The organism is Nocardioides sp. GCM10030259, assembly GCF_042666375.1.
Lineage (GTDB): Bacteria > Actinomycetota > Actinomycetes > Propionibacteriales > Nocardioidaceae > Nocardioides.
In genome coordinates, this window is the sequence record NZ_JBHTDF010000018.1 from 1 (window position 1) to 452,060 (window position 452,060).

Genomic DNA, 452,060 nt, shown 5'->3' on the forward strand with positions numbered 1-452,060 from the left:
GGCTCAGCTCGGCAGTGCCCCGATAGGCCCGGGGTGCAGACAAGAGACCTACTCCTGTCTGCCCCCAACGTCCACCAGTGAGATTCAGGCGTCGAGGGCCCGGCCCCACTTCTCGAGGAGGTGGGCGAGCCGGGCCCTCTCCATCTGGTCGAGCGCGCCGACCAGCCGGTGCTCGTTGGCCATGTGGGCCGTGAACGCCTCGTCGATCACCGCGCGCCCGGCGCCGGTGAGCGCGACGACCCGGCCCCGGGCGTCGTTGTCGCTGACCCGCCGGGTGACCCAGCCCTGCTCGGCGCACCGGTCCACCCGCTTGGTCACCGCGCCCGACGACACCATCGTCTGGGCGGCGAGCTCGCCGGGCGTGAGCTCGTACGGCGTGCCCGACCGGCGCAGCGTCGCGAGCACGTCGAACTCGCCCTCACCCAGCCCGTAGCGGCCGTAGACCGCGACCAGCTCCTCGGTCAGGTGCGCGGCCAGCCGGTGCAGCCGACCGATGATGCCCTGCGGCGAGACGTCGAGGTCGGGCCGCTCGCTCGCCCACTGGGCCATGATGCGGCCGACGTGGTCGAGGCCCGGCGGGCCCATGGGCTGGGTCACGGGGTCAGGCCTCGAGGTTGCTGTCCAGGCGTCGCTGGCGCTCGATGTCGGAGGAGTGCTCGTCGCGGATGACGACGACCGGGCAGGCGGCGTGGCGGACGCACTGGTCGCTCACCGACCCGAGCGCCAGCCCCTTGAAGCCACCCAGGCCACGGGCGCCGACCACCAGGAGGTCGGCGTCCTGGGACGCCTCGACGAGGCCGTTGGCGGCCGCGCCCCGGAAGCCCTCGCACGAGACCTCGACCCCGGCGCCCCGCTCGGCGACCACCCGGGAGCAGGCCCGCTCGAGGTCGGCGACGACGGCCGCCTCCCACTCCTCGATCGGCGGCACGTAGCCCGGGGTCATCGAGGCCGGCCGCGGTGCGGTCGACATCGACCAGCCCCGGATCACCCGGACGTCCGCGTCGAAGCGGGCGGCGTAGTCGATGGCCCACGCGAGAGCCAGGTCGCTGGTGGAGGAGCCGTCGTGGCCCACGATCACGGTGCGCTCAGCTGCCATGGTCCGGAATATATCTCACTTGGAAACTATTATGTCTTCCATGGAAAGCAATGGATCCGTCCGCTGGGGCAGCACCCTCGGCCTCGCCGCCGTCGCTCCCGTCGCCTGGGGCTCCGGCTACTACGTGACGGAGACCTTCCTCCCGCCGGACCGCCCGCTGTTCGGGGCGATGGTCCGTGCGTTGCCGTTCGGGCTGCTGCTCCTCGCCTTCCGCCCCACCCTCCCGTCGGGCGTCTGGTGGTGGCGCAGCCTGCTGCTCGGCACGCTCAACATCGGCGCCTTCTTCGCGCTGATCTTCGTCGCGGCCTACCGCCTGCCCGGCGGCACGGCCGCGACCCTGACCGCGACCGCCCCGATGATGGTGATGCTGATCGCCTGGACCCTGGTGGGCGAGCGTCCGCGCGCCGCGTCCCTCGCCGGCGCCGGCATCGGCGCGGCCGGCGTCGCGCTGCTCGTGCTGCGCGCCGACTTCGTCGTCGACCCGATCGGCGTCGCGGCGTCCTTCGGAGCCGTGGCGATGTCGTCGCTGGGCTTCGTCCTCGTCAAGCGCTGGACGCCGCCCGTCGACCTGCTCACCTTCACCGCCTGGCAGCTGGTGGCCGGCGGCCTGGTGCTGCTGCCGGTCGCGCTCCTCGTGGAGGGCGCGCCGCCGCCGCTCGACGCCCCCGCGATCGGCGGCTTCCTTTACCTCGGGCTGGCCGGCACCGTCGTGGCGTACGTCGTGTGGTTCCGCGGGCTGCGGCTGCTGCCGGCCGCGGCCGTCTCGCTCGTCGGCCTGCTGAACCCGGTCGCCGGCACCGTCATCGGGGTCGCACTGGCGGGCGAGTCCTTCGGTGGCGCCCAGGCCCTCGGCCTGATGCTGGTGCTCGCCGGCATCGCGGCCGGCCAGCCGGCCGTCATCGACCGGGTGCGCCGTCGTACGCCGCGCGTCGGGACCCTGCCCGAGCGCGAGGTCGTCCCGGCCCGCGCCGCCTGACCGGTCGGCTCAGCCGGTGACGGTCACCCGGATCTCGGCCGACCGGAGACCGGAGTCGGAGTCGACCACGCGGAAGCGGTTGGCGCCCGGGAGGCTGGCCTGCACCGGGATCTGGAACTGCTCGCCGGTGACCGACCCGGTCGCCGGGAAGTCCACCCACCCGCCGTTCTCGAACCGCTGCACGGTGAGGATCGCACCCTCGCCGCCCGGGTAGACGCCGGTGAGCAGGAACTGCTCCATCGGCGCCGCCTCGGTCACGGACGAGGCCAGGCTGATCTCGCGCTCCGGCGACTTCGTGGCCTTCGGCTCCTTCGAGGCCTTCTTCGCGTCGTCCCCGGACCCCTCGGCGGCCTCCCCGGTCGGGGCGAGCGTGATCTGGGGGTCGTCGGCCGGGGTCGTCTTCTCCGGTGACGGCAGGTACATGGAGGCCTGGCCGTCGCCCGCGGTGTCGTCGGAGACCTCGCCGATCCCGAGCACCTTCGTGCCGACGACCACGACGACGCCGAGCACCAGCCCGACGACGAGCCCGACGCCCACGAGGGCGATGAGACCCGCGAGGATCGGGTGCTCCTCGTCCGGTCGCTCCGGCAGCCGTTCCGGCACGGGTCTCCTCCTGGCGCGAATGTGCGGTCGCCCCCATTCTCCGACAGGGCACAAGGCCGCAAACGCGGGTGTGAGCGACCTGACCCGGCTAGCGAGGCTCGAGGACGACGACCGGGATCTCCCGGTCGGTCCACCGCGCGTACTTCTCGAAGTCGGCGTAGAGGTCCACGAGTCGCGGCCAGAGCGCGGCGCGCTCGTCCGGTCCGGCGACGCGGGCACGCACGCGGCGTACGCCCTCCTTGCGGAGCTGCACGGCGGTGTCGGGATTCGCCACCAGGTTCGGGTACCACTGCGGGTTCTTCGGCAGCCCGCCCTGGGAGGCGACGATGACAAGGTCCCGACCGTCCTGGAGATAGAGCAGCGGCGTGGTGAACGTGGTGCCGCTCCTGCGACCGACGTGCTGGAGCAGCAGCGTCGGCACCGGCTTGCGGAAGCCTGCGCCGATGCGCCACTTCGAGCCGATCCGACCGTTGGTCAGCCGGAAGACGCGCACCTGGGCCCTCGCCATGTACTTGATGATCTTGGCGGTGACCGGCGAGTCCAGGCCGTCGGGTCGATCGTCGGGCAGGCCCATCAGAGGCCGCGCTTCCAGACGATCTCCTCGTGCAGCTTGCAGCTGCGCCAGCCGTCGGGCGTGCGCACGAGCGTGTGGTGGTAGAGCCCGCCGAACTCGACGACCTTGGTCCCGCCCTGCCCGTCGTCCATCGGCATCGGGTTGTGGAAGTACGCCGTGGCGAGGGCCTCGTCCGCGCTCTCGAACGAGATGTCCACCTGCGCGAGCGAGTGCATGCGCTTGGGGAAGAACGCCGGCAGCACCTCGGCCAGCCAGGCCTTCACGGCGGGGTAGGTGTCGGCGATGCCGCCCGACTCGGTGTAGTCGATCTGGGCGTCGGGGGTGAAGACCGTGTCGAGCAGGTCCCACTCACCGGTGTCGACGCCGCGGGTGTACCGGACGAGCGCACCCTCGATCTCGAGACGGTCGCTGATCTCCTGGAGGTCCACACCGGAACTCTGGCAGAAAAGTGGAACACGTTCTAGTCTGAGCGGCATGCGATTCAGCTACGCCGAGGCGATGACCCAGGCGACGTACTACGCGCCGCTGGCACAGGCCGCCGAGGCCGCCGGCTACACCAGCATGACCGTGGCCGACAGCGTCATCTACCCCAAGGACTCCGACTCGAAGTACCCCTACACCGACACGGGGGACCGCGAGTTCCTCGACGGCAAGGAGTTCATCGAGACGATGGTGCTGTGTGCGCACCTCTTCGCGCACACGACGACGCTGCGGCTCACGCCGTTCGTGCTCAAGCTGCCCATCCGGCCACCGGTGCTGGTCGCGAAGCAGGCGTCGTCGCTGGCGTTCCTGTCCGGCGACCGGCTCGGGCTCGGCGTCGGTCTCTCGCCGTGGCCCGAGGACTTCGACGCGATGGGCGTGCCGTGGGCGAAGCGCGGCAAGCGGATGGACGAGTGCATGGACATCCTGCGCGGCCTCACCACCGGCGACTTCTTCGAGTACCACGGGGAGTTCTACGACGTCGACGCGCTGAAGCAGTGCCCGGGCGCGCCCACGCAGGTCCCGCTGCTGGTCGGCGGGCACTCCGACGCGGCGCTCCGCCGCGCCGTACGCAAGGGCGACGGGTGGATGCACGCCGGCGGCGACGGGGAGGAGCTCGACCGGCTGCTCACCCGGCTCGCCGAGATCCGCGCGGAGGAGGGCGACACCCGCGACGACTTCGAGGTGCACGTCATCTCCTACGACGCCTACACGGTCGACGGCGTCAAGCGCCTCGAGGACAAGGGCGTCACCGACTGCATCGTGGGCTTCCGGATGCCCTACATCAAGGGCGCCGACACCGAGCCGCTCGAGACGAAGGTCAAGCACCTCGAGCAGTACGCCGAGCAGATCATCCACAAGCTCTGATGTCCGACCTCACGAAGCCCCTGCAGGACGCCATCGCCGAGGCCGAGAAGCTGATCGAGGGCGCGCCGTTCATCCGGACCGAGCAGGACCTGCTCGAGGGCTACGACTACCTGGCCGGCCGGATCCGGATGGCCATGCAGATGGCCTTCGACCACGACCTCGACCGACCGGTGTTCATCAACCCCACGCACCAGTACTCGCGCCAGGGGCTCGACAACCCGGACGCGATCTACTTCAACGCCTACCTGAAGGAGGGCGTCGAGTACGTCGTGCGCGGGGTGCGCGGGACGTCTGCGGACCTGTCGTTCCAGGTCATGGGCGGCGCGTACACCGCCGACTCGGCGGCGACGTCGATGCTCGCCTTCGACGACCGCGAGCTGGACATCGAGGACGACGGGTCGTTCGAGTTCACGTACGTCGCCGAGCCGGGCGCGAAGACGATGATCGTGCGCGAGGTCTTCAACGACTGGGACACCGAGACCCGGGGACTGCTCTGGATCGAGCGGACCGACACGGTCGGTGTCGCCGCGAAGCCACTGACGAGGGAGCGGCTGGCGAGGAAGTACGAGGTCGCCGCGAAGCTGCTGACCGGCTCGATCCAGACGTGGTTCGCGTTCCCCCAGTTCTTCGAGCGCAAGGAGCCGGTCAACCAGCCGACCGCACCGCAGTCGACGCCCGGCGGGCTGTCCTCGCAGCGCTCGTCGATCGGGCACTACGAGCTCGCCGACGACGAGGCGCTCATCGTGACCGTGCCGGAGTGCATCGACTGCGCCTACCAGGCGATCCAGATCGGCTCGGACTGGTACGTCTCCACCGACTACGAGACCCACCAGACCTCGCTCACGAAGGCGCAGGCCGTCGTCGACCCGGACGGCCGGATGCGGTTCGTGATCTCCGAGCGCTCACCCGCCGGGGAGGGCCGGGCCATCGCGAACTGGCTCGAGTGCCTCGGTCACCGCACCGGCTCGATCATGCTGCGCTGGCAGCGGCTCGACCGCGACCTCGGCCCCGAGGACGGCCCGGTCGTCGAGAGGGTCGCCGTCGCCGACGTACCGGAGAGGCTCCCGTACTTCACCCCCCTCACCACCGAGGAGTACGCCGCGCGGATCGCCGCCCGGCAGCGCTCCGTTGCCCGAAGGATGATCAGCTGATGCCCGACCTCGGTTACGCCCAGGCCCACGACACGTCGATCGAGGACCGCTACCAGCCCGTCCCGCTCCTGCAGGACAAGGTGATCGTGCTGTCCGGCGTCGGCCCCGGCCTCGGGCGCGCGCTCGGCGAGGAGGCGGCCCGACTCGGCGCCGACCTCGTGCTCGCCAGCCGCACCGAGTCGCGCCTGGAGAAGATGGCGGCCGTCGTCGAGTCCTACGGGCGCCGCGCGGCCGTGGTGCCGACCGACATCACCGACGAGGCATCACGCGCGGCGCTGGTCGAGAAGGCGCTCGAGGCGTTCGGGCGCGTCGACTGCCTGCTCAACAACGCGTTCGCGATCCCGCCGATGGACCCGATCACCCAGATCAGCCCCGCGGACCTGGCCCGCGCCAACGAGACCAACGTCTTCGCGCCGCTGCGGCTCTCCGCGCTCTTCGCCGACGCGCTGTCGGCCACCAAGGGCTCGATCATCATGCTGAACTCCTGCGTCTCCTTCTCCTCGCAGCCGGAGTACGCCGGCTACAAGCTGTCCAAGGGCGCGCTCGAGCACCTCGCCTCGTCGCTCGCCACCGAGCTCGGGCCGCGCGGGATCCGCGTCAACAGCGTCGCGCCGTCGTACATCTACGAGGACGTCAACCGCGGCTACTTCGACTTCCTCGCGGCCGTCGAGGGCAAGACGCACGACGAGGTGTACGCCGAGAAGGCGGCGCCCACCGACCTCAAGCGGCTGGCCTCGGCGCAGGAGGTCGCGCGGGCCACGCTCTTCCTGGCCAGCGACCTCGCCTCCGCGGTGACCGGGCAGATGCTCACCGTCGACTGCGGTGAGTTCCACGACTGACGCCATGTCCGACAACGTGATGACCCGGGAGCGGGCGGACGTCGGGAGCTACGAGGACATCGTCGCCGCGGCCGTCCGGACGACGGGGATGGACGACTTCGGCGACGGCGCCCACGAGGAGGGCCTGCGGGTCCTCACCGATGACCTGTCGTCGCCCGAGGCCGGGCTGACGCCGCGGGGCAACTACTTCCAGCGCTCGGAGGTGAAGTCGGCACTGGTCGGCGTACTGCTCACGCAGGCGCAGTTCCAGGCGCACCCCGAGCACGCCGACGTGCCGATCGAGCGGCCGGTCTTCCTGATGGGGCTGCCGCGCACCGGCACCACCGCGCTGCACCGTTACCTGCACGCCGACCCCGGCGCCCAAGGGCTGGAGATGTGGCTGACGCAGTACCCGCAGCCGCGGCCGCCGCGGGAGACCTGGGAGTCGGACCCGATCTTCAACGCGATGCAGCAGGGCTTCGCCGCGCACCACGTCGAGAACCCCGAGTTCATGGGGATCCACTACATGGACGCCACCACCGTCGAGGAGTGCTGGCGGCTGCTGCGGCAGACCGGCAAGTCCAACTCCTACGAGGCGCTGGCCAACGTCCCGCGCTACAGGGAGTGGTTGCAGCGACAGGACTGGACCGACGCCTACGCCCGGCACAAGCAGAACCTCCAGCTCGTCGGCCTCAACGACTCCGCCAAGCGCTGGGTGCTCAAGAACCCCTCGCACACGACCGCGCTCGACGCGCTGATGACCGTCTACCCGGACGCGCTGATCATCTACACGCACCGCGACCCGGTCACCTGCATCGCCTCGTCGTGCTCGCTCTCGGCCGAGACGACGGTGGGCCACAGCAGGACGTACGTCGGCGACGTGATCGGCCGGACCCAGCTCGATCTGTGGTCGCGAGCCTTCCACGCCTTCCACGACGCGCGGGCGGCGTACGACCAGAGCCAGTTCATCGACATCGCCTTCAAGGACCTGGTCACCGACCCGCTCGGCGTGACGCGGCGGGTCTACGACCAGTTCGGGCTCGACTGGACACCCGAGGCGCAGGCGGCGATCGAGGAGATCGACCAGGAGTCCAAGCAGGGCAAGGCGAAACCGTCACACACCTACACGCTCGAGGACTACGGGCTGACCGAGGCCGGCGTCCGCAACGCCTTCGACAGGGGCTGACATGGAGAAGAAGCGGGTCGTCGTCTGGGGCACCGGCGTCGTGGGATCGATGGTGATCGAGGAGATCCTCGACCACCCGGTCTTCGAGCTGGTCGGCGTCGGGGTCACCCGGTCGGAGCGAGCGGGACAGGACGTCGGGGCGCTGCTGGGCCGGCCCGACACCGGCGTCGTCACGACGACGTCGGTCGATGACCTCGTCGCGCTGCGGCCGGACGCGCTGGTGCACTACGGCCCCACCGCGCAGTACGCCGACGACAACATCCGCGTGATGACGGCCTTCCTGCGCGCCGGCATCGACGTCTGCTCGACGGCGATGACGCCGTGGGTGTGGCCGGCGATGAAGCAGAACCCCGGCAACTGGATCACTCCGGTCGAGGAGGCCTGCGCCGAGGGCGGCGCCTCCTGCTTCACGACCGGCATCGACCCGGGCTTCGCCAACGACCTCTTCCCGATGACCCTCATGGGCCTCTGCGGCCGGGTCGACTCGGTGCGCGCGTCGGAGCTGCTCGACTACACCGACTACGAGGGCGACTACGAGGACGAGATGGGCATCGGCCGGCCCCCGTCGTACACGCCTCTCCTGGAGATCCCCGACCTGCTGATCATGGCGTGGGGCGCGACGGTGCCGATGATCGCGCACGCCGCCGGCATCGAGCTCGACGGCATCACGACGACCTGGGAGAAGTGGGTGACGCCCACCGACCGCAAGACCGCCAAGGGCGTGATCGAGGCCGGCAACGTGGCGGCGATCCGCTTCACGATCAACGGCGTGTACGGCGGGCGCGAGGTCATCACGCTCGAGCACGTCAACCGGATCGGCCTCGACGCCGCCCCCGACTGGCCGGCCGGAACCGGCGACGACGTCTACCGCGTCGACATCACCGGATCGCCGTCGATCAGCCAGGAGACCGCGTTCCGCTTCACTGACGGCTCCGCCCGCGCCCCGGCCGTCGCCGGCTGCCTGGCGACCGGGATGCGGGCGCTCAACGCCGTACCCGCCGTCAACGACCTGCCGCCCGGCTGGGTCACCGCGCTCGACCTGCCGCTGGTCCCGGGGGTCGGCACGATCCGCTGACGCCGGCTCCTGTCGCGAAACTCGTGCCTCTGTCGAGCAACTGCAGCCGGGAAGCACGAGATTCACCGCGTACCCGGTGAAACTCGCTCACGCCGTCGCCACGACCCGATGCTCCCGCGGGCTCACGCCGTACTCCCGCTTGAAGGCGGTGCTCAGCGCGAACGGCGTGGAGTAGCCGACCTGGCGGGCGACGGCGGCGAGCGTGGCGGACTTGTCGCGCAGCAGGTCGGCGGCCAGTGCCAGCCGCCAGCCGGTGAGGAAGGCCATCGGGGGTTCGCCGACGACGTCCGTGAAGCGGCGGGCGAAGGCGGCGCGGGAGACGCCGCCGGCGGTGGCCAGGGACGCGACGGTCCACGGGTGCTCGGGGTGGTGCTGGAGCAGGCGGAGCGCGGGCCCGACGACCGGGTCGGACTGGCCGACGTACCACGCCGGCGGCGACGCCTCCGGCCGCGAGAACCACGCCCGCAGCACGGCGATCAGCAGCAGGTCGAGCAGCCGATCGAGGACGGCGTCCTGGCCCGGAGCGTCCTTGACGATCTCGTCGGCGAGCAGCGGGACGAGCGGCGAGCCGAGCTCCTCCTCGGTGAGGACGACGAAGCGCGGCAGCGCCCGCAGCAGCCGCCGGCTCACCTCGCCCTCCAGCGCGTAGGCGCCGGTCAGCATCACGGTCGAGCCGGTCGCGCTGTTGCCCCAGCTGCGCACGCCCTGGTGCATCTCCTCGGCGAGCGGGCGACCGTCGGGCGTCGTGCAGTGCTGCCCGGGATGGATCACCGCCTGGACCGGCGTGCCCGGGGAGTCGGCGATCGTCCAGTGGTCGGCGCCGACGGTGACGACGACGTCGCCCGGCCCGACCCGGAACGCCGGGCCGTCGTCGGGCAGCGCCCACATCTCCCCGGACACCACGGAGGTCACGGTCAGCGGCGACTCGTCCTCGAGCCGCACCGACCACGGCGGCTCCATCAGGCAGCGCAGCAGGAACGCGCCCCGGGCGCGCGGGCCGTCGAGCAGGGCCGCCAGTCCGTCCATGGGCCGAGGATAGATCTGGACGCTCGCGTATGGAAGAGCGGCGCACGACGATGGATCGTCTCGCTCGGCCGCGGTTGGCTGAGGGCATGACCGAACTCCTGGACCAGCTCCGCAACCCGATCCTGCTCGCCGCGACGCTCGCCACCGGGCTGCAGGCCGGCACGTACTACACCTGGGCGAGCGGCGTCATGCCCGGGCTCGCGCGGGTCGACGACCGCACCTTCGTCTCCTCGATGAACCACATCAACGTCGCGATCGTGAACCCCGTCTTCATGCTCACCTTCCTCGGTGCCCCGGCGCTCGCCGCGGCGGCGGTCGCGGCGAGCCCGTCCGGCGCCCGGGGCTGGGCGATCGCCGGACTCGCGCTCGCACTCGGCACCGTCGCGATCACCGCGGTCGGCAACATCCCGCTGAACAACGCGCTGGCGGACGGCGGCTCGCGCGCCGACTTCGAGACCGCCTGGGTGCGCTGGAACGTCGCACGCGCCGTCACCTCGACCGCGTCGCTGGCCTGCCTGGCGTGGGCGGCGCTACGCGCCTAGCCACTCCCGCACGCGCACGAACGTGTCCGGGCCGGCGTCCTCGAGGACGCCCTCGGCGAGGTCGGCGATCGTCACGCCCTCGAGCGAGTCCCGCCAGGCCTGCTCGGCGGCGTGCATGGTGCGCGCGACACCGCACGCCTTCCTGCACGCGGCGGGCGAGGCGGGCAGCGGGCCGTTCTGGCGGATCTCGGTGCAGCGGAACGCCTGCTCCCGGCCCTCGATCGCCAACACGACGTCGAGCACGGTGATCTCGTCGGCCGACCGGGTCAGCACGTAGCCGCCGACGCGACCCTCGGTGGAGCTGACCAGCCCGGCTCGGGAGAGGTGCTGCAGGTGCTTGGCGAGGTAGGTCCGCGAGATGCCGTGGAACTCGGCGAGCCGCTGGGCCGGCACCGGGTCGTCGGCCTGGCTGAGCACCACGCAGCAGTGGATCGCCCACTCGACCCCGCCGGACATCCTCATGTCTCCATCGTACGCGAATACGTGGATGACAAGTGTCCGAGTTCGTGGTCTAATCGCGGATACGACTTATCCGCGTTATCGAAGGAGACGATCGTGAAGATCGCCGTCGCCGGCGCCACCGGCCTCATCGGTTCCCAGCTCACCGCTCTCGCCCGCGAGGAGGGCCACGAGGTCGTCGAGATCGCCCGCGAGAAGGGCTTCGACCTGCTCGTTCCGGACGGCCTCGAGGAGGCGCTGACCGGCGTCGAGGCCGTCGTCGACGTGACCGCGTGCCCGCTCGACCAGGCGGGCGAGTTCTTCCCGGCCGTGGCCCACAACGTCGGCAAGGCGGCGACCGCGGCCGGCGTACGCCGCAGCGTGGTGCTGTCGATCGTCGGCGTCGACCGCAGCCCCGACTACGACTACTACGTCGCGAAGCTGGCGCAGGAGCAGGCCTACCGGGAGTCCGCCCCGGGCGTCGTGGTGCTCCGGGCGACCCAGTTCCACGACTTCGCGGGCCAGATGCTGGGGTGGACGACCCAGGACGGCGTCGCCCACATCATCGACGTCCCGACCCAGCCGGTGGCGACGTCCGAGGTCGTCCGGGCGCTGCTCGACCTCGCGACCGGGCAGCTCGAGGGCGACACCGAGCTCGCCGGGCCGCAGCAGGTCAGCCTGGTCGACCAGGTCCGCACCCTGGTCGAGCGGTCGGGGCAGGACGTCCGGGTCGAGCCGGTCGAAGCACCCGCGAGCATCGCCGGCGGCGCGATGCTGCCGGCCGGCCGGGCGCTCGTGCGCGGTCCGGGCTGGGACGAGTGGCTGGCCGCGGATAGGTAAGGCTCACTTGGCTGGACGCGGCCGCGGTTCGGGTCCACGGTGGTGCTGTCAGCTCGACCCGGGACCGTCCTCGGAGGACCAGCGATGACCACCATGCAGCTCCCGATCATCAGCACCTGCAGCGTCGAGGGGTGCTCGTACAACCACGACCACGACTGTCACGCCGGCGCGATCACCGTCACGGACGGCACCAGCTGCGGCACGTTCGTCTCCAACGGCGCCCACGACGCCGGCGTCGCCGCGCACGGTCAGGTCGGCGCCTGCCACCGCAGCGACTGCATCCACAACGACAAGCTCGAGTGCCAGGCCGAGAGCGTCAACATCGGCGCCGGCGACGACCCGGCCGACTGCCTGACGTTCGCGACGGCCTGACCGACCGGCCCGCGCCACCCGATCCCCCGGGCTCTTCGAGCCACCGGGGGTTCGGCGTGAGCTCGACGGGGTACGCGGGACAGGTGCCGCTCCCCCGGATCCTCGCGCTGCTCGTGCTGGCGTCCGCCCTGGTCCTCGGCGTACCCGCGTCCGCAGACGCGGACGAGGAACGTGTGGTCCGGGTCGGGACCGAGGGCGTGTACCCACCCTTCACCTACCGCGACCCCGAGACCAACGAGCTCACGGGCTTCGACATCGAGGTCATGGAGGCCATCGGCGAGGAGGCCGGGTGGGACGTGCGCTTCGTGGAGGCACCGTTCGACTCGCTCTTCCCGGCGCTCGACTCCGAGCGGATCGACGTCATCGCCAACCAGGTGACGATCAACCCGGAGCGGGAGGCGCGCTACCTGTTCAGCACGCCGTACACCTACTCCAAGGGCGTCATCGTCACCGCCGCCGACACCGACGACATCACGACGCTCGACGACCTCGAGGGGCGCAAGACCGCTCAGACGTCCAGCAGCAACTGGGCGGACGTCGCGCGCGACGCGGGCGCCGACGTGCAGTACGTCCAGGACTTCGCGCCCGGCGTGGAGCTCCTCATCCAGGGGCGGGTCGACGCGATCGTCAACGACAACATCGCCGTGCTCGACTACCTCGCGACGACCGGCACGGACGAGGTCAAGATCGCGGGCGACGCCGGCGACGAGGTCCTCGAGCAGGCGCTGGCCTTCCGGCAGAGCGATCCCCAGCTCCAGCAGGAGGCCGACGCGGCGATCCAGGCGCTCACCGACGACGGGACCCTGGCGGAGATCTCCGACGAGTACTTCGGCGCCGACGTGACCGTCGAGGGCGGCTCCGAGGAGGTCGACGTCGAGGCCTCCGACTCGCGCACGACGTGGGAGGTCGTGAAGGACACCGCGTGGCCGATGTTCGTCGGGCTCGTCAAGGGCAACATCCCGCTCACGATCGCGAGCTTCGCCATCGGCCTCGTCCTCGCCGTCGCCGCCGCGCTCGCTCGGCTCTCGTCGATCCGCGTGCTCGACTGGATCGCCCGCGGCTACATCTCGATCATCCGCGGCACCCCGCTGCTGGTGCAGCTGTTCATTGTGTTCTACGGACTGCCCGAGATCGGCATCGACCTCGATCCGTATCCGGCGGCGATCACCGCGCTCAGCCTCAACGTCGGCGGGTACGCCGCGGAGGTGGTGCGCGCCGCCATCCTGTCGGTGCCCCGCGGGCAGTACGAGGCGGCGACCGTCATCGGCATGGACTACTGGCAGTCGATGCGGCGCATCGTGCTGCCGCAGGCGGCCCGCATCGCCGTACCCCCGCTGTCGAACACGCTGCTGTCCCTGATCAAGGACACCGCCCTCGCCTCGCTGGTGCTGGTGCCGGAGCTGTTCCGGGAGGCGCAGACGACTGCGGGCCTGACCACCGAATTCCTCCCGCTGTTCATCATGGCCGCCGTCTACTTCTGGGTGGTCTGCTACCTGGTCTCGCTGGCGCAGGGACCGCTCGAACGACGACTGAGCAGGCACGTGGCATGAGCGACCTGATCGAGGTGCACGGACTGACGAAGTCCTTCGGTGACCACGAGGTCCTGAGGGGCGTCGACTTCACCGCGCCCGCCGGCACCGTCACCGCCGTGCTCGGGGCGTCCGGCTCCGGCAAGACGACGGTGCTGCGCTCCATGAACGTCCTCGAGACCCCGGAAGCCGGGGTGGTCCGGATCGGCGACGCGTCGATCGACTTCGCCGCCCCGCCGGCCGAGAAGGCGGCGTACCGACGGGCGGTGAAGGCGCTGCGCGCCCGCAGCGGCATGGTGTTCCAGGCCCACAACCTCTTCCCGCACCGCACCGTGCTCGGCAACCTCATCGAGGGACCCGTCCAGGTGCAGGGCCGCGACCCCGAGGAGGCGGCCGCCGCCGCGCGGGAGCTGCTCGCACAGGTCGGGCTCGCCGGTCGCGAGGACGCCTACCCCTCGCAGCTCTCCGGCGGGCAGCAGCAGCGCGTGGGGATCGCGCGGGCCCTCGCCCTCCGTCCCGAGGTCCTGCTCCTCGACGAGCCCACGTCGGCGCTCGACCCCGAGCTCGTCGGCGAGGTCCTCGCCGTCATCCGGGACCTCGCCTCCGAGAACTGGACGCTGGTCATCGTCACCCACGAGGTCCGCTTCGCCCGCGACGTGGCCGACCAGGTCCTCTTCCTCGACGACGGGGTCGTCGCCGAGCGCGGTGGCGCGGAGGTCCTCACCGACCCCCGCGAGGAGCGCACACGTCGGTTCCTGTCGCGGGTGCTGGACGCCGGATGAGCGCCCGATGAGCGACGAGGCCAGGCGGCGACAGGTCGTCGACGTGCTCATCGAGGCGTTCGCCGATCTCCTGCGCGCGGACCCCCGGGGCTTCCGCACCAAGTTCCGCAAGATGGCGGCCGACCCGTTCGCGTTCTACCGCGGGTCGGCGTGCCTGTTCTTCGCCGACATGGCCGACCTCGACGACCCGTGGGCCGACGACCGCACCTCACGGGTGTGGATCCACGGCGACCTGCACGCCGAGAACTTCGGCACCTACATGAACGCCGAGGGCCTGCTGGTCTTCGACGTCAACGACTTCGACGAGGCGTACCTCGGCCACTTCACCTGGGACCTGCGCCGGTTCGCCGCCAGCCTCGCCCTGCTGTGCTGGCAGAAGGCGCTGCCCGAGGACGACGTACGCCGGCTCACGGCGGTCTACCTGCGGGCGTACGTCGACCAGGTCCGGCGCTACCGCGAGACCGACGACGACCTCCGGGAGTTCGCGCTCCGCCTCGACAACACCGACGGGCCGGTGCACGCCGTGCTGCTGGCCGCCCGGTCGCGCACCCGCGTCGACCTCCTCGGGTCGATGACCACGGTGACCGACCACGAGCGCCGCTTCGTCGACGACGCGTCGGCGCGACACCTCAACGCCGCCGAGCGGTCCATGGTGCTCGCCGCCTTCGACCGCTACCTCGAGACGATCCCGCCGACCAAGCGCTCCGCCCGCGCGGTGTTCTACGACGTCAAGGACGTCGTCGCCAGCACCGGCTTCGGCATCGGGAGCGCCGGCCTGCCCGCCTACAACGTGCTCATCGAGGGGTTCAACCAGGCCCTCGAGAACGACCTCGTGCTCAGCATGAAGCAGGGCAACCACCCGGCCGCCGCCCGGGTCGTGGACGACGAGCGGGTCCGCGGGGCCTTCGAGCACGACGGCCACCGCACCGTCGTGAGCCAGCGCGCACTGCAGGCGCACACCGACCAGTTCCTCGGCTGGACCACGATCGACGGGACCGGGTTCGTCGTGGCCGAGCTGTCGCCGTACGAGCTCGACCTCGACTGGAGCGAGATCACCGAGCCCGACGAGATGGAGCCGCTGCTCGCCGACCTCGGTCGCGCGACGGCCAAGGTGCACTGCGCATCCGACGAGGACAGCGACGAGCAGCTGGTCGAGTTCCAGACCGAGGAGGCCATCCTCGCCGCCATCGGCGACCGCGAGGACGAGCTCGTCGAGGAGATCGTCGAGTTCGCGATCGGGTACGCCGCGACCGCCCGGCGCGACCACGCGCTCTTCGTCGAGGCGTTCCGCGCCGGCGAGATCGCCGGGCTGGCCGCGCGCTGACCGGCGCCCGTCAGAATGGAGCAGCCACGCCCAGTGAGTCGGCGGCCAGCGCCTTGGGAGCGCCCTTCTCGTAGAAGACGTCGAGGTCGACCACGGTGTAGCCCGCCGTGGTGAGCAGGTCGACGACCGATCGGGTCAGGTGGCAGCCGCCGAGCATCCGCTTGTTGAGCGGCTCCAGCCGGCGCTGCCACCGGCGTACGCCCTCGTCGGGCGCCAGGCCGTGCTCGACGAAGTGCAGGGTGCCGCCGGGCCGCAGGACGCGGCGGACCTCCGTCAGTGCGCGGACCGGGTCGGGAATCGTGCACATCGTCCAGGTCGAGAGCGCCGTGTCGAAGGTGTCGTCGTCGAAGGGCAGCGACTGGCCGTCGAGACCGGCCTGCTCCACCGCCACCGGCGACGCCGCCAGCCGGTCCCGCGCGAGCCGCCAGCTCAGCTCGGACGGCTCGATCGCGGCGACCTGCTCGACGGCCTCGGGATAGAAGGGCACGTTGTGCCCGGTGCCGAATCCGATCTCCACCACCCGGCCGTGCAGGCCGGCGCACACGCGCTCGCGCAGGGGGTGCGCCACCTTCGCACCGCACGCGACGTTGACGATCCTCGGCAGCACGTGGTCGGCGTAGACACCCATGTCCCCTCCGTCATCCCTGGGTCGTGCACGTGCGTTCACAGTGCACCCGGCGGACGACCGCTGTCATCCCCGCCGACACGATCGACGGCGGAGAGCACCATGTGGCCATGGGAGTGGTGACGGACGTGCGCGTGCGGCAGCCGCGCCGGAACGACGTGGTCAGCGACCGCTTCGTGGTCGCCGGCATCGGCGCCGGGTTCGAGGGGACGATCGGGATCCGGGTGCTCGGCCCGGGCGGCAGGGTGCTGGCCACCGACGCCGCGCAGTCCAGTGGCGGCGGCATCGGGGTCGGTGACTTCGTCGCCCGCGTGCGCATCCCCGATCCCCCGCGCGCCGGAACCCGGCTGACCGTCCAGGTCTTCGGCGACAACCCCGGCCTGCCCGGCGAGGGACCGAGCCCGGGGTTCAACACCCGCACGGTCGAGGTGATCTGCTTCCCCGGCTCCCGAGGCTTCCTCCTCTACCGGGTGGAGTCCGGCGACTCGCTCAGCGGGATCGTCCGCAAGCTCAAGAGCTTCACGAAGGTCACTGTCGGCCAGATCGTGAAGGCCAACCCGCGCATCGACGACCCCGACCTGATCAAGGTCGGCTGGCGCCTGCGGGTGCCCGTCCAGGACTGAGTGGTCGGGCGCCGGCTCTCACTCCTCGCCGGCCGCCGCCCGCACGGCCCGCTCGGCGACGGCGTGCTCGTCGGTGCGCGCGTCGTAGGACCAGAAGTCGCGCAGGATCGCGGCGGTGATGGCGACACCGGCGACACAGGCGATGCCGCCCGAGGTGATCGCGCCGCGCACCGACCACAGGTCGGCCGTGACGCCACCGCGCACCTGTCCGGCGAGCGGGCCGAAGGAGTACGACAGCATCTCGATGCCCGCGAGCCGGCCTCGCATGGACTCCGGGATCGTCTGGCTCCACACCGTGGACCGAAAGATCGCCGAGATCATGTCGCCGGCGCCGGCGAGCGCGAGGAAGAGGGCGACCAGCCAGATGTTCGGCATCAGGCCGGCGAGCGCGACCATCGCGCCGTACGCCGCGGCCGCCAGCACGATGGCCCGGCCGTGGTGGTGCACCCGGGCGGTCCAGCCGCTGAGCGCGGTCGCGACCATCGCGCCCACCACCTCGGCGGTGTAGAGCATGCCGAGCAGCTGCGGCTGCTCGAAGACCTCTTCGACCAGCGCCGGGAACAGCACGACCGGGGCGGCGAACATCATCGCGACGATGTCGACGAAGTAGGTGCCGAGCAGGTCGCGGCGGCGGAACGCGTAGACCATGCCCTCCTTGATGCCGGCCAGGCTGGGCGGGGTGGTCTCCTCGCGGTGGGGGTAGGAGCGCATCAGCAGGTAGAGGAACGACGCCACCGCGAGGCCGCAGACGTCGACGACGAAGCACCAGCCGATCCCGACGTACGCCACCAGCAGTCCGCCGACGGCGGGGCCGGCGAGCAGACCGATCTGCATGCCGAAGCTCCCGAGCGCGTTGGCGGCGGGCAGCTGGTCGTGGGTGACCGTCCGCGGCAGCAGCGCCTCGCGCGAGGGCCGCTGCAGCGCGGAGCACGAGGCCAGCGCGATGGCGACCACGAAGATCACCCAGACGTCGGGGTCGTCACGGAACGCGTTGACGGCGAGTACGGCGGTGAAGACCGCCTGCCCGAGACCCGTGTAGATGAGCAGCCTGCGGCGGTCGACGTGGTCGGCGAGCGCGCCGCCGTACAGGCCGAAGATCAGGATCGGGCCGAGCTCGGCGAGGCCGATCGCGCCGACCGCGAGGTTGGACCCGGTGAGCGTGTAGACCTGGAACGGGATCGCGACGTAGCTGACCATCGCGCCGAAGTAGAAGACGCTGCCGGCGAGGAAGAGCAGCCGGAAGTCGCGCGACTCCTTCAGGGGGGTGGTGTCCATGCGCATCGCGCGCAGACGGTCTCTCCACGTCACAAACGGGAATCGTCCCGCACATCGGCGTGCGCCGCCGACAGTTTTACCGAGCCGTGACCCGGATCCGCGCGCCGTGCCGCGGCACGCTGGTGATGTTGCGGACCTTCGGCTGGTCGCGGCCGGCCGCCTCGACGTCGTACGCCGCGAACACCTCGCGCAGCACCGCAACGCCCTCCATCAGCGAGAAGCCGGCGCCGATACAGCGGCGCACCCCACCGCCGAAGGGGATCCACGTGTTGGTGGGCGGGTTGTGGCCGAGGAACCGCTCGGGCCGGAACGTCCACGGGTCCTCGTGGTTGTCCTCGCGCTGGTGGGCCAGGATGATCGACGGCCCGACGGTCGTGCCGCGGGGCAGGTCCCACCCGGCGACGGTGGCGGGCCGCATCAGGGTGCGGACCACCATCGGGATCACGGGGTGCAGCCGCATCGACTCCTTCATCACCGCCTCGAGGAACTCGTCGTCGCCCTCCGCCGCCGCGCGCTGGCACCGGCTCAGCAGCTCCGGGTCGCGGCCGGCCTCGTAGAGCGCCCAGGCCAGCGCCGTCGCGGTCGTCTCGTGGCCGGCGAGGAGCAGCGTGACGAGCTGGTCGCGCAGCTCGGTGTCGCTGAGCCGGTCGCCGTCCTCGCCCTGGAGGATCAGCCGGGACAGCACGTCGGTGCGCTCGGCCAGGTCGGACGCGTCGCGGCGCTCGCGGATCTCGGCGTACATCAGCCGGTCGAGCTCGCGCTGGTTGTCGATGGTCGCCTTCCACGGCCCGAAGCGCTGCAGCCACGGGTAGCCCCAGCCGAGCAGGATCGCCGGACTGATGTTGACGGTGGCGTTGACGCGCGGGCGGAGCTGGGCGAGCCGGCGCTCGTCGGTGACGCCGAAGACGACGCGGAGGATGACCTCGAGCGTGAGCGCGTTCATCCGGTCGAGGGAGCGGAAGGTCTCGCCGGTGCGCCACCGACCGACCTGCGCCTTGGCGACCTCGGTGACCAGGGACTGGTAGTCGCGCAGCGCGTGGCCGTTGAAAGCCGGCATCAGCAGCTTGCGGGCGCGCTTGTGCTCGGCGCTGTCCTGGAGCAGCAGCGAGTGCTCGCCCATGATCGGGCCGAGGATGGCGTTGGCCTTGCCGGCGTGGAACACCTCGGGGTCGCCGGCGAAGATCTCCTTGGCGTGCTCCGGGCGGGTGAAGAAGACCAGCGGCCGGCCGCCCGGGGCGAGCCGGACCGTGAAGACGTCGCCGTACTTGCGGTGCAGGTAGGGGTGGAAGCGGTGCCGGAACCGCAGCAGGCCGGCCGTCTGCACCAGCACCGGCCACCGCGGGCCCGGCGGCAGGCCGCGCCGGTCCACGGGCGGCAGCCGGTCCTGGTTGCCGGGGCTCATCCTCCGGAAGCGTTGGGCGGTGAGCCGGTCGACATCGTCCAGGGTCGTCACCGTCCCGACGGTACGCCCGCTATTGAAAACTCGTCAATAACTTGTGGTCACCCGGATCGGGCGAGGCTGCGGGGCCGCCCGCCGTGTTCGGATCGAGCGCATGGCGACCCCTTCTCGGGCCCTCGCGGGCGCGCTGCTCACGCTCGGCCTCCTCGCCGCCCTCCTCACGGTCGTGCCCGACCCCGCGGAGGCGGCTCCGAAGGAGAAGGTGAAGATCTGCCACCGGACCAACTCACGGACGAACCCCTACAACCAGCTCAACGACGCCGAGGAGGCAGTCGTCGAAGGGCACGCGGGTCACACCGGCCCGATCTTCGGGCCCGACGTCGAGAAGTGGGGTGACATCCTCCCGCCCATCGAGCCCGGGCTGCCCGACGGGCTGAACTGGACCGCCGAGGGCAGGGAGATCCTCGACAACGGCTGCGAGATGCCGCCCGATCCGGGGCCGATGCCCGGCGCGAGCATCGCCGACGCCACGTGCACGGGCACCACGCCGAGCGTGGAGGTCACCGTCTCCAACGCCGCCGACGCGACCGACCCCGCCACGTTCACGATCCGGGTCAACGGCGCCGATGTGCAGACCGTGGGACCGATCGCACCGGGCGACAGCACCACGGTCACGCTCGCCGGCGTCCCGGAGAACCAGGTCGCCGCCGTGGAGGTCCTCTCGGACGGCGAGGTCATCGCAAGCCGAGTCGTGACCGCGGACTGCTCGCCCGGACCTCCGCCCGTCAGCATCCAGGCAGCCCTCGACTGCGTCGAGCAGGCGGCGCAGGCGACCCTGCAGGTCACCAACAACGGGGTCGCCCCCCTCTCCGTCGTGCTTCAGGTCGACGGCGAGCAGATCGGCGACCCCGTCGCCGTGGCGCCCGGCGCCACCGAGAGTCGCACGATCGACGCCTCCCGCTGGGAGGACCAGGCGGTGACGGCACAGCTGCTCGTCGACGGCGTCGTGGTCGCCACCTACACCGTGACTCCGGACTGCCAGCCCCCGGTGCCGCGGCCCGCCGCCCGGGTCAGCGGCCTGGAGTGCCCACCCGAGCGAGTGACGGTCGTCCTCGGCAACGACGGCGACCCCGACTCCACGGTGGTCTTCTTCATCCGCGTCGACGACCGGCCCGTCCGGCGCTCCGCCCCGCTCTACGGCGGTGACACGACGACGATCGTGGCGGACCTGACGAGGCTCTCGGGACGCACGGTGCACGTCCAGGCGGGATACAACGACAGGGTCGTCGTCAACCGCCCGATCACGATCCCGTGCGCCGCGGAGGCCGACAGCGGGATGGCGGGCGGCGGCGAGGACGCCGGCGGTGATGGCGGGACCGACAGCGGGAACGGCAACGGCACCCAGGGCGGCGTCGCGACGGGCGAGGGCGCGCTGCCCTCGGTGGGGTCCCCGGTCCCGATCGGCATCGCCGTCCTGGGCGGCTGCCTCCTGGCCGCGGGCGCCGCCCTGCTCCTGCTCAGCCGCCGTCGGCTGTGACGGCCGGCGCCAGGACCCGATGCAGGAACGCGACCTGGTGGGCGACGGCGGGCTCGTGCCACTCCTTGCCGGGCCAGACGTCGAAGTGGTCGCAGGGGTAGTGCCGCACCTGCGCCCGGCCGGCGAACGCGGCCTTGGCCGCGGCCTGCGGCGGGGCACTGCGGTCGAAGTCGGCGATCTGGACGAGGATCGGTGCGGCTACGTTGGCGGCGGACTTCCCCGGGCGGTGGTTGCCGAGCTCGAGGCCGACCGCCGCGTCGATCTCGTTGCGCCACGTCGGGCCGGCGATCGACAGGTAGTCCTCGAGGCACCCCTCGAGGGTGAGCGCGCCGAGCTCGCCGGGGCGGGCGACGACCGGCATCATCCGCGGACGGCCGAGGCGGGACCGGAAGCCGAGGACCGTCGAGCGCGCCATCGCCGACGGCGCGTGGTGCGCGAGGGCGTGGCGGCCGGCGGCCAGGCCGTCGACCAGCGGGGTCAGCGAGATCACGGCGGCGACATCGTCGCGGTGCGCCGCCGCGGTGAGCACGTGGCCGCCGGCGAGCGAGACGCCCCAGAGCACGAGCCGCTGCGGGTCGGCGCCGGGAAGCCGCGCGGCGGTGGCCATCGCGGCACGGTAGTCCTCGAGCTGGCCCGCCATCGAGACCGTCTGGCGCGGCTCGCCGCCGGAGGCCCCGAAGCCGCGGTAGTCGAACGCGAGCACGTCGAGGCCGGCGCCCGCCAGCGCCTCGGCGAAGGGCCGCAGCCCGGAGTCCTTCGTGCCGGCCAGGCCGTGGGCCATCACCACGACCGGGCGGCCGGCGTCGGTGGCGAGCTCGTCGCCCTCGCCGGTGAAGTGCCAGGCGTGGCACTCGGCCCGGCGCTCGGCTGCACCCGAGAGGAAGGTGACGTCGTCGTGCTTCATGCGGTCCTCCCGTAGATCGTGGCGAGCCAGACGTGCACGACGGCGTCGAGGTGCGCGTCGCTGGTCTCCGGGGCGCGTACGACGCGCTCGAGCGTCCGGTCGTTGAGGTCGAGCAGCGCGAGCGCGATCTCGCGCGCGTCCGGTCCGGCCGGCGCGATCCCGGCAGCACGCTCGGCGTCGATGAGGTCGGCCACCACGTCGACGTACGACTGCTGGTACTCCTCCCACTGGTCGCGCACCGCAGGGCTGGTCGCGCGCGCGTCGAGGATCGCGGCGTAGAGGTGCTTGCGCTGGCTCCAGCCGCTGATGATCGCGCTGATCGCGGACGCGATGCGGTCGCGCACCGTGCCGTCGCCGTCGAGGACGCCGGCGGCGTCGAAGCCCTCGGCGTACATCTCGTCGTGCAGCGCGGAGACGGCGGCGGCCTTGTTCTCGAAGTAGAAGTAGAACGCCGAGCGGGTGACGCCCGCGCTGCGGGAGATGTCCGCGATGTTGATCGAGTCGAGGGTGCTGCCCGCGCGCAGGCTCTCCTCGAGCGCGGCGAGCAGCGCTCCCCGGCGCTCGTCGCCCTTGGTGGCTCCGGTCATGACGCCTTCCTCGCCTGCGCCCGCCGGCGTCCCTGGGGCAGCTCCTTGGTGCGCATCTGGTGCTCGTAGACGAAGTAGTCGAGCTGGTGGGTGTGCCGCGGCCGGTCGAGCATGTGGCCCATGTAGAGCTGGTCGTCGGCCTTGATCTGCTCGTGCATCTCGGCGACCGACGGCGGGGCGTACTCCCCCACGGCGTACGCCGCGATCAGCCGTGCCTGGCTCTCGACGAACGGGAAGAGCGTGGGTGTCGCCTGGGCGAACCCGGCGAAGAGCAGGTCGTCGATGCCGGGCTTGATGATGCGCCTGTAGAGGTCGATCCGGTTGTCGGGCGCGCTGATGAAGTCGGGGTCGAAGAACGGGAAGGTGAGGTTGTAGCCGGTGGCGTAGACGATCACGTCGAAGTCCGAGGAGGTGCCGTCGTCGAAGTGCACGGTCGCCCCGTCGAGGTGGGACACGTTGCCCTTCGGGGTGACGTCGCCGGACTTCAGGCGCAGCGGCAGCTCGCCCGACTGGGTCGGGTGCGCCTCGAAGAACTTGTGGTTGGGCTCGGGCAGCCCGTAGAGCGTGGGGTCGGACGCCGTGAAGCGCTGACCCCACTGCGCGACCTTGCGCTGCCACGAGAGCGGGAGCTGGGGGATCGTGCGGTAGTTCATGTCGGCGGCCTTGCCGTACATCAGCTTCGGCACGATCCACGCGCTGCTGCGCGTCGACAGGGTGACGTCGTTGCGCAGCGCCCGCTGGGACAGCTCGACGGTGATGTCGGCGGCGCTGTTGCCGAGGCCGACGACCAGGATCCGCTTGTCCATCAGGTGCAGCGGTGTCCACGGGTCGATGTAGTGGTGGGAGTGGATCGTCTCGCCGCTGAACTCGCCCGGGAAGTCGGCCGTCCGCGGGTCCCAGTGGTGGCCGTTGGCGACCACGAGCAGGTCGAAGTGCCGGGTCTCGCCGCGCTGGGTCCGCAGCTCCCACCCGCCGTCGGGGAGGCGCTCGGCGTGCACGACGCCGTTCTGGAACTCGATGTGCTCGCGAACGCCGAACGCGTCGGCGTACGCGTCGAGGTAGTCCTTGATCAGCGTGTGGTGCGGGAAGTCCGGGTAGTCGTCGGGCATCGGGAAGTCGCGGAACGACAGCTGGTGCTTCGACGTGTCGATGTGCAGCGACCGGTAGGCGCTGCTGTGGCCGTTGGGGTTGCCGAACGCCCAGTTGCCGCCGACCCGGTCGGAGGACTCGAAGGTGGCGTACGGGACGCCGTAGTCGCCGAGCATCTTGCTGGCCGTGAGGCCGCTGATGCCGGCCCCGATCACGGCGGTGGTCGGTCGGGACACCGGTCCTCCTGGTGCACTCGGCGCTGGAACCTGTTCTATTTCGGGACCGTAGGCCCTAAGTTGACACGCGTCAACTGATTCGGAGGGACACATGGGTGAGGCATCCGACCGCGTGGCGGTCGTCATCGGAGGAGCGTCGGGCATCGGCGCCGCGATCGCGCGCGGGCTGGCCGCCGACGGCTGTCGGGTCGTCGTCGCCGACCTCGGTACGACGAGCGCGGACGTCGCGGTCGACGTCACCGACGAGGACTCGGTGGCCGCGCTGCTCGACGGCGTGCTCGCCTCGCACGGCCGGCTCGATGTCGTCGTCAACAGCGCGGGCGTCTCCACCCTCGGCCTCGTCACCGACCTCGACGCGGCGGAGTGGCGGCGGGTGGTCGACGTCTGCCTGACGGGCGCGTTCCTGGTGCTGAAGCACGCCGGTCAGCGGCTCTCCACCGGCGGCACGGTCATCTCGCTGTCCTCGCTCAACGCCCGCCAGCCGGGCGGCGGGCTCGCGCCGTACTGCGCGGCGAAGGCGGGCCTCTCGATGCTGACCGAGGTCGCGGCGCTCGAGATGGCGCCGAAGGGCATCCGGGTCAACGCGATCGCGCCCGGGCTCGTCGTCACGCCGCTCACCCAGCCGGCGATGGACATCCCCGGCATCGAGGACGACTACCTCGACAACACGCCGCTCGGCCGCCCCGGCACGCCCGAGGAGATCGCCGAGGCCGCGGTCTACCTGGCGAAGGCGGCCTGGATCACCGGCGAGGTGCTCGACATCAACGGCGGTGCCCACCTGATGCGCTACCCGGACCTCAACAAGCACGTGCTGGCCGCCTTCGGCTGAGTGAGGACATTTGGGATAGTCCGTCACGTTCTGGCCGTCCTTCGGCGTCCTCGGGCGGCCAGATCGTGACGGACTATCCCGAATGCTCCCTCGCCAGGGCGCCCGTGGATCGCGCCCTGTGGAGGACCGGAGCGGGGACGGCCGGGTACGGCGCACGATGCATCGGTGTTCGAGCCACCGCAGTTCCATCCGAGCCGGCCGGAGATCGTCGCCCCGGTCCGGGTTGATCCGCGCGGGGTTGCGGGCCCGACGCGGCGGCAGGCGCGCGGACCGCAGTGGCGGAGGACCTCACAGGGCTACTACGTCCCCAGCTGGGTGGACGCCGATCGGGCGGAGCAGCGGATCCTCGAGGCGGCGACGGTCCTGCCGGAGTACGGCGGCGTGACCGGGTGGGCGATGCTGCGCTGGGCCGGCGCGCGATGGTTCGAGGGGCTCGACCGCGCGGGCGGCGGGCGCGAGATCACGCTGGCGATCGCGGGGCTCAACGTCCGACCCCAACCGGGCATCGCCGTGTGCAAGGAGAGGCTCGAACCTGCCGACCTGACGGCGATCGACGAGATGCGGGTGACGACGGCGGTGCGGTCCGTGTGCTTCGAGATGAGGTACGCGCCATCGCTCCTCGCGGCCGTCAAGGTGCTCGACATGGCGGCGTACTCCGACCTGGTCTCGATCGAGGAGCTCACGGCGTACGCACTTGCACACCCGGCCTGGACCGGGATCCCCCGGTGTCGCGACGCGATCCCGCACGCGGACGAGAACGCATGGTCGCCCACCGAGGTCGAGATGCGCTGGACGTGGAGCGTCGAGGCCGGATACCCGCGCCCCCTCTGCAACCGCCCCGTCTTCGACCGCACGGGCCGGCACGTCGGCACCCCCGACCTGATCGACCCGGTGGCCGGGGTCGTCGGCGAGTACGAAGGCTCCCTGCACCTCGCCGGCAAGCGGCGGGCACACGACCTGGACCGCGAGTCCGCCTTCCGCGAGGTCGGCCTCGAGTACGTCACGATGGTCGCCCAGGACCGCCTGGACCGGGCCGCCTTCATCGAGCGGCTGCGCGGCACCTACGCCCGCGCCCGGCACGAGCCCGAAGACGTCCGGCAGTGGACCATCGAGCCACCCGCATGGTGGACCCCCACCTTCACGGTAGGCCAGCGCCGCCACCTCGACGAGGTCCAGCGCGACCGGCTGCTCCGGTATCGCCGGGCCGGCTGAGTCCCGTCGCTTCCGCATCAGGGGGATAGTCCGTCACGTTCCGGTCGCTGAAACTGCGGTCGGGCGACCGGAACGTGCCGGACTATCACCCCTAGGCTCACGATCATGGCCCTGCTGCACCACGCGACCCTGACGCCGACGAAGCCCGAGCTGCTCGCGACCTGGATCCCCAGGCAGCCGTGGGCGGAGGGCCTGCCGGGGCTGACCCCGTTCGGCGGCTACCGGCTGGACGACCCGGCGGGCGAGGTCGGCATGGAGGGGATCATGCTGCGCAGCGCGGACGGCTCGGTCGTCGCGCACGTGCCGCTGACCTACCGCGCCGAGCCGCTCGAGGGCGCCGAGGACCACCTGGTCGGGACCACCGAGCACTCGGTGCTCGGCACCCGCTGGGTGTACGACGCGACCGGCGACCCGGTCTGGATCGCGACCGTCACGGCGACGGTGCTCGAGGGCGGCAGCGGCGCGGAGGAGTACTTCAAGGTGGACGGGCGCAAGCAGACCCGCGAGCCGAAGGTGGCCGTCACGGGGAGCGGTGAAACGGTGGTGCGACCGGAGGTCGTCGTCGTCCACGAGGTCGGCACGGCCCCGGAGAGTGACGCCGTGCTGCACGGCCGTTGGGACGGCGGCGAGGGCGTGCTGGTCGTGGTCAGGAGCGACGAGCCACGCTGACGAGCTCGTGCGCGGGCACCGGGTTGTCCCTGCCGGCCTTGCACGTCAGGCGGGTGGCGGTGGCGGGGTCGCGGATCGTGCGCACGACGACGTCGTACGTGCCGCCGGCGACGGTGAACGAGGCCGAGGTGAGGTCGCCGTCGACGGACCGGCCGGCGAGGACGACATCGTCCTCGCGGGTCGCGCCGAGCTCGCGGCGCAGGTGGATCTCGGCGGCCTGCACCGCCATCGGGTACGACGCGCGGCCGCGCAACCGGTCGAGGTCGAGCTCGCCGGCCAGGTGGGCGCCGGCCACCGCGATCGACGAGGCCGGGTCGAGACGGCCGTAGTAGAGACCGTGCGGGAGCACCACCATGTTGGCGGCGAAGCGGTCGCCGCCGATGTGGGACACCTCCCAGGTCTCCTGCGGGTGCGCGCGGTCGAGCGCCTGAGCCACCGGACGCCCGCGCTCGGCGCAGCAGGCGTCGTGACGGCCGTTGGTGCAGACGCAGAAGATCGAGCCGTCGTACGCCGGGAGGCCGGACGTGCCGCCGCGCCGGAGCGCCCCGAGGTCGACATCGAGCACGTCGCGCGGGTCGGCGAGGACCGCCGACTCCAGTCGCGGCCGCTCCGGGTCGGCGTACGCCGCGAGGGCCCGGACGCCGTGGGTTGAGTCGGGCTGGGAGCTGAAGCGCCGGATCAGCAGCACCTTGGCCCGGTGCTCCTTCGCCCGGCGCTCGAGCTCGGCTCCGAGTCCCTCGGGCAGCCGGGCGTCGCGGAGCGCGCGGTCACCCCACGGGCCGACGTGCTCGAGCAGCAGCCAGGTGCGGACGTGGGTGGCCGTGCCGGCGACGGGCTCGTCCCGCAGCAGGCTCTCGGCCGCACAACGGAACCTCACGCGATCTCCAGCAAGCCTTCCCGGACCAGCCGGCGGCACAGCACCAGGCCGCTCTCGGCATCCAGGGGCAGGTCGCCGGGAGTGAGCTCCTCGCGGCCGCGGAGCTCCTCGAGCGCGGGCCGGATCCGCGCCGGCACCATGAGCGACCGGTCGCCGAGCAGGACCTCGACGGTGTCACCGCGGTCGAGCAGCACGCACGGATGGCCGGGTCGTCGTCGCAGCACCGTGGTCGCCGCGATCTCGCCGCGGCCGAGCACGTCGTGCAGCCCGCCGGTGAGGCGCGGCGGCCGCGAGGTGAGGAAGCGGCGTACCTCGATCTCGACGGCGGCGTCCGCGTCGACGGCGCGTACGGCGTCGGCCACCTGCTCGAGCCGCTCGGCCAGGCCGGAGCCCAACACCGCCGGGTCGTCGAGGAAGCCGGCCGGGAGGTGGTCGGCGGGCACGCCCTCCACGACCGAAGCCAGCGTCCGCTCGACCAGGCCGCGCCACGTCAGCTGGTTGATGCCGAGCGTGACGTGGAGGGAGACGGTCTCCTGCGCGCGGGCGGCGTGGGGCGTGCCGGTCGGGAGGTACATCGACACGCCGGGCTCGAGGAGCACCTCCTCGGGGCCGTCCTCGCCGTGCACCTCCCACAGCTTGGAGCCGGCCGTCTGGAAGACGAACACGTCGTGGGAGTCGGAGTGCACCGCGAACCCCTGGGCGGCCGGCGGCGTCAGGTAGGCGTTGGCCTGGCAGGGGTGGCCGAGCTCGAGCTCCAGCTCCGCGACGAGCCGGGTCAGCGGCGGCCAGTAGCGGTGCAGGCCCTGGAAGACGACGGTCGCGCCGTCGTCGAAGAGCGCGAGCGCCTTGCGCGCGTCGACCAGCCCGGTGAGCGACTTGCCGGCGATCGTCGCGCTGCGCGTGTACGTCGACTCGGGCAGCACGTTCCCGTCTCGGGCCAGCCGGACGGAGGGCGTGCGGATCGCCGACGAGGTCAGCAGGTGGTCGGCGTCGTCCAGCGACAGCAGCGCGACGAGCTCGGCGGGGTCGGTGCGATGGAGGTGGACGCGCGACGCCCAGACCTTCGCGAGGAAGGTCTGGGCGTCACCGCTGAGCAGGTCGAGAGCAGTCACTCAGGACGCGTCGCCGTCGGTGCCGTCGCCGTCCGTGCCGTCGCTGTCGCCGCTGTCACCGTCGGTGCCGTCACCATCGGTGCCGTCGCTGTCGCCGCCGTCGCCGTCCGTGCCGTCGCCGTCGGTGCCGTCGCTGTCGCCGCTGTCACCATCGGTGCCGTCACCGTCGGTGCCGTCCGCGTCGCCGACGCCACCGCTCGCACCGGGATCAGTGGTCGTCATCTCGTCGTCGCTGAGGGGCTCTTCCGGGGTCATCGCGTCCTCCTGGGTCGGGTGCGGGCTGTGCCGTAAGTCTGCTGGGAGGCGGACCGGCTCACAAGCCGTACCCGAGCGGCCGGGTCGTACACCGCACGGCCGTCGCGTCAGCCGATCAGGCCCCGCCGGCGCGCGATGGCCGCGGCCTCGGTCCGCCCGGCCGCGTCGAGCTTGGCGAGGATGTTCGAGACGTGCACCGAGACCGTCTTGGCGCTGATGAACAGCTGCTTGCCGATCTCGCCGTTCGAGCGTCCGTCGGCGACCAGCGTCAGGATCTCGGTCTCGCGGGGCGTCAGCGCGTCGGGGCCGGCCTCGGCGCGTGCCGGCGCGGAGCCGATGGCCTTCAGCTCGTCGAGCAGCGGGTGGGCCCCGAGGTCGTGGGCGACAGCACGGGCGAGGTCGCCCTGCTCTCGCGCGGCCGCGGTGTCGCCGGTGGCGCGCAGGATGCCGGCGTACGTCGTGCGCACCAGCGCGAGCTCGTGGACGTGGCCGAAGTCCTCGAAGAGCGTGACGGTCTCGCGCCAGGCGTCGACGAGTGCCTCCCGGGGCGGCGCGTCCACCCCGGCGATCCAGCGCGCCCGGAGCGTCTCGGCGTCGAGCCGCTTCTTCCAGGCCCGGCCCTCGGGACCCCAGTGCCCGGAGGGGTCGGAGTAGCGCTGGACGACGATGTTGCCGTCCTCGCTCAGCCGCTCGACGGCCGGCATGACGGCAACGCGCTCGGCGCCCGAGAGGCTCTGCAGCGCCTGGTTGACGGCGCCGATGGCGACGGCGCCGAACCGGATCCGCGCGCTGAACCACTCGTGCCAGGTGCGGGACAGCACGGCGACGACGTCGTCGTACGCCTGCACCGCGCCCGCGGCGTCACCGCTGCGGCCTGCGTGCACCATCTCGAGGGCGGCCGAGTGGATCGCGATGCCGCCCTCGCGCGACCAGAAGCGGCGCAGCTTGCGGGCGGCGGCGCCGACGTCCTCGCCGCGAGCCTGGAGCACGTTGAGCCGGAGCGCGTCGAGGTTGGCGCGCGGGATCGGCGGCGGGTTCTGCCCGCTCGCGTCGGTCAGCTCGATGACGTCGTCCCAGCCGCCGCGGACCGTGCGGATCCAGCTCAGCTGGACGCGCGACTCGAAGGCGTACGGCGTCCACGGCAGGTTGGCGGCGTCCGCCCGGTCGATGACGCTGCGGAACCACCGCTCCGCTTCGTCCCACTCCGCCCAGTCCTCGTAGGACCGCGCGAGCAGGAACCTCGCCCGCAGCTCGGCGTGCATCGCGTCCGCGGCCTCGGACCGCGCGATCGCCTCGCGCAGTGCCTCGCGCAGACCCTCCTTGGGCCCGGTCTTCTTCAGGCCGCTCAGGGTGGTGATCGCCTCCGACGCGAGCTGGTGGAGGTCAAGGCGCTCGTCGAGGGCGAGGGCCTCCAGCCCGACCAGCTGCGCCTCCTCGTAGCGACCCATGCCGGCGAGCACCCGGGCATGCGTGGTGAGTGCTCGGGCCCGCAGGTGGTTGTCGCCCTCCGGAGCGAGCGCGAGCGCCTCGGCCGACACCTCGGAAGGGTCCTCGTCGGTGTCGACGACGATGAGGATGCCGGCGCGGGCGGTGAGCATGCGCGACCGCCACTCCGGCGGCGCGTCGGCCGGCAGCCGGTCGAGCTGCTCCTGCAGGAGCGCGACCGCACGGATCGTGTCGCCGCTCTCGCTCAGCGACTCTGCGGCGTTGGTGGCCAGCTTGGACACGTCGACGTCGGTGCGCTCACAGCGGCGCGGGTCGGCGAGCAGCTCGAGCGCCTGCTGGTAGTGGTACGCCGCCTCGTCGGGCCCGCCGACGTCCCAGGCCTCGCGGCCGGCCTGGATGCTGGCGGTCAACGCGGTGTCGAGGTCGTTGGCGAGCCGCGCGTGGCGGGCCAGCTCGGCGGCGGTCCCACGGGCGGCGCCGCTCTGGAGCGCCGCGACGTACCCCGCGTGCAGCCGCGCGCGCTCGCCGGGCAGGAGGTCGTCGTAGACCGCCTCGCCGAGGAGCGCGTGACGGAAGGAGTAGCGGCCCTCCTGGGCGAGCAGCACGTTCATCTCGACGGCCTTGCGCAGGCCCTCGTCGAGGGCCGCACCGTCGAGCCCGGACGTCGCCGCGAGCATGTCGTGGGAGACCCGGCGGCCCGACGCGCTCGCGGTGCGCACCACCTGGCGGGCGGTCTCGTCGAGCCGGTCGAGGCGCACCAGCAGCACGTCGGCGAGGTCCGCGGGCACCCACCGGCCCGGCTCGGCCGCCGCGCTGGTGAGCTCCTCGACGAAGAACGCGTTGCCCTCGGCGCGCTCGACGATGTCGGCGAGCTCCTTCTCGGCCAGTCCCTCGGGGACGAGCTCGTGGATCAGCGCCCGCACCGCGTCCTCGGGCAGCGGGGACAGGGCGACCCGGTGGACGCCGCGGATGCGGGACCACTCGGCGACCTGGCGGCGTAGGGGGTGGCGGCGGTGCAGGTCGTCGGAGCGGTACGACGCGACCACCGCGACCGGACCGTCGAACGGGCGCGAGAAGAGGAAGCTGAGGAGCTCGCGCGTCGACTGGTCGGCCCAGTGGGTGTCCTCGACCACGAGGAGGACCGGCGCCGTGGCGGCGGCGGTCTCGAGGAGGGTGTGCACGGCCTCGAAGAGGTCGGCGCGGTCGAGGGTGCCCGCTTGGTCGGGCGCGGTGGCCGCGGAGCCCATCACGCGGCGCCCCGGCTGGAGCCGGGCCAGGGCGGGGTACTGCGCCGCGACCTGCTCGACGACGTCGGGCAGGTCGGTCGCGACGCGGCCGAGGATCTCGGAGAACGGCAGGTACGGCAGCGCCGAGTCGCCGAAGTCGAGGCAGTGGCCCGCGAAGACCCGCCAGCCCTCGACGAACGCCTCGTCGCGGAGCTCGACGAGGAGCCGGGTCTTCCCGACGCCCGCGTCACCCGACAGCAGCGCCACCCCGCCCGGCGTACCCGTCTCGGGCGTGGAGGTCGGGGACGGACGAACGCCGAGCAACGAAGAGAGCTCCGTCAGCTCGGCGTCTCGCCCGACCAGGGTCCGGCTGGTGTGTGCTGCCACGCCGTCCATGATCCCGTTTTCGGTTGTGTCGTGCTCCTGAATAGTCGCCAGCGTGACGCCACTCATGGCGCGCCGCCGGTCAGCTGGCCCAGGTGGTGGTCGTGTCGCCGGTGTCTCCGGGCCAGTCGCCGTTGCTGCGGCGAGCGAGCGAACGACGCCGGCGGCGGCCGGCGATGTCGGAACGGATCCGACCGAGGCGGTACTCCATCTCGGTCTTCAGGTAGTCCTGGTGTGCGGTGTTGTCGAACATGGTGTGGGCTCCTCAGCTCCTCGTTGATGACCCGAGGTTCGTCGTCTGAGGTAGGCCCGCACATCGGGTGGGTGCCCTATTCGGCTCCCGGACCCGCCTGAGGCAGTGCCTTAGGCGTCCTAGGTGGGTCGCCCCCCGACCCAGGTGGCCGCCACCAGGGGTACGCCGGGGCGGTAGGCGAGGTGCACGTGGCTGGGGGCGTCGAGGACGACCAGGTCGGCGCGCCGGCCGGGCACGAGCGCGCCGACGTCGTTGCGGTCGAGGGCGCGGGCACCGACGTACGTCGCGGCGCGCACCGCCTCGGCCGGGGTCATCCCCATCTCGCGCACCGCGAGGGCGACGCAGAGCGGGATCGAGCTAGTGAAGCACGAGCCGGGGTTGCAGTCCGACGCGAGCGCGACGTGGACCCCGGCGTCGAGCAGGCGGCGGGCGTCGGGGTAGGGCTGCTTGGTCGAGAACTCCACGCCCGGGAGCAGCGTGGCGATCGTGTCGCTGTCGGCCAGGGCCGCGACGTCGTCTTCGCTGAGGTAGGTGCAGTGGTCGACGGCGACCAGGCCGAGCTCGGCGGCGAGCCGGACGCCCTCGCCGTAGGTCAGCTGGTTGGCGTGGAGCCGGCCCCGGAGGCCCGCGGCCGCGCCTGCGTCGAGGATCGCGCGGGCCTGGTCGGCGTCGAAGGCCCCGCGCTCGCAGAAGACGTCGATCCAGCGGGCGTGCGGGCGGGCGGCCTCGAGCATCGGGCCGGTGACGAGCTCGACGTACTCCTGCGGGTCGCCGTCGGGGACGACGTGGGCGCCGAGGTACGTCGTCTCCTCGGTGAACTGCCGCGCGACGGCCAGGCTGCGGGCCTCGTCGTGCACGGTCAGGCCGTAGCCGCTCTTGATCTCGACCGTCGTCGTGCCCTGGCGGCGCATCTCGTCGACGAGCCGGGCGACGTGGCTGGTGAGCTGCTCGTCGGTCGCCGCCCGGGTGGCCGCGACGGTGGTGCGGATGCCGCCGGCGGCGTACGGCGTGCCCGCCATCCGGGCGGCGAACTCCGGGGCGCGGTCGCCGCCGAAGACCAGGTGCGAGTGGGAGTCGACGAAGCCCGGCAGCACGGCGCGGCCGCCGACGTCGACCATCTCATCGGCGTCGGGGGCATCGCTCGCGGAGCCGACCCAGGCGACCTTCGCGCCGTCGACCACCAGGGCGGCTTCCTCGATCGTGAGCGGTCCGTCGGGGTCGCTCGTGAAGAGCTCGCCGATGTTGGTGATCAGGGTCGTGGCCACAGTGCTCCCATCGCTGAGTCGAGCTCCCGCCCGATCGCCTCGTCGTCCGCGCTCGTATAGACGCGTTCGCCGCCGACGACCACATGGGTGACGTCGGCGCCGGTCGCCGCGAAGACGGCGGTGTTCTCGTCCGCGCCGGTGCCCGCGGTGCGCGGGCTGGCGGTGTCGATCGTGGCCAGGTCGGCGGGCTCGCCGACCGCGATCCGGGTCCTGGTGCCGATCTCGAGCAGCTCGGCCGCGGACCAGTGGCCGCGCACCTGGGTCGCCAGCCGCTCGTCCATCTCGAGGCCGCGCAGCTCCTCGAACGGGTCGATCACCGCGTGGCTGTCGCTGCCGATCGTGATCCGGCAGCCCGCCTCGGCCAACCGCCGGGCAGGCCCGATGCCGTCGGCGAGGTCGCGCTCGGTCGTCGGGGTGATGCAGACGTTGGTCCTCGTCGCACCCAGGACCGCGATGTCGTCGTCGGTCAGGTGCGTCGCGTGCACGACCGTGGTGCCCGGTCCGAGCAGACCCTCGTCGTGGAGCAGCCGGGTCGGGGTGACGCCGTACGCCGCGAGGCACGCCTCGTTCTCCGCGACCTGCTCGGACAGGTGGACGTGCAGGGGCGCCCGGCCGCGGAACACGTGCAGCTGGCCGCGCGGCACCGCCCGAACCGAGTGGATCGCGGCCGGTCCGTCGCCGACCCGCTCGGCCCACCGCTCCGCCGTACCGTCGCTGTAGCGGAGCTGGACGCCCTCGGGCGGGGCGCCGAAGCCGCTGCTGACGTAGCAGGTGTCGAGCAGCGTGATCCCGAGGCCGGCCTCCGCGGCCGCGGACCGCAGCGCGTCGCCCATCGCCGGCTCCGGCTCGTGGAGGTAGTGGAACTCGGACACGGCCGTGTAGCCCGCGGCCACCATCTCCCGGTACGTCGCCCGCGCCAGGGCGAAGCAGGTGTCCGGCGTGAGCCGCTCCGCGACGGCGTACATCTGCTCGCGCCAGGTCCAGAACGTCCCGCGCTCCCGCTGGGTCCGTCCGCGCAGCGCCCGGTGGAACGCGTGGCTGTGGTCGTTGACCAGCCCGGGGATCGTCAGACCGGGAAGGGTGGCGGTTTCCCCGGTGGGCCGGGGAAACCTGACGTTGTGGGCCGAAGCTTCACCCGGCAACGTCAGGCTTTGCCCCAACGGTGTGACAGATGTGAAGAGTCCGTCCTCGATCTCGACCAGCACGTCGTCGCGTACGGCGCCGTCGACCCAGGCCCGTTCCAGGAGGTACGACGTGTTCATCGGGTGAGCCTGTCGAGGGTGTCGGCGAGCGCCGAGACGCCGACGAGGCAGTCCGCCATCGACGCCTCCTCCTCGGGCGAGTGCGAGACGCCCGTCGGGTTGCGGACGAACAGCATCGCGGTCGGGATGCCCGCAGCAGAGAGGATCCCGGCGTCGTGGCCGGCCTGGGTCGGGATGACCGGCCAGTCGCCACCCTCGTGGTCGGCGGCGACCGTCGCGGCGAGGGCGGGGTCGAAGACCACCGACGACGACACCGACTCCGCCGTGACCTCGAGCGCGGTGCCGTCGCGACCCGCGCGGTCGGAGGCCTGCTTGGCGATCGCCTCGACGAGCTCCGCGAGCGCGGAGTCGGAGGCGCACCGGGCGTCGAGCCAGGCGGTGACGCGGGAGGGTACGGCGTTGGTGCCGTTCGGCATCACGTCCACCCGCCCGAACGTCGCCCGCTGCCCGGACAGCCGGGCCTGCTTGTTGGCCGCCAGCGCGGTCATCGCATAGGTCAGCATCGGGTCGTGGCGGTCCTCCATGCGGGTCGTGCCCGCGTGGTTGGCGGCCCCGGCGAAGTCGAAGCGGTAGCGCCCGTGCGGCCAGATCTCGCTCGCGACGCCGACCGCCGCGCCCCGGTCGACGAGGTCGCGGCCCTGCTCGACATGGAGCTCGACGAACGTGCCGACCGACTCCAGCAGCGACGACGAGCCTCCGGCCACGACGTCGCCGAGCGCCACCCCGTCCCGGTCGCGCAACGACCGCGCCGACTCCCACGACACCGCGCCGGTCGCCAGCCGCGAGCCCAGGCACGCCAGCCCGAAGCGCGAGCCCTCCTCCTCCACGAACACCGAGACGCCGACCGGCCGCGCCGGCACCACGCCGCGCGAGCGCATCAGGTCGATCGCCGCCAGGGCGGAGACGACCCCCAGCGGCCCGTCGTACGCTCCGCCGTCGAGCACCGAGTCGAGGTGCGACCCGGTCAGCACGGCGGGTCCCGACCCGACGTCCCACCAGCCGACGACGTTGCCGAAGTCGTCGCGCTCGACCCGGAGCCCGCGCGCCGCGCACTGCTCCTCGAACCACGCCGCGAGCTCGCGCTCGGCCGCGTCGAAGGGCTGCCGGAAGTAGCCGCCGGAGACCGCCGACCGCCCCACCGGGGCGAGGTCGGTCCACATCCGCTCGAAGTCGTCAGGCACAGCTGTCCTCATACTTGGTCACCATGGAGTTCCAGGACGTCGTACGTCACCGCCGCATGGTCCGCAACTACTCGACCGACCCGGTCGACCCCGCGATCGTCGCCCGTGCCCTGCACAACGCGACCCGTGCCCCCAACGCCGGGTTCAGCCAGGGCTGGGCGTTCCTCGTGCTCGACACCCCGGACGACGTACGCCGCTACTGGGAGGCGACCGCCGACGACATCGACGACCCCGACGACTGGCTCACCGGCATGATGCGGGCGCCGGTCGTGATCATCCCGTGCTCGAGCAAGGCCGGCTACCTGCGCCGGTACGCCGAGGCCGACAAGGGCTGGACCGACCAGGACGAGTCCCGGTGGCCGATGCCCTTCTGGCACATGGACACGGCGATGGCCGCGCTGCTGATGCTGCAGACCGCGACGGACGCCGGTCTGGCGTCGTGCTTCATCGGCATCCCCACGCCCCGGGTGGACTCCGTGCGCGAGGCGTTCGGCATCGACCCCGACTTCGACCCGATCGGCGTGGTGACGATCGGTCACCCCGAGGCTGGCGGCGCGCAGGGCTCCCCGGCCAAGCGCCGGCGCAAGCCGGTCGCGGACGTCGTGCATCGCGGGCGGTGGGGGCACTAGTGGTCACCGCCCGACGTCCGTCGGGGGCGGCCCGTGCTCCGGGTGTGTGCCGCGCAAGGCGGCGGAGCGCTGGCATACCGGGCCGTCTGTCGAGCGACGCCAACGCAGCGCGGTGCGCGCCCGGGGTGCGGGACGCGCGACGGAGGTCTGGTGGTGGCCACTTGGTCAGTCCATCGGCGTAGCTGCCCGCGGTCAACGCGCCACACCCGTCCCGGGTCTCGCATCCGAGACGGGTCGGAGCGGGCCTACCCTGTCGGTCGTGACGCACCGCGCCGTGGCCAGGCTCCAGGCCCTGATCCGCATCCCGACGGTCTCCTACCCCGACTGGAGCAGCGTCGACACCGACGCGTTCGACCGGTTCGTCGTCGAGCTCGAGCGGCAGTTCCCGCTCCTGCACGAACGCCTCGAGCTGACCCGGGTCGACACCCACGGCCTGCTCTTCCGCTGGCCGGGCCGCAGCGACGCGCGACCGGTGGTGCTGATGGCCCACCTCGACGTCGTCCCCGTCGACGGTGACGCGGTCTGGCAGCACCCGCCGTTCGGTGCCGAGATCCACGACGGAGCGATCTGGGGGCGCGGCACCCTCGACGACAAGGGCCAGCTGGTGGCGATCTGCGAGGCCGTCGAGACCTTGCTCGAGCAGGACTACACACCCGCCCAGGACGTCTGGCTCTCATTCGGCTGCAACGAGGAGGTGTCCGGCTCGGCCGCCTCGCTCGCCGTCGAGGCCCTGAGCAGCCGCGGCGTACGTCCCTGGTTCGTCATGGACGAGGGTGGCGCCGTCGCCGGAGAGGCCTTCCCGGGCGTCGCGGCACCAGTCGGCGTCGTCGGCGTCACCGAGAAGGGCGTCACCTCGCTCGAGCTCCGCGTCGACGGCCGCGGCGGGCACGCCTCGACCCCCGCACGGAACGGCCCGACGGTCCGGATCGCCCGGGCGATCCGGCGGCTGGACCGCCACCAGATGGCGGCGAGCGTCCCCGACCCGACGATCGAGCTGCTGCGCCGCATGGCCCCGCACGGCCCCCGGGCGCTCCGCCCGTTGATGGCGAACGCCGCGCGGCTGCGGCCGGTCCTCACCCGCACGCTGATCGCGGCCGGCCCGGAGCCGGCCGCGATGACGCGGACGACGTTCGCGATCACGACGCTCTCGGGCTCCCCCGCGCTCAACGTGATCGCGTCGACGGCCAGGGCCGGCGTCAACATCCGGATCATGGTCGGCGACACCGTCGCCAGCGTGCTCGAGCACGTGCGCAAGACCATCGACGACGACCAGGTGCAGGTGATCGTGGTCGAGGGCAACGACCCGTGCCCGATCTCCCCGATGGACGAGGCGTTCAAGCTCATCGAGGCGACGATCGGCGAGGTGTTTCCCGACGCGATCGCCGCGCCGTACGTCATGATGGCGGCCACCGACTCGCGGCACTTCACGCGCATCTGTGACCGGGTCTACCGGTTCGCCCCGTTCCGGATGTCCAAGGAGCAGCGCGAGTCGATCCACAGCTACGACGAGCACCTCGGGGTCGACGACTTCGTCGACGGCGTGCGGTGGTACCAGCGCCTGATCGAGAGGATCCCCGCACAGTGACCGTCCTCAACGACCCGCGGGCCAAGAGCCTCGCGACCATCGTCGGGTTCCTCGTCTGCGTCGAGCTCGCCAGCGGCATCCTGCAGGGCTACTACACGCCGATCTTCAGCGACATCGCAGACCACCTCGACATCGCCGACGCCGACGTCAACTGGTTCGAGGCCGCGCAGCTGATCGTCTCCGCGCTCGCCGTACCGCCCCTCGCCCGGCTCGGCGACATCGTCGGCCACAAGAAGGTCCTGCTGCTCTCGACCGCCGTCACCGCGCTGGGCTCCTGGATCATGGCGTTCGCGCCGTCGTTCACGACGTTCCTCGTGGGCTCCGCGATCCAGGGCGCGTACGTCGTGTGGCTGCCGCTCGAGGTCGCGATCATCCACCGGCGCACCGCCGGCACCGGCCGCCAGCACCAGCTCACCCGCCGCGCGGCCGGCATCCTCGTCGGCGCGCTCGAGCTCGCCGTCATCATCGGTGCGCTCACCAGTGGCGCGCTCGTCGAGGCGACCTCGATGACCGTGCTGCTGATGCTGCCGGCGATCGCCGTGACGGTCTGCTTCGCGGTGATCTGGTTCGGCATCGAAGACATGGAGGGCACCTCCTCCGGCGGCCTCGACTGGGGCGGCCTCGGCCTGATCACCGCCTCGCTGGGCCTCGTCATGGCCGGCCTGATCGTGGTGCGACTCGACGGCGTCGGCAGCCCGCTCGCCTGGCTGCTCGTGCTCCTCGGCCTCGCCCTGACCGTGCCGTTCGCGCGCTTCGAGATGCGCCAGGAGGAGCCGATCGTCGACGTACGCCTGCTCGCTGCCCCCGGCCAGTGGCCGGTGCAGCTCACGGCGTTCCTCTTCGGGATGTCGGTGCTCGGCGCCCAGATCCCGCTCTCGACGTTCGCCCGCACCGACCCGGACGTGGCCGGCTACGGCCTCGGCGCCAGCGCGGGATTCGTGTCGACGCTGATCGGCATCTACGTCATCTTCATGGCGATCGGCGCGTTCTCGCTGCCGCTGAGCGCGCGTGCGTTCGGGCCGCGCGGGGCGCTGGTGGTCTCGTCGCTGCTGGTCGCGATCGGCTACGCGATGTGGCTCCCGCTGCACGGCTCGACGCTCCAGGCGCTGATCAACATGGCGGTCATCGGCCTCGGCTCGGGCGCCCTGGTCGCGTCGCTGCCGGCCGCCGCTGCGGCGGCGGCACCGCCCGAACGCACCGGCTTCGCCACCGGCATGACCAACGCGACCAAGACCGTCGGCGGCGCGATCGCCTCCGCCGTCTTCGCCATCGCCCTGTCGGCGACCGGATCCATCGACGACCCGGAGGAGGGCCACGCCGCTCTGTCCGGCTATCTCACCGTCTGGGCCGTCTGCGCGGTCGCCGCACTCCTCGCCGCCATCGCGCTCACGATGCTCCCGCGGCAGGTGCCCGAGGAGCCGACTCCTCTGCTCCGGTAGCGGGGCTACGCTGGCGGGGATGCCAGAGGAGCGCGACCCCGACTGGTGGGTCAGGCAGCTGGTCGAGCGGGAGCGGATCACGGTGCTGCCGCCCAGCCTGGCGCTGCGCAAGGAGGACGCCGAGCTCGACGACCACCTCGACGGGATCAACTACGAGGCCGAGGTACGCCGGGTCGTCGAGGACTTCAACGAGCGGGTGGTCAAGGCCCGCTACTCCCTCCACGGAGGCCCGCCACTGATCACGATGCCTCGTGACGTCGAGGCGACCGTCGCCGCCTGGCGCGAGCGACGCGATGCCCGCCGGGCCGCCCGACCCACCCCCGCCGTACCGCCGCGGCGCCGGCACTGGTGGAATCGGAGCCGCAACCGGGGAGAGGCAGGCAGATGAAGAACGTGGCAGTGGTCGGCGGCGGCCTGATGGGGTCGGGCATCGCCGAGGTCAGCGCCCGGGCCGGGCACGACGTCATCGTGGTGGAGTCGAACGACGACGCGGCCAAGGCCGCCCTCGGCCGGCTCGAGAAGTCGCTCGAGCGGGCGGAGGCCAAGGGCAAGATCGACTCGGCCGCCGACGTGCTGGGCCGGATCCGGGTCGAGACCGACCTGGGCGCGGCGGTCGACCGCGACATCGTCGTCGAGGCGATCGTCGAGGACGAGACGGCGAAGATCGAGCTGTTCAAGCGGCTCGACGCGATCGTCGCCGCCCCCGACGCGATCCTGGCGTCCAACACCTCCTCGATCCCGATCATGAAGCTGGGCGTGGTCACCACCCGACCCACGCAGGTGATCGGCATCCACTTCTTCAACCCGGTCCCGGTGCTCAAGCTCGTCGAGCTGGTGCCGTCGCTGCTGACCTCCGAGGACACCACCGCCCGCTCCCGCGCCTGGGTCGAGGGGTCGCTGGACAAGCAGGCGATCGACTGCCAGGACCGCGCCGGCTTCGTGGTCAACGCGCTGCTGATCCCGTTCATCCTGTCCGCGATCCGGATGTACGAGTCCGGCTTCGCCTCCGCCGAGGACATCGACCGCGGCCTCGTGCTCGGCGCCGCCCACCCGCAGGGCCCGCTCGCGCTCGCCGACCTGATCGGCCTCGACACCACCAAGGCGGTCGCCGAGTCGCTCTACGAGGAGTTCAAGGAGCCGCTGTACGCCGCCCCGCCGCTCCTCCAGCGGATGGTCGACGCCGGCCTGCTCGGCCGCAAGACCGGTCGCGGCTTCTACACGTACGGCTGAGCCGCCGCGCGGTCAGTCCTCCGCGCCTCCCTTGTGGGAGTGCCAGCGGCTGGCGGCGGGAGTCGGATCGGTGTTGCCGGCGGCGTCCGTGGCCCGCACGGCGAGCGTGTGCCATCCGGCCGCCAGGTCCACCAGGCGCAGCTCAGGGCCACAGGCCGTGTACGCCGCCCCATCGAGGCTGCAGGCGAACGTCGCCGGCTCGTTCGCGCTGACGAGGAAGAGCGCGTCGAGCCCGAGGGAGTCCGGGGACACCGTGGTCTCGGGAGGCGTGGTGTCCGCCGACGCGGTCGGGCTGGTCGGACCGGTCGGCGACGGCGTCGCGGTCGGGCTCGCGGACCTGGTCGAGGACGGGCTCTCCGACGGATCCTCGGGTGCCGTGCTCGGTGACGCGGTCGACGTTGACGGCGGCGTCGGCGTGGTCGGCGTGGTCCGGGGGCTCGGGATCGTCGCCGTCGTCGGGGAGGGCGTCTCCGAGCTCTCGGTGGCGGTCGCCCGCGGGTCCCCGCTCCGGCTGGGGGGCGTGCGGACTCCGGACGTGGGCGTGTCCGGCGTGAGGTCCGGCCGCGCGCCCTCGGCCGACGCGGCCGGGTCGGCCGACCCCGCCGGAGGACCGGAGGGCCCGTCGGTCATCGCCCGACCGGCGACGTACCCGCCGCCTCCCAGGATCGTCAGCACCAGCAGCAGCGCCAGTACCCGCAGCGGGCGGACGTCGACGAGTGGTCGGGACCTTCTGGATCGCATTCGAGAAATCTCCGGGGTAGCGGACGGACACCCCCGAAGTCGCTCCCTCGCCCGAGACGGACACGACCCGCCGCACGCTAACAGGCGTGTGGGCACGCGCCGCACTGTCAGATCAGTCATACCGACGAGTAACGATCCGCTGCTACGTTCCGCCCCATGAGCGGAACCCGTAGCGCCAAGGACTTCTTCCGACCCCTCGCGGTCGGCGCACCGACGCCTCTCACCGAGATCCCGGCCCGACCGAGTCGGGCGATCCACTTCTTCGACCCGAGCAACCCGAAGATGGCGGCGAAGGTCCCCGACATGGTCGGCACCGTCGACGTGCTGCTCGGCAACCTCGAGGACGCGATCAAGGCCGACAACAAGATCGCCGCGCGCGAGGGGCTCGTGAAGATCGCGCAGCAGACCGACGGCCTCGGCGGACCGGACGCGAAGACCCAGCTGTGGACCCGCGTCAACTCCCTCGACAGCCCGTGGGTGCTCGACGACCTGACCACGCTCGTCCCCGCGATCGGCGACCGGCTCGACGTGATCATGGTGCCGAAGGTGCAGGGCGCCGAGGACATCCACTACGTCGACCGCCTGCTCGCCCAGCTCGAGGCTCGGGCCGGGCTCGACCGGCCGATCCTCGTGCACGCGATCCTCGAGACCGCGCGCGGCGTCGCGAACGTCGAGGAGATCTGTGGCGCCAGCCCCCGCATGCAGGGCCTGAGCCTCGGCCCGGCCGACCTCGCGGCCGACCGCCGCATGAAGACCACCCGCGTCGGCGGCGGCCACCCCGGCTACCTGGTCCGCGAGGACCCCAACCCCGACCAGCCGGCGGCCGTCCGCGCGACGTACCAGCAGGACCTCTGGCACTACACGATCGCCCGGATGGTCGACGCGTGCGCGATGCACGGCATCTACCCGTTCTACGGGCCGTTCGGCGACATCACGGACACCACGGCGTGCGAGGACCAGTTCCGCAACGCCTTCCTGCTCGGCTGTGTCGGCACCTGGAGCCTGCACCCGACGCAGATCGCCATCGCCCACAAGGTCTTCTCCCCCAGCCTCGAGGACGTCGCGCACGCCCGTCGCGTCGTCGCCGCCATGGGCGACGGCACGGGCGCGGTGATGCTCGACGGGAAGATGGAGGACGACGCCTCCCTGAAGCAGTGCCTCGTGATGGTCGAGCTCGCCGAGCAGCTCGCGGCCATCGACCCCGATCTGAAGAAGCTGTACGACAGCCTGGAAACCCAGAACAGCGAGGCCTGATGTCCGAGTTCACCCCGCTGCGCAGCCTCCTCTACATGCCCAGCTCCAACGAGCGGGCCCTGGAGAAGGCGAAGTCGATCCCCTGCGACGGCCTGATCCTCGACCTCGAGGACGCCGTCGCGCCCGACGCCAAGCCGAGCGCCCGCGAGGCCGCCTGTGCCGCGGCCGCGAGCGGTGACTACGGCCGCCGCACGCTGACGATCCGGGTCAACGGCATCGGCACCGAGTGGCACGAGGCCGATCTCGCCGCCGCCGCGAAGGCCGGCCCCGACTCGGTCGTCGTACCCAAGGTCAACAGCGCCGCCGAGGTCGCCCAGCTGGTCGGCGCCCTCGAGAAGGCCGGCGCGCCGGACCGCACGAAGCTGTGGGCGATGATCGAGACCCCGGTCGCGATCCTCGACGTGCTCGCCATCGCCCGCGCCAGCGAGCGGCTGACCTGCTTCGTCCTCGGAACCAACGACCTCGTCAAGGAGCTGTACGCCGAGCACGTCCCCGGCCGCGCACCGATCCTGCCCAGCCTGCACACCGCGCTGCTCGCCGCTCGCGCCGCCGGCATCGCCATCCTCGACGGCGTCTACAACGACGTGAAGGACGCCGACGGCTTCCTCGCGGAGTGCGAGCAGGGCCGGCAGATGGGCTTCGACGGCAAGACTCTCATCCACCCGGGACAGGTCGACGGCGCCAACAGCGCATTCGCGCCGTCCGCGCACGCCGTCGAGGACGCGCGCGGCCTGATCCAGGCGTTCGAGGACGGGAAGGGCTCCGGCGTCGTCACCTACAACGGGAAGATGGTCGAGAGCCTGCACGTCGAGTCAGCGCAGCGCACGCTCTCGATCCACGAGGCGATCCAGGCCCTCCAGGCCTGACGTGCGCGCCGTCGTCCAGCGGGTCCTCGAGGCCGGCGTCACCGTCGACGGCGAGGTCGTCGGCGCGATCGACGGACCCGGCCTGCTCGTCTACCTCGGCGTCACCCACGACGACGGCCCGGCCGACGTCGCCTGGATCGCCCGCAAGGTCTGGGACCTGCGCATCCTGCGCGACGAGCGGTCCGCCTCCGAGGTCGCCGCACCGGTGCTCGTCATCAGCCAGTTCACGCTGTACGGCGACGCGCGCAAGGGCCGCCGCCCCACCTGGCAGGCGGCCGCGCCCGGTCCGGTGTCCGAGCCGCTCTACGAAGCCGTGTGCACCGCGCTCACCGAGCTCGGCGCCCACGTCGAGCGGGGTGTCTTCGGCGCCGACATGCGCATCACCTCGGTCAACGACGGCCCGATCACGATGATCCTCGAGAGTCCGCGCGGCTCCCGCTGATCGGCCGGGTTTGGCCCCGGGGCCCCCGGGTACAGCCCGTCGTGGTCCAGCCCGGACCACGAAAAGGGAGGAAACATGATCGTCCTCGGCGTCATCCTGCTTCTCATCGGCCTGCTGGCCGGCATTCCGATCCTGACCACGATCGGGGCGATCCTGGCGATCGTCGGGCTCGTGCTCAACCTGGTGCCGATCGGCGGCACCCGGCGTCGGGTGTACTAGGAGTCCCGCAGGTTTCCAGGCACGCGAGACGGGGCATCCACGGCGCGTGAATCGTCTTCGGGTGGCCCGCCTCGCGTGCCTTCTCCTCATCGTCACGACCCTGTCCGCGCTGCCTGCCATCGGCACCGCCAGCGCCTCCGACCCCGGGCCCCGCGAACGCGCCCGCAAGGTCACCTGGCACAACACCACCTACAGCGACGCCGACGGTCTCAAGGTCGCCGCGACGGGGAAGGTGCGGGGCGGCAAGCGCAAGCTCAAGCTCCAGGTGAAGGTCCCAGGTGGCTGGCGCACCTTCGCCCGCGGCCACAGCAAGAAGTCCGGCAAGTTCCACGTCGACGGCCGGCTGAAGTGGTACGGCACCCACAAGGTGCGCATCCACGCCGGTGGCCGGCGCTCCTTCAACAAGTCGACGAAGATCCACGTGAACCCGTCCTGGGCGCCGCGCGGCGCCTCGTCGTCCCACGGCTTCATGAAGAACCGCGGCTACCGGTACAAGTTCGACCCGTGCCAGGTGATCCGCTACCAGGTCAACGCCTCCGACGTCGGTCCGGTCGGGATCGACCTGGCCAAGATGGCGATGGAGCAGGCGGCGTGGGCGTCGGGCATGAAGGTGCGGTACGCCGGCACCACGAACTTCGTGCCGTTCGCCAAGCGTCGCGCCAAGCCCCGACGCGGCATCGACCTCGTCATCGCCTGGGCCGGCAGCGACCAGATCAAGCGGTTCCAGGGCAACACCGGCGGCATCGGGGGTCCGCTCACGGGCCGGTCGGGCATCGCCCGGAAGGGCCACAACAAGGTCTGGCGCATCACGTCGTCCGGCGTCACGATGAACACCGACCAGTGGGTCAACGGGACGCAGTACGCCGGCTGGGACGGCCCGATCTTCACGGTCGGCATGGTGCTGCTCCACGAGATCGGCCACGCCTTCGGGCTCCGGCACGTCAACCACCCGGAGCAGCTGATGTACCCCACCACCGGCCCGCCCGACGCCGACGGCGTCTACCGGGCCCGCTACAGCGCGGGTGACCTGGCCGGCATGCGTCGTTCCGGCCTCGCCGGCGGGTGCGTCCGCAAGGCGCTGTGGCGCACGCGGACCGCGCGGGTCTCCCCGGCGCCGGTCCCGGCACCTGTCCCGGATCCGCTCCCGTACACGTTCCACCGCTGACGAGCTGACCCCGGCAGAGACCTCTGCCGGGGTCAGTCGGTCATCGGGATCCGGACTCCGCGGTCGGCCGCGACCTCGGCGGCGCGGTCGTACCCGGCGTCGACGTGCCGGATCACGCCCATCCCCGGGTCGTTGGTGAGGACCCGCTCGATCTTGCTGGCGGCGAGCTCAGTGCCGTCGGCGACGCACACCTGCCCGGCGTGGATGGACCGGCCCATGCCGACGCCGCCACCGTGGTGGATCGACACCCAGGTCGCCCCGGAGGCGGTGTTGACCAGCGCGTTGAGCAGCGCCCAGTCGGCGATGGCGTCCGAGCCGTCGAGCATCCCCTCGGTCTCCCGGTACGGCGAGGCGACCGAGCCGCAGTCGAGGTGGTCGCGGCCGATGACGATGGGCGCCTTGAGCTCGCCGGACGCCACCATCTCGTTGAACTTCAGGCCGGCGAGGTGGCGCTCGCCGTACCCCAGCCAGCAGATGCGGGCCGGGAGGCCCTGGTAGTGCACGCGCTCGGCGGCCATGGTGATCCACTTGTGCAGCCGCTCGTTCTCCGGGAACAGCTCGAGGATCGCCCGGTCGGTCGCGGCGATGTCGGCCGGGTCACCGGAGAGCGCCGCCCAGCGGAACGGGCCCTTGCCCTCGCAGAAGAGCGGCCGGATGTACGCCGGCACGAAGCCCGGGAACTCGAACGCCCGGTCGTAGCCGCCCTTGCGCGCCTCGTCGCGGATCGAGTTGCCGTAGTCGAACACCTCGGCGCCCTTGTCCTGGAACTCCACCATCGCCCGCACGTGCGCCGCCATCGAGGCCTGCGCCTCCTTGGTGAAGCCCTCCGGGTCCGCCGTACGACGCGACTCCCACTCCTCGAACGGGACGCCGGCCGGCAGGTAGAAGAGCGGGTCGTGCGCCGAGGTCTGGTCGGTGACGATGTCGACCGGGGCGTCCATCTCCAGCAGGGCCGGGAGCATCTCCGCGGCGTTGCCGAGCACGCCGATCGACAGCGGCCGGCGCTCGTCGCGCGCGGCGACCGCCATCGCGACGGCCTCCTCGAGGGACGCCGCCTGGACGTCGAGGTAGCGGTGGTCGATGCGGCGCTGGATGCGGGACTCGTCGCACTCGATGCAGATCACGACGCCGTCGTTCATGGTCACGGCGAGCGGCTGCGCACCGCCCATCCCGCCGAGGCCGGCCGTGACGGTGATGGTGGCGGCAAGAGTCCCGGCGTGTTTCGAGACGGGCGCTAGCGCGCCCTCCTCGACAACCGACGCCCTTCGGGCCAGCTTGTCGGCGACGGCCGCGAACGTCTCGAACGTGCCCTGGAGGATGCCCTGGGTGCCGATGTAGATCCACGACCCCGCGGTCATCTGGCCGTACATCGTGAGCCCGAGGTCCTCGAGCCGCCGGAACTCCTCCCAGTTGGCCCAGTCGCCGACCAGGTTGGAGTTGGCGATCAGCACTCGAGGAGCCCACTCGTGGGTCCGCATGACACCGACCGGCTTGCCCGACTGGACGAGCAGCGTCTCGTCGTCGCCGAGGGCCGAGAGCGTGCGCACGAGCGCGTCGTACGCCTCCCAGGACCGGGCGGCGCGACCGGTGCCGCCGTAGACGACCAGGTCCTCCGGGCGCTCGGCGACCTCCGGGTCGAGGTTGTTCATCAGCATCCGCAGCGGCGCCTCGGTCTGCCACGACCGGGCGGTCAGCTCGGTGCCGTGGGCGGCGTGGATCGGCAGGCGGCCATTCTTCGACTCGGTGGTCATCGCAGTTCTCCAGTCACGGACTCGGCGGCGGACAGGACGGCACCCGAGGCGACCAGCGCGACAGCGGTCTCGATCTCGGGCGAGAGGTGGCGATCGGGGCCGGGACCCTCGATCCCGGACGAGCGCAGCAGCGCGACGACGGCGCCGGTCGCCGGAGAGGGCTCCAGCGGCGCGCGCAGGTCGAGCGCTCGCGCGGCCGTGAGCACCTCGACGGCGACGACCCGGGTGAGGCCGTCGACGGCGCGGCGCAGCTTGCGAGCGGCCGACCAGCCCATCGAGACGTGGTCCTCCTGCATCGCGCTGGACGGGATGGAGTCGACCGACGCGGGCACCGCGAGCCGCTTCATCTCGGAGACGATCGCCGCCTGTGTGTACTGCGCGATCATGTGCCCGCTGTCGACGCCCGGGTCGTCGGCGAGGAACGGCGGCAGCCCGTGGTTGCGGGCCTTGTCGAGGAAGCGGTCGGTACGGCGTTCGCTGATCGACGCCACGTCGGCGGCCGCGATCGCGAGGAAGTCGAGCACGTAGGCCACCGGCGCGCCGTGGAAGTTGCCGTTGGACTCGACCCGGTCCCCCACGACGACCGGGTTGTCGACGGCCGAGGCGAGCTCGCGGCCGGCCACGATCGCGGCGTGCTCGACGGTGTCGCGGGCGGCCCCGTGGACCTGGGGCGAGCAGCGCAGGGAGTAGGCGTCCTGGACCCTGTTGCAGTCGGGTCCGCGGTGCGACGCGACGACGCCGGAGTCGGCGAGCAGCAGCACCAGGTTCGCGGCCGAGTCGGCCTGCCCGGGGTGGGGGCGGAGCGCCTGCAGCTCGGGGGCGAACACCCGGTCGGTGCCGAGCTGGGCCTCGACCGACATGGCCGCCGCGATGTCGGCGGTGCGCAGCAGCCGACGCAGGTCGGCGATCGCCATCACGAGCATGCCGAGCATGCCGTCGGTGCCGTTGATCAGGGCCAGGCCCTCCTTGGCGACCAGCTCGACCGGGGCCAGCCCGACCGCGGCGAGCGCGTCCGCGGCGGGCATCAGCGTCCCGGACCCGTCGCGGACCTCGCCCTCGCCCATCAAGGCGAGCGCGCAGTGCGACAGCGGCGCCAGGTCACCCGAGCAGCCCAGCGAGCCGTACTCCCGCACCACCGGCGTGATGCCGTGGGTGAGCAGCCCGGCGAGGAGCTCCGCGGTCTCACGGCGTACGCCGGTGTGCCCGGTCGCCAGCGTCGAGAGCCGCAGCAGCATCAGCGCGCGCACCACCTCGCGCTCGACCTCGGGCCCGGATCCGGCCGCGTGCGACCGCACGAGCGACCGCTGCAGCTGGGCCCGCATCTCCGTCGGGATGTGCCGGGTCGCGAGCGCCCCGAACCCGGTCGAGACGCCGTACGCCGGGGTCGGCGCGGCCGCCAGCTCGTCCACGACCGACCTGGCCCGGTCGACGGCGGCAAGGGCGTCGTCGGACAGCCGGACGGGGGCGCCGTCGCGGGCGACGGCGATCACGTCGTCGAAGGAGACGGCGCCGACGCCGACCTCGACGGAGGAGCGAGCGGGGCGCACACCGGTGGTCATGGTCGCCATCCTCGCCGTCGCCTCCGGGCGTCACCAGAGCGGCCCGCCGCCTCCCGTCTGGGATCCGAGACCCGGAACCACACCGTGACCGGGCTCACAGTAACGAGTTCTAGTAACGACGGTTTACACGCAGAGTGACGGGGGATGCGCATCTCGACGCTCGATCTCGGGCCGGGAGGGGAGCTCCCGGACGAGCTGACTCTCGGAGGGAAGACCCAATGCCACAGTCCAGACCCCGCGCTGCCCTGACGGCCGCCGTCGGCGCGACGATCGCCCTCGTCGCGCCGCTCGCCCTGGCCGGCCCCGCCGGCGCCGGGCGCCCCGCACCCGAGAGCCCGACGCCGGCCCGAGAGGGCAAGGCGGACACCGCCACCACCACCGGAGCGACGACGTCCGGCGGCGCCGCCGAGGCGGAGCGCCGAGGCGACCGCACCCCGACCGAGTTCGCGCTCCGCAGCTCCGGCTTCGCGACCGACGTCAAGGGCGGCCAGATCCCCGCCGCGTCCGGCGCCACGGCGCTGGCGGTCATCGGCTGCACCAACAAGGCCGGCATCGACCGCAACAACGACCTGGCCTCGATCAAGCTCCCGGGCCTCGGCACCGTGTCCGCCACCAAGACCCGCACCTGGACCAGCCAGACCGGCGAGGAGACCGCGGTCACCACCCAGCACAGCGTCGGCGAGGTCGTGCTCAGCGACTCCCCGCTCGGCACCCTGGGCATCTCCGCGATCACGACGACCGCGAAGGCGTCGCACGACGCCAGCGGCTTCCACGCCTACACCAACACCGACCTCGGCGGACTCACGTTCACGCCGCCGGGCGGCCAGACGCAGGAGCTCAAGCTCCCCGTGCCCGGGCAGCCGATCACGGTCCCCGGCGTCGCGACCATCTCGCTCGCCTCGACCTGGACCCGGGAGAAGAGCGACAAGGCGCGGGCGTACGCCAACGGCCTGCTCGTGCACCTGATCCCGACCGACACCCGGGTCCGCGTCGCGCACGCAGGCGCCGAGATCTTCAGCGGCGTACGCAAGGGCGTCTTCGCCGGATCGGCGTACGGCGTGAGCGGAGCAGTCGGCGGCGACCTCGTCGGCCTCGGCCGCAACCCCGTGCAGCGGGTGCCCTGCCAGGGCACCGGCGGTGAGGTCCGGAAGTCGTCGCTGGCCGGAATCGACCTCGCCGGACAGGTCAAGGTCGGCGCGATGACCAGCGAGGGCATGGGCACCCAGACCGACGGCACCTGGGGCTTCACCCGGTCGAAGATCGCCGACGTCGACCTCGGCGGTGCCCTGAAGATCGAGGGCGTCGTCGCCCAGGCCACCGTCGAGCGGAAGGGCAAGAAGATCACCCGAAGCTGGGACGGCTCGACCATCGGCGCGGTCACGGTCAACGGCCAGCGGATGACGTTCCCGGACACCGGCCCGCTCGAGATCCCCGGCCTCGCGAAGCTCGAGCCGCTGGTGGTGGAGAAGCTCAAGACCGGCATGAAGGTCGTCGGGCTGCGGGTGTCCCTGCTCGACGGCACCGGCGCCGTCATCGACCTCGCCACCGCGCGACTGCGGATCGGCAGGAGCGGCAACTAGCAACACCCCGCAGAACCACTCTGCAAGACAGCGACGGCATCACGGGCCGGCGCGGCGTTGACTTGGGGCGTGCCCATCCCCCAGCAGGCCGCGCCGGCCCGTCCCGTCCAGGACGTCGACGCCGCGCGCCGGTGGGCGATGCTCGCCGCGAGCACCCTGGCCCAGGCTGCTGCAGCGGTGATGATCCACGGCCCGGCGTTCCTGATCCCGGCGCTGCACGCCCGCGAGGGGATGACGCTCGCCGAGGCCGGACTGGTGGCGGCCGCGCCCACGATCGGGGTGGTGCTGACACTGGTCGCCTGGGGCTGGGTGACCGACCGGCGCGGCGAGCGGTTCGTCCTCCTGACCGGTCTCGCCGCCACGACGGCGGCCGGCATCGCCAGCGCGATCACCGGCGGCCTCGCGCTGCTCGTCCTGACGCTCTTCCTGGCCGGCGCCGCTGCGGCGAGCACCAACGCCGCCAGCGGCCGGGTCGTGGTCGGCTGGTTCCCGCCCGAGCGCCGTGGGCTCGCGATGGGCATCCGGCAGATGGCGCAGCCGGTCGGCGTCGGCATCGCGGCGGTCTCGATCGCCGTCACCGCCGACGCGTACGGCGTGCACGCCGCGCTCTGGGTCCCCACGATCGCGTGCGCGCTCGCCGCGCTCCTCACCGCCGCGGTCGTCATCGACCCGCCCCGCCCCGACCGGCAGGACGGCGTGGCGCCGGCCAACCCGTACCGCGAGGACTCCTACCTCGCGCGCATCCACGGCGTCTCGGTGCTGCTCGTCGTGCCGCAGTTCCTCGTGTGGACGTTCGCCCTCGTGTGGCTGGTGCAGGACCGCGGCTGGTCGCCGGCCGCCGCCGGCACGCTCGTCGCGGTCGCGCAGGTGGCCGGCGCGCTCGGTCGGATCGCGGTCGGACACCTCTCGGACGTCGTCGGCGGCCGGATGCGCCCGCTGCGGTGGGTGGCGTACGCCGCCGCAGCCACCATGGCGCTGCTCGGGCTCGCCGCCGCGCTCGACCTCGCGGTCGCCGTGCTGCTGGTCGTCGTCGCCACGCTGGTCACGGTCGCGGACAACGGGCTCGCGTTCACCGCGGTCGCCGAGCGCGCGGGACCGAGCTGGTCGGGCCGCGCGCTCGGGATGCAGAACACCGCCCAGTTCCTCGCCGCCTCCGCCGTACCGCCCCTCGCCGGACTCGCGATCGGACACCTCGGGTACGCCGCGGCGTTCGCGATCAGCGCGCTCTTCCCCCTCCTCGCCGCCCCGTTGGTGCCGGCGCGCGCCGAGCGCCCGCTGTCCTGAGCTCGATCGTCGGGATCCCCGGCCCACCGGGGAAACCTGAACTTCTCGGGCGAAGCATTGCCCCACAACGTCAGGTTTCCCCGGCCCACCGGGGAATCCGACACCGGGCCCCACCCCGAGGGAGTGAACCGCCGCCCGGCGGGTACGGCCTTGCCGGGACCGGGGACACACCCAGGAGGGGCCATGGACACGACCACCATCGTCATCATCGTCATCGTGCTCGTGCTGCTGATCGCGGCCGCGGCGATCGTGACGACCCGACGCCGGCGCAACCAGCAGCGCCACCGCGCGACCGAGGTGCGCACCCAGGCGGCAGGCCACGTCGACGCGATCCGCGACACGCAGCAGGAGGCCGCGGTGTCCGAGAGCCGCGCGGAGGTCGCCCGGGCCGAGGCGGAGCGTGCCGAGCAGGAGGCGGCGGAGGCCCGCCGGGCCGTGCAGATGGAGGAGGCTCGCCAGGAGGACGCGCTCCGCAAGGCGGACGCGCTCGACCCCGACGTCGACCACCGCGCCGACGACTACGAGCCGGGCACGGGCACCCATCGCAAGGAGACGCCGGGGGTCTGATGCGATCCGGAGGCAATACCCTGCGGCCATGAGCCAGGTGCCGGCCGCCACTCGCACGATGCGCGTCCTGCGGTTCCTGGCCGGCCAGCCCGACCCCGTGCCGCTCGACCGGATCATGCGCGCGTGCGACCTGCCGCGCAGCACGACGTACCACCTGCTCAACGCGATGATCGAGCAGGGCTTCGTCGTCCACCTCGCCGACGAGCACCGCTACGGCCTGGGGCTCGCGGCGTTCGAGCTCGGCACCGGCTACGCGCGCCAGGAGCCGCTCCAGCGCCTCGCGCGGCGCCCACTGGCGGCGCTCGTCGACCGCGTCGGCCAGTCGGCCCACCTCGCGGTGCTGCACGGACGCGACGTCCTGTACGTCGTGGAGGAGCGCGCCCCGGGCCGCCCGCCCCTGGTGTCCGACGTCGGGGTGCGCCTGCCGGCACACCTGACCGCCAGCGGCCGCGCGATCCTCGCCGACCTGCCCGCGCCCCAGGTGCGCGCGCTCTACTCGCGCCCGGCGGACTTCGTGGACCGGCACGGCGTCGGGCCGCGCTCGCTGAGCGGGCTGCGCCGGGTGCTCAGCGACACCCGGCAGCGCGGATACGCCATCGAGGACGGCGAGGTGACGCCCGGACTGGCGAGCGTGGCCGTGGCCGTCCGCGACCACAACCAGCACCCGGTCGCGGCGGTCGCGGTGACGTACGCCGTCGCCGACGACCCGTCCCAGAATGAGGTGGCCGAGGCCGTCCGGGCCACGGCCACCGCGCTCACCCGCCGGATCGGCGGGTGAGCGGTCGGCTACTTGATGCCGGCCATCCGCACGCCCGAGACGATGTAGCGCTGGAAGACCAGCAGCAGCAGGATCGTCGGCACCGTGGCGATCGCCGAGCCGGCCATCAGCAGGCCCCACTCGACGCCGCGCTCGGAGCGGAAGTTGCCGAGCACCTGCATGACCTGGGTCAGGTTCGGGTCGGTGATGGTGAGCACCGGCCAGACGTAGGCGTTCCAGTAGGCCAGGAACGACGCGCAGCCGACGACCACGAACGGGGCCTTCGACTGCGGCAGGAAGATCGTCCAGAAGATCTGCCAGCGGTTGGCGCCGTCGATGAGCGCGGCCTCCTCGATCGCGGCCGGGTAGCCCAGGTAGAACTGGCGCAGGAAGAACATCTGCAGCGACGAGGCGACGCCCGGGATGATCAGCACCGCCATCGTGTTCAGCATGCCGAGCTTGGTGACGACCATGAACGACGTCAGCAGGATCGCCATCATCGGCACGAACATCGGCGTGAGGCAGTACACCCACCAGAACGACTTGAACTTGAAGTCCAGCCGGGCGAACGCGTAGGCGGCAAGCGAGTTCACCAGCAGGCTGAGCGCCGTGAAGATCAGCGCGCCGACGAACGTCACCGTCATCGCGCGCATGAACTCGTCGTCCTGGACCATGTCGATGTAGTTCTGCGGGTCCCAGGTGTCGGGGAAGAACTGGAACGGCGACCGCAGGACCTCGTTCTTGCCCTTGAACGCAGCGATCGCCATCCACGCGACGGGGAAGAGGATCCCCACCGCGATCAGCAGGGTGAAGAGGCCCTTCACGATCCGGGGCGCGCCCGTGCCTTGCATCTGGGTTGCCTTTCTTGTTGCCCGACGCCTAGGCGTCGACGGCCTTCTCGGAGCGGAGCAGCCGGAAGATCACCAGCGAGATCGCGCCCAGGACGAGGAAGAGCAGGAGAGCCGCCGCGAGCGAGAAGCTCGTGGAGTACGGCGTGTTCTCCCGGAAGCTGTCGAAGATGAACAGGTTGGGGGTCTTGGTGGCCCCGACCGGGCCGCCGTTCGTCATGATCAGCGGCAGCTGGAACTCCTGGATGGTCAGCGTGAAGCCGGTGACCAGCAGGTAGAGGAAGACGTTCCGCAGGAGCGGGATCGTGATGTACCAGGTCTGCTGGAAGAAGCTGGCGCCGTCGAGCGCGGCCGACTCGTAGTAGCTCTCGGGGATGTCGAGCAGCGCCGACAGCAGGATCAGCGTGCTGACGCCGAGGCCGAGCCAGACGCCCGCGAGCGCGACCGCGGGAAGCGCGAAGTCGGGGTTGTTCAGCCAGGCGATCGGCTCGATGCCGACCACACCGATGGCCGCGTTGATCAGCCCCTGGTCCTGGCCCATGAACGCGAAGACGATCGCCGCGATCACGCTCGAGAGCACGGCCGGCAGGTAGACGACCGTCTTCATCACCGACGCGGACCGACCCCGGAGGGTCTTGATGAACATCGCGAGGACGAGCGCGATGACGATGCCGGTCGGCACCACCATCACGGCGTACATGAGGCCGACCTTGATCGCGTCCCAGAAGCGCTCGTCGGTGAGCACGTAGCGATAGAACTGGGTGCCGACCCACTCGTTGCCGAGGTAGAAGTTGATCGAGTGGCCGCTCAGCCAGAACGCGTAGCCCAGCGGCCAGAAGACGAAGATCCCGAGCAGCACCACCATCGGCGCGATCATGATGTACGCCGTCAGGTTGGACTGGAGGTGCTTGGGCGCCTGGGCCCGACGCGGCGTACGCCGACGCCGCGTGCGCCCCCGCGGTCCGGGGGCCAGTGCCGGTCCTGCCTCGACGGCCACCCTCGTGTCCGCTGCGGTCATCGCTGCCTTCGTCTCCTCGTGTCCGATGTGTGGCGTCCCGGCCGGCGCCCGGGTCGAGCGGGCACCGGCCGGGAGAGTGGGTCAGCCTCCGGCGCCCGCGAGGCCCTGCTTCTCGATGATCTCCTCCATCGCCTCGTCGGCGGTGGCGAGGGCGTCCTCGGTGGAGGCGCTGCCCTTCATCACCGACTCGATGGCGGTGGCCATCGCGTTGGAGATGTCGATCGGGTAGGCCGGCTCGGGACCGGCGTACGGGACGACCTGCTCGGAGATGATCTTCATGAACGGGTCCTCCTTGGCCTCCGGGTCGTTGGCCAGCTCCTCGTCGACCGAGGTGCGCACGGTGTACTTCGACAGCCCGCTCATCTTGAAGAAGTCGGCCATGATCGCCGGGTCGTCCGCGAGCAGCCAGTCGATGAACGTCGCAGCGGCCTCCGGGTCGTCGGCCTTGCCGTCGACGGTGAGGGTCCAGCCGCCGAGGGTGGCGGTGGGCTTGGTCGCGTCGCCGTCCGAGGTCGGGAACGGCGCGACGGCGGTCTTCTCCACCAGGTCCGGGAAGTCGTTCTTGAGCTGGCCGATGGCCCACGAGCCGTTGGCCATCATCGCGACCTCACCCTCACCGTACGGCAACGCGTCGGGGTAGCCGACCTTCGGGGTCTCGGGCATGGAGCCGCCCTGGTAGAGCTGCGTGTAGAGGTCGATGACGTCGCCGTAGCAGGAGTCGGTGGCGTCGGCGGACGACCAGTCGCCGCGCAGCGGGAAGTCGCCGCACGCGTTCAGCTGGAGGCCCCAGCTCGACCAGGCGAGGTCGATCTGGGTCGACGCCATCGTCATGCCCTTGGTCTTGCCGTCGGTGAGCGCCTCGGACCAGGTGACCAGCTCGTCCCACGTCTTCGGCGGGCTGGCCGGGTCGAGGCCGGCCGCCTTGGCCAGGTCGGTGCGGTAGTAGAGCACGGTCGAGGGCTCGACGAGCATCGGGTAGGCGTAGTGCTTGCCGTCGACCGTCACGAAGTCCTTGACGTTCTCCTTGATGTCGGCGAACCGGTCCTCGGGGAGCAGGTCGTCGAGGGCCATGAACTGGCCGGAGGCGACGCCCGGGCGGATGCCGCCGTAGTTGGTCGTCGCGACGTCGGGCTGGTTGCCGGCGGCCTGGGCGGCCTTCAGCTTCTGCTGCCAGGCGTCGGCCGGCACGACGACGTACTCGACCTCGATCTCGTCCTGGGAGGCGTTGAACTCCTCGACGTGCTTCTTGAACCACTCCTGCTGGTAGTCCTCGAACTTCTGCTGCCAGAAGATCACGTGGGCCTTGCCGTCGGAGCTCTCGTCCTCGTCGCTCGAGCCGCCGCAGCTGCTCAGGACCAGGGACGCGGCGACGACTGCGCCCGCGGCGGACCACAGCTTTCGTCTACGCAGGGACATCGATTCTCCTTTGTCGGGGTGTTCGGCGTTGCTCGTCTGAAGTGCCCGGGTCACTCCGTGACCAGGTCGGCCCGGTACCAATACACGTTGTACGGATCCCACTTGGACAGGCTGAAGAAGATCGTCCTGCCGTGGTCTGCGGTGTAGCCCTGCTTCATGTAGGGCGAGTAGAGGCCGGGGACGTCGCCCTGCGAGAGCAGCGTGACGGGATCTCCCCAGGGGCCCCAGGGGGTCGGCGACTGGCGCAGCTCGGTGCTCGCCTCGGCGCCGTCGGTGTAGCTCATCAACCAGCTGTCGAGGTGGTCGTTCCAGACGACCGACAGCTCGCCGACGGTGTCGTCGACGACGGTGGCGGCGTCGGCCATCCGCTTGCTCCACTGGGGCTCCCCGTCCTTCGTGCCGGTGAAGTAGCGGTAGGCGGAGAGGTCCTCGACGTCCTCCTCGCGCACCTTCATCAGCTGCACGCCGCCGAAGCGGCCGGCCGGCACCGACCAGAAGAAGAGCTCGCCGTCGATCTCGGTGACGCTCACCTGGACGAAGTTGCTGTCGCCGGGCCAGCGCGGCTCCTCGAGGACGGTCCAGGTCTGGCCACCGTCGGTCGACCTGGCCAGGCCGGCATGGTTGGCGTCCCACACGCCCGGGTCGCCCCAGTGGCGCACGGACATGAACTGGAGGTACATCGCGCCGTTGGCCGCGAAGCCGTACGTCGGGATCGCGGTCATCTCGACGTAGTCGACCTTCTGCGACGGGATGGGCTCGGCCGCCCACCCGGCCTCGTCGACGACGAAGCCGTCGAGGGCGATGCCGTCGGTCGGGTCCTCGTCGGTGCTCCAGGCGAGGGCGTTGGAGCGCCACTCGGTGCCGCCGCCTCCGGTGAGCCCCGGGTCGCGCCGGCCGAAGGTGTCGCCGAAGACGAACCAGGTCTTGCCGTCGGCCTCGAACATCGACCCCAGGTCGGTGCCGGCGATCTCGTAGTCGTCCGTGCGGTTGGGCGAGTCGGGACCAGTCAGCTGGGACACCTCGGTCACGTCGGAGACGCCGGTCAGCGTCCTCGTCGTGGCCTCGGTCGTCATGCCTGTCCCTTCGGTTTCTGCGGAGCAACCGGCGATCGCGGCCACGGCGACGCTCGCGCCGATGCCCAGGATCGCCGTCCGCACTCGGGAAGTGGAGGTCCACATCGGGCTGAGCGGCTCCGTCCACAGGTGCGAGAAAACGATTACTGGCGCGAGTATGTGTCAGCAGTCACAGGCTGTCAAGGAATGCCGTGGAATCGATTTCTCAACCATCTTCGGTCGTTGCGGCGACGAGCTCACGGCAGAGTCGGCGCACCTCCTCCCGGTGCGTGGTGAACGTGTCCTCGACGACTCCGATCGCCGGGACGCAGCCGCGCCCGAGCAGGCTCGGCGTAGCAGGCCAGACGCCCTCCTCGTGCACGCCGGTGCTCCCCGATCCCGGCGCACCGGTCACGAGGTGGGCCAACGTGCGGGCGAACCGGCCCGGCAGGCCGGCGTGGCGCACGGGACGCTCGGTCGGGAGCCAGCTCTGGTTGAGCGGGAGCTGCCCGAGCAGGCCGTCGTACCAGCCCTCGCCGCACACGAGCAGGCCCGGGTGGCGGCTGCGGAGGTCGGCGACCAGGTCGCGGTAGCCGGCGTGCAGCTCATGCCGCGGGTCGTCGAGCCACACACCGCTCGTGTCGAGGAAGACGCCGTCGACGTCGTACCTCTCCACGACCGCACTCACCTGGGCGACGAGGTGCGCCCGGAAGCCCGGCTCGCCGGGGTTGAGGAAGACCTGGTCGTCCTCGGGCGCCCGGTCGTTGTCCCAGTCCGGCGTGTTCACGTGGACCGGGAAGCGGTGGGACGGGCTGAGGAACACCGATTCCCGCCAGCGCGGGTAACGCCCCACGTGGGCGCCGTTCGCACCGAACATCGGCATCAGGTGCACGCCGAGCCGGTGGGCCGTCGCCACCAGCCGCGCGAACGCCGGCTCGCCGCCGAGGTCCTCCCCCGGCGCGTACTGGGGGTACTGCCAGTAGTAGCGCCCCTCCCACCCCGGGAGGTAGGCCATGACCCGCTCGCCCGGCACGTCGCCGCACAGGTCCTCCAGGATCTCGGTCATCCGGTCGAACGTGTTGAAGACGTGGCCGGTCCAGTGCTGGCCGTGCAGGGTGAGGACCAGGTCGATCTCCCGGGCCCAGCCCGGCACGTCGGTGCGGTCCTCCCAGGCCACCAGGCCGTGGGCGGCGGCGACGTGGTCGAGGTGCGCGTCGAGGTCACCGAGGAGTGCGTCGTACGTCGGGCACGCGCGCAGCCGGATCCCGGAGGAGACGAACGTGCGCGACCGCCGGGTGGCCAGCTCGTCGCAGATCACCTCCGCGACCGGGGTGGGCGACCAGTGCGGCCGGTAGTGGTAGAACCGGTGCGCGCGCACCTCGTCGTCGCGCGCGGAGAGCGTGAGCCCCGGCCCCTCGCCCGCCGCCAGCCAGGGCGTCTGCAGGTCGGGGAACGGGTAGGCGAGCCGCACACAGTCGCCGAGCGGCGTCACCCGGGACTCGCCCGCGGGGGTGGTCGCGCCCCACCAGCCCGTCTCGACGACGGCGTCGGGCAGCCCGCGCAGCAGCAGCTTCGCGCCCTTCACGGGTGTCTTGTCGGCGCCGGAGTCGACGTGGATCCGCCACGTGACGGCGTCCTGCTCCCGGCCGATCTCGACCCGCAGCTGCCCGGGCACGGACCGCTGGCCACCGAGCCACTGGAGGCCGTCCGCGACCAGCGTCCGTCCGTCGAACCGCGTGCGCTGCGCGTCCAGCCCGAGCGCGTCCTCGGTCGTGAAGACCTCCACGGTCCACTCGGCGCCGGAGACGATGCCGCCGAGGTCGGGCACGGGGTACCAGGCGTGCCTCGGGTCGAAGCTCAGATTCTGCACCGGGAGTTTGTAACCGATTTCTCGAGATTTCGGGACATCCCCCGTCGGCCCGGGCGCCGACTCTCGGATCCCCGCATCCACAAGGGTTTCGGGGGGTTAGGGTGTCGTCACCATTTCATCCGAGGGAGGGTCCGCCGTGGCCGTCACGATCCGCGACGTCGCGGCCGCCGCCAGTGTCTCGCCGGCGACCGTCTCCCGGGTGCTCAACGGCAAGGTCGAGGTCGCGGAGGACCTCAAGGTCCGGGTCGAGGCGGCCGTGGAGCAGCTCGGCTACCGGCCGAACGGGCTGGCCCGCAGCCTCCGCACCCGCGCCACGATGGTGCTCGGCGTGGTCATCGCCGACGTCACCAACCCGTTCTTCACGGCCATGGTCCGCGGCATCGAGGACGTGGCCCAGGCGGCCGGCTACTCCGTCGTGCTGGCCAACGCCGACGAGGACCTCGCCAAGGAGCGTCGCTACCTCGAGGTCGCCGCCGCGGAGCAGATGGCCGGAGTGGTGCTCTCCCCCGCATCCTCGAAGCGGACCGACGTCGCGGTGCTCGCGCGGCACGGCATCCCGCTGGTCACGGTCGACCGGCAGCTGCCCGGCCAGGACATCGACAGCGTCTCGATCAACAACCACCTCGCCGCCCGGCAGGCGACCGAGCACCTCGCCGCCCAGGGCTGCCGCCGGATCGCGTTCGTGTCCGGCCCCTCGGTCACCAGCACCGGCCAGCGCCGTCTCGCCGGCTACCGCGCCGCGCTGCGCGCCGCCGGCCTGAAGAGCGACGACGACCTGGTCAAGCGCGCCGACTTCCGCGTCGAGGGTGGCTACGAGGCGACGCTCGACCTGCTCTCCGGCCGCAAGCGCCCCGACGGCCTGCTGGTCTCGAACAACCTGATGGCGCTCGGCGCCCTCCAGGCGCTCCAGGAGCAGGGTGTCGACATCCCCGGCGACATCGCCTTCGCGAGCTTCGACGGCATCAGCTGGGCGCGGACGCTGCGCCCGACCCTGACGGTCGTGGAGCAGCCGACCTACGAGATCGGCCGCCGCGCGGCCGAGCTGCTGCTCGCGCGCGTCGGCGGCGAGAAGGGGCCGGCCCAGAACGTCGTGCTGCCTGCCGAGCTCAAGGTCGGCGAGTCCTCGTCGCGCGCCTGAACGGTCGCCCTCGCTTCACTTCCGCAACTCGGTTGGTCGTTTGGCTTGATCGTGAAAACGATTTCTGGCAACCTTCCGCGTCATGACCGGTGCAGTGCTCGGCGTCGACATCGGGACCTCCAGCAGCAAGGGCGTCCTGGTCGACATGTCCGGACGGATCCTCGCCTCCGCCACGCGCGAGCACGCTGTGTCGCGCCCTTCTCCGGGGCACGTCGAGATGGACGCCGAGATCTGGTGGGACGAGTTCGTGGGCATCAGCCGCGAGCTGCTGGCCGCCGACCCGTCGGTGGAGGTGCTGGCGGTCGGCGTCAGCGGCATGGGCCCCTGCGTGCTGCTGACCGACGGCGACGACGTACCGCTGCGCCCCGCGATCCTGTACGGCGTCGACACCCGCTCGGCCGCGCAGGTCGAGCGTTTGACCACCAGGTACGGCGACGACGAGATCCGCGAGCGCTGCGGCTCCTCGCTGTCCTCGCAGGCGGCCGGCGCCAAGGTCGCCTGGGTCGCCGACGAGGAGCCCGACCTGTTCGCCCGGGCCCGCCGCCTCTACATGCCGAGCTCGTGGCTGGCGCACCGGCTCACCGGCGCCTACGTCCTCGACCGGCACTCGGCGAGCCAGTGCACGCCGCTCTACGACGTCGACGCGGTCGAGTGGTACGCGCCGTGGGTCGACGAGATCTGCCCGGGCATCGAGCTGCCGGAGCTGCGCTGGTCCGGCGACGTCGCCGGCACCGTGCACGCCCGCGCGGCCGAGGCGACCGGGCTCCCGGTCGGCGTCCCGGTCGTCACCGGCACGATCGACGCGTGGGCCGAGGCGCTCAGCGTCGACGCGCACAACGTCGGCGACCTGATGCTGATGTACGGCACGACGCTCTTCCTCGTGAACACCGTCGCCGACAAGGTCACCCACCCGTCGCTGTGGGGCACCACCGGCGCCCTGCCCGGCACCCGCTCACTCGCCGGCGGCATGGCGACCTCGGGCGCGATCACCGGATGGCTGCGCGACCTCTTCGGCGGCGCCGACTACGCCGACCTGGTGCGGCTCGCCGAGACGTCGCCGCCCGGTAGCAACGGCCTGCTGATGCTGCCCTACTTCGCGGGCGAGCGGACCCCGATCCTCGACCCCGACGCGCGCGGCGCGATCGTCGGCCTCACCCTCTCGCACGGGCGCGGCGACCTCTACCGGGCCGCGCTGGAGGCGACCGGCTTCGGCGTGCGCCACAACGTGGAGACGTTCCGCGCCGCCGGAGGCGACGTACGCCGCGTCGTCGCGGTCGGCGGCGGCACCCAGGGCGGCCTCTGGACCCAGGTGGTCAGCGACATCACCGGGCTGACCCAGGTCGTCCCCGAGCAGACCGTCGGCGCCAGCTACGGCGGGGCGCTGCTCGCGGCGCAGTCCGTCTCCGACGTCTCGATCCGGGACTGGAACCCACCGCGCGCGACGGTCGAGCCCGACCCGGCCAACCGCGCGGTCTACGACGACCTCTACGGCCGCTACCGCGACCTCTACCCCTCGACCCGCGACCTCGCCCACGCGCTCGCGAACCTTCAGAAGGAGCACTGAATGACCCAGTACGTCATGCCGGCACCGATCGTCCGGCCGGACGCCGCGCCCGACACCGTCTACACGATCGCGAGCGGGGACCTGCGGCCGAGCGCCAACACCACCTGCTGGCCGACGCAGGAGCGGCTCGAGGCCGACCTCGAGGCGGCGCTGACCGAGCTGGGCTGGAAGGTGCAGCGCGGGCACGCGTTCGACGAGGCGAAGGGCCACGGGTTCATCGACAGCCAGCGCGCCGGCCTCGAGGTCTTCAAGGCGCTGCCCTCCGACGCGCCGCTGATCGTGGTCGAGGCGGTCTGGCAGTACAGCCACCACGTGCTGGCCGGGTTGCGTGACCACCGCGGCCCGATCCTCGTCGTCGCGAACTGGGCCGGCGAGTTCCCGGGCCTGGTCGGCCTGCTCAACCTCACCGCCAGCATGACCAAGGCCGGGATCGAGCACTCCACACTGTGGAGCAAGGACTTCACCGACGAGTGGGCGACCTCGCGCCTGCGGACCTGGCTCCGGACCGGCCACATCGAGCACGACCTCAGCCACGTCCGCGACCTCGCCGATGAGACGGGGGGCCTGCCCGTCGGTCCGGAGACCGACCTCGGCCGCGCACTGGCCGCGCAGCTCAAGGACGAGAAGGCGATCATCGGCGTCTTCGACGAGGGCTGCATGGGCATGTACAACGCGATCTTCGACGACGAGCTGCTCAACCCGCTCGGCATCTACAAGGAGCGGCTCTCGCAGAGCGCGCTGGTCGCCGAGATGGGCCGGGTCACCGACGAGGAGGCGCACGCCGTACGCCGCTGGCTCGACGAGGCCGGCCTGGACTTCCGCACCGGCTCCGACGAGGCCAGCGAGCTCACGGACGCGCAGCTGCACAGCCAGTTCAAGATGTACGTCGCCGCACTGCGTATGTCCGACGACTTCGGGCTCGACGCGGTCGGCATCCAGTACCAGCAGGGCCTCAAGGACGTCGTGCCCGCCTCCGACCTGGTCGAGGGGCTGCTCAACGACCCGCACCGCCCGCCGGTCACCTCGCGCGACGGCAGCCGTGAGCTGTACGCCGGCGCGGCGCTGCCCCACTTCAACGAGGTCGACGAGGGCGTCGCCGTCGACTCGCTGGTGACCAACCGGCTGTGGACCGCGATGGGCATGGACCCCTCGACCACGCTGCACGACATCCGCTGGGGCGACGAGCACGACGGCCAGTACGTCTGGGTGTTCGAGATCTCGGGCTCGGTGCCCGCCTCGCACAACGGCGGCTACGACAAGTCGTGGAGCCTGCGCCAGCCGCCCATGTTCTTCCCGCTCGGCGGCGGCACCCTCTCCGGCGTCTCGAGGCCGGGCGAGATCGTCTGGTCGCGTGTGTTCATCATGGACGGTGAGCTGCACGTCGACCTCGGCCGCGGCACGGTCGTCGAGCTCCCCGAGGAGGAGACCCGACGCCGGCTCGACGCCACCAACCCGGAGTGGCCGATCATGCACGCGGTGCTGCACGGCGTCGGCCGCGACCAGCTGATGGCGCGGCACAAGGCCAACCACGCCAACGTCGTCTACGCGCCCGACGCCGCGACCGCGGACAAGGCGCTGACCGCGAAGGCCGCGCTCTTCGACGCGCTCGGCATCCACGTCCACCTCTGCGGCGACGTCGCCCTCAGCTGACACAGACAACCTGAAGGAAGCTTCGTGAACCTCCCCGACATCTCCCGCCTGCGCACGGTCTCGACCCGGTCGATCAGCCCGGAGAACTTCGACGGCGCCAAGGCCGGCGGCGGCCGCGCCACCGAGGGCACCGGCGCCGCGTGCGCCGCGGGCCTGGGCACCGGCTGGAAGATCTCGCCGTCGGTCGACATCGCCGGCCTGTCGACGTTCGACATGGCGACCATCGACGAGCCCGGCCGGATCACCCACATCTGGCTGACCACCCACCGCGACAACTGGCGCACGCTCGTGCTGCGTGCCTACTGGGACGGCTCGGACGAGCCGGCGATCGAGGTGCCGCTCGGCGACTTCTTCTGCAACGGCTGGGGAAAGTTCGCCCAGGTCTCGTCGCAGATGATCGCCTCGAACCCGAACGGCGGCTTCAACTCCTACTGGCCGATGCCGTTCCGGTCGGGCGCCCGGCTCACCATCGAGAACCTCGTCGACCGGGTCGCCACCGTCTACTACCAGGTGACCTACGAGGTCGGCGAGACCGTCGCGGCGGAGGTGGCCGAGTCGGGCTACCTGCACGCGCAGTACCGCCGGTCCAACCCGCTGCCCGAGAAGGAGACGCACAAGCTCGTCACCGGCATCGAGGGCAAGGGCCAGTACGTCGGCACCTACATGACCTGGGGCGTGAACAGCCCCGGCTGGTGGGGTGAGGGCGAGATCAAGTTCTACCTCGACGGCGACGTCGAGGCGGGCTACCCGACCATCTGCGGCACCGGCACCGAGGACTACTTCGGCGGCGCGTGGAACTTCGACGTGCCCGGTCAGGGCTACACGGAGTACAACACGCCGTACCTCGGCATGCCCCAGGTGCTGCGCCCCGACGGGCTCTACCACTCCCAGCAGCGGTTCGGCCTCTACCGCTGGCACGTCGTCGACCCGATCCACTTCGAGCAGGACCTGACCGTCGACATCCAGGCGATGGGCTGGAAGTCCGGCCACCGCTACCGGCTGCTGCACGACGACATCTCCTCGGTCGCGCTCTTCTACCTCGACCGCACGACGGCGTCCCGCCCGGCGCTCCCGCACGTCGACGACCTCGAGGTCGCCGGGGAGCCGATGGACCCGCTCACGTGACCGAGGGCTGGCCCGCGGTCCGCACCTACCCGCAGGACGCGCTGGCGCGCATCCGGATGCCGGTCGGCGGGATCGGCACCGGGTGCGTCAGCCTGGGCGGCCGCGGCCAGCTCGTCGACTGGGAGCTCTTCAACCGTCCCTCGAAGGGCTTCGACCCCGCCACCTTCTTCGCCGTGCACCTGCGCGGCGAGACGCTGCGCGAGACGCGGGTCCTGGAGGCCGAGCTCGGCCCCGGCGACCTGGACGGAGCCCACGGCAGCCCGGCGCCTCTCTCCGGGCTGCCGAGGTTCCGGCACGGCTCGTTCGCCGCGGCGTACCCGCTCGGCACCGTCCGGTTGAGCGATCCCGACCTGCCGGTCACCGCGGACCTGCAGGTCTTCAACCCGATGGTGCCGGACGACGCCGCGGCGAGCGGGCTGCCGCTCGCGTCGTACGTCGCGACGCTGACCAACACCGGCGACGAGCCGCTGACCGTCTCGGTGTGCGGCAGCCTCCAGCACGTCGTCGGCGCCACCCAGCGCCCCGACCGTCGGTGGGAGCTCGCGGCCGGCAACCGGTTCGACGTACGCCGCCTCGACGGCGCCACCACCCTCCTCGGCACGGGCACCGGCCACGACCCCGCCGCCGAGTCGACCGGCACCATCGCGCTCACGGCGATCGGCGAGGTCTCCAGCCTGCGCACCACCTGGGCCCGGCGCTCGTGGGGCGACGACCTGCTCGACTTCTGGGAGGACCTCGCCGCCGACGGCCAGGTCGACGAACCCGACGATCCGGCGAGGGTGCCGACCGGATCGCTGGTCCTGACCCGCACCCTGGCCCCCGGCGAGGGCGGCTCCTTCCGCTTCCTGCTGACCTGGCACTTCCCCCACCGCTACGGCTGGGGCGACCCCGACGTCCCGGTCGGCAACCACTACACGGGCCGGTACGCCGACGCGGCCGACGTCGCCGCGCAGGCCCTGCCCCGGCTGGCGAGGCTGGAGGCCGCGACCGTCGCGTTCGTCGAGTCGCTCTCGGACCTCCCGGCGCTCGTGCAGGACGCCGCGCTGTCCAACCTCGCGGTGCTGAAGTCACCCGTGTGCTTCCGGATCGACGACGGCACGTTTCTCGCCTGGGAGGGCTCCAACGACGACACCGGCAGCTGCCACGGGAGCTGCACGCACGTCTGGAACTACCAGTACGCACTGGAGTCGCTCTTCCCCGAGCTCGCCTGGTCGATGCGCGAGGTCGAGTTCGTCCACTCCCTCGACGAGCGCGGGCGGATGAGCTTCCGGGCCGACCTCCCGCTGGCGAGCCGCGGCACGCAGTGGCCGACCGCCGCTGCCGACGGACAGATGGGGGCGATCGTCCGGCTGCACCGCACCTGGCACCGCGACCCCGACCGCGACCGACTCGACCGGCTGTGGCCCGGCGTACGCCGCGCGATGGAGTTCTGCTGGATCCCGCTGGGCTGGGATGCCGACCGCGACGGCCTGATGGAGGGCTGCCAGCACAACACCATGGACGTCGAGTACTACGGGCCGAGCGGCGTGAACCAGTCGTGGTACCTCGCCGCGCTCGCGGCCTGCGTCGAGCTGGCCGGCGTCGTCGGTGACGACGAGTTCGCCGCCACCTGCGCCGAGGTCCTCGCGTCCGGAGCGAAGCGCACCGACGAGGTCGTCTTCAACGGCGACTACTACCAGCAGGAGGTCATCCCGCCCGGCTCCGAGGACCGCATCGCGCCCGGCCTCCGGATCCGGTACGACGGCGACGACCCGGCCGTCGGGTCCGACGACCTCGTCGACCCCGACCTCCAGATCGGTCCGGGCTGCACCGCCGACCAGCTCGCCGGGCACACGATGGCGGCGCTCGGCGGGCTGGTCACCGGGCTGAGCCCGGAGAATGTCAGCCGCGCGCTCGACAGCATCGTCGAGCACAACCACCGCGCCACCCTCCACGGGCACCTCAACCCCCGACGCTCCTACGCGCTCGGCGACGAGGCGGGCGTGCTCAACTGCACGTTCCCGCGCGACGGCCGGCCTCCGCGGCCCTTCCCCTACTGCGACGAGGTGTGGACCGGCGTCGAGTACACCGCCGCCGTCGGGCTGGTCGTCGAGGGGCGTATCGACGACGCCCTCCGCGTCGTCACCGACGTCCGCGCGCGGCACGACGGGCGCCGGCGCAACCCCTTCGACGAGGTCGAGTGCGGCCACCACTACGTGCGCTCGATGGCCTCGTGGGGACTGGTCGAGGCGTTCCGCTCCCAGCGGTTTTAACCTCCCTCGCCGTTCGTCAGCGGTGACCTGCGGGAATCCCCCTCGTTGGAGCGTGCGTACCCGCGAGCGAGGAGCGACGGATGGCGATACGTGGGAGGGGCCTGCGGCGGCTGGCCTGGGCAACGGTGGTGGCGGTCGCGGCGATCGCGCTCGCGGTCTCGCTCGGCGGCACGGCCGGGCTGCGCGAGGGCAGCCTCTCGTCCCGGTACGGCGTCGCCCAGGCGGCGCTCGGCGCACGCGACCACGACAAGAACGCGATCTCCCGGGCCGGCGAGACCGGCAACGACGCCCAGGACCCGACGACCGCGACCGAGCGGGCGGCGAGCGCGTCGTACGTCGAGCGGGAGCGCGCGCTCCCCGACCCCGAGCTCACCTCGGTGCCAGTCACACAGGCGCGCAGCCTCCACCCTGAGGACCGCTACGCCATCGCCAACGGCTGCTACGACCTGGCCGGCGAGCCGATCTACTTCAAGCCGACCGACCTCGGCGACTACCTCCTCCACACCGCCGACCGGAGGTTCGTGACCGCCGGCGGGGCGCGCGCGGCCAAGCCGGCCGCGTCGACGGTGTGGACGGCGCGGCGGTCCGGCTCGTCGTTCACGTTCACCAACAACGGGTCGCCCCTCACCATCGGCGGCGTCACCGCCTTCGAGCTCATCCGCACGACCGGCTGCACGGCCTACCCCGAGTCGCAGATCGACGTCTCGGGCCGTCCGCACGCGGGCGTCACGCCGTACCAGGAGGTGCGCGGCTACGTCGACGCCCACACCCACGGCATGGCGTTCGAGTTCCTGGGCGGCGCCGCCCACTGCGGCAAGCCGTGGGACCAGTACGGCGCGCCGTACGCGCTCGTCGACTGCCCCGACCACACGGCGACGGGTGGCTACGGCGGCGTGCTCGAGTCGGTGCTGTCGGGCGAGCCGCACCACGACCCCGTCGGGTGGCCGACGTTCAAGGACTGGCCGGCGCCGGAGTCTCTGACCCACGAGGGCACCTACTACCGCTGGCTGGAGCGCGCGTGGCGCGGCGGCCAGCGCATCTTCGTCAACCTGCTCGTCGAGAACGACCAGCTGTGCCGGATCTACCCACTGAAGCGGAGCCCCGAGTACGCCCGGTGCGACGACATGGAGTCGGTCCGCCGGCAGGCCGCCGACATGCGCCAGATGCAGGACTACATCGACGCGCAGTTCGGCGGGCCCGGCCGCGGCTTCTACCGGATCGTCACCAACCCGTTCGAGGCGCGGCGGGTGATCAACGCGGGCAAGCTCGCGGTCGTCATGGGCATCGAGACGAGCGTGCCGTTCGGCTGCACGATGAAGGTCGACATCCCGCAGTGCGACGTCGGCGACATCGACGCCGAGCTCGACGCCGTACGCGCGATGGGCGTGCGGCAGATGGAGCTCGTCAACAAGTTCGACAACGCGCTGTCCGGCGTCGCCGGCGACAACGGCGCCGTCGGGGTCGCGGTCAACGCCGCGAACTTCCTCGAGACCGGCTCGTTCTGGGACATGCGCCACTGCGAGCCCGCCGACGGCGAGTCCCACGACCGCGACCAGCTGGCGCTGCCCTCCGGCGGCGACATCTCCGCCCAGCAGCAGGACGCGCTGTTCGGCGCCGTCGGCGAGCTCTTCGGCAAGCTCCGCGTCGCGCTGCCGCTCTACGGCCGGCCGCACCACTGCAACGCCCGCGGCCTGACCACCCTCGGCGAGCACACCATCGAGGGCCTCGCGAAGCGCCACATGCTCTTCGACCCCGACCACATGAGCGTCAAGGCCCGCAGCGCGGCCCTCGACCAGATCGACGACCTCGGCTACCACGGGGTCATCTCCAGCCACTCGTGGGCGACCCCCGACGCCTACCCGCGGATCTACCAGCAGGGCGGCTTCATCACGCCGTACGCCGGCGACTCGACCGGGTTCGTCGAGAAGTGGCGCCGGCACATCGGGTGGGCCGACCCCCGCTACTACTGGGGCATCGGCTTCGGCGCGGACATGAACGGCCTCGGCGCGCAGGGCAACCCCCGGGGCGCCGACGTGCCGAACCCGGTGACCTATCCGTTCGAGGGGCTCGGCGGCACGACCGTGCACCAGCAGCGCGCCGGCGAGCGGGTCTACGACATCAACGTCGACGGCGTCGCGCAGTACGGCCTCTACCCGGACTGGATCGAGGACCTCGGCAAGGTCGCTGAGTCCCAGCAGGCCGGCGACGGCGCGCGGATCCAGGACGACATGGCGCGCGGCGCCGAGGCCTACCTCCAGACCTGGGAGCGCGCCGAGGGCATCGCCCCCGACTCCTGCCGCAACCCCGACCTGCGCAGATCAGTCTCCACGGTCGAGTCGCTGCTGCGGACCGGGCTGTCGACCCGGGACGTGATGAAGGCGGTCGGCCAGCCCTACGAGCGGCTCGGCACGACGTACCGCTTCTGCGCGCGGACCGCGGCCGACCCGAAGGTGATGATGAGCGTGACGTTCTCGGAGGCCGGCGAGGTCGTCTCGGTGCGGCGGGCCTGACAGGTCCTTCCCGAGCGGGCCGCTCGGCGGGACCATGGCTGGGTGTCGCGTGCGCGCCGCCTGGTGGTCGTGCTCGCGGCCTGGACGGCACCGGCCGCCTGGGTCGCGGTCGCCCTGCTGTCCGGGCCGTCCGACGGAGCCTCGATCGCGGGCAGCCGCTGGGGTGACACGGTGCGGGTCACCGACGCGTACGCCGACTCGCCGCTGCGCGAGGGCGACACGGTCCTCGAGATCGACGGCCGCGACCTGGACTCCTGGGTCACGGAGGGCGCCCCCGACCGTCAGGTCGGCGACGTCGTCCCGTACCTGGTCCGGCGCGCGGGCTCGGGCCTCGACGTCATCGTCACCGTCCAGGTCCCGCTGCAGCGCTACCCGCTCGCCGACGCCGCACTCACCCACGCTCCGACGCTGGCGATGGCCGCGACGCCGCTGGTCGCGGCCTCCTGGGTCTTCTGGCGGCGGCCGAGCAGCCCGGCGACGGCGTTGCTGGCGGCGACCGCCCTGGCTCCGGCAGCGCTCACGGCCGCGCCGCTCGGCCTCGGACCGATCGACCTCGCGGGCGGCCGCGGCACCTGGCCGTACGCCGTCGGGCAGGCCGCCTTCGCCATCGGCATGGGGTGTGCGCTGCTGGTGGCCCTGACGTTCTGCGGCGTGCCCCGCTGGCTGCGGAGCCGGCCGTGGACCGCGGCCCTGCCCTTCGCCGTCCCCGCGGTCGGGTACGCCGTCTGGCTCGCGGTGGCCGTCCCCGGCCACGAGCCCGGGGCGGCGCGGCTCCAGACGGTCGAGACGATCGCGGTGCCGGCCGTCGTGGCGGCCTGCCCGGTGGCCGCCGGCGTCCTGCTGCTCGGCTACCTCCGGGCTCGGGAGCGCCGGGACCGCCTCGCGGTGCGGCTCGTGCTGCTGGCGCTGGCCGCGGGCGCGGCGGGGCGACTGATCCTCGTGGACGTGCCCCGATGGCTCGCTGGTGCACCCATCGTGCCGTGGGGGGTGCTCGGCCTGCTGCTGGTGCCCGCCGTCCTCTCGTGCGTCGTCGTCGCGATGCTCCGCTACCGGCTCGAGGAGATCGAGCCGAGTGTGCGGCGCGCGCTCGCCCAGGCCGTCGCGCTGCTCGTCGTAGGAAGCGTCTTCGCGGCCGTCGCCAGCGCCGTCGGCCGCGCGTCGGACACCTCCTTCGACGCGCTGGTCGCAGGAGGCGTCCTGGCGCTGCTGCTGCTCCCGCTCGCACTGGGGCTCCAGCGCGCGGTCGTGCGGCTGCTGCACCGCGACCGGGAGCTGCCGCGCCAGGTCGTCACCGAGCTGCGCGCGCTGGACCCGCTGACGGCACCCGAGGACGTGCTCGGCGAGACGCTCGCGCTGCTCTGTCGCCGCCTCCACCTCTCGTACGCCGCGCTCGAGGAGACGGGGCCCGACGCCGTCGACGCGGCGATCGGCGAGTCCCGCGGTGAGGCGACGACCGTCGACCTCGTCGTCGGGGGCGCACCGGTGGGGCGCCTGCTGCTCGAGGTCGAGCCGGACCGGGCCCCCTTCGGCGCGGGCGATCGCCGGCTGCTCGAGGACGTCGGCAGCCAGGTCGGGGTGCTCGTGCAGGCCGTCGCCATCAATCGCGAGCTCCAGCGGTCGCGCCAGGAGCTGGTCACCGCCCGCGAGGAGGAGCGGCGCCGGGTGCGGCGCGACCTGCACGACGGCCTCGGCCCCTCACTCGCGACGCTCGCGATGGGACTCGAGGCCGCGGGTGACCTGATCCCCGACGACCCGGACCGCGCCGCCACTCTCGTGGCCGAGCTCTCGGAGCGGGCCCGGGCGGAGATCGGCGAGGTCCGCCGGCTCGTCGAGGGCCTGCGGCCACCGGCGCTCGACCAGCTCGGGCTGGTCTCCGCCCTGCGGCAGCGGGCCGACCAGCACAACTCGGCCGCCCGAGCGGCGAGCGGGACGGACCGGATGACCTGGAGCGTCGAGGCCGACGACATCGGGCAGCTCCCGGCCGCGATCGAGGTCGCGGCGTACCGGATCGTCGTGGAGGCGGTCAACAACGCCGCCCGGCACAGCACCGCGTCGACCTGCACGGTGACCGTGCGTCGCGATCTCACGTCGCTCCACATCCGCGTCTGCGACCGCGGCACCGGGCTCGGACCGGCGCGCGGCACCGGCATCGGGCTCTCCTCGATGCGCGAGCGCGCCGAGGAGCTCGGCGGCACCTGCACGTTGACGTCGTACGACGGGACCGGGACCGTGGTCGAGGCGCGACTGCCCCTTCCGTCGACGTCGGTGCGAGGAGGTGCCGGATGACCAGTGACCGACTCCGGATCCTGATCGTGGACGACCACGACGGCTTCCGCCGCGGCGTGGAGGCGATGATGGCGCAGGCCGACGGGCTCGAGGTCGTCGGCGCGGTCGGCGACGGCCGGGCCGCCGTCGACCTCGCCCTCGAGCTCCAGCCCGACGTGGTGCTCATGGACCTCCACATGCCGCGGCTCAACGGCGTCGAGGCGACCAGCCGGATCGTGCAGTCCTCGCCCCACATCGGCGTGCTCGTGCTGACGATGATGGAGGACGAGGACTCGGTGTTCGCGGCGGTGCGCGCCGGAGCGCGCGGCTACCTGCTGAAGGGAGCCAGGCGCAGCGAGGTCCTCCGGTCGATCGAGGCGGTCGGCGCCGGCGACGTCATCTTCGGCCCGGGCATCGCGGAGCGGATGATGACCTTCTTCCGCGGCGCCCGCACCCGCCCCACCGCGGAGGCGTTCCCCCAGCTCACCGAGCGCGAGCGCGTCGTGCTCGCCCGGATCGCCGACGGACTCGACAACGCCGAGATCGCCCGCGACCTCGGGCTCTCGGTCAAGACCGTGCGCAACCACGCCAGCAACATCTTCGCGAAGCTCCAGGTCGCCCACCGCGCGCAGGCGATCATCCTGGCTCGCGAGGCGGGCCTGGACCCGTCGTAGCGGTACACCTAGCCGGGGCAGCGCTCGAGTCGTACGTCGTCGGCGGCGTCCGCGCCGACCGCCTGCGCCGCGCCCGCGTCCAGGTCGATGACCGCGGCGCCGGCGCTGGTCGTCCGCGGCGACCCGGGCAGCACGCAGGAGGTGACCCGGTCGGGACGCACCTTGGTGACGGCCTGGGCCAGCCGGTAGATCTCGACCGGCGACAGCGCGGTCTCGAACCCGGTGAGCGCCGCCAGCGCCCCTCCCTCCAGGAAGCCGGGCTCGTCCTCGTGCGCGACCAGGTCGCGGAGGATCCCGAGCATCAGTGCCTGCTGGTTGGCGGACCGCGTGAAGTCACCGCCACCGAAGGTCTTCCGGCTGCGAGCGAAGCTCAGCGCCTCCTCGCCGTCGAAGCTGTTGACGCCCTCGTGCACGCGCAGTCCGAGCTCCGGGTCGAAGAACCCCTGAGCCACGCGGACGTCGACGCCGCCCACCGCGTCGACCATGGCGCGGAACCCCTCGAACCCGGTCAGCAGCACGTAGTCGGCGCGGATCCCGACGACGGTCTCCACGACGTCGGCAACACCGTCGGCACCGGCCTCCGCCAGCACCGTGTTGATCCGGCCGGGGCCCTCCCCGGGGACGTCCACCCAGGCGTCGCGCGGGATGCCGATGCCCGCCGCGCGGCCGCGCGTGAGGTCGATCCCGACCAGCTGGATCGCGTCGGTGCGCTCGGTCGCGAGCTCCTCGCCCGGCCGCGCATCCGATCCCAGCAGCAGCAGCCAGACCGTTCCCCCGTCGAAGTCGACCTCCTTCACCGAGTCGACCTTGCTCAGGCTGATCGTCACCGGGTGCACCCCCGAGGCGGGCACGACCAGCCCCACCGCCGCGAGCACCACCGCCACGCGGGCCAGGTGCCGCCACGCCCGGCGCATCACGAGACCTCTCCCGCAACGGCGGAGTCGCCGCTGCGGGTCACGTCGTACCCGAAGAACGACCAGGTGCCACGCCGGTGCTCGAGGAGCAGCCGCCCGCGCAGCGCGAAGGGACGGGTCTCGCCGTCGGGCATCGTGGCCTCGAAGCCGAAGCGGATCGCGGCGCTGGCGCCGACCACGGCGTCGCCGTCGGCCAGCAGGGAGAGGCGGGCGTCGAGCCGGGTCGCGCGCACGGCCTCCGCGTCGCCGAGCGATGCGGCGGTGAGCACGTCGAGGTCGGCGGCCGCGTCCTGGACCAGGCCCGCGGTGAAGGAGTCGTAGGCACGCACGAAGTCACCGCGCGGGTAGGTGCCGAGGAACCCCTCGACGACGTACTGCGAGAGCACGTCGCCGATCTGCTCCTCGACGTCGGTCCGCGTCGAGCGGTCGAGCCGGTCGGCACCGCTGACCGTCTCGATCTGGAGGGCGACCGGTTCCTCGGACGTCGTCGACGGGCCGGGGTCGTCGTCGCCCGTGCAGCCGCCGGCGAGCAGGCCGAGGAGCAGCACGGCGGCGACCGCGCCGTGACGGGCGGGGCGCGTGGCTGCACCCCGCCGACCGTGGCAGCGCCACCCGCGGGCCATGGTCCTCATCATCGCCGACGATCATCTCGTCCGTCTCAGCTCGCATCGACCGAGTTGGTGACCGGGAGGGCGAACCGGTCGACGTTCGGGCGGGCCGGATGACGTGCCCCGACCGGGCCCTTCGCGAACTCCCGCACCAGGTTGCCGGTGACCGTCCGCACGAACGACCGGGCGTCCGGGCCGAGCGGGTGCTCGCACCCGTCGATGAACGCGCATCCCCAGCGCAGGGTGCCGGCGGCGAAGACGCCTGCCCCGGACGGGACGGTGTAGTAGACCGACTGGGTCGTGGTGGTGACGCCGCGGCAGTCGTACGACGTGTGGCTGAGCACCTCGAGCCGCTTCGGCGACGCCGCGTCGGGGTAGACCCGGTCCGCCTCGGGGCCGACCAGGCCGACGATCCGGTCGCCGGCGCGGAGCCCGGTCCCGCGGAAGCCCCACCACTGCGGAGAGACGATCACGTAGTCGGTGTCGACCGGGTAGCACTCGTACTGCATCCCGACGACCCCGTGCTCCGCTCGCGGCACGGGAGCGTCGCGGAACCGTCCGGTCGTCTCGGCCGGGCGGGTCTCCCGGACCGGGTCGAGGTGGGCGTCGCTGCGGTAGCCGACGACCGTGCGGGCCGGGCCGCTGGAGTCGTCCTCGAGCCGGATCCGCCAGTACATCGTGTTGGCGCCGAGGAACGCGAGGTTGGTGCCCGCGTCCCGCGCCTGCTCGACGGTGTCGCGCATGGACGGCGTCCAGTACTCGTCGTGCCCGAGCGACGCGTAGCCGCTGGCACCGCGGAGCACCTCCGGGTGCAGGTGCAGGTCGACGTTGGTGAAGTACGACAACGGGACGCCCATCCACTCCGCGCGCACCACGATCGGCAGCGCGGCCCGACGGAAGTCGTTGGCCCCCGGCGGCCCGTCGTACGGCCGGTCGAAGCTGACCGCCCAGCTGCGGCGGTCACCGGACGGCCCCGCGTAGAGGCTGTGGCCGCCCCACGTGTTGTACGCCTGCCAGGTCGTCACCGGCGCGACGAGCGCGACCGTGCCGCGGGCCGACTCCGAGCGGACGACGTACGGCACCACGGTGTCCCAGCCCGTCGACGTCTCCAGCTTCAGCACGTAGTAGCCCGGACGCCACCCATCCGTGTCGATGGACAGGCTCGGCCGCCACGGGGCGACGACGGTGCGGGTCTCGGCCGGCCGGAACGTCGCAGGTGCCTGCTCCTCCCCGGCCACCGGACCGGAGCGCCACACGAGGTGCCCCCAACCACCCCGGTAGGCCCCGATCCGGTAGGCGGAGACGCGGTAGCTGGGCTCGGTCGACGACACCTTGAGGACGATCGGCTCCCCCGCGAGGTCGCTGGTCCGGGTCGTGAACGCGTCGATCTCCCCGTCCTGCGCCTTCCGCTCCAAGCGCCACTCCCCCGATCCCCGCGGCTCGGACCGGCGCTGATCCGCTCCGTCTCCCGCCGCCGGCGTGGTGTCCTCGCCCGGCCGCGCGCTGGTGCCCGCGCTCGGCGTGCTGCTGCTCGTCGTCCCCTCCGACGACGAGCCGCCCCATGGACCGCCCGCCTGCGTCGCCACGACCCCCGCCACGGCGATCGACGGCACCATCACGGCCATCCCGAGTGCCATCCGCATCTCGTCCACCCCTCCCGTGGCGGCGACCGTCGCGCCACCACGGCGACGATCCGATGCGGACGCGTCCCGTCACCTGAGGCCGCACGCCCAGGCGGGCCGGGAACTCCGGGCCCGCGGTCCCGAACCCGGGACCGCGGTCCCGGCAGGCGAGCGGCGGCCCGAAGTTACCTGCGGGTAGGATCCTTCTCACGTCTCGTCGGGGACTGACGTCGTGGAGTGCGGGGCATAGGCTCCACCGGGCGCCGTACGGCGTTCGCCCGACTGCCGCCACCGAGGGAGTCCCGCTACATGCAGATCTTCGCCATCGTCGTCAGCCTTGGGCTCACCGCGGTCACGCTCGCGATCCTGGTGCCCGCGGTTCGCAAGATGCTGGGCGTGATCCGGATCGGCCAGCCGGCGACGGGTCGCAGCGACCAGCCCCTCGCGCGGACGCTCACGATGCTGAAGGAGACCGTGGGCCACACGCGGATGCTCCAGTGGACGTGGATCGGTGTCATGCACTGGTTCGTCTTCGCGGCGTTCATCTTCCTCAGCACGGCCGTCGCGGCGGCGTACTTCCAGCTCTTCCAGCCCGACTTCGCCTGGCCGATCGTCGGCCACTGGTACCCCTACGAGTGGTTCAGTGAGCTCATCGGCCTGCTGAGCACGATCGGCATCGTCGTGCTGATCGTCTACCGCCAGATGAAGCACCCCCGGAACCTGGGCCGGGACAGCCGCTTCTACGGCTCGACGCAGTGGCAGGCCTACTTCGTCGAGTACGCCGCGCTGCTCGAGGGCAGCGCGATCCTCTTCGTCCGTGGCGCGGAGTGGCGACTCGACGAGTCCGCCGGGCGCAGCCACTACCCGATCGCCTCGTGGCTCGGCGACGCGCTCTACCCCGCGACCCCCGGCAGCCTCGAGAACATCATCTACGTCGTCGCGATGTTCAAGATCGCGCTTGCGATGGTGTGGCTCATCGTCATCGCCCGCAACCTGACGATGGGCATCGCCTGGCACCGCTTCACGGCCTGGTTCAACATCTGGTTCAAGCGCGAGGCCTCCGGCCGGACGGCGCTAGGTGCGGTCAAGCCGCTGACGTCCGACGGCAAGGCGATCTCGCTCGACGACATCGACGACCTCGACGAGGACGCGAAGCTCGGCGTCGGCACGATCGACGACTTCTCCTGGAAGGGCATCCTCGACTTCACGACCTGCACCGAGTGCGGTCGCTGCCAGTCGCAGTGCCCGGCCTGGAACACCGAGAAGCCGCTGTCGCCGAAGCTGCTCGTGATGGGCATGCGCGAGGCGGCGTACGCTCACGCGGCGGCGCCGGCGGGCACGGAGCCGAAGGCGCTCGTCGGCAAGACGGACGCCGAGGCCTCCGCGGGGGCGGGCACCGAGGTGCTCGACTGGTTCTACAACCCCGCCGACGGCGACTTCGTCATCGACGAGGACGTGCTGTGGTCATGCACGTCGTGCGGCGCCTGCGTGCAGCAGTGCCCGGTCGACATCGAGCACGTCGACCACATCGTCGACATGCGGCGCTACCAGATCCTGGTGGAGTCGAACTTCCCCGCGGAGCTCAACGGCCTCTTCAAGGGCCTGGAGAACAAGGGCAACCCGTGGAACATGTCGGCCTCGGCCCGCATGGACTGGGCCAAGGACCTGCCGTTCGAGGTCAAGGTCGTCGGCGACTCGATCGAGTCGCTTGACGAAGTCGACTGGCTGTTCTGGGTCGGCTGCGCCGGCGCCTACGAGGACCGCGCCAAGAAGACCACCCGCGCGGTGGCCGAGCTGCTCGACCTGGCCGGCGTCTCCTTCGGCGTGCTCGGCAACGGCGAGACCTGCACCGGTGACCCGGCCCGTCGCGCCGGCAACGAGTTCGTGTTCCAGGGCCTCGCGCAGCAGAACGCCGAGACCTTCAAGGAGTACAAGGTCAAGAAGGTCGTCTCGACCTGCGCCCACTGCTTCAACACGCTCCGCAACGAGTACAAGGAGTTCGGCGTCGAGCTCGAGGTCGTGCACCACACCCAGCTGCTGAACCGTCTCGTGCGCGAGGGCAAGCTGACCACGGTGTCCGACGGAGCGGGCGCCCACAAGCGGTCGATCACCTACCACGACCCCTGCTACATCGGCCGCCACAACGGCGTCTACTCGCCGCCGCGCGAGCTGCTCCAGGTGCTGCCCGGTGCGGAGTACGTCGAGATGGAGCGCAACTCGGAGCGGTCCTTCTGCTGCGGCGCCGGCGGTGCCCGCATGTGGATGGAGGAGCGGCTCGGCGAGCGGATCAACGTCAACCGCACCAAGGAGGCCGTCGGCACCGGCGCCGACCAGATCGCGGTCGGCTGCCCCTTCTGCCGGGTGATGCTGTCCGACGGACTCACCGCGCAGCAGGCGGCCGGCGAGGCTCGCGAGGAGGTCGAGGTCCTCGACGTCGCGCAGATGCTGCTCGCGTCGGTGAAGGGCGAGATGGCGACCAAGCTGGCTCCCGGCTCGGCCGCAGCCGCTGCCCCCGCTGCCGCCCCGGTCGAGACGAAGGCCGAGCCCGAGGCCGGCGACGAGACGATCACCGACGACACCGTCGTCGACACCGCCGACGCCGGCCCGGCCGCCAAGGCCAGCGGCGGGTCGTCGCTCTTCGACGACGCGGGCTCGATGTTCGACGAGCCGGCTCCGGCCGCGGAGCCCGAGCCGACGGTCGAGCCTGTCGAGACCCCCGCAGCCGAGAAGCCCTCGTCCGGTGGGTCGCTGTTCGACCTGGGCGGTGCCGAGCCGGAGACGGAGACCGCACCGGCAGAGGCGCCCGAGCCGGCGGCCGAGCCCGAGAAGCCCGCCGCGTCCGGCGGTTCGCTCTTCGACATCGCGGCCGACGAGCCCGCACCGGCGCCCGAGCCGGAGCCGGTGGCCGAGCCCGTCGAGACCCCCGCGGCCGAGGAGAAGCCGGCGGCCGACCTCGGATCCGGCGGTTCCCTCTTCGACATCGCGGCACCAGAGCCGGAGGCCAAGACCGAGCCCGAGCCCGAGCCGGCGGCCGAGCCCGTCGAGACCCCCGAAGCCGAGGAGAAGCCGGCGGCCGACCTCGGATCCGGCGGTTCCCTCTTCGACATCGCGGCACCCGAGCCGGAGGCCAAGACCGAGGCAGCGCCCGAGCCCGAGCCGGCCCCCGAGCCGGAGCCGGTTCCCGAGCCCGTCGAGACCCCCGAAGCCGAGGAGGAGCCCGCAGTCGATCTCGGATCCGGCGGTTCCCTCTTCGACATCGCGGCACCCGAGCCGGAGGCCAAGACCGAGGCAGCACCCGAGCCCGAGCCCGAGCCGGCACCCGAGCCCGCCGACAGCGGCAAGCCGGATCCGGTGGCGCTCAGCCAGGCCGCGACGGAGGCCGCCGAGGACGAGGCTGAGGTCGAACCGGAGGCGGAGGAAGAGCCGGAGCCGGAGGCGGAGGAGAAGGCCCAGCCGAAGCCGAGCGGCGAGGCGCACCAGCCGAAGACCGACGTGGACATCCACGAGTCGGGCTCGCTCTTCGACCTCTGAGACCCGCAGCAGCGGGTCGTGTGCCCGAGCCCGCGCCATGGCGCGTCGTCAGGCGCACGACCCGTTCATCGGCCGGGCGTAACGTCGGCTCCGAACAGGAGCTGCCATGGATGCCGGCGACTACCGCGACGCGCGCTGGCACTCACTGCTGCGCGACGCCGAGGAGCTCGGCGTACCTGCCGAGGAGGCGCCCGCCGTCGTCGACGCCCTGCTGGCCCGTCTCGAGCGGCAGGTCCGGCGCGCGGACGACCCCGACCCCCTGGTGCGGGCGGAGCTCCGTGACACCGTCCTGGGCCGCGAGAGGCGCAGCCACGGCCGGCGCTGGCCGGCCGTCGCGGTGGCGGTGCTCGCCGCAGCGGCGGTGGTCGGAGTTGCCATCGCGCTCATCCGCCCCGACCCGCCGCCCGACGACCACCTGCAGGCGGACCAGATCCCGTCCCTGTTCGCGTTCGACGGGGCGACCGCCGAGCGCTACCTCCGCGAGCGTGGTCTGGAGGTCGAGCTGCAGCCGTTCCAGTCGTGCGAGGTCCGGGACCGGGTCGTCGGCACGAACCCGCCGCCCGGCACGGCGTACGAGCGCGGCGACCGGGTCACGGTCTTCACCGCGATCCCGGCGGACGTCACCTGCCTGACGAACTACGTCGACCGGGAGCTCGCGTGGCAGTGGCTCGACTTCGCGCTGGGCCGCTGGCCCGCGCCGGCGTACGCCGACCGCGTGTTCGTCTACCCCGGCGACAACCAGCGGTTCGTGATCACCGCGACCGAGGCCACGGACCGCGACAGCTGGGACGCGGCGGGCGTGCTCGCGCCGGTCGCGCAGGCGGCCGAGGACGTGTCACTGGTCCGGGTGCACCCGCTGTCGTACGCCGTGCCCGCGATCCGGGTCGTCGACGTGACCGAGGGCGTGGGGCGCTGCGGCGTCCCCGCACCGGCGGTCGCGAGCACGTCGGACGCGATCGCCGTGCTCGTGTGGTCGGCCGACCGCAGCGGGTGTCCGTTGCGGGTCGAGCTCTACCGCGACCGGGCCGGCCGCGTCGAGGCGGTCGCGCTCTACCCGGCGTCCTGATCGCCCGGGCCTGCTGCGTCATCCGGGTCATGCGGGACCCGGACCGGTCGCAACCACGCCCACGCGATGAACGCGGCGCCGAAGACGGCCATGGCCAGACCCGCCCAGAGGTTGGCGTTGACGCCGTCCGTCTTCTCGAGCTCCCTGTCGCCGAAGAGGCCCATGGCGAGCAGGATGATCCCGTAGACGCCGATCAGGCCGCCGATGATGTTGCGGATGTCGAAGATCCCGGCGGTGTTCTGGCTTCGTGGCATGTCGGTCTCCTCAGAAGATCACGTTCAGGATGATGACCATGACCAGCGCGACACCGGCGAGCGGCAGCGTGCGCTGGTACCACGGACGGGACGCCTCGGCCGGATCCACCAGATCCTCCTTGGGAGTCTCCGAGTAGACCAGCCCGCGCAGCTCCTCGGCCGGCTTGGGCTTCGTGACCAGGGAGATCACGACGCTCAGCACCACGTCGACGACGAACGCCGCGCCCGCGGCCACGAACGACGCGCCCTGGCCGGAGATGCCGATCCAGCCCTGGCTGAGCGAGCCGAGCGCGTCCTCGCTGGCGATGCCGACGAAGACGGCGGCCAGGGTGCCACCGACCAGGCCGACCCATCCGGCGGTCGGCGTCATCCGCCGCCAGAACATGCCGACGATGAACGTGGCGAAGAGCGGCGCGTTGAAGAACCCGAACAGCGTCTGCAGGTAGTCCATGACGTTCGAGTAGTTCGACGCGAGGCCAGCGGTGAAGATGGCGATGATGACCGCGGCCACCGTCGCGATCCGACCCACGACCAGGTAGTACTGGTCGCTGCGCTCCTTCACGACGTACCGCTGCCAGAGGTCGTAGCTCCAGACGGTGTTGAACGCCGAGACGTTCGCCGCCATGCCGGCCATGAACGCCGCCAGCAGACCCGCGATCGCGACGCCCAGCAGTCCGTTCGGCAACAGGTCGCGCATCAGGTACAGCAGCGCGTCGTTGAAGGCCACGCCCTCACCGGACGCCCCGCCGGGGACCGCCTCACCCGCCTTCACGTCCGCGATCTCCGAGACCAGGACCGCGGCGATCATGCCGGGCAGGATCGTGATGAACGGGACGAACATCTTCGGGTAGGCGCCGATGATCGGCGTCTTGCGGGCCGAGGAGATCGAGTCGGACGCCATCGCCCGCTGCACCTCGACGAAGTTCGTCGTCCAGTAGCCGAAGGACAGCACGAACCCGAGGCCGAAGACGATGCCGACGACCGACCAGATGTCCGAGGAGAAGCCGGTCAGCGCGGAGCCGGGCCAGGAGTTCAGCTGGTCCGCGGCAGGCGCGACGGTGTCGGGGTTGGCATCGGCTGCACTGGTGACACCGTCCTTGAGGCCGTCCCACCCGCCGACCCGGTGCAGGCCCAGCAGGGTGAGCGGCAGCAGGGCGGCCACGATGACGAAGAACTGCAGCACCTCGTTGTAGATCGCGGCGCTCAGGCCACCGAGGGTGATGTAGGACAGCACGATCACGGCAGCGACGATGAGCGCCACCCAGAGCGGCCAGCCGAGCAGCGCGTGCACGATGCTCGCCAGCAGGTAGAGGTTGATGCCCGCGATCAGCAGCTGCGCGACCGCGAACGAGATCGCGTTGACCAGGTGGGCGCCGGTGCCGAACCGTCGGTACATGAACTCCGGCACCGAGCGGACCTTGGAGCCGTAGTAGAACGGCATCATCACGACGCCGAGGAAGAGCATCGCCGGGATCGCGCCGATCCAGAAGTAGTGGACGGTCGGCAGGCCGAACTCGGCCCCGTTGGCGGACATGCCCATGATCTCGACCGCGCCGAGGTTGGCGGAGATGAACGCCAGCCCGGTGACCCACGCCGGCAGCGAGCGGCCCGACAGGAAGAAGTCGAGGGAGTCCGAGATCTGCCGACGTGCGAGCAGTCCGATGCCCAGCACGACCGCGAAGTACAGGAAGATCATCAGGTAGTCGACGAACTGCGCGTCGATGATGGTGCTGGCCATCACGCTCGGACTCGACATGCACCGTGCCTCTCACACCGATCCGGTGGCGTATATCCGGATGGACCACCGAATCCCGTGCCCAGCCGTCTTCCGGCACAAACACGCGTGCGCCCGCGCGTTGCAGACGATGACGTCACGTGACATCACTTGATGCTTGACATGACATCACGGTGATGTCAGGGTGGTGCGCATGGACATCACGCCGTACGTCGAGAGCCTGCGACGCGACCTGCTCGCCGCCGCCGATGCGGCCGGGCCGGAGGCCCGGGAGGTCACCGACCGCCTCGCGTTCGCGCTCGACCCCGCTGCCCGGCTGGCCCTGATGGAGGCCATCTCGCAGGCGGCCGCCGAGATCACGGCCGAGCTCCCCGAGGGCGGCGTCGACGTACGCCTCAACGGTCGCGAGCTCGAGTTCGCCGTGCACGCGCCGCCCGCCCCGCCCTCGCCGCCCGCGCCGCCCGCGGCCCCGGTGCCGCCGACCGCGGAGGAGGCCGAGGAGGAGGGCGGCGTCGCCCGCATCACCCTCCGCATCCCCGAGTCGGTGAAGACCAAGGCCGAGGAGCTCGCCGCCCGCTCCGGCCACTCGCTCAACACCTGGCTGGTCAACGTCGTCCGCAGCGCGACCCGCGGCGAGAGCGCCATCAACGTCGACATCGACCTCTCGAGCATCCCCTTCCTCGGCAACGACCCGTTCGGTGGCAAGCGCCCCGGCAAGCGGATGTCCGGCTGGGTGTAGCCCGGCCTCCTCCCCAACCCACTCCGGGACCGGCGCCGCCGGCCCCGCGGACGAACACACCCTCACGCAGGAGAGACACGATGACCGAGCACCACTTCGACACCTACGAACCCGTCGCCCTGCTCACCGAGATCGGCAAGGGCCGCGTCGACGTCACCGCGACCGAGACGGAGCAGACGCACGTCGAGATCTCCGGGCGTGACGCCGACCAGGTGGAGGTGCACCAGGACGGCCGCCAGATCAGCGTCGTCGCGCCCCGCCGCGGCGGCCTGTTCGGGGGCGACTCGCGCCTCGACGTACGCATCACGGTCCCGACCGGCAGCGACGTCATCCTGCGCACCGGCAGCGCCGACATCGCGGTGGCCGGGACCATCGGCACCGGGCACATCAAGAGCGGCTCCGGTGACGCCCAGGTCGAGGCCGCGACGGGGCCCCTGCTCGCAGAGACCGGATCCGGCAACGTCCGCATCGGCGACGCCCAGGACGCGGTCAAGATCAAGAGCGGCTCCGGCGACGTCGTCATCCGGGACGCCGCCGGCGTCACGTCGATCTCGACCGGGTCCGGCGACGTCCGGGTCGTCAGCGCCGGGGGCCAGACGGTCGTGAAGACCGGGTCCGGAGACCTCGAGGTCGCGGACGCGGCCCACGACGTCTCCCTCACCACCGGGTCGGGCGACCTGGTCGTGTCCCGTGCCCACCGCGGCCGGGTCAGCGCCAAGGGCGCCTCGGGCGACGTCCGCGTCGGCGTACCCGCGGGCGTCCCCGTGTGGACCGACATCTCGACCGTCACCGGCGACATCCGCTCGAACCTCACCGGCGCCGGCCGGCCCGAGCCCGGCGGCGACCACGTCGAGATCCGGGCCCGGACGGTCAGCGGCGACATCGTCCTCGCCGAGGTCTGAGCACCTCGCCTTCACGCACCGATCAGCAGAGGAGCATCGTCATGGAGTACGGCATCAGCAGCCTCGACAGCGAGATCAACCGCCAGCAGATCGCCGAGCGCATCGCCCGCGCGAGCACCCCCAAGGTCCCCGCGACCGCCCACCGCCACCTGCTCGCCCAACGGTTGCGCCGCCTGGCCGACCGGGTGGACAACTAGCGATCAGGACCTCATTGCCACGCCGCGGCGCCAGTAACCCATGAAGGCCACCTGGCGACGGTCGACGCCGAGGTCCTTGACCAGGGCGCGGCGCAGGCCGGTGACGACACCGGACTCGCCGGCGATCCAGGCGTAGAGGTCGTCGAGGTGGTTCCCGGAGCCGGTCACCGGCTCCGTCGCCGCGACGTCCTCGCCCGAGGAGGAGTACGTCGGGGTCTCCCACAGGTCGGGATCGATCTCGTCGTCGCCGGTCACGACCGCGTCGCCCAAGGGAGCGTCGAGGTGCTCGAGCACCGCGGGCCGCAGCAGGTCGCCGTGGGCGGCACCCTCGCGGGGGAGCCAGATCACCTGGACCCCCTCAGGGTGCTGCACGGTCTGCACGTCGGCGGCGGTGGGCACCTCGAGGAAGGCCGCCCCGACGGCGTCCCAGCTCAGCTGGGAGAGGATCGCGCACATCGCCGGCACCGCGGTCTCGTCGCCGGCGAGCAGCAGGCGGCCCGCCGCGCCGGGGGCGAACTCGATCCCGCCGTAGAACTCGCCGCGGCGCGGGCCCATCAGCGCGAGGCGGTCGCCGACCGCGACCACGCCGGCCCAGGCGCAGCCCGGGCCCTGCTCGCCGTGCTCGTCGTCGTGCACCACGATGTCGACGACCAGGCGGGTGTCGGGGCCCGCGCCCACGACATCGCGCACGGTGTAGGTGCGCATGTGGCCGCGCTCCTCCTCCGGTCGCGAGAGCCAGGTCTCGAACCACGACTCGTCGGCACCCTCGAACGACGGCGGGGGCCCGCCCGGGACACCCGGGAAGACGAGCTTGATCCGCTGGTCGTACAGCGGCTGCCCCTCGACCCCGAAGTGCTCGAGGCACGGGGCGCCGAGCTCGATCCGGACGAAGGACGGGGAGAGCCGGTCCACCCGCACGACCTCGACGTGGTCGACGATCATGGGGAGGCTGTGCTGGGTCGCGGTCACCAGGTAAGGCTAGCCTAACTTCACCTCGACGCTAGATCTGCGTCCGGTGGAAGTTCTGGAAGGACCGCGAGGGCGTCGGCCCGCGCTGGCCCTGGTAGCGCGAGCCGTACTTCTCCGAGCCGTACGGGTGCTCCGACGGCGAGGACAGCCGGAAGAAGCAGAACTGCCCGATCTTCATGCCCGGGTAGAGCTTGATCGGCAGGGTCGCGACGTTCGCCAGCTCCAGTGTCACGTGCCCGGAGAACCCGGGGTCGACGAACCCGGCGGTCGCGTGCGTCAGCAGCCCGAGCCGCCCCAGGGACGACTTGCCCTCCACGCGCGCGGCGATGTCGTCGGGCAGCGTCACGACCTCGTACGTCGAGCCGAGCACGAACTCGCCCGGGTGCAGGATGAACGGGTCGTCGCCCTCCGGCTCCACGACCCGGGTCAGGTCGGACTGGTCCGCCGCGGGGTCGATGTGCGGGTACTTGTGGTTCTCGAACACCCGGAAGAACCGGTCCAGCCGCACGTCGATCGACGACGGTTGCAGCATGCCGGGGTCGTAGGGCTCGAGGGCGATGCGGCCCGCGTCGATCTCGGCCGTGATGTCGCGATCTGACAGCAGCACGCTGGCACCCTACCGGTGGCGGCGACGTCGCCACCGGGACAATGTCGTCGTGACTTTCCAGCGGTACGTCGCGATCGGCGACTCCTTCACCGAGGGCGTCGGCGACCCCGACCCCACGCGCCCCAACGGCCTGCGCGGCTGGGCCGACCGGGCCGCCGCAGTGCTCGGCCGCGACAACCCGTCCTTCGGCTACGCCAACCTCGCGATCCGCGGCCGCAAGCTGCCGGCGATCCTCGACGAGCAGCTCGAGCCGGCGATCGCGCTCGAGCCCGACCTGGTGACGGTCTACGCCGGCGCCAACGACATCCTGCGACCGAAGGTCGACCTCGACGGGATCGTCGAGCGGTACGACGCGGCGCTCGGCCGGCTCGCGGCCACCGGCGCGCGACTGGTCGTGTTCACGGCGTTCGACCCGGGCGGCTCGGCGATCTACCGGCCGCTGCGCGGGCGGTTCGCCCTCTACAACGAGCTGGTGCGCACGAGCGCCCGCGGCCACGGCGCCACCGTCGTCGACTTCTGGACCATGCGCGAGTACCGCGACTGGCGCTACTGGGACGCCGACCGGATGCACCTCGGCCCCGCCGGCCACCAGCGGATGGCGATCGAGGTGCTCGACACCCTCGGCGTACCCCACGACCTCGAGGCGCTGCCGCTGACCGACCGGCCGCCGCTCAGCAAGGCCGAGCAGCGCCGCGAGAACATCGCCTGGGTGCGCGGCATGGCGATCCCGTGGGTGCACCGTCGGCTCACCGGCCGCTCCTCCGGCGACGGGCTCGACCCGAAGCGCCCCACGCTCGCGCCCATCGACTAGTATTCCGGCGACCCCAGCGTCAGCAGGGTCGTTGCGGATGTAGCTCAGTTGGTAGAGCGCGACCTTCCCAAGGTCGATGTCGCGAGTTCGAGTCTCGTCATCCGCTCCAGCACCGCAGGCAGGCCGCGCTCCCGAGCGCGACGCTCTGCTCAACGTCGATGTCGCGAGCTCGAGCCTCGTCATCCGCTCCAGCACCCGAGGCAGGCCGCGCTCCCGAGCGCGACACTCCGCTCAACGTCGATGTCGCGAGCTCGACCCTCGTCATCCGCCCCAGCACCCGAGGCAGGCCGCGCTCACGAGCGCGACACTCTGCTCACCGTCGATGTCGCGAGCTCGAGCCTCGTCATCCGCTCCAGCTTTCGCCGAGACACCCCAAATGGCCCTCAGAACTCTGTTCTGGGGGGCCGTTCTGCGTGTCTCGACGACAGACCCGCGTGACGCCTGTGACTGGTGTGCAACTTGACTAGACTAGTGACGCACGGTGACAGTGTGGAGCGACCCAGCTTCCCCGCACGGTCTCGAGGTCCGCATGTCCCGCCCCCGTTGGATCGTCGTCGGCATCGCCGCACTGGCGCTCCTGCTCGCCCTGGCCCCGTTCGTCCCGCGGGGTGAGGACCACCCCGACGGCGCGATCCGCCCGTCCGGGGAGGACGAGGGCGGTACGGCGGAGGGCCGGGTGCTGCCGGCGAACGCGGCCGGTCCGTCCCGGGTGACCCGCGAGATGCAGGCCGAGATCGACCGCGTCGTGGCGGCCGGTCGCCGCATCGGCGCACCCGGCACCAAGGCCGGCCTCGCCGCAGTCGAGGCGGTGCGCTGCGCCGAGCTCGACGGACAGCGCTACTGCCTCGGCGTCGGCTGGACCCGGGACACGGAGGACGCCGTACGCGACCGCGTCGAGGAGGCCGCCCGCGAGGCGGACCGCGCCCGGGCGACCACCACCTCCACCGGCGACCTCGACGCCGCCGCTGCCCTCGACCGCCTCGCGAGCATGTCCCCGGGCGAGCGGGCGGCCGCCGAGCGGGCCGAGCTGACGGAGGCCGCGCAGGCGGTCGCGAAGGTCTGGCTGCTGCGCCACGAGTTCCAGGGTGTCCCGCTCCCCCGCGGCTTCCTCGCCCGCCACCCGGAGGCCCGCGCCACGGCCGCCGCCGGCGTGGCCCGCCGGTCGACCGGCGACTACCCGCGCAAGTCCAAGATCCTCAACTGGCGCCACGCGCGCGAGCAGAACCGCACCTACTGGTGCGGCCCCACCACGATGCAGGCGATCGGCTGGGGCTGGGAGGACCGCGTGCGGCCGCAGCGCTTCTGGGCCCGCCACCTCAACACCACGAGGGACGGCACCTCGATCACCGACATGGTGCGGGCCGTGAACCGGTACACCGGCTACGACCGGCCCCGGCGCGCCGGGCAGTACATCACCCTCGACGTCGGCGACTGGAGCTTCGGGCAGTGGAGACTGCTGATGATGCGGCACATCCACGACTACCGCGCGCCCGTCGTGCTCCACCCCGTGCTGCGCGACGAGTACTACCCCTACCTGGCCGGCGACGCCTCCGGGCACTTCCAGGTCGGCCGCGGCTACGACAAGCACGGGCGGCGGCCCCTGCTGCTCGGCTACTTCGAGCCGTGGAACCAGCAGCGCTTCGACCCCTCCGAGCCCTACATCGCCCGTGTCCAGTGGCGGCAGGCCTACAAGAGCTACCGCGCCAACCAGGCACACCCCTTCCACAACGTGGGGGTCTGATGCGAGTCCGGTACGTCGCAGCCGCCGCGCTGCTGCTCCCGCTCGCCGGGTGCGCGTCCGACGCCGGGACCGACGAACCCGGTCCGGCGACCGCCGCGCCACCGGCCAGCGCCGGCAAGCTCGACTGGCGCCCCCTCGAGGGACCGGTCGACGACCCCGTCACGCGCAACGGCGAGTGGACGCTCACCGTCGCCGAGGACGGCGCTTCGTGGGAGCTGTCCGGTGGCGACTCGGGGGCGGGCGAGGGAGCCGGCCCCGGTTGGCGAGTCAGCGACGCCCTGCTCGACGAGGACTGGGCTGTCGTCGTGCTCCACGAGGAGACCGAGCAGCAGCCCGGGCGGGCCACCGTCACCGACCTCTCGTCCGGCGACTCGTTCACGCTCGACGGGACGTCCGACGTACCCACGACCAACGGCGGCACGTGGGCGCTCGGTGACGACAGCCTCGTGCACGCGACCGTGCAGGACGGCGCCTACTGCCTCGCCGAGGTCGACCTCGAGTCCCAGGAGTCGGAGGTGACCTGGTGCGCGCCCGAGCGACAGGGCTTCAGCACCGCGCACCTGTCCGACGCCGGCCTCTCGCTGCTGACGTTCGACGATTCGCGGCCGTCGTGCCGCACCGTCGTGACGGTCGACGACGGAGAGCTCACGCCGTTCCCGGGCGTGGCCGACTGCAAGGGCTGGGAGGGCGTCGCCCTCGACGGCGGCGCGATCTGGTCCGAGATCCCACGCGAGCAGCGCATCGAGGAGGCCCGCTTCCAGGCCGGCGTCGGAGACGAGTACGTCGACCTCGGCTCGGGGGTCGCCGGCAGCCTGGTCGAGTGCGCCGGCGCGGCGTACTTCGTGCGCGACCCGCAGCAGCAGGGCGAGCCGGCCACGCTGGTGCGGTGGACGGTCGACGCCGGCGCCCAGGTCGTCTACGAGTCGCCGGAGGGCCAGGCGTTCCTCGAGCCGCCGCGCTGCGGCGGCGACGCGATCACCGTCACCGCCCGCACGTCGTCGGGCGACGAGCAGGTCACGGCCGACCTCTAGGCTGGCCGGGTGACGGACGGCTTCACCGGATTCCCCGTGGCGGCGCTCGACTTCTACGACGACCTCGAGGTCGACAACACGAAGTCGTTCTGGGAGCAGCACAAGGCGGTCTACACCGACTCGGTGCGCCGCCCGATGGAGGCGCTCTGCGAGGCGCTGGCCCCGGAGTTCGCCCCGGATGGGCGGAGCGCGAAGGTGTTCCGGCCCTACCGCGACGTCCGGTTCGCGAAGGACAAGACGCCGTACAAGACCCACCAGGGCGCGTTCGTGCGGGTCGGCGAGTCGACGGGCTGGTACGTCGAGGTCTCGCCGCGCGGGGTGCGCACCGGCGGCGGGTTCTACGAGGCGAGCGGCCCGCGGCTGGCGGCGTTCCGCGAGGCCGTCGCCCACGACCGCTTCGGCCCCGAGCTCGAGAAGATCCTGCGCGCCTTGGCGAAGAAGGGCTTCGAGATCGGCGGCGACCGCCTCAAGACCAGCCCGCGCGGGTACGACGCCGATCACCCACGCATCGAGCTGCTCCGCCACCGGTCGCTGACCGCCGGCCACCAGCTCGGCTTCGAGCCGGTGATCCACACCCCCGAGGTGCTCGACCTGGTCCGCGACGACTGGCGCGCGCTGCGCCCCCTCGTCGAGTGGTGCGCGCGGCACGCAGCGGCGTAGGCGTCAGGCCTTCGTGAAGCTCGCCATCGTGCGCTCGGGCTCCCAGTAGGCCTTCATCGACGCGACGCGGCCGTCGTCGTGCACGACGTACACCATGATCAGCTCGGTCGTCGTGTGGCTGCCGTCGGGGAAGGACGTCTTGATGCGACCGATGTTGGCGCACGTGTTGCTGCCCGGGTTGGCGAAGGAGTCGATGATGTCGAACTCGAACTTCGCGATGGGCGCGATCGCCTTCTCCCAGAACGCCGAGATGCCCTCGTGGCCGCGGTGGCCCGCACCCTCCGGGTCGAACATCGACGGCCCGACCGGGTCCTCGATGACCGCGTCCTCGGCATAGACGGTCAGCCACTCGGCGAGGTCGCCCTTCGCCACGGCGGAGTAGGACCGCTGCGAGGCCGCGCGCGCCGGGTGGTCGTCGTTCGGCGCGTTCCACGTGATGGCGTCGGAGGTGATCATGTCCGGCATCCTAGGCCGGAACTGGAACCTGTTCTAGTGTCCCGGGCCTTCACCCGGCGTTCACCCCGGAGCCGCCGACGCCTGCCACGGTGGCGGCATGGCGCGACGTACGGCGTACCTGCACATCGGACTCCCCGGCAGCGGCGGTGGCTTCGTCGAGACGGCGCTCTTCGCCCACGCGGCGGCGCTGTCCGGGATGGGCGTGCACCACCCGGTGGAGACAGACGACGAGATGTTCCACGCGGCGGTCGAGATCCGCCGCGACCACAAGGCCTGGGGCCGCGGCCGCCGCGACGTCGAGGGCACGTGGGCCGAGATCTGTCGCCGCACCCGCAAGAGCGACGGACCGGTCCTCCTCAGCCAGGAGCTGCTCGCGGCCTGCACCGCCGACCAGGCGGCCCTCCTGCTCGACACCCTCGACGGCCTCGAGACGCACGTCGTCATCACGGCCCGGCGGGCCGACGCCGAGCGACACGAGCTCGACGACCTGACGAAGCGGTGGGCGAACGCGGTCGGCAGCGCGGACCGCGTGCACGTGCTCGTCGTACCGATGCACGCCGAGCCGCGTGCGTGGATCTGGGGGGCGCTGGGCGACCTCGTCGGCTTCGACGCGAGCCGGCTGGAGCTCCCGGAGCCGGGCCTTCCGGCGTACCTCGTCCAGTCGCTGGCCCATGCCACCGGGCGCGAGCTCGGCGCCGACGCACCCACGGCGGGTGAGGAGCAGCTGTGGTGGACCTCGGCGCTGCTCTCGGCCACGCTGATCGAGGTCGCGCGGCTGCGCGAGCAGGGTCAGGCGCTCGCCGACCTCAACGCGAAGCTGGAGAAGAAGCGGCGCAAGCTCAAGCGACGCCTGGCCGACGCCTGATCGCCGGCGGCTGTGTCAGCGCGGCAGCGTCAGTGCGGCTGCCAGGCCTCCTCGCGGGCGGTCCGCGAGGTGACGGCGTCGGGCAGCTGCCCGTCGGCGAGCTGCTGGATCGACACCTGCTCGAAGACCTCCCGCAGCGAGTCGCGCGCCGCGATCCAGACATGCTGGAGCACCTCGGCGGTCTCGTTGTAGGTGACGGCCTCGGGGCGGAGCCCGTAGACCGACACCAGCGGGCCGTCGACGGCACGGATCACGTCGGCGACCGACACCTCGGCGGCCGAGCGGCCCATCCGCCAGCCGCCGGACTGTCCGCGCTGGGACATCACGACGCCGGCGCGGCGCAGGTCGGCGAGGATCGCCTGGAGGAAGCCGTGCGGGATCTCCTGACGCCGCCCGAGCTCCTCGGCGCTCACCGCCCGACCGTCCTCACGCGAGGCCATCTCGATCAGCGCACGGAGGGCGTAGTCGGACTTGGCGGAAACTCGCATGGGTCAAGTGTGTCAGATGTATCGACTTGTTCACTCGATCTTGGTCGGTACGCCGGGGCGCCGGCTCGCTCAGAGAGGCAGGTGTGCGCGGACCTGGTCGAGCGGGTCGTCGCTGCCCGCCCGTTCGGCGGCCTCGAGCTTGATCGCGTAGGACACCCACAGCACCCAGAGCGTGAACACGACGGCAGCGATCAGCCCGGTGTTGATCGCCGACAGCCCGGCGACGTCGGCGAGCGTGCGCAGGTTGGTCAGCACGATCAGCCCGCCGGCGCAGACGCCCAGCACGCGCGGCGGCAGGTGGCGCGCCAGCAGCGCGGCCACCGGCGCCGCGACCAGGCCGCCGACGAGCAGCGCCCCCGCGGCGGCCCACTCGATGCCGTCGCGACCGAGTGCGAGCAGGAACCCGAGCGACGCGCCCACAGTGACCACGAACTCGGCCGTGTCGACCGATCCGACGACCCGCCGCGGCTCGAGTCGCCCCGACGACAGCATGGTCGTGGTCCCGACCGGGCCCCAGCCGCCGCCACCCACGGCGTCGAGCCCACCGGCGACGAGCCCGATCGGCGCCAGCAGCCGCGCGGAGGGACGGCCCCGGAACTCCAGCCGCCGCAGCGACAGGAACCGCCAGGTGACGTAGCCGCCCAGCGCCAGCAGGATCACGGCCACCACCGGCCGGACCGCGTCGCCGTCCAGGCTGGAGAGGAACGTCGCGCCCGCGAACGCCCCGACGAATCCCGGGCAGGCCAGGATGGCGACCGTGCGCCAGTCGACGTTGCCGAACGCCGCGTGCGAGGCGCCCGAGGCGAGCGAGGTGGCGATCTCGGAGAAGTGGATGGCCGCGGACGCCGCGGCCGGTCCCATGCCCCCGGCGACGAGCAGGGTGGCCGACGTGACGCCGTACCCCATGCCGAGGGAGCCGTCGACCAGCTGTGCCGCCAGGCCGACGAGGGCCAGGATCACCAGCTTGCGCATCACCCGCCCCCTTCGTCGTCAATGTCTATCGATCTTATGGTTATTGCCAAGGAGAGCGGAGTCAACCGGGTGAGCGAAGTCGCCTGTGAGGTTTGGGGGTTCCGGTTGCAGGGTTACTGACGGGTACGTACGATGGAAGTTACCGACGAGTATTCGTCCGAGGCTTCTCGGAGATCCAAGGCTGAAGGTGGGGCTGTGAGCCACTACAAGAGCAACATCCGCGACATCGAGTTCAACCTGTTCGAGGTGCTGGGCCGCGACGAGGTGCTGGGCACCGGACCGTTCGCCGAGGTCGACGCCGAGACCGCCCGCGAGATCCTCGCCGAGGTGGACCGGCTGGCCCGCGAGGACCTCGCCGAGTCGTTCGTCGACGCCGACCGCAACCCGCCGGTCTTCGACCCCCAGACCAACACGGCGCCGCTGCCGGAGTCGTTCAAGAAGAGCTACCAGGCCTGGATGGACGCCGAGTACTGGCGCCTCACCACGTTCGCCGAGCTCGGCGGCACCCCCGCACCGTCCAGCATCTGCTGGGCGATGGGCGAGCTGGTGCTGGGCGCCAACCCGGCCATCTGGATGTACGGCGCCGGCCCGATGTTCGCGGGCGTGCTGCACCGCAACGGCACCGACCGCGACCGCCAGATCGCCCAGCTCGTCGTCGACAAGGGCTGGAACACCACGATGGTGCTCACCGAGCCCGACGCGGGCTCCGACGTGGGCGCCGGCCGCACCAAGGCCACCCCGAACGACGACGGCACCTGGAACATCGAGGGCGTCAAGCGCTTCATCACCTCCGCCGAGGGCGACCTCAGCGACCAGATCATCCACATGGTGCTGGCCCGCCCCGTGGGCGTCGAGGGCGCCGGCGGACCGGGCACCAAGGGCCTGAGCCTCTTCATCGTCCCGAAGTACCACTTCGACCTCGAGACCGGTGAGCTCGGCGAGCGCAACGGCGCCTACGTCACCAACGTCGAGCACAAGATGGGCATCAAGGTGTCCAACACCTGCGAGCTCACCTTCGGCGACCCCGGTGTCGGCGGCGGCGAGAAGGCCGTCGGCTACCTGCTCGGCGAGGTGCACAACGGCATCGCGCAGATGTTCCAGGTCATCGAGAACGCCCGGATGATGGTCGGCACCAAGGCCATCGCGACGCTGTCGACCGGCTACCTCAACGCGCTCGAGTTCGCCAAGGAGCGCGTGCAGGGCGCCGACCTCAGCAAGTCGGCCGACAAGACCGCTCCGCGCGTGACGATCACGCACCACCCCGACGTACGCCGCTCGCTGATGACGCAGAAGTCGTTCGCCGAGGCGATGCGCGCGCTCGTGCTCTACACCGCCACGTGGCAGGACAAGGTCATGCTGGCCGAGCACGCGGGCGAGCGCGACGAGCTGGCCGAGAAGGTCAACGACCTGCTGCTGCCGATCGTGAAGGGCTACGGCTCGGAGCGCTCGTGGGTGCTGCTCGGCACCGAGTCGCTGCAGACCTTCGGCGGCTCCGGCTTCCTGCAGGAGTACCCGATCGAGCAGTACGTCCGCGACGCGAAGATCGACACGCTCTACGAGGGCACGACCGCGATCCAGGGCCAGGACTTCTTCTTCCGCAAGATCGTCAAGGACCAGGGCAGCGCGCTCGGCCACCTGGCCGGCGAGATCAAGGCGTTCGTCGAGAGCGAGGCCGGCAACGGTCGTCTCAAGGTCGAGCGCGAGCTGCTCGCCACCGCCCTCGACGACGCCCAGGCGATCGTCGGCCACATGATCAACGACCTGATGTCCGCCCAGGACGAGGTGCGCAACATCTACAAGGTCGGCCTCAACACCAGCCGCCTGCTGATGGTGCTCGGTGACGTGGTCTGCTCGTGGCTGCTGCTCCGCCAGGCCGAGGTCGCCCTCGAGAAGCTCGGCGGCGACCCGGGCAAGGACAAGTCCTTCTACGAGGGCAAGGTCGCGGCCGCGCAGTTCTTCGCCCAGAACGTGCTGCCGAAGATCTCCGCCGAGCGGGTCCTGGCCGAGTCCACCGACCTCGCACTGATGGACCTCGACGAGTCCGCCTTCTGAGCGACCCGTCTCGAACGACGCGCTGACCCGGCAGAGATCCTCTGCCGGGTCAGCGCATTTCGGGCGTGCGGCCGGCGTCGGGATCCCCGGCCCACCGGGGATCCCGACGCTCAGGCTGCCGCCCCCTCAGTCGAGGATGAGGGCGTAGCCGCGACCGCGGATGCGGCGGATCCGGGCGGTGCCCTGGAGCCGGTTGCGCAGGCGCGCCACGTGTACGGCGAGGGTGTTGTCCGGGATCTGGCCGCCGTGGGCACCCCAGACGGCGAGCCGCAGCTCGTCGTTCGACATGACCTCCGGCGCGCGGTACATGAGGCTGCGCAGCAGCTCGAACTCCTTGAGCGGGAGGTCCTGGAGCCGCTCCCCGCGCACCGTGACCGTGAAGGCGCGGGCGTCGAGCTCGATCGGGCCGAAGGAGACCCGGGCCTGCCCGTCGAGGGCGTGGCTCGAGCCCTGGAGCAGCTTCCAGACCGTCGCGCCGTCGTAGGGCCGCTCGATCACGGCGCTGCTGCCGGCGCGCATCAGGTCGCCCGCGCACGGGTCGTCGGCCCGGTCGAGGACCGCGACCACGAACGGGCTGCCGAAGCGCCTGATGGTCTCGACGAACTCGACCGGCACCACCCCGGCGGCGGTGGGCGCGACGATGACGGCGGTCGAGTGGCAGCGCCCGTACTCCACCAGCGCGTCCGTGGTCGAGCTCGTCACCGTCGTGTGCACGCCCCGGGCGGCCAGGTCGTTGCGCAGGCTCGTGCCGTCGATGTCGGGGTCGACGACGAGCAGGTGCGCGCCCGTCGTCTCCGCCCAACGCTGGTCGACCCGTGCGACGACCGTCCGGGACGGGCTCGGGGTCAGGTAGTCGGCTGGCACATCTGAGGGGAACTGCTCACTTCCGAGTGCTCCGGTCATCGTGCATCAGCCGAAGCGACCAGAGATGTAGTCCTCGGTGCGCTTGTCCCTGGGCGAGGAGAAGATCGACTTGGTCCGGTCGAACTCCACGAGCAGCCCGGTCCGGTTGCCCGTCGTCTCGTCGGCCTTCGCGGTGAAGAACGCCGTCCGGTCGGAGACGCGGGCCGCCTGCTGCATGTTGTGGGTGACGATGATGATCGTGAAGTCGTCGCGCAGCTCGAGCATCAGGTCCTCGATGCGCGCGGTCGCGATCGGGTCCAGCGCCGAGCACGGCTCGTCCATCAGGATCACGTCGGGCTTCGTCGCGATGGTGCGCGCGATGCAGAGCCGCTGCTGCTGACCGCCGGAGAGGCCGTACGCCGACTGCTTGAGCTTGTCCTTGACCTCGTCCCACAGCGCGGCGCCGCGCAGCGCCTGCTCGACCAGGTCGTCCATGTTGTCGACCTTCATGCCGGTGACCCGCGGGCCGTAGGCGATGTTGTCGTAGATCGACTTCGGGAACGGGTTGGGCTTCTGGAAGACCATGCCGATGTTGGTGCGTACGGCGATCGGGTCGACGCCACGGTCGTAGATGTTCTTGCCGTGGTAGGTGACCTGGCCCTCGACCCGGGCGCCGGTGACGAGGTCGTTCATCCGGTTCAGGCAGCGCAGCACGGTCGACTTGCCGCAGCCGGAGGGCCCGATGAGCGCCGTGATCTCGTGCTTGCCGAACGACAGCGAGACGTCGTGCACGGCGTGGAAGTCGCCGTAGAAGACGTTGAGACCGCGGGTCTCCATCACTGGCTCGGGGGGCATCTCCGGCATGGGCTCATGGCTTTCGTCGGCTACAGACATCATCAGGTCGTCCGAGATGCTCGCGCCCGTGCTGAACGTCGCGGGGGTGGTTGCCACGAGGTGTCTCCTACCAGGTTCTCTGGAACTTGTTGCGGATGAAGATGGCCAGGGCGTTGAGCCCGAGGATCATGACGAGCAGCACGATGATGGCCGCGGACGCAGCCTCCCGGAACTCCTCCTGCGACTGGGAGGTCAGGGAGTAGATCTGCATCGGCAGCGCCGTGATCGGGCTGAGCACGCCGGTGGGGCTGAAGAGGACCGACCCGGCGAGGCCGACGACGACCAGCGGCGCCGCCTCACCGATCGCCCGGGATAGCCCGAGGATGGTGCCGGTCGCGATGCCCGGGATCGCCGACGGCAGCGTCTGCCGCCAGGTCGTCTGCCAGACCGTCGCGCCGAGGGCCAGGGAGCCCTGCCGGATCTCGGTCGGCACCGCCCGGACGGCCTCGCGCGTCGTGATGATGATGACCGGCAGGATCAGCAGGGCGAGCGCGACGGCGCCGCCGAGCACGATGCCGGTCTGCTTGAAGCCGAGGAGCGACATGACCGCCACGGCCAGGAGGCCGTAGATGATCGAGGGCACCGCGGCGAGGTTCTGGAGGTTGAGCTCGATCAGCCGGTTGTACCAGCGCTCCTTGTCGGCGAACTCCTCGAGGTAGAGCGCCGCGCCGATCCCGAGGGGCACGGCCATGAGGGTCGTGAACAGCATCAGCCACAGGGAGCCTAGGATGCCGGCGCGGAAGCCGGTCGACTCGGGGCGGATGCGCGAGGAGTAGTTGGTGAGCAGCTCGGAGTCGAAGCGGCCCGCGCCGGCGACCGCCGTGTCCACGATCAGGACGACGAGCACCATGACCCCGAAGAACAGGGAGAACCACAGCAGGCCGAGGAACACCAGCGAGGCCGGGGTCTTGTCGCGGCTGCGGCCGGTGGCGACGACGCTCGCGGTGACTTCGCGAGCTGTGGAGGCTGCGACGCTCATCAGTAGACCTGCCTGAAACGACGGACGAGGGCGATGCTGATGACGTTGATGATCAGCGTGATCGCGAAGAGGAGGAGGCCCACCGCGAACAGCGAGTTGTACTCGACCGAGCCCACCGGGTTCTCACCGCCGGCGGTCTGGGCGATGTAGCCGGTCATGGTCTGCATCCCCTCGCGCGGATCGAAGCTCATGTTCTTCAGGGCTCCCGCGGCGAGGGCGACGATCATCGTCTCGCCCACGGCCCGGGACAGGCCGAGCACGACGGCCGCGGCGATGCCCGAGAGGGCCGCCGGGAAGACCACCCGGAGCGTGGTCTGCATCCGGTTGGCACCCATGGCCAGGGACCCCTGGCGCAAGGAGTGCGGCACGGCAGACATCGCGTCCTCGGCCAGCGACGCGACGGTCGGGATGATCATCACGCCGAGCACGAGCCCGGCCGCCAGCGCGTTGGTGAAGCCGACGTCCATGCTGAGGATGTCCTGGAGCAGCGTCGGCGTGACGAAGGACAGCGCGAAGAAGCCGTAGACGACCGACGGAACCCCGGCGAGGAGCTCCACCGTCGGCTTCAGGATCTTGCGGGCCCGGCGGCCGGCGTACTCGGACAGGTACATCGCAGCACCGAGGCCGAGGGGCACGGCCACCAGCAGCGCGATCACGGTGACAGCCAGGGTCCCGACCACCAGCGGGATGACGGCGAAGCGGCCCTCGGTGGCGAAGAAGTCGCCGAGGGGCACCTGGCCGAAGAAGTGCACGACCGGCTCGACGAGGGCGATGAGGATCCCGACGGTGATGGCGACCGACAGGAACGCCGAGACCATCAGGACGAACCTGATGACGGCCTCGCCGGGTCGCGGCCGAGGACTGAGGTTGGGCGCCCCAAGCGGGCCCGCCCCGGAGGGCGGGCCCGCTGCGGCGCTGCTGAGGCTGCTCATGGCAGGTCAACGGGCCTTTCGAGTCAGGACGTCATGCCCTCGAGGTTCGACTGCGTCTCGGAGTACAGCTCGTCGCTGAGCGGGATGAACTGACCGATCTCGGCGATGTCGGAGAGGTTCTCGATGTAGAAGTCGACGTACTCCTTGACCGCGGCGCTGTCGGCGTACTTGGCGTTGTTCACGTAGATGAACAGCGGCCGCGCCAGCGGGGTGTACTCGCCGGCCTGGGCGGTCTCGGCGGACGGCTCGACGCAGCCGTTGCCGTCGTCGATGCTCACCGCCTTCAGGGTGTCCTGGTTCTCCTCGTAGTAGGTGTAGCCGAAGTAGCCGGTGGCACCCTCGGTGCCGGCGACGCCCTGGACCAGGACGTTGTCGTCCTCGGAGGCCTCGTAGTCGTCACGGGTCGCCTCCTCCTCGGAGCCGATCACGTCGTTCGCCATGTAGTCGTAGGTGCCGGAGTCGGTGCCGGGACCGAACAGGGCGACCTCCTGGTCGGGGAAGCTCGGGTCGAGCTGCTGCCAGTTGGTGATCTTGGAGCCCGGCTCCCACAGCTTGATGAGCTGGTCGGTGGTGAGGCAGTCGACGGCGAGGTCGGGGTGGACGACGACCGTGAGGGCGTCCGTGGCCACCTGGAGCTCGGTGTACTCGATGCCCTTCTTCTCGCAGGCCGCGATCTCGTCGTCCTCGATGGGACGGGACGCGTCGGAGATGTCGGTCTCGTCGTTGCAGAAGCGCTCGAAGCCACCGCCGGTGCCGGCCTCGGAGACCGTGACCTGCACGTCGGGGTTCTCCTCGTTGAGCAGCTCCTGGGCGGCGGTGCTCATGGGGAAGACGGTCGACGAGCCGTCCACCACGACGCTCCCGCTGGCACCACCCTCGCCGCCGTCGCCGCTGTCGTCGCCGGCGTCAGCGCCGCCGCAGGCAGCGAGCGCGAGCACGGAGAGCAGGGCCACCGGGGCGAGGAAGATCTTGGTGTTTCGCTTCACAGGGACTTGCCTCTCAAGGTAGGGGGCGCCGCCGTGTGCAGCGCCTGATCCGTCCTGTTGTCGTCGAGGACGCTAGGGAGCGCCCGTGACTGCGAGGCCTGACAATTCTGAACAGGAAGTGAACAAACATGAAGCAGTCCGCGGCGGCTTGTTCGCCGGGTCACATGGCGGCGGTCAGCCCCGCCTGAGAGCCGCTCGCGCGCTCCGTCGTACGACGTCGGTGATGCGGTCCAGGACCGGCGAGTCCAGTCGCCAGCGCTGCCAGTGGAGAGGTACGTCGACGTGCAGCCGGCTGCCCAGCGGGGCCAGGCGCCCCGACCCGACCAGCGGGGTCAGCTGCGGCTCCGGGATCATGCCCCAGCCGAGGCCGAGGCCGACCGCCTCGAGGAAGTCGGCCGAGGTCGGCACCCGGTGGACGACCGGCGGCTCGGCCGCGCCGCGGGCCGCGAGCACGTCGTGCTGGAGGTTGTCCTTCTCGTTGAAGACCACCATCGGCATCGCCGACCAGTCCGGGCCGCGCCCCCGTCGCCAGCGCTCGACGACCTCCGGGGCCGCGGCGGGCACGTACCGCAGCTGACCGAGGCGCTCGACCGAGCAGCCCTGCACCGCTACAGGCTCGGAGGTGACCGCGGCCAGCACGCCGCCGCTGCGCAGCAGGTCGGCCGAGAACGCCTGGTCCTCGACGTGCAGCCGCAGCCGCACGTCGGACCATCCCGCGACCTCGCCGAGGGCGGCGCGGAACCAGGTCGCCAGCGAGTCCGCGTTGACGGCGATCGGGAGGTCGACGGTGCCGAGGCTGCCGTGTGCGAGGGCGTCGCGGGCCTCGTCGTGGAGGAGCCGGGTCTGCCGGGCCAGGCGCACCAGCACCTCGCCGGCGTCCGTCGGCCGGCACGGCGTGGTCCGCTGCACGAGGACCTGACCCACCTCGGACTCCAGCGCCCGGATCCGCTGGCTCACGGCCGACGGCGTCACGTGCAGGTGCCTGGCCGCCGCCTCGAAGGAGCCGTGGTCCGCGATCGCGACGAGCGCCTCCAGCTGGCCGGGCGCGAGGTCCATGAAGCGATGCTAATGGTCCTGCAGAAACATTCGTTGGTCTTCATCGGCCGACGCACCTAGCGTTGCGCCGTGCTCGACTCCTCCTTCGCCGGCCTGCTCACCGGGCTGTCCCTGATCATCGCCATCGGCGCGCAGAACGCCTATGTGCTGCGGCAGGGACTCGCGCGGGAGCACGTCGGGATGGTGGTCGCGATCTGCGCGCTCTCCGACGTCGTGCTGATCACCGCGGGCGTCGCCGGCATCGGCAGCATCGTCGAGCGGGCGCCGTGGGCGCTCGACGTGGTGCGCTGGCTCGGCGTCGCCTTCCTGACCTGGTACGGCGTGAGCTCGTTGCTGCGCGCCCGCCGGGCCGAGACGCTGCGCGCCGCCGACCGGGTGACGGTCAGCCGCCGCGGAGTCGCGGCGCGCGCCCTGGCCCTCACCTGGCTGAACCCGCACGTCTACCTCGACACCGTGCTCCTGCTCGGCACCATCGCCAACCAGCACGGGTCCCCCGGACGCTGGTGGTTCGCGGTGGGCGCGTGCGCCGGGAGCCTGCTGTGGTTCTCGGGCCTGGGTTTCGGGGCGCGCTACGCGAGCCGCTGGCTCGCGCGACCGCGGGCCTGGCAGGTCCTCGACGTGCTGATCGGCGTGACGATGATCGCGATCGCGATCTCACTGGCACTGGGGTGATTCGGCACCGCCGCGAATGGTTAGGGTGCAGATCATGGGTGATCGCGAGCTGCTGGCCGGGTACGTCGAGGTGTGGTGGCAGGCGATCAACGACTTCACCGAGCTGCTCGAGGAGCTGTCGCCCGAGGACTGGACGCGGCCGACCGACCTGCCCGGATGGGACGTCAAGGCGGTCGCGTCACACGTCGCGCACCTGGAGGGCATCCTCGCCGGGCAGCCCGAGGAGACCGCCGAGGTCGGCGAGCCGCCGCACGTGACCGGCCTGATGGGCCTCTACACCGAGATCGGCGTCGTCACCCGCCGCGACGCCAGCCCCGACGCGATCATCAACGAGATCCGGGCCGCCGCGACGGCCCGGCACACCGCGCTGCTCGCCGACCCGCCGACCGACGCCGCGGGCAAGCCGGAGCCGATCTTCGGCGGCGTGCCGTGGGACTGGCGCACGCTGCTGCGCAATCGGCCACTCGACGTGTGGATGCACGAGCAGGACATCCGGCGCGCGGTCGACCGGCCGGGCGGCATGGGCTCGGCCGCCGCGCGGCACACGGCCGACTACCTCGCCGAGGGACTCGGGTACGTCGTGGCCAAGCGCGTGGGCGCGCCGGCGGGCACGGCCGTCGTGCTCGAGCTCGACGGCAGCCTGCCGTTCGCGTTCGCCGTCAACGACGCGGGCCGGGGCGAGCGGCTGCCCGACGCACCGGCAGACCCCTCGGTCCTGCTGCGCATGGAGCGCGAGGCCTTCATCCGCCTGGCGGGCGGGCGCTGCGATCCCGACCCGGGCACCGTCGAGGTGGTCGGCGACCGGGAGCTGGGCCAGCGCATCATCGACGCCATGGCGACCACCCCGTGACCCGCGCCGACCGCTGGACCACGGACGACATCCCCGAGCAGGCCGACCGCACGGTCCTGGTGACCGGCACGACCCTCGGCGGGCTCGGTCACTTCACGGCGCTGGAGCTCGCCCGCCGCGGAGCGCGGGTGCTGGTGACCGGTCGCAACCCCGCCCGCCTCGAAGAGACCCACAAGGCGATCGTCGACGAGGTGCCCGGTGCGGCGCTGGAGACCGTCGAGCTCGACCTCGCCGACCTGTCGTCGGTGCGGCGCGCGGCCGCGACCATCGCCGGCCTGGGCCCGATCGACGCGCTGGTCAACAACGCCGGCGTCATGGGCACGCCGTACTCCCGCACCGGCGACGGCCTCGAGCTCCAGATGGCGACCAACCACTACGGCCCGTTCCTGCTCACCGGGCTGCTGCTCCCGCAGCTCGTGGCGTCGGAGGACGCCCGGGTCGTCACGGTCTCGTCGCAGATGCACCGGGTCGCGCGCTCGGCGCCGCTCGACGACCCGCGGGCGCCGCACGGACGCTACCGGACCTGGTCGACCTACGGGCAGACCAAGCTCGCCAACCTGCTCTTCACCTACGAGCTCGAGCGCCGGCTGCGGCGGGCCGAGCTCCCGGTCAAGGCGCTCGCGGCCCACCCGGGCTTCGCGTCCACCCACCTGGCGGCGAACGGGCAGTACGGCCGCTCGTCCGGTGGCATCGCGTCGGTGCTCGACGGCGCGATCAAGCTGGTGTCGCCCAACACCGCCGCCGAGGGCGCCTGGCCGACGCTGATGGCGGCGACGGCCGACCTGCCGGGCGCGACGTACGTCGGCCCGGACCGCTTCCTGGAGTGGGGCGGCCGCCCGAAGGTGACGCGGAGCAACCGGCTGTCGTACGACGAGACGGCGCAGCGCCGGCTGTGGCAGCTGAGCGAGCAGACCGTGGGCATCACCTACCCCTGAGGAGTTCCGGCGTTCCGCTGCGGGGTCCGCGCGGCTCGTGGATACTTCCGGGGCCATCTGACCCTCGGGAGGAAGACCGTGAAGCTCCGCACCGCCCTCGTCGCCGCCGGCGCCGCCCTCGCCCTCGCGGCGCCCACGGCAGCGAACGCCGCCGACCCGTCCCCGACCGCCAAGGCAGCGGTGCGGGCCGGGGTCGCGACGATCAAGGACTTCCGGGCCGAGCACGGAGAGCTCCCGGGCCTCCTGAAGGGCAACAAGCTCGTCGACCCGGACTCGCGCGAGATGTCCGTGGGTTACCTTCCGGTGCTGAACGGGGACCGGGACGGGTTCTGCATCGCCGGTGGCTACGCCGACCGGCCGCGGGCCAAGGCCTGGGTCTACGACTCGTGGAGCAAGACGCTGCGCCGGAAGTCCGAGAAGCAGGCGCGTACGGGGGGTGGCGCGTGCGCGGCCGCGCTGCGTGAGGTCGACGCCCTCGTGGGCCGCCTCGATGCGGCCATCGACCTGGAGCTGCTGGTCACGGGGCTGACCGACCGGGTCGCGGACGGCAAGCCGCTGCCGGCGACGGCCGACGAGGTGGTCGAGGCGACCGGTGTCGACCTGGTGAAGCAGAACCGGATCGCGGAGTACGAGCTGACCGACCCCGAGCAGGCCGCCTACCGCATCTGCGTCGTCAACCGCACCGGGGCCTGGGCGGCGTACGACACCGCAGGCGACGACATGACGTCCGGCCTGTCCGGCGGCGCCTGCCGCTACTCCTGACCGGTCTGCGGTCCGACCAAAGTCGGACCGCCGCCGACCTGCGGCCGATGTGCGTGGCCGCGGCCGCGGCGACCCTTGACGGGTGAGCACCCAGACCTGGACGTCGACCGTCGAGGGCCGCACGCACCGCGTGGAGGCCGACGAGGGCCTGAGCCGTCGGGTGCGCTGGTACGTCGACGACGAGCTCGCGGCCGAGAAGAAGTCGATGGACGAGAAGATCCGGCTCGAGGCGCCGACCGGGCGGCTCGAGGTCCGGTTCAGCACGCTCGGTGCGCCCCGGCGCGCGACGGTGCACACCGACGGAGACGAGGTCGACCTGGTCCCGGCGCCCGGCTCGAAGGCCGCCCGGCACGAGGAGGCCGTCCGCGCCCATCCCGAGCGGTACGCCGTGATCCAGACGGTCGGCGGAGTCGCCAAGGTCGTCGTACCGATCCTGCTGACGGTGCTGCTGGCGCGGTTCGCGTTCTCCCTCCGGATCGACCTCCCTCTCCCGGACCTCCCGGACCTGCCGTCGCTCCCCCGGCCGGACCTGCCGGGCGTCCCGCTCCCGGACCTGCCGGACTGGTCGCTGCCGGGATGGGTCGAGCAGGTCCTGGACGTGGCCCACTACGTGTGGCCGGTGGTGCTGGCCTACGTCCTCGCGCGGGCCGAGATCAAGCGGCGGCGCCGTCAGGACGAGAAGCGGCAGGACGAGCCGGGCGCGTCGCGATGACGCCCCGCGAGGGAGCTCAGTGCATCGAGTCCATGGAGTCCATCGACTCCATCGGGTCCATCGGGTCCGCCGACTCCGTGGGGTCGGTCGGGTCCGTCGTCTCGGACGGGTCCGCCGTGTCTGACGGGTCCGTCGGGTCCGTCGTCTCGGACGGGTCGGGCGAGACCGTCGGCTCCGTCGTCTCGGTCGGCTCCGTCGGCTCGAGCGCGAACGCGCCGATGCCGCAGCCGGGCCCACGCTCGGCGGCGCGCACGGCGATGCGGTAGGCCTCGAGCTCGCGCTGGCCGCGCTCCCACATCGACAGCCACATCCGGGTCGCGTCGTCGGGCGAGATCTTGCCGAGCTTGAGGCGGTCCATGTCGCGCACGTGGTGGCGCCACGTGGTGACCGCCGTGCGGGCGACGCCGAGCACCGCGACGTCCGCCTGCACCTGCCGGCTGCAGGCCCGCAGGGCGCCGGTCGACTCCGACCCGAGCAGGTCCGGCGCCGGGCAGTCCACACCCTCCCGCTCCAGCTGCTCCGACGCCTCGTCGAAGTTCTCGATCCGGCGATGGGCACCGACCCGGGTCTGGTTCCAGAAGGCGCTGGCCTGCGCCAGGGTGATCTCTCCGACGACGAGCTTGTTCATCGCGCCGACGTGGACCTGCCACTGGCTCATCGCCGGGTCGGCCTCGGCGAGAGGGGCCTCGAGCAGGTCGACGGCGTCGCGGCACCGCTCGGCGGCATCGGGCTCCGTCGGGCCGGTCGAGACGGTCGGCTGCGCCAGCGCAGGGGCGCTCGCGCCGTCCCACTCCTCGCTTCCGACCTCCGGGCCCTCGCCCGACCCACCGGTCGCGAACGCCACGACGGCCCAGACGATCCCGATGAGGGCCATGCCCAGTGCGATGCCCCCGAAGAGCGGGAGCAGGTCCTCGTTCCCCCTGGACTCCCCGTTGTCCTGCCCGTTGTCCTGCCCGTTGCCCTGCTCGCTGTCGACCATGTCTCGGCCCCCTCCCGAATGGACGCAACGCTTGTCACTATGTGCGCCCGGTGCCGCCCACAGGCTCACCCGGCCGGGTGCTCTCCTGCGTCAGGACGCGATGAGGTACCCCAGATCGGGGATGCAGGACGGCGGCCGGATCCGGATCGATCTCCGGACGACTTCCGTCCACACTGCGGCGTGGCGCTCGTCGACGGAGCGGCCGCGTCGCTAGCATCGCCGTCGGCGGCGTCCCAGGCACAGGAAGTGCGGGGCACGCAGCCCGCCCCGAGTGCCGCAGCAACTGTCGTTGTACGGGTCACACACGAGGGGTCGTGCACGCGGCAGCTGCCTCCAGGGACGGGGAAGCCCCGGGAGGCGGCTGCTGCCGCACCACTCGTCAGGAGACGCGCTGACGCGCGCCGACCAGCCCCTCGCGGCGTCCGACGTACGCCGCGGCCGCGATCGTGATCGCCATGGCGCTGACGTTGACGATCAGGACGGCAACGGCCTTCATCGGGATGAAGACGTGCAGCGGCTGGGTGAGCAGCAGCCAGAGGCCGAGGACGCCCTTGGTGACCCAGAGCGTCGCCCACAGCACGGTGAGGTGGCGGAAGAGGGCGCGGATGCGCGGGCGGGCGGCGAGCCGTTCGTCGATCGGGTAGAAGTCGCCGGCGATGCGGGCGACCAACGGCCGTCCCGTGCGCAGCGACAGCAGGAAGACCGTCGCGATCGCCATGTCGATGATGATCGGCTGGAGGAAGTAGAGGAACGCGCTGTTCATCACCAGGGCGAGCGCCGTGCGCCCGGTCAGCACCGCCGTGGTCAGCACGAGCAGGCCCGGGATCCGCCGGCCGGTCAGCGCCCGCCACGCGAGCGTGCCGTACGACCAGGCGAGCGTGGCGATGATCGCCGTCCAGACGCCGGCGACGTGGAACACGGCGTAGAACACCGTGGCCGGCACGACGCAGCCGATCGCCAGGTTCAGCCCGGTCCGCCGGGCGATGGCGCCGAGGCGGGGCAACGGCTCCCCGTGCTCCTGCGCGGACGCGCGGTGGGGAAGGTGGATGTTCGCGACGATCGGCGGGATCGGTGCGGGTGCGACAGCGACGAGAGACATGGTGGCCCGGGGGGTGCGACGGTGACAGTGTGTTCATCGGCAGCGGGGCCGACCACTTGAGAGGGTGTCCACCGACCACCCGGCGCACACCTCGGTCCACGGGTCGGACAGATCACAATGCCGACGCGCCATGATGGCGCCATGAACGACCCTCGCGCCGGACAGCCCGCGGAGCCCACCGACCTCGTCGACGTCGCCCACCTGGTGACGGCGTACTACACCGGTGTCCCCGACCCGGACGACCCGGATCAGCAGGTCGCGTTCGGCACGAGCGGGCACCGCGGGTCCTCGCTGCGGACGGCGTTCAACGAGACGCACATCCTCGCGACGACCCAGGCGATCGTCGACCACCGACGGTCCCAGGGGTACGACGGGCCGCTGTTCCTCGGGCGCGACACCCACGGGCTCTCGGAGCCGGCGTGGGCGACGGCCCTCGAGGTGCTGGCGGCGAACGACGTCACCGTGCTCGTCGACGACCGCGACGGCTACACGCCCACGCCGGCGGTGTCGCACGCGATCATCCGCGCCAACCGCGCCGGCGGGACCGCCGACGGGATCGTGGTCACGCCCTCGCACAACCCGCCAGCGGACGGCGGCTTCAAGTACAACCCGCCGCACGGCGGTCCCGCCGACAGCGACGCCACGTCGGTGATCGCCGCGCGGGCCAACGAGCTGATCCGGGGCGGGCTGGCCGAGGTGCGACGGGTGCCGTTCGCGCGCGCCCGCGCCGCGGCCTCGGCGTACGACTTCCTGGGGACGTACGTCGACGACCTGCCGAACGTCGTCGACCTCGCCGCGATCAAGGCGGCGGGCGTGCGGATCGGCGCGGACCCGCTCGGCGGGGCGTCGGTGGCGTACTGGGGCGAGATCGCCGACCGGCACGGGCTCGACCTGACCGTGGTGAACCCTCTGGTCGATGCGACGTGGCGGTTCATGACGCTCGACTGGGACGGCAGGATCCGGATGGACTGCTCGTCACCCGCCGCGATGGCCTCGCTGATCGCGCAGCGCGACCGCTACGACATCGCGACCGGCAACGACGCCGACTCCGACCGGCACGGCATCGTCACGCCGGACGCCGGCCTGATGAACCCCAACCACTTCCTCGCCGTGGCGATCGGGCACCTCTTCGGGGGTGCGCGGCCCGGCTGGCCGGCCGGCGCGCGGATCGGCAAGACGCTGGTGTCGTCGTCGATGATCGACCGGGTGGCGGCGTCGCTGGGCCGGGAGATGGTGGAGGTGCCGGTGGGCTTCAAGTGGTTCGTGCCCGGCCTGATCGACGGGTCGTTCGGCTTCGGCGGCGAGGAGTCGGCGGGGGCGTCTTTCCTGCGGCTCGACGGCTCGACCTGGACGACCGACAAGGACGGCATCATCCTCGCGCTGCTCGCCTCCGAGATCCTGGCGACCACCGGGACGTCACCCTCGGCCCACTACGCCGCGCTCGTCGAGCAGCACGGCGAGCCGGCGTACGCCCGGATCGACGCGGCGGCCACCCGCGAGCAGAAGGCCGCGCTCGCGGCGCTGTCACCGGGCGACGTCACCGCGACGACGCTCGCCGGCGAGGAGATCACCGCGAAGCTCACCGAGGCGCCCGGCAACGGAGCGAAGATCGGCGGCCTGAAGGTGACGACGGAGTCGGCGTGGTTCGCCGCGCGGCCGTCGGGCACCGAGGACGTCTACAAGATCTACGCCGAGTCGTTCCGCGGGCCCGACCACCTCGCGCAGGTGCAGGACGAGGCGCGCGAGGTCGTCAACGCCGCCCTGGGTTGAGCTGGGCCCGACTCAACAGCGACGCGGACCCGGCTCGACGACCCGCTAGGTTGCTGACGTGGGCGTGATCGAGACCGCGGGGCTGACCAAGGAGTACCCGGGCGTCACCGCGCTCGACCGCCTGGACGTCACGGTGGGCGAGGGTGTCACCGGCCTGGTCGGTGCGAACGGCGCGGGCAAGTCGACGCTGATCAAGATCCTGCTCGGCCTGGTCCCGGCGACCAGCGGTACGGCGACCGTGCTGGGCCACGACGTGGCCACCGCGGGCGGCCGGATCCGCGCCCTCGTCGGCTACATGCCCGAGCACGACTGCCTGCCGGCCGACGTGTCCGCGAGCGACCTCGTCGTGCACCTCGGCCAGATGTCGGGCCTGCCGTACGCCGCGGCGCGGGAGCGCGCGGCCGACGTGCTGCGCCACGTCGGCCTGGCGGAGGAGCGCTACCGCCCGATCGGCGGCTACTCGACCGGCATGAAGCAGCGCGCGAAGCTGGCGCAGGCGCTGGTGCACGACCCGCGGCTGGTGCTGCTCGACGAGCCGACCAACGGCCTCGACCCGTCGTCGCGGGACGACATGCTGGCGCTGGTGCGCCGGATCGGGGCCGAGTTCGGGATCGCCGTACTCGTCACGTCGCACCTGCTGGGCGAGCTCGAGCGGATCAGCGACCACGTCGTCGTCCTCGACGGCGGCAGGCTCCTGCAGTCGTCGGCGACCACGGAGTTCCTGCACGCGACCGGCAGCCTGCTCGTGGAGGTGCAGGGGCGCCACGACGCCGATCGGGTGCTCGGCCAGGCGCTCGTGGACGCCGGGCTGGCGGCGCGCCCGGTCGACGGGACCCTCATCGAGGTCGAGATCCGCGACGAGCGCACCGCCGACGTCGTCCGCGACCTGACCGTGGACCTCGGCCTCGGGCTGGTGCGCCTGCAGGAGCGCCACCACCGCATCGAGGACGTCTTCCGCGAGGGAGGTGCCGGCAGTGTCCAGCCCACCTGAGCCGTCGGTCCGTCCCGCCGGGGTCATCCACGACCTCGGCTACCGGCCGTACGCCGGACCCCGCCTCGGCGAGGGCCCGGTGGCCTGGTCCTTCTTCCTCACCGGGCTGCGCAACACCTACGGCCTGGGCCGCTCGGCCCGCTCGAAGGTGCTGCCGATGGGGCTGCTCGGGCTGATGCTGCTGCCCGCGCTGATCCTCGTCGGCGTGCTGGTGCAGGCCAAGGACCTCCTCGACCTCGACGAGCAGATCGTCGCCTACTCCACCTACCCGATCACGACGCAGCTGCTGGTCTCGGTCTTCGTCGCCTCGCAGGCGCCGGCACTGATCTCGCGGGACCTGCGGTTCAGCACGATCACGCTCTACCTCGCGCGACCCATGCGCCGGTCGGTCTACGTGCTGGTCCGGGTCGCGTCACTGACCGTCGCGACGTTCATCCTCGTCGTCGCTCCGCTGCTGCTGATGTACGTCGGCGGGCTGCTGGCCGACCTGCCGCTCGCGCGGGAGACCGGGCGCTTCCTCGCCGCCGGGGTCGGGGCGCTGCTGCTCGCGGCCTGCCTCGCCGGCCCCGCGGCGGTGGTCGCAGCGCTGACCATCCGGCGCGGGCTGGCCGTGGCGGCGGTCATCGTCGTGCTGCTCGTCAGCTACACCGTGGTCGCGACGATCCAGGGCATCGCCTTCGACTCCGACAACCTCGCCGTGGGCGAGGTGGCCGGCATCTTCTCGCCGTACACGCTGGTCAACGGCGTGCAGGTCTTCCTCTTCGACTCCCCCGAGGCGACCACCACGCCACCGGACAGCACCGCGATGGGCGTCCTCTACTGCGTCGCGACCGTGGTCGTGGTGCTGGGATCCCTCGGCATCCTGCTCGCCCGCTACCGGAGGATCAGGTCATGACGGAGATCCGCATCGACCACGTCTCGCGGTGGTTCCGCAACGTCGTCGCCGTCAACGACGTCACGATGACGATCGGCCCCGGCGTCACCGGCCTGCTCGGCCCCAACGGCGCCGGCAAGTCCACGCTGATCGCGCTGATGTCGGGCTTCCTCGCTCCCTCGGCAGGCACCGTCACCCTCGACGACGAGCCGCTGTGGCGCAACGAGCAGGTCTACCGCCGGATCGGCCTGGTCCCCGAGCGCGAGGCGCTCTTCGACTACCTGTCCGGACGCGAGTTCGTCGTCGCGAACGCCGAGCTGCACGGGCTCGCCGACCCCGGTGCCGCGGCGCAGCGCGCGATCGCCCTGATCGAGATGACCGACGCGCAGGACCGCCGCATCTCGACGTACTCGAAGGGCATGCGGCAGCGGATCAAGATGGCGTCCGCGCTCGTGCACGACCCCGCCGTGCTGCTGCTGGACGAGCCGTTCAACGGGATGGACCCGCGGCAGCGGATCCACCTGATGGAGCTGCTGCGCACGATGGGCGCCGAGGGTCGGACGGTGCTCTTCAGCTCCCACATCCTCGAGGAGGTCGAGCAGGTCGCCCGCCAGATCGAGGTCGTCGTCGCCGGACGGCACGCGGCGTCCGGTGACTTCGGCGCGATCCGGCGGCTGATGACCGACCGCCCCAACCGCTTCGTGCTGCGCACGTCGGACGACCGGCTGCTGGCGTCAGCCCTGCTGGCGGACCCGTCGGTGCGCGGCGCCCGGTTGCGCTCGGACGGTGGGATCGAGCTCGAGGCATCGGACTTCGGGCGGTTCAGCGAGGTGCTCCCCCGGCTGGCACGCGAGCACGGCGTCCGCCTCAGCGAGGTCACCCCGACCGACGAGTCGCTCGAGAGCGTCTTCTCCTACCTGGTGTCGTCGTGATCTCGCGGACCATCGTGCGGCTGGGCGTGCGGAGCATCTTCGGGCAGTGGCGCGGCGTGCTGCTGTTCGTGCTGCCGCTGGTGCTGCTCGGCCTGGCGATCCTGGTGCGCGCGCTCGTCGGCCAGGACGAGACCGCGAGCGAGCACACCCTCTACCGGCTCGGGATGGTCGTGATCGTCCCGCTGGTCGCGCTGCTCGCGACGTCCGGCCTCCTCGCGCCCGAGATCGACGACGGCTCGATCTCCTACCTGCTGGCCAAGCCGATCTCGCGGCACACGATCATCGTCAGCAAGCTCGTCGTGGCGATCGTGTGCGTCGTGGCGTTCGGCGCCGTGCCGATGCTCGTTGCCGGGCTCATCGTCCGCACGGACGTGCCGTCGACGGCGATCGGGTTCGCGATCGGGGCGCTGGTCGGAGGCGCGGCGTACTGCGCCCTCTTCGCGCTGCTCTCCATCCTCACCCGGCACGCCGTGGTGGCCGGCCTGGTCTACCTGCTGATCTGGGAGGGGCTGCTCGGCGGCCTGCTCGACGGGGTGCGCTGGCTCAGCGTCACCCGCTGGTCGGGCGAGATCGTCGACCGGGTCGCGGACCTGTCGCTCGTCGACGACCTCTCGCTGGCGTACGCCGTGGTCGCGTCGGCCGTCGTCGTGGTCGGCGGCACCTGGCTGGGCGGGCGCCGGCTGCGGGCCTTCAACCTCACCGGCGACGAGTAGGGTGCGTCTCCTTCTCCGGCGCCGTCGCCAGCGGGGTTTCGCGCCGCATCTGGCAAGGCGGAGGCGCGAAGGCGGGACGGAGTCCCGACGAGTCGCCGACAACGCCGCCAGATCGGATGCGAAAGCCCGCGCAGCAGGCGCTTCCGGAGAAGGAGCCGTGCCCTGAGGCGGCCCAGGCGCAGACGGCCAGCGCGGCGATCACGTAGGCGTTGCCGACGACGTGGTCGACCCAGCGCCACTCGTACTCCCGGCCTTCGCCCCACGGCAACCAGAGCATCGGACGCGCCACGAACACGGCCGCCCAGGCCACGCCGGCCCACCGGCTGCGCTCCCAGAGCACCAGCGTCAGCGGCACCGCCCACACCCAGTGGTGCGACCAGGCCACCGGCGAGGCGAGCAGCATCGCCAGCCCGGCCAGGCAGGCGCCGAGCACCCGGTCGTCCCGCCACCACCGCGCGGCGGTCCACAGCACCGCGAGCGCGACCGGCCCGGCGACCGCCACCCAGAGGAGCGTCGGCGGCGGACCGTCGAGGAGCCTGGTCAGGGCGCCGTCGATCGACTGGTTGTGGGCCAGGGCCGGCGGACCGATCCGCTCCGGGTCGACGAGCCGGTCCGTCCAGTACGCCGAGGCCTGGCCGGGCATCACCAGGAACCCGACGGCGACGGTGCCGGCGAAGGCCAGCGCCGCCCGCCCCGCGGCGGCCCGCCGGCCGAGCAGGAGCAGCAGCACGACGAAGACGAGCGGCGTCAGCTTCACCCCCGCTGCGATCCCGACCAGCACGCCGGAGAAGCGTCGCTCGGGCCGGAGCACGTCGACGAGCACCGCCAGCATCAGCAGGATGTTGAGCTGGCCGAAGACGAGGTTCTGCCATACCGGCTCCATCGCCAGCGCGCCGAGGCAGAGCACCACGACCGGCCACGGGCCGAGGGGCCGCCCCTGCGCCCGGCGTAGCGAGTGCACGACGCCGGCGAGCGCCGCGGCCGACGCCCCCGTCACCAGCGCGCCCGCAGCCCAGGTCGGCAGCGCGCCCAGCGGCACCATCAGCACCGCCGCGAACGGCGGGTAGGTGAAGGGCAGGTCCATCACCGGGTCGCGGACGCCGTAGACCGGGAGGCCGTCGAGCACGGACCGGCCCGCGTGCTGGTAGACGAAGAGGTCGGTCAGATCGCCCCGGGCCGCACCCCAAGCCGCCGCCGCGCCGACCAGGACCAGCATCGCGGCGGGCGCCGATCGAGCCAGGGCGAGCGGGCGACCCATCCTCCGAGGCTAGGTCGAGATGTCCGGGTAGGGCAGTCCGAGGTGCTTCAGCTTCGCGGCGTAGTCGAGCTGCATGGCCAGCGGCTCGTCGAAGTCTCGCTCGAACATCGCGATCCAGAGGGTCAGGGTGAGGAACGGGTGCGCGCCCATCTGGAAGAGCGCGACGTGGTCCTGGTCGACGAGCGCGCGTCGTTCCTCGTCGCTGAACGCCAGCCAGGTGCTCTGCTCCGTGGCCGCGCAGTTGAGGATGTGGTTGGCGCGCTCCGCCTCCCACCAGGCGACGGTCCCGGCCGGGTCGTCGCGGTAGCGCTCGGTCAGGTCGTGGTCGCGGTCGACCGTGTAGAGGAACTTGTCGACGAGGTAGCGGCTCACAGGAGGGCCCCCTTCGCGGCGAGCGGCAGGCCCGGCACGAGGTCGGGATCGGGGTACCAGGTGAAGTAGGCCTCCATCGTGTGGAAGAGGTCGAGGTTGTCGGCGTAGTCGGCCTTGTTGTAACCGGCGATCCCCATCATCAGCATGAAGTCCATGAAGCCGTGGGTCGCGTTGCCCGGCGCGTGCAGGCTGTCGAGCGTGACGTTGGCCAGGCAGCCGTCGATGTCGCCGGTGGCGATCCACTGCACGGCCTGCGCGTCGAACTCGGGGTCCGGCCCGTGCGGCCCGAACTGGCGCGGGCCGCCCAGCTCGAGCGAGAGGTGGCCGGTGCCGATCACGGCGACCCGCAGCTCGCTCGGCCAGGCGTCGATGATCTCCCGGATCGTCCGGCCGAGCTGCACGAACCGCTCGGGGCGCGGGAGCGGCGGCGCGAAGATGTTCGTGTAGACCGGCACGATCGGCAGGTCGTTCTGCGGGCGGACCGTGAAGATCGGGCAGGTGATCGAGTGGTCCACGCGCAGCTCGTTGGAGAACGCGAGGTCGAAGCCCCGGTCGATGCCCTCGCGCAGCATGTAGGCCGACAGCTCCTCGTTGCCGCGGAAGAACAGCTTGGGGAGCCCGAACTCCCGCATCTCGTTGTCCCAGTTGCCGTCGTAGTACGGCGCCTTGCCGATGAGGAACTGCGGCATGTTGTCGAGCCAGAGCTGGTGGAAGTGGTCGGAGCCGACCATCACCAGCAGGTCGGGCCGCGCGACCGTGAGCGTCTCCCGGTAGGCCTCGACCTTGCGCACCCAGTCGGCGGCGAACGGCGGCGCCTCGTCGGGCGGGAGCTGGCTGGTCTTGAGGAAGAACGGGTGGTGGGTCGTGGCCAGGATCGCCACCAGCTGTGCCATCAGGCACTCCTCTCCTCGGTCGTACACGTGTCCGCATCGCGGTGGTGTCGGCCTGCCGGGTGTCGACTGAGCGTCCGCTGTGCGACCATCGGCCCATGGCAGGCCGCGGCACCGGACCGGACTTCGTCGAGGCGCTCGCGCGCGGGCTCGACGTGCTGACGTGCTTCGACGCCAGCCACCGCGAGCGGAGCCTGGCCGAGATCGCCGCGGCCACCGACCTCGCACGCCCGACCGCGCGCCGGCTGCTGCTCACCCTCGAGGAGCTCGGCTACGTGCGCGCCGGCGGGGGCGGCTACGCCCTGACCCCGCAGGTGCTGCGCCTCGGCACGGCGTACGCCAGCTCGCTCGGCCTCTGGGAGATGGCGCGCCCGCACCTCGAGGGCCTGGTCGCGAAGACCGGCGAGTCCTCGTCGATGTCGCAGCTCGACGGCTCCGACATCGTGTACGTCGCGCGCGTGGCCGTGCCGAAGATCATCGCGCTCCGGGTCGACATCGGCACCCGCTTCCCGGCGGTCCCGACCTCGCAGGGCAAGGTCCTGCTCGCCGCGCTGGACGCCGACGACCGCGCCCGCGCGCTGGCCGAGCCGACCCGGTCCGGCCTGCCGGCCGTGGAGTACGACGCCGCCGCGCTCGAGGACGAGCTGCGCACCGTGCGGGCCCGCGGGTGGGCGCTCGCCGACGAGGAGCTCGCGCGGGGCATCCGCTCCGTCGCCGTGCCGGTGCGCGACGGCGAGGGCGTCGTGCGCGCCGCGATGAACGTGACCGTGCACGCCGCCGAGACCAGCGTCGAGACCCTCACCGGGGACTACCTCCCGCTGCTCCTGCACACGGCCAGCCAGGTCGCCGCGGACTGGGCGCTCTGGCAGGCGCGTCCCCAGGTCGGCGGCTGATCCTCCAGGCACGCCCAAGTCAGCCGCCGTGCGTCGAGGAGTCGGCGTACTCGGTGTAGGTGTAGGGGTTGTCCATCACCTTCGACTCCGGGATGTCCGGGCTCATGCCGCTCGTCCAGTCGGCGTCGCCGAGCTCGGCGCGCAGGTGGTCGACGGTCTCCCCCACGACGCGCCGCGCCTTGGCGAGGTCGGCGCCGACGAGCCGGTGCTCGTGCTTGACGACCTTGCCGTCGACCAGCACGGTGTGGACGTCGCCGCGCTGGGCCTGCATCACCACGTGGCCGTAGGGGTTGAGGATCGGGAACATCACCGGCGACGCGTCGTTCTTGATCAGCACCACGTCGGCCTTCTTGCCCGGCTCGAGGCTCCCGATCCGGTCGTCCAGCCCGAGCGCCCTCGCCCCGCCCCGGGTCGCCCACTCGACGACGTCGGCGGCGCGGACGCCGAGGTGGGTGACGGTCTCGTTGCCGGCGTGCGCCTCGTGGTGCTCGCGGGTCCGGTCGGCGTTCAGCGTGGCGCGCATCGCCGAGAAGATGTCGGCGCTCATCCAGACGCTGGTGTCCATCGACAGCGAGATCGGGATGCCGTAGTGGCGCAGCGCCCAGCTCGACGGATAGCCCTGGCCGCAGCTCGACTCGCTCTCGGCGGCCACCGACGCGCTGCCGCCGCTCGCGGCGATGCGCTGGTAGGAGTCCTCGCTCAGCGTGGCGGCGTGGACATAGATGGTCTCCGGAGCCATGAACCCGTGCTCGTGCATGAGCCGGATCCCGTTGTCGTTGGTCGCGCCCCACACGCCGGCGTGGGTCGTGACGGGTGCGCCGAGGTCGCGGGCCACCTCGAACGCGGCCTTCTCGGGGAACGCCGGGTCGCCGGTCACGTCGAACGCCATCTGGAAGCCGAGCAGGTCGCTGCGCGGCATCCGGCGCTCGACGAAGTCGCGGAACTCCGGCGTCGCCGACCACTCCCACGGCCCGGCCTGGATGTTGCCGTAGGCCAGCACGAAGCGGCCCGGCACCTCCTCGAGCGCGTCGACGGCGGCGTCCGCGTGGTCGACCGTGTGCAGGTTGTGGGACCAGTCGACGCTGGTGGTCACCCCCGCATCGAGCGCCTCGAGGCCGCTGAGCAGGTTGCCTGCGTAGATGTCCTGGGGCCGGAACTTCTTGCCGTGCTCGAGGTAGTTCCACACGAAGTACTGGGTGAGCGTCCAGTCCGCGCCGTACCCCCGCACGGCGGTCTGCCACATGTGGCGGTGCGTGTCGACCATGCCGGGCATCACGATGCCGCCGGACGCGTCGATCTCGACGGTGCCCTCGGGTACGTCGAGCGCCGGGCCCACCGCCTCGATCCGATCGCCGACGACCAGCACGTCGCCACCCTCCAGCAGGGTGCGGGAGCCGTCCATGGTGAGCACGGTGCCGCCGCGGAGGACGATGGCCGGCGCACCGGCGAGGGACTCGGGACTCGGACTGGTCATGGCTGCCTCCCCGCTGCCGACCCCATGAACGGACATCTGTCCGTTGTCCTCGCAGCGTGGAGTAACCCCGATCACATGTCAAGGGTGGTTGACACCCCGGACGCGGTACGACGACGCTTGCGGACAACTGTCCGTCAAACGGCTCAGGGAAGGAACCACGTGCCCGGAGACGACGCCGCCCGCGGCCCCCTCGACGGCCTGCTCGTCGCCGACTTCTCGCGCGTGCTCGCCGGTCCCTACGCCACGATGCTGCTCGCCGACCTCGGCGCCGACGTGGTCAAGGTGGAGAGCCCGGCCGGTGACGACACCCGGCACTGGGTGCCGCCGCGCCGGGGCGACGTCGGCACCTACTTCCTCGCGATCAACCGCAACAAGCGCTCCGTGGCGCTCGACCTCGAGGACCCCGGCGACCGCGAGGTCGCGCACGAGCTGTCCGCGCGGGCCGACGTCTTCATCCACAACTTCAAGCCGGGCGGGCTCGACCGGTTCGGGCTCGGGTACGACGACGTCGCGGCCCGCAACGCCCGCAGCGTCTACTGCTCGATCAGCGGCTTCGGCTCCGGCGGGGGGCGGTCGCTGCCCGGCTACGACCTGCTCGTGCAGGGGATGTCCGGGCTGATGAGCCTGACCGGCGACCCGGATGGTCCGGCGTACCGGGCGGGGATCTCGGTCTTCGACGTGATGACCGGGTTGCACTCCGTCATCGGCATCCTCGCCGCGCTGCGGCACCGCGACGAGACCGGCCGCGGCCAGCACGTCGAGACCAACCTGCTCTCGACCGCGCTGTCGACGATGGTCAACCAGGTCTCGGCGTACGTCGCGGGCGACGTCGTGCCGCACCGGATGGGCAACGCCCACCTCAGCCTCTTCCCCTACGAGCCGCTCGCGACCGGCGACGGCGACCTGATCGTGGTGGCGGGCAACGACGGTCAGTTCCGCCGGCTGGTCGAGGCCCTCGGAGCCCCGGAGCTCGCCGACGACGAGCGGTTCGCGACGGTCGGCAGCCGCAACGAGCGGCGCGAGGAGCTGCGGCCGCTGCTGCTCGAGCGGCTGGCGACCAGGTCGGCCCAGGAGTGGTTCGGGGTGCTGACCGATGCCGGCATCCCTTGCGGCCCGATCAACGACGTGCGCGGCGGCGTCGAGCTCGCCGAGTCGCTCGGCCTCGCCCCGGTGGCGATGGCCGGCGACGTGCCGACCGTGCGCAACCCGATCCGCTTCAGCGAGAGCCCCACCCGCCACGACCTGCCGCCGCCCGAGCTCGACGGCGACGGCGACGAGATCCGGGCCTGGCTCGGCTTCCCGAAGGAGACCCGATGAGCACGCCGTCGTTCCCGACCTCGCTCGGCACGTCGGAGGGCACCACCATCACGCTGCTCGGCCGGGACCTCGCCGGCGACCTGATGGGCAACGTGTCCTTCGGCGAGCTGGCCTACTGGCTGCTCACCCTCGAGCGGCCGACGCCACAGCAGTCGCGGCTCTTCGAGGCGGTGCTGCTCGGGCTGGCCGACCACGGCTTCACCCCGACCGCGATCGCGGCCCGGCTGACCTACCTCAGCGCGCCCGACGCGATCCAGGGCGCGCTGGCCGCGGGGCTGCTCGGCGGCGGGTCGCGATTCCTCGGCGTCACCGAGGACACCGGGCGGTTCCTCGGCGAGGTGCTCGCGGGCCTCGACGGGCTGCCGACCGACGCGGCCGGGTGGGACGAGGTCGCCGAGGCCGCCGTACGCCGCCAGCGGGAGGCCGGCCGCTTCGTGCCGGGGCTCGGACACCCCGTGCACAAGGACGGCGACCCGCGGACGCCGCGGCTGGTCCAGATCGCCCACGAGGAAGGGCTCTACGGCCCGCACCTCGCGCTGTTCGAGGCGATCGGGCGCACGCACGAGGCGGTCCTCGGCAAGCGCCTCCCCCTCAACGGGGCCGGCGTCAGCGGCGCGGCGCTCGCCGACCTCGGCATCCCGCAGGAGCTGCTGCGCGGCACCGTGCTGCTCGCCCGGTGCGCCGGGCTGCTCGGCCACATCGCCGAGGAGATCCGCCGCCCGATCGCGAACGACGTCTACATGACCGTCGACCGCAACGCGGTCTACGTCGACCCGGCCGGGGAGTCGTGATGCGCGCCGCTCACCTGCACACGTGCGGCGAGCCGCCGCGCGCGGTGGAGGTCGACACGCCGACCGCCGGCGCGGGGCAGGCGCTGGTCCGGGTGACGGCCGCGCCGATCACGCCGCTCGACCTGCTGTGCGCGAGCGGTACGTCGTACTTCGGGGCGCCGGCGACGCCGTACGTGCCAGGCGTGCAGGGCATCGGGGTCATCGAGTCGTCCGACCGCCTGTCTGCGGGGAGCCGTGTCTGGTTCCCGACGCCGGCCGGGATGGCGTCGGGGGACGGCGGCATGGCCGAGCTGGCCGTGGTGCCCGACGGCGACCTCGTGCCGGTCACGGGGAGCGTCGACGACGCGCACCTCGCGGCGCTGGGACTCTCGGCGATCGCGGCCTGGACGGCGCTGCTGCTCCGCGGCGGGCTGCGGCCGGGCGAGCGGGTGCTCGTGCTCGGCTCGAGCGGCGTCGTCGGCCGGGTCGCGCTGCAGGCCGCGCGCCTGCACGCCGCGGGAGCCGTCTTCGGCGCCGCGATCGAGGACTCCGCCGGCGTCTCGGCCGCCGAGCTGGGTGCCGACGGCTTCGTGCAGCTGCGTCCCGACGAGCCCACCGACGAGCTCGCGAAGCGGATGCGCGACGTCGTCGGCGACGTCGACCTCGTGCTCGACCCGCTGTGCGGCGTGCCCGCCTCGGCCGCGCTGCTCTGCCTCGCCCACGGCGGCCGGCTGGTCAACCTCGGCAGCAGCGCGGCGCCGACCGCGACGTTCTCCTCCGCCCACCTGCGCAGCGGGTCGCGGACCGTCCTCGGGTACACGAACAACGACCTGACCGGCCACGAGCGCCGGCAGGCGATGCAGGAGATCGAGCTGCACGCGGCCGCCGGGCGACTCGCGGTGCCCTACGAGGAGTTCCCGGTCGAGCGGGTGCACGAGGCGTGGGAGCGGCAGGCGCGCGGCGAGGTCGACGGTCGGGCGGTCATCACGTTCGGCTGAGCCGGCGGCGTACCGCACATCGGTGACGTCAAGCGGGTGTCCCTCGGGCAGGGTGAATGGTTTGGGAGGGACCCGTGGCCCGACTACTGCACGCACTCGGCGCGTTCTGCGCCCGTCACGGCCTCGTCGTCATCGTGGCCTGGCTGCTGCTCGGCGCCGGTGTGGCCGTGGCGGTGGTGACCGTGGGGGCCCGGACCGACAACGACCTCTCCCTGCCCGGGACCGGGAGCCAGCAGGCGACGGACCTGCTCGAGGAGCGGTTCCCGCCCCAGCAGAACGGCGTCAACCCGATCGTCTTCAACGTCTCGCAGGGCAAGCTCACCGACTCCGCCAACAAGGCGGCCGTGAAGGACGCGGTGGCCGCGATCAAGGCCGAGCCGCACGTCTACAGCGTGACCAACCCGGTGAGCAGCTCCGGCCAGACCGCCGGGCTGCTCTCGAAGGACGGCCGGACGGCGTTCGCGCCGGTGCTGCTCGACATCGGCTCCGGCGACGTGACGAAGGAGATCGCCCAGGACGTGATGGACGCGGCCACGCGGGAGACGCAGGACGCGGGCATCACGGTCGAGGCCGGCGGCACGATCGGGACGGTGCTCTCGACCGACGAGTCGGAGACCAGCGAGATCGTCGGGATCCTCGCCGCGATGGTGATCCTCAGCTTCGTGCTCGGCAGCCTGGTCGCGATGGGGCTGCCGATCATCACCGCGGTGGCGGGCCTGGCGGTGGCACTCGGTGTGGTGGGCCTGCTCGGCCACGTGTTCGCGATCCCGTCCAGCGGCCCGACGCTCGCCACGATGATCGGCCTCGGGGTCGGGATCGACTACTCGCTCTTCCTGATCAGCCGGCACCAGGACCACCTGCGGGAGGGCCGGTCCGTCGTGGACGCCGTGGCCGGAGCGGTGGCGACCTCCGGAAGCGCGATCGTCTTCGCCGGCTGCACGGTGGTGGTCGCGCTGCTCTCACTCGCCGTGGCGGGCATCCCCCTCGTGAGCACCCTCGGCCTGGCGTCGGCGATCGCCGTCGTGACAGCAGTGTTGGTCGCGATCACGTTCCTGCCGGCGTTCCTCGGGCTGCTCGGGCACCGCATCGCCTGGCTGTCGCTGCCTGCCTTCCTGCGGCGCCGGCGCGAGCCGGGCACGGGCTTCTGGGCCCGGTGGGCCGGGTTCGTGCGCCGGCACCCGGTCGTCGTCACCGTGGGCTCGCTGGCGCTGCTCGCGCCGCTCATCATCCCGGCGTTCTCCCTCGAGCTGGGCCAGGAGGACGTCGGCGCGACGTCGCCGGAGACGACCGAGCGCAGAGCCTACGACCTGATCTCCGACGGCTTCGGCGTCGGCTACAACGGCCCGCTCCTGGTGGCCTCCGAGCTCGACCCGGTGGCGGCGCCGAGCTCGGAGTACACGAAGAAGTACGACGAGGCGCAGTCGCTGCAGCAGGAGCTGGAGACGGCGCAGGTCGAGCTCCCCCAGCAGCAGAAGGAGCTCGAGAGCCAGCAGGCCGCGCTGGAGGAGCAGCAGCAGTCGCTGGAGGACCAACAGGCCGGGCTCGAGGACGAGCAGGCGACGCTGGAGTCGGAGCAGGCGTCGCTGGAGCGGCAGGCCGACGAGCTCCAGTCGGAGCAGGCGGCGCTGGAGCGGCAGGCCGCCGCGCTGCAGGCCCGGCAACGGCGACTCGAGGCGGAGAAGCAGCGCCTGCAGGCGGAGCGGACCGCGCTCGAGCGCCGGGCCCGCGCGGTCGCCGGCAAGGCACGCCCGCTCGTGAAGAGGCTCGCCCGGCTCGACGCGCGGGAGCGCGTGCTGGAACGCCGCATCGAGCGCGCCCAGGGCGACCCGGCCCGCGTCGACCGGCTGCAGGAGCGGCTCGCGCGAAACCTCGACCGCCAGGACGTCGTACGCGACGAGCTCGTGCCGCTGAAGGCGGAGGGTCGCCGGCTCGCCGACCGCGCCCGCCGGCTGGCGGCCGAGGCGCAGCGGCTCCAGCAGCAGGCCGCCGCCCTCCAGCGGCAGGCCGACCAGCTCCAGGCGCAGAAGGCGGACCTCGAGCGACAGGCCGCCGAGCTCCAGCGAGAGGGCGACCAGCTGCAGCAGCAGGCGGCGTCGCTGCGGCGCCAGGCCGACCAGCTCCAGGACGAGGCCGCGACGCTCCAGGAGGAGGGCGACTCCCTGCAGCAGCAGGCCGACGAGCTGAAGGCCGAGCAGAAGCAGGCGCAAGAGGAGCAGAAGCAGGCGGAGCAGCTCCAGAAGGAGCTCACCGACATGATGACCGCGGCCGGTGGCGACGACCGCGGCACCGACCCGCGCATCGTGAACCTCCAGCAGGGGCTCTCGTCGACCGCCGGGGTGGTGGCGCTGACCCCGCCCCAGATCAACGACAAGGGCGACGTGGTGCTGCTCTCCGCCGTGCCGAGCACGTCGCCCGCGTCCGACGACACCGCCGACCTGGTCGGGACCGTGCGCGACGACGTCCTGCCCCAGACCAACTCCGGCGGCGGGATCACGTCGTACGTCGGCGGCTACACGGCGTCGTACGTCGACCTCGCCTCGCTGATCACGGCGCGCCTGCTGCTGGTGATCGGCACCGTGCTGCTGCTCGGCTTCCTGCTCCTGATGGTCGCGTTCCGCTCGCTGCTGGTCCCGCTCCAGGCGGCGGTGACCAACCTGCTGTCGGCGGCCGCCGCGTTCGGCGTGCTGACCGCCGCCTTCCAGTGGGGCTGGGGCATCTCGCTGCTCGGCATCGACACCGCCTCCGACTCCGTGCCGATCGCGAGCTACGTGCCCCTGATGATGTTCGCGGGGCTGTTCGGCCTCTCGATGGACTACGAGGTCTTCCTGGTCAGCCACGTGCAACAGCACGTGCACGCCGGTGAGGAGGCCCGCGGCGCCGTGCGGTCTGCGCTCGGTTCGAGCGCACGGATCACGACCGCGGCCGCGCTGATCATGGCGTCCGTCTTCGCCAGCTTCATCCTCGACACCGACCCGACGATCAAGCAGTTCGGAGTGGGGTTGTCGGTCGCGGTGCTCCTGGCGGGCCTCCTCGTCGTCACGCTGGCGCCGGCGGTCCTGGTGCTCTGCGGCCGGGCGGCGTGGTGGCTGCCGCGGTGGCTGGACCGCGTGCTCCCGCACGTCTCCGTGGAGGGCGAGGCCCCGCCCGCCCCGAAGCACCAGGCGGAGCGCGACACCCTCACGAAGGTCGGGCGGTAGCGCGGCTCCTCAGAGGTGGTCGGGCACGATCAGCGCGTCGGGGTCCTGGCGCGGCGGGAGGTGCGAGAGCGCGAGCTGCACGAGCGCGACCCGTGCCTTGAGCACGACGGCCCTCCGGATCTTGCCGCCCTCCTCGCCGAGACGCTCCTCGACCGCGGCGGTGACCTGCTCGTCGGTGAACGTCGGCCGCGTGCCCGCCGCGACCTCGACGTCGGGGAGCGCCACGAGCACCGGCAGGAGCTGATCGCCGAGCCCGTCGAGCAGCTGGAAGCGCTGGAACCTCCCCAGCGCCTCCCACGCGTCGTCGGCCGTACGGCGTCCCTTGCGCACGTCCTTGTCCTGCGCGGCGAGCACGCTCTTGGCCGCCCCTGTCAGCGCCGCGGTCAGCTCGTGCTCGGTGAATCGCATGGGCCCATCATCCCCGTTCGGACGTCGCAGGCTCGGATAGTCCGTCACGAACTGGTCGCTCCCGAGGGCCTTTCGGCGACCACTTGGTGACGGACTATCCCGGATTCTGAGCTGTCAGGCGGCCTTCGCGATGCGGCGCGCCTGCTGCTCCAGCCGGGCCTGGGCGGCGCGACGCACCCTCGGGCCACCGGTCGACATCTTGTAGAGCAGCGCGACCTGCTGCGGGGCGTTCTTCAGGTTGGTCGTCGACATCCAGCCGTTGGGCAGCGACAGCCGGACGACCCGGTGCCACGCCGACGCGACCTGCTGCGGGAGCGGGGCGGAGTGGTAGTTGAGGTCGTACTTCTCGAAGAGCGCTCGCACGCGGGGGGCGACCTCGGCGTACCGGTTGGACGGCAGGTCCGGGAACAGGTGGTGCTCGATCTGGTGCGAGAGGTTGCCGGTCATGATGTGCATGGCCTTCGAGCCGGAGATGTTCGCGGAGCCGAGCATCTGGCGCAGGTACCAGTCGCCGCGGGTCTCGTTGGCCGGGATCGCCTTCCTCTCGAAGGTCTCGACGCCCTCGGGGAAGTGACCGCACATGATCACGGAGTGCGACCACACGTTGCGCACGAGGTTGGCGGTGAAGTTGGCGGCCAGCGTCGGGAGGAAGGAGCCGGTCGGGATCGACAGCGCCGGGTGCACGACGTAGTCCTTGGTCGCCTGCTTGCGGATCTTCCTCAGCGTGCCCTTGAGGTTGCGCTTGAACTCCGCCGACCGCTTCTCCTTCGGGAGGCGCAGGTTGCGGCCGAGCTCGAGGTCGTACGCCGCGATGCCGTACTCGAAGAAGCAGGCGTTGATGAAGTTCCACAGCGGCTGGGCGAGGTACGCCGGGTGCCACCGCTGGTCCTCGTCGACGCGCATGATGCCGTAGCCGAGGTCGTTGTCCTTGCCGACGATGTTCGTGTACGTGTGGTGGATCTCGTTGTGCGAGTGCTTCCAGCCCTCGGCCGTCGACGCGTTGTCCCACTCCCAGGTGGTCGAGTGGATCTTCGGGTCACGCATCCAGTCCCACTGGCCGTGCATCACGTTGTGGCCGATCTCCATGTTCTCGAGGATCTTGGCCACGCTGAGGCCGATCGTGCCGACGATCCACGCCGGCGGCAGCGACGAGAACAGGAGCACCGCGCGGCTGCCGAGCTCGAGGCGGCGCTGCACGTCGACGACGCGGCGGATGTACGCCGAGTCACGCTCGCCGCGGGAGTCGAGCACGTCCTGCCGGATCGCGTCGAGCTCGATGCCGATCTGCTCGATGTCCTCGGGCGTGAGGTGGGCGGTCGGGTTGACGGGCTTCTTCGTGATGGCGGTCATCGGGACTCCTGTCGGGGTCAGTGGTCGATCACGCACGGCCCGGCGGCCGCGTTGATGCAGGTCTGGATCGGTACGCCCCCGGGGCCGGTCTCGCCGGGCACCGCGACGGTGAGCGCGCCGTTGCGCAGGTCGCGGACGGCGCCCTCCTTCAGCGGGACGACGCAGCCCATGCAGATGCCCATCCGGCAGCCGCTGGGCATGAGGACGCCGGCGTTCTCGGCGGCGTCGAGGATCGGGGTGGAGCCGTCGGCCTCGACCTCGGTGCCGCCGGCGAAGGCGACCGTGCCGCCCTCGGCGGCCACGACGGTGACCGGGCGGAACCGCTCGGTCGCGAGCGGGACGCCCCGCTCGTCGTAGTGCTCCTGGAGCGAGTCGAGCAGGCCGGCGGGGCCGCACGCATAGGCGACGCGGTCATCGAGGTCGGGCACGATCCGGTCGAGCTCCGCGACGTCGAGCAGGCCGTGGGTGTCGGTGTGCACCTCGACGAGGCGCAGCCACCCGGCCTCGTCGTACTGCCGCAGCTCGCCACCGAAGATGACCTCGTTGCGCGACATCGCGGAGTGCAGCAGGAGGATGTCGGTCGCCGGCCGCTGGGCGCGGTGGAAGAGGTTGCGGAGCATGCCGATCACGGGGGTGATGCCGGAGCCGCCGGTGACGAGCAGCAGCTTGTCGGGGATCGGCTGCGGGAGCACGAACTCGCCCTCGGCCTGGTGGAGCTGGAGCATCTGGCCCGGCTTCGCGCGACGGACGAGGTAGTTGGAGACGACGCCGTCGGGGATCGCCTTGACGGTGATGCTGATCCGGCGGTCGGCGCGCGGGCCGTGGGTGAGGGAGTAGGTGCGCCAGAGGCGTACGCCGTCGACGTCGACGCCCACGCGGACGTACTGCCCCGGCACGTGGCCGGCCCAGTCGCGACCCGGCTGGAGCACGATCGTCGCCGACTGGTGGGTCTCGGGGCGGACCTCGACGATCCGCGCGCGCAGGTCGGCGCCGCGGCGCAGCGGGTGGAAGACGTCGAGCACGTCGCTCAGCTCGAGCGGCGTGATGGCCGCGTCCGCGATCCGGCGCAGCCCGTCCCGCAGCGAGCGGCCGCGGCCGGACCGGGTCGTGGTGGACGGAAGAGCGATGCTCATGGGACCAGTCTGCTGGCCACGACGCGCAAGATCATGACCGCAGGACGTGAAGATGCGGCTCACAGTTGTTCGCAGATGACAAAATGAGGCATGGCCACCGCCCGTCAGACCGCCGACCACGGCCGGCGACTGCCCCCGAAGGCCGTCGAGCGCATGCGCGCGGAGCTGCCCGACGTCGCCGAGCACGTGGTCGCGGCGATCATCGACGAGGTGCCCAGCTACACCGACGCGTTCAGCGGGGCGATGGGCGAGACCATCCGCAACGCGGTGCAGCTCGCGCTCGGCGGCTTCCTCTCGCTGGCCAGCGGCAAGCGCGGCGCCGACCTGTCGACGCCGACCGCGCCGGCGGTCGAGGGCGCCTACCAGCTCGGCCGCGGCGAGGCGCGCAGCGGCCGCACGACCGAGGCGATCCTCGCGGCGTACCGCATCGGCGCGCGCGTCTCCTGGCGCGAGATGTCGACCACCGCCGTGCGCAACGGGCTCGACGGCGAGACGCTCGCGGCGTTCGCGGAGCTGGTCTTCGCCTACATCGACGAGCTGTCGGCCGCGAGCGTCGCGGGCCACTCCGACGAGCTCGCGACGACGGGCCGAGCGCGGCAGCGGCGCCTCGAGCGGATCGCCCACCACCTGCTCAGCGGGTCGCCCGCCGACACGGTGCTCGCGGCCGCCGAGCGCGCGGGCTGGGACCCGCCGAAGACGCTGACCGCCGTCATCGTGCCCGAGGCGCAGGTGCGTCCGGTGCTGGCGGCGGTGTCGCCGGGGACGATCGCGGCGACCGAGCCGCCCGAGCTCGACGAGGCCGTGCTGCTGCTGGTGCCCGACGCGCACGGGCACCGGCGTACGGCGCTGCTGCGCACGCTCGGCACCCGCGGCTGCACGGCGGGGCCGGCCCGGCCGTGGCTCGAGGTGCGCGCGTCGTACGACCGCGCGCTGCGCGCCCGGGCCGCGGGCCTCGACCTCGACACCGAGGCCCACCTGGTGCCGCTGGTGCTCGAGGCCGACCCGGCGGCCCGCGCGGACCTGCGCGCCCAGGTGCTCGCCCCGCTGGCCGACCTGCGGCCGGCGACGGCCGATAAGCTCGCCGACACCCTCCGCTCGTGGCTGCTGCACCAGGGCCGGCGCGACGAGGTCGCAGCCGACCTGTTCGTGCACCCGCAGACCGTGCGCTACCGGATGGGGCAGCTGCGCGAGCTGTACGGCGACCGCCTCGACGACCCGGCGTACGTGCTCGCGCTGACCGTCGCCCTGGGCTGACACCAATCCGGATCCGCGGCGGCTCCGAACCACGCGCGTCAGTGACCACCCCTCGGGCGTGGGAGCGCGCGCGAGGACATCAGGGGAAGGAAGACCGAACCGATGAACAAGATCCGCCGTACGACCGCCGGCCTCGCTGCCACCGCACTCGCCGGCACCGCCGCCCTCACGGCCGCCCCTTCAGCCCAGGCCGCACCCGAGCGCGACAGGCCCACCAGCCTGGCCCAGGTGCTCGCCGCCGACGGGCACCGCTTCGACCAGAAGTGGGGCGACTTCGACATCCTCGACGCCGCGGTGGCGGCCGTCCTGGACGCGAAGCCGAAGAGCCCGGTCGCCGTGCTGGCCAAGGGCAGGACGGAGCTGACGGCGTTCCTGCCGACCGACCGCGCCTTCCGCCACCTCGCCGGCACGCTGACCGGCACGAGGCCGGACACGGAGAAGCGCACGTTCAAGGCCCTGGCCGGCGCGGCCGGCATCGACACGATCGAGACCGTGCTGCTCTACCACGTGGTGCCGGGCAAGACGCTCGGCGCGGCCAAGGTCGTCAAGGCCGACGGGAAGAAGCTCACGACCGCCCAGGGCGGCAAGGTCACGGTCATGGTGAAGGGCAAGCGCGTCAGCCTCGGCGACGCCGACCCGGACCTGCGCGACCCGCGGGTGACGAAGACCGACATCAACCGGGGCAACCCGCAGATCGCCCACGTGATCGACCGGGTGCTGCTGCCGATCGATCTCTGAGGCCCGGGCTACGGCCGCCAGTCGGGCGCCGGGTCCTCACCCGTGAGTCCGTCGACGGACTCGCGGATCAGGTCCGCGTGCCCGACGTGGCGGCCGTACTCCTCGATCATGTCGTGGACGAGGCGGCGCACGTTGGCGTGGTTGCCCTCGTCGTCGGCGACGTCGGCGTCGCCGCCGAGCCCGACCGACGCGATCGCCTCGTCGACGAGCGCCTGACCCTTCGCGACCGACTCGCGGAACAGCGCCTCGAGCGAGGCCGGGGTGTCGTCGTCCTCGACCCGGAGGTGCCACTCGGGGTCGTCCCAGTCCGCGTCCTCGAAGGGCGCGAACGGCCGCCGGCCGTGGAGCTTCCACGAGAACGTGATCGCCTCGACCACGGCCAGGTGCTTGAGCAGCCCGCCCAGGGTGAGGGTCGACGAGCCGACGGTCGCACGGATGCCGGCGTCGTCGACGCCGCCGCACTTCCACAGCAGGTAGGCGCGCATCCGGTCGAGGGAGCCGACGAGGGCCTCGATCTCGGTGCCGGCGAGCGGCGGCTCGGTCCGGAAGACGTACGGGGTGGTGGTCATGTCCGGCAGACTAGGAGCATTCCCGGACGATCTACTTCCCCGACTGCCCGAGCCCTGCGCGCGCTCGAGCTGATCCAGGCGCGCCCGGGCATCACGGCCGACCAGCTCGGCGTGGGGCTCGGGGTGACCGGCCGCGCCGCCCGGCGGTACGTCGCGATCCTGCGCGAGGCCGACCTGCCGATCGAGTCGGTGAGCGGGCCGTACGGCGGCTACCGCGTCGGCCGCGGCCTGCGGCTGCCGCCGCTGATGTTCACCGCGGCCGAGGCGACCGGGCTCGTGATGGCCACGCTGGAGGGACACCCCGGCGCGGCCGACCCGGCCGACGTCGTCGGCGGGGCGCTGGCCAAGATCCTGCGCGTGCTGCCCGAGCGGCCCGCCGTACCCAACCCGCAGTCCGCCGGCGAGGTCCTGCCGCACGAGCACCTCGAGCGCCTGGTGGCGGCGTGCGCGGCGTCGCGGGTGCTGATGCTCGACTACCGGATCGGCGAGGGCACCTCGGAGATGGTCGTCGAGCCGTGGGGGGTCGTGCTGCGGCACAGCCACTGGTACCTGCTCTGCTGGTCGCGCAGCCGCGACGCACGGCGGGTGCTGCGCGTGGACCGGGTCGCCGACGTGTCGGCGCTGCCCGAGACGTTCACGCCGCCGGAGGGCATCGACGCGCTGCGGGTGGTGGAGGAGCACTTCGCGGAGGGGTGGAGGTACGCCGCGGAGGTCGTCGTCGACGCGCCGGTGGAGCAGGTCGGGCGCTGGGTGCCGCGCAGCTTCGCCCGGCTGTCGGCCGAGGGCGACCGGACCCGGATGGTCGCCACCACCGACGACCCGGAGTGGTACGCCGGCCGCCTGGCGATGCTCCCGGTGCCGTTCGAGGTGGTCGGGTCGCCGGAGCTCCGCGCGGCGTTGCGCTCGCTGGCCGCCCGGCTGGTGTCAGCCGCCGACGCGTAGCTGCCGGTCGAGCTCGGCAGCGAGCTCAGAGCGCAGGTCGTCATGCTGCGGGCCGAGGGCGTGGCCGGGCTCGACGCGCTTCGTCCAGTGGTGCAGCGCGGCCGGCCAGCCGACGATGTCGTCGGGCTCCCAGCGGTAGCGCGGGGTCACGTGGGCGTGCAGGAAGGCATCGGTGTTGCCCTGGATCTCCAGGTTGATCCGCCGGAGCTCCGGGTCGCGCCTCGAGCACACCGCCGACACCGCCCGGCCGAGGATCGCCATGTCCTCGAGGAAGACGAGCTGTCGGTCGGGCTCGAGGTCCGTGAGCTGGTCGACGCCCGGGGTGTCGGTGATCAGCACGCAGTAGCCCGGCAGGTGCTGGACGTCGCCGATCACCGCGAACCCGGCCCGCATCCTCCGCAGCACCGTGGGATTCGTCCCGGCCAGCGCCGTACCCACGCGGTCGTGGCGGAAGTCGTCGGTCACCTGCGCGAACCTAGGGCCGTGCTCGGTCGCCGCCGCCCAGGCGCGCCGGCGGGCGCGTGGCTGCGGGTCCCGGCCGGCACGCCGTCCGCGGGTGGCGGTGGCTCAGCCACCTTTTCTGGCCGCGCGACGGTGGATGTCCCACCGCAGGGTCGCCGGCCGATCCCCCGACCCACAGATCCTGACGCCCCTCAGAGCCCCTGCCACGCCGGCTTCGCGGCGTACACCTCGCGGTAGTAGTCGAGGCGGGTGAGCCCGGAGGCGGCGTCGGGGTCGAGCAGCACGGTGACGTGCGGGTGGAGCTGGAGCACGGAGGCGGGGCAGGAGGCGGAGACCGGGCCCTCCACGGCGGCAGCCACCGCGGCGGCCTTGCGGGGGCCGGCGGCGACGAAGAGCAGGTGCCGGGCGCGCAGGATCGTGCCGAGGCCCTGGGTCAGCACGTGCTGCGGCACCTCGTCGACCGACCCGAAGAACCGGGCGTTGTCGGTGCGGGTCCGGTCGGTGAGCGTCTTCAGCCGGGTCGCCGACGCGAGCGAGGAGCCGGGCTCGTTGAAGGCGAGGTGGCCGTCGGAGCCGATGCCGAGCACCTGCAGGTCCACGCCGCCCGCGGCCTCGATCGCCGACTCGTAGCGGTCGCCCGCGTCGGGCAGGCCGTCGGGCGAGGCGTCCGGGCCGGCGACCCGCTCGCGCGCGATCCCGAGCCCGTCGGTGCACTCGCGGAAGATCGTCTCCCGGTAGGTCTGCGGGTGGCCGGCCGGCAGCCCGACGTACTCGTCGAGGGTGAAGCAGCGGACGGCGTCGTACGACGGCCCGGTGCCGGCCTGGTGGCGGCGGATGAGCTCCTGGTACGTCGGGAGCGGGCTCGACCCGGTGGCCAGGCCGAGGACGGCGTCGGGGCGCCGGCGCACCAGCGCCTCGATCGCGTCGGCGGCGACGGCTCCGACCTCTGCGGCCGACGGGAGCGGCACGACCTCCATCAGTCGACCACCAGCCGGAGGTCGTCGGTGAGCCGGATCCGCTCCTCGCGCGGCGGCAGCCCGAGCAGGCCGAGCGGGGTCGTGGTCGCGGTCGCGACCGCCTCGTCGAGGGTGCAGCCCGTCTGGGCGACCAGCACCCGCAGGCAGTCGAGCAGGGACGCGGCCGATCCGGCGAGGGTGCCGTCCTCGAGCCGGACGGTGCCGGCGGCGACGACCACGTCCTGGTCGCCGAGCCGCGTCGGACCGTCGGGCAGTCCGAGCGCGGCCGTGGTGTCGGAGACCGAGACGAAGCGCTCCGGGCCGAGCGTCCTCCACGCCGTCCGCACGAACAGCGGGTCGAGGTGGTAGCCGTCGACGATCAGCCCGGCGTGCAGCCCGTCGCCACCGAAGGCGCTGCCGACCGGGCCCGGCTCGCGCGCGAGCATCGGCGCCATCGCGTTGCCCAGGTGGGTGAAGTAGCGGGCGCCGGCCTCGACGGCGGCGGCCACGTCGGCGGTCCCGGCGGCGGTGTGGCCGACCGACACCACGACGCCGCGGGCGACCAGCGTCTCGATGACCTCGATCGCCCCCGGCAGCTCGGGCGCGATCGTGGTCATCAGCACGCCGGTCTCGCGCGACCAGTCGTCGACCAGCTCGAGCGACGGCGGCCGCAGCCAGTGCTCGGGGTGGGCGCCCTTGCGGGCCGAGGCGATCATCGGCCCCTCGAAGTGCAGGCCGAGCGGCTCGGCTCCGACCCATCCGGCGGGCGGCCCGGAGGCCAGGGTGGCCATCGCCTGCTTGCGCGCCGCCGGGTCGCTGGTGATGAGGGTCGGCACGAACGCGACGACGCCGTGCGCCGGCAACGCCGCGGCCACCTCCCACAGGCGGTGCGGCTCGGCGGTCAGGTCGACGCCGGCGGCGCCGTTGACCTGGATGTCGACGAGACCGGAGACGGTGGTCATGGCTCTCACTTTCCCAGCAGGGCGGCGCCCACGGCGGCCACGGGGTAGTCGGCGGGTACGACGCGGACGCGGCCCGCCAGGTCGAGGGAGGCGAGGAACGGCGAGTCGGCGGCCTGGTCGAGCAGCGCCTGGGCGACGGAGACGCGGAGCGCCTCACCGATCTGGGCGACCCCGCCGCCGATCACGATCGTGGCCGGGTCGACCGTCAGGCAGAGGGCGCGCACGGCGTCGGCGACCCCGGTCGCGAAGTCGTCGCGTACCTGGATCGCCTTCGCGTCACCGGTCTGCGCGGCGGCGAACAGCGCCTGGGAGGGAGGTACGTCGCCGGACGGCCAGGCCGCCGCGAGCGCCGAGCCGGAGGCGATCGTCTCGAGGCAGCCGCGCTGGCCGCAGGAGCAGATCGTGCCGTGCGGGTCGACCGGCAGGTGGCCGACCTCGCCGGCGGCACCGTGGACGCCCCGGCGGAGCTGGCCGTCGAGCACGAGGCCGGCGGCCAGGCCGGTGCCGATGCCGAGGTAGACCAGGTCGCTCTCGCCGAAGAACGCGGCCGCGCCCAGGGCGGCGGCGTTGACGTCGTTCTCGATCAGGGCCCGGACGCCCAGGCGCTCGCCGAGCAGGTCGCCGAGCATGACGACCTCGCCCTCGAGGGCGAGGTTGACCGCGTGCTGCACCGCACCTCGCTCGACGTCGACGAGGCCGGGGATGCCCACCCCGATCGGGCCGGAGAGTGGGTCGCCGGTGGCGGCGCGGAGCGCGTCGACGACGCGGCCGGCCGAGGCGACGACCCCGTCGGGGCCGGGGGTGGTCGGCTCGCGGACCTCCGCGCGGATCGCGCCGTCGTCGTCCAGCACGACACCGAGGGTCTTGGTCGCTCCGATGTCCAGACCGAGCTTCACCGGTCCCACCCCGCTTCTCGCAGCAGCTCGGTCACTGCGGTCGCCACCGGTCGAGAGTAGCCGCGCGTGAGCACGCGGGACAGCGGTCCGTCGTACGGCCCCGGCCAGCCCCACTCGATGACGACCGCGCGCTCGACGCGCTCGGCGACCTGCGCCAGCAGCGCGGCCACCTCCGGTCGGCGGTGGGCGTCGCGCACCTGGACGACCAGCGCGTCGGCCGTCGACGCGAATCCGTCCTCCGGTCGCACGACGACGTCGGGGGCCAGGCCCCAGGGCACCTCCCCCGCGGCGATGTTGGCCGTGGTGGCGATGCTGACGACGACCGCACCGGACAGGTCGGGCAGCTCTCCCTCGACGGTCAGCGCGCGTCGCGCGCCGGCCAGCTGGCGCTGCTCGAAGCCGCCCAGCCGCGCGACCCGCGCCGCCGCCGACCGCAGCCGCTCCTCGGAGAGCCGCCCGTCGTGCACCGCGGCGACGATCGCGGCCTGGGTCTCGCGCACGAGCGAAGCGGGCTTCTCGGGCCCGATGCACAGCAGGTCGGCACCGGCCGCCAGCGACAGCACCGCCGCCTCGGGGATGCCCCGCACCGCCGAGGCGCCGGCCATGTCGAGGGCGTCGCTGACGATCACGCCGTCGTACCCGAGCTCGTCGCGCAGCAGGCCGAGCACCGGCGCGCTGAGGGTGCCGGGCAGGTCGGGGTCGAGGGCGGGTACGACGATGTGCGACGTCATCACGGCCGCGACCCCCGCCTCGACGGCCGCGGCGAACGGCGCGAGCTCGCGCGCCCGCAGCGTCGCCAGGTCGGCGTCGACCACCGGCAGCGCGAGGTGGCTGTCCTGGGCCGTGTCGCCATGCCCCGGGAAGTGCTTGGCGCAGGCAGCGGTGCCGGCCTCCTGGTGGCCGCGGACCCAGGCGGCGACGTGCGCGGACACGGGCCCGGCCTCGGTGCCGAAGCTGCGGGTGCCGATGACCGGGTTGTCGGGGTTGCTGTTGACGTCGGCGTCCGGCCCGAAGTTGAGCGTGATGCCGACCGAGGCCAGCTCGGCGCCGACGGCGCGGCCGGTCTGGCGGGTGAGCTCGAGGTCGCCGACCCGGCCGAGCGCCGCCGGGCCCAGCACCGGGCTGCCGTCGAGGGCGTGCAGCCGGGTCACGTCGCCACCCTCCTCGTCGACCGCGATCACCGCGTGCGGGTTGGCGGCGCGGATCGCGGCGCTCAGCCGGGCCACGGACTCAGGCCCCTCGGCGGTGTTGGTGCCGAAGTAGCAGATGCCGCCGAGGCCCTCCCGCAGCAGCACGGCGTACTCGTCGGGCAGCGTGCTGCCGGCGAAGGCCGGCAGCTGCACCGCGAGCGCCAGGGTCTCGAGCGAGGGTTCGGTCATGGAGGTGATCGTCATCCCTTCACCGCACCCGAGGTCAACCCGCTGACCATCCGTCCCTGCACGATCAGGAAGAAGACGATGACGGGGATCGCGATCAGCGTGGAGCCGGCCATGATGCCGCCCCAGTCGGTACCGCGGTTGACGTCGGTGAACGTCGAGAGCCACAGCGGGAGCGTGCGGTGGTCCTCCTTGGTCATCACGACGAGGGCGAGGGTGAACTCGTTCCACGCCTGGATGAACCCGAAGACACCGGTCGCGACGAGCCCGGGCGCCAGCAGCGGGAACGTGATCCGGAAGAACGCCTGGCTGCGGGAGCAGCCGTCCATCATCGCCGCCTCCTCCAGCTCGTACGGGACGCCGGCGACGAAGCCGCGCAGGGTCCAGATCGTGAAGGGCAGCACGAGCGCCACGTAGACGATGGTGAGCCCGATGACGGTGTTCAGCAGGTCCAGCGTCTCCAGCATCTTGTACTGGGAGATGAAGAGGCCCTCGACCGGGATCATCTGGATCACCAGCAGCGTCACGATGAAGGACATCCGGCCGCGGAAGCGGAACCGCGACACGGCGACCGCCGCGACGAAGGCGAAGGCCAGCGCGACGGCGATCGTCAGGACTGTCACCAGCAGGCTCGTCTTGAGGGCGTTGAGGAACTGGTCGGTCTCGAAGACGGTCCGGTAGTTGTCGAGGCTGCCGCCGAGCGGCACCCAGGTCGGCACCGGGTTGCGGATCTCGTTGCGGTCCAGGAACGAGCTGTTGACCATCCAGTAGACCGGGAAGACCGCGATCACGAAGGCGATCACGCCCAGCACGTTGGCGGTGACCCGCAGGGATCGGCGGGGAGCGCGGGCCATCAGTCGGATTCCCTCTCCTGCTTGAGCATCGTGCGGACGTACGGCGCGGTGAGGACGATCGTCAGGAACAGCATGAAGATCGCGACGGCGGCCGCCATGCCGAACTCACCACCGCCGATCCCGAGCCGGTAGATGTAGGTGCCCAGCAGGTTGGTGTCGCGGGTCGACCCACCCGCCTGCTGGAGGATGTAGATCTGCGTGAAGACCCGCAGGTCCCAGATGATCTGGAGCAGCCCGACGACGAGCAGCACCGGCCGGATCGTCGGCAGCACGACGTGCCGCAGCCGCTGGACCGGGCCGGCCCCGTCGATCTCCGCGGCCTCGAGCATGTCCTCGGAGACCTGGGTCAGCGCGGCGTACACGGTGAACGCCACGAACGGCACGCTCATCCAGACGACGATGACGGTCGCGACGAAGAAGAACGACAGCGGGCGGAGCAGCCAGGAGTGGCCGGCGAAGTCGAAGCCGGCCTCGGTCAGCACGTAGTTGATGACGCCGTACTGCGTGTCGAAGAGCCATTGCCACACCGTGAGCGAGGCGACCACCGGCATCGCCCACGCCAGCAGGAGTCCCGTCTGCACCAGGATGCGCACGCCCTTGGCCATGTGGCGCATCAGCAGCGCCAGGCCGACGCCGATCGCCATCGTGACGACGGCGTTGACGAGGCAGAAGACCAGCGAGCGGAGCGTGACCCGCCACAGGTAGGTGTCCGTGACGAGGTCGCGGTAGTTGTCGACGCCGATCCACTCCGGCGGCTGGCCGAACTGCTGGGCCAGGCCGAAGTCCTGGAAGGACAGCACCACCTGGCGCACCAGCGGGTAGCCGAGCGCCAGGGCGAGCGCGGCGGTGGCCGGCACCAGGAGCACGTACGGCAGCGGCGTACGTCGCCGGCTCGGGGCCGTGTCACTCATCGGTCCTCCTCGCTGTCGGTTCTCGGGCACGGCACGGCCGGGGCGGCGGATCGCGCCGCCCCGGCCGTCCTGCTGTGTTGATCGCGTGGCTGCGTCAGCCGTTGATCTGCTCGTTCATCTGCTCGTCGGCCTTGGCCGCGAGCTCGGCGACGTCGCCGCCCTGCGCGATCGCGCTGAACAGGTCCTCGAGGACCCGGGATCCCTCGACGGTCGCCCAGCCGGGTGCGGCCGGGGTCAGCTTGGCGTTCGAGGCCGCCGCGATCGTGGCCTGCGCGAACTCGTCGTCACCGAGCAGCGACGCCAGGGAGTTCTTCGCCGGCGTGAGTCCGGCCTCGGCCATGATCGACTGGTAGTCGTCGCTCAGCATCAGGGCGACGGCCTCCTGGGCCAGCTCCTGGTTGGCCGACTTCGCCGCGATCGCGATGTCGGAGCCGCCGAGCAGCACCGGGGCGGGCTCGCCGTCGCTGCCCGGCATCGCGAAGACGCCGATCTGCTTGCTGAGCGTGTCGGGGCAGCCGGACTTCGGGTCGTTGATCAGGCCGGTCACCCAGCCCGGGGTCGACATCATGCCGACCTCGCCGGCGCACCACGGCGTCCACGGGTCCGCCTCGTTGCCGTCCTTGGGAGCGCTGGACGCCTCGGAGAAGAGCTGCTGCGCGCGCTCCAGGCCCGCGACCGACTCGGCCGACGAGAGCGCACCGCTCCACTCGCCGCCGTCCTCGGTGGCGAGGTCGCCGCCGGCGTCCCAGATGAACGCCGCGCCGTTGCGCCAGTCCTGGCCCGGCAGCCAGAAGCCGGAGAAGTTGGCCGGCTTGGGGTTCTCCTGCTTCAGCGTGACGGCCGCGTCGACGAACTCGTCCATCGTCGTCGGCACGTCGAGGCCGGCCTTCTTGAAGAGGTCCTTGCGGTAGAAGATGTACTTCGAGCCGGCGTAGTACGGCACGGCGTACGTCTTGCCTTCGACGGTGGCGCCCTCGACGAAGCCCGGGAGCAGGTCGTCGCCGCCGAGGTCGCCGAGCTGGTCGGTGAGGTCGGCGAACGCGCCGGCCGAGGTGAAGGTCGGCGCCTGGGTGTTGCCGATCTCGACCACGTCGGGGGTCTCGGACTCGCTGGAGAGTGCGGTCGTCAGCTTCTCGACGAGGCCGTCCCACTCCTGCTGCTCGACGGTGAGCGTGGAGCCGGGGTTCTGCTCCTCGAACGTCTCCTTCAGCCAGTCGCGCGCCTCCTGCGGCGTGTCGGTGCCGTTGAGCCAGACGCGGATGTCCGCGGCCTCGGGCCCACCGTCGCTCGACGAGCCGCTGTCGCCGTCGTCGCTGCCACAGGCGGCGAGGGTCGCCGTGGCCATCGTGGCCATCGCTGCGACCGCGAGTGTCTTCTTGATGCGCACCGCAGTGTTCCTCTCTTGGAGCTTCGTTGTTGCGTGGTGTGGGTGAGTCCCGAGACGGTTCTTCAGGAGACGCCGAGCTGTCCCGCCAGGACGAGGACGGCGGCGCCGACGAGGACGACGTCCTCGCCGAGCGTCGAGGTGCGGACCACGAGGCCCGCGGAGCTGACCGGCATGGTCCGCTCCCGGATGGTGCGGTCGGTGGCGTCGCGCAGCGGCCCGTCGAGCAGCTCCTGCGGGCCGCTCAGCACGACCTCGTGGAGGTTGAGCGTCCCGACGACCGGCGCGAGCACGGCGCCGAGCTGCTCGCCGACCCTCGTGAGCACCTCGCTCGGGTCGTTGCCGGCCAGACGCCTGCGCAGGTGGGGTACGGCAAGGATCGTCTCGAGGCAGCCCGCGCGCCCGCAGGCGCAGCGGTCGCCGTCGGGGTCGACGACCACGTGGCCGATCTCGCCCGCGGCGCCGAGGTGGCCGTGCAGGAGCGAGCCCTCGAGGACCAGGCCGGCGCCGACACCGATACCGACGCGGAGCAGCATCAGCCCGCCGTCGTCGGAGGCGCCGAAGGTGTGCTCGCCGAGGACGGCCGTGTTGGCGTCGTTGGCGACGAAGACCGGGAGGTCGAGCGCGGCGGCGAGACTGGCGGCGAGCGGGGTATCGGTCCAGGCGAGGTTGGGGGCGTCGATGACCGTGCCCTCGGCGTCGACGACACCGGGGCTCCCGATCCCCACGCCGAGGACGGGGCGGCCGGCCATCGCGATCAGCTCGGCGGCCAGGCGGTGCACGAGCGCGAGGGCGTCGTCCCCGGCGGCTCCTTCGAGCGGGAGCTCGTGCCGTGCCTGGACGGTGCCGGCGAGGTTGATGACCGCGCCGGTCATCCGGTCGGTGGCGGACAGGTCGATGCCGATGACGTGGGTGGCGTCGGCGTCGAGGCCCACCAGCGTCGGCGGCTTGCCGACCCGGCTCTCGGCGGGTGCGCCGAGCTCCTGGACGAGGCCCTCGCCGACCAGCTCTCCGACCAGGTCGGAGATCGTGACCCGGGTCAGGCCCGTGGTCCGGGCCAGGTCGGCGCGGCTCGCCGGCCCCTCCCGGAAGAGCTGCTGGAGCAGCAGCGAGCGGTGGTGGCGACGGGCGTCCTCCTGGAGGAGCTTGCCGCGCGGCCGCAGGGGGCGGCCCACCGGTGAGGTCGGGGTCACATTTGTTAGTTCACCGTACTTACTTATTCGTCGTCAAGCGTTTCGCCGGAATTCGGCGGGTCGGTCTCCCCGGTCGCCCGGCCGTCAGGACTGCCGGCTCGCGGCCCGTGCTCCGGCGAGGGCGGCGGCCACGGCCAGCCCGAGGCAGGTGGCCGCGATGGCGGCGAGCGGGAGCCACGGGATCGTCAGGCCGACGTCGGCTACGTCGCGGGTGCTCGCGTGGCGGATCAGCCATCCCACGAACCCGGTCACCAGGCCGCCGAGCAGCAGCGCGCCCCCACCGACGAGCCCGGCCTCCCAGATCGCCATCCGGCGCAGCTGGTCGTCGGTGGCGCCGAGCAGGGAGACCGTGCGCAGCTGCCGGCGGCGCTGCGAGACCCCGATCAGCACGCTGTTGACGATCGCGATGCCGGCGTAGAGGCCGGCCGGGCCGAGCAGCACCCAGAGGCCGATCCGGTTGTTCGCCCGGGTCTGCGCGTCGACCTGGTCGATCCACGCCTCGGAGGTCAGCACGGTCGCTGAGGTTCCGGCCAGCAGCGCCTCGACGTCGGCGGTGCCGGGGTCGACGAAGACCAGGTCCGGCACCACCCGATCGGCACGCTCGCCGCCGAGTGCGGGGGGCACGAGCACGTCGGCGTACAGGTCCGGCGCATCGCTGACGATGGCCGCGACCTCGGCCCGCACCCGCTCCCCGTCGACGCGCAGCCGGACTGCGTCGCCGACCCCGACGCCCTCGTCCATCGCGTAGGTCTCGGTCACCGCGACCCGCTCGTCGCCGAGGTCGTCGAGGCTTCCCCGTACGGCGTGCAGGCCGCGCGCCTCCCGCGCGAGGCGTACGTCGACCACCTCGTGCTCACCGATCACGACGCGCTGGTCGGCGAGCTCCACCTCGGGATCGCCCGTCAGCAGCGGGGCGACGGCCGGGTCCCCCGCGGTCTCGACGACGAGCGGGGCGTGCAGCCGGGCGCGGTCGAGCGCGGAGCTCCAGTCGGCGCCGAAGTCGAGGGAGACCATCATCGAGCCGGCGACGGCCGAGATCGCGAGGATCGGGGCGGCCACCGCAGCCGGCGTGCGGGCCCCGGTGCGCACGTGGTCGCGGGCCAGCCGCGCGGCGACGTCGCGGCGCGCGAACGGCCGCGCGAGGAGCCCGCCGAGCCACGGGAAGAGCACCCGGCCGAAGCAGACCAGGCCGATCACGACGACCTCGGGGACGAGGATCCCGCAGACGAGCGCGAAGAGGGGTCCGACCGAGCTCGCGACCAGGAACAGCGCGACCGAGCCCGCCAGGCAGATCGTGCCGACCACGATCTGCACGACCGTCGGCCGACGCCGCTCCAGGGCGGCTTCGCGGAGCGCGGCGACCGGCTCGACCCGCGACGCCCGTCGCGACGCCCGCCAGGAGCCGAGCAGGGCGACGAGGATGCCGGCGCCGGCCGACGCCGACCAGGAGATCCACGGTGCCGGCATGGTCAGCTCGACGGCGAGCAGGCCCTTGGACTCGAGGAGCGCGACGAACGCCGGCGTCGCGATGGTCGCGAGCAGCAGGCCCCCGATCGTCGCGAGCACGGCCACGACCACGGATTCGCCCAGCACCATCCGGCGCACCTGACGCGGGGTGGCCCCGACCAGCCGGAGCAGGCCGAGCTCGCGCTGGCGCGCGGCGATCACGAAACCGAACGTGCTCGCGACCACGAACATCGCCATGAAGAGCGCGACGACGGACATCATCCCGACCATCGCGGCGAGGTCGTCGAGCTGGGTCCGCTCCGCGGCGGTCACGCCGGCGCGCTCCGCGCTGACGGCGATCGCGCCGCCCAGCGTCACCGCCACCGAGATCAGGGCCACGCCGCCCGCCAGGGCCACGAAGGCGCCGGCGTACGGCGGCCACGACTGCCGGACGGTCTTCCGGCTCAGCGACAGCATCCTCGCTCGAGCTCGCTCATGGCGGCGGCGATGCGGGTGGCGTCGGCGCGGTCGAGGCGGCCGACGACAACGCCGTCGGCGAGGAACAGCGTGGAGTGCGCGTACGACGCGGCCAGCGGGTCGTGGGTGACCATCACGACCGTCTGGCCCCGGTCGTCGGAGACCGACCGCATCAGCTCCAGGACCTGGCGGCCCGAGCTGCGGTCCAGGGCCCCGGTCGGCTCGTCGGCGAAGAGCACGTCGGGCCGGCTGTGCAGCGCCCGCGCGATCGCGACCCGCTGCTGCTGTCCCCCGGAGAGCTCGGGCGGCCGGCGCCTGGCGAGTCCGTCGAGGCCGACCTGGTGGAGTGCGTCGTGCACGGCGGCGCGGTCGACCGAACGGCCCGCGAGCCGGGCGGGCAACGCCACGTTGTCGTACGCCGTCAGCGCGTCGAGCAGGTTGTAGGACTGGAAGACGAAGCCCATCGACGTACGCCGCAGCTTCGTCAGCGCCGTCTGGTCGAGACGGCCGAGGGGGTGGCCGCCGACGACGACCTCGCCGCGGGTGGGCCGGTCGAGCCCGGCCGCGACCTGCAGCAGCGTCGACTTGCCGGAGCCGGACGGGCCCATGATCGCGGTGAAGCTGCCGCGGGCGAAGGTGTGGGTGACGCCGCGCAGCGCGTGGACCTCGCCGGCGCGGGACTTGTAGGTGCGGGTGATGCCGTCGAGGGCGACGGCGACGGTGTCGACGGACGTGGTGGTCATGGCGTCCATCCCACGCGGGATCGGGCTCGCGATCGCTGGCCTGCGCGCGACACCTGAGGTAGCGCGTGCGCTACCCCGCAAGGGCGTTCAGCGCCCTAGGGTCGTGCCATGACCCGGACGCCGGACGCGTGGACCGCCCTGCGCGCGAATCCCCGGCAGTACCTGGGCTCCCGGTGGCCGTGGGGCGCGCTGGCCTACCTCCTCACCACGGTCCCGATCGGCATCGTCGCCCTGGTCGTGCTGGCGAGCACGCTCTTCCTCGGCACGGTCACGCTGGTGGTCGTCGTCGGCGTGGTCGTGCTGGCCGGGATCCCCGTGTTGGCGGGGGTCCTGGGCGTCGTCGAGCGCGCGCGACTGCGGCTCGTGCAGGGCACGCCGGCGTCCGGGATGACGGTGCGCGAGCGCCTGCGCGCCGGCCGGCGACTGGACGTGTCGTGGCCCGAGGTGGGCTACGCGTTCCTGGTCGCGCTGGTGCTCTGGCCGATCGACGCGGCGGTCGTGATCGTCACGGTCTCGGTGCCGGTCGTGCTCCTGCTCAGTCCCTGGCTGTCGCAGGTCGACCGCATGGAGGTGACCGGCTGGACCATCGACACCGTTGCCGAGTCGTGGCTCGCGGTGCTGATCGGGCTCGTGGTCGCCGCGCTCTCGGCGTACGCCGTGGGCCTGCTGGCGGTCGCCCAGGCCGCCCTCGCGCGGCAGCTGCTCAGCCCTCGTGACGCCGAGCTCGCCCAGGCGGTGGCCGACCTGCGCCGGTCGCGGGTCGACCTCGTCGACGCGTTCGAGATCGAGCGGAGACGGATCGAGCGCGACCTCCACGACGGGGTGCAGCAGCGGCTCGTGGCGCTGACGATGACGCTCGGCAGCGCGGAGCTCGACGTCCCCGAGGGCACGGGCCTGACGCTGGTCCGGCAGGCGCACCGGCAGGCGGAGGAGGCGCTCGAGGAGCTGCGGACGACCGTGCGCGGGATCCATCCGCGGGTGCTGGCCGACCACGGGCTGGCCGCCGCGGTGCACGAGATCGCCGACCGCTCGCCGGTCCCGGCGACGGTCGAGATCCGCCTCGACGAGCGGCTGCCCGAGCCGGTCGAGACCGCGGCGTACTTCGTCGTCAGCGAGGCGCTCACCAACGTCGCCCGGCACTCCGGCGCCCGGCGCGCGCAGGTGCACGGCTGGCGGCAGGGCGGCACGTTCGTGCTGACCGTCGTCGACGACGGCCGCGGGGGCGCGGTCGTCGACCGCGAGGCCGGGAGCGGCCTGGCCGGGCTCGCGGTACGGCTCGACGCGCTCGGCGGGACCCTGCGGGTGTCGAGCCCGGCCGGCGGTCCGACCGAGGTCCGGATGGAGGCGCCGTGCGCCGCCTGAGGGTCGTGCTCGCCGAGGACGCCGCGCTCCTGCGCGAGGGGCTGGTCGGCATCCTGGAGCGGGCCGGCCACGAGGTCGTGGCGGCGGTCGCCGACGCTGACGCGCTCCTCGTCTACACCGCCCGCGAGCTGCCCGACGTCGTCGTCACCGACATCCGGATGCCGCCGACCCACACCGACGAGGGGCTCCGCGCAGCGGCCCGGATCCGCACGGAGCACCCGGAGATCGCGGTCATGGTGCTCTCGGCGTACGTCGCGGAGGCCTACGTGCCCGAGCTGCTGGACTCGGCGCCGGGCGGCGGCGTGGGCTACCTGCTCAAGGACCGGGTGGGGCACGTGCGCGAGTTCCTCGACAGCCTCGGCCGGGTCGCGGCCGGGGAGACCGTGGTCGACCCGCAGGTCGTGCGGCAGCTGCTCGGCCGCCGACGCGACGACGGCCCGCTCGCGACGCTCACCGGCCGCGAGCGCGAGGTGCTGGCGCTGATGGCCGAGGGCCGCACCAACGGGTCGATCGCCGAGGAGCTGGTCGTCAGCGAGGCCGCCGTGCGCAAGCACGTCGGCAACATCTTCGCCAAGCTGCGGCTCGACCCGGCCTCGGACCGACGGGTGTCGGCAGTGATCGCCTACCTGCGCGGGTCGTAGCCAACCCCTACGGCACCAGCGACGCCTCGTCGGGAGGCGCGACCGTGAGCACGGCGTCCTCGATCAGGGGGCTCCTCTCGATCTCGTGCTCGACCGCCCGGAGCCGGAGGGCGAGGTGGTCCTCGGTGTCGTCGCCGACCAGGTCGACGGCGGCGACGACGAAGAGGCGCTGCGGGCCGACGTACTCGAGGTGCAGGTAGGTGAGCCGCTCGACCTGCGGGTGCTCGAGGATCCCGGCGGCGACCCGCGACCTGGTGTCTGCGGTCGGCGCCTCGCCGAGCAGGAAGTCCATGTTGCGCCGGATCAGGAAGACCGCGACGAACGCGAGCAGCAGGCCGATCGCGATGGACGCCAGCGCGTCGTACCTCCGGTCACCCGTGAGCTGGTGCAGCCCGATGCCGGTCGCGGCGATGAGGATGCCGACCACGGCCGAGAAGTCCTCGAAGAAGACCGCCCGCAGCGTCGGGTTGGAGGTGCGCGCGACGTAGCGCAGCGGGTGCATGCCGAACCGCCGCGACGCGCCGCGCACCTGGTGGCTCGCCTGCAGCAGCGACGCACCCTCGAGCACGAACGCGATGGCCAGCACCACGTAGTTGACCGTGTAGCTCGGCTCCTCCTCGGCGGAGGCCGTCAGCTCGGTGATGCCGTGCCAGATGGAGACCACCGCCCCGGCCGTGAAGAGCCCGAAGGCCGCGACCATCGACCAGGCGTACGTCGCCCGGCCGTAGCCGCGCGGGTGCTCCTCGTCGCGGGGACGGCGCCCGCTGCGCTCGGCGACCACGAGGAAGCCCTCGTTGCCGGTGTCGGCCCACGAGTGCGCGGCCTCCGCGACCATCGCCGCCGACCCGGTGAGCACGGCAGCGAACGACTTGGCCACCGCCAGGAGTGCGTTGGCCGTGAGGGCCACGAGCACGGTGAAGAGCGACTGGCCGCTGCTCGGCTCCCGGGGTACGTCGGTGGTGGCCATGCACCCTTGGTACCCCAGCGATCGCGCTCGACTACCGGGTGACCTGCGCCACGCACGTACGGTCTCTGCATGCGTCGCCCCCCTCTCGCCACCGCCCTCCTCCTCGCCCTGGGGGTGCTCGCGGGCTGCACGAGCGGGGGCGCCGACCCCGCACCCCTGCCGGCGAGGACGACCGGCGACCCGACGCAGTCGCCGACGGCGTACGACTCCTACGTCGCGCTCGGCGACTCCTACACCGCCGCACCGCTCGTCCCGCCGACGGACACGAGCACGATCTGCCTGCGCTCGGGCGTGAACTACCCGGCGCTCGTGGCCGAGGCGATGCCGGGCACCGCGCTCACCGACGTCAGCTGCAGCGGCGCCACGACCGCGCACACCCGGGTGGTCCAGCGCGGCGCGGCGGGGTCCGTCCCGCCGCAGCTGGACGCGGTACGCCGCGGCACCGACCTCGTCACGATCGGCCTCGGCGGCAACGACGAGAACCTCTTCGGCACGCTGCTCCTCGGCTGCACCAGGCTCGCGCAGGCCGAACCCGACGGCAGCCCCTGCACCGACCGGTTCGCCGACCGGGTCGAGCCGGTGCTCGGGACGACCCGCGACAACCTCACCCGGGTGATCCGGGACGTCGAGCGCCGCGCACCGCGCGCACACGTCGTCGTGGTCGGCTACCCGCAGATCGTGCCCGCCTCCGGCACCTGCCCCGACCTGCCGCTCGCGCCCGGCGACTACGCCTTCGCGCGGGACACCAACCAGCGGCTGACCCAGACCCTCGAGGAGGCGGCCGCGGCGGCCGACGTGGAGTACGTCGACGTCTGGTCGGCGAGCGAGGGCCACGACATCTGCGCCGGCGACCCCTGGATCAACGGGCGGGTCACGTCGGCCCAGCGCGCGCTCGCCTACCACCCGCTCGCCGCCGAGCAGCAGGCTGTGGCCGACCTGGTGCTGGAGGGGCTCCCCGGCTAACGCGCGTCGTGCACGACGTGCCCGGCGACGACGGTGGTCGCCACGGGCATCGTGCGCAGCGCCTGATCCGCGGCCGCAGTGTCGGCCGGGTCCAGGTCGCGCAGCAGCGGGTCCCGGTCCAGCAGCACCACGTCGCCCCGGGATCCCGCCCCGACGGTCGGCTGGCCGTCGACCGACGCGGCGAGCGCCTCGTGGACGGTCAGCGCCTGCTCGCCGTGCCAGGGCCCGCGGTCGTCGGCGCTGCGGTGCACCGCGGCGGCCATCGCGAGCCACGGGTCGAGCGGCGAGACCGGGGCGTCCGAGCCGAGTGCCAGGTCGACACCGTCGTCGAGCATCCACCGCAACGCGAAGCAGCGCTCCGCCCGCTCCCCCCAGATCCGGTCGGTGAGGTCGCGGTCGTCGAGCAGGTGCGCCGGCTGCACGCTGGCGCGGACGCCGAGCTCGGCCATCCGGCGGACGTCGTCGCGGCGGCACATCTGGGCGTGCTCGATCGATCCTCGGGCGCCGGTGTCGGCGTACGCCGCCAGCGCCTCCTGCACGGCCGCGTCGCCGATGGCGTGCGTGGCGACCTCGAGGCCGCCGGCGTGCGCCCGGGCGAGATGCCCGCGGAGCTCGGCTCCGGACAGGTTGGCCTCGCCGGCGGGGTACTCGAGGCGGTGCGCGTCGCCGTACGGCTCGCAGCACCACGCCGTGCGGGTGTTGAGCGACCCGTCGCTGATGATCTTCAGCGGGCCCATGGTCGCGCGCTCGTCGCAGCCGGGCAGCGTGTCGCCGGTGCGCAGCCCGGCCTCGATGACGTCGTCGAGCGTGTCGGCGTACGTCGCCCAGCGGATCCGCAGCCGGTCGCAGCCCTGCACCCAGCGCTCGGCCCACTCCTCGCGGCTCGCGCCGAACTCGAAGTCGACCATGCCGGCGATGCCCTGGGAGGCAGCGACGTCGAGCATCCGCCGGTACGCCTCCGGAGAGGTGCCGTCGTTGCCGACGAGCGAGACGAGGCGGGGGTACGCCGCGAACCACTCGGTCTCGCGCACCACCGAGTCACGCACGGGCATCGCGAGGTGGTAGAGCGCGGTCGTGTTGAGCCAGGCGTGGTGGCCGTCGCCGCTGATCAGCACGACCGGGGTGTCGCCGGACACCGCGTCGAGCTCCGTCACGGTGACCTCGCGGTCCCACCCGGCGGAGCGGTGGCCCCAGCCGATGATCGGGAGGTCGGGGTACGCCGCGATCCGCTCGGCCACCGCCCGGGTGGCGTCCTCGGGCGAGCGGGCGCCCGCGAGGTCGAGGCGCGCCGACGTGAGCGTCCACTGCGCGAGGTGGGTGTGCTGGTCCCAGAGACCCGGGATCATCCAGCGGCCCTCGGCGTCGATCTCATCGACCCCGGGCGGGCACTCGAGGCTGGGGCCGACCCCGGTCACGGTGCCGCGCTCGACGAGGACGTCGGCGGGCGCGTCCGGGGCGTGCTCCCCGGCTCCGATCGGGACCAGGCGGGCGTTGCGGATCAGGATGCTCGACACGGGCCCGACGCTAACGCGCCCTGGCGAGCCGCCTGCGGGCGAGGTTCTCCTGGGCCATCCGGCGCAGCGAGATGAGGATCGGCTCGTTGACCAACGTCCCGATCACGGCGTAGGTCGTCGCGTCCTCGGCGTCCCGGCGCGGGGTCGTCGCGAGGTCGCGGCGCGCGACGTCGGCGGCGGCCGCGGCGTAGACGTCGAGGGTCGCGTCGGACATCGGCTGCCCCGCGAGCGCGGCGGTGTCGAGCGCGGCCGCGAGGGCGGTCGCGTGCGACGCATCGGGGTCGGTGTGCCAGCGCCGCCGCCTCACGAGGTCGGCGACCCGCTCGCGGGCCGCCTCGCTCGGCTCGGGCGTCGGTGGCGCGGACAGCTGCATGTGGGCCGCGCCGATCTTCGCCATCAGGTCGACACCGTCGTCGTCGATCGCGGCCAGCACCTCGCGCACCCGGTCGAGGCCGAGGCCCGCGATGTCGACCAGCGCCCGGATCAGCCGCAGCCGGCGGACGTGCGAGTCGTCGTACACAGCGCGGGTCGCGCCGACGGCCTCACCGGGGTGCAGCAGCCGCTCGCGCAGGTAGTACTTCACGGTCGGCACCGGGACGCCGCTGCGCTCGGAGAGCTCGGAGATCCACACGGGAACATCTTGACATTGGATAGTGCTCTATCCAACACTTTGGGAAGTTGACTATCCAAAAGGTGGTGTTGTGCGATGTCGGACGAGAGCCGGATCCTCGCGGGGATCCTCCTGCTCAGCCTGGTGACGGTCGAGTCGGGCGGCCTCTACATGCTGAAGATCGTGCGCGGCCGGGCGGGCGTCACGCCGTTCCAGGAGAAGTTCGCGCGCGCCGGCCACGCCCACGCCGGGGTGCTGCTGCTCGTGGCCCTGCTGTGCCAGCTGTACGCCGACGCCGCCGACCTCAGCGGCTTCGTCGACTGGCTCGCCCGCACCGGCGCCGCCATCGCCGCCCTGGTGATGCCCGGCGGGTTCTTCTTCTCCTCGATGGGCGCCGGCCGGGAGCACCCCAACCGACTGGTCGTGATGATCCCGGCCGGAGCCGTGATCCTTGCCACCGGGCTGGTGAGCCTCGGCGTCGGCCTGCTCACCGCCTGATCGGTCAGGCGGCGCAGGACTCCTCGACGTCCTCCTCGTCGGCCGGTGCGCCCATCGGCTGCGGCCTCAGGAAGACCCCGCCGACGATCGCGGCCAGCGCGGCGGCCACGGCGCCCGCGGCGAAGGCGACCTGGAGGCCGCCGTTGAGCGCCTCCACCGGTCCCGACCCCGCGGCGGCGAGCGACTCGGTGCGCGCGGTCGACAGGCTGACCAGGACCGCGAGGCCGAGCGCGCCGCCCATCATGAACGAGGTGTTGACGACGCCGGAGGCGAGCCCGGACTCGTGCGGCTCGACGTCGCCCATCGCGGCCAGCAGCACCGGGTTGAAGGCGATGCCGGCACCGGCGCCCAGCAGGACCATCGAGGGCAGCACGTCGGTCAGCAGGCTGCCGCCGACGGGCGCCCGGGAGAAGAGCGCCAGGCTCACCGCGGCCAGCCCCAGCCCGACCACCAGCGGCGGGCGGATGCCGAACCGCATGACGAGCCGATCGGAGACGCGCAGCGAGCAGTACGCCATCACCACGCTGGTCGGCACGAACGCGAGGCCGACCTCGAGGGCGTCGTACCCGAGCACCTGCTGGAGGTAGAGCGCGGCGAGGAAGAACCACGCGAACATCGCGGCCGCCCACAGCACGCCCACGACCTGCGAGACCGCGACGTTGCGGAGCCGGAAGAGGCGCAGCGGGACGAGCGGCTCGGCGGTCCGCGACTCCCACGCGACGAACGCTGCGAGCAGGAGCACGCTGCCGACCACCAGCAGCGGGCGGCTGTCGACGATGCCGTAGACGGAGGTCATCAGGGCGGCGGTGACGAGCACGGCTCCGAGGACGTCGATGCGTCCGCGGCGCTCCACGGCCTCGTCGGCGGGCAGCACCTTGCGCGCGGCGATCCAGACGGCGATGCCGATCGGCACGTTCACCAGGAAGATCCAGTGCCACGAGAAGAGCCCGGTGAGCACGCCACCGAGCAGCACGCCGACGGCGCCGCCGCCGGACATCACGAACCCGAAGACGCCCATCGCCCGGGCTCGCTCGCCCGGGTCGGAGAACAGCCCGACGATCAGCGACAGGGCGACGGCCGAGACCGCGGCGCCGCCGAGTCCCTGGACTGCCCGACCGACGACGAGCAGCCCCGCCGACGGCGCGAGCCCGCACGCGACCGACGCGACCGTGAACGACACGACGCCGCCCAGGAACACCTTCCGGTTGCCGATCAGGTCGCCGAGGCGCCCCGACAGCAGCAGGAAGCCGCCGAACGTGAGCAGGTAGGCGTTCACGACCCACGCCAGCGCCGACTGGGAGAACCCCAGGTCGGACTGGATCGACGGCAGCGCGACGTTCACGATGCTCGAGTCGAGCACGATCATGAGGTCGCCGAGGCACAGCACGTACAGCGCCAGCCAGCGGCTCCGGGTGGTCAAGTCGTTCATCGTCGAATCTCCTCGGTGGAAGGGGTCTCACCCTGTCCACGAATCGGAAGTCACGAAATCGACAGACCTCGCCGGATTGATTTCCTCATCGGTCGTCGGTGGTCCAGTCCATCCGGACGCCGGTGTCGGTGCCGCTCGCCATACTCCGCGGCATGGCAAGCTCCGACTTCGACTTCCTCACCGGCTCCTGGCACGTGGATCACGAGAAGCTGGTCGACCCGTTCGGTCCGGCCGACGGCGCGACCGTGCGCTTCCGGTCCGAGGCGACCGTGTGGCCGATCCTCGACGGGCTCGGCAACGCCGACGAGACCCGAGGCACCCTTCCCGACGGCTCATCGTTCGTCGGCTTCAGCCTGCGGCTCCACGAGCCGGACGCCGACCAGTGGCAGATCTGGTGGGCGTCCAAGGCACGCCCCGGTGTGCTCGACGACCCGGTCCGGGGAGGGTTCACGGGCGACGAGGGCGTGTTCGTCGGACCGGCCGAGCACGACGGGCGCGAGTTCCTCGCCCGGTTCCGCTGGCTCGACACCTCAGGTGATCACCCGGTGTGGGAGCAGGACTTCTCCTTCGACGACGGCCGGTCCTGGGAGCCGGTGAACTGGCGCATGGTGCACACCCGTGCGAGCACGACCTGACGGGGAGCTGATCAGTGGCTGTGGGGAGCGACGATCCGGCCCTCGCTGGCCTGGACGACGACGAACCCCTGGCCGCTGAAGCCGAGCTGGAACGCCTCGCCCGAGCCACGACCGATGAGCGCGCCGGCGCCGGCCGTACGCCGGACGGTCGTGGCCAGCGACGACGACCACGCGATCGCCGCCTGGATGTCGGCGTACGTCGGGGCGTCGACGTTGAGGACGACCGGAGTTCCGTGCGAGGTGATGGCGACGGTCCCGGTCCCGGTGAAGGTCGTGTTGAACACGCCACCGGCCATCATCGACGCGCCCTCCACCCGCTTGATGTCCCAGTTGAGCGTGCTGTCGAACGCGAGGACGTTGCTGCCGTTGACGGTCAGCGCGTCGTCCTCGAGGTTGACCAGGTGGATCTCCATGGCGTCGTCCGCGAAGAAGACGTCGCCGCGTCCGGAGACCTTCATCAGCGGCATGCCCTCACCGGTGAAGGTCTTCTTCAGGAGCTTCGCCATCCCGCCCGATCCCTGGTAGGCGAAGTCGACCTCGCCCTGGTAGGCGACCATCGCACCCTGACGCGCCATCACCTCGCCGGCGAGCGCGATCCGGAGCATCCGGGGGTTCTGCAGGGTGAAGCCGTCACCGGTCACCGACTCCAGGTTCGTGCCGAACAGCTCACTGCGCATGGGGTTCTCCTTCGGGACGTTGGTCGCAGGCTACGCGTTGCGGCCAGCGAGGCCCGGCCTCAACGACTGGTGTGTGCGAGGTAGAGCGCGTTCGCGATCTTCCAGCCGTCACGGGTGCGGACCAGGTGCAGGTACTCGTGGAACGGCTCGGAGCGGACGAGCGCCGACGCGATCCCGCCCTCGACGTCCAGCACCTCGACGACGATCCTGCGGTCGGCGAGGGTGTCGGCCAGCCCGACGCCGTCGCCGTCCGCGGTCCAGGCGACCATCTGCTCCGCCGTGATGAACGCCAGGCTGGACGCCTGATCCTGCCCGGGCGACCGTTTGACGAGGTCGGGATGGAGTGCGCGCCGCATGCGCGCGGCGTCGCCGTCGAAGTACCCGTCGAAGTAGTCGTGGGCCGTCGCCACGATCAGGTCGACGTCATCGTCCACAGCGATGCACCTCTCCCGAGCCCACCGGTGATCGTATCGACGCCCGAGCGCCTCACGAACCGCCCGATCTGGGGATGTTCGGCGCCGTCGACGCCGGGCGCATCTGGTTGTCTGGCCCCAGGGACGCAGGCCAGGCGTCCGCGACCTCGAAGGAGCCCCGATGACCGGTGTCCGGCAGCTGCGCCTCGTCGTGCACGCGAGCGACTACGAGCAGGCCCTGACCTTCTTCCGCGACGTGATGGGCATGCCGGTCGCCGAGGCGTACTCGGCCGGCGGCGGCGCCGAGGTCACCATCCTCGACGCGGGGCGGGCGACCCTGGAGCTGGCGAACGACGCGCAGATCGAGTTCATCGACGACGTCGAGGTGGGTCGGCGGGTGGCGCCGCACTTCCGGCTCGCGCTCGAGGTCGACGACTGCACCGAGGCCGCGCAGCGCGCCGTGGCGGGCGGCGCCAGCGAGGTCGCGGCGCCGACGCGTACGCCGTGGGACTCGGTCAACGCGCGGTTCGAGGCCCCGGCGGGCATCCACCTGACGATCTTCGAGGAGGCCGGAGAGCGTTAGGGCGTCGGCGTCACCAGGAGATCTCGATCTCCAGCTCGCCGCCGTCGGACTCGAGCTCGACCTCGACGTTCAGCTCGACCTCGTCGGGCACGCTCACGGTGATGCGGCGACCGTCCCGCTCGAACACGACGGAGTTGTTCCGGGCGATGGCGTCGGCGAGCGCGTGCAGGCGCGCGGCGGCCTCCTCACGACGCAGGCGCTGCTTCTCCTCGATCTCGAACAGATCCATCTCGACTCCTCGCTTCCTGTGGTCGGCGCGGCTACACGTGCCGGCGTGACTGGATGACCCGGAACCGCGAGGCGACGTAGGCGCCGTCGGTGTACGTCGCGTTGGCGGCGGGGTTGGCGCCGGTGCCGTGGAAGTCGGAGAAGGCGGCGGACTGGTTGACGAAGACGCTGCCCGTGAGGTTCTCCGACAGCGCGACGCCGACCTCGAGGGCGGCCTCGCGCATCTCGTCGACGACCTTGTCGGAGGTCGAGTAGACGGAGGCGGTCATCGCGCCGTGCCGCGTCACGGTGAGCTCGAACAGCGCGATCGACTCGACGGTGTCCGTCGTCTCGATCAGGAAGGCGACCGGGCCGAAGCACTCGCTGGCGTAGACGTCGGCGTCGTCGGCCGTCAGCCCGACCACCAGCGGGGTGCGGACCGTCGCGTCGGCGTACGTCGGGTGCTGCACCTCGCGGCTCGGGACGAGCACGCGGCCCGTGCCGGCGGCCTTGTCGATGCGGGCGGGGATGTCGGCGTTGACGATGCCTCCGAGCAGCTCGACCGCGCGGGCGTCGTCGCCGACCAGCTTCTCGAGCGCGGCGCCGACGCCGGCGGCGATGTCGTCGACGGACTTGTGCCCCTGGTCCGTGTCGATGCCGGTGGCCGGGACGAAGACGTTCTGCGGGGCGGTGCACATCTGCCCCGAGTAGAGGGAGAAGGAGAACGCGAGGTTCTGGCACATGCCCGCGAAGTCGGAGGTCGAGTCGAGGACGACGGTGTTGACGCCGGCCTTCTCGGTGAAGACGACCGCCTGCTCGGCGTGGGTCTCCAGCCACTCGCCGAACGCCGTGCCGCCGGTGAAGTCGATGAGCCGCACCTCGGCCCGCCGCGCCAGGGTGGCGGCGAGCCTGTCGTCGCGCTCCTCGACCGCGAGCGTCACCAGGTGGGGGTCGAAGCCGGCGTCCGCCAGCACCTGCTGGCACACCTGCACGGTCATCGCCAGGGGCAGCACCGCCGACGGGTGCGGCTTGACCACGACCGCGTTGCCGGTCACCAGCGACGCGAACAGCCCGGGCCACGAGTTCCAGGTGGGGAACGTGTTGCACCCGATCACGAGGGCGACGCCGCGCGGCACGACCGTGAACGTCTTCTCCATCCGCAGCGGCTCGCCGCGTCCGGGCTTCTCCCAGAGCGCGGTGCGCGGCGTCCGGCTCATCTCGACCCAGCCGTAGGCGATGGCCTCGAGCGCCCGGTCGAGGGCGTGCGCGCCACCGGCCTGGAAGGCCATCACGAACGCCTGCCCGCTCGTGTGCTGCACGGCGTTCGCGAGCTCGAAGACCCGGGCGTGGAGCCGGTCGAGGATCTCCAGGCACACCCCGGCGCGCCCGTCGGGACCGGCGTCGCGCCAGGCGCGCATCCCGGCCTCCGCGGCCGCGAGCAGCGCGTCGACGTCGGTCACGTGCGGGTAGCGGACGTCGAGGTCGAAGCCGTACGGCGACCGCTCGGTCGCCACCCTGCCCTCGGCCCCCGGAGTCGCGACCGGGAAGTCCTCGCCGAGCCAGGCGTCGAACGCCGCGCGCCCGGCCGGGGCGGCCTCCTCGCCGTAGACCCGCGGCGACGGTGACTCGTCGAAAGCCGAGTAGAACCCACGGCTCGCGATGGCCGCGGCAGCAGCCTCCAGCCGCGGACGATGACGGTCGAAATAGGTGTCGCTCACGGTGCCCCTCCGTTTTGCCGATCCCGGTCACACTCTGGCACATCCCCTGCTCCGACGGGGTGCGGCGACTCGCCGATACGGTGACCGGCATGAGGGTGGTGCCGGCCGGGCTGACGCTGTCGCTCGTGGCCGTGCTGGCCGTCGGGGCCGGGGTCGTCGGCCACCGTCTGGGCGAGGGCGGTCGCCCGACCCCGAGCGAGTTCGCGGCCGACCCGGTGCCGGCGGTCTCGCCGAGCTACCCGGTCACCCCGGCGAGGGTCGTCCCCGACGACACCTACCCGCCGCTCGAGCGCGGCGTGCCGCTCGGCGTCGCCCGGCTCGGGACGGCGCCGTTCGACGTGCAGGTGCCGATCCCCCGCGGGTGGGTGCGCAGCGTCCCGACCGCCGGCGAGTGGCGGTGGTACCCCGACCCCGAGAAGACGAAGAACATCTACTTCGTGCGGGTGCGCCAGGTCGGTGCGGCGTACCAGACGGTCCCGGCCGCCGTGGAGAGCCGGATCGTGGCCCTCGACAACGCCGACGACGTCGACGACCTCGTCGTCGAGAAGAGGGCGCAGGACCGGTTCGTCGGCCACTACGTCGCCGACGAGCACCGGCGGGTCGCCTTCGAGGGCTACGTCCCGCGCGGCGACGTCGCCTACCTGTGGGTGGCCGTCGTCGGGCGGGAGGCCGACCGGGCCGGTCTCCGGAGCCTCTTCAACCGGATGATGGCGGGCACGAGGACGAACCTCAGCTGAACCCGTGCGTCTCGACGTCGTCGAGGACCTGGTTGGCGACGGCGGTGCTGTCGCTGCGGACCTGCACCCACAGCAGCCGGTTCGTGGTGAGCTGCACGACCCGCTCGACGACCACGCCGCCGTCGCACCCGGTGAAGAGGACCGTCAGCGCGTCGCCGCCGTTGGCGGTGCCGACGATCGGGGACCGCGCCGCCTCGCACTCCGGGTGGCCGGGCACCCGGTCGGGCAGCTCGATGCCGGGCAGGATCCCGGCGAAGACGCCCTGCCCCGCGTCGCTGGTGGACCAGTCGTCGGCCGTGCCCACGGACAGGCCGGGGTAGTCGCCGTCCACGCCCTGCGGCTGCCAGCCCTCGTCGGCCACCGCCCGGCTCCACGCCGACGGCACGGTGACCGTCAGGTAGCCCGACTCGTCCGTGATCGTCGCCTCCGCCGGCTCCCGCCCACCGAGCACGTAGCCGAGCACGCCGCCGGCGGCCACCACGAGCAGAGCGACCGCGGCGCCCAGCAGCCACCGGCGCCGGCGCGGCCGCGGCAGGTCGGGCGCGGGGAGCGGGGCGTCGTCCGCGAGCACCGACGGCGCCGCACCCAGGTGCGTGAGCTCGGGATCGAGCGGCAGCCACGGCTCGGCGTCCTCCGCGTCCAGCTCCGGCGCGAGGGCGCCCGACAGCGCGGAGACGTACGACGCGACGTCCGGCCACCGGTCCTCCCGGTCGGCCGCGAGCCCCCGGGCGACGACGGCGCACACCTCGCCGGAGAACGCGCGGTCCTCGGTCGACAGGGGCGGCGGCGGTCCGGGCGCGGCGGCCGCCGAGAGCGTGGCGTGCGAGAACGCCGCGCGCCCGCTGAGCAGCAGGTAGGTGAGCGCCGCGAGCGAGTAGAGGTCGGCGCGCGGGTCGAGCGGCTCGCCCTGCGCCTGCTCCGGCGACACGAACGACGGCGTGCCGGCGATCACCGTCAGGCGCGACGAGACCTCCATCGACTTGCCGAGGCCGAGGTCGGCGACCATCGCGCGCACCCGCCCGTCGACCGCGCGGAAGAGCACGTTGGCGGGCTTGAGGTCGCGGTGCAGCACCCCGCGCTCGTGCAGGGTCTGCAGCCCGGCGCCCACCTGGCGGACCACCTCGAGCGCCTGCGCCGACGTGAGCCCGTCGATCTCGAGCCGGTCGGCGAGCGTGCCCTGGTCGGCGTACGACATCACGAGGTAGGGGCGACCGTCGTCGATCTCGCCCGCGTCGTAGACGGTCACGACGTACGGCGACTCGACCCGGCGCAGGAAGCGCCCCTCCTCGAGGAAGCGCTGTCGCACGGCCTGGTCCTCGGTCCAGTTGTCCGCGAGCACCTTGATCGCCACGGGCGAGTCGAGCTGCTCGTCGTACGCCAGCCAGACGGTCGCGAACGCGCCCGCGCCGATGCGTCGGCGCACGGCGTAGCGACCGAGACGGGCGGGCATGGGCACCGCCGCATCATCGCAAACCCGGACCCGGTTCCCGGGGTGCATCCCTGAGAGGACTCGGGGTCGGCTCAGGGGTGCGTGCCCCGATGTCCCCGATGTGGCGGACCGGCCCGGACCGGGAGGCTCATCGCCATGATCAAGGTCGAGTCACTCACCAAGAAGTACGGCGGGTTCGCCGCCGTCGACGACGTCAGCTTCACGGCGCGGCCCGGCCGCGTCACCGGATTCCTCGGGCCGAACGGCGCCGGGAAGTCCACCACCATGCGGATCATGGTCGGCCTCACGCCGGCCACAGCCGGGACCGCGGAGGTCAGCGGCCGTCGGTTCGCCGACCTCCCGAACCCCGGCCTCGAGGTCGGCGTCCTGCTCGACGCCTCCGCCCAGCACGCCGGCCGCACCGGCCGCGAGATCCTCACGGTCGCCGCCCGCACGATGGGGCTGCCGACCCGCCGGGTCGACGAGATGCTGGAGCTGGTCAGCCTCACCCCGACCGAGGCCGGCCGCCGGGTCCGCAACTACTCCCTCGGCATGCGCCAGCGGCTCGGCATCGCGACCGCGCTGCTCGGCGAGCCCGAGGTGCTCATCCTCGACGAGCCGGCCAACGGCCTCGACCCGGCGGGCATCCGCTGGATGCGCGACCTGCTGCGCGGGTACGCCGACCAGGGCGGCACCGTGCTGCTCTCCAGCCACCTGCTGCACGAGATCGAGGTCATCGCCGACGACCTCGTCGTCATCGGCCAGGGCCGGATCGTCGCCCAGGGCACCAAGACCGAGCTGCTCGCCTCCGCGGGCACCCTGGTCCGCACGCCGGAGGTCCGGACCCTCGCCCGCGCCCTCGTCGACGCGGACCTGAACTTCGTCGAGAGCGCCGCGACCGGCGGGGCGGACGCCCTGCGGGTCGAGGCCGACCCCGACCTCGTCGGGCAGGTCGCGCTCCGCGCGGGCGTGCCGCTCGTCGAGCTGCGCGCCGCCGACGGCGCCGGCCTCGAGGAGATGTTCCTCGAGCTCACCGCAGAGACCCAGCGTGACCAGAACACCGAAGGAGTTGCAGCATGAGCGCCACCACTGTGGACCTCGTCGAGCCCGAGGCCGCGCGCCGGTCGCGACCGGCCCCCGCCCGGATCCCGATGTCGCGGATCATGGGCGTCGAGCTGCGCAAGTCGTTCGACACCCGGTCCGGCTTCTGGCTGATGGCCAGCATCGCGATCCTCGCGGTGATCGCCACCGCCGCCACGATCCTCTTCGCACCGGAGGACCAGCTGGACTACGAGGCGTTCGCCACGGCGATCGGCTTCCCGATGGCGGTGCTGCTGCCCATCATCGCCGCCCTGTCGGTGACCAGCGAGTGGAGCCAGCGCACCGGCCTCACGTCGTTCACGCTCGTCCCCCACCGCGGCCGCGTCATCACGGCCAAGCTGGCCGTCACGATCGCCGTCGGCGTCGTGTCGATGGTCGTCGCCGCCGCCATCGGCGCCGTCGGCAACGTCGTGGGCACCGCCATCGCCGGCACCGACACCGTCTGGAACGTCAGCGCCACCGAGCTCGGCTACATCATCCTCGCCAACGTGCTCGGCATGCTGATCGGCTTCATGCTCGGCGTGCTGCTGCGCAACTCGGCCGGAGCCATCGTCGGCTACTTCGTCTACGGCTTCGCCCTGCCGCCGCTGTCCATGCTGCTCGCGGCCAACCAGGGCTGGTTCGAGGACGCCCAGCCGTGGGTCGACTTCAACTACGCCCAGAGCGCGCTCTTCGACGGCAACCTGACCGGCGAGCAGTGGGCCCAGCTCGGGGTGACCGGCCTCTTCTGGCTGGTGATCCCGATGGCGATCGGCCTCTGGTCGGTGCTCCGGTCCGAGGTCAAGTAGGCCTCGTCATAACGAACCGATCACCCTTCCCCGTCGTCGGACACAATGGTGCCGCCGACGGGGAAGGGTGCGTTCATGACCGACGAGGGACTGGGTCCCGACGAGATCGACGAGCTGGCCAGGCGGGCGCAGGGCGGTGACCGCGACGCGCTCGAGTCGCTGCTGGCCGCCGTCCGGCCGCGCACGCTCAACGTCTGCCGCGGGGTGCTCCCCCACCTGCCGGACGCCGAGGACGCGTGCCAGGAGGCGCTCATCAACGTCTCCTCGAGGATCGGGTCGTGGCACGGTCAGGGCCGGTTCACCACGTGGCTGCACGTCGTCGCCCTCAACAGCGCGCGCTCGACGTACCGCCGCATGAAGAACCAGGCGACGCCCCGCGACCCGATGGAGCACGGCGGCGTCGAGCGGCCGGACCCGCGCACGACCAGCGTGATCGCGGGCACCCGGCTCGACCTGCTCGAGGCGATGGAGACCATCGAGAAGGACCACCCGCAGTTCGTGGAGCCGCTGCTGCTGCGCGACGTCTACGGGATGCCCTACGAGGAGATCGCCCGGCTCGTCGGCGCCCCGCTCGGCACGGTGAAGGCGCAGATCCACCACGGCCGCCGGCTCGCCCGTCCGCTGCTGCGGGGCGGCGAGTGAGGGCCGCGCTCGGCGCCGGCCTCGCGGCCGCGCTGCTGCTCGCGGGCTGCACGACGGAGGGCGACGAGCCGGACGACGCGGCGACGCCGGCTGCCCCGCCGTCCGCCACCCAGCAGGCCGCGGGGCCGCCGGGGCTGAGCGAACCCGTCGAGGACAGCGTCTACCCCGACGTCGGCGACCCCGGGGTGGATGCGCTCCGCTACGACCTCGACCTCAGCTGGCAGCCCGCGACGCGGACGCTCGAGGGTCGCGAGAAGGTGCGCCTCCGGTCGACCGAGGACGACGACAACCTCCAGCTCGACCTGTCCGGCGACCTCGAGGTCGCGACCGTGACCGTGGACGGCGCCGCGGCGGAGTTCGAGCACGACGGCAAGGACCTCGTCGTCTCCCACCCGGTGCAGGCGGACACCCGCTACACGGTGGTCATCGAGTACGCCGGCACCCCGCGCCCGGTGCCCGCGCCGACCAAGCGCGAGGACTTCAGCACCACCGGCTGGACCACCACCCGCACGGGCGAGGTCTGGACGATGCAGGAGCCGTACGGCGCCTACTCCTGGTACGCCGTCAACGACCAGCCGTCCGACAAGGCGCTCTACTCCTTCCGCATCTCGGTCCCGTCGCCGTGGGTCGGCGTCGCGAACGGCACGCTGACGTCCCGCTCGGAGCGTGCTGGCCGCACGATCACCCGCTGGACGCTCGACGAGCCGGCGGCGTCGTACCTCGTCACGATCGCGATCGGCGACCTGGTGATGACGAAGGACCGGTCGCCGTCGAGCGTGCCGATCACCTACTGGACGCAGCGCGACCGCCCCGACCTCGTGGAGCGGATGCGCAAGGCCCCGGCCGGACTGGCGTGGCTGGAGGAGCGGCTCGGGCCGTTCCCGTTCGGCTCCCTGGGATTCCTCGTCGTCGAGTCGCAGAGCGGCATGGAGACCCAGACGATGATCACCCTCGGCGACACCCGCTACGCCACCTCGCCCGAGGTGCTCGTGCACGAGATGGCGCACCAGTGGTACGGCGACCAGGTCACCCCCGTCGACTGGCGCGACGTCTGGATGAACGAGGGCATGGCGATGTACCTCCAGGCCAGCTGGCAGGACGAGGTCCAGGGCCAGGAGCTCGACCTGACCATGGACTACTGGGAGCAGCTCGACGCGCAGCTGCGCGCGGACTACGGACCTCCGGCCGACTACGACCCCGAGGCCTTCGGAGGCACCAACGTCTACACCAGCCCCGCGCTGATGTGGCACGAGCTGCGCGGGCGGATCGGCGACGAGCTCTTCTGGCGGCTGGTCCGGGAGTGGCCGGCCGCCAACGACAACGGCAACGCCGACTACGACGACATCACCACGTGGTGGTCGGAGCAGACCGGCGAGGACCTCAGCGACTTCTTCGACGAGTGGCTGCTCGGCGAGGAGACCCCGGAGCGCGCCCCCTGACTTCTGCCGTGGGCGGAACCGCTTGCCCCACAAGGGCTTTCGCGACAGCGTGTCCGCCGTGAAGATCCTGGTGCTCGGCGGTTCCGTGTTCCTGTCCAAGGCGGTCGCCGCCGACGCGCTGGCGCGCGGCCACGAGGTCACGTGCGCCAACCGCGGGACGTCCGGACCGGTGCCCGAGGGGGCAGCGTTCGTCCACTGGGACCGCGGCGACGACGTGCCGGCCGAGCTCGCGGCGGCGGCGTACGACGCGGTCGTCGACGTCGCCCGGATGCCCTCGTGGGTGCGCGCGAGCGTCGCGGCCTGGCCCGGCGCGCACTGGGTCTTCGTCTCGACGGTCAACGTGTACGCCGACGACTCGACGCCCGGCGGGCGGCCCGGCACGCTGCCGCTGCGCGAGCCGCAGCCCGACGACGTCGACCTGAAGGCCGACCCCGAGGCGTACGGCCCGATGAAGGTCGCCTGCGAGCAGGTCGTGCGCGACGGCGCGGCGTCGTGGACCGTGATCCGGCCCGGCCTCATCGTCGGGCCCGACGACCCGACCGGCCGGTTCACCTACTGGCCCGTGCGGCTCGCCGACGGCGGCGAGACGCTGGCGGGCGGGACGCCCGCGGACGAGATGCAGGTGATCGACGTCCGCGACCTCGCTGCCTGGATCGTCACCTGCGCCGAGCAGCGCACGCCCGGCGACTACGACGGCGTCGGAGAGGTGCTGCCGATCGGCGACCTCCTCGCGCAGGCGGCCGTAGGCGTGGGCTCGGACGCCGGCCTGACCTGGGTGCCGCAGGAGTTCCTCGCCGAGCAGGGCGTGCAGCCGTGGATGGGCCCGGAGGCGCTGCCGCTGTGGCTCCCGCGTCCCGAGTACGACGGCCTCGGCAGCCACGACCCGGCGCCGTCGTACGCCGCCGGACTGGTGCTCCGCCCGATCGCGGACACCGCCCGCGACACGCTCGCCTGGGTCCGCGCGACGCCGGACGCCGCCGTGAGCGGAATGTCACGCGATCGGGAGGCCGCGGTGCTGACCGGGTGGCATAACTTGTCCGAATGACGCGCCGCCTCTCCGCTGCCGAGCTGATCGACCTGGTCCTCGACGAGGGCTCGTGGACCTCGTGGGACACCCCGCCGACGTACGAAGACCTCAGCGACGAGTACGCCGCGGAGCTCGCCGCCGCCCGCGAGAAGAGCGGCGTCGACGAGTCGGTGCTGACCGGCGAGGGGCTGATGCACGGGCGCCGGGTGGCAGTCGTGATGGGCGAGTTCCGCTTCCTGGCGGGGTCGATCGGGCGCGCCGCGGCCGACCGGCTGGTCGCCGCGGTCGAGCGGGCCACCCGCGAGGGGGTGCCGCTGCTCGCCGGGCCCGTCAGCGGCGGGACCCGGATGCAGGAAGGCACGCCGGCGTTCGTCCAGATGGTGCGGATCACCGAGGCCGTCGCCGCGCACAAGGCCGCCGGGCTGCCGTACCTCGTCTACCTGCGGCACCCGACGACCGGCGGCGTGATGGCGTCGTGGGGCTCGCTGGGACACCTGACCGTGGGCGAGCCCGGCGCGCTGATCGGCTTCCTCGGCCCGCGCGTCTACGAGGCGCTCTACGGCAAGCCGTTCCCGGAGGGCGTGCAGACGGCGGAGAACCTCTACGCCCACGGCATCCTCGACGCCGTCCTGCCGCCCGAGGAGATCGCCGGCATCCTCGACCGCGCGCTCGCGATCCTGCTGGCGCCGCGGCACGGCATCAAGCCGGTGCCCGCGCCCGTGCCGCTGACGCCGCTGCCCGAGGTGGAGACCTGGGACTCCGTCGTCCGGTCGCGGCGGCCCGACCGGCCCGGCGTACGACGGCTGCTGCGGTACGCCGCGAGCGACGTCATCCCGCTCAACGGCACCGGCCAGGGCGAGCACGACCCCGGCCTGCTGCTCGCGCTCGCGAGCTTCGGCCAGGCACCCTGCGTCTTCCTCGGCCAGGACCGCCGCGGCCAGACCGAGGAGCACCCGATGGGGCCCGAGGCGCTGCGCGAGGCCCAGCGCGGCATGCGGCTGGCCGCCGACCTCGGCCTGCCGCTGGTCACCGTCATCGACACCCGCGGCGCCGCGCTGTCGGCCGAGGCCGAGGAGGGCGGCATGGCCGGCGAGATCGCCCGCTGCCTGCACGAGCTCGTCACGCTGAAGGCTCCGACGCTGTGCCTGATGCTCGGCGAGGGCAACGGCGGCGGCGCCCTCGCGTTCCTGCCCGCCGACCGGGTGATCGCCGCCCAGCACGCCTGGCTCTCCCCGCTGCCGCCCGAGGGCGCGAGCGCGATCGTGCACCGCGACCTCGACCACGCTCCCGAGATGGCCCGGTCGCAGAAGGTCCGCGCCCTCGACCTCCGCGACCGCGGCATCGTCGACCGCGTCGTCGCCGAGCTCCCCGACGCCGCCGACGAGCCCGAGGCGTTCTGCCAGCGGGTCGGTGCCGTCCTCGAGCACGAGCTCGCCGCCCTGCTCGACGCCGGTCCGGGTTCGCCGGCCGACCGGGCTCGCCGCTACGTGTAACGGGGTGTTGTGGCATCCTCCAGCCCGTTGTGACGGGTCAGCAGACGCCACAACACCCCGTTACAGCCATCGGGCCGCCCGCACCAGAACTAGAACGCGTTACAGTCCGGAGCATGAGGACGTACGTCGTGAGCGGGGCGGCATCGGGGATCGGGGCGGCGACGGCGCGGATGCTGCGCGGCCAGGGTCACCGGGTCATCGGGATCGACCGGGCGGAGGGCGAAGGTGTCGACGTGGTCGCCGACCTCGCCACCCGTGAGGGGCGCGCCGGAGCGGTGGCCGCGGTCAAGCAGGCGGCCGACACGATCCACGGGGTGGTGCCGGCGGCGGGGATCGCCGGTCGCACCGGCGTCGACTCGGCGCTGCTGGTGTCGGTCAACTTCTTCGGGGCGATCGCGCTGGTGACCGGCCTCCACGAGGAGCTGACCCGCGGGGCAACGGACGCCGGGGCGGGCGTCGTCCTGCTCGCCTCCAACTCCATCACCGGCATGCCCGGCTGGAACGCCCCGGTCGCGCAGGCCTGCCTCCGCGACGACGAGGCGACCGCCCGGGAGGAGGCGGCGAAGGTCGACTCGGTGATGGTCTACCCGTCCAGCAAGGCCTCCCTGGCCTGGTGGTCGCGGCGGGAGGGCGTGAAGCCCGAGTGGGCCGGGGCGGGGATCCGGCTCAACTCCGTGGCACCCGGCGCCACCGAGACACCGATGGTCGAGGAGATGCGCGCGGACCCGCTGCTCGGCGCGGCCGTCGACTCCTACCCGACCGCGATCGGCCGCACCGGCCGGCCGGAGGAGGTCGCGGCGACGATCGGGTTCCTGCTGTCCGAGGGCGCGGGCAACATCGTCGGCGCGGTGATCTTCGTCGACGGCGGCACCGACGCCATGCTGCACCCGATCTCGCCCCCGGGCTGGGAGGTCACCGGCATCGAGGCGTAGCCCTCACCAGCGGTTGCGCGCCTCCTCGGCCCAGCCCACGAGCCCGTCCAGCGGCACCCGCTCGCCGTCGTCGGCGGCGGCCCAGCCCGACCAGTGCCCGAAGCACTGGTGCGTCTCGTTGGCGACCACGCCCAGGTTCGTGCGCGACACCTTCTCGTGGAACGGCGTGAACGTCGCGTCGACGCCGTCGCCGTGGATCCGCCACGGCCGCTGCCAGTCGGCGCGGTCGTACTCCCACACCAGGTCGGCGTCGATCTTGTGCAGCCGGCCGTCGACGAACAGCCCGTTCTCGGTGACACCGGTGCCGTCGGTCCACCTGCCGCCGAGCGTGATGCCGAGCCCCGGTCCGGAGCCTGCGGCCCAGTTCCAGGTGACCGCGTACGGCCACTTGCCGCGGCCGTGGTCGAGCACACCCCAGCCCTCGACGTCGTACGACGTGCCGTCGAGCCGCAGCGACCCGGTCACCGGGCGCGAGACGTCCTTCACCGTGTACTGGAACCGGCGGCTGCTCCACGGCACCACGACACCGAGCACGTCGGCGCCCGGCGCGACGGCGAGGTCGACCTCGACCCCGGGCGCGCTCGCGCGCAGGACTCCGTGGCACACCTCGATGTGCAGCGCCCTGGACGTCAGCGACGCGACCCCGCCGTACTCGGCCGGCATCGCGACGCCCCGGCCCAGCGGCGACACCGCCTCGTGCTCCCAGGTGCGGCCGGTCTCCCGGTCGAGCCCCCACAGCGAGCAGACGCCGGCGTAGTCGAGCGAGGAGACGACGATCCCGATGCAGAAGCGCTCGGTGACGACGCCCCAGTACTCCCAGCGCTTGGTCCGGCCCCAACCGCGGAGGTTGGGATTGACGGCGGGATGGCGGTACCAGCCGACGGCCGCCTCGTTGAGGCGGCCGTCGGACTGGCAGAGGTCGATCGACGCGTTCAGAAGAGCAACGCCGATGCCGGGTCTTCGAGGATCCCCGCCACGTCGGCGAGGAAGCGTGAGCCCTTCTCACCGTCGATGTGCCGGTGGTCGAAGGAGAGTGCCAGCGTCGTCACGTCGCGCGCCACGATCTCGCCGGTCGCCTCGTCGACCCACGGGCGCTTGTTGATCGCGCCGAAGCAGAGGATCGCCGACTCGCCGGGGTTGATGATCGGGGTGCCCGCGTCGACGCCGAAGACGCCGACGTTGGTGATCGTGAACGTGCCGCCGCTCATCTCCGCGGGCTGGGTCTTGCCGGATCGGGCGGTGTCGACGAGCTCGCCCAGCGCACCGGCGAGCTCGACGAGCGAGAGCGACTCGGCGTCCTTGACGTTCGGCACGACCAGCCCGCGCGGGGTGGCCGCGGCGATGCCGAGGTTCACGTAGCGCTTGTAGACGACCTCCTGCGCGGCCTCGTCCCACCAGGAGTTGATCTCCGGCGTACGCCGCATCGCGAGGATGACCGCCCGCGCCAGCACCAGCAGCGGGCCGACCTTCACGTCGCGGAGCTCCCGCCGGCCCTTGAGCCGCTCGACCAGCTCCATGGTGCGCGTGACGTCGACGGTGATCCACTCGGTGACGTGCGGGCTGGTGAAGGCCGACTGGCTCATCGCCTGCGCCATCATCTTGCGCACGCCCTTGATCGGCTCGCGGGTCTCGCGGTCGGTGGTCGAGGTGCCGCGAGCGCCAGCGAGCGGCCTCGAAGCCTCCGCGCCTGCCGCATCTTCGACGTCCGCCCTCGACACGGTGCCGTTGGGGCCGGTCGGCGTCAGCGCGGTGATGTCGACGCCGAGGTCCTTGGCCAGCTTGCGCACGGGCGGCTTCGCCAGCACGCGTACGTCGGCGCCACCGCGCGCCGCGGGGGCCACGGTCTGCGCCGGCACCGGCTCGGGCGCCGGCTCGGCCTCGACCATCGGCGGCGTCGCGCCCGGCTCGAAGGCCGCCTGGGTCTGCCACTGGGCGGCGGCCGCACCGGTCGCGACCTTGCGCGCGCGGCGCACCGGCCCGCGGTCGGCCTTGTTGCGGCCCACCAGCGACTCGCCCTCCCCGCCGCCGGAGGCGGCCGGGTTCGACAGGTCGATCTCGGCTGGCGGGGCTTCGGCCGGCGCTGGTGCCGGCGCGGACGCCTCGTCGCCGATCGCGATGATCGGCGTGCCGACCGGCACCGTCTCGCCCTCGGGCACCAGCAGCGCGGTCACGGCGCCGGCGAACGGCGACGGCAGCTCGACGATCGACTTCGCGGTCTCGATGTCGACGATGACCTGGTTGATCTCGACGACGTCGCCCACGGCGACGTGCCACTTCACGATCTCGGCCTCGGTGAGGCCCTCGCCCACGTCGGGCAGCTTGAACTCGGCCACGTCAGAACTCCAACGATCGGTCGACGGCGTCCAGCACCCGGTCGAGGTCGGGGAGGAAGTCCTCCTCGATCCGCGACGGCGGGTACGGCGTGTCGAACGCGCCCACCCGCAGCACCGGCGCCTCGAGCGAGTAGAAGCACTCCTCGGTGATCCGCGCGGCGAGCTCGGCGCCCATGCCCAGGTTGACGTGCGCCTCGTGGGTGACGACGACGCGGCCGGTACGGCGTACCGACTCGAAGACCGGACCCATGTCGAGCGGGGAGAGCGTGCGCAGGTCGATGACCTCGAGCGAGCGCCCCTCGCCTGAGGCGGCCTCGGCGGCCTTGAGCGCGGTCTTCACGGTCGGGCCGTAGGCGAGCACCGTGACGTCGGTGCCGGTGCGGACGGTCCGGGACGTGAAGAGCGGCTCCGGCGTGGCGGTGTCGTCGAGGTCGGCCTTGTCGGCGTGGTACTGCCGCTTGGGCTCGAGGAATACCACCGGGTCGTCGGAGGCGATGGCCTGCTGGATCATCCAGTAGCCGTCGACCGGGTTGGAGCAGGCGACCACCTTGAGGCCGGGCGTGTGCGCGAACTGCGCCTCCGGCGACTCGCTGTGGTGCTCGACCGCGCCGATGCCGCCGCCGAACGGGATGCGGATGACCATCGGCATCTTCAGCTTGCCCTGCGAGCGGAACTGGATCTTCGCGACCTGGCAGACGATCTGGTCGTAGGCCGGGTAGACGAAGCCGTCGAACTGGATCTCCACCACGGGCCGGTAGCCACGCATCGCGAGGCCGACCGCGGTGCCGACGATGCCGGACTCGGCGAGCGGGCTGTCGATGACCCGGTCCTCTCCGAAGTCCTTCTGCAGCCCGTCGGTGATGCGGAAGACGCCGCCGAGCTTGCCGACGTCCTCACCCATGAGCAGGACCTTGGGGTCGTCCTCCATGGCCTTGCGCAGGCCCATGTTGAGTGCCTTCGCCAGCGTGACCTTCTGCGTCGTCATCAGCGCGCTCCCTCGAACGAGTCCAGGTACGCCGCGAAGCCGTCGCGCTGCACCTCGAGCTCCTCGGTCATCTCGGCGTACACGTGGTCGAAGATCGACAGCGGCGACGGGTCGGGCAGCGCCTTGCAGCCCTCGCGCAGGTGGACGCCGAGGTCGTCGGCCTCCGCCTGGACCGCCGCGAAGAAGTCGTCGTCGGCGAGCCCGTTGCGGCGCAGGTAGACCTCGACGCGGGCGATCGGGTCCTTGAGCTTCCAGCGCTCCAGGTCGTCGGAGAGCCGGTAGCGGGTCGGGTCGTCGGTCGTGGTGTGGGCGCCCATCCGGTAGGTGTACGCCTCCACGAACGTCGGGCCCTGGCCGTCGCGGGCCCGCTGGAGGGCCGCCTGCGTCACGGCGTACGTCGCGAGCACGTCGTTGCCGTCGACGCGGACGCCCGGGAAGCCGAAGCCGAGGGCGCGCTGGTAGAGCGGGATCCGGGACTGGCGCTCGAAGGGCTCCGAGATCGCCCACTGGTTGTTCTGGCAGAAGAAGACGACCGGCGCGTTGTAGGACGCGGCGAAGACGAACGACTCGTTGACGTCGCCCTGCGAGGAGGCGCCGTCGCCGAAGTGCGCGATCACCGCCGTGTCGCGGTCGACGTCGCCGGTGCCGACGAGGCCGTCGCGCTGGACACCCATGGCGTAGCCCGTCGCGTGCAGGGTCTGCGCGCCGATGACGATCGTGTAGAGGCCGAAGTTCTTCTCGGCCGGGTCCCAGCCACCCTGGTCGACGCCGCGGAAGAGGCCGAGCAGGTCGAGGGGGTCCACCCCGCGGCACCAGGCGACGCCGTGCTCGCGGTAGGTGGGGAAGACGAAGTCCTGCGGGCGGAGCGCGCGGCCGGCGCCCACCTGGGCGGCCTCCTGGCCGAGGAGCTGGGCCCAGATGCCGAGCTCGCCGTGCCGCTGGAGCGCGGTGGCCTCGACGTCGATGCGCCGGGTCAGCACCATGTCGCGGTAGAAGCCGCGGATGACCTCGTCCTCGGGCTGGCCCGCGGTGTCGAACCGGAACTCCGGGTGGTCGACGCGCTCGCCCTCGGGGGTCAGGAGCTGCACGAGCTCCGGTCCGCCGTCTTGCTGGGAGGGGCCGAAGACCTCGACGAGGTCGGGGCCGAAGCCCTCACCGCCCTCGCGTGGGGTTGGCTGCTGGGTCACGTGCACTCCTTCGAGGTCGCCGGCCTGGCGGGGTCTCCGCGTGCCGAGGTCAGGTGCGCCGGGGCGCGACCGCGGGGGTGGTGCGACCTGTGACCCGGAGCACAATCGTGCACGGCAAAAGTACCCGTGCCGTCCCGGCTGTCGCCAATCGCCCCCATGGGTCGCCAGGCGCCGCCACGGTGACGGCCGCGACACCACCGATTCCGGCGTTCCGGTTGCGGGCGGCCGCCGCCCGACGGACACTGCGGGACCGGGCCGCGACATGGCGCGGAACGAATTCTCGGGAAGGGCACGGGGGACAAGTGGCCGACGAGGTGACGATGCGTGCCGGCATGCGGCGCGTCCGGTCGCACGCGCCGATATCGGGCGTCGACATCCAGGTCGTCCAGGATGCCGCCGCCACCCTGCAGGTGCGCCGCGCCGACCTCGCCGCCCGCGTGTCGGCGGGCGCGGACGTCGGCGCCGAGCTGATGGCCGTCGGACTCACCGAGATCAACGACTGGCTGTTCGACATGTCCGCGGGAGCGACCGACATGCTCTCCGCCAACATGGCCGGCTACCCCGACCAGCTCCAGCAGAGCCTCCCGGTCAACCGCACCCGGCTCGCGAACGGCCTGAAGATGATCAGCCTGTGGGACTTCTGGCGCACCGACTACGAGGCGAAGGTGCTGCTCGCGAACGAGAGCGTCGGCACCTACCTCTTCGGCGTCGTCCCGGTGACGATGAAGATCATCGACCGGCGCTACGTGCTGCTCCCGGGCCCGGTGACCGCCGGCGACATCTCGATGATGAAGGTCTGGGACCCCGCGTGCCTGGAGGCCGCGTGGCGGTACTGGCGGACGGCGATGGCGCACACCATCCCGTTCCGACCGCGCTCGCCCGACGACACCGGGCTGACCGCGCGCCAGCACCAGATCATGACCCTGCTCGCGGCCGACCTGAGCGACGACGCCGTCGCCGCCGCCCTCGAGATCAGCATCCGCACGGTCCGGTCCGAGGTCGCCCGCGTGCTCAGCTCGCTGGGCGTGAAGTCGCGGTTCGCCGCCGGGGTGCGGCTCGATCTCTGGGACGAGGGCCCCGGGGGCTGAGCGCGGAGTTGCAGGAACCTGCAACCCGGATGACACGACCCGCACGGGTCGGCTGTCCTTGTCCCGGAGCGGAATCGACCGGCGGCGGGGGTGTCGGTCGGGTCCGTTCTCGGGCTCACGGCGTGACCGCCGACCCGGTAGAGCGTCGGCCACGGAACCGTCCGCTCCCAGGGTCGGCGGTTGGCCGTCAGCCGCGGCCGTGCGGCTCGAGCCAGGCCGCGGGAACCGGCCCCTTCGGCACGACCTGCGTGGGGTTCAGGTCCCGGTGGACGACGTAGTAGTGCGTCTTGATCTGGTCGAAGTCGGTGTTGCCGCCGAAGGCCGGGACGGAGTAGAGGTCGCGCGCGTAGCCCCAGAGGTTCGGCATCTCGGTGAGCTTCTGGCGGTTGCACTTGAAGTGCCCGTGGTAGACCGCGTCGAAGCGGGCGAGCGTGGTCCACAGCCGCACGTCGGCCTCGGTGATGGCGTCGCCCATCAGGTAGCGGCGGGTGGCGAGCCGCTCCTCGAGCCAGTCGAGCGCCACCCAGACCCGGTCGTAGGCCTCGTCGTACGCCTCCTGGGAGCCGGCGAACCCGCATCGGTAGACGCCGTTGTTGACCTCCGTGTAGATCCGCTGCATGACCATCTCCATCTCGTCGCGGAGGTCGGCGGGCCACAGGTCAGGCGCGTCCGCGCGGTGGTGGTCGCGCCACTCGAAGAACAGGTCGTGCGTGATCCACGGGAAGTCGTTCGTGACGATCTGCCCGGTCGGCTCGTCCACGATCGCCGGCACCGTGATGCCGCGGTCGTAGTCCGGGAAGCGCTTGAAGTACGCCGTCTGCAGCCGCTCGATCCCGAGAACCGGGTCGACGCCTCCGGGGTCGAGGTCGAAGGACCAGCTGCGCTCGTCGTGGGTCGGCCCGGGCGTGCCGAGCGAGATCACGTCCTCGAGCCCGAGCAGCTCGCGCACGATGATCGACCGCGTCGCCCACGGGCAGGCCTTCGCGGCGACGAGCCGGTAGCGGTCGGGCTCGACGGGCCACATCTCGCCCTCGACAGGTCCGTGCTCCGGTGTCCGTGACTCCCGGGTGATCCGGTCCTGGATGTAGTTCGTGTCGCGCTTGAACTCGCCCGAGCTCGCGTAAGCCATGCGTTCAACCCTAGGTGTCGTCGTCCGGCCGCCGACGGGCACCTCAGCGGCGACGGTGACGGCGCTCGCGGACCTTGTCGGTGGCGGCGCGGATGCGCGCCTGGTTCTCCGGCTTGCGCGCCTCGTCGTACAGCTTCTTGGCGACACCGGCCAGCGCCACGGCCCTCATCAGCTTCATGCTGCGACGGTACCCACCACGCGGGTTGTGCTACCCAGCGTGCGCTCGGGCGCACGCTGGGCAGCACGCCTCTGGTCAGCGGACCCGGAAGGTGACCTTGTCCGTGGAGCGCTTCGCGTCGGTCGCGCCCTGGTAGGTCGCGGTCAGGGTGTACTTCCCGGGCTTCCGCACCCGCTTGAAGGTGTACGAGGCACGGCTGTTCGTGAGCCCGACCGCCTTCGCCTTGACGACCTTCTTGCCGCGCTTGAGCGCGAACTTGATCGTGCCGCTGGCGGCAGACTTCGGGCTCAGCGACACGGCCGCCCTCGCGCGGACCTTGTCGGTGCGGGCCTGGTACTTCGCCTTGGCCACGGTGGTCGAGGCCGCCTTCGTCGCGGGCGGAGCAGGCGGCTGCGGGGTCGTCGGCGTCGCAGTAATGGCCGTGCGGCTGACCAGGAGGTTCGAGCCGCTGGCCGGCGTGCACGGGATCTCGAACGGCGACTCCGTGCCACCGGCGTTGAAGAGCGACATGACGACCGTCTGGGCCCCCGCGGCGATGTCGATCGTGCCGCCCGCCGGGCCGGCCGTGATGGGCGCTCCGGTCCCGGTGCCGGTGAGCGGGACGTCGCCGTCCGCCGGAACCGGCGTGCGCGGGATGGTCAGCGTCACCGGCGCCGGCGCGCCGTTCACCGTGGAGAGCGACTGGATCGTCCCGCCGATCTCCGTCGTGCCCAGCAGCGAGCGCATCGTGTCGGCGAGGCCGTCCGGGATCGTCAGCACCGCCTTCGTGCTCGGCGTGAAGGACTGCCCGGTCCCGATCTGGCTCGGTGCATTGGTCGTCACGTTCGTCGGGAACGTGTTCGCCCCGAGGACCGGGACCGTGCAGTCGAAGCTGATCGGCACGGCCGACGCGCTGGTGGCGGTGCCGACGACCGCGGTTGCCCCGGCCGCGAGGCCGAGCACGCTGCCGGCCGCGATCGTGCGGAAATGACGGTGGCGCAGTGTCATGAGTATCCCTCCCAAGTGGAATGTGACAGGCGCCACCTCCCAATGGCGCCGCGGTCACTCCACCACAGAACGAGAACAGGTTCTAGACTCCCGGCCGAAAAATGTGGCACCAAGTGTCAATCTCAGTTGCACGCGCGGTGTCAGCGCCGTTGTCAGCGCAGTTGTCAGCGCGGCAGCAGGCCCTGCTGCTCCTTGGCGGTCAGCACACGGAGGGCCGAGGCGCGGACCAGGGCGCGGAACCCCGCGCGGTCGCGGGCTCGGTCGAGGACCGCGGCGTACATCGCCGGGAGGGGTGCGGCGTCGACGGTCAGCACCAGGTCGCCGCCGGCGGCGAGGAAGCGGACCGCGCGCTGGGCCGGCGGGATGCCGGTGACCTGGAGGGCGTGCGCGAGGTCGTCGGAGATCACGACACCGTCGAAGCCCAGGTCGCCGCGCAGCATCGTGCGGACGACGTACGGCGAGAAGGCGGCGGGCCGCGCCGGGTCGAGGCGGGTGTAGCGCGCGGTCGACATCATCACGAACGGCACATCGGCGTCGACGGCGGCGCGGAACGGCTGGAGGTAGGGGTCGTGGCGGCGGGTGACCCGGTCGACGACGTTCGCGCTGGTGTCGGTGTTGGCGCGCACCCGGCCGAGCCCGGGGAAGTGCTTCACGACCGGCGCGACCTCGCCCGCGGTCATGCCGCGCGCGAACGCCAGCCCGTGCCGGCTCACCACGCGCGGCGTGAAGCCGAACTGTCGGTCGAACTGTCCGACGGGCGGGTTGTGGCGCGCCGCCCTCGGGCTGGGGACGGTGTCGAGGACGGGCGCCAGGTTGACGTTCACGCCGACCCGTCGCAGCTCCCCCGCCCAGCGCCGGGCCGCGGCCTGCAGTCGCACGGGGGTCCACGTGCCCTGCACGAGCGCGGTCGGGATGCGGGTGAAGCCGGGGCCCTGCAGCACCCGGACGAGTCCGCCCTCCTGGTCGGTGGCGACGAACAGTCGCACGCCGGCGGTCGCCGCCGGCGACACCTCGCCGCGCATCGCCCGCGACACGCGCGCCGGGGCGCGCACGCCGTCGTGGCTGCGGCCGGTGAGCATCACGTTGCCGACGTGGAAGCGGCCGATCTGCGCACGGGTGCGCTCGTCGGCCTGGTCGGCAGGGGTGCCGACCATGAAGAGCTGGCCGACCTGCTGGCGCAGCGTCATCCCGTCGAGGACCTGCTCGGCACCCGCCGGTTCCGGCGCCGGCTCGGCCCGGAGCACCGTCGTCGGCGGCGGGGTGGCCGTCCCCCCGTGGAGGACCGGCTCGGCCGCCGCCGGGAAGGCGACGGCGGGTCCGGTCAGCAGCGCGAGGGTGGCGAGGAGCGGGCGGAGGAGCATCGCCGTCGAACCTACCCAGCGCAACGGACGCCCAACCTCCGGGCCCACCGCGGAGGGAAGATTGCAAAGAACTCTTTGCAAAGATGTCTTTGCAGTTGTACGGTGCCGGGGTGGACCTCACCTCGATCACCCCGTCTCCCCAGCAGATGAAGGCGCTCACCCACCCGGTGCGCGTCCGCATCCTCGGGATGCTGCGCATCGACGGCCCCGCCACGGCGACGACGCTCGCCGGCCGCCTCGGGCTCAACACCGGCGCCACGTCGTACCACCTGCGCCAGCTCGCGCAGCACGGCTTCGTGACCGAGGACGCCGAGCGCGGCAACGCCCGCGACCGCTGGTGGAAGGCCGCCCACCAGGTGACGACGACCGACACGGCGGGCCCCGCCGAGCAGGAGGCCCGGGACACCCTCGACGCCTACCTGCAGTCGGTCGTGGTCGTGATGACCCAGGCCCTCCAGAGCTCGGTCGAGGAGCTCCCGCTGCTGCCCGACGAGTGGCGCGAGGCCACGACGTACAGCGACTGGGTGGTGAAGCTGACGCCCCGCAAGGCGCGCGCCGTGGTCGAGATGCTCATCGACTCCGTGCAGCAGGTGGACGAGGAGGACGACGACGACGCGGCGCCGTTCCTGCTGCAGCTCAGCGCGTTCCCCTACCCCGGGAAGGTGCCCCCGGCATGAGCTCGCGCCGCCCCCTCTACGGCTGGCTGACCTCCGAGGCGATCTCGCTCACCGGCACCCGCATCTCGATGATCGCGTTGCCGTGGTTCGTGCTGACCACGACCGGCAGCGCGACGAAGACCGGCCTCGTCGCCCTGGCGGAGATGCTCCCGATGGTCGTGCTCAAGGTGCTCGGCGGCCCGGTCATCGACCGGGTCGGCGCGCGGCGGGTCGCGATCACCTGCGACCTGCTCTCCCTGCTCGTGGTCGGCGCCATCCCGCTGCTGCACGAGGTGGGCTGGCTGCCGTTCCCGGTGTTCCTGCTGCTGGTCGCCGTCGCGGGAGGGCTGCGCGGGCCGGGTGACGCCGCCAAGGGGGCGCTCACCCCCGCCCTGGTCGCCGAGGCCGGCGTGCCGATGGAGCGCGCGACCGGCCTGCACTCCACCGTCGAGCGCACCTCGAGCCTGCTCGGCGCCGCGGCTGCCGGCGGGCTGGTCGCGCTCATCGGCGCGGCCGACGCGCTGGTCGTGGACGCCGCCTCCTTCGGCGTCTCGGCGGCGGTGCTCGCGTGGTCCACCGCGCGGATGACGCTGTCTCGACCGGATCGACCCCAGGAGGTCGGGTCCTATGGTCGCCAGCTGCGCGAGGGATGGGCCTTCCTGCGCGGCGACCGGATCCTCCTCGGCATCGCGGTCATGGTGTCGCTGACCAACCTGCTCGACATCGCCTACACGACCGTCCTCGTCCCCGTGTGGGCCGCGGAGGCGACCGGCAGCGCGGCGACCGTCGGCCTGGTGTTCGCGACCTTCGGCGGCGCGGCAGCGGTCGGGGCGATCTGCGCCTCGGCGTGGGCAGACCGGCTGCCCCGCTACCGGACCTACCTGATCGCGTTCCTGGTCTGCGGCGCCCCGCGGTACGTCGCCTTCGCGCTCGACCTGCCGATGTGGCTGATCCTCGCCGTGTGCGCGGCGGGCGGGTTCGCGTCGGGCTTCCTCAACCCGATCCTGGGCGCGGTGATCTACGAGCGGATCCCGGAGACCCTCATGGGCCGGGTGACGTCGCTGAGCACGGCGATGTGCTTCGCGCTCATGCCGTTCGGCGGGATCCTCGGCGGCCTGCTCATCGCCGGCCTCGGGCTGGCACCGGCGCTGCTGGTCGCGGGCGCGGCGTACCTCGTGGTCACGATGCTCCCGGCCGTCGATCGCCACTGGCGCGAGATCGACCGACGACCGGAGCCCGTGCTCGTCAGCGCGTGAACGCGCGCGCCACCTCGACCAGCCGGTCGTTGGCCTCGGTCTCCCCGATCGACACCCGGCAGCCCTCGCCGGCGAACGGGCGGACGACGATCCCGGCCTCGTCGGCGGCGGCCGCGAAGTCGAGCGTCCGCTCGCCGAGCTCGAACCACACGAAGTTGCCCTGCGCCTCGGGCACGTCCCAGCCCACGGCGCGCAGGCCCTCGACCACGCGCGTCCGCTCGACGACCAGCGACTCCACCCGCTCGAAGAGCTCGTCGCGCCGCTCGAGCGAGGCGATCGCCGCCGCCTGCGCGACGCTCGAGACGCCGAACGGCAGCGACACCGCCCGCAGCGCGGCCGCGATCGGCGCGGGCGCCACGGCGTACCCGACCCGGAAGCCGGCCAGCCCGTAGGCCTTCGAGAAGGTGCGGGTGAGCACGACGTTCTGGTGGCGGCGGTACGTCGCGATGCCGTCGACGGGGTCGGCCATCCGCACGAACTCGACGTACGCCTCGTCGACGACGACCAGCACGTGCGACGGCACCTTCGCCAGGAAGGCGTCGAGCTCGGCCTGCGTCACCGCCGGGCCGGTCGGGTTGTTGGGGGTGCAGACGAGCACCACCTTCGTGCGGTCGGTGATCGCCGCCGCCATCGCGTCGAGGTCGTGCCGGCCGTCGGCGGTGACCGGCACCTTGACGGCGCTCGCGGCGGCCGCGGCGACGGCGATCGGATAGGCCTCGAAGGACCGCCAGGCGAAGACGACCTCGTCGCCGGGGTCGCAGAAGGCCTGCACCAGCTGGTAGATCAGCCCCACCGACCCGGTCGCGACCGACAGGTGGTCGACGGGGACGTCGAAGGCCTGCGCCAGCGCGTCGTACAGCGCGACGCTGCCCATGTCGGGGTAGCGGTTCATCGCCGCTACCCCGGCCTGCACGGCCTCGATGACGCCGGGCAGCGGCGGGTAGGGGTTCTCGTTGGAGGACAGCTTGTACGACGTCATCCCGGGTCGGACCGTCGGCGGCTTGCCCGCGACGTACGGCGGGATCTCCGCCACGTTCGCTCGGGGCTGGGGGGTGGTCATGATCCGCACCCTAGTGAGGGGTGATCAGCGGCGGCGGTGCCGCCACGGCCGCAACGCGAGCGCGAGCACGATGCCGATGCCGACGCCGACGACCGCCCCGGTGACGTTGTCGATGACGTCGGTGACGTCGCAGGCGCGGTCGATGCGGGCCAGCGCGAGCTGCGTCCCCTCGATCGCGGCCGAGTAGCCGATGAGCACGAGCAGGCCGAGCGGCACCAGCACCACCGCGGACCGAGGCCAGCGGGCGACGGCGAGGACCAGCAGCACGCCGGCCGGCGCGAAGATCAGCGTGTTGAGCATCCGCTGGCCGCCGGCGAAGATCCAGAACCCCTCCGGCGCCGGGCCCCCGATGTCCCACGAGCAGGTCTCCAGCCGGCCCTCGGCGGAGACGATGCCGGGCGCGCCGTTGGCGGGGATCAGGGTGACGGCGCCGATGACGACCAGCGACCAGACGAAGCCGGCGATCGACCACGCGGTGACCACGCCGAGCCCCCGTCGCAGCGAGAGGGCGAGCAGGGCGCAGAGCATGCCTGCGGCCGCGATGATGGCGAGCATCACCCCCACGCCACCGACCGGAAACACGGGTCGAGGCTACCGACCGGGGGCTACGCTCCGAGCGCGGCCAGCAGGTTCGCCAGCAGCGGGTGAAGGAGCTGCTCCTCGGGATCCTCGACCACGGAGTGGTAGCCGGCGAGCTCGAGCATCACGTAGCCGTGCAGGGCGACCCAGATCTGGCCGGCGACGGCGTTCGGGTCGTCGCGGCGCAGCACGCCCTGGTCCATCGCCAGCGCGACGGCGTCGACGAGCTGCTGGAAGGCGGCCAGCCCGACGGCGAGCTCGTCGCCCTGCAGCCGGTACTCCCCCAGCGAGGCCGAGCCGAACATCACGGCGTACATGTGCGGGTTGGCGAGGGCGTGCGCGCGGTACGCCGCCGCCATCGCGGCGAGGTTCGCGACCGCGTCGTCGCCGAGCTCGACCGCCGCGACCCGGGCGTGCAGCCGCTCGAAGCCCTCGGCGACGACCGCGCGGACCAGCGCGGGCATCCCGCCGAAGTGCGTGTAGACGGCCATCGTCGACGTGCCCGCGTCCGCGGCGAGGCGGCGCACCGAGAGCGCGCGGGGGCCCTCCTCGCCGAGCAGGTCGGCGGCGGCCTCGAGCAGGCGGCGGCGTACGTCGGGATCGGGAGCGGGGGCCATTGCCAGGCGATCATAACGGCGTTATGGTGCGATTCCTCTATAACAGCGTTATGTATCCGGCGGAGGTGCCGAGATGAACCGCTACCTGCACGACAGCTTCGCTCCCGTCCACGAGGAGCACACGGCCTTCGACCTCGAGGTCACGGGGACGATCCCCGACCACCTCGACGGGCGCTACCTGCGCAACGGCCCCAACCCGGCCACCGACCCGGGCCCGGACTTCCACTGGTTCACCGGCGCGGGGATGGTGCACGGCGTGCGCCTCGGCGACGGCCGCGCGCAGTGGTACCGCAACCGCTGGGTCCGCCCGACCGGCGACGACTTCGCCCCCAACACCAACGTGCTCGCCCACGCCGGCCGCACCCTCGCCCTCGTCGAGGCGGGCTCCCGGCAGTACGAGCTGACCGACGAGCTCGACACCGTCGGGCCGTGCGACCTCGGCACGGTGACCGGCGGCTACACGGCGCACCCGCACGAGGACCCCGAGACCGGCGAGCTCCACGCGATCTCCTACTCGTGGACCCGCGGCAACCTCGTCGACTACTCCGTGATCGACACCAGCGGCAAGGTCCGGCACCAGGTCGAGATCGAGGTCACCGGCAGCCCGATGATCCACGACTGCGCGCTGACCGAGCACTACGTCGTCGTCTACGACCTGCCCGTCACCTTCGACCTGGGCATGGTCTCCGGCCAGCTGCCCCGGCCGCTCCAGGCCACCGACCGGCTGATCGACGCGACCCTCCGCGACCGCACCTACGCGTCGCTGCCCTACTCCTGGGACGCCGACTACCCGGCCCGGATCGGCCTGCTGCCGCGCGAGGGCACCGGCGCCGACGTGCGCTGGTTCGAGATCGACCCGTGCTACGTCTTCCACACCCTCAACGCCTACGAGGAGGGGACCGACGTCGTCATCGACGTGGTGCGGCACGACCGGATGTTCGCGACCGACTTCGGCGGCCCGAACGAGGGCCCGGCGTACCTCACCCGCTTCACGATCGACACCGCCGCCGGCAAGGTCCGCGAGCATCGCTTCGACGAGCACAGCCAGGAGTTCCCGCGGTACGACGAGCGGCTGACCGGCCGCCGGCACCGCTACGGGTACGCCGCGGGCGTGGCCGGCGACGCCGTGCGCACCGGCGACTCGGTGCTCAAGCACGACGTCGTGGCCGGCACGACGATCGAACGGAGGCTCGGCACCGGACGCGAGGTCAGCGAGTTCTGCTTCGTCCCGGCCGCGCCCGACGCCGCCGAGGACGAGGGCGTCCTGATGGGCTACGTGTTCGACCGCGGCACCGGCCGCAGCGACCTGCGCCTGCTCGACGCCGCCACGCTCGACGACGTCGCCGCGGTCCACCTGCCCGGCCGGGTGCCGGCCGGGTTCCACGGCAACTGGGCGCCGCGCCGCGGTTGAGCCGATCCCGGGCCCGGAGGCCCTAGGGTGTGGGCGTGGGACTCCTCAAGTTCATCGGGTGGCTCGCCACCAACGTCGTCGCGCTGGCCGCGGCCTGCGTGATCTTCGACGGCATCGGATTCACGGGCTCGTCCGGCTGGGACGAGGTCACCGACAACTTCTGGCCGCTCGTCTTCGTCGCTCTGATCATGGGCATCGTCAACTCGTTCGTCAGCCCCGTGATCAAGTTCCTGTCGATCCCGTTCATCATCATCACGCTCGGGCTCTTCCTGCTCCTGATCAACGCGCTGATGCTGCTGTTCACGGAGTGGCTGGCCGGGCTCTTCGACATGGACTTCTACGTCGACGGGTTCTGGAACGCCGTGGGCGGCGCGATCGTGATCACGATCGTCACGTGGGTCGTCGGGCTGATCTTCGGCGACGCCGCGGAGGCGTGACCCGGAGGCATGGAGAGCCTGCCGGACGGCCGTGAGCCCGGGCGCTACCGCGTCGAGGTCGTCTGCCTGGGCAACATCTGCCGATCCCCGATGGCGCACGTCGTGCTCGAGGAGCGGCTGGCCGACGCCGGTCTCGGCGACGTCGTCGAGGTGACCAGCTCCGGCACCGGCGACTGGCACGTCGGCAACCCGATGGACCGGCGCGCGGCGGCGACGCTGACCGCGGCGGGGTACGACGCGAGCCGGCACCGGGCCCGCCAGTGGGCCGACCTCGACGGCGCCGACCTCTACCTCGCGATGGACGCCACCAACCTCGCCGACATCGGCGGAGCGGGCACGCGGACGCGGATGTTCCGGGACTTCGACCCCATCGAACGCGGGGGCGACGTACCGGACCCGTACTACGGTGGGGACGACGGATTCGAGGAGGTCCTGGGGATGGTGGAGCGCACGGCGTCCGCGATCGTCGAGTCGCTGCGCCGCGAGCGGCCCTGGGACGGCGCCGATCGGGTCCGGCCGGGCCCGTGACGAGGCAGCCGCTGGTCGCGCGACGTGCCGAGGACCTCCTGGGCACGTCGGTCATCGCGACCGCGCCCGTCGCCGGCGGCGACATCGCCAACGCGACCCGGCTGCGGCTCAGCGACGGCACGACCGCGCTGATGAAGACGCTCCCGCACGCCCCCGAGGACTTCTTCGAGGCCGAGGCCGCCGGCCTGCGGTGGCTCGGCGAGGCGGCGGGCACCGGCGTGCAGGTGCCGGAGGTGCTCGGCGTCGACCACGAGTGCGTGATCATCCGCTGGGTCGAGCCGGGCAAGAACTCCGTCGACGCCGCCACCGCCTTCGGCCGCGAGCTCGCGGCCACCCACGCCGCCGGCGCTGACGCCTTCGGGCGCGAGGACGACGGCTACATCGGCCGGCTGCCGCTGCCCAACCGGCCGGCCGAGACGTGGGCGGAGTTCTACGCCGTACGCCGCGTGCTGCCCTACCTCAAGCTCGCCCGCGACCGCGGCCACGCCGACGAGGAGCAGGCGGCGACGATCGAGGCCGTCGTGGCCAAGCTGCCCGGGCTGGTGCCCGACGAGCCGCCGGCCCGCCTGCACGGTGACCTCTGGAACGGCAACGTGCTCTGGGGGCTCGACGGCCGGATCTGGCTGATCGACCCGGCGGCGTACGGCGGCCATCGGGAGGTCGACCTCGCGATGCTGTCGCTCTTCGGGCTCCCGCACCTGCCGCGGATGCTCGACGCCTACGACGAGGCGGCGCCGCTCGCCGACGGCTGGCAGGACCGCGCCGCGCTGCACCAGATCTTCCCGCTGCTCGTGCACGCCTGCCACTTCGGCGGCGGGTACGCCGCGCGTGCGGCCCAAGCGGCCGCGACGTACCTGTGACGGTTCTCCCCCGGTCAGTTCTCAGTGCCGGTTCAGGCTCGACTGGCAAAGTAGGGCCGTGACCAGCAAGCCCACCGCCAAGCCGCGCGTGCTCGTCGTCGACGACGACAAGGCGGTGCGCGAGTCGCTGCGGCGGTCGCTGGAGTTCAACGGCTACGAGGTCGCGCTCGCCAACGACGGGGCCGAGGCGCTGGCCGCGATCGCGCGGACCGACCCCGACGTCGTCGTGATGGACGTGATGATGCCGCGGCTCGACGGGCTGGAGGCGACCAAGGCGCTGCGCCAGGCCGGCAACGACCTGCCGATCCTCGTGCTCACGGCGCGCGACGCGGTCGGCGACCGGGTCGAGGGCCTGGACGCCGGGGCCGACGACTACCTCACGAAGCCGTTCGCGCTGCAGGAGCTGCTCGCCCGGCTCCGCGCGCTGCTGCGCCGGGTGGTCCCGCGCGAGGGTCACGAGGACGAGGTGCTCAGCTTCTCGGACCTGTCCATGGACATCGCCAGCCGCGAGGTGCGGCGCCACGACCGGACGATCGAGCTGACGCGGACCGAGTTCGCGCTGCTCGAGCTGTTCCTGCGCCGCCCCCGCCGCGTCCTGGAGCGCTCGTTCATCCTCGAGGAGGTGTGGGGCTACGACTTCCCCACCACCGCCAACTCGCTGGAGGTCTACGTCGGCTACCTGCGCCGCAAGACCGAGGCCGAGGGCGAGGCCCGCCTGATCCACACCGTGCGTGGTGTCGGCTACGTGCTGAAGGAATCGTGACCGTACTCCCACCGTTCGGCCCCGAGGGCCGTTGGCACTACCGCAGGTCCCTCGCCTCCCGGGTGACCCTCCTGACCACGATCGCCGCGGGAGCGACCGTGGCGCTGGTGGCGTTCGGCGCCTACATCACCGTCCGGATGCAGCTCCAGGCGACACTCGACGACTCCCTGCTCCAGCGCGCCCGGACCACCTCGGCGGAGAGCATCTGCACCGACGGCAACACGCCCCTGAAGTCGGAGTACTTCGGCGCCGCCAGCGTGTGGGTCGCCTGCGTCAGCTCCGACGGCCGCGGCATCGTGATCGGCCGCAAGGCCGACGAGGCCCAGAAGCTGCTCGGCGACCCGGAGGTCGCGGTCGCCAAGGGTGAGACGTCGTCGTCGGTGCGCACCGTCAGCAGCAACGGCACCCGGTGGCGGGTGGCCGCCGTCCACCGCGACGACGGCACGACGATGGTGATCGGGCAGTCGCTCGACTCCCAGGAGAAGCTGCTGGCCAAGCTGGGCATCGTGATGCTGCTCTTCGGCGGCGCCGGGGTCATCGGCGCCGGCCTGGCGGGCTGGGCCGTGGCGCGCAACGGGCTGCGCCCGGTGCGCCGGCTCACGGCGTCGGTCGAGGACATCGCCCGCACCGAGGACCTCCGCCCGCTGCCGGTCGAGGGCGACGACGAGGTCGCCCGCCTGGCCACGGCGTTCAACCAGATGCTCGCGGCGCTCGCCGCCTCGCGCGACCGGCAGCGCCAGCTGGTCGCCGACGCCGGCCACGAGCTCCGTACGCCGCTGACCTCCCTGCGCACCAACATCGACCTGCTCACACAGGCCGACGGAGAGGGCGGCATGGAGCTGCCGCCCGGCGCGAAGGCCGAGCTGCTCGACGACGTCCGCGCCCAGATCGAGGAGCTGACGACGCTGATCGGCGACCTCGTCGAGCTCGCCCGCGACGAGCCGCTCACGCACGTCGTCGAGCCCGTCGACCTGCCCGAGGTCGTCGAGCGCGCGGTCGCCCGCGTCCGCCGTCGGGCGCCGAGCCTCACCTTCGCGATCGAGCTGTCGCCCTGGTACGTCGTGGGCGAGGAGGCCGGGCTCGAGCGCGCGATCACCAACCTGCTCGACAACGCCGCGAAGTGGAGCCCCGAGCGCGGGACCATCACGGTGCGGCTCGTCGACGGCACGCTCACGGTCGACGACGAGGGCACCGGCATCGCCGAGGAGGACCGGCCACACGTGTTCGACCGCTTCTACCGCTCCCGGGAGTCGCGCGGGATGACCGGCTCCGGGCTGGGGCTCTCGATCGTCCGCCAGGTCGCCGAGCGGCACTCCGGCGGCGTCGCCGTCGAGGACGCACCCGGCGGCGGCGCGCGGCTGACCATGTGGCTCCCGGGCTCCGAGAGCCCGGTCCCGGACTGGACCCCGGCCTGATGCGCGTTCTCGCCGCAATCGCCGCAGCGCTGCTCGTGCTGGCCGGCTGCTCGTCGGACGACTCCGACGCCCCCTCCGCGGCCGAGTCCGCCGCCGCCAACGTCGCCTGGAGCCCGTGCGACGACCTCTCCGTCGAGACGGTCGGCCGCCTCGTGGGCGAGCCGGTGACGGAGCGCACCGGGTCCCTCACCCAGCCGCAGTGCACGTTCGTCCCGGAGCACAAGGGCGGCGCGGCGTACGACATCAGCTACCTGTGGTTCGCGGGCGGGCTCGAGGAGGCGCTCGACACGCTGGGCGCGGCCGGCACCCAGCTCGAGCCGGTCGAGGTCGAGGGTGCCGAGGCCGCGCGGATGGTCGTGCGGCCGCAGCGGACGGGCGTCCTGGTCACCGGCTTCGTGCAGACCGACGGGCTGGTGCAGAGCGTCAACGCGGTGCAGGTGAAGCCGTACGACGAGGACGCGGTCGTCGCCGGGGCGAAGGCGCTGATGGCAGAGCTGGCGGCGAACGCCCCGGCCGGTCCGACGGGCTGAGACACGCTCCGCCAGAATGGCGCGGTGACCGACGAGATCGCGTTCTACACGAAGTCCGGGGACGACCTGGTCCCGACCCCGCTCGCGTGCAGCATGTGGAGCGACGACCAGATGCACGGCGTCGCACTCAGCGGTGCGCTCGCCCGGGCGGCGGAGCTCTGCCTCGCCGCGACCGGCCGCGACGACCTGCGTCCGGCGCGGTGGGTGGTCGACCTGTTCCGCGCCGCGCGGATGCGGCCGTGCACGTTCACGGCCGAGGTGGTGCGCGAAGGCTCCCGGATCTGCCTCGTCGACGTCACGCTGACCCAGGACGGCGAGCGGGTGGCGCGCGCGTCGGCGACGTTCCTCAAGCCGTCGGAGCCGGCGCCGGGCGAGGTCTGGCAGCCCGCGGAGCGTCCGTCGCCCCCGCCGCTCGAGATCGCGCCGGCGAGCGACGAGCCCCGCGTGCCGTTCCTGCGCTCGGCCTCGGAGTGGTCACAGAACTTCACCGAGCACCAGAACGCCGACCGCAAGGCGTCGTGGAGCAGCGCGATCCCGATCGTGCCCGACGAGCCGCTCTCACCGTTCCAGGCCGTGGCCGCCGCGGCCGACGGCGCGAGCATGGTGACCAACTGGGGCACCCGCGGCGTGGAGTACATCAACACCGACATCGCGCTGACCCTGGCCCGCAACCCGGTCGGCGTCGAGATCGGGCTGCTGGCGACCGACCGCGTCGAGCACGACGGCATCGCGTCCGGCACCACCGCGGTCTTCGACCGGGCCGGCGCCCTCGGCACCGTCACGGTCGCGGCGCTCGCCAACGCCCGCCGTCGGGTCGACATGGGCGGGGTCGAGTACGCCGACGACGGCCAGCGGCGTACCGCGTCCCGGGTCTGAGCCCTCAGGTCTCCCGGCTGGCCTGGCGCCAGGACCGCTCGAAGGGCAGCCGCCAGGCGTGCGGCGCGACCAGCTGGTGGATCGCGTTCGGGCCCCAGGAGCCCGGCGAGTACAGCCGCACCGGCGGCGGGTTCTGCAGCAGCGGCATCGACTTCTCCCAGAGCGTCTCGATGCCGTCGGCGGTGGTGAAGAGCGTGTGGTCGCCGCGCATCGCGTCGTAGATGAGCCGCTCGTAGGCCTCGAGGACGGCGTACGCCGAGGACGTCTCGTGCGTCGCGAACTGCATCGACAGCTTCTCCAGCTTCATGCCCGGCCCGGGCCGCTTGCCGTAGAAGGAGAGCGACATCTTCGACTGGTCGGCGAGGTCGAACGTGAGGTGGTCCGGCCCCTGGGTACCGGCGTTGGAGCCCGCCGGGAACATCGTGAGCGGCGGCTCCTTGAACGCGATCGAGATGATCCGCGCCCCCTCGGCCATCTTCTTGCCGGTGCGCAGGTAGAACGGCACCCCGGCCCAGCGCCAGTTGTCGATCTCGACCTTGAGCGCGACGAACGTGTCGGTGTCGGAGTCGTCGGCGGCGTCCGGGTTGTCGCGGTAGCCGGCGTACTGCCCCCGGACCACGTTGTGCGGCTCGATCGGGCGCATCGAGCGGAACACCTTGAGCTTCTCGTCGCTGATCGGCCCGGGCGCGAGGGAGGTCGGCGGCTCCATCGCCATGAACGCCAGCACCTGCATCAGGTGGGTGACGACCATGTCGCGGTAGGCGCCGGTGGTCTCGTAGAACTTGGTGCGGACCTCGAGACCGAGCGTCTCGGGCACGTCGATCTGCACGTGGTCGATGAAGTTGCGGTTCCAGATCGGCTCGAAGAGGCCGTTGGCGAAGCGGAACGCCAGGATGTTCTGGGCCGCCTCCTTGCCGAGGAAGTGGTCGATCCGGAAGATCTGGCTCTCGTCGAAGACCTGGTGCAGGCGCTCGTTGAGCCGCTTGGCCGACTCGAGGTCGGTGCCGAACGGCTTCTCCATGATGATCCGCGAGTTCTTGACCAGGCCGGCCTCGTCGAGCTGGTGGACCACGTCGAGCGCCGCCTTCGGCGGCACGCTCAGGTAGTGGAGGAACCGGACCGGCTGGCCGCCGCGGCCGACCTCGCGCTCGGCCTCGCGGACCGCCTCGGCCAGCGCCGACGGGCCGGCCGACTGCGGGACGTAGGTGAGCAGCTCGGCGAACCGGTCCCACTGCTCGTCGGAGACGGGCCGGTGGCTGAACTCCCCGCACGCGTCGCGGGCGAGCTGCACGAAGGCGGGGGTGTCGAGATCCTCCAGCGACGTGCCCACGATGCGTGAGTCGTCGATCAGCCCGGCCTGCCACAGGTGGAAGAGCCCCGGGATGAGCTTGCGCCGCGAGAGGTCGCCGGTCGCGCCGAACAGGAGGACCACGTGTGCGGTGTCCATGCCCCGAGCCTAGTAGCGGGACGGTGGGGTCAGCGCTCGTCGAACACCCGGAGCAGTCGCTCCGCCTTCCAGCGCGACTCGGCCCACTCCTCCTCGACGTCGGAGCGGACCGTGATGCCGCCCCCGGTCCCGAGCACGTAGCGGCCGTCGCCGGCGGTCATCAGGCTGCGGATCACCACCCCGAGGTCCGCCCGGCCGTCGGCGCTGACCCAGCCGAAGGCCCCGGCGTACACGCCCCGCGGCGTCTGCTCGACCTCCTCGACGACCTGCATGGTGCGCAGCTTGGGCGCCCCCGTCATCGAGCCGGCCGGGAAGAGCGCGCGCAGCGCGTCGACCGTCGTGACGTCGTCGCGGAGCCGACCGCGGACGGTGCTCACCAACTGGTGCACCGACTCGTAGGACTCGACGTCCATGAGCGTGGGCACGACGACCGTGCCCGGCTCGCAGACCACCGAGAGGTCGTTGCGGAGCAGGTCGACGATCATCAGGTTCTCGGCCCGGAACTTCGGGTCGCTCCGCAGCCGCTCCCGCGCCTCCTCGTCCTCTGCCGTCGTCGCGCCGCGCGGCGTGGTGCCCTTGATCGGCTTGGTCTCCAGGGTGCGGTCCGCGGACACGAGCGCGTAGCGCTCCGGGCTCGAGCTGAGCAGCCACGCCCGCGCGCCCGGCACGTCGTGCTGCAGGAATCCGGCGTACGGCGCGGGGTTGAGGTCGCGCAGCCGCAGGTACGCCGTCACCGGGTCCAGGTCGCTCGCCGCCTCCGCCCGGTAGGTCAGGTTGACCTCGTAGGTGTTGCCGGCGTGCAGGTGCTCCTGGACGCGGTCGAAGGCGGCGGCGTAGATGGGTGGTGGTTTCGAGACAGGCGCCAGCGCGCCCTCCTCAACCACCGTCACGGTGGTTGAGGAGGGCGCGCGGGCAACCGTCTCGAAACCACCGTCGGCCGCGTGCTCGAACATCCGCACGTGGCTCGGACGCATCCAGACGGCATCCGGCATCCCGGGATCGGGCGACGCGGGCAGGTCGGGCCGGCAGGCGTAGCCGAGGTAGCCGAACCAGGAGGCATCGGACGGGCCGGCGGACATCTCGGCCGCGAGCACGTCGAAGACGTCGGACCCCACCACCTCGGCACGGCCCCCGGCGTGGCGGGTGACCTCGCGCGCGGCGGCGTCGTACGTCAGCGACACGTCGTCGGGCTCGAGCCAGCCGACGATCGAGCGGCGTCCCGACCACTCGCGGGCGCCGCCGCCGTCGAGCCAGAAGCAGCGGGCGTGCGAGGCCGCCATGGACCGGAAGACCGGCACGGGGTCAGTCACGCGCGCCGCCGAGGAAGTTGGCGACGAGCCGCTCGCCGGCCGCGGACAGCACCGACTCCGGGTGGAACTGCACACCCTCGAGGGGCAGGCTGCGGTGCCGCACCCCCATGACCACACCGTCCTCGGACCGCGCGGTCACCTCGAGGCACGACGGCACCCGCACGGCCGCCAGCGAGTGGTAGCGCACCGCCGCGAGCGGCGTGGGCAGGCCGGTGAAGACTCCGCGGCCGTCGTGCGCGACCGACGCCACGTCGCCGTGGGCGGGAGCGACGCGGTCGACGGTGCCGCCGTACGTCGTGACGAGCCCCTGCATGCCGAGACACACGCCGAGCACGGGTCGGGCCGCGCGCCGCAGCACCTCGCGCCCGACCGAGAAGTCGGCCGGGGAGTCCGGATGGCCGGGACCGGGCGAGAGCACGACGTACGAGAACGCCAGCACGTCGTCGGCCGATACCTCGTCGTGCTGCACGACGGTGGGCAGGGTCCCGGTGACGGCGGCGACGAGGTGGACCAGGTTCCACGTGTAGGAGTCGTGGTGGTCGACCACGACCACGGAGCCGCCGGGCGTGCGGAGGGCCCGATGAAGCTGGGGGGCAGTCTTCACCGGGCCCATGAACGGCTCCGCCGTGACTCCACAGACTAGCGTCCGCCCGACGCGTTGTCGTGGCCCTCGATCAGAAGGTCGGCGACGAGCTCGTGCAGCACGTCGAAGCCGTGCTCGGTGAGGATCGACTCCGCGTGGAACTGGATGCCGCGGTAGTGCGGGCCGCGCACCAGGTGGATGTCACCGGTCTGGACGTCCGCCTCGACCTCGACCCCCGACGGCGCGCCGTCGGGGCCGAGCCGGCCGACGAACGTGTTGTAGAAGCCGACGCGCTCCGTCCGCCCGCCGATCGTCACCGGGGACTGCGTGCCCTGGAAGACGATGTCCTTGTAGGCCAGCGGGACGCCCAGATGGTGGCACAGCGCCTGGTGGCCGAGGCAGACGGCGAGGAACGGCCGCTCGGCGGCCATGAGCTCGGCGACCGCCGCGCGGAGGTTCGCCATCTTCGGGTCGTCGCCGTCGCGCGGGTCGCCCGGCCCGGGCCCGACGATCGCCAGGTCGAAGCCGTCGAGGCAGCCCGGCACGTAGTCCTCGTGCCGCACCACCTCGCTGGTCATGCCGATCACGCCGAGCACGTGCCGCAGCATGTTCACGAAGTCGTCCTCGCCGTCGAGGATCACTGCCGACTTCCCCGCCAGCCGACGGTCGGGAGCGGCGCCGCCCTGGTCGGTCAGCCAGAAGGTCGAGAGCCGCCGGTTGCGCGCGTTGAGCGCGAGCAGCACGTCCTCGTCGTTGACGAGCTCGGCGACGTTGACGCTGGGCCGCGGCGCCGGTGGCACCAGCCCGAACGCGCTGAGGATGCCGCCCGCCTTGGCGTGCGTCTCCGCGACCTCGTACGCCGGGTCCGAGTCGCGCACCAGCGTCGCCCCGGCGGTGACCGTGAGCCGGCCGTCGGGGCGGACGTCGGCGGTGCGGATGACGATCGGGCTGTCCACGACCGGGCCGCCCTCCTCGTCGCGGCCGAGGATCGCGAGCGCGGCGCCGTAGTAGGCGCGGCCCTCCGACTCGTACTGCTTGATCAGGCGGCACGCGTTCTCGACCGGCGAGCCGGTGACGGTCGCGGCGTACATCGTGTCGCGCAGCACCTCGCGCGGGTCGCGGCTGGTGCGGCCGGCGAGCAGGTACTCGGTGTGGACGAGGCGGCTCATCGGCTTGAGGAACGGGCCGAGCACCTGGCCGCCCTCGTTGCAGATGTCGCACATCATCTTCAGCTCCTCGTCGACGACCATGAAGAGCTCGAAGATCTCCTTCTCGTCGTGGAGGAAGTCCAGGAGCTGGCGCTTGAGGCCGGCACCCTCGTCAGTGGGGAGACGGAAGGTGCCGCTGATCGGGTTCATCCGCACGTCGCCGCCGTGGATCGAGACGTGCCGCTCCGGGCTGGCGCCGATCAGGAAGCGGTCGCCGGTGAAGAACACGTAGGTCCAGTACGACCCGCGCTCGCGCTCGAGCAGCCGCCGGAAGACGGTGAGCGCCTTGTCGGCGCCCCAGTCGGCGACGGTCGCGCGGTAGTGGCGCCCGATGACGAGGTTGGCGCCCTCGCCCTGGCCGATCTCGTCGGCGATGATCGACGAGACGAGCTTGCCGTAGTCGTCGTCGTCGGTCTCGAAGCCGCCGCGGTCGGCGAACTCGACCCCGGTGTCCTCGATCGCATCGATCACCTCCTCGACCGTGAACTCCAGCTCGGTCTCGACGTCGACGACCACCAGCGGGGTGCCGTCGTCGTGGGCCTCGAAGCCGCGCTCCGCGACCTGCCGGAAGGGGATCGCGAGCAGCCGGTCGGCGATGTGGCCGTCCTGCGGCACGCCCTCCGCGAGGGGTACGTCCAGGATCGACTCGACCACGCTGCGCCGGCCGCCGACGACGCCGACCGTGTCGCGGTCGCCGGCCCGCGTGGAACGCCGGATGATCGCCCACGCCTCGTGCTCCTGGATGGCCGCGATGGCTTCCCGGGCAGAGGTGGTGGCAGTCATGGCGCCAATCTACGGCTCACCCCGGCCGGTCAGCAGCGATGTCCGCGATCGCCGTACCCGGTCTGGGCCACGCCGGTGAACTTCCTTGCCTTCCGCCAGTTCCATCGGGTGAGATGTCACCCCAGTGGGTGCGCCGGGAGATCGCACCCCAGAGCCCGAGGATCCGTCATCAACGCCCAGGACGAGCCGATCCCCTTCGCGCAGCCGGACGTCGGCGACGCCGAGGCAGACGCCGTCCGCGACGCGATCCGGGCCGGATGGCTCACCACCGGCAGGCTCACGGCCGAGTTCGAGCGGGAGTTCGCGGAGTCCGTCGGCGCCGCCCACGCCGTCGCCGTCACCAGCGCGACCGCCGCGCTCCACCTCGCCCTGGAGGCCGCCGGCATCGGCCCCGGCGACGAGGTGCTGGTGCCCACCTGGACGTTCACGGCGACCGCCGAGGTGGTGCGCTACCTCGGCGGCGAGCCGGTGCTGGTGGACGTCGACCCGACGACGCTGGCACTCGACCTGAAACTGGCTGCCGGGCAGGTCACCGGCCGCACCCGGGCCGTGATCCCGGTGCACTTCGGCGGCCTGCCCGTCGATCCGGTCGCGCTCGCCGACTTCGCCCGCGACCACGGCGTGGCGGTCGTCGAGGACGCCGCGCACGCGTTCCCGGCCGGCACCGACGGCCGGCTCGTCGGCGCCGGCGACTCCCTCGCGACCGCCTTCAGCTTCTACTCCACCAAGACCATGACGACCGGCGAGGGCGGCATGCTCACCACGAACGACGACCGGGTCGCCGCCCGCGCCCGGGTCATGCGGCTCCACGGCATCGACCGCGACGTCCTCGACCGGTACACCCGCGCTGGCGCCCGCTGGCAGTACGACGTGATCGCTCCCGGCTACAAGTACAACCTCACCGACATCGCCTCGGCGCTGGGCCGCGTACAGCTCTCACGCGCCCCCGAGATGCGCCGGCGTCGCGAGGCCATCGCGCTGCGCTACACGGAGGCGTTCGCCGACCTGCCGCTCGAGCTGCCGGCCCCGGCGCCCGCCGACGTGACCCACGCGTGGCACCTCTACACGGTCAGGCTGCTGGACGCCCCCGTCGATCGGGACGCCTTCGTCGAGAGCCTGGCCCGCGCGGGCGTGTCCACCAGCGTCCACTTCATCCCGCTGCACCTGATGACGTACTGGCGCGAACGACTCGACCTGCGGCCCGAGGACTTCCCCGTGGCCACGGACTCGTTCCCGCGCGCGGTCAGCCTGCCGATCTTCTCCGCCCAGACCGACGTCCAGGTGGAGCGGGTGATCTCGGCCGTCCGGGACGCCCTGGCAGCCGGAGCCTGACCGTCAGCCCAGCGTGGTCAGCAGCTGCGTGGCGCGGGTGAGCACGACGTAGAGCGTGGCGCGGCCCGTGGCCGACTCGTCCTCGATCTCCTGAGGACGGACGACGACGATGCCGTCGAACTCCAGGCCCTTGGTGTCGAGACCGGTCAGCACGACGACCCGGTCCTCCCCCGACGGCGTGACGGCGGAGTCGACCGCGGCGCGCGCGCCGGGCGCGTCTTCGGCGAACTCGGACCACGACGCCAGCCAGGCGTTGACCTCCGAGCGCCGCGCGACGGGCACGACGATGCCGACGGTGCCGGCGACCTGCGCGGCGACCTCGGCGACCGCCTCGCGGGTGGCCGCCTCCAGGTCACCGTCGGTGATGCCGGCGCGGACGACGGGGTCGACGCCGGTCGACCGCACCGCGGTGGGGAGGTCGGCGTCGAGGCCCACGCGCTCGGCGTACGCCGCGGCGTGTGCGTAGATCTCCGACGAGTTGCGGTAGTTGGTCGAGAGGTGGAACTCGTGGCGCTCCTTGCCCTCGAGCGCCGCCGCGCGGGCGGCGTCGGCCTCGGCGGGCACGGGCCACGACGACTGCGCCGGGTCGCCGACGATCGTCCACGACGCCGTACGCCCGCGCCGGCCCACCATCCGCCACTGCATCGGCGTGAGGTCCTGCGCCTCGTCGATCAGCACGTGCGCGTAGGCGTCGTCCTCGATCTTGTGGGTCGGGGGCGCCCACGCGCGGCCCGACGGCGCGAACTCGCGGTCGGCGGCGGTGAAGAGCTCCTGCACGTCGATCCCGCCCTCGAGCAGGCCCGTGTCGTCGAGGGTCGCCTCGTCGTCGGTGCGCGCCGGGACGTCGCCGATCGCGTAGCGGAGCTCGTCGAGCAGCGGGATGTCCTCGACGGAGAGGTCGGTGGCGTCGGCCCACGACTTCGCGAGCAGTCGCTGCTCCTCGGAGCCGACGACGCCGTCGCCGACCCGCGTGAGGAAGTCGGGCTCGCGCAGCCAGCGGAAGACCTCGGTGGCGTCGAGCGGCGGCCACCACGCGGCGACGAAGTCGACGAACGCGTGGTTGGAGAGCATGTCGTCGTCGAAGGACTCACGCCCGCGCTCGCGGCCGCGCTCCCCGCGGACCTGCCGCCACATCGCGTCGAGCAGCGTGCCGGCCACCCGGGGCAGCTGGCGGTTGCGGCGGCCCTGCGACATCAGGTTGCGCCGGATCGCGCCGAGCTGGCCGCGGTCGAGCACGATCGTGTCGTCGCGCCAGAAGATCCGGAACTCGCGCGGGCTGCCCGGCGCCTGCTGGCGGGCGGTGCGCCGCATCAGCTCGGCCATGACGGCCGAGCCCTTGACGTCGGCGACGGCAGGCTCGTCGTGCCGGATCGCGCGCACCCCGTCGACGACCTCGCCGAGCGAGCGCAGCGCGACGGCCGTCTCACCGAGGCTCGGGAGCACCCGCTCGATGTAGCGCATGAAGACGCCGCTCGGGCCGACGACCAGCACGCCGCCGGTCTCGTAGCGACGCCGGTCGGTGTAGAGGAGGTACGCCGCGCGGTGCAGCGCGACCACCGTCTTGCCGGTGCCGGGGCCGCCGGAGATCGAGACGACGCCGCGTCCGGGGGCGCGGATCGCCTTGTCCTGCTCGGCCTGGATGGTGGCGACGATCGAGTGCATCGAGCGGTCGCGGGCGCGGGAGAGCTGCGCCATCAGGGCGCCCTCGCCGACGATCGGGAGGTCGGCCCCGGACTGCTCGAGCGCCTCGGCGTCGAGCAGCTCGTCCTCGACGCCGACGACCTGGCGACCGGCGGCGCGCAGCACGCGGCGGCGTACGACGCGCTGCGGCTCGGCCGCCGTCGCCTGGTAGAACACGGCGGCCGCCGGGGCGCGCCAGTCGATCAGCAGCGAGTCACGGTTCTCGTCGCGCAGGCCGATCCGGCCGATGTAGCGCGGCTCGGGGCCGAGCTCCGCCTGCATGTCGAGCCGGCCGAAGACCAGGCCCTCGTGGGCGGCGTCGAGCTGGGCGATCCGGCGCGCGGCCTGGAACACCATCGCGTCGCGCTCGACCAGGCCGCCCTCGTGGCCGAGGCGGCCGCGACTGTGACCCTCGCGGGCGAGCTCCTGGGCGGCCTTGGCGGACACCTCCAGCTGACGGTAGACCCGGTCCACGAACGCCTGCTCGGCAGCGACCTCCCGCTGCACCAGCTCCTCGGACAACGCGCTACTTCCCTCTTCTCGCCACACCCGCCGGCCCAGTCCGGCGAGTCGACAAGCCTACCGGGCGGCCACCCCGGGCGAGACAGGAATGCCGTCATCGCGTCGCACCGGCCATCCGCGGCGGTGCCGGCTCCGAACCCACCACATGCGCACCCGCCTCCTGTTCGCCGGCTTCGGCGTCCTGGCCGCCCTCGTCGGCGTGGCCGCCGGCCACCTGGTCGCGGCACTGACCGAGCCGGCCGCCTCACCCGTCCTCGCGGTCGGCTCGCAGGTCATCGACCTGACGCCGACGCCGATGAAGGAGTGGGCGATCCGGACCTTCGGCACTCACGACAAGGACGTGCTCGTCGGCTCGGTGGCGCTCGGCGTCCTGGTGCTCGCCGCGGTCGCCGGGCTGCTGGCCCGGCGCCGGCTCCGGTACGGCGCGGCGCTGCTGGTCGTGCTCGTGGCGGTCCCGGCGATCGTCGCGTCGCAGGTGTGGCCCAGCGTCGTCGCCGGGGTCGTCGGGATCGCCTCGCTGTGGTGGCTCACCCGATCCGCCCGGCCGGCGGCGCCGGCCACCTCCGACCCGAGCCGGCGCGGCGTGCTGCTCGCCGCCGGGACGCTCGCGGTCGCCGGCGTCGCGATGGGCGGCGCGGGGCGCTGGATCACGTCGTACCGGATCCGCGAGACCGAGATCGCGCTGCCCGCGGCGACCGACCCGGCGCCGGCGTTCCCGCGCGGGCTCGACGGTCGCGTCCCGGGCATCACGCGGTTCCGGACCGGGCGGGACGCGTTCTACCGCGTCGACACGCGGCTCGTGCTCCCGGTCGTCGACGTGTCGGAGTGGACGCTGACCATCGACGGCGACGTCGAGCGCGAGGTGACGTTCACGATCGACGACCTGCTCTCGATGCCCCTCATCGAGCGGGACATCACGCTCACCTGCGTCTCCAACGAGGTCGGCGGGCAGTACGTCGGTGGCGCGCGCTGGCTCGGCGTACGACTGACGGACCTGCTGGACCGCGCCGGCATCGACGGCACCCGGGCCGACCAGATCCTCAGCACGGACGTCGACGGGATGACGATCAGCACGCCGCTCGCCGTCGCGACCGACGGCCGGGACGCGATGATCGCCGTCGGCATGGACGGCCGGTCGCTCCCGCGGGAGCACGGGTTCCCCGCCCGGATGGTGGTGCCCGGCCTCTACGGGTTCGTCAGCGCCTGCAAGTGGATCACCCGGATGACGCTGACGACGTACGCCGAGCAGGAGGCGTACTGGACCGCGCGCGACTGGGCGACGGACGCCCCGATCAAGGTCTCGAGCCGCGTCGACACCCCGAAGCCACTGTCCACGATCGAGCCCGGCCGCACCGTCATCGGCGGCATCGCCTGGGCCCAGCACCAGGGCGGCATCGAGCGGGTCGAGGTCCGGGTGGACGGCGGCGAGTGGGAGCAGGCCCGGCTCGGGCGGTCGGCGGGCGTCGACTACTGGCGCCAGTGGTACCTGCCCTGGACGGCCGAGCCGGGCCAGCACACGCTCTCCTGCCGGGCGGTCACCGGCGACGGCACCGTGCAGACCGGCACCCGCGCCACGCCGTTCCCCGACGGCTCCAGCGGGATCCAGGAGATCGTCGTCACCGTCGCTTGAGGGGGCTGCCACTCCGGACGGTGCGGATGACCCCACCGGACCGTGCGGGCGACGCCATGGAGCGGCGGGCGCCGGCTTCCTAGCGTTCTCGGAGTCCCCGCCAGCTCCGAGAGGCTCCCTCCCATGTCGTCCCCCATCCGCACCGTCTTCCTCGTGGCCGTCGCGTTCGTCGCGATCCACGTCGTCGACGACTCGTTCGTGAACCCCCAGCCCGGCACGTCGGCCGCCGACCACCTCGTCAGCGGGCTCGTGCCGCTCGCCCTCCTGGGAGTCGCGGCCGCGGCGTACGTCCGGGCGCGGCGCGGTGGCGTCCGGGCAGTGGTCGCGCTGCTGCTGGGTGGCTTCGGGCTCGTGGCCGCCGCCGAGGGCTGGTACTACACCTTCGAGGTCGGCCCGAGCGGCGACGACTACACGGGACTCCTCGTCCTGCCGGCCGCGCTCGCCCTGCTCGGCATCGGGGCGGTCGAGCTGTGGCGCTCGCGCCGCCTCGACGACCGGCGGGGCTGGCGCTACTCGCGCCGGACGCTGATCGGCGTCGGCGGCGTCGTGCTGACGTTCCTCGTCGTGCAGCCGTTCCTGATGACGTACGCCTACACGCACATCGCGCGAAGCGAGATGCCGGAGCCGGATCTGGGCGTGGCCCACGAGGAGGTCACGTTCGAGACCGGAGACGGCGTCACCCTCGAGGGCTGGTGGGTGCCGTCGCGCAACGGCGCGGCCGTGATCGCCTTCCCGGGTCGTGCCCAGGGGCAGGACGAGGCACGCTTCCTCGCCGCCGAGGGGTACGGCGTGCTGCTGTTCGACCGGCGAGGCGAGTCCACCAGCGGCGGCGACCCGAACGCCCTCGGCTGGGACAGCACGCAGGACATCGATGCCGCGGTCGAGTTCGTCCAGGAGCAGCCCGACGTGGACCCGGACCGGGTCGGCGGCATCGGGTTCTCGGTCGGTGGCGAGATGCTGCTGACGGCCGCGGCCCGGAACGACGGGCTGAAGGCGGTCGTGTCCGAGGGTGCCGGCATCCGTTCCTACCGCGAGGTGGCCGCCGTCGACAGCGCGGAGAAGTGGGTCGGCTGGCCGATCTGGGCCGTGACGACGGCCGGCGTGGCGCTCTTCTCCGACTCGCTCCCGCCGGAGAACCTGAAGGACCTCGTCGCGGACATCGCACCCCGCCCGGTGTTCCTCATCCACGCCGAGCGTGGCCAGGGCGGCGAGGTCCTCTCGGAGGAGTACGCCGAGGCCGCCGGCCCCACCGGCGCGGCCTGGCGCACCGACAGCAGCCACGTCGGCGGCTACCAGGCAGCCCCGGACGAGTACGAGCAGCGCGTGACCGCGTTCTTCGACGACGCGCTGCTCCGCTGACCAATCCGGTACGGCGCCGGCGCCGAACGACGGGTGTCCACATCCCCACGGGAAGGCACCCCCATGAACCGCACGCTCCGACACACGACCGGCCTCGCTGCCCTGGCCCTGGTTGCCACGTTCGGGCTGGCCGCCTGCAGCGACGACGACGGCGGCGGTACCGCCAGCGACACCTCGACCAGCGAGACGAGCGAGTCGCCGTCCGACATGGAGTCCGAGATGGAGTCCGACATGGAGTCCGACATGGGCTCCGACGCCGGCGCGCAGACGTTCGGCGCGGGCTGCTCGCAGGTGCCCACCGACGGCGCCGGCTCGTTCGACGGCATGGCGACCGCACCGGTCGCGACCGCGGCGAGCGCGAACCCGCTGCTCAAGACCCTGGTCACGGCCGTCGGGCAGGCGAAGCTCGTCGACACCCTGAACTCCGCGGACGGCGTCACCGTCTTCGCCCCGACCGACGACGCGTTCGCGGCGGTCCCGAAGAAGGCGCTGGACGGTCTGCTGGCCGACAAGGCCGCACTGACCAAGGTGCTGACCTACCACGTGGTGCCCGGGCAGCTGTCGCCCGAGCAGCTCGCCGGCAGCCACAAGACGCTCGAGGGCGAGGACCTCACGGTCGAGGGCTCCGGCGAGGACTTCACTGTCGGCTCCGGGGGCGCGACAGTGGTGTGTGGGAACATCCCGACCGCCAACGCGACGGTCTACGTCATCGACTCGGTGCTGATGCCGGGCTCGATGAGCTGACTCGAGGACGACGAATGGAACACCCCCGCCCGGCGAGCTCCGGCGCCCCGTCCGACGACGGGGCGCCGGCCGCCGAGCCGCCGGACCGAGATGACCTCGGGCCACCCGACCTCGCCGACCTGCTCCGCCGGTGCGGACGGGCGGACGAGGCCGCCTTCGCGCGCCTGTACGACGCCACCGCGTCCCGCGCGTACGGCATGGCGCTCCGCGTGGTGCGCGACCCGGCCCAGGCCGAGGAGGTCACGCAGGACGCGTACCTCGAGATCTGGCGCACGGCCGCGCGCTACGACGCAGCCAAGGGCAGCCCACTCGCGTGGCTGCTCACCATCACCCACCGCAAGGCCGTCGACCGGGTCCGCAGCGCCGAGGCGGCGAGCCGGCGGGACACGACGTACCACCAGCAGCAGCAGGCGGTCGACCACGACCCGACCGCCGAGGCCGTCCAGACCTCACTCGAAGCACGCCGGGTCCGCACCGCCATGCAGGCCCTCACCGAGGTGCAGCGCGAGGCCCTCGGCCTCGCCTACTTCGGTGGCTACACACACACGGAGGTGGCGACCATGCTCGACCTACCGGTCGGCACCGCCAAGACCCGCATCCGCGACGGCCTGATCAGGCTCCGAGACGCCCTGGGAGTGAGCTCATGAGCGACATCCATGCACTCTCCGGCGCATACGCCGTCGACGCCCTCGACGACATCGAGCGCGCCTCCTTCGAGCGGCACCTCACCGACTGCCCGGCGTGCCGCGCCGAGGTCGCCGAGCTCCGTGAGGCCGCGGCGATGCTGTCCGAGACCACGGCAACCCAGCCACCGGCGGGCCTGCGCGACCGGGTGCTCGCCGACGCGGCCCGCGTCCGGCCGCTGCCGCCCGAGACCCCGCCCTCCGTCGAGCGTCCGCGACACCGCCGTCGTTCGCTCCTGCTCGCGGCGGCCGCCGCCGTCGTCGCCCTGGGTGCCGGCGCCGCGGTGGTGTCCCAGCAGCCGTGGGAGGACGCCCCGCCGACGGCCACCCAGGCGGTGCTCGACGCCGCCGACGCGGCGAGCGCGTCGATCGACTTCCCCGACGGCTCCTCCGCGACCGTGACCCACTCCGACTCGCTGGGCCAGGCCGTGATCGTCACGCACGACATGGCGCCGCCGCCGGACGGCAAGGTCTACCAGGTCTGGCTCGACCAGCCCGGCGAGGGGATGGTCTCCGCCGGCCTGATGCCGGAGCGTGCCGACCAGACCGTGCTGCTCGAGGGCGACGCGGCGACGGCCACGGGAGCCGGCATCACGGTCGAGCCCGCCGGCGGCTCGGAGGAGCCGACCACCGAGCCGATCGCGCTGTTCGACTTCGAGACACCCGACGCCTGACCGGGCCCGCCGCCGCACCCGCGGTGAGCAGTCGACCTTCCTCGACGAGGGAAGGGTCGCTGCCGCGCCGCTGAACCGGATGACTGCCGGCGCGGCCGGCGATGCGACGGAAGTCCTGCGAACCGACCCATCCACCGGGCCGCGTGCGACGAACCCAGTCCGACGGCATCGCCCCAGCGATGCCGCGGACTGGAGGGAACAGCACGATGAGAGCAACGAGAAGCAGAGCGGCGTGGGTGCTGCTCGCAACGGGCGGCCTGCTCGCGACCTCGGGGATCGCGGGCCTCGGCCCCACCGGGGCCAGCGCGTCGAGCCACCGCGAGGCACCCCTGATCTCGGGGGCGCCGCAGTACGACAACACCGACGTCTACGCCTTCGTGAGCCCGGACGACAAGGACAGCGTCACGCTGATCGCCAACTGGATCCCGTTCGAGGAGCCCGCCGGGGGTCCGAACTTCTACCCGTTCGCGAAGGACGCCCGCTACAACATCAAGATCGACAACGACGGCGACGCCCGGCCGGACATCGTCTACACGTGGAAGTTCGCGGACCACTACCGGTCGAGGGACACCTTCCTCTACAACACCGGCCAGGTCACCAGCCTCGACGACCCGGACCTGAACTTCCGGCAGACCTACACGCTGACGCGCTGGCAGAAGGGCCACACCAAGACGCTCGCGAGCGGCGTGCCGGTCGCGCCGTCGTACGTCGGCAAGGCGTCCATGCCCGACTACGAGTCGCTCCGGGACGCGGCGATCACGAAGGTGCGCGGCGGCCAGTCGTTCGCCGGCCAGGCCGAGGACCCGTTCTTCCTCGACCTGCGCGTCTTCGACCTGCTGTACGGCGGTGACCTCAGCGAGGTCGGCGACGACACGCTCGCCGGCTTCGGGGTGAACGCGGTCGCGCTGCAGGTCGACAAGGACATGCTCACCCGCGGGAAGGACCCCGTGATCGGCATCTGGTCGACGACGGACCGCAAGGACTCGCGCGGTCACTACCGGCAGGTCTCGCGGCTGGGCATGCCCCTCGTCAACGAGGTCGTCGTCCCCGTCGGCAAGAAGGACCGGTTCAACGCCTCGGTGCCGCGGGACGACGCTCAGTTCGGCGAGCACGTCACCGACCCTGAGCTGGCCCGGCTGATCGAGGCGGTCTACGGCATCAAGGCCCCGGCGACGCCGCGCAACGACCTCGTGCAGGTGTTCCTCACCGGCGTGCCCGGCCTGAACCAGCCGAAGCACGTGCGGCCCAGCGAGCAGCTGCGCCTGAACACGTCGATCCCGCCGACGGCCGACCCGGACCGGCTCGGTGTCATCGGGGGCGACAAGGGAGGGTTCCCGAACGGTCGGCGTCTCACCGACGACGTCGTCGACATCTCCCTGCAGGTCGTGGAGGGCGAGCTCACCGGCAGCCCGAACGACCTCGGTGACGCGGTCAACCAGAACGACGTGGCCTTCGGCAAGGACTTCCCGTACCTCGCCGTCCCGACGTCGGGCTCGGACACCACGCCGCACTCGCGCACGGCGGGCTTCACGTCACTGACCGGCGGAGCCGCGCCGGACGGCCCGACGGCAACCGCCGACTGGGTCCCGAGCCTCGCCGCCGGCATGACCGGCGCGGGACTGCTCTTCGTCCTGGCGGGGGCGGTCGTCCTCGTCCGTCGTCCGCGGCCCGTCGCCGCATGAGACCTGGGGGAAGGGGTGACCCGGCGTCCGCGCGCCGGGTCACCCGTCCCGGGGAGAGGAAGACCGATGATCAAGGCACTGACGGTGCTGGCCCTCGGACTCGCGCTCGCCGTGAGCGGCGCGTTCGGCGTGGCACACCAGACCAGCCAGGACGACGTCGCCGTCGTCCCGGTCGACGCACCGGGACGGCCGACGGGCGACATCGAGAGTCAGGTCGCCGCACTCGAGTCCCAGGTGGGTGACCAGCCTCGCGACGGCCGCACGTGGGCCACCCTGGCGCACGTGTACGTCGAGAGGGCGCGCCTCAACGGCGACCCCACGAACTACGACCGGGCGCGGGACGCACTGCGCAAGGCCTTCGACCTCAACGGCCCCGACGACGACCTCGCGCTCGCCGGCGAGGCCGCCCTGGCGGCCGCCAAGCACCACTTCGGCCAGGCGCTGCACCACGCGCAGCGGGCGCTGCGCGTCAACCCGTACCAGGCCGTCGCGCTCGCGATCCGGATCGACGCGATGACCGAGCTCGGGCGGTACGACGGCCAGCTGCGGTCGCTCGCGCAGGCGGACCGGCGCGCACCCGGCAGCGCCGTACTGACCCGACGCTCGTACGCCGAGGAACTGCGCGGCGACATCGCCGGAGCCGGGCGGATGCTGCGGAAGGCGCTCCGCCTGGCGCGCTCCGACACCGACCGGGCGTACCTCCTCACCCAGGTCGCCGAGCTCGACCGGAGGTCCGGCCGGCTCGCGACGGCCGAGCGGCACCTGCGCGCGGCCACGGCCGCCGACCCGCGCTACGTGCCGGCCTGGGCGTCGCGGGCCCGGCTCGCCGCCGCGCGCGGCGACCTGCGCAGCGCGGAGCGTTGGTGGCGCAAGGTCAACGAGACCTCGCCGAACTTCGACTCCGCGCTCGAGCTGGGCGAGGTCTACGAGGTCACCGGCCGCGACCGGCTCGCGGACCGCTGGTTCGACGAGGCCGCCGAGATCGTGGCCGGCGAGGCCGCGACGGGCGTCCACGGGGAGCTCGAGACCGCCACCCTCGAGGCCGACCACGGGTCGGCCCGCATGGCGCTCCGGGCCGCCCGGGTCGAGTGGTCACGCCGGCACAGCGTGCACGTCGCCGACGCGCTGGCGTGGGCCCTGCACCGCACCGGGCGGTCCGAGGAGGCGCTGCGGTACTCCCGCGTCGCCACCCGTCTCGGCACCCCGGACGCGCAGTTCTGGATCCACCGCGGCCTGATCGAGGACGCCGTGGGACGGCCCCGTGCGGCCGACCGTCACCTCGCGTACGCGCTCCGTCTCGACTCCGGCGTCCGGCCGGTGCTCGTCGCGGCGGCCGGGTCCGCACTCCGGAGTACGTCGTGAGGGAGCGCTACTTCTTGCGCGAGAGGAACGCGGTCATCGCCTCGCGGGCCTCGTCGGAGGCGAAGAGCCGCGCGGACAGCTGGGCCATGTCCTCGCCGTACGCGTCGATGCGGGCGAGGAGGTCGCGGTTGAGGATGCGCTTGGACTCGCGCAGGCCCTGGGCGGCGCCCGTCGCGAGGGACGCGCACACCGCCGTGACCTCCTCGTCGAGACGGTCGGCGGGGACGGCGGTCGTGACCAGGCCGTACGTCGCGGCCTCGGCGCCGGTGAAGACCTCGCCGCCGAGCGTCGTGAGCGCGGCCGCGCGCGGGGACATGCGGGCGTGCACGGTGAGTGAGATGATCGCCGCCGCCAGGCCGAGCTTGACCTCGGTGAGCGCGAACGTCGCGTCCCCGCTCGCGACCACGATGTCGGAGGCGGCGACGATGCCGATCCCGCCGGCCCGCACCGCCCCGCCGAGCCGGGTGACGACCGGCTTGTCCATGCCCACGATCAGTCGCTGCAGCGCGACGATCTTGCGGGTCCCCTCGTCCATCCCGTCGCTCGCGGCCTCGGAGAGGTCGGCCCCGGAGCAGAACACGCGGCCCGCCGAGGTGATCAGCACGACCTTCACGTCGGCGTCGGCCTCGGCACGCTCCAGAGCCGCGAACAGCTCGGAGACCAGCTGGCGCGACAGCGCGTTGCGGTTGTGCTCGGAGTCGAGGGTGATCGTCGCGACCGCGTCGGCAGCGCTGTAGTGCACGAGCTCGGGCATGCGGCTCATCCTGCCGCATGCCCGAGCGCGGCTCGGCGGTGGAGCCGGGGACGCCGCGATCGCCGGACCTGTGGCAGTCTGCCGAGGTGAGTCTTCCGCGCCGCGATGTCGATCCCGATGGTCTGCTCGAGTACTCGGTCGTCTTCACCGACCGGTCCCTGAACCACATGTCGAAGCGCTTCGTCGGCGTGATGCAGGACGTCATCGACGTCCTCCGCACGACGTACGCCGCGGAGACGGTCGCGATCGTCCCGGGTGGCGGTACCTACGCGATGGAGGCCGTCGCCCGGCAGCTGGCGACGGGGCGGCGCTGCCTCGTCGTCCGCAACGGGCTGTTCTCCTACCGGTGGTCGCAGATCTTCGACGCCGGGTCGGTGCCCGCCGAGACGACCGTCTGCACCGCCCGCCCGGTCTCCGACGAGCGGCACGCTCCATGGATCCCGCCTCCGGTCGAGGAGGTGGTCGAGGCCATCGAGCGCACCCGCCCGGAGGTCGTCTTCGCGGCCCACGTGGAGACCGCGGCCGGCATGCTGCTGCCCGACGACTACGTCCGGGCCCTCGCCGCGGCGACGCACGCCGCCGGTGGGCTCTTCGTCCTCGACTGCATCGCCTCCGGGGCGCTCTGGGTGGACATGACCGAGCTCGGGGTCGACGTCCTGCTCAGCGCGCCGCAGAAGGGGTGGAGCGGCACCCCGTGCGCCGGCTACGTGATGCTCGGCGAGGCCGCCCGGGCCCAGGTGATGGCGACGACCTCGACCAGCTTCGCGGTCGACCTCCAGAAGTGGCTGACCATCACCGAGGCCTACACCCGCGGCGAGACGCCGTACCACGCGACGATGCCGACCGACGGGCTCGCGCACGACGCGGCCCTCATGCTCGAGACCCGTTCCCGTGGGCTCGAGGAGCTGCGCAAGGCCCAGGTCGACCTCGGCACGCGGGTCCGCGCCGTGCTCGCGAAGCAGGGGTTCCCGTCCGTCGCGGCGGACGGGTTCGCGGCACCGAGCGTCGTGGTGTCCTACACGGACGATCCCGGGATCCGCAGCGGCGCGAGGCTCAAGGAGCACGGCATCCAGGTGGCCGCCGGCGTACCGCTGATGTGCGGCGAGGGCGACGACTTCTCGACCTTCCGGATCGGGCTCTTCGGCCTCGACAAGCTCACCGACGTCGACGGCACCGTGGAGCGGCTCGAGGCGCGCCTGGCGCGGTGACGGTTGGGCGAGGCGTCAGGCCTCGTCGGCCTCGCGCTCGCGCCTCTTCCGCGCCTCGTACGCCTTGCGCTGCGCCTCGGCCCGCTCACGCACCTCGCGCAGGAAGTCCGCGTCCTTCTCGGCGTCGACGGCGGCGGCCCGCCCCGGCCGGTCGTACTCCGGGAACTCCGGCTGCTCGCGCTCGTACGCCGAGCGCCGCGTCGTCGGCGACTGCGGCCGTCCGGCCACCAGCCAGGCCACCGACCCGACCAGCGGGAAGAGCAGGATCAGCAGCACCCAGGCGACCTTGGGCAGGTTGCGCATCCGGGCGTCCGACGTGCCGATCGCGTCGACCAGGCAGTAGACCCACAGCACGAACGTCACGATCCCGACGAGCAGCTCCAGCTTGACCACGAGGAGGATTGTGGCGGCTCCGGTCGCCGGTGTCCGCGGAATCGATCGGGCCGCGGGCCGCCTTCCGTCCACAGGCCGGCTTCTGACCGTCGTTCGCACGGGCGATCTTGCGCGCCTCCGGTCCGCGTCGGACGATTGGCCCATGGCTCGCAAGCCGCTCCGATGCCGCCTGGGCTTCCACAAGTGGGGGCCGCAGCATGCGGACGGCGAGCGGTACGTGGGGTGCGTGCGTTGCCACAAGAGGACCGAGCCGCCCGACCTGTACCCGCCGCTCGTAGGCGGTTGAGCGACAGCCGACCGCTTGGACCTGGAGGGGCGGCGCACTGACCCGCCCACCCCGACGACGAGGCGAGCGGCTGCCGGGTGAAGACGGGCCGACGGCGTGCCAGACTCGAGTGGATGGACGTCTCGGAGGCCTTCCAGGCGGTGCCACGCGCATGGTTCCTGCCCGAGCAGGAGCGGGCCCGCGCGTCGTACGACGGGCCGCTACCGATCGGCAGCGGCCAGACGAACTCGCAGCCGCGCACCGTCCGGGCCATGCTGCGGCTGCTCGACGTCCGGGCCGGGCTCCGGGTGCTCGACGTCGGGTCGGGGTCGGGGTGGACCACCGGGCTGCTGGCCGAGCTCGTTGGGCCCGAGGGTGAGGTCCTGGGGCTCGAGCTCGAGCCGGACCTCGTGGAGTTCGGCCGCGCCAACCTCGAGCACGGCGACTGGCCGCAGGCCCGCATCGAGCAGGCGACGCCCGGACTGCTGGGTGACCCCGACGGCGCGCCGTACGACCGGATCCTGGTGTCCGCTGAGGCGCTCGAGCTGTCGACCGCGCTCGTCGCCCAGCTCAGCGACGACGGCCGGATGGTGGCGCCGGTGAACGGCGAGATGCTGCTGGTCGAAGCGCGGCCCGGCCGCGCCCCGAAGATCAGCAAGCACGGCTACTACCGCTTCGTGCCGCTGCGCTGACGATCGTTCACCCCCGTGACGCAGCGACCTCCTATCCTGCGCACGTGACCGATGCGCCCACCGAGCTGCTCCGGCTCGCCTCCGCCGACAACTTCCGCGACGTGGCAGGCACGGGCCCGGGCTACCCGACCACGGACGGTGGCCGAGTCCACCGTGGCGTCTTCTTCCGGTCCAACGAGCTGCAGCTGACCGACACGGACGCCGGCTCGCTCGGCACGCTCGGCATCACCCGGGTCCACGACCTGCGCAGCCGGATGGAGGTCGAGGCGCACCCCGACGTCGACGTGCCCGGCGCGACCTGGCACCACGTCGAGGTCACCGGCATCCCGACGGAGATGGTGTCCGGGCTCGCCGACGCGAGCGATGCGGTCCGGGTGATGCACGAGGTCTACGAGGCCTTCGTCCGCGAGGCGCCGGCCCGCGCGTCGTACGCCGCCCTGCTCACCGACCTCGCCGCCCAGCCCGGGCCGCAGCTCTTCCACTGCACCGCGGGCAAGGACCGCACCGGCTGGGCCGCCGCGCTGCTGCTCGAGGTCGCCGGCGTCGACCGCGACACGGTCCTCGCCGACTACCTGCTCACCAACGAGGTGTCGTCGGCGACGAGGGAGAAGTACCTCGCGCTGATCGACGAGCACCTCGGCCCCGAGAAGGTCGCCGTCTACGAGCCGACGATGGTCGTCGACGCGACGTACCTCGAGACGGCGTACGCCGCGGTCGGCGCCGACTACGGCTCGGTCGACGCCTACCTGCACGCCGGCCTCGGCCTCTCCCCCGACACCGTCGATCGACTGCGCGAGCGGCTCCGCGGGTGAGTCGCCACCCGTACGCCGTCCGCGAGGTCGGCCTCGTCGTCGCCGTCCTGGCGGTCGCGCTGCTGGCGCTCTCGCCGTACTACGGCCCGCACCGCGACGAGATGTACTTCGTGACCGCCGGCCAGCACCCGGCATGGGGCTATCCGGACCAGCCGTCGTTCACGCCCCTGGTCGCCGCCGTGATGGATGCGATCGCACCGTCGAGCGTGCTGGTGCTGCGGATCCCCAGCGTGGTCGCGGTCGCGGGCGTGGTGCTGCTGGCGGTGCAGGCCGCCCGGCTCCTCGGCGCCGCGCGCGCCGGGCAGGTGCTGACCGCGGTGACCGTCGCGTTCTCGGCGCTGGTGCCGGGCCTCGGCCACCTGCTGTCGACCTCGACCTTCGACCTGCTGTTCTGGACCGCGATCCTCGTGGTCGTCGCGCAGGCCCTCGTCGACGACCGGCCGCGGCTGTGGCTGCTGGCCGGCGTGATCGCCGGCATCGGGCTCAACAACAAGCACGCGATCGCGTTCTGCCTGCTCGGCGTGCTGGTCGGCGTCGCCCTCGTCCGCGAGACCCGGCCGGTGCTGCGCACCCCCTGGCCCTGGCTCGGCGGCCTGACCGCGCTGGCGCTGTGGGTGCCGAACCTGGTCTGGCAGGCCCGGCACGACTGGCCGGTCCTCGACCTGTCCGCCGACATCGCCGAGGAGTACGGCGGCCTGGGCGGCCGGATCGGAATGGTGCTGATCGCGCTGGTCATGTTCAGCCCCCTCATCGGCGCCGTCTGGATCCTCGGCATCGTGCGGCTGCTGCGGCGCCCGGAGTGGGCGCGAGCCCGCCCGCTTGCCTGGGCGTTCCTCGTCGTGCTCGCGGTCTTCCTGGTCACCGGCGGCAAGGGCTACTACCTCGCGGGGCTCGTGCCGCCGCTGATCGCCGCCGGCTGCACCGACCTCACGGCGCGGTGGTCGACGCGGGCGGTCGCCGTCACCGGGGCGGCGCTCGTCGCGTCGGCGGCCGTCGCCTACCCCGCGATGCTGCCGGTGCTGCCGGCGTCGTCGTTCGGCGGCTCGTTCTGGGCCGAGATCAACGACGTCCAGGGCGACACGATCGGCTGGCCGGAGTACACGGACCAGGTCAGCGCCGTCGTCGAGTCGCTGCCACCCGAGCAGCGCGAGGACGCGGTGATCTTCACCGGCAACTACGGTGAGGCCGGCGCGATGAGCTGGTACGACGTGGGCCTGCCGGCGTACAGCGGGCACAACGGCCACCGCTTCTGGGGCCCACCGCCCGAGCGCGCCGGGCCGGTGGTGGTCGTGCTCCAGGTCCCTCCCGACGAGTTCGAGGGCTGCGAGCTCGTAGACCGGCTCCGCAACGACTCCGGCACGGAGAACGAGGAGGTCGGAACGGGCGTCTGGGTCTGCGACGGCCCGACGGGCGGCTGGCGCGAGGCCTGGCCGCGGCTGGTGCACTACGACGCTTGACCCGGCAGCGGCGGGTAGCAGTCGAACGTCTCGTGCTCGACCACCCGGCCGTCACGCACGGTGACGAAGCCGGCCATCTCCGCGGTGAGGGCGGTGCCCGCACAGAAGGGTCCGCGGTCGACGCCCACCACGGCCCGCCAGGAGGCCCGGACCGCGGCCCGGTCGCCGGCGACGAGCACCTCGTGCACCTCGAAGGACTGCTCGGCGAGCAGCACCTTCCCCGCCTCGAAGCCGGCCACGATCCCGGCGACGTCACGGACCGCCCCGGTCGGCGTCACCGCATTGGGGTGCTCGACGAACCGCGCGCCGGGGTCGAGGAGCTGCTCCAGGTCGCTCCGGGTCGAGCCGAGGTCACCGACGACCTCGAAGTAGCGGCGAACCACCGCCTCGGTCGTTGTCATGTTCGCCAAGGTACCGCGCCGGACTGTGCGGCTCAGGGCACGTGATCGGCCTGGTCGTCCTCGACCGCGGCGGTGCGCAGCCGGATCTTGTGGGTGTCGGTGAAGGTGACCTCGACGGTCTCGAACCCCTTGTGGCGCTGGGCTCTCGCGTAGCTCGTGTAGGCCCGGCGGTCGGCCTCGGTCAGCTGGACGCGGTCGGTGAACGGCGTGAGCAGCGCCCGTGGCCAGAGCCGGCGCTCGAGCACGACGTTGACCTGGATGCCGAGCACGCCGATGACCGCGGTCAGCCAGAGGATGCCGACCAGGCCGAGGACCAGCGCGAACGTCTGGTTCATGCCGCGCGTCTCGGTGAGCACGTTGGTGACGAAGAGCGTGCCGACCTTCTGGAGCCCGATCCACAGCAGCGAGGCGGTGACGGCGCCGGGGATCGAGCCGCGCCAGATGTTGTGGCTGCGGGCCGACCCGACCCGGAAGAGCGCGGTCAGCACCAGCGTGTTGATGACGATGGTGACGACCGTGATCGGCCAGGCGTAGGACGTGACGGTCTCGCCGAACACCTCGGTGTTGGCGGCCAGGGTCGAGAACACCGAGACCGCGAGCACCGCGACGCCCGCGGTCAGCAGCAGGAACAGGCTCTTGAGCCGCAGCAGCACCGGGTTGGGCCGGCTGTTGCGGGGCACGGACCAGGCGATGTTGAGGGCATTCTGCAGGGCCTGGCCGAGCCCCAGCGCGCCGTACAGCGCGACGAGGGAACCGATGACGACACCGGCCGTCGACCCCTGGACGCCGTCCGGACGGCCGAGCTCGTCGCCGATGATCGGGAACTGCGCCAGCGCGGTGTCGAGCAGGTCCTGCTGCAGCTCCGGGTTGTCCTGGAGGAAGAAGCCGAGGATCGACGACCCGAGCAGCAGCAGCGGGAAGATCGCGACGAACGCGTAGTAGGTGATGATCGCCGCGAGGTAGTTGCCCTGGTCGTCGAAGTACTTGTAGATCACCGCGATCGGATAGCCCAGCACGGACCACCGCCGCTGGGCGCGATCTGCGGCGTCGACGACCTTGGCCACGCGCACACGCTATCGGCGTTCGGCGCTCCGGGCCGGACGGCGCGGCGGCACGTGGTCGGGCAGCGTCGGCATCTCCAGACCGGTGTGGCGGCCGACCAGGCTGCCGCGGGTGACGGCGCGGCCGCCGTACCGCTCCCGGACCCGGTCGAGCGCGACGTCGAGGCTGCCGGCGGCGGCCTCCTGCGCGAAGAGCGGCAGCTCGAGCTGCTCGGCGCCGTGGGCGTCGACGAGTCCGGAGATCGTGATGCCGAGCAGGGTGCAGCCGCGCTCCTCGATCAGCGGCCAGGCGGCGTCGAGCAGCCCGCGGCCCGTCTCGAGCCAGGCCGCGGTGGCGGCGGTCGAGTGCGGGATCGTGGTCGAGCGCGTCACCCGGGTGAAGTCGTCGAAGCGCAGGCGCAGCGTGAAGGTGCGGCCGATCCGCTCGCCGCCGCGGAGCCGCCGGGCGACCCGGTCGACGAGGCCGGCGAGCAGCGCCTCGAGCTCCTGGCGGCTCTTGCGCCGCCCGGGGCGGCCGATCGCGCACTGGGAGCCGATCGAACGACGCCGCCGCCCGACCTCGACCGGACGCGGGTCGCGCAGGTTGGCCAGCGCCCACAGGTGCTGACCGGCGGCCTGTCCGACCGTGGTCGTCAGCTCGAGCTCCTCGCGTCGGGCGAGCTCGCCGATCGTGCGGATGCCCTCGGCGTGCAGCTTCGCCGCGGTCACCTTGCCGACGCCCCAGAGCCGCTCGACCGGCAGCGGGTGCAGGAACTCCTGCTCCCGGTCCGGCGGCACCCGCAGCAGCCCGTCGGGCTTGCTGACGGCGCTGGCGACCTTCGCGAGGTACTTGGTGCGGGCGATGCCGACCGAGATCGGCAGCCCGACCTCCTCGCGGACCCGCTGCCGCAGGTCGGCGCCGACCTGCTCGGGCGGGCCCACCAGGCGCCGCAGCCCGGCCACGTCGAGGAACGCCTCGTCGATGGACAGGCCCTCGACCAGCGGCGTGGTGTCCTCGAAGATCGCGAACACCCGGCGGCTCGCCTCGACGTACGCCGAGAAGCGCGGCGGCACGACCAGCGCGTCGGGACACAGCCGCATCGCCTGCCGCCCGCCCATCGCCGACCGGACGCCGTGCGCCTTCGCCTCGTAGCTCGCGGCAAGGACCACCCCGCCGCCGACGATCACCGGCCGGTCGCGCAGCCGCGGGTCGTCACGCTGCTCGACCGACGCGAAGAACGAGTCGAGGTCGGCGTGCAGGATGCCCGCCGTCCCCGACTCGCTGCTCCGGATGCGTGCCACGCTCCATGATCGAACATGTGTTCGACCCTGGCAAGTCGGCCCCGCTGGGATAGTCCGTCACCTTCTGGCCGGCGACCCGCCGGTGCAGGCGGCCAGAACGTGACGGACTATCCCGACGGCAGGTCAGTACGACTTCGGCAGCCCCAGCGAGTGCATCGCGACGAAGTTGAGGATCATCTCCCGGCTCACCGGGGCGATCCGGCCGGCACGGGTGGCGACCAGCAGCCCGGCCACGCCGTACTCCTGCGTGATGCCGTTGCCGCCGTGGGTCTGCACGGCCACGTCCGCGGCGTTGCAGGCGGCCTCGGCGGCGGCGTACTTCGCCATGTTGGCGGCCTCGCCCGCGCCGAAGTCGTCACCGGCGTCGTAGAGCGCGGCCGCCTTCTGGGTCATCAGGCGCGCCATCTCGGTCTCGATGTGCACCTGCGCGAGCGGGTGCGCGATGGCCTGGTGCGAGCCGATGGCGCCCTGGAAGACCGTGCGCTCCTTGGCGTACGCCGCCGCCTTGTCCAGCGCGTAGCGGGCCAGCCCGGTGGAGAACGACGCGGCCATGATCCGCTCGGGGTTGAGGCCCGAGAAGAGCTGCGCGAGGCCGCCGTCCTCGTCGCCGACGATGGCGTCGGAGGGCAGCCGCACGTCGTCGATGAAGACCTGGAACTGCAGCTCGGGGCTGACGATCTCCATCGGGATGTGCTTGTACTCGAAGCCCTCGGAGTCGGTCGGGACGACGAAGAGCACCGGCTTCACCTTGCCGGTCTTCTCCCCCGTAGGTGACAGAGCCTCCGCACGCGCGACCACGAGCACGTTGTCGGCCTCGTCCACGCCGGAGATGTAGATCTTGCGACCGTTGAGCACCCACTCGTCGCCGTCGCGGCGGGCGGTCGTGGTGATGTTGTGGGTGTTGGTGCCGGCGTCGGGCTCGGTGATCGCGAAGGCCATCGTGCTGGTGCCGTCGCAGATGCCGGGGAGCCAGCGCTGCTTCTGCTCCTCGGTGCCGTAGCGGCTGATGATCGTGCCGCAGATCGCCGGGCTGACCACCATGAGCAGCAGCGGGCAGCCCTGTGCGGCCAGCTCCTCGCAGACGGCCGCGATGTCGCCGATGCCGCCGCCCCCGCCGCCGTACTCCTCGGGGATGTTGATGCCGAGGTAGCCGTTCTTGCCGATCTCCAGCCACAGGTCGGTGGTCTTCTCGCCGGCGCGGGCCTTCGCGGTGAACCACTCGCGGCCGTACTTGCCCGCCAGCTTCGCCACGGCGTTGCGGAGCTCCTGGCGCTCCTCGGTCTCGCTGAAGTTGTTGCTCACGCTTCCTCCACCACTGCCAGAACCTCCCCGGCAGCGACCTGCTGCCCGGGCTTCACGTCGATCTCCGTGACCGCGCCGGCGTACGGCGCGCTCACGGTGTGCTGCATCTTCATCGCCTCGAGCACCAGGACGGGCTGGCCGGCCGCGACCTGCTGGCCGGCCTCGACCGCCACGCTGACCACCGTGCCGGGCATCGGCGCCAGCAGGCTGCCGCTCGCGACCTGGTCGGCCGGGTCGACGAACCGCGGCACCCGCGTCAGGTGCACGTGTCCGCGACTGCTGTCGACGTCCACATCCCTGCCGTTGACAGTGATCGTGTACGTCGTCCGCACGCCGTCCGTCTCCAGCGTGACCGCCGCCGCGCCGGCGCTGACGACCGTGTGGCCGTCGACGGCGTAGGCGCCGTACCACTCGACCGTCGCCTCCTCGAACACCGTGCGCTGCGGCTGCGAGACGACGTTGCGCCAGGCCACCGGGATGCCGGGCTGCACGGTCCGCGCCTGCTTGGCCCGCTCGGCCAGGGCGATCGCGGCGGCGGCGGCCGATGCGGTGGTTGAGGAAGGCGCGCTAGCGCCTGTCTCGAAACCACCACCGAGGAAGTCCGTGCTCACCTCTCCACGCAGGAACGCCGGATCGCGCAGGATCGACACCAGCAGGTCGCGGTTCGTCACGAGCCCGTGGATCCTGGCGCGGCTCAGGACCGACGCGAGCTTGCGCCCAGCGGCCTCCCGGGTCGGCGCGTGCGCGACCACCTTGGCCAGCATGGCGTCGTAGTGCGTCGACACCTCGCTGCCCGACTCGAAGCCGGCGTCGACCCGGATGCCCTCCTCGCGGGGGATCTCGAAGGTCGTCAGCATGCCGCTCTGCGGCTGGTAGTCCTCGGCCGGATCCTCGGCGTACAGGCGCACCTCGATCGCGTGCCCTTCCACGGTGGTCGAGGAGGGACGGAGGCCCGTCTCGAAACCACCTTCGGCTGCAGCGATCTGCAGCTGCACCAGGTCCACGCCGTGCACCTGCTCGGTGACCGGGTGCTCGACCTGGAGCCGCGTGTTCATCTCCAGGAACCAGAAGCGCTCGGTGTCCGGGTCGTAGAGGAACTCGACCGTGCCGGCACTGCGGTAGTCGATCGCCTCGGCGGCCTTGCGGGCCGCCTCGTGCAGCGCCGCGCGGACCTCGTCGCTGAGGTTGGGCGCCGGTGCCTCCTCCACCACCTTCTGGTGGCGGCGCTGCAGCGAGCAGTCGCGTTCGCCGTAGACGCTCGTGCCGACGACCTGCACCTCGACGTGCCGGCCGCGCTCGACGTACGGCTCGACGAAGACGGTGCCGTCGCCGAACGCCGAGAGCGCCTCGGCCTCGGCCTTGGCGACCTCGCCCGGCAGGTCGTCGAGTGACCGGACGACGCGCATCCCACGGCCACCGCCGCCGGCGGACGCCTTCACGAGCAAGGGCAGATCGGCCTCGGTCGGCTCGGCGGGCGCCTCCAGGACAGGCACGTCCGCTGCCTTCATGATCTCCTTCGCGCTGATCTTCGAGCCCATCTGCCGGATCGACTCCGGCGCCGGCCCGACCCAGGTGAGCCCGGCGTCGATGACGGCCTGCGCGAAGTCGGCGTTCTCGGAGAGGAAGCCGTAGCCCGGGTGGATCGCGTCGGCGCCCGAGCGCCGCGCCGCGTCGAGCACCAGGTCGATGCGCAGGTAGGTCTCCGCCGGGGCGTTGCCGGGGAGGCGCACGACGACGTCGGCCTCGCGCACGTAGGGCAGGCCGGCATCGGCGTCGGAGTGCACGGCGACGGTCTCGATGCCGAGCGCGCGGCAGGTGCGGAAGACCCGGCTCGCGATCTCCGCGCGGTTCGCGACGAGGAGTCGTCTGATCACGGTCGGAACACCCCGAATCGGTCGGTGCCCACGACGGGCTTGTTCTCGATGACGGACAGGCAGATGCCCAGGATCGTGCGGGTGTCGCGCGGGTCGATGACGCCGTCGTCGTAGAGCATCCCGGAGAGGAAGAACGGCAGCGACTGCTCCTCGACCGACTGCTCGACGAAGGCGCGCATGCCGGCGTCGGCCTCCTCGTCGTACTCCTGGCCACGACCCTCCGCGGCCGCCCGGGCAACGATCGACAGCACGCCCGCGAGCTGGGCGGGGCCCATGACGGCGGACTTCGCGGACGGCCAGGTGAAGAGGAAGCGCGGGTCGTAGGCGCGGCCGTTCATGCCGTAGTTGCCGGCGCCGTACGACGCGCCCATGATCACGCTCAGGTGCGGCACCTTCGAGTTGCTGACCGCGTTGATCATCATCGCGCCGTGCTTGATGATGCCGCCCTGCTCGTACTCCTTGCCGACCATGTAGCCGGTGGTGTTGTGCAGGAAGAGCAGTGGGGTGTCGACCTGGTTCGCGAGCTGGATGAACTGGGTCGCCTTCTGCGCCTCCTCGGAGAAGAGCACGCCCTGCGCGTTGGCGAGGATGCCGATCGGCCGGCCGTGGATCCTGGCCCAGCCGGTGACGAGCGAGGTGCCGTAGAGCGGCTTGAACTCGTCGAAGACCGCGCCGTTGGTCGGCGAGACCCCGTCGCAGAGCCGGCGGATCACCTCGCGCGGGTCGAACGGCTCCTTGAGGTCGGTCGGGATCAGGTCGAGCAGGCCGTCGGGGTCCTCGTCCGGCTCGGCGTACGCCGACGGCGCGGCCGTCGCCGTCGCCTTCCTCCAGTTCAGGCGGGCCACGATCCGGCGCCCGATCCGGATCGCGTCGACCTCGTCCTCGGCGAGGTAGTCGGCCAGGCCGGAGACCCGGGCGTGCATCTCGGCGCCGCCGAGCGACTCGTCGTCGGACTCCTCACCGGTCGCCATCTTCACCAGCGGCGGGCCGCCGAGGAAGACCTTGGCCTGCTCCTTGACCATCACCGTGTAGTCGGACATGCCGGGCACGTAGGCGCCACCCGCCGTCGAGTTGCCGAAGACCAGCGCGATCGTCGGCTCCTTGCGGGCGCTGGCGCGGGTGAGGTCGCGGAAGAGCTTGCCGCCCGGGATGAAGATCTCCTTCTGGGTCGGCAGGTCCGCGCCGCCGGACTCGACGAGGGAGACCGTCGGGAGCCCGTTCTCCTCGGCGATCTGCGCGGCCCGGAAGATCTTCTTGACCGTCCAGGGGTTGGAGGCGCCGCCCTTCACCGACGGGTCGTTGGCGGTGATCATGCACTCCACGCCCTCGACGACGCCGATGCCCGTGACGACCGAGGCGCCGACGGTGAAGTCGGACCCCCACCCGGCCAGCGGCGACAGCTCGAGGAACGCCGAGCCCTCGTCGACCAGGAGCTCGATCCGCTCGCGGGGCAGCAGCTTGCCGCGGGCGTGGTGGCGGTCGACGTACTTCTGGCCGCCGCCCGCCACGGCCTTGGCGTGCTCGGCGTCGAGGTCGGCGAGCTTCTCGAGCATCGCCGTTCGGTTGCTACTCATCGCTCGACCACCTCCTTCATCCGCTCGAGGGTCGTGCGCATGCCGCGCTCGTTGGTGCGGCCGCGAAGCCGGCCGAGCAGCAGCCAGTAGGCGCGCAGGTAGAGCGCCGGCTCGAGCCGGTAGTACTCGGTGACCCGGGTGCCGTCGTTCTCGGGGTCGAGCCGGTAGCCCCAGTTGTTGACGGCGACCGTGTTGGTGCCGACGGCGAACTCGAAGGTCCGCTCGGCCTCGCACTCGGTGACCGTGCAGAGCGTCCAGTACGTCGGGCCGACGCCGTTGCGCTTCACGTGGCCCTTGAACTGCGCGCCCACGGCCGGCCCGGTCGCGCCGCGGATCCACTGCGCCTCGAACGTCTCGGGCGAGAACTCGCCGATCCGCGTCACGTCGGACACCAGGGCCCACACCTTCTCGGGCGCGGCGGCCATGTGCATCGAGACCTCGCCGGTCATCGGCTTGATCAGACTCATGAGTAGCCCAGCAGCTTGGCTGCGAGATCGGTCAGCACTTCGCTGGCCCCTCCTCCGATCGGCAGGATCCGGGCGTCGCGGTAGTGCCGCTCCACCTCGGTCCCGTGCATGTATCCCGTCCCGCCATGGAGCTGGACGGCCTGGTCGCAGACGTACGTCGAGCAGTCCACCGCGGTCTGCTTCGCCAGGCAGGCCTCGGCGATGACCATCTCCCCAGCGGCGTGCCGGCGGGCGACGTCGCGGGTGTAGGTGCGGGCGACCTCGACCTGCCGCCGCATCTCCACGAGCTTGTGCCGCACGACCTGCCGGCTGACGAGCGGCTCGCCGAACGTGTCGCGGTCGCGGCAGTACGCCGCGGTCAGCTCGAGCGACCGGGCCGCGATGCCGTAGGCGTGCACGGCGAGCGCGAGCCGCTCGACCACGAACTGCTGGGCGATCTGGGCGAAGCCGGTGTTCTCCTCCCCCACCAGGTTGGCGACCGGCACGCGCGCGTCGACGAACGACAGCTCGGCGGTGTCGGAGCAGTGCCAGCCCATCTTCCGCAGCGCGCGGTCGACGATGAAGCCGGGCGTGCCCTTCTCGATCACGAGCAGGCTGACACCGCCGGCTCCCGGGCCGCCGGTGCGCACCGCGGTCGTCACGAAGTCGGCACGGACCCCGCTGGTGATGAAGGTCTTGGCGCCGTTGACGACGTACTCGTCGCCGTCGCGGACGGCGGTCGTGCGGATGCCGCCGACGTCCGAGCCGCCGCCCGGCTCGGTGATGCCGAGCGCCCCGATCTTCTCGCCGGCCAGGGTGGGCCGGACGAAGCGGTCGACGAGGTCGGCGTTGCCGCTCGATGCGATGTGCGGCAGCGCGATGCCGCCGGTGAAGAGCGCGGCCATCAGCCCGCTCGACGCACCCTCGGCGAACATCCCCTCCTGCAGGTCCACCGTGTCGAGCACGTCGCCGCCCTGGCCGCCGACCTCCTCGGGGAACGAGATGCCGAGCAGCCCCTGCTTGGCGGCCGCGAGGTGCAGGGAGCGAGGGATCTCGCCGGCGTCCTCCCAGTCCTGGAGGTACGGCGCGACCTCGCGGCGCACGAACTCCGCTCCGAGCTCACGGAGATCACTCATAGGAGTCCTTCCTGGATGTGCACGACCCGCGAGCGCACCCACTCGCCGAGCCCCTTGGCCTGCGGATCGAACCGGGTGGACGCGGCCACGCCCTCGCCGAGCAGCCCGTGGATCAGCACGTTGACGCCGCCGAGGTTGGGCAGCACGTGCACCTCGACCTCGAGGTCGGCGGCCTCGGGCACCAGCTCGCGCACCTTGCGCGGGGTGATCAGCTTGGTCAGCCAGGTGACGCGCGCGTCGTACTTCTCCGACCCGTCGTGCATCACCCACAGCCCGAGGTTGGCGTCGCCGCCCTTGTCGCCCGACCGCGCGTGCACGAACGTGCCGAGTGGCGCGCGGCGGGTGAGCGAGTCGACCGGCGCGGGGTAGGGAGACGGGCGCAGGCTCGTGTGGTGCTCGGGCTCCGTGAACTCCGTCGGGTCGGCGACCACCTCACGCCGGCCGTCGGCGTGCACGACGGTGTGGGTGACGGCCGAGCGGTCGACGTACTCCGCCCGATAGACGCCGTACGGCGAGGGGGCGGCCGGCGGGCCGGTCATCGTGAAGCCCGGGTACGACGCGAGCGCGAGCTCGACGGCCGCGCCGGTGAAGCCGCGGCCGACGGGGTCGGGCTTCGGGTCCTTGACCGTGCAGCGGAGCAGCGCCGACGCGCCCTCCTCGGTGTCGGCGTCGGGCGCCGGGAGGGCGGTGCGGGTCCAGCTCACCTCGGTCGCGGTGAGCGCGGGGGCGAGCTGCTCGCGCACCCAGTCGGCCTTGGCGTCGATGTCGAGTCCGGTGAGCACGAACTCCACGGTGTTGCGGAAGCCGCCGAGCTCGTTGACGCAGACCTTGAGCCGCTCCGGCGGCGCATCGCCGCGGACGCCGCTGATCTCGACGCGGTCGGGGCCGACCTCGCGCAGCTCGACGGTGTCGAGGTGCGTGGTCACGTCAGGGTTGAGGTAGCGCGTGGACTGGATCTCGTAGAGCAGCTGGGCCGTGACCGTGTCGACGGTGACCGCGCCGCCGGTGCCGTCGTGCTTGGTGATCACGCTCGTGCCGTCGGCGGCGATCTCGGCGACCGGGAACCCGAGCGGCTTCCGGTGGTCCGGCAGCGTCTTGAACCCGGAGAAGTTGCCGCCGGTCGCCTGGGTGCCGCACTCGAGCACGTGGCCCGCGACGACGGCGCCGGCCACCTCGTCGTACGACGTCGGCGTCCAGCCGTGGTGGGCGACGGCGGGGCCGACGACGAGACTGGCATCGGTGACCCGCCCGGTGACGACGACGTCGGCTCCCTCGCGCAGCGCCGCTGCGATGCCGAAGCCGCCGAGGTAGGCGTTGGCGGTGAGCGCGTCGCCGAGTCCGAGGGAGCGCACGTCGTCGCCCTCGACGTGGGCGACGTCGACGTCCAGGCCGAGACCCTTCGCGACCTCGCGGAGCCTCTCGGCGAGCCCGGCGGGGTTGAGGCCGCCGGCGTTGCTCACGATCTTCACGCCCCGCTCGAGCGCGAGGCCGAGGCAGTCCTCCATCTGGCGGAGATGGGTCTTCGCGTAGCCCAGCGACGCGTCCTTCATCGTGTCCTTGCCGAGGATGAGCATCGTGAGCTCGGCCAGGTAGTCGCCGGTCAGGACGTCCAGCGGCCCGCCCTCGAGCATCTCCCGCATCGCGGAGAGCCGGTCGCCGTAGAAGCCGGAGCAGTTGCCGATCCTCACCTCCTGGCCCTCCCCTCGCCGGCGGGTCCCGCGAACGCCTGTGCGATCGTCAGCCACTGCTCCGCGTCGGCACCGGTCGCGACGAGGTCGGTGTCGTCGCGGTGCACGCGCTGCGTGACGAGGAGGCAGAAGTGGTACGCCGAGCCGGTCACGGTCTGCGCGGCGTCCTCGGGCCCCCAGCTCAGCGTCTGGCCCGACGGGGCGACCAGGTCGACGCGGAACTCCTCGGCCGGCGGCTCGAGGTCGTGCACGGAGTACGCGTAGTTCCGCGTGCGTACGCCGAGGTGCGCGACGTGCCTGATCCGGTCGGTGGGCTCGGGTGTCGTGCCGAGCGCGTCGTACACGTCCTGCGCGTGGGCCCAGGTCTCCATGAACCGCGCGGTCGCCATCGACGCCGGCGACATCGGCGGGCCGAACCACGGCATCCTCTCGCCCGTCGGGTAGTCGCGCAGGGCGCGGCCGAGGTCGTCGCGGGCGCGGCCCCAGCGGGCCAGCAGCGCCTCGGGGGCGAGCCGCGCGACCTCGAGAGCCTCCACGTCGACGTACCCGAGCGGGTCGTCGATCGCCTTGAGCACGACGGCGTCCCACGCCTCCTTGCCCTCCGGCGTCCGGGCGCCCGCGGCGAGCACCGCAACCTCGTCGGTCCAGGTCAGGTGCGCGACCTGGGTGGCGACCGTCCAGCCGGGCGCCGGGGTCGGGGTCGCCCAGCCGCCCACGTCAGACCGAGCGTCGAGCCCGACCACCGCGCTGAGCAGCTGGTCGCCCTCGGCCTTGAGGTCGTCGAGCAGGTCGTCGAGCAGCGTCATCAGGACTCCTTCTCCAGCACGTCGGCCCAGCGGTCCAGGATCGCCGCGCGGCGGCGGCTGTCGTCGGTGATCGTGTTCGCCAGCCCGAGCCCCCGCACCAGGTCGAGCGTGGCCTGGGCGAGCTCGCGGTTGCCGGGCACGGACTCATCGAGGCCGAGCAGCTCGACGGTCAGGCGATGGGTCTCGCGGCCGACCCGCTGCTCGAGCGGCTCGACGGCCTCGAGCAGCGACCGGTCCGTGCGCGCCGCGACCCACAGCTCCAGCGCCGCCGCGAAGACGGGGCTCGTGAAGTGGTCGGCCAGCACCTCCAGCACCGCCCGGGTGTGGCTCGGCCCCTCCGGCAGCGAGGTCGCGGCCTCGGCGAGCTCCCGCCCGCGCTTCTCGGTGAGGTGCTCGACGGCGGCCACGACCAGGTCGTTCTTGGTCGGGAAGTGGTGCAGCTGCGCCCCGCGGCTCACCCCGGCCCGCTCGGACACGAGCGTGGTCGACGTACCCGCGAACCCGCGCTCCACCAGGCACTCCACCGTCGCCTCGAGCAGCCGCGCCCGCATCGCCCTCGTGCGCTCCCCCTGGGGCACCCGCGTGCTCGTGCTCGGCATGGCGTCCAGCATGGTGGAGCCACTAACAAACAGTCAAGCCTGACTTTTTTGGGACAGTCCCTGACGGTGCGGACCTACCCGTCGACGCGGACCAGGGTGATGTCGTCGGAGCTCGGGTAGGACAGGTAGCCGAGGTAGCGGGTGCCGGCGGTGAGGCCGGACCACGAGAGCGCGACCGAGGTCTTCCGGTTGGCGCGGACGGGCACGGGGTCGGGCGAGAGCAGGAGGCTGCCGGCGGTGGCGGCCGGGTCGACGCCCCAGTAGTCGAAGGCGTACACCATCGGGCTGCCCCGCTCGCCGGCGGAGAAGCCGGCGACCTCGACGAGGTAGGTCCCCGGCTCCGGGTCGCGCAGGGTCACTGCCTCGTCGCCCGACGCCGTGCCGGACTGGCCGGCCACGGCGAAGACGTCGTCGACGCTGCACGACTCGGAGGCGAGGACCGTGAGGTCGAGGTCGGCCGTGTCGTCGGCGGCGTCGACCTGGAAGCGCGCCAGCGTGGTGTCGGGGGTGACGGTCACGCACTGGTAGTCGTCGGCACCCGCCGCGACCGTGTCGTTGACCGTCTTCGACGCCGCGAGCCCGCGGGCGGTGACGTCGAGGTCGCCCGTGAAGCCCGCGGTGAGCGGCACGCTCACCGAGCCGCTCACGCCGGCGCCGGCGACCTCCGCGGGCGCGGCCACCGACACCGGCCGCAGCGCGACCGGGAGCCGCACGGAGGTCGGTCCGTCGAGAGTCACGTCGCCCTGGGCCCAGCGGCCGAGCCGCGCATCGGTGCGCTTGAAGACGAACTTCACGTCGATGGCGTCGTTCTTGCGGTCCGCGCGGATCCGCTTCGGCTTCGTCGTGACCTTGAAGCCGGGCACCGACGCCTCGATCTTCCAGGTGCCGGCCCGGGTCGCCTGGAAGGTACGCCGCAATGTCGTCCGGGCCGTCACGTCACCGTCGGCCAGCGACGGCAGGTTGACCTTGCCCGGCGCCCGCGGGGGCGTGCCGGTCGGGATGCCCTGCGAGGTCAGCAGGCCGCGCCACTCCACGGGTGTCGACGTCACGAACAGGCCGGGGTCGAAGAACCGCCGCGGCCGGACCTCGCCGGAGCCGAAGGCCAGCGCGTCGGACGACTTCTTGCCCTTGAGGGTCTTCCCGGGCCTGGCGGTGGTCATCAGTGCGGACTTCACCTGCATCGGCGTCCACCCCGGCCGCACGCCGTGCAGGAAGGCGGCGAGGCCGGCGACGTGGGGCGACGCCATCGACGTACCGGAGTAGAGGTCGTAGCGGCGTCCGGAGTTGGCCGGCGGCGCGACTGCGGCCAGCACGCTCACCCCGGGAGCAGAGAGGTCCGGCTTGAGGAGGTCCCCGCTCCCGACCAGGGCCGGGCCGCGCGAGGAGAAGCCGGCGATCTGCGTCAGCGGCGTCTTGTGCCTGGTCTGGTTGCCGAGCTCGAACGACGCTCGCGCGCTGCTCCCCGCGTCGCCGAGGTACTTGTAGAGCCGGGTGCCCTCGGTGTCGGAGATGTGGACCGTCGGCACGGCGTGGAAGTCGGCGTCGAGGCTGTTGGGCGACGGGTTGACGAGGATCATCGCGACGCCGCCGGCGCGCTTCACCTCGTCACTCTTGGCGACGCGGTCGTAGATGCCGCGCAGGCAGACCACGATCCGGCCCTCGACCTTCGCGTCGTCGAGCGAGTCCGGTCCGCAGATGTCCGCCTCACCCTCCGCGGCGTCGGGGGCGGCCGCCTTGCTCGCGTCGACCACGCGCGTGCTCGGCACCGGCTCGGTCGAGATCGAGGTGCCGAGGATCTTCCGCCCGTTGCCGAGCACGATCGTGTTCTCGAAGCGGACGTGGGTGGTGGCCGCGACGGTCGTCACCCAGGGTGCGGGGTGGTCGAGGGTCGACGGGTCCGGGCCGGCGTTGCCCGCCGAGGCGGCGACGAAGATCCCGGCCTCGGCCGCACCCTCGAAGGCGATCTCGACCGCGTCGAACGTCGGGCTCGCGCCGCCGCCGATCGAGAAGTTGATGACGTCCACGCCGTCGATGACCGCCTGCTCGATGGCGGCGATGGCGTCGGCGTTGTTGCAGCCGCTGTCGTCGGGGTTCGCCGCCTGCCAGCAGACCTTGTAGACGGCGAGCCGCGCCGCCGGCGCCATGCCGACGACCCGGCCGAACTTCCGCCCCTCGGTCCGCACCTTCTCGACGACGCCGCCGGCCGCGGTGCTCGCGGTGTGGGTGCCGTGGCCGTCGCCGTCGCGGGTGGAGAGCTGCTCGGTCGAGGCGAGGTCGCTCTCCGGCACGGTCTCCAGGAAGCTCTCGGCGTAGTAGCGCGCACCGACGATCTTGGTGCTGCAGTCGCCCTTCTCCCACTCGTCGGCCACGTCGCACCGCCCGCGGAAGACCTGCCCGTCGACCTTCTCCATGCGGGTCTTCTCACCCCGCCGCGAGATGTCCCACCGGGTCTTCGCCCTCTTCGTGAGCCGCTTGCCGTGGAACGACTTCGACTCCGGCCAGATCCCCGAGTCGAGGTCGCCGATCACGACCCCGGCGCCCGCGTTGCCCCGACCGCCGTGGCCGGCCCAGGCGCCGTCGCGCCCGGTCAGCCCGAGGTAGTCCGGCGAGCGCCACGTGTCGAGGCGTAGGGTCCGCGACTTCTCGACCAGCAGCACCCGCCGGTCGTTCGCCAGGGCGAGCGCCTGCGTCCTGGTCAGGTCGGCGACGAAGCCGTTCGCGGCGACCGTGAAGTCCCGCACCGGCTCGGCCCCGTGGTCGCGCGCGACGGCGGTGTGCGTCCTGCGCAGGTGGGCGGAGTACGCCGCGACGCGGGCCGACCGGGCGCTGAACTGCCCCGTCGTCGACCGGGTCGCGCGGAGGCGACCGGTGCCGCCGTCGTACCCGGTCGCGGGCGGATCGCGCAGCAGCACGACGTAGCGGCCGCCGGTGACGGACAGGCCGGTCGTCGCCTCGGCGCCGCTGTGCACGGCGCTGGCCGACGTGCCGAAGGGTGCCACCAGCAGGGCGGCACAGACGAGGCCGGCAGCCACGCAACGACCTACCGGCCCGGAGAGCCCGGAGAACCCCACCGGGCGAGTCAACGGCAGCGCCGACCCCCCGTCAAGAGCGGATCAGCGGTAGGTGAGGTGCCGGCCCTCGAGGTGCGGGTGCTCGTTGAAGGTCAGCAGACGGGCTCCGGTGGACCCGACGACGACCCGGGTGACCGAGGAGTTCACGAGCACGGTGTTGAACCGGCTCCACAGCCGGGCGTACGTCGCGTCGTCGGCCTCGGGGTCGGCGAGGTCGGCGCAGACCGCCGCGATCGGGCCCCCGGACGTCACCACGACCGACGCACCGCCGGGCCCCGCGTCGGCCGCCGCCGCCTCGAACGCGGCGCGCACCCGGGCCCGGAACGCCGGCCACGGCTCGGCGTACTCGTGGTCGTGGCCGCCGCCCGACCACCGCGCCGTGGCGAGCTCGAAGACCCGCTGGAACTCGCGCCGGTCGAGCTGGTGCTCGGGGATGTCGGGGTAGGCCTCCACGACGCTCAGGTGGTCGAACTCGTCCCACCCGGGGTCGACGCCGACGTCCGGCCAGTCGCCGCCGGCTGCCATCGCCTCGACCGTCTCGCGGTGGCGGCGCATGCCGCCGCGGACGACGGCCGTCGGCGCGAACGCGCGCTCCCGCAGCCAGCCGCCCAGCAGGCGTCCCTGCTCCCAGCCGGCGTCGGAGAGCACGTCGTAGTCGTCCGCGCCGAACGACGCCTGCCCGTGCCGGACCAGGAGCACCACACCCATGACCGCAGGCTAGAGGGGCCCCAATTCGGGCCATTCCCCGCCCCGACCCCGCGGTCTAGCGTGAAAGATCGCTCAGACGCAGGGGAAGGGAGGTCCCTCATGTTCATCCAGATCATCGAGGGCAGGTGCACGCGGCAGGACGAGCTCCGCTCGGTGCTCGACCGCTGGCCGACCGAGCTCGGGCCCGGGGCGGAAGGCTGGCTAGGCGGGACGTACGGCTTCACCGACGACGACCAGTTCGTCGCCGTGGTCCGCTTCGAGGACAAGGCAATGGCGATGGCGAACTCGGCGCGCCCCGAGCAGGGCAAGTGGGCTGCGGAGATGATGGCGCTCTTCGACGGCCCGGTGGAGTTCCACGACTGCGAGGACGTCACGCTGCTCTTCGACGGTGGCTCGGACGACGCCGGCTTCGTGCAGGTGATCCGCGGCAAGGTCGAGGACCCGTCGCGGCTGCGGGCGCTGATGAGCATGCGCCCGACCGAGCTCAAGCAGATGCGGCCGGAGATCCTCGGCGCGACGCTGGCCATCGAGCCGGACGGCACGTTCACCGAGACGATCGCGTTCACCGACGAGGCGAGCGCGCGCCGCGGCGAGGCCATGGAGCCGCCGGCCGACGTGCGCGACGAGCTCGCGTACGCCATGCAGGGCGCCACGTTCTACGACCTGCACCACCCCTGGTTCACGTCGCGTTGATCCGAGCCGCGTCAGCGGATCGGATGATGGTGGTCGAGCAAGCGGCGCGACTGAGCTTGCGAAGTCGCGACCCGCGTGTCGAGACCCAGGTTCGGCAGGGCGGTGACCGGTGGCCACCGCCCTGCTGCACTTCCGGGGTCTCGACGACGCTCGCTGGCGCTCGCTGCTCGACCACCGGAACTCGCATCTACGCCGGGAACGAGCCGTCGCTCGCGGCGAGCTCGCGCAGGTACGCCGTGGGGCGGAACCGCTCGCCGTAGGCGTCGGCCAGCTCGTCGGCGCGCTTGACGAACGCACCGAGGCCGACCTGGCCCTCGGCGTTCTCGTAGCCCTGCATGAACTGCGCGGCGCCGCCGGTCATGGCCGGGAAGCCGATGCCCATGATCGAGCCGATGTTGGCCGCGGCGGCCGACTCGATCACGCCCTCCTCGAAGCACTTCGCGGTCTCGATGGCCTCCGCGAAGAGCATCCGGTCCTTCATGTCCTGGAACGGGATGGCGTCGTTGATCGGGAACTGCTCGGCGAGGCCCGACCAGATCGAGCCGCGCTTGCCCTCGGCGTACTCGTAGAAGCCGGCGCCCTTGAGCCGCGAGGGGCGGCCGGCCTCGATCATCTGCACGACGACCGCGGTGCCCGGGTGCGGCTCGTAGTCGATGCCGTCGCGCTCGGCGGCGTCCTGCGTCGCCTTGCCGATCTTGGCCATCAGCTCCATGTTGAGCTCGTCGGTGAGCTGCAGCGGCCCGACCGGGTAGCCGGCCTGGGTCGCGGCCCGCTCGATGGAGTACGGCCGCTGGCCCTCGGCGACCATCGCGAGGCCCTCATTGACCATCGTGCCGATGACCCGCGAGGTGTAGAAGCCGCGGCTGTCGTTGACGACGATCGGGGTCTTCTTGATCTGCTGCACGACGTCGTACGCCTTCGCCAGCGCGACGTCCGAGCTCTCCTTGCCCTTGATGATCTCGACGAGCGGCATCTTGTCGACGGGGCTGAAGAAGTGCAGGCCGATGAAGTCGGCCGGACGGTCCACACCGGTGGCGAGCTCGCTGATCGGCAGCGTCGAGGTGTTGGAGCAGAGCAGCGCGTCGTCGTTGACGTACGGCGCGATCTCGGCGAACACCTTCTGCTTGAGCGACGGGTCCTCGAAGACCGCCTCGATCACCAGGTCGCAGCCGGCGAGGTCGGCCGGGTCGGCGGTCGGGGTGATCCGGTCGAGCAGCTCCTGGGACTTCTCCTCGGTGAGCTTGCCGCGCTCGATGGCCTTGCGGTTGATGCCCTCGGAGTAGGCCTTGCCCTTGGCGGCGTTGTCGGCCGAGACGTCCTTGAGCACGACCTCCATCCCGGCGCGGGCGCAGGAGTACGCGATGCCGGCGCCCATCATGCCGGCGCCCAGGACGCCCACCTTGGTGGCCTTGAAGGGCTCGATGCCCTGCGGACGCAGCTTGCCGGCGTTGATCGCCTGCAGGTCGAAGAAGAACGCCTGGATCATGTTCTTCGAGGACTGGTTGACGATCAGGCTCGTCAGGTAGCGCGACTCGATGCGCGACGCGGTGTCGAAGTCGACGCTCGCACCCTCGACCGCCGCCGACAGGATCGCGCGCGGGGCCTGGTAGACGGCGCCCTTCGTCTGCTTGCGGAGCAGGGCCGGGAACGCCGGCAGGAACGCCGCCAGCGCGGGGGTCTTCGGCGTGCCACCCGGCATCTTGTAGCCGGGCTTGTCCCAAGGGTTCTGGGACTCGTCGGGGTTGGCCTTGATCCAGGCCTTCGCGGCCGGGACCAGCTCCTCACGGGTCGCGACCAGCTCGTCGACCAGGCCCTTCTCCTTGGCCTTGTCGGGCGAGAACTGGGTGCCCGGGAGCAGCACGTCCATCAGGCCCTGCTGCAGGCCGAGCAGGCGGACGACGCGGGTGACGCCGCCACCGCCGGGCAGCAGCCCGAGCGACGACTCCGGGAGCCCGATCTTGACCGAGCGGTCGTCGAGCGCGATGCGGTGGTTGCAGGCCAGGCAGATCTCGTAGCCGCCGCCGAGCGCGGCGCCGTTGATCGCGGCGACGACCGGGCGCGGGTAGAGCTCGAGCTTGCGCAGGCCGGCCTTGACGGCCTCGCCCATGGAGAACACGCCGGCCGCGTCGTCCTTGGTCGCGGTCATCATGGTCTTCAGGTTGCCGCCGGCGAAGAAGGTCTTCTTCGCGCTGGCGATCACGACGCCCGTGACGTCGTCGACCTCGTCGTACAGGCGAGCGACCGCCGCCGCCATCGACTCCTGGTAGATCTCGTTCATCGTGTTGGCGCTGGCGGTCGGGTCGTCGAGCGTGAGGGTGACGATGCCGTCGGCGTCGCGGTCGTAGTGGACCGCGGTCTGATTCTGAGTGGTGCTCATCGGATTCCTGTCCTGAAGAAGACGGTGGTTGAGGTGCGAGGGCCGCCAGGCCCGAGCCTCGAAACCACCTGGTTCTGGAGTTCTGGAGTTCTTGGTTGCGGAAGGCGGGTGCCTCACCGGGTCTCGACACGCTCCTCGCGACTTCGCAAGCTCAGTCGCGTCGCTTGCTCGACCACCGACGTATCGCCCCGACTCGTCGACGGTGGTCTGGCGGCTCCGCCGCTCAGACCACCTCGACGATCGTGGCAATACCCATGCCCCCGCCGACGCAGAGCGTGGCGAGGCCGCGGCGCAGGTCGCGGCGCTGGAGCTCGTCGACGAGCGTGCCGAGGATCATCGCGCCGGTCGCGCCGAGCGGGTGGCCCATCGCGATCGCGCCGCCGTTGACGTTGGTGATGTCGTGGCTGATGCCCATGTCGCGCATGAACCGCATCGCGACGGCGGCGAACGCCTCGTTGATCTCGAAGAGGTCGATGTCGCCGACCTCCAGGCCGGCCTTCGCGAGAGCCTTGCGGGCCGCCGGGGCGGGGCCGGTCAACATGATCGTCGGGTCGGCGCCGGAGACCGCGGTCGCGAGGATCCGCGCCCGCGGCGTGAGGCCGAGCTCGGCGCCGATCTCCTCGGTGCCGATCGCCACCAGCGCGGCGCCGTCGACGATGCCGGAGCTGTTGCCCGCGTGGTGGACGTGGTCGATCTTCTCGACCCAGTGGTACTTCTCGAGGGCCACGTCGTCGAAGCCCGCGTCGTTGCCGATCTGGGCGAAGCTCGGCTTCAGGCCGGCCAGCCCCTCGACGGACGTGTCGGGGCGGATGAGCTCGTCGTGCTCGAGGACGGGCAGGCCGTTGAGGTCCCGGACGGGGATCACGGCGTTCGCGAAGTAGCCGTTGGCCCACGCCTTCGCGGCGCGGTGGTGCGACTCGGCGGCGTACGCGTCGACGTCGTCGCGGCTCCAGCCCTCCAGGGTCGCGATCAGGTCGGCGCCGATGCCCTGCGGCACGAAGCCGGTCGTCAGCGCGGTCGCGGGGTCGGAGGCCCAGGCGCCGCCGTCGGAGCCCATCGGCACCCGGCTCATCGACTCGACGCCGCCGGCGAGGATCAGGTCCTCGAAGCCGCCGCGGACGCGGGACGCCGCCTGGTTGACCGCCTCGAGGCCGGAGGCGCAGAAGCGGTTGAGCTGGACGCCGGCGACGGTCTCGGGGTAGCCGGCCTTGAGGGCCGCGGTCTTGGCGATGTCGCCGCCCTGCTCGCCGATCGGCGACACCACGCCGAGGACGACGTCGTCGACGCGCTCGGGGTCGAGGCTCGGGTTGCGCTCCTTGATCTCGTCGAGGAGACCGACGACCAGGTCGACCGGCTTCACCTCGTGCAGCGTGCCCGCCGCCTTGCCCTTGCCGCGCGGCGTCCGAATGTGGTCAAACACGAAAGCTTCAGCCATGACGTCCTACTCCGGGGTGGGGAACGAACCTGCTCGATTGTGACACTATTACTGTCACCGTCAAGGCGGCGGGTCGTGTGGCACAGTTCACGCGGCCCGTTGGAGTGGCCGGGTCGAGTGGCCGTGGTCGGAGGGAAGAGGGAATGGACGAGAGCGTCGAGTCGCTGCGCGAGCTGCTGACCCTCGACGAGCTGACCAAGAGGGTCGGCATGAGCGTGCGCAACATCCGCTTCTACACGACCAAGGGGCTGGTGCCGCCGCCGATCCGGCGCGGGCGCTCGGGCTACTACAGCTCCGACCACGTCGCGCGCCTCGAGCTGGTGCAGGAGCTGCAGGCCCACGGCTTCACGCTCTCCGCGATCGAGAAGTACGTCGCGCGCATCCCCGCCGACGCCACCCCCGAGGACATCGCGCTGCACCGCACGATGCTCGCCCCGTGGCAGGCCGACCTCCCGGTCGAGATGTCGCGAACGGAGCTCGACCAGCGCACCGGCCGCACGCTCAGCGACGACGACCTCGCGACGCTCACGGCGCTCGGCATCCTCTACCCGGCGCGGCGCGGGCGCTACGAGGTCGCGGTCTCGCAGCTGTCCGTCGGCCTGGCCCTGCTCGACCTCGGCTTCCCGGTCGAGGCGGCCAACGCCGCCGCGGAGGTGTACGCCGAGCACGGCCGCCAGATCGCCAAGGAGCTCAACGAGCTCTTCCGCACGATGGTCTGGCCGGTCTACAAGGAGGCCGGAGCCTCCACCGAGTCCCTGCGCAAGGTCGTCGAGAGCCTCAAGCCGCTCTCGATCGCCAGCCTGGTAGCGGCCTACGAGGCCGCCATGGACGAGACCCGACGCGAGGACATCGAGCGCCGCACGCGCTGACCTGATCCTCGGGAGGCGGCTCAGCCCTCGTCGACGCGCAGGTGCAACCAGGGGCGGTCCAGGTCGAACCGGCGGCCGGAGACATCGGTCGGGGCGATCTCGACCACGTCGTACTTCTCCGGGCCGACCCAGGGCCGCAGCGGGACGTTCTCGGCCCGGTGCGCCTCGTCCTCGCCGAGGTGGCGCGCCCGGCCCCGGACCACGACGCTCGCGGCGGTCTCGCCGGCGAAGTCGTCGATCTCGAAGGCGACCTGCGCGCCGAGCTCGACGGCCAGCAGCTTGTTGCCGGGGGCGGTGCGGAAGAGCAGGGTCTCGCCGTCGACGGCGTAGTTGATCGGCGTGATGTGCTGCTCGTCGACGACCGTGAAGGCCAGCCGTCCGAACTCGTGCTCGCGCAGCATCGCCCAGCACTCCGCCGTGGTCATCTCGCTCATGCTGCACCTCCCGGACCGGCCGTCGGCTCCACCCTAGGCATCGCGCGCGCCTGGCACGAGGGGCCTTGGTCCCGGGTGAGATCGCGCGCGCTGGGTACGGCACCGGCGATGACCGCTCCCCTCACCGTCCTGGTCGCGGGCGCGACCGGGTTCATCGGCCGCCACCTGGTGCCGGCCCTGGTCGCGCGCGGACACACGGTGCGCGCGATGACCCGCCGCCCCGAGTCGTACGACGGTCCGGGCGAGCCGGTGGGCGGCGACGTGGCTGATCCGGGCAGCCTCGCGGGGGCGCTGACCGGCGCGGACGTCGCGGTCTACCTGGTGCACTCGCTCGGCGACGACGACTTCGAGCGCAAGGACGCCGACGCGGCGCGGGCGTTCGGGCTGGCCGCCGCGGCGACGGGGGTGCGGCAGATCGTCTACCTGGGCGGTCTCGGCAAGGACGACGCCGAGCTCTCGGCCCACCTGCGCTCCCGGCGGGAGGTCGAGAGGCTGCTCGGGGAGTCGGGCGTGCCGGTGACCACGCTGCGCGCCGCGATCGTGATCGGCGCGGGCGGCATCTCCTGGGAGATGACCCGCCAGCTGGTGAAGAACCTCCCCGCGATGGTCGTGCCGCGCTGGGCCGACACCCGCACCCAGCCGATCGCGCTCGACGACGTCGTCCGCTACCTGGTCGCGGTCGTCGGCGACGAGCGGGCCCACGGTCGCGTCTTCGAGATCGGTGGGCCGGAGCAGCTGACGTACGTCGAGATGCTGCAGCAGGCGAGCGAGGCGATGGCGGGCCGGCGGGTGCCCATCCAGACCGTGCCCGTGCTGACGCCGCAGCTGTCGTCGCACTGGATCGCCCTGGTCACCGACGTCGACGTCACGACCGGCCGCAACCTCATCGACTCGATGTCGACCGAGGTCATCGTCACCGACCACGCGATCCGCGAGCTGGTGCCCGACGAGCCGATGACGTACGCCGAGGCCGTGCGGCTCGCGCTAGAACAGGGCGGGCAGCGCGACGAGCATGCCGACTGACCAGGTCACGTGCACGACTGCGGGCGCGACGACCCCGCCGCTGCGCCGCCGCTCCCACGCGGTGACGAGGCCGAGCACGGCGGCCGCGAAGACCAGCATCGCGTTGCCGGTCGCCAGCGTGGCGACCGTGTAGACGACGGTGGTGCCGAGCACCGGTCGCGGTACGGCGTCGTAGAGCGCGCCGCGGAAGAAGAGCTCCTCCGCCACCCCGGTGACGACTGCGACCAGCACGACCAGCGGGCCGGAGCCGCGATGGGCGTACGCCGTGACCGCGCCGACCTGATCGTCGAGCAGCGCCACCTCACGGACGACGAGCGCGCCGGCGATGAACACCGCGACCAGGCCGAGCCCGATGAGGACCGGGCGCACCGGCGACGGGTCGCCGCGTCGTACGGGCCCCGCCGCGACCGCGCCGACGGCCCAGGTGGCGGCGAGGGCGAGCGCGGCCGGGTAGAACCAGGCCGAGCCCGGGTCGGTGTGCAACGAGACGCCGAGCAGGACGGTCCCGAGCGCGAGGAAGCCGCCGACGACGATCGGTCGGCGGCGGCTTCCTGACGTGTGCTCGGCTACTTCTTGAAGCCTTCCTTGACGTCCTTGGCGGCGTCCTTGACGTGCTCGCCGGCGTTCTTCACCTTGGCGCCCGTCTGGTCCGCCCGGCCCTCGGCCTCGAGGTCGGGGTCGTTCTTCGCGCGACCGGCCGACTTCTTGCCCTTGCCCTTGAGCTCCTCGGCCTTGTTCCCGGCCTTGTCCTTGAGTCCCATCGCTACCTCCTCAGTACACCAAGGCAGTGACCGGCCCGCGGGCACGGCAAACGTCAGGACGCGGCCACACCCGACCGCGGCCGGCCGCCGCGGCCGCCTCGGCCACGACCCCGGCGGGAACGCGGCCGACCGCCGTTCGGCGCGCCGCCGCCCGAGGTCCGCTTCTGCTGCGGCTTGCCCTGGCGCTGCTGCGGGGCCGGCGCCTCGACGACGAGGCCGCCGGGCACGAGCACCCGCTCGCCCGGGGCGAGGGTGGTGAGCACGGGGTGCGAGGAGCCGGCGAGCTTCGTCAGCGTCGGCTTGATGCCGGCGGCCCGGGTCAGGCTGCGCACCTCGCGCACCTGCTCGTCGGTCATCAGCGTGACGACGGTGCCGCGGGCACCGGCCCGCGCCGTACGGCCCGAGCGGTGCAGGTAGGCCTTGTGCTCGACCGGCGGGTCGGCGTGCACGACGAGCGCCACGTCGTCGACGTGGATGCCGCGGGCGGCGATGTCGGTGGCGACCAGGGTCGTGGCCCGTCCGGAGTGGAAGGCATCCATGTTGCGGGTGCGCGCGTTCTGGCTGAGGTTGCCGTGGAGCTCGACGCTCGGCACGCCGGCGCGGTTGAGCTGGCGGGCGAGCGCCTTGGCGCCGTACTTGGTGCGCGTGAAGACGACCGTGCGGCCGGGCGCGCTGGTGAGGTCGACGAGCACGTCGACGCGGTGCTCGCGGGCGACGTGCAGGACGTGGTGGTCCATGGTCGCGACCGGCGACTGCGCGGAGTCGGCCTCGTGGGTCACCGGGTTGCGCAGGAACCGCTTGACGAGCACGTCGATGGCCGCGTCGAGCGTGGCCGAGAAGAGCAGCCGCTGGCTGTCGCGCGGCGTGCGGTCGAGGAGGCGCCGGACGGCGGGCAGGAACCCGAGGTCGGCCATGTGGTCGGCCTCGTCGAGCACGGTGACCTCGACGGAGCCGAGGTCGCAGTGGCCCTGGCCGATCAGGTCCTCGAGGCGGCCGGGGCAGGCCAGCACGATGTCGGCGCCGGCGCGGAGGCCCTGGACCTGGGGGTTCTGGCCGACGCCGCCGAAGACGGTGCGGGTGCGCAGGCCGGCGGCCTCGGCCAGCGGCTTGAGGGCGGCCTCGATCTGGGCGACGAGCTCGCGGGTGGGAGCGAGCACCAGCGCCCGCGGCTTGCGGGACTGGGCGGGCTTCCCACCGGAGAGCCGGGCGACCAGCGGGAGCAGGAACGCGTAGGTCTTGCCGGAGCCGGTGCGGCCCCGGCCGAGGACGTCGCGGCCCGCGAGCGAGTCGGGCAGGGTCGCGGCCTGGATCGGCGTCGGGGTCGTGATGCCGAGGTCGGCGAGGACGGTGGACAGGTCTGTGGGCACGCCGAGCTCGGCGAAGCCCGCAGCGGAAGCTGCAGAGGACAAGAGGATTTCACTCACTGCTGGGGGTGTCTCGCCAGCATGGGATTTTCCCGAGAGGGGCGCTGATCGCGCGCGGCCCGAGGCAAGACGGAACGGGCTGTTGCCCCAAGCCTACGGGCCGGGTGGACGGTCCACCCAATCCTCACCCGAAGCTGAGCACCCCGTCGTCGATCGGCTGGTGGTTGATCGCGCGGACGTCGCGCAGGTAGTTCTGCCGCAGCTTCCACGGCTCCCTGTCGCCCTGCTGGGGCAGCTCGTCGAGCGCCCGCAGGATGTAGCCGGAGCTGAAGTCGATCAGCCGCTCCTCGCCGACGGTCGGGTCGCGCGGCGCGACGACCCGGCGTACGCCGTGCTCGTCCATGTGGCCCAGCAGCCGGCAGACGAAGTCGGCGACGAGGTCGGCCTTGAGCGTCCAGGACGCGTTGGTGTAGCCGATCGTGAACGCGAAGTTGGGGACGTCGCTGAGCATCAGCGCCCGGTAGGTGAGGGTGTCGTGCATCTTGACCGGGGTGCCGTCGACGGTCAGCTCGACGCCGCCCATCGCCTTGAGGGTCAGGCCGGTCGCGCTGACGACGACGTCGGCCTCGAGCTCCTCGCCCGACCGCAGCCGGATGCCGGTCTCGGTGAACGTGTCGACGTGGTCGGTGACCACCGACGCCCGGCCGCTGCGCAGCGCCTTGAAGAGGTCGCCGTCGGGCACGAAGCAGAGCCGCTGGTCCCACGGGTTGTAGGCCGGCTTGAAGTGCGTGTCGACGTCGATGTGCGCCGGGAGCTGCGAGGCGGTGCCCTTGCGGATCAGCGCGCGCATCTTGCGGGGCCAGCGGCGCGACGCCTGGTAGAACGCGGTCGCGAGCAGGATCGCCTTCCACCGCACGATGGGGTAGGAGAACCGCGCCGGCAGCCGGCGGAGCAGCTTCGCGAGCGGGTCCTCGCCGGGGAGCGACAGGACGTACGTCGGGGACCGCTGCAGCATCGTCACGTGGCCGGCGCCGGCCTCGGCCATCGCCGGGACCAGCGTCACCGCGGTCGCGCCGGAGCCGATGACGACGACCGTCTTCCCGGCGTAGTCGAGGTCGTCCGGCCAGTGCTGCGGGTGGACGACGGTGCCGCCGAACCGCTCGAGCCCGGGGAAGTCTGGCGAGAAGCCCTTGTCGTAGTCGTAGTAGCCGCCGCAGCCCCAGAGGAAGCTCGTGGTCATCGTGACCACCTCGCCGTCACGGTCGACCTCGACGGTCCAGAGAGCGGTCTCGGAGTCCCAGCTCGCCGCGACGACCCGGTGGCGGTAGCGGATCAGCCGGTCCACGCCGTACTCCTCCGCGACCGTGCGCAGGTAGCTCAGGATCGACGGGCCGTCGGCGAGCGCGCGCGCCCCGACCCACGGCCGCCAGCGGAAGCCGAACGTGAACATGTCGGAGTCGGAGCGGATGCCCGGGTAGCGGAAGAGGTCCCAGGTGCCGCCGCTCGCGTCGCGCGCCTCGAGGAGGGCGACGCTGCGGCCCGGGTGCTCGGTGCGGAGCCGGCAGGCGGCCCCGATGCCCGAGAGCCCGGCACCGACGATGAGGACGTCCACGTGCTCGGTCATGCCCGCAACCTTACTGAATATCTGTCAACAGGCATAGAGCTCGACGAACTTCGCCAGCAACCGCGGCGGGTGCTCCACGTGGCTCGCGCGCGCGAGCGCGATGATGCCGTCGGCCTCGGGCGGGTCGAAGTACCCGTAGTCGCGGTAGGTGTGGATGCGCAGCACCAGGCCCTCCTCGTCGAGCTCGGGGTGGAACTGCGTCGCGTAGACGTTGCGGCCGATCCGGAAGGCGTGCACCGGGCAGTCCGCGCTCGACGCGAGCAGGACCGCGCCGTCGGGGAGCCGCCGGACCGCCTCCTTGTGCCCGAGGAAGGCGTCGAACGTCGGCGGCATCGTGCCGAGCAGCGGGTCGGCGCGGCCCTCGTCGGTGAGCGTGATGGTGCGCGCGGAGATCGGCTCGGCGTAGTGGCGGTCGACGATCCCGTTGCGGAGGGTGCCGAGGACGCCGACGCCGTAGCACGCTCCGAGGAACGGGAAGTCGGCCGCGACCGACCGCGTCGCGAGCTCGCGCAGCTCGCCCTCCGCCCGGTGCTGCGCCTGGCTCTTGGTCTCGTCGGGGTCGCTGACGTTGAACGGGCCGCCGCCGAGGATCACCCCGGACCAGTCGCCGAGGTCGACGGGCGGGAGCGGGTCCCGCTCGAGCCGGACCCGGCGTACGTCCCTCTCGTCGAGACCCGAGCAGCTGAGCACCGCGGCGTACTCGCTGTCCGCCGCGGCGTCCTCCGCGCGGGTCCCGATGAAGAGGAACGGCTTCATGCCTGGACTGCTGCCCCGCTGTCGATCAGGTCGTCGACGTCGTCGATCCCCCAGGCGGCGAGAGCCGCGCGGGTGCTGTCGCCGGCGTTCTCGGCCGCGCGGCCGATGGTCGGCTCGGTGCGCGAGAAGCGCGGCGCGGGGGCGGGCTGCACGTGGCCGTCCTTCTCGACGAACGTCCCGCGCGCCTGGAGGTGGGGGTGCTCGAACGCCTCGCTGATCGGGATGATCCCGGCGACGCAGGCGTCGGTGCCCTCGAAGACCTCGACCCACTCCTGCTGCGTCTTCTGCAGGAACGTCTCGGTGATCAGCGCCTTGAGCTTCTCGTTGCTGGAGGGGTCGTAGCGGTCGGGCGCAGAGTCCTTGATGCCGAGGAGGTCGACGAACGCGTCGTAGAACTGCGGCTCGAGGGCTCCGACCGACATGTGCCGGCCGTCGGCGGTCTCGTAGATGTCGTAGTAGGCCACGCCGCCGTCGAGCAGGTTGGCGGCCCGCTCCTCGTGGTAGCCGCCGGACGCGAGGAACGCCGCGGTCATGGCGTTGAGGTGGGCGGTGCCGTCGACGATCGCGGCGTCGACGACCTGGCCCTTCCCGCTGACCTTCGCCTCGAGGAGGGCGGCGAGGATGCCGATGACGAGGTACGTCGAGCCGCCGCCGAAGTCGCCGACCAGGTTGGCCGGGAAGTGCGGACGCGACCTGTCCTGGCCGAGGCCGAACAGCGTGCCGGTGATCGCGATGTAGTTCATGTCGTGGCCGGCGGCCTGGGCGAGCGGGCCGTGCTGGCCCCAGCCCGTCATCCGGCCGTAGACCAGCCGCTCGTTGACCTGGCTCAGGTCGTCGGGGCCGAGCCCGAGCCGCTCCATCACGCCGGGCCGCATGCCCTCGACGAGCACGTCGGCCTCCGCCACCAGGCGCTTGACCGTCTCCCTGGCCTGGTCGTTCTTGAGGTCGAGCGCGACGCTGGGCCGGCCGCGGTTGAGCAGCATGTGGCTGCCCCCGCCCGCAAGCGCCTGCCCACCCGGCCGCTCGACCCGGATCACGTCGGCCCCGAGGTCCGCGAGGATCATGCACGCGTGCGGCCCCGGCCCGATCCCGGCGATCTCCACGACCTTCACGCCCGTGAGGGGGCCCGTGCCCTGTCCCAGCTCGTATGTCTCCGCCATGCCTCGCATCATGACAGAAGTGCTGTCACGGTTGGGCGGCCGTGTTGCGGGGTGGCAGGTGGCGGTGGGAGATCCACGTTCTGCCGCTTGCGGATGGTGGATCGCCCACCGCCACCCTTCGTCCACAGCCACGGCTCACGCACGCCCCTCCACAGCGCGGCCCGATCCCTCCCACGCGTGCGACTCAGCCACGGTCCGCTGTGCCCGTGCGCCCACTCCCTCCTGCACTGTCCGATGGACCGTTCACCCGCGCCACCGCCCGTGAGCACGGGGTGACGGATCGGCAGCTGGACGGCCGACGGTTCGTCCGCGTGTATCCCCGCGTGTTCCGCGCCGCGGGACACGAGATGACGCCGGAGGACTGGGTGACTGCTGCGCAGCTCGCCCTGCCGGACCGCGCCCACCTCACCGGGATCACGCGTCTCCAGCAGCTCGGGCTGGACTTCGGCCCATCGTTCCCACTCAGGTTCGTGATCGAGGGCGAGCTGCACCTGGCATTCGAGAAGATCTTCCTGCACCGCACCAAGCGGCTGCCACCAACGGACGGAGTCGGCGTGACCGTCCCCGCGGCGTACCTCTCCTACTGCGCTCGGGCGCGGGTGATCGACGCGATCAAGGTCGGTGACTGGCTCCTCTTCCACGGGCACACCACCGCCGCCGAGATCATGGCCCTGGCCTTCTCGGGGCTCTGGCGGGACGGCGCGGACGAGGCGATCTGGATCCTCGAGCACCTGGACGGACGGGCCCGGTCCCTCATGGAGAGCGAGACCCGGGCCATCCTCCGCTTCTGCGGCCTGACGGGGCCCGAGGTCAACGCCGCCGTCGACGTCGGCGAGCACATCGAGGTCATCGGCGACCTCGTGTACCGACAGTGGCGGACGGTCGTGGAGTACGAAGGCAGTCAGCACCAGGAGGACCGCGAGGTCTACGGCCACGACCTCGACCGCTACGGGCTCATGCGCGCCGCCGGAATCGACTACGTCCAGGTCACCAAGGAGCGGATCCGCAAGCCGAGGTCACTGGCGGGCGAGGTCTTCAGGACGCTGCTCAGGAACGGGTACGACGGACCGCCGCCCGAGTTCGGCGTGCAGTGGGAGCTGTTGTTCCGCCCGGTCCGCGTCGCGGTCGGCCAGAAGCACGACAGGTTCCGGAGCAGCGGTGCCTGATCCACCTAGTCACATGCCTCATTCGGTGGATTACCCACCGCCGACCCGCCGGCGGCCGCGGGGCGGTGGGATATCCACGTTCCGGCCCGGTCCGAAAGGTGGATTGCCCACCGCCATCACACCTCAGGCCGGCAGCACCCGCCGCAGGAACTGCCGGGTCCGCTCCTCGGCCGGGTCGCTGAAGATCTGCGCGGGCGGGCCCTGCTCGAGGATCCGGCCGTGGTCGAGGAAGCAGACCGACGTGGCGACGTCGCGGGCGAAGGCCATCTCGTGGGTGGCGATCACCATCGTCATGCCGGCCTCGGCCTCCGCCCGGACGATCTCGAGCACCTCGCCGACGAGCTCGGGGTCGAGGGCGGCGGTGATCTCGTCCAGCAGCAGCAGGGTGGGCGACGTGCAGAGCGCCCGCACGAGGGCCGCGCGCTGCTGCTGGCCGCCGGACAGCTGGTCGGGGTGCTTCGCGGCGTGCTCCGACAGCCCGAAGCGCTCCAGCAGGGAGCGGGCCCGCGACTCCGCGTCCGACCGCGAGACGCCGTGCACCCGACGCGGCGCCAGGGTGCAGTTCTCGAGGACGGTCAGGTGCGGGAAGAGGTTGTAGGCCTGGAAGACCATGCCGATCCGCGACCGCACGCGGCGCGGGTCGACGCGCGGGTCGGAGATCTCCCGGCCCTCGAACGTGATGACCCCGTCGTCGATCTCCTCGAGCAGGTTCAGGCAGCGCAGCAACGTGGACTTGCCGGAGCCGGACGATCCGATCAGGCAGATCACGTCGTGCTGCTCGACCGACAGCGACACGTCCTCGAGGACGACCCGGTCGCCGTACGACTTCCGCAGGCCGGAGACGGACAGGAGGCTCACAGCGCACCCGCCAGCTCACGCCGCCGCGTCCGTGCGGTCAGCCAGTCGCACAGCCGCGCGAGCGGCACGGTCATCGCGATGAAGAAGCCGGCGACCACGAGGTACGGCGTGAAGTTGAAGTTGAAGAGCGTGTAGTCGCGGGCGGTGGCGACGGCCTCGAAGACGCCGGCCGCGGAGGCCAGCGCGGTGTCCTTCTGCAGCGAGACGAAGTCGTTGAGCAGGGGAGGTACGACGCGGCGCACCGCCTGCGGGATGATCACGTGACGCAACGCCTGGCCGCGCGAGAGCCCCAGCGCCTGCGCGCTCGACCACTGCGACGGGTGGACCGACTCGATGCCCGAGCGGAACACTTCCGCGACGTACGCGCTGTAGGAGACGATCAGCGCGGCGGTCGCCCAGAAGAAGGCGCTGTTGGAGAGGCCCTGGAGCTCCAGCGCGGGCATGCCGAAGGCGAACAGGTACACCAGCAGGATCGTCGGGATGCCTCGGACCACGTCGGTGTAGACGACCGCGGTCACGCGCAGCGGCATCAACCACGGGGACCGGCTGACCCGCGCCATCGCGATCAGCATCGCGAGCACCAGGATGAACGCCTCGGCGATGAGGAACATCTTGATGTTCAGCCAGATGGCGTCGCGGATGGCCGGGAACGACTCCCGCGCGTCGGGCCAGCTGAGGAAGGACTCCTTCACGGTGGGCCAGCCCGGGGAGCTGGCCACACCGAGGGCCAGCAGCACGAACACCGCGGCGGTCGTCGCCGTCGCGATCGCCGCCGACCTGACCCGGAGCCGGCTGCGGACCCGCCGTCGGTCGAGCTCGTGCTGGCTGGGCGACCAGTCGCTCACTGGAGCTCGGGGACGTTCACCACGTCGGAGAGCCACTGCTGCTCGATCTGGTCGAGGCTGCCGTCGTCACGCAGCGCGGTCAGCGCCTGGTTGACGCAGTCGACGAGCCCGCTGCCCTTCTCGAAGAGCATGCCGAACTCCTCCTGCTCGCCGGTGTCGGGCTGGAACTGGCCGACGATCTTGCTCTTCGGGATCTCCACCGCCGAGATGTAGAACGCGGTCGGCAGGTCGGCGAGGATCGCGTCGACCTGGTCGTTCTGCAGCGCGTTCTTCGCGGCGTTGGTGTCCTCGAAGACCGCCGGGTCCTCATGCGGCTGGATGACGTCACGGATCGCGGTGAGCGATGTGGTGCCGGTCTGCGCACCGAGCCGCAGGTCGTGGAGGTCGTCGAGGCTGGTCGCCTCGGCGCCGGCCGTGCCCTCGAGCGCGATGACCGCCTGCGCGGCGGCGTAGTAGCCGTCGGAGAAGTCCACGACCTCGGCCCGCTCGGGGGTGATCGAGATCTGGTTGATGTCGAAGTCGAAGTCCTTCGCCCCCGGCGCGTAGGACTTGTTGAAGGGGACCTTGACCCACGTCACCTGGTCCGCGGTGAAGCCGAGCTGCTCGGCGACGGCGTACGCGACCGCCGACTCGAAGCCCTCACCGTTGCTCGGGTCGTTGTCGACGAACCACGGCTCGTACGCCGGGGAGTCGGTGCCCACGGTCAGCTGACCGGAGGTCTTCAGCGGCAGCGACTCGGTCGCGCACGCGTCGGCGCTGCTCGAGCCGGTCGGCTCGGAGGCGGACGACGAGTCGTCGTCGGACTCCGGGGCGCACGCGGCGACAGCAAGGACGAGGGGGAGGGCGGCCGCGGCGGCCAGGCTACGACGTACACGCATGGAGGAAGCGTAGAGCGGGGATCAGTGGTGGTGCTGCGCTTCGTGCATCTGGTGGACCGCCGCGTGACCACGGCCACGTCGGATCATCCAGTGGTTCACGGGCACCGTGACCACGAAGGCCACCGCCAGCGCCGCCGCCAGCGAGCCCCAGAAGAACCAGTCGGCGAGGCCCGCCTCCATCGCGCCCGGGATCAGCAGCAGGAAGCCGTTGTCCACGATCTCCATCACGAGGATCGAGACGGTGTCGGCGGCGAGGGCGATCCGGATCGCGTTGCGGACGTCGACGCCGGCCCGCCGCTGCCCCGCGAAGGTCAACAGGTAGCCGAAGAAGAACGCCAGCCCGACGGCCAGCGCGATCGACGGCGCGTCGCTCCAGCCCCACCACGTCGCGAGCGCCATGCCGAGCACCTCGCCGATCGCACATCCGGTGAGGCAGTGCCGGGTCGCCGTGACAGCCATCCGCCAGTTCGAGTCCATGGCGCGACCGTATACCCCTAGGGGGTATTTGGCAACGTACCGTCGGCGCATGCGCCGCCGGCTCGTTGCGCCACTCCTCGTCCTCGCGCTGCTGTCCGCGTGCTCCGGCGACCCGGTCGAGCCGCGCCAGCCGGAGCGGACGAGGTCGGCGCCGGTCACCACCTCCCCGACTATCGAGGCGAGTCCCACCCCGACGGAGACGGAGACCCCCGAGCCCCCCGCCCGGTTCGACGCCGACCGCGCCCTGCGCAGCGTGCGCCACCTGGCCGGCGACATCGGGCCCCGGCTCGCGACCGGCCCCGCCTTCCGCGAGGCGGCGACCTGGGTCGCGGACGGGTTCCGGGCGCAGGGGTACGCCGTGCGCCGCCAGTCGCTGGCGGTCCCGGCCGGTGACTCCTGGGGCGTGTCGGTCCGGGCGGGTCGGTCGAGCAACGTGGTCGCCACGCCGGGCGACTTCGACCCGGGGTCGCCGTACGTCGTCGTCGGGGCGCACCTCGACACGGTCGCGGTCGCTCCGGGCGCGGAGGACAACGCCTCGGGCGTCGCGGTGCTGCTCGAGCTCGCACGGGTGCTCCGGGCGAGCGGGCAGGTGGTGCTCGTCGCCTTCGGAGCCGAGGAGCCGGTCGGGCCGGGCGAGCTGCACCACTTCGGCTCGAAGGCTTACGTCGCCACGCTGACGCCCGAGGCGGCGCGCAACCTCCGCGGCATGGTCTCGCTCGACCGGGTCGGCGTCGGGAGCGTCGTCCCGCTGTCGTCGGTCGAGGGCACCCCCAGCGCGCTGCGGGACCGGCTGGCGCGCCTGGCAGAGCGGGAGGGCATCCCCACGGTCGTGGAGACCGATGCGGCGAGCGACCACGAGTCGTTCGCCGACGCCGGCTTCGTCGCGGCGCGCATCGGCAGCACGCCGTACGCCGGCTACCACTCCGCCGCGGACGTGCCCTCGGTCGTGAACCCCGGGCAGCTCCAGCGGGTCGGCGACCTGCTCAGCGCGTGGCTGCGAGCGAGCTGAGCTCCCAGAAGGGATCGAGGATGCTGCCCGCGTCCTGCACCCGCACCGGCCGCGGGGCGTGGTCGGTGTCCATCCGGTAGGGCACGAAGTCGGCCGCCATCAGCTGCCCGCCCCAGAACGTCGCCTCCAGCGCCAGCCCCTCCGTCGTCTGCGTCATGAAGTCCATGTCGAAGACGAAGTTGCCGAGCGAGTGCACGACGAGGGCGTCGCCGACCAGCTCGGCGCCCTGCACCCAGTGCGGGTGGCCGCCGACGACGAGATCGGCCCCGGCCCCGGCCAGCTCCCGCGCGACCTGGTGCTGGATCGGCTCGGGCCGGTGGGTGTACTGCGTCCCCCAGTGCGGCAGCACCACGACGACGTCGGCGCGGCGCGACAGGCGGCGTACGTCCCCCAGGAACCGGTCCAGCTCGGAGCGGTCGAGCGGCCCGGTGCGCGGCGGCATGCTCACCGACACCGCGCCCGGCTGCCCCGGCCCGGCCTCGGGGGTCTCGCCGATCGCGTTGAAGCCGAGGAACCCGAAGCTCACGCCGTCGCGTTCCACCACGACCGGCCTCCGGGCCTGCTCCAGGTCACGACCGGCGCCGAACGTCGGCAGGCCGCCGGCGCGCAGCAGGTCGACGGTGCGCTCCAGCGACCGCTCGCCGAAGTCGCCGGTGTGGTTGTTGGCGAGGCTGATCGCGTCGAACCCCGCGGCGCGCAGGTCGCGCCGCACCGACGGGTCGGCGGAGAACGAGTCGGTGACCGGGTCCTGCTGCGGCGGGCCGAGCTCGGCGAGCGTGCTCTCGAGGTTGCCCACGGTGATGTCGGCGCCGGCGAGCCGGTCGGCCATCGGGGCGAGCGCCGAGCCGCCGGGCACCCCGCGGCCGAGCATCACGTCGCCGACGACGGTCAGCGTGGTGACCTCGCGCGGCGTCGGGCCGGTCACCTGGAGCGGGTACGCCGCGGGATCGCGCAGCGGATCCACCCCGTCGACGGTCGCGACCCGCAGGGCGGGGTTCACCGCGTCGGCGACGAGCACCGCGACGGTGTCCATCGGGAGGTGGCGCAGCCCGTCGGTCGTCTCGGCCGTGCGCAGCGGGCCGCCGGGCTGACCGAGCTCCGCCCAGTCGTCGATCGCACCGCGCTCGAGCCGGCGCGCCTGCTGCGAGGTCAGGGCGAGCGGTGGCCGCCGGGCGTTGACCGCGAGCACCAGCGGCCGGGTCTGGCTCTCGGGCGCGGGACTCGTCGTCGGCTCCGGCGGGGGATCCGTCACCTCCGGCGCGTCGGTGATCGCCCGGTCGACCGGCGCCGACTCCGGGTCGGCCGTGCAGCCGGCGAGCGCGAGCACCAGCGCGCACCCGGCGAGGAACCTCATGACCGCAAGGGTAGGTTCGCCTGAGTGATCCGCGATCTCACCGACGACGAGGCCCGTGCCGCCCTGCCGCTCAAGTGGGAGAGGCCAGGGGTGGTCCCATCGTGGGTGGCGGAGATGGACTTCCGCCAGGCCGAGCCGATCACCGAGGCACTCGTCGACGCCGTACGTCGTGGTGCGCTGGGCTACCCGCCGCACGACGACGACCTCGGCGCGGCGTTCTCCGGCTTCGCGGCGCGCCAGTGGGGCTGGGACGTCCCGGCCGAGGCGTCGATGAGCACCGGTGGCGTGATGAGCGGCATCCGCCTGGCGCTCGAGGTGCTCTGCCCGCCGGGGCCGGTCACGGTGCCGATCCCGTGCTACCCGCCGTTCCGCGACGTCGTCGAGGTCACCGGTCGCGAGCTGGTGCCCATCCCGCTCGACCCCGACAGCGAGGACGCCCGCCTCGACCTGGCGGCGGTGTCGCGCGCGTTCGCGGCCGGTGCGCGGACCCTGCTGCTCTGCAACCCGCACAACCCGCTGGGCAACGTGCCGACGCGCGAGGAGCTCGCCGCGCTCGCTGCCCTCGCGCGGGAGTACGACGCCCGGGTCGTGGCCGACGAGATCCACGCACCCCTGGTGCTCTCGGGCGCGACGTTCACGCCGTACCTCTCCGTCGACGACCGCGCGATCGTCGTCACCAGCCCGTCCAAGGCGTTCAACATGCCGGCGGTCCACGGTGCCCAGCTCCTGCTGCCCGACCCGGCCGACCGCGCCCGGCTCGCGGCGGTCCCGATCCCCGCGCAGAACACGTGGTCGAGCCTCGGCGTCGTCGCCGGCACCGTCGCCTGGCGCGACTGCGACGACTGGCTCGATGCCCTGCGCCACCGGCTCTCCACCCAGCGCGAGCTGCTGGCCGAGCTGGTCGCCGACCGGCTGCCGAAGGCGCGGATGCGCCCGCTCGAGGCGACGTACCTCGCCTGGCTCGACCTGCGTGAGTACGGCGTCGCCGACCCCGCCGCGGCCGCGCTCGGCCGCGGGGTGCGGGTCGCGCCGGGCCACGACTACCAGCCGGGCCTCGCCGGGCACGTGCGCATCAACGTCGCCACCGACCCCGACCGCCTCGAGCGGGTCGTCGACGGGCTGGCGCTGGGGCTAGCCGACTGACTTCGTCTGCGCGGCGATCACGTCGGCGTACCACTGGAACGACCGCTTCGGCGTGCGCTTCAGCGTCTCGTAGTCGATGTGCACCAGGCCGAACCGCTGCTTGAAGCCCTCGGCCCACTCGAAGTTGTCCATGAGCGACCACGTGTAGTAGCCGCGCACGTCGACACCGCGCTGCACGGCGGTGGCGACCGCGCGCAGGTGGGCGTCGAGGTAGTCGATGCGCGGCTGGTCGTCGACGACGCCGTCGGCGTCCGGCCCCATGTTGTAGGCGCAGCCGGACTCGGTGATGTAGATCGGCGGGAGCGCGGCGCGGTAGCGGGCGCGCAGCAGGATCAGCCACTCGCGCAGGGCGTCGGGGACGATCGGCCAGCCGAAGTCGGTGACCGGGTAGCCGAGGAGCTCCCGGAACTCGAACGGCATCTCCGCGTCCTCGGCGGCCGCGCCGATCTTGAACGGGTTGTAGTAGTTGACGCCGTAGAAGTCGAGCGGCTGGCGGATCACCGCGAGGTCGCCGTCGCGGACGACGCCCTCGAAGAGCGGCTCGAGGTCGGCGGGGTAGCGGCCGAGCAGCATGGGCTCGCTGAACATGCCGTTCCACAGCGCGTCGAAGAGCTTGGTCGCGCCGACGTCGGCGGCGTCGTCCGTGGCCGGCCACATCGGCGCGTGGTTGTTGGCGCAACCGACGCTGGTCGCGCCGGCGGCGCGCAGCGCGATCGCGGCGCGGCCGTGGCCGAGCAGCAGGTGGTGCGCCACCGGCATCGCGTCGAACATCAGCGCGCGACCCGGCGCGTGCATGCCGATCGCGTAGCCCATCATCATCACGACGTTGGGCTCGTTGACCGGGATCCAGTGCTCGACCCGGTCGGCGAACTGCTCGCCCAGGATCGCGGCGTACTCGGCGAACCGGTCGACGGTCGCCCGGTTGAGCCAGCCGCCGTCGTCCTCGAGGGCCTGGGGCAGGTCCCAGTGGTAGAGCGTGACCATCGGCTGCACGCCGTTGGCCAGCAGCTCGTCGATGAGCCGGTCGTAGAAGGCCAGGCCCTTCGGGTTGGCCGGGCCGGAGCCGTTCGGCTGGATGCGGGGCCACGAGACCGACAGCCGGTAGCCGCCGATCCCGAGCTGCTTCATCAGCCCGACGTCCTCGGCGTGGCGGTGGTAGTGGTCGCAGGCGACGGCGCCGCTCGAGCCGTCCTGGATGCGGCCGGGCTCAGCGCAGAAGGTGTCCCAGATGCTCGGGCCCTTGCCGTCCTCCTCGGCGGCGCCCTCGATCTGGTACGACGCCGTGCTGGTGCCGAAGCGGAAGCCGGGTGGGAGCTGGGGGAGGTCTGTGCTCTGCTGGGGGTCTGGCACGGGCACAATGATGCCCGTGAGTGTGGAGATCCGCCGGGGAACCGACCGCTATCTCACCCGGAATGAGGGAGTGGTCACCCGGCACTCGTTCTCCTTCGGCGGCCACTACGACCCGGAGAACGTCGGCTTCGGTCGGCTGGTCTGCCACGACGACCACCTGCTCGGCCGCGGCCGGGGCTTCGACGAGCACCCGCACCGCGAGGTCGACATCGTCACCTGGGTGCTCAGCGGCGAGCTGCACCACGACGACTCCGCGGGTCACACCGGCGTCGTCCGCCCGGGTGAGGTCCAGGTGCTGGCCGCCGGCTCGGGGGTCACGCACTCCGAGGTCGCCGGCCCGTCCGGCCCCACCCGCTTCGTGCAGGCGTGGCTGACGCCGACGGTCGAGGACGGCGAGCCGGCCTACTCCGTCGCGCCCGTGCCACTCGCTGAGGGATCGCTCACCGAGGCGGTGCGCCTCGGCGACGCGGTCTTCTCGGTCGCTCGGCTCGAGGGCGGCGCCACGCTCGCCCTCCCCGACGCCCCGCTCCTGCACGTGTACGTCGCAGGCGGCGCGCTCATCCGGTCGTCGCTGGCCGAGCCGCTGGCCGACGGCGACGCCTTCCGGATCACCGACGCCCGCGACGTCACGGTCACCGCCGCGGTGCCGACCGAGCTGCTCGTGTGGACCTTCGGCTGACGGTGGTTGAGGAAGGCGCGCTAGCGCCTGTCTCGAAACCACCGGCGCCCGGTGGTTGAGGAAGGCGCGCTAGCGCCTGTCTCGAAACCACCGGGTCAGTAGATGACGCCGAGCGCACCGGGGACGACCTCGACCACGGCAGGGTCGGCGAGCAGGGCGGGCAGCGACCCGAGCGGCTCACCGTCGCCGCCGACGGGGATCGGTCCGCTCCCGGACCCGCGGATCTCGACGCGCTTCCCGGTGAGGACGGTGACCTCGGGCAGCGCGAGGTGGCGGCCGTCGTACACCTTCGGCAGCGACCGCATCAGCGCCACCCGCGAGGCGGCCTCGATGACGACCACGTCGAGCAGGCCGTCCTCGACCGACGCGGGCGGGGCGATCTGCATGCCCTTGCCGTAGTAGGCCGAGTTCGCGACGACCACCGTCGCGGCGGCGTACTCGTGCACGATGCCGTCGACCGAGACCTCGTAGCGACCGGGCCGGTAGGTGGCCAGGGCGCGCAGGGCGGCGTAGGGGTACTGCAGCGAGCGCGGCAGCCAGGTCGCGCGGTCGACGATCTCGGCGGCGCGGGCGTCGACGCCGGCGTAGACCGAGCCGGCGACCATCCGGCGCTCGACCGTGGCGGGTCCGAAGCCCGTGGCGGCGAGCAGGTCGATGCGGCGTACGTCGCCCTCCAGCAGCACCCGCGCCTGCTCGGCGGGGTCGTCGGGCAGGCCGAGCATCCGCGCGAAGTCGTTGCCCCGCCCGGCCGGGACCATCGCGAGCGTGGCGTCGCGGCCGGCGACCAGGCCGGCGAGCGACGAGAGCATCCCGTCGCCGCCGACGGAGACCACGACGTCGCCGCGGGAGACGGCCTCGTCGACGAGGTGGGCCATCGCCTGCGGCCCGGGCGAGTAGGTGACGTCGACGACGGCGCCCGCGTCGCGGAGCACCCGGGCGACGGGGACGACGGCGCCGGGCGCCGCGCCGCCACCGGAGGACGGGTTGACGAGGAACGTGAAGGCTCTGTCGTTCTTCTGGGTCACGGGATCAGCACTCCCGGGTTGAGGATGCCGGTCGGGTCGAGGTCGGCCTTGACCGCCCGCAGCACCGAGACGCCGAGCGGCCCGATCTCCTGGGCGAGCCACGGCTTGTGGTCGGTGCCGACCGCGTGGTGGTGGGTGATCGTCGCGCCGGCGGCGATCATGGCGTCGCTCGCTGCGCGCTTCGCCTTGTCCCACTGGGCCAGCGGGTCGTCGGACTCCTTGGCGGCGACCGTGAAGTAGAGGGAGCAACCGGTCTCGTAGACGTGCGAGATGTGGCAGAGCACGATCGACGGGTCGCCGAGCGACGCGGCGAGCGCGGCCTTCACGTCGGCGTACAGCCGCTCGAGGTTGGACCAGAACGTCGCCGTCTCCAGCGTCTCGACGAGCACGCCGAGGTCGAGCAGCGAGTCGCGGAGGTACGGCGCGTCGAAGCGTCCGTGCGACCACTTCTCCCCCGCCGCCTCGCCGACGGCGGTGCCGCCGAGGTCGGTCAGCAGCGCCGTCACGGCGGCGCGCTCGGCCTCGACGGCGGCGGGCGCGCCCTCGAAGCCGGTGATCATCAGGCACCCCGCGCTGCCGGGGCCGCCGATCGCCGCCGGGTCGGCGAGGTTGATCGCGGTCTCGCTCTCGTCGGAGAGCCGCAGCACGGTGGGCAGCAGCCCCGACTGCGCGAGGGCACGCATCGCGGCGGCGCCGTCGGCGAACGACGGCCACCGCCAGCCCTCGTAGACCTTGACCTCCGGCAGTCCCCGGACCCGCACGGTCACGGCGGTGATCACGCCGAAGGTGCCCTCGGAGCCGAGGAACAGCTGCCGCAGGTCGGGGCCGGCCGCGTTGGCCGGGGCGCTGCCGAGGTCGAGCGGCCCGCGCGGCGTCGCGACCCGCATCCCCACCACCAGGGCGTCGAAGCGGCCGTAGCCCGCGCTCGACTGGCCGCTGGAGCGGGTGGCGGCGAAGCCGCCGATCGAGGCGTACTCCCATGACTGCGGGTAGTGGCCGAGCGTGAGCCCCTCCGCCGCGAGCAGCGCCTCGGCCTCCGGCCCGCGCAGGCCGGGCTCGAGGGTCGCGGTCATCGAGGTGTGGTCGACCGCGAGCAACCGCTTCATGCGCACCAGGTCGAGGCTGACCACGCCGGCAAACCCCTCGCGCCGGGCCACCAGGCCGCCCGTGACCGACGTACCGCCGCCGAACGGCACGACCGCCAGCCGGTGCTCGACCGCGAAGGCGAGCAGCGCGGCGACCTCGTCGTGGTCGGCGGGGCGTACGACGACGTCGGGCGCGTCGGCCAGGTCGCCGGACCGGGCGCGCAGCAGGTCGGGCGTCGACTTGCCGCGAGTCCGCAGCCGGCGGGTCTCGTCGTCGGTGCGCACGTGCTCGGCGCCGACGACGGCGGCCAGCCCGTCCAGCAGCGCGGGGTCCAGCGCCGAGGGAGCGAGCGGCGGGTCGGTGACGGCCGGGCGGTCGTCGAGCCCGAAGACGAGCTCGATCATGCCGCGGGTGGCCTCCGGGAGGGCGGCGGCGCGGGCCGGGTCGCCCCAGCGGGAGGGATGCATCTCGACGTTCACGCGTTACACTGTGACACATGACGTCACTTCGTCACAACGACTCGGAGAGGTCCGAGCCCCGGGACACGTACCTCGATGCCGCCCGCGCCTGCATCCTCGACGTGGGCTGGCGGCGCACCACGCTGACCGAGGTCGCCCGGCGCGCCGGGGTCTCGCGGATGACGATCTACCGCACCTGGGCCGACATGCCGCAGCTGCTCGGCGACCTGATGACCCGGGAGTGGGCCGGCGTCGTCGCCGACTCGCTCGCCGAGCAGGACCCGGACGCCCCGACCCTCGAGCGCCTGGTCGCCGACATCGTCGGCACCGTGCGGCGGCTGCGCGAGAACGAGCTCTTCGTGCGCATCGTCGACCTCGACCCGGAGCTGATCCTCCCCTACCTCTTCTCCCGCCGCGGCCGCTCGCAGGACGGGATCCTCGAGCTGACCGTCGCCGCGCTCCGCGACGCGCAGGCCGAGGGCGTCGCCCGGCCGGGCAACCCGGTCGCGATGGCGCGGGCGATGCTGCTCGCGGCGCACGGCTTCGTGCTGTCGGCCCACACGATGGTCGACGACCAGGTCTCGGGTGAGGAGCTCGACGACGAGTTCGCGCTCGCGCTGACCCGGAGCCTGCAGCCATGACGGGCACGCGCATCACGCCCGGCCTCGCGGGAGCGCCCACGGACGTCGACGTCGTGGTCATCGGGCTCGGCATCACCGGCGCCGGGGTGGCACTCGACGCGACGACGCGCGGCCTGTCGGTGCTCGCGGTCGACGCCCACGACCTGGCGTTCGGCACCTCGCGGTGGTCGTCGAAGATGGTCCACGGCGGGCTGCGCTACCTCGCGAAGGGCCAGGTCGGCGTCGCCCACGAGAGCGCTGTCGAGCGGGGCATCCTGATGGAGGTCACGGCTCCCCACCTGACCCGGCCGATGCCGATGCTGATCCCGCTGTCCTCGAGCGTCGGCCGGCTGCAGACCGCCGTCACCCGTGGCGGCCTCGTCGCCGGCGACCTCCTGCGCCGCGGTGCGCGCACGGGGGCGGAGACGCTGCCGAAGCCGCGCCACCTCTCGGTCACCGAGGCGCTGCGCCTCGCGCCCGGGCTGCGCCCGGCCGGCCTGCGGGGCGCGATGCTCGGCTGGGACGGCCAGCTCGAGGACGACGCCCGGCTGGTCACCACGGTCGCGCGCACGGCCGCGGCGTACGGCGCCGAGGTGCGCACCCGCGCCCGCGTGCTGCACGCCACCGGCAGCAGCGTCGAGCTCCGCGACGAGCTGACCGGCGCGACCACCACCATCACCGCCGGCGCGGTCGTCAACGCGACCGGCGTCTGGGCCGACACCCTCGTCGACGGCATCACCCTGCGCCCCAGCCGCGGCACCCACCTCGTGCTCCGGCGCGACGCGCTGCCCGGCGTGGAGGTCTCGGTCTTCTGCCCGGTGCCGGGCGAGACCAACCGCTTCGTGATGGTGCTGCCGCAGCCCGACGGCACGGTCTACGTCGGGCTCACCGACGAGGCCGTCGCGGGCGCCGTGCCGGACGTGCCGGAGCCGACGGAGCCGGAGATCGGCTTCCTCCTCGACGTGGTGTCGGCGGCGTTCTCCCGGCCGCTCCGGCGCTCCGACGTGGTCGGCGCGTACGCCGGCCTCCGGCCGCTGCTGGACACCAACGACGGGTCGACGGCCGACCTGTCCCGGCGTCACGCGGTGCTCACGAGCGGGAGCGGGGTCGTCACGATCGTCGGCGGCAAGCTGACGACGTACCGCCGGATGGCCGAGGACGCCGTCGACGCCGCCGTCGCCCGCGCCCGGGTCGACGCCGGACCGTGCCGGACCGCCGAGGTCGCGCTGCTGGGAGCCGCGCCCCGGTCGGTGCTCGCCGGACTGGAGGAGCCGCCCCGGCTGGTCCGGCGCTTCGGCACCGACGCGCGGCTGGTGCTCGAGACCGCCCGCGAGGTCACCGGCCTCTCCGACGACGAGCTGCTCGCCCCGGTCGCCGACGGTGTCCCGGTCACGCTCGCCGAGCTGGTCTTCGGCGTGACCCATGAGGGTGCCGCGGACGTCGACGACCTCCTCGACCGCCGCACCCGCGTCGGCCTGGTCCCCGCCGACCGCGCGCTCGCCGTACCCGCCGCGGAGCGTGCCTTGGAGCTCGCCGATCGCTGTCGGTTTCCCCGGCCCCCCGGGGAAACCTGACGTTCCGGGGCGTTGCATTGCCCGGGAAGTGCAGGGATCCCCGGCTCACCGGGGATCCCGACGCGTACCGCGCGTTGCATCACCCCAGAAAAGACGGGACGGCCCGGGAAGTACGCCGCCGCGCGACCGATGACTTTCTCCGTCGACGACTGTCGGTACCCACAGGCAGACTGGACGACGCGAGGAGCAGGACCCATGACGGCGGTTGAGGCGGAGACCATGGTCATCCCGGCAGACAGCACGACGGACAGCTCGACGGACAGCTCGACGGACAGTACGACGGAGCTCGACGACTTCCCGAGCCTGACGCAGCGCTACCAGCGCGAGCTGCTCGCGCACTGCTACCGCATGTCCGGCTCCGTGCAGGAGGCCGAGGACCTGGTGCAGGAGACGTTCCTGCGGGCCTGGAAGGCCGCCGGGAAGTTCGAGGGCCGCTCGTCGGTGCGCACCTGGCTCTACCGGATCGCGACCAACGTCTGCCTGACGAACCTCGAGAACAAGCCGCGCCGCCCGCTGCCCGCCGCGATCGGCACCCCCGAGGCGATGGCCGGCGACGCCCTCGAGACCGACCACGAGATCGCCTGGCTCGAACCGGTGCCCGACGCGGCCGTGGTCGTCGCCGAGCGCGACTCGATCCGGCTGGCGTTCGTCGCAGCGCTCCAGCACCTGCCCGCGCGCCAGCGCGCCGTGCTGATCATGCGCGACGTCCTGCGCTGGTCGGCCGCCGAGGTCGCCGACGCGCTCGACACCTCCACCGCGGCGGTCAACTCCGCCCTCCAGCGCGCGCACGCCCAGTTCGCCGAGCGCGGCCTCACCGAGGACACCGTCTGCAACGAGCTCACCCCGGCCCAGGAGCAGCTGCTGGAGCGGTACGTCGACGCGTTCTGGCGCAAGGACGTCGACGCGATCGTCAGCCTGCTCACCGCCGAGGCGACATGGGACATGCCGCCGTTCACGAGCTGGTTCAAGGGCCCCGCCGACATCGGCTGGCTGATCGCCAACGAGTGCCCCGGCGGCGCCTGCGACATGCCGATGCTGGCGACCAGGGCCAACGGCCAGCCGGCGTACGGCCTCTACATGCGCACCGCCGCGGGCGACTTCGAGCCGTTCCAGCTCCAGGTGCTCGAGCTCGACGGCGAGCAGGTGCGACACGTGACGGCGTTCTTCGACCGGGCGCTCTTCACGACCTTCGGGCTCCCCGACCGCCTCGACGCCGACTTCAAGCCCGGCGACCACCCGCTGAGCCTGGTTCCTCGGTGACGACCACGCTCGGCGGGTCCGTCGAGCTGCTCGACCGGTCCCTCGCCTACACCTGCTCGCGACTGGAGGCCGTCCGTGACGACCTCCTCGACCGGCGTACGCCGTGCGCGGACTGGGACCTCGCCGGGCTGCTCGCCCACATGGAGGACGCGCTCGACGCGTTCACCGAGGCGGCCGGGGGTGCGGTCGAGCTCGACCGGTGGCGCGAGGCCGCCGGGCCTGTGCCGGCGATCCGGGCCAAGGCGATGGCGCTGCTGGGTGTCTGGTCGCGACCGTCCCCCGGCGACGTCGTGATCGGGACGGGCGGTCACCGCCTCGACCTGCAGAGCTCGCTGCTGGTCGCGACGGCGGCCCTCGAGATCACCGTCCACGGCTGGGACGTCGGCCGCGCCATCGGCGACGACACCCCGATCGCGCCCGCACTCGCCGCGGAGCTCCTGCCGGTCGCCCGGGCGACGGTGACCCGCGGCGACCGGGGTGTGCGCTTCGGGCCGGCGGTCCCGGTGCCCGACGATGCTCCGCCGGACCTGCGCCTGCTGGGGTTCCTGGGACGCACCTGACTGGACCGCAGCGAGGCTTTGCCCTATTCCGCCGCGAGGCCCGGCCCGCGTTCCTAGGCTCTCCCGCGTGCCCACGCCCCTGCTGTCCCCGATGTCCGACACGGCGACGACGGACGGCGACGACGGCACGCCGCTCGAGCTGCTCGCGCTGGGCCTCGCCCACGCCCGCGCCGGTGCGATCGGCGCGGCGGTCTCCTGCCTCGGCCGGGCCGACGACGGTGACCTCGACGGGCTCCAGCACGCGACGCTGCTCGCCGCCTTCCTGGACTGCCGGCTCGCGCGCGGCGAGCTGGGCGAGGCGCGCGCGCTGGGCGAGCGGCTCGGCAGGTACCTCGAGCACCCGGGCCTGGCCGGCGCCACCGCCCACCACGGCCGCGGCGAGCTGTGTGCGGCGACCAACGACATCGAGCTCGCGGCCTCCCACTTCGCGCGCGCCGGCCGGGTGCTGCAGCCCGGCGAGGACGACCCCGACGTGCTGCCGTGGCGCACCGCGGCCGCGCTGACGGCGGTCCGCCTCGGCCACCGCGTCGAGGGCACCGCCCTGGCCCGCGAGCACCTGACGATCGCCGGCCTGAGCGGCGCGGCGTACCCGATCGCGCTGGGGCTGCGCACGCTCGCCACCGTCGACGCCCACACCGACCGCGCCTCGCTGCTCCGCCAGGCGCTCGACGAGCTCGACGGGGTACCGGCGGCGCGGCTCACTGCACAGGTCGAGACCGACCTCGCCGGCGTGCTGCTGCTGGCGGGCCGGCCGACGAGCGAGGTCGAGGCGCTGCTGCGCAGGGCCGAGGTGTACGCCGGCACCGAGCACCTCTGGCCGCTCCTGAGCCGGGTGCGCCGCCTGCTGGCGCGGCTCGGCGAGCACCCGCAGCCCGTGGTCGGCGAGACCCTCGCCACGCTGACGGCCGCGGAGCAGCGGGTGGCCCGGCTGGCCGCGACCGGCCTGACCAACCGCGAGGTGGCCGACCGGCTGGTCGTCACGGTGAAGGCCGTCGAGTGGCACCTGTCGCACATCTACCGCAAGCTCGGCATCAGCTCGCGCGGCTCGCTGGCGTCGGCGCTCGGTCCGCTGGGCTGAGGGCGGTGGCACCTTAGGGTGTGGCCATGCCGGAGCGGACCACGCACTCCGTCCTGCGGATGTCGGGGCGTGACCCTCACGAGTCCGGTCGCGCGGCGACACCACTGGAGCTGCTCTTCGACCTGACGTTCGTCATCGCCTTCGGCGTCGCGGCCGACGAGCTCGCACACCTGCTCGTCGACGACCACGTCTGGGACGGGATCGTCGGCTTCTGCTTCGCGACGTTCGCCGTGACGTGGGCGTGGATCAACTTCTCGTGGTTCGCCTCGGCGTACGACACCGACGACTGGATCTACCGGCTCACCACCATGGTCCAGATGATCGGCGTGCTGATCCTCGCGATCGGCCTGCCGGACATGTTCGAGTCGCTCGTGGACGGCGGCCACATGGACAACCAGGTGATGGTGCTCGGGTACGTCGTGATGCGGGTGCCGATGATCCTGCAGTGGTACCGCGCCAGCCGCCAGGACCCCGAGCGCGCCGCGGTCTGCCGGATCTTCATCCTCACGCTCGCGGTCTCGCAGGTCGCGTGGGTCGCGCTGGCGCTGGTCGAGACGACGATCCCGGTCTTCTTCGCATGCGCCCTGCCGCTCATCCTGATCGAGCTCGTCGGTCCGTACGTCGCGGAGCACGTCCGCGGCGGGACGCCGTGGCACGCCCACCACATCGCCGAGCGCTACGGCCTCCTCGTGATCATCGCGCTCGGCGAGGGCCTGATCGGCGGCGCCGCGACCCTCTCGGCCCTGGTCAACGTCGAGGGCTGGACCAGCGACGTCGTGCTGCTCGGACTGGCCGGCGTGGGCGTCACGTTCGGCATGTGGTGGACCTACTTCGTGGTGCCGAGCGGCCACGTCCTGCACGCGCACCGGCGTCGCGGCTTCGGCTGGGGCTACGGGCACATCCCGCTCTTCGGCGCGCTCGTGGCGGTCGGCGCCGGGCTGCACACCGCGGCGTACCACCTCGAGCACCACTCGCTGCTCTCGGCGACCCAGACGGTGGTAGCCGTCGCCGTGCCGCTCGGCATCTACCTGCTGCTGCTCTACCTGCTCTACGCCCTGCTCACCCGCACCATGGACTCCTTCCACCTCGTCCTCATCGCCGCCTCGGCCGTCGTGCTCGGCGCCGGGATCGCGATGGTCGCCGCCGGTGCCTCGCTGTCGTGGTCGCTGCTGGTGGTCGCCTGTGCGCCGTGGGTGACCGTGGTCGGCTACGAGGCCGTCGGGCACCGGCACAACGAGGACGTGCTGGCGCGGCTCAGCTGAGCGGGTGCTCGATCTCGTCGCGGGGCAGCCGGGCGAGGACGATGGCCGCGACCGCGGCGACGGTCGGCACGAGGCCGGCGACGAGGAACGTCGTGCGCAGGCCGATCGCCTCCGAGACGGGCCCGGCCAGCGCCATCGACACGGGCATCAGGCTGACCGACACGAAGAAGTCGAGCGACGCGACCCGGCCGAGCAGGTGGGGTGGCACCCGGCGCTGGAGCAGCGTCCCCCAGATCACCATCGGCGCGGAGAACATCGCGCCGAGCACGAACGCCGACGCGACCAGCATCCAGATCTCGGTGGCCACGCCCATCACGACGAAGGGCAGGCAGCCCACGCCCCAGAGCAGGTTCATCACACTCAGGTAGCGACGCGGCAGCCGCAGCGAGGCCATCACCATCGAGCCGACGGCGCCGCCGATGCCGAACGCCGCCAGCACCAGCGCGTGGTCGCCCGCGTCGCCGCCGAGCTTGTCCTTGATCAGGAACGGCACCAGCACCTCGAGCGGGCCCATGATGACGAAGATCATCAACGACGCGAAGAGCAGCGTGGCCAGCAGCCACGGCGTCCGCACCATGTAGACGAAGCCCTCGCGCAGGTCGTGGACGACCGAGGTCGCCGGCTGGTCCTCGTCGCGGCGCACCGGCGTGAGCGGCACCGTGGTCAGCGCGAACAGGCCGGCCAGCGACGCCAGCGCGGCGACGCTGAGCGCGGCCGACGGCGAGACGGCCCCGACCAGGACGCCGGCGACGGCGGGGCCGACCGCCTGGCCGATCGTCGGGCGCACCATCCCCTCGAAGCCGTTGACCGCGAGCAGGTCCTCCTCGGGCACCAGCGCCGGCAGCCACGCGGAGTAGGCGGGGAAGTAGAACGCCATGGCGGCGCCGATGGCGAAGGCCACGAGCCCGAGGTGCCACAGGATGGTCAGGTCGGCGACCGAGAGCAGCGCGACCGTGCCCATCGCGAGCAGCTCGATGGCGGCGACGCCGAGCAGGATGACCTTCTGCGGCACCCGGTCGGCGACCACGCCACCGAGCAGGGCGGGCAGCAGGACACCGACCGCCGCCGCGGTCGAGACGACCGAGAGCTGGGCCGGGCCGCCACCGATGCGGATGACCTCCCAGACCAGCCCGACGGTCCACACGCCGCCCGCGAACGTCGCGAGCACGAGCGCGACCGCGAGCCGCCGGTACGCCGAGTGGCGAAACGGTGTGAGCGCCCGCGGAACCCTGCGGGCCTCAGGCCGCTCCTGTACCTCGGTCATCGTCTTCTCCTCCCCCGACACGGGGATCAGTGTCGCTGTTGGGACCGGCAGTCCCCACCGATTTCATCGGGGCTCGAGCACGACCTTGCCGAGCGCTCGCCGTTCCTCGAGGTCGGTTTGGGCGCGGGCCGCCTCGGCGAGCGGGTACGTCGTCACCAGGGGCCGCCACTCCTTGGCCGCGACCCGGGCGAGCGCCCGGCGCGCGAGGCCGGGGATCCCGTCGGGCAGGCCGGTCATCCGCGGCCCGAGGCTCCAGCCGGCACTGATCGAGCGGCGCACGAGGTCGTCGGTGTCGAGGTGCGTCGGCTCGCCCGACGAGTAGCCGAACATCACCAGCCGGCCGCCCGGACGCAGCAACTCGAGCGACGCGCGACCCACCGCGCCGCCCACGCCGTCGTAGACGAGCGTGACGCCGTCGGGGATCTCGCGCTCCCACCCGGCGGTGCCGTAGTCGATGACCCGCTCGGGCTCGAGCTCGGCCAGCCGGCCGGTGTGCTCGGGGCCTCGTGCCGCGGCGACCACCCTGGCCCCGCGGGCCTGCGCGTCCTGGACCAGCAGCCAACCGAGGCCACCGGCAGCCGACGGCACGAGCACGACATCGTCGGGTCCGGCCGGCTCGAGCTCGACGATGCCCTGCGCGGTCCGCCCGGTGCCGACCGCGGCGACCGCGTCGGGGAAGGAGAGGTGGTCCGGCACCGGGATCACCAGGTCGGGCGCGGCGACCGCCTGCTCGGCGTACCCGCCCGGCACGGGTCCGAGGTGCGCCACGATCCGGCGGCCGAGCCAGGATCGGTCGACCTCGTCGCCGACGGCATCGACCGTGCCGGCGACCTCGCGGCCCGGGATCGTCGGGAGGTCGGGCGGCGGCAGCGGCCCCGGCTCGCCCCGCCGGATGGTGGTGTCGAGCAGGTGGACGCCGCTCGCGGCCACCGCGATCCGCACCTGGCCCGGCGCGGGCGTGAGGTCGGGCAGCTCCTCGAGGACGAGGTTGTCGGGTGGGCCGAACTGGTGGAGGCGGATCGCGTGCATGCGCCCATTCCACAAGTTCAAGTGAACTTCAAGTCAAGGCGCAACCGGCCGTCGGTCGAACGCCGCCTGGAGGTCGAGGCCGGTGCGCATCCGCCAGGCCATGAGTGCGACGGAGAGGCACCCGACCTGCGCCGAGTCGGCGAGCGTCACCCCGAGCAGTCGCTCGATCCTGGACAGCCGGGCGTAGAGCGACTGGCGCCGGATCCCCAGTGCAGCCGCGGTGGCCGCCTTGCTGGATCCGTGACTGATGAACGCGTCGAGCGTGCGCACCAGGTCGCCCGAGGTCTCCCGGTCGTGGTCGATGAGGGGGCCGAGCTGCTCCGCGACGAAGGCCGCCAGCGCCGTCGGCGACCCCGCCGCCAGCAACCGCTGCACGCCCACGTCGCGGGCCAGGAGGACACCGGTCCGGGTGCCGAACCGGCGAGCGATCTGCACCACCTCCCGGACCTGCGCGACGGCGGTCGCCACGTCCGCGAGCGACTCGACCGGCGCCGCGACCGCGAGCGTCCGGACCTGGTCGGCCAGGTCGCCCGCCCGGGCCAGGACGAGGTCGTGCACCTCGACGAAGGCCGCGCGCACCCGCGGCAGGTCGGCGCGTTGCCAGCCCTGCGCGAGCACGACCACCTGGCTCCCGGCCACGCCGACGACACACTGCCCGACCACCTCCTGCACGGCGTCGCGCAGCGGCGACAGCAGGTCCTGCACCGGCACCTTCGGGTCCACGTCGAGGGCCGCGACGAGGACGTGGTCGGTCACCATCCAGCCGACGCCCACCAGACGCTCGCGGAGGTCGGCCGCCGAGACGAGCGAGCCGGCGACCAGATCGGTGATCACGGCCTGGGCCAGCGACGGGCGTCGGCCCACCCCGGGGTGCCGACCGAGCTCGAGGGCCACCGCCGACGCGGCGCGCTGGGCGACGGCGGCGCGCCGCGCCGTGCTCCGACCGCGCAGCACCAGCCGCCCCGCCACGCCCGACTGCACGCGCACCTCCGCGGCCACGACGTCGGACTCCGACGACGGCACCGCGATCCGGCTCCGCTCGACCACCCGGTCATCGGCGTCGACGAGCTCGGCCGCGCAGCCGGCGAGGCGCGCGACGGCGTCGAGGAGCACCGCCATGCCCTGGCCGAGCATCACCGGCGTGAGGAGCTCCTGCCAGATGGCCTCGCCCGACCGTGCGGACCCGAGCTTGCGCCGGACGAGCAGGTCGTGGAAGTCCTCGACCATGCGCTCGAACGGCACGACCGAGTGGAAGACCAAGAAGGCGACGCCGCGGCGGCGTGCGGTGTCGACCAGCTCCTGGGGGATGTCGAAGAAGGACCGGCCGATCTCCATCGCGAGGGCGACGCACCCGGCATCCGCGAGCTGGTCGACGTACGCCACCAGCTGGTCGGCGGTGCGGCCGTGCAGGCCGAGGCCGGACGTGAGCAGGACCTCGCCGCCGGCCAGCAGCCCGCCCATCTCGTAGACCTCGGAGGAGTGCACCCAGCGGACCACCGCGGAGAGGTCACCGGTCAGCACCTCGACCGAGGCGGACCGGAAGGACGGCATGGCGAGCACGTCCCGGAGAGTCGGCATCATCCCGGCATCATGCCCGCGATGGGGGACGATCTGTCCACCAACTCGTCGCCCTGGCCTGACGGAACGTCCCTTGTCGCGGACGCCACCGCCTCGTCATCGTGTCGGCGTACACCGCCACGCTGTGACGCCACTCATACCCGGGAGGTCCCCGTGACCGCACCAGATCTCGACGACAAGCACTTCCTCGGACTCGCCATCGAGCAGGCCCGGATCGGGTGGGAGGAGGGCGGCGTGCCCATCGGCGCCGCGCTGGTGACCCGGGAGGGCGAGCTCCTGGCCGTCGGACGCAACCGGAGGGTGCAGCTCGGGAGCGCGATCCGGCACGGCGAGACCGACTGCATCGAGAACGCCGGCCGGCTGACGGCGTCGACGTACCGCAACAGCGTGCTGTACACGACGCTCTCGCCGTGCTTCATGTGCGCCGGCACGTCGGTGCTCTACGACATCCCGCGGATCGTGGTCGGCGAGAACCGGACCTACGAGGCGTCCGAGAGCTGGCTGCGCAGTCGCGGGGTGGTGGTCGACGTGCTCGACGACGCGACGTGCAAGGAGCTGATGGACCGCATGCTCGCCGAACGACCCGCCCTGTGGGCCGAGGACATCGGGGAGGAGGCGTGACGGCGCGCGCGGGCCAGGCGGTCCAGCCGGACGTCGACCCGACGACCGAGCCGATCGACCCCGACTACCCCGTCACGCCGGTCCCCCAGCACGCGCGCAAGTCGTTCGCGTCGCTGGCGGTGGTGCTGCTCGGGTTCACGGTCTTCACACCGACGATGCTGGCCGGCGCCCAGCTGGGGCCGGCGTTCGGCTTCAGCGAGCTGCTCCTCGTGATCCTCGCCGGGTCGGCGATCCTCGGCTGCTACGTCGCGCTGATGGGGTACGTCGGGGCGAAGACCGGCCTGACGACCGTGGTGATGGCCCGCTACAGCTTCGGCAACCGCGGCTCGAAGCTGGCCTCGATCCTGCTGGGCGGCACGCAGATCGGGTGGTACGGCGTCGTCGTCGGCACCATCGGGGACCTGACCGCCGAGGCAGGCGGATGGGACTCGTACGGCGCCAAGGCGGCGATCATGGTCGCCACCAGCGTCCTCATGTGCGCAACGGCCTGCTACGGCTACCGCGGGATGTACTGGGTCTCGCTGGTGTCCACCCCGCTCATCCTCATCCTGGCGGCCTGGGTCGTGGTCCGGTCCCTCGACGAGGTCGGCGGTCTCGACGGCCTGTTCGGCGTCGAGCCCTCGACCACGATGGCGCTCTCGGTCGCCATCACGACCGTGGTCGGCACGTTCGTGTCGGCCGGCACGCAGGCCCCCAACTGGACCCGCTTCGGCCGCACCGGCTCGCAGGCGGTCTGGGCCTGCCTCATCGGGTTCCTCATCGGCAACGGACTGATGATCCTCTTCGGTGCGATCGGCGCGATCACGTTCGGCGAGGGCGACTTCGTGCTGGTCCTCTACAACCTCGGCCTGGTCGGCTGGGGCGTCTTCCTCCTCTTCGGCAACCTGTGGAAGTCCAACGCCGACACGGCCTACGCCTTCGGCGTCGCCGGCGCGGAGCTCTTCGAGAAGCCGACCAAGACCCCGTTCGTCATCGGCGGCTCCGTGATCGGCACCGTCCTGGCGCTGACCGGGGTCCAGAACCACCTCATCGACTACCTCGGCCTGCTCGGCACCTTCATCCCGCCGCTCGGCGGCGTGATCATCGCCGACTTCTTCCTCCGGTGGCGCCGCGGCATCCCGACCGACGCGATCCCGCCGGCGCTCGACTGGCGCAACATCGCGACGTACGCCGTCGCCGGTGGGCTGGCGTACTGGTCGAAGGAGGCCGAGGTCGGCATCCCGCCGCTGATCGGCATCGTGGTCGCGGTCGTGGTGGCGGTGGCCCTGGATCGGACCCGCCCGCGCGTCACTGGGTCACTGAGTCACTGACCTGACGCGAGCCACCGCATCCAGCGACCGTGCCCGTGGGTCCGGGCGACGGCCCGGCCGTCGACGCCCAGCACGAAGCCACGGGCGCCGGCGGGCCTCGCCGGGCCGGTCGCGGACACGTCCGGCAGCACCCGCGACGACTCGTTGCTGACCCAGCGGCACCGACCTTCGGCCACCAGACCCGCCATCATCGCCGCGAAGCGGGCGCGGTCCTCGTCGGTCAGGTAGGCGATCACGGCACTGTGGAACACCACGACGGTGCCGTACGCCGACGCCGCGTCGACCAGTGCGGGGAGCTCGGTCAGCAGGTCGCCGCGCACCAGGCGGGGCGGGTCGGCCCGCGCCACCTCGATGGCTCGCGTGAGCTGCTCGCGGCGCGCGTCGTCCTCCGGCCACACCAGGTTGGTCAGCCAGGCCATCTGGTCGTCGTCGGTGACGTCGAGCGGGTTGAGGTCGACCCCGGTGCGGTGGGCCACCTCGGGCAGCGTCGTCGGCAGCGGCGCCGGGCCCTTCACCCGGCAGGTCAGCTCCGGGCGGTCGCCGGCGCCGAGCCGCACCACACCCGCGTCGGTCGTCCACGCGTAGTCGTAGCGGTCCGGGTAGAGGCAGAGTCCCGCGCTCGGCCCGACCTCGAGGAGAGCGACCGGTCCGTCGACCCCGAGGAGGTCGAACGCCGGCAGCAGCGTGGCCAGCCGGCCCACCTCGTTGGTCTGGGTCGCCCGCCCGAGGATCGTCGCCTCGATGGCTCCGTCGTCGGCGAGCAGGGCCCGGCGCAGCCCGGCGTACGGTCCGGGCGCCGGCACGCCGTGCCAGCGCGCCGCGGCGAAGACGAGGTTGGGCTGCCGCTTCGGCACCGGCAGGCGCTCCAGCCACGCCAGCACCTCGGGGTCGCCGGCGACGCCCTTCGACCACGCCTCGAAGCAGGGCGAGTCATCGGCCGCGTCGGCCGCGAAGTCGACGTACTGCTGCCGGGTCTCTCCGTGCACCTCCACCGCGTCAGCCGGCCGGAAGCGCGACGTACGTCGTCTCGAGGTATTCCTCGATGCCCTCGAAGCCGCCCTCGCGCCCGAAGCCGCTGGCCTTCACGCCGCCGAACGGCGCGGCGGGGTTGGAGATCAGGCCGGTGTTGAAGCCGACCATGCCGAACTCCAGCGACTCCGCGACCCGGATGGTGCGGGCGAGGTCGCGGGTGTAGACGTACGACGCGAGGCCGTACTCGGTGTCGTTGGCCTGGCGGATCGCCTCGTCCTCGTCCTCGAACGTCGTGATCGGGGCGACCGGCCCGAAGATCTCCTGGACGTTGATCTCGGAGTCGGCCGGCACGTCGAGCAGCACCGTGGGCGAGAAGAAGTAGCCGGGGCTGTCGGGGGCGGAGCCTCCCACGAGCACCTTCGCGCCGTCGTGGACGGCGTCGGTGACGAGCTGCGACACGCTCTCGACGGCCTTCTCGTCGATGAGCGGCCCGACGTCGACGCCGTCGTCCTGGCCGCGGCCGACGGTGAGGCCGCCCATCCGCTTGCCGAGCTTCTCCCCGAACTCCTGCGCCACCGACGCGTGCACGAGGAACCGGTTGGCGGCCGTGCAGGCCTCGCCCATGTTGCGCATCTTGGCGACCATCGCCCCGTCGACCGCGGCGTCGACATCGGCGTCCTCGAAGACGATGAACGGCGCGTTGCCGCCGAGCTCCATGCTGAGCCGCTGGAGCTGCTCGGCCGACTGGCGCACCAGCACCCTGCCCACGCCGGTCGAGCCGGTGAAGCTCACCTTGCGCAGCCGGTCGTCGGCCTGGAGGGTCTCGCTGAACTCGCCGGTGTGCTTGGTGGTGACGACGTTGAGCACGCCGCCGGGGAGGCCGGCCTCGGCCAGCACGCCCGCGAGGGCGAGCATCGTGAGCGGCGTCTGGCTCGCGGGCTTGACCACCATCGTGCAGCCCGCGGCGATCGCCGGACCGATCTTGCGGGTGCCCATCGCGAGCGGGAAGTTCCACGGCGTGATGAAGAGGCACGGCCCGACCGGCTTCTTGATGGTCAGCAGCCGGCTGCCACCGGCCGGCGCCTGCATCCAGCGGCCGTGGATGCGCACGGCCTCCTCGGCGTACCAGCGGAAGAACTCGGCGCCGTACGCCACCTCGCCCCGCGCCTCGGCGACCGTCTTGCCCATCTCGAGGCTCATCAGGTGGGCGAACTGGTCGGCGCGGTCGGTGATCAGCCCGAACGCCGTGCGCAGGATCTCCCCGCGCTCGCGCGGTGGGGTCCGCGCCCACGCCGCCTGGGCGGCGACGGCCGCGTCGAGGGCGTCGACCGCGTCGGCGATGGAGCCGTCCGCCACGTCGGTGAGGACGGAGCCGTCCGCCGGGTCGATCACGTCGAGCCGCGCGTCGCCCTCCGCCTCGCGCCACTCACCACCGATGTAGAGGCCCCGCATCCCGGGGCCGAGCAGGTCGAGTCCATCCGTCATGGGGTCAGCCTCGCACTCGATGTCCTTGCCGCAAATCACTGCGCCCCCACCAGAGGTGTGACAGTCTTGGAGCGTCGACTCGGAGGGAGCACCTTGTGTCGGCACGAGCCCCTTGCTGACCCCATGCAGCGAGGGGCTCCTCCTTGGAATGGCCCGATCGGCGCACCCCCACGCGCCGGATCGCCAGAGCCACAGGAACGGGGCCCCGGTGTGCACGCCGGGGCCCCGTGTCACCTGTCGACCGGTCGACGAGGGCACGTCTTGGAATCGGTGGCCGACAGCCCCTTGTGCCCGCGCCCGTTCAGGAGTTCTCTCGGAGCAGGGGTCGGCGGGCGACCCCGTCCACGGAACGGCAGCAGGGACGGCAGGAGGTGTCGGCCATGGCCGACAAGAGCAACCGGAGAGCGTCGGGCCAAGATCTGGGGGCGGGCAGCCCGGACCGGGTCAGGAACGTGGTGCTGGTGGGCCCGGCGGGGTCCGGCAAGACCACCTTGGCCGAGACACTGCTCGCCGCCTCGGGCGCGATCCCCCGCGCCGGCACTGTGCGCGACGGCACCACCGTCTGCGACCACGAGGAGTCCGAGCACGTCCACGGCCGGACCATCTCGCTGGCGGTCGCGCCGCTCGTCCACGAGGGCACCAAGGTCAACCTCGTCGACACCCCCGGGTACGCCGACTTCGTCGGCGAGCTCCGCGCCGGGCTGCGCGCCGCCGACTGCGCGCTGTTCGTGATCGCGGCGAACGAGGCCGTCGACGACGGCACCCGGTCGCTGTGGCGCGAGTGCGCGAGCATCGGCATGCCGCGCGCCGTCGTGATCACCAAGCTCGACCAGGCCCGCGCCGACTACGAGGGCCTGCTGATGCAGGCGCAGGACGCCTTCGGCGACCGGGTGATGCCGCTGTTCGTGCCCGTCCGCGACGGCGAGGACGTCGTGTCGCTGACCGGGCTGCTCGCCCCGAGCGAGGAGGCCGAGGCGACCGGGCTGCGCGGCGACCTGATCGAGGCGGTCATCGAGGAGTCCGAGGACGAGACGCTCATGGACCGTTACGTCGGCGGCGAGGAGATCGACGAGAAGGTGCTCGTCGAGGACCTCGAGCGAGCGGTGGCGCGGGCGACGTTCTACCCCGTCGTACCCGTCTGCTCGATGACCGGCGTCGGCTGCGACGAGCTGCTCGACCTCGCGGTCCGCGGCTTCCCGTCGCCGGCCGAGCACCCCTCCCCCGACGTCTTCCTGCCCTCGGGTGCGGCGGCGGACCCGATCGAGTGCGACCCCGCCGGGCCGCTCGTCGCCGAGGTCGTGAAGACGACCAGCGACCCGTACGTCGGCCGGCTCAGCCTCGTGCGCGTCTTCTCCGGCACGCTGGTCGCCGACCAGTCGGTGCACGTGTCCGGCCACTTCGCGTCCTTCTTCGGGGAGTCCACCGGCCACCCCGACCACGACGAGGACGAGAAGATCGGCGCGCTCGCGCACGCCTTCGGCAAGGCCCAGGCGCCGGCCGAGACCGTGGTGGCCGGCGACATCTGCGCGATCGGCCGACTCTCGCGGGCCGAGACCGGCGACACGCTCTCGTCGGTCGACGAGCCGCGCGTGCTCAGGCCCTGGTCGATGCCCGAGCCGCTGCTGCCGGTCGCCATCGTGGCCAGCAGCAAGGCCGACGAGGACAAGCTCTCGCAGGCACTCTCCCGGATCGCCGCCGAGGACCCGTCGATCCGGGTCGAGAACAACGCCGAGACCCACCAGCTGGTGCTGTGGTGCATGGGCGAGTCCCACGCCGAGGTCACCCTGGAGCGGCTCACGGAGCGGTACGGCGTGCACGTCGACCAGGAGCCGTTCGTGGTCTCCCTGCGCGAGACCTTCGCCGGCCGCGCCTCGGCCACCGGGCGGCACGTCAAGCAGTCCGGCGGGCACGGCCAGTACGCCGTCTGCCACATCGACGTCGAGCCGCTGCCCGAGGGCAGCGGCTTCGAGTTCGTCGACAAGGTCGTCGGCGGCGCGGTGCCGCGGCAGTTCATCCCCAGCGTCGAGAAGGGCGTGCGCGCCCAGATGGAGAAGGGCGTGCGCCTCGGCCACCCCGTCGTCGACGTGCGGGTGACGCTCACCGACGGCAAGGCGCACAGCGTCGACTCCTCCGACATGGCCTTCCAGACCGCCGGCGCGCTCGCGCTGCGCGAGGCCGCCGCGACCACCACCGTGACGATGCTCGAGCCCTACGACACCGTGTCGGTCGTCGTACCCGACGACCTGGTCGGGCCGGTGATGAGCGACCTCTCCGCCCGCCGCGGCCGGCTGCTCGGCACCGGCAAGGTCGGCGACGACCGCACCTCCGTGCAGGCCGACGTACCCCAGCTCGAGCTGGTGCGGTACGCCGTCGACCTGCGCGCGTCGACCCACGGCGCCGGCGTCTTCACGCGCAGCTTCGCCCACTTCGAGCCGATGCCCGAGGAGGTCGCGCGCACCGTCACCGCGCGGGAGTGAGGGCACCGTCGGCGCGGTGCCTCTGGGCTGGCGACTCGGCGGTGGGGTATCCACCTTCTTGCGGCCCGAAAGGGTGGCTGAGCCACCGCCACCCGCACCCGGCCAGGAACCGCGGCCCCGCTAACGCGACCGCAGGAACTGCTCCAGGACCGGCCCGGCGGTGCCGGATCCCGACTGGCCCTCGTCGACGTAGACCGCCACGGCGATGTCGTCCTGGGCGGCCACCATCCAGGCGTGCAGGAGCACCTTGCCGTCGCGCTCGAACTCGGCGGTGCCGGTCTTCGCGATCACCGGGCCGCCGGGCACGTCGGCCAGGGCGCTGCCGCTGCCGGAGGTGACGACGCCGCGGAGCATCTGCTGCAGCGCGGTCACCTCCTGCCCGCTCAGGGGCGCCGCCTCGCCCGGGACCGACACGTCGACCGACTTCACCAGTCGCGGCACCACGGTCTCGCCGGCCTGGATCGACGCCATCACGGTCGCCATCGCCATCGGGGAGGCCAGGATGCCGCCCTGGCCGATCATGTCCGCGGCGGCCTCGGTCTCCGACTGGGGCGTCGGCACCTGGCCGAAGTACGCCGGGAAGCCGAGGTCGTGGTCGATCCCGAGCCCGAGCGACGCAGCGGCGCCGGCGAGGTCGCCGTCGGAGAGCTTCTCGGCGTTCGCGATGAACGCCGTGTTGCAGGAGTTCGCGACCGCGGTGCTCAGCGGGATGTCGCCGAGCGCGCTGCTCGGGTAGTCGTCGTAGTTCTCGAACGGCTTGCCGTCGACGACGACCTCCCGCGTGCACGGGACCACGGTCTGCGGGGTCAGCCCAGCCCGCAGCAGCGCCAGGCTGCTCACGGTCTTGAACGTCGAGCCCGGGGCCGCCTGGCCGTACGTCGCGAAGTTGTAGCCGTTCGTGCCCGGCCCGTTGGCCGCGGCGAGGATGTGCCCGTCGGACGGCCGGATCGCCACGAGGGCGCTCGCGGGGCCGACGCCCGCCAGCGCGGCCTCGGCGGCCTGCTGGAGCTCGAGGTCCAGGGTGATCTCGAGCGGCCGGCCCGGCTGGGCCTCGACGCGGTAGAGCTCGCGCTCCTGGCCGTCGGACGCCACGGCGTTCACGACGACCCCGTCGGTGCCCCGCAGCTGGTCGTCGTAGCGGGCCTGCAGCCCGGACAGGCCGGCCTGGTCGCCGATCTGGTAGCGGTCCGGGTCCTCCTCGATCATCTCCGCGGTGACCTCGCCGACCGTGCCGAGGATCGGCAGCGCGAACTCGCGGCTGGGGCCGAGCGGGAGGTCGTCGGCGATGGCGACCGCGCCCGGGATGGCGGAGTAGCCCTGGGCGACGTCGACGGGCACGTCGTCCTTGCGGATCACGATCGCCTCGACGTACGCCTTGTCGCCGGCCGCCTCGACCCGCTTGGCGTACGCCGCGGCGTCGATGCCCACGAGCTGCGCCAGCTGTCGCGCCGAGGCCCCGGCGCGCGCCTTCGGCACCTGCGACCGGTCGATCCCGAACCGCGTCACGGACCGGTCGGTCACGATCGTGTCGCCCTTGTTGCCGAGGATCAGCCCCCGGTCGCCCGTGATCGTCGTGAGGTCGAGGACGGATCCCGACTGCAGCGACGGCTCGACGAGGTCGCGGTCCCACGCGACCTGCCACTCGTCGTCGACGAGGTTCATCTCGGCCTCGGTCGTGTAGCTCCACTCCTCGCCGCCGACCGGCCACGTCCAGGCGAAGGACGCGGTCGCGGCCTCGCCCTCCTCGCCCTCCTCGCCCTCCTGCACGTCGCCGGCGGAGACCACCGGCGTCAGGTCGCCCATGCCGTCGACCACCTCGGCGTACTCGTCCGCCACACCTGCGGCGTCGCGGTCGGCGGGGAGGCCGACGCCCGCGAAGTCGCCCGAGACGAACGCCTCGGCGAGCGCGCCGGCGGCCTCCTCCGGATCGGGTCCCGAGTCCTCGTCGCCGCTGCAGGCGACGAGGGAGCCGGTCAGGGTGAGAGCGACGATCGGGAGCAGGAGACGCACGACGTCGGTTCTACCAGCAGGGTCACACGAGCAGCCCTGCGACAAGCGGGAGACGGCCTGAGGACCATGTCTCGATCAGCTGCGGAAGAGCGGAATCCCTCGCCCTGCGACGAGGTCCTCGACGGCCGCCTTGAAGTGCGGGCACGTCGCGATGTCGTGGGCGCGGCAGCGCAGCGCGTGCTCGGTCATCTCCCGCGAGCGCGCCATCTCGGCCATCCGGCGGTCGAGGTCGGCGATGTGGCCCTCGAGCACCCGGTGGCGGTCGGCCGCACCGGCGTCGAGCATCACGCCGATCTGCTCGAGGCTCATGCCGGCCGCCTTGCTGCGCAGGATCACCGCGATCCGCACGAGGTCGTCCTCGTCATAGCGCCGACGACCCGCGCCGTCCCGGTCCGGCGTCAGCAGGCCGACGTCCTCCCAGTGCCGCAGCACGTGGGTCTCCAGGCCGAACCTCGCCGCCATCTCCCCGATCGACCAGAGCTCCCGGCCACGCTCACTTGACTTCATGTCAACATGAAGTCAGATCCTCGTGCACATGGCAATCTCTGACTTCCAGTACGACGCCGTCGTCATCGGCGGCGGCCCCGCGGGCCTCCAGGCCACCCTCACGCTCGCCCGGGTGCACCGGCGCGTCCTGATGCTCGACTCCGGCAGCTACCGCAACGACCCTGCCCGACACATGCACAACGTCGTCACCCACGACGGCACCCCGCCGGCCGAGTTCCGCGCCGCGGCGCAGAAGGACATCTCGGCGTACGACACCGCCACGATCCGCAGCGAGGCCGCGACCCGGGTCGCTGCCATAGCTGCGGACAGCGGCGACGGCTTCGTGGTGTCGCTCGGCGACGAGGCGATCACCACGCGCGGCGTCGTGCTCGCAACCGGACTCCGCGACACCCTGCCCGACAAGCCCGGGCTCGCCGAGCTCTTCGGCGACGTCGTCGCGCACTGCCCGTTCTGCCACGGCCACGAGTTCGCCGGCAAGTCGGTCGCCGTCGTCGGCGACGCGGCGCACCTCCTCGGCATCATGGCCCCGGTCGCGTCCTCCGTGACGCTGGTGCCGGAGGAGGACGTCGCGCGCTTCGAGCGCACCGCCGACGGCGCCCGGATCGTCCGCACCGACGGCACGAGCGAGGAGTACGGCGGCGTCTTCGTCTCGACCCGCTTCGAGCAGTCAGCGCCGTTCGCCGAGCAGCTCGGGCTGACCCTGCTGCCGTCGGGCTGCGTCGAGATCGACGCGATGGGCCGCACCAGCCTGCCGGGCGTGCACGCCGCCGGCGACATGGCCCACGTCGCCGCGCTGCCGATGCCGATGGCGTCCGTGCTCACCGCCGCCGCATCGGGTCAGGTCGCGGCCGGCGCGATGGTCGCGCACCTGATGGCAGGTTGAGTCGGGACTCAACGGTTCTTGTGACGCGGCTTCCGGTCGGGGCGGTCGCCACGGTCGGACCGGCGTTCGCGGGGCGGGCCGCCGGCGTCGCGGGAGAGCTCGATGAGCTTGCCGGAGATGCGGGTGCCGCGCAGCCGGTCCCAGGCGTCGCCGGGGAGGTCTGCTGGCAGCTCGACGAGCGAGTGGTCGCCGCGGATGTCGATGTGCCCGAAGTCCTCGCGGGACAGGCCGCCCTCGTTGGCGAGCGCGCCGACGATCTGGCGGGGCTCGACGCGGTGCCGCTTGCCGACGGCGATCCGGTACGTCGCCATCGGGGCGTCGGAGTGCCGGCGCGGCCGGCGCTCGCGCGGCCCGCGTCCCCGGTCGCCGCCACGGTCGTCGCGGGTCCGCGCGGGACGCTCCTCGCGCGGCGGGCGGAGGTCGTCGGTGTCGGGGTCGAGCAGCAGCGGCGTCTCGCCCTGGGCGACGACCGCCAGCGCGGCGGCGACGTCGGCCTCGGGCACGTCGTGCTCGCGCACGTAGTGGCCGATGATGTCGCGGAACCGCTCGATGCGGGTCGTCTGCGCGAGCGCCTCGGTGATGGCGTCGTCGAAGCGCGAGAGCCGCGTGACGTTGACGTCCTCGATCGTCGGCAGCTGCATCTGCGTCAGGGGCTGCCGGGTGGCCTTCTCGATGTGCTTGAGGAGGTAGCGCTCGCGCGGCGTCACGAACGAGATCGCGTCGCCGCTGCGGCCGGCCCGGCCCGTGCGCCCGATGCGGTGGACGTACGACTCGGTGTCGGTGGGGATGTCGTAGTTGACGACGTGGCTGATCCGCTCGACGTCGAGGCCGCGAGCGGCGACGTCGGTGGCGACCAGGATGTCGAGCTTGGCCGACTTGAGCTGGTTGACGGTCCGCTCGCGCTGCACCTGCGCGACGTCGCCGTTGATGGCCGCGGCGGAGAGGCCCCGGGCCCGCAGCTTCTCGGCGAGCGTCTCGGTCTCGTTCTTGGTGCGGACGAAGACGATCATGCCCTCGAAGTTCTCGACCTCGAGGATGCGCGTGAGGGCGTCGACCTTCTGCGGGTAGCTGACGATCAGGTAGCGCTGGGTGATGTTCGAGGCGGTCGCGGTCTTGTTCTTGACCGTGATCTCCTGCGGCTCGCGCAGGTAGTTCTTGGAGATCCGGCGGATCTGCGCGGGCATGGTGGCCGAGAAGAGCGCGACGTTCTTGTCTTCGGGGGTGTCGGCGAGGATCGTCTCGACGTCCTCGGCGAAGCCCATGTTGAGCATCTCGTCGGCCTCGTCGAGCACGAGGAACCGCAGCTCCGACAGGTCGAGCGTGCCCTTGTCGAGGTGGTCCATGATCCGGCCGGGCGTGCCGACGACGATGTGCACGCCGCGGCGCAGGGCGCTGAGCTGTACGCCGTACCCCTGGCCGCCGTAGACGGGGAGCACGTGGACGCCCTTCATGTGGGCGGCGTACTTCTCGAACGCCTCGCACACCTGCAGCGCCAGCTCACGGGTGGGCGCGAGCACCAGCGCCTGCGGGGTCTTCTGCGCGAGGTCGAGGCGCGACAGGATCGGCAGCGCGAACGCCGCGGTCTTGCCGGTGCCGGTCTGCGCGAGGCCGACGACGTCGCGGCCCTCGAGGAGCGGTGGGATCGTCGCGGCCTGGATCGGCGAGGGCGTCTCGTAGCCGACGTCGGACAGGCCCTTCAGGACGGGGGCGGCGAGTCCGAGGTCGGCGAACGTCACCTCGGGGGTCAGCGTGTCGTCGGTTGTCTCGTTGCTCACCCGTCAACGGTAGTGGCTGCGGCGAGCGCCGACACCTTCGCGGTCGCGGTGGGCTGCGTCACCGACCGGCCGATTGCGCCGCCTCCGGCAGCACCTCGTCGCCGACGGCGAGCTCGCCCTGCCCGTCGACGACCAGGTGTACGGCGAACCAGGTCTTGCCGTCCCACTTCCGGTGCTGCGACAGCGTCCGGATCGGCTCCTTCGCCCGCGTCAGCGTCGTCGCGTCGATGGTCGTCATCACGCATCGGTCGATCGGCCCGACCGCCCGCAGCGTGGCGGACCCGATCCGCAGCTGCGACCAGGAGTCCTCGGCGAACGCCTCCAGCGGGCCCTCGACGACCAGGTTCGGCCGGAACCTGCCGACCGGCAGGTCCGCGCCCATCCACGAGCCCAGCTGCTCCATGGAGGCGGTGGTGACGAGGCTGACCGGGGACTGGTCCTGGAAGACGGCGGTGTCGGTGGGCCGGAACGGCTCGCGCCGGAGCTGCCGGCGCCGCGGGTCGTCGCACCACACCAGCCGGAGCCCGTCGTGGCCGAGTGCCTGCCGGAGCCAGCGGTCCGCGTCGCCGTCGGCCGCCCGGCCGCGCCAGGTCGGCAGCCCGGCCACCTCGACCCCCGCACCGTCGATGGGTCGCTCCACGTCGATGGTCCCGGCGCCCGGGGCGCTCAGCCGCAGGTGGGTCCCGGCGGGCCCGCCCGTCTCGGGCGTGTCCGCGACGATCCGGAAGAGGTCGGGCAGCTCGCGGGCGGTGACCAGCGTGCCGTCGCCGGCCACGACGATCCACTCCCGGTCGCCGCGCAGGCCCGACTCCCCGACGTACGCCGACGGCACCGCCCGGATCGCGGTGCTCTTGACCGGATGCAGGTTGACCGCGGCGAGACGCACGCCCATTGCCTACTAGACCGTGGCCGACTTCGCCAGACTCAGCTCCGCGGCGCGTCGACGCGCAGCACCCTGGCGAGCGGGCGTGGCAGCGTCCAGTTCGCGTCGCCGAGCACCGCGACGAGCGCCGGGGCGAGCAGCCCGCGGACGACGACGGCGTCGAGCAGGATCCCGAGCGCCAGCGTGGTGGCGAGGATCTTGACCTCGATGGATGGGACCGTCGCCAGCGCGACGAACGAGAGGAAGAGGATCAGCGCCGCGGAGGTGACGAGCCGGCCCGTGTGGGCGATCCCGTCGACGACGGCGGCATCGGTGTCCCCGTGGGCGTCGTACGCCTCGCGCATCCGCGCCAGGATGAACACCTCGTAGTCCATCGAGAGGCCGAAGAGGAACGCGAACGCCGCGACCGGCACCCACGTCGTGATCACGCCCGTCGCGTCCTGGCCGAAGAGCAGCTGCGAGCCGTGCCCGTCCTGCCAGATCAGCACGGTGATGCCGTACGCCGCGGCGATCGACACGACGTTGAGCGCCAGCGCCTTCACCGGCAGCCACAGCGACCGCAGGGCGCGCGCCAGCAGCACGAACGTCAGGACGACCACGGCCAGCAGCACCCAGATCGCGTTGCCGTAGACCGCCTCGACGAAGTCGGCGTCCTCCGCCGGGCTGCCGCCGACCTCGGCGTCGCCGGCGGCGGCGCGGACCCGGTCGAGCGTCGATCGCCCGGCCTCGGAGGACGGGTCGTCGGCGAGGTAGACCTGCACGAGACGGCGGCCGTCGGCCGACCAGGCGTCCGACTCCGGCGCGACCACCGACCGCACTCCGGGTACGTCGCTCAGGGTGGCGGTCAGGTCACCGGCCGCGTCCTCCGGAGCCAGCACCTCGACGGGACGGAGCACCCCGGCAGGTACGCCGTCGGCCACGGCCGTCGTGACGGCGTCGGACGCAGCCGACTCGGACGCCACGCCGGACAGCGACGGGGAGCCGAGCCGGAGGCCGAGCACGGGCAGCGCGAGCGCGACCAGCACGACCGTGGTGGCGACGATCGTGAGCCACCGGTGGGCGACCACCGCGCGGGCGACGCGCTCCCAGAACGCCGAGCGCGCCCGCGCCGGTCGCCGGCGCGGCCACAGCAGTCGTGGTCCCGCGGCGCTCAGCAGCGCCGGCACCAGGGTCAGCGCCGTCGCGACGCTGAAGAGCGGGATCAGCAGCCCACCGAGTCCGATGCTGCGCAGGAACGGCAGCGGAACGAGCACCAGCGCGGCCAGCGACACCGCGACGGTCACGCCGCTGAAGAGGACGCTGCGCCCGGCGGTGCCCATCGCGATGCGCACGGCCTCGCCGTTGGACGCGCCGCTGTCGCGCTCCTCGCGCCATCGGGTGACCACGAGCAGGGAGTAGTCGATCGCGACACCGAGCCCGATCAGCGCGACGAGGTACTGCACGACGAAGACCACGTCGGTGAGGTAGGTGAGGCCGAGCAGGGCCAGGAACGTCCCGAGGATCGACACCGCCGCGACCAGCAGCGGCAGCCCCGCCAACAGCGAGCCGAAGACCAGCGCCAGCACCACCAACGCGCCCAGCCCGCCGAGCACCACCTCGACCAGCACCCCCCGGTCCCCGGACTGTCCGCCCTCGGCGAGCACGCCGAACCCGCTGAGCACCACGTCGTCGGCCTCCGCGACCACCCGCTCGATTCCGGGCTGCGCGGCCGCGTAGGGCTCCGCCCCGGGGGTCACGGGCGGATAGACGACCGCGACCGCGGACCCGCCCGCGGCCAGGGCGGGGTCGTCCGCCGGGGTGACGACGCGGGTGCGGTCCACCTCGCGGACGACCCGGTCCGCCGCCTGCTGGACCCGGTCCGCCGCACCGTCGCCGCGGGCGACCAGCAGCAGCGGGTCGTCGCCGCCACCGCCGCCGTACGTCGACAGGATGCGCTGGTTCGTCTCGTACGCCGGCTGCCCGGGCAGCGCGAACTCGTAGCCGAGCCGGTCGACGGTCGTCGGCGCCGTGGCGGCTCCGGCGACCGCGACGGCCGCCCAGACGAGGGCCACCACCAGCCGGTGCTGGAGCACCCACCTCGTCAGGGTCGACACCCCACCGACCCTACGGACCGGCGGAAGACCTCACTCGACGGTGACCGACTTGGCGAGGTTGCGCGGCTTGTCGATGTCGTGGCCGAGGCGGAGTGCCGCGTGGTACGACAGCAGCTGCAGCGGGACGATGAGCAGGATCGGGTCGAGCTCGCGCTCGTTGCGCGGCACGTCGATCCGGGCCCAGAAGTTCGGGTGGGCGTCGACGCCGCCGAGGTCGACGCCCTCGTGGGTGACCACGACGAGCGGCCCGCGCCGGGCGGCGATCTCGTGCAGCGCGCCGACGTTGCGGTCGGTCAGCTCGTCGTCGGGCACGATCGCGATCGTCGGCACCTCCTCCGAGACCAGCGCGAGCGGGCCGTGCTTGAGCTCGGAGGTCTGGTAGGCCTCGGCGTGCCGGTAGGAGATCTCCTTGAACTTCTGCGCGCCCTCGCGGGCCACCGGGTAGCCACGCACGCGGCCGATGAAGAAGAGGCTCTCGGCCGACGCCACCCGCTCCGCGACCCGGGCGATCTCCTCCTCGCGGTCGAGCACCTCCTGGATCTGCGCCGGCAGCCGCTCGAGGCCGGCGATCAGCCGCTTGCCGTCGGCGATCGAGAGGTCCCGCACGCGGCCGAGCTGGAGCGCGAGCAGCGCGAAGCCGAGGAACATGTTGGTGAGCGCCTTCGTCGACGCGACCGCGACCTCCGGCCCGGCGTGCAGGTAGATCCCGCCGTCGCACTCGCGGGCGATCGCGCTGCCGACGACGTTGACCAGCCCGATCACCCGGCCGCCCTTCCGCCGGATCTCCTGCACGGCGAGCAGCGTGTCGATCGTCTCGCCGGACTGGCTGACCGCGACGTACAGGGTGTCCGGCTCGATCACCGGGTCGCGGTAGCGGAACTCGCTCGCGGCCTCGGCGTCCGCGGGGATGCGGGCGAGCTCCTCGACGAGCGAGGCGCCCATCTGGCCGACGTAGTACGCCGAGCCGCACCCCAGGATCTTGACCCGCCGGATCGCGCGGGTCTCGCGGGCGTCCATGTTGAGGCCGCCGAGGTGGGCGGTCCCGAACCGGTCGTCCAGGCGCCCGCGCAGCACCCGCTCGGCCGCGGCCGGCTGCTCGACCATCTCCTTGTGCATGAAGGAGTCGTGCTCGCCGGCGTCGTACGACGCCGGGTCGATGTCGACGGTCTCGGCGATCCGGCTGACCGGGCGCAGGTCTCCGCCGTACGTCGTGAAGCCGCTCGCCGTCACGGTCGCGATCTCGCCGTCGTCGAGGTGGGCGATGGTCGTCGTGTGCCGGACGATCGCGGCGAGGTCGGACGCGACGTACATCTCGCGCTCGCCGACCCCGATCAGCAGCGGGCTGCCGTTGCGGGCCACGACCAGCCGGTCGGAGAAGTCGGCGTGCATGACCGCGAGGCCGTAGGTGCCCTCGACGAGGGCCAGCGCCTCGCCGACCTTGCCCTCGAGCGTGTCCGCCTCGGACCGGGCGACCAGGTGCGCGAGCACCTCGGTGTCGGTGTCGCTGACGAGGTCGACGCCCTCGTCCGTCAGCCGCTGCCGCAGAGCGGCGGCGTTGTCGATGATGCCGTTGTGGACGACCGCGACCAGGCCCTTGGCGTCGGTGTGCGGGTGGGCGTTGACGTCGTTGGCGGGCCCGTGGGTCGCCCAGCGGGTGTGCCCGATGCCGACCTTGCCGGCGAAGCGCTTCGGCAGCCCGTCGGCCAGGCCGCGCACCCGCCCGGCCCGCTTGGCGACCTTGATGCCCGTGCCGCCGAGCAGCGCGAGCCCGGCCGAGTCGTAGCCGCGGTGCTCCAGTCGCGTGAGCCCCTCGAGGAGCAGCGGCGCTGCCTGCTGGGCACCGACGTACCCGACGATTCCGCACATGGTCCGACTTCCCTCTATCCGTAGATGATCCGGCGGAGCTGCCGCTCGGAGAGCGGCGGTGCGGCGACCACGCGGTCGGCCAGCTCCTCGGCGATCCGGGCGAAGATCTCCGGGTTCTTCGCGCCGTAGGTCTTCAGCTGGGTGTGCCGGCGCCGGACGTAGTCCTCCACCGACTCGGCGTGGAACGCCACGACGTCCGCCACCACCCGCTCCGCCTCAGCGGGCGAGAGGCCCGTGCTGGTCGCGATGCGGGTGACCAGGGCGGGATCGGGCGTCGACACCCGTCGATCGTGCGGTTCGGGCGGCCGAGTCGCAAGTTGTTGCCCGTATTCGGGCAGGAATCTGCCCAATGTTGGGCAGACCTGCCCGGATCCCCGACCGGCGGGTCACCGGACAGAGATCGAACGGTCCCGCGTGAGTGGAGCGATGGACCCGTGCCCGCTCCGGGCGCGACCCGCCCAGGTGGAGCAGAACCACGCGATTTTGCCGAAATGCACGGGTTCGGGTGGGGATCGGGTAGCCTTGGTGAACAGAAGGTGAACGAAAGGTATCCCATGAGCGACAACAGCATGGCCAACGGCCTCGTGCAGACCTGGGTGCCGGTGATCGACTCCGACGGCCGGACCCACCTCGAGGCGCGCTGGATCGACAGCACGTCGACCCCGACGCACGTCTCGCACGCCGCCTGACCCGAGCTCGACAGACCGAGTCCAGCGCGGACCCGCCCCTGCTCGGGGCGGGTCCGATGCATGTCCGGGAAGATCCCGGATACCCGAGGGAATGAATCGGACCGCGGTCCGGTTCATGTGGTCAAAGGTTCAACAAACCCCCCTCGACCAGGAGACAGCATGTCGTTCTTCAACCGTAAGTCCGCCGAGCAGTTCGACGCCCCCACCGCGGCCGTCGAGGACATCTCCGGCGACTACGCCATCGACGCCGCTCACAGCCGGATCGGCTTCAGCGCGCGCCACGCGATGGTCACCACCGTCCGCGGCCACTTCACCGACTTCGCCGGCACCGCGCACGTCGACACCGCGAACCCCGGCAACTCGAAGGTCCAGCTGGCCATCCAGACCGCCAGCATCGACACCGGTGTCGCCGACCGCGACGGCCACCTCCGCTCGGCCGACTTCTTCGACGCCGACAACAACAAGGAGATCACCTTCTCCTCCACCAAGGTCGAGCGCGACGGCGACGACTGGGTCATCACCGGCGACCTCTCGATCAAGGGCGTCACCAACTCGGTGACGGTCACGTTCGAGCCGACCGGCTCTGCGCGCGACCCGTTCGGCAACCTGCGGATCGGCTTCGAGGGTGGCACCGCCATCAACCGCAAGGACTGGGGCCTGACCTGGAACGCCGCGCTCGAGACCGGCGGCGTCCTCGTCTCCGAGAAGATCAAGCTCGAGTTCGACATCTCGGCCATCCAGGCCTGAGGCGCCTGAGCACCGACGTACGACACACGACGGCCCGTCCCCGGCAGGGGGCGGGCCGTCGTCGTACGTCGCAGACGCCTACTGGCCGAGCATGAAGCCGACGCGCTGGCGCTGGAACCCCGGGAAGACCGCGGCCGTCGAGGCGGTCGTGCGCGCGGCGACGATCTCCGCGAGCACGCTCCGGTAGTCCGTGGTGACCCGGAGGTCGGCGTCGAGGGAGTTCTCGAGGCCGGGCCAGGTGCCGTGGTAGCCACCCCGGACGCCGCCGCCGACGGCCAGCATGACGTTGCCCCAGCCGTGGTCGAGGCCGCCGTTGGCGTTCTCCTGGACCCGTCGGCCGAACTCGCTGACCGTCACGAGCGTGACCCGCTCGGCCACGGGGCCGAGGTCGGTGAAGAAGGCCGCGATCGAGCCCGCGAGGCTGGCGGCGTTCTCCGCCATCCAGCCGGTGCCGTCGCGCCCGAGCCCGACGTGCATGTCCCAGTCGCCGCTGTCGACGGTGACCGCGGTCACGCCGACGTTCGCGCGCAGCGTGCGGGCCACCGACGACAGCGCGTCGCCGAGGTCGCCGTCCGGGTAGGTGCCGCGGCGCGCCTTCTCCGCCCGCGCCGGCGCGAGGTCGACGACCGCGTCCAGGGCTTCGCGGAACCCGGATCCGAGCGCGGTGCGGGAGTCGTCCCACTGCGTGTGCAGCGCCTTGAGGCGGCTGCCGTGGGGGTCGCTGCGCCGGTCGCCGCCGGCGACCCGAGCGCTCTCGAGCGACCCGAACGCCATCACCGGGGCGGGGCCGACCAGCGACGTCGGGATGGAGGGCCCGACGGCGAGCGCGGGCAGCGACGACCCGGCCGCGGCGCGGGTGCCGGCGAGGCGGTTCAGCCAGCCGACCCGCTCGGTCGAGCCCGGGTCGGCGTCCTCGAGCTCCTCCATCGCGGCGAAGTGCGAGCGGTTCGGCGCCGGTAGGCCGGTGGCGTGGACCGCCGCGACCTTGCCGGCCGTCCACAGCGGCAGCAGCGGCGCCATCGCGGGGTGCAGGCCGAAGAACCCGTCGGCGGCGAGCAGCGACGCCTGGGGGACCGCGATGCTGCGCCGGGCGGCGTAGTACGCCGGGTCGCCGTGCGGGACCACCAGCGACAGGCCGTCGGCGGCGCCGCGCAGCGAGAGCACGACGACGGCGTTCGACGGCGTACGCCGTGGCGCTGCGGCAGCGGCGGGTCCGACGGTCACGGCGGCGGTGCCGAACATGGTCGTCGCACCCACCAGGGCGGCACTGCGCAGCAGCGCGCGCCGGCTGGTGCCGGGGCAGTCGCAGTCGGGCTCTCCCCCGGTGTGGGGGTGCTCGAGGGGCAGGGCGCTCATGGGGTCCTCCGTGGGGTCGGACATCTCAGTGCTGGAAGAAGGAGGGGCTGTCGAGGACGGTCGCAACCACCCGCGGCCACGCGCCCTCGAAGACCGGGGAGCCGCGGCCGACCCGGGTGTCCGGGTCGACCTCGGCCGCCTCGCAGCAGGCCTGCAGCAGCCCCGAGGTGGAGGGGCGGTGCAGCAGCCGCCGCGACAGGTGGTCGACGAGGTCGCGGAACGTCATCGGCCGGGTCCGCGGCATCCACGAGCGCGGCCGCGGGAACTTCACGGCGGTCCCCGGCCACCAGCCGTTGACCATGTCCCAGTGGAAGGTCATCGACGACAGCGCCCGGGTCGGCGACGACCACGACCCGTTGTCGACCGGCTGGCCGTCGGGACGCGGCCACGTGAAGGGCGCCAGGCCGAGCATCGCGACCTGCCAGTAGAGCTGGTTGGCGGCCGAGGCGCCGTCCTTGGGCGGGCTGACCTCGACGCCGAGCACGCGGTAGGTGGCCACGACGTCCTCGTCGGCGTCGCGGACCTTGCGGCCGGTCGCGGACCTGAACTCCGGCGAGCGCACCAGCGCCCGGAGCACGGGCGCGATCGCCGTGCCGTTGGCCAGGTAGACCTCCGCGAGTCGGTCGACGAGGCTCGCGGGCGCGGCGTCGCTGACGAAGGCCCGCACCAGCTTGGTCGCGATCCGGCGGGCGGTCGCCGGGTGGTGCGCGAGGTAGGAGAGGTAGGCGTCCGTGACGGCGTGGCCGTCCGCCGCGGCGTTCGGGTGGGAGAAGCCCAGCACCTGCACCGGGCCGGTCCAGTGGTCCTTCGGCGAGTAGTACGGCTGCCAGGTCTTGTAGAGGTCGGCGCGGTGCCCGGTCAGGATCCGAGCCGAGCTCTTCACGTCGTCCTCGGTGTGGTTCCCGACTCCGACGGTGTGCAGCTCGAGCAGCTCGCGACCCTGGTTCTCGTTGGGGTGCCCCTTGGTGGAGCCGGCGTTGCCGAGGTACATCAGCATCGCGGGGTGGGTGGTCGTCGCCTTGAGCAGGTCCTCGAACCGGCCGAGCGCGTGCTGGCGGACCACGTCGCCGTACGAGATGCGGTAGACGTAGATGTTGTCGGCGTTGGTGGGCACGTGGAGGTGGTTCTCCCAGAACTCCGTCATCACCTCGAGCACCTGGCGCGGCGAGACCATCCGCCGCATCAGCGTCCGGTTGCCGTAGTCCCACATGACCTCCCAGCCGCCACGCGCGCCGGAGGTGGTGCGGTTCCAGAGGTCGACGCTGTCGCGGTGCAGGTCGGGCCACCAGTCGCAGAGGTTGTCGGCGGTGCCGTCGTACGCCGTCTCCAGCTGCCGGTCGAACCACGCCAGGTGGCCGCCGGCGGCCGTGACCTCGTCCGCCAGCTCCGGGGTGATGCCGTAGCTGAAGCGGTTCACGAGGTGCCGGGCCGGAGGCCGCAGCACGGTGGTGCGCGCGTAGCGGCCGGGGCGGTAGAACCGCTTGCGCTTCCGCTTCTGCTTCCGCTCGCCGGCCTCAGCCGGCGCGGCGCCGACGGTCGCGGCGAGGGCGCCCGCGGCGGCCGTGCCTCCGGCGAGCCGGAGGGCCTGGCGGCGCGAGGGCGCTTCAGGGGTCGTGTCAACAGTCATGGCGGACGTCCGTGTCCTCGAGGTGATCGATATCCGTGTCGAACACCCCCCTGATCGGCGGTGCCGACCCGTGCCTGAGGCGCAGATCGGCGAACCTCGGCAAAATCCACGGCGTGGGAGGCGGTCATCGGCGACACTTGCGCCCATGTCCGAGCTGCTCGACCTGCCCACCGGCCTCACGGCGCGGCCGCTGGCGATGTCCGACTCCCGCGCGGTGTTCGAGGTGATGGCGGCCCAGGAGCTGCACGACACCGGCGAGGTCGCCATCGAGGAGGCCGACATCGTGGGCGACTGGCAGCGCCCGTCGTACGACGTCAGCGCCGGCACCATGGGCGTCTTCGAGGGCGACCGGCTGGTCGCGTACGCCGAGTACATGGGTTCCGACCGCGGAGACGCAGCCGTGCACCCCGAGCACCGCGGCCGTGGCCTCGGCACGATGCTCGCGGGCTGGATGCAGCAGCGCGCCCGCGCGGCCGGCGCGTCCGTCGTCGGGATGCCGGTGCCCCTGGACTCCGCCGGCGACCGGCTGCTCGAGGCCCTCGGCTACCGGGTGCGCTGGAACAGCTGGGTGCTCCAGCTGCCCGAGGGCGCGACGGTGCCGCACCGCGACCTCCCCGACGGCTACACCCTCCGCGAGGCGACCCCCGACGACCACGAGGCCTGCTGGACCGTGCTCGAGGACGCCTTCCTCGAGTGGTCGGAGCGCGACCGCGAGCCCTTCGAGGACTTCGTCGCCCGCACGATCAAGCGGCCCGGCTTCGAGTCCTGGAACCTGCGCCTGGTCGCCGACCCGTCCGGCGCGGTGGTCGGCGTGACGCTGGTCTACCCGTTCGGCACCGAGGGGTACGTCGACCGGCTGGCCACCCGCAGGGACCAGCGCGGCCAGGGCATCGCCCAAGCGATGCTGGTCGACGCGTTCACCGCGGCCCGGGACCACGGCGCCCTGACGTCGGGTCTCAGCACCGACTCGCGCACGGGCGCGCTCGGGCTCTACGAGAAGGTCGGCATGCGGGTGACCCAGAACTGGGTCAACCGCGGCATCGACCTGTAGGCCTACAGGCTGGTCATGAAGCCCAGCGTCTCGGGGGCGAAGCCCGGGAACACCGAGGCGACGCTGGCCGACGTCCGGGTCCGCACGACCTCCGCGAGCACGCTGCGGAAGTCGGTCGTCACCTGGAGGTCGGCGTCCGCGGAGTTCTGCAGGCCCGGCCACTCGCCGTAGTAGCGGCCGCCCTTGACGCCCGCGCCGGCGACGAACATGACGTTGCCCCAGCCGTGGTCGAGGCCGCCGTTGCCGTTCTCAGCGACGCGGCGCCCGAACTCGCTCAGCGTCACGAGCGTGACCCGGTCGGCGACGGTGCCGAGGTCCGCGAAGAAGGCCGCGATCCCGCCGGCGAGGTCGGCCGCGTTGCGCTGCAGCCAGCCGGAGGTCGGCTTGCCCAGGCCGACGTGCATGTCCCAGTTGCCGCTGTCGACGGTCACCGCGGAGACGCCGAGGTCGGCGCGCAGCGTGCGCGCCACCGCCGAGAGCGCCCGGCCGAGGTCGCTGTTCGGGTACGTCGCGACGTTGTTCGCCTGCGCCTTGGCCGGCTCCAGGCTGACCACGGCGTCCAGCGCCGTACGCGCTGCGCCGGCGAGCGGCGAGGTCGACGACCGCCACAGGGTCGCGAGCGACCGCATCCGGGTGCGGTCCGGGTCCCACTGGTCGTCACCGGCGACGGTCGCGGTCTCCAGCGAGCGGAAGGACATCGCCGGCTCCGGGCCGAGCAACGACGCCGGCAGCCCGTTGCCGACGGCCAGCGCCTCGAGCGCCGAGTCGGATGTCGCGGCACCGACCAGCCGGTTCAGCCAGCCCACTCGGGCCGCGGACCCGGGATCGGCGTCCTCGATCTCCTCCATCGCGGAGAAGTGGGAGCGGTTCGCGACCGGGAGGCCGGTGGCGTGGACCGCCGCCAGCCTGCCCGCGTCCCACAGCGGCAGCAGCGGCGCGAGCGCCGGGTGCAGGCCGAACCACGCGTCGGCCCGGAGTAGGGAGGCGGTCGGGACCTGGATCCCCGGGCGCGCGGCGGAGTAGGCCGGGTCGTGGTGCGGCACGACGAGCGACAGCCCGTCGGCGGCGCCGCGCAGCGACAGCAGCACGATCACCGACCGGGCCGGGGTCGCCCCCGCGGCGGGGTCGTGCCGCGCGTCGAGGGTGACCACGGTCGACCCGAACGCCATGGTCGCGCCCGCGAGGGCGGCGCCGCGCAGCACGCCGCGACGGGACGCGGAGACGGGCGCCGTGCCGGTGTCGGGGCAACCGCAGGCGGCAGGGTTCGTCATGGGGATGGACTCCCGGCGGTCGGAGGTGGTCATTTCGCGTAGAACTCCGGGCAGTCGAGGATCGCCCCGAGCAGGCGCGGCCCGCGCCAGCCGTAGATGTCGCTGGCGGCGGAGATCAGCGCGGTCGGCGCCTTGTCGGTCGCCTCGCAGCACGCCTGGAGCAGCGTGGCCGTCGACGGGCGGTGCAGGATCATCCGCGACAGGTGGTCGACCAGGTCGCGGAAGGCGACCGGCTCGGCCTGCGGGCGCCAGGCGGCAGCGGTGCGGTAGGTCGCGTCCTTCTTCGGCCACCAGCCGCCGGCCATGTTCCAGTGCAGGGACATCGAGGCGATCACCCGGGTCGGGGACGACCACGCGGCGTTGTCGACCGGCTGCCCGTCGGGGCGCGGCCAGTTGAACGGCGCGAGGCCCAGGTTGCCCACCTGCCAGTAGATCTGGTTGGCGGCGGAGTCGCTCGCCGTGGGCGGCGCGAGCGTGACGCCGAGCAGGCGGTACGTCGCCGCGACGTCCTCGTCGGCGTCGCGCAGCTTCGCGTCGACGGACGCGGCGAACTCCGGCGAGCGCACCAGCGCCTGGAGCACCGGCGCGATCGCGGTGTCGTGGTCGAGGTAGACCTGCGCGAGCCGGTCGACCAGCGACCCCGGCGGGGTGTCGCTGACGAACGTGCGCGCCAGCTTGGTCGCGATCCGCCGGGCGGTGGCCGGGTGGCGGGCGAGGTAGTCGAGGTAGCGCGCGGTGACGGCCGCGCCGGCGGGGCTCGCGTTGGGGTCCGAGAAGCCCATCACCCGCACCGGGCCGACGTAGTGCCACGTCTGCTGGTAGCTCACCGCCCAGGTGTTGTAGGCGTCGACGCGGTGGCCGGTGAGGATCAGGGCGGAGTTCTTGACGTCGGCCTCGGTGTAGTTGCCGATGCCGACCGTATGCAGCTCGAGCAGCTCGCGGCCGAGGTTCTCGTTGGGCTTCGTCTTCGTCGAGGCGTGCGCGCCGAGGTAGAAGAGCATCGCCGGGTGCAGGACGGCGGTCGGGAGCAGGTCCGCGAAGCGCCCGAGGGCGCCCGCCCGGATCTTCTCGCCGTACTCCGCGCGGAAGACGAAGTTGTTGTCGGCCGCGCCCGGCACGTGGAAGTGGTTCTCCCAGAACTCCGTCATCACCTCGAGGACCTGGCGGGGCGAGGTGATCCGCCGCGCCATCGCGCGGCGGCCGTAGTCGTAGCCGACCTCCCAGCCGCCGCGGATGCCGTCACGGCTGCGCTGGTAGACGTCGACCGGGGTCCGGTGCAGGTCGGGCCACCAGTCGTCGAGGTTGTCCGCGCTGCCGTCGTACGCCGTGGCGAGCTGCCCGTCGAACCACGCGAGGTGTCCGCCGGCCGCGCGCACCTCGCTCGCGAGCGCGGGCGTGAGGCCGTAGCTGAACCGGTTGACCAGGTGCCGGGCCTCGGGCTCGAGCACCGCCGTGGCCGGGTAGCTGCCCGGCGTGTAGACCGTGGGCTGCGTCGGCGCGGGGGGCTTGGGCGTCGGCTTGGGGGTGGGCTTGGGCGTGGGCTTCGACGCCGGCGGCGGGGTGGGCTGCGCCGGCGGCCTCGGCGTCGGCTTCTTCGGCCGCTTCGGCTTCCGGGGCTTCCCGGGCTTCTTGGCCTTCTGCTGCTTCGGCTTGTGCTTCCGCGGCCCGTGCCCGGCCTCGGGCTTGCGCTTGCCCTTCTTCGGGCCGTGGTCGGCCTCGGCGGGCGCGGCGAGGGAACCGCCCAGCACCGCCGTGGCGAGACCCGCGATCCGCAGGGCCAGTCGACGGGTGGGCAGCGCGCGGTCGGTGGTGGTCATCCGGGTTCCCGAGGTGAGAGGCGTGGGCGTCCGTGCGCTCGAACACACGCCACATCGGCGAATGCGGCCGCACCCTGAGGAAACTGGAACGCGTTCCACTCGTTCTGGGAGGCTGGGCGCCATGCCGCGCACCCAGTTCGCCACCCGCTACGACTTCCGGGCGCCCGGCGTCGACGCCGCCACCCGGCAGGAGATCTTCGCCCGCGCCGTCGAGCAGGCGGCGTACGTCGACCGCCACGGCATGGACGCGCTCATGGTGTCCGAGCACCACGCTGCCGACGACGGCTACCTCCCGAGCCCGCTGGTGGTGGCGTCGGCGTTCGCGGCGGTGACCAGCCGGGTGCCGATCACGGTCTCGGCACTGCTGGTCAACCTCTACGAGCCGGTGCGGCTCGCCGAGGACATCGCGGTGCTCGACCACCTCAGCAAGGGACGGGTCGCCTACACGTTCGGGCTCGGCTACCGGCCGGAGGAGTACGCCCTCTACGACCGGCCCTGGACCACCCGCGGCGCCGAGATCGAGGAGCGCATCGCCGCCGTGCTCGACGCCTGGGCCTCGGGCACGACCACGCCCACGCCGTACTCCGAGCCGCACCCCTTCCTCTTCTACGGCGGCGGCTCGCCGGCGGCCGCGCGCCGGGCGGCGCGGCTCGGGCTGAACTTCCAGCCCCAGCACGGCGACACCGCGCTCAAGGAGATCTACGACGCGACCTGCCGCGAGGCGGGTCGCGAGCCGGGCTTCGTGCTGCGCGCACCGGAGGGCGGACCGGCCAACGTCTTCTGCGCCGCGGACCCCGACGAGTTCTGGGAGCGCTACGGCCACCACCTGCTCGCCGACGCCGTCGCCTACCAGCAGTGGCACGGCGAGGCCGGGTCGTACGTCGTCGACCGCTCCCGGACCGTCGAGGAGATGCGTGCGGCCGGGGTGTACGTCGTCCTGACGGCCGAGGACCTGGTCGACCGGTGCCGCTCCGGGGAGATCCGACTGGTGACGAGCCACCCCGCGTGCGGCGGCCTGCCCGCCGAGCCGTCGTGGGAGAGCCTGCGGCTGGTCTGCGAGACCGTGCTGCCGGCCGTGCGTGACATACGACACGAGTGAGCTCCAGGGTCGTGGGTAGCCTCCCCGAAGCTCCGCACGGGGGAGGAGCCGTCCCTGACCCCTCCGCTCCGGCCCCGGTCGCCGGCGCCCAGCCCGGAAAGCTCGCGTGCCCCTTCCTCGTCTTGCCCGTCCTCTGCTCACCATCCTCGTCACGGTCGCCGTCGCCGGCGGCCTGCTGGCCGCCCCGACCGCCGCGGTGACCGAACCCGCGGCGCAGCGCTCCGACAGGACCCACTTCCGCATCGCGTCGTTCAACGTGCTCGCGGGCGTCCACACCGACGGCCCCAGCGCGCGCAGGGGCTTCGACCGGTCCGGCGTCCGCATCCACCGCGTCGTCAAGATCCTGAACCGCTCCAGCATCGACGTGGTCGGCTTCCAGGAGCTGAACAAGCGCCAGCTGCGGCCGTTCCGGAAGAGCACCGACCGGTGGCGCGTCTTCACCGGCAAGCGCGGCGTGTCCGAGAACTCGATCGCCTGGCGCCGGGACCAGTTCGAGTTCGTCAAGGGCTGGACGGTGCCCGTGCCGTACTTCCACGGCCGGCGGCAGCCGATGCCGGTGGTCAAGCTGCGGTCGAAGCAGGCCCACCGCGCGATCTACGTGATGAACACCCACCACCCGGCCGACACCCGTGGCAGCGCCCGGCACTGGCGCGCCGAGGCCACGCGGATCGAGCAGCGCGTCACCACCCGGCTCTCCCGGCGCCACCACGCGCCGGTGTTCCTCACCGGCGACATGAACGACCGCGAGGCGTTCCTCTGCCCGTTCACCCGCAACGGCGTCATGCACTCGACCTACGGCAGGTCCCACCGGGACGGGCGCTGCGGGGTCCCCAACCGCGCCCCGGTCGACTGGATCCTCGGCAACCGCCAGGTGCGGTTCAGCCACGCGCGCGTCGACCGCTCGCCGCTCGTCAACCGCACCACCGACCACCCGGTCGTCAGCGCACGGGTCCGCCTGCGCTGAGTAGTGGTTGCAGCTAGCGGATCGGCGCCCCCGAGATCGACCGCGCGATCACGAGCCGCTGGATCTCGGAGGTGCCCTCGAAGATCGTGTAGATCCTGGCGTCGCGGGCCATCCGCTCGACGGGGTACTCGCGGGTGAAGCCGTTGCCGCCCAGGATCTGCATGGCCTGACCGGTCACTCTCACCGCGGTCTCGCCGGCGAACAGCTTGGACATCGAGCCCTCGGCGTTCTCGAACGTCTTGCCCTGCCGGGCCATCCACGCCGCGCGCCACACCAGCAGGCGGGACGCCTCGATGGAGGTCGCCATGTCGGCGAGGGCGAAGGCGATCGCCTGGTTCTCGATGATCGGCTTGCCGAACTGCTCCCGGGTCCCCGCGTAGTCGAGCGCCACCTCGTACGCCGCGCGCGCGATGCCGATCGCCTGCGCGCCGACCGCGGGGCGGGTGCGCTCGAAGGTCGCCATGCTGGCATTGCCACGGGCGCCACTTCCCTCGCGAGCGCGGGCGAGGCGGGCGTCGAGCTTGTCCTTGCCGCCGAGCAGGCACCGGCCGGGCACGCGCACGTTGTCGAGCACCACCTCGGCGGTGTGCGAGGCGCGGATGCCGTGCTTCTGGAACTTCTGGCCCTGGCTGAGGCCCTTGGTGCCCGGCGGCACCACGAAGCTGGCCTGGCCGCGGGTGCGCAGCTCCGGGTCGACCACCGCGGTCACGACGTGCACGTCGGCAATGCCGCCGTTGGTGGCCCAGGTCTTGGTGCCGTTGATGACCCACTCGTCGGCGGCCTCGTCGTACGTCGCGCGGGTGCGCATCGCCCCGACGTCGGAGCCGGCGTCGGGCTCGGAGGAGCAGAACGCGCCGAGCCTCAGGTCGCCCGGGGTGCCGTACATCGCCGGCACCCACTCCGCCACCTGCTCGTCGGTGCCGTTGGCGCGGACGCCGGCCGCGGCGAGCGACGTGCCGACGATCGACAGGCCGATGCCGGCGTCGCCCCAGAAGAGCTCCTCCATCGTGATCGGGAAGCCGAGCCCGGTCTCGTCGAGGGCCTGGGCGACGAGGAAGTCGACCGAGTAGAGCCCCGCCTTGGCCGCCTCCTCGACGACCGGCCAGGGGAACTCCTCCCGCTCGTCCCACTCGGCGGCCGCCGGGCGGACGACGTCCGCGGCGAACTGGTGGACCCAGTCACGGAGATCGAGCTGGTCCTGGTCGAGGTCGAAGGAGGGAGTCACACCTCGACCTTACTGACAAGTATTCGATAGCGGGAGAGGTGTCCCGCCCGGGGGACGGGTCGTGTGCCTGAGCACGCGGCAGGGCGCGGCGTCAGGCACACGACCCGGTCCACCTAGGGCCGGACCGGCTCCAGCGGCTCGAGCTCGTCCTCGACCCCCGGGTCGCCGGCGTCGGCGTGGTAGTCCTGCGCCCGGGTCTGGTCGACGCCCTCGGCGACGTTCATCGCCCGGAACACGACGGTCAGCACGATCGCGGCCAGCAGGTTGGCGAGGAACGCGACCAGCGCGATGTAGACCTTGGTCTCGGTGCCGGGGAAGTTGACCAGCGGACCGCCGAAGTGGTCCTGCACGGGCGACTCCACGCCGTACGCCAGCCAGGTGCCCCAGGCCATGCCGACCGCCCAGCCCGCGAACAGCGCCCAGCGGTGCATCCACCGCGTGTAGAGCCCGATCACGATCGCCGGGAGCGTCTGCAGGATCCAGACGCCGCCGAGCAGCTGGAGGTTGATCGCGAAGTCCTTCGACAGCGCGAGCACGAACACCAGCGCGCCGAACTTCACCACCAGCGAGACCACCTTGCTCTGGGTCGCCTCCTGCGCGTGGGTCGCCTGCCGGTTGATGAACGCCTTGTAGATGTTGCGCGTCCACAGGTTCGCGGCGGCGATCGACATGATCGCGGCCGGCACCAGCGCGCCGATCACGATCGCCGCGAACGCGACCCCGGCGAACCACGGGCTGAACTGCTCCTCGAAGAGCTGCGGCACCGACTGCTGCGGGTTCTCGACCTTCACCCCCGCCGCGATCGCGACGAAGCCGAGCAGCGCGAGCAGCCCGAGCAGGAACGAGTACGCCGGCAGCAGCGCCGCGTTGCGGCGGATCACCGAGCGGCTGCGCGTGGAGAGCACGCCGGTCACCGAGTGGGGGTACATGAACAGCGCGAGCGCCGATCCGAGCGCGAGGCTGCCGTAGGCCCAGTGCAGGAGCTCGGGCGGCATCGTCGCCTTCGGCGCCGCGTCGCCGGCGGCGATGGCGTCGGCGTTGTCGGCGTTGAAGGTGGCGAACGAGTCGCCGACCGTCGAGAAGATGTGGTCCCACCCGCCGACCTGCGACGGGATGTAGAGCACCGCCACGATGATCACGACGTAGATCAGGGTGTCCTTCACGAACGCGATCAGCGCCGGCGCGCGCAGCCCGCTGGAGTAGGTGTACGCCGCCAGCACGACGAACGCGATGAAGAGCGGCAGGTGGTTGACGAACCAGCTGCTGTCGGTGGACCCGATGCCCATCACCTGCAGCACGACCTCCATGCCGACCAGCTGCAGCGCGATGTAGGGCATCGTCGCGAGGATGCCGGTGAGCGCGACGACCAGCGCGAGCGCGCGGCTGTCGTAGCGGCCCTGCACGAAGTCGGCCGGCGTCACGTAGCCGTGCCGGTGGCTCACCGACCACAGCCGCGGGAGGAAGAGGAAGATCAGCGGGTAGACCACGATCGTGTACGGCACGGCGAAGAAGCCGACCGCGGATCCGGCGTACAGCGTCGCCGGGACGGCGATGAAGGTGTAAGCCGTGTAGATGTCGCCGCCGATGAGGAACCAGGCGATGAAGGTGCCGAAGCCGCGCCCGCCGAGGCCCCACTCGTCGAGGCTGTCGAGGTCGGCGCGGCGCCACCGGGCGGCGGCGAAGCCGAGCACGGTGACGAGCAGGAACAGGAAGATGAAGACGCCGAAGACGACGCCGTTGACGTCGTTCATCATCGGCCGTCCTCCCCGCTGCCGCGGCCCGGCTCGTGGACGGGCGGCTCAGGAGCCAGGCCGTGGCGCACCCGATCGGCGCGGTCGGCGCGCTTGGCCAGGAAGTACGCGGGGACGGTCAGGCCGACGGCGATCAGGATCAGCGCGAACTGGAACCAGAAGAAGAACGGGAACCCGAGGAACGACGGGTCCTCCCGGTCGTACAGCGAGACCCAGAGCGGCAGCACGACCGCGGGTGCGAGCAGGACGTAGATGAGAGGCCAGCGGCTCTGCGAGGACGGGCCTGGATCCGGCACGTCGGACATGGACACCTCCGAGATGGGTGAGCGGAGTGACGGCGGTCACCTCCACATCAGCCCCTACCCACTCGGGCGCGGGTACGAACTCCCTCGGACGTGGCTCGAGCCCGCCCCGGTGACCGGGACGGGCTCGAGGGTGGACTACCGGACCGGTCTGGCCCAGCGACCCACGCCGCGGTGCTTCAGCATCACGAAGAGCACCACGAGCGCACCCAGCAGCACGAACGGCACGTGGGTCACGATCGTCAGCACCACGAGGGCCGCGAGCACCAGGAAGAGCGGCGGCGGACCACCGTGGCAGGCGGTGCCACGGGACCAGTACGCCGGCGGGCGGCTGTGCTGGTCCCGCGGCGTGCGCCGCTCGGTGCGCGCCGGGTCGGGCAGGTCGCCGAAGACGGCGCCGAGCTCGGCGCGGGTGCGGGCGGCCCAGATCCGGTCCAGCCGCTCCGCGTGCTCGTCGGTGGTGATGCGGCCCTGGGCGTAGTGCTCGCCCAGGACCCCCGCCGCCTGCTCACGCTCGGCGTCGCTGATGCGCAGGTGCCCCTCGGTCATGACTGATCGCCCTCCTCGGCGTCGGCGTCGTCACCGTCGGCGAGCAGGCCGTAGAGCCGGCGCCGGGTGTCGGCGAGGATCTCCGCGGCGGCCCGCCGCTGCGCGTCGCTGCCGGTAGTGACGACCTGCCAGACGGCGCCCATGACCTGGCCGATCTCGGGGCGGAGGTCGGCGAACGCGTCGCCCTCGCCGCCCTCGCCGTCGTCGCCGCTCTCGAACGGGGCCCACACGGCGGCGAGCTCGTCGGCGTGCTCGGCGACGTACGTCTCACCCTCGGCGGTCAGCCGGAGGCTGCGCCGCGAGCGGGAGTCGTCGGTCTCGACGAGGCCCTCGTCCTCGAGCTGCTGGATGGTCGGGTAGACCGAGCCGGGGCTCGGCCGCCACCCGCCGTTGCTGCGCTCGGCGATCTGCTGGATCACCTGGTAGCCGTTGACGGTCTCGTCGGTCTGCTGTGCGGTGCGCACCACGTCGAGGATCGCCGATCGCACGTCGCCGCGGCGGACCCGCGGCCCGCGCTGGCGGTCGCCCTGCGCGAGGCCGAAGAGGCCGGCCACCCACGGCGGCGGTCCCGGGTTGCCCGGCCGGCCGAAGCCGCCGGGGCCGAAGCCGCCCCAGGCTCCCGGGCCGCCCCAGCCGCCACGGCGTCCGCCGTGCTGGCGGCACTCGGCCTCGGCGTACTGCGCCCACTGTCGATTGAATCCCTTGTGTCCCATGTCAGGACTCCTTGTCTTGTGTCTGTGTTGTCTGTGGCTATCGCGGGGCGACAGCTCGGTGAACTGTCGTCAACCTGTCGCGATATATCGTGAGCGTACGCCGATAGTGGTGGCGACACAAGAGTCGACCGCAGGCCGCCCTACCGCGCCAGCCAGGCGGCGTACGCGTCGAAGGTGTACGGCCGGCCGAGGAAGTCGGCGACCAGGTCGGCGGCGTCCTTCGCGCCGCCCGGGGCGAGCACGCGGTCGCGGTAGCGGGAGGCGACGTCGGCGTCGAACATGTCGTCGGGGTCGAAGGCCGAGAACAGGTCCTTCGCGATGACCAGCGACCACATGTAGGTGTAGTACGCCGAGGAGTAGCCGCCGAGGTGGCCGAAGCTCGCGAACATGTGGGTGCCCTCGATGTACGGGAACGGCGAGTAGCGCGCCTGCAGGTCACGCATCGCGGCGGTGAGGTCCTCCGGTCGCGAGGTGTGGAACCAGTAGGACATCGCGGCGTAGAACATCTGCGTCCGCGCCTGGTAGCCCTTGCCGAAGTCGTCGGCGGCGCGCATCCGCGCGACCAGGTCGGCGGGGATCGGCTCGCCGGAGGCCGAGACCGCGAAGGTCTGCAGCACGTCGGCGTCCCAGGCCCACTCCTCGAGCATCTGGCTGGGCGCCTCGACGAAGTCCCACTCGGTGGCGACGCCGGCGAACCGCGTCCACTCCCCCGCGCCGGCGAGCACGTGGTGGAGCAGGTGCCCGAACTCGTGGAAGAGCGTGACCACGTGGTCGTGCTCCATCAGCCCGCGGCTGAAGTTGCAGACCAGCACGCCCTCGGGCAGCTGCCGTCCGAGCAGGCCGTCGACGAGCGTGAACTGGGCGGCGTGCTTGTACTTGCCCTCCCGCGGGTGCAGGTCGAGGTGGATCCGCCCGATCCGCGTCCCGTCGCGCAGGACGTCGTACGTCGCGACCTCCTCGTGCCAGGCGACCGCGTCGGCGACCGGTTCGTAGGTGAGCCCGAACAGCCGGCCGGTGACGTCGAGGAGTCCCTGCCGGACGCGGCCGAAGTCGAAGTAGGTGCGCACCTGCTGGGCGTCGACGTCGTGCCGCTCCTGGCGCACCAGCTCCTCGTAGTAGAGCGAGTCGGCGGTGTCGATCGCGGTCGCGCCCGGCACGTCGCGGCGGTAGCGCTCCAGCAGCAGCTCGAGGTCGCGCCGCATCGGCTTCTCGGCCGCCTCGGCGATCCGGTCGATGAACTCCGGGACCGCCGGGCCCCGCCCGATCATCTTCACGTCGGCGTCGTACGACGCCCAGTCGGCGTACCCGACCAGGGTGGCGAGCTCCTCGCGCAGCGCGAACATCTCGCGCAGCAGCGGCTCGTTCGCCGGCCAGCCCCGCTCGAGGAAGGCGACGGTCAGGTCGCGGCGGACGTCGGGGTCGTGGGCGAACATCCGCACCGGGACGGAGTCGGGGTAGTCGGTCGTCACCGTGACGAGCCCGTCGTCGTCCGCCGGGTGGGCGTCCAGCCAGTCCTGGGGCATCCCGGCGAGCCCGTCGGGGGTCACCCGGACCGTGCGGACGTCGTCGCGGATGGTGCGGCCGAACTCCTGGCCCACCTCGGTGAGCCGCTCGTTGATCTCGGCCAGCCTGCCGCGGGTCGCGTCGTCGAGGTCGACGCCCGCGCGCCGGAAGTCGTCGAGCGTCTTCGTCAGCAGGCGCGCGGCGACCGGGTCCAGGCCCTCCGGCGAGGCGCCGGCGAACACGTCGTACAGCGCGCGGTCCTGGCGCAGCTCGGTGACGTAGCGGTCGACCTCGACCTCGGCCTGCTCGCAGGTCGTGCGCACCTCCTCGACCGGGTGCACGTTGGCGAGCAGCGACGCCATCGCCGCGACGTTGCTCAGGTGGCGCGACGCCTCGTCCCACTCGCGGAGCAGGTCGATCGCAGCGGCCGGCGGCTGGCTGCGGAGCCGGTCGACGACCTCGCGCGCCGCGGCCAGGCCGTCCCGGGAGCGGGCGGAGACCCAGTCCTGTGCGTCGTCGATCGAGGGGAGTGCGAGGGGCGCAGCCGTCATGTGGTCAGCGTGCCACGCCGGCGCAGCACACCGGAGGCGTAGCACGCATAGCCCGCGGCGAGCAGCAGCACGAGCAGCACGCCGACCCGCGGCACGAACGTCGCCGCGGCCGGGTCTAGCGCGGCGTAGACGGCGAGGTCGGCGCCGACGTACCAGGCGAGGTACGCCGCCGGCGCGGCCAGCCAGGTGAGCGGGTGCCACCAGCGCACCCGGTGCTGGTTGTCGCCCCGGTAGAGGAAGTCGGCGACGACCAGAGCGGGCGTGATCACGTGCTCGAGGATCGACCAGGGCTGGGTCAGGTTGCCGTTGGCCATCGGCAGGTAGGCGACCGCGACGAGGAGCATCACGCTGGTCAGCGCGCCGCGCAGCCACGGGGAGCGCGGCTCGCGGACCGCCATCACGAGGAAGCCGACCGCCACCGCCAGGTTCGCCAGCTGGCTCAGCGCGGTCCACCAGACGTCGTACCGCTGCGCGGCGAGCACGACGCCCGCCGCGGCGGTGACGGCGACGAGGAGGCGCCACGCACGATCGGTCATCGAGCCATTGTGCGGTCACCGCACGTTCACCGTCAGTTCATCCCACCAGATTCCCCCGCCTGCGGGTGAGGTAGGCCACCTCGGCCGGGTTGTCGGTGACTGCGATCGCGGCGTCGTACGCAGCGCGCGCCTCCGCGCTCCGGCCGAGCCGGCGGAGCAGGTCGGCGCGGGTCGCGTGCCACGCGTGGTACGTCGCGAGGTCGAGTCGGTCCACCTCCGCGAGCGCCACCGCCGGGCCGTCGAGCTCGGCGACGGCCACGGCCCGGTTGAGGGCCACGATCGGGTTCGGCGTCACGGCGTACAGCTGGTCGTAGAGCGTCGCGATCTGGGACCAGTCCGTCGCGGAGGCATCGGGCGCGTCGGTGTGGACGGCGTTGATCGCGGCGAGCAGCTGGTACTGCCCGGGGCGCGGCCCGCCCGCCAGGCGCCGCGCGAGGCACTCGCGGACCAGGTCGTGACCCTCGGCGACGAGCGCGCGGTCCCACCCGCCACGGTCCTGGTCGCGCAGCGGCACCAGCTCGCCGTCCGCCACCCGCGCCGGCCGACGGGCCTCGGTGAGCAGCATCAGCGCGAGCAGTCCGGCGACCTCGGGCTCGTCGGGCAGCAGCGAGCGCAGGATGCGCCCGAGCCGGATCGCCTCGCCGGTGAGGTCCTCACGCAGCGAGTGCTCGCCCGAGCTCGCGAGGTAGCCCTCGTTGAAGACCAGGTAGACCACGGCCAGCACCGCGCCGAGCCGGGAGGTCAGGTCCGCCGGCTCCGGGACCCGGTAGGGGATGTGGGCGTCCTTGATCTTCTTCTTGGCGCGGGTGATCCGCTGCGCCATCGTCGTCTCGGGCACGAGGAACGCCTGCGCGATCTCGGGGACGGTGAGTCCGCCGAGCAGCCGCAGGGTGAGCGCCACCCGCGCCTCCGGAGCGAGCGCCGGGTGGCAGCAGGTGAAGATCAGCCGCAGCCGGTCGTCCTCGACCACGCCGGTCGGCTCGTGGGGTGTGTCGTCGTGGATCATCACTGCCGCCTGGTGCTTGGCGTCCCGGTGCGACTCGCGGCGGATCCGGTCGATGGCACGGTTGCCCGCGGTCGTCGTCAGCCAGCCGCCCGGGTTGGGCGGCACGCCGTCGACGGGCCACCGCTCGAGGGCGGTGAGCAGTGCCTCCCCGGCGGCCTCCTCGGCGATGTCGATGTCGCCGAAGCGGCGTACCAGCGAGGCGACGACCCGGCCGTACTCCTCGCGGTAGATCCGCTCGATCGCCTCGTGGGCGTCGCGGTCGCTCAAGCCGTCACGCCTCGGGCTCGTCCTGGAACGGCCGCACCTCGACGCGGCCGGCACACGCCTTCGACCCCTCGGCCGCCCACTTCAGGGCGGCGTCGAGGTCCGGCGCCTCAATCACCCAGAAGCCGCCGAGCCACTCCTTCGACTCGACGTACGGACCGTCGGTGATGACCGTCTCGGCACCCGTGTTGTCGACGGTGGTCGTGCTCCCGATCGGCAGCAGGCCGCCGGCGAAGACCCACGCGCCCTCGGCCCTGAGCTTCTCGTTGAACGTGTTCACCGCGTCGTAGAGCGGCTGGATCTCCTCCATCGTCATCCGGGACTGGGCGTCCTCGTCGGCCGCGGACCCGTTGACTGCGAGCAGGTACTGCGTCATGTGCTTCTCCTCCTGGGATGGGAGCCCCGGCGGCCCCTCACCCTCGCCACGAACGACTCCCCGGGGATACGACACCCTTCCGCAAAATTCTTTCGCCGCCTACCGTCTGACCATGACGGTCTCGGCGGCTGACGGTACGGCGATCTGGGGAGACCTCTACCGCGCGAACGTCGCGGCGATAGGTCGCCTGGCGGCCGACCTGGCCGACGAGCAGCTCGCCGAGTTCGTTCCGGCGACCCCGGCCTGGACGATCCACGACGTGCTCGCCCACCTCGCCGGCAGCCCGGCCGACCTCGTCACCGGACGGATGGACGGCGCGCCGCGACCGGAGTGGACGGCGCGCCACGTCTCCGAGCGCATGGGCACGCCGGTGGCCGACCTGACCGCGGAGCTGGAGTCGCACCAGGACGCGATCGTGGCGTCGACGATCGACAACCCGCGTCCGGCGCTCGCGTGGGACATCGCCGTGCACCACGCGGACCTGTCGGAGGCGCTCGGCCGCGGCGTGCTCCCCGAGGAGCTGTGGGCGCCCGTCGGTGCCGCCGTGGCGGCGATGAAGTTCGGCACGGCCGGTGTGCCGGAGGACCTCGACCCCTACGAGCTGTTCCGCGCCCTCTTCTCGCGGCGCTCCCGCGCGCAGATGCAGGCGTGGGGCCTCCCGCTGTCGGCCGACCAGCTCGACGACCTGTGCATGTTCGGCCCCCGCGAGGACGACCAGCCCGTACCCTGACCCGATGCTCCCTCGGTCCCTGGCGACGCGTGCGTGCACTGCGATCGCCACCCTCGCACTGGTCCTCGGTGCGCCGGCGCCCTCCGGTGCGGCGGTCGGCGCGCAGGCGAAGGACCCGCGCCGGACCCTCGGGCTCTTCGTCGACCCCAAGATGCCGGCGTACCAGCAGGGCGGCGTCTACCGGGACCGGATCGGCGAGGTCTCCCAGGCGTTCTGGGTGATCCCGGAGGCGTACTCCACCGATGGCGTGCGGGAGAAGGTCCTCGAGTACACCGGCGACGCCGCCGCGGCGCGGAAGACACCCGTGCTCACGATCTACGGCATCCCCGGCCGCGACTGCGGCCAGTACTCCTCCGGCAACCCGCTCAAGACCGCTGCGGAGTACCGCGGCTGGATCCGCCAGGTGGCCGCCGGGCTGCGGGGACAGAAGGCCCTCGTCGTCCTCGAGCCCGACGCGCTGCCGTTCTTCAGCAGCCCCGTCACGGTGTGCCCGACGAAGCCCGCCGGCTGGCGGGCCATGTTGCGGTTCGCGAGTCGCACGCTGAGCCGCACCGGCGCCTGGGTCTACCTCGACGCGGGCCACTCGAACTGGACGCCCCACGACACCCGGCCCGCCCAGCTCAAGGCCGCGGGCGTGAAGTTCGCGCGCGGCATCAGCATGAACGTCTCGAACTTCCGGCCCACCGCCGCCGAGAAGAAGTACGCCGCCGGCCTGCTCCGCGGCCTGCGCCGCCTCGGCGTGAAGGGCAAGCACTACGTCATCGACATCTCGCGCAACGGCGCGAAGCCGAGCGCCGACGGCCACGACGTCATCAACCCGACGTGGGCGCGGGTCGGCAAGCGGCCGAGGCTGGTCTTCCGCGGCGGGTTCGACGGCACCCTGTGGGTCAAGCACCCCGGCGAGTCCGACGGCTACGAGAACGGCGGCCCGTCATCCGGCGCCTGGTGCGACTTCCTGGCCGACCGGCTGCTCGGCCTTCCCGAGAGCGGCAGCTGCTGAGGAGCGCGCGATGGCGACGTACGAGGTCAACCCCGATGCGGTCGCGCACGCCCGCGCGCTGATCGACAAGAAGCAGTACGTCCTCGACAGCGACTGGGGCGCGGTGCAGCCCGCCGCCGACGCCCAGAACTCCTACCTCGAGCGGCACTCGTGGGAGGAGTACGCCGCCTGGCACCTCGGCCTCACCGAGGGCGCGAACGACGAGACGAAGGCGCGGTACGCATTTGTCTACGGCGACCTCCGACGCGTCCACCGCACCGGCCTGATCGCCTGCATCTACCGCGCCGCCGAGTGGCGCCACAAGGCGGTCGAGCGCGCGGCGTACGACCTGCTCCAGCGCCTCGACGAGGCCGCCGGGATCACCTGAGTCTGCGCCGGGCGGTGGTTTCGAGACGGGACTTCGTCCCTCCTCAACCACCGTCCTCGGTGGTTGAGGAAGGCACCCTGGCGCCTGTCTCGGGCTGCGTCGGGCGGTGGTTTCGAGACGGGACTCCGTCCCTCCTCAACCACCGTGCTCAGTGGTTGAGGAAGGCGCCCTGGCGCCTGTCTCGGGCCGCGTCGCGCGGTCCTCGGTGGTTGAGGAAGGCGCCCTGGCGCCTGTCTCGAAACCACCGATCACTTGATCCGCTCCTCGAGGTGCACCGTCACCGTGTCGCCCGCCTGCTTCCCGGACTCCACGCGGAGGGCGCCCTTGACCGGCAGCTTGTGGTTGCCGTCGCCGAGCGCCATGAACGAGCTCTCGAAAGGTACGCCGTCGACGGTGCCGCGCACCTTCACCAGGCCGCGCGTGCCGAAGTACGCCGCGGACTCGGGCCAGACCACGTACGTCCAGCCGCCCTTCGCGTCGCTCTGCCGGAGCACTGCCTCGAAGGTCACGTCGATGTCGGTCATGTCCTTCCGACCTTCGCGGGGAACAGGACTCATCGGTGACTAGGTTGGGGGATCGTGCGCGGACTCGGGGGTCGGATGGGGAGCCTGGTCGCCGACACCCGGCCCCTGCGCAACGAGCACTTCCGACGGCTGTGGGTGGCCAACATCGTCACGGTCGTCGGCGCCCAGCTGACCGTGGTCGCCGTACCGGCGCAGATCTACGACGTGACCGGCTCGTCGGCGTACGTCGGGCTCACCGGCATCTTCGGCCTGGTGCCGCTCGTGGTCTTCGGGCTGTGGGGCGGGGCGCTCGCCGACGTCTTCGACCGGCGCACGATGCTGATCGTCACCACAGTCGGCCTGATCGGCACCAGCGCGCTCTTCTGGCTCCAGGCCGCGCTCGGCAACGGCAACGTGTGGCTGCTGCTCGGGCTGTTCTCGGTGCAACAGGCGTTCTTCGCGGTCAACCAGCCGACGCGGAGCGCGATCCTGCCCAAGCTCCTGCCGCTGAGCCTGCTGCCCGCGGCCAACTCGCTGAACATGACGATCTTCCAGGCGGGCGCGATCGGCGGACCGCTCGTCGCGGGTGTGCTGATCCCGGTGTTCGGCTACGAATGGCTCTACCTGATCGACACGGTCACGCTGTTCGCGACGCTCGGCGCGGTCGTGCGGCTGCCGCGGCTGCCGGTCGAGGGGCCGACGACCAGCCCGGGGCTGCGGTCGGTGCTCGAGGGCTTCCGCTACCTCGCCGGTCACCCGGTGCTGCTGATGTCCTTCGTCGTGGACCTCATCGCGATGATCTTCGGGATGCCGAGGGCACTCTTCCCCGAGATCGCGCACGTCTCCTTCGGCGGGCCCGACGAGGGCGGCCTCGTCTTCGCGCTGCTCTTCGCCGCGATCCCGGCCGGCGCGGTGATCGGCGGCGTCTTCTCCGGCTGGGTGTCCCGCATCGAGCGGCAGGGGTACGCCGTGATCGTCTGCATCCTCGTCTGGGGTGTCGCGATGACCGGGTTCGGCGTCGCCGTCGGGCTCGCGGAGCACTGGGCGACGGCGATGCTGGCCATCGCCCTGCTGATGCTCGTGATCGGCGGGGCGGCCGACATGGCCTCCGCGGCGTTCCGCACCTCGATGCTGCAGAGCGCGGCCACCGACGCGGTGCGCGGCCGGCTGCAGGGTGTCTTCATCGTGGTCGTCGCCGGTGGCCCGCGGATCGCCGACGTCGTGCACGGCGCGGGCGCTGCGATGGTCGGCACCGCCGCCGCTGCTGCGGGTGGTGGCGTCCTGGTGGTGGTCGGCACGGTCGTGGCGGCGATCGCCGTGCCGTCGTTCGTGCGCTACAAGGTCGGAGCCGCCGCTGTCCGAGCTCGCGAGGGCAGCGAGTAGCGGCGAAGGTTGAGGAGCGTCGGCTCGGACCGGAGCGCAGCGACGGACCGAGTGACGCGTCTCGAAACCCGGGCTCAGGCGCCGAGCAGACCGCGTAGGTACGCCGCCTGGCCGACGTGCTGGGCGGCGTCGTCGGCCACGCTGACGAGCCGGACGCCGCGGGTGACGGGCGGGTCCCAGTTGCGGTCGACGACCTCGTCGAGGTCGCCGTCGCCCAGCGTCTGCAGGTAGGCGACCGTCGCCTCGTGGGCTGCCCGGAGGTAGCCGGCGAGCAGCCCGGCGCTCGCGCGCACCCGGGCGACCTGGTCGCTGGAGTGGCCGTAGCCGTGGTCGCGCGGGTCGAGGTCGAGGCCGAACCTCTCGACCCAGCCCTGACTCGCCCACACCTCGTCGGTGCCGGCGAGCGGCGCGATCTGCGAGTCCTGCTCGCGCGCGGCGTGCCAGACCAGCCAGGCGATGGAGTTGGCGTGGGGCGTCGGGCGCTCGGCGAGCTGGTCCTCGGTGAGGCCGTCGACCGCGGCCAGCCCGTTCTCGAGGGCGCGCTCGAAGAAGTCGATGAACACGTCTGTCGGTGTCATGCCGCGACGCTAAACCCTGTCGCCGACGTCCGGGAGCGGTGGCAGCATCGTCGCCATGGCCGACGAGGTGCCGACACTCTTCGCGTGGGCGGGTGGCCGCGACGCGGTCCGCCGCTTCATCGACCGCTTCTACGACCGGGTCGAGGGCGACGAGCTGCTCGCCGCGTTCTTCCCCGGCGGCGTCTCCGAGGAGCACCGCGACCACGTCACGACCTGGTGGTCGGAGGTGCTCGGCGGCCCGGACGACTACACCCGGCTGCTGGGCGGGTACGAGCGGATGCTCAGCCACCACCTCGGTCTCGGCATCACGCCCGAGCAGCGACACCGGTTCGCGGCCACGATGAGCCTCGCCGCCGACGACGCCGACCTGCCGGCCGATCCGGAGTTCCGCGCCGCGCTGCTCGGGTACGTCGAGTGGGGCACCCGCATCGCGATGGCCAACTCGCAGGAGGACGCCGACGTCGTCCGGCACGCCCCGGTGCCGCGGTGGGGCTGGGGCGTCGCGCCGCCGTACCAGCCGGACTGAGTGTCACTGGTGGACCGTAGGTCCTAGACAGGCGTATGCCTTGTCTGCACCCCGGTGCCGCCAGGTCACTGCCGAACTGAGCGAGTCCCGTCTCGGTGAGGACCTGCCTGACAGTTGCAGGGCGTGGTGGCCCGGGACGTGCAGACCGGCCATAGGGCTTTGCACCGCGAGTGCCGCAGTGACCAACCGGCCGTCACGTCCCGGGGCCGGAGTGCTGATTCCGTGAGCTATACGGAAGGAGCACTACTCATGGAGGCTACGCCCACTTTCGCCGGGATCGACTGGTCCTGGCAGCATCACGCGCTGTGCATCGTCGATGACGGCGGTGAGCGCGTCGAGGAGGCCACCGTCCCGCACTCCAAGCCGGGACTGGCGAAGATCGCCACGCTTCTGACCCGCCACGGTGTCCACCGTGTCGGCATCGAACGCGGTGACGGACCCGTGGTCGAGCACCTGATTCGCTGCGGGTTCGAGGTCGTGGTGATCTCAGCCCGACAGGTGAAGTCGCTGCGCGCCCGATACGGGTCCGCTGGCAACAAGGACGACCGGTTCGACGCCTTCGTCCTGGCCGACGCACTGCGCACCGACGCCGGCCGCTGGGCGGTCGTGCAGCCCGATAGCGATCAGACGATCGCGCTGCGAATGATGGTGCGCGCCCGCCACGACCTGATTGACCACCGGATCGCGGTGCACAACCAGCTGCTCGCCGTGTTGCAGCACAACTTCCCTGGCGCGATCGGGCTGTTCAGCCAACTCGACATCCCGATCAGTCTGGCGTTCCTGCACCGCTTCCCGACCGAAGCCAAGGCCGCGTGGTTGTCCCAGCTGCGCATGGCTCACTGGCTCAAGGCCAACGGCTACTGCGGCCGCCAGACCGCTGGCGAACTAGTCGACCACCTGGGCGAGGCCGCCACCGGACGGGTCACCGGGCCAGCCGCCGAAGCCAGCGAACTGGTTGTGCTCACCTTGGTTGACCTGCTCACCACGATCCGCGCCCACCAGACGGCCCTCGAGACGCGGATCAAGGAAGCGCTCCTGACACACCCCGACGGCCCGATCTTCCAGTCCCTTCCGCGCGCCGGGACCGTCCGCGCCGCGACCCTGCTCGCCGAGATCGGCGACTGCCGTGCCCGATTCCCCGATGCCCAAGCACTCGCGGCCGCAGCCGGCGTGGCCCCATCGACCCGACAGTCCGGCAAACACCTCAACGTGGCCTACCGGCGCGGATGCAACAAGCCATTACGAGCCGCCTTGGTCGACTGGGCACAAGACACACCACGCGCCAACGCCTGGGCACGCGACACCTATGGCCGCGCCCGCGCCCGCGGCTGCCGCCACCCACACGCAGCGAGGATCCTGGCCCAAAGCTGGACCAGGATCCTATGGCGCTGCTGGCACGACCAAGTGCCCTACAACCCCGACCTACACGGCCGGCTCAGCACCCTCCTTCAGGAGGCTGCTTGACATAGGGCTGTCAGGAGCGCATCCGCTCCAGCCGAGCCTGCAGCAGCGGCACCCGGTGGGCGTTTCCGGGCAGCTCGACGTACCTCTCGCCGTACGCCGCGAGCAGGGCGTCGTCGAGGCGCCGGACCGCGCCGGGCGGGTACTTGTAGGCCATCGCCTCGTCGATCTCGGCGGGCCCGAGGGTGGCGGAGGCGAGCTCGTTGCCGAGCTCGCCGAGCGTGGTGATGCCGAGCTCACCGAGGAGGTCGACGATCCAGGCGTAGTGATCGGTGCGGGACCACTCGGCGTCGGGGTACTGGCCGGCGAGGTACGCCGCGAGCTCGCGCGCGCTGATGCCGACGGCGGCGGTGTCGGGTCCCTCGACCGCGGTGCCGCGCAGGCGCTCACGGATCGTCGTGAACTCCTCGTCGGCGAGCTCCAGCAGCCCGGCCGCGAGCGTGAATCGCCGGTCGAAGTCGACGACGTGCTCCGCGGGCACCGAGCCCTTGTAGCGGATGTCGTGCTCGAACTCCGCCCAGGCGTGCTGCAGCACGGTTCGCACCTGCACCTGGGCGACCCGCCCGTCGTCGCGGGCGACCTGCAGGTGGCGGCTGGCGTAGCCGAAGCGGCCCTGGCGCGCGGTCTCCCGCCCGAGGTCGCGGTCGTCGAGGATCTCGAGCTGGGTGCCCAGGACGTCGGCCACCGCGGCGACGTCGGCGCGCACGTACGTGATCACCCGGACCCCGACCTGGTCGCCGATCTCCGTCAGCGGGTCGGTGTAGGCGGGCACGCCGTCGACGAGCCGCGCGGCCTTCGCGGCGAACGACTCGACGCGCTTCGCGCGCCCGGTCACCGACAGGTAGTTGATGCCGGCCTCGTCGAGGATCGACGTCACCTGCGCGACGTACTCGTCGGCGACCCTGACCAGGTCGGGGTGCCGCAGCGCGTACTCGTCGACCGCACGGCGGATGTCGCCGTGGGTGTCGAGCAGCCTCGGGGTGACGATGTAGCCCTGCTCGAAGGAGCCGTACGTCGTCATCCGCGCCGGCCAGCGGTGCGCCATCAGCGCGACGTACGCGCACACGACGGCGTCGACCTGGTCCTCCGCACGGCCGAGCTCGCTCTTGCGCGTCGCCTCCTCGACCTGGGTGCGCAGCGCGCGCCAGGTCGGGTCGGGCGGGACCAGCCGCTCGACGTGGTCCATCAGCAGCAGCAGCTCCGCGCGCAGCGAGTCGATGGTGCGGCCGCGCTTGTCCTTGTACTTCAGGGTCTTCGAGAGGTTGAACAGCACGATGGTCGCGGGGTGCGGGTAGACCTCGATCGCCCGACGCTGGCGTCCCGAGCGCGGGTCCATGTCGAGGCCGAGCAGCTTGCAGACCTTCGCGCCGCGCGGCCCGTCGGCCATCTCGGGCTTCCCGAGGTTGGTCGGGTGCGCGCCGGCCTCGAACTGGTGGAAGTCCCTGTTGAGCTCCTGCTCCGCGACCCGGGAGCCGGTGGGGTTGGTGACGACCAGGGGCGCGTCGATGCCGACGAGGCAGGCGCCCTCGACGTACGCCGCGAGCACGTCGCGGATCTCCTCGTCGGTGTGGACGCTGGAGAGGTGCACGAGGTGGCCGTCGACGTCGAGGACGGCCAGGCCGGTGCGCTGCCGTTGACCCCAGGCGAGGTCGATGCCCACGTAGAACATGCGTAGAGGGTGCCCTATCTGCGGCCGTCGAGGACGCCGGGCACGACGTACCTCTCGAGCAGCGCGCGCTCGTCGGCCTCATCGCGGCCGGGCACGATCAGCAGGGAGACGATCACCCGGACCAGCCACTGGGCGGTGTCGGCGTCGCCCGCGGCGCGGAGGCCGAGGCCCTCGATGACCTCGTCGGAGAGGGCGAGCTCGGCCGTGGTCCCGGCGTCGGCCCGGCCGAACCACGCCACCAGCTCGGGTGACTCCCGGACCAGGCGAACGGCGGTGAGGATCGCCGCGGTCAGCCGCTCGGCCGGCTCCCGGACCGGCGCGGTCTCGACGGCGACCCGGACGCCGATGTCGCGGGCGGCCCGCCGGATGAACGCGCGGTGCAGCGCGTGCCGGTCCTCGAAGTAGCGGTAGAGCGTGGCGCGGGAGCACCCGGCCGCGCGGGCGATCTCGCCCATCCCGACGGCCTCGACCCCCTGCTCGGCGAAGAGTCCTGCTGCCGCGTCGAGCATCCGCTCCGCCTGGTCGATCTCCACGGGCACGATCATGCCGTGGTCCGGAACGGCACCGTCGAGGGCCTCCGGACGTACGGCCCGGGCGCCCACGCGACGCCGTCGAGGTCGACGGCGAAGTCGGGGCAGCGGGCGAGCAGCTCCTCGAGCGCGACCCGAGCCTGCATCCGCGCGGCCGCGGCGCCGAGGCAATGGTGGCTGCCCTGGCTGAACGTGAGCAGCTGCCCGGGGTTGCGGCGTACGTCGAGCTCGTCGGCGTCGGGCCCGTAGCGGCGCGGGTCGCGGTTGGCGGCGCCGTACAGCAGCAGCACGCGGCGGCCCTCCGGGATGGTGACCCCGTGCAGCTCGACGTCGGTCGTGGTGGTGCGGGCGAGCCCCTGCACCGGGCTGGTCAGGCGGAGCAGCTCCTCGACCGCCGGCCCGATCAGCCCGGGGTCGTCGAGCAGCAGCTTGCGCTGGCCACGGTGCTCCTCGAGCAGCTGCACGGAGCCGCCGAGCATCCCGGTGGTCGTGTCGTTGCCGCCGGTGACGACCGCGAACACGTAGGCGAGGATCGACAGCACGCCGGCGTCGTCGTCGCCCACGCCGGCCGCGACCAGGTGGGAGACGGTGTCGTCGCCGGGCTCACGGCGGCGGCGGTCGACGAGCTCAGCGAAGTAGCCCATCATCTCGCTCACCGCGGTCGTGGCGTCGGTGATCGCGCCCGCCGAGCTCGCGGCGACGATCGCGTGCGTCCAGTCGTCGAAGCGCTCGCGGTCGCCCTCCGGGACGCCGAGATAGTGCGCGACGACCATCGTCGGCAGCGGCTTGAAGAGCTCCGCGACGATGTCGCCACCGCCGGCGGAGCGCAGCCGCTCGACGCGGTCGACGACGAAGGACCGCACCTGCGGCTCGATCGTGCGCACCTGCCGTGGGGTGAACCCCCGCGCGACCAGCTTGCGGAACGCCGTGTGGTCGGGCGGGTCGAGCATCACCAGCGGCCGGTTGTCGGCGAGGCCGATCCGGGCGAGCTCGTCGTACTCGACGGTGAGGCCCTGCGCCGAGGAGTACGTCGCGGTGTCGACCGCGGCCGCGAGGACGTCGGCGTGCCGGGAGAGCACGTAGTAGTCGCGACCGCCCGGACGGTCGACGTGGTGCACCGGGTCGTGGTCGCGCAGGTCGGCGTACATCGGCCACGGGCGGGCCCAGGTGTCAGGGGTGGCCGGGCGGTACACGCGACCAACGATGAGACAAATTCTCCGATTTGTCCAACGCCGCCGCTGGTCAGTGCCCGGCGCGCACCAGCGCCGCGCGGGCGTTGCGGGCGGCGTTCTGGGCGCGACGGGCGCGGCGGCTCCGCGCGGCCCGGTCGTGCGACGCGGCGTGCAGCGCGTGGTCGATGGCGATCGCGGGGTTGATGCTGAGCGGGTTCATGACTGCCTTCTCGGGAGGGTGCGTGGTCGATCTCGTGGCAGTCCACGCTCCCCGATGAGGCGCTGCCCAGACATCGGGAGGAGGCCGTATCCCGCGGTCAGATACGTCGTCGGCGACGACTTCTGAGGTTCCTCAGGGCCTACTGCTGCGGATCCGGTCGCTCCGGGGGCACCGGCGCGTGGTGCCCGAACGGCACCTCGTCGGCGTACCCCAGCGCTGCGAGCACGCTCGGCAGCATCGCCTTGGCCGTGCGACGGTAGCCGGCGCCGGACGGGTGGAAGCGGTCGAGGGCGAACATCTCGTCGGGCTGGGTGATGAAGAACGGCCCCACGACCTCGGCCAGCGAGACCGCGTGCCCGCCGAGCTCGGTGGTCACGTCGCGCTGGACGGCGGCCAGCTGCCGCGACGCGCGGGAGCCCAGGCTGCGCAGCGGCTGCGGCAGCGGGCGTAGCGCACCGAGGTCCGGGCAGGTGCCGACGACGACGCCGGCGCCGAGGTCCCGCAGCGCCCGCACCGCGTCGCCGAGGTGCCTGCGGGACTCGGCGACGCGCACCCGGTGGGTGATGTCGTTGCCGCCGACCACGATCACCGCGACATCGGGGGCGTACGACGGGGGCAGCGTCGCCAGCTGGGCGGCGAGGTCCGAGGTCTCGGCGCCCACGACGGCCGCCGTGTGCAGCCGCACCGCGCGCTGGGTGGCCTTAGCGAGCCGCCGGGCGACCTGGTGGCCGAGCGTGTCCTTGACCCGGTCGGCGCCGAGCCCGGCCGCGATCGAGTCGCCGACCAGGAGCAGCTCGATCGGGTCGCCGTACTTCTTCTTGTAGACGCGGTCGTCGCGGAACGCGACCTCGCCGAGCGGCTTCCCGATCACGGCGCGCGCGGCGCTGGCCTGGCGCCGCAGCGCGTACGCCGAGGCGGCGACCGCCGCGGTCGTCCCGCTCGCCATGACGGCCGCACCCATCCCCATCCGTCGCCACACCCGTCCGGACATGGCGGCAGCGCACCACGGGCGGCGTACGGGACGCGCACGGGCGGGCGGACGGCGGGTGACGCGGGGGTGAAGGCGCCGCCCGGGTCGTCACCGGCACGTGGCGCGACGTTCACGGCGTCGTCGGCTCCCGGGCGGGCGCTCTCCCTAGGTTGACCGCGTGTTGTCCCGTGGCGCGCTGGGGTCGGTGCTGGTCCTCGTCGGTGGCCTCGTCACCCAGGCGCTGCCGGGGACGAGCCCGGTTGCCGAGGCACCGCTGCTCGAACCGCTCCGGGAGGCGCAGGCGGGCCGGATGGCCGGCCTCGTCGTCGTGGTCGCCGGACTCGCGCTGCTCGGCTCCGCCTGGCTGCGGCTGCTGACGCGGACCCACCCGGACACGGGACTGCCGGTGGCCGTGCGCCAGCGGCAGGTGCACGCGGCCGCCGCGGCTTGGAGCCTGCCGCTGCTGGTGGCGCCCCCGCTCTTCAGCCGGGACGGGTGGAGCTACGCCGCGCAGGGAGCGCTGACCCACCTCGGGCTGTCGCCGTACGTCTGGACCCCGAGCATCCTCGACGGGCAGATCCGGGAGGCCGTCGACCCGATCTGGTGGCACACGCCGGCGCCGTACGGCCCGCTGCCGCTCGCGTGGGGCTCCGGGATCGCGGCCATCACCGACAACCCCTGGATGATGGTGGTCGGCCACCGCCTGCTCGCGCTGCTCGGGCTCATCGTCCTCGCGTGGGCCGTGCCCCGGCTGGCCCGCGCCGGTGGCGCCGATCCCGCGCGGGCGGCCGCCATCGCGCTCGCCTCCCCGCTCACCATCGCGCACGGCGTCGGCGGGCTGCACAACGACCTGGCGATGGCCGCGCTGATGGCCGCCGCCCTCGCACTGGCGCTGGACCGCTGGTGGCTGCTCGGCGCGGTGCTGGCCGGGACCGCAGCGGCCGTGAAGCTCCCGGGCGGCCTCGTCGGCATCGGCGTCGCGCTGGTGTCGCTGCCGGTCGCCGCGTCCCTGCTGCCGCGGATGCGACGGCTCGCGACCGTGGCCGTCGTCGCGGTGGGCGTGCTGTTCGGCCTCGGCGTCGTGGTCGGCGTCGGCCACGGCTGGGTGGACGCGCTCGGCACCCCGGCGGCCGTGCCCACGCCCCTGTCGCTCACTACCCAGCTCGGCCTGCTCACCGGGCAGACCTCCGTCGTCCGCGGGCTCGGGCTCGCGCTGGTCGCCGGCGGCATCGTGTGGGTCGCGCTCCGCGGCCGCACGGGTGACGCCGCCAGCTCCGTCCGGGACATGGCGATCCTCTCGACCGCCCTCGTCGTGCTGAGCCCGGCCGTGCGCGAGTGGTACCTGCTCTGGCCGCTGCCGTTCCTCGCCGCGGTCGCGTGGCGGCGGCCGATCGAGCAGCTCGTGCGCGACCTCGCGCTGGTGCTCGGGATCGCCGCACCGCTGGACTCCTCGTTGCGCGGCGCGCCCGCCGAGATCGTGGTCGTCGTCGCGCTGGTGGTGCTGACGGTGGTCCGGCTGCGGACTCAGGACGTGTCGAGGGAGGCTCGGCCGTCGCGAGCGTCGCATCCAGTGCGTGGCTGGCGAGGCGGAGGAGGGAGGCGGGACGGAGTCCCGGCGACCGACGACAACGAAGTCCAGACGCGTGCTGGGGCGGCGCGCAGCAGGCCACGGCCTCCCTCGACGCGTCCCTAGGCGGGCAGGACCACCCGCGCGGAGGACTCACGGGCGGCGGCGTGAACGTCGAGCATCTGCTCGACGGTGCTGCGCCACGGGAAGGTCTCGGCCCGCTGCCGCGCGGCGTCACGCGTGACCCGGACCGGCCGGGACGCCAGCCGCAGCACGGCATCGGCGAGCGAGGCGGCGTCCGGGCGGCCCCAGTCGCCGCACCTGTCGTCGACGAGCTCCCGCGCGCCGCCGACGTCGGCGGTGACGACGGGGGTCCCGCAGGCCAGCGCTTCGAGCACCGCGAGCCCGAACGTCTCGGCGGGGCAGACCGACAGCGCCACGTCGGCGCGGGCGATGCGCGCGGCCAGGTGGGCTCGGCTGGCGACGTGTCCGTGGAACACCACGGGCGCCGAGCCGGCGATCCGCTCGAGCTCGTCGCGGTGCGGCCCCGCGCCGTACACGTCGAGGCGGAGGGGTACGCCGCGGCGGTGCAGCTCGACGGCGGTCGCGACCGCGAGGTGCGGGCTCTTCTCCCGCGAGAGCCGGCCGACGTGCACGAGCCGGAGCGGGCCGATCCGGCGGTCGTGTGAGGCCGGACGGAAGTTCTCGAGGTCCACGCCGAGCGACACGCGGTGGATCGGCGTGCCGGCCCGGGCGGCCGGCGTCGCGAACTCACCGAGGGCGTAGTCGGAGGTGACGACGATCGCGTCGAAGCGGCGCACGAGGACGCGGTTCAGCACCGCGACCGACGCGACCGACGTCGTCGCCCGTCCCGTCCGCAGGGCGAGCATCGCGTCGAGGCGCTCGTGGGAGAAGAGCACCGACCGGACGTCGTTGCGGCGCGCCCAGCCGGTCACCGGCAGGAGGGTCGACTTGTCCGAGACCTCGACCGAGGTGGGCGCGAACTCGTCGAGCGCCTCGGTCACGCGCCACGGCTCGACGATCAGCCGGTAGCCGCCACCGACCCGCGGGGCCCGCAGCTGCAGCACGTCGCCGTGCTCGGTGGTCAGGCGCGCGTCGCGGGAGCCGGGTACGACGAGCAGCCGCTCGACGCCGGCCTCGACGTACCCCTGCCCGAGCGCGGCCACCGCGTTCTTCATGCCCCCGGAGGTGGGCCCGACGAAGTTCGCGAGCTGGGCGATCCGCATCAGGCGGCCACCGCCGGGCGCTCGAGCACGCCGCGGTAGTGGACGTCGGCGAGCTCGTGCACCACCGCGGCCCAGGTGCGGCCGCGCACCCCGGCGCGGGCCCGGTCGGCGAGGTCGCGACGCCGGCCGGCCGCGGCCAGCAGCTCGGCGACGCAGGCGCGCAGGGAGCCCAGGTCGGTGTGGTCGAAGAGCAGGCCGGTGCGGCCGTGGTCGACGAGGTCGACCGGGCCTCCGGCGGCGGGCGCCACCACCGGCACGCCGCTGGCCTGCGCCTCCTGGATCGTCTGGCAGAACGTCTCGCTGTCGCCGGTGTGCACGAACACGTCGAGCGACGCGAACGCCTCCGCCAGCTCGGCCCCACGCAGCATCCCGGTGAACACGGCGCCGGGCAATTGGCGCTCGAGCTCCGCCCGGGCCGGGCCGTCGCCGATCACGACGAGCTGGACGCCGGGCAGGCCGGCCACGACGGCCAGCCGGTGCACCTGCTTCTCGTGGGCGAGGCGACCGACGTACCCGACCGCCACCCGGCAGCCGTCGGTCCAGCGCCCGTGCAGCTCGCGGCTGCGTCGCGCCGGGTCGAAGAGGTCCAGCGCGATGCCGCGGCGCCACAGGTGCAGGTCGGTCACCCCCAGGGCGGCCAGCTGGTCGCGGGACGCCGTGGACGGGACCAGGGTGCGGTCCACCCGTCGGTGCAGCCGGCCCATCCAGCGATCGACCACCGAGTCGATCACCATGTCAGCACGGGCGTACTGCCTGGCGAACCCGGCGATGTCGGTCTGGTAGACCGCGACGGTCGGGACGCCGAGCCGGCGCGCGGCGCGCAGCCCGACCACGCCGAGCGCGATCGGGGAGGCGAGGTGCACCAGGTCGGGACCGAACCGGTCGAGGCTGCGACCGACGGCCGCGTCGGGGAGGCCGATCGGGAAGGACCGGTAGCCCGGCATGCCCACCGAGCGGACCCGGACCACCGGGACCCCCTCGTGGTGGGCCGGGCCGGCCCCGGGCGCGACGACGAGCACCTCGTGCCCCGCAGCACCCAGCTCGTCGACGACGTGCCGGACGGTGTTGGAGACGCCGTTGACCTGAGGCAGGAAGGACTCGGTCACGATCGCGACGCGCATGCCTCCACGCTGTTCGGCGCGGGTGAACGGGTGGTGACGGCACCGGGAGGGTCGTGCGAAGACCGGGCGGTGGTTTCGAGACGGTTGCTAGCGCAACCTCCTCAACCACCGGCCCGCGGTGGTTGAGGAAGGCGCGCCAGCGCCTGTCTCGAAACCACCCTCAACCACCGAGGCCGGCGTACGCCGCGGCGACGGCCGCACCGAGGCGGGCGTTGTGGCGCACCAGCGCGATGTTGGCGGTCAGGGAGGCGCCGCCGGTGATCTCGACGATGCGGCCGAGGAGGTACGGCGTGGCGTCCTTGCCGTGGATGCCGAGCCGGTCCATGTCGGCCAGCGCCTGGTCGATGATCACGCCGATCTCGTCGGCGGGGATCTCGTCCTCGGCCGGGATCGGGTTGGCGATGACGATGCCGCCGTCGATGCCGAGGTCCCACTTCGCGCGCATCACGGCCGCCACCTCCGCGCCGCCGTCGACGCGCATCGGGGCGCCGAAGCCGCTGGAGCGCGAGTAGAACGACGGGAACTCGTCGCTGCCGTTGACCAGCACCGGCACGCCGAGCGTCTCGAGGGTCTCGAGGGTGAGGCCGATGTCGAGGATCGACTTCACGCCGGCGGAGACCACGGCGACCGAGGTCTGGCCGAGCTCGGTGAGGTCGGCGCTGACGTCGAAGGTCTGCTGCGCGCCGCGGTGCACGCCGCCGAGGCCGCCGGTCACGAACACCCGGATGCCCGCCATCGCGGCCACCCGCATCGTCGCGGCGACGGTCGTGGCGCCGTGGGCGCCGCGCGCCACGACGTACGGGAGGTCGCGGACGCTGACCTTCGTGACGTCGTCGTCGCTGGCGAGCAGCTCGAGCTGCTCGGGCGACAGGCCGACGCACACCCGGCCGCCGAGGATCGCGATCGTCGCCGGCGTCGCGCCGTGCTCGCGGACGATGCCCTCGACCTCGGTGGCCATGGCGACGTTCTGCGGGTACGGCATGCCGTGGCTGATGATCGTGCTCTCCAGGGCGACGACCGGGCGGCCCTCGGCGAGCGCGTCCGCGACCTCGGGCGCGAGCTGGAGGGCGGGGTGCGGGGTGGTCATGCGGTGGTGCTCCTGACGAGTCGGTCGGTGAGGTCGGGCCGGACGGTGTGCGCGCTGGCGACGGTGAGGGCGGCGGCCGCGTGGCCGTACGCCGCGGCCTCGGCCGGTTCGGTCCCGTCGAGCAGGGCGTGGCAGAAGGCGGCGAGCATCGCGTCGCCGGCGCCGGTGACGTCGACGACCTCGGCTGGTAGGGCGGCGAGGCTGGTCGTCCCGTCGGGACCGCTGAGCAGCGAGCCGTCGGCACCCAGCCGCACCCAGACGTGCTCGACGCCGCGGTCGTGCAGGACCCGGGCGGCCCTCTCGACCTGCCGGGCGGTGCGCGTGGGCAGGCCGGTGAGCGCGCCGAGCTCGTCACGGTTGGGCGTGACCACGTGGATGGGGTGGTCCTTCGTCACCAACGGCGCGAGCGCCGCCGCCTTCGGCACGCTCACCGGCTCCAGCACGACCCGCGCTCCGGCCGCGGCGGCCAGGTCGAGGGCGAGAGCGAGCGTCGGGGTGGCGAGGTTGCCGTCCAGGACGACCAGCGCGGCGGCGGCGAGCAGGTCCCGAGCGCCGTCGACGTGCTCGGAGGTGAGCCCGTCGGTCGCGGCCATGTCGGCCACGGCGACGACGAGCTCGCCGTCGGCGTCCAGCACGGCGGTGTAGGTGCCGGTCGACCGGGCGCTCCGGCGTACGTGCTCGACGTGGACCCCGGCTCCGGACGTCGCCGAGAGGACCTGGTCGCCGAGCGCGTCGGCTCCCACGGCGGCGACCAGGTGGGTCCTGGTGCCGAGCCGGGCGAGGTTCTCGGCGACGTTGCGGCCCACGCCCCCGGCCGACATCGTCGCGGTGCCCGGGTTGCTCGTCGCCGCCACGACGGCGCTGCGGCTGCGCGCCTTGACGTCCATGTTGGCGCCGCCGACGACCACGACCGACCGCTGCTCGCTGAGCACGTAGCCGCGACCGAGGATCACGCCCTTCTTGCCGAGGTTCGACAGGTGGACGTTGACGGCGGCGCGCGTGGTGCCGAGCTCACGGGCGATGCCGGCCGACCCGATCATGGGGTCCCGGCGCAGCAGCGCGACGACGGCGCGCTCCAGCTCGGTCAGGCTCATGCTTGTCAGCATAAGCCAGCCTCATTCGGACAAGTCCACCGGGATCCACGCGCCGGCCACGACCAGGGTCGCGATGGCCGTGGTGAGGGGCACCGCCAGCACGAGGCCGATGCTGCTGGCGAGGGTGCGGACGAGCTCCTGGGTGATGTCCTCGGTGGTGAGCAGGTCGCCCACCGGGAGGCCGTAGATCTGGAGCACCAGCAGCACCGTGAGGGCCGTGCCGGCGTACGCGAAGACGATCGTGTAGATCGTCGACGCGATGTGGTCGCGTCCGATCCGCATGCCGCTCGCGAACAGCTCGGGTCGCCCCATGGACGGTGACGCCGCCCGGATCTCCCAGACGGCCGACGACTGGGTGATCGTGACGTCGTTGAGGACGCCGAGCCCCGCGATCAGCACGGCGCACGCGAAGAGGCTCTGGAAGTCGAGGCCGCCCGCCAGCGCCTGCAGGATCCCGGCCTGCTCGTCGGCGACGCCGGTCAGCCGGGCGGCCGAGGTGGCCACCACCCCGATGCCCGCGGTGACGAGCACCCCGACGATGGTGCCGGCCAGGGCGGAGCTGGTGCGCAGGGAGACGCCGTGCGTCGAGTAGAGGACGACGAACAGGATCACCGTGGCGCCCGTCAGGCCGACGGCGACGCCGGAGCCGCCGGTGAGCAGGGCCGGCAGCACGAACTTCCAGATCACCAACCCGCTGAACACCAGGCCGAGCAGCGCGAAGAAGCCGCGCCACCGGGCCACGAGGAGCACCAGTCCGACGAACGCGAGCGCGAGCACCATCAGGGGCGTGGAGCGCTCCGTGCCGAAGTAGGAGTACGCCGCGTCGCCGCCGTCCTGGCCCGGCGTGCGCTGGACCTTGATCCGGTCGCCGGGGGCCAGGCCGGAGTCCATGACGTGCGGGGGGACGTTGACGGTGACCGTCTCCCCCTCGCCGGCTCCGGCGTCCACCGTCACCCGGAGGGTGCCGCAGTCGCTGTCCGTGCCGACCTCGTCGGCGGCGCACGGCCGGCCGACCTCGTCGATGGTCGCGGTCGGGAAGGTGACCCCTTCCACGGCGAACGGAGCGCCCTCCTTGATCCGGTCGATCTCGCCGCCGTCGGGCCAGAGCACGACCAGCCCGACGACCGCGGCGACCAGGGCGACCGCGAGCGACGTCAGCAGCGCCAGCCGGGGCCCGCGCGCGACCTGGAGGCCTGCGTCGCCACCGGCCCGGTGCGACCCGTGCGAGTGACCGGCCCCCATGGGTTCATCTTTACGGATGGACAAACCGGATGCTCCGGCGGGAGGGCCGGACCACAATGGTCGACATGCCCACGACCAGCCAGTGGCTCGCCTTCCTGGTGGCGAGCGTGCTCTTCGTCGAGCTCCCTGGACCAAGCCTGCTCTTCACGATCGGCCGCGCCCTGACGGTCGGTCGCCGCGACGCCCTGCTCTCGGTCGTCGGCAACGCGCTGGGCGTGACCGTGCAGGTGCTCCTCGTCGCCGTCGGCCTCGGTGCGGTCGTCGCTGCGAGCGCCCAGGCCTACACCGCGCTGAAGATCGTGGGCGCGGCGTACGTCGTGTGGCTCGGCATCCAGGCGATCCGGCACCGCGCCGACGCGCGGGCCAGCCTCGGTGCGGTCGACGTCACGGTCGCGCGGGCGTCGGCGCGCCGCTCCCTGCGGATCGGCTTCACCGTCGGGGTCACGAACCCGAAGACCATCGTGTTCTTCGTGGCGTTCCTGCCGCAGTTCGTCAACGAGTCGGCCGGTCACACCGGCCTCCAGCTCGCGCTGCTCGGTGTCGTCTTCGGCGCGATGGCGCTCTGCTCCGACAGCCTGTGGGCGATCGCGGCGGGCCGGGCGCGGGACTGGTTCGCCCGCCGGCCGCAGCGTCTCGACACGCTCGGCGTCGCCGGCGGCGTCATGATGATCGGCCTCGGCGCGACGATGGCCGCCACGGAGTAGCCGGCACGTCATCCACGTGCCGGAGCCGCACTTCTGTCGAGGAACTCGTGCTCCCGTCGTGCAACTGCAGCCGAGAAGATCGAGATTCACCGGGTACCCGGTGAATCTCGACGGCTACAGGCTGCGCCCCTGGTCGTAGGCCAGCAGCGCCACGCCGAGGGACAGCCGCGAGCCGGGGTCGTCGAGCGGGTGACCGACCAGCTCCTCGAGCCGGCGCAGCGCGGGGTAGAGCGAGGTGCGGTTGCGGCCGGCGACCCGGGCCAGCTCGGTCTTGTTGCCGCCGACGGCGAGGAACTGCCGCAGCAGGTCGACCAGCCCCCCGCCGTGCCGCGCCTCGTGCTCGAGCAGCCGGCCGAGCTCGGCCTCGGCGAACTCCTGCAGCCGGGCATCCTGGCGCAGCGACATCAGCAGGCCGGGCAGCCGGATGTCCGCCTGGCGCACGCACCCGTCGACGCCCGGCATCGTCGCCGCGACGTCGGCGACCGCCCGGGCCGACCGCAGCGACGCGGCGGCGGCAAGCACGCGCGGGACCGGCTGACCGGCGGCGAGGACGGCGTCGGGCTCGCGGGCGACCAGTTCGCGGGCGATGCGGTCGAGCACCGAGTCGTCGGCGACCAGCAGCCCGACGTGCCCGGCGTCGAGCGCTCCGACCAGGGCCGGCGCCTCCCCCACCGCGGCCACGACCTGCTCGCTCAGCGCCGCCAGCCGTCGGTGCGCGGCGTCCACCTCGGCGGGCACGTCGGAGCGCAGGCGCGCCACTGACCCGACGTACGCCGTCGAGCCCGGCACCCCGAGCGCGCGCAGCCGCGCGGCGGCGACCGGTTCCGCGCCGAGACGGTCGTCGAGCAGGTCGAGGAGGAAGCCTCCGTGCACGCGCAGCTGGATCGCCGTGTCGTCGCGGTCGATCATCCGGCCGAGCTCGAGCGCCTGCGCCAGGCGCTCGACGACCAGCCGCGCCCGCGCCTCGTCGCGCACGGCAGTGACCACGACCCGCCCCCACGCGCCGCCCTGGATGCCGACCGGTGTCGACAGCCACGACTCCGGCCCGCTGCGGGCCGTCGCCCGCGCGAACGGCGTCAGCCGGGAGCGGCGCTCCCAGTCGGTGAGCAGCCGGTCGACCGGCTCGCCACGCGCGGCCGCGACCAGCACCCGCCGCGACAGGTCCTCGAGCACGACCGACCCGCCGGCCAGGTCGGCCGCCGCCTCGACCAGCCGGCCCATCGGCGCGCGGGCCAGTCCCAGCTCCGTGAAGGTCTGGTGCACGTCGCCCGCGAACCGCACCTCCTCGAACTGCTCCGCCACGATCGCCCGGTGCACCTGCTCGGTCACCTCGACGAAGCGCACGCCCCGGTTGAGCGCCACCACCGGGAACCCGGCCGCCCGCGCCCGGCGCAGCGCCGGCTCCGGCACGGAGGGATACGCCGCGCTGAGCTCGATCACCAGCCCGGCGGCTCCGACCTCGACGAGCTGCCGCACGAAGTCGTCGGACGCGTCCGCCGACGCGGCCATGCCGAGGCCGGTCGTCAGCACCAGCTCGTCCCCGGCGAGCATCGCGCCGATGTCGCGCACCTCGGAGACGTGCACCCAGCGGAGCACCGCGTCGAGACCGGACTCGCCGCCGAGCACGACCGGGTCGCCCGCGGCGAGCACGGGCAGCGCGAGCGCCTCGCGGACGGTGACCGGCATGCGACGTACTGTCCCACAACACTGTTATGAAGCGACAGGTCGTCCCTCGCGCACCGGCGGATGCCGCGGCACGATGAGCGGCATGGACACGGCAATGCAGACCATCCCGCACTGGATCGACGGCCGGGCCCACCCCGGCTCCGGCGCGAGGGCCGGCGACGTCACCAACCCCGCGACCGGGCAGGTGACCGGCCGGGTCGCGTTCGCCGGCCCCGAGGAGATCGAGGCCGCGGTCGCCTCGGCGAGGAAGGCGTCGGTCGACTGGGCGCGCACCTCGGTCAGCGCGCGGACGCAGGTGGTCTTCCGGTTCCGCGAGCTGCTGAACTCCCGCAAGGAGGAGCTCGCCGCGATCATCACGGCCGAGCACGGCAAGGTGCGCTCCGACGCGCTGGGCGAGGTGTCCCGCGGCCAGGAGGTCGTCGAGTTCGCGTGCGGCATCCCGCACCTGCTCAAGGGCGGCAGCTCACCGCAGGTCTCCAGCGGCGTCGACGTCCACTCGATCCGGCAGCCGCTCGGCGTGGTGGGCATCATCAGCCCGTTCAACTTCCCCGCGATGGTCCCGATGTGGTTCTTCCCCATCGCGATCGCCGCCGGCAACGCGGTGGTGCTGAAGCCCAGCGAGAAGGACCCGTCCGCCTCGATCTGGATGGCCGAGCTCTGGCGCGAGGCGGGCCTCCCCGACGGCGTCTTCACCGTGCTCCAGGGCGACAAGGTCGCGGTCGACGGGCTGCTCGACCACCCGGACGTCGCGTCGATCAGCTTCGTCGGCTCGACCCCGATCGCCGAGTACGTCTACGAGCGCGCCGGCCGCGCCGGCAAGCGGGTGCAGGCCCTCGGCGGCGCCAAGAACCACATGGTCGTGCTGCCCGACGCCGACCTCGACCTGGCCGCGGACGCCGCGGTCAGCGCCGGCTTCGGCTCGGCCGGCGAGCGGTGCATGGCGATCAGCGTCGTCGTCGCGGTCGGCGACACCGGCGACGCGCTGGTCGAGAAGATCGCCGAGCGCACCCGCACGCTGAAGATCGGCGACGGGGCCAGGGACACGGACATGGGGCCCCTGGTCACCGAGGTGCACCGTGACAAGGTCGCGTCGTACGTCGACGCCGGCGAGTCCGAGGGCGCGACCCTGGTCGTCGACGGGCGCAAGGTCGACGCCGACGGCGCGAACGACGGCTTCTGGCTCGGCCCCACGCTCTTCGACCACGTCGCCCCGTCGATGAGCATCTACACCGACGAGATCTTCGGCCCGGTGCTCAGCGTCGTGCGCGCGGACACCTACCAGGAGGCGCTCGACCTGGTGAACGCCAACAAGTACGGAAACGGCACCGCGATCTTCACCGGCAACGGCGGCGCGGCCCGCGCGTTCGAGACCGACGTGCAGGTCGGCATGATCGGCGTCAACGTGCCGATCCCGGTGCCGATGGCCTACTACTCCTTCGGCGGCTGGAAGGCGTCGCTCTTCGGCGACGCCCACGCCCACGGCACCGAGGGCGTGCACTTCTTCACCCGGGGCAAGGTCGTCACGACCCGCTGGCCCGACCCCGCGACCGCCGGCGGCCTCGAGCTCGCCTTCCCCCGGAATCACTGAGAAGAGGAACCATGAGCACGGCGTACGAGCTCGACCGCAGGCACGTCTTCCACTCCTGGTCCGCGCAGGCCGAGATCACCCCGATGGTGATCACCGCGGCGCGCGGCTCCTACGTGTGGGACGACGAGGACCGGCGCTACCTGGACTTCTCCAGCCAGCTGGTCTTCACCAACGTCGGCCACCAGCACCCGCGCGTCGTCGCGGCGATCAAGGAGCAGGCCGACCGGCTGTGCACGGTCGCCCCGGCGCACGCCAACGAGCAGCGGGCGCACGCGGCCGAGCTGATCGCGGGGCTCGCTCCCGACGGGTTCGAGAAGGTCTTCTTCACCAACGGCGGCGCCGACGCCAACGAGCACGCCCTCCGCATGGCCCGCCTGCACACCGGGCGGTTCAAGGTGCTCTCGGCGTACCGCAGCTATCACGGCGGCACCCAGACGGCGATCAACGTCACCGGCGACCCGCGGCGCTGGGCCAACGACACCGCGACGGCCGGCACCGTGCACTTCTTCGGCCCGTTCCTCTACCGCTCGGAGTTCCACGCGACGACCGAGGAGGAGGAGTGCGAGCGCGCGCTCGCCCACCTGCGCCGCACGATCGAGGCCGAGGGACCGCAGACGATCGCCGCGATCATCCTCGAGACGATCCCCGGCACGGCCGGCGTCTTCCCGCCGCCGCCCGGCTACCTCGCCGGCGTCCGCGAGCTGTGCGACCGGCACGGCATCGTCATGGTGCTCGACGAGGTGATGGCCGGGTTCGGTCGCGCCGGCTCGTGGCTGGCGCTGGACCGGTACGACGTGGTGCCGGACCTCATCACGTTCGCGAAGGGCGTGAACTCCGGCTACGTGCCGCTCGGCGGCGTGATCATCAGCGACCGGATCGCGGCGACGTTCGACCACGTGCCCTACCCCGGCGGCCTCACCTACTCAGGCCACCCGCTGGCCTGCGCGGCCGCCGTCGCGACCATCCGGACGATGCGCGACGAGGGCATCGTCGAGCGCGCCGACCGGCTCGGCCGCGAGGTCCTCGGGCCCGGCCTCGCCGAGCTCGCCGAGCGGCACGCGTGCGTCGGCGACGTGCGCGGGGTCGGCGCCTTCTGGGCGCTCGACCTCGTCACCGATCGCGCCAGCAAGGAGATGCTGTCCCCGGCACAGCTCGGCGACGTGGTCGCGGCCTGCACGTCGGCCGGCTTGCTGCCCTTCGCCAGCACCAACCGGATCCACGTGGTGCCGCCGTGCACGATGAGCGACGACGAGGCACGCGAGGGGCTCGCGATCCTCGACGACGCGCTCAAGGCCGGCGACCTGCATGCGCGGTAGCCCGACCGCCTACGAACGTCACGCACCCGCGAGCGCGGAGGTCGAGTCCGCACTCGCGGGTGCGCGGCACGCGGTGTTCTGGCTGGAGGACGCCCCGGCGACGACGTACGACCCGCTGACCGCGTCGACCACCGCGGACCTGGCCGTCGTCGGCGGCGGCTACTGCGGGCTGTGGACCGCGCTGCTCGCGAAGCGGCGCAACCCCGGCGCCCGCGTCGTCGTGCTCGAGGCGGGCACGGTCGGCTGGGCGGCGTCCGGCCGCAACGGCGGCTTCTGCGAGGCCAGCCTCACCCACGGCGAGGAGAACGGCCACGCACGCTGGCCCGACGAGTACGACGAGCTCGAGCGGCTCGGCCACGAGAACCTCGACGCCCTCGAGGCCGACGTCCGCGAGCTCGGCCTCGACTGCCAGCTCGAGCGCACGGGCACGCTGAGCGTCGCCGTCGAGCCGCACCAGGTCGCGTGGCTCGGGCCGCGCGCGCTCGAGCGCGACGCCGTCCGCGCCGAGATCGACAGCCCGCTCTTCCTCGCCGGCGACTGGGACCGCGATGGCTGCGCGCTGGTGCACCCTGCCCGGCTGGCGCGCGAGCTCGCCCGCGTGGCGAGCGACCTCGGCGTCGAGATCCACGAGCACACCCGGGTGACCGGGCTCGACGCCCCGACCCGCGGACCGGCGGCGGTCCGCACCACCGGCGGCACCGTCACCGCCGACCGCGTCGCGCTGGCCACCAACGTCTTCCCGTCGCTGCTGCGCCGAGCCCGACTGATGACCGTGCCGGTCTACGACTACGTGCTGATGACCGAGCCGCTGTCGTCCGCGCAGCTGGCGTCGGTCGGGTGGGCCAACCGGCAGGGGCTCGGCGACGTCGCCAACCAGTTCCACTACGCGCGGCTGACCGCCGACGACCGGATCCTGTGGGGCGGGTACGACGCGATCTACCACCCGGGGCGGCGGGTGCGCGCGTCGTACGAGGACCGCCCGAAGACCTACCGCCGGCTGGCCTCCCACTTCCTGGCGACCTTCCCGCAGCTCGAGGGCATCCGCTTCACGCACCGGTGGGCCGGGGCGATCGACACCTCGACGCAGTTCACGGCGTTCCATGGGCTGGCCGCGCGCGGCCGCGTGGCGTACGCCGCGGGCTTCACCGGTCTGGGCGTCGGAGCCACCCGGTTCGCCGCCGAGGTGATGCTCGACCGGCTCTCCGGGCTGTCGACGCCGGGCACCCGACTGGAGATGGTGCGCCGCAAGCCGCTGCCGTTCCCGCCGGAGCCGCTGGCGACCGTCGGCATCAACGCGACGCGCTGGTCGCTCGACCGCGCCGACCACCGCGAGGGGCGGCGGAACCTGTGGCTGCGCGCCCTCGACGCCGTCGGCCTCGGCTTCGACTCCTGACCGGTGTCACGCCCGGACCGCCGTGACGAGCAGGTACTCCCACTCCATCCCGCCGGCGTCCAGCGCGTCGTCCCCGAGCGCGGCCAGCGCGGCGTCGAGCGCGGCGACCCGGCCGGGGTCGTCGGCGATGGAGCGGTAGACCGCGATCGTCGGGCCGTAGACGGCCTTGAAGAAGTCGCGGAACTCCGCACCCGACGCGAAGCGGTCGACCGGCAGCCGCTCGCGGACCGCCTTGACCTCGGTCACCCGGTCGCCGAGCAGTCCGCGCACGTGGCCCTCGTCGCCCCACAGCGGCGGCGGCTGTGCGCCGGGCGGCGGGGGCGGGGCGTAGGGCTTCATGATCGCGAACATCCGCCCGATGAACCCCTCGGGAGTCCAGCTGATCAGGCCGATCCGGCCCCCGGGGCGTACGACGCGCAGCAGCTCGTCGGCGGCGTCCTGGTGGCGTGGTGCGAACATCACGCCGACGCACGAGATCGCCGCGTCGAACTCGCCGTCGTCGTACGGCAGCGCCTGCGCGTCGTCGACACGCCAGTCGAGCTCGAGGCCCTCGGTGACGGCGATCCAGGTGCCGATGTCGAGGAGCTCCTGCGTGATGTCGGAGGCCACGACGTCGGCGCCGGTGCGGGCCGCCGGCAGCGCGGAGTTGCCGGTGCCGGCGGCGACGTCGAGGACGTGCTGCCCCGCACCGATGCCGGCTGCCTCGACGACGCGGCGGCCGAGCGGGGCGATCACGTCGGTGGACACGGCGTGGTAGTCGCCGAGAGCCCAGAGGGGAGTGGGGTTCTGAGTGATGGTGGTCGCTGTGGTGGTCATGGCAAGAAGCGTCCGCCAGCTCACCGCTCCGCCTCCAGTGCCAGGTCTGAACCACCACCGGTTCACGATCTGTACTGGTGCTGGACCCACAGCCGGGCGTCTACTGGTGTGCGGGAGCGGGGAGGTTCGCGATGGCGACGTACGGCCAGTTCTGTCCGGTGGCCAAGGCCATGGAGGTGCTCGACGAGCGGTGGACGCTGCTCGTCGTCCGGGAGCTGATGGCCGGCAGCACCCACTTCAACGAGCTGCGGCGCGGCAACCCGAAGATGTCGCCGGCCCTGCTCTCCAAGCGGCTGCGCAGCCTCGAGCGCGCGGGAGTCATCCGCCGCGACATCGTCGACGGGCGCACGAGCTATCACCTCACCGAGTGCGGGATGGAGCTCCGGCCGGTCGTGGAGGGACTCGGCGCGTGGGGCATCCGCTGGATCGGCGAGCTCGGCGAGGACGACCTCGACCCCCACCTGCTGCTCTGGGACATCCGCCGCACGGTGCCCCTGGACGAGTGGCCGCGGCGCCGGACCGTCGTGCAGTTCGTGTTCACCGACCAGCCGGCGAGCACGGGCTCGTGGTGGCTGGTCGTCAACGGCGACGACGCCGACGTGTGCGACTACGACCCCGGCTTCGAGGTCGCGGCCACGGTCGCCACCACGCTGGCGACGATGGTCCGGCTGTGGCGGGTCGACCGCACCTGGGCCGACGCGCTGCGCGCGGGCGACGTGCAGATCGACGCACCCTCCGACGTACGCCGTGCGGTGCCGGCCTGGCTGGGGCAGATGTCCCTCGCCGTGGTGCCGCACCCGCTGCGCGAGGCCGCGCTCGGCTAGCGGCTACGGCGGCACCGGCGCCTCGAAGTCGAAGGTGAGGCCGAGCAGCCACAGCAGGAACAGCACCACCGGCAGGTGGAAGATGAACTGCAGGAACGTGAACCCGACGAGGTCGCGGGCGCGCAGCCCGAGCACCGCCAGCAGCGGCAGCATGAAGAACGGGTTGATCAGGTTGGGAAGGGCCTCCGCCGCGTTGTAGATCTGCACGGTCCAGCCGAGGTTCATCTGCACGTCGGTGGCCGACTGCATGACGTACGGCGCCTCGACGAGCCACTTGCCGCCGCCCGACGGGACCAGCAGGCCCAGGATGATCGTGTAGACCGCGACCACCACCGCGAAGCCGCCCGAGCCACCGAGGTCGGTGAAGAGATCGGCCAGGTGCTCGGAGACGCTCGAGCCGCCGTTCCCGGTCGCGCGGGTGAGCACGGCCGCCATCGCGGCGTACAACGGGAACTGCACCAGCACGCCGGCGGTCGCCGGCACCGCCTTCGCGGTCGCGAGCAGGAACGCCCGCGGGGTCTTGTGCAGCACCATGCCGAGGACGAGGAAGACCATCAGGTAGCCGTAGAGGTTGCTCAGGACCGTGAGCACGGGCAGCGTCGAGAGCTGCACGACGAGCCAGCCCGCCGTGAGGATCCCGATGATCGCCGGGAGGATCGGCGAGTACTCCAGCCACTCGCCCGGCCGCGACCGCGGCGGAGCCGCCTCGACGTCGTCGGTGATGTCGACGCCCATGTCCGCCGCCGTGCGGACCGCGTCGCCCTTCGGGGCCGACGCCCAGGCGATCGCGACCGTCAGCGCGATCAGCACGGCCGCCATCGTCAGCGACTGCCACGTCAGGATGGTCGCGCCGAAGTCGAGCACGCCCGTGATCTCCAGCAGCTCCGGCGGCAGGGACTCCGGGGTCGCCATCAGCTGCGCCGCCGACGAGGAGAGACCGAGCGCCCAGACCGCCCCCAGGCCCATGTACGCCGCGGCGCCCAGCGCCCGGTAGTCGGCGCGCAGGTCGGTACGGCGTGCGATCGCCCGGGCGAGCAGGCCGCTGAACACCAGGCTCAGGCCCCAGTTCAGCAACGAGACCAGGCACGACATCAGCGCCACGAACGCCACCGCGCCCGCCGCGCTGGAGGGGTAGCGGGCGATCCGCTCGATGATGCGCGCGACCGGGGCGGAGGTCGCGACGACGTACCCGGTCAGCACGACCATCGCCATCTGCAGCGTGAACTCGGCGAGGTCCCAGAACCCGTCGCCGAACGTCTCGACGACCGTGCGGGGCGACGCCCCGTTGATGAGCGCCGCGACGCAGACGACGACCACGCCGAGGAGGGCGAAGACGTACGCGTCGGGGAACCACTTCTCGGTGGCTGCGGCGGTGCGTTGCGCGAAGCGGGCCAGGCCGCGCTCGCGGGCGTCTGCGGTCGTCGAGGACATGAGGGGTGCCCTACCCACGCGAAGTCGCTGCCGAACACTGGTGTCCATCAGGGAAGATCGGCGCATGCCCCAGGACCTCAGCGCCGTCACCTGGCCGGTGCGCACCGAGCGGCTCACGATCCGGCCGGCGACCGCCGACGACGTCGACGCGACCTGGGCCTACCGCCGGGTGCCCGAGGTCAGCGAGTGGCTGACGGGCGCCATCACCGACCGCGACGAGTACGCCGAGATGTTCCTCGCGGACGACCGGCTCGCCAGCACGCTCGTCATCGAGCGCGACGGCGTCGCCGTCGGCGACCTGATGCTGCGCATCGAGTCGCCGTGGGCCCAGCACGAGGTCGCCGACCAGGCCCGGGACCGGCAGGCCGAGCTCGGCTGGGTGATCGCACCGGAGCACGCCGGCCAGGGGTACGCGACCGAGGCGGCGGCCGCGCTGCTGGGCATCTGCTTCGACGACCTCGGGCTCTACCGGGTCACCGCCCTCTGCTTCGCCGACAACGTCGCGTCCTGGCGGATCATGGAGCGGATCGGCATGCGCCGCGAGGCCTACAACGTCCGCGAGTCGCTGCACCGCGACCGGGGCTGGCTCGACGGGCTCGGCTACGCGCTGCTCGCGGACGAGTGGCGGGCGGCGCGTCGATGAACCTGGTCCGTCGGGCGACCCCTGAGGGTCGGCTCGTCGGGCTGGACGTCGCGCGGTGCCTGGCGCTGCTCGGGATGGTCGCCACGCACGTGCTGGACGAGCGGACGCCGGCGGGCGAGCTGACCTTCGCGCAGTGGCTGGCGGGTGGCCGGGCGTCGGCTCTCTTCGCGGTGCTGGCCGGCGTCAGCCTGGCGCTGATGACCCGCGAGCCGCTGCGCGGGCGGCCGCTGGCACTGCGCTCGGCGGGCATCGCGACGCGGGCGCTGCTGATCGCCGCGCTCGGCCTCGTGCTCGGCGGCCTCGAGACCGGCATCGCGATCATCCTGACCTACTACGGCCTGCTGTTCCTGCTCGGGCTGCCGTTCACGCTGCTGCGCCTGCGCGCCCTCGTGGTCCTCGCCGTCGGGTGGGTGGTTCTCGCACCCATGGTCTCCCACCTGGTGCGGCCGCACCTGCCCCCGCGCGGCTTCGACAGCCCGACGTTCGGCCAGCTCTCCGACCTGGGCCAGCTCGCGAGCGAGCTGCTGTTCACCGGCTACTACCCGGTGGTGCCGTGGCTGGCCTACCTGCTCGTCGGCCTCGCCCTCGGCCGCGCCGACCTGCGCGACACCGGCCTGCTCGCGGGGCTCGCAGCGGGCGGCCTCGGCCTCGCGTTGGTCGCCACCCAGGTCTCCCGCTCGCTCGTCGACCCGGTCGTGGCCGCCGAGAACGCCGCCGGCATGTTCGGTACGACGCCCACCGGCGGCGACTGGTCCTGGCTGCTGGTGGTCGCCCCGCACTCGGCCACGCCGTTCGACCTCGCCCAGACCATCGGCAGCGCCGTGTTCGTGATCGCGACCTGCCTGCTGGTCGAGCGCGTCCTCCCCCGCCCCGGCGCCGCCGCCCTCGCGATCGTCTTCGGCGCTGGCACCATGACGCTCACGCTCTACTCACTTCACGTGGTCATGCGCACGCCGGACGTCTGGCCGCCCGAGGTCCCCTCGACGTACCCCGACCACGTCCTCGTCCTGCTCACCGTCGGCGCGGCGTTCGTGCTCGCCGGCCGGCGCGGTCCCCTCGAGACGGTGGCGGGGCTGCCGGTGCGGTGGGCGCGCCAGTCCTCGCGCGCAGGGGTCGGGAAGGAGTAGGTCACGGTCGCGCCGTCCCGCTCGCGCACGGCGTCCGGCGCGTGCCGGGTGACCATCCGGATCACGGCCTGGTTGGTCGCGGTCGCGAAGACCTCGACGCGCTCGATGCCCCGGGCGGCGAGGTCGTCGATCACGGCCCGGGCGAGCGCGGAGCCGATCCCCCGGCCCTGGTGGCCGTCCGCGACGACGAGCCCGATCTCGGCGACGCGAGACGCACCGGCGCGTACCCAGACGCCGTGGCCGACCGGGGCGTCGCCGACGTACGCCAGCACGGCGCCGCCGCGCAGGCCGTCGGGCAGCAGCGCGTCGAGGACCGCCCCACTCGCCTCGGGTCCGAGGCCGGTCTGGAAGCGGCGGTACGACGACTCGGCGCTCAGCCCGCGGAGCAGCTCGGCGACGGCGGCGCGGTCGCCGGGTCGCGCCGCCCGGATGCGTACGGCGCTCATGTGGGCGCTCCGTCCAGGAAGGCCACGGCCTCGGCGACCACCGCCGGGTCGTGGAGGATGCGGCCGTGGCCGAGGCCGGTCGTCTCGACCAGTCGCGTGCCGTCTCCGAGGGCCGCGACCAGCACGTCGGCCTGGCCCCGGTCGACGACCCGGTCGCCGGCGTCGTGGACGACGAGCACCTCGGTGCCGGGCACGGCCTGCGGCGAGAAGTCCGCCCAGATGCCGGTGTCGCCCGCGAACCAGTTCCGCTCGATCGCCCGGCGCAGCGCCACGCCGACGCGGGCGTCGAGCCCGAGCCGGTCGCAGAACGTGTCCACGAGGTAGCCGAAGTCGCCCATCCCACTGACGGCCACGACCCGGTCGGCCGAGAGCCCGGTGCGCACGGCGTACAACGCGACCGGCACACCGAACGAGTGCGCGACCACGCCGACGAACGGGCCGTGCCGGCGCTCGAGCTCACCGACCACGGCCCGGTGCTCGAGGATCGTGCGCACCGGCCCGCGCGTCGCGCCGTGCCCCCAGGCGTCGTAGGCGACGGGGCTGTGGCCGGTCGCCAGCAGCGCGGCCACGACGTCGGCGAACCGGGAGGCCCGCGCTCCCCAGCCGTGGACCACCAGCACCGGGCGGGCGCCGTCACCCCAGGCGTACGTCGTCACCTCGGAGCCGGCGTGCTCGACGACCTCCACCCGGGCCGCGTCGTGGACGGCCCGCTCCCCGGCACGCACGCCCACCGGTCGGCCCGGCCGGCGCCAGAGCTCGAGGGCGAGTCGGCCCGCGACCCGCGGCGAGAGACGGGCCGTGGTGTTGAGGACGGCCGCGACGGCCGCGACGCCGACGCCCGTGCGGCGTGGCGCGGCGGGGGCGATCCGGACGGGGAGGTCGGTGGTGGTCATCGGGGGCCTCTCTCGGAAAGATGACTAAACAATACGAACGATCGTACTCTTTGTTCGTGGAGTCAACTCCTTTCCGAGAACTAGGCTGGAGCCGATGAGCGAGCAACTGGTCGACGAGAGCGCCGACGGCAGCACCGACGCCAGCACCGACGGGCGGGTGCGCCGCGGCGACCGGACCCGCCGGGTCGTGCTCCGGAAGGCGGTCGACCTCGCGTCGGTCGAGGGCCTCGAGGGCCTCTCGATCGGCCGGCTGGCCAGCGAGCTGTCGATCAGCAAGAGCGGCCTGATCGGCCACTTCGGCACCAAGGAGCAGCTCCAGCTCGCGACGATCCGCGCGGCCCGGGCGATCTTCGTGCAGACGGTGATCGAGCCGGCGCACGGGTCGACCCAGGGCATCGCGCGACTGCGGCTGCTGCTCGACACGTGGCTGGAGTACTCCAGCGACCGCCGGTTCCCCGGCGGCTGCTTCTTCGCCCGCGCCGCGCACGAGTACGCCGCCCGGCCCGGCGCGGTGCGCGACGCGATCGCCGCGGCCGACGCGGAGTGGGTCGGCCTGATCGCGGAGACCATCCGGGAGGCCCAGGCCGCGGGCGAGGTCCGCGCCGACGTCGATGCCGACCTGCTCGCCTTCGACCTCGTCGCCTACCTCGACGCGGCCAACCTGCGCTCGCTGCTGCTCGGCAGCAACGCGGTCTACGACCAGGCGCGGCAGGCCGTCGAGCGGCGGCTGGCCGAGGTCGAGGTGGGCCGCTAGCTCGTCAGGACAGGCAGCCCGCCGGGGAGCCGATCCTGGCCATGCCGGCCAGGTCGCCCGCACCGAACGTCAGGTTGCGCGAGGACGCGGTGCCGTACATCAGCTGGTTCGACGACGCGGCGTGGCCGAGGCCGAGCGAGTGCAGGATCTCGTGGAGCTCGATCTGGCCCCACCCGGACTTGTCGAACCCGGTCGGCAGCGCGTGGCCGTTGTCGAGCACGAGGTAGCCGCGGTACAGGCGGTAGCGCACGTCGGCGTTGCGGACCGTCCAGCCGCTGGCGCCGCCGTACCCGACCGTGTTGCCGGCGAGCGCGGGCAGCTCGGACTGGTTGGCCCAGCCGACGGCGATGTCGGCAGTGCTGGCGGGGAAGCCGCTCGCGTCGTCGATCGCGCCGCGGTAGCGCCACTGGGTCGCGCCGACGTAGCGGAACCGCAGCCCGGAGGCAGCGGCGATCCTGGCGAAGGCCTGCTGGATGTCGGGGAGCGCGTCGTAGCCCTGGCCGTTCGGGTTGTAGGCCCAGCGGATCTCGGTGCAGGGGTTCCAGCGGGAGCCCCCGTCGAACAGGTAGGTCCAGTCGCCGGACTGGCCGGCCGTGGCCGGCTCGACCGGCGGGGTGGTCGGCGCCGGGGTGGTCGGCGCCGGATCCGTCGCCGGCGGCGCGACCACGTCGACGTCGATGGAGGGAGAGGTGCCGGCGCGCAGGCCGCGGCTCCGGTTGACCTCGGCGCGGAACGTACGGGTCCTGGGCTCCGTGCCGGCGGCGAGCACGACGGACCACGCGCCGTCCCGGTCGGTGCGCGTGGACTCGACCCGCTTCCACCGGCCGTACAGGCGCTCGACGACCCGGACCGTGCGGGACCGGGCCCGCCCGTGCCGCTTCTCCGTCACGGCGGTCCCGGAGATCCGGATCCGGCCCCCCGTGTACGCCGTGCGGTCGGCGACCGTGCCGGTCACGACGCGCGCGCGTCGCACCTGGACGCCGTGCGCGTGCTCCACGCGCTCGACCGCCGGGCCCGGGACGGTCGCCCGGACCGTCGGTGCCGGCGCCGTCGTCAGGCCGCAGAGGAGCGCGGCCGAGGCGAGCGCGCCCAGCACCGGGACGACTCGACGACGTACGACGGACATGGCTCTCCTGGGACCGAAGGGGACTCGGTCACCCAGATCGGCCGTGCGCCACCGGGCTTGAGGGGTCGCCGCCACCGCGGAGGCTGTCGCAATCTCCGCGGAAGGTGTCGGATGGGGACGTCGCCGTTCGTAGCGGAGGTGAGAGGCGGCCACGGGGGCCGTCGCACACCGAGAACAAGGAGCAATGACATGCCCAGGTACATGATGTCCGTCCACGGCCCGGCCGAGTACACCGAGTTCGGCGGCTACGGCTCCCGCGAGGAGATGATGGAGTCGATGGCCGAGACCGGCGCCTTCAACGACAAGCTCCAGGCGGAGGGCTACTGGGTCTTCGCCGACGGCCTCGAGCAGGCGACGAACGCCACGGTCGTCGACGGCCAGGGTGAGAAGCCGATCATCACCGACGGCCCCTACCTCGAGAGCAAGGAGCACCTCGGCGGCTTCTGGGTCATCGAGGCGCCCGACCTCGACGTCGCCCTCCGGCTGGCCGCCGAGGCCTCGAAGGCCTGCCGCGGCAAGGTCGAGGTCCGGCCGTTCCAGACCGAGATGCCTCAGTAGCTGTCACAGATTCCCGCGTCGCGTCGTCGTACGGGCGACGAAGGGAGAAGGATGATGCGCATCCTCATCGCCGGTGCGACCGGAGCGCTGGGCAGCCGGCTGGCCCCGCACCTGCTGACCGCGGGTCACCAGGTGTTCGGGACCAGTCGGCACCCGTCGGCGCTCGCCGACCTCGACACCCAGGGCGTGACCGGGGTCGTCATGGACCCGCTCGACCTCGACAGCGTGCGCGCCGCCGTGGCCGAGTCGAAGCCGGACGTGGTCGTCCACCAGCTCACCGCCCTCGGGGCGATGACGGGCAACCCGAAGAAGTTCGACCAGGAGTTCGCGATGACCAACCGGTTGCGGACCGAGGCCACCGACCACCTGCTGGCCGCGTCGCGCGAGCACGGCGTACGCCGCTTCATCGCGCAGAGCTACACGACGTGGCCGAACGAGCGCACGGGAGGCTGGGTCAAGACCGAGGACGACCCGCTGGTCGAGGAGCCGGGCAAGGAGGCGCGCGAGTCGCTGAAGGCGATCCGCCACCTCGAGCACGCGGTCACCACGGCGAAGGGGATCGAGGGCGTCGTGCTGCGGTACGGCAACTTCTACGGCCCGGGCAACGCCGCGTCCCGCACCGGCACGCTGGGCGAGATGATCCGCGCGGGCAAGTTCCCCGTGGTCGGCGGCGGCACCGGCGTCTGGTCGTTCATCCACGTCGACGACGCCGCGACCGCGACCGCCGCGGCGGTGGAGCGGGGCGCTCCCGGCATCTACAACATCGTCGACGACGAGCCGGCTCCGGTGGCCGAGTGGCTGCCCTACCTGGCCGAGCAGCTCGGCGGCCGGAAGCCGATGCGGCTCCCCGCGTGGCTGGGCCGGCCGCTGCTCGGCCAGCTCGGCATCGCGATGATGACGACCGTGCGCGGGTCGTCCAACGCGAAGGCCAAGCGGGAGCTGGACTGGACGCCCGGCTACGCGAGCTGGCGCGACGGCTTCCGCACCGGTCTCGGCTGACGGGGCTCCAGGCGCTTCAGCTTGGTCCACCCGGTCCAGCCGCGCTCCTCCATCAGGCGCAGGATCCGGCGCGCGGCCGGGACCGAGTCGACGAAGACCGAGTCGAGCAGGGCGGCGAGGTCGTCGCTCATCGCGTCGTCCGCCTCCCACGCGTCGACCGGCACGGCCTCGAACTGGACGACCAGCCGGTCGACGACCTCCTCCACCCGCGGGTCCTCGGGTGCCCACTCGACCAGATCGGCGAGGTCGGCGTACATCGCGACGACGCCGGGGTCGTCGAGCTGCCCCTGCTTCAGCTCCATGTAGGAGGGCATCTGGTCGGGCAGCTGTGCCGCCACCAGGATCCAGGCGTCGCGCTCCGCCTCGACCATGTTCTCGGGGACCCCGACCTCCCGCAGGCGGTCGAGGTACTCCACGGCCTCCGGCGGCAGCGCCAGGCTGTCGCCCGCCGCGAGCTGCGCGATCCGCTCGCGGTGGCGCTGACGCTCGCGGATCTCGGCCCGCAGGCGGCGGTCGATCTCCTCGACCGCCGCCCCGAACTCCTCGTCGTCGGCCCCCAGCAGGTCCTGCACCCGGGAGAGCGGTACGCCGGCGTCGGCGAGCGTCCGGATCCGGATCAGGTCGACGACGGCGGCGGCGTCGTACCGCCGGTAGCCCGAGTGGTCCCGCTCGGGCTCCGGCAGCAGGCCCTTCGCGTGGTAGTGCCGCACCGCGCGGACCGTCACGCCGGCGTACGCCGCGAGCTGGCTGATCGTGAGCATGGGCTCAGCCTCTCAGGCGATCCGGCGGTGGTAGACGCGCATCGCGAGCCCGTAGGCGAGGACCAACAGGCCGACGCACCAGGCCAGGGCGAGCCAGATGTCGTTCCCGACGGGCTGCTCGGCGTACAGCGCCCGGATCGAGTTCACGATCGGGGTGACCGGCTGGTGCTCGGCGAACCAGCGCACCGGCGCGGGCATCCCGTCCGTGGGCACGAAGGCCGAGCTGACGAACGGCAGGAAGATCAGCGGGAACGCGAAGCCGCTGACGGCGTCCGCCGACTTCGCGACCAGCCCGGGGATCACCGCGAGCCAGGTCAGGGTCAGCGTGAACAGGGTCAGCAGGCCGGCGACGCCGAGCCACGCGAGCACTCCGGCGCCGGACCGGAAGCCCATGGCGAGGGCGACGAGCACGACGATCGCGACGGCGATCAGGTTCGCGACCACCGAGGTGAGCACGTGTCCCCAGAGCACCGACGAGCGCGCGATGGGCATGGACTGGAACCGCTCGAAGATGCCGCCCGAGACGTCCATGAAGAGGCGGTAGGCGGTGTAGGCGATGCCGGAGGCGACCGTCATCAGGAGGATGCCGGGCAGCAGGTAGTTCACGTAGTCGTCGCCGGGCGCCTCGATCGCGGAGCCGAAGACGTAGACGAAGAGCAGCATCATCGCGATCGGCGTGAGCGCCGTGGTGATGATGGTGTCCGGGCTGCGCAGGATGTGGCGCAGGGACCGGCCGGTCAGGGCGGCGGTGTTGCTGACGATGGTGCTCATCGGGACTCCTGGGATCCGGTGATGCTGAGGAAGATCTCCTCGAGGGTGGGCTGCTTCTCGACGTAGGTGACCTCGGCGGGCGGGAGCAGCGCCTTGAGCTCGGCGAGCGTGCCGTCGGCGATGGTCACGCCGTCGTGGAGGATCGCGATCCGGTCGGCGAGGTGCTCGGCCTCCTCGAGGTACTGCGTGGTGAGCAGGACGGTCGTGCCGCCCTGGGCGAGCTCGCGGACGGCGTCCCAGACCTCGAGGCGCGCCTGCGGGTCGAGGCCCGTGGTGGGCTCGTCGAGGAACACCACCGCCGGGCTGCCGATCAGGCTCATCGCGATGTCGAGGCGCCGGCGCATGCCGCCGGAGTACGTCGCGACCCGTCGCCCGCCCGCCTCGATCAGCGAGAACCGGTCGAGCAGGTCGTCGGCGACGGCACCCGGGTCCGGGAGCTGCCGCAGTCGCGCGATCAGGGCCAGGTTCTCCCGGCCGGTGAGGATCTCGTCGACGGCGGCGAACTGCCCGGTGAGGCTGATCGACTCCCGGACCTTCGCGGGCTGCGCGGCGACGTCGTACCCGTGGACGACGGCGGTGCCGCCGTCCTGCTTCAGCAGGGTGGAGAGGATCTTCACGAGGGTGGTCTTGCCGGCGCCGTTCGAGCCGAGCAGGGCGAAGATGCTCCCCCGCGCCACGTCGATGTCGACGCCGCGGAGCACCGCATGGTCGCCGTACGACTTGGTCAGCCCGGCGATCTGGATGGCCGGTCTCGAGGCTGGTGTGGTGGTCATGGGAAGACCTTGCAACCCTGACCCTGCGTCAAGGTCAAGCACCGATCTCGGATGGAGCGTCTACCGGGACCCGAGCACGTGACGATGACCGACCGCGACCCGGCGCACGCCGGTCGCTGGTGCCCGCCGGGCGTGCGGCGCCCGGCAGGCGACGATCGCCGCCACGAGCAGGAGCGGGGCCGCCGTGGCCTCGGTCCACGGGGCGGTGTCGTGGGAGACGTAGCCGGCGGCGATCGGGCCGGCGGCCAGCACCACCGGCACCGGCGTCGACAGGCCGACGAGCGCAGCGAGGACGATCCCGTGCGGGCGGCCGGGCGCCAGGGCAGCGAAGACCATGAGGGCGCCGGGCCAGGCCACGGCCCAGACGACGAACGCCGTGGCGAGCAGGGCCGACCCAGTCGCCGGCTCGCCGGTCTGCCCGCTGCGCAGCGTCGTCGCGCCCAGCACGCCCAGCGCCCCGGCCGGGACCACGCCGAGCAGCAGCCGCGTGATCCGCCACCTGCCGACCGGCCGGGTGGGGCGCAGCACGAGCGGGAGCGTGAGTGCGGCCAGCGCGAGGGCGAGCAGCGCGAAGCCGGCGTACGTCGCGGACTGACCGGTGGGCTGCCAGGGTGCGCTCGGCACGAGGTAGTCGAGCTCGTGGCTCTGCACGCGCAGGCACGCGGCGGAGTCGAAGCCGCCGCGGGGGCAGGCCGGCCACCAGCGCTCCCACGCGGCCGCGAACGTCAGCGCACCCGCCGCGGCGAGTGCCGACGCGGCAACGATCCTGGCCCCCCACGAGCGCATGTCCGATCGAAGCACGTCGTACCCCCCGCCCGGGCGAGAACCGCCGTCGCCTTCCCGAGAGTCGGGTAGGCGTCCCCATCTCAGCGCGGGACGTCGCGGAACCACTCGACCCGGTCCATCGCGTCGGGATGCGACCTGGCGTGCTCCGGTACGACGTCCCCGGGCGGCACGGGAGCATGGTGCGAGAGCTCGCCGACGAGCACGCCCTCGCCGCCGGTGAGGTCGGGGAGCCGGCGGGCGAGCTCCGGCACCTGCGCGCTCGGCAGGTGCGCGACCAGCCGGGTGTAGCCGCCGTCGGGGACGGTGTCCAGGATCGTCGCGCCGAGACGGCCGACGACGTCGGTCAGCACGCCGAGCGAGTCCGTGGGCAGGTCGAGGGTGATCTCCTCGATCGGCCGGCACACGACGGTGCCCGCGCGGGCCAGGGCGGCCATCACGACGACGGCGGCCAGATGACGGAAGTCCGCGCCCACACTGGAGATCGCCTTGTTGAAACCCTGGTGGGGGCGGCTCTGACGGGGCGCGTACCACGAGGCCGTCATCGTCACCCGGCAGTCGGTGACCTGCCAGCCGTGCAGGCCCTGGCGCAGGGTGCGGCGTACTCCCTCCTCGGTGGCGGCGATGAACGCCGGCGGCAGCCGACCCGGCTCGATGCCGGCGGTCCACCCGATGCCGTGCCCGTCGGGGGCGGGCTCGACCCGCAGCCCGATGGAGGCGAGGTACGGGTTGTCGGCCACGCCCACCCGCTCCACCGCCTCGCCGGTGCCGAGGACTCGTTCGATGCAGACCGTGGAGGTCGCCAGGAACCGGGCGCGTACCCCGAACCGGTCCTCCAGCAGGGCCGCGATCACCTCCTTCTGCACGTCGCCGTGCAGGCTGACGGCCGCCTCGCGGTCGGTCTCGTCGATGCGGAGCCCGATCAGCGGGTCCTCGTCGGCCAGCTCGGCCAGACCGGCGAAGAGCGCGCCGCGCTGGGTCGGGTCGACCGGCTCGACCAGTGCCTGCAGCGTGGCCGGCGGGAACCGCGGGGTCGTCCGCGCCGGTGGGACACCGATGACGTCGCCTATCCGGGCCCGGCCCAGTCCGCGAACCACCGAGATGTCCCCGGCCCCGGCCACGCCGGCCACCTGTCCGTCGGGCGTGCTGACCTCGATCCCGGTCACCCGCTCGGGCCGGCCTCCGGCGACGCCGATCCGGTCCCGCAGGCGCAGCTCTCCCGACCACAGCCGCAGCCAGGTACGCCGTCCCCGGTCGTCGCGGTCGACGGCGAACACCGTCGCGCCGAGCTCACCCGCACCCGTGGGACCGGGGTGCGGAAGGAGCTGCGCGAGGGCCCGGCGGAGCGGCTCGAGCCCGGCGCCGGTGATCGCCGACCCGGCAAGGACGGGCGCCAGCGACCCGTCGCCGACACCCGCGCGCAGCGCCGTGAGCACCTGCCCCTCCTCGAGCCCGCCGCCGGCCCAGCGGTCCAGGACGTCGTCGTCGACCTCGGCCACCGCCTCCACCACCGCGGGCGAGCACAGCGGCAGGCGGCGTACCACCGCCTCGGCGGTGCCGGCACCCTCGACGGCGGTCAGCACGACGACGTGCGGCGCGAGCCGGCGGCGTACCTGGTCGACGACGCGGGCGACGTCGGCGCCGGAGCGGTCGACCTTGTTGACGAAGATCAGCGTCGGTACGCCGATGCGGCGCAGCGCCCGCCAGATCAGCACGCTCTGCGGCTGGACGCCCTCGACCGCGGAGAGCACGAGCACGGCGGCGTCGAGGACGCCCAGCGAGCGCTCGACCTCGGCGATGAAGTCGGGGTGGCCGGGGGTGTCGACGACGTTGACGCCGATCGCGCCCGCCCCGTCACTGCCGGGCAGGGCGAAGGAGGTGACCGCCGCGCGGATCGTGATCCCGCGCCGACGCTCCAGGGCGAGCGAGTCGGTGCTGGTGGTGCCGGAGTCGACGCTGCCAAGCTCGGCGATGGCGCCGGCCTCGAAGAGCAGGCGCTCGGTCAGGCTGGTCTTGCCGGCATCGACGTGCGCGACGATGCCCAGGTTGAGAGGGGTCGATGACAAGAGGCTTCTCCACGAACGAGACGAACAGGGGTCCGGAGCGTGGAAGCTGCTCGCATCGGTCGTGTCCTCTCGTCGTGGATGGCGTCACCTGACCCGGTCAGCGTGGCACCGCCGGGGCCCGGTGGCGAACGAATTAGGAGCGACGTGCCGGCAGCAGGCAGAACTCGTTGCCCGACGGGTCCCTGAAGTGCCGCCAGGGCAGGTCACCCCAGCCGAAGTCGACCTCGCGCCCGCCGCGCCGGGCGACCTCGCTCGCGATCTCGTCCGGGTCGTCACCCGGCTCGAGCCGGATGTCGAGGTGGATCCGGTTCTTGCCCGATCCCTTCGGCTCCGCCTCGGCCCGCAGCCGGAGGACGGGGCCGCGCTGCGACCGGTGGCGGAGCGAGGCCGATCCCGCGACCGGCTCCCAGCCGCTGAGCCACGACCAGAAGTCGAGCTCGCGGTCGGGGTCGGCCACCTCGAGCGAGATCTCCGCGAGCGGGCCGGTGCCGTCGTACGCCTGCCCGGCGCCCTCCCGGAGCTCGAGACTCAGGCGCTGCGGACCGGTCGGCTCCTCCTCCACCTTCTGGAAGCAGAGGTCGAGCACCGGTCCGTCCGGCACGGCCAGCCGGGTCTCGTACCCCGCGGGCTCGTCGGTCAGCTGCTCGGTGCCGAGAGCGTTCTCCCAGTAGCGGCCGAGCCCCTGCGGATCCGTGGCGTCGAAGACGATGTTCTCGAAGTACACGCTCGGCAGCGTAGAGGGCCGGAGCTAGTAGCCGCGCCCGGGATTGAGGATCCCCGTGGGATCGAGCACGCCCTTGATCCGGTGCATCACGTCGCGCTCCACCCGACCGACCTGGCGTTCCACGTAGTCGATCTTCAGGCTGCCGACGCCGTGCTCACCGGTGATGGTGCCGCCCATGGCCAGGGCGGCGGCGAGGATCTCCTCGAAGGCCGCCTGCGCCGCGGCGCGCTCGGAACGGTCGGCGGCGTCGAAGATGACCGTCGGGTGGAGGTTGCCGTCGGCCGCGTGGCCGAAGGTGCCGATCGTGACCCCACGACGCCCGGCGATCTCCTCGATGCGGGCGAGCAGGTCCGGCAGCTGGTGGACGCGTACGCCGACGTCGTCGAGCAGCGTCGCACCGAGACGTTCCAGCGCCGGCAGCGCCGCGCGCCGCGCCTCCATCAGCGCGAACCCCTCCTCGGGGTCGTCGGTGTGGAAGGCCTCCGCGCCGAGCTCCGTCGCCACCTGCGCGCACCGCGTCGCCTGGAGCCGGGCGTCGGCGCCGTCGAACTGGGCGAGGATGAGCGCGCCGGCGTCCTCGTCCAGGCCCATGCGCGTCATCGCGTTGACCGCCTTGACCGTGGTGCGGTCCATCAGCTCGGTCGCGGCCGCATCGCCCTCCTTGCTCAGCGCCAGCACCATGTCGACGGCCGCCCGCACGGTCGGGAACGTCGCGGCCACGGTCGCCAGGCCCGTCGGCCGCGGCCGCAGCCGGACCGTGGCCTCGACGATGACGCCGAGCGTGCCCTCCGAGCCGACGAGCAGGTGGGTGAGGTCCAGGCCCGTGACGTTCTTGCGGGTCGCCGACCCGGTGCGGATCACCTCACCGGTGCCCAGGACGGCGGTCAGCGCGAGGACGTGGTCCCTGGTGACGCCGTACTTCGCGCAGCACATGCCGCCGGCGTTCGTGGCGAGGTTGCCGCCGATGGTGGAGATCGCGCGGCTGCCGGGGTCGGGTACGTACCAGAGCCCGCGCTCGGCGGCCGCCCGGTCGAGGTCGGCGTTGATCACGCCCGGCTCCACGCGTGCGAGCCGCGACTCCTCGTCGATCTCGAGGATCCGGTCCATGCCGTCGAGGGTGAGGACCACGCACTCGTCGATCGCGTTGGCGGCGCCGGCCAGCCCGGTGCCGGCGCCGCGGACGACCAGCGGGACCGCGAACTCACGGCACAGGTCGACGACCGCGGACACGTCGTCTACGCCGCGGGCCTTCACCACGGCCACCGGCGTGCCCGCTTCCGCCAGCAGGCACTGGTCGCGTCGGTAGGCCTCCATCGCGGCCGGTTCGACGATCGCCGCGGGCCGGACCGATCCGAGGCGCTCCAGGAAGTCGTCCATCCCGCAGTTCTACAGGGCCTGCCGCGCGACCCGGTGGCGAAGTGCGACGACGCCCGAGGTGAAGGTGCGGCTCTCCACGAGCTCGAGGTCCACCGGCCGCTCGAGGCGGGCGAAGTACGGCGTACCGCCGCCGACCAACACCGGGTAGACCCAGGTGCGGTACTCGTCGATCAGGTCCTCCGCCGCCGCCGCGGCCGCGAGGGTCGCGCCGCCGACCGCGATGTCGCCCGCCCCCGGCTCGGCCCGCAGCCGCTCGATCTCCTCCGCCACGCCCCCGGAGGCCAGGCGGGCGTTGCCCTCCACGGCCGTCAAGGTGCGGGAGAACACCACCTTGGGGAGCGGCTTCCAGAGGGCGGTCCACTCACGCTCCGCCTCGCCGAGGGTGGGGTCCTGCTCGGCGGTCTCCCAGTACAGCATCGTCTCGTAGAGCCGCCGGCCGAGCAGGTGCACGCCGACCTCCCGGACCTCCTCGATGTGGGCGCGGAAGACCTCCGCGTCGGGCGCCGACCACGCGAAGCCGCCGTCCGGCCCGACGATGAATCCGTCGAGCGAGAGGCTCATCGAGTAGGTCACCTTGCGCATGAGCGTGCCTCCTCGGCATCCGGGGTTCGACCAGTACGACCGCCGTACGCCGCCGAAGTCATCGCGGCCGTCCGGCGGGGATGACGCACCGCCCCGGCCGCACTAGTGTCGATGTCCTCTCGGGAGGAGGGGAGGCAGGTGCCGACGACCGCCAGCGAGTGGTTCATCCAGATCCTGATCTTCATCATCGTGGCCTACCCGATCGTCGGCGGCCTCGCCTTCCTGGTCTCGAGCTTCTACTACCACGTGTTCCTGGAGCAGCGGGACCGGCCGCGCTACCTCGAGCACGGGGAGCCGTTCGTCTCGATCTTCATCCCCGCGCACAACGAGGAAGCGTCGATCGCGAGCACGGTCCACTACCTCGAGACGATGCTGAACTACCCCGCGGACCGGTTCGAGATCATCGTCATCGACGACGCCTCCACCGACGCGACGCCGCAGATCCTCGAGGAGCTCCAGCAGCAGTACGCCGACCTGCGGGTCATCACGATCGTCAAGAACCGCGGCAAGGCCCACGCCTTCAACGTCGCGCTCGGGTTCGCCCGGGGCGACTTCGTGCTCTCCAACGACGCCGACACCAAGCCGAACCCCGATGCCCTCTGGCAGTACCTGCACTACTTCGAGCGCGCGGGCGGCCAGAACGTCGGCGCGGTGACCGGCAACATGCTGGCCGCCAACCGCACCACGATCACCGCGCTGGCCCAGCAGAACGAGCTCAACTCGATCATCGGCCTCATCAAGCGCTCGCAGATGTCGTACGGCGCGCTCTTCGCGTTCTCCGGCGCCAACACCATGTACCGGAAGCAGGCCGTCCTCGACGTCGGCGGCTGGCACGCGGAGCAGCCGACCGAGGACATCGCCAACGCCTGGGACATGCAGACCAACGGCTGGCGCGCGCTCTTCGCGCCGCGCATCCGCTTCTTCCTCGACGTCCCGGAGCAGACCAGGTCGCTGGTCAAGCAGCGCAAGCGCTGGTCGTCGGGCGGGATCTACGTCCTGCTGACCAAGGGCCCGAAGCTGGCACGCCACCCGCTCCGCAACTTCCAGATGATGCCGGTGATCGCCGACTACAGCCTGAGCATCATCTGGAGCGTCCTCTACTGGATCAGCATGGCGCTGTTCCTCCTGAGCCAGCTCTGGTTCGCCGTGGCGCAGAACTGGGAGAGGTTCCAGCACAACTGGTACATGGTCGGCATCTTCGTGGGCATCGAGATGGTGATCGGGGTGGTCCAGCTCACCGTCGCGTCGTACTACAACGACCGCGGCAGGACGCTGAAGTACGTCCTCTTCGCGCCCTGGTACATGCTCGTCTACTGGATGGTGAACACCTACACGGTCGTCGTGGAGTTCATCCCGACGGTGCGCAAGGTCTGGTCGCAGCGCGACGGCGGCACCTGGAAGTCGCCCGAGCGATCGAGCAGCCTGCAGGGCGTCAACGAGACCCAGGGACAGGGGCCGTCATGACCGACAAGCCGGCGTACGCCGTCCACCACGTCGACGAGAAGGACGTCACCGTCGACTGGTTCTTCGGCCGGGGTCACGTCGCCACCACGGTGGTCCAGGCCCTGCTGGTCCTGGTCGGCTGGTTCTTCGCGATCCTGCCCCTCGTCATCCTGACCTCCGCCCTCCTCCACCGCGACGACCCCGACGGATGGTGGAACTACGAGGAGGGCTTCGTCATGTTCGACCGGACCATGATCTTCCTCGGGATCCTGCTGGTGGGGTTCGTCGTCGGGTTCCTGGTGCTGTTCCTGGTCAACCGGCGTGTCTCGCGGCGGCGCGAGCGGGAGAAGTCGTACGACGAGGAGCGCCTCGCGCTCCGCCTGGGACTCGCGGCCGACCTCTACGCGAGCAAGTACGGCGCGGAGCAGCTGCGGCTCGAGAAGCGCAGCATCCGGATCGAGCCCTACAGCGACTTCGAGACCTTCGAGCTGCGGGACACCTATCGCCTCTACGGAGTGGACCGATGACGCTGTCGGCTACCGACCTGGAGCTCCTCGAGCTGATGAAGCAACGGGAGTTCTCCCTCAAGAAGAGGGTGCGCGCCGCCCACGCCATCTCCCACGAGCTCAGTCGCTTCCGCCGCGTCTTCCGGGTCTCCACCGCGCTCGTCGCCGGGGCGCTGCTGACCTGCTTCATCGTCTCCACGAGCACCACGTTCGACCGGAGCGACATCGAGAACCACGCGATCGTCACCTTCGTGTTCAGCACGCTCTTCGGGTGGCTGCTCGCGGCGGGCTGGTTGCTCACCCCGCGCGGCCAGCGGATCGTCGACTGGCAGGAGACCCGGCTCCACGAGAAGTACAGCGGCGACCTGCACGCCGGTCGGCGGTGGCAGCAGTTCTTCTACCGGGGTGAGGAGATCTCGGCGTACGTCGGCCAGATCCTCTACCTCATCGAGAGCGAGGGGCGCTTCGACTCGATCGACGAGGCGCTGGCGTTCGCCAGGGCGAACAGCCGCGAGCCCACCCCGTTCCGGCAGCGGGCACTGGAGCAGTTCGACTCCGTCGCCGCCGGCACCACCCTGATCGTCGTCTCCACCATCGACGCCGCCGGCCAGCCCTCGAGCCGGCTGATGCGCTTCGTGAAGTCCGAACGTCGCGGAGTCTGGTACTTCACCACGGCCCCGGAGACGCCGAAGGTCTCCGAGCTCGACCAGGGGCGGCTGGCGCTGGTCACCTCACCGACCGACAGCGGTGCCACGATCAGCTCCAACAACGTCCGGGTCCGCAGGGCCGACGTGACGTTCCCCGAGATCGCCGACCTGTACCGCGCCCAGGCTCCCCACTACCTCGAGGGCATGACCGACGACGACCAACGGCAGGAGCTGGTCTACGAGCTGACCTTCGAGTCGGCGAAGGTCTCGGACTGGGTCGACCAGCAGCTGGTCGTCTTCGACGATGACCGAGCGTCACGCGCGGAGGCCTGACCCTCGAGGGCTCAGCGCCCTCGGGCACGCGGCCGCGGTGATGAGTTGTCGCGCCCGCGACCGTCACACCTTCGACGGGACACGTGCCGACGGAAGGATCACGCGATGAGCACGAGCATGCGGCCGACGGACCTCGACGAGCCGGAGTTCTCCGGACTGGCGGAGCGGCACCGGCGGGAGCTGCACGTGCACTGCTACCGGATGCTCGGGTCGTTCCAGGACGCCGAGGACACCGTCCAGGAGACGTTCCTCCGCGCCTGGCGACGGCGGGAGACCTTCGAGGGGCGGTCGACCGTGCGGGCGTGGCTGTACCGGATCGCCACCAACGCCTGCCTGGACCTGCTCGCCAAGCGGCGTCCCGGGCCTGCGACCGGCGGGGAGGTGCTGTGGCTGCAGCCCTACCCCGACCGACTGCTCGACGAGCTGCCCGCCGACGACGCGAACCAGCCGGAGACCGTCGCCGTCGCGCGCGAGACGATCGAGCTGGCGTACGTCGTCGCCGTCCAGCACCTCGCGCCACGCCAGCGGGCGGTGCTGATCCTGCGGGACGTGCTCGGCTGGCCCGCGAAGGACGTCGCTGACCTCCTCGGGGACTCCGTCAACTCCGTCAACAGCGCGCTGCAGCGCGCCCGCGCCGGCATGCGCGAGCACCTGCCCGCCGAGCGACAGGACTGGACCGACGGCGAGGACCCCGGGACCCGCGACCTGGTGCGGCGGTACGCCGACGCCAGCGTGGCCACCGACATCGACCGGCTCGCCGCCATGCTGCGCGACGACGTCCGCTCCTCGATGCCGCCCACCCCCGGCCTGCACGTCGGGCGCGACGCCGTGGTGCGCGACTGGAGGGACTCCGGCTTCGAGGGCATGCAGGGCCTGCGCGCCGTACCCACCTCCGTGAACCGGCAGCCAGCCGTCGCCTTCTACGAGTGGCGGGAGCCCGAGGGCGCCTACCTTCCGCTCACGATCGACGTCCTCCGCGTCACCGGCGGGGCGATCACCGAGATCTTCACGTTCGACGACGAGCAGTTCCCCCGGCTCGAGCTGCCGGAGCGCCTGCCGGCGGACTGACGGTCGGCCGCTGTCGAGATGCAGGGAAGATGGACGAACGCGCCGCGAGAAACTTGGGCGAAGGGCCCGTGACTAGGCGTCGTCGTCAAAGTGCAGCACTCCTGCCTTCGCGCGTTGCTGCGGTGCCTCCCTCCCGTCTGATGCCAGGTACGCCGCCACAGCCTGATTTCTCGCCTGAGCGCCGGTGCTGTCAGGACGCGGCTGTTCGGTTGGTGCGCGAGACGGCTTCGAGGGCGACGCCGAGTGGGATGCGCTCTTGTTCTATACGGCGGTGGCCGGGGTGGTCGGAGTCGAGCAGCCTGAGGTAGACCTCGCGTTCAGCGTCGGTGAGGTGCGACAGCGGCTTGGGGTCGCCGGGCCTAAGGGCCGCGTTGTTCTTATCGGTGTTGGTGCCGTAGGACTCGTAGGTCTCGTAGGTGACGAAGTCCATGAGGATGGATGTGACGGGGAGCCCGTCCGCTCGGTAGCCGTTGAGGATTTCGTAGCCGTGGGTGTCGATGTCGCCCCAGTAGTAGAGCCAGGGTGTGCCGGTGAGCCAGGTGAAGTTGGCGGCTGTCTTGCCGCCGAAGCCGTCGCCCTCGACGGCGATGCCGCCGGGGATGGGCGGGAAGTGGATGGCAGTGTCCTTGTTCTCAGAGATGACGACGACCTGCGGCTCGTAGGCCGGGATGAAGGCGTCGCCGACGGTGGCGGAGTCGTGGAGTCGTGCGCCGCTGGCCCGGTAGCCGGGGTCGAGGTAGGTGAAGTGGATGCGGGGCGGGTGCCCTGGCAGGAGACCGAGGTCGTCGAGGCCGGTGAGGGCTTGAACCCCTGCTTTGTGCCCTTGGAGCCACTTGGCGTGGACGCCGGGTAGTGGCACTTGGCGGGGTGTGACTCCGAGGACGGCGCGAGCGGGGTCTTCGAGGTACCAGTCAGCGACGGCCCTGAGCAGGTCGAAGTCGATGGCCTTGTACTTGTCGATGAGCCGCAGTGTGCGTGCGGAGTCGGTGGCGTGGGGGTATTGCTCCCTGAGCACGCTGAGCCGGTGCCGAGCGCGCGCAAGTCGCTCGGGCCACTCCCCCGCGACAATGGCGGCGGCCTGGTCGATGGTGCTGACGGTGACGTGCGTGGGGACTGTCTGGCGGGTGCCGCCCTTGGCGATGCGGGTTTCGTAGGTAAGTGTCACGCCGTGCGTCTTGGCCCAGTCTTGCCATTCGACGGTGCGGGCGTAGAACGCTGCGTAGTCACCTTTGAGGTCGGTGGCTGTGGGCCGTCCGAGAGGGAGGGCGTGCGGGAACGCTTTCTGGGTGCCGACGATGTGGGTGTGCCAGTTGTTGGTGAGCCGCCGGGTGATGTCGGCGGTGACCTGGGCTGGGGTCTTCATGCCAGGTGGCTGTCGCCGTCGGGGAGGTCAGTGACGTAGGAATAGCCGCGTTCGTTCTTGGTGACAGTGAGGATGAGGTCCATGTGGGGTTCGAGGGCGGTGACCTTGTCGAGGGGTGCGCCGATGATGAGTTGGAACCCGAGGTCCTGCCAAGCCTTGACGGCACGGCCCGCGAACTCACTGTCGGACTTCACGAACCCTTCGTCCAGGAACACGGGCGCAAACCTGGGGCGGGAACGCGATTCATCGCCCAGCTGGTAGCGCAGCGCGGACCCGACGATGAAGGCGACGAGTTCTTGGGTTTCACCGCCGGACTTCCCGCCGAGGGAGTCGTAGGTGGCGATCTCACGGCCGTTGCTGTCGAGGCACGCAGCGGTGATGACGACGTGTTGCCGTACGTCGAGGTAGCGGTCGCGTTGTGACGTTGAGGTCTTGGTGTGGCCTTCAGGGATGCGGATGAGGGCCATGAAGTCGCGGAGATTCTTGAACCGGGTCTCGACTTGGCTGTCAGTGAGTTCGACGGCGAGCCCGGAGGACAGCTCGCGGAGTTTGCGACGGAACTTGCTGAGGTCGTCGCTTTGGAGGCGGCGGAGGTTGATCTGGAGGATACCTTTGCCGCCGAACGGGAGGCCGCGGAGGATGGCGTTGACGGGGTTGAGGCGCTGTTCGATGTCTTCGATGGCGGTGTCGAACGCGTCGTTGAGTTTCAGGAGGTCGTCGCTGGACCACGCGGCGAGTTCTCGCCGCCACTTGTTGCGCCGCTCGTGGAGGCCTTCGGACTGGATACGGTCGAGGATCTCGCGGTAGCCATCAGCGGACTCCACGGTGATGCCGAGGTTGTGTTCCACCCAGCGGGCCTTGTACGCCTCGAACATTGCCTCCATGGCGCTGGTGGCGCTGCGGATATTCCGTTGCGCCTTGTCCGCTTCCTCCCGCAGGCGCTTCCGCATGGAGCGCATGTTGGAGTCGAACCCCGTGAGGCTGGTGGCATCCCAGTTGTTCTTGAACAGGGTGTCCAGGTACTCCTGCTGGTGGTCGGTGACGGTGGCTGTCTGGTTGTCGTCGACGTTGTCGATGGCGTTCTGAACGGTGTCCTGGTCGGTCACCAGCTCTCCGTGCTGCTTCTCCAACTTCTCCAGGTGGTCGCTTGCGAGAACCCGCACGCGTGTGGCTTCGGCGAGGAGCGGCTTGATGCGGTCTTCTTCGCCTTGGAGTGCGTCGAGGATCTCGTTGGCGTCCCGGAGCCGCTGGATCTCGCCTTCGAGTTCGAGGACCCGCTGGTCGAGGCCGAGGTAGTCGATGTCCGTCCAGGTGGTGTCCTGGACGTACACGTGTGCGGAGTACTGCTCGCGGAGACTGTTGAGCCGTTCCCCCATGCCGGTGATGCGCTCACGGACCTTCTTGATCTGCGGGTCGAGTTCGGTGAGCAGTTCCTCGATGTCGGCGAGACGGCGTTCGTTGGAAAAGCCGATGATGTTGCCGTCGTTGGATTCGCCGTGGGCGCCTTTGTCGCCATCGCGGGTCTGCCCAGCAGGGGTGACGCGGGGTTCCCGACCAGCGAGGGCAGCAGCGTTCGGGACGCAGAGGTGGTCGATGCCATCGTCGCTGACGCGACCTTGGACCCACCGGGAGAACGGGGACTCCTTGAACGCGAGTTTCCCGGACACGTAGTCGGGGTTGCCTGCCCAGTCTTCGTGGTCGGCGAGGGTGACGGCTCGGAACTGGACGCGGGGCCGGATGGGGACACCGTCGATGGAGGCGGAGAGGTGGTCGCGTGTCCGCCGGTCGACCAGGATGACCCTGACGAGCCCACCGAGGGTGGTTTCGATGGCTTTGCGCCAGTGCTCTTCGTCGGGGAGGACGTCGATGAGTTCGGCCACGAACGGAAGGTCGCTCATCGGATCGAGCCCGGCGGCCTCAGCCATGCGGACGCGGGCACGGTGGAGGCGGTCCGGCACCATGCCGTTCCGACCGTCGAGGGACTTCTTCTCGTTCAGGAGGTCGGTTTGGCGGCTGGTGAGCGGTGACAACTCGTTGTCGCGGATTGTCTCTTCTTCGGCCTTCAACGCGGCTGCGCGAGCTTCGTACCCGGCGATGAACTCAGCGGCGGCGACCTGTGCTTCGGCGAACTGCTCGACGGTCTCGGGGACGACCAGGTTGATAGGTTCGGTGCGGTACTGGAACTTGAGGTTCGCTTCGTAGACGCCGTTGCGGCTGCCTTCGAAGGCCTTGATCTGCTGGAGCCTCTCGTCGATTGCCCGTCCGCCATTGGTGCGCTTCTCGTCAGCGATCTGCCGCAGGCGTTCCTCGTACCTGCCCTCGTCGGCCTTCGCTTCGGTGAACCGTGTGGCCGTCTCTGCGTGGTCGCGGCGGTTCTCTACGACAGCTGCATCCAGGAGGGCGCGTTCAGTGCGGAAGCGCCACAACTGGAACGGAGAGGGTCCGTCGAGGTCGGCGCCGAACTGGCGGATGAGGAGCGCTTCGGCTTCGGCATTGGCGAGGTCGTTCTGCAGGTCGGGCAGGCGGCGCAGCGCCTTCACCTTGTCTGCCTCGTCAACCATCTTGAGGTAGGAGGCTTCGATGTCAGCGAAGTGTTCGAGGGCGTTGTCAGCCGCCTGGTAGGTGGGCGGTTCTTCCAGAACCATGGACTTGTAGAGCCCGTCGACCCGCTTGACCTGCATTCCGGCCTGGACGCGGGCCAGGAGACGCATGGCCTTGCGGCCTCCGTTGCCGCCGCCGATGCCGAGGCGGGTGTGGAGGTTGTCTTCAAACTGCCAGAACGTGTCGAAGACGACCATGTCGGCGAAGTTGGCTTTGAGGGTGCGCTTGTCGAACCGTGTGGCCGCGAGCGGTTCGAGGCGGGAGAGGTCGAGGTAGCCCTCGGTGGCAGCGAACGTTGTGTTGACGTCACCGTTGACGGTGGCACCGGACTTCACGAAGTAGATGCGGAGGACGGTGTACTTGCGGCCGTTGTCGTTGACGAACGTCATTGCGAGCGCACCCCAGGTGGGGGCTCCGTCGATGCCGCGCAGCACCTGGTCGCGCAGTTCGTCGGATCCGTCGACACGGCTGGTGTCGGTCTTTCCGCGCAGGTAGGTGAGCAGGTTGCGCTGTTCAGCGGAACGGGCTCGGCCTCCCGCGTCGTTGGAGGCACCGTTGAACGCGGTGTCGGACGGCATCGTCAGCGCGATGTAGGCGTCCAGCATGGTCGACTTTCCGGTACCGGATGCGCCGGACAGCAAGGTCGAACCGGGTGAGTACCGGACCACGTGGTGTCCGTGGAAACCGCCCCAGTTGACCATCTGGAGCGCTTCGGCACGCCACTGGGAGTGCTCGGAGTTGGCCGCCGGGTTGGGGATGAGGGGCTGGTCGGCGATGGTCATGCGTTTTCCTCACCGTCAGCGTCGAAGTCGAGTTCACCCTCCAGGTCGGCGTGGGCGGCATGGCGGGCCTCGGGGGTGAGCGCGTCGGTGCCGTTCTGGGCCATCAGCCACGTCCACAGCACCCGCAGTTTCTCGACAGGCAGGAGCACTTCGATGATGGGCGAGATGCGGAACCGGTCCGGGTCTGCGGTCTTGAGGAGCACTCCGGCGCTGCACAGGCCCTCGATGGCCTTGGTGGCGCGTTTGTGGTCCATGGCGCGGTGGGTGGCGTGCTCGGGTCGCTGGTCGGCTACCTCGTCGAGCATCGTCTGCTTGTCGACGAATACGACGTTGTCGCCCTCTTGGCGTTGGGCGAAGAACCGCTGCCGCAGGAACATCATCACGATGGTCTCTTCTTTCGAGTGCGACATGTCGCGCAGCAGCGAAGGGAGCGGGTCGCCGGTCTCTGCGGTGGCCTGCCGCTTGAACGCGACCTGGTAGTCGCGGTCTACATAGAGTTCGAAGAACAGGTCGTTGAGGCGGCTCTTGATGAGGTCATGGTTCGCCATCAGCACGGCCCAGTGTTCGGGGTAGCGCTCGGCGGAGATGTAGCGGTGCTTGAGGAGGGCGTGGAGGCAGCGACGCTGCTCGGGGAACAGGGTGCTGGTGTCTTCCTCGAACATGGCGAGGGAGGTGGTGTCCTCGTCGTCCTCACTGTTCGCCAGCGGGTCGTCGTCCGCGAACGGGTCAGTGACGTAGGTCAGGCCCTCGTCGTCGGCGACGGTGTTGTCGTCGCCTGCCCAAGCGTCGCTCATGACTCTTCTCCGTCCGAGTTCGCGGGTTGTGCCATCGTGACCGTGGGCATCAGGAACCGGCGTGTGCTTCCGTCTGGTCGCACCGCTGACACCAGTTCCCGAGCGGCGGCGTCCACGCTTGCGTCCATCCCTGCCAGCAGGTGCATGAGCCCGAGAATCTCCACGGGGCGACGTAGATCGTCGGGCAGTGTGTTGAACAGGGCTGCTGCGGACTCAAGGTCGCCAGTGGCAAGCCTGGCTTCGAGTTCACGGCGTAGTTCGGCGAGCGACGGGCCGCCCTGCTTGCGGATGTCGTCGAGTGACATCGCTGCCGGGGCTTCCGCTGACACGTCCTCCAGCGGTTCGGGAGCGCTTTCGCTGTCGGGGTCGAAGGTTCTGAATCGCAGCGCGGCCATGTCGAGGCCGGGTGGAATCAACTCGACCTCGACGTGGCTGCGGACTCGGGCGGACTGCATCCACATCCGCATCTCGCGGTCGATGCCGCGCAACACCATGTCGAGCTCGCGGTTCTTGATGTGGTCGTAGTTCTCGATGTGTTCGCGCAGCGTCGCGGACAACCGCTGGCGTTGGCTCAACACGTCCGAGATGCCCCGGCGGATCACATCGACTGTCGTCTTCAACTGCCGGTGCTCATCAGGCAGGAGGGTTCCTGCCCACGGGTGGGCGAGGATCGTGTCGAGGTCGGTGCGGAGTCGGGTCAGCCAGTCGCGGTTTCGGAGAAGTTCGAGTGCTCCGGCGAACGCTCGGCCCTCGGGGGTGGCTGTCAGCAGGTTGGCCGACTGGTTCAGGTAGTCATCCACCACCTCGCCGACGGGCCGTTCCTCTTCGCGGAACCGTTTGGTGATGACCTTGTGCATGCCCCTTACGGCTTCCTCGACGCGGCGGAAGTCCGAAGGGAGGCCATCGAGTTCGCGGAGCACGTTGGCGAACTGCTCGGTCAGTTCCGCTTCCGACGCCTCGGGCATCTCCCCGCCCTCGGCGAGCCGGTCACGCTCAGCGGTCAGCGCCGCGATCTCCTCCGTGAGCCGCCTGATCCGTTCCTCTCGGTCCGGGTTCGCTGCCAAGGCAGCTTGGGAGACGACGTGTCGCATCGTGGCGATGCGGGACAGCGAGACGTTTAATTGGGTGCGGGTCGCGCGGGTGACGTAGTCGAGCGCCTGCTTGGCGTCGCCGGTCAACTGGTAGGTCTCTTGGCCATCGCCAGGGTCGCGGTACAGCCACCGTTCGCGCACCCACTGCATCCCGAGCGACTTGCCGTTCCCTGTGGGCACTGTGTACCCGGCTGCCCGCAACTCGTCGAGCCTGGCGTCCACCACGGTGTGGAACCGTTCGACCGCGATGGGTTGGCCGTCCTCGGGGAACGAGGCCGCGAAGATGGGCATGGCAACACCGGCCGACTTGCGGTCCAGCAACTTCAAGGTGGGCGTGTTCAACGCCGCCTCGATGCGAGCGACCTCGCCCTCGATGTCGCCCATCGCACCTCCCCGCGCTGCCCGCACGTCCCGTTGCCGCCGTCGGCTGGCCTTGGCTTCGGAGACTAGATGGCAGGTCCGACAGATGTATTACGAACGGAGAGTTCGGTCCGATGGCGCTGTGGCAACGCGACCGAGATGGCCACCCGATCGTGCCCGGCGAGCTGGTCGGCCACGCCGGCGCCGAGTCGCAATACACGTCGATCACCTCACCGAGCACCTCGCCGAGGAAGGCGCACGATCGTCGATCAGACCCGTGGCCGACGCGTGCGACAACGCGCTCATGGGATGCGAAATCGGGCTCTACAAAACTGAATCGCCCCGGGTCTGATTGTGGCTTTCAATCCATGGTGGACGGGAGTTAGGTGAGGGCCGACTGCGGTGCCGTCGTGCCGAGATGCATGCAACAGGGGGCCGCCGCCCACCAGTACCACCGGTCGGCGCCTTCATCTCAACCAGCCCACCTGCTATTCGGCTTGCCGTTCAGCACGGTGGCGATGTACTGCCCGCGGGAGCTACGGGTGAACTCCTCCCATACCGACGGTGGGCAGGCCGAATAGGCCCACTCCACACCGTCGGGAAAGCGAACCAGGATGGTCTCGGCGTCCGGCAAATAGGCCTCGGCGACGACACGGCTTGAGCCGGTGACGGGTTGCCAGTCGATCATTCATGCTCCTCGGCGTGGTAGGTGCCGCGCCATGCCTTGACCGCGGCGGTGACATCGGGAACGCTGCTCTGCTGCCTCCACGAGTCCAGTGATGGATCGTGGGCGTTCGGGAACGGGTTCGGTGGATCAATGAGTGTGCGGGCAGGCAGCGCGAGAGCCTCGCCGGTGACGACGGCTTCACCTGTGCGTAGTGACGGCAACACGGCGGCCAAGCCTGCGACGCTGTCTGGTAGGGCGGCCCGGATCTTGGCCTGGTCGGCTGCGTTGCTCAGCCGCAGCGCGATCATGGTGCCAGACTGCGCGAGAGCCGTGTCTGGGAGTTCTGAGGGGCGCTGGGTGACCAGCATGAGGCCGACCCCGTACTTTCGGCCCTCGCGTGCGATGCGATTGGTTGCTGTGCGCGCCATCACGGCAGCGGATGTGCCGAGGTAGCGGTGGGCTTCCTCCAACACGATCAGGACTGGTCGTGGGCGTCCAATTCCCACACCGTCAGCTGGGGTGCGTACGGCTGCTTCGAAAATCAGGTTGAGGATCACGCCGATCGCTACATCGCTCGCTTGTTGCGGCACGCCACTGAAGTCGAGGATGGAGACTGGCTGATCGCGGCCGAGCCAGTTGGCCAACTCGTCCACCAGCGGGTCGGCTCCGTCCGGGTCGCCCTCTGGTTGCTGGAGGAAAGCCAGGCGAGGATCCAGCAGGCCGAGGCGAAGTAGTTCCGGGATCGTGCCATGGGTTCCGTGGTACGGGCCTTTGAACGGCGCTGCGCCCCCCGGCCCGTAGTGTGCGAACCGAGTCGGAGTGAGGGTGGCGGGATCGCCCTGCTCCTCGATTTCTGCGGTGCTCTGATCCCTCGCGACTCGAAGAGTCTCGTTGTTCTCGGCGTCGAGTTGGTGCCAGACCGTCTTAAGGTCAAAGGGAATGGGTGTGTCTGCGGTGACCGCGGCTGGATCCAGGCTGAGCCAACTTGCGGCGGAGGCGAAAGCGCGGCGTTGTTCGGTGACGAGTTCGGTGAAGCGGCTCTGTGTCGTGCCTCCGCCTGAGGACCCGGCGATGGCAGCGAGGATGTCGGATGCGGCGAGTGCCCAGTAGGGGACCCGGATGCCGTGGTCTCCGCTTCCAAGGACTGATCTGACGGAAGCGTGGTTGCCGAGCGCTGCGGAGTACTCGCCATGGGGGTCGATGACGACGACGTTTGCTGCGTTCCAGCCACCTCGGGCGAATCCCTGCAGCATGGAGGCCACGCAGCTGGTCTTCCCCGCCCCCGTCGATCCGACCACGGCAGCGTGGCGGGTGACAAACGGGCTGGCTGCTACGCAGACCGGTACCTCCTCAGCGGCGGCCAGCCGCCCGAGGCGGATCGAGCCCTCGTCCGGTGGCGGGAACACCGCTCGCAGGTCGTCAGGTGTCGAGAAGTGGACCGGGTCGTCGAGGCCAGGGTAGGTGCCCACGCCGCGATGAAACCGGCCGGTTCCCCGGTCGATCTCGCCGAGCAACTCGACCTGCAACCAGCGCTCGCCGACTTGAATCGCTTCCACTGGGGTTGCGGTACCGCTCAGCTCGGCGATCCCGAGGAGGCTCACCTGGCCAACGAGGTCGACGAGGCCCTGGGGGATCCGGATGATCGAACCGATCTGACCGACACGCTGCAGCTGGCCACGGAAGATGGGTGCAACACCCGCGAGGTCCGGGTCGAGCGCCACCGTGACCTGCGCCCCGAGCACGTGCCTAACGCGACCGATGCACGTAGGTTCGCGTTCAGGCACCCGGCTTCACCGCCTTCGCCAACAGCTCGCTCAGTCGGGCCTCAAGCTCAGCTTGTGGAGGCGAGCTGCGCGCCAGGAATTGGGCCAGGTAGCGGAAGTCGCCAAGCAGGAATGCATCGTCGGCCCAAACGTCGGCTGGTGGGTCGTCCGGTGTTTCCCAGGTGCACTGGATGCCGCCCAGAATGGCCTCTTTGGGGCTCACCACCTGCACGTTGGGCGCGGTAGTAGCCAGCGCGACCAGATCTTCGGGCATCGTTGAATAGCAGAATGCAATGAACTCCGAACGTGGTCGCCGGCGGGCGGCCTCGAAGATCATCTCGTTCAGGTGCTGGTCACCAAAGGCGTACCCCGCGATCATGGTCAGGGTTTCGGGCTGCTCAATCGCCCGGCGCAGCCGGTCCTGCAGGACCACGAACGGCACGCGACGGGATTCGTCGTACTTCGCATCCGATGGGTAGATCGCCGCCGGCTGGTCATCCGGTACGGCCGTGCCCAGCCGAACGACCGACGGACGTGGATCGGTCTGCCAGGCCCAGTTCACCGAGCCGTGCAGCTTCCACACTCGGACCAGGAACGCGGGAAGCCAGTGGCGTTCCTCGCCGACCGACGCTTCGACCAAGTCGCTGCGGAACTGTGCGTGCATCGTGCCGGCGAAGCCGTCGAAGTAGGGCACCCCAAGAGCCTCTAGCCCGGTCTCGATCAGCAGGTCGTAGTTGACCGTGAACAGTTCGAGCGGCTGGTGGTAGTCGGCGCGGGCCGCCCACGACGCCAGCCGCAACATGGGATCCATCGCGCTCGGGTCGATCACGAGTTTCTCGACGATACGCCGGCAGATCTCAACATCGAGGTCGCCGGCCTCTTTCGCGGTGAGGCCATCCACCTGGTCCGTGGTGCCGCTGAGCAGGGCTGAGATGCGTCTTAGGCGGCTCAAGACCTGCTCCAGGTTGCGTCCGTCCATGAGGCGTTCGAAGTTCGACAGTGACTCGCCGGAAAGGCTCGTCCGCAGGTGCTCTTCCAGTTTGGCAACATCCGGAAGTCCGCACGCTCGTGACGCTCCAGCGCCGACGAAAAGACAGACATGTCGCGACCGCGACGCCAACTTCTCGCTGAGCCCGTTGACGAACCGCAGCACCCCATGCCCAGACACCAGTCGAGGCTACGACACCAACGGGGCGCTGCGCGGCAGTATGAACCGCTCCGGCACGGAAAGTGCGAAGACAATGTCTCCGGCTTCGACGTGAAAGGTCTTCGCCGGTGATCGTGGCCGACCGTCAGACGACACTAGGGCCCAAGTGCCAACGGATCGGGGTGTCCGGTGTTGAGCCGCGTGGCGGAGACGTCAGGCGACTGGAATCTGCGCGAGTAAGTCGGCAACTGTAGCCATCGCTACAGGGACCACCAGAACGTCGAGCCGTAGATCTTGTAGCCCAGGTCAGCGCTGCCCAGGTCAGTCCACATGTTCCTCTTCGGGTCACCGCCATACTTGGACGAGTCGTTCAGCATGCCGTAGACATCCGCGCTGATGTAGGTGGGGTACTTCGGGTCGAGGGCAGCCATCTTCGCCGCGTTGTTGGCGGCGTTGCCGACCCACACGAGGTCGTTGCTGCCACGGATGCCGGTGCGAGCGATGAAGAGCTTGGAGGTGTCGATTCCGACTCGCTGTTTCACCGTGAACGCGGTCTTCGGGTACTTCTTGTTGAGCTTCGCCGTGACAATGTTCTTCGTCGCCCAACTGATCTGCAGGCCGCACTTAGCCGCGTCTGTGTTCTTAGAATCTCCGATGAAGACCCCCATGACCCGATCACCGTCATAGGCAGTGATAGAGCCACCTCTCGCCCTAATGATCTTCGCCGCGCAGTACAGATAGGACTTGTAGACCTCAGCGGCAAACCAGTCCTTGTAGCCCTTCACCATCTTGGTAGAGCCAGCCAGGTCTGCGTACAGCACCGTGGCATCGAGTTCGACCGCGACGTTCTTGAGCGGCAGGTCCTCAGGGTCCGGGACCTTCTGACCCTGTCGGCGCTGCCACTGCTCGTCCAGTACGTTCTGGACGTACGTCTCCAACTCATCCTTGAGTGTCACGCCCTCTCCTTCCTTCCCTGCCCTCAGAAGAGGGTGATGATCGCGGCCACTCCGCCCAGGAGCACGCCAATGCCGAGCGCCGTGAGCGCCCACGCGCTGGCCAAGAACTTCGACCGCGCCACCTTGGAGTTGGCCCACACCTGCGCAGCCACCTGCTCGAAGTACTGGTCCTGGTCGGTGATGAGCGCCTTCACTGCGGCAGCGTGGCCAGCCGTGTCGTCCTTGTACTTGCGAGCGACGTGTTCGAAGTAGATAAGGGAGACTGGCTCCCCCACACGCAGCGTGGGGATGAGGGCATAAAGGGCAATCGCCGCCGCGATGACAGCACAAACGCCCGCCGCGACCCCGAAGCCGACTGCCGCACTAGGAGCGTTGGCGAATTTCTCGCTCAGCCCAGCGGAGGCCAGAGCACCAGCCAGCACACCGGCACCGGCCAACGCGCCGCCGGCTTTAGCATCGGCAAAGCGCACCCACTCGTTCACGGAGTTGAGCACCCGCCATGCGTCCTCGATCACGGCGGCACGCTACTCGTGACGTCCGACAGTTCCGCCGGGCCGCCATGTCATGAGGCCACCATCCGATCGTGGGCCAGCGTGGCCAGACGTCGAACATCACCGGCGAAGATCAGAAGCTCCCGCGCCAACTGTCGGCGCTCTATGGCGGAGAACTCCCGGGCAACGGTGGCCGTGAGCGGGGAGCTGACGTGTTCGACCGGCAGGTCGACGAGTGCAGCTGTGCACGCACGAGTCACGATGAGAAGTTCGATGTCGACCAGGTAGCGCGTCCCCGCAGGTATGCCGCGTCGCATGTTCTTGTGACAGGCGAGGTCGAGCCGTTCGAGGGCTTCGAGGACGGCGTCCGTGCGGGCCGCTGCCTTACTTGAGGACGCTCCTGGTTCGATGGCCGCGACCATCGAACGACTGGCCGCCGCAAGGGCGTCAGCTGCCTCAGCGAGGCGACGTACGGCTTCGTCGGTGGCAGCTCGGTCGGCGCGTGCCCAGCCGGCGAGGACGGTGGTGAGTCCGACCATGGCGACTGCGACCGCCCTGGTGTCTCTCACGCCGAGTGCAGCGACGGCGCCGACCAGTGCGACTGGGATCGTAATGGTGGTGAGCTGTCTTGCGGTTGAGAGCTCCCGCCACCAAGCAGCCTGCGTGAGAGCGACCGGCGGCAGATCTGCGACCCGGACCATGGTCGTCAGACAGCCGGCCATGACCGCGAGGACCAGGGCGTTGGCCAGGTAGTGAGCAACGTCGGGCGACCACTCACCACGAAACACGGCCGCACCGAGAAGCACCACTGCGGCCAGAGCCGCGAGCACCTCGACCGCGATCAGCATCGTGGACAGTGCGAGTCCGATGACCCTGATCATGCGAAGGAGGCGGCCCAGGCGGCGCTGCCCCTGGGCGCCTCGCCTCGCGAGGTCGACCACCCCCAGCATCATGACGGTGGGGCCGACTACCGCGGCGACAGCGCCAAGCCAGCTCCAGGCGGGCCCGGTGGCATATAGGGTCGCCATCCCAACGGTCAGGAGTGATATCCCGACCGTGACCTGTGCCCACGACCGCCATCGGGGCGTATCAGCCCTTCGACGCCCGCGAGGCATCTCGTCTCGAAGGTCAACGGCGCGCTCCATCAGCAGACCCCGAGCTGCGCACGAACGACGCCTGTCAGGCATCACCGTGGTGCCTGCGAGTGCCGAGGCTGGACCCACCACTGGTGGTTGGCCATCGAGCGTGGTGGTCACGCTACGTCCTCTTCTCTGCCCCCGACGACAGCGGCGATCTGCTCGGCCATGTCTTGGATCGAGACGGCGTCCGTGCTCAACGCGACCTTGTCGGCCAGCGACGGACTGTAGGCGCGCACCTGGTCGCCGGTGAGGTTGTGCCAGATGGGCAGGAGGGTCTGCTCGCCGGCGACGGTCCGGGTGACGAGGCCGTCGAGCTCGTGGTTGGTCCATCCCTTGGCGAAGAACCGCTCGGAGAGGATGACGATCCCGAAGCGGCTGGAACGGATGCCTTGGTCGATCTTTCGACGGAGGCTGTCGCCGATGGTCAGCTCGGTCTTGTCGAGCCAGACGCTGATGCCGAGTTCGACGAGGGCGTTGCGCAGCGGAACGGCGACCGCTTCCTTGTCCTCGCTGGCGTGGGAGATGAAGACGTCCCAGGTCTGCCCGCCCAGGAGATCGCCGTCAGGCTCGACCGGCTCGCGAACCTGGATGTCGCTGATCGGGCTGCGCTCGCGGATCGGGGCCAGCATGCCGGGAGGGGGAGGCTGCACGGCGACATTTGCTCGGACACGACCACCGAGACCGCCGAGGTCGACGACGACGAACCAGTGACCGCTGTTGGGGATCTGGAGACGGAACGGGGACTTCGTGGCACGCCCACCGTGAAAGGAGAACCGGCGACCAGACTTGAGGGCGCGGTAGTTGCTCGCGGTCATCAGGCGCACGTTCGCCTGCTTGTCGAGGGTGACGACGGCGACTGCGCCCTTCTTCTGCTGCTTCAGGTCGAAGTGGAGGTGCTGCATGATCCGGCGCTCACTTCTTGTCGCGCGGAGGGTTGGGGTCGTTGCCGGGCGCGATGGTGTCGGAGTCGCGGATGCGGCCGTCGCGGCCGTGGATGACAACCTCGCCGCCCCCTGCGTTGCCAACGATTTCGCCGGCCCTGCGTACGGCGTCGGCCTGAGTGTCGGTGTGGGCGCTGGAGCGCTGGGCGCCGGGAGCACGGACGTCCCAGCCGCCGTTCTCGTTCGGCACGACGTGCCTGCGGTTGTTGTTGCTCATGGTCTTCTCCTGCTGGATCTCATCTTGTGGGTCTGGCTCGTCCGGTGATGAGATGCAGGCTGCAAGTCGCATGCGATCACCTCGCGTGCCGCGGGCGTCTGGTGGCTAGACCAGGCGCCCGCACTGCGTTGCACGCCAGTTTGCGCTCGAATATTTTCACGCGATTTGACCTGGCTTCTCGTGGCGCGTCAGACCATCCAACCGGCGTGTCGACTACCACCTATCACCATTCTGACCTGCGCGAAGCGGTACGTTGTTTTCGCGCGATTTATTGGAGGTCTTGGATGTCAAAGGCGACGGTCACCCGGCTAAATGAGGCATCGGACAGAGACGTCCAGACTGCGGAATGCGCCAACCCACGGTGTGATGAGGTCATCCAGCGCCGTGGCGGACGGGGGCGCCCGCGGGATTACCACGACGACGAGTGTCGTCGAGCCACAGCGGAGGTGAAGCGGCGGCTCGAGTCACGCCTGGAGCATTACAAGGAACAGGTCGCGATCCTCAGCGAGCGCTACGCCCCCTACGAGAAGGCGCCCGGCATGGGCGAGTCGAGCGGACCTGCCGACGCAACGAAACTCACTGCCGAGCAGATTCGGATCGCGCGTGAGGCCGTCAGCAAGGTGGACGGTGCTGCGCCGTTCCTCCGCAAGCACGATGGCGAATTTGCGGCTCAGCTGATCGAGCTCTTCGATGCTGTCGCTCCGGTCGTTCGCTCACATCTGTGATGACCTGCCTGCGAAGGCGCGAGCTGCGGCCATAACGTTGGCTCCGCCAACATCGACTGCGCCGTCGCGGAGCACGCGTGCTGGCGCGATGTCGTCGAGCAGCGGATTGCGGCCCTGGAACCACGCCTGGATGACGGACGCGGTGTCTTTCTCGCTGAGCAGCGTGGCTGCCTGGTAGGCGATACATAGACGTTCGATGACCTCGTCCGGAGGTGCCCTGTCGTCAGCAGAGTCCGCCCACGCACGCACGGTCCGCGTGTCATCGACAGCTCCCAAGTAGGCGATCAACTTGGCGCCGAGCATTTCGCAGAGACGCTGGACGAGGTCGGCCGTGCTCAGTCGGCTTTCGTCCAGGTCCTCGCCGCATGCCGGCCAGGCTGGCTCGGGCCGGGACGGCGTTTGGTTGCGATCGCTGATCGCGCGGCGGAAGGTGGTGATGGCGGTCTCGTAGGCGGCGATGTTGAGCCGGGAGAGCGGCAGGCCGTTGTGGTCGTAGGTGCGCCACATCATCCCGGTCACGAAGACCCAGAGGTGGCTGGGCGGGAGGCTGAACGTGGTGCGCGGGCTGCGTTGGCTGATCCACACCAGATCGGTCCCGTGCGGCGAGAGGGCGATGGTGTCTCCTGGCTCGTCGCTGTGTTCGTCGTCGGCCGGCAGGAAGTTCATGGCTGCGAGTGGTTCGATGCCGCGGCGCAGGAGGTCGCTGAAGTCGTTCTCGGACCGGGTGGTCGGCTCGAGGTCGTCGGTGAGGAAGCGGAGGACGGCGTCGGCTCGGTCGAGGCCGGCGAGGATGTCGTCTGGTTCGGCGACGCGGGACCAGTGCTGGAGGATCTCGACGAAGATCGCGGCCTCGTCTGTGTGGTAGGCGCCGTAGACGCGTTCTCGTACGGTGCCATCGGGTTCGGGGATTCGGGCGACGAACGTGAAGTCGCCGAACGGGCCGGGCGTGGTGAAGTCGAGGGTGACGCTGATGCCGTCGGGCTGCGGGACGACGAAGAGGGGCTGCGTCGGCCGAGGCTCGCCAGAGCTGCCGGGGTCGTCATCGGTCGGCATGTCGACCTCCTCTCCGCGGGTGCCTCGACTGCGCTCTTCCCGGACCGATCGTCGTCTGCACATGGTGGCCCGCTCCGATGCCCTGGTCCGGCTTCTCCACAGGCATCGGATCTGCCGAGAGCCGGATGACGCGAAGCTGGACGGCGGTGCTGATGGCGTCCTGATCGTCGACGAAGCAGCGGCAGCGTTCGAGGTGCAATTCCCTGGCGTCGAGGGCGTCGTCGTGGGTGAGGTGGACGCTGAGGAGCTCCTCGCAGTCCCACAGTCCCCAGACCTCCGTTGCGGTCTTCATGCGATCCTCCTGTTCGCTGCGGCGGTGCTCGGGACCAGTTCGGTCAGGGCGTCGGTCGCGGCTTCGTTGAGGCGGCCGGCAAAAGCGCGGTAGTGGGCGCGGTCGTGGCGGTCAGGCGGGTGCTGCCAGCCGGGGCTGGTGTCGATGTGTCCGTGCGCGTACTCGGTCCAGAGCCAGGTGATGGCGTACTGCTGGCTGGCCGTGTGGCTGCCCGGCAGGTGTTTCCGCGCCCAGGGGCGGTACCAGCCGCGGCGGCGCACGAGGCGTCGTACGGCGTTCTCCCGGGCGCGGTAGTCGACCGCGGAGTCGAGTTCGTTCGCGACTCCGGCAAGCGCTGTTATGAAGTCGGCGCCCGAAACGAGGAGGTCGGCGCTGCAGGCGCGGGCGGTCTTCGTCCCGAGCGGTGGAGGGAGTCCGAGTGCCGCGGCGGCCTGGACCCAGGTGAGGTTTCCGAGGTGTTGGCGGGCGAGGCACAGGCTGACGAACAGTCGACCGGTGCGGGCGGTGACGTCGAGCAGGTGAGAGACGCGCCTCGCGTAGACGCTGGCCGGGACGACCTGGGGGACCGCGGTCAACGGCAGGCCGCTGTGTGAGCTATCGAGCAGCGTTGCCAGGCGTCGCCGGGAGGAGGTGGCGGTCATGACCAGGCGGGTGAAGAGCGGCGTCATGGTGGTGTGATCGGCCAACCAGCCGAGCTGGCCGTCGTTGGTCACCGGCGTAAGCTCGGTCCAGGGATGAAGTTCGTCAGCGGCGTCGTTGAGGCTCGCGGTGCGCAGGATCTCGTCCGCTGCGGCGAGTGCCTGACCACGGAGCTGAACGTTCACGGGTGGCACGAGTCCCCACCGGGCGGCTCCCGCACCACCGCTGCGCTCGCGGTCGGCGCGGGCAGTCTCGGCCCACGACGCAAGCTCCTCACCGCCCGGCTGGACCGCGAGGTGCAGCAGGAGCACCGCCAGGGACTTGAGTTCCCGCAGGTAGTCGCCCGGATCCACGAGATCGCCGAGGACACCGACGGGCCGACCTTGGAGGGCGGAGTCGATGCGGCGTTGAGCGACAAGCATCGCGGCAGGTGCCGCGATGGTGTCGAGTTCACCGAGGGGCTGCTGGCATCCACGTCCGCGGGCTCCGCCGGGGTTTCCACAGTGATCGGGGGATGTGTCGACGGCGCGCAGGGGTGTGCGGTGTGAGCGGAAACGTCTTCCGCAGGTGGGGCAGTGATCGATGAGCCACAGGCGGTGTTCGGTGCAGGTGGTGACCCAGGGGTGGCGCCAGCTGAGTTGCCAGATCCCGTCGTCGTCGAGGCAGCCTGGGCACAGGGCGGTGCTGTGGACTGGCGGCCAGCCGCGGGCGGCGACTCGACGCCATGTGTTCTTGTTCGCGGGGTCGAGTCCATAGGTGTCGATGCCGACCATGCTGGCCAAGGTGCAGCACCGCAGCGCGACTGTGTCGAGTCTGGTCAGCGCAGCAAGGTTCGCGATCAACGGCTCTGCTGGTGCGATGGTCAGGAAGGCTGTGGGTGCGCCGGCTTGGGAGAGGCGCTGGACGAGGGCGGGGCGAGGGAGCGCGTTCGCGGCTCCCAGCCGCTCGAGGTACCCGTCGAGTGCTTCTCCGGCGACGGGGGCGATGGTGACCGGTAGCGGTGTCAGGTCAGCCAGCATCGGCATGTCTCGCTGCCCGTGCGACCGTCTGTTGAGCGTCGCGGGCGACGTCGTCGGCGACGGCGCCGAGGAGCTGGTGGCCGTACTCGATCAGGATGAGTCGATCCTCCGGGAGGAGCGATTGATCGAAGGAGCGCAGTTCCCGTCGCATCCCGGCGTGGTGCGGGCTCAGGCCGAGCGTGCCCTGGGTGAGCTCCAGCCAGATCCAGGCGGCGGCCAGCCGCTGGTTGCGCGGCGTGCGATGCACGGCGGTGGGCGCGAGCATTGAGGTCGGGACGGAGCGCGGAGCCGTCAGGACGGTGCGGCGGTAGCGGTAGTCGCGGATGCCAGCGTGCGCGAGTCGGTCGGTTTCGCGAGCCAGGACCCGCAGTCCAGCGGTTGTGTTGCCAAGGTGCTGGACGTAGGTCGCGGTCATGGGCTGCTTGCGCAGGTCGCCGTACCGCTCGTCCAACTGGGCGACCGTGGGACGTGCTCCGGTGGCTGCGTGGATGGCTTCACGGCGCAGGGCTCGCGCGATGGCGTGGCCGAGGTCTTCGCCGGCCGCGTCGACGTCCAGGGCGCGGTGCCGGGGGTGGAGGTAGTCGGGGATCGCCGCCTCGGTGATCCGCGAGCTGCGGAGCTGGTCGTGGAGCGCCTGGCGGGCTCTCGCGCAGTCATCCTCTGGGGCTGGGCTTTCGCCGAGATGGGTCAGCGTGCGTTCGCCGATCAGGTCGCGGGTTGCCTGGACGGTCCGGCTGGCCGGCCAAGCGTGTTCGGCGAACCCGGCGATCCAGGCGGGGGCCTGCCACGACCCGGCCGGTGGGGCACCTGTCGTGGCGCGGCCGGTGCCGGTGGCGAGGTGAACGTGGAGACGCAGGAGACGCAGCAACCGCAGACGGCGATCGGCGAACCCGACAGCTGGGGCCCGCATTGATCGCAGGAATGCGTCCTGCATCTCCAGTGCGTGAACCGCACTGTCGACAGTCACGCCGTCGTTGAGAAGGGCTTGGCAGCTGGGGCAGTGACTGACCCAGACCAGGCCGCTCCACAGGCTCCCGATCCCGCACGACCAGCAGATGGTTCTGTCGGTTCGGCGGAGCTCGATGTTCGCCGGTTTTCGGCCGCGCCGCGCAGCGAGTCGGTGGTAGAGGGTGTGGGTGCGCAGTCGTCGCGTCGGCAGCCCCAGGGTGCGAGCGAGGACACCCATCTGACGATCGGAGAGGCGGCCGCTGACGCCGTACGGATGAAGGTTGTGGACCGGGATGCCGGTGGTCGTGCTGAGGCGTCGCAGCATCGAGGCGATCGACTCGTCCGGGTACGGGTCGATGCTGACCGGGAGCCGCGGCGTCATCGGGGCGCCCTGCCGGCCGCGGCTCGCCTGGCGGTCTTGGCTCGGGTGTGGTCGATCTGTGCGTCCTGCGCTCGCTGGCTCACCCAGATCGGGTCGAGGATGGTGCGGTCGAGCGGTGCACCGGTCTCGATCGCGGCGGCAGTTGCGTCGATCAGCAGGCGTGTGGTGTCGCCGACGTACCCCTGGGTGCGGCGCCACAGGTAGCCCGCATGACGGGAGGAGAACAGGCCGGCCTTCTCGTCGGGCAGGTACGGGAGGAGCAGGTCCTCGCAGTTCTTCAGGAATCGTTGCCATCGCGCGCGTCCCGTTGCCGTGTCGACTTCGTAGGGGGCGAGGGTGTGCTCGGAGAGCCGCCCGCGGATCTGGGGGTCGCTGAGCACGTCACCGCCGGTCAGTTCGGCGCCGACGAGCATCAGGACGCCCCCGACCTCGCCGAGCTCGGTGTTGAGGTGCTTGACCGCGTTCAAGGTGGCGCGACCAGTGACCGATGTGGCGCGGAGCATGTGAGCGTCGTCGAGGATGACGAGACGTACACCGTGGGTCTGGAGTGCCTTGACGGCGCGCAGCGCGAGCGTCCTCTCCACGCCGCTGGCCGGGTAGCCGACGAAGGAGAGGATCTGGGTGTAGAGGTCCTTGCTGCGCGACTCCGAGAGGAGGGTGAGATAGCAAACCGGGACCAGGTCGGCGGTGACGCCGGGCGTCGGCGTCCATCGTGGCCTGGTCGATCGCGTCGCCTTCGCCCATGTTCGGTACCGGTCCTGTGCCCAGCTCTTGATGAGCGTCGACTTGCCGGCGGTATACGGCGCCGAGAGGGCCAGGATCGTGCGGGCGCCGGGCGGCTCGAGGAGCGCGGACTCCAGCGCGCGGTCGATCGCGGTGGCGGTGGCGTTGTGCACGGGCGAGGAGACACGCTGCGCCCGCAGAGCAGCGCGCACCGCGTCGGCGTAGGTGCTTCTGCCGATAGGGGTCATGGCGTCCAGGTCGGCTGCTGTCGAAGGCTGCGCCGCAACAACCATGGCCGCGGTTGCCTGGTGGTGCCACATCTCGGCGTCCATCAGTCGCCAACCTCGTCGTAGTCCGGCCACTCGGCGTCGATGTCGAACCCGTCGTCAGTGGCGGGTCGACGCGGGCGGAGCGGGGTAACCACGCCGTCGTAGACCGGGACAGCCCCGGCGGTCGCCTCTTCGTGATCCCGCCTCGACGCCTCGACGCGGCGTGCCGCTGCAGAGAGCAGGGCCCTGGTCTCGGAAGTTGGCGGCTGGGCCACGAGCTGGGTCAACTCCCTGAGAATCAGCTCATCCGAGCTGCGCTTGTTGAGGGCGAGGTTGCCGCCGCGGCGTGCGACGCGCTTTCGGACTGCGGCGAGGACGGCATCGGTCATCGGCGCCTCCAGCCGATCCTTGCCACGCCAAGGGATCTCGTGGATCACCTCCGTGTCGGGATCCATCCACCAAACACGGGACACGTCGTGAGGGTCGTAGAAGAACGGCATCGCGCGGTCCTTCGTTCGGCACTGGCCTTTGCGGACGTTGCGGAAGTCGTCGAGTTTCTTGGAGTCGTAGACGAGGTTGTCGAACTCGATGCCGGAGTGGCTGACGGTTCCCCAGCGGATCGGCAAGAACGCATACGGACCGTGGACCGGAACATCGATGCGGCCCGTTGCCTCCAAGAGCGCGTCGAAACACTCGATCGGTGACAGCCTCGCACCTGGTGCTTCCGGCACCGTGATGCCTTCGTGCCAGCTCTGGTGATAGTCGAGGGCGATCCACCGACGAAGAAGCACTTCGAGCTCGGCCGCGGTGTAGAGCGGCTCCTCCTCGACCTTGCGTCCGCGGCCAGCGACGTTGTTGGACTTGTAGCCGGGGAGTTGTTGCCAGAACGCGTCGTAGGTCAGGTGAATCCTTTCGCCGTGAGCGTTGTCCGATGGACGCCGACCACGGCTGAGCAGGAGGTCGATGCCGAGGGCGTCGCACAAGGCACGGAAGTGGGCCGAGACGAAGATGGACCCGTGATCGCACCTGATGCCCTCCGGGTAGACAGCCGGGATGGTGTGACAGCCCTGCAGCGTCCCGCTGGGTGCGAGCGGTCCACGTTCAGCCGCAGCGAGCCCGCTCAGGTCGAGGACCTCGGGTATGCCGGCCCAACGCCAGTCCGAGACCTGAGTGCCCACGACGACCAGGTGGAAGGGCCGCATGACGTCGTACAGCAGCAGACCTGCGTCGACGGAATCGGCGCTCTTGGGGACCACCCGGCACGCCAGGACGCATCGGGATGCGACATCGAGGGCAGTGAGGATCTCGACCGACATGGCCCGTTCGTGCAGGGGGTCCCAGACCAGTACGTCTGCCCGCGTGGCGTCGATGGCGACGACCTGCCCGGGGCGGATGGCCGGGAAATGGGTCTTGCCCGAGGTGCCGCGGATCGCGTTGCTGCGCTGGGAGCGCGTGGTGTGTCCGCGTTCCTTGAACAGCCAAGACACGAACTCGCCCGCAGCGCGAGCTGACTGGGGGTAGCCGACCTTCCCAGCCTGCTTCATGGCCACTCGTGCTCGGCGCAGGATCTCCTTGTTGTTGACGGCGGAGCGGTCTCCATCGAACGTTTCAACGATCTCGAGGATCGCGGCTCGGAAGTCGGGATCCAGGACCTCGAATCCCATGGCTCGGCGGCTCTTGCGGCCGTCGACGAGTCCCAGCAGGCCGGTGCGCTCGTAGGATGCGATCCACCTCTTGACCCCGCTCAGGCTGGCTGGACGACCTTTCAGCTCGCCGTTGACGATGCGGCGCTGGTGGGCCCGGTCGGCCTCGCGTTCGCGGTTGAGTTCGTTGACCATGCTCAGGCACCTCTGGTGGAGCGACGCGCCGTACCACTCACCGTACGGAGCGAAGGGTTCGCCCTCACGCGCAAGCTCGACCAGGCCATCGCGAAAGCCCGTCATGATCTCCATGACGACCTCGAGCCGGTCGAGCGCCTCCTGTCGCGCTGCCTCGGGCAGCATTTCCCACCACGGGCTCAGTTGGCGTTGGATCGCCCGCTCGCCGTCAGGGTGGAGGGAGGCGAACGGGACGAGATCGGTCCAGGCGACATCCTGGATCGCGCCGTTCGCGGCGTCGATTGAGTAGCCATCCCTTTGGATTCGGGTCACCACGCCCATCCCGGTCGGCATGAGCACTCGTTCGCCGACCCTGAGGACGATCCGCTGCCGGCTCAAAGCTGTGCCCGTCGCAGTCGGGTCGAGAGCAGGACGTCACCGGTCCGGATGGCGTCCAGCACTGCTGGGGCAGCGGACGCGCGCCTCCCATCCTCACTAATGGGCGGATAGTCCTCGCGCCACGCCAACACGCTCGGCTCACGAATTGGTGCCGCAAGGTCGCACTCGATCTTGCCCGAGGCAATGAGGTGCCACAGCGTCGCGACGAGTTCGCCGGACCCATCGTCGCGAGCGCGGAGCTCCCCGAGCGTCCACGGTCGCAGGCGAAGCAGGCTCTCGATCTCGCGGCACCACTCAGGGTGCCAGGGCATCGGGCGGCGGTAGCCGTTGAGCCAGAGGAGGTTCATCCGCGTGGCGGTGGGCAATCCGGAGAACACCTCGTGGCTCCATCCGACGCGTCGGCACGCCTCGGCGGTCAGCGCGGCTTTGAACAGGAAATCGTCGGTACGGCGCTCGGTGGGCCGTGCGTCCCAAAGCGCGACCGAGCCATCGGCGTGCTGACTCAACAGGTCCGGCGTGTGAGCCACAGCGCGGCGGAGTCCCGTGGCGGGGAAGTGGAACCGGACTGGCTGAGCGACGAGCCAGGTGACGTCAGCACGTTGGTCGAGCCATCGCAGCAGGTCATGCTCGAGGCCGGATTCGAGCTCGATGGTCGTGCCGGTGGTTGCGGCGTGGGCACGCCGCGGAATGTGACGGGAGAAGTCCCCGGACGAGGGCCTGCGGGTCGGCAGGAGATCAGTCGCGTCCGGGGGGCCAAGCGTCGCGCAGTCCCACTCCGCCCTAGACCCCGGACGCTCCATAGAGACGAACCAGACCGCGGCGCTCACGGCTGGCCGCCGGCAGGCTCCCGTCCGTTCGGTGGAACCAATCTGCAGTCGTCAATAGACTCGGTCACGACGGACCCCTTCGCTTGCATCGCTGTTGGCCTCGGGGCTCCCGTTGTGGGGCGTCGTTGTTAGCGCAACGGCGCCCCTTCTGCGTCCTCAGCCGCGCCCGGGATGCTCCTAACGCAGACCGTACGCCGGTTTCGCACGTGCGTCGAGAAAATCGCACGGCCCAGCCTGAAGCGTCGTGCGCTTTATGATGAGCCATGACGCTTGGCCAAGGATCCGGATCCGCGCGTGCGTTAATTCGCACGCGTGCGTAATGGTTAGGAGGCGAATTCCATGGAGCAGGTTGGCCCTCTGACTGCTGCGGAGATCGAGGTCGTGCGCGATCGGCTCGACCAGACTGCATCCTGCGCACGGCCGGGATGTAGCGAGAAGGTCCACTTCAGGCCCGGCGTGCGCGGTCGACGTCAGCGATTCTGCAGCGGAGCCTGTCGCGCGAAGTTCAGCAGGGAGCGCACGCAATTCCATCGCACGTGGGCACAACTCAAGCTCTCCACCGAACTCGATGCGCCCGCCCTCCCGGTCGCTGAGATCGAGCGCCTGATCCTTCAGGTCGAGTGGCTCCTGGACGGGTACGGCGGCTTCGACAAGTTCCTCGCGCACAGCCTGATGCCGCCGCAGCAAGCCCCGCTCGAGGCCGCCTTCAGCTACCTCGACCTCATCACGGACAGCGACCTCCAGGGACTCACGAGGTTCGTCGAGAGTGTGTCCGCGTACCGACGTGGCGAGGCCGTGCTGGTCGATCCTCGCGATCCGTTGGCGTCGTCATGACGTCGCCGCGGCCTCGGTAAAGGAGTCCTCTGAGGCTCGCGGCGAAGCTCACTCCATGGGCGTGACCTTGGCCTCGATGAAGGCGATCTCGTCGGCGTCGAGCCCGTACTTCGCGTAGAGCCGCGCGTCGATCTCGGAGATGGTCTTGCTCCAGTCGATGTCGGATGCGCTGGTGAAATCCTGCGCGGGAACGTACTTCCACGTGCTCCGCGGGTTGTGCTGGGTGATCTTCAGGACGCCAAGCATCGTCCTGGCGAACTTGGACTTGAGGTACCTCAGGCACGCCTCTGCCTCGACTTCGGTGTCGAACGACCCGATGGTGATGAACGTCTGTGTTACCGCGACCCCTGGCTCCAGGATCGTCGGATTGTTCAGAGGGACGCCGAAGAAGTCGGTGGTCGACCCCGACCCGTTCGCCGCAGGGACCGACACCTTGTACTTGCCGAAGCTTTCAGGGCCGGTGAGGTAGTCGCTGCGAAGCCAACGCGACGCGCGCCTGTTCTTGATCACTCCGACGAGTCGCACGTAGTCGGCGCCATCACTGGGCTTCTCCTCGTAGTACAGGAACGAGAACAACTCGAAAGCGTTGGTGTTGACCAGGGCTGTGTTGCCCTCGGGGCGCAGCGCGAGTGCCTCAGGGTGGTCGTCGTACAGCTTGTCGGTGTAGCGATAGGAGCGCGAGCTCGTGATGCCGAGAGTCTCGATGAAGGCCGTTCCCGAGTCCATGACCTTGTGCAGAATCGTGTTGAGCTCGGGGTGCTTGGCGAAGAAGCCGATGGGGCCGAGCTCGAGCTCCGAGTCACGGTAGGTGACTGCGATGCCACCCTTGATGGGGTCGGTGAGGCTGGGGAACAACTGGTTCGAGTCGGGCTCGTAGTGAGCCACGCTGAGGTGCTCGTCGGCCAGCATCTTGTCGTTCCACGCCTTGGGCGTGAAGCCTGCGTTGAACAGGAAGCGCGCCGGCGTGATCAGCACAACCTTGGCGCCGATCTCGTAGGCGGCGTCCATGAACTGGTGGTAGATGGGCGTGTCTCGCGTGCCCCCTCCCTGTGCCTCCTCCTGGTAGGGAGGGTTGCCGATGACCACATCGAACTTCTTCGTCATGTCAGCGTTCTCCCAGCATCTCGTCGACGACTGTGTGCCGTTCCGCTGCGCTCATCTTGGCGAGGTTGCCCACCTTGAAGTGGCCGGAGTCCTTGATCCACGCCCTGCGTTCCGGGACGCCACCAGAGACGGCCTCGACGGTGATCGCATGGAAGATCTTGTCGTGGCTCATCTCGAAGATCTGCGTGGTGAGGATGTGTCGCAGGCGCTCATCCTGGTCGGGGATAGCGGCTGCCAGGCCGGTGTCGAGGCGCCGCACGATCTCCATGAGGAAGAGCCCTGCCGTCGAGAACAGGTCGGCGAAAGTCTTGTCCGGATCGCTGAAGATGCCCGGGTTCTCGGCCTCGAGGATATCCACCATCGTCTTGACGACCGACTGCGGCGTGAACACCAGTGACGTCTTCTGCTGCGGGATGTAGGCGAAGATGTTCTCGGTCTGCGCGTCGTCAAAGTAGTCGGCCAGCGTTTCCTTCTTGTCCAGGAACTCCTGGATCGACTGGTCGAAGACCGCTTCGTCGAACAGGCCGGGGATCGTCGTCACCGCGCCGTTCTCCTCGGTGACCTGCTGGCCGTCGCGGAGCAGACGGAACTCGGCCTCGGTGATGCCGGTGATCTCCTCGAAGACGTCGTCGGGCGTGTAGTCGTCGAAGTTCGACAGTCGGATGTCTCGGTCGCCGTAGGCCATGAGGAACATCGGGATCGTGCGGGCGAACCCTCGGAGGTGGGAGCGGGCGTCGTCCATGGTCTGGTTCGCCCGCTTCTGCTCCTTCTTGGTCTCCTCGCGGGTGACGACCTCGGGCACGATCTCTTCCATCGTCTTGTTGACGATGGCGAGGATGTTCGCCTGGAAGGCCTGGTCCTGCTCGACCTTCTTGGCCTGAGCTGCCTCGGCCTCAGCTTCGGTGGCGGCGTTCTTCAGCTCGTCGTCGAGGTGTTTGGTCGCGATGTTGTGCTCGGTGTAGGCGCGCTCAACCTGATCCTTGACGGCCTGTTCGGTGCGCTTCTCGTCGCGCTCGACCTGTTTGTTGGTGAGGGAGTACTCCTCCTTCAGTTCCTCGCGCTTGGCCTTGGTCTGCTCGGTCACTGCTTTGGCGATCGCTGTGGCGGTGGTGGCTGCCGGAGCGTCGGGTTCGGCCGGCGGGATGTCGTTGATGCTCCAGACAGGCTTGCCGAGCGCTTCGACCTTGGGGTTGATGACGGTCTCGACGTCGACCTGGACGTTGCCGTCCGAGTCGGTGACAGGGGGTGGCACCGGGATCTCGATGGGGTCACCGTTTCTGACCTTGCCCTGCTTGGCGGTAGGGAGCTTTTCGAGGATCTCCTTGACGTGCTCGGAGTAGCGGAAGATGCCGGCGACGTTGGCGAAGAGCAGGTTCGACAGGAAGCCACGGCGCACGACCTCGCGGGCCTTGAAGACCTGCGGGAAGGTCAGCACCTGCGCGGCGTCGAGCTCGATCATCCGGCCCTCGGCGTCCTCGCCGAGCACAGGGAAGAAGTTCAACAGGGTCCGGATGTTCTCGTGGCGGACCTGCGGGTCCCCCGACGGGTTCGCATGCAGGTTGTTGGCGAAGGCGTCGAAGATCCGGAGTGTGCGCTCGGGCGCGAAGTCGAAGATGTAGGAGTTCTGCTTCTGATAGACGTGTCCGGCGCGCTCGAAAGTGCAGGGGTTCTGAGCTCGGAACGCTGCCTGCATGTACTGGGCCGGCGACGACAGGTTCGACAGCATGATGACCGCGGTCCACTCCGGCACGGTGACGCCCGTCGTGAGCTGGCCCACCGACAGAGTGATGGTCTTGCCGTCGTGCTTCTCGGCCTCAGCGATGGCGGCCCGCACCTTGTCGAGTGACTTGCCTACCGCGACCACATCTGCGTCGTCCTCACCCGACTTCCCGTCGCCTGCGGCGAGGACGATCGTGTAGTCCTTGAAGACGTCGTGCTTCTTGAGGAGCTTCTCGAGGGCCTTGGCCGAGGCGACGCGGTTGAGCAGCCAGAATGAGTGCCGGATCTCGTCTCGCAGCTCGGGGGTCGAGAACGGGTACTTCTCGTTGGTCGCCAGGCAGTCCAGGAACTTGATGACCTCGGCCTCGTGCTCAAAGAAGCCGCTGTCCTTGGTGGCGAAGAACTCGCCGAGATCGAAGGCGAAGTCGATGTTCGCCTCGTCCTCGGCGACGGCGACGCCCTCGGCCAAGCGGTCCGCGATCATGCGCGAGACCTGATAGGTCAGGAGATTGAGCGTCGGCAAGGCCGCATACGGGTTCTCCTTCCCGTCGTCGACCCAGCCCTGACGAGCGACCTGCTCGTCCTCGTAGGTCCAGTTGAAGATCTGATCCGGACCGAACTTTCCGGATGCGAGCGCCTTGAACGGTGTGCCCGACAGGTGCAGCGTCCACTTCCGCTTGATCTGGTCGAAGGCGACGTCGGTCTTGGTGGTGTCGATGCCCTCGTGAGCCTCGTCGATCACCAGCAGGTCCCAGTCGAACTGGGCGATGTGCTTGAGCTTGTCGTAGGTGCCGCCGAAGTACTGCGACCCCTTGAGGTCCTGAAGTGAAAGGAACTCCACGATGCGCGGGTCGTCGTCCTGATGGTTGAGCGAGTAGGCGCGCCACTGATCCCGTGTCATCGGTGTGCGTGCAGCAAGCGACGCAGAGTCCGAGACGAACTTGAAGGTCGTCTGGTGGCCGATGAAGCGCGAGAAGTCGTCGAACCAGGAGTTCGCGATCGCCGGACGGTTCGTGACGATCAGGACCTTGCGCAGGTCGAGGGTCCGAATCAAGTCGTAGGTCGTCAGGGTCTTTCCAAAACGAGGCTTGGCGTTCCACAGCACCTCGTCATCGCCGCCTTTGAAGGCCGCGACCGCCTGGTCAACGGCCGCCTGCTGCTCGGGCCGCAGCTCGTACTCCTGCTCGCCACCGGTGACAGGCAACTCAGGGAAGTCCTGGCCCGCGAAGTCGTTGAAGTAGTCCAGGGACGACTTCGGCGCTGGAGCGAAGTGGTGCCACTCGGTGCGCGGATGGGTCTCGCGCTCGACGCCCTGCTGCTTCAAGTAGTCGTGGAAGTCGGTGTCCTTGAAGCGCCCGCCGGCCTCGGAGGTGAACAGCGCCCGGCGCGACCACACCTTCTGCTTCTCGACCGAAAGCTGCGAGGCCTGCTGAGCGATGCGAGCGTCAGCGCTCTCCTGCTCGGTGTAGCCGATCTTCTCCCAGCCGTCGTACTTCGGGATGTCCGGTGTCCGCCACGAATAGATCAGGGGGACGATCTCGCGATAGGTGCTGATCTTCGGGCTAGGCATCGGGCTTCTCTGGTTCGTGGACCTTGTCGATCCGGCACGCCCGGTATCGGGCGTAGACGGTGAAGTCGAAGCCGGCGTCGTCACGCAGGGAGGCGAGCGTAAACGGATCGCGCTGGACCTCGCCGGGCTTTCCGTCGATTCGATGCCACCACGAGAGCTGGAGGTCCTCTCCGTGGGGGTTCCGTCCAGTCAGGGTGTTGCCTTGCACGATGTTCGTCTCGATCAGGAAGACCGCGGCCCTGTGCAGATCGGTCTCGGGCCCGCAGGGCTCTCCATGGGCCGCGTGGAAACCCTGGAACTCGGCGAGCATCACCGCCTGGGCGTCCTGGTGGTTGTCCTCGAGAAGCTCGATCCCATAGATAGAGGCGAGCGCGAAGAGCGACTCGGTCGCCCACGCCTCAGCGGGAAACCGCTTCTCGATCGCATGGAGCTTGCGGCGGAGGATCGCGACGAGGAAATTGCCATGGCCCGCCGCCGGCTCGAGGAACGTCTTGTCGACGAAATCCCGGCCGGTCTCCAGGTCCTCCGCGACCAGGTCGAGCATCTGGTCGACCATGTGACGAGGGGTGAAGACCTCGCCGTAGGTCTTCACCCGTTGCCGCGACCGCACGGCCTGCTCCCCGAGGATCGGCTGTGTGATGGTCACGCGAGTCTCCCGTGCTCGGCCAACGCTTCGAGCACGGCAGCACACCCGCGATCCAGCTGTGATCTCACGAGCACTCCACGTTCTGCCATCCGACGACGTCTCTTCCCGAATCTATCGGCCCGGACCCACAAGCTCGCGCTCCATCGCGGATGGCGCCCGACATAACGCGAGTTGTTCAACAACACGTGGGCAATCTCCAACTTCGCTGCATCTCGACAGCCGCGCCGACCGTCAGTGCGCCATGTCGACGAACCGCGAGTAGTGGCCCTGGAACGCGACGGTGATGTCGCGGGTGGGGCCGTTGCGGTGCTTGGCAACGATCAGGTCGGCCTCGCCGGGGCGGGTCGACTCCTTCTCGTAGACGTCGTCGCGGTGCAGCAGGACGACCATGTCGGCGTCCTGCTCGATCGAGCCCGACTCGCGGAGGTCGCTGACCATCGGGCGCTTGTCGGAGCGCTGCTCGGGGCCACGGTTGAGCTGGGAGAGAGCGATGACCGGGACCTCGAGCTCCTTGGCGAGCAGCTTGATCTGCCGGGAGAACTCCGAGACCTCGAGCTGTCGGGACTCGACCTTCTTGCCCGACGTCATCAGCTGGAGGTAGTCGATGACGACCAGGCGCAGGTCGTGCTTCTGCCGGAGCCGGCGGGCCTTCGCCCGGATCTCCATCATCGTCATGTTGGGCGAGTCGTCGATGAACATCGGCGCCGACGACACCTCGCCCATCTTGCGGGCCAGCTTGGCCCAGTCGTCGTCGGTCATGTTGCCGTTGCGGATGTGGTTGAGCGGCACCTTCGCCTCGGCCGAGAGCAGGCGCATGGTGATCTCGGACCGCGTCATCTCGAGGCTGAAGAAGACGCTGGTGAGGTTGTTGTGGATCGACGCCGCGCGGCAGAAGTCGAGCGCGAGGGTCGACTTGCCCATGGCGGGTCGCGCCGCGACGATGATCATCTGGCCGCCGTGGAAGCCGTTGGTGAGGTCGTCGAAGTCGGCGAACCCGGTCGGGACGCCGTAGATGCCCGCCTCGCGGTTGGAGATCGCCTCGATCTCGTCGAGGACGCCGTCCATGATGTCGCTCAGCGGCGCGTAGTCCTCGGCCGCCCGCTTGTCGGTGACCTTGTAGACCTCGGCCTGCGCCTCGTCGACGATGTCGTCGACCTGGCCCTCGCCGGCGTACCCGATCTGCACGATCTTGGTGCCGGCGTCGACGAGCCGGCGCAGGATCGCCTTCTCGCGCACGATCTCGGCGTAGTAGCCGGCGTTGGCCGCGATCGGCACGTTGGCCGAGAGCGTGTGGAGGTACGGCGCGCCGCCGATCCGCTGGAGCTCGCCCCGGCGCTGCAGCTCCGCGGCGACCGTGACCATGTCGACCGGCTCGCCGCGGCCGTAGAGGTCGATGATCGCGTCGTAGATGGTCTCGTGGGAGGGCCGGTAGAAGTCGATGCCGCGGATCGACTCGGTGACGTCGGCGATCGCGTCCTTCGAGATCAGCATCGACCCGAGCACCGACTGCTCGGCCGCCATGTCCTGCGGCGGCGTGCGGTCGTGCGGGGAGCTCGGCCGCTCGCCCGGGGCGTACGACGCCGGACCGTCGCCCCAGTCGTCCAGCGGTGCGTCCGGGTACCCCCGGGAGTCCTGTTCGGTGAGGCTCATTCCGCCCTGTTGCTCCCCTCGAATGATTGCCAGACCGACCCCGCCCGACCATGCGTGAGCCACGGTAGACCGAGCCTCCGACACTGCCGAACCTCCGGGACCGTACGTGGTTCGGCAGGGTCCGCGACACCCCCGTATCCACAGGTGTTCACCGAAGCTGGGGATAACGTGCGGACTGGTCGTGGACGACACGCGGCGAGGTGTGCACAGGGTGGGGAGCAGGCTGTGGAGACGGGGGCTCGGCCGCCGACCGACTAGCCTCTGACCTGCAGAAACGGATTCACACAGGTGTGGATACGGAAAAATTCTGCCCGCGGTCGAGTTCAACTGCCGGCCATCTCGGCGCCACCTGCCGGTTTGTCGACTTAGTGCGGGGGTTCCCCAGTCCGCAGAATTGTCCACAGCCGTTGTTGACTAGTCAGGTAGGGATCAGATGACCGGACTGCCCGTTACCGGGACTAGGCCGTCGCTGTGACGGCCGCGCGCGACCGGGAGATCCTCCGACTGGCCGTCCCGGCCTTCCTCGCGCTGGTCGCCGAGCCGATGTTCCTGCTCGCGGACGCCGCGATCGTCGGCCACCTCGGCACGCGGCCCCTGGCCGGGCTCGGCATCGCCGCGGTGGTGCTCCAGACCGTCGTCGGGCTGTGCGTCTTCCTCGCCTACGGCACCACGGCGGGGGTCGCCCGCCACCTCGGCGCCGGCGACCTGCGCGGGGCGATCGCCCAGGGCGTCGACGGCCTCTGGCTGGCGGTGATCATCGGCGCTGTCGTCACCGCCGTCGGGGTCCCGCTGGCGGGCCCGATCGTGCGGCTCTTCGGGGCCTCGGAGGCCGTGGCCGACCCGGCGACGACGTACCTGCGGATCGCCCTGCTCGGCACCACGCCGCTGCTGCTGATGCTCGCCGCGACCGGCGTGCTCCGCGGCCTCCAGGACACCCGCACGCCCCTGGTCGTCGCCGTGGCCGGCAACGCGCTCAACATCGTGCTCAACCTGCTCCTCGTCTACCCGGTCGGGCTCGGGCTCGCCGGCTCCGCGCTCGGCTCGGTGCTCGCCCAGGTCGCCAGTGCGGCGGCGTTCCTGGCCGTCGTCGCGCGCGCCGCCCGGCGTCACGGTGCGCCGCTGCGCCCCGACCTCCCGGGCATCCGGGCGGCCACCCGGGCCGGGATGCCGCTGGTGGTCCGGACGCTCACGCTGCGCGCCGCGCTGCTCGTGACGACGTACGCCGTGACGGTCGGCGCCACGCGCGACGAGCAGGAGGTCGACCTCGCCACGCACCAGCTCGCCATGACGCTGTGGACGTTCCTCGCCTTCGCGCTCGACGCGATCGCCATCGCCGCGCAGGCCCTGACCGGGCGGCTGCTGGGGGCGGGCGACGTCGCGGCGACCCGGGAGACCACGGACCGGATGGTGAAGTGGGGCGCCTGGAGCGGCGTGGTCACCGGGCTGCTGCTCGGGGTCGCGAGCCCGTGGCTGGGTCGGCTCTTCACCGCTGACGAGGCGGTCAGCGACCTGCTGGTGCCGGTGCTCGTCGTGGCCGCCCTCGGGCAGCCGGTCGCGGGCGTGGTGTTCGTGCTCGACGGGGTGCTGATCGGGGCCGGCGACGGCCGCTACCTCGCCCGGGCCGGTCTGGTCACCCTGGTCGCCTACGCGCCCGTCGCGCTGGTGCTCGCCGCGGTGTCGGCCGGGCTGGTCGCGATCTGGGTCGCCTTCTGCACCGTCTTCATGGGTGCGCGGCTCGTCGTGCTCGTCCACCGGGCCCGCGGGGACGCGTGGCTGGTGACGGGGGTGGCGGCCGGCTCTCGTCGAGACACCTGAGCCACGAGACAGGGGCCGCCCCTCCCGGAGGAGGAACGGCCCCTGTGCGGTGCTGCGGAGGTACGTCAGGCCGGGATGACGTTGAGCGCCACGGTGGCGGACACGTCGTCGTGCAGCTTGACGGAGACCTCGTGCGTGCCGAGCGCCTTGATCGGGTTGGTGACCACGATCGTGCGCTTGTCGACCTTCTCGCCCGACGTCTCGGCCAGCGCGTCGGCGATCTCGCCGACGGTGACGGCGCCGAAGAGGCGGCCGCCCGCGCCGGAGCGGACCTTCACGCTCACGGCCTGGGCCTCGAGCTTGGTCTTGATCTGCTCGGCGTGGCCGAGGTCGCGGACGGCGCGCGAGGAGCGCGCGGCCTTGATCGACTCGATCTGCTTCTCGCCACCGCGGGTCCACCGCAGCGCGAGGCCGCGCGGCACGAGGTAGTTGCGGCCGTAACCGTCCTTCACCTCGACGACGTCGCCGGGCGCACCGAGGCCGGTGACTTCCTGGGTCAGGATGAGCTTCATGTCCTCGGCTCCCTTCAGCGACCGGTGGAGGTGTAGGGCAGCAGGGCGAGCTCGCGGGCGTTCTTGACCGCGATCGCGACGTCCCGCTGGTGCTGGACGCAGTTGCCGGTCACACGACGCGCGCGGATCTTGCCGCGGTCGGAGATGAACTTGCGGAGCAGCGTGGCGTCCTTGTAGTCGACGCCGGTCGCCTTCTCCTTGCAGAACTGGCAAACCTTCTTCTTGGGCTTGCGAATCACTGCCTTGGCCATTGTGGTGCTTCCTCTCTAGAAGCCCGGCCGCAGCCGGAATGGTTGAGGGTGTTCGGATGGGTTGGTGGTTTCGAGACGAGCGCCAGAGCGCTCTCCTCAACCACCGTCAGGGGATCAGAATGGAGGCTCGTCGGAGCCGCCACCGGACGGCGCACCCCACGGGTCGTTGGCCGGAGCGGCCTGGCCGCCCCCACCGCCGCCCTGCGGAGCCGGGGTCGCCCACGGGTCGCTGGCGCCACCGGACTGCTGCGGGCGTGACTGCTGCCCGCCGCCGGAGTAGCCACCGCCGCCGCCACCGCGCGATGCGCGGGTGACCTTGGCGGTCGCGAAGGCCAGCGCCGGACCGACCTCGTCGACCTCGAGCTCCACGACGGTGCGCTTCTCACCTTCGCGGGTCTCGTAGGAGCGCTGCTTAAGGCGGCCCTGCACGATGACGCGCATGCCCCGCTGCAGGGACTCGGCGACGTTCTCCGCGGCCTGACGCCACACCGAGCAGGAGAGGAACAGCGCGTCGCCGTCCTTCCACTCGTTGGTCTGGCGGTCGAAGATGCGCGGCGTCGACGCGATCCGGAAGTTCGCCACGGCCGCACCCGAGGGGGTGAAGCGCAGCTCCGGGTCGTCGACGAGGTTGCCGACCACCGTGATGATGGTGTCGCCTGCCATGGAAGCTCCCTAAGCGTTGGTTCTGATCAGAGTCGTCCGACCACGTCCGCACATCGTTGCCGCTGGCGCCGACAGTGGGAAGTGGTCTTCCACAAGAGGCTCAGTGAGCGTCGGGACGCATGACCTTCGTGCGGAGGACGGACTCGTTGAGGGTGAGCTGACGGTCGAACTCCTTGACCGTCGCCGGCTCCGCGTTGAGCGTGATGACGGCGTAGATGCCCTCGGCGTTCTTCTTGATCTCGTAGGCCAGGCGACGCCGGCCCCAGATGTCGACGGACTCGACGTTGCCGCCATCCTTGCGGATGACGTTGAGGTACTTGTCGAGCGACGGCTCGACGGTCCGCTCTTCGAGGCTCGGGTCGAGGATGACCATCACTTCATAGGCACGCACAGCGGTCTCCACCTCCTCTGGACTAGGCGGCCACGGACTCTCCGTGGCAGGAGGGCTTTGCGTTGGTACTGCTTCCCGCGGCGCGCCCGTCGGTGGGGCGACGCAGAGAACGCCCAAGGCTAGCAGCGGAGGTCCCTCCGCCAGCAATCCACAGGGAATCCGTACGGCGGCGTGCGTCACCCGCCCGGAGGGTAGGAACCGACCGATGCCCCAGCGTACGACGAGCACCGTGCTCGCCGGCCGGTACGAGCTGCTCGACCGGATCGGCACCGGCGCCATGGGCACGGTCTGGCGGGCACTGGATCTCCGCACCGGCGAGACGGTCGCGGCCAAGCTCCTCGGCGCCCACGACAGCGGGATGCTGCTGCGCTTCGTCCGCGAGCAGGGCCTGCGGATCCGGCACCCGCACGTGCTCACCCCCACCGGCTGGGCGGCCGACGACCACCGCGTCGTGCTCACCATGGAGCTGGTCCGGGGCGGCTCGATCGACGAGCTGCTCGCCGAGACCGGCCCGCTGCCCGCGTCGTACGCCGTCGTGCTGCTCGACCAGCTCCTCCAGGCGCTGGCCGCCGTGCACGCCGCCGGCGTCGTGCACCGCGACGTGAAGCCGGCGAACCTGCTGCTCGACCCGGGCGACGGCGTGCCGTACCTCCGGCTGGGCGACTTCGGCGTCGCCGTCCCCGTCGACGACGTGCGGCTCACCCGCGGGCCGGCGGTCGTCGGCACCGACGGCTACCTCGCGCCGGAGCAGCAGCACGGCTCGTTCCCGGACCCGGCCCAGGACGTGTACGCCGCCGGCGTGGTCGCCACCCAACTGCTCACCGGGCGACCTCCGCGCCCGGGCCGGCCGCTGCTCGTGCCGGAGGGTCCGCTGCGGCCGCTGCTGTCCGCGCTGCTCGAACCCGACCCGTCGCTCCGGCCGACCGCAGCCGCGGCGCTCGAGCGGCTGCGGCGGATCGAGGTCCCGCGGGACGGGCCGTGGCCCGTCGTGCCCGACCGCCTCGCGGCGCCGCCCGAGGCGACCAACCGCGGAGCGACCCTGGCGATCGCGTGCTTCCTGGCCGCCATCGCCCTCTGCTGCGCGGCCATCGCCCTGCTCGTCACGGGCTAGTTTCCCCCGATGTCCACGCCTGCGCCTACGGTGACTGCATGACCGACATCGCCATCGGAGCCCACGTCGACCAGGCCGACCCGATCGCCGAGGCCCAGGCGCGCCGGATGCCGCACGTGCAGTTCTTCCTCGGCGACCCGCAGGGCTACAAGGGCCCGGAGTTCCGGTACGCCGGCGGCGCGGAGGGCCTCAAGGCGGACGCCGAGGCGGCCGGTGTCGGCCTCTACGTGCACGCGCCGTACATCGTGAACGTCGCGACCACCAACAACCGGATCCGGATCCCGAGCCGCAAGCTCCTCCAGCAGCACGTCGACGCGGCGGCGTCGATCGGCGCGCGCGGGCTGATCGTCCACGGCGGCCACGTCAACAAGGACGACGACCCGGAGAAGGGGTTCGACAACTGGCGCAAGGCCATCGAGGCCGTCGACCTCAAGCTGCCGCTGCTCATCGAGAACACCGCCGGCGGCGACAACGCGATGACCCGCTACCTCGAGCGGATCGGCCGGGTGTGGGACGCGATCGCGTCGACCGAGCAGTTCGACCTGGTCGGCTTCTGCCTCGACACCTGCCACGCCCACGCGGGCGGCAACAGCCTCGAGACCGTCGTCGACGACATCCGCAAGGTCACCGGTCGCATCGACCTCGTGCACTGCAACGACAGCCGCGACGAGTTCGACTCCGGTGCCGACCGCCACGCCAACCTCGGGGCGGGCAAGGTGGACCCCGACCTGCTGGCCGCCGTGGTCCGAGACGCCGGCGCCCCGGTCATCCTCGAGACGCCCGGTGGCGCCGCCGAGCACACCACCGACGCGGGCTGGCTCTCCGAGCGGCTGTAGGCGCGCGTACGACGCCGGGCCGACCGGACGCTCCCCCGCGGTGTCCGGCCGACCCGGCAGATCAGCAGACGCGGATCACCAGGTCCCGGACCTCACCGGGACCCGAGCGGTCGACGCGCCGGCGCACCAGCCGCAACGGCTGCTCGTCGGGCGTGCCGTCGACGGCCGCGTCGAAGACGAGGAAGAGGAAGCCGTGCGGCCCCTCCTCCAGCGGCAGCAGGTAGCCGGGCCGGTCGAGGACCTGCCACCGGCTCAGGCCGAGCCCGCGACGACGGAACCGCACCGCCAGCCGGGAGCCCGCCGGGACCGACAGCTGCTCGCCCGGCTGCGGGTCGTGGACGACGTGGACGGTGGTGCCCCGCGCGGTGGTGCGGCTGGGTGTGGCCGTGAGCGTCATGATCGGTGGCTCCTCGCAGGTCGACTTCCCTGTTGCCGGTTGAGGAGCAGCACCCCGATCTTCAGATACCCGAACGGGTCATCCGAAGCAGACCAAGGGGACTGGTGAACTGGCAGCTGACACGGCCGGCACGGCTTCGGCCAGCGCAGCCGCGGGATCAACCCCGGCAGCGAGGCGCTGATGGACGGCGACGAGCACGTCGTACGCCGCCTGGTCGTTGATCGCCGCGGGCGACGCGATGACGCAGCGCGCGCCGGCGTGCAGCCACGCCGTCGTCATGCCGATCAGCTCCTCGCCCGAGCGCACCGTCGACCGACCGACCTCGCAGGACGACAGCAGCACCACGTCGGGGACGTGCCGCAGCCGGTCGATGTCGTAGCCGAACCACGGCCCGTCGACGAGCTGCACACCGGCGAACATCGCGTTCTCCGCGCTGTGCCGACCGTGCGCCGCGACGTGCAGGACGTCGACCGAACCGGCGAGCCCCGAGACCGCGGCGGCCGTGGCGTCGGGGCCGACCAGCACCGTGGCGTCGCGCCACTCCTTCGCGGCAGCGGTGACCTCGTCCTCGGCGCGCGCCACGCGCGGGCCGGCGACGAGCCCGGCGCGGGCGGTGCGCAACGGCGCCGTACGGCGAGCGAGCCAGGCCGTCGCCGACTGCGCGACCGTCAGGGGGCGGCCGACGAACCCGGTCAGCAGCGTCCACGGCACGCCGGCCAGCACGCCCGACGGCGTCAGGACGACGCACCGGTCGCCCACGGCCTCGAGCACCGGCGCCACCAGCAGGGCGGCGAGCGTGTCGAGCCGTTGCGCCAGCTCGGTGCGGACGAACGCACCCATCGAGTCGGGCAGGTCGGTGGCCGCCATGTCGAGGTCGGGCACCAGGCCGCCGAGCAGCGCGTCGAGCTCGTCGCGGTGGCCGAGGTCGATCCAGGTCGCGCCCGCCGACGTGACGACGAGCGCGACGGCCGCGTCGCCGGTGACGACGTACGCGACGAGCGCGGTGTCGGCGTCCAGCGCACCGACCACCTCGTCGAGGCACACCGGGTCGGCGACCTCGCCGGACCCGCGGTGCTGCCAGGCCCGCTCGCGGACTCGCTGGCGGAGCTCCGCCTCCCGGACGGGGTCGCGACGGCCGGTCTCGGCCGCCATCTCACGGAGCTCGGACAGGTCAGCGGCGATCTGCTCGTCCTCGGGCGGGCGCACCGGCTGGACGCGACTGGCCAGCATCCGGGCGCGCTCCGACCACTCGAAGAGGACGTCGGGCCGGCGGGAGTCGACCGCCAGGGCGAGACCGCGGACCCCCAACCTCGTGCCGTGCCCGGCCACGCCGGTCTGCAGGTCGAGCGACCCGAAGGAGCTCTGCCAGGAGTGCAGGTCGCTCAGCCCGGCGCGCAGGTGCTTGAGCGCCTCCGCCCGCCGGCCGTCGGCCGCGGCGAGCTTCGCCCGGATGTCGCGTTCGCGGAGCCGGACGGTGATGGGCGCCTTCCGCACCGATCCCACTCCACGCAGGTGCTCGCGCGCGAGGTCGAGCTCGCCGCGGCGGATCCGGACCCTGGCCGCGTCGATGCGGGCGAGCGCCGCCTCCCAGCGCAGCCCCTGCTCGCCCAGCTCCTCGGCCAGCGCCAGGCCCCGCCGCGCCAGCGACGGCCCGGAGCCTCCCACCTCGACCTCGGCGGCGAGCAGCGTGGCGTCGGCACGCACCTCCCAGGCCCGGGCGCCGGTACGCCGGAAGCGGCGCAGCGCGTCCCGCGCCGCCACCCGCGCGCGGTCGGCGTCGCGCAGCACCAGGCTGCGCGCGAGCGCCAGCTCGGCCTCGCCGCGGCGCTGGTAGAGCCGGCGGCGCCCATAGGCGTGGGCCGCCGCCGCCAGGGCGACCGCTCCCTGCTCGTGGAGGCCCGCCGCCATCAGCACCTCGGCCCGGTCCTGGTCCACCATGGCGGTCATGACGGGCCCCTCGGCCTCGAAGACCGGGTACGCCGAGCCCATGTCACGCAGCGCGGCCACGAGGTCACCGGCCAGGAACTGGGTGTAGCCGCGGTTGTGGACCGCCTTCGCCGCGCCGTACTCGTCGCCGGCCTCGCGGTAGGACAGGAAGGACGCCGCGAAGTCCTGGGTGGCCGCGTTGAGCAGCTTGCGCTGGAGGTGCACGTTGCCGCGGTTGAGATGGACGCGAGCGATCCGAGCGGGCTCGTCCAGCAGGAGCAGCGCGGCATCGAACTGGTCCATGGCCTCCGCCGTCTCCCCCTGCAGCATGTGGAGGAGCCCGAGCTGCGAGTAGAGGACGCCGCGCGTCGGGTTCGCCAGGTCCCCGGTGCCGAGCGAGTCCCGACAGAGATCGATCGCCCGGGTGTGATCGCCGGTCTCCGACAGGACGTACGCCAGGCTGCCCGCGATGCGTGCGGACAGATCGGCGTCGCGCGGGTCGGTCCGGTCGAGATCGCTCCGGGCGCGTTCGAGCAGCCGTTGAGCCTCCCGGTGACGTCCGCGATTCATCGCGCGCACGCCCCGGGCGTGCAGGTCCTGGGCCGAGCTCACCGCCTCATGATCGCGCCAAACCGGTGCACGCGGTGACCGCATTCCACGCATTCGTCACCGCGCTGTCGGCGTCGACCGGCTCGGTCGGGGACTCCAGGGTGTTCAGGAGCGCTGCCGCGATCGTCCCTGCGATCACCGGCGCGCTGAACGACGTGCCGCTCCAGACGGCGTACCCGCCGCGGAAGTCGTCCGGGTCGATGGCCTCCCGCACCCGGTCGAAGGCGCGCGTGCGGGCCAGCGGCTCGAAGCCTCCCTGGAAGGCCGGCATGGTGCTCATGACCGACGCACCCGGCGCGTACACGTGCACCCAGGGCCCCGCGTTGCTGAACATCGCGTCGGAGTGCCTGCTGGGGTTCAGGGCGCCCACGGAGACGATCGGCGCGATGTCCGGGTCGAACGGGATCGGGCCCGCCCCGTCGGACCAACGGCCGAACGCCGCCGGGAACGACGGCCGACTCGTGCCGTCGTTGCCCGCCGAGCACACGATGACCACGCCGTTGCTGGCCATGTCCTCGAGGATGGCGTACATCGTCGGATCGAAGAGCGCGTCCTCGGGCGTCTCGTGGTAGTAGCCCATCGAGAGGCTCAGCACGTCGATGGGGTGGCCACCCTTCTCCCCGGCGCGATGACGGCGCGCCAGCTCGGCGATCTGGGCGAGCGTCGCCACGAGGTCCGACTCCACGATCGGTCCGTCCGACCCCACGACGCGCCACGAGATGATGTCCGCGTCCGGGCAACGCTGCCGGATCAGGCCCGCGATGAACGTGCCGTGGCCGGCAAGGGGATCGATCACCCCGTCGAGCGGCCCGTCCTGGTCGCCGTCGTCCTCGGGCGAGACCGACGTCGCGTCGGAGTAGCCGATCACGTCCTCTCCCAGCGTGACCTTCTTCTTCACGATGCCGTCGAGCCACGGGTGCTTGCCGCAGCCGGTGTCGAGGACGGCGACCACCGGCCGGCGTCCGGCGATGGCGTCGTCGGGGCACCGGTGCGGCTTGGGTCCGACGTACGCGACCGGCTGGCGCCCACCGAACCCGATCTGGAGATAGCTCGCGATGGCACGGGAGCCCCTGGCGTCCGCGGCCGGGTTGGAGTCGTGCAGCGGGTTCGAGTCATGCAACGGGTTGGAGTCGTGCAGCGGGTTCGAGTCATGCAACGGGTTGGAGTCGTGCAGCGGGTTGGAATCGTGCAACGGGTCGCTGTCGATCGTGTTCGAGTCGATCGCCGGCGCCACCACGTGGTCGAGGCTCACTCCCTTGACGGCGTCGACGCCGTACTGGGCGCGGGTCTGCTGCAGGAGGGTCCAGGCGTCCGGGGCGATGCTGGCGCGGTTGGTCACCTCCACGCGGACCGGCCGGAACCCGAACCTCAGGTTGACGGTGCGCGGGTCCTCGGCCTCCGGCACCACGTCCCAGCCCAGCTGGTCGGCGACGACCCGGAGCACCTCGAAGGCGACGTCGAAGTCGACGGACTTCGAGATCAGCAGCCGTTGTCCGACGTACACCGTCGGACGCGGCACGACGTCCTCGACGATCAACGCGGTGGAAGGGTCGAGGATCCGGCCCTGCACGCTGTTGACGGAGCCCGGACGCGGCGGGACGGGGTCGCGGTCGAGCTGCTTGCGCGGCTTGTCCTCCGGGCGATCCTTCCGCGGCGGCTGCTTCTGGTCGTTCTCGTCCGGACGGTCCACGGCGGGTCCTCAGATCTCGAAGGTGGGGGTGGCGAAGGCCGGGCGCTCCGCGTCGTGCGGCTCGAGCCGCAGGCGCATCAGCCCGATGGGGAGGTCGGTGAGCGCGAAGCGTCCCGAGTCGCTCACCACGGCCTCGGCGGCTGCCGGGTCCGTGCCCGGTACGGCGCGGATGGTCATCGGCTCCGCCGGCACGATCCAGCCGTCGACGCGGGAGCGCCCGTTGTCGACGGCGATGCGCAGGAGGAGGTCGGTGTCGCCGTGCACGAAGCGGAGCGTGTACGACGTGGAGCCGCGGGCCCCGGCCAGCTCGGTCGACCGCTCGACGAGCTCCATCAGCTCCAGGTCGAGGTCGGAGTCGGCGAGGGCGGCCGCGGCGCGCATGGCCGCGACGAGGTGGTCGGGCATCGGGTCGTGGCGCTCCCAGACGCCGCGCACGATCTCCAGGAGGGCCTCTCGGCTCAGCTCGCTCATCTCACTTCTCCTGCTTCGATCAGGGCCACCCGCAGCTTGGCGAGGCAGCGACCGCGGGTGGGGCCGATGCTGCCGACCGGCATGCCGAGCTCGATGGCGAGCTCGCGGTAGTCGGGCCGGTTCTCGAACGCGACGATCCGCAGCAGCCGCCGGCACCGCTCGGGCAGCCCGTCGACGGCGGCCCACAGTCGGTCACCCTCGTCGTGCTCGACGACGGCCTCCTCGGCCGACCGCTGCTGCGGCAGGGCGTGGACGAGGTCGTCCTCCTCGACCGGCAGCGGAGCGGTCTTCGCCGACGCGGTCCGCCAGGCCTCGCGGCGCGCGGTCGTCGTCAGCCAGCCGCCGACGGCCACCGGGTCGAGGATGGCGGAGCGGCGGCGTACCAGCGCGAGCCAGGTGTTCTGGATGACGTCCTCGGCGGCGCTGTCGCTGAGCCGGTACGCGCGCACGACGTGCCAGAGCACGGGGGTCATCACGGTCACGAGGTCGTCCAGGCCGGCCGGGTCGCCGGCGGTCCACCGGTTGAACCCGTCGGTCGCCTCCGCCCACACGGCGTTCGAGCGTGCGCCGTCGGACGGGCCGTCGTTCGCCCGGGTGTGCCCGGTCCTGCTCATGGGACGTCTCGCTCCCCGATGTGTCTTCATCAGGTTCACGCCCCCGAGGAGGCGGGGCACGCGCTCCTGATACCTCCGTGCTGAAGATATGCGGAGAATGGTCTGGTCCGCAGGAGACCGGACCGGCTGACCTGCCGGCCGATCCGCGCTCACGGGTGGTCCGATAGCCTCGAGCGGTGTCCAGCGCCGCCCTCACCGTCCGCGAGATCACGGCCGCCGACCACCTCGAGCTGATCCGGTCCCGCCGCTCGGCGAGCTTCCTGCAGACTCCCGCGTGGGGGCGCGTGAAGTCGGAGTGGCGCCACGAGTCGCTCGGCTGGTTCCGCGGCTCCGAGCTCGTCGGCGCCGGCCTGGTGCTCTACCGGCAGCTCCCCAAGGTGCGGCGCTACCTCGCCTACCTCCCGGAGGGCCCGGTCATCGACTGGGACGACGACGACCTGGGCGCCTGGCTGCGGCCACTGGCCGGCCACCTGCGCGCCCGCGGGGCGTTCGGAGTCCGAATGGGGCCGCCGGTCGTCACCCGCCGCTGGGACACCGCGACCGTCAAGGCCGGCATCGCCGACGACGACGTACGCCGCCTGACCGACCTCGCCCCCACCGAGCGCAGCCACGGCGGTGCCCGGGTGGTGGCCCAGCTGCGCGAGCTGGGCTGGCGGCCGCAGGCCGTCGAGGGCGGGTTCGCCGCAGGCCAGCCGCAGTACGTCTTCCAGGTCCCCCTCGCCGACCGCACCGAGGAGCAGGTGCTCGCCGGCATGAACCAGCTCTGGCGGCGCAACATCAAGAAGGCCACCAAGGAGGGCGTCGAGGTCACGTCGTACGACGGCCCGGCGATCGCGCCGGAGCTCAAGACGTTCCACGACCTCTACGTCCACACCGCCGAGCGCGACCACTTCACGCCGCGGCCGCTGTCCTACTTCGAGGTGATGGTCGACGCCCTCGGCGGCGAGGAGCCGGACCGGATCCGGCTCTACACCGCCCGCCACGACGGCACGCTCGTCGCGGCCACGATCGCGATCCGGGTCGGCGCTCACGCGTGGTACTCGTACGGCGCCTCCTCCACCGAGAAGCGCGAGGTCCGCGGCTCGAACGCCGTGCAGTGGCAGATGATGCGCGACGCGATCGCCGCCGGCGCCGACGTCTACGACCTGCGCGGCATCACCGAGACGCTCGCGGCCGACGACCCCCACCTGGGGCTGATCCAGTTCAAGGTCGGCACCGGCGGCGAGGCGGTCGAGTACGTCGGCGAGTGGGACCTGCCCCTCAACAAGGCGCTGTACAAGGCCTTCGACATCTACATGAAGAGGCGCTGACATGAGCCTCACCCTCACCGTCGACGGCGACCGCTGGCGCTCCCACCTGCGCCAGGTCGCGGCCGCCGAGCCCGGCCTGGTGCCGGTCGCCAAGGGCAACGGCTACGGCTTCACGCTCGGGCGGCTGGCCCGCAAGACGCAGTGGCTGGGGCTCGACACCCTCGCGGTCGGCACCTACGAGGAGCTCCCCGAGGTCGCGAGCCGGTACGACGGCGACCTCCTCGTCCTCACCCCGTGGCGCCCGTTCGGCGCGGCCGTCGACCTCGACGCTGCCCTCGCCCACCGGGTGGTCCACACCGTCAGCCGCGTCGAGGACCTGACGGACCTGCTGGGCCGCCAGCCCGACGCCCGCGTCGTGCTCGAGCGCACGACCAGCATGCTCCGGCACGGCATGACCGCCCGCGAGCTCTGGTCGACCGCCGACGTCGTGCGCGCCAACCCGAAGTGCCGGGTCGCCGGCGTCGCGCTGCACCTCCCGCTCGCCAACGGCGCGCACCTCTCCGAGGTGCACCGGCTGATGACCGAGGTCGTCGCGACCGAGCTGCCGCTCGACACGATCTGGGTCAGCCACCTCAGCGCGGCGGAGCTGACCGCGCTGCGCGCGTCGTACCCCGACTTCACGTTCCGGCCGCGCGTCGGCACCAGCCTGTGGCTCGGTGACCGCGAGGCGCTCCGGGTGACCGCCACGGTGCTCGACGTCCACGAGGTCGAGCGCGGCGACGGGTTCGGCTACCGGCACCGCACCGCGCCCAAGGCCGGGCACGTGCTGGTCGTGAGCGGCGGCACCGCCCACGGCATCGGGCTCGAGGCCCCGCTCGGCGAGGCGAGCCTGCGTGGCCGCGCCGCGACCCTCGCCCGCGGCGGCCTCGACGCGGCCGGCTTCGTGCGGTCGCCCTTCTCGATCGACGGCAAGCAGCGGCTCTTCGCCGAGCCGCCGCACATGCAGGCGTCGATGCTGTTCGTGCCCCACGGGGCCCGGGTCCCGGCCGTCGGCGACCAGGTCGACGTCCGCGTGCGCTTCACGGCCACGACGTTCGACCGGATCGTCGTCAGCTGAGCGACGGCACCCGCAGCCCGGCGTACGACGCCTGCCGCACCGGGTCGTTCCGCGGGTCCCAGAGGTCGCGGACCACCATGCCGGCCAGGTAGAGCTCCGCGGAGATCCGCAGCAGCACCGCGGCCCAGTAGAAGCCGGCGTCGCCGCCGGCGGCCGGCGCGAGATAGCCGCCGAGGTACCACCAGACCGCGGCGAAGTAGAGGACCTCGCCCGCCTGCCAGACCAGCAGGTCCCGCCACCGCGGGCGCGCGAGCACGGCGAGCGGCAGCAGCCACAGCACGTACTGCGGTGAGTAGACCTTGTTGACGAGCAGGAACCCGATCACGATCAGCAGGCCGAGCTGCGCCAGCCGCGGCGCCGACGGCGAGGTGAGTCCGAGGGCGGCGACGCCGAGGCACCAGGCGCCGAAGAAGATCCAGGACGCCACGTTGATCGTGTGCGGGTCGAACGAGAACGGGTCCGGCACGGTGTCCATCGCCTGCTGCACCACGAGCCAGATCGAGCCGAGGTCGGCGCCGCGCTCGGAGTTGAAGCTCCAGAACACCTTCCACTGAGCCGGTCCGGAGAGCAGCGCCGGCAAGTTGGCGACGAACCAGGCCCCGATGGCTCCGGCGGTCGCGATGCCGAAGTCCCGGTAGCGGCGCTGGCGGAGGCAGATCACCAGCACGCCGCCGAGCAGGAAGAGCGGATAGAGCTTGGCCGCCGTGCCGAGCCCGATCATCACGCCGGTCAGCAGGGTCCGGTCCCGCGCCCAGGCCCAGAGCGCACCGGCGACGAGGACGACGGCCACCAGGTCCCAGTTGACGAGGCCGGTGAGGAGCAGCGCCGGGGACAGCGCGAACGCCGCCGCGTCCCACGGTCGGCGCGGGTTCACGCCCGCGAGCAGCCAGGTGCACAGCAGCGCGAGGATGGCGAACCCGATCGCGTTCACGACCACGAACACGCGCATCTCGCGCTGGACGTCGGGCCAGCCCGCGACCGTGGCCGTGTCGGCGGCGTACCTCGGCTCGAGGTCCGGCGACCCGGTCAGCCAGTGGGTGACCCGGGCGGTCCCGAACGTCCAGTAGGCGATGCCGACCGGGTACTCCATGACCTCGAAGCGGTCCCGCACCTGGGGGTCGTCGCTGAACGGCCAGTTCAGCTCCGCGAACCCGCGGCCCGTGTAGAGGTAGGGCAGGTCGGAGTAGCACATCTGGCTGTAGCGCTGCTGCCCGTCCTGCCACGAGTCCTGGTAGCAGCCGGCCTTCTGGACCATCCCGAGTGCCATGCACAGGGCGGTCAGCGCGAGCAGGACGCGCACGGGCGTCCACCACGGGTGCCGTCCGGCGCGGGTGCCGATCGGCCCGCCGACGCTCTCGCTCAGCGTCGTGACGACCGGGTCGTCGACGGTGGGGTGCACCCACGTGCGGTCCCCCACGGCGCGCGCCTCAGCCCTGGCGGGCCCGGCGGCCGGTACGCCGCGACGTCCGCCGGTCGCCGACCCGCGCCGGCGGCGGCGTCGCGGCGGACGACGAGGCGGCGGGGTCGGGGGTCGCGGGCGCGGTCGACGACGGGGCGCAGCCGACGATCGGGTCGCAGGTGGGCGACGGGAGCGTCGGGGTCTCCGTGGGCGTCGGGGTCTCGGTCGGGGTCTCCGTCGGCTCGCTGGGCGACTCCGTCGGCTCGTCCGACTTCGTCGGCTTCGGCTTCTTCGTCGGCTTCGGCGGCGGGGTGTACGGCTCGTGCCCGTCGTCGGGCGCCTCGCCGTCGAGGAGCGCCGGCTCCGGGAACTCCTCGACCTCGGTGCCGTCGAGCGCCCGGCCCATCACGTCGGTCCAGGTCCGCGCCGGGTAGGAGCCGCCGAAGTACTCCGGCAGCCAGCCGTCGAGCTGCTCCTGTCCCTTGCCACGGACGTACATGACCGACGTGGCGAGCTGCGGGGTGTAGCCGACGAACCAGGCCGACGCGACGTCGTCGTCGGCGTTGGTCGCCGTACCGGTCTTGCCGGCTGCCGGCCGCCCGAGGCTGAGCGCGGCCGTGCCGCTGCCGGACTGGACGACCTGCTGCATGGCGTACGAGGTGTCGGCCGCGACGTCCTCGTCGATGGCCTGCGTCGTCGACTGCTTGAACGAGTAGAGGGTCTCGCCGTCCCGGCTCACGACCTTCTGCACGACGTGCGGCTTCGCCGCGCGGCCACCGTTCGCGATCGACGCGTAGGCGTTGGCCATGTTGACCGGCGCGATGGTCGCCGAGCCCAGCGCGATGCCGTTGACCGGCTCGAGACCCGGGCTGTTGTCGAGGTTGTCGTAGCCGCCGCCGGCGTTCTTGTTCCAGTTCGGGATGCCGAGGTCCTCGGCGGTCTCGAGGATCTTCTCCGGACCGTCCTCCATCGAGACGGTGAGATCGGCGAAGACCGTGTTGATCGAGTCCTCGGTGCCGCGCAGCAGGCTGATCTGGGAGCCGTAGTCGGTGCCGAGGCCGTCGTAGCCGGTGCCCTCGTTGCGCACCCGGTCGCCGGTGCCCTCCTCGTTGTAGTAGAAGGGCGAGTTCCCCTCGAAGGTGTCCTCGAGCGAGAACCCCTCCTTCAGGGCGGTGGCGACGGCGAAGGGCTTGAACGTCGAGCCGACCATGCCGCCGGTGACCGCCCAGTTGATCTGCGACTCGAGGTAGTCCTGGCCGCCGTAGATGCCCCGGACGGCGCCGGTGCCCGGCTCGACCGAGGCCACGGCGACGTGCAGGTTCTTGTCGGAGAACTGCGGGCCGTCGGGACGCTGCTCGCGTACGCCGGCCGCCGCGGCGTCCATCGCCTTCTTGGTGAACGTCGTGGTGACCCGCAGGCCGCCGCCGTCGATCTGCCGCTCGTTGAAGCCCAGGTCGCGGAGCTCGCTGCGGACCATCGAGAGCACGTGGCCCTTCTGCCCGCCGTACCGGCTCTCGGCGGCGATCTCCGGGAACTTCGGCAGCTTCCGCGAGGCCTTCTCGGCCTTCTCGGCGCTGATGTTGCCTGCGTCGGCCATGCCGTCGAGCACGTAGCGGTAGCGCTCCTTGAGCGCCTCCTTCGAGTCCTTGCCGTTGGCGGGATCGAAGCTGGACGGGTTGTTGAGCACGCTCGCGAGCACGGCCGACTCGCGCAGGCTGAGCTTCTTCGCGTCCTTGCCGAAGAACGCCCCGGCCGCGGCCTGCACGCCGTACGCCGACCGCCCGAAGTAGATCGTGTTGAGGTAGCCCTCGAGGATCTCCGACTTCGACATCTCCCGCTGGAGCTTGAGGGAGAGGATCGCCTCCTTCAGCTTGCGCTCGTAGGAGCGCTCCTGGGTGAGGTAGAGGATCTTCACGTACTGCTGGGTGATCGTCGACGCACCCTGGGTCGAGTTGCCCTGCGCGTTGCTGAACGCCGCGCGGATGATGCCCTTCGGGTCGATGCCCTTGTCGGTCCAGAACCCGCGGTTCTCCGCGGCGACCACCGCGTCCTGCAGGTTCTGCGGCATCTCGTCGAGCGGGATCGACTGGCGGTTCTGCTCGGCGTAGCTGCCGAGCTCGGTCTTGCCGTCGGCGTAGTAGACGAACGAGGTCTGGGTCTCGAAGTCCTCGTTGGGGTCCGGGAGCTCGGTGGTCTGGTAGGCGAAGATGAAGCCGCCGACCACGACGAGCACGCCGACCAGGCCGACGACGAGCAGCCACCGGGCGACGCGCCACACCTGCTGCTTGCGCGTGCGGGGTCGCTTCGTACCGGCACCCTGCTTGGTGGCGCCCTTCTGGGCGGTCCCCCTGGCAGGGGTGCTGGTCTGGGCGGGGCCGGCGGCCCGGCGCTTGCCACTCACGGTCGGTTGGCTCCGCTGGATCGGTGAACTGGGCGGCTGGACCGGGATCCGAGCCGTTCGACAGGGTACGGGGGCCGCCCGCACCCACCCAAGACGACGCTCGGGTGACGTACGTCGTGCCGCCGCGGTCGAGCCCGGCAGAACCCCGCCCGAGACCGCCGTCCGAACGCCTGACACAACACGTCGACGTATTCATGGTTCGCAACACGCGGATATATCGCTACGATAGGTCGCATGGCACGTCGAGCGGAGACCATCGAGCTGGCAGTCCTCGGACTGCTGCACGAGGGTCCGATGCACGGCTACGAGCTCCGCAAGCGCCTCAACCTGATGCTCGGCTGGGGCCGCGTGCTCTCCTACGGGTCGCTCTACCCGACCCTGAAGAAGATGCTCCGGGCCTCGCTGATCGAGGAGACGATGACGACCAAGACGCCGGGCACCCCGGTGTCGAAGCGGCCGCGCATCACCTACCAGGTCACCGAGGCCGGCACCCGGGAGTTCCAGCGCCTGATGTCGGAGGTCGGTCCCACGGCGTGGGAGGACGACAACTTCGACATCCGGTTCGCCTTCTTCTCCTCGACCGACATGGAGATCCGGCTGCGCGTGCTCGAGGGCCGGCGTACCCGCCTCCAGGAGCGTCTGGACCGCGTGCAGAGCCAGCTCGCGATCACCCAGAAGGAGGTCGACCGCTACGCGGCCGAGCTCCAGCGCCACGGCGTCGAGTCCGTCGAGCGCGAGGTCCGGTGGCTGTCCGACCTCATCAACGCCGAGCGCAACGGCGAGCTCGACCGATCGCAGACCGACGCCTCCAGCCAGGAGCCGGGGTCCGACACCAGCAGCACGGGCCAGCAGGCCACACAGAAGTAGACCTAGAAGAAGTAACAGAGGAAAGGGAATCCCGATGGGTTCGGTACGAGTGGCAATCGTGGGAGTGGGCAACTGCGCCACCTCCCTGATCCAGGGCGTGCACTACTACAAGGACGCCGACCCTGCGGGCACCGTCCCGGGTCTCATGCACGTCACGTTCGGTGACTACCACGTGTCCGACGTGCAGTTCGTCGCGGCGTTCGACGTCGACGACAAGAAGGTCGGCAAGGACCTCTCCGAGGCGATCAACGCCTCCGAGAACAACACCATCAAGATCTGCGACGTGCCCACGCTCGGCCTCGAGGTGCAGCGCGGTCACACCCTCGACGGCCTCGGCAAGTACTACCGCGAGACCATCGAGGAGTCGGCCGCCGAGCCGGTCGACGTCGTCCAGGTCCTCAAGGACACCCAGGCCGACGTGCTCGTCTCCTACCTGCCGGTGGGCTCCGAGGAGGCCGACAAGTTCTACGCCCAGTGCGCGATCGACGCCGGCGTGGCGTTCGTGAACGCCCTCCCGGTCTTCATCGCCTCCGACCCGGAGTGGGCCAAGAAGTTCGAGGACGCCGGCGTCCCGATCGTCGGTGACGACATCAAGTCCCAGGTCGGCGCGACCATCACGCACCGCGTGATGGCGAAGCTGTTCGAGGACCGCGGCGTGACGCTGGACCGCACCTACCAGCTCAACGTCGGCGGCAACATGGACTTCAAGAACATGCTCGAGCGCGAGCGCCTGGAGTCCAAGAAGGTCTCGAAGACCCAGGCCGTCACCTCGAACCTGAACGGCGAGCTCGCCGGCAAGGTCCACGACAAGAACGTGCACATCGGCCCGTCCGACTACGTGGCGTGGCTCGACGACCGCAAGTGGGCCTACGTCCGCCTCGAGGGTCGCAACTTCGGCGACGTCCCGCTGAACCTGGAGTACAAGCTCGAGGTCTGGGACTCCCCGAACTCCGCCGGCATCATCATCGACGCGATCCGCGCCGCGAAGATCGCCAAGGACCGCGGCATCGGCGGCCCGATCATCTCGGCGTCGTCGTACCTGATGAAGTCCCCGCCGGTCCAGCTCCCCGACGACGAGGGCCGCCGCCGCGTGGAGGCCTTCATCGCCGGCGAGGAGTGACCTCTCGCTCGTGAGGACCGCCTGGACCCCCGTCACCGTGAGGTGGCGGGGGTCCTGTCGTATCGGGCAGCTCAGCCGCCCGGCCCGGGCAGGATCAGCGGCGACCGGTCTTGAACATCCCGCGGGCGATCTCGCGGGCAGCGGTGCGCATGAAGTCCTTGAACGCCGCGGACTTGACCACCTGCTCGACCATCCCGTCCTCCTGGCGGGGCGGCTTCGGCGGCTTCGGCGCCTTCGGGGCGGCCTTCTTCCGGGGCTTCGGTGCCTCGGAGGCCGACTCCTCGGCCTGCTTGGCGGCACCCTGCTCGAGCCGGTCGGCGAGGATCTCGCGGGCCGACTCCCGGTCGACCGCGGCCTGGTACGTCGACGCCCGGGGGCTGGCGGCGACCGTGGCCGTCACCAGGTCGGGATCGCACGGGTCCATCCGCGACTCCGGCGCGCGCAGGCGGGTCCAGGCGACCGGGGTCGGGGCGCCACGCTCGTTCATCACGGTCACGATCGCCTCGCCGATGCCGAGCGTCGTGATCACCTCGCCCAGGTCGGCGTACCCGCTCGTCGGGTAGGTGGCCACGGTGGCCTTGAGCGCCTTGGCGTCGTTCGGGGTGTGGGCGCGCAGCTGGTGCTGGATCCGGGACCCGAGCTGCGCGAGCACCGCATCGGGTACGTCGGTGGGGCTCTGCGTCACGAAGAAGACCCCGACCCCCTTCGACCGGATCAGCCGCACGGTCTGCGCGACCTGGTCGAGGAACTCCTTCGACGCGTCGGCGAAGAGCAGGTGCGCCTCGTCGAAGAAGAACACGAGCTTCGGCTTCTCGACATCGCCGACCTCCGGCAGGTCGTGGAAGAGGTCGGCGAGCAGCCACATCAGGAACGTCGAGAAGATCGCCGGCCGATCCTGGAGCTGCGGCAGCTCGACGAGCGAGACCAGGCCCCGGCCGTCGGGCGCGAGCTGCAGCAGGTCCGCCGACTCGAACTCCGGCTCCCCGAAGAACACGTCGCCGCCCTGGTCCTCGAGGCCGATCAGCTCGCGGAGGATGACACCGGCGGTCGCCGACGACAGGCCGCCCAGGGCCTTGAGCTCGGCCTTGCCGTCGTCGCTGAGCAGGTGGGAGACCACGGCGCGCAGGTCCGCCAGGTCGAGGAGCGGCAGCCCGGCGCGATCGGCGTAGTGGAAGACCAGCCCGAGGCTGGACTCCTGCGTCTCGTTGAGGCCGAGCACCTTGCTGAGCAGCGTGGGGCCGAAGGCGCTCATCGTGACGCGCAGCGGCAGGCCGGACCCGACGCCGCCGATCGCGTAGAACTCGACAGGGAAGCCGGTCGCCGTCCAGTGCTGACCGAGCGTCGCCGCCCGGCTCGTGAGCTTGTCGCTCGGCTCCCCCGGCTGCGCCAGCCCGGACAGGTCGCCCTTGATGTCGGCGGCGAAGACCGGGACGCCCTGGGTGCTCAGCTGCTCCACGAGCAGCTGGAGGGTCCGGGTCTTGCCGGTGCCGGTGGCACCCGCGACCAGGCCGTGCCGGTTGAGCATCGCGGTCGGGATCCGGACCGGCGCGTCCGCCAGTCGCTCGGCGTCGAGCATCAACCCGCCGAGCTCGAGGGCGGCGCCCTCGAAGGCGTAGCCGGTGCGTACGGCGTCGGTCAGCTCGGAGTCCGCAGTGTCACTGGCTGCCATGCAGTGACTGTAGGAGCCTCGTCAACGCTCGGCGTCGGCCTTGATGCGCTGCAACGTCTGGCGCATCCCCGCCCGGAGCTCCCCGGTGAAGGTCTGCTGCCCGCCCAGGGCCAGCCGGGTGAGTCGTTGCGAGATGCCCGAGATCCCGTGCGGGGCCTCCCTGCGCTCCACCAGCCGGGTGCCGCCGTCGGACGTCGGCTCGAGGGTGAACGACCAGACGGTCCAGTTGTCCCGGATCCGAAACGCGAAGAGTCGCTCCGGCTCGAAGGCGACCACCTTCGCTCGCGTCGGCCAGAACAGCGGACCGCGACGGTTGAGGTTGAGGAATCGGGTCCCCTGCCGCACCGGCCCGCCGCGTACGACGGTGCGCACCACCTGGGGACTCCACGACGACATCCGGACGACGTCCGACACCAGCGCCCAGACGGCGTCCGGCGGCGCGGCGATGTCGATGGTGTCCTCGAGCAGCGGCTCGATCCGTTCGGCGGTCGTCGACTGGCTCATGGGGCGCGACGCTACTGACAGATGTTCAACAACGCTGTGACCCCGGTCACCGGGCCAGGGATCAGGTGCGGTCGGCCCACCAGGAGCGCAGCGCAGCGGCGGCGGCCTCCTCGCTCATCGGGCCGTTGTCCATCCGCAGCTCCAGCAGGAACTGGTAGGCCTGCCCGACCTCGCGGCCGGGTCCGATGCCGAGGATCTCCATGATCTGGTTGCCGTCCAGGTCGGGCCGGATCGCGTCGAGCTCCTCCTGCTCAGCCAGCCGGGCGATCCGCTCCTCGAGGTCGTCGTACGTGCGCTGCAGCCGCTCGGCCTTGCGCTTGTTGCGGGTGGTGGAGTCGGCGCGGGTGAGGATGTGCAGCCGCTCGAGCTGGTCGCCGGCGTCGCGCACGTAGCGACGGACGGCGGAGTCGGTCCACTCGCCGCTGCCGTAGCCGTGGAATCTCAGGTGCAGCTCGACCAGCTTGCTCACCGCGTCGATGTCGTCGTTGGAGAAGCGCAGCGCCTTCATCCGCTTGCGGGTCAGCTTCGCGCCCACGACGTCGTGGTGGTGGAAGGTCACGGTGCCGTCGTCGACGAAGCGCCGGGTCCGCGGCTTGCCGACGTCGTGCATGAGCGCGGAGAAGCGCGCGACGAAGTCGGGGCCGCCGTCGGGCAGCCGGTGCTCGAGGTCCATCGCCTGCTCGAGCACGGTCAGTGTGTGCTGGTAGACGTCCTTGTGGCGGTGGTGCTCGTCGCGCTCCAGCTCCAGCGCCGGCAGCTCGGGCAGCACGAGCTCGGCGAGCCCGGTGTCGACGAGGAGCGTCAGGCCCAGGCGGGGGTACGGCGCGCAGACCAGCTTCACCAGCTCGTCGCGCACCCGCTCGGCCGAGATGATCCCGATCCGGTCGGCCATCGCGCGCATCGCCTCGACGACGGACGGGTCGACGGTGAAGCCGAGCTGGGCGGCGAACCGCGCCGCCCGCATCATCCGCAGCGGGTCGTCGGAGAAGGAGTCCTCCGGCCGGCCCGGCGTCCGCAGCACCCGGTGGGCGAGGTCGACGATGCCGCCGTACGGGTCCTCGACCTCGCGGCCCGGCACCCGCACCGCCATCGCGTTGACCGTGAAGTCGCGGCGGCCGAGGTCGCCGGCCAGCGTGTCGCCGAAGTCGACCTCGGGCTTGCGCGAGCCGGGGTCGTAGGACTCGGAGCGGTACGTCGTGACCTCGACCTGCCACGCCCCCTTGCGGCAGCCGATCGTCCCGAACGCGCGGCCCATGTCCCAGATCGCCTCGGCCCAGCCCTTCAGCAGCCGCTCGGTCTCGTCGGGCCGCGCCGAGGTGGTGAAGTCCAGGTCGTTGTGGTGCCGGCCGAGCATGGCGTCGCGCACCGGCCCACCCACGAGGGCGAGCTCGTGACCGGCGTCCGTGAACCTCCGGCCGAGCTCGTCGATCACCGGGGCGATCCGGTCGAGCTCGCTCTCGACCGAGCGCTGGACGTCGGCCATGGCGAGCGGGGGTGGCGGGGCGTCGGGCACGGGAGCCGAGTTTAGTCGGGCCGCACGGGGTCCCGATCCGCGCGGGGTCGGCCAGTAGAGTCGCTGCGTGCTTCGCCCGGTGTCGCTGCTGCCTGCCCTCGTGGCGGCCGTCCTCGCCGGGCTCCTGCTGGTCCCTCTGGCTGCACCCGCCGCGGCGGAGTCCGCGCCGCGTCGAGCCGCCGACACCGGCCCGCTCGAGGTGATCATCGACAACCTGACGCCGTCGACGGTGCCGGAGCGCGGTGAGATCCGGGTCAGCGGCACGGTCACCAACGTCGACGAGCAGCCGTGGACGACGATCAACCTCTACTCGTTCATCTCCGACGCGCCGATGACGACCTCGGCCGAGCTGGCCGAGGCCGCGACCCTCGACCCGGAGGTGGCCGTGGGCGAGCGCGTCACCGACCCCGGCCCCTACGAGACCATCGACCAGCTGGACCCGGGCGAGACCGCGCAGTTCTCCTTCTCCGTGCCGCGCCGGCGGATCGCCGCGGAGTCGCCGAACGGCGTCGGTGCCGATGCGGCCGGCGTCTACTGGTTCGGCGTGCATGCACTCGGGCAGGCGGCCGAGCCCCGCGACGACGTCGCCGACGGCCGCGCCCGCACGTTCCTGCCCCTGGTCCCGCCGACCTCCCGCACCGTGGACGCCGCGCTGGTGCTGCCGATCCGGCGCTCGGTGCAGCACCTCTCCGACGGCAGCGTGGCCAACCTGGCGCGCTGGACCCGCACGCTCGGGCTCGAGGGGCAGCTGCGGCGGATGACCGAGTTCGGCGCGGCGGCCGGCGACCGGCCGATCACCTGGCTCGTGGACCCGGCCGTGGTCGACACCGCCGTACACCTCACCGAGGGCAACCCGCCGCGCTCGATCGCCCCGACCCTCGAGCCCGAGCCGGACGAGGAGGAGTCGGAGTCGCCGTCACCGACGGAGGAGCCGACCGACGCGGACGTGCAGGAAGAGGAGCCGACCGAGCCCGAGGACCCCGAGGTCACCGCAGCAGCGGCCGCCGCCACCGACTGGCTCGGCCGGCTGCAGACGGCGCTCGGCTCCAACGAGATCCTGAGCCTCCCGTACGGCGACGTCGACGTCGCCGGTGCCGCAGCCCACGACCCAGCGGCGTACCGGAACGCCCGCAAGCGCTCCGGCACCGAGCTCGCGCCGTGGGGCCTGACGACCACGCCCGTCATCGCACCACCGGCCGGCTACCTGCCGACCACGGCCCTGGGCCTGGCCGAGCCCGACACGCAGGTGCTCGTCTCGGACCGCGTCTTCGGCGACCGCGCCGACAACGCGCCGACCGTGGCGCACACGCTCGGCCGCAGCATGGTGGTGTCCTCCTCGGCCTCCGCCTCGGGCGGACCCGGGCCGGGTGACCAGCTCTCGCCGCTCTCGGTGCGCCAACGGATCCTGAGCGAGGCCGCGCTGCGGGTGCTCACCCCGGGCCGGCGACCGCTGGTGACCGTGCTGCCGCAGGGCTGGGCGCCGGAGGCGAGCACCGGCTTCTTCAGCGGTCTCGACACCGAGTGGCTGCGGCTGACCACCATCGACTCGATCTCCCAGCGCAGCGGCCGGGATGTCGACGCCGACCGGATCGTCTATCCCGACACCCAGCGTGAGGCCGAGCTCGACGCTCTCGACTTCTCCACCGCGCAGGGGCTCGTCGAGGCCGGCGAGGCGCTGCAGAACCTGCTGACGCTCAACGACCGCGTCGGCGGCGAGGTCCAGGACGAGGCGCTCACGAACGTGTCGTACGCCAGCCGCCGGTTCCCGCAGCTCAGCCGCGACTCCGCGTCCCGCTCCCGCGCCGCGATCGAGCAGCAGCTGGAGTCGGTCACCGTGGAGGCCCCGAAGGCGGTCATCCTCTCCAGCGGCAGCGGGCGCTTCTCCGCGACCGTCAACAACGGGCTCGACCAGCCGGTCACGGTGCGGCTCGACACCCTCACCGACCCGTCGCTCGAGGTGTCGGTGCCCGACGAGGCGGTCGAGGTCGGCCCGGGCGCCCGCTCGACGATCCTGCTCAACGCCGAGTCGTCCGCGGTCGGCGTCCGCAACGTGACGCTGCTGCTCACCGACGTCGACGGCTCGCCGATCGGCTCGTCGGACACGCTCCCGATCCGGTCCAACCGGGTCAGCAACGTGATCTGGCTGATCCTCGGCACCGGCATCGCCCTGCTCTTCGGCACGATCATCGTGCGGCTGTTCCGACGCATCCGTGCGGCGGCCCGGTCATGAGGACGACATGACCACCCCACGAAACTGCGGGCTTCCCCCGCAACGCTTCACCCCACGAGCTTGCGGCTCCCCCGCTTCGCTCTTCCGCCACAAGCCCGCGGGGACCCCGAAGCTTCGCTCCTCCAGCCCACACTTCCGCGGGGACCCCGGATGAGCGCCTTCGACGGCGAGGCCCGCGAGGAGGAGCGCTCCCGCGTCCTCGCGAACAGTGCCGTCATGGCGGCCGGCACGGTCGTCTCGCGGCTGAGCGGGTTCGTCCGGTCGACCCTGCTCGCGGCGGCGCTCGGCGCGAAGCTGCACGCCGACCTGTTCAACATCGCCAACACGATCCCGAACATGCTCTACATCCTGCTCGCGGGCGGGGTCGTCAACGCGGTGCTGGTGCCGCAGCTGGTCCGGGCGATGAAGGACGATCCCGACCGCGGCGACGCGTACACGAACCGGATCATCACGCTCGCGGGGCTCTTCCTCGGCGTGGTCACGATCGCGCTCGTCGTCGCGGCGCCCTGGCTGATCCAGCTCTTCCTCACCCCGCAGCTCGGCGACGCCGAGTACGCCGCCCAGCGCGAGTCGATCGTCGACTTCGCCCGCTACTGCCTGCCGCAGGTCTTCTTCTACGGGATGTACGTCCTGATCGGCCAGGTGCTCAACGCCCGAGGCCGCTTCGGTCCGATGATGTGGGCGCCGATCGCCAACAACGTCATCTCGATCGCCGTCCTCGTCGTCTACCTCGTCGCGTTCGGCCCGGCCGCGGACCTCTTCGGCCCCTACTCGTCGGACCAGGAGCTGCTGCTCGGCATCGGCTCCACCGTCGGCATCGCGGCCCAGTTCGCGATCCTGGTGCCCTACCTGCGCCTGACCGGCTTCCGCTACCGCCCGCGCTTCGACTTCCTCCACACCGGTCTCGGCCACACCTTCAGGCTCGGCGTGTGGACGGTGCTCTTCGTCGTCGTCAACCAAGTCGCCTACACGGTCGTCGTCCGCCTCGCGTCCGGCGGCACCGCCGCGTCGACCGACGGCACCGGCTACTCCATCTACTCGCAGACCTTCCTGATCACGATGGTCCCGCACGCGGTGATCACCGTGTCGCTCGCGACGGCGATCCTGCCCCGGCTGGCCGCCCGCGCCGCCGAGGGCGACGACGCCGGCCTGGCCACGTCGCTCGCCGAGACGCTGCGCAGCGCGCTCTCCCTGATCCTGCCGTTCGCGCTGCTCCTCCCCTGCCTCGCCCTCGGCGTCTCGCGCGTGATCTGGGGGTACGGCGCGGCCGCGGGCGACTACGCCGACTTCGCGCCGTCCCTCGCGCTCTTCGGCGGCGGGCTCCTCTTCTTCACCGTCCACTACCTGGTGCTCCGCGGCTTCTACGCCCTCGAGCTCACCCGCACCGTCTTCTGGATCCAGTGCGCGGTCGCGGCCACCAACATCGTCGCCGCGCTCGTCCTCGTCGGCGTCACCGACGCCGAGGCCACGGCGCCCGCGCTCGTGCTCGCCTACACGTGCTCGTACGTCGTGGGCGCCGTCATCTCCTACGCGATGCTGTCCCGCCGGCTCGGCGGCCTGGACACGCGGGGGCTGGTGCGGTTCCTCGGGCGGCTGCTCGTGGCCGCCCTCCTCGCGGCCGCGGCGGCCGCGGGGACGGCGTACCTCCTCCACGACCTCATCGGCGTCGACCGGCTCTGGGCGGCGCTCGTCAGTCTCGCCGCCACCGGTGCCGTCGGCGGGCTCGTCCTGCTCGGCATGGCGCGGGCGATGCACCTCGACGAGCTGACCTCGATGGTCGACACGGTCACCCGCCGGCTGCCCCTCCCACGCCGGGGCTGAGCTCGCCCTACGATGGGCGGCAAGGGAGCGATGTTGCCGCAGGGCACAAGCCGACACGAGGGGAGCTGAGTGCCGAGCTCGATCCGGCCGGGCGACGTGCTCGCCGACCGGTACCGCCTGGTCGACCTCCTCACCGAGAGCGGGGGCGGCCGGTTCTGGCGCGCCCACGACCGCGTGCTCGAGAGGTACGTCGCGCTGCACGTGATCGCCGAGGACGACGAGCGCGCGACGGCGCTGCTCGACGCCGCCAAGCGCTCCGCGGCGATCCACGACCGGCGGTTGCTGCGGGTGCTCGACGCCGACCGCGCCGACGGGCACAGCTTCGTCGTCAACGAGTGGGGCTCCGGCGACTCCCTCGACATCATGCTCGCCGCCGGCACCCTCGGTCCGCGCCGGGCAGCATGGATCGTCTCCGAGGTGGCCGGCTGCGTCGCGGCCGGGCACCAGGCCGGGGTCGCCCACGGCCGCCTGGTCCCCGAGAACGTGCTCGTCGACCACACCGGCGCCGTCCGGATCATCGGGTACGCCGTCGAGGCGGCCATGCACGGGCTGCCGCCCGGGCGGGTCACGACCGACGTGGCCGACCTCGGCGGCCTCCTCTACTGCGCGCTGACCGGCAAGTGGCCCGGCGTCTCCTCGTCGGCGGTGCCGTCGGCGCCGCTCGTGCAGGGCAGGGTGCTGCGCCCGCGCCAGGTCCGCGCCGGGATCCCGCGCCCGCTCGACGCGCTGTGCGACGAGGTCGTCAACCCCTACTCCGCCGCCGCGGCGCGGCTGCGCGACACCTATGACCTGGCGACCGCCCAGGGCATCTCCGACTACCTGTGCGAGTTCGTCGGCGACGCGACCGGCCTCGCCGAGGCCGAGGCCCAGGCCGGGCACCGCGACACCACCGAGATCGCCGCCCTGCCGGCGGTCCCGGACCCGCGGCCGTACGACGCCGAGCCCCAGCCCGAACCCCAGCCCGAACCCCAGCCCGAACCCCAGCCCGAACCCCAGCCCGACCCGGAGCCACGGCCCGATCAGTCGTCCACCGACCTGCCCACCGAGGCCGGACTCCCGATCTTCGACGACGAGGCCGACGACGTCTCGTGGCTGTCCGCCCCCGGCGAGCCCGCCCCGCCCCCACCGCCGTTCGAGGAGCCGCCCGAGCGGCCGCTCTTCGCGCCGGCCCCGACCGGCGGCAGCCCGGCGCGCACGCCGCGCCCGCAGGCTCCACGGCCCGAGCCGGCCCCCGTGCCCGCCTCGGCCGGCAGCGGCGGCCGCGGGTTCTGGCCGTGGGACACCGGAACCGGCCCGCTTTCGCTCCCCGAGGAGCCGCAGGAGGAGGTGCCCGGGCGCAGCTGGCTGCGGCTCGCCGCCATCATCGCGGCCGCGGTGCTGCTGCTGCTGGCGGTCGTCGTCGCCTACAACCTCGGGCGCGGGCGCACGCCGCTCGGCGCCGTACCCGACGACGACAGCCCGGCCCCGACGCCGACGGCCCAACAGTCCCCGATCTCGCCGGCGGCCGATCCGATCCCGAACGTGGTCGCCTCCGACTTCGACCCCGAGGGCGACCCACCGGACGAGAACCCCGAGCTGGCCCCGCTCGCCGTCGACGGCGACCCGGCGACCGTGTGGCGGACCCTCGACTACCAGCAGAACTTCGGCCCGGGTGGCCTGAAGAGCGGCGTCGGCCTCGTGCTCGACCTCGGCTCGGTGCGCAACGTGTCGGCGGTCGACCTCACGGTGGTCGGCGGCTCGACCGGGATCTCCCTCTACCTGGCCGACTCTCCGCCGACCGGGGTCGAGGGGCTGGGCGACCCGGCCGCGACCGCGACCGTCGACTCCGAGCAGCAGATCGCGCTCGAGGAGCCGGCGATGGCGCGGTACGTCGTGGTCTGGCTGACGTCGATCCCGGCGATCGGCTCGGAGTTCCGCGGCCAGGTCGCCGAGGTGACGGTCCGCGGATGACCGCCCCGCAGCGGACCGACCAGCAGCTCCTCGCTGCGCACGTCGCCGGCGATCCCGACGCCTTCGGTGAGCTCTTCGCCCGCCATCGCGACCGGCTCTGGGCGGTCGCGCTGCGCACCATGGGCAACCGCGAGGACGCCGCCGACGGGCTCCAGGACGGACTGGTCGCGGCGTACCGCCGGGCCGGCACGTTCCGCGGCGATGCCGCCGTCACCACCTGGCTGCACCGCGTGGTGGTCAACGCATGCCTCGACCGGCTGCGCGCCGCGAAGGTACGCCGCGCCGAGGCGCTGCCCGACGACCTCGACGACCGCGGAGACCGCGGTTCGCTGGTGTCGGCCAGCGTCGAGGACCCCGCCGACCTCGCGTCGGCGAGCGAGCGCCGGGCCCTGGTGCTCGACGCGCTCCGCGACCTCCCCGACGAGCAGCGGGCGGCGCTGGTGCTCGTCGACATGGAGGGATACCCGGTCGCCGAGGCCGCCGCCATCCTCGACTGCCCGGTCGGGACCGTGAAGTCACGGTGCTCACGCGGTCGGGCGCGCCTGGCCGAGGTCCTAGCGCCGATGCTCGACGACGCCGACCGTGACCCGCACGACATCCCGCCCCGGAACCCGGTGCCCCCCGGCCCCGTCGAATCCAGCGACGCCCCGCGCGGCCCGCCCGCGACCGGCTGACCCCTGTCCCGTGCCCACGACCGACCCGGAGGAGGTGAACCCGTGCCCGAGCCCGACCTGACGCCCGAGGAGGAGCAGGTACGCCGGCTGCTCGCCGACGCCCGCCACGACGAGCCGCTGCCCGCCGACGTCGCGGACCGGCTCGACCGGGTGCTCACCGACCTCCGGAGCTCCTCGGAGCCCGAGACCGCGCCGGCCACGGACCCGGTCCCCGACCTCGCCGCAGCCCGGCGTCGCCGGATGCTGCGCAACCTCGTCCTCGCCGCCGCCGCGGTCGTCGTGGTCGGGGTCGGGATCTCCCGCGTCGACCTCTCCGGCACGACCGACGCCGACTCCTCGTCCGGCTCCGCCGACTCATCGGTCCAGAGCGACGCCGGGGACGATGCCGGCGGCAGCAACGAGGCGCCGAGCGCCGGCGCTGCCGAGGCCGCTCCCATCACCCTCAGTCTCCGCTCCGACGCCTTCGACGCCCAGGTCGAGCGCTACGCCGCCACCGGCCGGCTCGCCACGCTCTCCGAGCTGCGCTCCACCCAGGCGGACACGGAGGAGAAGGCCACCGGGGGTGGCGCGTACGCCGCCGAGTGCGTCGGCGGCGGCCTCGGCCGCGGCCGGCCGGTGGCCGCGACGTACGACGGCGAGCCCGCCCTGCTCGTCGTACGCCCGGCGGCCGACGGCACCCGCCAGGTCGACCTGTACCTGTGCGGCTCCACGGAGCCGGTCCGCTCCACGTCGGTCCCCGCGCCCTGAGCCGGGGCCTGCCCGGGAAGTTTCCTCACCTACGATCGGTTCTACTGGTCGCAGACCGCACCCATCCGAGGAGAAGCACGCTTCATGTCCGACACCGTTCGCGACGTCATCGTCATCGGCTCCGGCCCCTCCGGCTACACCGCCGCGCTCTACACGGCGCGCGCGAGCCTCAAGCCGCTCGTCTTCGAGGGCTCGGTGACCGCCGGTGGCGCCCTCATGAACACCACGGAGGTCGAGAACTTCCCGGGGTTCCGGGACGGCATCATGGGGCCCGCCCTGATGGACGAGATGCGGGCGCAGGCGGAGCGGTTCGGCGCAGAGCTGGTCGCCGACGACGTGGTCGAGGTCGAGCTCACCGGTGACATCAAGACCGTGAAGACCGCGACCGACACCTACCGCGCCCGCGCCGTGATCCTCGCGATGGGCTCGGGCTACCGCAAGCTCGGCCTGCCCCGCGAGGAGGAGCTCTCCGGCCGCGGCGTCTCCTGGTGCGCCACCTGCGACGGCTTCTTCTTCCGCGACCAGCACATCGCCGTGGTCGGCGGTGGCGACTCCGCGATCGAGGAGGCGACCTTCCTCACCCGCTTCGGCTCGAAGGTCTCGCTGATCGTGCGCCGCGACGAGCTGCGCGCCTCGAAGATCATGCAGGAGCGCGCGTTCGCCGACCCCAAGCTGGAGATCCTCTGGAACTCCGTCGTCGACGAGATCAACGGCGCCGACCGGCTCGAGTCGCTGACCCTGCGGGACACCGTCACCGGCGACACCCGCAACCTCCCCGCGACGGGCCTGTTCATCGCCATCGGCCACGACCCGCGCTCGGAGCTGCTGCCGGGCCAGGTCGACCTCGACGACAACGGCTACGTGATCGCCAGCCACCCCTCGACCGGCACCAACCTGCCCGGCGTCTTCGCCGCCGGCGACCTGGTCGACCACCACTACCGGCAGGCCATCACCGCCGCCGGCACCGGCTGCGCCGCCGCCCTCGACGCCGAGCGCTACCTCGCCGAGCTCGACCACGCCGCGGGCCCCCGGGACGCCCAGGACCGCGCCGACGCCGAGCTCGTCAACGAGGTCGCGCAGACCGCCGGAGCCTGATTCCGGACCCGCCCGCGCGGCGGGGAACAACAGTCGGCGGCCTGCTGTTGACTGTGATCAGACCTCCGAGTTCACCGAAGAAGGGATCCCTCCGTGGGCAACATCAACGCCGTGACCGACGCCGAGTTCGAGGCGCAGGTCCTCAAGTCTGACAAGCCGGTCCTCGTGGACTTCTGGGCAGAGTGGTGCGGCCCGTGCCGCCAGGTCGCGCCGATCCTCGACGAGATCGCCACCGCCCACGGCGACAAGATCACGTTCTTCAAGATGAACGTCGACGAAAACCCCGTGACGCCGTCCAACTACCGGGTGACCGGCATCCCGACCATCAACGTCTACCAGGGCGGCGAGGTCGTGAAGACCATCGTCGGTGCTCGCCCCAAGGCGACGCTCCTCAACGAGCTGTCGGACTACATCTGAGCTGCCCTGGCCTGAGCCTGCGAAGGCCAGGATCCAGCAGCCAGGTCGAGGAGCCCCGCGGCTGAGGAACGAAGCCGCGACGGGCGTCTCGAGACCCCATCAACGAGCGCTCGTTCGCGAGGCCCGGGTCGCCTTCGGCGCCGGGCCTCGCGCCGATTTCGGGGTCGGTCGGACGACGCCCATCAGCTTCTCCAGGGCCGCCTCGACCTCGTCGCGCCACGTCACGGTCGACCGCAGCTCCATCCGCAGCCGCGGCGTCACGGGATGCGGTCGGTGGGTCTTGAAGCCCACCCCGGCCAGGAAGTCGACCGGCAGCAGGCACTGCCCACCACGCCCGGACGGACTCCCGAACGCCTCGATCGCCCCGAACCCGCCGCGGCGCACCAGGTCGGCTGCCGTCGCCTGCACCAGCATCCGGCCGAGCCCGCCACCGCGGTATGCCGGCTCCACGTGCACGGTCGTCAGCAACACGGCGTCGGGGGAGATCGGCGCGGTCGCGAAGCCCGCTGCCCCGGGGACGAACGCCTCGGGCGCGTAGATCGCGTAGGCGACGGGCTGGTCGTCGACGACCACGACCCGGCCGCACGACCCCCACTCGCGCAGGACCTCCGACACCCAGGCGTCCTTCTCGGCGGCCGGATCGTCGACCCGCTCACGGCGCACCGGGTCGAGCTCCCAGAACAGGCAGGACCGGCACGGGGCCGAGAAGGCCTCCAGATGGTCGAGGGTCAGCCGGGTCACCTTGCGCGACATCACACCTCCGTCCGTGGACCGCCGCAGCCATCGTAGGCGCGCGCCTGTCAGGATGGCGGCGTGCGCAAGATCCGACAGAGCCGCAAGCTGCAGAACGTCCGGTACGACGTTCGCGGGCCGATCCTCGTCGAAGCCCAGCGCCTCGAGGCAGAGGGCCACCACATCCTCAAGCTGAACATCGGCAACACCGCACCGTTCGGGTTCGACGCACCCGAGGCGATCGTCGCCGACATGGTGCACCACCTGCCGGACTCGCAGGGCTACAGCGACAGCCAGGGGATCTACCCGGCGCGCACCGCGGTCGCGCAGTTCTACCAGTCCCGCGGGCTCAAGGACGTGTCGGTCGAGGACGTCTTCATCGGCAACGGCGTCTCCGAGCTCATCACGATGGTGCTCCAGACCTTCATCGACGACGGCAACGAGGTCCTGGTCCCGGCACCGGACTACCCGCTCTGGACGGGCGCGGTCACGCTCTCGGGCGGCACGGCCGTCCACTACGAGTGCGACGAGAGCAACGGCTGGAACCCCGACCTCGCCGACATCGAGTCCAAGATCACCGAGAACACCCACGGCCTGGTGATCATCAACCCCAACAACCCGACGGGTGCGGTCTACACCGCGGACACTGTCAAGGGCCTCGTCGACATCGCGCGCCGCCACGACCTCGTCGTGTTCGCCGACGAGATCTACGAGAAGATCATCTTCGACGACGCGGTCCACCACCACGCCGCGTCGTACGCCGGCAGCGACGTGCTGTGCCTGACCTTCAGCGGGCTGTCCAAGGCCTACCGGGTCTGCGGCTACCGCGCCGGCTGGGTGATGATCTCCGGCCCCAAGGAGCTCGCCGAGGACTTCCTCGAGGGCCTCACGCTGATGGCCAACATGCGCATGTGCGCCAACGTGCCGGCACAGCACGCGATCCAGACCGCGCTCGGCGGCTACCAGTCCATCCAGGAGCTGGTCGTCCCCGGTGGCCGCTTCTACGAGCAGAGCAAGCTCGCCAGCCGGCTGCTCAACGAGATCCCGGGCGTCACCAACGTCGAGCCGCGCGGCGCGCTCTACTGCTTCCCGCGCCTGGACCCCGAGGTCTACCCGATCGAGGACGACGAGGCGTTCGTGATCGAGCTGCTGCGTGCCAAGAAGATCCTCGTCACGCACGGCACCGGCTTCAACTGGGTGCGCCCCGACCACTTCCGGCTGGTCACGCTCCCCGACCACGACGTGCTCGAAGAGGCGATCGGCCGCATCGCCGACTTCCTCGCGACCCGACGCTAGGACCCCCATGCGCGACTACACCTACCCGACCGTCGTCCTCACGGCGAAGACGGCCTTCCGGGTCCTGGGGCAGCGGTTCCAGCTGTCCGGCACCGAGCACGTGCCGCGCTCCGGGGGTGTCCTGCTGGCGTTCAACCACATCGGCTACGCCGACTTCGTGTACGGCGGGTTCGCCGCCCACCCGTCGCGCCGGCTGGTCCGGTTCATGGCCAAGCGGGAGATCTTCGACCACGGCATCGGCGGCCGGGTGATGCGCTCCATGCACCACATCGAGGTCGACCGGGGCGCCGGCGAGGCGTCGTTCGACACGGCCGTCGACTACCTCGGCCGGGGCGAGGCGGTCGGCATCTTCCCCGAGGCCACGATCTCCCGGTCGATGGAGCTCAAGGAGTTCAAGACGGGTGCCGTCCGTATCGCGGCGGCGGCGAGCGTTCCCCTGGTGCCCGTCACGATGTGGGGCACCCAGCGGATGATCACCAAGGACCACCCGCGCGACTTCTCCCGCGGCAAGACGATCGCGATCACGGTGGGCGAGCCGCTGCACCCGACGGGCGCCGACCCGGTCGCCGAGACCGCCGAGCTGCACACGGTCATGGCCGGCCTGCTCGACCGCACCATCCGCGCCTACCCGGCCGACGAGCAACCGCCCGGATCGTGGTGGCTGCCCGCGTCGTACGGCGGGAGCGCCCCGACACCGGACGAAGCGGCACGGCTGGACGCCGAGGAGCTGCGGCGCCGCGCGGATCGACGTAGCAATAAGTCGACTTAACGACTTACCGCCTTGTTGATCTGACGGCGATGGCGTTGCGGGCTCAGATCGGCCGGTCGGACCGGTTGCGCGGATCCATGATGTCCACGATCCGCTGCAGGTCGTCGAGGGAGGCGAACTCCACGGTGATCTTGCCCTTGGCGCGGCCCAGGTCGACCTTCACCCGGGTCTCGAAGCGGTCCGACAGGCGATCGGCCAGGTCCGCCAGGCCAGGCGCGACCGGCTTCCTCCGGACCACCCGCGGCGCGGCCGGGTCCTCGGTGTCGCGCACGGCGACGATCTCCTCGAGGCCCCGGACGCTGATGCCCTCGGCGATCACCCGGGCGGCGAGCCGGTCCTGCACCTCCGGGTCGTCGACGGCCAGCAGCGCGCGAGCGTGGCCGGCCGAGAGGACGCCGGCGGCGACCCGGCGCTGGACCGCCGGGGAGAGCTTGAGCAGCCGCAGCGTGTTGCTGATCTGCGGACGCGACCGGCCGATCCGCCCGGCCAGGTCCTCGTGGGTGCAGCCGAAGTCGTCGAGCATCTGCTGGTAGGCCGCGGCCTCCTCTAGGGGGTTCAGCTGCGACCGGTGCAGGTTCTCGAGCAGCGCGTCGCGGAGCATGTCGACGTCGTCGGTCTCCCGCACGATCGCCGGGATGACGTCGAGCCCGGCCGCCTGGGTGGCGCGCCAGCGGCGCTCGCCCATGACCAGCTCGTAGTCGTCGGGCCCGTGGCGGCGGACCACCACCGGCTGGAGGACACCGATCTCGCGCACGGAGTGCACCAGCTCCGCCATCGCCTCCTCGTCGAAGACCTGGCGCGGCTGGACCTCGTTGGGCCGGATCTGCGCGACCGGGATCTCCGCGAAGTAGGCCCCCGCGACCGGCTGCAGCCCGGCGGTGCCTTCGGCGGCCTCCGGAGCGGTCGGAGCCGCATCATCCCCGGCTGCGAGTGCCTCCGCATCCGGCGCATCGATCGTCTGCGTCGGCGCGGTGGGGATCAGCGAGCCGAGGCCCCGGCCGAGTCCACGACGCTGGGGCGGGCGGTTGGCATTCACTTCTCTGCTCCCTGGATGGCGATCTCGCGCGCGGCCTCGAGGTACGACAGCGCTCCCGGCGATCCCGGATCGTAGGTCATCACGGTCTGCCCGTAGGACGGCGCCTCCGAGACCCGCACCGAGCGGGGGATCGACGTCTTCAGGACGCGCTCACTGAAGTGCTCGCGGACCTCCTCCGCGACGCCCGACGCGAGGCGGGTGCGCGCGTCGTACATCGTCACGAGGATCGTGGAGACCTCGAGCCGCTGGTTGAGGTGGGCCTTGACCATCTCGACGGTCTCGATCAGCTGGCCGAGTCCCTCGAGCGCGTAGTACTCCGCCTGGATCGGGATCAGCATCTCGTCGCCGGCGACGAGCGCGTTCAGGGTGAGCAGGCCGAGCGAGGGCGGGCAGTCGACGAACACGTAGTCGAAGCGCTCCTCCCCCACCTCGGCGGCCGACCCCACCCACGGGTGGCCGTGGATGGCCTTGCGCAGCCGGCTCTCGCGAGCCACGACGGAGACGAGCTCGATCTCGGCTCCGGCCAGGTCGATGGTCGCTGGTACCGCCCAGAGGTTCTCCACCTCGGGGCACGCGCTCACCACGTCGACGAGCGGTTCGCCCTCGACCAGGGCGTCGTACGTCGACGGGACGCCCCGGTGGTGCTCGACGCCCAAGGCCGTCGACGCGTTCCCCTGCGGGTCGAGGTCGACTACGAGGACCCGCTGCCCGAGCTGGGCGAGCGCGGCGGCGATGTTGACCGTCGAGGTGGTCTTGCCGACGCCACCCTTCTGGTTGGCGACGACGAAGACCCGAGTCCGGTCCGGCCGGCCCATCGGCGGCCTCATCCGGGCACCGGTTCGGGCGAGGACGGTGTGCTCCGCGGCGCGCGCCAAGGGGGTGCCGTGGTCATCCTCGAAGGCCGGTGCCGCGACCGCGAGATCCTCCGCGGTGCGGACCCGGAATCCACTCGGAGCGTCGGTTTCACGTGAAACGGCCTCGTGGTCCGCAGGAGTCTCAACCTGTGGATGAAGTGGATGATTCTGTGGATAAGGACGCTCCGCAGGCGTCTCCGACCCGGTGGAAAACTCGTTCCCGGGCCCGGGGTTCTCCGTCACGACCTGCGCCTCCGCTTCGCTGTGGACCGTCCGCGACCCGCAGTCCGCCGCGTGGCCGGGCCCGTCGCAAGCGGCCAAGATACCCGGCTCGGGTCGGCCCAGGCCACTCGGAGGGCGATGGTTGGGGACACCGGCCAGCCCTCACCGAGGACGTGCACCTCCGGCTCCGAGCAGCCCCATGAGTCGAGGGTCGAGCGGGCGGCCTCGATCTCGTCGGTCACCGACGACCCCTTCATCGCCACCAGCGACCCGCTCGGCTCGACCAGCGGCATCGACCAGGCCAGCAGCCGATCCAGCGGCGCCACGGCGCGGGAGGTCACCACGCCGAATCGGCGCTCGCCGTGGAGCGCCTCCGCGCGCCCCCGCACGACCTCGACGTTCGTGAGCTCGAGATGTTCCGCCACCTCCGTGAGGAAGGTCGTCCGGCGGAGCAGCGGCTCGACGAGGGTGAGCCGGAGGTCCGGTCGGGCAATGGCCAGCACCATCCCGGGCAGGCCCGCCCCCGACCCGATGTCGCAGACCGTGGCATCCGGTGGGAGCAGCTCGCCCAGCAGGGCGCAGTTGACGAGGTGTCGGTCCCACAGCCGGGGCGCCTCGCGTGGCCCGATCAGTCCCCGGACCACGCCATCGGTGGCCAGCAGCGCGGCGTACCGCTCGGCGAGGGGCAGGCGGTCAGACGGAAACGCCCTCCGCGCCACCTCGGGCGTGGAGGGCGTTTCACGTGAAACGTGGGGGTCCATGGTCACCCAGGCAGCACCACGACGAAGCGCCGCGGCTCGACGCCCTCGGACTCGGAGGTGAGGCCGGCGGCGGCGACGGCGTCGTGGACGACCTTGCGCTCGAACGGCGTCATCGGCGTCAGCGAGACCCGCTCGCCCGTCTCCTTGACCTGCGCCACCGAGTCGGCCGCGAGCCGCTCCAGCTCCTCGCGCTTGCCGGCGCGGTAGCCGGAGACGTCGAGCATCAGCCGGGTGCGCTCGCCGGTCTCGCGGTAGACCGCCAGCCGGGTCAGCTCCTGCAGCGCCTCGAGCACCTCGCCCTTGTCCCCGACCAGCTGCGAGAGCTCGGCGCCGACGATCGAGACAGCAGCGCGGTCGCCGTCCACGTCGATGTCCAGGTCGCCGTCCAGGTCGGCGATGTCCAGGAGCTCCTCGAGGTAGTCGGCGGCGATCTCGCCCTCCTGCTCGAGCTGCTCGGTCCGGGAGGGGGCCGCGGCGGTCTCCTCGCTGGCGGACTCCACCGGCGTCTCCTCGGTCACGGTCTCGTCACTCACTGGTGCCTCCCTCGGGCTTCGGCTTGGGGTTGGGTCGCGGGGCGCCCTTCTTGCGCTGCTCGCGCGACTGCTTCTTGGGCTGCTGACGCTGCTGCGGCTTGCGCTCGGGCTCGGGCTCGGGGGCCTCTTCGACCTCGACGGGCTTTCCGTGCTTCGCGGCCTTCAGCCGGTCCCGCTCCTCCTTGGCCTTGGCCGCAGAGGTTCCGGGGGCCGGGTTGTTCCGGATCACGTAGAACTGCTGGCCCATCGTCCACAGGTTGGAGGTGGTCCAGTAGAAGAGCACGGCGATCGGGAACGCGATGCCACCGACCGCGAAGACGACCGGGAGCACGTAGAGGAGCAGCTTCTGCTGCTGGGCGTACGGGCCGGTGAGCGCGTCCGGCGGCATGTTCTTGCTCATCAGCTGGCGCTGGGTCGTGAACGTCGTCGCCGTCATGGCCAGGACCAGGAGCGCCGCGACGACCATGACTGCGACGTCGCCGTCGGCCTTCAGGAAGGTCGCCTTGAGGGGGATCCCGAAGAGCTCGGCGTTCTGGAAGCTCTCCGCCAGCTCGGGCGTGATGAACGCCTTCCCGTCACCCTTCGCGGCGTGGTGGTCGAGCAGCCGGAACAGCGCCAGGAAGATCGGCATCTGGATCAGGATCGGCAGGCACGAGGCGAACGGGTTGGTCCCGCTCTCCTTGTAGAGCTTCATCGTCTCCTGGGCGAGACGCTCCCGGTCGTGGCCGTACTTCTTCTGCAGCTCCTTGACCTTCGGCTGGATCAGCTGCATGTTCCGGCTGGACTTGATCTGCTTCACGAAGAGCGGGATCAGGGCCGCGCGGACCGTCGCGGTCAGGCCGATGATCGACAGCACCCAGATCAGGCCGCTGTCCGGGTCCATCCCGATCGACTCGAACATCCAGTGCCACGCGACCAGCACAGCCGAGATCACGTAGTAGAGCGGCGCCATGATCAGGCCGCCGAGGTCACCGAGGAATCCCACGGATCAGGCTCCTTGCTGGGGTGTTGGGGACGTGCCCGCAGGGACGCGGGAAGACTCTGTTGACGTGCGGGAGCCGGGCACCGGGTCGTAGCCACCGGCGGCCCAGGGGTGGCACCGGCCCAGCCGGCGGACGGCGAGCCAGGTGCCGCGCACGCTCCCGTGCGTGGTCACGGCCTCGAGCGCGTAGGCCGAGCACGACGGGTGGTAGCGGCAGACCTGACCGTAGAGCGGGCTGATCAGCAGGCGGTACGCGCGCAGGAACCCGATCAGCGCCCAGCGAACCGGGTCGTACCTCACCTCGACACCTCCACTCGGCTCAGGCAACGCCCGAGATCGGCGCCGAGTTCCGCGGCAGACGCGGTGGCAGCGGCCGGGAGCGCCCGGACCACGAGCACAGCAGAGCCCGGGAGCGACGCGATGTGCTCCCGGGCCTGGTGTCGAAGTCGGCGCTTCACGCGGTTGCGGACCACGGCGTTGCCCACGGCCTTGCTGACCACGAAGCCCACCCGCGGGTGCGTTGCCTCGGGGTCATCGGCGAGATGGACGACGACCGTTCGTGACCCCGCCTTGCGTCCGGTGCGGACCGCCCGCTGGAAGGAGGGCCCGTCGGTGAGGCGATGCGCGCTGGGCAGCACGGCCGACCTGGGCGGCGGCGTGCCTCAGACGGCGAGGCTCTTGCGGCCCTTGCGGCGCCGCGAGGAGAGAATCGCGCGGCCGGCACGGGTGCGCATCCGCAGGCGGAAGCCGTGCACCTTGTGCCGGCGGCGGTTGTTCGGCTGGTACGTGCGCTTGCTCACGAGGTTCTCTCCATGCTGGTCGGGCCCGAGGTGATCGAGCGAAGTCCGAAGGCGGCCATCCCGGGCCGGCGATGCGTGCAGTAGCCTTCTTCGGCTGGCACCGCGCACCCACGACAGCGCCCCTCGGGCGGCTGCTCTTCGTGGGCATGCGGCACCGGTCGACACCGGGTGACCGCACAACGGTACGCGCCCGCAATCCACAGGGTCAAACCGGCACCGGGCCCGATCTGAACCGCCTGTGGATGACGTCTTGCCGGTGCGCTTCCCGGCTTGTTACGTTCGTCGCCACCGGGGTTCCCCGCCGGCCACGATCCACCGCTTCTCCGCAGGTCGTGTGACCCGTACCACAACGGGCTACACATCCCATCTGACCTGCGGAAACAGGAAGCTCCGTGGGTCAGGGACGCGTCTCGGACTGGTTCTCTCCACAAGGAGTGGATCGGGTTCACAACCTGTGGACAAAGTTGTGGACGCAAGACGACCGCCAGACCGAGTGCCGGCCCGCCGAAGCCTTTCCGGAGCGCTTTCGAGGTCGCCGGTTCCGCTGCGAGCCGGAGCCGCGTCCACGACGATGGGGACCGGCCAGTGGCCGGCCGGGAGCAGTCCCCGGTCGACAGCGACAAGCGCAGAAAGCGGGAATGGTGGAGCAGCAGACCTCGGACCTCGACCTCGCCTGGCGGGGCGTGGTCGACGACCTCCAGCCCAACCAGCGCGCGTGGCTCAAGGCGAGCGAGCCGGTGACGCTCCATGAGAGCACCGCCATCGTCGCCGTCCCCAACGACTTCACGCGCAACCAGCTCGAGGGCCGACTCCGCGCCCAGCTCGAGGACGCGCTCAGCGAGCGCTTCGGTCGCGAGATCCGGATCGCGGTGACCGTGAACCCCGCCCTCGAGGCCAGCGGCGCGCCGACCGTCGACACCCGGTCCGAGCCCTCCCGTCCACAAGCCGACTTGTCGACAAATCCACAGATCGACGTACCGTCCGCCGTTCCCGCCTCGACCCCGCCGGTCGAGCAGGTCGACGCCGGACCTCGACCGACCGCACTCGAGACCAGGCTGAACCCGAAGTACACCTTCGAGACGTTCGTCATCGGCTCGTCCAACCGGTTCCCGCACGCCGCCGCCGTCGCGGTGGCTGAGGCGCCCGGCAAGGCGTACAACCCGCTCCTCGTCTACGGCGACTCCGGCCTCGGCAAGACGCACCTGCTCCACGCCATCGGCCACTACGTGCGCTCGCTCTACACGGCCGCCCGCGTTCGGTACGTGTCGAGCGAGGAGTTCACCAACGAGTTCATCAACGCGATCCGCGACGACCGGCAGGACCGCTTCAAGCGGCGCTACCGCGACGTCGACGTGCTGCTCATCGACGACATCCAGTTCCTGGAGGGCAAGACCCAGACCCAGGAGGAGTTCTTCCACACGTTCAACACGCTCCACAACGCGAACAAGCAGATCGTCCTCACCTCCGACCGCGCGCCGAAGCGGCTCGAGGCGCTCGAGGACCGGCTGCGCAACCGGTTCGAGTGGGGTCTCATCACCGACGTGCAGCCGCCCGACCTCGAGACCCGCATCGCGATCCTGCGCAAGAAGGCCGCGATGGACCGGCTGACGGCGCCGCCGGACGTCCTGGAGTTCATCGCCTCGAAGATCCAGACCAACATCCGTGAGCTCGAGGGTGCGCTGATCCGGGTCACGGCGTTCGCGAACCTCAACCGCCAGGAGGTCGACATGACCCTGGCCGAGATCGTGCTCAAGGACCTGATCCCCGAGGGCGGGGAGCCCGAGATCACCGCGGCACTGATCATCGCGCAGACCGCGGCGTACTTCGGGCTCTCGATCGAGGAGCTCACCGGACCGAGCCGCGGCCGCCACCTGGTGATGGCGCGCCAGATCGCGATGTACCTGTGTCGCGAGCTCACCGACCTCTCGCTGCCCAAGATCGGCGCCCAGTTCGGCAACCGCGACCACACGACGGTCATGTACGCCGACCGCAAGATCAACCAGCTGCTCGCCGAGCGCCGCGCAGTCTTCAACCAGGTCTCCGAGCTCACCAACCGCATCAAGATGCACGCCCGGCAGACCTGAGATCCATCCCGAACCACGCGACCCGGCAGAGAGCTTCTGCCGGGTCGCTGCCATTTCCTGTCGTTCCCCACCCTGTGGAGGAGGTGTGCGCTGGAGGCCCGACGCCCGGGAGAACCTGTGGACGACGAATGACACCCCTGCGCACGAGTCCGCGAGGTCCACATCCTGCGCGAGTCGTTCAGTGGTCGTTCCACACCCCCTGTGCACGCCGAATCGACGTGCTGACCTGCGACAACGCGCGTCGTCCACAGATTCCACCGATGCTGCGACTCCGACGTACCTCCAGACATATCGATTCCCCGTGAACTTCGATCCGCGCACCTTCCTGGGGACAACGCCCTCCCGACATCGCGTGTCGTGCTTGCGCTCCGCACCCCAAACCACACCGAACCTCCCGCCGGTCGGCGCCGCATGGCAGGATTCGCATCCCATCCGTCCGTGCCCGACCGATCCGAAGGACCCATCGTGAAGTTCCGCGTCGAGCGCGACGTGCTCGCCGATGCCGTCGCCTGGGCTGCCCGCAGCCTCCCGGTCCGTCCCAGCGTGCCGGTCCTCGCCGGTCTCCTGATCGAGGCGAACGACGCCGGCCTGGTGCTCTCCACCTTCGACTACGAGACCTCGGCGCGCGCCACGCTCAGCGCACAGGTGAGCGACGAGGGTCGGGCGCTCGTCAGTGGCCGCCTGCTCGCGGACATCTGCCGCAGCCTGCCCGCCAAGCCGGTCGACGTGGTCCTCGACGGCGCGCGGGTCTCGCTCACGTGCGGCTCGGCCCGGTTCAGCCTGCAGACCATGCCCGTCGAGGACTACCCGGCGCTGCCCGACATGCCGGCCGCGACCGGCACCGTCGACAGCGAGGCCTTCGCCCACGCCGTGGCCCAGGCCGTGACGGCCGCGGGGCGCGACGACATGCTCCCGGTGCTCACCGGTGTGCGGGTCGAGATCGACGGCTCGACGATCTCCCTCCTGGCCACCGACCGGTTCCGCCTGTCGCTCCGCGAGCTCGACTGGAACCCCGGCACCCCCGACGTCTCCGCGGCGGCCCTCGTCCCGGCCCGGGTGCTCGGCGACACCGCCAAGTCGCTCACCGCCGGCGGCGAGGTCACGATCGCGCTCGCAGCGACCGGCACCGGCGAGGGCATCATCGGCTTCGAGGGCGAGGCGCCGGGCGGCCGGCGGCGTACGACGACCCGCCTCCTCGACGGGGAGTTCCCCAAGGTCCGCAGCCTCTTCCCGAGCGAGCACCTCACCACGGCGCTCGTCGACAAGACCGCGCTGATCGAGTCGGTGCGCCGCGTCTCGCTGGTGGCCGAGCGCAACACCGCCGTGCAGCTGGCGTTCAACGACGGCGTGCTCACCCTCGACGCGGGCTCCGGTGACGAGGCGCAGGCGTCGGAGTCGATCGAGGCGAGCATCCAGGGCGACGAGCTGACCACGGGGTTCAACCCGCAGTTCCTGCTGGACGGGCTCACGGTCATCGACCAGCAGGTCGTCGAGCTCGCGTTCACCCAGGCGTCGAAGCCGGTGGTGATCAGCGGGTCGACCGAGGGCCAGTCGGAGACCGCCTTCCGCTACCTGCTGATGCCGCGCCGCCTCCTCTCGTAATCAGCCCGGCGAGCCCATGGGTTTCGACGCGCCGTTGCGACCTCGCAGGCTCGGTCGCAGGCTTGCTCGACCTCCCGCCACACGCCGTGCGCTCCTCCGTCGCGCCCGGCTAGTGTCGTGACATGGACATCGGACTCGTCGGGCTCGGCAAGATGGGTGGCAACATGCGCACCCGCCTGCGCAACGCGGGGCACACGGTGGTCGGCTACGACCGCAACCCGGACGTCGCTGACGTCGACAGCCTCGCCGCGATGGTGGAGAAGCTGCCCTCCCCCAAGGTCGTCTGGGTGATGGTGCCCGCCGGCGACCCGACTCGCGAGACGATCCGCGAGCTCGGCGGACTCCTCGGCGAGGGCGACCTCGTCGTCGACGGCGGCAACTCGCGGTGGACCGACGACCAGGTGAACGCCGAGATGCTCGCCGAGCGCGGCATCGGATTCGTCGACTGCGGGGTCTCCGGCGGGGTCTGGGGCCTGCAGAACGGCTACGCGCTGATGTGCGGCGGCTCCGACGAGGACGTCGCGAAGGTGCAGCCGGCGTTCGACGCCCTCAAGCCGGAGGAGGGCGGGTTCGTGCACGCGGGCCAGAAGCCCGGTGCCGGCCACTTCGCCAAGATGGTCCACAACGGCATCGAGTACGCCATGATGCAGAGCTACGCCGAGGGCTGGGAGCTGCTCGAGAAGGTCGACCTCGTCGACAACGTGACCGAGGTCTTCGACTCGTGGCGGTCCGGCACGGTGATCCGGTCGTGGCTGCTCGACCTGCTGGTCGCCGCGCTCGAGGACGACACCCACCTCGACAAGATCGCCGGCTACGCCGAGGACTCCGGCGAGGGCCGCTGGACCGTCGAGGCCGCGATCGACAACGCAGTGCCGATGCACGTCATCGCCGCCTCCCTCTTCGCCCGCTTCACCTCGCGCCAGGACGACAGCCCGGCGATGAAGGCGGTCGCCGCCATGCGCAACCAGTTCGGCGGCCACGCCGTACGCACCGAGGCGCCGTCCGGTGGGGACGTGAGCTCGTGAGTGACCGCTCGTGTACGTCGCGCACCTGACCCTCCACGACTTCCGGTCCTACGCGACCGCTGACGTCGAGCTGGGGCCCGGGGTCACGGCGTTCATCGGCCGCAACGGCCAGGGCAAGACCAACCTCGTCGAGGCGATCGACTACCTCTCGCGGCTGGCGTCGCACCGGGTCGCCGGCGACGCGCCGCTGGTGCGGGCCGGCGCCGAGCAGGCGGTGGTGCGCGCGGCCGTCGTCCGCGACGGACGGACCGCGGTGCTCGAGGTGGAGATCAATCCCGGCAGGTCCAACCGGGCACGGGTCAACCGGTCCCCACTCCCCCGCGCCCGCGACCTCGTCGGGCTGGTGCGAACGGTCGTCTTCTCCCCCGAGGACCTCACGCTCGTCAAGGGCGACCCGTCCGACCGTCGCAAGCTCCTCGACGACCTGCTGATCCTGCGCGCACCCCGGCTCGCCGGCGTGCGCTCCGACTACGACCGGGTGCTGCGGCAGCGCAACTCGCTGCTCAAGACCGCGGGCGCCGCGCGCCGCGGCTCGTCGTCGCAGGAGGGCGCGCTCTCGACGCTCGGCGTCTGGGACGCGCACCTAGCCCGCACCGGCGCCGAGCTGTTGGCCGAGCGACTGGCGCTCGTCGAGGCCCTGCGGCCGTACGTCGGCAAGGCCTACGAGACCGTCGCCCGCGGCGCGACCCGCGACGACGCGGACATCGAGTACCGCCCGTCGTTCGACCTGGAGGGCCGCACCGAGCGCGACGACCTGACCGAGGCGCTGCTCGCGGAGGTCGAGCGCCGCCGCAGCGACGAGCTCGACCGGGGCATCTCCCTGGTGGGTCCGCACCGCGACGAGCTGCTGCTGACCCTCGGCCACGGTCCCGGCGACAACCGTCTCCCCGTCAAGGGCTACGCCTCCCACGGTGAGTCGTGGTCCTTCGCGCTCGCGCTGCGGCTCGCGTCGTACGACCTGCTCCGCGCTGACGGCGACGACCCGATCCTCGTGCTCGACGACGTCTTCGCCGAGCTCGACACCGAGCGGCGGGCCCAGCTCGCCGAGCTGGTCGCCGGCGCCGAGCAGGTGCTGGTCACCGCGGCCGTCGGCGCCGATGTGCCCGAGGCGCTCGCCGGGGTGCGGTACGTCGTGGGCGGCGGCGAGGTGGTCCGTGAGCAGTGAGTCGCCCGAGGGCGACGAGCAGCGGCCCGAGCCGGAGGCGGCCCCGGCCGAGCACGACCCCGACGGCCTCGACCTGGCGCGGTCCCTGACCCGGGCGACGTCGAAGTCGACGCCCGCGGCGCGCAAGCCGCGCCGGAAGGGCGACCGGCCGGCCCGCGGCCGGGTGACCGGTGCGCACCCCGACGACCGCGACCCGCAGCTGCTCGACAACACCCTCGGCCGCCTCGTCGCCGAGCACGGGTGGGAGCTGGACCTGCGGGTGCAGGGGGTCTTCGGCCGCTGGGCCGAGCTGGTCGGCGCCGAGGTCGCGCAGCACTGCACCCCCGAGACGTTCACCGACGGGCGCCTGGTCGTGCGCGCCGACTCGACCGCCTGGGCCACCCAGCTGCGGCTGCTCGCGCCGACGATCGTGCGCCGGCTCAACGAGGAGCTCGGGCACGGGACCGTGACGCTCATCGAGGTCCTCGGACCGCACCTGCCGACCTGGAAGAAGGGCCCCCGGTCGGTCCGCGACGGGCGCGGCCCGCGCGACACCTACGGCTGAGCCGCGGGCGGTCGCCGGAGACGATCTGACGGGCTCTCCGACGTACCGGGACCTGTCCGCACCCCTGTGCGGCGCTCGGAACCGCACTCACGGCGCGCTCAGCAGCACTTTTCGTCCACAGACGACGCCCCCCGGAAGGGCGTGGCGTGGAATGCGGCCTTCCGAGGGCTATCATGGTCGTTGGCCGCTGAGCGCCCGCGTTCGCGGCCATCTCCATGTGAAGACCACCGTCAGAAGAGGTGCGCGTGAGCGACGTCAACCCCGTCGAGCCCGACGAGATCCCCGTCCCCGCCCCACCGACCAACGGTCGCGTCGACACCGAGTACGACGCCTCTGCCATCCAGGTCCTCGAGGGCCTCGAGGCGGTCCGCAAGCGGCCCGGCATGTACATCGGGTCGACCGGTGAGCGCGGCCTCCACCACCTGATCTGGGAGATCGTCGACAACGCGGTCGACGAGGCGCTCGCCGGCCACTGCGACCGCATCGTGCTGACCCTCCTCCCCGACGGCGGCATCCGGGTCGAGGACAACGGCCGCGGCATCCCGACCGGCACCGCCCCCGGCCAGGAGCTCCCCGCGCTGACGCTGGCGCTGACCGTCCTGCACGCCGGCGGCAAGTTCGGCGGTGGCGGCTACAAGGTCTCCGGTGGTCTGCACGGCGTCGGCGTCTCGGTCGTCAACGCGCTGTCGACGAAGGTCGTCGCGGAGGTCAAGAATCGCGACCACCTGTGGCGCCAGGCGTTCACGGTCGGCGTCCCCGACGGGGACCTCGAGCAGGTCCGGCCGATGGAGCCCGGCGAGCGCACCGGCACCACGATCACGTTCTGGGCGTCGCCGGACATCTTCGAGACCACGACGTACTCCCTCGAGACGATCACGTCGCGGATCCGCGAGTACGCCTTCCTCAACAAGGGCCTCGAGATCGTGGTCCGCGACGAGCGGCCGCAGGCCGACGACCTCGCCGACGCGGTCGAGGACGACACCGTGGCGGACGACGTCGACCAGCAGCGCGCCGACAGCATCAAGCGCGCGGAGACCGGCGGCATCGAGCAGGTCTTCCGCTACGACCGCGGCCTCGTCGACTACGTCGAGTACATCAACCGCAAGAAGCAGGTCGCGAACCCCACGATCATCTCGTTCGAGGCCGAGACCCCCGAGTCGGCCGAGAGCCACATGAGTCTCGAGATCGCGATGCAGTGGAACACGTCGTACACCGAGTCGGTCCACACCTTCGCCAACACGATCAACACCCACGAGGGCGGCACGCACGAAGAGGGCTTCCGCGCGGCGCTCACCTCGCTGGTCAACAACTGGGGCTTCGAGTGGGGCCTGATGAAGAAGCAGGAGGACCGGGTCTCGGGCGACGACATCCGCGAGGGCTTGACGGCGATCATCTCGATCAAGCTCGGCGAGCCCCAGTTCGAGGGGCAGACCAAGACCAAGCTCGGCAACACCGAGGCCAAGGGCTTCGTGCAGCGCATCGTCAACGACCAGCTCGGCGCCTGGCTCGAGCAGAACCCGGGCGAGGGCAAGGACATCATCCGGCGCGCCCAGGCCGCCGCGACCGCCCGGATCGCCGCCCGCAAGGCGCGCGACCTGGCCCGCAACCGCAAGGGCCTGCTCGGCGGTGGCGGCCTGCCCGGCAAGCTGCGCGACTGCAGCTCGCGCAACCCCGAGGAGTGCGAGGTCTTCATCGTCGAGGGTGACTCGGCCGGCGGCTCGGCGGTCATGGGCCGGGACAACCGGATCCAGGCGATCCTCCCGATCCGCGGCAAGATCCTGAACGTCGAGAAGGCCCGCATCGACAAGGTCCTGGCCAACCAGGAGGTCCAGGCGATCATCTCGGCGCTCGGCACCGGCGTCCACGAGGAGTTCGACCTCGACAAGCTGCGGTACCACAAGATCGTGCTGATGGCGGACGCCGACGTCGACGGCCACCACATCAACACCCTGCTGCTGACGCTGCTCTTCCGCTTCATGCGCCCGCTGATCGAGGCCGGCCATGTCTATCTCGCGCAGCCGCCGCTCTACCGGATCAAGTGGAACAAGCCGCACGAGCACGAGTTCGTCTACTCCGACGCCGAGCGCGACGCGGTCATGCGCGACGGCCTCGAGCAGGGCAGGAAGCTGCCCAAGGAAGCGCCCATCCAGCGCTACAAGGGTCTCGGCGAGATGAATGCCGACGAGCTCTGGGAGACCACCCTCGACCCGGACCAGCGGGTCCTGCTCCAGGTGACGCTCGAGGACGCCGCGCAGGCCGACGAGATCTTCTCGATCCTCATGGGCGAGGACGTGGACCAGCGCCGCTCCTTCATCCAGCGCAACGCCAAGGACGTCCGATTCCTCGATATCTAGATCTCTAGATCAGATCCAAGATATCGATAGACGACACCAGAGAGAGCAATCGTGACTGAGACGCAGAGCAACCTCGGCGACGGGACCGGCGGCGGGCGGATCCAGCCCGTCGACCTCCAGGAGTCGATGAAGCGCTCCTACATCGACTACGCGATGGCGGTCATCGTCGGTCGCGCGCTGCCCGACGTGCGCGACGGGCTGAAGCCGGTGCACCGCCGGGTGCTCTACGCGATGTACGACGGCGGTTACCGGCCCGACCGCGGCTTCAACAAGTGCGCGCGCGTCGTCGGCGACGTCATGGGTAACTACCACCCCCACGGCGACACCGCGATCTACGACACCCTGGTCCGCCTCGCCCAGCCGTGGGTGATGCGCGCGCCGCTGGTCAGCGGCCAGGGCAACTTCGGCTCGCCGGGCAACGACCCCGCCGCGGCGATGCGGTACACCGAGTGCCGGATGGCGCCGCTGGCCATGGAGATGGTCCGGGAGATCGACGAAGAGACCGTCGACATGACCCCGAACTACGACGGCAAGACCGAAGAGCCCACGATCCTGCCGGCGCGGTTCCCGAACCTGCTGGTCAACGGCTCGGCCGGCATCGCGGTCGGCATGGCCACGAGCATCCCGCCGCACAACCTGCGTGAGGTGGCCGAGGGCGCCAAGTGGGCTCTCGAGCACCCCGACGCCAGCCGGGAGGAGCTGCAGGACGCGCTCATCGAGCGGATCAAGGGCCCGGACTTCCCCAACGGCGCGCTCATCGTCGGCCGTGACGGCATCGAGCAGGCCTACCGCACCGGCCGCGGCTCGATCACCCAGCGAGCGGTGATCGAGGTCGACGAGGACAAGACCGGCCGGACGGTGCTCGTCATCACCGACCTGCCCTACATGGTCAACCCCGACAACCTGCTCGTGAAGATCGCCGAGCTCGCCGACGCGGGCAAGGTGCAGGGCATCGCCGACGTCCGCAACGAGACCTCGTCGCGCGTGGGCCAGCGCATCGTCGTCGTGCTCAAGCGCGACGCCGTGGCACGGGTCGTCCTCAACAACCTGCTCAAGCACACCGAGCTGCAGACCAACTTCTCGGCCAACATGCTCGCCCTGGTCGACGGCGTGCCGCGCACCTTGACCGTCGACCAGTTCATCAGCAACTGGGTCGAGCACCAGATCAGCGTCATCCGCAGGCGTACCGAGTTCCGCCTCAGGAAGGCCGAGGAGCGGGCCCACATCCTGCGCGGGCTGGTCAAGGCGCTCGACATGCTGGACGAGGTCATCGCCCTCATCCGGCGCTCCCCCGAGGTCGACGACGCTCGCCGCGGCCTGATCGAGCTGCTGGAGATCGACGAGCTCCAGGCCAACGCCATCCTCGACATGCAGCTGCGCCGCCTCGCGGCCCTCGAGCGGCAGCGCATCATCGACCAGCTCGCCGAGATCGAGCTCGAGATCGCCGACCTCAAGGACATCCTCGCCAACGTCAGCCGCCAGCGGCAGATCGTCATCGACGAGCTGATGGAGATCGTCGGCAAGTACGGCGACGACCGTCGTACCCAGATCATCGCGGCCGCGGGCGACATGTCGATGGAGGACCTGATCCCCGACGAGGAGCTGGTCGTCTCGATCACGCGCGGCGGCTACGCGAAGCGCACCCAGCGCCAGCAGTACCGCATCCAGAAGCGGGGCGGGAAGGGCGTGCGCGGCGCGACGCTGCGCGGCGACGACGTCGTCGAGCACTTCATCGCCACGACCAACCACCACTGGCTGCTGTTCTTCACGACGGCCGGCCGGGTCTACCGCACCAAGGCCTACAACCTGCCCGAGGCGTCGCGCGACGCGAAGGGCGGGCACGTCGCCGGGCTGCTCAGCTTCCAGCCCGACGAGAACATCGCGCAGGTGCTGGCGATCCGCGACTACGACCAGGCGCCGTACCTCGTGCTGGCCACGCGCAACGGCCTGGTCAAGAAGACGCGCCTCGCCGACTACAACAGCCCGCGCCAGGCCGGCGTCATCGCGATCAACTTCCGCGAGGACGACGACGAGCTGATCGGCGCCGAGCTCGTCAACGCCGAGGACGACATCCTGCTGGTGTCCCGCAAGGGCCAGGCGATCCGGTTCGGTGCCGACGACGGCCAGCTGCGGCCGATGGGGCGCGCGACGTCCGGCGTCACCGGCATGAAGTTCCGGGACGGCGACTCCGTGCTGTCGATGTCGGTCATCCGCGCCGAGCAGGTCGCGGCCGAGGAGGCCGCGGAGGCGCGGGCCGAGGCCGCCGGCGAGTCCACCGCGGCCGGCGACCTGCCCGACGTGAAGGAGCAGTACGTCTTCACCATCACCGACGGCGGCTTTGCCAAGCGCAGCCGGATCTCTGAGTACCGCACCACCAACCGTGGCGGCATCGGCATCAAGGCGATGGCGCTGCAGAACGAGGACCGTGGCCAGCTCGTCGGCGCGTTCATCGTCGAGGAGGGTGACGAGATCCTCTCGATCACCCAGAACGGCCAGGTCGTGCGCAGCCCGATCAACGCCGACTTCCGGCCCACCGGCCGGTCGACGATGGGTGTGAAGTTCGTGAGCCCGAAGTCCAAGGACTCGGTCGCCGTGGTCGCCCGATCGGTCGAGTCCCGCGAGGACGAGGAGGGCGAGCTCGAGGGGGACGACAACTCCGTCGAATCGTCCGATGCAGGCGTGGGTGCAACAATCGAGGGGACTGCAGAGGAGACGGCCACCGCCGTCGACGCTCCCGAGGCCGACACCGACGGAGAGAGTGAGGCCTGATGACCGACCGATCCGCCGAGCGCACCGCTACGCGCAACCCCGCTGCCCGACCGGGCTCCAGTGCACCCGCAGGCAAGAAGCCCGTGGGTCGTCCGGGCCTCGGCGAGCGGATCTCGGCAGCAGTCGGGCAGGCCGCCGACGAGCACCGGGCCAACGCCAACCCGGACTCGCCGTCCGCCGCCAAGAAGGCCTCCCCCGCCCGGCGCCCGCCGCGGCGGGCCCGGCTGCGGCTGACGCGCATCGACCCGTGGTCGGTCATGAAGACGGCGTTCCTGCTCGCGATCGCCTTCGGCGTGGTGACGATCGTGTCGGTCTTCATCATCTGGTCGGTGCTGTCGGCCGCCGGCGTCTGGGACTCGATCAACCAGACCGTCCAGGACGTCGTCGGCGGTGACGACGCCTCGGGCTGGGACGTCGAGAAGTACGTCGGCATGTCCCGCGTGATGGGCTTCACGATCCTCGTCGCGGTCGTCGACGTCATCCTGATCACCGCGATCGCGACCCTCGGCGCGTTCCTCTACAACATGGCCGCAGCCCTGCTCGGCGGCGTCGAGCTGACCCTCGCCGAGGACCAGCGCTGACCGTTCTTCCGGGGTCGTCCCGGTGGCGCCCGCCGTTTTGTCGGGCGCTCCGAGCGTGGGGTAATGTTCCCCCGGTTCGCGGGCCTATAGCTCAGACGGTTAGAGCGCTTCCCTGATAAGGAAGAGGTCACAGGTTCAAGTCCTGTTAGGCCCACCATCCCGGCGCGACAGCGGTACACACTCGAGCCCATGGGAGTCACCATGAAGAAGATCCTGCTGCTCCTGCTCGCCGCCGGCACCGCCGTCGTCGTCAAGAAGAAGCTCGACGAGGGCAAGCACGAGCAGGCCCTCTGGGCCGAGGCGACCGACAGCGTCTCCCGGTCCTGATCCCGGTCTGATCCCGGGGCGGCCCACCCGCCCGAGGGGCCTTGGCGCAATTGGTAGCGCACCTGCTTTGCAAGCAGGGGGTTAGGGGTTCGAGTCCCCTAGGCTCCACTTAGCAATAACCGCTGGTCAACGTAGGGAGTGACTCCCCGCCGCGACGGGTCAAACGGCGGCACCCAATGGGCCTCGCGCCCTTACGTGCCCAAGCACGCTCGGAAATGAGCGTGCTTGACCCGTCAGGACGGCAAGATGACCGACCCGAGCAGTACCCCTACCGACACCCGATCCGCGCGCAAGTCGCGAACGCGCAAGACCTCCCGAGCATCTTTCGGCAGCACCCGCCGACTTCCCTCCGGCCGCTACCAAGCGCGTTACACCGATCGGCAGATGAACCGGCACACCGCGCCCCAGACCTTCGCGACCAAGCGAGAGGCCGAGGACTGGCTAGCGACCGTCCGCGCCGACGTCGTGCGCGGCACCTGGCGCGCTCCCTCACTCGGCGCCGTCACACTGGCCGACTACGCCGCCGAGCACCTGGCGATGCGCGTCGACCTCGCGCCCCGCACGCAGCAGCTCTACGCCGACGTACTCGCCGGCTGGACCGCGAGGGCGCTCGACCTGCCACCCGCACCCGGCCGGACCCGCGGCACGCTCGAAGACCTGGGCATCACAACCAACAAGAACGTCGAGCGAGCGGTTGAGAGGACGACCGTCGCCACCGAGACGGTCCAGGCCGAGGTCGGTCGCCTGGCCTTGGAGACCGCCGCGGCCCAGCGTCTGGCCGTCTGGGTCGGCGTCGGAACAGCAGTCCTCGGCGCACTCCTCGGCGCTTTCGCTGGCGCCTTCGCAGCGCGGATGGTCGGGAGTTGACCCCCGCGCAATGGCGACCGCTCGTTTCCGGCAGCGAATCTCGGGCCTTCCGACGTCCTACTCGGCGCCGGCGGCGTTGTCTGGCGTAAGGAACAGGGTGAGGAGTTCGTCCATGTCTGCGAGCGCTGACGACGATAGTTCAGCCGCCTTGCCGCGCTCTTTGAGCGCCCGGCGCAGGTGTCGATTGGCCTTCGCCTCCGCTACCCGTGCTGCGCTCTCCTTCTCACGCACCATCTGAAGCCGGCTGACAGCCTCACGAAGGCGCATGTTCTCGGCATGCAGGGAGTCGAGCTGACTCGCAGACGAGAAGGAGGAGGAGGCCGGCTCGCCGGACGGTTCGTCCTCGTGGAGCACGGGCCGCAGCCAACTTCCGGCAGGCGGCGCTGCCCGGTATCGCTCGATGCTTGCGAGCGTCACGGTGGCGTGTCCGAAGCCGTCGAGCCGGGCATCCAGGTCTCCACGGGCGATGCGCGCATAGACGGTCGAGCGCGATGCGTAGCCGAGCAGGTCCGCGGCGCGTCGAACCGATACTGATGGTTCTGAACCAGAATCAGGCTCAGTCATTCGTGCTCAGCCTCGCCGCGTGTCGGTCTCGAACTGTTTCTGGACAGATCTACCCTGATGTTGTACAGAAACGGCCCGAAACTACCATGTGCACAGCCGATTGCGTTGTTCGAACAGATGTTCGATCATGGGTGGCGTGACTAACACCGATGTAGTTATCGCGGTCTGTAGCCGCAACCGGATTCCATGAAGCAAGATGGAAAGAACACCCAGCCGCAGGCTGGAGAAGCTGCGAAGGATGCCGTGACCACTGCCGTCTCGCCCGTGCCCGTCATGACTAGTGCGGATGCCGCGCTCCTCGAAGTCGAGGTCCACGCGAACGTGCTCGCCCTCATTGAGGCGTACACCAAGGCCGTGGGTACCTCGATGCCGTGGGCGACTCTGCTGGCTGCCGCCAGCGCCACGCCGCTAGGTCACGAGTTGCTGTCGATTCGGGTCGCACCGGGAATCCGTGTCACGAGTGTGGTGCGTGACGCCGTCAGCGACTTGCTGTCCCTTGGCCTCGTAGAGACCGGACCTGCCGGCCTGCACATCACTGACAGCGGATGTGACATGGTCCGCGGCTGGAACGGCGAATACCGTAGGCGCCTGGAGGCGGCGGAGACCCTCTTGCGGTCTCCGATGGACCTGATCCCCGGCGCTTGAGCTGGCGTTGAGCGACCCGACGGCGGGCTACTCCGACGCGGACCTGGAGCAGCACTCACGCGGTGGTCAGAGCACGCCGTCGCTGGACGACGTGCGCAGTCCCTTTCAGCACGATGTTGATCGGATCCTGTACTGCAATGAGTTCCGCGCTCTCGCTGGCAAGACCCAGGTAGTTGCAGCCGATCAGCTGGGTGGCTATCACAATCGGCTGACGCACAGCCTCAAGGTTGCGCAGCTTGGAAGGCGGCTCGCGGTCCTGCTCACGGATCGAGCCGGCGCTGACGCGGTTGGTCCGGACCCTGACCTGCTTGAGGCAGCTTGCCTCATTCATGACATCGGGCACCCGCCATTCGGTCACATCGGCGAGCACAGCCTGTGCGCGACTGTGGATGAGTTGCGTTCGACCGAGTCCGACCAGGCACGGACCGAGGGTTCCAGGGCAACGCGCAGAATCTACGGATCGCTAGCTACCTTGCCGCCCGCTCCGGAGGACGAGACCAGCGGGGCCTCCACCTCACGAGAGCAACCCTGGACGCCGCCACCAAGTACCCGTGGCGCCGAGGCTCTGGCGATAGGGAAGCCTCCTACGCCGGTGAGCACTGGGGATGCTATGAGCCGGAGGCGACCACGGTTGAGTGGATCCTCCAGGGGGACGTACAGGAGCCGCCGGCGACGAAGCAGGACAAGCAGCCTCGACCTGTCGAGGAAGAGATCATGGACTGGGCGGATGAGGTGACCTACGCCTGCCACGACGTCGAGGACTTTTACCGGGCGGGCTTGATCCCGCTCGACCAGATCTTCACCCTGCCTCTCGACAACCCACGTCGACAGGAGCAGTGGCCGTATGAAACTGAGCAGTTCCTGCGCTACCTAGAGGCGAAGCACAGCAAGAAGCACCCCGGCGTCGAGTTCGATCCTGCCCCAGTCCGTGTTCACATTCGTGAGATCGCCAACCTGCTCCTACCGGCTGGGCCTTATGCCGGTGACTTCATCGCGAAGCAGACGACCGCCGCCGCCACGAGCAGGCTGCTAACGCACTTCGTTTCGGGCGCCTCGTTGGAGGCCGTAGGAGATGGCCCTCTGACTAGGTACAACGCGCGCCTCGCCGTGCCGGACGATCGGAGAGAGAAGGTCAGCGTTCTCACCAGCCTGATCAAGTGCTACGTCATCGATCGTCCCGGCCTGGCGGGCCAGCAGCGCGGCCAGCAGCGGATCGTGAGCGATCTGACGACGTGGGTGGCGCACGAGCCGACGCGACTGCTGCCGCCCGATCGACGCGAGGAGTTCGAGGTGCACGACGATGCAATCAGGAGCGCTGCCGACTACGTCAGTTCGATGACGGAGGCCCAGGCGCTCCTCCTTCACCGCCGCATGTCGGGCGTCGACTACGGGCAGATCACCGACCTGCTCTAGTCCGCCCCGAGGACCAACGGAACGCTGGCGCCGTTGCAAGGAGCCCTCGTCCTCGCCGTCGCACCAGCCGCCTACGCCGCCGACCACAGCATGACGACGAAGGGTCACTTCGAAGGGGTCGAGGACCCATACGGGAGCATGTGGTTCAACGAACGCGGTGACTCCCGTCACCCTCTGCGACAGCGACGCCGACGGCGACGGCGAGAAGCCGATCCTGCACGTGGCCCTGGGCGACCCGTACAACGTCGAGGAGTACACCCTCTCCGTCGGCGGCGACGGCCGCTGCATCCACGTGAACGCGGGCAGGGGCAGCGCGTACAACCGGCCCGAGAACGCCGACGTCGGGTCCCTCGTCTGCAATTACCCCGACGGCTACTGCAGCCCCGCCACCTGGCACAACGACCACTGACGGGCGCTGAAGAACGCTGACCGGGACGCGGGTCACATACCCCGGCTGCGTACGCTGAGGCAGTGCCCAGCCCGCTCGCCCCGCGCTACTGGGGCGCGCACCTGCTGGCGCTCGTCCTCGTGGGAATCGCCGTCGCCCTGGGCTTCTGGCAGTACGACGCCTGGCAGGCGCACCGCGCCGCCGAGGCGGTCGACCTGACCCGCGCCGAGCCGGTGCCGCTCGCCGAGGTGATGGGCCCGGACGACCCGTTCCCCGGCACGAAGATCGGCCAGCCGGTGACGGTCAGCGGCACGTGGGTGCCCGAGGGCACCGTCCAGGTCTCCGGCCGGATGCGCGCGGGCGAGGAGGGCTACTGGGTCGTCACGCCGCTCACGGTCGACGGCACGGACGGTGCGGCCCTCCCGATCGTCCGCGGCTGGGTGGCCGACCCGGCCGACGCACCGGCGCCCCCGACCGGGACTGCCGAGCTCGATGCCTGGCTCCAGCCCCCCGAGGGCACCGGCGACGTCGACGACGACCCCACCGACGACGTACTCCCCCAGCTGCGCATCGCCGACCTGATCCAGCACGTCGACCAGGACCTCTACGGCGCGTACGGCGTGGCCCAGTCGCCCGGGGACGGGCTCGAGGCGGCCAGCGTCGACCAGCTCCCGGAGGTGGGCACGTTCACGGGCGTGCGCAACTTGCTCTACGCGATCGAGTGGTGGTTCTTCGGCCTCTTCGCCGCGTTCATCTGGTGGCGCTGGGTGACGGAGACGACAGCCAGGACACCCGTGGTCGAGGACGACGCGGAGCCCGCCCCGACCGATCCGTAGGCTGGGGTCGTGAAGCTGTTCAACGTCTACCGTGTGCTGGCGCTCGTCGTCGGCGTGCTCCTCGCCTTCTGCGCCCTGGTCGCCGCGCCGCTGAAGTACCTCACCGAGGACGGCAGCGACCTCCAGCAGTTCGGTGAGCAGGCCAGCATCATGTGGCTGCTCCACGGCTGGATCTTCATGGTGTACGTCGTGGTCGCGTTCCTGCTGGCCCGACGGGCGCGCTGGACGGTCGGCTTCACGCTGCTGATGCTCGTGGCCGGCCTCGTGCCGCTCCTGATCTTCTGGGTCGAGCGCCGGGTCGCGCAGAAGGTGCGCGCCGAGAACCCCGAGCTCGTGGGATCCTCCCCAGTGTGACGACTGCGTTCGTGCTCGGGGGCGGCGGCGTCCTCGGCGCGGTCGAGGTGGGGATGCTGCGCGCGCTCTTCGAGCGCGACATCACCCCCGACCTCGTGCTCGGCACCAGCGTCGGCGCCCTCAACGGCGCGCTGGTGGCGCGACAGCCGGACGCCTCGGTCATCGAGAAGCTGACCGAGCTGTGGCACGGCGCCGGCGGCTCCGGCGGCGACGTGTACGGCGACCCCAACAAGCTGCGGACGGTCCGCCGGGCCGTCGCGTACGGCACGCACCTGTGGTCGGCGAAGCCGCTTCGCCAGGCGCTCGACGACGAGTTCGGCGACGTGACCTTCGAGGAGCTGCCGGTCCGGTTCCAGGTCTGTGCCGCCAGCATCGAGCGGGCCGCCGAGCACTGGTTCGACTCCGGGCGCGTCGTGGACGCGGTCGTCGCCAGCGCCGCCGTGCCCGGGCTGTTGCCGCCGGCGAAGGTCGGCGACGAGCACTTCCTCGACGGCGGCATCGTGAACTCGATCCCGCTCGCCCGGGCCGTCCAGCTCGGTGCGACCCGGGTCTTCGTGCTCCAGGTCGGGCGGATCGACCGGCCGCTGACGGTGCCGCGCCGGCCGTGGGAGGTGGCGCGGGTGTCGTTCGAGATCGCGCGGCGGCACCGCTTCAACCGCGAGCTCGAGGAGCTGCCCGCGAGCGTCGAGGCGCACGTCCTGCCGGCGCGCGGCACGTCGACCAAGGACGACACCCTGCTGGGCACGCGCGACCACGCCGGCGTGCAGGAGCGGATCGACCTGACCTACGAGGCGACCGCGGCGTACCTCGACGAGCACCTGGCCGGCGACCCGTGATCTGGGTGCTGCGCCGCTGCGTGATCGCCCCGGCCGTGGTCGCGCTGGCGGCGCTCATCTGGTTCACGCTGCCGTTCTGGCTGATCGGCGCGGCCGCCGTCTCGCCGATCGTGCCCGGGCGACTGCGGCCGCTGCGCATCATGTGGGTCGCGATCGTCTACATCACCTGCGAGGCGCTGCTGCTGGTGGTCATGTTCGGGCTCTGGATCTCGTCCGGCTTCGGCTGGCGGGTGCGCACGCCGTACTTCGAGGGCATCCACTACGACCTGGTGCAGGGCACGATGTGGGTCTTCTTCCACGAGGCGCGGCGGGTGCTGCGGCTGCGGATCGAGTCCGAGGGCCCGACGCCGACGGCCCACCCCGGGCGGCCGATCCTGGTCTGCTGCCGGCACGCGGGCCCCGGCGACTCGTTCGTGCTCATCCACACGCTGATGGCGTGGTACGGCCGCGAGCCGCGCGTGGTGCTCAAGGACACGCTCGCGTGGGACCCCGCGATCTCCGTGCTCCTCAACCGGATCCCGGCCCGCTTCATCACGCCGAACCCCGGCGAGGGCGCCAACCTCGAGACCCAGCTCGCCGAGCTCGCCACGGGGCTCGACGAGAACGACGCGTTCGTGATCTTCCCGGAGGGCGGCAACTTCACGCCGGCGCGCCGGCAGCGGGCGATCGACCGGCTGCGCCGGCTCGGGATGGAGCGGATGGCGCGACGGGCGGAGGAGATGATCCACGTGCTCGCACCGCGGCCGGGTGGCTTCATCGCCGCGCTCGACGCGGCGCCGGACGCGGACGTCGTGCTCGTCGCGCACACGGGGCTCGACCACATGCTGACCGTCGGCGACGTGTGGCGGGAGCTGCCGATGGACAAGCGCATCATCATGCGCTGGTGGCAGGTCCCGCGGGCCGAGATCCCGGCCGGCCGGGAGGAGCGGATCGAGTGGCTCTTCGCCTGGTGGGAGCGGATCGACGACTGGATCAACGAGAACCGGCCGGCGGATCTCCCCACCGGCCGGTCCTGAGTCTGGGCCCTACTTCGAGCTGTCGTCGACGTCGACGACCTCGGACGGGTCGTCGGGCGTGGTCACCGGGCGGGGACTCTCGGCCTGGTCGGCGAGCGCCTCGTCGGGCGATGCACCACCTCGGTCGTCGTCGGCGCGCGGAGCGGGCGCCGGCGTCGGCGTGTACGACGACTGCCAGTTGTCGCTCTCCTTGCCACCCCGGACCTTGGAGAGGACGAAGGCGGCCGCCGCGGCGAGCCCGGTGAGGAGCAGCAGCTTGCGGACCTTGCCGCCCTTCTTCTTCTGGGGCTCGGCGACGTCGGCGACCTTCTCGGCGGCGGCCTCGGCGGCCACGGCCGCCTTCTCGGCGGCGATGCTCGCGCTGCTGGCGATGCGCTCGGCCGCGACGGCGGCACCGGCGGCGATCTTGGGACCCGCCTTGTCGCGGGCATCGGCGATGACCGGCGCGGCCTTGTCGCGAACGTCGGCGAGGACGGGTGCGGCCTTCTCCCGCGCCGTCGCGACGGCCGACTCGAGCTGTGGCTTGACCTGCTCGACGTACTCGTTGACCGTGTCGCTGGCCTGGTCGAGGAGCGACTTCTTCTTCCGCAGACCCATGGGGCTTCCTCTCGTCGTGTCCCTGGCTCATTCGATCATGTCACCGACTGCCCAGCCAGTGGGCCGGGCAGCGGGCGGACGGCTTGCTGACCATGCGAGGATCGGACGGCACGACCAGCACCGCGCTACGTCCGTGGTGTACCCAACGAGGCACGGACCGACACCGAGAGGCAGTCATGGCTGACCAGCAGGCCATTCTCAAGACCAACCGGGGCGACATCACGCTCAACCTGTTCCCCGACCACGCGCCGCAGACTGTGGAGAACTTCGTCGGGCTCGCGCAGGGGACCAAGGAGTACGACGCCGGCACCGACCGGAAGGGTCCCTTCTACGACGGCCTGACCTTCCACCGCGTGATCGAGGGCTTCATGATCCAGGGCGGGTGCCCGCTGGGCACCGGCACCGGCGGCCCGGGCTACACCTTCAAGGACGAGCCCCACCCCGAGCTCACCTTCGACAAGCCCTACCTGCTCGCGATGGCCAACGCCGGCCCGGGCACCAACGGGTCGCAGTTCTTCATCACCGTCGGCGCGACGACGTGGCTGAACTTCAAGCACACGATCTTCGGCGAGGCGGCCGACCAGGCCTCGCGTGACGTCGTCGACGCGATCGCGACGACCCAGACGGGCCCGGGCGACCGGCCGGTCGAGCCGGTCGTCATCGAGTCCGTCGAGATCGTCGGCGCCTGACCCACTCACACGCACGATGACCGATCAACCGGCCCCCGCCGGGGTGCCGACCTGCTACCGACACCCCGGCCGGGAGTCGCACATCCGCTGCCAGCGGTGCGACCGCCCGATCTGCCCCGACTGCATGCGTGACGCCTCCGTGGGCTTCCAGTGCCCCGAGTGCGTGAACACCGGCCGCAAGGAGACCCGCAGCGGGCGCACGGCGTACGGCGGCCTCCGCCCGACCAATGCGTCGGTGACCTCCGGCGTGCTGATCGGCATCAACGCCGTCATCTGGCTGGCGATCATGGTCACCGGCGGGTCGGGCAGCTGGCTCGTCGACCTCCTGGCGCTGCGGCCCAACGGGGTCTGCGACCTCGAGAACGGCTTCCTCAACACGGTCGTCAGCGAGGCGACGTGCACCTCCGGAGGCGCCCAGTGGCTGCCCGGCGTCGCCGACGGCGCCTGGTGGCAGCTCGTGACGTCGGGCTTCACGCACGTCACCATCACCCACATCGCGTTCAACATGCTCGCGCTCTGGATGATCGGTCCTCAGCTCGAGATGGTGCTCGGCCGGGTGCGCTTCCTCGCGCTCTACCTGCTGTCGCTGCTCGCCGGGTCCACCGTGGTCCTCTGGGCGGCCGGCGAGTACCAGCTCACCCTCGGCGCGTCGGGGGCCATCTACGGCCTCTTCGGCGCGATGGTCATCGTCGCCCGCCGGGTCGGCGGCGACATGCGTGCCCTGTGGGGGCTGATCCTCGTCAACGTGCTCATCACGTTCGTGGTCCCCAACATCTCCTGGCAGGGCCACTTGGGCGGTTTCGTCGGCGGCGTCCTCGCCACGGGCATCCTCGTGTACGCGCCACGACGGCACCGCACGGCGTACCAGATCGCCGGCCTGGTCGCCCTCCTCGCGGTGCTCGCCGTCGCCACGGTCGCCCGCGTCTCTCAGCTGTCCTGAGGGCGGCCCTTCCGCGTCGAGGCACCGTGGATGGCCCCCACAACACTGTTATGGGGGCCATCACGTGTGCCTCGACGACCGCGGGGCGCTAGGCCCGCGAGTCCACAGGTGTGGAATCACCTGTGGAGAACTACACCCGTGTAGTTCTCCACAGCAGTTATCCCCAATGTGGACAAATGAGTGACGCCGGCCGGTCCCTGAGGACCGACCGGCGTCATCACCACCGCTGGCGCGTCTCCGCTCACTCCCACCGCGTGGCGAAGGTGAAGCCGACGGCCATGAAGCCGATGCCGACCATCAGGTTCTTCTGGTTGAGGTCGTCGAAGACCGGGATGCTGCTGAGGTCGTCGCTGAAGACGTAGTACGTGCAGATCCAGATCAGGCCGAGCAGGAAGCAGCCGAGCATGCCGACGACGACGCCGCGTCCACGGCCGAGGGGCGTGGACGGGTGGGCCGAGATGATCAGGCCGAGGAAGAACAGCCCGAAGCCGATCAGGTAGTTCCAGTCGCCGAGGTCGCTCATGAACGCGGGCGAGCCGTCGTCGTTCGCGGGGAACGCCGTCGGGTCGAACACGATGTAGTAGTAGGCGATCCACGCGATGCCGAGGAGCATCAGGACCAGCGCGACGATGAAGCGCTTCGACAGCACCGGGCCCCGGGGCGGGGCGAGGGGGTCGTGGACCTTCGGCTTGGACACAGGTGCTCCTGGTTGGTTCGGTTGGACTCCGGGATACCTTAGTCGTCGTGAGCGCCGGATCCCACGCGAGGCCCTCCGGGTCCGCCGACCCGGGCTCCGAGCGACCCCCGGAGGAGCCGAGCCGGCGACCCCGCCGGTGGCGCCTGGGTACGCCGCTGGTCGTGCTGGCCTGCGGCGCGCTCTTCGTGGTGAGCGCCGCCAACAGCGAGGGCACCGACCTGCGGCCGGGCCGCTACACCGACCTCGCCGCCCTGGTGGACGACGAGGCCGACAGCTACGCCGCGCTGCGCGACCGGGTCGCGAACCTCGACGCGGAGGTCACCCAGCTCAGCGCTGACCTCAGCGACGACAAGGTCAACCGCTTCCAGCGCCGGATCGAGAAGCTGCGCGATCCCGCGGGCCTCGAGCCGCGCCGGGGGCCGGGCGTGACCGTGGTGCTCTCGGACGCGCCCGAGGACGTCATCAACTCGACGACCGGCGACGTCAACCCGCTGCTCGTGCACCAGCAGGACATCCAGGCCGCCGTCAACGCGCTCTGGAAGGGCGGTGCCAGCGCCGTCACGGTCCAGGGCCAGCGCGTGGTCTCGACCACGGGCATCCGCTGCGAGGGCAACTCCGTGCAGCTCCAGGGCGTGCCCTACCCGCAGCCCTACGTCATCCAGGCGGTGGGCGACCAGGAGTCGCTGGTCTCCGCCATCGAGCACGACTCCTACCTGCAGGCCTACCGCGAGGACGCCGCCGACCCCGGGATCTCCGTCGGCTGGCAGCTGGACCTCGAGAACAGCGTGACCGCGCCCGGGTACGACGGCCTCACCGACATCAACTACGCGACGCCGCTGCGCACCGGCACCGGCTGAGCGGGCCGGTCAGGGCCGGCGGCGCAGCACGGGCGGGGTGACCGTCGGCGTCTCGGTCGGCGCCTCGGTCGCCGGGGGCGTCGGTGTCGGGGTCTCGGTCGGCAGGCCGACGTACGTCGAGACCACGATCGTGACCGTCGACCCGGCGGACGGCGTCTCGCCGGCGCGGGGGCTCTGGTCGAGGACCGTGCCCGCGGGCTCGGTGGTGTCGTCGGACTCGATCACCCGCGGCTCGAAGCCGGCGTTGCGGATCGCGGTCTCGGCCTGCGCCTGCTGCCTGCCGACGACGTCCGGCACCTTCTCCCGGCCGTCGGACCAGAAGACGACGATCGTGGTGCCCTCGGCCACGCTCTGGCCCTGCGAGGGCTCGGTCCGCGTGACCGTGTTGCGCTCCTCGTCGGACTCCTCCTCCTCGAGCCGGACCTCGAAGCCCTGCTCGACGAGCGCGGCCTGCGCCTCGTCCTTGGGCTGCCCGATGACGAACGGCACCTCGACCTGCGGCTTGCCGAGCGAGATCGTGAGGTCGACGGGACTGTCCGGGTCGAGGTACTCCGCCGGGTCCGGGGACTGCGTGATCACCCGGCCGGTGCGCACGTCGCTGCTGGTCTCCCGCTGGATCGAACCGACCGCGAGGCCGGCGTCGCCGATCAGTGCCCGCGCCTGGTCCTCGGTCTTGTTGATGAGGTTGGGCACCGCGACCTGCTCCGGCGCCTGCTCGAAGAGCCGGGGCAGCAGGTACGCCGCGCCGGCGATGAGCACGATCAGCAGCAGCCCCAGGGCGATGAGCAACCCGGTGCGGCCGCGCGGCTCCTCCTCGTCGTACGCCGGCTGCGGCGCGACGACCGCGGTGGCGGCGGTCGGCGCCGGGTCGGGCGCCACCGGCGGCGGGACCTGGGCCTGTACCGGCCGGCCGGCGAGGTAGCGCTCGATGTCGCTGCGCATCGCCGCGGCGGACTGGTAGCGGTCCTCGAGCCGCTTGGCGAGGGCCTTGAGCACGATCGCGTCGACCTCGGCCGGGAGCTCGGTGTCGTGGTCGGACGGCGGCATGGCCGGCTCACGGACGTGCTGGTAGGCGACCGCGACCGGGCTGTCGCCGACGAACGGCGGGCGGCCGGTGAGCAGCTCGTAGAGCAGGCAGCCGGCGGAGTAGACGTCGGAGCGGGAGTCGACGGTCTCGCCGCGGGCCTGCTCGGGGGAGAGGTACTGCGCTGTGCCGACGACGGCCGCGGTCTGGGTCATCGTCGAGGCCGCGTCGCTGACCGCGCGGGCGATGCCGAAGTCCATCACCTTCACGTCGCCGCTCGGCGTCAGCATCACGTTGCCGGGCTTGATGTCGCGGTGGATGATCCCCGCGCGGTGGCTGTAGTCGAGCGCGGACAGCACGCCGCTGGTGATCTCGAGCGCACGCTCGGGCAGGATCTTGCGCCCCTCGCGGAGGATGTCGCGCAGCGTGCGGCCCGCGACGTACTCCATGACGATGTAGGGCTGCGAGATTCCGGAGCCGTCGGACGCCTGCTCCTCGCCCGTGTCGTAGACGGCGACGATCGCCGGGTGGTTGAGCGACGCGGCCGACTGCGCCTCGCGGCGGAACCGCGCCTGGAAGGTGGCATCGCTGGCGAGGTCCGTGCGCAGCCGCTTCACGGCGACGACGCGGCCGAGCCGGGTGTCGGTGCCCTTGCGGACCTCGGCCATCCCGCCGCGGCCGAGCAGCTCGCCGAGCTCGTAGCGCCCGCCGATCAGGACCGGCTGTTGGTTGTTCACGATGACCTTGCCTTAGCTGCTCGGGGATGCGGTGTCGGTCGGCGACGGGGTGGTGGTGTCGGTGGGGGTGGGCGACTCGGTCGGCTCCGGCTCCGGCTCGGGGAGTGGGCCCCAGACGCCGAGCGTGACGGTGTCGCCGGCCTCGAGGGCGCCGGTCGGGTTGACGCTCGTGACGTCGCCCTCGATCTGGTCGCCGGGGTTGTCGACCCGCTCGGTGACGACCCGGAGGCCGAGGTCGGCGAGCTCGCGCTGCACGTCGCCGACCGGGCGACCGACGTAGTCCCCCTCCTCGATGCGCACGGTGGTGTCCTCCTCGGTCGGCGTCGGTGACTCGGGTGGGGACGACGTCGTCTCGGTGGGGGACGGCCGGTTGGTCGGCTCGTCGGTCGGGTCGTCGTCGCTGTCGCCCTGGGTGAGGAGCAGCACGACGACCGCGACGATCGCCGCCAGCGCGATCACCGCGACGACCGGCCACACCCAGGAGCGACTGCGCTTCTCGGGCTGCGGGGCGGGGGTGCGCGCCGCGGCGGGGGTCGGCGCGAGGACCTGGGTCGACGTCGGGTCGGCCACGGGAGCGGCCGCCGGCACCACGCGCGTGGCCTCGGTGGCCGGGTTGCGCAGCGCGTGGGCCAGGGCGCGTCCGTCGGCGAACCGCTGCGCCGGGTCCTTGGCCAGCGCACGGCGTACGACGGCGGCCAGGTCGGCCGGCACCGACGGCGGCAGCTCGGGGACCGGCTCGCGCAGGTGGGCGAGCGCCGTCGCGACCGCGGTCTCCCCGACGAACGGCCGCCGACCCACGAGGCACTCGAAGGCGACGACGCCGAGGGAGTAGACGTCGGAGGCGGGCGTGGCGGACTGGCCCTGCGCCTGCTCGGGCGAGAGGTACTGCGGGGTGCCCATCACCTCTCCGGTGCCGGTCAGGCCGACGCCCTCGGCCGCGCGCGCGATCCCGAAGTCGGTGATCTTGACCTGCCGGTCGGGCGTGACCAGGAGGTTCGCGGGCTTCACGTCGCGGTGCACGATGCCGGCCGCGTGGGCGGCGCCGAGCCCGTCGGCCGCCTGGGCGAGCAGCTCGCGGGTGGCGCGCGGGTCCATGGGTACGTCGGGCCGCAGCAGCGCCGAGAGCGGCTGCCCGTCGACGAGCTCCATGACCAGGTACGGCCGCCGGGTGCGCGAGCCGTCGGTCATGTTGGCCTCGCCGAAGTCGTAGACCGTGGCGATGTTGGGGTGGTGCAGCGAGGCGGCGTGCTGGGCCTCGGTCTCGAAGCGGATGCGGAAGGTCGCGTCGTCGGCGTACTCCGCCTTGAGCAGCTTGACCGCCACCTGCCGGTCGAGCACGGTGTCGGTCGCCCGCCACACCTCGCCCATGCCGCCGGTCGCGAGCCGGCCGTCGAGCCGGTAGCGCCGGGAGTCGTCGGCGAACCCCTGTCCTGGGCCGGGTCCTGTGGTCACCGGATCACCGCCTCCATCACGGCCTTGGCGATCGGGCCGCCGAGCAGCCCGCCCGCGATCTCGTCGCGCGGGATGTCGGACTTCTGGATCATCACGGCCACGGCGACCTCGGGGTTGTCGGCGGGCGCGAACGACACGAACCAGGCGTACGGCGAGCGCTCGGACTGGCCGGTCTGGGCGGTGCCGGTCTTGCCGGCGACGTCGATGCCGGGGATCGCGGCCGGCGACGCCGTGCCGTTGTCGACCGTGGAGACCATCAGCTTGGTGACCTCGTTGGCGGCCGTCGCCGACACGGCCTGCGAGAACTCCTCCGGCTCGGTCTTGTCGAGCACGTTGAGGTCGGCGGCCTGCTCCTCGTCGACGAGGTAGGGCTTCATCACCGTGCCGTCGTTGGCGATGCCGGCCGCGACCATCGCCATCTGCAGCGGCGTCGCGGACACGTCGAACTGCCCGAAGCCGGTCATGCCGAGCTGCGCCTCGTCGACGCCCTCCGGGAACTGCGAGATCGCCTGCGGCGACAGGTCGTCGAAGTAGTGCTGGTTGAACCCGAAGCCCTCGGCGGTCTTCTCCATGTCCTCGGCCCCGACCTCACCGGCGATCTGGGCGAAGCTGGTGTTGCAGGACTGCTCCATCGCCTGGGTGAACGGGATCTTGCTGCCGTTGGAGCCGCAGGAGCGGCCCTCGTTGTCGATCTCGCCGGTCGGGCCCTGCGTCAGCGGCAGCTGGTACGTCACGCCGCCGGGGACCTCGGAGTCGGCGGTGTAGAGCCCCTTGTCGATCGCCGCGGCCGCGGTCAGGATCTTGAACGTCGAGCCGGGAGGCAGTCGGGTCTGGATCCCGCGGTTGAGCAGCGGCTCGCGGGGGTCCTCGTTGAGCTGCTGCGACTTCTTCGTCACCGCGCCGAGGTCGTGGGAAGCGAGCTGGTTGGGGTCGTAGGTCGGCAGCGACGCCATCGCGAGCACCTTGCCGGTGCCGGGCTCGAGCGCGACCACGGCACCCTCGATGTCGCCGCCGAGCGACTTGAGCCCGTCGTACGCCGCCTGCTGTGCGTCGGGGTTGATCGTCAGCCCGACGTTGCCGCCCTGGGCCGCCTTGCCGCTGAGCAGGTCGAGCAGGTTGGTGACGAACAGCCGCGGGTCGTCGCCGGAGAGCACGCCGTTGCGGCTCTGCTCGATGCCGGTGGCGCCGAAGTAGGAGAAGTAGCCCGTGACCGGCGCGTAGACGAACGGCTTCGGGTAGGTGCGCTGGAACTTGTACTCGTCGTCGGACTCGACGCTCTCCGCGACCGGGGTGCGGCCGACCAGGATCGCGCCGCGCTCCTGGGAGTACGACGCGACCTGGACCCGCCGGTTGCGCGCGTCGTCGTTGAGGGCGCCGGCCTTCCAGTACTGCAGGTAGGTCACGTTGACCATCAGCGCCAGGAAGAGGAGCAGGCAGAAGATCGAGACGGTGCGGATGGGCTTGTTCACGGCAGTCCTCCCAGTCGCACGACCTGGGTCGCGTCCTCGCTGAACGCGGCGGTGTCGTCGGAGACGGTCGGCAGCGGTCGGCGGGCCTGGTCCGAGATGCGCAGCAGCAGCGCGACGATGACCCAGTTGGCGATCAGCGACGAGCCGCCGTACGCGAGGAACGGCGTGGTCAGGCCGGTGATCGGGATCAGCCCGGTGACGCCGCCGGCGACCACGAACACCTGGAGCGCGATCGCGCTGCCGAGGCCGGTGGCGATGAGCTTGCCGAAGCCGTCGCGACAGATCAGCGCGGTGCGCAGCGCCCGCTCGACGATGAGGCCGTACATCATGAGCACCGCGATCAGCGCGGTCAGCCCGAGCTCCTCGCCGATCGAGGCCAGGATGAAGTCGGACTCGGCGAACGGCACCCGGTCGGGGTCGCCGTTGCCGAAGCCGCGACCGATGAGGCCGCCCCAGCCGAGGCCGAACTTCGCCTCGACCGGCTGGAAGCTCTCACCGGTGTCGTAGAAGTCGAACGGGTTCAGCCAGATGTCGAAGCGCTCGCGGACGTGGGCGAAGAGGAAGTACGCGAGCGCCGCGCCGCCGACGAAGAGCAGGCCGCCGACGACGAGCCAGCCGGGTCGCTCGGTCGCGACGTACAGCATGATCAGGAAGAGGCCGAAGAACAGCAGGCTCGAGCCCAGGTCGCGCTGGAAGACCAGGATGCCCAGGCTGACCAGCCACATCACGAGGATCGGCCCGAGGTCGCGGCCGCGGGGCAGGTCGACGAAGAGCACGCGGCGGCCGGCGAGCGCGAGCGCGTCGCGGTGGAGCACGAGGTAGCCGGCGATCGCGATGACCAGCAGCACCTTGGCGACCTCGCCCGGCTGGAAGCTGAACGGGCCGAGCCGGATCCAGATCCGCGCGCCGTAGACGGTGCGGCCGAGGCCGGGCAGCAGCGGGAGCAGCAGCAGCACGATCGCGGCGAGGCCGCTGGTGTAGGTGAAGCGCTGGAGCACGCGGTGGTCGCGGACGGCCAGCAGCGTCACGACGAAGAGGACGACGCCGAGCGTCATCCACGTCAGCTGCTGCTGGGCGAACTCGTGGAACCGCCCGTCCTCCTCGCGCGCGAGGTCGATCCGGTGGATGACGGCGAGGCCGAGGCCGTTGAGGGCCGCGACGACCGGCAGCAGGACCGGGTCGGCGTACGGCGCGACGATGCGGATCACGACGTGCGCGCCGATGACCAGGGCGGCGAGCCAGGCGCCGTACCCGAACAGGTCGGCGGGGACCTCCTCCTCGACGCCGATGCCGACGGCGGCGTAGGCGCCCACGCCGACGAGCAGCGCGAGGATGAGGAGGAAGAGCTCCGCGCCCCGCCGGCGGCGGTGCACGAACCCGAGGAGCGACGACGACTGGGCCACGCTCAGCCCCCCGCCGGGCTCTCGTCGGTGGTCTCCTGGTTGTCGGCCAGGTTCTGCACGGTCTGCCGGGCGTCGTCGAGGTCGTCGACGTTGATGCCCTCCTCGACCTTGCCGGCGTCGAAGTCGGACAGACCGTCGGTGGTGAGGTCGGTGGTCTCGTAGGGCTCGGACAGGTCGAAGCCGCCGACCGACGCGTTGACGCCGCGGAAGATGACGACCGAGCCGTCCTGCTCGCCGACGTAGTACTGCTGCTGCGACCACGACCAGAGGACGGCGACGCCGATCCAGCCCAGGCCGACGACGGCCGCGGTGGCGAACACGCGCCGGGCCCACACGTAGCGGCGCGGCTCGCGGGGCGCGTAGCGCGCCTCCTCGGGGTCGATCGGGTCCGCGGTGATCGCGTACGGCACCTCGTCGGGCAGGTCGGCCCGGATCGGGTCGAGCTCGCCGGTGTCGCCGGAGCGGTGCCCGCGGAAGAGCCCGCCGGTGCGGCCGCGCTGGACCCGGCGGTCCGCGGCGGCACCCACCACGAGCGGCTCGCCGGGCGCCGGCTCGTCGTCGGTCGCGTCGAGGACGTCGGCGACCACGCACGTGACGTTGTCGGTGCTGCCGGCCTCGAGGCTGGCGCGGACCAGCTCGATCGCGGCGTACTCGGGACTGCCCGTCGAGAGGATGTCGGCGAGCCGCCCGTCGTCGAGCGCGCCGCTCGCGCCGTCGCTGCACACCAGCAGCCGGTCGCCGGCGGCGATCTCGAGCACGTGGAGGTCGGGCTCGCTGTCGCTGACCGCGTCGATCGCGCGCAGGATCAGGTTGCGGTGCGGGTGGACCTTCGCCTCGGCCTCGGTGATGCGGCCCTCGTCGATGAGGGTCTGCACGAACGTGTGGTCGGTGGTGAGCCGGCGGATGGTGCCGTCGCGGTAGAGGTAGGCCCGGCTGTCGCCGACGTGGCCGACGCCGATGCGGGTCCCGTCGAACGCGAGCAGGGACGCGGTGGTGCTGGTGCCGCTGAGCCCGGGGTCCTCGTCGACGAGCTCGACGAGGCGGTCGTGGGCGCGGTGCACGGCGCCGCCGATCCGGCCGAGCAGGTCGTCGGCGGAGTCGCTGGTCGGTGGCTCGTCGAGGCGGCGCAGCTGGGCGATCGCGGTCGCCGAGGCGAGGTCGCCGCGGACCGCGCCGCCGACGCCGTCGCACACGGCGAGCAGCCAGGGTCCGGCGTACCCGGAGTCCTGGTTGTCGCGGCGCACCCGCCCGACGTCGGAGACGGCGCCGTAGTCGAGCCGGAAGCGAGGGCCCGGCTGCCCGGTCGGCTGGTCGGTCATCCGCAGCTACTTCCGGAGCTCGATGATGGTCTTGCCGACGCGCACCCGGGTGCCGACGGTGATGGTCGTGGGCTGGCTGATCCGCACCGACCCGACGTACGTGCCGTTGGTGGAGCCGAGGTCCTCGACGAACCACTGGTCGCCGGACGCCGCGATGCGGGCGTGCCTCGTCGAGACGTAGTCGTCGTCGAGGCGGATCGCCGCGTCGGTGCCGCGGCCGATGAGGATCGGCGCCTGCGCGAGCTCCGCGCGCTCGCCGACGTTGGAGCCCTCGGTGACGATCGCGTGGGTCGGCGCGCTCCGGCGCTTGCCGGGCTTGGGGGGCTTCGGGGCCTTCGGCGCCTTGCCGCCCCCGCCGCGCACCGCCTCCGGGACGCGCGCGCCGAACATGTCGGAGCGGATCACGGAGATCGCGGAGAGCACGAAGATCCACAGGATCGCCAGATAGGCGATGCGGACCAGGAAAAGCGTCAGCTCGGACATCCTGCCTGCCTCACCGGTCCTCGAGGATTCGTACGACGAGCGTCGTGTTGCCGATCCGGACCTCCGAGCCGTCACGCACTCCGGTCGCCGTGATGCGGTGGCCGTCGACGAGCATGCCGTTGGTCGAGCCGAGGTCGTGGACCTCGACCGCGATCCCGCGCTGGCCGCCGCCGGTCACGAAGAACTCGATGTGCCGCCGGCTCACGCCGGGGTCGTTGATGCGCAGGTCGGCGTCGGTGCCGCGCCCGACGACGAGGCCGGGCGGCTGGATCGGGTGGCGGGTGCCGTTGACCTCGAGGAACGCCCGCGCCCGGCCGACCTGGGTCTGCGTCGCGTCGCTCGTCACCTTCGCCTGCGCGCGGCTCCGGATCCGGAACCGGCCCGTGGTCAGGTCGTCGGCGGGATCGAACGCGATGGTGACCGGCCCGGGGAACACGTAGCTCTGCTCGTCGGCGTGGTCGCGCAGCTGCCGGACCAGCTCGTCCGCGAGCGCGTTGTCGTACGGCGAGAGCCGGTCGAGGTCCGTCGCGGAGAGCTCCACGTGGAAGTCGTTGGGCACCAGGCGCCGATCGCGGGAGAGGATCTGCGCGTTGTTGTCGCACTCGCGCTGGAGGGCGGCCGCGATCTCGACCGGCTGCACGGCGGACCGGAAGGCTCGGGCGAACGCGCCGGAGATCATCTCCTCGAGCTTGTTCTCGAGTCGTTGGAATCCGCCCACGTGCCCTCCTTCCATCCCAGTCGTCCGGGCGTTGCCGGGGGTCGGTCCCGGGGGTCGTGCCCGCTGCCCGGGCAGCAGAAACCGGAACCACCCGACCGGGAGGCCGGGTTTCGACGATCGTATCGGGGTCGTGCAGGTGGTCGGGGGACGGTGTGCCCGGCGCCTGTCGTCCCGGTTTGGGCGCTTCCGTGGGACTGGGATAGCCTGAGCCCGCTTCACGCGCGAGTGGCGGAATAGGCAGACGCGCACGGTTCAGGTCCGTGTGCCCGAAAGGGCGTGGGGGTTCAACTCCCCCCTCGCGCACGTGACGAAGAGGGGCCCGGGTGACCGGGCCCCTCTTCTCGTTCCTGGCTCGTCGGCGTCGATCTAGGCGCCGGCGAAGAAGACGCGGATGTCGGCGACGACGTCGTCGGGCACCTCCATCGCGGCGTAGTGGCCGCCGCGGGGGTACTCCGTCCAGTGCACGATGTTCGCGTTGTCGCGCTCGGCGAGCGCCCGGATCGTCTTGAAGTCGTCCTGGAACACGACGACGCCGATCCGGCCCTGGCTGACGACCGGGTCGATCCCGGCGTGCGCCTCCTCGTAGTGGTAGCGGGCCGCGGTCGCGTAGGTGTTGGTGAACCAGTAGAGGCTCGCCTGGGCGAGCACCTGCTCGGGCCGCACCAGGCTGGTGCCGTTGCCGAAGCTCTCGAACAGCTCGTGGTAGGCGAGCACCGCCACGGGTGAGTCCGCGAGCCCGGCGCCGATCGTCTGCGGCCGGGTGCCGTTCATCTGGTTGTAGCCGCCGACGCTCTGGAACCACCCGAGGTGCTCGAGCGCGGCGTACTCCTTCTCCCCGAAGCTGTCCATCTCGCCCGGGGCACCGGACGGGAAGGAGAACAGCTGCAGCACGTGCGCGCCGAGGAAGCCCTCGGGGTCGATGATCGCGAGCTCGCGCGAGACCATGGCGCCGCCGTCGCTGCCGTGGATGCCGTACGAGTCGTAGCCGAGCCCCCGCATCAACGTGTCGTAGGTGCGCGCGACCCGCGCCATGATCCAGGCACCGTCGGCGAGCGGCATGGAGAAGCCGAAGCCGGGCATGGACGGTACGACGACGTCGAAGGCGTCCTCGGGTCTGCCGCCGTGGGCGACCGGGTCGACGAGCGGCTCGATCATGTCGATGTAGTCCAGGACGGAGCCCGGGTACGTGTGCGCGAGGAGTAGCGCCCGGGCGCCCGGGACCTCGGACTTCACGTGGATGAAGTGGACGGTCTGGCCCTCGACCTCGGTGACGAAGTTCGGGTGCGCGTTGAGCCGGTCCTCGACCGCGCGCCAGTCGAAGGTCTGCCAGCGCCCGACCATGTCGCGCAGGTAGGCATCCGGGGTGCCGTACTCCCAGGAGTCGCCGGGGGCGGCCGGCGCGAAGCGGGTGCGCGCGAGGCGGTCGCGCAGGTCGTCGAGGTCGGCCTGCGGGATCTCGACGCGGAAGGGTCGGACGTCGAGCTCGGTGGTTGCCGTCGTGGTCATCGTCGTGCTCCTTGTTCGGGAAGAGTTGATGCGACGACTCTAGGAAGGGTTCAGGAACACTTCGTTCCGGTAATCTGAAGAACATGCACGAGACCTCCGCCCGACTGCTCGCCCTGCTCGGCCTGCTGCAGTCGCGCGCCGACTGGACCGGGGCCGAGCTGGCGCACCGCCTGGACGTCACCGACCGGACCGTGCGCAAGGACGTCATGCGGCTGCGCGGGCTGGGCTATCCCGTCGACGCCCTGCGCGGCCCGGGCGGCCGCTATCGGCTCGGCGCCGGCGCCAAGCTGCCACCGCTGCTGCTCGACGAGGACGAGGCCGTCGCCGTGGCCGTGGGCCTGCGGGCCGCCACCGGCATCGCCGGGTTCGAGGAGACGGGCACGCGAGCGCTCGCCAAGCTCGAGCAGGTGCTCCCCGACCAGCTGCGCCGCCGCGTCGAGGCATTCCGGCTCGCCGTGAGCCCCGGGCCGGTCAACACGGACTCGAATGTCGAGGACCCGGCCGTCGACGCGGAGCTGCTCGGCGAGCTGGCCGCCGCGATCCGCGACCACCAGGGCCTGCGGTGCGACTACCGCGACGAGCGATGCGAGATCGAGCCCTACCACCTGGTGAGCTGGCAGCGGCGGTGGTACCTGGTCGGCCGCGACCCCGCGACAGCTGTGTGGGCGCCGTACCGCGTCGACTGGCTGCGGCTGCGGACGCCGGGCGGGCGCCGGTTCACCCCGCTGCCGTTCCCGGGCGACCTCACCGAGTTTGTGGTCCGTGAGGTCGCGCGCGCCGGCTGGTCGGTGCACACCCGGATCCGTATCCACGCGCCCGCCGCGGAGGTCCTGGCCCGGATCAACCCGGCCGTCGGCACCGTCGAGGCGGTCAGCGACACCGAGTCCGACCTCGTCACCGGCGGCGACAGCATCGAGGTCGTCGCGGTCTGGATCAGCATGCTCGGCCTCGACTTCACGGTCACCGAGCCACCCGAGCTGGTCGCCAACCTGCGCGAGCTCTCGCACCGTTATGCCCGGGCCGTCGGCGACGCCCCCGGTGGGTGACGTCAGCCCTCGCTCTGGATGCGGCCGGTCTGGTAGGCCCACATGGCGATCTCGACACGGTTGCGGGCGCCGAGCTTGGTGAGCAGGGCGGCGACGTGGGTCTTCACCGTCGTCACGCCGATGTAGAGCTCGGTGCCGATCTCGGCGTTCGTCCGGCCGCGGGCGACGAGGGCGAGGACCTGCTCCTCGCGCTCGGTGAGCGGCTCGTGCGGCTGCGGTGCCGTGGCCGGGCCGCCGACGGCGAACGTGGAGAGCAGGCGACGGGTGATGCCGGGGGCGATGAGGGCGTCGCCGTTGGCGGCCGCGTGGACGGCCTGGACGAGCAGCTCGGGGCCGGCGTCCTTGAGGAGGAAGCCACGGGCACCGGCGCGGAGCGCGCCGAAGACGTACTCGTCGAGGTCGAAGGTCGTGATGACGACGACCGCCACCGGGTCGGCGACGCCTGCTCCGGCGAGCCGGCGGGTGACCTCGATCCCGTCGTACCCCGGCATCCGGATGTCGACGAGGAGCACGTCGGGGCGCAGCCGCTCCGACACCTCCACCGCGCCCGGCCCGTCGGCGGCTTGCCCGACGACGTCGATGCCGTCCTGGGCGTCGAGGATCATCGCGAGGCCGGTGCGCACCAGGTCCTGGTCGTCGGCGACGACCACACGAACTGTCATGCCGCGGGCTCCACGGGCAGCTCGGCGGCCACGGTCCAGCCGCGGCCGGAGGGTCCGGCACTGAACGTTCCGCCGAGCAGCTGCGCGCGCTCGGACATGCCGATGATCCCGTAGCCGGGCTGCCACGCCGGGTCGGCGGCGCCGTCGTCGTGGACGTGCACGCGCACCCGGTCGGCGTCGACGGCGACCTCGACGTCGATGCGGGTGGCGTCGCGGGCGTGCCGGCGGGCGTTGGTCAGCGCCTCCTGGGCCAGGCGGAAGACGGCGTTGTCGACGGTGGGCGGCAGCACCGATGCGTCACCGCTGAGGCGTACGACGACGGCGGGCCGGCCGTCCGGGTCGGCCAGCGACCGGAGCGAGGCGATGCCGGCGAGCGGCGCGTAGTCGACCGCCGTGCCGGCGCGCAGCACGCCCACCATGGTGCGCATCTGGGCGAGGGTCCGCGATGCCTCGTCCTCGATCGCCTCCAGCGCGCGGAGCGCGGCACCGGCGTCGCGGGCGCCCACGGTGCGGCCGGCCTGCGCCTGCACGGCGATCGCGGAGACGTGGTGAGCGACCACGTCGTGCAGGTCCCGGGCCAGGCCGACGCGCTCCTCGCTGCGGATCTGGTCGCGGCGGCGCCGGTCGAGGTCGGCCCGGGCACGCACGGTCGCACCGGCGCCGACCGCGAGCGTGAGCACGGCGTACGCCCCGGCGACGTCGCCGGCGGGCATCGGCTCGGTGACGATCGAGAACGTCGCGACGCCGAGCACGGCCGCCACGCCGAGCACGACCTCGCGGCCCGATCCCCAGCGGACGTCGGCGTAGAGGAGCACCAGGAAGAAGATCATCGCGCCGAGGCCGACCTCGTGGCGGTCGGCGAGGACGGCCGCCACCTGCACGATCACGGTCGTGCCGAACGCGACCAGCAGGCAGAGCAGCGGATGGGTGCGCCGCCACAGCAGCGTCGGGAGCAGGCCGAGCGCCATCACGATGGAGACCGGGCGCCAGGTCACGTCCGGGTTGAGGATGCCCTCGAGCACGGCCGCCAGCCCGAACCCACCGACCAGCACCCAGTCTCGCCAGACGCGGACGGGCGCGTCGTCGGAGCGGGGCTCGCGCCACAGCGCGCGCCACGCCTGCCGAGCCGAATCTGCTGCCACGGCGACAGCCTAGGGATCGCGGGGCCTCTGCGGACCGGCCGAAAGGACGACCCGCGGACCATCCGTGCGGAGGACGTGGTCCGGCCTCGACGCCGATGTGGTGGCGGGACCGCCGGCGCCAGCGTTGAGCCATGTCCAGACTTCTGTACCGCTGGGGCCGCTGGTCGGCCCGCCGCCCCTGGGTCGCCATCGCGGCCTGGCTCGCCGCGACCGTGATCGTCGTCGCGGCCTCCGCCTCCTTCGGCCGCGTGCTGGAGGAGAGCAACGCCGCCCCCGGCACCGACTCCCAGGCCGCCGCCGACCTGCTCGCCGAGGCCGGCGCCGACGGCATCACGGCGTACGTCGTGGCGCAGCCGGCCGACGGTGGTCCCTTCGACGCGCGCGACGTCGACCTCGCCGAGCTCGAGTCGGGCCTCGCGGACCTGCCGCACGTGCTCGGGGTCAGCCACGCGCTGTCCGCGGACGACCGGACGGCGGTCGTCACGCTCCAGTACCCCGCCATCGACCAGCTGGCGAAGGCCGACCTCGACGCGCTCGAGGACCTGCTGGACGAGCAGCGGGGCACGGGCGCCCTGGACCTCGAGGCCGGCGGGGACCTGCACTTCAACTTCGGGGGCGCGCCGACCAACGTCGGCGAGATGCTCGGCATCGGCGTCGCCCTGGTGATCCTCGTGGTCGCGTTCGGGTCGCTGCTGGCGGCCGGGCTCCCGGTCGCGATCGCGCTGCTCGGTCTGCTGGTCGGCGCCAGCGCCCTCCCCCTGGTCGCCTACCTCGTCGACATCCCGGTCTGGACGACGGCGATGGCCGCGATGGTCGGACTCGGGGTCGGCATCGACTACGCCCTCTTCCTGCTCACCCGCTTCCGCGAGCAGCTCGACGCCGGCATGGCGGTCCCGGACGCGGTCGGCCGCGCGCTCGCCACGGCCGGGCAGTCGATCGTGCTCGCCGGCGGGATCGTCGTGCTCGCGATCCTCGGCCTGGTCGTGGCCGGCCTGCCGTTCGTGACCGCGGGCGGCATCGGCATCGCCGTCGTCGTGCTGGTCATGGTGCTCGCGGCCACCACGCTGCTGCCGGCCCTGCTCGGCCTCGCGGGCACCCGCCTGGCCGGCCGTGGCAGGCTCGCCCGCCGGCAGGCGGCGTCGGTCGCGCGCTGGGCGCGGTGGGGCCGGCACGTCACCCGGCACGCCACGGCGTACGCCGCGGGCGGCGCGGTGCTGCTGCTCGCGCTGGCCGCCCCGTTGCTCGGCATGCGGCTCGGCCTGCCCGACCAGGGCAGCTACCCCGAGGAGCGCACCGAGCGTCGTGCCCACGACCTGGTGGCCGAGGCGTTCGGGCCGGGCGCCACCGGGCCCCTGGTCGTCGCCGTCGCTCCCGGCGCCGGTGAGACGACCGACGCCGCCGCGGCCCGGGTGGCCGGTGCCCTCCGGTCCGACCCCGGGATCGCCGGCGTCGCCGAGCCGCAGGTCTTCGCCGGCTCCGACGTCGCCGCCGTGGTCGCCCAGCCGACGACGTCGCCCCAGGACGCCGAGACCCGCGCGACCGTGACGCGGCTGCGCCAGGACGTGCTGCCGGGCGCCGTCGAGGGCGCCACCGCGCACATCGGCGGCTACCCCGCGACGATCGACGACCTCGGGGCCCGGGTGGCCGACCGGCTGCCGGCCTTCGTGGTCGCGGTGGTGCTGCTGTCCTTCCTGCTGCTGGTCGTGGTGTTCCGGTCCGTCCTGGTGCCGCTCAAGGCGGCCGTGCTGAACCTGCTCAGCGTCGGCGCGGCGTACGGCGTCATCGTGATGGTCTTCCAGTGGGGCTGGGGCGCGGACCTGATCGGGCTGGAGTCGACGATCCCGGTGATCTCCTTCATCCCGCTCTTCATGTTCGCGATCCTCTTCGGGCTCTCGATGGACTACGAGGTGTTCCTGCTCTCGAGGATCCGCGAGGAGTACCTGCGCACCGGCGACGCCGACCACGCGATCGTGCACGGCGTCGGCGTCACGGCCCGGACCATCTCCTCCGCGGCGGCGATCATGGTCGCGGTCTTCAGCGGGTTCGTGCTCGGCGCCGACCCGATCCTGAAGATGCTCGGCCTCGGCCTCGCGACCGCGGTGCTGCTGGACGCGACCGTGGTGCGGCTCGTGCTGGTGCCGGCGACGATGAAGCTGCTCGGACGCCGCGCGTGGTGGCTCCCCTCGTGGCTGGACCGCCGGATGCCGACCCTCGACGTCGAGCCGGCGCCCCTGGCCCCGGCGACCGCGACCAGCGCGTGAGAAGTTCCGGCGGGCGATGTCGAGGACGTCGGGACGGCTCCGTCCCCGGGTCGAAGGCGGCCAGAATGGGCCGCACGTACTCCGAAGGAGCACCACCATGAAGTACCTGCTGCTCAAGCACTACCGCGGCGGCCCGACCCCGACACCGACCGGCGCGATCGGGATGGACCAGTGGACGCCCGAGGAGATCTCGGACCACATCGCGTTCATGCGGCACGTGGCCGACGACCTCCGCCAGCGCGGCGAGTTCGTCGACGCGCAGGCGCTCTCGCCGGAGGGCACCTTCGTCCGGTACGACGCCGCGGGCAGCCCGCCGGTGACCGACGGGCCGTTCGCCGAGACCAAGGACCTGATCGCCGGCTGGATGGTGATCGACGTCGACTCGGTCGAGCGCGCGCACGAGGCCGCGGCGTACCTCTCCTCGGCGCCGGGCAAGGACGGGAAGCCGCTGCAGGAGTGGATCGAGGTGCGGCCGTTCATGGAGGAGCCGCCGACCGTCACCGACTGAGATCGACGGACCATGGACGAGCTGCTCCGGGACCTCACGCCCCAGGTGCTCGGTGTCCTCGTCCGCCGCGGAGCCGACTTCGCGGCGGCCGAGGACGCCGTCCAGGAGGCGCTGGTCGAGGCGGTACGCCGCTGGCCGGACGACCCGCCTGCGGAGCCGCGGGGGTGGCTGATCACCGTGGCGTGGCGCAAGTTCCTCGACGCCCGGCGCTCCGAGGTCGCCCGCCAGCGACGCGAGCTCGCCGACTTCGAGGAGCCGCCGCCGGGGCCGACCGAGGAGCACGACGACACGCTCCGGCTGCTCTTCCTCTGCTGCCATCCGAGCCTGACGCCGGCCTCGGCCGTGGCGCTGACGCTCCGCGCGGTCGGCGGGCTCACCACGCGCCAGATCGCCGAGGCGTACCTGGTGCCGGAGGCGACGATGGCGCAGCGGATCAGCCGAGCCAAGAAGACCATCGGGGCCGTCGACGTCGGTCAGCCGGGTGACCTGCGCACGGTCCTCAAGGTCCTCTACCTGGTCTTCAACGAGGGCTACACCGGCGAGGTCGACCTCGCCGCCGAGGCGATCCGGCTGACCCGGCAGCTGGCCGCCGTCAGCGACGAGCCCGAGGTCGCCGGGCTGCTGGCGCTGATGCTGCTCCACCACGCCCGGCGCGCGGCGCGCTTCACCGCCGACGGCTCACTCGTGCCGCTGGCCGAGCAGGACCGGACCCGCTGGGACACCGCCGTCATCGCCGAGGGCGTCGAGATCCTCCAGCGGGCGCTGGCCCGCGACCGGCTCGGCGAGTACCAGGCCCAGGCCGCGATCGCCGCCCTGCACGCCGACGCCCCGGCCGCCGAGGAGACGGACTGGACGCAGGTGCTCGAGTGGTACGACGAGCTCGCGCGACTCACCGACAGCCCCGTCGTCGCGCTCAACCGCGCCGTCGCGGTCGGCGAGGTCGACGGGCCGCTGGCCGGGCTGCGCGCTGTCGAGCAGGTGCCCGACGACGTACCCCGGCACACGGCGGTGCGCGCCTACCTCCACGAGAAGGCGGGCGACGTCGCGGTCGCGCACGACCTCTACACCCGGGCCGCGCGGCTGGCGACGTCATCCGCCGAGCACGACCACCTCGCCCGCCAGGCCGCCCGGACCAGACCGACCGGGTCCTAGTGGCGCCGGCTGCCCAGGATCGTGCTCAGGGCCCAGATCACCGCGATGTTGAACGCGATCACGATGACGGCCCAGAAGGGGTAGTAGGGGAGCCACGCGAAGTTCATCAGCGCGGACAGGATCGCGACCACGATGCCCGCCACCAGGGCCCAGCCCTGGCCGGCGAGGATCGCGCCGCCGATGGCCGCGACGGCGAGGCCGACGATGATGTGCACCCAACCCCACGTGGTGAGGTCGAACTCGAACACGTAGTTGGAGGTGCGGACGAAGACGTCGTCGTTCGCCGCGGCGGCGACGCCCTCCAGGAACTGGAAGATGCCGACGGTCACGAGCGCGGCGCCTGCGAAGATGCCGATGCCCTCGGCCCAGGCGCTCCCGGTGGTTGACTGAGTCATCTGCCGAGTGTGCTCCCGCCCGGGCCGCCGTGGACTCACCCGGACCGGGTGACTACGCCCTGCGGGAGGATGGCCCCGTGCTGACGAACTGGGCGGGCAACCACACGTACGCCGCAGGGCAGGTGCACGCCCCGGCGAGCGTCGACGAGCTCCGTGCGCTGGTCGCCCGCCTCGACCGGGTGCGGGCGCTCGGGACGCGGCACTCGTTCACCGACCTCGCCGACTCCGAGGGTGACCTGGTCTCGGTCGCGGAGCTCCCGCGCGAGGTCGAGGTCGACACCGACCGCGGGCAGGTGCGGGTCTCGGGCGGGCTGCGGTACGGCGACCTCGCCGAGGACCTGGCGAGCCGCGGCTGGGCGCTGGCCACCATGGCGTCCCTCCCGCACATCTCCGTCGCCGGCGCGGTCGCGACCGGCACCCACGGCTCCGGCGACCGGACGGGGTCGCTCGCCGCGGCCGTCGCCGGGCTCGAGCTCGTCGACGCGACCGGCGAGCTGCGCACGGTGCGCCGCGGTGACGCCGACTTCGCCGGCCACGTCGTCGCGCTCGGCGCGCTGGGCGTCACGACGCACGTCTGGCTCGACGTCGAGCCGACGTACGACGTCCGCCAGGACCTCTGGACGGACCTCTCCTGGGACGTCGCTGCGGAGCAGCTCGACGCGCTGACGGCGAGCGCCTACAGCGTCAGCCTGTTCACCGACTGGGCCAGCGGCGTCGTGCAGCAGGTGTGGCTGAAGAGCCGCGCGGACGAGCAGCCGCCCGCCGAGCTCTGGGGCGCGCGACCCGCGGCGAGCACGCTGCACATGCTCGCGGGCGCCGACGTCGCGGCCGTGACGCGGCAGGGCGGGGTGCCCGGCTCCTGGCACCACCGGCTGCCGCACTTCCGGATGGACTTCACCCCGAGCCGCGGCGAGGAGCTGCAGAGCGAGTACCTCGTGCCGCGCACCGAGGCGCTGCGGGCCGTCGAGCGGCTGCGGGAGCTGGCTCCGGCGTTCGCCCCGCTGCTGCAGACCTCCGAGATCCGCACGATCGCCGCCGACGACCTGTGGCTGAGCGGCGCCCACGGCCACGACGTGGTCGGCTTCCACTTCACGTGGGTGCGCGACGTCGCCGGCGTGTACGGCGTGCTGCCGGAGATCGAGGCGGCGCTGCTGGCGCTCGGCGGCCGCCCACACTGGGGCAAGTGCTTCGTCGCGGGGTCGGCCGACCTGCGCCCGCTCTACCCGCGCTTCGAGGACTTCCGGGCGCTCGTGCTGCGGCTGGACCCCGCCGGGAAGCTCCGCAACCGCTTTATCGCCCGCACGTTCGACCTCGCCTGACTACATCCCCACGGATGGGCCGGATCCGGCCCTCGTACGAGAG

Annotated in this window: 426 protein-coding genes, 4 tRNA genes and 1 pseudogene; 196 read left to right on the plus strand and 235 right to left on the minus strand. The window is 71.8% G+C overall.

The window, feature by feature from the left end:
- Positions 1-84 precede the first annotated feature (84 nt).
- Positions 85-597 carry a MarR family winged helix-turn-helix transcriptional regulator gene (locus ACFQQI_RS13130; RefSeq protein WP_378563751.1) on the minus strand — a complete coding sequence of 171 codons (513 nt, stop codon included), beginning with the start codon at positions 595-597 and terminating at the stop codon, positions 85-87.
- 4 nt (positions 598-601) lie between these two features.
- Positions 602-1,096 carry a universal stress protein gene (locus ACFQQI_RS13135; RefSeq protein ID WP_378563754.1) on the minus strand — a complete coding sequence of 165 codons (495 nt, stop codon included), beginning with the start codon at positions 1,094-1,096 and terminating at the stop codon, positions 602-604.
- 40 nt (positions 1,097-1,136) lie between these two features.
- On the opposite strand from ACFQQI_RS13135, the gene ACFQQI_RS13140 reads away from it, so the two are divergent.
- Positions 1,137-2,072, plus strand: a complete 936-nt coding sequence (locus ACFQQI_RS13140) for an EamA family transporter (protein ID WP_378563757.1) — start codon at positions 1,137-1,139, stop codon at positions 2,070-2,072.
- A 9-nt stretch (positions 2,073-2,081) separates the two neighbouring features.
- Here the strand turns inward: ACFQQI_RS13140 and ACFQQI_RS13145 are convergent, their stop codons facing one another.
- The 3 genes from ACFQQI_RS13145 to ACFQQI_RS13155 all read right to left on the minus strand — a co-directional run bounded on the left by ACFQQI_RS13145 (position 2,082) and on the right by ACFQQI_RS13155 (position 3,677).
- Positions 2,082-2,675 carry a hypothetical protein gene (locus tag ACFQQI_RS13145; RefSeq protein WP_378563760.1) on the minus strand — a complete coding sequence of 198 codons (594 nt, stop codon included), beginning with the start codon at positions 2,673-2,675 and terminating at the stop codon, positions 2,082-2,084.
- Positions 2,676-2,763: 88 nt separating this feature from the next.
- Positions 2,764-3,249: a nitroreductase/quinone reductase family protein gene (locus tag ACFQQI_RS13150; RefSeq protein ID WP_378563763.1), complete on the minus strand. Its 486-nt coding sequence runs from the start codon at positions 3,247-3,249 to the stop codon at positions 2,764-2,766.
- Positions 3,249-3,677, minus strand: a complete 429-nt coding sequence (locus ACFQQI_RS13155) for a nuclear transport factor 2 family protein (protein ID WP_378563766.1) — start codon at positions 3,675-3,677, stop codon at positions 3,249-3,251. The genes ACFQQI_RS13150 and ACFQQI_RS13155 overlap by 1 nt, the downstream gene beginning before the upstream one ends.
- Positions 3,678-3,723: 46 nt before the next feature.
- Between ACFQQI_RS13155 and ACFQQI_RS13160 the strand changes: the two genes are divergently transcribed.
- Genes ACFQQI_RS13160 through ACFQQI_RS13180 form a run of 5 tightly spaced genes read left to right on the plus strand, consistent with a single transcriptional unit; the run spans position 3,724 to position 8,826 of the window.
- Positions 3,724-4,596 carry a TIGR03619 family F420-dependent LLM class oxidoreductase gene (locus tag ACFQQI_RS13160; RefSeq protein WP_378563769.1) on the plus strand — a complete coding sequence of 291 codons (873 nt, stop codon included), beginning with the start codon at positions 3,724-3,726 and terminating at the stop codon, positions 4,594-4,596.
- Entirely contained in the window at positions 4,596-5,747 is a 1,152-nt protein-coding gene (locus ACFQQI_RS13165; protein ID WP_378563772.1) for a hypothetical protein, read from the plus strand. Before ACFQQI_RS13160 ends, ACFQQI_RS13165 begins: the two co-directional genes overlap by 1 nt.
- Entirely contained in the window at positions 5,747-6,586 is an 840-nt protein-coding gene (locus tag ACFQQI_RS13170; protein WP_378563775.1) for an SDR family oxidoreductase, read from the plus strand. The genes ACFQQI_RS13165 and ACFQQI_RS13170 overlap by 1 nt, the downstream gene beginning before the upstream one ends.
- Positions 6,587-6,590: 4 nt before the next feature.
- Positions 6,591-7,751 carry a sulfotransferase family protein gene (locus ACFQQI_RS13175; protein WP_378563778.1) on the plus strand — a complete coding sequence of 387 codons (1,161 nt, stop codon included), beginning with the start codon at positions 6,591-6,593 and terminating at the stop codon, positions 7,749-7,751.
- 1 nt (position 7,752) lies between these two features.
- Complete coding sequence (locus ACFQQI_RS13180; protein ID WP_378563780.1) at positions 7,753-8,826, plus strand: diacylglycerol kinase; 1,074 nt, start codon at positions 7,753-7,755, stop codon at positions 8,824-8,826.
- Between the two features lie 87 nt (positions 8,827-8,913).
- Here ACFQQI_RS13180 and ACFQQI_RS13185 read toward each other — a convergent pair whose 3' ends face one another.
- Positions 8,914-9,852: an AraC family transcriptional regulator gene (locus ACFQQI_RS13185; RefSeq protein ID WP_378563783.1), complete on the minus strand. Its 939-nt coding sequence runs from the start codon at positions 9,850-9,852 to the stop codon at positions 8,914-8,916.
- An 86-nt stretch (positions 9,853-9,938) separates the two neighbouring features.
- Between ACFQQI_RS13185 and ACFQQI_RS13190 the strand changes: the two genes are divergently transcribed.
- Positions 9,939-10,394 carry a DUF1772 domain-containing protein gene (locus ACFQQI_RS13190; protein ID WP_378563786.1) on the plus strand — a complete coding sequence of 152 codons (456 nt, stop codon included), beginning with the start codon at positions 9,939-9,941 and terminating at the stop codon, positions 10,392-10,394.
- Here the strand turns inward: ACFQQI_RS13190 and ACFQQI_RS13195 are convergent.
- Positions 10,383-10,856 (minus strand): RrF2 family transcriptional regulator, encoded by a 474-nt coding sequence (locus tag ACFQQI_RS13195; RefSeq protein WP_378563789.1) that lies wholly within the window; start codon positions 10,854-10,856, stop codon positions 10,383-10,385. The two genes, ACFQQI_RS13190 and ACFQQI_RS13195, sit on opposite strands and share 12 nt — an antisense overlap.
- Positions 10,857-10,949: 93 nt before the next feature.
- Here ACFQQI_RS13195 and ACFQQI_RS13200 point away from each other — a divergent pair, with 93 nt between their 5' ends.
- The 5 genes from ACFQQI_RS13200 (at position 10,950) to ACFQQI_RS13220 (ending at position 15,679) form a co-directional block, all read left to right on the plus strand.
- Positions 10,950-11,672 (plus strand): SDR family oxidoreductase, encoded by a 723-nt coding sequence (locus ACFQQI_RS13200; protein WP_378563792.1) that lies wholly within the window; start codon positions 10,950-10,952, stop codon positions 11,670-11,672.
- An 84-nt stretch (positions 11,673-11,756) separates the two neighbouring features.
- Positions 11,757-12,044, plus strand: a complete 288-nt coding sequence (locus tag ACFQQI_RS13205) for a DUF1540 domain-containing protein (RefSeq protein ID WP_378563795.1) — start codon at positions 11,757-11,759, stop codon at positions 12,042-12,044.
- A 56-nt stretch (positions 12,045-12,100) separates the two neighbouring features.
- Positions 12,101-13,594, plus strand: coding sequence for an ABC transporter substrate-binding protein/permease (locus ACFQQI_RS13210; protein ID WP_378563798.1), 1,494 nt, complete (start codon positions 12,101-12,103; stop codon positions 13,592-13,594).
- Positions 13,591-14,355, plus strand: a complete 765-nt coding sequence (locus ACFQQI_RS13215; RefSeq protein WP_378563801.1) for an amino acid ABC transporter ATP-binding protein — start codon at positions 13,591-13,593, stop codon at positions 14,353-14,355. The genes ACFQQI_RS13210 and ACFQQI_RS13215 overlap by 4 nt, the downstream gene beginning before the upstream one ends.
- Positions 14,356-14,362: 7 nt before the next feature.
- Complete coding sequence (locus ACFQQI_RS13220) at positions 14,363-15,679, plus strand: DUF2252 domain-containing protein (RefSeq protein WP_378563804.1); 1,317 nt, start codon at positions 14,363-14,365, stop codon at positions 15,677-15,679.
- A gap of 10 nt (positions 15,680-15,689) precedes the next feature.
- Here the strand turns inward: ACFQQI_RS13220 and ACFQQI_RS13225 are convergent, their stop codons facing one another.
- Entirely contained in the window at positions 15,690-16,307 is a 618-nt protein-coding gene (locus ACFQQI_RS13225) for a class I SAM-dependent methyltransferase (protein ID WP_378563807.1), read from the minus strand.
- Positions 16,308-16,414: 107 nt separating this feature from the next.
- Between ACFQQI_RS13225 and ACFQQI_RS13230 the strand changes: the two genes are divergently transcribed.
- Positions 16,415-16,927, plus strand: coding sequence for a Gmad2 immunoglobulin-like domain-containing protein (locus tag ACFQQI_RS13230; protein WP_378563810.1), 513 nt, complete (start codon positions 16,415-16,417; stop codon positions 16,925-16,927).
- Positions 16,928-16,945: 18 nt separating this feature from the next.
- Here ACFQQI_RS13230 and ACFQQI_RS13235 read toward each other — a convergent pair whose 3' ends face one another.
- A complete protein-coding gene (locus tag ACFQQI_RS13235; protein ID WP_378563813.1) occupies positions 16,946-18,202 on the minus strand; it encodes an MFS transporter in 1,257 nt (418 codons plus the stop codon).
- Between the two features lie 76 nt (positions 18,203-18,278).
- Positions 18,279-19,655 carry a cytochrome P450 gene (locus ACFQQI_RS13240; RefSeq protein ID WP_378563816.1) on the minus strand — a complete coding sequence of 459 codons (1,377 nt, stop codon included), beginning with the start codon at positions 19,653-19,655 and terminating at the stop codon, positions 18,279-18,281.
- A 100-nt stretch (positions 19,656-19,755) separates the two neighbouring features.
- On the opposite strand from ACFQQI_RS13240, the gene ACFQQI_RS13245 reads away from it, so the two are divergent.
- Entirely contained in the window at positions 19,756-21,138 is a 1,383-nt protein-coding gene (locus ACFQQI_RS13245) for a hypothetical protein (protein ID WP_378563819.1), read from the plus strand.
- Here ACFQQI_RS13245 and ACFQQI_RS13250 read toward each other — a convergent pair.
- From ACFQQI_RS13250 to ACFQQI_RS13260, 3 genes are read right to left on the minus strand one after another with little or no spacing between them, the layout of a single operon-like run.
- Positions 21,119-22,042 (minus strand): alpha/beta hydrolase, encoded by a 924-nt coding sequence (locus ACFQQI_RS13250; protein WP_378563822.1) that lies wholly within the window; start codon positions 22,040-22,042, stop codon positions 21,119-21,121. The two genes, ACFQQI_RS13245 and ACFQQI_RS13250, sit on opposite strands and share 20 nt — an antisense overlap.
- On the minus strand, positions 22,039-22,629 hold the full coding sequence (locus tag ACFQQI_RS13255; protein WP_378563825.1) for a TetR/AcrR family transcriptional regulator: 591 nt from the start codon (positions 22,627-22,629) through the stop codon (positions 22,039-22,041). Before ACFQQI_RS13255 ends, ACFQQI_RS13250 begins: the two co-directional genes overlap by 4 nt.
- On the minus strand, positions 22,626-23,954 hold the full coding sequence (locus ACFQQI_RS13260) for a flavin-containing monooxygenase (RefSeq protein ID WP_378563828.1): 1,329 nt from the start codon (positions 23,952-23,954) through the stop codon (positions 22,626-22,628). The genes ACFQQI_RS13255 and ACFQQI_RS13260 overlap by 4 nt, the downstream gene beginning before the upstream one ends.
- Before the next feature lie 91 nt (positions 23,955-24,045).
- On the opposite strand from ACFQQI_RS13260, the gene ACFQQI_RS13265 reads away from it, so the two are divergent.
- From ACFQQI_RS13265 to ACFQQI_RS13275, 3 genes are all read left to right on the plus strand, one after another.
- Positions 24,046-24,783 (plus strand): SDR family NAD(P)-dependent oxidoreductase, encoded by a 738-nt coding sequence (locus tag ACFQQI_RS13265; protein ID WP_378563831.1) that lies wholly within the window; start codon positions 24,046-24,048, stop codon positions 24,781-24,783.
- A gap of 165 nt (positions 24,784-24,948) precedes the next feature.
- Positions 24,949-25,995 (plus strand): hypothetical protein, encoded by a 1,047-nt coding sequence (locus tag ACFQQI_RS13270; protein ID WP_378563833.1) that lies wholly within the window; start codon positions 24,949-24,951, stop codon positions 25,993-25,995.
- A 105-nt stretch (positions 25,996-26,100) separates the two neighbouring features.
- The gene (locus tag ACFQQI_RS13275) at positions 26,101-26,664 is read left to right on the plus strand and encodes a hypothetical protein (RefSeq protein WP_378563836.1); all 564 of its coding nucleotides are present in this window, start codon (positions 26,101-26,103) and stop codon (positions 26,662-26,664) included.
- Here the strand turns inward: ACFQQI_RS13275 and ACFQQI_RS13280 are convergent.
- The 8 genes from ACFQQI_RS13280 to ACFQQI_RS13315 form a co-directional block, all read right to left on the minus strand.
- Positions 26,642-27,541: a sucrase ferredoxin gene (locus ACFQQI_RS13280; RefSeq protein WP_378563839.1), complete on the minus strand. Its 900-nt coding sequence runs from the start codon at positions 27,539-27,541 to the stop codon at positions 26,642-26,644. The genes ACFQQI_RS13275 and ACFQQI_RS13280 overlap by 23 nt on opposite strands.
- Entirely contained in the window at positions 27,538-28,653 is a 1,116-nt protein-coding gene (locus tag ACFQQI_RS13285) for a cupin domain-containing protein (protein WP_378563842.1), read from the minus strand. The genes ACFQQI_RS13280 and ACFQQI_RS13285 overlap by 4 nt, the downstream gene beginning before the upstream one ends.
- Entirely contained in the window at positions 28,654-28,908 is a 255-nt protein-coding gene (locus ACFQQI_RS13290) for a hypothetical protein (protein ID WP_378563845.1), read from the minus strand.
- 107 nt (positions 28,909-29,015) lie between these two features.
- Positions 29,016-31,967, minus strand: coding sequence for an ATP-binding protein (locus ACFQQI_RS13295; RefSeq protein WP_378563848.1), 2,952 nt, complete (start codon positions 31,965-31,967; stop codon positions 29,016-29,018).
- A gap of 79 nt (positions 31,968-32,046) precedes the next feature.
- Positions 32,047-32,217, minus strand: a complete 171-nt coding sequence (locus tag ACFQQI_RS13300) for a hypothetical protein (protein WP_378563851.1) — start codon at positions 32,215-32,217, stop codon at positions 32,047-32,049.
- A 119-nt stretch (positions 32,218-32,336) separates the two neighbouring features.
- Complete coding sequence (gene hutI, locus ACFQQI_RS13305; RefSeq protein ID WP_378563854.1) at positions 32,337-33,482, minus strand: imidazolonepropionase; 1,146 nt, start codon at positions 33,480-33,482, stop codon at positions 32,337-32,339.
- Entirely contained in the window at positions 33,467-34,744 is a 1,278-nt protein-coding gene (locus ACFQQI_RS13310) for a formimidoylglutamate deiminase (protein ID WP_378563857.1), read from the minus strand. Before ACFQQI_RS13310 ends, hutI begins: the two co-directional genes overlap by 16 nt.
- The gene (locus ACFQQI_RS13315) at positions 34,741-35,925 is read right to left on the minus strand and encodes an allantoate amidohydrolase (protein ID WP_378563860.1); all 1,185 of its coding nucleotides are present in this window, start codon (positions 35,923-35,925) and stop codon (positions 34,741-34,743) included. The genes ACFQQI_RS13310 and ACFQQI_RS13315 overlap by 4 nt, the downstream gene beginning before the upstream one ends.
- Positions 35,926-35,948: 23 nt before the next feature.
- Between ACFQQI_RS13315 and ACFQQI_RS13320 the strand changes: the two genes are divergently transcribed.
- The 5 genes from ACFQQI_RS13320 (at position 35,949) to ACFQQI_RS13340 (ending at position 40,808) form a co-directional block, all read left to right on the plus strand.
- The gene (locus ACFQQI_RS13320) at positions 35,949-36,554 is read left to right on the plus strand and encodes a nitroreductase family protein (protein ID WP_378563863.1); all 606 of its coding nucleotides are present in this window, start codon (positions 35,949-35,951) and stop codon (positions 36,552-36,554) included.
- Positions 36,555-36,813: 259 nt separating this feature from the next.
- Positions 36,814-38,139, plus strand: a complete 1,326-nt coding sequence (locus tag ACFQQI_RS13325; RefSeq protein WP_378563866.1) for a M20/M25/M40 family metallo-hydrolase — start codon at positions 36,814-36,816, stop codon at positions 38,137-38,139.
- Positions 38,136-39,578 carry an MFS transporter gene (locus tag ACFQQI_RS13330; RefSeq protein WP_378563869.1) on the plus strand — a complete coding sequence of 481 codons (1,443 nt, stop codon included), beginning with the start codon at positions 38,136-38,138 and terminating at the stop codon, positions 39,576-39,578. The genes ACFQQI_RS13325 and ACFQQI_RS13330 overlap by 4 nt, the downstream gene beginning before the upstream one ends.
- Before the next feature lie 19 nt (positions 39,579-39,597).
- A complete protein-coding gene (locus tag ACFQQI_RS13335) occupies positions 39,598-39,966 on the plus strand; it encodes a hypothetical protein (RefSeq protein ID WP_378563872.1) in 369 nt (122 codons plus the stop codon).
- The gene (locus tag ACFQQI_RS13340) at positions 39,963-40,808 is read left to right on the plus strand and encodes a 3-hydroxybutyryl-CoA dehydrogenase (RefSeq protein WP_378563874.1); all 846 of its coding nucleotides are present in this window, start codon (positions 39,963-39,965) and stop codon (positions 40,806-40,808) included. Before ACFQQI_RS13335 ends, ACFQQI_RS13340 begins: the two co-directional genes overlap by 4 nt.
- Positions 40,809-40,820: 12 nt before the next feature.
- Here the strand turns inward: ACFQQI_RS13340 and ACFQQI_RS13345 are convergent, their stop codons facing one another.
- Positions 40,821-41,549 carry a hypothetical protein gene (locus ACFQQI_RS13345; protein ID WP_378563877.1) on the minus strand — a complete coding sequence of 243 codons (729 nt, stop codon included), beginning with the start codon at positions 41,547-41,549 and terminating at the stop codon, positions 40,821-40,823.
- 156 nt (positions 41,550-41,705) lie between these two features.
- Between ACFQQI_RS13345 and ACFQQI_RS13350 the strand changes: the two genes are divergently transcribed.
- From ACFQQI_RS13350 to ACFQQI_RS13370, 5 genes are all read left to right on the plus strand, one after another.
- Positions 41,706-42,803 (plus strand): HpcH/HpaI aldolase/citrate lyase family protein, encoded by a 1,098-nt coding sequence (locus ACFQQI_RS13350; protein WP_378563880.1) that lies wholly within the window; start codon positions 41,706-41,708, stop codon positions 42,801-42,803.
- Entirely contained in the window at positions 42,803-43,669 is an 867-nt protein-coding gene (locus tag ACFQQI_RS13355) for an HpcH/HpaI aldolase/citrate lyase family protein (RefSeq protein ID WP_378563883.1), read from the plus strand. Before ACFQQI_RS13350 ends, ACFQQI_RS13355 begins: the two co-directional genes overlap by 1 nt.
- 1 nt (position 43,670) lies before the next feature.
- Positions 43,671-44,111, plus strand: a complete 441-nt coding sequence (gene dtd, locus ACFQQI_RS13360) for a D-aminoacyl-tRNA deacylase (RefSeq protein ID WP_378563886.1) — start codon at positions 43,671-43,673, stop codon at positions 44,109-44,111.
- Positions 44,112-44,186: 75 nt separating this feature from the next.
- Positions 44,187-44,330: a hypothetical protein gene (locus ACFQQI_RS13365; protein ID WP_183595197.1), complete on the plus strand. Its 144-nt coding sequence runs from the start codon at positions 44,187-44,189 to the stop codon at positions 44,328-44,330.
- A 61-nt stretch (positions 44,331-44,391) separates the two neighbouring features.
- Positions 44,392-45,495, plus strand: coding sequence for a matrixin family metalloprotease (locus ACFQQI_RS13370; RefSeq protein ID WP_378563890.1), 1,104 nt, complete (start codon positions 44,392-44,394; stop codon positions 45,493-45,495).
- A gap of 32 nt (positions 45,496-45,527) precedes the next feature.
- On the opposite strand, the gene hutU is transcribed toward ACFQQI_RS13370, so the two are convergent.
- Both hutU and hutH read right to left on the minus strand, forming a co-directional pair.
- Positions 45,528-47,246: a urocanate hydratase gene (gene hutU / locus ACFQQI_RS13375; RefSeq protein WP_378563893.1), complete on the minus strand. Its 1,719-nt coding sequence runs from the start codon at positions 47,244-47,246 to the stop codon at positions 45,528-45,530.
- Positions 47,243-48,805 carry a histidine ammonia-lyase gene (gene hutH / locus ACFQQI_RS13380; RefSeq protein ID WP_378563896.1) on the minus strand — a complete coding sequence of 521 codons (1,563 nt, stop codon included), beginning with the start codon at positions 48,803-48,805 and terminating at the stop codon, positions 47,243-47,245. The genes hutU and hutH overlap by 4 nt, the downstream gene beginning before the upstream one ends.
- A 218-nt stretch (positions 48,806-49,023) precedes the next feature.
- On the opposite strand from hutH, the gene ACFQQI_RS13385 reads away from it, so the two are divergent.
- From ACFQQI_RS13385 to ACFQQI_RS13400, 4 genes are all read left to right on the plus strand, one after another.
- Positions 49,024-50,385: a choice-of-anchor P family protein gene (locus tag ACFQQI_RS13385; RefSeq protein WP_378563899.1), complete on the plus strand. Its 1,362-nt coding sequence runs from the start codon at positions 49,024-49,026 to the stop codon at positions 50,383-50,385.
- Positions 50,386-50,454: 69 nt separating this feature from the next.
- Positions 50,455-51,669 carry an MFS transporter gene (locus ACFQQI_RS13390; protein WP_378563902.1) on the plus strand — a complete coding sequence of 405 codons (1,215 nt, stop codon included), beginning with the start codon at positions 50,455-50,457 and terminating at the stop codon, positions 51,667-51,669.
- Between the two features lie 183 nt (positions 51,670-51,852).
- The gene (locus ACFQQI_RS13395) at positions 51,853-52,236 is read left to right on the plus strand and encodes a hypothetical protein (RefSeq protein ID WP_378563904.1); all 384 of its coding nucleotides are present in this window, start codon (positions 51,853-51,855) and stop codon (positions 52,234-52,236) included.
- Between the two features lie 28 nt (positions 52,237-52,264).
- Positions 52,265-53,014 carry an IclR family transcriptional regulator gene (locus tag ACFQQI_RS13400; RefSeq protein WP_378563907.1) on the plus strand — a complete coding sequence of 250 codons (750 nt, stop codon included), beginning with the start codon at positions 52,265-52,267 and terminating at the stop codon, positions 53,012-53,014.
- A gap of 8 nt (positions 53,015-53,022) precedes the next feature.
- On the opposite strand, the gene ACFQQI_RS13405 is transcribed toward ACFQQI_RS13400, so the two are convergent.
- The 5 genes from ACFQQI_RS13405 to ACFQQI_RS13425 all read right to left on the minus strand — a co-directional run bounded on the left by ACFQQI_RS13405 (position 53,023) and on the right by ACFQQI_RS13425 (position 59,197).
- The gene (locus ACFQQI_RS13405) at positions 53,023-53,844 is read right to left on the minus strand and encodes a carbohydrate ABC transporter permease (protein ID WP_378563909.1); all 822 of its coding nucleotides are present in this window, start codon (positions 53,842-53,844) and stop codon (positions 53,023-53,025) included.
- 28 nt (positions 53,845-53,872) lie between these two features.
- Entirely contained in the window at positions 53,873-54,859 is a 987-nt protein-coding gene (locus ACFQQI_RS13410) for a carbohydrate ABC transporter permease (protein WP_378563911.1), read from the minus strand.
- A gap of 81 nt (positions 54,860-54,940) precedes the next feature.
- Entirely contained in the window at positions 54,941-56,275 is a 1,335-nt protein-coding gene (locus ACFQQI_RS13415) for an ABC transporter substrate-binding protein (protein ID WP_378563914.1), read from the minus strand.
- A 50-nt stretch (positions 56,276-56,325) separates the two neighbouring features.
- Positions 56,326-57,348, minus strand: a complete 1,023-nt coding sequence (locus ACFQQI_RS13420; protein ID WP_378563916.1) for a DUF4185 domain-containing protein — start codon at positions 57,346-57,348, stop codon at positions 56,326-56,328.
- Between the two features lie 205 nt (positions 57,349-57,553).
- Positions 57,554-59,197 carry a family 10 glycosylhydrolase gene (locus ACFQQI_RS13425; protein ID WP_378563918.1) on the minus strand — a complete coding sequence of 548 codons (1,644 nt, stop codon included), beginning with the start codon at positions 59,195-59,197 and terminating at the stop codon, positions 57,554-57,556.
- A 136-nt stretch (positions 59,198-59,333) separates the two neighbouring features.
- On the opposite strand from ACFQQI_RS13425, the gene ACFQQI_RS13430 reads away from it, so the two are divergent.
- The 8 genes from ACFQQI_RS13430 to ACFQQI_RS13465 all read left to right on the plus strand — a co-directional run bounded on the left by ACFQQI_RS13430 (position 59,334) and on the right by ACFQQI_RS13465 (position 72,375).
- Positions 59,334-60,335, plus strand: a complete 1,002-nt coding sequence (locus ACFQQI_RS13430; RefSeq protein ID WP_378563921.1) for a LacI family DNA-binding transcriptional regulator — start codon at positions 59,334-59,336, stop codon at positions 60,333-60,335.
- A gap of 82 nt (positions 60,336-60,417) precedes the next feature.
- On the plus strand, positions 60,418-61,899 hold the full coding sequence (locus ACFQQI_RS13435) for an FGGY-family carbohydrate kinase (RefSeq protein WP_378563924.1): 1,482 nt from the start codon (positions 60,418-60,420) through the stop codon (positions 61,897-61,899).
- Positions 61,900-63,549, plus strand: a complete 1,650-nt coding sequence (locus tag ACFQQI_RS13440; RefSeq protein WP_378563926.1) for a hypothetical protein — start codon at positions 61,900-61,902, stop codon at positions 63,547-63,549.
- Positions 63,550-63,573: 24 nt separating this feature from the next.
- Positions 63,574-64,674 (plus strand): glycoside hydrolase family 172 protein, encoded by a 1,101-nt coding sequence (locus tag ACFQQI_RS13445; RefSeq protein ID WP_378563929.1) that lies wholly within the window; start codon positions 63,574-63,576, stop codon positions 64,672-64,674.
- Positions 64,671-66,926: a GH116 family glycosyl-hydrolase gene (locus tag ACFQQI_RS13450; protein WP_378563932.1), complete on the plus strand. Its 2,256-nt coding sequence runs from the start codon at positions 64,671-64,673 to the stop codon at positions 66,924-66,926. Before ACFQQI_RS13445 ends, ACFQQI_RS13450 begins: the two co-directional genes overlap by 4 nt.
- Positions 66,927-67,006: 80 nt before the next feature.
- The gene (locus ACFQQI_RS13455; RefSeq protein WP_378563935.1) at positions 67,007-69,436 is read left to right on the plus strand and encodes a hypothetical protein; all 2,430 of its coding nucleotides are present in this window, start codon (positions 67,007-67,009) and stop codon (positions 69,434-69,436) included.
- Between the two features lie 42 nt (positions 69,437-69,478).
- Positions 69,479-71,722 carry a histidine kinase gene (locus tag ACFQQI_RS13460; protein ID WP_378563938.1) on the plus strand — a complete coding sequence of 748 codons (2,244 nt, stop codon included), beginning with the start codon at positions 69,479-69,481 and terminating at the stop codon, positions 71,720-71,722.
- A complete protein-coding gene (locus ACFQQI_RS13465) occupies positions 71,719-72,375 on the plus strand; it encodes a response regulator (protein ID WP_378563941.1) in 657 nt (218 codons plus the stop codon). Before ACFQQI_RS13460 ends, ACFQQI_RS13465 begins: the two co-directional genes overlap by 4 nt.
- Positions 72,376-72,383: 8 nt before the next feature.
- Here the strand turns inward: ACFQQI_RS13465 and ACFQQI_RS13470 are convergent, their stop codons facing one another.
- The 3 genes from ACFQQI_RS13470 to ACFQQI_RS13480 are packed head-to-tail and all read right to left on the minus strand — an operon-like array spanning position 72,384 to position 75,534.
- Complete coding sequence (locus ACFQQI_RS13470; RefSeq protein ID WP_378563944.1) at positions 72,384-73,289, minus strand: LCP family protein; 906 nt, start codon at positions 73,287-73,289, stop codon at positions 72,384-72,386.
- The gene (locus ACFQQI_RS13475) at positions 73,289-73,924 is read right to left on the minus strand and encodes a hypothetical protein (RefSeq protein ID WP_378563947.1); all 636 of its coding nucleotides are present in this window, start codon (positions 73,922-73,924) and stop codon (positions 73,289-73,291) included. Before ACFQQI_RS13475 ends, ACFQQI_RS13470 begins: the two co-directional genes overlap by 1 nt.
- Before the next feature lie 23 nt (positions 73,925-73,947).
- Positions 73,948-75,534, minus strand: a complete 1,587-nt coding sequence (locus ACFQQI_RS13480) for a N,N-dimethylformamidase beta subunit family domain-containing protein (RefSeq protein ID WP_378563950.1) — start codon at positions 75,532-75,534, stop codon at positions 73,948-73,950.
- A gap of 294 nt (positions 75,535-75,828) precedes the next feature.
- Here ACFQQI_RS13480 and ACFQQI_RS13485 point away from each other — a divergent pair, with 294 nt between their 5' ends.
- Positions 75,829-79,050, plus strand: coding sequence for a (Fe-S)-binding protein (locus tag ACFQQI_RS13485; protein ID WP_378563953.1), 3,222 nt, complete (start codon positions 75,829-75,831; stop codon positions 79,048-79,050).
- A 106-nt stretch (positions 79,051-79,156) separates the two neighbouring features.
- The gene (locus ACFQQI_RS13490) at positions 79,157-80,116 is read left to right on the plus strand and encodes a hypothetical protein (protein ID WP_378563956.1); all 960 of its coding nucleotides are present in this window, start codon (positions 79,157-79,159) and stop codon (positions 80,114-80,116) included.
- On the opposite strand, the gene ACFQQI_RS13495 is transcribed toward ACFQQI_RS13490, so the two are convergent.
- The gene (locus tag ACFQQI_RS13495; protein WP_378563958.1) at positions 80,101-80,370 is read right to left on the minus strand and encodes a hypothetical protein; all 270 of its coding nucleotides are present in this window, start codon (positions 80,368-80,370) and stop codon (positions 80,101-80,103) included. The genes ACFQQI_RS13490 and ACFQQI_RS13495 overlap by 16 nt on opposite strands.
- Positions 80,371-80,380: 10 nt before the next feature.
- Entirely contained in the window at positions 80,381-82,111 is a 1,731-nt protein-coding gene (locus ACFQQI_RS13500; protein ID WP_378565540.1) for a sodium:solute symporter family protein, read from the minus strand.
- 187 nt (positions 82,112-82,298) lie between these two features.
- Between ACFQQI_RS13500 and ACFQQI_RS13505 the strand changes: the two genes are divergently transcribed.
- The 3 genes from ACFQQI_RS13505 (at position 82,299) to ACFQQI_RS13515 (ending at position 83,943) form a co-directional block, all read left to right on the plus strand.
- Entirely contained in the window at positions 82,299-82,844 is a 546-nt protein-coding gene (locus tag ACFQQI_RS13505) for a pilus assembly protein HicB (RefSeq protein ID WP_378563960.1), read from the plus strand.
- A gap of 80 nt (positions 82,845-82,924) precedes the next feature.
- The gene (locus tag ACFQQI_RS13510) at positions 82,925-83,746 is read left to right on the plus strand and encodes a DUF4097 domain-containing protein (RefSeq protein ID WP_378563962.1); all 822 of its coding nucleotides are present in this window, start codon (positions 82,925-82,927) and stop codon (positions 83,744-83,746) included.
- Between the two features lie 41 nt (positions 83,747-83,787).
- On the plus strand, positions 83,788-83,943 hold the full coding sequence (locus ACFQQI_RS13515; protein WP_378563964.1) for a hypothetical protein: 156 nt from the start codon (positions 83,788-83,790) through the stop codon (positions 83,941-83,943).
- 3 nt (positions 83,944-83,946) lie between these two features.
- On the opposite strand, the gene ACFQQI_RS13520 is transcribed toward ACFQQI_RS13515, so the two are convergent.
- Positions 83,947-84,912 carry a siderophore-interacting protein gene (locus ACFQQI_RS13520; protein ID WP_378563966.1) on the minus strand — a complete coding sequence of 322 codons (966 nt, stop codon included), beginning with the start codon at positions 84,910-84,912 and terminating at the stop codon, positions 83,947-83,949.
- A gap of 31 nt (positions 84,913-84,943) precedes the next feature.
- On the minus strand, positions 84,944-85,519 hold the full coding sequence (gene dcd, locus ACFQQI_RS13525; protein WP_378563968.1) for a dCTP deaminase: 576 nt from the start codon (positions 85,517-85,519) through the stop codon (positions 84,944-84,946).
- 49 nt (positions 85,520-85,568) lie between these two features.
- Between dcd and ACFQQI_RS13530 the strand changes: the two genes are divergently transcribed.
- The 5 genes from ACFQQI_RS13530 (at position 85,569) to ACFQQI_RS13550 (ending at position 89,762) form a co-directional block, all read left to right on the plus strand.
- A complete protein-coding gene (locus ACFQQI_RS13530) occupies positions 85,569-86,330 on the plus strand; it encodes an SGNH/GDSL hydrolase family protein (protein WP_378563970.1) in 762 nt (253 codons plus the stop codon).
- Positions 86,331-86,363: 33 nt separating this feature from the next.
- Positions 86,364-86,439: transfer RNA gene (locus ACFQQI_RS13535), tRNA-Gly, on the plus strand.
- Between the two features lie 420 nt (positions 86,440-86,859).
- The gene (locus ACFQQI_RS13540) at positions 86,860-88,071 is read left to right on the plus strand and encodes a hypothetical protein (RefSeq protein ID WP_378563972.1); all 1,212 of its coding nucleotides are present in this window, start codon (positions 86,860-86,862) and stop codon (positions 88,069-88,071) included.
- On the plus strand, positions 88,071-89,102 hold the full coding sequence (locus tag ACFQQI_RS13545) for a hypothetical protein (RefSeq protein WP_378563974.1): 1,032 nt from the start codon (positions 88,071-88,073) through the stop codon (positions 89,100-89,102). Before ACFQQI_RS13540 ends, ACFQQI_RS13545 begins: the two co-directional genes overlap by 1 nt.
- A gap of 9 nt (positions 89,103-89,111) precedes the next feature.
- Positions 89,112-89,762, plus strand: coding sequence for a DUF2461 domain-containing protein (locus tag ACFQQI_RS13550; protein ID WP_378563976.1), 651 nt, complete (start codon positions 89,112-89,114; stop codon positions 89,760-89,762).
- A 3-nt stretch (positions 89,763-89,765) separates the two neighbouring features.
- Here the strand turns inward: ACFQQI_RS13550 and ACFQQI_RS13555 are convergent, their stop codons facing one another.
- Positions 89,766-90,218 carry a nuclear transport factor 2 family protein gene (locus ACFQQI_RS13555; RefSeq protein ID WP_378563978.1) on the minus strand — a complete coding sequence of 151 codons (453 nt, stop codon included), beginning with the start codon at positions 90,216-90,218 and terminating at the stop codon, positions 89,766-89,768.
- Positions 90,219-90,315: 97 nt separating this feature from the next.
- On the opposite strand from ACFQQI_RS13555, the gene ACFQQI_RS13560 reads away from it, so the two are divergent.
- Complete coding sequence (locus ACFQQI_RS13560; RefSeq protein ID WP_378563980.1) at positions 90,316-91,083, plus strand: hypothetical protein; 768 nt, start codon at positions 90,316-90,318, stop codon at positions 91,081-91,083.
- 29 nt (positions 91,084-91,112) lie between these two features.
- Here the strand turns inward: ACFQQI_RS13560 and ACFQQI_RS13565 are convergent, their stop codons facing one another.
- Positions 91,113-91,571, minus strand: a complete 459-nt coding sequence (locus ACFQQI_RS13565) for an RrF2 family transcriptional regulator (protein ID WP_378563982.1) — start codon at positions 91,569-91,571, stop codon at positions 91,113-91,115.
- A 69-nt stretch (positions 91,572-91,640) separates the two neighbouring features.
- Complete coding sequence (locus ACFQQI_RS13570; protein WP_378563984.1) at positions 91,641-92,543, minus strand: sulfite exporter TauE/SafE family protein; 903 nt, start codon at positions 92,541-92,543, stop codon at positions 91,641-91,643.
- Positions 92,544-92,738: 195 nt separating this feature from the next.
- Here ACFQQI_RS13570 and ACFQQI_RS13575 point away from each other — a divergent pair, with 195 nt between their 5' ends.
- Positions 92,739-94,595: an acyl-CoA dehydrogenase gene (locus ACFQQI_RS13575; RefSeq protein ID WP_378563986.1), complete on the plus strand. Its 1,857-nt coding sequence runs from the start codon at positions 92,739-92,741 to the stop codon at positions 94,593-94,595.
- Between the two features lie 126 nt (positions 94,596-94,721).
- Here ACFQQI_RS13575 and ACFQQI_RS13580 read toward each other — a convergent pair whose 3' ends face one another.
- From ACFQQI_RS13580 to ACFQQI_RS13605, 6 genes are all read right to left on the minus strand, one after another.
- Complete coding sequence (locus tag ACFQQI_RS13580; RefSeq protein ID WP_378563988.1) at positions 94,722-95,459, minus strand: winged helix-turn-helix domain-containing protein; 738 nt, start codon at positions 95,457-95,459, stop codon at positions 94,722-94,724.
- Between the two features lie 45 nt (positions 95,460-95,504).
- Positions 95,505-96,293, minus strand: a complete 789-nt coding sequence (pstB, locus tag ACFQQI_RS13585) for a phosphate ABC transporter ATP-binding protein PstB (RefSeq protein ID WP_378565543.1) — start codon at positions 96,291-96,293, stop codon at positions 95,505-95,507.
- A 106-nt stretch (positions 96,294-96,399) separates the two neighbouring features.
- A complete protein-coding gene (pstA, locus tag ACFQQI_RS13590; protein WP_378563990.1) occupies positions 96,400-97,311 on the minus strand; it encodes a phosphate ABC transporter permease PstA in 912 nt (303 codons plus the stop codon).
- Positions 97,311-98,243 (minus strand): phosphate ABC transporter permease subunit PstC, encoded by a 933-nt coding sequence (gene pstC, locus ACFQQI_RS13595; RefSeq protein WP_378563992.1) that lies wholly within the window; start codon positions 98,241-98,243, stop codon positions 97,311-97,313. The genes pstA and pstC overlap by 1 nt, the downstream gene beginning before the upstream one ends.
- Positions 98,244-98,266: 23 nt before the next feature.
- Complete coding sequence (locus ACFQQI_RS13600) at positions 98,267-99,229, minus strand: PstS family phosphate ABC transporter substrate-binding protein (protein WP_378563995.1); 963 nt, start codon at positions 99,227-99,229, stop codon at positions 98,267-98,269.
- A 174-nt stretch (positions 99,230-99,403) separates the two neighbouring features.
- Positions 99,404-100,285, minus strand: a complete 882-nt coding sequence (locus tag ACFQQI_RS13605) for a LysR family transcriptional regulator ArgP (protein ID WP_378563998.1) — start codon at positions 100,283-100,285, stop codon at positions 99,404-99,406.
- A 69-nt stretch (positions 100,286-100,354) separates the two neighbouring features.
- On the opposite strand from ACFQQI_RS13605, the gene ACFQQI_RS13610 reads away from it, so the two are divergent.
- From ACFQQI_RS13610 to ACFQQI_RS13630, 5 genes are all read left to right on the plus strand, one after another.
- Positions 100,355-100,957, plus strand: coding sequence for a LysE/ArgO family amino acid transporter (locus ACFQQI_RS13610; protein ID WP_378564001.1), 603 nt, complete (start codon positions 100,355-100,357; stop codon positions 100,955-100,957).
- 34 nt (positions 100,958-100,991) lie between these two features.
- Positions 100,992-101,807 (plus strand): maleylpyruvate isomerase family mycothiol-dependent enzyme, encoded by an 816-nt coding sequence (locus ACFQQI_RS13615; RefSeq protein WP_378564004.1) that lies wholly within the window; start codon positions 100,992-100,994, stop codon positions 101,805-101,807.
- On the plus strand, positions 101,804-102,742 hold the full coding sequence (locus ACFQQI_RS13620) for an oxidoreductase (protein WP_378564007.1): 939 nt from the start codon (positions 101,804-101,806) through the stop codon (positions 102,740-102,742). Before ACFQQI_RS13615 ends, ACFQQI_RS13620 begins: the two co-directional genes overlap by 4 nt.
- Before the next feature lie 78 nt (positions 102,743-102,820).
- Positions 102,821-103,504, plus strand: coding sequence for a hypothetical protein (locus ACFQQI_RS13625; protein ID WP_378564010.1), 684 nt, complete (start codon positions 102,821-102,823; stop codon positions 103,502-103,504).
- Between the two features lie 82 nt (positions 103,505-103,586).
- On the plus strand, positions 103,587-104,216 hold the full coding sequence (locus ACFQQI_RS13630) for a hypothetical protein (RefSeq protein ID WP_378564013.1): 630 nt from the start codon (positions 103,587-103,589) through the stop codon (positions 104,214-104,216).
- A gap of 16 nt (positions 104,217-104,232) precedes the next feature.
- On the opposite strand, the gene ACFQQI_RS13635 is transcribed toward ACFQQI_RS13630, so the two are convergent.
- Both ACFQQI_RS13635 and ACFQQI_RS13640 read right to left on the minus strand, forming a co-directional pair.
- Positions 104,233-105,195 carry a hypothetical protein gene (locus ACFQQI_RS13635; protein WP_378564016.1) on the minus strand — a complete coding sequence of 321 codons (963 nt, stop codon included), beginning with the start codon at positions 105,193-105,195 and terminating at the stop codon, positions 104,233-104,235.
- 379 nt (positions 105,196-105,574) lie between these two features.
- Positions 105,575-106,294, minus strand: coding sequence for a VC0807 family protein (locus ACFQQI_RS13640; protein ID WP_378564019.1), 720 nt, complete (start codon positions 106,292-106,294; stop codon positions 105,575-105,577).
- 141 nt (positions 106,295-106,435) lie between these two features.
- Here ACFQQI_RS13640 and pgm point away from each other — a divergent pair, with 141 nt between their 5' ends.
- From pgm to ACFQQI_RS13665, 5 genes are read left to right on the plus strand one after another with little or no spacing between them, the layout of a single operon-like run.
- A complete protein-coding gene (gene pgm / locus ACFQQI_RS13645; RefSeq protein ID WP_378564022.1) occupies positions 106,436-108,064 on the plus strand; it encodes a phosphoglucomutase (alpha-D-glucose-1,6-bisphosphate-dependent) in 1,629 nt (542 codons plus the stop codon).
- 58 nt (positions 108,065-108,122) lie between these two features.
- Positions 108,123-109,055 carry an ABC transporter ATP-binding protein gene (locus tag ACFQQI_RS13650; RefSeq protein ID WP_378564025.1) on the plus strand — a complete coding sequence of 311 codons (933 nt, stop codon included), beginning with the start codon at positions 108,123-108,125 and terminating at the stop codon, positions 109,053-109,055.
- Positions 109,039-109,950, plus strand: a complete 912-nt coding sequence (locus ACFQQI_RS13655; RefSeq protein ID WP_378564028.1) for an ABC transporter permease — start codon at positions 109,039-109,041, stop codon at positions 109,948-109,950. The genes ACFQQI_RS13650 and ACFQQI_RS13655 overlap by 17 nt, the downstream gene beginning before the upstream one ends.
- Complete coding sequence (locus ACFQQI_RS13660; protein ID WP_378564031.1) at positions 109,947-110,861, plus strand: ABC transporter ATP-binding protein; 915 nt, start codon at positions 109,947-109,949, stop codon at positions 110,859-110,861. Before ACFQQI_RS13655 ends, ACFQQI_RS13660 begins: the two co-directional genes overlap by 4 nt.
- Positions 110,858-111,574 carry an ABC transporter permease gene (locus ACFQQI_RS13665; protein ID WP_378564034.1) on the plus strand — a complete coding sequence of 239 codons (717 nt, stop codon included), beginning with the start codon at positions 110,858-110,860 and terminating at the stop codon, positions 111,572-111,574. The genes ACFQQI_RS13660 and ACFQQI_RS13665 overlap by 4 nt, the downstream gene beginning before the upstream one ends.
- Here ACFQQI_RS13665 and ACFQQI_RS13670 read toward each other — a convergent pair.
- The 3 genes from ACFQQI_RS13670 to ACFQQI_RS13680 are packed head-to-tail and all read right to left on the minus strand — an operon-like array spanning position 111,558 to position 114,097.
- Positions 111,558-112,832, minus strand: coding sequence for a glycosyltransferase 87 family protein (locus tag ACFQQI_RS13670; RefSeq protein WP_378564037.1), 1,275 nt, complete (start codon positions 112,830-112,832; stop codon positions 111,558-111,560). The two genes, ACFQQI_RS13665 and ACFQQI_RS13670, sit on opposite strands and share 17 nt — an antisense overlap.
- A gap of 9 nt (positions 112,833-112,841) precedes the next feature.
- Positions 112,842-113,204 carry a hypothetical protein gene (locus ACFQQI_RS13675; protein WP_378564040.1) on the minus strand — a complete coding sequence of 121 codons (363 nt, stop codon included), beginning with the start codon at positions 113,202-113,204 and terminating at the stop codon, positions 112,842-112,844.
- Positions 113,201-114,097, minus strand: coding sequence for a hypothetical protein (locus ACFQQI_RS13680; protein ID WP_378564043.1), 897 nt, complete (start codon positions 114,095-114,097; stop codon positions 113,201-113,203). The genes ACFQQI_RS13675 and ACFQQI_RS13680 overlap by 4 nt, the downstream gene beginning before the upstream one ends.
- A gap of 95 nt (positions 114,098-114,192) precedes the next feature.
- On the opposite strand from ACFQQI_RS13680, the gene ACFQQI_RS13685 reads away from it, so the two are divergent.
- Complete coding sequence (locus ACFQQI_RS13685; RefSeq protein ID WP_378564046.1) at positions 114,193-114,987, plus strand: IclR family transcriptional regulator C-terminal domain-containing protein; 795 nt, start codon at positions 114,193-114,195, stop codon at positions 114,985-114,987.
- A 19-nt stretch (positions 114,988-115,006) separates the two neighbouring features.
- Here ACFQQI_RS13685 and ACFQQI_RS13690 read toward each other — a convergent pair whose 3' ends face one another.
- A complete protein-coding gene (locus ACFQQI_RS13690; RefSeq protein WP_378564049.1) occupies positions 115,007-116,461 on the minus strand; it encodes an amidohydrolase family protein in 1,455 nt (484 codons plus the stop codon).
- Positions 116,462-116,620: 159 nt separating this feature from the next.
- Here ACFQQI_RS13690 and ACFQQI_RS13695 point away from each other — a divergent pair, with 159 nt between their 5' ends.
- From ACFQQI_RS13695 to ACFQQI_RS13710, 4 genes are all read left to right on the plus strand, one after another.
- A complete protein-coding gene (locus tag ACFQQI_RS13695) occupies positions 116,621-117,778 on the plus strand; it encodes a CaiB/BaiF CoA transferase family protein (protein WP_378564052.1) in 1,158 nt (385 codons plus the stop codon).
- On the plus strand, positions 117,775-118,569 hold the full coding sequence (locus tag ACFQQI_RS13700; RefSeq protein ID WP_378564055.1) for a citryl-CoA lyase: 795 nt from the start codon (positions 117,775-117,777) through the stop codon (positions 118,567-118,569). Before ACFQQI_RS13695 ends, ACFQQI_RS13700 begins: the two co-directional genes overlap by 4 nt.
- Entirely contained in the window at positions 118,569-119,546 is a 978-nt protein-coding gene (locus ACFQQI_RS13705; RefSeq protein WP_378564057.1) for a zinc-binding alcohol dehydrogenase family protein, read from the plus strand. Before ACFQQI_RS13700 ends, ACFQQI_RS13705 begins: the two co-directional genes overlap by 1 nt.
- A 74-nt stretch (positions 119,547-119,620) precedes the next feature.
- Complete coding sequence (locus ACFQQI_RS13710; protein ID WP_378564060.1) at positions 119,621-122,743, plus strand: MMPL family transporter; 3,123 nt, start codon at positions 119,621-119,623, stop codon at positions 122,741-122,743.
- 9 nt (positions 122,744-122,752) lie between these two features.
- On the opposite strand, the gene ACFQQI_RS13715 is transcribed toward ACFQQI_RS13710, so the two are convergent.
- The 3 genes from ACFQQI_RS13715 to ACFQQI_RS13725 form a co-directional block, all read right to left on the minus strand.
- Positions 122,753-123,151 (minus strand): hypothetical protein, encoded by a 399-nt coding sequence (locus ACFQQI_RS13715; protein ID WP_378564063.1) that lies wholly within the window; start codon positions 123,149-123,151, stop codon positions 122,753-122,755.
- A 114-nt stretch (positions 123,152-123,265) separates the two neighbouring features.
- On the minus strand, positions 123,266-124,501 hold the full coding sequence (locus ACFQQI_RS13720) for a fatty acid desaturase family protein (RefSeq protein WP_378564066.1): 1,236 nt from the start codon (positions 124,499-124,501) through the stop codon (positions 123,266-123,268).
- Positions 124,502-124,518: 17 nt separating this feature from the next.
- Positions 124,519-125,634 carry a ferredoxin reductase gene (locus tag ACFQQI_RS13725; RefSeq protein ID WP_378564069.1) on the minus strand — a complete coding sequence of 372 codons (1,116 nt, stop codon included), beginning with the start codon at positions 125,632-125,634 and terminating at the stop codon, positions 124,519-124,521.
- Between the two features lie 90 nt (positions 125,635-125,724).
- Here ACFQQI_RS13725 and ACFQQI_RS13730 point away from each other — a divergent pair, with 90 nt between their 5' ends.
- Positions 125,725-126,888 (plus strand): PucR family transcriptional regulator, encoded by a 1,164-nt coding sequence (locus ACFQQI_RS13730; RefSeq protein ID WP_378564072.1) that lies wholly within the window; start codon positions 125,725-125,727, stop codon positions 126,886-126,888.
- Positions 126,889-126,990: 102 nt separating this feature from the next.
- Positions 126,991-127,626 carry a fasciclin domain-containing protein gene (locus ACFQQI_RS13735; protein ID WP_378564075.1) on the plus strand — a complete coding sequence of 212 codons (636 nt, stop codon included), beginning with the start codon at positions 126,991-126,993 and terminating at the stop codon, positions 127,624-127,626.
- 8 nt (positions 127,627-127,634) lie between these two features.
- Here the strand turns inward: ACFQQI_RS13735 and ACFQQI_RS13740 are convergent, their stop codons facing one another.
- Positions 127,635-128,195: a DUF664 domain-containing protein gene (locus tag ACFQQI_RS13740; RefSeq protein WP_378564078.1), complete on the minus strand. Its 561-nt coding sequence runs from the start codon at positions 128,193-128,195 to the stop codon at positions 127,635-127,637.
- 54 nt (positions 128,196-128,249) lie between these two features.
- On the opposite strand from ACFQQI_RS13740, the gene ACFQQI_RS13745 reads away from it, so the two are divergent.
- Positions 128,250-129,137 carry a helix-turn-helix transcriptional regulator gene (locus ACFQQI_RS13745; RefSeq protein ID WP_378565546.1) on the plus strand — a complete coding sequence of 296 codons (888 nt, stop codon included), beginning with the start codon at positions 128,250-128,252 and terminating at the stop codon, positions 129,135-129,137.
- Here the strand turns inward: ACFQQI_RS13745 and ACFQQI_RS13750 are convergent.
- From ACFQQI_RS13750 to ACFQQI_RS13800, 11 genes are all read right to left on the minus strand, one after another.
- Positions 129,120-129,602 carry a diadenosine tetraphosphate hydrolase gene (locus ACFQQI_RS13750; protein ID WP_378564081.1) on the minus strand — a complete coding sequence of 161 codons (483 nt, stop codon included), beginning with the start codon at positions 129,600-129,602 and terminating at the stop codon, positions 129,120-129,122. The two genes, ACFQQI_RS13745 and ACFQQI_RS13750, sit on opposite strands and share 18 nt — an antisense overlap.
- A gap of 188 nt (positions 129,603-129,790) precedes the next feature.
- A complete protein-coding gene (locus ACFQQI_RS13755; protein WP_378564084.1) occupies positions 129,791-130,576 on the minus strand; it encodes a glucosamine-6-phosphate deaminase in 786 nt (261 codons plus the stop codon).
- The gene (locus ACFQQI_RS13760) at positions 130,576-131,517 is read right to left on the minus strand and encodes an N-acetylglucosamine-6-phosphate deacetylase (RefSeq protein WP_378564087.1); all 942 of its coding nucleotides are present in this window, start codon (positions 131,515-131,517) and stop codon (positions 130,576-130,578) included. The genes ACFQQI_RS13755 and ACFQQI_RS13760 overlap by 1 nt, the downstream gene beginning before the upstream one ends.
- Before the next feature lie 5 nt (positions 131,518-131,522).
- On the minus strand, positions 131,523-132,413 hold the full coding sequence (locus ACFQQI_RS13765; RefSeq protein ID WP_378564090.1) for an ROK family protein: 891 nt from the start codon (positions 132,411-132,413) through the stop codon (positions 131,523-131,525).
- Positions 132,410-133,792 (minus strand): glycoside hydrolase family 3 protein, encoded by a 1,383-nt coding sequence (locus ACFQQI_RS13770; protein WP_378564093.1) that lies wholly within the window; start codon positions 133,790-133,792, stop codon positions 132,410-132,412. The genes ACFQQI_RS13765 and ACFQQI_RS13770 overlap by 4 nt, the downstream gene beginning before the upstream one ends.
- Positions 133,793-133,803: 11 nt before the next feature.
- Positions 133,804-134,643 (minus strand): carbohydrate ABC transporter permease, encoded by an 840-nt coding sequence (locus ACFQQI_RS13775; RefSeq protein WP_378564096.1) that lies wholly within the window; start codon positions 134,641-134,643, stop codon positions 133,804-133,806.
- A complete protein-coding gene (locus ACFQQI_RS13780; protein WP_378564098.1) occupies positions 134,643-135,554 on the minus strand; it encodes a carbohydrate ABC transporter permease in 912 nt (303 codons plus the stop codon). The genes ACFQQI_RS13775 and ACFQQI_RS13780 overlap by 1 nt, the downstream gene beginning before the upstream one ends.
- Positions 135,555-135,648: 94 nt before the next feature.
- Positions 135,649-136,941 carry an extracellular solute-binding protein gene (locus ACFQQI_RS13785; RefSeq protein WP_378564100.1) on the minus strand — a complete coding sequence of 431 codons (1,293 nt, stop codon included), beginning with the start codon at positions 136,939-136,941 and terminating at the stop codon, positions 135,649-135,651.
- Between the two features lie 62 nt (positions 136,942-137,003).
- Positions 137,004-138,131, minus strand: coding sequence for an ROK family protein (locus tag ACFQQI_RS13790; RefSeq protein WP_378564103.1), 1,128 nt, complete (start codon positions 138,129-138,131; stop codon positions 137,004-137,006).
- Between the two features lie 84 nt (positions 138,132-138,215).
- Positions 138,216-140,054 carry an FtsX-like permease family protein gene (locus tag ACFQQI_RS13795; RefSeq protein WP_378564106.1) on the minus strand — a complete coding sequence of 613 codons (1,839 nt, stop codon included), beginning with the start codon at positions 140,052-140,054 and terminating at the stop codon, positions 138,216-138,218.
- Positions 140,042-140,797 (minus strand): ABC transporter ATP-binding protein, encoded by a 756-nt coding sequence (locus tag ACFQQI_RS13800; protein WP_378564109.1) that lies wholly within the window; start codon positions 140,795-140,797, stop codon positions 140,042-140,044. The genes ACFQQI_RS13795 and ACFQQI_RS13800 overlap by 13 nt, the downstream gene beginning before the upstream one ends.
- A gap of 108 nt (positions 140,798-140,905) precedes the next feature.
- Here ACFQQI_RS13800 and ACFQQI_RS13805 point away from each other — a divergent pair, with 108 nt between their 5' ends.
- Together ACFQQI_RS13805 and ACFQQI_RS13810 are read left to right on the plus strand one after the other, a co-directional pair.
- Positions 140,906-142,159, plus strand: coding sequence for a sensor domain-containing protein (locus ACFQQI_RS13805; RefSeq protein WP_378564112.1), 1,254 nt, complete (start codon positions 140,906-140,908; stop codon positions 142,157-142,159).
- Positions 142,156-142,800 (plus strand): response regulator, encoded by a 645-nt coding sequence (locus tag ACFQQI_RS13810; protein ID WP_378565549.1) that lies wholly within the window; start codon positions 142,156-142,158, stop codon positions 142,798-142,800. Before ACFQQI_RS13805 ends, ACFQQI_RS13810 begins: the two co-directional genes overlap by 4 nt.
- A gap of 7 nt (positions 142,801-142,807) precedes the next feature.
- Here ACFQQI_RS13810 and ACFQQI_RS13815 read toward each other — a convergent pair whose 3' ends face one another.
- Positions 142,808-143,767, minus strand: a complete 960-nt coding sequence (locus ACFQQI_RS13815) for a cation diffusion facilitator family transporter (RefSeq protein ID WP_378564115.1) — start codon at positions 143,765-143,767, stop codon at positions 142,808-142,810.
- Between the two features lie 69 nt (positions 143,768-143,836).
- On the opposite strand from ACFQQI_RS13815, the gene ACFQQI_RS13820 reads away from it, so the two are divergent.
- A complete protein-coding gene (locus ACFQQI_RS13820) occupies positions 143,837-144,730 on the plus strand; it encodes an SGNH/GDSL hydrolase family protein (RefSeq protein ID WP_378564118.1) in 894 nt (297 codons plus the stop codon).
- Here ACFQQI_RS13820 and ACFQQI_RS13825 read toward each other — a convergent pair.
- A complete protein-coding gene (locus ACFQQI_RS13825; RefSeq protein ID WP_378564121.1) occupies positions 144,727-146,244 on the minus strand; it encodes an amidohydrolase in 1,518 nt (505 codons plus the stop codon). The two genes, ACFQQI_RS13820 and ACFQQI_RS13825, sit on opposite strands and share 4 nt — an antisense overlap.
- Positions 146,245-146,254: 10 nt before the next feature.
- Positions 146,255-146,875, minus strand: a complete 621-nt coding sequence (locus ACFQQI_RS13830) for a MerR family transcriptional regulator (RefSeq protein WP_378564124.1) — start codon at positions 146,873-146,875, stop codon at positions 146,255-146,257.
- Positions 146,876-146,950: 75 nt separating this feature from the next.
- Here ACFQQI_RS13830 and ACFQQI_RS13835 point away from each other — a divergent pair, with 75 nt between their 5' ends.
- Positions 146,951-147,352 (plus strand): hypothetical protein, encoded by a 402-nt coding sequence (locus ACFQQI_RS13835; RefSeq protein WP_378564127.1) that lies wholly within the window; start codon positions 146,951-146,953, stop codon positions 147,350-147,352.
- A 4-nt stretch (positions 147,353-147,356) separates the two neighbouring features.
- Here the strand turns inward: ACFQQI_RS13835 and ACFQQI_RS13840 are convergent, their stop codons facing one another.
- On the minus strand, positions 147,357-148,781 hold the full coding sequence (locus tag ACFQQI_RS13840) for a DHA2 family efflux MFS transporter permease subunit (RefSeq protein ID WP_378564130.1): 1,425 nt from the start codon (positions 148,779-148,781) through the stop codon (positions 147,357-147,359).
- Between the two features lie 152 nt (positions 148,782-148,933).
- Here ACFQQI_RS13840 and ACFQQI_RS13845 point away from each other — a divergent pair, with 152 nt between their 5' ends.
- Positions 148,934-149,416, plus strand: coding sequence for a hypothetical protein (locus ACFQQI_RS13845; protein WP_378564133.1), 483 nt, complete (start codon positions 148,934-148,936; stop codon positions 149,414-149,416).
- A gap of 11 nt (positions 149,417-149,427) precedes the next feature.
- Here the strand turns inward: ACFQQI_RS13845 and ACFQQI_RS13850 are convergent, their stop codons facing one another.
- Positions 149,428-150,093 carry an AIM24 family protein gene (locus tag ACFQQI_RS13850; protein ID WP_378564136.1) on the minus strand — a complete coding sequence of 222 codons (666 nt, stop codon included), beginning with the start codon at positions 150,091-150,093 and terminating at the stop codon, positions 149,428-149,430.
- 59 nt (positions 150,094-150,152) lie between these two features.
- Positions 150,153-150,527 carry a nuclear transport factor 2 family protein gene (locus ACFQQI_RS13855; protein ID WP_378564139.1) on the minus strand — a complete coding sequence of 125 codons (375 nt, stop codon included), beginning with the start codon at positions 150,525-150,527 and terminating at the stop codon, positions 150,153-150,155.
- Between the two features lie 160 nt (positions 150,528-150,687).
- Between ACFQQI_RS13855 and ACFQQI_RS13860 the strand changes: the two genes are divergently transcribed.
- Positions 150,688-151,089: a VOC family protein gene (locus ACFQQI_RS13860; protein ID WP_378564142.1), complete on the plus strand. Its 402-nt coding sequence runs from the start codon at positions 150,688-150,690 to the stop codon at positions 151,087-151,089.
- A gap of 10 nt (positions 151,090-151,099) precedes the next feature.
- On the opposite strand, the gene ACFQQI_RS13865 is transcribed toward ACFQQI_RS13860, so the two are convergent.
- Together ACFQQI_RS13865 and paaN are read right to left on the minus strand one after the other, a co-directional pair.
- Positions 151,100-151,318 (minus strand): amphi-Trp domain-containing protein, encoded by a 219-nt coding sequence (locus tag ACFQQI_RS13865; RefSeq protein WP_378564145.1) that lies wholly within the window; start codon positions 151,316-151,318, stop codon positions 151,100-151,102.
- A gap of 31 nt (positions 151,319-151,349) precedes the next feature.
- Positions 151,350-153,014, minus strand: coding sequence for a phenylacetic acid degradation protein PaaN (gene paaN / locus ACFQQI_RS13870; protein ID WP_378564148.1), 1,665 nt, complete (start codon positions 153,012-153,014; stop codon positions 151,350-151,352).
- 89 nt (positions 153,015-153,103) lie between these two features.
- Here paaN and ACFQQI_RS13875 point away from each other — a divergent pair, with 89 nt between their 5' ends.
- A complete protein-coding gene (locus ACFQQI_RS13875; RefSeq protein ID WP_378564151.1) occupies positions 153,104-153,751 on the plus strand; it encodes a hypothetical protein in 648 nt (215 codons plus the stop codon).
- On the opposite strand, the gene ACFQQI_RS13880 is transcribed toward ACFQQI_RS13875, so the two are convergent.
- Positions 153,744-155,201 (minus strand): serine/threonine-protein kinase, encoded by a 1,458-nt coding sequence (locus ACFQQI_RS13880; RefSeq protein ID WP_378564154.1) that lies wholly within the window; start codon positions 155,199-155,201, stop codon positions 153,744-153,746. The genes ACFQQI_RS13875 and ACFQQI_RS13880 overlap by 8 nt on opposite strands.
- A 135-nt stretch (positions 155,202-155,336) precedes the next feature.
- Between ACFQQI_RS13880 and ACFQQI_RS13885 the strand changes: the two genes are divergently transcribed.
- The 7 genes from ACFQQI_RS13885 to ACFQQI_RS13915 all read left to right on the plus strand — a co-directional run bounded on the left by ACFQQI_RS13885 (position 155,337) and on the right by ACFQQI_RS13915 (position 162,602).
- Positions 155,337-156,260, plus strand: coding sequence for an ABC transporter ATP-binding protein (locus tag ACFQQI_RS13885; RefSeq protein ID WP_378564156.1), 924 nt, complete (start codon positions 155,337-155,339; stop codon positions 156,258-156,260).
- Positions 156,257-157,069, plus strand: coding sequence for an ABC transporter permease (locus ACFQQI_RS13890; protein ID WP_378564159.1), 813 nt, complete (start codon positions 156,257-156,259; stop codon positions 157,067-157,069). The genes ACFQQI_RS13885 and ACFQQI_RS13890 overlap by 4 nt, the downstream gene beginning before the upstream one ends.
- A 75-nt stretch (positions 157,070-157,144) precedes the next feature.
- Entirely contained in the window at positions 157,145-157,711 is a 567-nt protein-coding gene (locus ACFQQI_RS13895; protein WP_378564162.1) for an RNA polymerase sigma factor, read from the plus strand.
- Positions 157,708-159,150: a M1 family metallopeptidase gene (locus ACFQQI_RS13900; RefSeq protein ID WP_378564165.1), complete on the plus strand. Its 1,443-nt coding sequence runs from the start codon at positions 157,708-157,710 to the stop codon at positions 159,148-159,150. The genes ACFQQI_RS13895 and ACFQQI_RS13900 overlap by 4 nt, the downstream gene beginning before the upstream one ends.
- 58 nt (positions 159,151-159,208) lie before the next feature.
- On the plus strand, positions 159,209-160,195 hold the full coding sequence (locus tag ACFQQI_RS13905) for an NAD-dependent epimerase/dehydratase family protein (RefSeq protein WP_378564168.1): 987 nt from the start codon (positions 159,209-159,211) through the stop codon (positions 160,193-160,195).
- Complete coding sequence (locus tag ACFQQI_RS13910; RefSeq protein ID WP_378564171.1) at positions 160,192-161,670, plus strand: carboxyl transferase domain-containing protein; 1,479 nt, start codon at positions 160,192-160,194, stop codon at positions 161,668-161,670. The genes ACFQQI_RS13905 and ACFQQI_RS13910 overlap by 4 nt, the downstream gene beginning before the upstream one ends.
- A 113-nt stretch (positions 161,671-161,783) precedes the next feature.
- Positions 161,784-162,602 carry an SDR family oxidoreductase gene (locus tag ACFQQI_RS13915; protein ID WP_378564174.1) on the plus strand — a complete coding sequence of 273 codons (819 nt, stop codon included), beginning with the start codon at positions 161,784-161,786 and terminating at the stop codon, positions 162,600-162,602.
- A 3-nt stretch (positions 162,603-162,605) separates the two neighbouring features.
- Here ACFQQI_RS13915 and ACFQQI_RS13920 read toward each other — a convergent pair whose 3' ends face one another.
- From ACFQQI_RS13920 to pdhA, 4 genes are read right to left on the minus strand one after another with little or no spacing between them, the layout of a single operon-like run.
- On the minus strand, positions 162,606-163,553 hold the full coding sequence (locus tag ACFQQI_RS13920) for a DUF2804 domain-containing protein (RefSeq protein ID WP_378565552.1): 948 nt from the start codon (positions 163,551-163,553) through the stop codon (positions 162,606-162,608).
- Positions 163,535-164,935, minus strand: coding sequence for a dihydrolipoamide acetyltransferase family protein (locus ACFQQI_RS13925; RefSeq protein ID WP_378564177.1), 1,401 nt, complete (start codon positions 164,933-164,935; stop codon positions 163,535-163,537). Before ACFQQI_RS13925 ends, ACFQQI_RS13920 begins: the two co-directional genes overlap by 19 nt.
- A 1-nt stretch (position 164,936) precedes the next feature.
- Entirely contained in the window at positions 164,937-165,920 is a 984-nt protein-coding gene (locus tag ACFQQI_RS13930; protein WP_378564180.1) for an alpha-ketoacid dehydrogenase subunit beta, read from the minus strand.
- Entirely contained in the window at positions 165,920-167,107 is a 1,188-nt protein-coding gene (gene pdhA / locus ACFQQI_RS13935; RefSeq protein WP_378564183.1) for a pyruvate dehydrogenase (acetyl-transferring) E1 component subunit alpha, read from the minus strand. The genes ACFQQI_RS13930 and pdhA overlap by 1 nt, the downstream gene beginning before the upstream one ends.
- A 302-nt stretch (positions 167,108-167,409) precedes the next feature.
- On the opposite strand from pdhA, the gene ACFQQI_RS13940 reads away from it, so the two are divergent.
- Entirely contained in the window at positions 167,410-168,195 is a 786-nt protein-coding gene (locus tag ACFQQI_RS13940) for a LuxR C-terminal-related transcriptional regulator (RefSeq protein WP_378564186.1), read from the plus strand.
- 187 nt (positions 168,196-168,382) lie between these two features.
- On the opposite strand, the gene ACFQQI_RS13945 is transcribed toward ACFQQI_RS13940, so the two are convergent.
- The 4 genes from ACFQQI_RS13945 to ACFQQI_RS13960 form a co-directional block, all read right to left on the minus strand.
- Positions 168,383-169,324, minus strand: coding sequence for a glutathione S-transferase family protein (locus ACFQQI_RS13945; RefSeq protein WP_378564188.1), 942 nt, complete (start codon positions 169,322-169,324; stop codon positions 168,383-168,385).
- A 43-nt stretch (positions 169,325-169,367) separates the two neighbouring features.
- The gene (locus tag ACFQQI_RS13950; protein ID WP_378564190.1) at positions 169,368-169,502 is read right to left on the minus strand and encodes a hypothetical protein; all 135 of its coding nucleotides are present in this window, start codon (positions 169,500-169,502) and stop codon (positions 169,368-169,370) included.
- A gap of 75 nt (positions 169,503-169,577) precedes the next feature.
- On the minus strand, positions 169,578-170,489 hold the full coding sequence (locus tag ACFQQI_RS13955) for a DUF6801 domain-containing protein (RefSeq protein ID WP_378564193.1): 912 nt from the start codon (positions 170,487-170,489) through the stop codon (positions 169,578-169,580).
- Between the two features lie 164 nt (positions 170,490-170,653).
- Positions 170,654-171,850: a glycoside hydrolase family 3 N-terminal domain-containing protein gene (locus ACFQQI_RS13960; protein ID WP_378564196.1), complete on the minus strand. Its 1,197-nt coding sequence runs from the start codon at positions 171,848-171,850 to the stop codon at positions 170,654-170,656.
- Positions 171,851-171,960: 110 nt separating this feature from the next.
- Between ACFQQI_RS13960 and ACFQQI_RS13965 the strand changes: the two genes are divergently transcribed.
- The gene (locus ACFQQI_RS13965; protein WP_378564199.1) at positions 171,961-172,527 is read left to right on the plus strand and encodes a helix-turn-helix domain-containing protein; all 567 of its coding nucleotides are present in this window, start codon (positions 171,961-171,963) and stop codon (positions 172,525-172,527) included.
- Entirely contained in the window at positions 172,524-173,762 is a 1,239-nt protein-coding gene (locus ACFQQI_RS13970) for an MFS transporter (protein WP_378564202.1), read from the plus strand. Before ACFQQI_RS13965 ends, ACFQQI_RS13970 begins: the two co-directional genes overlap by 4 nt.
- Here ACFQQI_RS13970 and hisC read toward each other — a convergent pair.
- Genes hisC through ACFQQI_RS13985 form a run of 3 tightly spaced genes read right to left on the minus strand, consistent with a single transcriptional unit; the run spans position 173,752 to position 176,018 of the window.
- Positions 173,752-174,822: a histidinol-phosphate transaminase gene (hisC, locus tag ACFQQI_RS13975; protein ID WP_378564205.1), complete on the minus strand. Its 1,071-nt coding sequence runs from the start codon at positions 174,820-174,822 to the stop codon at positions 173,752-173,754. The two genes, ACFQQI_RS13970 and hisC, sit on opposite strands and share 11 nt — an antisense overlap.
- A 24-nt stretch (positions 174,823-174,846) precedes the next feature.
- Complete coding sequence (locus ACFQQI_RS13980; RefSeq protein ID WP_378564208.1) at positions 174,847-175,404, minus strand: VanZ family protein; 558 nt, start codon at positions 175,402-175,404, stop codon at positions 174,847-174,849.
- A 23-nt stretch (positions 175,405-175,427) separates the two neighbouring features.
- The gene (locus ACFQQI_RS13985; protein ID WP_378564211.1) at positions 175,428-176,018 is read right to left on the minus strand and encodes a TetR/AcrR family transcriptional regulator; all 591 of its coding nucleotides are present in this window, start codon (positions 176,016-176,018) and stop codon (positions 175,428-175,430) included.
- Positions 176,019-176,091: 73 nt separating this feature from the next.
- Between ACFQQI_RS13985 and ACFQQI_RS13990 the strand changes: the two genes are divergently transcribed.
- The 8 genes from ACFQQI_RS13990 to ACFQQI_RS14025 are packed head-to-tail and all read left to right on the plus strand — an operon-like array spanning position 176,092 to position 182,838.
- Complete coding sequence (locus tag ACFQQI_RS13990; protein ID WP_378564213.1) at positions 176,092-177,429, plus strand: carotenoid oxygenase family protein; 1,338 nt, start codon at positions 176,092-176,094, stop codon at positions 177,427-177,429.
- 35 nt (positions 177,430-177,464) lie between these two features.
- Entirely contained in the window at positions 177,465-177,866 is a 402-nt protein-coding gene (locus ACFQQI_RS13995; RefSeq protein WP_378564216.1) for a phage holin family protein, read from the plus strand.
- A 9-nt stretch (positions 177,867-177,875) separates the two neighbouring features.
- On the plus strand, positions 177,876-178,394 hold the full coding sequence (locus ACFQQI_RS14000) for a low molecular weight protein-tyrosine-phosphatase (RefSeq protein ID WP_378564219.1): 519 nt from the start codon (positions 177,876-177,878) through the stop codon (positions 178,392-178,394).
- Positions 178,391-179,254 (plus strand): fructosamine kinase family protein, encoded by an 864-nt coding sequence (locus ACFQQI_RS14005; protein ID WP_378564222.1) that lies wholly within the window; start codon positions 178,391-178,393, stop codon positions 179,252-179,254. Before ACFQQI_RS14000 ends, ACFQQI_RS14005 begins: the two co-directional genes overlap by 4 nt.
- A 58-nt stretch (positions 179,255-179,312) precedes the next feature.
- A complete protein-coding gene (locus ACFQQI_RS14010; protein WP_378564225.1) occupies positions 179,313-180,017 on the plus strand; it encodes a response regulator transcription factor in 705 nt (234 codons plus the stop codon).
- Entirely contained in the window at positions 180,014-181,432 is a 1,419-nt protein-coding gene (locus ACFQQI_RS14015; RefSeq protein ID WP_378564228.1) for a sensor histidine kinase, read from the plus strand. Before ACFQQI_RS14010 ends, ACFQQI_RS14015 begins: the two co-directional genes overlap by 4 nt.
- The gene (locus ACFQQI_RS14020) at positions 181,432-181,962 is read left to right on the plus strand and encodes a DUF3558 family protein (RefSeq protein ID WP_378564231.1); all 531 of its coding nucleotides are present in this window, start codon (positions 181,432-181,434) and stop codon (positions 181,960-181,962) included. Before ACFQQI_RS14015 ends, ACFQQI_RS14020 begins: the two co-directional genes overlap by 1 nt.
- 24 nt (positions 181,963-181,986) lie before the next feature.
- A complete protein-coding gene (locus ACFQQI_RS14025) occupies positions 181,987-182,838 on the plus strand; it encodes an acyl-CoA thioesterase domain-containing protein (RefSeq protein ID WP_378564234.1) in 852 nt (283 codons plus the stop codon).
- 4 nt (positions 182,839-182,842) lie between these two features.
- On the opposite strand, the gene zwf is transcribed toward ACFQQI_RS14025, so the two are convergent.
- From zwf to ACFQQI_RS14045, 4 genes are read right to left on the minus strand one after another with little or no spacing between them, the layout of a single operon-like run.
- The gene (gene zwf / locus ACFQQI_RS14030) at positions 182,843-184,285 is read right to left on the minus strand and encodes a glucose-6-phosphate dehydrogenase (RefSeq protein WP_378564237.1); all 1,443 of its coding nucleotides are present in this window, start codon (positions 184,283-184,285) and stop codon (positions 182,843-182,845) included.
- 29 nt (positions 184,286-184,314) lie between these two features.
- Complete coding sequence (locus ACFQQI_RS14035; protein ID WP_378564240.1) at positions 184,315-185,595, minus strand: anthranilate synthase component I family protein; 1,281 nt, start codon at positions 185,593-185,595, stop codon at positions 184,315-184,317.
- Entirely contained in the window at positions 185,588-186,199 is a 612-nt protein-coding gene (locus tag ACFQQI_RS14040; protein ID WP_378564243.1) for an anthranilate synthase component II, read from the minus strand. Before ACFQQI_RS14040 ends, ACFQQI_RS14035 begins: the two co-directional genes overlap by 8 nt.
- A gap of 35 nt (positions 186,200-186,234) precedes the next feature.
- Positions 186,235-188,169: an anthranilate synthase family protein gene (locus ACFQQI_RS14045; RefSeq protein WP_378564246.1), complete on the minus strand. Its 1,935-nt coding sequence runs from the start codon at positions 188,167-188,169 to the stop codon at positions 186,235-186,237.
- 75 nt (positions 188,170-188,244) lie between these two features.
- Between ACFQQI_RS14045 and ACFQQI_RS14050 the strand changes: the two genes are divergently transcribed.
- Positions 188,245-189,501: a DegT/DnrJ/EryC1/StrS family aminotransferase gene (locus tag ACFQQI_RS14050; RefSeq protein ID WP_378564249.1), complete on the plus strand. Its 1,257-nt coding sequence runs from the start codon at positions 188,245-188,247 to the stop codon at positions 189,499-189,501.
- Positions 189,502-189,504: 3 nt separating this feature from the next.
- Here ACFQQI_RS14050 and ACFQQI_RS14055 read toward each other — a convergent pair whose 3' ends face one another.
- Positions 189,505-191,703 carry a HelD family protein gene (locus tag ACFQQI_RS14055; RefSeq protein WP_378564252.1) on the minus strand — a complete coding sequence of 733 codons (2,199 nt, stop codon included), beginning with the start codon at positions 191,701-191,703 and terminating at the stop codon, positions 189,505-189,507.
- 145 nt (positions 191,704-191,848) lie between these two features.
- On the opposite strand from ACFQQI_RS14055, the gene ACFQQI_RS14060 reads away from it, so the two are divergent.
- The 7 genes from ACFQQI_RS14060 (at position 191,849) to ACFQQI_RS14090 (ending at position 199,837) form a co-directional block, all read left to right on the plus strand.
- Positions 191,849-193,333 carry a molybdopterin-dependent oxidoreductase gene (locus ACFQQI_RS14060; RefSeq protein WP_378564255.1) on the plus strand — a complete coding sequence of 495 codons (1,485 nt, stop codon included), beginning with the start codon at positions 191,849-191,851 and terminating at the stop codon, positions 193,331-193,333.
- A gap of 123 nt (positions 193,334-193,456) precedes the next feature.
- Positions 193,457-194,692, plus strand: coding sequence for an alpha/beta hydrolase (locus ACFQQI_RS14065; RefSeq protein WP_378564258.1), 1,236 nt, complete (start codon positions 193,457-193,459; stop codon positions 194,690-194,692).
- A gap of 63 nt (positions 194,693-194,755) precedes the next feature.
- Complete coding sequence (locus ACFQQI_RS14070) at positions 194,756-195,436, plus strand: fasciclin domain-containing protein (RefSeq protein ID WP_378564261.1); 681 nt, start codon at positions 194,756-194,758, stop codon at positions 195,434-195,436.
- 14 nt (positions 195,437-195,450) lie between these two features.
- Complete coding sequence (gene sigK / locus ACFQQI_RS14075) at positions 195,451-196,083, plus strand: ECF RNA polymerase sigma factor SigK (protein WP_378564264.1); 633 nt, start codon at positions 195,451-195,453, stop codon at positions 196,081-196,083.
- Positions 196,080-196,793, plus strand: coding sequence for an anti-sigma factor domain-containing protein (locus ACFQQI_RS14080; protein ID WP_378564267.1), 714 nt, complete (start codon positions 196,080-196,082; stop codon positions 196,791-196,793). The genes sigK and ACFQQI_RS14080 overlap by 4 nt, the downstream gene beginning before the upstream one ends.
- A gap of 206 nt (positions 196,794-196,999) precedes the next feature.
- Entirely contained in the window at positions 197,000-198,475 is a 1,476-nt protein-coding gene (locus tag ACFQQI_RS14085) for a DUF4331 domain-containing protein (RefSeq protein ID WP_378564270.1), read from the plus strand.
- A gap of 66 nt (positions 198,476-198,541) precedes the next feature.
- A complete protein-coding gene (locus ACFQQI_RS14090; RefSeq protein WP_378564273.1) occupies positions 198,542-199,837 on the plus strand; it encodes a hypothetical protein in 1,296 nt (431 codons plus the stop codon).
- Positions 199,838-199,844: 7 nt separating this feature from the next.
- On the opposite strand, the gene ACFQQI_RS14095 is transcribed toward ACFQQI_RS14090, so the two are convergent.
- On the minus strand, positions 199,845-200,591 hold the full coding sequence (locus ACFQQI_RS14095; RefSeq protein ID WP_378564276.1) for an enoyl-CoA hydratase-related protein: 747 nt from the start codon (positions 200,589-200,591) through the stop codon (positions 199,845-199,847).
- 86 nt (positions 200,592-200,677) lie between these two features.
- Between ACFQQI_RS14095 and ACFQQI_RS14100 the strand changes: the two genes are divergently transcribed.
- A complete protein-coding gene (locus tag ACFQQI_RS14100) occupies positions 200,678-201,799 on the plus strand; it encodes an aminotransferase class V-fold PLP-dependent enzyme (protein WP_378564279.1) in 1,122 nt (373 codons plus the stop codon).
- 15 nt (positions 201,800-201,814) lie between these two features.
- On the opposite strand, the gene ACFQQI_RS14105 is transcribed toward ACFQQI_RS14100, so the two are convergent.
- Complete coding sequence (locus ACFQQI_RS14105; RefSeq protein ID WP_378564282.1) at positions 201,815-202,192, minus strand: PLD nuclease N-terminal domain-containing protein; 378 nt, start codon at positions 202,190-202,192, stop codon at positions 201,815-201,817.
- Positions 202,193-202,591: 399 nt separating this feature from the next.
- On the opposite strand from ACFQQI_RS14105, the gene ACFQQI_RS14110 reads away from it, so the two are divergent.
- From ACFQQI_RS14110 to ACFQQI_RS14120, 3 genes are read left to right on the plus strand one after another with little or no spacing between them, the layout of a single operon-like run.
- Positions 202,592-203,149 carry a protein-L-isoaspartate O-methyltransferase gene (locus tag ACFQQI_RS14110; RefSeq protein ID WP_378564285.1) on the plus strand — a complete coding sequence of 186 codons (558 nt, stop codon included), beginning with the start codon at positions 202,592-202,594 and terminating at the stop codon, positions 203,147-203,149.
- Between the two features lie 44 nt (positions 203,150-203,193).
- Positions 203,194-203,961 (plus strand): tyrosine-protein phosphatase, encoded by a 768-nt coding sequence (locus ACFQQI_RS14115; RefSeq protein WP_378564288.1) that lies wholly within the window; start codon positions 203,194-203,196, stop codon positions 203,959-203,961.
- Positions 203,958-205,418 carry a glycosyltransferase family 39 protein gene (locus ACFQQI_RS14120; RefSeq protein ID WP_378564291.1) on the plus strand — a complete coding sequence of 487 codons (1,461 nt, stop codon included), beginning with the start codon at positions 203,958-203,960 and terminating at the stop codon, positions 205,416-205,418. Before ACFQQI_RS14115 ends, ACFQQI_RS14120 begins: the two co-directional genes overlap by 4 nt.
- Here ACFQQI_RS14120 and ACFQQI_RS14125 read toward each other — a convergent pair.
- The 13 genes from ACFQQI_RS14125 to ACFQQI_RS14185 form a co-directional block, all read right to left on the minus strand.
- Positions 205,406-205,819 (minus strand): nuclear transport factor 2 family protein, encoded by a 414-nt coding sequence (locus ACFQQI_RS14125; RefSeq protein ID WP_378564294.1) that lies wholly within the window; start codon positions 205,817-205,819, stop codon positions 205,406-205,408. The genes ACFQQI_RS14120 and ACFQQI_RS14125 overlap by 13 nt on opposite strands.
- Before the next feature lie 32 nt (positions 205,820-205,851).
- Positions 205,852-206,883, minus strand: a complete 1,032-nt coding sequence (locus tag ACFQQI_RS14130) for a YihY/virulence factor BrkB family protein (RefSeq protein WP_378564297.1) — start codon at positions 206,881-206,883, stop codon at positions 205,852-205,854.
- Positions 206,884-206,892: 9 nt separating this feature from the next.
- A complete protein-coding gene (dinB, locus tag ACFQQI_RS14135; protein WP_378564300.1) occupies positions 206,893-208,161 on the minus strand; it encodes a DNA polymerase IV in 1,269 nt (422 codons plus the stop codon).
- A gap of 123 nt (positions 208,162-208,284) precedes the next feature.
- Positions 208,285-209,463: an acyl-CoA dehydrogenase family protein gene (locus tag ACFQQI_RS14140; protein WP_378564305.1), complete on the minus strand. Its 1,179-nt coding sequence runs from the start codon at positions 209,461-209,463 to the stop codon at positions 208,285-208,287.
- Entirely contained in the window at positions 209,460-211,337 is a 1,878-nt protein-coding gene (locus ACFQQI_RS14145; RefSeq protein ID WP_378564308.1) for a biotin carboxylase N-terminal domain-containing protein, read from the minus strand. Before ACFQQI_RS14145 ends, ACFQQI_RS14140 begins: the two co-directional genes overlap by 4 nt.
- Positions 211,334-212,911, minus strand: a complete 1,578-nt coding sequence (locus ACFQQI_RS14150; RefSeq protein ID WP_378564311.1) for an acyl-CoA carboxylase subunit beta — start codon at positions 212,909-212,911, stop codon at positions 211,334-211,336. The genes ACFQQI_RS14145 and ACFQQI_RS14150 overlap by 4 nt, the downstream gene beginning before the upstream one ends.
- Positions 212,908-213,378, minus strand: coding sequence for an SRPBCC family protein (locus ACFQQI_RS14155; protein WP_378564314.1), 471 nt, complete (start codon positions 213,376-213,378; stop codon positions 212,908-212,910). The genes ACFQQI_RS14150 and ACFQQI_RS14155 overlap by 4 nt, the downstream gene beginning before the upstream one ends.
- Positions 213,375-214,493 carry an acyl-CoA dehydrogenase family protein gene (locus ACFQQI_RS14160; RefSeq protein ID WP_378564317.1) on the minus strand — a complete coding sequence of 373 codons (1,119 nt, stop codon included), beginning with the start codon at positions 214,491-214,493 and terminating at the stop codon, positions 213,375-213,377. Before ACFQQI_RS14160 ends, ACFQQI_RS14155 begins: the two co-directional genes overlap by 4 nt.
- Positions 214,490-216,181 (minus strand): acyclic terpene utilization AtuA family protein, encoded by a 1,692-nt coding sequence (locus tag ACFQQI_RS14165; protein WP_378564320.1) that lies wholly within the window; start codon positions 216,179-216,181, stop codon positions 214,490-214,492. Before ACFQQI_RS14165 ends, ACFQQI_RS14160 begins: the two co-directional genes overlap by 4 nt.
- The gene (locus tag ACFQQI_RS14170; RefSeq protein WP_378564323.1) at positions 216,178-216,987 is read right to left on the minus strand and encodes a TIGR03084 family metal-binding protein; all 810 of its coding nucleotides are present in this window, start codon (positions 216,985-216,987) and stop codon (positions 216,178-216,180) included. The genes ACFQQI_RS14165 and ACFQQI_RS14170 overlap by 4 nt, the downstream gene beginning before the upstream one ends.
- Positions 216,987-217,586 (minus strand): TetR/AcrR family transcriptional regulator, encoded by a 600-nt coding sequence (locus ACFQQI_RS14175; protein ID WP_378564326.1) that lies wholly within the window; start codon positions 217,584-217,586, stop codon positions 216,987-216,989. Before ACFQQI_RS14175 ends, ACFQQI_RS14170 begins: the two co-directional genes overlap by 1 nt.
- A 74-nt stretch (positions 217,587-217,660) precedes the next feature.
- Complete coding sequence (locus ACFQQI_RS14180) at positions 217,661-220,618, minus strand: S8 family serine peptidase (protein ID WP_378564329.1); 2,958 nt, start codon at positions 220,616-220,618, stop codon at positions 217,661-217,663.
- Between the two features lie 81 nt (positions 220,619-220,699).
- A complete protein-coding gene (locus ACFQQI_RS14185) occupies positions 220,700-221,365 on the minus strand; it encodes a histidine phosphatase family protein (protein ID WP_378564332.1) in 666 nt (221 codons plus the stop codon).
- A 99-nt stretch (positions 221,366-221,464) separates the two neighbouring features.
- Between ACFQQI_RS14185 and ACFQQI_RS14190 the strand changes: the two genes are divergently transcribed.
- Positions 221,465-222,058 carry a hypothetical protein gene (locus tag ACFQQI_RS14190; protein ID WP_378564335.1) on the plus strand — a complete coding sequence of 198 codons (594 nt, stop codon included), beginning with the start codon at positions 221,465-221,467 and terminating at the stop codon, positions 222,056-222,058.
- A 187-nt stretch (positions 222,059-222,245) separates the two neighbouring features.
- Here ACFQQI_RS14190 and ACFQQI_RS14195 read toward each other — a convergent pair whose 3' ends face one another.
- Together ACFQQI_RS14195 and ACFQQI_RS14200 are read right to left on the minus strand one after the other, a co-directional pair.
- The gene (locus ACFQQI_RS14195) at positions 222,246-224,435 is read right to left on the minus strand and encodes a 3-hydroxyacyl-CoA dehydrogenase NAD-binding domain-containing protein (RefSeq protein ID WP_378564338.1); all 2,190 of its coding nucleotides are present in this window, start codon (positions 224,433-224,435) and stop codon (positions 222,246-222,248) included.
- Positions 224,436-224,658: 223 nt separating this feature from the next.
- Positions 224,659-225,870 (minus strand): acetyl-CoA C-acetyltransferase, encoded by a 1,212-nt coding sequence (locus ACFQQI_RS14200; RefSeq protein ID WP_378564341.1) that lies wholly within the window; start codon positions 225,868-225,870, stop codon positions 224,659-224,661.
- A 143-nt stretch (positions 225,871-226,013) separates the two neighbouring features.
- Here ACFQQI_RS14200 and ACFQQI_RS14205 point away from each other — a divergent pair, with 143 nt between their 5' ends.
- On the plus strand, positions 226,014-226,739 hold the full coding sequence (locus tag ACFQQI_RS14205) for a MerR family transcriptional regulator (protein WP_378564344.1): 726 nt from the start codon (positions 226,014-226,016) through the stop codon (positions 226,737-226,739).
- Between the two features lie 20 nt (positions 226,740-226,759).
- On the opposite strand, the gene ACFQQI_RS14210 is transcribed toward ACFQQI_RS14205, so the two are convergent.
- Entirely contained in the window at positions 226,760-227,173 is a 414-nt protein-coding gene (locus tag ACFQQI_RS14210; protein ID WP_378564347.1) for a pyridoxamine 5'-phosphate oxidase family protein, read from the minus strand.
- Positions 227,174-227,281: 108 nt separating this feature from the next.
- Here ACFQQI_RS14210 and ACFQQI_RS14215 point away from each other — a divergent pair, with 108 nt between their 5' ends.
- Entirely contained in the window at positions 227,282-228,196 is a 915-nt protein-coding gene (locus tag ACFQQI_RS14215) for an NAD(P)H-binding protein (RefSeq protein ID WP_378564350.1), read from the plus strand.
- Here the strand turns inward: ACFQQI_RS14215 and ACFQQI_RS14220 are convergent.
- The 6 genes from ACFQQI_RS14220 to ACFQQI_RS14245 form a co-directional block, all read right to left on the minus strand.
- The gene (locus tag ACFQQI_RS14220; protein ID WP_378564353.1) at positions 228,158-228,679 is read right to left on the minus strand and encodes a type II CAAX prenyl endopeptidase Rce1 family protein; all 522 of its coding nucleotides are present in this window, start codon (positions 228,677-228,679) and stop codon (positions 228,158-228,160) included. The genes ACFQQI_RS14215 and ACFQQI_RS14220 overlap by 39 nt on opposite strands.
- 83 nt (positions 228,680-228,762) lie before the next feature.
- On the minus strand, positions 228,763-228,957 hold the full coding sequence (locus ACFQQI_RS14225) for a CsbD family protein (RefSeq protein ID WP_378564356.1): 195 nt from the start codon (positions 228,955-228,957) through the stop codon (positions 228,763-228,765).
- A gap of 53 nt (positions 228,958-229,010) precedes the next feature.
- Positions 229,011-230,324, minus strand: a complete 1,314-nt coding sequence (locus ACFQQI_RS14230; protein WP_378564359.1) for a DEAD/DEAH box helicase — start codon at positions 230,322-230,324, stop codon at positions 229,011-229,013.
- A 181-nt stretch (positions 230,325-230,505) separates the two neighbouring features.
- Positions 230,506-231,945 (minus strand): flavin-containing monooxygenase, encoded by a 1,440-nt coding sequence (locus tag ACFQQI_RS14235; RefSeq protein WP_378564362.1) that lies wholly within the window; start codon positions 231,943-231,945, stop codon positions 230,506-230,508.
- Positions 231,946-231,969: 24 nt separating this feature from the next.
- The gene (locus ACFQQI_RS14240; protein WP_378564365.1) at positions 231,970-232,701 is read right to left on the minus strand and encodes a glutamine amidotransferase; all 732 of its coding nucleotides are present in this window, start codon (positions 232,699-232,701) and stop codon (positions 231,970-231,972) included.
- Positions 232,698-233,861 (minus strand): CaiB/BaiF CoA transferase family protein, encoded by a 1,164-nt coding sequence (locus tag ACFQQI_RS14245; RefSeq protein WP_378564368.1) that lies wholly within the window; start codon positions 233,859-233,861, stop codon positions 232,698-232,700. Before ACFQQI_RS14245 ends, ACFQQI_RS14240 begins: the two co-directional genes overlap by 4 nt.
- A gap of 311 nt (positions 233,862-234,172) precedes the next feature.
- Between ACFQQI_RS14245 and ACFQQI_RS14250 the strand changes: the two genes are divergently transcribed.
- Positions 234,173-235,027 (plus strand): hypothetical protein, encoded by an 855-nt coding sequence (locus tag ACFQQI_RS14250; protein ID WP_378564371.1) that lies wholly within the window; start codon positions 234,173-234,175, stop codon positions 235,025-235,027.
- Positions 235,028-235,150: 123 nt separating this feature from the next.
- On the opposite strand, the gene ACFQQI_RS14255 is transcribed toward ACFQQI_RS14250, so the two are convergent.
- From ACFQQI_RS14255 to ACFQQI_RS14270, 4 genes are read right to left on the minus strand one after another with little or no spacing between them, the layout of a single operon-like run.
- Complete coding sequence (locus ACFQQI_RS14255; RefSeq protein ID WP_378564374.1) at positions 235,151-235,885, minus strand: amino acid ABC transporter ATP-binding protein; 735 nt, start codon at positions 235,883-235,885, stop codon at positions 235,151-235,153.
- Complete coding sequence (locus tag ACFQQI_RS14260; protein WP_378564377.1) at positions 235,882-236,730, minus strand: amino acid ABC transporter permease; 849 nt, start codon at positions 236,728-236,730, stop codon at positions 235,882-235,884. Before ACFQQI_RS14260 ends, ACFQQI_RS14255 begins: the two co-directional genes overlap by 4 nt.
- On the minus strand, positions 236,727-237,608 hold the full coding sequence (locus tag ACFQQI_RS14265; protein WP_378564380.1) for an ABC transporter substrate-binding protein: 882 nt from the start codon (positions 237,606-237,608) through the stop codon (positions 236,727-236,729). Before ACFQQI_RS14265 ends, ACFQQI_RS14260 begins: the two co-directional genes overlap by 4 nt.
- 21 nt (positions 237,609-237,629) lie before the next feature.
- Complete coding sequence (locus tag ACFQQI_RS14270; RefSeq protein WP_378564383.1) at positions 237,630-238,085, minus strand: DUF4396 domain-containing protein; 456 nt, start codon at positions 238,083-238,085, stop codon at positions 237,630-237,632.
- 49 nt (positions 238,086-238,134) lie between these two features.
- Here ACFQQI_RS14270 and ACFQQI_RS14275 point away from each other — a divergent pair, with 49 nt between their 5' ends.
- Positions 238,135-239,094, plus strand: a complete 960-nt coding sequence (locus ACFQQI_RS14275; RefSeq protein WP_378564386.1) for a M28 family metallopeptidase — start codon at positions 238,135-238,137, stop codon at positions 239,092-239,094.
- On the opposite strand, the gene ACFQQI_RS14280 is transcribed toward ACFQQI_RS14275, so the two are convergent.
- Complete coding sequence (locus ACFQQI_RS14280; RefSeq protein WP_378564389.1) at positions 239,069-240,448, minus strand: CapA family protein; 1,380 nt, start codon at positions 240,446-240,448, stop codon at positions 239,069-239,071. The two genes, ACFQQI_RS14275 and ACFQQI_RS14280, sit on opposite strands and share 26 nt — an antisense overlap.
- 24 nt (positions 240,449-240,472) lie before the next feature.
- On the opposite strand from ACFQQI_RS14280, the gene ACFQQI_RS14285 reads away from it, so the two are divergent.
- Positions 240,473-241,591 carry a MalY/PatB family protein gene (locus tag ACFQQI_RS14285; protein ID WP_378564392.1) on the plus strand — a complete coding sequence of 373 codons (1,119 nt, stop codon included), beginning with the start codon at positions 240,473-240,475 and terminating at the stop codon, positions 241,589-241,591.
- Here ACFQQI_RS14285 and ACFQQI_RS14290 read toward each other — a convergent pair.
- Positions 241,580-242,941 carry a GH1 family beta-glucosidase gene (locus ACFQQI_RS14290; RefSeq protein ID WP_378564395.1) on the minus strand — a complete coding sequence of 454 codons (1,362 nt, stop codon included), beginning with the start codon at positions 242,939-242,941 and terminating at the stop codon, positions 241,580-241,582. The genes ACFQQI_RS14285 and ACFQQI_RS14290 overlap by 12 nt on opposite strands.
- Before the next feature lie 16 nt (positions 242,942-242,957).
- Between ACFQQI_RS14290 and ACFQQI_RS14295 the strand changes: the two genes are divergently transcribed.
- Positions 242,958-243,620 carry a pirin family protein gene (locus ACFQQI_RS14295; protein ID WP_378564398.1) on the plus strand — a complete coding sequence of 221 codons (663 nt, stop codon included), beginning with the start codon at positions 242,958-242,960 and terminating at the stop codon, positions 243,618-243,620.
- A gap of 95 nt (positions 243,621-243,715) precedes the next feature.
- On the opposite strand, the gene ACFQQI_RS14300 is transcribed toward ACFQQI_RS14295, so the two are convergent.
- The gene (locus tag ACFQQI_RS14300) at positions 243,716-244,645 is read right to left on the minus strand and encodes a diacylglycerol/lipid kinase family protein (RefSeq protein ID WP_378564401.1); all 930 of its coding nucleotides are present in this window, start codon (positions 244,643-244,645) and stop codon (positions 243,716-243,718) included.
- A complete protein-coding gene (locus ACFQQI_RS14305) occupies positions 244,642-246,210 on the minus strand; it encodes an FAD-binding oxidoreductase (RefSeq protein ID WP_378564404.1) in 1,569 nt (522 codons plus the stop codon). Before ACFQQI_RS14305 ends, ACFQQI_RS14300 begins: the two co-directional genes overlap by 4 nt.
- Positions 246,211-246,227: 17 nt before the next feature.
- Here ACFQQI_RS14305 and ACFQQI_RS14310 point away from each other — a divergent pair, with 17 nt between their 5' ends.
- From ACFQQI_RS14310 to ACFQQI_RS14335, 6 genes are all read left to right on the plus strand, one after another.
- The gene (locus ACFQQI_RS14310; RefSeq protein WP_378564407.1) at positions 246,228-246,830 is read left to right on the plus strand and encodes a TetR/AcrR family transcriptional regulator; all 603 of its coding nucleotides are present in this window, start codon (positions 246,228-246,230) and stop codon (positions 246,828-246,830) included.
- The gene (locus tag ACFQQI_RS14315; RefSeq protein WP_378564410.1) at positions 246,827-248,383 is read left to right on the plus strand and encodes an FAD-dependent oxidoreductase; all 1,557 of its coding nucleotides are present in this window, start codon (positions 246,827-246,829) and stop codon (positions 248,381-248,383) included. Before ACFQQI_RS14310 ends, ACFQQI_RS14315 begins: the two co-directional genes overlap by 4 nt.
- A gap of 195 nt (positions 248,384-248,578) precedes the next feature.
- Positions 248,579-249,643: a sigma-70 family RNA polymerase sigma factor gene (locus ACFQQI_RS14320; protein ID WP_378564413.1), complete on the plus strand. Its 1,065-nt coding sequence runs from the start codon at positions 248,579-248,581 to the stop codon at positions 249,641-249,643.
- On the plus strand, positions 249,640-250,203 hold the full coding sequence (locus ACFQQI_RS14325) for a TIGR03086 family metal-binding protein (RefSeq protein WP_378564416.1): 564 nt from the start codon (positions 249,640-249,642) through the stop codon (positions 250,201-250,203). Before ACFQQI_RS14320 ends, ACFQQI_RS14325 begins: the two co-directional genes overlap by 4 nt.
- Before the next feature lie 67 nt (positions 250,204-250,270).
- Positions 250,271-251,281, plus strand: a complete 1,011-nt coding sequence (locus ACFQQI_RS14330; protein ID WP_378564419.1) for a LuxR C-terminal-related transcriptional regulator — start codon at positions 250,271-250,273, stop codon at positions 251,279-251,281.
- A 26-nt stretch (positions 251,282-251,307) separates the two neighbouring features.
- Positions 251,308-252,543 carry a low temperature requirement protein A gene (locus tag ACFQQI_RS14335; protein ID WP_378564421.1) on the plus strand — a complete coding sequence of 412 codons (1,236 nt, stop codon included), beginning with the start codon at positions 251,308-251,310 and terminating at the stop codon, positions 252,541-252,543.
- Here the strand turns inward: ACFQQI_RS14335 and ACFQQI_RS14340 are convergent.
- The 3 genes from ACFQQI_RS14340 to ACFQQI_RS14350 form a co-directional block, all read right to left on the minus strand.
- Positions 252,536-253,807, minus strand: a complete 1,272-nt coding sequence (locus tag ACFQQI_RS14340; RefSeq protein WP_378564424.1) for an MFS transporter — start codon at positions 253,805-253,807, stop codon at positions 252,536-252,538. The two genes, ACFQQI_RS14335 and ACFQQI_RS14340, sit on opposite strands and share 8 nt — an antisense overlap.
- A 63-nt stretch (positions 253,808-253,870) precedes the next feature.
- Positions 253,871-254,836, minus strand: a complete 966-nt coding sequence (locus tag ACFQQI_RS14345) for a zinc-binding dehydrogenase (protein ID WP_378564427.1) — start codon at positions 254,834-254,836, stop codon at positions 253,871-253,873.
- A 33-nt stretch (positions 254,837-254,869) separates the two neighbouring features.
- Complete coding sequence (locus ACFQQI_RS14350) at positions 254,870-256,417, minus strand: PucR family transcriptional regulator (RefSeq protein WP_378564430.1); 1,548 nt, start codon at positions 256,415-256,417, stop codon at positions 254,870-254,872.
- A 150-nt stretch (positions 256,418-256,567) separates the two neighbouring features.
- Here ACFQQI_RS14350 and ACFQQI_RS14355 point away from each other — a divergent pair, with 150 nt between their 5' ends.
- Positions 256,568-257,035: a nucleoside deaminase gene (locus ACFQQI_RS14355; protein ID WP_378564433.1), complete on the plus strand. Its 468-nt coding sequence runs from the start codon at positions 256,568-256,570 to the stop codon at positions 257,033-257,035.
- Positions 257,032-258,345: a cytosine permease gene (codB, locus tag ACFQQI_RS14360; protein ID WP_378564436.1), complete on the plus strand. Its 1,314-nt coding sequence runs from the start codon at positions 257,032-257,034 to the stop codon at positions 258,343-258,345. Before ACFQQI_RS14355 ends, codB begins: the two co-directional genes overlap by 4 nt.
- Here the strand turns inward: codB and ACFQQI_RS14365 are convergent.
- Together ACFQQI_RS14365 and ACFQQI_RS14370 are read right to left on the minus strand one after the other, a co-directional pair.
- The gene (locus ACFQQI_RS14365) at positions 258,339-259,331 is read right to left on the minus strand and encodes a DUF2332 domain-containing protein (RefSeq protein ID WP_378564439.1); all 993 of its coding nucleotides are present in this window, start codon (positions 259,329-259,331) and stop codon (positions 258,339-258,341) included. The two genes, codB and ACFQQI_RS14365, sit on opposite strands and share 7 nt — an antisense overlap.
- 10 nt (positions 259,332-259,341) lie before the next feature.
- Complete coding sequence (locus ACFQQI_RS14370; RefSeq protein ID WP_378564442.1) at positions 259,342-260,802, minus strand: NAD-dependent succinate-semialdehyde dehydrogenase; 1,461 nt, start codon at positions 260,800-260,802, stop codon at positions 259,342-259,344.
- 380 nt (positions 260,803-261,182) lie between these two features.
- Here ACFQQI_RS14370 and ACFQQI_RS14375 point away from each other — a divergent pair, with 380 nt between their 5' ends.
- Positions 261,183-263,279 carry an elongation factor G-like protein EF-G2 gene (locus ACFQQI_RS14375; protein ID WP_378564445.1) on the plus strand — a complete coding sequence of 699 codons (2,097 nt, stop codon included), beginning with the start codon at positions 261,183-261,185 and terminating at the stop codon, positions 263,277-263,279.
- 120 nt (positions 263,280-263,399) lie between these two features.
- Here ACFQQI_RS14375 and ACFQQI_RS14380 read toward each other — a convergent pair whose 3' ends face one another.
- Together ACFQQI_RS14380 and ACFQQI_RS14385 are read right to left on the minus strand one after the other, a co-directional pair.
- Entirely contained in the window at positions 263,400-265,289 is a 1,890-nt protein-coding gene (locus tag ACFQQI_RS14380) for a penicillin-binding transpeptidase domain-containing protein (protein ID WP_378564448.1), read from the minus strand.
- Positions 265,290-265,364: 75 nt separating this feature from the next.
- Positions 265,365-265,796, minus strand: a complete 432-nt coding sequence (locus ACFQQI_RS14385; RefSeq protein WP_378564451.1) for a MerR family transcriptional regulator — start codon at positions 265,794-265,796, stop codon at positions 265,365-265,367.
- Between the two features lie 28 nt (positions 265,797-265,824).
- Here ACFQQI_RS14385 and ACFQQI_RS14390 point away from each other — a divergent pair, with 28 nt between their 5' ends.
- Entirely contained in the window at positions 265,825-266,679 is an 855-nt protein-coding gene (locus ACFQQI_RS14390; RefSeq protein WP_378564454.1) for an NAD(P)/FAD-dependent oxidoreductase, read from the plus strand.
- An 8-nt stretch (positions 266,680-266,687) separates the two neighbouring features.
- On the opposite strand, the gene ACFQQI_RS14395 is transcribed toward ACFQQI_RS14390, so the two are convergent.
- The 5 genes from ACFQQI_RS14395 to ACFQQI_RS14415 are packed head-to-tail and all read right to left on the minus strand — an operon-like array spanning position 266,688 to position 273,577.
- Positions 266,688-268,454, minus strand: a complete 1,767-nt coding sequence (locus tag ACFQQI_RS14395) for a DEAD/DEAH box helicase (RefSeq protein WP_378564457.1) — start codon at positions 268,452-268,454, stop codon at positions 266,688-266,690.
- A gap of 58 nt (positions 268,455-268,512) precedes the next feature.
- Positions 268,513-269,340 carry an MOSC domain-containing protein gene (locus tag ACFQQI_RS14400; protein ID WP_378564460.1) on the minus strand — a complete coding sequence of 276 codons (828 nt, stop codon included), beginning with the start codon at positions 269,338-269,340 and terminating at the stop codon, positions 268,513-268,515.
- A gap of 38 nt (positions 269,341-269,378) precedes the next feature.
- Complete coding sequence (locus ACFQQI_RS14405) at positions 269,379-271,430, minus strand: MMPL family transporter (protein ID WP_378564463.1); 2,052 nt, start codon at positions 271,428-271,430, stop codon at positions 269,379-269,381.
- Between the two features lie 30 nt (positions 271,431-271,460).
- Positions 271,461-273,296: a glutamine--fructose-6-phosphate transaminase (isomerizing) gene (gene glmS / locus ACFQQI_RS14410; RefSeq protein ID WP_378564466.1), complete on the minus strand. Its 1,836-nt coding sequence runs from the start codon at positions 273,294-273,296 to the stop codon at positions 271,461-271,463.
- Positions 273,297-273,310: 14 nt separating this feature from the next.
- Positions 273,311-273,577 (minus strand): hypothetical protein, encoded by a 267-nt coding sequence (locus ACFQQI_RS14415; protein WP_378564469.1) that lies wholly within the window; start codon positions 273,575-273,577, stop codon positions 273,311-273,313.
- Between the two features lie 273 nt (positions 273,578-273,850).
- Here ACFQQI_RS14415 and ACFQQI_RS14420 point away from each other — a divergent pair, with 273 nt between their 5' ends.
- Both ACFQQI_RS14420 and ACFQQI_RS14425 read left to right on the plus strand, forming a co-directional pair.
- Positions 273,851-273,985, plus strand: a complete 135-nt coding sequence (locus tag ACFQQI_RS14420) for a hypothetical protein (RefSeq protein ID WP_378564472.1) — start codon at positions 273,851-273,853, stop codon at positions 273,983-273,985.
- Between the two features lie 159 nt (positions 273,986-274,144).
- Entirely contained in the window at positions 274,145-274,732 is a 588-nt protein-coding gene (locus ACFQQI_RS14425) for a YceI family protein (RefSeq protein WP_378564475.1), read from the plus strand.
- A gap of 78 nt (positions 274,733-274,810) precedes the next feature.
- On the opposite strand, the gene ACFQQI_RS14430 is transcribed toward ACFQQI_RS14425, so the two are convergent.
- Together ACFQQI_RS14430 and ACFQQI_RS14435 are read right to left on the minus strand one after the other, a co-directional pair.
- The gene (locus ACFQQI_RS14430) at positions 274,811-276,088 is read right to left on the minus strand and encodes a DUF1501 domain-containing protein (protein ID WP_378564478.1); all 1,278 of its coding nucleotides are present in this window, start codon (positions 276,086-276,088) and stop codon (positions 274,811-274,813) included.
- A gap of 25 nt (positions 276,089-276,113) precedes the next feature.
- A complete protein-coding gene (locus tag ACFQQI_RS14435; protein ID WP_378564481.1) occupies positions 276,114-277,715 on the minus strand; it encodes a DUF1800 domain-containing protein in 1,602 nt (533 codons plus the stop codon).
- Between the two features lie 145 nt (positions 277,716-277,860).
- Between ACFQQI_RS14435 and ACFQQI_RS14440 the strand changes: the two genes are divergently transcribed.
- Positions 277,861-278,766, plus strand: coding sequence for a GNAT family N-acetyltransferase (locus tag ACFQQI_RS14440; protein ID WP_378564484.1), 906 nt, complete (start codon positions 277,861-277,863; stop codon positions 278,764-278,766).
- Positions 278,767-278,768: 2 nt separating this feature from the next.
- Here the strand turns inward: ACFQQI_RS14440 and ACFQQI_RS14445 are convergent, their stop codons facing one another.
- A complete protein-coding gene (locus ACFQQI_RS14445) occupies positions 278,769-280,037 on the minus strand; it encodes a DUF1501 domain-containing protein (protein WP_378564487.1) in 1,269 nt (422 codons plus the stop codon).
- Positions 280,038-280,066: 29 nt separating this feature from the next.
- Positions 280,067-281,854, minus strand: coding sequence for a DUF1800 domain-containing protein (locus tag ACFQQI_RS14450; protein ID WP_378564490.1), 1,788 nt, complete (start codon positions 281,852-281,854; stop codon positions 280,067-280,069).
- A gap of 121 nt (positions 281,855-281,975) precedes the next feature.
- On the opposite strand from ACFQQI_RS14450, the gene ACFQQI_RS14455 reads away from it, so the two are divergent.
- Both ACFQQI_RS14455 and ACFQQI_RS14460 read left to right on the plus strand, forming a co-directional pair.
- Entirely contained in the window at positions 281,976-282,953 is a 978-nt protein-coding gene (locus ACFQQI_RS14455; RefSeq protein WP_378564493.1) for an LLM class flavin-dependent oxidoreductase, read from the plus strand.
- A gap of 106 nt (positions 282,954-283,059) precedes the next feature.
- Positions 283,060-283,917, plus strand: a complete 858-nt coding sequence (locus ACFQQI_RS14460) for an endonuclease/exonuclease/phosphatase family protein (protein ID WP_378564496.1) — start codon at positions 283,060-283,062, stop codon at positions 283,915-283,917.
- Between the two features lie 13 nt (positions 283,918-283,930).
- Here ACFQQI_RS14460 and ACFQQI_RS14465 read toward each other — a convergent pair whose 3' ends face one another.
- From ACFQQI_RS14465 to ACFQQI_RS14505, 9 genes are all read right to left on the minus strand, one after another.
- Positions 283,931-285,142 carry an acyl-CoA dehydrogenase family protein gene (locus ACFQQI_RS14465; RefSeq protein ID WP_378564499.1) on the minus strand — a complete coding sequence of 404 codons (1,212 nt, stop codon included), beginning with the start codon at positions 285,140-285,142 and terminating at the stop codon, positions 283,931-283,933.
- A gap of 113 nt (positions 285,143-285,255) precedes the next feature.
- Positions 285,256-286,896: a monocarboxylate uptake permease MctP gene (mctP, locus tag ACFQQI_RS14470; RefSeq protein ID WP_378564502.1), complete on the minus strand. Its 1,641-nt coding sequence runs from the start codon at positions 286,894-286,896 to the stop codon at positions 285,256-285,258.
- Positions 286,893-287,198: a DUF3311 domain-containing protein gene (locus ACFQQI_RS14475; RefSeq protein ID WP_378564505.1), complete on the minus strand. Its 306-nt coding sequence runs from the start codon at positions 287,196-287,198 to the stop codon at positions 286,893-286,895. Before ACFQQI_RS14475 ends, mctP begins: the two co-directional genes overlap by 4 nt.
- Before the next feature lie 135 nt (positions 287,199-287,333).
- Complete coding sequence (locus tag ACFQQI_RS14480) at positions 287,334-287,744, minus strand: DUF1707 domain-containing protein (protein WP_378564508.1); 411 nt, start codon at positions 287,742-287,744, stop codon at positions 287,334-287,336.
- Positions 287,741-288,457: a PadR family transcriptional regulator gene (locus ACFQQI_RS14485; protein WP_378564511.1), complete on the minus strand. Its 717-nt coding sequence runs from the start codon at positions 288,455-288,457 to the stop codon at positions 287,741-287,743. The genes ACFQQI_RS14480 and ACFQQI_RS14485 overlap by 4 nt, the downstream gene beginning before the upstream one ends.
- Positions 288,458-288,597: 140 nt before the next feature.
- Positions 288,598-290,511 carry a M3 family metallopeptidase gene (locus tag ACFQQI_RS14490; protein WP_378564514.1) on the minus strand — a complete coding sequence of 638 codons (1,914 nt, stop codon included), beginning with the start codon at positions 290,509-290,511 and terminating at the stop codon, positions 288,598-288,600.
- Entirely contained in the window at positions 290,508-291,047 is a 540-nt protein-coding gene (locus ACFQQI_RS14495; RefSeq protein WP_378564517.1) for a hypothetical protein, read from the minus strand. Before ACFQQI_RS14495 ends, ACFQQI_RS14490 begins: the two co-directional genes overlap by 4 nt.
- Positions 291,048-291,084: 37 nt before the next feature.
- Entirely contained in the window at positions 291,085-292,320 is a 1,236-nt protein-coding gene (locus ACFQQI_RS14500; protein WP_378564520.1) for an RNA polymerase sigma factor, read from the minus strand.
- A 4-nt stretch (positions 292,321-292,324) separates the two neighbouring features.
- On the minus strand, positions 292,325-292,693 hold the full coding sequence (locus ACFQQI_RS14505; RefSeq protein WP_378564523.1) for a YciI family protein: 369 nt from the start codon (positions 292,691-292,693) through the stop codon (positions 292,325-292,327).
- A gap of 112 nt (positions 292,694-292,805) precedes the next feature.
- Between ACFQQI_RS14505 and ACFQQI_RS14510 the strand changes: the two genes are divergently transcribed.
- Genes ACFQQI_RS14510 through ACFQQI_RS14520 form a run of 3 tightly spaced genes read left to right on the plus strand, consistent with a single transcriptional unit; the run spans position 292,806 to position 294,790 of the window.
- Positions 292,806-293,423: a maleylpyruvate isomerase N-terminal domain-containing protein gene (locus ACFQQI_RS14510; RefSeq protein ID WP_378564526.1), complete on the plus strand. Its 618-nt coding sequence runs from the start codon at positions 292,806-292,808 to the stop codon at positions 293,421-293,423.
- A 4-nt stretch (positions 293,424-293,427) separates the two neighbouring features.
- Positions 293,428-294,423 (plus strand): glycoside hydrolase family 6 protein, encoded by a 996-nt coding sequence (locus ACFQQI_RS14515; RefSeq protein WP_378564529.1) that lies wholly within the window; start codon positions 293,428-293,430, stop codon positions 294,421-294,423.
- A gap of 10 nt (positions 294,424-294,433) precedes the next feature.
- The gene (locus ACFQQI_RS14520) at positions 294,434-294,790 is read left to right on the plus strand and encodes a hypothetical protein (RefSeq protein WP_378564532.1); all 357 of its coding nucleotides are present in this window, start codon (positions 294,434-294,436) and stop codon (positions 294,788-294,790) included.
- Positions 294,791-295,038: 248 nt separating this feature from the next.
- On the opposite strand, the gene ACFQQI_RS14525 is transcribed toward ACFQQI_RS14520, so the two are convergent.
- A complete protein-coding gene (locus ACFQQI_RS14525) occupies positions 295,039-295,314 on the minus strand; it encodes a DUF1905 domain-containing protein (protein WP_378564534.1) in 276 nt (91 codons plus the stop codon).
- 54 nt (positions 295,315-295,368) lie between these two features.
- On the opposite strand from ACFQQI_RS14525, the gene ACFQQI_RS14530 reads away from it, so the two are divergent.
- Positions 295,369-296,676, plus strand: coding sequence for an MFS transporter (locus ACFQQI_RS14530; RefSeq protein ID WP_378564537.1), 1,308 nt, complete (start codon positions 295,369-295,371; stop codon positions 296,674-296,676).
- A gap of 74 nt (positions 296,677-296,750) precedes the next feature.
- Here the strand turns inward: ACFQQI_RS14530 and ACFQQI_RS14535 are convergent, their stop codons facing one another.
- Complete coding sequence (locus ACFQQI_RS14535) at positions 296,751-297,254, minus strand: DUF664 domain-containing protein (RefSeq protein ID WP_378564540.1); 504 nt, start codon at positions 297,252-297,254, stop codon at positions 296,751-296,753.
- A 55-nt stretch (positions 297,255-297,309) separates the two neighbouring features.
- Between ACFQQI_RS14535 and ACFQQI_RS14540 the strand changes: the two genes are divergently transcribed.
- Positions 297,310-297,780, plus strand: a complete 471-nt coding sequence (locus ACFQQI_RS14540; RefSeq protein WP_378564543.1) for a group II truncated hemoglobin — start codon at positions 297,310-297,312, stop codon at positions 297,778-297,780.
- A gap of 249 nt (positions 297,781-298,029) precedes the next feature.
- On the plus strand, positions 298,030-299,244 hold the full coding sequence (locus tag ACFQQI_RS14545; protein ID WP_378564546.1) for an IS110 family transposase: 1,215 nt from the start codon (positions 298,030-298,032) through the stop codon (positions 299,242-299,244).
- 10 nt (positions 299,245-299,254) lie between these two features.
- Here the strand turns inward: ACFQQI_RS14545 and ACFQQI_RS14550 are convergent, their stop codons facing one another.
- The 5 genes from ACFQQI_RS14550 to ACFQQI_RS14570 form a co-directional block, all read right to left on the minus strand.
- Complete coding sequence (locus ACFQQI_RS14550) at positions 299,255-300,910, minus strand: DUF429 domain-containing protein (protein WP_378564549.1); 1,656 nt, start codon at positions 300,908-300,910, stop codon at positions 299,255-299,257.
- 14 nt (positions 300,911-300,924) lie between these two features.
- Positions 300,925-301,443 carry a TetR/AcrR family transcriptional regulator gene (locus tag ACFQQI_RS14555; protein ID WP_378564552.1) on the minus strand — a complete coding sequence of 173 codons (519 nt, stop codon included), beginning with the start codon at positions 301,441-301,443 and terminating at the stop codon, positions 300,925-300,927.
- Between the two features lie 8 nt (positions 301,444-301,451).
- Entirely contained in the window at positions 301,452-302,633 is a 1,182-nt protein-coding gene (locus ACFQQI_RS14560) for a cytochrome P450 (protein ID WP_378564555.1), read from the minus strand.
- Between the two features lie 49 nt (positions 302,634-302,682).
- Positions 302,683-302,832 carry a hypothetical protein gene (locus ACFQQI_RS14565; RefSeq protein WP_378564558.1) on the minus strand — a complete coding sequence of 50 codons (150 nt, stop codon included), beginning with the start codon at positions 302,830-302,832 and terminating at the stop codon, positions 302,683-302,685.
- Positions 302,833-302,971: 139 nt separating this feature from the next.
- Positions 302,972-303,823, minus strand: coding sequence for an SGNH/GDSL hydrolase family protein (locus ACFQQI_RS14570; RefSeq protein ID WP_378564560.1), 852 nt, complete (start codon positions 303,821-303,823; stop codon positions 302,972-302,974).
- A 157-nt stretch (positions 303,824-303,980) separates the two neighbouring features.
- Between ACFQQI_RS14570 and mptB the strand changes: the two genes are divergently transcribed.
- Positions 303,981-305,495 carry a polyprenol phosphomannose-dependent alpha 1,6 mannosyltransferase MptB gene (mptB, locus tag ACFQQI_RS14575; RefSeq protein WP_378564562.1) on the plus strand — a complete coding sequence of 505 codons (1,515 nt, stop codon included), beginning with the start codon at positions 303,981-303,983 and terminating at the stop codon, positions 305,493-305,495.
- On the opposite strand, the gene ACFQQI_RS14580 is transcribed toward mptB, so the two are convergent.
- The 5 genes from ACFQQI_RS14580 to ACFQQI_RS14600 form a co-directional block, all read right to left on the minus strand.
- Positions 305,492-306,616, minus strand: a complete 1,125-nt coding sequence (locus ACFQQI_RS14580; protein ID WP_378564564.1) for a glycosyltransferase — start codon at positions 306,614-306,616, stop codon at positions 305,492-305,494. The genes mptB and ACFQQI_RS14580 overlap by 4 nt on opposite strands.
- Positions 306,616-307,737 carry a glycosyltransferase family 4 protein gene (locus tag ACFQQI_RS14585; protein WP_378564567.1) on the minus strand — a complete coding sequence of 374 codons (1,122 nt, stop codon included), beginning with the start codon at positions 307,735-307,737 and terminating at the stop codon, positions 306,616-306,618. The genes ACFQQI_RS14580 and ACFQQI_RS14585 overlap by 1 nt, the downstream gene beginning before the upstream one ends.
- Positions 307,738-307,897: 160 nt before the next feature.
- Positions 307,898-308,824, minus strand: coding sequence for a pseudouridine-5'-phosphate glycosidase (locus ACFQQI_RS14590; RefSeq protein ID WP_378564570.1), 927 nt, complete (start codon positions 308,822-308,824; stop codon positions 307,898-307,900).
- Positions 308,821-309,918, minus strand: coding sequence for a PfkB family carbohydrate kinase (locus ACFQQI_RS14595; RefSeq protein ID WP_378564573.1), 1,098 nt, complete (start codon positions 309,916-309,918; stop codon positions 308,821-308,823). Before ACFQQI_RS14595 ends, ACFQQI_RS14590 begins: the two co-directional genes overlap by 4 nt.
- Before the next feature lie 21 nt (positions 309,919-309,939).
- Positions 309,940-311,160, minus strand: a complete 1,221-nt coding sequence (locus ACFQQI_RS14600) for a YibE/F family protein (protein WP_378564575.1) — start codon at positions 311,158-311,160, stop codon at positions 309,940-309,942.
- 65 nt (positions 311,161-311,225) lie between these two features.
- Here ACFQQI_RS14600 and ACFQQI_RS14605 point away from each other — a divergent pair, with 65 nt between their 5' ends.
- Positions 311,226-311,864: a LysE family translocator gene (locus tag ACFQQI_RS14605; protein WP_378564578.1), complete on the plus strand. Its 639-nt coding sequence runs from the start codon at positions 311,226-311,228 to the stop codon at positions 311,862-311,864.
- A 114-nt stretch (positions 311,865-311,978) separates the two neighbouring features.
- Here ACFQQI_RS14605 and ACFQQI_RS14610 read toward each other — a convergent pair whose 3' ends face one another.
- Positions 311,979-313,550 (minus strand): PucR family transcriptional regulator, encoded by a 1,572-nt coding sequence (locus ACFQQI_RS14610; protein ID WP_378564581.1) that lies wholly within the window; start codon positions 313,548-313,550, stop codon positions 311,979-311,981.
- 82 nt (positions 313,551-313,632) lie between these two features.
- Here ACFQQI_RS14610 and ACFQQI_RS14615 point away from each other — a divergent pair, with 82 nt between their 5' ends.
- The 3 genes from ACFQQI_RS14615 to ACFQQI_RS14625 are packed head-to-tail and all read left to right on the plus strand — an operon-like array spanning position 313,633 to position 317,847.
- Complete coding sequence (locus ACFQQI_RS14615; RefSeq protein WP_378564584.1) at positions 313,633-315,138, plus strand: CoA-acylating methylmalonate-semialdehyde dehydrogenase; 1,506 nt, start codon at positions 313,633-313,635, stop codon at positions 315,136-315,138.
- Between the two features lie 11 nt (positions 315,139-315,149).
- Positions 315,150-316,454, plus strand: a complete 1,305-nt coding sequence (locus ACFQQI_RS14620; protein WP_378564587.1) for an aspartate aminotransferase family protein — start codon at positions 315,150-315,152, stop codon at positions 316,452-316,454.
- On the plus strand, positions 316,444-317,847 hold the full coding sequence (locus tag ACFQQI_RS14625; protein ID WP_378564590.1) for an NAD(P)/FAD-dependent oxidoreductase: 1,404 nt from the start codon (positions 316,444-316,446) through the stop codon (positions 317,845-317,847). Before ACFQQI_RS14620 ends, ACFQQI_RS14625 begins: the two co-directional genes overlap by 11 nt.
- 6 nt (positions 317,848-317,853) lie before the next feature.
- Here the strand turns inward: ACFQQI_RS14625 and ACFQQI_RS14630 are convergent, their stop codons facing one another.
- A complete protein-coding gene (locus tag ACFQQI_RS14630; protein ID WP_378564592.1) occupies positions 317,854-318,663 on the minus strand; it encodes a class I SAM-dependent methyltransferase in 810 nt (269 codons plus the stop codon).
- A gap of 77 nt (positions 318,664-318,740) precedes the next feature.
- On the opposite strand from ACFQQI_RS14630, the gene ACFQQI_RS14635 reads away from it, so the two are divergent.
- Entirely contained in the window at positions 318,741-319,487 is a 747-nt protein-coding gene (locus ACFQQI_RS14635; protein WP_378564595.1) for a winged helix-turn-helix transcriptional regulator, read from the plus strand.
- A 3-nt stretch (positions 319,488-319,490) separates the two neighbouring features.
- Here the strand turns inward: ACFQQI_RS14635 and ACFQQI_RS14640 are convergent, their stop codons facing one another.
- A complete protein-coding gene (locus ACFQQI_RS14640; RefSeq protein ID WP_378564598.1) occupies positions 319,491-320,918 on the minus strand; it encodes a short-chain fatty acid transporter in 1,428 nt (475 codons plus the stop codon).
- A gap of 64 nt (positions 320,919-320,982) precedes the next feature.
- Between ACFQQI_RS14640 and ACFQQI_RS14645 the strand changes: the two genes are divergently transcribed.
- Positions 320,983-321,561 (plus strand): GNAT family N-acetyltransferase, encoded by a 579-nt coding sequence (locus ACFQQI_RS14645; protein WP_378564601.1) that lies wholly within the window; start codon positions 320,983-320,985, stop codon positions 321,559-321,561.
- Positions 321,558-322,688: a heparan-alpha-glucosaminide N-acetyltransferase domain-containing protein gene (locus ACFQQI_RS14650; protein WP_378564604.1), complete on the plus strand. Its 1,131-nt coding sequence runs from the start codon at positions 321,558-321,560 to the stop codon at positions 322,686-322,688. Before ACFQQI_RS14645 ends, ACFQQI_RS14650 begins: the two co-directional genes overlap by 4 nt.
- A 59-nt stretch (positions 322,689-322,747) precedes the next feature.
- On the opposite strand, the pseudogene ACFQQI_RS14655 reads toward ACFQQI_RS14650, so the two are convergent.
- Together ACFQQI_RS14655 and ACFQQI_RS14660 are read right to left on the minus strand one after the other, a co-directional pair.
- A pseudogene (locus ACFQQI_RS14655) lies at positions 322,748-323,134 on the minus strand (GNAT family N-acetyltransferase); the annotation flags it as partial.
- A complete protein-coding gene (locus ACFQQI_RS14660; RefSeq protein WP_378564607.1) occupies positions 323,131-324,027 on the minus strand; it encodes an alpha/beta hydrolase in 897 nt (298 codons plus the stop codon). The pseudogene ACFQQI_RS14655 and the gene ACFQQI_RS14660, both read right to left, overlap by 4 nt.
- Positions 324,028-324,121: 94 nt before the next feature.
- Here ACFQQI_RS14660 and ACFQQI_RS14665 point away from each other — a divergent pair, with 94 nt between their 5' ends.
- Positions 324,122-324,781 carry a TetR/AcrR family transcriptional regulator gene (locus tag ACFQQI_RS14665; protein ID WP_378564610.1) on the plus strand — a complete coding sequence of 220 codons (660 nt, stop codon included), beginning with the start codon at positions 324,122-324,124 and terminating at the stop codon, positions 324,779-324,781.
- 4 nt (positions 324,782-324,785) lie between these two features.
- Here ACFQQI_RS14665 and ACFQQI_RS14670 read toward each other — a convergent pair whose 3' ends face one another.
- Entirely contained in the window at positions 324,786-325,907 is a 1,122-nt protein-coding gene (locus ACFQQI_RS14670) for a hypothetical protein (RefSeq protein ID WP_378564613.1), read from the minus strand.
- 189 nt (positions 325,908-326,096) lie between these two features.
- Here ACFQQI_RS14670 and ACFQQI_RS14675 point away from each other — a divergent pair, with 189 nt between their 5' ends.
- Both ACFQQI_RS14675 and ACFQQI_RS14680 read left to right on the plus strand, forming a co-directional pair.
- On the plus strand, positions 326,097-326,465 hold the full coding sequence (locus ACFQQI_RS14675; RefSeq protein WP_378564616.1) for a YciI family protein: 369 nt from the start codon (positions 326,097-326,099) through the stop codon (positions 326,463-326,465).
- 54 nt (positions 326,466-326,519) lie between these two features.
- Positions 326,520-327,464: an NAD-dependent epimerase/dehydratase family protein gene (locus tag ACFQQI_RS14680; protein WP_378564619.1), complete on the plus strand. Its 945-nt coding sequence runs from the start codon at positions 326,520-326,522 to the stop codon at positions 327,462-327,464.
- Here ACFQQI_RS14680 and ACFQQI_RS14685 read toward each other — a convergent pair.
- The 8 genes from ACFQQI_RS14685 to ACFQQI_RS14720 all read right to left on the minus strand — a co-directional run bounded on the left by ACFQQI_RS14685 (position 327,422) and on the right by ACFQQI_RS14720 (position 335,301).
- Positions 327,422-328,225: a MerR family transcriptional regulator gene (locus ACFQQI_RS14685; RefSeq protein ID WP_378564622.1), complete on the minus strand. Its 804-nt coding sequence runs from the start codon at positions 328,223-328,225 to the stop codon at positions 327,422-327,424. The two genes, ACFQQI_RS14680 and ACFQQI_RS14685, sit on opposite strands and share 43 nt — an antisense overlap.
- A gap of 12 nt (positions 328,226-328,237) precedes the next feature.
- On the minus strand, positions 328,238-328,996 hold the full coding sequence (locus tag ACFQQI_RS14690) for an ABC transporter permease (RefSeq protein WP_378564625.1): 759 nt from the start codon (positions 328,994-328,996) through the stop codon (positions 328,238-328,240).
- Positions 328,993-329,769, minus strand: a complete 777-nt coding sequence (locus ACFQQI_RS14695; protein WP_378564628.1) for an ABC transporter ATP-binding protein — start codon at positions 329,767-329,769, stop codon at positions 328,993-328,995. Before ACFQQI_RS14695 ends, ACFQQI_RS14690 begins: the two co-directional genes overlap by 4 nt.
- A gap of 60 nt (positions 329,770-329,829) precedes the next feature.
- A complete protein-coding gene (locus ACFQQI_RS14700) occupies positions 329,830-330,555 on the minus strand; it encodes a hypothetical protein (protein ID WP_378564631.1) in 726 nt (241 codons plus the stop codon).
- A gap of 80 nt (positions 330,556-330,635) precedes the next feature.
- A complete protein-coding gene (locus ACFQQI_RS14705; protein ID WP_378564634.1) occupies positions 330,636-332,618 on the minus strand; it encodes a GTP-binding protein in 1,983 nt (660 codons plus the stop codon).
- 133 nt (positions 332,619-332,751) lie between these two features.
- Positions 332,752-333,342 carry a VOC family protein gene (locus ACFQQI_RS14710; protein ID WP_378564637.1) on the minus strand — a complete coding sequence of 197 codons (591 nt, stop codon included), beginning with the start codon at positions 333,340-333,342 and terminating at the stop codon, positions 332,752-332,754.
- 24 nt (positions 333,343-333,366) lie between these two features.
- On the minus strand, positions 333,367-334,719 hold the full coding sequence (locus tag ACFQQI_RS14715; RefSeq protein ID WP_378564639.1) for an FAD-binding oxidoreductase: 1,353 nt from the start codon (positions 334,717-334,719) through the stop codon (positions 333,367-333,369).
- Between the two features lie 9 nt (positions 334,720-334,728).
- Entirely contained in the window at positions 334,729-335,301 is a 573-nt protein-coding gene (locus ACFQQI_RS14720; RefSeq protein ID WP_378564642.1) for a dihydrofolate reductase family protein, read from the minus strand.
- A gap of 138 nt (positions 335,302-335,439) precedes the next feature.
- Between ACFQQI_RS14720 and ACFQQI_RS14725 the strand changes: the two genes are divergently transcribed.
- The 4 genes from ACFQQI_RS14725 to ACFQQI_RS14740 all read left to right on the plus strand — a co-directional run bounded on the left by ACFQQI_RS14725 (position 335,440) and on the right by ACFQQI_RS14740 (position 339,298).
- Positions 335,440-336,765: a glycosyltransferase gene (locus ACFQQI_RS14725; protein ID WP_378564645.1), complete on the plus strand. Its 1,326-nt coding sequence runs from the start codon at positions 335,440-335,442 to the stop codon at positions 336,763-336,765.
- The gene (locus ACFQQI_RS14730; RefSeq protein ID WP_378564648.1) at positions 336,762-337,271 is read left to right on the plus strand and encodes a hypothetical protein; all 510 of its coding nucleotides are present in this window, start codon (positions 336,762-336,764) and stop codon (positions 337,269-337,271) included. Before ACFQQI_RS14725 ends, ACFQQI_RS14730 begins: the two co-directional genes overlap by 4 nt.
- On the plus strand, positions 337,268-338,230 hold the full coding sequence (locus tag ACFQQI_RS14735) for a pyridoxamine 5'-phosphate oxidase family protein (protein WP_378564651.1): 963 nt from the start codon (positions 337,268-337,270) through the stop codon (positions 338,228-338,230). The genes ACFQQI_RS14730 and ACFQQI_RS14735 overlap by 4 nt, the downstream gene beginning before the upstream one ends.
- A gap of 105 nt (positions 338,231-338,335) precedes the next feature.
- A complete protein-coding gene (locus ACFQQI_RS14740) occupies positions 338,336-339,298 on the plus strand; it encodes an RNA polymerase subunit sigma-70 (RefSeq protein ID WP_378564654.1) in 963 nt (320 codons plus the stop codon).
- A gap of 190 nt (positions 339,299-339,488) precedes the next feature.
- On the opposite strand, the gene ACFQQI_RS14745 is transcribed toward ACFQQI_RS14740, so the two are convergent.
- The 12 genes from ACFQQI_RS14745 to ACFQQI_RS14800 form a co-directional block, all read right to left on the minus strand.
- Positions 339,489-340,661 (minus strand): Wadjet anti-phage system protein JetD domain-containing protein, encoded by a 1,173-nt coding sequence (locus ACFQQI_RS14745; protein WP_378564657.1) that lies wholly within the window; start codon positions 340,659-340,661, stop codon positions 339,489-339,491.
- A complete protein-coding gene (locus tag ACFQQI_RS14750) occupies positions 340,658-344,044 on the minus strand; it encodes an ATP-binding protein (RefSeq protein ID WP_378564660.1) in 3,387 nt (1,128 codons plus the stop codon). The genes ACFQQI_RS14745 and ACFQQI_RS14750 overlap by 4 nt, the downstream gene beginning before the upstream one ends.
- A complete protein-coding gene (locus ACFQQI_RS14755) occupies positions 344,041-344,838 on the minus strand; it encodes a DUF4194 domain-containing protein (protein WP_378564663.1) in 798 nt (265 codons plus the stop codon). Before ACFQQI_RS14755 ends, ACFQQI_RS14750 begins: the two co-directional genes overlap by 4 nt.
- Complete coding sequence (locus ACFQQI_RS14760; RefSeq protein ID WP_378564666.1) at positions 344,835-346,313, minus strand: DUF3375 family protein; 1,479 nt, start codon at positions 346,311-346,313, stop codon at positions 344,835-344,837. Before ACFQQI_RS14760 ends, ACFQQI_RS14755 begins: the two co-directional genes overlap by 4 nt.
- A gap of 448 nt (positions 346,314-346,761) precedes the next feature.
- Positions 346,762-346,977 (minus strand): KTSC domain-containing protein, encoded by a 216-nt coding sequence (locus ACFQQI_RS14765; protein WP_378564669.1) that lies wholly within the window; start codon positions 346,975-346,977, stop codon positions 346,762-346,764.
- A complete protein-coding gene (locus tag ACFQQI_RS14770; RefSeq protein WP_378564672.1) occupies positions 346,974-348,698 on the minus strand; it encodes an ATP-binding protein in 1,725 nt (574 codons plus the stop codon). The genes ACFQQI_RS14765 and ACFQQI_RS14770 overlap by 4 nt, the downstream gene beginning before the upstream one ends.
- A gap of 34 nt (positions 348,699-348,732) precedes the next feature.
- Positions 348,733-349,887: an SIR2 family protein gene (locus tag ACFQQI_RS14775; RefSeq protein ID WP_378564675.1), complete on the minus strand. Its 1,155-nt coding sequence runs from the start codon at positions 349,885-349,887 to the stop codon at positions 348,733-348,735.
- Between the two features lie 239 nt (positions 349,888-350,126).
- Positions 350,127-350,822, minus strand: a complete 696-nt coding sequence (locus tag ACFQQI_RS14780; RefSeq protein WP_378564678.1) for a hypothetical protein — start codon at positions 350,820-350,822, stop codon at positions 350,127-350,129.
- Between the two features lie 23 nt (positions 350,823-350,845).
- On the minus strand, positions 350,846-351,337 hold the full coding sequence (locus ACFQQI_RS14785; RefSeq protein WP_378564681.1) for a Pycsar system effector family protein: 492 nt from the start codon (positions 351,335-351,337) through the stop codon (positions 350,846-350,848).
- A 47-nt stretch (positions 351,338-351,384) separates the two neighbouring features.
- A complete protein-coding gene (locus ACFQQI_RS14790; protein WP_378564684.1) occupies positions 351,385-352,194 on the minus strand; it encodes a hypothetical protein in 810 nt (269 codons plus the stop codon).
- Positions 352,195-352,565: 371 nt separating this feature from the next.
- Positions 352,566-353,354 (minus strand): DUF1883 domain-containing protein, encoded by a 789-nt coding sequence (locus ACFQQI_RS14795; protein ID WP_378564687.1) that lies wholly within the window; start codon positions 353,352-353,354, stop codon positions 352,566-352,568.
- Positions 353,355-353,364: 10 nt separating this feature from the next.
- Positions 353,365-353,682, minus strand: coding sequence for a DUF2188 domain-containing protein (locus tag ACFQQI_RS14800; RefSeq protein ID WP_378564690.1), 318 nt, complete (start codon positions 353,680-353,682; stop codon positions 353,365-353,367).
- A 374-nt stretch (positions 353,683-354,056) separates the two neighbouring features.
- Between ACFQQI_RS14800 and ACFQQI_RS14805 the strand changes: the two genes are divergently transcribed.
- Positions 354,057-354,335: a hypothetical protein gene (locus tag ACFQQI_RS14805; protein ID WP_378564693.1), complete on the plus strand. Its 279-nt coding sequence runs from the start codon at positions 354,057-354,059 to the stop codon at positions 354,333-354,335.
- Here ACFQQI_RS14805 and ACFQQI_RS14810 read toward each other — a convergent pair.
- From ACFQQI_RS14810 to ACFQQI_RS14840, 7 genes are all read right to left on the minus strand, one after another.
- The gene (locus tag ACFQQI_RS14810) at positions 354,324-355,388 is read right to left on the minus strand and encodes a hypothetical protein (RefSeq protein ID WP_378564696.1); all 1,065 of its coding nucleotides are present in this window, start codon (positions 355,386-355,388) and stop codon (positions 354,324-354,326) included. The two genes, ACFQQI_RS14805 and ACFQQI_RS14810, sit on opposite strands and share 12 nt — an antisense overlap.
- Entirely contained in the window at positions 355,375-355,680 is a 306-nt protein-coding gene (locus ACFQQI_RS14815; RefSeq protein ID WP_378564699.1) for a hypothetical protein, read from the minus strand. Before ACFQQI_RS14815 ends, ACFQQI_RS14810 begins: the two co-directional genes overlap by 14 nt.
- Positions 355,677-357,344 carry a TniQ family protein gene (locus ACFQQI_RS14820; RefSeq protein WP_378564702.1) on the minus strand — a complete coding sequence of 556 codons (1,668 nt, stop codon included), beginning with the start codon at positions 357,342-357,344 and terminating at the stop codon, positions 355,677-355,679. Before ACFQQI_RS14820 ends, ACFQQI_RS14815 begins: the two co-directional genes overlap by 4 nt.
- Complete coding sequence (locus ACFQQI_RS14825; protein WP_378564705.1) at positions 357,328-358,668, minus strand: hypothetical protein; 1,341 nt, start codon at positions 358,666-358,668, stop codon at positions 357,328-357,330. The genes ACFQQI_RS14820 and ACFQQI_RS14825 overlap by 17 nt, the downstream gene beginning before the upstream one ends.
- Complete coding sequence (locus ACFQQI_RS14830) at positions 358,665-359,603, minus strand: TniB family NTP-binding protein (RefSeq protein ID WP_378564708.1); 939 nt, start codon at positions 359,601-359,603, stop codon at positions 358,665-358,667. The genes ACFQQI_RS14825 and ACFQQI_RS14830 overlap by 4 nt, the downstream gene beginning before the upstream one ends.
- A 119-nt stretch (positions 359,604-359,722) precedes the next feature.
- Complete coding sequence (locus ACFQQI_RS14835; protein WP_378564711.1) at positions 359,723-361,831, minus strand: hypothetical protein; 2,109 nt, start codon at positions 361,829-361,831, stop codon at positions 359,723-359,725.
- Between the two features lie 41 nt (positions 361,832-361,872).
- Entirely contained in the window at positions 361,873-362,703 is an 831-nt protein-coding gene (locus tag ACFQQI_RS14840) for a TnsA-like heteromeric transposase endonuclease subunit (RefSeq protein WP_378564714.1), read from the minus strand.
- A 339-nt stretch (positions 362,704-363,042) separates the two neighbouring features.
- On the opposite strand from ACFQQI_RS14840, the gene ACFQQI_RS14845 reads away from it, so the two are divergent.
- Positions 363,043-363,537 (plus strand): hypothetical protein, encoded by a 495-nt coding sequence (locus tag ACFQQI_RS14845; protein ID WP_378564717.1) that lies wholly within the window; start codon positions 363,043-363,045, stop codon positions 363,535-363,537.
- A gap of 48 nt (positions 363,538-363,585) precedes the next feature.
- On the opposite strand, the gene ACFQQI_RS14850 is transcribed toward ACFQQI_RS14845, so the two are convergent.
- From ACFQQI_RS14850 to dnaB, 4 genes are all read right to left on the minus strand, one after another.
- The gene (locus ACFQQI_RS14850) at positions 363,586-364,641 is read right to left on the minus strand and encodes an Eco57I restriction-modification methylase domain-containing protein (RefSeq protein ID WP_378564720.1); all 1,056 of its coding nucleotides are present in this window, start codon (positions 364,639-364,641) and stop codon (positions 363,586-363,588) included.
- 1 nt (position 364,642) lies between these two features.
- Positions 364,643-367,930: a DEAD/DEAH box helicase gene (locus tag ACFQQI_RS14855; protein WP_378564723.1), complete on the minus strand. Its 3,288-nt coding sequence runs from the start codon at positions 367,928-367,930 to the stop codon at positions 364,643-364,645.
- Positions 367,923-368,576, minus strand: coding sequence for a hypothetical protein (locus tag ACFQQI_RS14860; protein WP_378564726.1), 654 nt, complete (start codon positions 368,574-368,576; stop codon positions 367,923-367,925). The genes ACFQQI_RS14855 and ACFQQI_RS14860 overlap by 8 nt, the downstream gene beginning before the upstream one ends.
- A gap of 231 nt (positions 368,577-368,807) precedes the next feature.
- On the minus strand, positions 368,808-370,097 hold the full coding sequence (gene dnaB / locus ACFQQI_RS14865) for a replicative DNA helicase (protein WP_378565555.1): 1,290 nt from the start codon (positions 370,095-370,097) through the stop codon (positions 368,808-368,810).
- A 600-nt stretch (positions 370,098-370,697) separates the two neighbouring features.
- Between dnaB and ACFQQI_RS14870 the strand changes: the two genes are divergently transcribed.
- Complete coding sequence (locus tag ACFQQI_RS14870; protein ID WP_378564729.1) at positions 370,698-372,041, plus strand: MATE family efflux transporter; 1,344 nt, start codon at positions 370,698-370,700, stop codon at positions 372,039-372,041.
- A 65-nt stretch (positions 372,042-372,106) separates the two neighbouring features.
- Here the strand turns inward: ACFQQI_RS14870 and rplI are convergent, their stop codons facing one another.
- The 4 genes from rplI to rpsF form a co-directional block, all read right to left on the minus strand.
- Positions 372,107-372,553 (minus strand): 50S ribosomal protein L9, encoded by a 447-nt coding sequence (rplI, locus tag ACFQQI_RS14875; RefSeq protein ID WP_378564732.1) that lies wholly within the window; start codon positions 372,551-372,553, stop codon positions 372,107-372,109.
- Positions 372,554-372,567: 14 nt separating this feature from the next.
- The gene (gene rpsR / locus ACFQQI_RS14880; RefSeq protein ID WP_157342728.1) at positions 372,568-372,804 is read right to left on the minus strand and encodes a 30S ribosomal protein S18; all 237 of its coding nucleotides are present in this window, start codon (positions 372,802-372,804) and stop codon (positions 372,568-372,570) included.
- A 114-nt stretch (positions 372,805-372,918) separates the two neighbouring features.
- Positions 372,919-373,467, minus strand: a complete 549-nt coding sequence (locus tag ACFQQI_RS14885) for a single-stranded DNA-binding protein (RefSeq protein ID WP_378564736.1) — start codon at positions 373,465-373,467, stop codon at positions 372,919-372,921.
- Positions 373,468-373,567: 100 nt separating this feature from the next.
- Positions 373,568-373,858, minus strand: coding sequence for a 30S ribosomal protein S6 (rpsF, locus tag ACFQQI_RS14890; RefSeq protein ID WP_378564739.1), 291 nt, complete (start codon positions 373,856-373,858; stop codon positions 373,568-373,570).
- A 205-nt stretch (positions 373,859-374,063) separates the two neighbouring features.
- Here rpsF and ACFQQI_RS14895 point away from each other — a divergent pair, with 205 nt between their 5' ends.
- A complete protein-coding gene (locus ACFQQI_RS14895) occupies positions 374,064-374,969 on the plus strand; it encodes a serine/threonine-protein kinase (RefSeq protein ID WP_378564742.1) in 906 nt (301 codons plus the stop codon).
- A gap of 38 nt (positions 374,970-375,007) precedes the next feature.
- Positions 375,008-375,805, plus strand: a complete 798-nt coding sequence (locus tag ACFQQI_RS14900) for a deoxyribonuclease IV (protein ID WP_378564745.1) — start codon at positions 375,008-375,010, stop codon at positions 375,803-375,805.
- Between the two features lie 61 nt (positions 375,806-375,866).
- On the opposite strand, the gene ACFQQI_RS14905 is transcribed toward ACFQQI_RS14900, so the two are convergent.
- The 5 genes from ACFQQI_RS14905 to ACFQQI_RS14925 all read right to left on the minus strand — a co-directional run bounded on the left by ACFQQI_RS14905 (position 375,867) and on the right by ACFQQI_RS14925 (position 381,512).
- A complete protein-coding gene (locus ACFQQI_RS14905) occupies positions 375,867-376,202 on the minus strand; it encodes a hypothetical protein (RefSeq protein ID WP_378564748.1) in 336 nt (111 codons plus the stop codon).
- 78 nt (positions 376,203-376,280) lie between these two features.
- The gene (locus ACFQQI_RS14910) at positions 376,281-378,740 is read right to left on the minus strand and encodes a CHAT domain-containing protein (protein ID WP_378564751.1); all 2,460 of its coding nucleotides are present in this window, start codon (positions 378,738-378,740) and stop codon (positions 376,281-376,283) included.
- 4 nt (positions 378,741-378,744) lie between these two features.
- On the minus strand, positions 378,745-380,427 hold the full coding sequence (locus tag ACFQQI_RS14915; RefSeq protein WP_378564754.1) for a S8 family serine peptidase: 1,683 nt from the start codon (positions 380,425-380,427) through the stop codon (positions 378,745-378,747).
- A gap of 9 nt (positions 380,428-380,436) precedes the next feature.
- Positions 380,437-380,898 carry a hypothetical protein gene (locus tag ACFQQI_RS14920; protein ID WP_378564757.1) on the minus strand — a complete coding sequence of 154 codons (462 nt, stop codon included), beginning with the start codon at positions 380,896-380,898 and terminating at the stop codon, positions 380,437-380,439.
- Positions 380,895-381,512, minus strand: coding sequence for a sigma-70 family RNA polymerase sigma factor (locus tag ACFQQI_RS14925; protein ID WP_378564760.1), 618 nt, complete (start codon positions 381,510-381,512; stop codon positions 380,895-380,897). Before ACFQQI_RS14925 ends, ACFQQI_RS14920 begins: the two co-directional genes overlap by 4 nt.
- 176 nt (positions 381,513-381,688) lie before the next feature.
- On the opposite strand from ACFQQI_RS14925, the gene ACFQQI_RS14930 reads away from it, so the two are divergent.
- Both ACFQQI_RS14930 and ACFQQI_RS14935 read left to right on the plus strand, forming a co-directional pair.
- On the plus strand, positions 381,689-382,822 hold the full coding sequence (locus tag ACFQQI_RS14930; RefSeq protein WP_378564763.1) for a lipid II:glycine glycyltransferase FemX: 1,134 nt from the start codon (positions 381,689-381,691) through the stop codon (positions 382,820-382,822).
- 1 nt (position 382,823) lies between these two features.
- Positions 382,824-383,879 (plus strand): alanine racemase, encoded by a 1,056-nt coding sequence (locus tag ACFQQI_RS14935; RefSeq protein ID WP_378564766.1) that lies wholly within the window; start codon positions 382,824-382,826, stop codon positions 383,877-383,879.
- On the opposite strand, the gene ACFQQI_RS14940 is transcribed toward ACFQQI_RS14935, so the two are convergent.
- Together ACFQQI_RS14940 and ACFQQI_RS14945 are read right to left on the minus strand one after the other, a co-directional pair.
- Positions 383,872-385,296, minus strand: coding sequence for a glycosyltransferase family 87 protein (locus ACFQQI_RS14940; protein ID WP_378564769.1), 1,425 nt, complete (start codon positions 385,294-385,296; stop codon positions 383,872-383,874). The genes ACFQQI_RS14935 and ACFQQI_RS14940 overlap by 8 nt on opposite strands.
- 10 nt (positions 385,297-385,306) lie before the next feature.
- Positions 385,307-387,679 (minus strand): transglycosylase domain-containing protein, encoded by a 2,373-nt coding sequence (locus ACFQQI_RS14945; protein WP_378564772.1) that lies wholly within the window; start codon positions 387,677-387,679, stop codon positions 385,307-385,309.
- A 234-nt stretch (positions 387,680-387,913) separates the two neighbouring features.
- Here ACFQQI_RS14945 and ACFQQI_RS14950 point away from each other — a divergent pair, with 234 nt between their 5' ends.
- Both ACFQQI_RS14950 and ACFQQI_RS14955 read left to right on the plus strand, forming a co-directional pair.
- Positions 387,914-388,546 carry a PadR family transcriptional regulator gene (locus ACFQQI_RS14950; protein WP_378564775.1) on the plus strand — a complete coding sequence of 211 codons (633 nt, stop codon included), beginning with the start codon at positions 387,914-387,916 and terminating at the stop codon, positions 388,544-388,546.
- A gap of 34 nt (positions 388,547-388,580) precedes the next feature.
- Positions 388,581-389,666 carry an inositol-3-phosphate synthase gene (locus ACFQQI_RS14955; protein WP_378564778.1) on the plus strand — a complete coding sequence of 362 codons (1,086 nt, stop codon included), beginning with the start codon at positions 388,581-388,583 and terminating at the stop codon, positions 389,664-389,666.
- Between the two features lie 94 nt (positions 389,667-389,760).
- Here ACFQQI_RS14955 and ACFQQI_RS14960 read toward each other — a convergent pair whose 3' ends face one another.
- From ACFQQI_RS14960 to ACFQQI_RS14970, 3 genes are all read right to left on the minus strand, one after another.
- Positions 389,761-391,335: a helicase HerA-like domain-containing protein gene (locus tag ACFQQI_RS14960; protein ID WP_378564781.1), complete on the minus strand. Its 1,575-nt coding sequence runs from the start codon at positions 391,333-391,335 to the stop codon at positions 389,761-389,763.
- Between the two features lie 21 nt (positions 391,336-391,356).
- Positions 391,357-391,839, minus strand: a complete 483-nt coding sequence (locus tag ACFQQI_RS14965; RefSeq protein ID WP_378564784.1) for an SRPBCC family protein — start codon at positions 391,837-391,839, stop codon at positions 391,357-391,359.
- Between the two features lie 61 nt (positions 391,840-391,900).
- The gene (locus ACFQQI_RS14970; RefSeq protein WP_378565558.1) at positions 391,901-393,322 is read right to left on the minus strand and encodes a CCA tRNA nucleotidyltransferase; all 1,422 of its coding nucleotides are present in this window, start codon (positions 393,320-393,322) and stop codon (positions 391,901-391,903) included.
- 97 nt (positions 393,323-393,419) lie between these two features.
- On the opposite strand from ACFQQI_RS14970, the gene ACFQQI_RS14975 reads away from it, so the two are divergent.
- The 7 genes from ACFQQI_RS14975 to trxA all read left to right on the plus strand — a co-directional run bounded on the left by ACFQQI_RS14975 (position 393,420) and on the right by trxA (position 402,286).
- Positions 393,420-395,582: a DUF6049 family protein gene (locus ACFQQI_RS14975; RefSeq protein ID WP_378564787.1), complete on the plus strand. Its 2,163-nt coding sequence runs from the start codon at positions 393,420-393,422 to the stop codon at positions 395,580-395,582.
- A gap of 150 nt (positions 395,583-395,732) precedes the next feature.
- Positions 395,733-397,403 (plus strand): murein biosynthesis integral membrane protein MurJ, encoded by a 1,671-nt coding sequence (gene murJ / locus ACFQQI_RS14980; protein WP_378564790.1) that lies wholly within the window; start codon positions 395,733-395,735, stop codon positions 397,401-397,403.
- A 69-nt stretch (positions 397,404-397,472) separates the two neighbouring features.
- The gene (locus tag ACFQQI_RS14985; RefSeq protein ID WP_378564793.1) at positions 397,473-399,353 is read left to right on the plus strand and encodes a hypothetical protein; all 1,881 of its coding nucleotides are present in this window, start codon (positions 397,473-397,475) and stop codon (positions 399,351-399,353) included.
- The gene (gene sigM / locus ACFQQI_RS14990) at positions 399,350-400,027 is read left to right on the plus strand and encodes an RNA polymerase sigma factor SigM (RefSeq protein WP_378564796.1); all 678 of its coding nucleotides are present in this window, start codon (positions 399,350-399,352) and stop codon (positions 400,025-400,027) included. Before ACFQQI_RS14985 ends, sigM begins: the two co-directional genes overlap by 4 nt.
- A 42-nt stretch (positions 400,028-400,069) precedes the next feature.
- Positions 400,070-400,774, plus strand: a complete 705-nt coding sequence (locus tag ACFQQI_RS14995) for a hypothetical protein (RefSeq protein WP_378564799.1) — start codon at positions 400,070-400,072, stop codon at positions 400,772-400,774.
- 84 nt (positions 400,775-400,858) lie between these two features.
- Positions 400,859-401,869 (plus strand): thioredoxin-disulfide reductase, encoded by a 1,011-nt coding sequence (trxB, locus tag ACFQQI_RS15000; protein ID WP_378564802.1) that lies wholly within the window; start codon positions 400,859-400,861, stop codon positions 401,867-401,869.
- Between the two features lie 93 nt (positions 401,870-401,962).
- Positions 401,963-402,286, plus strand: a complete 324-nt coding sequence (gene trxA, locus ACFQQI_RS15005) for a thioredoxin (protein WP_378564805.1) — start codon at positions 401,963-401,965, stop codon at positions 402,284-402,286.
- 99 nt (positions 402,287-402,385) lie between these two features.
- Here trxA and ACFQQI_RS15010 read toward each other — a convergent pair whose 3' ends face one another.
- Positions 402,386-403,039 (minus strand): GNAT family N-acetyltransferase, encoded by a 654-nt coding sequence (locus ACFQQI_RS15010; RefSeq protein ID WP_378564808.1) that lies wholly within the window; start codon positions 403,037-403,039, stop codon positions 402,386-402,388.
- Positions 403,040-403,099: 60 nt separating this feature from the next.
- On the opposite strand from ACFQQI_RS15010, the gene ACFQQI_RS15015 reads away from it, so the two are divergent.
- Both ACFQQI_RS15015 and ACFQQI_RS15020 read left to right on the plus strand, forming a co-directional pair.
- A complete protein-coding gene (locus ACFQQI_RS15015) occupies positions 403,100-404,314 on the plus strand; it encodes a pyridoxal phosphate-dependent aminotransferase (protein WP_378564811.1) in 1,215 nt (404 codons plus the stop codon).
- Positions 404,315-404,321: 7 nt separating this feature from the next.
- Positions 404,322-405,083, plus strand: coding sequence for a lysophospholipid acyltransferase family protein (locus tag ACFQQI_RS15020; RefSeq protein WP_378564814.1), 762 nt, complete (start codon positions 404,322-404,324; stop codon positions 405,081-405,083).
- Between the two features lie 43 nt (positions 405,084-405,126).
- Here ACFQQI_RS15020 and ACFQQI_RS15025 read toward each other — a convergent pair whose 3' ends face one another.
- From ACFQQI_RS15025 to rpmH, 8 genes are all read right to left on the minus strand, one after another.
- The gene (locus ACFQQI_RS15025; RefSeq protein ID WP_378564817.1) at positions 405,127-406,119 is read right to left on the minus strand and encodes a ParB/RepB/Spo0J family partition protein; all 993 of its coding nucleotides are present in this window, start codon (positions 406,117-406,119) and stop codon (positions 405,127-405,129) included.
- The gene (locus ACFQQI_RS15030; RefSeq protein ID WP_378564820.1) at positions 406,116-406,934 is read right to left on the minus strand and encodes a ParA family protein; all 819 of its coding nucleotides are present in this window, start codon (positions 406,932-406,934) and stop codon (positions 406,116-406,118) included. The genes ACFQQI_RS15025 and ACFQQI_RS15030 overlap by 4 nt, the downstream gene beginning before the upstream one ends.
- Positions 406,935-407,212: 278 nt before the next feature.
- Positions 407,213-407,914 (minus strand): 16S rRNA (guanine(527)-N(7))-methyltransferase RsmG, encoded by a 702-nt coding sequence (gene rsmG / locus ACFQQI_RS15035; protein WP_378564823.1) that lies wholly within the window; start codon positions 407,912-407,914, stop codon positions 407,213-407,215.
- A gap of 44 nt (positions 407,915-407,958) precedes the next feature.
- Entirely contained in the window at positions 407,959-408,456 is a 498-nt protein-coding gene (locus ACFQQI_RS15040) for a protein jag (protein WP_378565561.1), read from the minus strand.
- Between the two features lie 25 nt (positions 408,457-408,481).
- On the minus strand, positions 408,482-409,441 hold the full coding sequence (gene yidC, locus ACFQQI_RS15045; protein ID WP_378565564.1) for a membrane protein insertase YidC: 960 nt from the start codon (positions 409,439-409,441) through the stop codon (positions 408,482-408,484).
- A 36-nt stretch (positions 409,442-409,477) separates the two neighbouring features.
- The gene (gene yidD, locus ACFQQI_RS15050) at positions 409,478-409,771 is read right to left on the minus strand and encodes a membrane protein insertion efficiency factor YidD (protein ID WP_378564826.1); all 294 of its coding nucleotides are present in this window, start codon (positions 409,769-409,771) and stop codon (positions 409,478-409,480) included.
- Positions 409,768-410,109, minus strand: a complete 342-nt coding sequence (rnpA, locus tag ACFQQI_RS15055; RefSeq protein WP_378564829.1) for a ribonuclease P protein component — start codon at positions 410,107-410,109, stop codon at positions 409,768-409,770. Before rnpA ends, yidD begins: the two co-directional genes overlap by 4 nt.
- A gap of 24 nt (positions 410,110-410,133) precedes the next feature.
- A complete protein-coding gene (gene rpmH / locus ACFQQI_RS15060) occupies positions 410,134-410,271 on the minus strand; it encodes a 50S ribosomal protein L34 (RefSeq protein WP_011758123.1) in 138 nt (45 codons plus the stop codon).
- A gap of 638 nt (positions 410,272-410,909) precedes the next feature.
- Between rpmH and dnaA the strand changes: the two genes are divergently transcribed.
- The 12 genes from dnaA (at position 410,910) to ACFQQI_RS15120 (ending at position 423,589) form a co-directional block, all read left to right on the plus strand.
- Entirely contained in the window at positions 410,910-412,355 is a 1,446-nt protein-coding gene (dnaA, locus tag ACFQQI_RS15065) for a chromosomal replication initiator protein DnaA (protein ID WP_378564834.1), read from the plus strand.
- Positions 412,356-412,820: 465 nt separating this feature from the next.
- The gene (gene dnaN, locus ACFQQI_RS15070; protein WP_378564837.1) at positions 412,821-413,957 is read left to right on the plus strand and encodes a DNA polymerase III subunit beta; all 1,137 of its coding nucleotides are present in this window, start codon (positions 412,821-412,823) and stop codon (positions 413,955-413,957) included.
- Between the two features lie 122 nt (positions 413,958-414,079).
- On the plus strand, positions 414,080-414,982 hold the full coding sequence (gene gnd, locus ACFQQI_RS15075) for a phosphogluconate dehydrogenase (NAD(+)-dependent, decarboxylating) (protein ID WP_378564840.1): 903 nt from the start codon (positions 414,080-414,082) through the stop codon (positions 414,980-414,982).
- Between the two features lie 10 nt (positions 414,983-414,992).
- Positions 414,993-416,147, plus strand: coding sequence for a DNA replication/repair protein RecF (recF, locus tag ACFQQI_RS15080; protein WP_378564843.1), 1,155 nt, complete (start codon positions 414,993-414,995; stop codon positions 416,145-416,147).
- Positions 416,137-416,691 carry a DUF721 domain-containing protein gene (locus tag ACFQQI_RS15085; RefSeq protein ID WP_378564846.1) on the plus strand — a complete coding sequence of 185 codons (555 nt, stop codon included), beginning with the start codon at positions 416,137-416,139 and terminating at the stop codon, positions 416,689-416,691. Before recF ends, ACFQQI_RS15085 begins: the two co-directional genes overlap by 11 nt.
- Positions 416,692-416,969: 278 nt before the next feature.
- Complete coding sequence (gene gyrB / locus ACFQQI_RS15090) at positions 416,970-419,045, plus strand: DNA topoisomerase (ATP-hydrolyzing) subunit B (protein WP_378565567.1); 2,076 nt, start codon at positions 416,970-416,972, stop codon at positions 419,043-419,045.
- A gap of 126 nt (positions 419,046-419,171) precedes the next feature.
- Entirely contained in the window at positions 419,172-421,814 is a 2,643-nt protein-coding gene (gyrA, locus tag ACFQQI_RS15095; RefSeq protein WP_378565570.1) for a DNA gyrase subunit A, read from the plus strand.
- Positions 421,814-422,395 (plus strand): DUF3566 domain-containing protein, encoded by a 582-nt coding sequence (locus ACFQQI_RS15100; RefSeq protein WP_378564849.1) that lies wholly within the window; start codon positions 421,814-421,816, stop codon positions 422,393-422,395. The genes gyrA and ACFQQI_RS15100 overlap by 1 nt, the downstream gene beginning before the upstream one ends.
- An 80-nt stretch (positions 422,396-422,475) precedes the next feature.
- Positions 422,476-422,552: transfer RNA gene (locus ACFQQI_RS15105), tRNA-Ile, on the plus strand.
- 32 nt (positions 422,553-422,584) lie between these two features.
- Entirely contained in the window at positions 422,585-422,722 is a 138-nt protein-coding gene (locus ACFQQI_RS15110; protein WP_378564852.1) for a DLW-39 family protein, read from the plus strand.
- A gap of 35 nt (positions 422,723-422,757) precedes the next feature.
- Positions 422,758-422,830, plus strand: a tRNA-Ala gene (locus ACFQQI_RS15115).
- A 276-nt stretch (positions 422,831-423,106) separates the two neighbouring features.
- Positions 423,107-423,589, plus strand: coding sequence for a hypothetical protein (locus ACFQQI_RS15120; protein WP_378564853.1), 483 nt, complete (start codon positions 423,107-423,109; stop codon positions 423,587-423,589).
- A 57-nt stretch (positions 423,590-423,646) separates the two neighbouring features.
- On the opposite strand, the gene ACFQQI_RS15125 is transcribed toward ACFQQI_RS15120, so the two are convergent.
- The gene (locus ACFQQI_RS15125) at positions 423,647-424,153 is read right to left on the minus strand and encodes a hypothetical protein (protein ID WP_378564855.1); all 507 of its coding nucleotides are present in this window, start codon (positions 424,151-424,153) and stop codon (positions 423,647-423,649) included.
- A gap of 243 nt (positions 424,154-424,396) precedes the next feature.
- On the opposite strand from ACFQQI_RS15125, the gene ACFQQI_RS15130 reads away from it, so the two are divergent.
- Positions 424,397-424,798: a hypothetical protein gene (locus ACFQQI_RS15130; protein ID WP_378564858.1), complete on the plus strand. Its 402-nt coding sequence runs from the start codon at positions 424,397-424,399 to the stop codon at positions 424,796-424,798.
- A gap of 55 nt (positions 424,799-424,853) precedes the next feature.
- On the opposite strand, the gene ACFQQI_RS15135 is transcribed toward ACFQQI_RS15130, so the two are convergent.
- Complete coding sequence (locus ACFQQI_RS15135; RefSeq protein WP_378565585.1) at positions 424,854-425,168, minus strand: hypothetical protein; 315 nt, start codon at positions 425,166-425,168, stop codon at positions 424,854-424,856.
- Between ACFQQI_RS15135 and ACFQQI_RS15140 the strand changes: the two genes are divergently transcribed.
- The 7 genes from ACFQQI_RS15140 (at position 425,055) to ACFQQI_RS15170 (ending at position 429,641) form a co-directional block, all read left to right on the plus strand.
- Positions 425,055-425,534, plus strand: a complete 480-nt coding sequence (locus ACFQQI_RS15140) for an HD domain-containing protein (protein ID WP_378565573.1) — start codon at positions 425,055-425,057, stop codon at positions 425,532-425,534. The two genes, ACFQQI_RS15135 and ACFQQI_RS15140, sit on opposite strands and share 114 nt — an antisense overlap.
- The gene (locus ACFQQI_RS15145; protein ID WP_378564861.1) at positions 425,513-426,211 is read left to right on the plus strand and encodes a hypothetical protein; all 699 of its coding nucleotides are present in this window, start codon (positions 425,513-425,515) and stop codon (positions 426,209-426,211) included. The genes ACFQQI_RS15140 and ACFQQI_RS15145 overlap by 22 nt, the downstream gene beginning before the upstream one ends.
- A 157-nt stretch (positions 426,212-426,368) precedes the next feature.
- On the plus strand, positions 426,369-426,620 hold the full coding sequence (locus ACFQQI_RS15150; protein ID WP_378564864.1) for a hypothetical protein: 252 nt from the start codon (positions 426,369-426,371) through the stop codon (positions 426,618-426,620).
- A gap of 62 nt (positions 426,621-426,682) precedes the next feature.
- On the plus strand, positions 426,683-427,435 hold the full coding sequence (locus ACFQQI_RS15155) for an SURF1 family protein (protein ID WP_378564867.1): 753 nt from the start codon (positions 426,683-426,685) through the stop codon (positions 427,433-427,435).
- Between the two features lie 9 nt (positions 427,436-427,444).
- On the plus strand, positions 427,445-427,789 hold the full coding sequence (locus ACFQQI_RS15160) for a DUF3817 domain-containing protein (RefSeq protein ID WP_378564870.1): 345 nt from the start codon (positions 427,445-427,447) through the stop codon (positions 427,787-427,789).
- Entirely contained in the window at positions 427,786-428,625 is an 840-nt protein-coding gene (locus tag ACFQQI_RS15165; protein WP_378564873.1) for a patatin-like phospholipase family protein, read from the plus strand. Before ACFQQI_RS15160 ends, ACFQQI_RS15165 begins: the two co-directional genes overlap by 4 nt.
- On the plus strand, positions 428,622-429,641 hold the full coding sequence (locus tag ACFQQI_RS15170; RefSeq protein ID WP_378564876.1) for a 1-acyl-sn-glycerol-3-phosphate acyltransferase: 1,020 nt from the start codon (positions 428,622-428,624) through the stop codon (positions 429,639-429,641). The genes ACFQQI_RS15165 and ACFQQI_RS15170 overlap by 4 nt, the downstream gene beginning before the upstream one ends.
- Before the next feature lie 9 nt (positions 429,642-429,650).
- Here the strand turns inward: ACFQQI_RS15170 and ACFQQI_RS15175 are convergent, their stop codons facing one another.
- Positions 429,651-430,238 (minus strand): hypothetical protein, encoded by a 588-nt coding sequence (locus ACFQQI_RS15175; protein WP_378564879.1) that lies wholly within the window; start codon positions 430,236-430,238, stop codon positions 429,651-429,653.
- A gap of 176 nt (positions 430,239-430,414) precedes the next feature.
- Between ACFQQI_RS15175 and ACFQQI_RS15180 the strand changes: the two genes are divergently transcribed.
- On the plus strand, positions 430,415-430,927 hold the full coding sequence (locus tag ACFQQI_RS15180; RefSeq protein WP_378564882.1) for a peptidylprolyl isomerase: 513 nt from the start codon (positions 430,415-430,417) through the stop codon (positions 430,925-430,927).
- Between the two features lie 16 nt (positions 430,928-430,943).
- A complete protein-coding gene (locus tag ACFQQI_RS15185; protein ID WP_378564885.1) occupies positions 430,944-431,867 on the plus strand; it encodes a rhomboid family intramembrane serine protease in 924 nt (307 codons plus the stop codon).
- 241 nt (positions 431,868-432,108) lie between these two features.
- Here the strand turns inward: ACFQQI_RS15185 and ACFQQI_RS15190 are convergent, their stop codons facing one another.
- Positions 432,109-432,564, minus strand: coding sequence for a cell division protein CrgA (locus ACFQQI_RS15190; RefSeq protein WP_378564888.1), 456 nt, complete (start codon positions 432,562-432,564; stop codon positions 432,109-432,111).
- Between the two features lie 47 nt (positions 432,565-432,611).
- Here ACFQQI_RS15190 and ACFQQI_RS15195 point away from each other — a divergent pair, with 47 nt between their 5' ends.
- Positions 432,612-433,421 (plus strand): DUF881 domain-containing protein, encoded by an 810-nt coding sequence (locus ACFQQI_RS15195; RefSeq protein ID WP_378564891.1) that lies wholly within the window; start codon positions 432,612-432,614, stop codon positions 433,419-433,421.
- A 9-nt stretch (positions 433,422-433,430) separates the two neighbouring features.
- Here the strand turns inward: ACFQQI_RS15195 and pknB are convergent, their stop codons facing one another.
- The 7 genes from pknB to ACFQQI_RS15230 are packed head-to-tail and all read right to left on the minus strand — an operon-like array spanning position 433,431 to position 442,026.
- The gene (gene pknB, locus ACFQQI_RS15200; protein WP_378564894.1) at positions 433,431-435,182 is read right to left on the minus strand and encodes a Stk1 family PASTA domain-containing Ser/Thr kinase; all 1,752 of its coding nucleotides are present in this window, start codon (positions 435,180-435,182) and stop codon (positions 433,431-433,433) included.
- 12 nt (positions 435,183-435,194) lie between these two features.
- The gene (locus tag ACFQQI_RS15205) at positions 435,195-436,634 is read right to left on the minus strand and encodes a protein kinase (protein ID WP_378564897.1); all 1,440 of its coding nucleotides are present in this window, start codon (positions 436,632-436,634) and stop codon (positions 435,195-435,197) included.
- Entirely contained in the window at positions 436,631-438,103 is a 1,473-nt protein-coding gene (locus ACFQQI_RS15210) for a peptidoglycan D,D-transpeptidase FtsI family protein (RefSeq protein ID WP_378564900.1), read from the minus strand. The genes ACFQQI_RS15205 and ACFQQI_RS15210 overlap by 4 nt, the downstream gene beginning before the upstream one ends.
- Positions 438,100-439,512 (minus strand): FtsW/RodA/SpoVE family cell cycle protein, encoded by a 1,413-nt coding sequence (locus ACFQQI_RS15215; RefSeq protein ID WP_378565576.1) that lies wholly within the window; start codon positions 439,510-439,512, stop codon positions 438,100-438,102. The genes ACFQQI_RS15210 and ACFQQI_RS15215 overlap by 4 nt, the downstream gene beginning before the upstream one ends.
- Positions 439,509-440,825, minus strand: a complete 1,317-nt coding sequence (locus tag ACFQQI_RS15220) for a PP2C family protein-serine/threonine phosphatase (RefSeq protein ID WP_378564903.1) — start codon at positions 440,823-440,825, stop codon at positions 439,509-439,511. Before ACFQQI_RS15220 ends, ACFQQI_RS15215 begins: the two co-directional genes overlap by 4 nt.
- A 6-nt stretch (positions 440,826-440,831) precedes the next feature.
- Positions 440,832-441,308 (minus strand): FHA domain-containing protein, encoded by a 477-nt coding sequence (locus ACFQQI_RS15225; RefSeq protein WP_378564906.1) that lies wholly within the window; start codon positions 441,306-441,308, stop codon positions 440,832-440,834.
- Between the two features lie 10 nt (positions 441,309-441,318).
- Positions 441,319-442,026, minus strand: a complete 708-nt coding sequence (locus tag ACFQQI_RS15230) for an FhaA domain-containing protein (protein ID WP_378564909.1) — start codon at positions 442,024-442,026, stop codon at positions 441,319-441,321.
- 219 nt (positions 442,027-442,245) lie between these two features.
- On the opposite strand from ACFQQI_RS15230, the gene ACFQQI_RS15235 reads away from it, so the two are divergent.
- Positions 442,246-442,329: transfer RNA gene (locus ACFQQI_RS15235), tRNA-Leu, on the plus strand.
- 63 nt (positions 442,330-442,392) lie between these two features.
- Here the strand turns inward: ACFQQI_RS15235 and ACFQQI_RS15240 are convergent.
- Positions 442,393-443,532, minus strand: coding sequence for an epoxide hydrolase family protein (locus tag ACFQQI_RS15240; RefSeq protein ID WP_378564912.1), 1,140 nt, complete (start codon positions 443,530-443,532; stop codon positions 442,393-442,395).
- 83 nt (positions 443,533-443,615) lie between these two features.
- On the opposite strand from ACFQQI_RS15240, the gene ACFQQI_RS15245 reads away from it, so the two are divergent.
- Complete coding sequence (locus ACFQQI_RS15245) at positions 443,616-444,578, plus strand: helix-turn-helix transcriptional regulator (RefSeq protein ID WP_378564915.1); 963 nt, start codon at positions 443,616-443,618, stop codon at positions 444,576-444,578.
- 2 nt (positions 444,579-444,580) lie between these two features.
- On the opposite strand, the gene ACFQQI_RS15250 is transcribed toward ACFQQI_RS15245, so the two are convergent.
- Both ACFQQI_RS15250 and ACFQQI_RS15255 read right to left on the minus strand, forming a co-directional pair.
- A complete protein-coding gene (locus ACFQQI_RS15250; protein WP_378564918.1) occupies positions 444,581-445,240 on the minus strand; it encodes a response regulator in 660 nt (219 codons plus the stop codon).
- Positions 445,237-446,382: a sensor histidine kinase gene (locus ACFQQI_RS15255; protein ID WP_378564921.1), complete on the minus strand. Its 1,146-nt coding sequence runs from the start codon at positions 446,380-446,382 to the stop codon at positions 445,237-445,239. The genes ACFQQI_RS15250 and ACFQQI_RS15255 overlap by 4 nt, the downstream gene beginning before the upstream one ends.
- Before the next feature lie 131 nt (positions 446,383-446,513).
- Here ACFQQI_RS15255 and ACFQQI_RS15260 point away from each other — a divergent pair, with 131 nt between their 5' ends.
- The 3 genes from ACFQQI_RS15260 to ACFQQI_RS15270 all read left to right on the plus strand — a co-directional run bounded on the left by ACFQQI_RS15260 (position 446,514) and on the right by ACFQQI_RS15270 (position 450,303).
- Positions 446,514-448,643, plus strand: coding sequence for an MMPL family transporter (locus ACFQQI_RS15260; RefSeq protein ID WP_378564924.1), 2,130 nt, complete (start codon positions 446,514-446,516; stop codon positions 448,641-448,643).
- Between the two features lie 97 nt (positions 448,644-448,740).
- Positions 448,741-449,151: a YciI family protein gene (locus tag ACFQQI_RS15265; RefSeq protein ID WP_378564927.1), complete on the plus strand. Its 411-nt coding sequence runs from the start codon at positions 448,741-448,743 to the stop codon at positions 449,149-449,151.
- Between the two features lie 12 nt (positions 449,152-449,163).
- Entirely contained in the window at positions 449,164-450,303 is a 1,140-nt protein-coding gene (locus tag ACFQQI_RS15270) for an RNA polymerase sigma factor (RefSeq protein WP_378564930.1), read from the plus strand.
- On the opposite strand, the gene ACFQQI_RS15275 is transcribed toward ACFQQI_RS15270, so the two are convergent.
- The gene (locus tag ACFQQI_RS15275) at positions 450,300-450,698 is read right to left on the minus strand and encodes a hypothetical protein (protein ID WP_378564933.1); all 399 of its coding nucleotides are present in this window, start codon (positions 450,696-450,698) and stop codon (positions 450,300-450,302) included. The two genes, ACFQQI_RS15270 and ACFQQI_RS15275, sit on opposite strands and share 4 nt — an antisense overlap.
- A 77-nt stretch (positions 450,699-450,775) precedes the next feature.
- On the opposite strand from ACFQQI_RS15275, the gene ACFQQI_RS15280 reads away from it, so the two are divergent.
- Complete coding sequence (locus ACFQQI_RS15280; protein WP_378564936.1) at positions 450,776-452,017, plus strand: FAD-binding protein; 1,242 nt, start codon at positions 450,776-450,778, stop codon at positions 452,015-452,017.
- The last annotated feature ends 43 nt before the right edge of the window (positions 452,018-452,060 follow it).

What these genes read in the sequence shown, in the direction of transcription:
- ACFQQI_RS14595 (WP_378564573.1), bottom strand. Translation starts at nt 309,918, where the DNA reads ATGAGCCTGACCGAGCTGGAGCGCGCCGTCGTCGCGCTGCTGCGCCGG.
- dnaB (WP_378565555.1), bottom strand. Translation starts at nt 370,097, where the DNA reads ATGGCGGCCGAGCAGTCGGTGCTCGGGTCGATGCTGATCTCGAAGGAC.
- ACFQQI_RS13760 (WP_378564087.1), bottom strand. Translation starts at nt 131,517, where the DNA reads ATGACCACCGTCTCCGGTCTCGTCGACATCCAGGTCAACGGCGCCGCC.
- ACFQQI_RS14650 (WP_378564604.1), top strand. Translation starts at nt 321,558, where the DNA reads ATGAACCTGGTCCGTCGGGCGACCCCTGAGGGTCGGCTCGTCGGGCTG.
- ACFQQI_RS13355 (WP_378563883.1), top strand. Translation starts at nt 42,803, where the DNA reads ATGTCCGAGTTCACCCCGCTGCGCAGCCTCCTCTACATGCCCAGCTCC.
- ACFQQI_RS13440 (WP_378563926.1), top strand. Translation starts at nt 61,900, where the DNA reads ATGACCCAGTACGTCATGCCGGCACCGATCGTCCGGCCGGACGCCGCG.
- ACFQQI_RS13915 (WP_378564174.1), top strand. Translation starts at nt 161,784, where the DNA reads ATGAGGACGTACGTCGTGAGCGGGGCGGCATCGGGGATCGGGGCGGCG.
- ACFQQI_RS14190 (WP_378564335.1), top strand. Translation starts at nt 221,465, where the DNA reads ATGTTCATCCAGATCATCGAGGGCAGGTGCACGCGGCAGGACGAGCTC.
- ACFQQI_RS14510 (WP_378564526.1), top strand. Translation starts at nt 292,806, where the DNA reads ATGACGGTCTCGGCGGCTGACGGTACGGCGATCTGGGGAGACCTCTAC.
- ACFQQI_RS13465 (WP_378563941.1), top strand. Translation starts at nt 71,719, where the DNA reads ATGACCAGTGACCGACTCCGGATCCTGATCGTGGACGACCACGACGGC.
- ACFQQI_RS13470 (WP_378563944.1), bottom strand. Translation starts at nt 73,289, where the DNA reads ATGCGCCGGGCGTGGCGGCACCTGGCCCGCGTGGCGGTGGTGCTCGCG.
- ACFQQI_RS14670 (WP_378564613.1), bottom strand. Translation starts at nt 325,907, where the DNA reads ATGTCCGTCGTACGTCGTCGAGTCGTCCCGGTGCTGGGCGCGCTCGCC.
- ACFQQI_RS14490 (WP_378564514.1), bottom strand. Translation starts at nt 290,511, where the DNA reads ATGACGGCTGCGCCCCTCGCACTCCCCTCGATCGACGACGCACAGGAC.
- ACFQQI_RS13245 (WP_378563819.1), top strand. Translation starts at nt 19,756, where the DNA reads ATGGCGACCCCTTCTCGGGCCCTCGCGGGCGCGCTGCTCACGCTCGGC.
- sigM (WP_378564796.1), top strand. Translation starts at nt 399,350, where the DNA reads ATGACCGCCCCGCAGCGGACCGACCAGCAGCTCCTCGCTGCGCACGTC.
- ACFQQI_RS13385 (WP_378563899.1), top strand. Translation starts at nt 49,024, where the DNA reads ATGCCACAGTCCAGACCCCGCGCTGCCCTGACGGCCGCCGTCGGCGCG.
- ACFQQI_RS14920 (WP_378564757.1), bottom strand. Translation starts at nt 380,898, where the DNA reads ATGAGCGAGCTGAGCCGAGAGGCCCTCCTGGAGATCGTGCGCGGCGTC.
- ACFQQI_RS15020 (WP_378564814.1), top strand. Translation starts at nt 404,322, where the DNA reads ATGCGCGACTACACCTACCCGACCGTCGTCCTCACGGCGAAGACGGCC.
- ACFQQI_RS13135 (WP_378563754.1), bottom strand. Translation starts at nt 1,096, where the DNA reads ATGGCAGCTGAGCGCACCGTGATCGTGGGCCACGACGGCTCCTCCACC.
- ACFQQI_RS14265 (WP_378564380.1), bottom strand. Translation starts at nt 237,608, where the DNA reads ATGCGTGTACGTCGTAGCCTGGCCGCCGCGGCCGCCCTCCCCCTCGTC.
- ACFQQI_RS14855 (WP_378564723.1), bottom strand. Translation starts at nt 367,930, where the DNA reads ATGCCTAGCCCGAAGATCAGCACCTATCGCGAGATCGTCCCCCTGATC.
- ACFQQI_RS13820 (WP_378564118.1), top strand. Translation starts at nt 143,837, where the DNA reads ATGCGTCGCCCCCCTCTCGCCACCGCCCTCCTCCTCGCCCTGGGGGTG.
- ACFQQI_RS13275 (WP_378563836.1), top strand. Translation starts at nt 26,101, where the DNA reads ATGGCCCTGCTGCACCACGCGACCCTGACGCCGACGAAGCCCGAGCTG.
- ACFQQI_RS13890 (WP_378564159.1), top strand. Translation starts at nt 156,257, where the DNA reads ATGAGCGCCACCACTGTGGACCTCGTCGAGCCCGAGGCCGCGCGCCGG.
- ACFQQI_RS13570 (WP_378563984.1), bottom strand. Translation starts at nt 92,543, where the DNA reads ATGCGCAAGCTGGTGATCCTGGCCCTCGTCGGCCTGGCGGCACAGCTG.
- ACFQQI_RS13515 (WP_378563964.1), top strand. Translation starts at nt 83,788, where the DNA reads ATGGAGTACGGCATCAGCAGCCTCGACAGCGAGATCAACCGCCAGCAG.
- ACFQQI_RS13715 (WP_378564063.1), bottom strand. Translation starts at nt 123,151, where the DNA reads ATGCGATTCACCGAGCACGAGCTGACCGCGGCGCTGACAGGGGCGGCC.
- ACFQQI_RS14935 (WP_378564766.1), top strand. Translation starts at nt 382,824, where the DNA reads ATGAGCCTCACCCTCACCGTCGACGGCGACCGCTGGCGCTCCCACCTG.
- ACFQQI_RS13775 (WP_378564096.1), bottom strand. Translation starts at nt 134,643, where the DNA reads ATGGCCCGCGCTCCCCGCCGATCCCTGCGGGTCACCGCCAACGTGCTG.
- ACFQQI_RS13815 (WP_378564115.1), bottom strand. Translation starts at nt 143,767, where the DNA reads ATGGCCACCACCGACGTACCCCGGGAGCCGAGCAGCGGCCAGTCGCTC.
- ACFQQI_RS13505 (WP_378563960.1), top strand. Translation starts at nt 82,299, where the DNA reads ATGGACATCACGCCGTACGTCGAGAGCCTGCGACGCGACCTGCTCGCC.
- ACFQQI_RS13230 (WP_378563810.1), top strand. Translation starts at nt 16,415, where the DNA reads ATGGGAGTGGTGACGGACGTGCGCGTGCGGCAGCCGCGCCGGAACGAC.
- ACFQQI_RS13970 (WP_378564202.1), top strand. Translation starts at nt 172,524, where the DNA reads ATGAGCTCGCGCCGCCCCCTCTACGGCTGGCTGACCTCCGAGGCGATC.
- ACFQQI_RS13840 (WP_378564130.1), bottom strand. Translation starts at nt 148,781, where the DNA reads ATGAACGACTTGACCACCCGGAGCCGCTGGCTGGCGCTGTACGTGCTG.
- ACFQQI_RS14765 (WP_378564669.1), bottom strand. Translation starts at nt 346,977, where the DNA reads ATGATCGACTGGCAACCCGTCACCGGCTCAAGCCGTGTCGTCGCCGAG.
- ACFQQI_RS15240 (WP_378564912.1), bottom strand. Translation starts at nt 443,532, where the DNA reads ATGACCACGACGGCAACCACCGAGCTCGACGTCCGACCCTTCCGCGTC.
- ACFQQI_RS14815 (WP_378564699.1), bottom strand. Translation starts at nt 355,680, where the DNA reads ATGAAGACCGCAACGGAGGTCTGGGGACTGTGGGACTGCGAGGAGCTC.
- ACFQQI_RS14685 (WP_378564622.1), bottom strand. Translation starts at nt 328,225, where the DNA reads ATGCTCACGATCAGCCAGCTCGCGGCGTACGCCGGCGTGACGGTCCGC.
- ACFQQI_RS13795 (WP_378564106.1), bottom strand. Translation starts at nt 140,054, where the DNA reads ATGCTGTCGCTGAGCCGGAAGACCGTCCGGCAGTCGTGGCCGCCGTAC.
- ACFQQI_RS15030 (WP_378564820.1), bottom strand. Translation starts at nt 406,934, where the DNA reads ATGGGCCGGCCGGACCGGACTCGGGTCTTCGTCGTCGCCAACCAGAAG.
- ACFQQI_RS13930 (WP_378564180.1), bottom strand. Translation starts at nt 165,920, where the DNA reads ATGACGACGCAGAAGGTCACGCTGGCGAAGGCACTCAACATGGGCCTG.
- ACFQQI_RS13480 (WP_378563950.1), bottom strand. Translation starts at nt 75,534, where the DNA reads ATGGCACTCGGGATGGCCGTGATGGTGCCGTCGATCGCCGTGGCGGGG.
- ACFQQI_RS14625 (WP_378564590.1), top strand. Translation starts at nt 316,444, where the DNA reads ATGCGCGGTAGCCCGACCGCCTACGAACGTCACGCACCCGCGAGCGCG.
- ACFQQI_RS14000 (WP_378564219.1), top strand. Translation starts at nt 177,876, where the DNA reads ATGGAGAGCCTGCCGGACGGCCGTGAGCCCGGGCGCTACCGCGTCGAG.
- ACFQQI_RS14310 (WP_378564407.1), top strand. Translation starts at nt 246,228, where the DNA reads ATGACGTCACTTCGTCACAACGACTCGGAGAGGTCCGAGCCCCGGGAC.
- ACFQQI_RS15180 (WP_378564882.1), top strand. Translation starts at nt 430,415, where the DNA reads ATGGCTGACCAGCAGGCCATTCTCAAGACCAACCGGGGCGACATCACG.
- ACFQQI_RS14345 (WP_378564427.1), bottom strand. Translation starts at nt 254,836, where the DNA reads ATGCACGCGATCCGCCTCCACCAGTTCGGCCCACCCGACAACCTCGTC.
- ACFQQI_RS14080 (WP_378564267.1), top strand. Translation starts at nt 196,080, where the DNA reads ATGAGCGACATCCATGCACTCTCCGGCGCATACGCCGTCGACGCCCTC.
- ACFQQI_RS13455 (WP_378563935.1), top strand. Translation starts at nt 67,007, where the DNA reads ATGGCGATACGTGGGAGGGGCCTGCGGCGGCTGGCCTGGGCAACGGTG.
- ACFQQI_RS14270 (WP_378564383.1), bottom strand. Translation starts at nt 238,085, where the DNA reads ATGGACTCGAACTGGCGGATGGCTGTCACGGCGACCCGGCACTGCCTC.
- ACFQQI_RS14240 (WP_378564365.1), bottom strand. Translation starts at nt 232,701, where the DNA reads ATGAAGCCGTTCCTCTTCATCGGGACCCGCGCGGAGGACGCCGCGGCG.
- ACFQQI_RS13860 (WP_378564142.1), top strand. Translation starts at nt 150,688, where the DNA reads ATGACCGGTGTCCGGCAGCTGCGCCTCGTCGTGCACGCGAGCGACTAC.
- ACFQQI_RS13205 (WP_378563795.1), top strand. Translation starts at nt 11,757, where the DNA reads ATGACCACCATGCAGCTCCCGATCATCAGCACCTGCAGCGTCGAGGGG.
- ACFQQI_RS13160 (WP_378563769.1), top strand. Translation starts at nt 3,724, where the DNA reads ATGCGATTCAGCTACGCCGAGGCGATGACCCAGGCGACGTACTACGCG.
- ACFQQI_RS13545 (WP_378563974.1), top strand. Translation starts at nt 88,071, where the DNA reads ATGCGAGTCCGGTACGTCGCAGCCGCCGCGCTGCTGCTCCCGCTCGCC.
- ACFQQI_RS13910 (WP_378564171.1), top strand. Translation starts at nt 160,192, where the DNA reads ATGACGCGCCGCCTCTCCGCTGCCGAGCTGATCGACCTGGTCCTCGAC.
- ACFQQI_RS14110 (WP_378564285.1), top strand. Translation starts at nt 202,592, where the DNA reads ATGGACGTCTCGGAGGCCTTCCAGGCGGTGCCACGCGCATGGTTCCTG.
- ACFQQI_RS14545 (WP_378564546.1), top strand. Translation starts at nt 298,030, where the DNA reads ATGGAGGCTACGCCCACTTTCGCCGGGATCGACTGGTCCTGGCAGCAT.
- ACFQQI_RS14665 (WP_378564610.1), top strand. Translation starts at nt 324,122, where the DNA reads ATGAGCGAGCAACTGGTCGACGAGAGCGCCGACGGCAGCACCGACGCC.
- ACFQQI_RS13255 (WP_378563825.1), bottom strand. Translation starts at nt 22,629, where the DNA reads ATGACCGGAGCCACCAAGGGCGACGAGCGCCGGGGAGCGCTGCTCGCC.
- ACFQQI_RS14925 (WP_378564760.1), bottom strand. Translation starts at nt 381,512, where the DNA reads ATGAGCAGGACCGGGCACACCCGGGCGAACGACGGCCCGTCCGACGGC.
- ACFQQI_RS14660 (WP_378564607.1), bottom strand. Translation starts at nt 324,027, where the DNA reads ATGACCACCACCGACCTCCCCGTCCGGATCGCCCCCGCCGCGCCACGC.
- ACFQQI_RS14760 (WP_378564666.1), bottom strand. Translation starts at nt 346,313, where the DNA reads ATGGGCGACATCGAGGGCGAGGTCGCTCGCATCGAGGCGGCGTTGAAC.
- ACFQQI_RS13640 (WP_378564019.1), bottom strand. Translation starts at nt 106,294, where the DNA reads ATGTCTCTCGTCGCTGTCGCACCCGCACCGATCCCGCCGATCGTCGCG.
- ACFQQI_RS13720 (WP_378564066.1), bottom strand. Translation starts at nt 124,501, where the DNA reads ATGACCGCCATCACGAAGAAGCCCGTCAACCCGACCGCCCACCTCACG.
- ACFQQI_RS14965 (WP_378564784.1), bottom strand. Translation starts at nt 391,839, where the DNA reads ATGAGCCAGTCGACGACCGCCGAACGGATCGAGCCGCTGCTCGAGGAC.
- ACFQQI_RS14640 (WP_378564598.1), bottom strand. Translation starts at nt 320,918, where the DNA reads ATGTCCTCGACGACCGCAGACGCCCGCGAGCGCGGCCTGGCCCGCTTC.
- ACFQQI_RS13405 (WP_378563909.1), bottom strand. Translation starts at nt 53,844, where the DNA reads ATGCAAGGCACGGGCGCGCCCCGGATCGTGAAGGGCCTCTTCACCCTG.
- ACFQQI_RS15185 (WP_378564885.1), top strand. Translation starts at nt 430,944, where the DNA reads ATGACCGATCAACCGGCCCCCGCCGGGGTGCCGACCTGCTACCGACAC.
- ACFQQI_RS14515 (WP_378564529.1), top strand. Translation starts at nt 293,428, where the DNA reads ATGCTCCCTCGGTCCCTGGCGACGCGTGCGTGCACTGCGATCGCCACC.
- ACFQQI_RS13605 (WP_378563998.1), bottom strand. Translation starts at nt 100,285, where the DNA reads ATGGACCTCGCGCCCGGCCAGCTGGAGGCGCTCGTCGCGATCGCGGAC.
- ACFQQI_RS13170 (WP_378563775.1), top strand. Translation starts at nt 5,747, where the DNA reads ATGCCCGACCTCGGTTACGCCCAGGCCCACGACACGTCGATCGAGGAC.
- ACFQQI_RS14850 (WP_378564720.1), bottom strand. Translation starts at nt 364,641, where the DNA reads ATGACGAAGAAGTTCGATGTGGTCATCGGCAACCCTCCCTACCAGGAG.
- ACFQQI_RS14495 (WP_378564517.1), bottom strand. Translation starts at nt 291,047, where the DNA reads ATGACCGATCGTGCGTGGCGCCTCCTCGTCGCCGTCACCGCCGCGGCG.
- ACFQQI_RS14320 (WP_378564413.1), top strand. Translation starts at nt 248,579, where the DNA reads ATGACGGCGGTTGAGGCGGAGACCATGGTCATCCCGGCAGACAGCACG.
- ACFQQI_RS13700 (WP_378564055.1), top strand. Translation starts at nt 117,775, where the DNA reads ATGAGCACGCCGTCGTTCCCGACCTCGCTCGGCACGTCGGAGGGCACC.
- ACFQQI_RS14070 (WP_378564261.1), top strand. Translation starts at nt 194,756, where the DNA reads ATGAACCGCACGCTCCGACACACGACCGGCCTCGCTGCCCTGGCCCTG.
- ACFQQI_RS13215 (WP_378563801.1), top strand. Translation starts at nt 13,591, where the DNA reads ATGAGCGACCTGATCGAGGTGCACGGACTGACGAAGTCCTTCGGTGAC.
- ACFQQI_RS14620 (WP_378564587.1), top strand. Translation starts at nt 315,150, where the DNA reads ATGAGCACGGCGTACGAGCTCGACCGCAGGCACGTCTTCCACTCCTGG.
- ACFQQI_RS13350 (WP_378563880.1), top strand. Translation starts at nt 41,706, where the DNA reads ATGAGCGGAACCCGTAGCGCCAAGGACTTCTTCCGACCCCTCGCGGTC.
- ACFQQI_RS13180 (WP_378563780.1), top strand. Translation starts at nt 7,753, where the DNA reads ATGGAGAAGAAGCGGGTCGTCGTCTGGGGCACCGGCGTCGTGGGATCG.
- ACFQQI_RS14835 (WP_378564711.1), bottom strand. Translation starts at nt 361,831, where the DNA reads ATGCCGACCGGGATGGGCGTGGTGACCCGAATCCAAAGGGATGGCTAC.
- ACFQQI_RS13190 (WP_378563786.1), top strand. Translation starts at nt 9,939, where the DNA reads ATGACCGAACTCCTGGACCAGCTCCGCAACCCGATCCTGCTCGCCGCG.
- ACFQQI_RS13475 (WP_378563947.1), bottom strand. Translation starts at nt 73,924, where the DNA reads ATGATGAGGACCATGGCCCGCGGGTGGCGCTGCCACGGTCGGCGGGGT.
- ACFQQI_RS13770 (WP_378564093.1), bottom strand. Translation starts at nt 133,792, where the DNA reads ATGACCGAACCCTCGCTCGAGACCCTGGCGCTCGCGGTGCAGCTGCCG.
- ACFQQI_RS13680 (WP_378564043.1), bottom strand. Translation starts at nt 114,097, where the DNA reads ATGGCACAGCTGGTGGCGATCCTGGCCACGACCCACCACCCGTTCTTC.
- pgm (WP_378564022.1), top strand. Translation starts at nt 106,436, where the DNA reads ATGAACGACCCTCGCGCCGGACAGCCCGCGGAGCCCACCGACCTCGTC.
- ACFQQI_RS13895 (WP_378564162.1), top strand. Translation starts at nt 157,145, where the DNA reads ATGACCGACGAGGGACTGGGTCCCGACGAGATCGACGAGCTGGCCAGG.
- ACFQQI_RS14425 (WP_378564475.1), top strand. Translation starts at nt 274,145, where the DNA reads ATGTCGTTCTTCAACCGTAAGTCCGCCGAGCAGTTCGACGCCCCCACC.
- ACFQQI_RS14895 (WP_378564742.1), top strand. Translation starts at nt 374,064, where the DNA reads ATGCCCCAGCGTACGACGAGCACCGTGCTCGCCGGCCGGTACGAGCTG.
- ACFQQI_RS13735 (WP_378564075.1), top strand. Translation starts at nt 126,991, where the DNA reads ATGAACAAGATCCGCCGTACGACCGCCGGCCTCGCTGCCACCGCACTC.
- ACFQQI_RS13705 (WP_378564057.1), top strand. Translation starts at nt 118,569, where the DNA reads ATGCGCGCCGCTCACCTGCACACGTGCGGCGAGCCGCCGCGCGCGGTG.
- ACFQQI_RS14170 (WP_378564323.1), bottom strand. Translation starts at nt 216,987, where the DNA reads ATGACGCTGCTCGACGACCTGCTCGACGACCTCAAGGCCGAGGGCGAC.
- ACFQQI_RS13400 (WP_378563907.1), top strand. Translation starts at nt 52,265, where the DNA reads ATGAGCCAGGTGCCGGCCGCCACTCGCACGATGCGCGTCCTGCGGTTC.
- glmS (WP_378564466.1), bottom strand. Translation starts at nt 273,296, where the DNA reads ATGTGCGGAATCGTCGGGTACGTCGGTGCCCAGCAGGCAGCGCCGCTG.
- ACFQQI_RS13565 (WP_378563982.1), bottom strand. Translation starts at nt 91,571, where the DNA reads ATGCGAGTTTCCGCCAAGTCCGACTACGCCCTCCGTGCGCTGATCGAG.
- ACFQQI_RS13845 (WP_378564133.1), top strand. Translation starts at nt 148,934, where the DNA reads ATGGCAAGCTCCGACTTCGACTTCCTCACCGGCTCCTGGCACGTGGAT.
- ACFQQI_RS13225 (WP_378563807.1), bottom strand. Translation starts at nt 16,307, where the DNA reads ATGGGTGTCTACGCCGACCACGTGCTGCCGAGGATCGTCAACGTCGCG.
- ACFQQI_RS14090 (WP_378564273.1), top strand. Translation starts at nt 198,542, where the DNA reads ATGATCAAGGCACTGACGGTGCTGGCCCTCGGACTCGCGCTCGCCGTG.
- sigK (WP_378564264.1), top strand. Translation starts at nt 195,451, where the DNA reads ATGGAACACCCCCGCCCGGCGAGCTCCGGCGCCCCGTCCGACGACGGG.
- ACFQQI_RS15110 (WP_378564852.1), top strand. Translation starts at nt 422,585, where the DNA reads ATGGGAGTCACCATGAAGAAGATCCTGCTGCTCCTGCTCGCCGCCGGC.
- ACFQQI_RS14565 (WP_378564558.1), bottom strand. Translation starts at nt 302,832, where the DNA reads ATGAACCCGCTCAGCATCAACCCCGCGATCGCCATCGACCACGCGCTG.
- gyrA (WP_378565570.1), top strand. Translation starts at nt 419,172, where the DNA reads ATGAAGCGCTCCTACATCGACTACGCGATGGCGGTCATCGTCGGTCGC.
- ACFQQI_RS14550 (WP_378564549.1), bottom strand. Translation starts at nt 300,910, where the DNA reads ATGTTCTACGTGGGCATCGACCTCGCCTGGGGTCAACGGCAGCGCACC.
- ACFQQI_RS13885 (WP_378564156.1), top strand. Translation starts at nt 155,337, where the DNA reads ATGATCAAGGTCGAGTCACTCACCAAGAAGTACGGCGGGTTCGCCGCC.
- ACFQQI_RS14570 (WP_378564560.1), bottom strand. Translation starts at nt 303,823, where the DNA reads ATGTCCGGACGGGTGTGGCGACGGATGGGGATGGGTGCGGCCGTCATG.
- ACFQQI_RS14475 (WP_378564505.1), bottom strand. Translation starts at nt 287,198, where the DNA reads ATGTCCGACGTGCCGGATCCAGGCCCGTCCTCGCAGAGCCGCTGGCCT.
- ACFQQI_RS14600 (WP_378564575.1), bottom strand. Translation starts at nt 311,160, where the DNA reads ATGGGGGCCGGTCACTCGCACGGGTCGCACCGGGCCGGTGGCGACGCA.
- ACFQQI_RS14335 (WP_378564421.1), top strand. Translation starts at nt 251,308, where the DNA reads ATGCCGGAGCGGACCACGCACTCCGTCCTGCGGATGTCGGGGCGTGAC.
- ACFQQI_RS15175 (WP_378564879.1), bottom strand. Translation starts at nt 430,238, where the DNA reads ATGGGTCTGCGGAAGAAGAAGTCGCTCCTCGACCAGGCCAGCGACACG.
- ACFQQI_RS15225 (WP_378564906.1), bottom strand. Translation starts at nt 441,308, where the DNA reads ATGTCCGAGCTGACGCTTTTCCTGGTCCGCATCGCCTATCTGGCGATC.
- ACFQQI_RS14755 (WP_378564663.1), bottom strand. Translation starts at nt 344,838, where the DNA reads ATGAGCGACGCTTGGGCAGGCGACGACAACACCGTCGCCGACGACGAG.
- ACFQQI_RS14385 (WP_378564451.1), bottom strand. Translation starts at nt 265,796, where the DNA reads ATGAAGTCAAGTGAGCGTGGCCGGGAGCTCTGGTCGATCGGGGAGATG.
- ACFQQI_RS14700 (WP_378564631.1), bottom strand. Translation starts at nt 330,555, where the DNA reads ATGCGCTCGTGGGGGGCCAGGATCGTTGCCGCGTCGGCACTCGCCGCG.
- rplI (WP_378564732.1), bottom strand. Translation starts at nt 372,553, where the DNA reads ATGAAGCTCATCCTGACCCAGGAAGTCACCGGCCTCGGTGCGCCCGGC.
- ACFQQI_RS14505 (WP_378564523.1), bottom strand. Translation starts at nt 292,693, where the DNA reads ATGACGCAGTACCTGCTCGCAGTCAACGGGTCCGCGGCCGACGAGGAC.
- ACFQQI_RS13880 (WP_378564154.1), bottom strand. Translation starts at nt 155,201, where the DNA reads ATGCCCGCCCGTCTCGGTCGCTACGCCGTGCGCCGACGCATCGGCGCG.
- ACFQQI_RS14150 (WP_378564311.1), bottom strand. Translation starts at nt 212,911, where the DNA reads ATGAGTAGCAACCGAACGGCGATGCTCGAGAAGCTCGCCGACCTCGAC.
- zwf (WP_378564237.1), bottom strand. Translation starts at nt 184,285, where the DNA reads ATGGACACCGCACACGTGGTCCTCCTGTTCGGCGCGACCGGCGACCTC.
- dnaA (WP_378564834.1), top strand. Translation starts at nt 410,910, where the DNA reads ATGGTGGAGCAGCAGACCTCGGACCTCGACCTCGCCTGGCGGGGCGTG.
- ACFQQI_RS13340 (WP_378563874.1), top strand. Translation starts at nt 39,963, where the DNA reads ATGAAGAACGTGGCAGTGGTCGGCGGCGGCCTGATGGGGTCGGGCATC.
- ACFQQI_RS14970 (WP_378565558.1), bottom strand. Translation starts at nt 393,322, where the DNA reads ATGGCCGACGTCCAGCGCTCGGTCGAGAGCGAGCTCGACCGGATCGCC.
- ACFQQI_RS14315 (WP_378564410.1), top strand. Translation starts at nt 246,827, where the DNA reads ATGACGGGCACGCGCATCACGCCCGGCCTCGCGGGAGCGCCCACGGAC.
- ACFQQI_RS14790 (WP_378564684.1), bottom strand. Translation starts at nt 352,194, where the DNA reads ATGATCAGGGTCATCGGACTCGCACTGTCCACGATGCTGATCGCGGTC.
- ACFQQI_RS14745 (WP_378564657.1), bottom strand. Translation starts at nt 340,661, where the DNA reads ATGAAGACCCCAGCCCAGGTCACCGCCGACATCACCCGGCGGCTCACC.
- ACFQQI_RS14350 (WP_378564430.1), bottom strand. Translation starts at nt 256,417, where the DNA reads ATGATGCCGACTCTCCGGGACGTGCTCGCCATGCCGTCCTTCCGGTCC.
- ACFQQI_RS15265 (WP_378564927.1), top strand. Translation starts at nt 448,741, where the DNA reads ATGAAGTACCTGCTGCTCAAGCACTACCGCGGCGGCCCGACCCCGACA.
- gnd (WP_378564840.1), top strand. Translation starts at nt 414,080, where the DNA reads ATGGACATCGGACTCGTCGGGCTCGGCAAGATGGGTGGCAACATGCGC.
- ACFQQI_RS13955 (WP_378564193.1), bottom strand. Translation starts at nt 170,489, where the DNA reads ATGACACTGCGCCACCGTCATTTCCGCACGATCGCGGCCGGCAGCGTG.
- hutH (WP_378563896.1), bottom strand. Translation starts at nt 48,805, where the DNA reads ATGACCACCGGTGTGCGCCCCGCTCGCTCCTCCGTCGAGGTCGGCGTC.
- ACFQQI_RS14205 (WP_378564344.1), top strand. Translation starts at nt 226,014, where the DNA reads ATGGACGAGAGCGTCGAGTCGCTGCGCGAGCTGCTGACCCTCGACGAG.
- pstA (WP_378563990.1), bottom strand. Translation starts at nt 97,311, where the DNA reads ATGAGCGTCGCAGCCTCCACAGCTCGCGAAGTCACCGCGAGCGTCGTC.
- ACFQQI_RS14020 (WP_378564231.1), top strand. Translation starts at nt 181,432, where the DNA reads ATGCGCGTTCTCGCCGCAATCGCCGCAGCGCTGCTCGTGCTGGCCGGC.
- ACFQQI_RS14795 (WP_378564687.1), bottom strand. Translation starts at nt 353,354, where the DNA reads ATGCAGCACCTCCACTTCGACCTGAAGCAGCAGAAGAAGGGCGCAGTC.
- ACFQQI_RS14235 (WP_378564362.1), bottom strand. Translation starts at nt 231,945, where the DNA reads ATGACCGAGCACGTGGACGTCCTCATCGTCGGTGCCGGGCTCTCGGGC.
- ACFQQI_RS13670 (WP_378564037.1), bottom strand. Translation starts at nt 112,832, where the DNA reads ATGGGTCGCCCGCTCGCCCTGGCTCGATCGGCGCCCGCCGCGATGCTG.
- ACFQQI_RS14440 (WP_378564484.1), top strand. Translation starts at nt 277,861, where the DNA reads ATGTCCGAGCTGCTCGACCTGCCCACCGGCCTCACGGCGCGGCCGCTG.
- ACFQQI_RS14485 (WP_378564511.1), bottom strand. Translation starts at nt 288,457, where the DNA reads ATGGGACACAAGGGATTCAATCGACAGTGGGCGCAGTACGCCGAGGCC.
- ACFQQI_RS14630 (WP_378564592.1), bottom strand. Translation starts at nt 318,663, where the DNA reads ATGACCACCACAGCGACCACCATCACTCAGAACCCCACTCCCCTCTGG.
- ACFQQI_RS14225 (WP_378564356.1), bottom strand. Translation starts at nt 228,957, where the DNA reads ATGGGACTCAAGGACAAGGCCGGGAACAAGGCCGAGGAGCTCAAGGGC.
- ACFQQI_RS13690 (WP_378564049.1), bottom strand. Translation starts at nt 116,461, where the DNA reads ATGACCAGTCCGAGTCCCGAGTCCCTCGCCGGTGCGCCGGCCATCGTC.
- ACFQQI_RS13310 (WP_378563857.1), bottom strand. Translation starts at nt 34,744, where the DNA reads ATGAACACGTCGTACCTCCTGGAACGGGCCTGGGTCGACGGCGCCGTA.
- ACFQQI_RS13495 (WP_378563958.1), bottom strand. Translation starts at nt 80,370, where the DNA reads ATGCCACGAAGCCAGAACACCGCCGGGATCTTCGACATCCGCAACATC.
- ACFQQI_RS15145 (WP_378564861.1), top strand. Translation starts at nt 425,513, where the DNA reads ATGGACTGGGCGGATGAGGTGACCTACGCCTGCCACGACGTCGAGGAC.
- ACFQQI_RS13485 (WP_378563953.1), top strand. Translation starts at nt 75,829, where the DNA reads ATGCAGATCTTCGCCATCGTCGTCAGCCTTGGGCTCACCGCGGTCACG.
- ACFQQI_RS14905 (WP_378564748.1), bottom strand. Translation starts at nt 376,202, where the DNA reads ATGACGCTCACGGCCACACCCAGCCGCACCACCGCGCGGGGCACCACC.
- ACFQQI_RS14435 (WP_378564481.1), bottom strand. Translation starts at nt 277,715, where the DNA reads ATGACTGTTGACACGACCCCTGAAGCGCCCTCGCGCCGCCAGGCCCTC.
- ACFQQI_RS14215 (WP_378564350.1), top strand. Translation starts at nt 227,282, where the DNA reads ATGACCGCTCCCCTCACCGTCCTGGTCGCGGGCGCGACCGGGTTCATC.
- ACFQQI_RS13990 (WP_378564213.1), top strand. Translation starts at nt 176,092, where the DNA reads ATGAACCGCTACCTGCACGACAGCTTCGCTCCCGTCCACGAGGAGCAC.
- ACFQQI_RS13265 (WP_378563831.1), top strand. Translation starts at nt 24,046, where the DNA reads ATGGGTGAGGCATCCGACCGCGTGGCGGTCGTCATCGGAGGAGCGTCG.
- ACFQQI_RS14540 (WP_378564543.1), top strand. Translation starts at nt 297,310, where the DNA reads ATGGCCGACGAGGTGCCGACACTCTTCGCGTGGGCGGGTGGCCGCGAC.
- ACFQQI_RS13865 (WP_378564145.1), bottom strand. Translation starts at nt 151,318, where the DNA reads ATGGATCTGTTCGAGATCGAGGAGAAGCAGCGCCTGCGTCGTGAGGAG.
- ACFQQI_RS13220 (WP_378563804.1), top strand. Translation starts at nt 14,363, where the DNA reads ATGAGCGACGAGGCCAGGCGGCGACAGGTCGTCGACGTGCTCATCGAG.
- ACFQQI_RS14580 (WP_378564564.1), bottom strand. Translation starts at nt 306,616, where the DNA reads ATGCGGATCGCCCAGCTCGCGAACTTCGTCGGGCCCACCTCCGGGGGC.
- ACFQQI_RS14845 (WP_378564717.1), top strand. Translation starts at nt 363,043, where the DNA reads ATGGAGCAGGTTGGCCCTCTGACTGCTGCGGAGATCGAGGTCGTGCGC.
- ACFQQI_RS13730 (WP_378564072.1), top strand. Translation starts at nt 125,725, where the DNA reads ATGGCCACCGCCCGTCAGACCGCCGACCACGGCCGGCGACTGCCCCCG.
- ACFQQI_RS13395 (WP_378563904.1), top strand. Translation starts at nt 51,853, where the DNA reads ATGGACACGACCACCATCGTCATCATCGTCATCGTGCTCGTGCTGCTG.
- ACFQQI_RS14885 (WP_378564736.1), bottom strand. Translation starts at nt 373,467, where the DNA reads ATGGCAGGCGACACCATCATCACGGTGGTCGGCAACCTCGTCGACGAC.
- ACFQQI_RS13415 (WP_378563914.1), bottom strand. Translation starts at nt 56,275, where the DNA reads ATGTCCCTGCGTAGACGAAAGCTGTGGTCCGCCGCGGGCGCAGTCGTC.
- ACFQQI_RS13660 (WP_378564031.1), top strand. Translation starts at nt 109,947, where the DNA reads ATGACGGAGATCCGCATCGACCACGTCTCGCGGTGGTTCCGCAACGTC.
- ACFQQI_RS14155 (WP_378564314.1), bottom strand. Translation starts at nt 213,378, where the DNA reads ATGAGTCTGATCAAGCCGATGACCGGCGAGGTCTCGATGCACATGGCC.
- ACFQQI_RS13335 (WP_378563872.1), top strand. Translation starts at nt 39,598, where the DNA reads ATGCCAGAGGAGCGCGACCCCGACTGGTGGGTCAGGCAGCTGGTCGAG.
- ACFQQI_RS14175 (WP_378564326.1), bottom strand. Translation starts at nt 217,586, where the DNA reads ATGCCGAGCACGAGCACGCGGGTGCCCCAGGGGGAGCGCACGAGGGCG.
- ACFQQI_RS14535 (WP_378564540.1), bottom strand. Translation starts at nt 297,254, where the DNA reads ATGACACCGACAGACGTGTTCATCGACTTCTTCGAGCGCGCCCTCGAG.
- ACFQQI_RS13150 (WP_378563763.1), bottom strand. Translation starts at nt 3,249, where the DNA reads ATGGGCCTGCCCGACGATCGACCCGACGGCCTGGACTCGCCGGTCACC.
- ACFQQI_RS15100 (WP_378564849.1), top strand. Translation starts at nt 421,814, where the DNA reads ATGACCGACCGATCCGCCGAGCGCACCGCTACGCGCAACCCCGCTGCC.
- ACFQQI_RS13320 (WP_378563863.1), top strand. Translation starts at nt 35,949, where the DNA reads ATGGAGTTCCAGGACGTCGTACGTCACCGCCGCATGGTCCGCAACTAC.
- ACFQQI_RS14210 (WP_378564347.1), bottom strand. Translation starts at nt 227,173, where the DNA reads ATGAGCGAGATGACCACGGCGGAGTGCTGGGCGATGCTGCGCGAGCAC.
- ACFQQI_RS14045 (WP_378564246.1), bottom strand. Translation starts at nt 188,169, where the DNA reads ATGACTGCCACCACCTCTGCCCGGGAAGCCATCGCGGCCATCCAGGAG.
- ACFQQI_RS14060 (WP_378564255.1), top strand. Translation starts at nt 191,849, where the DNA reads ATGCGCACCCGCCTCCTGTTCGCCGGCTTCGGCGTCCTGGCCGCCCTC.
- ACFQQI_RS13235 (WP_378563813.1), bottom strand. Translation starts at nt 18,202, where the DNA reads ATGGACACCACCCCCCTGAAGGAGTCGCGCGACTTCCGGCTGCTCTTC.
- ACFQQI_RS14615 (WP_378564584.1), top strand. Translation starts at nt 313,633, where the DNA reads ATGGACACGGCAATGCAGACCATCCCGCACTGGATCGACGGCCGGGCC.
- ACFQQI_RS13685 (WP_378564046.1), top strand. Translation starts at nt 114,193, where the DNA reads ATGGCAGGCCGCGGCACCGGACCGGACTTCGTCGAGGCGCTCGCGCGC.
- ACFQQI_RS14810 (WP_378564696.1), bottom strand. Translation starts at nt 355,388, where the DNA reads ATGCCGACCGATGACGACCCCGGCAGCTCTGGCGAGCCTCGGCCGACG.
- ACFQQI_RS14735 (WP_378564651.1), top strand. Translation starts at nt 337,268, where the DNA reads ATGACGCTGTCGGCTACCGACCTGGAGCTCCTCGAGCTGATGAAGCAA.
- murJ (WP_378564790.1), top strand. Translation starts at nt 395,733, where the DNA reads ATGAGCGCCTTCGACGGCGAGGCCCGCGAGGAGGAGCGCTCCCGCGTC.
- ACFQQI_RS14740 (WP_378564654.1), top strand. Translation starts at nt 338,336, where the DNA reads ATGAGCACGAGCATGCGGCCGACGGACCTCGACGAGCCGGAGTTCTCC.
- trxB (WP_378564802.1), top strand. Translation starts at nt 400,859, where the DNA reads ATGTCCGACACCGTTCGCGACGTCATCGTCATCGGCTCCGGCCCCTCC.
- rpsR (WP_157342728.1), bottom strand. Translation starts at nt 372,804, where the DNA reads ATGGCCAAGGCAGTGATTCGCAAGCCCAAGAAGAAGGTTTGCCAGTTC.
- ACFQQI_RS14390 (WP_378564454.1), top strand. Translation starts at nt 265,825, where the DNA reads ATGGCAATCTCTGACTTCCAGTACGACGCCGTCGTCATCGGCGGCGGC.
- ACFQQI_RS13615 (WP_378564004.1), top strand. Translation starts at nt 100,992, where the DNA reads ATGGGTGATCGCGAGCTGCTGGCCGGGTACGTCGAGGTGTGGTGGCAG.
- ACFQQI_RS14525 (WP_378564534.1), bottom strand. Translation starts at nt 295,314, where the DNA reads ATGACCGACATCGACGTGACCTTCGAGGCAGTGCTCCGGCAGAGCGAC.
- ACFQQI_RS13560 (WP_378563980.1), top strand. Translation starts at nt 90,316, where the DNA reads ATGGCGCGACGTACGGCGTACCTGCACATCGGACTCCCCGGCAGCGGC.
- ACFQQI_RS14715 (WP_378564639.1), bottom strand. Translation starts at nt 334,719, where the DNA reads ATGGACGACTTCCTGGAGCGCCTCGGATCGGTCCGGCCCGCGGCGATC.
- ACFQQI_RS13635 (WP_378564016.1), bottom strand. Translation starts at nt 105,195, where the DNA reads ATGGTCGACAGCGAGCAGGGCAACGGGCAGGACAACGGGCAGGACAAC.
- ACFQQI_RS15120 (WP_378564853.1), top strand. Translation starts at nt 423,107, where the DNA reads ATGAACCGGCACACCGCGCCCCAGACCTTCGCGACCAAGCGAGAGGCC.
- ACFQQI_RS13185 (WP_378563783.1), bottom strand. Translation starts at nt 9,852, where the DNA reads ATGGACGGACTGGCGGCCCTGCTCGACGGCCCGCGCGCCCGGGGCGCG.
- ACFQQI_RS15250 (WP_378564918.1), bottom strand. Translation starts at nt 445,240, where the DNA reads ATGACAGTTCGTGTGGTCGTCGCCGACGACCAGGACCTGGTGCGCACC.
- ACFQQI_RS14900 (WP_378564745.1), top strand. Translation starts at nt 375,008, where the DNA reads ATGACCGACATCGCCATCGGAGCCCACGTCGACCAGGCCGACCCGATC.
- pstB (WP_378565543.1), bottom strand. Translation starts at nt 96,293, where the DNA reads ATGCCCCCCGAGCCAGTGATGGAGACCCGCGGTCTCAACGTCTTCTAC.
- ACFQQI_RS13875 (WP_378564151.1), top strand. Translation starts at nt 153,104, where the DNA reads ATGAGGGTGGTGCCGGCCGGGCTGACGCTGTCGCTCGTGGCCGTGCTG.
- ACFQQI_RS13740 (WP_378564078.1), bottom strand. Translation starts at nt 128,195, where the DNA reads ATGACCACCACCCCGTACGTCTTCCGGACCGAGCCGCCGCTCGCCGGC.
- ACFQQI_RS13365 (WP_183595197.1), top strand. Translation starts at nt 44,187, where the DNA reads ATGATCGTCCTCGGCGTCATCCTGCTTCTCATCGGCCTGCTGGCCGGC.
- ACFQQI_RS13805 (WP_378564112.1), top strand. Translation starts at nt 140,906, where the DNA reads ATGACCCGGACGCCGGACGCGTGGACCGCCCTGCGCGCGAATCCCCGG.
- ACFQQI_RS14125 (WP_378564294.1), bottom strand. Translation starts at nt 205,819, where the DNA reads ATGACAACGACCGAGGCGGTGGTTCGCCGCTACTTCGAGGTCGTCGGT.
- ACFQQI_RS15270 (WP_378564930.1), top strand. Translation starts at nt 449,164, where the DNA reads ATGGACGAGCTGCTCCGGGACCTCACGCCCCAGGTGCTCGGTGTCCTC.
- ACFQQI_RS14680 (WP_378564619.1), top strand. Translation starts at nt 326,520, where the DNA reads ATGCGCATCCTCATCGCCGGTGCGACCGGAGCGCTGGGCAGCCGGCTG.
- ACFQQI_RS14730 (WP_378564648.1), top strand. Translation starts at nt 336,762, where the DNA reads ATGACCGACAAGCCGGCGTACGCCGTCCACCACGTCGACGAGAAGGAC.
- ACFQQI_RS13960 (WP_378564196.1), bottom strand. Translation starts at nt 171,850, where the DNA reads ATGCTCCTCCGCCCGCTCCTCGCCACCCTCGCGCTGCTGACCGGACCC.
- ACFQQI_RS13945 (WP_378564188.1), bottom strand. Translation starts at nt 169,324, where the DNA reads ATGGCTTACGCGAGCTCGGGCGAGTTCAAGCGCGACACGAACTACATC.
- ACFQQI_RS13140 (WP_378563757.1), top strand. Translation starts at nt 1,137, where the DNA reads ATGGAAAGCAATGGATCCGTCCGCTGGGGCAGCACCCTCGGCCTCGCC.
- ACFQQI_RS13985 (WP_378564211.1), bottom strand. Translation starts at nt 176,018, where the DNA reads ATGGCCCCCGCTCCCGATCCCGACGTACGCCGCCGCCTGCTCGAGGCC.
- ACFQQI_RS15220 (WP_378564903.1), bottom strand. Translation starts at nt 440,825, where the DNA reads ATGACCGACCAGCCGACCGGGCAGCCGGGCCCTCGCTTCCGGCTCGAC.
- hisC (WP_378564205.1), bottom strand. Translation starts at nt 174,822, where the DNA reads ATGACCACCCCCCAGCCCCGAGCGAACGTGGCGGAGATCCCGCCGTAC.
- ACFQQI_RS13165 (WP_378563772.1), top strand. Translation starts at nt 4,596, where the DNA reads ATGTCCGACCTCACGAAGCCCCTGCAGGACGCCATCGCCGAGGCCGAG.
- mctP (WP_378564502.1), bottom strand. Translation starts at nt 286,896, where the DNA reads ATGATGAACGACGTCAACGGCGTCGTCTTCGGCGTCTTCATCTTCCTG.
- ACFQQI_RS14605 (WP_378564578.1), top strand. Translation starts at nt 311,226, where the DNA reads ATGCCCACGACCAGCCAGTGGCTCGCCTTCCTGGTGGCGAGCGTGCTC.
- ACFQQI_RS14720 (WP_378564642.1), bottom strand. Translation starts at nt 335,301, where the DNA reads ATGCGCAAGGTGACCTACTCGATGAGCCTCTCGCTCGACGGATTCATC.
- ACFQQI_RS14340 (WP_378564424.1), bottom strand. Translation starts at nt 253,807, where the DNA reads ATGACCGAGGTACAGGAGCGGCCTGAGGCCCGCAGGGTTCCGCGGGCG.
- ACFQQI_RS13555 (WP_378563978.1), bottom strand. Translation starts at nt 90,218, where the DNA reads ATGATCACCTCCGACGCCATCACGTGGAACGCGCCGAACGACGACCAC.
- ACFQQI_RS14750 (WP_378564660.1), bottom strand. Translation starts at nt 344,044, where the DNA reads ATGACCATCGCCGACCAGCCCCTCATCCCCAACCCGGCGGCCAACTCC.
- ACFQQI_RS13755 (WP_378564084.1), bottom strand. Translation starts at nt 130,576, where the DNA reads ATGGAGGTCGTGCCGCTCCCGTCGGCCGCAGAGGTCGGAGCCGTCGCC.
- ACFQQI_RS14430 (WP_378564478.1), bottom strand. Translation starts at nt 276,088, where the DNA reads ATGAGCGCCCTGCCCCTCGAGCACCCCCACACCGGGGGAGAGCCCGAC.
- ACFQQI_RS14825 (WP_378564705.1), bottom strand. Translation starts at nt 358,668, where the DNA reads ATGACGCCGCGGCTCCCGGTCAGCATCGACCCGTACCCGGACGAGTCG.
- ACFQQI_RS15260 (WP_378564924.1), top strand. Translation starts at nt 446,514, where the DNA reads ATGTCCAGACTTCTGTACCGCTGGGGCCGCTGGTCGGCCCGCCGCCCC.
- ACFQQI_RS14450 (WP_378564490.1), bottom strand. Translation starts at nt 281,854, where the DNA reads ATGACCACCACCGACCGCGCGCTGCCCACCCGTCGACTGGCCCTGCGG.
- ACFQQI_RS14445 (WP_378564487.1), bottom strand. Translation starts at nt 280,037, where the DNA reads ATGACGAACCCTGCCGCCTGCGGTTGCCCCGACACCGGCACGGCGCCC.
- yidC (WP_378565564.1), bottom strand. Translation starts at nt 409,441, where the DNA reads ATGGCGCCGCTCTACTACGTGATCTCGGCTGTGCTGGTCGCGTGGCAC.
- ACFQQI_RS13780 (WP_378564098.1), bottom strand. Translation starts at nt 135,554, where the DNA reads ATGAGTGACACGGCCCCGAGCCGGCGACGTACGCCGCTGCCGTACGTG.
- ACFQQI_RS14280 (WP_378564389.1), bottom strand. Translation starts at nt 240,448, where the DNA reads ATGAGGTTCCTCGCCGGGTGCGCGCTGGTGCTCGCGCTCGCCGGCTGC.
- ACFQQI_RS14675 (WP_378564616.1), top strand. Translation starts at nt 326,097, where the DNA reads ATGCCCAGGTACATGATGTCCGTCCACGGCCCGGCCGAGTACACCGAG.
- ACFQQI_RS14370 (WP_378564442.1), bottom strand. Translation starts at nt 260,802, where the DNA reads ATGACGGATGGACTCGACCTGCTCGGCCCCGGGATGCGGGGCCTCTAC.
- hutU (WP_378563893.1), bottom strand. Translation starts at nt 47,246, where the DNA reads ATGACCACCGAGTCGAAGAATGGCCGCCTGCCGATCCACGCCGCCCAC.
- ACFQQI_RS14375 (WP_378564445.1), top strand. Translation starts at nt 261,183, where the DNA reads ATGGCCGACAAGAGCAACCGGAGAGCGTCGGGCCAAGATCTGGGGGCG.
- ACFQQI_RS14645 (WP_378564601.1), top strand. Translation starts at nt 320,983, where the DNA reads ATGCCCCAGGACCTCAGCGCCGTCACCTGGCCGGTGCGCACCGAGCGG.
- ACFQQI_RS14955 (WP_378564778.1), top strand. Translation starts at nt 388,581, where the DNA reads ATGGGTTCGGTACGAGTGGCAATCGTGGGAGTGGGCAACTGCGCCACC.
- ACFQQI_RS13250 (WP_378563822.1), bottom strand. Translation starts at nt 22,042, where the DNA reads ATGAAGCACGACGACGTCACCTTCCTCTCGGGTGCAGCCGAGCGCCGG.
- ACFQQI_RS14455 (WP_378564493.1), top strand. Translation starts at nt 281,976, where the DNA reads ATGCCGCGCACCCAGTTCGCCACCCGCTACGACTTCCGGGCGCCCGGC.
- ACFQQI_RS13850 (WP_378564136.1), bottom strand. Translation starts at nt 150,093, where the DNA reads ATGCGCAGTGAGCTGTTCGGCACGAACCTGGAGTCGGTGACCGGTGAC.
- ACFQQI_RS13175 (WP_378563778.1), top strand. Translation starts at nt 6,591, where the DNA reads ATGTCCGACAACGTGATGACCCGGGAGCGGGCGGACGTCGGGAGCTAC.
- ACFQQI_RS13510 (WP_378563962.1), top strand. Translation starts at nt 82,925, where the DNA reads ATGACCGAGCACCACTTCGACACCTACGAACCCGTCGCCCTGCTCACC.
- ACFQQI_RS13290 (WP_378563845.1), bottom strand. Translation starts at nt 28,908, where the DNA reads ATGACCCCGGAAGAGCCCCTCAGCGACGACGAGATGACGACCACTGAT.
- ACFQQI_RS14950 (WP_378564775.1), top strand. Translation starts at nt 387,914, where the DNA reads ATGGCACGTCGAGCGGAGACCATCGAGCTGGCAGTCCTCGGACTGCTG.
- ACFQQI_RS14695 (WP_378564628.1), bottom strand. Translation starts at nt 329,769, where the DNA reads ATGACCACCACACCAGCCTCGAGACCGGCCATCCAGATCGCCGGGCTG.
- ACFQQI_RS14690 (WP_378564625.1), bottom strand. Translation starts at nt 328,996, where the DNA reads ATGAGCACCATCGTCAGCAACACCGCCGCCCTGACCGGCCGGTCCCTG.
- ACFQQI_RS14820 (WP_378564702.1), bottom strand. Translation starts at nt 357,344, where the DNA reads ATGCCGATGCTGGCTGACCTGACACCGCTACCGGTCACCATCGCCCCC.
- ACFQQI_RS14200 (WP_378564341.1), bottom strand. Translation starts at nt 225,870, where the DNA reads ATGGCTGAAGCTTTCGTGTTTGACCACATTCGGACGCCGCGCGGCAAG.
- ACFQQI_RS13195 (WP_378563789.1), bottom strand. Translation starts at nt 10,856, where the DNA reads ATGAGGATGTCCGGCGGGGTCGAGTGGGCGATCCACTGCTGCGTGGTG.
- ACFQQI_RS14085 (WP_378564270.1), top strand. Translation starts at nt 197,000, where the DNA reads ATGAGAGCAACGAGAAGCAGAGCGGCGTGGGTGCTGCTCGCAACGGGC.
- ACFQQI_RS13800 (WP_378564109.1), bottom strand. Translation starts at nt 140,797, where the DNA reads ATGACCACCACGTCCGTCGACACCGTCGCCGTCGCCCTCGACGGCATC.
- ACFQQI_RS14590 (WP_378564570.1), bottom strand. Translation starts at nt 308,824, where the DNA reads ATGACCACCCCGCACCCCGCCCTCCAGCTCGCGCCCGAGGTCGCGGAC.
- pstC (WP_378563992.1), bottom strand. Translation starts at nt 98,243, where the DNA reads ATGAGCAGCCTCAGCAGCGCCGCAGCGGGCCCGCCCTCCGGGGCGGGC.
- ACFQQI_RS14160 (WP_378564317.1), bottom strand. Translation starts at nt 214,493, where the DNA reads ATGAGTGATCTCCGTGAGCTCGGAGCGGAGTTCGTGCGCCGCGAGGTC.
- ACFQQI_RS14610 (WP_378564581.1), bottom strand. Translation starts at nt 313,550, where the DNA reads ATGCCGGTCACCGTCCGCGAGGCGCTCGCGCTGCCCGTGCTCGCCGCG.
- ACFQQI_RS15275 (WP_378564933.1), bottom strand. Translation starts at nt 450,698, where the DNA reads ATGACTCAGTCAACCACCGGGAGCGCCTGGGCCGAGGGCATCGGCATC.
- ACFQQI_RS15010 (WP_378564808.1), bottom strand. Translation starts at nt 403,039, where the DNA reads ATGTCGCGCAAGGTGACCCGGCTGACCCTCGACCATCTGGAGGCCTTC.
- ACFQQI_RS13410 (WP_378563911.1), bottom strand. Translation starts at nt 54,859, where the DNA reads ATGACCGCAGCGGACACGAGGGTGGCCGTCGAGGCAGGACCGGCACTG.
- ACFQQI_RS13490 (WP_378563956.1), top strand. Translation starts at nt 79,157, where the DNA reads ATGGATGCCGGCGACTACCGCGACGCGCGCTGGCACTCACTGCTGCGC.
- ACFQQI_RS13345 (WP_378563877.1), bottom strand. Translation starts at nt 41,549, where the DNA reads ATGCGATCCAGAAGGTCCCGACCACTCGTCGACGTCCGCCCGCTGCGG.
- ACFQQI_RS14065 (WP_378564258.1), top strand. Translation starts at nt 193,457, where the DNA reads ATGTCGTCCCCCATCCGCACCGTCTTCCTCGTGGCCGTCGCGTTCGTC.
- ACFQQI_RS14095 (WP_378564276.1), bottom strand. Translation starts at nt 200,591, where the DNA reads ATGCCCGAGCTCGTGCACTACAGCGCTGCCGACGCGGTCGCGACGATC.
- ACFQQI_RS14185 (WP_378564332.1), bottom strand. Translation starts at nt 221,365, where the DNA reads ATGGGTGTGGTGCTCCTGGTCCGGCACGGGCAGGCGTCGTTCGGCGCG.
- ACFQQI_RS13420 (WP_378563916.1), bottom strand. Translation starts at nt 57,348, where the DNA reads ATGACGACCGAGGCCACGACGAGGACGCTGACCGGCGTCTCCGACGTG.
- ACFQQI_RS14420 (WP_378564472.1), top strand. Translation starts at nt 273,851, where the DNA reads ATGAGCGACAACAGCATGGCCAACGGCCTCGTGCAGACCTGGGTGCCG.
- ACFQQI_RS13835 (WP_378564127.1), top strand. Translation starts at nt 146,951, where the DNA reads ATGTCGGACGAGAGCCGGATCCTCGCGGGGATCCTCCTGCTCAGCCTG.
- ACFQQI_RS13950 (WP_378564190.1), bottom strand. Translation starts at nt 169,502, where the DNA reads ATGAAGCTGATGAGGGCCGTGGCGCTGGCCGGTGTCGCCAAGAAGCTG.
- ACFQQI_RS15245 (WP_378564915.1), top strand. Translation starts at nt 443,616, where the DNA reads ATGCACGAGACCTCCGCCCGACTGCTCGCCCTGCTCGGCCTGCTGCAG.
- ACFQQI_RS14585 (WP_378564567.1), bottom strand. Translation starts at nt 307,737, where the DNA reads ATGCGCGTCGCGATCGTGACCGAGTCCTTCCTGCCTCAGGTCAACGGC.
- ACFQQI_RS14275 (WP_378564386.1), top strand. Translation starts at nt 238,135, where the DNA reads ATGCGCCGCCGGCTCGTTGCGCCACTCCTCGTCCTCGCGCTGCTGTCC.
- ACFQQI_RS13300 (WP_378563851.1), bottom strand. Translation starts at nt 32,217, where the DNA reads ATGTTCGACAACACCGCACACCAGGACTACCTGAAGACCGAGATGGAG.
- ACFQQI_RS14245 (WP_378564368.1), bottom strand. Translation starts at nt 233,861, where the DNA reads ATGGCGGAGACATACGAGCTGGGACAGGGCACGGGCCCCCTCACGGGC.
- ACFQQI_RS14800 (WP_378564690.1), bottom strand. Translation starts at nt 353,682, where the DNA reads ATGCGACTTGCAGCCTGCATCTCATCACCGGACGAGCCAGACCCACAA.
- ACFQQI_RS14480 (WP_378564508.1), bottom strand. Translation starts at nt 287,744, where the DNA reads ATGACCGAGGGGCACCTGCGCATCAGCGACGCCGAGCGTGAGCAGGCG.
- ACFQQI_RS13435 (WP_378563924.1), top strand. Translation starts at nt 60,418, where the DNA reads ATGACCGGTGCAGTGCTCGGCGTCGACATCGGGACCTCCAGCAGCAAG.
- ACFQQI_RS13725 (WP_378564069.1), bottom strand. Translation starts at nt 125,634, where the DNA reads ATGAGCATCGCTCTTCCGTCCACCACGACCCGGTCCGGCCGCGGCCGC.
- ACFQQI_RS15125 (WP_378564855.1), bottom strand. Translation starts at nt 424,153, where the DNA reads ATGACTGAGCCTGATTCTGGTTCAGAACCATCAGTATCGGTTCGACGC.
- ACFQQI_RS14960 (WP_378564781.1), bottom strand. Translation starts at nt 391,335, where the DNA reads ATGGCAGCCAGTGACACTGCGGACTCCGAGCTGACCGACGCCGTACGC.
- ACFQQI_RS13540 (WP_378563972.1), top strand. Translation starts at nt 86,860, where the DNA reads ATGTCCCGCCCCCGTTGGATCGTCGTCGGCATCGCCGCACTGGCGCTC.
- ACFQQI_RS14520 (WP_378564532.1), top strand. Translation starts at nt 294,434, where the DNA reads ATGGCGACGTACGAGGTCAACCCCGATGCGGTCGCGCACGCCCGCGCG.
- ACFQQI_RS14195 (WP_378564338.1), bottom strand. Translation starts at nt 224,435, where the DNA reads ATGAGCACCACTCAGAATCAGACCGCGGTCCACTACGACCGCGACGCC.